Origin of the sequence: Micromonospora sp. WMMD956, assembly GCF_029626125.1 — a bacterium.
Classification (GTDB): Bacteria; Actinomycetota; Actinomycetes; order Mycobacteriales; family Micromonosporaceae; genus Micromonospora; species Micromonospora carbonacea.
The window spans coordinates 3,559,164-4,017,785 of record NZ_JARUBI010000005.1 but is presented as its reverse complement, the minus strand read 5'-3'; the positions used below and the strand labels follow the sequence as shown (position 1 = coordinate 4,017,785).

Genomic DNA, 458,622 nt, shown 5'->3' with positions numbered 1-458,622 from the left:
CGGGACCACGATCAGCGTGCGGATCGCGCTGGCCGGCATCCCGCTCAGCAACGGCAAGTACGGCAACGTCGACCGGAGCGCCACCGCCAAGATCGGTCGGGCGTTCGAGATGAAGGTCGACAACGCCACCAAGCAGATGAGCGTCTTCCAGGACGGCCAGCTGCTGCGGAAGATCCCGGTGAGCCTGGGCAAGAAGAGCACCCCCTCCTCCAGCGGCACGATGGTGGTGATGGAGAAGAAGGAGTCCACGGTCTTCGACACCCGCGACGACCCGGACCCGGCCAACCGGTACGTCACCGAGATCGACTTCGCCCAGCGACTCACCTGGGGCGGCGAGTACATCCACGCCGCGCCCTGGTCCGAGCACGTCCAGGGGCGGCAGAACGTCTCGCACGGCTGCGTCAACGTCTCGATGGCACAGGCGAAGTGGCTCTTCTCCCAGACCCGGGTCGGCGATCCGATCACTATCAAGGGGACCGAGCGCAAGCTCACTCAGGGCAACGGCTGGACGGCCTGGAGCCTGAGCTGGTCCGAGTTCGTCAAGGGCAGCGCCCTGCCGGTGCCGGAGGGCGGTGCCGGGCCGGCTCTGGCCTGACAGGACCGTCGACACGGGGCGGGCGCCGGATCCCGGCGCCCGCCCCGTCATATGCGAGCTCGGTTCGCCAGATGCGCCTTTCGCCGGTTTCCGCCATCCTGGATCGAGTGTTTCTCTTCACCCCCGGCAACGGGTACCTGTTTCCGTGCGTCAGTGAGAGACGATGGGCAACCGGGGCACCACGACAGTGAGGGAATCATGCGCGCAACCCAGGACCAGCTGACCCGGCGCGGTGGTCGACGCCGCGTCTTCGCGGCGGGGCTGCTCGCCGCCGTGTTGGCGCTCACCAGCGCCTGCACCGACGGCGAGGGGGGCAAGCCGTCGTCCTGGCAGGGCGGCGGCGAGAGCGCACCCAAGGCCACGGCGACCATCACCGAGCCCGCGGCCGACGCGAAGGACGTGCCGGCGTCCACGGGCATCACCTTCACCACGAAGGAGGCCGAGGACACCGCGGTCGAGTTGAAGGACTCGGCCGGCGCGCCCGTCGCGGGCGCGCTCGCCGCCGACGGCAAGAGCTGGCTGCCCAAGGGCGCCCTGAAGTACGGCGAGACCTACACGGCCACCGTCACGGCGACCGGCGACGACGGCAAGCCGGCGCAGGCGACCAGCACCTTCACCACCATGGCCAAGCCCGGCAACCAGGTACGCGTCAGCAGCTTCCTCGGCGACGGCCAGGTCGTCGGCGTCGGCATGCCGCTCATCGTGAAGTTCAGCCGGGCCATCCCGGAGGACTACCGCGACGACGTCCAGCGGCGGATGACGGTGACCTCCACGCCGGCCCAGGAGGGCATCTGGCACTGGGTCAGCCCCACCGAGATCCGGTACCGGCCGAAGGAGTTCTGGAAGGCGGGCAGCACCATCTCCTACCGGGTGCAGGCCGGCGGCCTCCCCCTCGGCGACGGCTGGTACGGCCGGGCGGACCTGACGGTCGACATCAAGACCGGCCCAGCGGTGATCATGACGGTCGACAACAAGACGAAGCGGATGACCGTCACCAAGGACGGCAAGGTGATCAAGACGATCCCCGTCAGCCTCGGCAAGAAGAGCACGCCGTCGTCCAGCGGCACGATGGTGGTCATCGAGAAGCTGCGCAAGACCGTCTTCGACACCTTCGAGGAGCTGGGTCCCGAGGACGGCTACCGCACGAAGATCGACTACGCGCAGCGTCTCACCTGGGGCGGCGAGTTCATCCACGCTGCACCCTGGTCCGAGGGGCAGCAGGGCAGCGTCAACGTCTCGCACGGCTGCGTCAACGTCTCGATGAAGAACGGCGCCTGGCTGTTCGACAACACCCGCGTCGGCGACCCGATCACCGTCAAGGGCACCGAACGCAAGCTCGCCAACGGCAACGGCTGGACCGACTGGAACATGAGCTGGGACGAGTACGTCAAGGGAAGCGCCCTCCCGTACGACCCGGACGCCGCCGCGCCGGACGCCGAGGAGGCCCCCGGCGACGCGACCGAGTCCCCCAGCGCCGAACCGACCGCCTGACCCGACCCCGGGGCCCTCGCCCCGGGGCGGCAACGACGAAGGCCCCCTCCGGTCGGAGGGGGCCTTCGTGCTGAGGGTGACTGATGGGAATTGAACCCACGACAACCGGGACCACAACCCGGTGCTCTGCCAACTGAGCTACAGCCACCATGCGCTCCGCTCCGGCAGGACCGGGCGGCGTGCGGGACTAATAATAGCCTCACCCCCGCCACCCACGTCCACCGGGTTCCCCGCCCCCGTCCCGGTCCCAGCCGTGGCGACGGGGGGTCTGGGTGCGAAGTGGCCCCTGAAGGGGTCGTTTCGTGCCAAGATCCGCGAGCGTGTCCGCCTGCTGCTACGGGGCGGCGATGGTCGGGTCCGCGCCGGGGTCGCCCTCCCGCTGCAACTGTTCCTCGAACATGACGAACGTCCGCCGCCTGATGCCCTGGACCAAGGCCCGCTCCTCCGCCGTCAGAGCACGCCGCTCAGCGGCAGCGACATCCTCGACGGCCCGCACGGTCTCGTACAACGCAAAGATCGGGCCATCGCCCCGCAGATAGTAACCGCGATACGCCTCCACCTCCTGAACGAAATCCTCCGGCGGCCGCGTGAAGATTTCACCGCCCACGGCAAAGACTATTTCCGCAAAGAGCTCATCTTCTCTGTTCCACCCGCCGTCATCTATGGAGACTCGCCACACGCACACTCCACCATCAGGCGACGATACGATCTTGACCGGCGATGCATAGTATCTGAAATACGAAGGAAGAACGAGGCCGGGAGTAGGATTCATGCACTTTCCTGCAGAGTGGACATTAATGCGTTCCAGAAGAGTTCCTGCTGACGCCTGATGATACCACCGACAATCGCCGACTCTCGCGCCGTCAACACCCGACCCTCCTCAAGCGCCAGAGCCTCGATGTCTCGCTTGACCTCAAAGAGTGAATGCTCCCAAACGGCCACCTCGTCCAACGCCGCCAGGTGCAGGCGAAACTCCGCCACATGACCATTGGACAACCTGAGCAGTAGTTGAATGTCGCGGTAGCCGCTCCCCTGCGGATTTCGGAAGCGGTCGTTGAACTCCACGATCCGCACCGCAGGATGCCCTCGCAGCCGGTCGAGGGCTCGATATAGGTCGCCAAGCGAATCGAACTCAACCTTTGCGGCGGCAAGATCGGTCAATCGCGATGCCTCCCCGTTGTACTTCTTGATCTTGTCTTCAGCGCGCTGCCTAGCCTTGGGCTCGGTCCGCCAGCCTGCCACGCCAACCACGCGATCGCCCTCGTGCGCAAGTTGCTGCGCGAGTACGGTCAACTCCTGCTGCGCGACCGCTGCCTCGCGATAGAGGGTGTCCAGGTATTCAGACCGGTATCTGGCATCCGTTCGACGGACATGGTCGAATCCTGGCTGGACCGCGCCACCCGCCTCTGGCGCGACGCTCTCACTGACCCTCCGGTGCTCTTCGGCAAGAGGCGTCGACTCCGGTCTCGATGCGCCCGGATCCTGGGGAGGTGCGCCCATTTCTTCAACCTCATGCACCACAGACTGGAGCACTTCGAGGGCCTGCGGGTGACTTGCCAGGTGATGCAGCGTAACCGGGCGCGCAATCAATGATCTGGCCAACTCCGGCGTCGCCAGTATCAGCCTCACCAACTTTGGTTCCGTCACCAACTGATTCACCAGCGTCTCGGCCAGACATGGTTCACCGGCCGGTGGAGACCGCCAGGTCTGGTCCAGCATGCGTCGGACGCGGCGGTCTTCAAAGAGCGCGGACAGATCCTGCACTGCCGCCTCGGTCAACTGCGGCGCAAGGCGCCGCAGCGTCGGCCCGTCCATTTCTGTCGCCAGCTCGACCGGCGTAACACCCGCACTGAAGATCTGGTCAAGGTCAGAGTTGGCCGTCACGACCTTTCGCGGAGAGATCCCACGCGACGTCAAGACCGTTCGAGCCTCTTCGCGGGCGCTACGGACCTGGTCGCCCGCGAGGTTCGATTCAATCGAACCTCGCGGGGGATCCTCGTCGGGGCTACCGGTGCCATCCCCCTGCGCCAGCACTGGATCGGCCGAGCCGGGGCCTTCCAGCAGGTGCATCCGGTTGACGTACAGCTCGTCGTCCGTGGGGTCGTCGGGGCCGGGCCGCCACTCCCGCGACCGGTCCTCCGGCTGCGGCCGTTGCCACTGCTCCGTCACCTCGGCCCGCTGGCTGAACTGCCCCGGCCCGACCCCGGCGAACGGCATCGGTCGCCCGTCCGCCCCGAGGACCAGAGCGTCGATGCCGGTCACGTTGTGCGGGGCCGGCAGCCCGCTGTGCAGGTAGATCGGCATGTCGGACACGATTCCGCTCTGCGGATCCAGGTAGAGCACGCCGCCGTCCTGGTTCAGCGCCACCCAGGCGTGCGACCCGCCACCCTCGTAGGTGGTGATCAGGAACGCGTAGCTGCCGTGCCCTCCGGCGCGTAGCTGCCTCTCGATGCTGCCGAACCCCCGGTTGACCACACTCCACCTGTCGTCGGCGGGGGTGCCGTCGTCGGGGTCGACGAGCTGCTGGAAGCGCCCGCCGGTGGCGTCCTCGACCCGCCCCGGGCCGCCGAGCTCGCCGCCGAGCGGCCGGCTGATGTCTCCGGCGGCGTACGCGTCGAAGGTGCGGGGCGCGGAGACCCGGGGGCGGCCGTGCATCCACGTCTCGTAGAGGGACAGCGTGCAGTCCAGGCAGTTGATGCCCCGGGTCGGGTCGGCGGCGGGCCCGCCGTCGTTGGCGAGCCGGAACCAGCCGCCCCGGCGGGGATCGGCGGTGCGCAGGACCTGCCCGCCGGCGTCGCGGGGCATCGCGCGTTCGAGGTCGGACTGGTGCAGGGCCAACGGGGGCCGGAGCCCGCCCCACTGCCCGTACCGGCGGGACCGGTCGATCGGCGGCGGATGGTCGTCTCCGGTGAGCGCCGAGGGGCCGCCGGCGTCCACCTCGCCGACGACGAGCGACGGATCGTCCGTGTTGATCGAGTAGAAGTCGAGGGGGTCGCTGACCTCGACGAACTGCGGCGTGACCGTGCCGGCTAGCACCGCCTCGGCCAGTTCACGCGACTCGTGGGCGGCCCGCTCGTCCGCCACCGCCATCCGGTGCCACGACGTCGCGAGGTAGTCCTGCCCACGGTGCTTCAGGCTGAGCGCGTAGGCGGCGTACTCGCTGGCGCGCCGCTGGAAGAACTCATACCGGGAACGTAGCTCCTGAGAGTCGTCGTATCGCCGGTTGTCCTCGTGCAGGGCGCGCTGCTGGTGGAAGCGGGCCTGGTAGCGACGCCGGTCGTACGCCTCGCGTTCGGCCCGCCGCCTGGCCTGCCACTCGGGCGACCTGCGCGGCGGCGGAACGGGATGGTCCGCGGACGGCGACCGCGGATCCAACGAGTGCAGCAGCGGAAAGCGGGGTGGCGGGGGCGGGGGCGGGGGCGGGAACGGGCCGTCGTGGCCGGGGGCGGGCGGCCTGGCCACGCCCACCGCGCCCGCGCCGGCCGCCGGCGGGGCCACCGAGGCCACCGGGGGCGGCGCGACGGTGCCGCTCGCCGGGGCCGGCAGGTGGGGCGTCGCCGGCCCCCCGGGCGCGCCGCCGTCGGTGACGGTGGCGGCGACGGAAGCGACGGGGGCGGTGGCAGCGGCGACGCCGGGGGCGGTGGCGACGGACGGGGGCGGCGGCCCGGCTCCCCGCGTGTCGAGCTGCCCGGGCTCGACCGGGGCGACGGAGGACAGCGTCGGGGCGGCCGTCGCGCGGGGGGCCACCGGCCCGTCGGTCGCGCCGGGGGTGCCCGGGGACTGCGCCGCCGGCTCCGTCGGCGCCCCCGCCAACGCGGTCGACCCGTGGCCGGGATGGGCGCCGCCGGCCGGGCCGGCGGAGGGGGCGTCGCCGGGCGGTGACTCGGGTGTCGCGGGCGGGGACGCCGGCTGGTGCGTCCGCAGCGCGTCGCCGGCCGCCTCGGCCGGGGCGGGCTCCTGCCCGGCCACCCCGAGCGTCGGGGCGACGGGGCCGGAACCCGCCCCGTCGCGCGGCAGCGGGACGGTGGGACGTTCCGGGCCTGCGCCGGGGGTGCCGTCGGTCGGGGTCGGGACGGGCGTCGCATCGGTCGGGGCCGGTGCGGGCCCGCCGAGGTCGGTCGGGGCGAAGGACGCCCCCCGCGAGAGCGGCCATCCGGCCGTCGAGGCGGTGGTGCAGCGCCGTGTCGGTCTGGGCGGTGGTCGATCCCGTCGCGCCGGACGCGGCGGCCCGGGCCGCGTCCTCCAGCGACACCAGGCCCTGCCCGGTGGCGACGTTGGCCGCCTGGTCGGCGATCACCTCGCCGGTCATCTCCCGGCCGAAGTGCTCGCCGACCCGGGCCGCCCGCCCGGTCGCGTGGCGGCCGAGGCCGGCCAGCGGCGCGGCCGCCCCGCCCGCGAGGCCGCCGAGCGCGGACATCCCCGCGTCGGTCACGTCCAGGCCGTGCCGTCGGCCGGTCGAGTTCTGGTACGCCTGCGTGGCGAGCGTGATCCCCGACTCCTCGGCCGCCTCCTCCAGCCCGCCGCGCGCCGCCTTGCGGGCGAGGCCGCGCATGCCGCCCTCGGCCACCCGCTTGGCGGCGCGCTCGCCGGCCTCCTTCAGGCCCTGCTTGAGGGTCTTGCGGGCGAGCTGGGCCAGCAGCTTCTTGAAGATCTGCTGCACGACGAAGCGGCTGGCGGCGATCGCGGCACCGGCGGCGGGCGAGGCGGCACCGGCGGTGAGCACCGCCGCCACCGCGAGGGAGAGCAGCTCGACGACGAGGATGCCCAGCTCGATCCAGACTTCGAGCTTGGCGCCCTCGATGTCGCAGCCGCACCCCTCGACCAGCCGGCCGAGGTCACCGCTGACCGCCAGGAGCACCGGCAGCGGTGCCTCGTCGCCCTCGGCCACCCGCTTCCAGGCCGCGTCGAACGCCTCCGCGACCGCACCGACCCCGCCGTATCCGCTGCGGACCTCCCCGGCGGCGGCGACCGCGTCGGCGCGCGGGCCGGCCAGGGCGTCGGCCACGGCGTACCACTGGTCGGCGAGGTCCCAGACCGCCTTCTCGTCGCCCTCCGGCCACTCCACCCCGATCACCCAGTCCAGCGCCTCGTAGACCCAGCCGGGCAGCTCCCAGGGCGAGTAGTCCAGCGGGTGCGGGATCGGGCTCGGCAGCAGGGTCACGGGGGCCTCGGGTCGTCAGCGCCCGGCGGGCCGCTGGTCGGAGATCCGGTCGAGCCGGCCGGCGTTGTGCGCGTCCGTGCGCACGGAGTTGTCCACCGACCGCACGACGTCCTCACCGAGGTGTTCCAGCGCCCGCCCGAGGCCCGTCCAGGCCCGCAGCAGCGTCTCCTCGAACCCCCGGTACTGCTTCTCGAACGCCGCGCCGATGTCGTCCCGCCCCCAGGGGCGGGCGGCGCTGGCGGCCGCAAGCTGGCCCCCCACCCGGGCCCGCCGGTCGGTGACGGCCTCGCCGGCCGAGGCCAGGTCGGCCCCGCCGCGCCGCGCACGGCCCGGATCCAACCAGAGCTGCCCGTCGGTCACGTCGCCCGCTCCCCGCCCCGCATGACGGCGTCGGCCCGGCCCAGCAGGGTGTCGAAGTCACCGGTGCGGAGGAACTCCATGGCCCCCGACCCGGCCGGCAGGTAGCCCGCCACGAGTTCCTGCGTGGCGGCGGCCGCGGCGGCGGTGGCGCGGTGCACCGTCGAGGTGATCTTGCGGCTCAGGGCTCCGGCGTCGCGGGCCTGGAGGGCGGCGGGGGTGAGCTCCACCGAGACGACGTCGCCTCGGGCGCCGGCCACCACCGTCACCTGGCCGTCGTCGGAACGCGCGGTGACCCGCAGCTCCGCGAGCCGGGACCGCAGCTCGTCCAGACCGGACCGGAGCTGGCGGTATTGCCCGTGCACCTCGTCGAACCGGGCTCGCAGCGCCCGGTTGGCCTGCCGGTCCACGCTCTCGACCAACGTCGACCTCCCCGTCACACTCGGTACGGCAGACCATACCGGGCGCCACGGATTCCGTGGGGTCCGGTAACTTCGGGTGGGTGATCGACCGTCAGCAGGCCGAACAGCTCGCCACCGTCTGGGCCCACCGGGACTCCCAGCGACTCGGGCACGAGTGCGCCCCGCTGGTCGAGGAGTTCGACCTCGGCTACCTGATCACGTCGACGGTGACCCCGTCCGCCGCGGTTCTCCCGGGCGACCTGCCGACCACCGTGGTGGACAAGGAGACCGGCGAGGTCTCGACGTGGCCGCGCCTGCCGTTCCCCGCCGTGCGGGAGATGTACCGGCGCAGCCGGCCGGCGCAGCCCGCGCCGCGCACCGTCGACCCGGCGAGCCAGTTGCTCCGTGAGATCCGCCGCCTGCCGACCCCCGGCACGGCCGCGCACCTGAGCGTGGGCGGCCGACTGCACCGCGCGGGGGGAGCCAAGGGCGAGGCGGTGCTGCGGCACCACCGGCTCGTCCGGGACTATCTCGACGCGCAGCCGCCCGGCCACCTGGTCCGGGGGGTGGACCGGCACGCCGAGCTGATCGTCGTGTCGGACGCCCTGCACGAGCACGACCACGAGCGCGCCGCCGCGGGGCAGGCCCCGGCGACCCTCGACGAGGCGCGGGTCCTCTTCGCGGGCAGCCTCTTCGAGCTGTACTGGGTGCGCGAGCCGGGCGACCCGGCGGGCGGGCCGGGCGACCGCCCCTGCGACTCGTGCCTCCGCTTCCTGGTGCACATGAACGTGCTCCCCTGGTCCGACCTGGGGTTCCGGCAGCCCCGGGTGCCGGAACCGGCCCCGGTGCCCGAGCCGGGCCGCTTCCCCGACGAGGTGGCCCACGCCCTCGTCGCCGCCGGCTGGGCCCCGCACGTCGGGGACGAGATCATGGCCGCCGCCGCCGTGCGGGACGTCACGGCCGTCGCCGGGGCCAACCACACCCATGTCGCGTTCCCCGCGGCGGTGGAGGCCATCACCCGGTTTCCCGGCCTGATCGGGTCCCGCCGCGGCCCCGGCCAGCAGGTGTGGATCTCGCGGTTCGACGTCATGCCGCACCTGGTCGCCCACAACGCCGACACGCTCGCGGACTTCGCCGCCGTGCTCGGCGCCCGGCTGTTCCCCCTCGGCACGGAGAATCAGGAGAGCATCATCGCCGTCGACGAGCGGGGCCGGGTCTTCGCGCTGGACCAGGCCGGCGAGTGGTTCCTCGGCGACGACGTCGACGCCGCCCTGACCACCCTGCTGCTCGGCCGGGCCCCCGCCCGCGTCCGCGACGACGGCACCTGGTGACGCCCGCCGACGAGCGCGACGCCGCCGCCGGCCGGAGGCGCTACAACTGCACCCCGGTGAGGACCAGGACCCGCGCCTCGGTGTAGTCGTCCATGGCGCTGCGCAGGCCCTCCCGCCCGACGCCGCTGCCCTTCACGCCCCCGTACGGCATCTGGTCGGCCCGGTACGACGGCACGTCCCCGACGATCACCCCGCCGACGTCGAGGACCCGGTGGGCGGCGAAGGCGACGTCGAGCCGGTGGGTGAACACGCCGGCCTGCAACCCGTACGCGGAGTCGTTGACGGCGGCGAACGCGGCCGCGTCGTTCTCGACCCGGGCGACCACGAGCACCGGCCCGAAGACCTCCTCGGCGCACACCTTCGCGTCGGCCGGCACGCCGGACAGCACGGTCGGCGGGTAGGTGGCCCCCTCGCGCCGCCCGCCCACCTCGATGGTCGCCCCGGCCACCACGGCCTCGTCGACCCACGCCTCGACCCGCTGCGCGGCCTCGACCGACACCAGGGGGCCGACGTCGGTCAGCGGGTCAGCCGGGTCGCCGGTGCGCAGCGCCTCCACGGCGGCGACCAGCCTCGGCAGGAAGGCGTCGTAGAGCCACTCGTGCACATACACCCGCTGCACGGCGATGCACGACTGCCCGGCCTGGTAGTTGGAGAAGGTGGCGATCCGCTGCGCGGCGAAGGTGAGGTCCTCGTCGGTGTTCCAGTCCTCGCAGATCACCGCCGCCGCGTTGCCGCCCAGTTCCAGGGTGACGTGCTTGTCGGGCGCGGCCCGGCGGATGGCCGCGCCGACCGGCCCGGAGCCGGTGAACGACACCACCGGCAGCCGGGGGTCGGCGACCAGCTCGGCGGCCCGCTCGTTGGGCAGCGGCAGCACCGAGAACATGCCCGCGGGCAGCTCGGTCTCGGCGAGGAGCTCGCCGAGCAGCAGCGCCGACAGCGGGGTGGCGGGGGCCGGCTTCACGACGATCGGCGCACCGACGGCGATGGCCGGGGCGACCTTGTGCGCGACCAGGTTGAGCGGGAAGTTGAACGGCGCGATCCCCAGCACCGGCCCCTTCGGCGCGCGTCGGACCAGCGCGATCCGCCCGGTGGCGGCCGGGTCGGTGTCGAGGCGTTGCAGCTCGCCGGAGCAGCGGCGGGCCTCCTCGGCCGCCCAGCGGAACGTCGACACCGCCCGCCCCACCTCGGCCCTCGCCCACCTGACCGGCTTGCCGTTCTCGGCGGTGATCAGGTCGGCGACCTCGTCGGCCCGTTCGGCGAGCCGCCGCGAGACGTGGTCCAGGGCCGCCGCGCGGGCGTGCGCGGGCAGGGCCGCGGCCCGCGCCGCCACTGCGGCCGCCGCGGCGACGGCGGCCTCGACCTGGTCGGGCGTGGCGAGCGTGGTACGCCCCACCGGACGACCGTCGTACGGGTGGGTGACGGTCAGCTCGCCCTCGCCGTGTGCGGGACGGCCGGCGACGAAGAAGGCTCTCGGCTCCACACCTCGGCAGCGTAGCCGAGCCGCCGCCGCACGGTAACCAGCAATTCCCGCACGGAAACAGTCGCTCATGCCCTTGTCTGCCGCGAATTCAGTAGCGAAGATGGCAGTCAGATTCCGATAACCTCCGCTGTCCGCATCCCCGGCATCCCTCGGAGACACCTGATGAGCGACCAGCAGCAGCTGCGCAACTTCGTCAACGGCGAGTACGTCGATCCTTCCGACGGCGGGTACGCCGACCTGGTCGACCCGTGCACCGGCGAGGTCTTCGCCCAGGCGCCGGTGTCCGGCGCGGCGGACGTGGACGCGGCGATGCGGGCGGCCTCCGCCGCGTTCGAGACGTGGCGGGACAGCACCCCCGGCGAGCGGCAGAAGGCGCTGCTGAAGCTCGCCGACGCCGTGGAGGCGCGGGCGGCCGAGCTGGTCGACGCCGAGGTGCGCAACACGGGCAAGCCCCGCCAGCTCACCGCCGAGGAGGAGCTGCCGCCGGCCGTGGACCAGTTCCGGTTCTTCGCCGGGGCGGCCCGGCTGCTGGAGGGCCGGTCCGCCGGGGAGTACATGGCGGGCCACACCTCGTACGTGCGGCGGGAGCCGATCGGCGTCTGCGCGCAGGTCACCCCGTGGAACTACCCGCTGATGATGGCGGTGTGGAAGATCGCCCCGGCCCTCGCCGCCGGCAACACGGTGGTGCTGAAGCCGTCGGACACCACTCCGGTGTCGACGCTGCTGCTGGCCGAGATCGCCGCCGAGTTCCTCCCGCCGGGGGTGTTCAACGTGGTCTGCGGCGACCGGGACACCGGTCGTACCCTCGTGTCGCACCCGACCCCGCAGCTGGTGTCGATCACGGGCTCGACCCGGGCGGGCATGGAGGTCGCCTCCGCCGCCGCGCCGGACCTGAAGCGGACCCACCTGGAGCTGGGCGGCAAGGCCCCGGTGGTGATCTTCGACGACGCGGACGTGGCGGCGGCGGCCGAGGCGATCGCCGTGGGCGGCTACTTCAACGCGGGCCAGGACTGCACGGCGGCGACGCGGGTGCTGGCCGGTCCGGGCATCCACGACGACTTCGTGGCGGCGCTCGCCGAGCAGGCCCGCAACACGCGCACCGGCGCGCCGGACGACGCCGACGTGCTCTACGGCCCGCTGAACAACGCCAACCAGCTCGCCCGGGTCAGCGGCTTCGTCGACCGGCTGCCCGACCACGCGAGCGTGCAGACCGGCGGGTCGCGCGTCGGCGAGCGCGGCTTCTTCTACTCCCCCACCGTCGTCTCCGGCGTGCGGCAGGCCGACGAGATCATCCAGCAGGAGGTGTTCGGGCCGGTCATCACCGTGCAGCGGTTCTCCGACGAGGACGAGGCGGTGCGCTGGGCCAACGGCGTCGACTACGGCCTGTCGGCGTCGGTGTGGACGCGCGACCACGGCCGGGCGATGCGGATGACCCGCCGGCTCGACTTCGGCTGCGTCTGGGTCAACACCCACATCCCGTTCGTCTCCGAGATGCCGCACGGCGGGTTCAAGCACTCCGGGCACGGCAAGGACCTGTCGGTCTACAGCCTGGAGGACTACACCCGGATCAAGCACGTCATGCACAACATCGAGGGCTGACCCGTGCCGTCCTCGGAGGAGCTGCACAAGCGGCGGGGCGCGGCCGTGGCGCGGGGCGTCGGCAGCGTCGTCGGCGCGTACGTGGACCGGGCCGGCGGCGGCACGATCACCGACGTCGACGGGCGGGAGTGGATCGACTTCGCCGCCGGCATCGCGGTCACCAACGTCGGCAACTCCGCGCCGCGCGTCGTGGCGGCGGTCCGCGAGCAGGTCGAGCGGTTCACCCACACCTGCTTCATGGTCGCGCCGTACGAGTCGTACGTGGCGGTGTGCGAGCAGCTCAACGCGCTCACCCCGGGCGGCTTCGAGAAGCGCTCCGCGCTGTTCAACTCGGGCGCGGAGGCGGTGGAGAACGCCGTGAAGATCGCCCGGCACGCCACCGGGCGGCCGGCGGTGGTGGTGTTCGACCACGCGTACCACGGGCGGACCAACCTGACGATGGCGCTGACGGCGAAGAACATGCCGTACAAGCACCGGTTCGGCCCGTTCGCCGGCGAGGTCTACCGGGTGCCGATGTCCTACCCGCTGCGCGACGGGGGTCTGTCCGGGGCCGAGGCGGCGGCGCGGGCCATCGAGACGGTGGAGAAGCAGGTCGGCGCGGAGAACGTGGCGGCGCTGCTGATCGAGCCGATCCAGGGCGAGGGCGGTTTCGTCGTACCCGCGCAGGGGTTCCTGCCGGCGCTGCGCGAGTGGGCGACGGCGGCCGGGGTGGTCTTCGTCGCCGACGAGATCCAGACCGGGTTCTGCCGCACCGGCGACTGGTTCGCCTGCGACCACGAGGGCGTCGTGCCGGACCTGGTGACCCTGGCCAAGGGCATCGCGGGCGGGCTGCCGCTGGCGGCCGTGACGGGCCGGGCCGAGCTGATGGACGCGGTGCACGTCGGCGGCCTCGGCGGCACGTACGGCGGCAACCCGGTCGCCTGCGCGGCGGCGCTCGCGTCGATCGAGACCATGCACGAGCTGGACCTGGCCGCCGCCGCCCGCCGGATCGGGGCGACGCTGGCCGACCGGCTGCGCGCCGTCGCCGCCCGCGACGCGCGGATCGCCGAGGTACGCGGCCGGGGCGCGATGCTCGCCGTGGAGCTGGTGCAGCCGGGCACCCTGACCCCGGATCCGGCCGCCGCGGCGGCGGTGTCGGCGGCCTGCCACGCCGCCGGCCTGCTCACCCTGACCTGCGGCACGTACGGCAACGTGCTGCGCTTCCTGCCCCCGCTGGTCATCTCCGACGGCGAGCTGGCCCGGGGCCTGGACATCCTCGACGCCGCCTTCGGCTGAGCCGGGTCCTGCGGAACAGCCGGCGACCCGTCATCGGTCGCCGGCCGCCCCGCCACCCGGCCTCAGGGCAGCACCTCTCTCCGCCCAGCGCCTCTCCCAGCCCAGCACCTCTGTCAGCGCAGGACCTCGACCACGTTGCGCCGCACGACGTTCTTGCCCGGCTCCCGGACGAGGTCCATCGCCGCCGCGTTCAGCAGCACACAACTGCCCGACGGCCCCGCCACCGACACCGTCACCGCACGACCATTGTCCAGATTGGTCACCCGCAACCGCGTACCCACCGGAAAACGGTCACTCGTCGCCGCCGGCGCACCACCCTCCGCCGAGAACGTCACCGAACCCTGACAGGCGCTCTGCCTCGTGGGTGGTGCCACCGTCGCCCCCGTGGGCTGGGCACCGGGCTGGGCGGGCCGCTCTCCGCCGGGCTGGGCCGGCACACCGCCGGGCTGCGCGGGTGTGCCGCCGCCGTCGAGGCGCTCCACCACGTTGCGCCGCACGACGTTCTTGCCCGGCTCCCGCACCAGCTCCATCGCCGCCGCGTTGAGCAGCACACAACTGCCCGACGGCCCCACCACCGACACCGTCACCGCACGACCATTGTCCAAGTTGGTCACCCGCAACCGCGTACCCACCGCGAACCGGTCACTCGTCGCCGCCGGCCCACCACCCTCCGCCGAGAACGTCACCGAACCCTGACACACGCTCTGCCGCGCCGGTGCCGTCCCGGCGAAGCCGAGCCCCGTCCCGACCGCCACCACCGCCGAGGCGACCACGGCCATCCCCGCCGCCAGGACATGCGTCCGCCGTACCCTCACGTGCCTCTCCCGTCGTCCGATGATCGGCCTACGCCGAGCGGTACGGCCTGGGAGCGCTGCCGGGTTCAGCCATCCGCCAGGAAGGTTTCCAATCCCGGAATCCCGGAATCCCCCACCCTGCCCCGCCCCGCCCTGCCCCGCCCCCGCCCGCGCCCGCCCCCGCGCCCGCGCCCGCGCCCGCGCCCGCGATCTTGCACTTTCGGCCCCCGTGATGCCCGAATACGCCGCTTACGTCGGGGCCCAAGGTGCAAGATCGCCGGAGCACTGCGGCCGGCGGTCAGGGGAGGAGCGCACGGATCGTCGTGACTATGTGGGCGGGACGGCGGTAGAGGTCACGGTCGGTGAAGTGGCGCATCGTCCAGCCCTCGGAGGCAAGCCAGTTGGCGCGGTCCCGGTCATATCGGAGCCGCTCGCGGTCCAGGTGGGACAAACCGTCGTACTCGATGCCGATCCGCCGTCGGCGGTACCCCAAGTCCAGCCGGTAACGCCCGACCCCGTCCTCGTCGAGCACCCAGACCTGCGGCTCCGGAACGGGAAGGCCGCCATCGGTCAGCACCAGCCGCAGTTGGCTCTCCTGACGACACTCGGCCCGCCCGTCGGCCAGCGGCACCAGAGAGCGGGCTTGACGCACGCCCGGAAGCCCACCGTGGGACAACACCTCCTCGACGAGGCCATCTCGGCTCGCCACGCCCGCCCTCAGCACGGCATCGAGCACCGGCAAGGCGTCGAGTCGCCGAACCGTACGCGCCAGATCCACCGCGCAGCGCGGGGCCGGCGCGCAGGGCAGCCCACTCACCAGGACCGGCTCGACTGGCACCGCCGAGTGATGAACCACCACACCTGGCAGCCGGGGCCGGGGCACCTCAGGAGGCAACTGCACATGCACGGCACCCTCGGGAAGGACGCCGAAGCCGTGCAGGCGAGCCGCGGTGTGGCGGGACAGCATCGCCTCGGACGGCAGGCACAGCAGCAGCGCTCGTAGCGCGTCGAGATCCTCGATGGGGCCGTCCGCGTAGACGCCTCGTCGCGCCCGCACGACCTGCCCTGTCGCCAACCGCGTCCGAAGCCGCTTCCGGCTGGTCGACCTCAGCACCGATGTCGTACGCCAAAGCTGGGTTCCCATGCCTGCAGGCTGCCCGACGACCCGCCCCGACGCCTGACCAACCCTCGCCCCTGTGGACAACGATCGCCGCTGTGGACAACCCCCCAACCCCGCCCCACTGTGCTAGCGCCCCTCCCCTCCCCCTCCACCCCTCGGCGATCTTGCACTTGCGGCCCCAGAAGTGGGCGATTCACGGCTTTTGACGGGGCCCAAAGTGCAAGATCGCCGAGGGGGTGGAGGGGTGGTGGCGGGGGCGGGGGTGGGGGTGGGTTAGTCGTCGCAGCCGTAGCCGTCGTTGTCGCGGTCCAGGTCGTAGATGTCGTCGCCGATGACCTTCACCGGGCCCGTGACGTACGCGGGGCCGTTGCCGCCGCCACCGGCACAGTCGACGTCGCTGGCGATCGGCACGCAGCCGCTGTAGTTGGGGTCGCACCGGCGTTCCTGCTTCGTGCCCACCGCGACGACCTGGGTGACCGGCTGCTTCGTGACGGCCGACCGGAGCAGCTTCCGGCCGGTGGGCACCCCGTCGGTCAGGGTGACCTGGTACGTCAGCGTGCGGACCCCGTTGACTCCCCTGGTGCGGACTACCCGCTTGCCCTCGGCCAGGGACGAGTCCTTCACCGTTCGCTCGGCGTACCGGATCGTCTGCGTCTCCTGCTCGGTGCGCGTCTCCACGGTCGGGGGCGTGGCCGTCGGGGGCGCGACTGTCGGGGACGGCGGAGGCGTGGAGACGGTGGTCGCCGGCGCGGCCGCCTCGGACACGGCCGGCTCGGGGGCGGCGACGGGCGGGCTGGCCTTGGCGGCCACGGCGGTGCGCCCCTGCCCCGGGTCGTCGGCGAGGGCCCCGACGACGGCGGCTCCCGCGCAGCAGAACAGCACGGTCGACAACAGCACGCCGCCCAGGACGACACCGACCCGCTGCCCGGGCTGGAGGCGACGGAACCATCCCGCCCGGGCAACGGACGGCGCGACGGGGGCGGCGGGGTTTCGGTGGTACGGCGGCTGATGGGTCACGACACCGAGTGTCACCAGGGTGGGGCGGCTCGGTAACCGCCGTACCGATCCTCAACGACGCCGATCGGCAAACCGGCCGATACGTACAGTCCGGGGCGGAAACCGGGCAGGCGGCAGCGTGCCCCATCCGGGCGGGCACGGTCGTACGGGTCGGCGCGGCACCTCCGCACGGGGTCGACGCGGCCGGCCTTCCGGCCGTACGGGCCCCGTTAAAAGGGGGCCCTTCCTATACCGAAAGCGTTAACAAGGTGCCCTTCCTTTACCGCCGGTCCTCCAGGCCCCACGGGGAGCCGTAGGCCGTCAGCAGGTCTAGGAACGGGCGCGGGGGCAGGGCCTCGGGGCCGATCACGCCGGTGCCGGCCCACTCGCCCGTGGCGAGCAGTTCCAGGGCGACGACCGGGTTGACGGCGGTCTGCCAGACGACGGCCTGGTGGCCGTACTCGGCCATGGACCACTCGTTGTCGACGACGTGGTAGAGGTAGACCTCGCGGGGCCGGCCGTCCTTTCCCACGCCCGTGACCCAGGTGCCGGCGCAGGTCTTGCCGCGCATCCGGTCGCCGAGGGTGGCCGGGTCGGGCAGGGCGGCGGCGACCACGTCGCGCGGGGACATCGGCACGCCGCGCACGGTGACCGGCTCGGTGGAGTCGAGGCCGAGCTTGTGCAGGGTACGCAGGACCTCGATGAACTCCTCACCGAGGCCGTACTTGAAGGTGACCCGCCGGGCGTCGACCCAGCGCGGGATGAGCAGCACCTCCTCGTGCTCCACGTTGACGCACTCGACGGGGCCGATGCCCTCGGGGAAGTGGAACACCTCGGGCTCGCTGAACGGTTCGGTGGTGAACCAGCCCCGGTCGCGTTCCCAGATCACCGGCGGGTTGAGGCACTCCTCGATCGTGGTCCAGATGGAGAACGACGGGGCGAAGTCGTAGCCCTCGACGGTGAGGTTCGCGCCGTCGCGTACCCCGATCTCGTCGATCTCGGCGAAGAGTTCGTCGGCGGCGTAGCGGGCGAAGACGTCGGACAGGCCCGGTTCGACGCCGATGCCGCACAGGGCGAGCCGGCCGGCGGACGCCCAGCGGCCGGCGACGGCGAACTGCTCGTCGCCGAGCTTCACGCCGGTCTCGGCGTAGGGGCGCTTCGGGTGCGGGTGCGACAGGGACATGGCCATGTCGAGGTAGTCGGCGCCGGCCGCGTACGCGCCGTCGAAGATCGGCATGACGAAGCGCGGGTCGACGGCGTTGAGCACGTGGGTGATCCGGTGTTCGCGGCACAGCGCGGCGACGGCGTCGGCGGAGGAGGCGTCGACGGTCGCGGCGACGAACCGGTCGCCGTGGCCGGCGACGGCCCGCGCGGCGCGGGCGGCGTCGGCGTCGGCGACGACCATGGTGTCGAAGAATGTTCGGCGGGCGGCGATGGCGGCGGCGGCGGAGCCGACCCCGCCGGCGCCGACGAGCAGGATACGCATCAGGAATCGAACCCCAAACCAAGACGATCGAGCGTACGGAGCCACGGGTTGCGCCGGCCGTCGCGCGCGTCGGCGCGGGCCAGCGACCAGCGGGTGAGGTGGATGCCGGCGGCCCGGACGGGCTCCGGCGGGAACGGCAGCGGCTTGCCCCGGACGAGGCCGAGCCGGGTGAGCGGGGTGTCCGCGCCGGCCAGCAGGTCGAGCATGACCCGCGCGCCGAACCGGGTGGCCCCGACGCCGAGGCCGGTGTAGCCGGCGGCGTAGGCGAGGCGGCCGCCGTAGGCGGTGCCGAAGAACGGGCAGAACCGGGTGCAGGTGTCGATGATTCCGCCCCAGCGGTGGCTGAACCGCACGTCGGCGAGCTGCGGGAACGTGGTGAAGAAGTGCTCGGCGAGGGCGGTGAAGGTGGCCGGGCGCTGCTCCAGCTCGGGGGCGACCCGGTTGCCGTGGTGGTAGACGGCGTCGTAGCCGCCGAACAGGATCCGCCCGTCGCGGGTGATCCGGTAGTAGTGGAACTGGTTGCCGGTGTCGGCGAGGCCCTGCCGGTTGCGCCAGCCGATCGCGTCGCGCTGGGCGGGCGTCAGCGGCTCGGTCATCAGCGCGTAGTCGTAGACGGGCACGACCCAGGCCCGCAGCCGGCGCAGCAGCGGCGGGAACGCGTTGGTGGTGAGCACGACCCGGCGGGCACGCACGACGCCGGGGGCCTGCTCGACGCCGCCGGCTGTGCTGGCGGCCACGGCGGCGGCGTCGCCGCGCAGCCCGGTGACCCGGGTGTGCTCGTGGATCCGGACGCCCAGGTCGAGGCAGGCGCGGCGCAGGCCCCAGGCGAGCTTCGCCGGGTCGAGCATGGCCACCCGGTCACGGTCCCACATCCCGCCGAGGTACGTCGGCGAGTCGACCTCGGCGCGCACCTCGTCGCGGCCGAGCAGCCGCACGTCGTGGCCGAAGCCGCGGGCCAGCTCCGCGTCCTCGGCGAGCCCGTCGAGCTGGTACGGCCGCACCGCCACGGCCAGCTCGCCGGTGCGCTCGAAGTCGCAGTCGATGCCGTACGCGTCGACGGTGGCGGCGATCGCGGCGAGGTTCTCCCGGCCGAGGCGTTCCAGCTCGGCGACCTCGCCGGGGAACCGGGCGACGCCGTTGGCGAGGCCGTGGGTGAGCGAGGCGGAGCAGAACCCGCCGTTGCGCCCCGACGCGGCCCAGCCGCAGGTGCCGGCGTCGACGAGCAGCACGTCGGTGCCGGGGTCGGCCTGCTTGGCCAGCAGGGCGGCCCAGAGCCCCCCGTACCCGCCGCCGATCACCAGCAGGTCGGCGGTGTGCGCGCCGGTCAGCGGGGGCAGCGGGTCGGGGCGTCCGGGCCGGTCGAGCCAGTACGGTACGGGCGTCGCGTCGGCGAGCGCCCGGCCGGTATGCGGGAGGATCATGACGGGCCCTTCGCCCGCCCGCCGGTCGCCGGGGCGACCGGGAGGGTGTGCCGGCGGGCCCGCCGCCCGCGCAGCGAGCTGAGCCCGACGAGCAGCAGCGCGACGGCGAACATGGCCGTGCCGATGACGTTGACCTGCGGCGGGATGCCCCGCTGGGCGGCACCCCAGACGTACATGGGGAACGTGACGGTGGTGCCGGCGTTGAAGTTGGTGATGATGAAGTCGTCGAAGCTGAGCGAGAACGCCAGCAGCGCGGCGGCCACGATGCCGGGGAGCACCAGCGGCAGGGTGACCAGGCGGAACGTCTGCCACGGGCTCGCGTACAGGTCGGCGGCGGCCTCCTCCAGCCGGCGGTCCATGCCGGCGAGCCGGGCCTTGACGGTGACGACCACGAACGACACGCAGAACATGACGTGCGCGATGACGACGGTCCAGAAGCCCTGCGGCACCCCGGCGGAGACGAACAGGGCCAGCAGCGAGGTGCCCATGACCAGCTCGGGGGTGGCCATCGGCAGGAAGATCAGCACGTTGATCCCGGAGCGGCCGGTGAACCGGTGCCGCACCAGCGCGAACGCCATCAGCGTGCCGAGCACGGTGGCGACGACGGTGGCGATGAAGCCGATCTGCACGCTGCGCACCACCGCGTCGCACATGTCGGAGGTGGCGCAGGGCTGCCGCCAGTTGTCGAGGGTGAACTCGTTGAAGTCGTACGACAGGCGGCTCGACGGGCGGTTGAACGACAGGGCGGCGACCACGGCGATGGGCAGCGACAGGTAGCCGAGGACGAGCAGGGCGACGCCCATCACCCAGTGGTCGGCGAGCCAGCGGGAGAATCTCACAGCACCTCCTCCGTGCCGGCGCGGCGCAGGTAGACGAAGACCACCGCGAGGATCGCCGCCATCAGCAGGAACGACAGGGCCGCGCCCTGCGGGTAGTCCAGCCGGACCAGGAACGCCGAGTCGATGACGTTGCCGACCATGTACTCGTTGGGCGTGCCGAGCAGCTCGGCGTTGATGTAGTCGCCGGTGGCCGGAATGAAGAACAGCAGCGTGCCGGCGATCAGGCCGGGCATCGACAGCGGCAGGGTCACCCGGCGGAACGTCTGCACCGGGCTCGCGTACAGGTCGCCGGCCGCCTCCAGCAGCCGGTAGTCGAGCCGCTCCAGGCTCGCGTACAGCGGCAGCACCAGGAAGGGCAGGAAGTTGTACGTCAGCCCGAGCACCACCGCGACGGGGGTGGCGAGCAGCCGGCCGTCGGGGCCGAGCAGGTGCACGTCGCGCAGCAGCCCGACCAGAGCGCCGTTGTCCGACAGGATCGTCTTCCACGCCAGGGTGCGCACCAGGAAGCTGGTGAACATGGGGGCGACGACGCAGACCAGCAGCAGGTTCTTCCACCGGCCGGCCTTCTGGGCGATCGCGTACGCCAGCGGGTAGCCCATCAGCAGGCCCAGCACGAGCGCGATGCCGGCGTAGAGGAACGACCGGCCGAGCTGCGGCCAGTACGCCTGCACCGCGTCCGGGTAGTTGCCGAACGCCCAGGTCAGCGCGTACCCGGTGGAGAGCGAGCCGGCGGGGTCGTAGAGGCTCGCGGCGGCGAGCTGGAACAGCGGCACGGCGAAGAACAGCAGCAGCCAGGCCGCGCCGGGCAGGAGCAGCAGGTACGGCAGCAGCCGGTGCCGCCCGCCCCGGGGCGGCGGCGGGGGCGTCGCGGGTTGCCCCGTCGACGTGGGAACGTGGGCCAGCGCGGTCACGAGGACGCACCCACCGGCTCGTCGAACAGACCGGCGGTGGCGTCGTCCGCGCCGGGCGGGCGGGGCAGCAGGAACGCGTGCCGGGGGTCCCAGTGCGCCACCACGGACGCGCCGACGGGCACCCGGCCGCCGAGGCCGCTGTTGGCCGCGAACGCGGTCAGTTCGCTGCCCCAGCCGGTGCGCACCAGATACTGGGTGCTGACCCCCACGTACGAGGCGTCGGTGACCACCCCGGTCACGTACTGGTGGCCGGCGGGGACCCGGTCGGCGGCGTCGACGAGGTGCAGCTTCTCGGGACGTACCCCCAGGTAGACCGGGCCGGACGCGACGCGGGCGCGGCCGGCGGGCACGGAGTAGCGCGCGCCGTGGGCGGTGACCGGCACGTCGGACCCGGCGGGCCCGGCGGCCTCGGCGGCGAGCAGGTTGGACTGGCCGAGGAAGTTCGCCACGAAGGCGGTGGCCGGGTACTCGTAGATGTCGGCGGGCGCGCCGAGCTGCTCGATCCTCCCGGCGTTCATCACCGCGACGGTGTCGGCCATGGTCATGGCCTCCTCCTGGTCGTGGGTGACGTGCACGAAGGTGATGCCGACCTCGGTCTGGATGCGCTTGAGCTCGATCTGCATCTGCCGGCGCAGCTTCAGGTCGAGCGCGCCGAGCGGCTCGTCGAGCAGCAGCACCTGCGGCCGGTTGATCAGCGCCCGGGCGAGCGCGACGCGCTGCTGCTGCCCGCCGGAGAGCTGGGCGGGCCGGCGGTGGCCGAAGTCGTCGAGCTGCACCAGGGCGAGCATCCGCATGACCTCGTCGTCGACCGAGCGGATGCCGCGCCGGCGCAGCCCGAACGCCACGTTGTCGAAGATGTCGAGGTGCGGGAAGAGCGCGTAGCTCTGGAACACGGTGTTGACCGGCCGCTTGTACGGGCGCAGCCGGGCGATGTCCCGGTCGCCGAGGAGCACCTGCCCGCTCGTCGGCTGCTCCAGGCCGGCGATCATGCGCAGGGTGGTGGTCTTGCCGCACCCGGACGCCCCGAGCAGGGCGAAGAACGAGCCCTGCGGGATGGTCAGGCCGAGGTCGTCGACCGCGGTGAAGATGCCGAACCTCTTGGTCAGGTTGACCAGCCGCAGGTCGCCGGCCGGCGCGTCGTGTCCCGTCGTCTTCGCGCTCATCCCCGTCACGCCCCGATGACCTGCTGGAACTTGCCCTCGAACTCCTTCTCCTGCTTCTCGTCCAGGGCCATGAACACCTTGGACCTCGACAGCAGCGCCTCGTCGGGGAAGATCAGCGGGTTGGCGGCCAACTCCGGGTCGATCTTCTCCATCTCGGCCTTCGCGCCCTGCACGGGGCAGATGTAGTTGACGTACGCGGCGAGCTTCGCGGCGACGGCCGGCTCGTAGTAGTAGTTGATCAGCTCTTCGGCGTTCGCCTTGTGGGTGGCCTTGTTGGGCACCATCATGTTGTCGCTGAAGAGCATCACGCCGGAGTCGGGCGCGACAAACTTGATCTTGTCGTTCTCCCCGGAGAGCTGGATGACGTCGCCGGACCAGCCGATGCACGCCGCGATGTCGCCCTTGGCGAGGTCGGGGGCGTAGTCGTTGCCGGTGAACCTGCGGATCTGCTTGGAGTCGACGGCCCGCTTGAGCTTGTTGAGCGCGTCGTCGAACTGGGCGGTGGTGAAGTTCGCCGGGTCGTGTCCGTTGGACTGTATGAGCAGGCCCATCGTGTCGCGCATCTCCGACAGTGCGGTGACCTTGCCCTTGAGGTCGGGCCGGGTCAGCAGCTCGTCGACGGTGCGGATCTCCTTGGTGACCGACCCGTTGTACGCGAGACCGGCCAGGCCGGACTGCCACGGGATGGCGATGCGGTTGTCCGGGTCGAAGGAACGGTTGAGCAGCGACGGCAGCAGGTTCGCCGCCACGTTGGGCATCTTCGCCGGGTCGAGCTTCTGGATCCAGCCGAGCCGGATCATCCGGGCGGCCATCCAGTCGGTGAGCACGATGATGTCCCGCCCGGTGCCCTGACAGGCCGCGAGCTGGTTCTGCACCTTGCCGAAGAACTCGTTGTTGTCGTTGATGTCCTCGGTGTAGGTGACCTGGATGCCGCTCTTCGCGACGAACGCGTCCAGGCTGGGGCGCTTGGATTCGTCCTTCTCGTCGACGTCCATGTACTGCGGCCAGTTCGAGAACGCCAGCTTCTTCTCCGTGCCGGAGAGGTCGTCGCTGACGCAGCCGGCCTCGGTCTGCACGGCGCCCTTGGTGCCGCAGCCGGCGAGCGCGCCCGCCGTGGCGAGCATCGCGGCCGAGCCGAGGGTGCCGGTGAGCAGACCACGCCGAGTGAGCGGCCGGAGGGGAGTTCGCATGTGACGACTCCTAGGGGGTCATCGTCGGCGGGCGGGACGGGGGAGGCCCGACGGCGGGAGGGTCTTCAGGCGATGGACGACTGATCCTGACATGAGCTGACCTGCCTCACAAGGGATTCCGTTGCGGGCATAGCAATGCACCACGAATTACGCCAGACTGCGCCAGGGCATTACGATCCCGGTGGAGAACCGGACATGGGGAGCTGACGATGGCCATCCGACAGCAGGAGAGCGGCGGCGGCGGGGGTCGGCGCGTCGCTGTGCGTGAAGGTGCCAGTCACGCTCTGCTGGACGACGTCGCCAAGCAGATCATCGAGCAGCTCCAGGAGGACGGCCGCCGGCCGTACGCGACGATCGGCAAGGCCGTCGGCCTCTCCGAGGCGGCGGTGCGCCAGCGGGTGCAGCGGCTGCTCGACGCCGGGGTGATGCAGATCGTCGCGGTCACGGACCCGCTCCAACTCGGCTTCCCCCGGCAGGCCATGATCGGCCTGCGCACCGACGGGGACCTGGAGACGGTGGCCGACCGGCTCGCCGAGTTCGAGGAGGTCGACTACGTGGTCATCACCGCCGGGTCGTTCGACCTGCTCGCCGAGGTGGTGTGCCGCAACGACGCGCACCTGCTGGAGATCCTGCAACGGCTGCGCGCCGTCGACGGGGTGCTCGCCACCGAGGCGTTCGTCTATCTCAAGCTGCGCAAGCAGACCTACAGCTGGGGCACCGCCTGAGCCTGCCCGACGAAGGCCCGCCAGGCGGCCGGCGCGAAGCTGAGGGTGCCGCCGTCGCGGTCCTTGCTGTCGCGCACCAGCACCCGGCCGGGCAGGTTGTCGGCCACCTCGACGCAGTCGCCGCCGTTGTTGCTGCTTCGGGTCGCGGTGCGCCACCGGGCACCGGCCAGCGCGCCCATGGGTGCGTCCGTCGGCGCGTCGGTCAGCTCCACGTCGTCGCCACCTCCCTGATCAGCTCGATCGACTGGCGGCGGGGCAGCGCCTCGCCGGTGACGCTCTCCCACCTGCGCCCCAGGCTAGCAACGTCGACCGGGTCGCTGACGACCTGACCGCGTAGCTGGTTGTCGATATAAGCCAACTCTGCCCCGTCGGGCAGACCGGCGAGGACGAACGGCCCGGCCAGCCCGGTGTGCCACGGGCTCTCGGCCGGGATCACCCGCACCTGCACGTGGTCCCGCCCGGCCAGCGCCGCGAGGTGGGCGACCTGCCCGGCCATCACCGCCCGGTCGCCGACCACCCGGCGCAGCACCACCTCGTCGATCACCGCGACGAGTCGCGGCGGGGCCTCGGCGTCGAGGATCGCCTGCCGGTCGAGCCGGCCGGCGACGATCCGCTCCACCTCGGCCGGCGGCAGCAGCCCGCCGGTGTTGAGGACCGCCCGCGCGTACGCCTCGGTCTGGAGCAGCCCCGGCACCAGCAACGGCTGGTAGGAACGGATCGAGATGGCGACCTGCTCCAGCTCGGCCCACTTGCGGAACCAGGGCAGGTCCCGGCGGCGGAACGGCTCCGGCCACAGCTCGGCGGCCTCCCGGCCGAGCACCTTGGCCACCGCCAACCGGGTGCGCGCGTGCGGGATGCGCCCCTGCGACACCCACCGGCCGGCCGTCTTCGGATCGACCCGGACCTTGCCCGCCAGCGAATCGGCGGTCTCCCCCACGGCGGCCATCGCCACCCGCAGCGTCTCGTTGCCCATCGAGCCTCCTGTCGCGGTCACGTGTAGTGGGCACCATAGCGACGCAGGGTGCCGACGGTGGGCCCGAAACGGCAGGTGGCGGCGGGACCTGTTCCGCACGTCTCGCGCGCATTCGAGATGGTGTCGAACGCCCGCCGGATGCCCCGACAACGTCCACCACCCACCGGACTACCGGCCCCGCCCTTACCCACCCGCCCCGATCCGGCCTGGCCGGCCGCCCGACCCCCGCCCGCCGGACTGCCCACCCGCCTGCCTGGCCAGCCGGGCCGGGTAGCCGGGCCTGGCCGGTAGGCGGACGGGTGGCCGGGCGGCCGCAGGGGCGCCCGCCCGGCGGGGCGAAAGGTCCCTCGCGCCACTAAGGGATGTCTCGCAACTCGGTGGTGGGTCCATGGTGGATCATGTTGTGGTGCAGGTGATCACGGCGGCTCGCCCGGAGTGGATCTTCCCGTTCACCGGGCTGCAGCCCGCCCAGTTCCGCAGGCTGGTCAGGCTGGTCGCCGAACGTGGCGGGGACGCCATCGCCGACGGGCGGCCGGGCCGGCAGTGGTCCCTCGACCTCGCCGACCGGGTACTGCTGGTCGCCACGTACTGGCGCACGAACCTGACCATGCGGCAGATCGGCCCGCTGTTCGGGGTGTCGCACTCCGCCGCCCACCGGGTCATCGACACCCTCGGCCCCCTACTCGCCCTGGCCCCGGTCCGCCGACGCCGGATCGAACAGATCGCCATCGTCGACGGCACCCTGGTCCCGACCCGGGACCACCGGCTGGCCGCCCCGAGCAAGAACTACCGCTACTCGACGAACCTGCAGGTCGCCATCGACGCCCACACCCGCCTGGTCGTCGCCTTGGGTGACCCGCAGCCGGGCAACCGCAACGACACCATCGCCTACCGCACCTCCGGCATCGACCAGAAACTGGCCGGACGGCCCGTCATGGCCGACGGCGCCTACCGCGGCAACCCCGAGGTGATCATCCCGTACCGCAAACCCACCGACGGCACCGAACTACCCGACTGGAAGAAGGACCTGAACAAGCAACACCGCACGATCCGGGCGCAGGTCGAACACGCCCTGGCCCGCATGAAGACCTTCAAGATCCTCCGGGACTACCGACGCGCCGCCAGCACATTGACCGACACCGCTTCCGGCATCGCCCACCTCCACAACATCATCCTGCTCGGATGACACCGACACCGTTGACCAGCAGCCATCACCGAGTTACGAGACATCCCTTAGGGAGCTGATGTCGTAGATGACTCACCCCAGCCCCAGCCCCACGGTCCGGGGACGTGCGCGGGGGCAGGGCATGGACGGGAACGGGAGAGGGCGGGGGCCTGAGCGGGGCGGGGGGCAGAGGCTCAGCGGGGAGGGGGCGGGGACGGGTGAATCTTGGAAGATTCCGGCCCCTGGAGGGGCCGTTTCGCTCCAAGATCTGCGTTCGGGCGGCCGGATCGCGGCGGGCGAGGTGCCTGGGAAGCGGCGTGGGGGCGGGCGGGGTGGCGGGGGATGCGGCGGGGGCGACTGGGGTGGTGGCCGAGGGTTGGCGGCGTGGGGATGCGGCGGGAGTGGCGGGGATGCGGGGACGCTGCGGGAGGTGCGGTCGGGGGCGGGTGATGTCGTTGGTGACTCAGCTCCCTAGGGCCCACCGCGTGCCCGCACCCGGCCGTCCGCGCAGCCGGGAGATGCGAGAGATCAATCACGATGCGGATTCCGTTGCCGACAGCGTCACAGCGCGCCGAATCCGTTGCCCAGGGAGCCAAGGGCCACCGATACCACTTGCCTTTCGGCGTGCGGCTGTGGGATAACCGTGGGCAGAGCGGCCGGTGTCACCCCTGACCGGCCCGAGACCCGATGGGGCTGACATGGCCAACGCCACCGACCACCTCTGGATGCACTTCACCCGGATGGCCAGCTACTCCGCAGGCGAGGTGCCGACGATCGTGCGCGGCGAGGGCGCGTACGTGTGGGACTCGCAGGGCCGCCGTTACCTGGACGGGCTGGCCGGCCTCTTCGTCGTCAACGCCGGCCACGGGCGCACCGAGCTGGCCGAGGCCGCCGCGAAGCAGGCCGGCGAGCTGGCCTACTTCCCGCTGTGGTCGTACGCGCACCCGAAGGCCGTGGAGCTGGCCGAGAAGATCGCCTCGCTGACCCCCGCCGGCCTGAACCGGGTCTTCTTCACCACCGGCGGCTCCGAGGCCGTCGAGTCGGCGTGGAAGCTGGCCCGGGCCTACTTCAAGCGGACCGGCAAGCCCAACAAGCACAAGGTCGTGAGCCGTTACCTCGCGTACCACGGCACGTCGATGGGCGCGCTGTCGATCACGGGGCTCCCGGGCATCAAGACCGACTTCGAGCCGCTGGTGCCGGGCGCGGTGAAGGTGCCGAACACGAACTTCTACCGGGCCCCGGAGCACGGCGACTCGCCCGAGGCGTTCGGCCGGTGGGCGGCCGAGGAGATCCGGCGGGCCATCGAGCGGGAGGGGCCGGACACGGTCGCGGCCGTCTTCCTGGAGCCGGTGCAGAACTCCGGCGGCTGCTTCCCGCCGCCGCCCGGCTACTTCGAGCGGGTCCGCGAGATCTGCGACGCGTACGACGTGCTGCTCGTCTCCGACGAGGTGATCTGCTCGTGGGGGCGGCTCGGCGAATACTTCGGCGCGGTCCGCTACGGCTACCGGCCGGACATCATCACCACCGCGAAGGGCATCACCTCCGGGTACGCCCCGCTCGGCGCGATGATCGCCAGCGACCGGCTGATGGAGCCGTTCCTCACCGAGACGGGCATGTTCGCCCACGGGGTGACCTTCGGCGGCCACCCGGTCTCCTGCGCGGTGGCCCTGGCCAACCTGGAGGTGTTCACCCGGGAGGACCTGATCGGGCACGTCCGGGCCAACGAGGACGCCTTCCGCGCCACCCTGGAGAAGCTGCACGACCTGCCGATCGTCGGCGACATCCGGGGCGACGGCTACTTCTACGGCATCGAGCTGGTGAAGGACAAGGCGACCCGGGCGACGTTCAACGAGGCGGAGTCGGAGCGGCTGCTGCGCGGGTTCCTCTCCACCGCGCTGTTCGCCGCCGGGCTCTACTGCCGGGCCGACGACCGGGGCGACCCCGTCGTGCAGCTCGCCCCGCCGCTGATCGCCGAGCAGCAGCAGTTCGACGAGATGGAGCAGATCCTGCGCGCGGTGCTCACCGAGGCGTGGACCCGGCTGTAGCGCAGCCGCCGCGAACAGGTTCGGCTCATGCGCTACCAGGAGCTGTCGTACTGGTTGTCCACCGTGGACGAACCGTTGACGCCCCGTCCGCCGCTGGGCGGGGACGCCGACGCGGACGTCGTGATCGTCGGGGCCGGGTACACCGGGCTGTGGACGGCGTACTACCTCGCGCTCGCCGACCCGGCGCTGCGGATCACGGTGCTGGAGGCCGAGATCGCCGGGTACGGCGCGTCGGGGCGCAACGGTGGCTGGTGTTCGGCGCTGTTCCCGACCTCGCTGCCGGCGCTGGCCCGTCGGCACGGCCGCGACGCGGCGCTGCGGATGCAGCGGGCCATGCAGGCCACCGTCCGCGAGGTGGGCCGGGTGGCCGCCGCCGAGGGCATCGACTGCGACTGGCACCTCGGCGGGACGGTGACGCTGGCCCGCAGCGCGGCCCAGCTCGGCCGGGCCCGCGCGGAGGTGGCGCAGGCCCACGCGCACGGCCTGACCGCCGACGACCTGGTGCTGCTCGACGCGGCCGAGGCCGCCGCCCGCTGCGCCGCCGACGGGGTACGCGGCGGGACGTACACCCCGCACTGCGCCGTGGTGCACCCGGCCCGGCTGGCGCGCGGGCTGGCCCGGGCGGTCGAGCGCCGGGGGGTGACCGTCCACGAGCGGACGCCGGTGACCGCGATCCGGGCCGGTGCGGCCGTGACCCCGGCCGGGACGGTCCGCGCGCCGGTGGTGGTGCGGGCGACCGAGGGGTACACGCCGGGGCTGCCCGGGCAGCGGCGGAGCGTCGCGCCGGTCTACTCGCTGATGGTGGCGACCCCGCCGCTGCCCGAGGAGACGTGGGCGCGGATCGGGCTCGCCGGGCGGGAGACGTTCTCCGACCACCGCCACGTGATCATCTACGGGCAGCGCACGGCCGACGGGCGGCTGGCGTTCGGTGGGCGGGGCGCGCCCTACCATTTCGGGTCCCGGGTGCGGCCCGAGTTCGACCGGGAGCCCCGGGTCTTCGCCGCGCTGCGCCGGACGCTGGGCGAGCTGTTCCCGGCGCTCGGGCCGCAGGTGCCGGTGACGCACACCTGGGGCGGCCCGCTGGGCGTGGCCCGTGACTGGTCGGCCTCGGTGGGGCTGGACCGGGCGAGCGGGCTGGCCTGGGCCGGCGGGTACGTCGGCGACGGGGTGGCGACGACGAACCTCGCCGGGCGTACCCTCGCCGATCTGATCCTCGGCGCGGACAGCGACCTGACCGACCTGCCGTGGGTGGGGCACCGCTCGCCGCGCTGGGAGCCGGAGCCGCTGCGCTGGCTGGCCGTGAACGCGGGCCTGCGGGTGATGCTCTCGGCCGACCGGGCGGAGCTGCGCACGGGCCGGCCGGCCCGGCGGGCCGCCGTGTTCCAGCGCTTCCTGGGCCACTGAGCGGGCCGGGCCCCACGCTGACGGCGTGCGCGGTGCGACCGGCGGTCAGTGGTTCGGCGGGATCACCCGCAGGTGGCCGCGGCGGCCCGTCTGCGGGTTGTGGTGGTGTTGCGGTGCGCCGCCCTGGTCGTCGCTCGGCGGGCGGGGCGGCGCGGGCCGGGCGGCCTCGCGGACGGCCTCGGCGAGGGCGACGAGGTCGTCGGCGCTGGGCGGCGGGGGCTCGAACTCGCCCTCGTGGCGGACCACGTTCCAGCCCCGGGGGGCCGTCAGGCTGCGCGCGTGGGGCTCGCAGAGGTCGTACGTGTGCGGCTCGGCGAAGGCCGCGAGGGGCCCGACCACGGCCGTCGACTCGTTGTAGACATAGGTCAATGTGGCGACCGCTTGCCGGGGGCAGCCGTTTCTTGAGCAGCGCCGTGGTGACCTCACGGCGGGAGGGTATCTCCATTACCGGGTCCGGCGCACCGGTTCGCGTTGCGACACGCCCGTCATCGAGATCACAATTCGCAACATCCGACGCGTCGGGCGGTGACGGGCGGGTCGGCGCGCCGCGACAGCCGCACAGCCGTGGGCGGGGCGACTCGGCGGGCTACCCTGTGCGTCATGACCAGTCCGGAACACCGCCGCCCCGGCCCCGGCCGGCGCGCCCACCGGGACCGGCACGGGCGCGGCCTGCGCGGGCGGCTGGTGCCGGCGACCGTGCCGCTGGCCCGGACCAAGGCCGAGGTCTTCGACGACCTGGTGCTCGACACGGTCGAGACCCTGGAGCGGCGGTTCGCCAAGGAGCTGGCCGGCGTGGAGTTCGCGGTGGAGGACGTGCCGCCGGACCTGAACGTCTACGACTCCGACGTGCTGGAGGACGGCGAGGTGCCGCTGGCCCGGCTGTTGCCGGGGCGTCCCGGCCGGCAGGAGGTCCCGCCCCGGATCGTGCTCTACCGCCGGCCGCTGGAGTTCCGGGCCATGGACCGCGAGGACCTGGCCGACCTGGTGCACGACGTGATCATCGAGCAGGTGGCGAACCTGCTGGGCGTCGACCCGGACGAGCTGGCCTAGGCCGGCCCGGCTTTCCGGGCGCACCCGGCCCGCCCCGGCCGGAAGCGCCGCTGCGCCCCGGCGCGCGCCCCCCGACACGCGCTCCGGACGCCCGGGCCGGGCGGCCCCCACCGCCCCGGCCCGGCGACGCTCAGGCGGCCCGCCGCTTGAGCTTGCGCCGCTCCCGTTCCGAGAGCCCACCCCAGATCCCGAACCGCTCGTCGTGGCCGAGAGCGTATTCCAGGCATTCGGTCTTGACCTCGCACCGCGAGCAGATCCGCTTCGCCTCGCGGGTCGAGCCGCCCTTCTCGGGGAAGAACGCCTCCGGGTCGGTCTGGGAGCAGAGTGCCTGCTCCTGCCACTCCGGCGCGTTCCCGAGCAGGTCGGCCACCTCAAGCTGGCCGTCCATCTAAAGATGCCTCCTTGTCGCGCACCGGCGTCGTCGCCGCTGCAACCCCCCACGCGAAAGGCGTGCGTGTCCGTCCGGTCCCCATTTGTTGCGTTCCGTGCGAACAACCCCATTCAAATTACACGCGTGTAATGCGTGCGCCGTCAAGCCGAACTTGATAATGGAGTCGCCCTCCCGACACGCCGTGGACGGCCCTTGCGGCCGTCCGGCCTCGCAACCTGCCCTATCGATTCAGACCCCGGACGAGTAACGCCCTCCCCGGCGAGTTGCCCGAGTTTTCTTGCCGCGGCGGCCCGCCGGGCGGCTCCGGCGAAGCCGTCGGCGCGGCCTCGGGGGCGGGGCTACGACGCGATGCTGATCTTGGTGGGGCACAGGTTAACGCGACTTGGCCGAGACTGGCCATCGCGCCCGCAACGCCGACAGCGCCCCGTCCACATGATGGACGGGGCGCAGCGGTAGGAGCTGAGCGGTGGGTCAGATCGCCACCGAAGGTGCGCTGGTGGGCCAGGTGAACTCCGCGACCGTCCCCCCGGTCACGGTGACCGTCCCGGCGGGTGTGTCCTCATCCCACCAGACGGTATAGAGCCCCGCGGCAAGATCGGGGTAGACGGCACTGTGGAAGGTGCCGTCCTGCACGATGCGCTCACGCACCGCGACGTGGGTGCGCGGCGCGTCCGCGTCGTCGACCCGACTGATCTCGATCTCCCGGCCGTGCAGCTGCCGGCCGGTGTAGATGATCAGGGCACCCGTGTCGCCACCCAGATCGAGGACGACGGTGCCGGTCTCCGTCGGCCCGTACGCGTGGTGATGATGGTGGGCGTGCATCGGTCCGCTCCGTCCGGGTCAGGACGACGCCGGCGGGTTGTTGAACCCGTCGTACGGCGTGCCGAGGAAGGGGAAGTTGCGCAGGAACGGGGCCGTCACGTCGGCGGCGCTCAGGCCCGGGGTGACCGCGCCGGCCGCCGCGTCCGGGGTGAACCCCTTGTCGACCAGCGGCACGGTGACCCCGGCGATGGCCCGCAGCGCGATGCTGACCACGTCGTCGGCGACCCGCCGCCCGTTCGGGAAGCCCGCCAGGTCCCCGCCGAGCACCCCGAACCGGTCCGGCTTGGCGCTGGGCCGGATGGCCGTGTTCAGCCGCAGCATGTCGGCCTGCACGTCGCCGGTGTTGTTGGAGAAGCCCTGGATCAGCCCGGCCGGGATGCCGGTGAGCAGGATCGCCAGCAGGTCCGCGCGGGCCTTCTTCGTCTTGTTCAGCGCGTCCAGCTTGGGGAACACGCCCGGGTAGAGCACCGGGAGCAGGGCGGCCAGCTCCGGCTGCTCGACGAACTTCGCGAACCGCTTGTCCTCCGTGGGCGGCAGCGTGTTCCACTCGTCCTTCTTGGACATCGGCACGATGACCTCGTTGAACAACGGGTTGCCGAGCCGTGACACCTGCACGAACGGGCCGGTGGAGGTGTCCTTCGCCGAGCCGTTGCCGAGGATCCGCGCCTGCTGCCGCGACGCCGACGTCCACACGCCGATGACCGAGGCGCGGTCGTGCGTGCCGTACCGGTTGGCCCGGCGGCGCACCCGGCTCAGCGGCACCTGCACGGCGAGGGTGTGCACGTTCATCCGGTCGGTGGCGTTGACCGGCTCCCCCTCGGCCTTGAACAGCTTCTTGCCGGCCACGTGCAACTGCTGGAACGGCCGCAGGGTGCCCAGGTCGAAGATCGCCCCCAGGTCCACGAAGAACCCGTCGGCGCGCTGCCCGGCGAAGACCTTCTCCCCCGTCGACAGGCTGAACGTGGCCTGCCGGGCCAGGGCCGCGTAGTTCGGGGTGGACAGCGGGCCGACGTTGCACGGCGGGCAGGCCAGCTTGTTGGCCAGCCGGTGCTCCTTGCCGTCGGCGATGCGGGTCAGCGAGTAGAACTGCTTGCGGTTCCAGTTCTTGCTGTCCAGCGACTCGATCGGCCCGGTGTTGTAGAGAAAGCTGTTCGGGTTCGTGATCTCGGTGGTGAATTCGAACCGGTAGGTGACGTCCGGCTTGCCGTCGCCGTCGTTGTCGATATGGATCTCGTACCGCACGTCGTCGCCGAACTCGAAGAAGTTCGGGCCGCCGGAGGGGAGCTGCAACGGCACGTAGTTGGCGATCAGCGTGACCGAGTCGGGACGGTCGGGGCTGACGAACGCGTACAGGTCGGAGCTGTCGGCGACCGGATCCTTCGCGATCTCCGGGGCCTCGCGGTGGGAAGACATGGCGGACCAACCTCACTGGGCAGCAAGCGATCAGGGGAAGAGTGGAGGGGGCCGGCGCCGGGAGCCCGCGCCGGGGAAACGGGACCGGGCCGGTGTCAGCGCTTGCCGGCGGCGCGCCGCAGCCGGTCCGCCAGGCCGCGGTCGCGTACCTCGATGCGGGACGTGCCGACGAAGACGTCCATCGCGTCGCCGCCGCGCAGGTGCACGACGATGGGCTCGTCCTTCTTCCCGCCGGACGACGGGGAGTTCTGCGCCGCGGACAACCCGGGCACGGTGAGCGCGGCGGCCCCGAGGGTGGCACTCGCCGCGGCGGTCAACGTCTGCCGGCGGGTCAGTCGCGGCCAACGCCGCTTCCGCTGATCACTGGACATGGGCAACCTTTCCGGCGCGCGGCGCGTCCGCGCCCGCGGTGACGAAAGGCGGGGCCGGCCGACCGCCGGGCCCGCAGGGGGCCGCCGGCCGCGGCTCTGGCCTCAGCCGCCGCCGGCAGGCAGTGGTACGGCCCGCACGCCGGAAAGGTTCGACGCTACGGCCGGAGGTGACCGTACGCGGTCGTCCGCTTACGCGCCGGTCGTCCGGCCCGCGCCGCGATGGCCCGCAACTGCTCCTCGGTGCGCGCCGAGCCGTTGCCCGAGCCGGCCATCCGCGAGATCGTCTCCTCCATCAGCGTGCCGCCCAGGTCGTTGCAGCCGCCGTTGAGCATCGCCGCCGTCCCGGCGTCGCCGAGCTTCACCCAGGAGCACTGGATGTTGTCGATCCGGCCGTGCAGCAGCAGCCGGGCCATCGCGTGCACCGCCCGGTTCTCCCGCCACGTCGGGCCGGGCCGGGCGATGCCGGCGAGGTAGATCGGGGCGTTGGTGTGCACGAACGGCAGCGCCACGAACTCGGTGAACCCGCCGGTGCGGTCCTGCACCCCGGCCAACACCCGGAAGTGGGCCAGCCACTGCCCGGGGTGGTCGACGTGGCCGTACATCATGGTGGAGCTGGACCGGATGCCGAGCTCGTGGGCCGTCGAGACCACCTCGACCCAGGCGGCGGCCGGCAGCTTGCCCTTGGTGAGCACCCAGCGCACCTCGTCGTCGAGGATCTCGGCGGCGGTGCCCGGGATGGTGTCGAGGCCGGCCTCGCGCAGCCCGGTAAGCCACTCCCGCACCGGCACGCCGGCCTTCGCCGCCGCCGTGACGATCTCCATCGGGGAGAAGGCGTGCACGTGCATCCCCGGCACCCGGGCCTTGATCGCCCGGATCAGGTCCGCGTAGCCGGTGACCGGCAGCTTCGGGTCGATGCCGCCCTGGAGGCAGACCTCCGTCGCGCCGGCGGCCCACGCCTCCTCGGCCCGGTCGGCCACCTGGTCGACGGAGAGCCGGTAGGCGTCGGCGTCGCGCTCCCGCTGGGCGAACGCGCAGAACCGGCAGCCGACGTAGCAGACGTTGCTGAAGTTGATGTTGCGGTTGACGACGTAGGTGACGTCGTCGCCGACGGTGTCGCGGCGCACGTCGTCCGCGATGCGGCACAGCGCGTCCAGCGCCGGCCCGTCGGCGGCGAACAGGGCGAGCGCCTTCGCCTCGTGGGCCGGCGTCAGCAGCGCCGCCGGGTCGTCGGCGGCCAGCCGCAGCCCGGCCCGCAGCTCGGCGTCCCCGGCGCTGTCCCCGGTCGTCGCCGCCGCTGCGGTCGCCCCCGCGGTCGCGCGGCTCGCGTCGGCCTGCGCGGCCACCTCCGACCAGTCGCCGTAGACGTTGTCGAAGTCGCCGCGCCGGTCGCCGGTGCGGCCGGTGGTGTCGATGGTGGCGTGCAGGTCGGTCCGCCCGCCGCCGAACACCTCCTCCGGCTCCTGCCAGGGGCGGCCCTGCGGGCGGGCCGTCTCGACGGCGAGCCCGGTCGCCGGGTCGGCCAGCGCGGACACGTGCGGCAGCAGGCGCGGGTCCAGCCACGGGTCGCCGGCCCGGACGTACTCGGGGTAGATCGTCAGCCGCTCGCGCAGCGTGAAGCCGGCCTCCGCCGTGCGCCGGCCCAGCTCGTCGAGCTGCGGCCAGGGGCGCTCCGGGTTGACGTGGTCGGGGGTCACCGGCGAGACGCCGCCCCAGTCGTCGATGCCGGCGCGCAGCAGCAGATCGTATTCGCCGGCGATCAGGTTCGGCGGGGCCTGGATCCGGGCGCCGGGGCCGAGCAGCACCCGGGCCACCGCCACCGTGGCGGCCAGGTCGTGCAGCTCCGCGTCGGGCATGCCGCGCATCGCCGTGTCCGGCTTGGCGCGGAAGTTCTGCACGATCACCTCCTGGAGATGGCCGTACGCGCGCTGGGCGCGGCGGATCGCGAAGAGCGCGTCGACCCGCTCGGCCGGGGTCTCGCCGATGCCGATCAGGATGCCCGTGGTGAACGGCACCCCGACCCGGCCGGCGTCGTCGAGCACCCGCAGCCGCACCGCCGGCTCCTTGTCGGGCGAGCCGAAGTGCGGGCCGCCCGGCTCCGACCACAGCCGCGTCGCGGTGGTCTCCAGCATCATGCCCATGCTCGGGGCGACGGGCTTGAGCCGCTGGAGCTCCGACCAGGAGAGCACGCCGGGGTTGAGGTGGGGCAGCAGGCCGGTCTCCTCCAGCACCGCCACCGCGCAGGCGCGCAGGTAGTCGAGGGTCGAGTCGTAGCCGCGCGCGTCCAGCCACTCCCGGGCGGCCGGCCAGCGCTCCTCGGGCCGGTCGCCGAGGGTGAACAGCGCCTCCTTGCAGCCCTGCGCCGCGCCCTGCCGGGCGATGGCCAGCACCTCGTCCCGGTCGAGGAAGGCGGCCGGCAGCCGGTGCGGGACGGTGGCGAAGGTGCAGTAGTGGCAGCGGTCCCGGCAGAGCCGGGTCAGCGGGACGAAGACCTTCTTCGAGTACGTGACGACGCCGGGGCGGCCGGCGTCGCGCAGGCCGGCGTCGCGGATGTCACCGGCGACGCGGAGCAGCTCGTCGAGGGCGCCGCCCCGGGCGGCGAGCAGCGCGGCGGCCTCGTCGACGTCCAGCGCGAGCCCGGAGGCGGCCCGGCGCAGGGCGCGCTCGATGCTGGCCGCGGTGGGGCGGGGCTCGGTGCGATCAACCATCCGCCCAGCCTATGCGCCCTGCCGCCGGCCCTGATCCGCTGGCCAGGCCAGCTTCGGCGCGACGGCCGGACCGCACACGGGCGGTGACGGACGCGCGGCGGGCCACGGCGGCTCCCCCGGACTGACTGTCCGTCACACCCGACCCACCCCGGCAGACACCCGGGGCTCCCTTTGCTCTGCACCCACGGGCGCAACACCGGGGCTGGGCTGCGGCGATGCAGGATCGTTGATGGCCGGGGTTCGGCGATCGCATCGCGGTGCGCAGCGTGCTGCGTATCCGGGTGCAGAGCAAAGGAGGCGGGCGGGGTGGCACGCGCCGCCCTCGGGCAGTGACGCTCGGCCACGCGACGGTGACCGCTGTGTCGGAAACGCGTCGGGTGGGCTCCCGGCAGCCGTGCCCCGCCAGGGAACCCACCCGACGAACGGCGGCTCAGTCCTCGCGCGGGAAGCGCTGGGTGCGGTCGGCCTCGGCGTCAGGGTTGCGCTCGCCGCCCGACGCGCCCGGCTCGCCGGGCTGACGCGGGATCGCCTGGGTCGGGTCGGCCGACGGCGGCTGCCCGAACGGCGGCGCGGACGCCGCCATGGGCTGCGGCGGGGGGAACGGCGAGGCCGGCTGCGCGCCCGCCGGGGGCGGCGTGAACGGAGGGCCGGACTGCGGCGGGGCCGGGTACGGCGGCGCGGAGGCCGGGGGCGCGGACGCCGGCGGGGCGGAGAACGGCGGGGCGGCGGCCGGGGGCGCGGACGCCGGGGCGAACGGCGAGGCCGGCTGCCCGTACTGGCCGGGCTGGCCGGCGGGGGCGTGGCCGGGCTGCTGGCCGGCGACCGGGTAGCCGGCCTGCTGCCCGGCGGGCGGCCAACCGCCCTGCTGCGCCGGGCCCCAGCCCTGCGGACCGGGCTGACCCGGCTGACCGGGCTGCTGCGGCCAGCCCGGCTGCGGCTGGCCGTACATGCCGGGGGCCGGCTTCGGCTTCGGGGTGAAGTAGAGGGCGCGCCAGACCCGGAAGACCACGAACGCGCCGGACGCGAAGATCGCCAGCCACGCGGCCCGGGTCAGCAGGCCGAGGAAGGCGTCGAGCACCTCCGCCTTGGCGAGCCGGTCCACCGTCCAGACCAGCAGGGTGAGCGCGGCGAGCAGGGCGGCGAGGGCGTACTCGCCCAGCGCCACCTGGACGATCAGCCTCGCCCGCTGCGCCACCGGGGCGACGTGCGTGGCGAGGAGCACGGCCAGCACCGGCAGCACGGCCGCCTCCAGGCCGGCGAACGAGAAGAAGCCGCTGCCCGCCCGGCTGTAGAAGGTGCTGTACTCGGTCGGGGCGAGCAGCCGGATCAGGCCGACGAACAGCAGCACGGCGTTCGCGCCGAGCAGCGCCAGCGCGATCAGCTCGCGTAACGGGTCGGTGAGGCGACGGGCCGGGGTGGCGGGGTGGGACGCGGGCGTCGCGTCACCGGACGCGGGCTCGGCGGGGCTGGTCACGAACTCCCCCTCGGGGCGGTAACGGACAGTTGCCGAAGTGAGCCTAGTCTCCCCGGGCACCGGCGACCCCGGCACGGGGCGTGCGGGAGGATGGGCGGCATGCGCATCGTCGTACTGGCCGGCGGCATCGGGGGGGCCCGATTCCTGCTCGGCGTCCGGGCGTACGCCCGCGAGGTGGGCGCCGAGGTGACCGCCGTGGTCAACGTCGGCGACGACCTCTACCTGCACGGGCTCAAGGTCTGCCCCGACCTGGACAGCGTCATGTACACCCTGGGCGGCGGGGCCGACGCCGAGCGGGGCTGGGGCCGGGCCGACGAGACCTGGACAGTGAAGTCGGAGCTGGCCGCGTACGGCGCGGAGCCGACCTGGTTCGGGCTCGGCGACCGGGACGTCGCCACCCACCTGGTGCGCACCACGATGCTCACCGGCGGGTACCCGCTGTCGGCGGTCACCGAGGCGCTGGCGGCGCGCTGGCAGCCCGGCGTACGCCTGCTGCCGGCGACCGACGACCGGCTGGAGACGCACGTGGTGGTGAGCGACCCCGACGGCGGCGGACAGCGGGCGATCCACTTCCAGGAGTGGTGGATCCGGTACCGCGCCGGCATCCCCACCCACCGGTTCGTCTTCGTCGGCGCGGAGGCGGCGAAGCCCGCGCCCGGCGTGCTCGACGCGGTCGCCGCCGCCGACGTGGTGCTGGTCGCGCCGAGCAACCCGGTGGTGAGCGTCGCCCCGGTGCTGGCCGTGCCGGGGCTGCGCGAGGCGCTCGCGGCCGGACCGGCCCCGGTGGTCGGGGTGTCCCCGATCGTCGGCGGGGCGGCGGTGCGCGGGATGGCCGACCGCTGCCTGGCCGTGCTCGGCGTCGAGTGCAGCGCCGCCGGGGTGGGCGGCCTCTACGGCGGCCGGTCCTCCGGCGGGCTGCTGGACGGCTGGCTGGTGGCCCCCGAGGACGCCGACACGGTGGTGCCGGGCGTGCCGGTGCGGGCGGTCCCGCTGCTGATGACCGACGAGGCGGCGACGGCGGCGATGGTGCGGGCGGCGGTGGAGCTGGCGTGAGGCTGGAGATCCTGCCGGTGCTGGGCATCGGCGACGTCACCGAGGGTGACGACCTGGCGGCGCTGATCGCCACCGCCGCGCCGTGGCTGCGCGACGGCGACGTGCTCGTGGTGACCAGCAAGATCGTCTCCAAGGCGGAGGGGCGGCTGGTGGACGTGCCGGCCGACGGGCCGGAGCGGCTGGCCGCCCGGGACGAGGCGCTGGCCGCCGAGACCGCCCGGGTGGTGGCCACCCGGGGGGCCACCCGGATCGTGCAGACCCACCACGGCTTCGTGATGGCGTCGGCCGGCATCGACGCCTCGAACGTCGACAAGACCCGGCTGGTGCTGCTCCCGCAGGACCCGGACGCCTCGGCGCGGGCCCTGCGGGCGGCGCTGCGCGAGCGCTACGACCTGGACGTCGCGGTGATCGTCACCGACACGATGGGCCGCCCCTGGCGCAACGGCCTCACCGACGTGGCGCTCGGGGTGGCCGGGATGCCGGCGATCCGCGACCACCGGGGCGAGGTCGACCCGTACGGCAACGAGCTCCAGCTCACCCAGATGGCGGTCGTGGACGAGCTGGCCGGCGCCGGCGAGCTGATCAAGGGCAAGTGCGACCAGGTCCCCGTGGCCGTGGTGCGCGGCTACCTCACCGCGACCGCGCCCGACGACGGCGTCGGCGCGCGGGCGCTGGTCCGGGACGCGGAGCTGGACCTGTTCTCGCTCGGCACGGCGGAGGCGCGCGCGGCCGGGCTGGCTGCCGCCGCGACCCTGTCCGACGGCCCCGGCGAGGCCCCCGCCGACCCGGCGGCGGTGGCGCGGGCCATCGCCGCGGTGGCCGGCGTGGTCGCCCCCGGCACGGCCTTCACCCCCGTCACCGACGCCGAGGTACGCGCGGCGCTGGTCGCCACCGTGCCCGGCTGGCCGCAGCGGGCCACCGTCCTGGTGCTCGGGCAGCCGCCGACGCCGGTCGACCCGGCCGGCCTGGTGCGCCTCGGCGCGGATCTGCAACGCCTGCGCACCGCCCTGGCCGCCGAGGGCGTCCCGTCGACCCTGCTGCCGCCCCCGCCGGGCAGCACGGCCGCCGCCTGCCTGGCGCTCTGAGCCGAACGGAACGGCCCGCCGGCCCCCGGGCCGGGGCTACCCCCCGCCTGCTGACGCCGTGAGTCGCCCGCTGAGGCTGCGGCCCGCCTGCCGGGGCTGCGGGGCCGCCCGCTGACGCTGCGGCCCGCCCGGCCGGGCTCACGCGTCGAGGATGGCGCGGCCCAGCGGGGTGAGGGTGTGCAGGACGGTGTTGCGGTCACGGTGGCTCACCAGCAGGCCGGCGTTGCGCAGCACGGTGGCGTGCTGGCTCGCCGCCGCCGGGGAGATGCGCAGCCGGCGGGCCACCTCGCCGGTGGTGCAGCCGGCGTCGGTGGCCTCCAGGACCGCCGCCCGGGTGCGGCCGAGCAGCGCGGCCAGCGCGTCCCGCCCGGCGCCGGCCCGGGTCGACGCGCCGCCGCCGACCTCCGCCGGGACGAGCCCGCCCAGCCGGTCCACCGGATAGACGAGCACCGGCGGCAGGTCCGGGTCGGCCAGCGCCACGGGGGTGCCGGCGCAGAAGAACGACGGCACCAGCAGCAGGCCCCGGCCGTCGAGGTGCAGCTCCCGGCTCTCCGGGTAGCCGTGGATCTCCAACACCCCCGACTCCCAGCGGGCGAGCGGGCGGAAGCTGTCGAGCAGCCCCGCGACGCCCCCGTCGAGCAGGGCGCGGGCGCGCCGCATCCGGTCCGATTCGATTGCGGCCTGGATGTGCGCCCAGTACGGGCTCAGCGCCAGCTCGCGGTACCGCTCCATGGAGTCCGTCAGGTGGCGCAGCACCTCGGGCTCGCCCCGGGCCAGCGCCGCCGCCGAGGAGGGCAGCGGGTGCTCCCCGGCCATCCGGGTCATGTCGCGGCGCAGCAGCCGCACGGGGGTGCTGCGGACGGCCTCCAGGCCCTCCGTCAGCCCCTGAAGGCCCTCGTGCGGGGTGAGGAAGTCGGGGAAGTAGCCCCGCCCCGGGTTCAGCGCGAACAGCAGCCGGAGCGGCTCCGCGCCGACCAGCCGGCGCAGCTCCCGGGAGACGCCCCGCCGCCAGCCGGAGGTCAGCGGGTCCGGGCTGCGGACCTGGAGCACGTGCACGCTGAGGATCAGCTCCCAGAGCGGGTCCGCGCCCGGGGCCACCCGGGTCCGGAGGACGTCGTCGGGCGAGAAATAGATCTTCAGCATTGGGTCGCTCCCGTGCGGCGGGCAGAGAGGGAGGCACTGCCGACCGTTCGCACTGTACCCGGGCGGCAGTTATCTCCACTTTTAAGCGTGGGCTGAAAAACCTCGACGTCCCCGGTCGGCCTTCGGCATGCTCTGGGTTGTCCCGCACGGGCCGTCCGTCATAGACGCCGGCCCGAGCCACCGGGGCCGGGGAGGATCCGGCGGACGGGCGGCACCACGAGGGTCTGCGGCCCTTGCTCCGCAGAGGTGTCCCCGTCCGCCAACCCGGCCGGGCCGAGGCCCGCCCGGCTCTGGGTGCCCGGCTCTGGGCGGCCGGTCAGTCGATCCAGAGCGCGACCCGGTGGTCCTCGTCCGTGACGTACCAGCAACGGCCGTCGGCCTCGGCCAGCCCCTCCACGTGGTGGAACGGTGCCAGGTCCGCCACCAGCTCGCCCGGCACGAGGTGCCCGGCCGCCTTCTCCAGCCGGAACCGGACGTGCCGCGAGGTGACGTCGCCGCCCTGCGGGTGATCGTCGAGCAGCACCGAACCCTTGCCCAGCGCGTCGATCGAGCCGACGATCGCCGCGTAGCCGCCGTCGGGCAGCGGCACGAGCGCACGGAAGCCGGTGAGCGCCCCCGGCGGGGTCACGCCGGTCAGGGCGTACGCGCCGAGGGCCCGGGGCCAGTCCCCGCCGTCGAACATCTCCGGCACCCCGGCCACCTCGACCAGGATCGGCTCCCCGTCGACGGTCACCGGGAAGCGCAGGCCGAGCAGCACCGTCCCGTGCGGGGTGAACGCCGCCGCCTCGACGTTGAGCGGCAGGTCGCCCTCGGCGAGCCGGCTCACCCAGCCCTTCGCGCGGGCGGTGCCCCGGGCCACCGTCTCGCCGATGAACCGTTCCCGCACCCGCCGGCCCGGCGGCAGGGTGGCCAGCTCGGCGGCGGCCAGCGCGTCGTTGACCGCCCGGTGCAGCCGGAACCGGTTGCGCACCACCCGCACGGGCAGCCGGCCGCCGACGGCGTCGTCCTCGCGGAACCGGGCCACGAACGCGCGGCGGGGGCGCAGCGGGCCCGCCTTCGAGCCGAAGTGGGAGCCGAAGACGTAGACCCAGCCGTCGTGGTGGGCCAGCGCCTCGCCGTCCTCGGTGCGGCCGTTCTCGACGCCGGCGTCGGCGTCGACGTGGTGGGCGGACCACTCGCCGTCGTCGTGTTCGAGCAGCAGGGCCAGGCACTGCTCGACCGGGCCCTCGTCGAGGACGGTCCAGAATCCACGCCGGGCGCGGTGGGCGGCGAGCACGGCCGGCGAGCGCACCGGCAGCAGATCACTGGCCTCGTTGCCGGCGACGACGAACTCGACAAGTCGCAAGGTCACCCGCATAGGGTGGCACCCGTGCCAGACGCAAGGAAGGGCCCCCTGTTAACGCATTCTGTCGAGCAGGGGCCCCCGCTTAACAGCCATGTCCCCAGGTACGCGGCGCTGCACGGCGACGCGACCGCCGTACTCGAAGGGTGGACGCCGACCGGCGCGGCGGCCGGCGCGGCCCGGGACCGCACCCTCGAGCTGCTGGCCGCCGGGCCGGTGGCCCTGGCCCGCGAGCACCGGGCCGGACACGTGACGGCCAGCGCGCTGGTGCTCGACCCGACCGGCGGGCGGGTGCTGCTCTGCCTGCACGGCAAGTTCCGCAAGTGGGTGCAGCTCGGCGGGCACTGCGAGCCCGCCGACCGGACCCTGGCCGGCGCGGCGCTGCGCGAGGCCGGCGAGGAGTCGGGCATCGCCGGCCTGGTCGTCGACCCGGTCCCGATCGACGTGGACGTCCATGAGGTCGCCTGCCAGGGCGGGTCGCTGCACTACGACGTGCGGTTCGCGGTCTTCGCGCCGGCGGGCGCGACGGAACGGGTCAGCGACGAGTCCGAGGCGCTCGGCTGGTTCCCGCCGGACCGGCTGCCGGAGCCGCTGGCCGGCGGCACCGCCCAGCTCGTCGCCCCGGCCCTGGCCGCCCTGCGCCGCCGCACCGGCTGACCCGGCCCGCCCGGCTGACCCGGCCCGCCCCGGCCGCCAAGCTGCGGGCGACCGGGCGACCGGGCGACCGGGCGACCCGGCGGCGGGCGGCGGGCGGCGGGCGGCGGGACAGTGGGCCTGCGACCGGGCGGCGGGGCGGCGGGCGACCGGACAGCGGGCCGCCGCCCGCCCGGGGTCAGACCAGGTTCTCCTCGCCCCGGTCCTTCAGCTCGTCGACCAGGGCCTTCACGTCCTGGGCGCGGTCGCGGGGGCAGACCAGCACGGCGTCGGGGGTGTCGACGACGATCAGGTCGTGCACGCCGAGGGCGGCCACCAGCCGGCCGGAGTGCGGCACCACGACCAGCCCGCTGGCGTCGCGCAGCAGCACGCCCGGCTTGGCGTCGGTGCCGAGGACCACGTTGCCGGCCGCGTCGGCGGGCAGGACGTCGCCGAGGGTGTGGAAGTCACCGACGTCGTTCCAGCCGAAGTCGCCGGGGACGGTGGCGACCCGCCCGGCGGTCGCCGCGCCCTCCATCACCGCGTAGTCGACGGAGATCTTCGGCAGGGTCGGCCAGACCGTGCCGAGGACGTCGTCCTGCTCGGGGGTGCCCCAGGCGGCGGCGATCGCGGTGATCCCGGCGTGCAGCGCCGGCTGCTGGCGGGCCAGCTCCGCGAGGAACATGTCGACCCGCCAGACGAACATGCTGGCGTTCCAGAGGTGGTGCCCGGAGCGGAGGTACGCCTCGGCGACCTCGGCGGCCGGCTTCTCCTTGAACTCCAGCACCGGCCGCAGTGGACCGTCGGCGGCCGGGTCGCCGGTGTGCAGGTAGCCGTAGCCGGTCTCGGCGCGCGTCGGGGTGATGCCCACCGTCATCAGCAGCCCCTGCTCCGCGCCGGTCACCGCCTCGGCGACCGTGGCCCGCCAGACGTCGGCGTCGCGGATCAGGTGGTCGGCGGCGAAGGAGCCCATCACCGCGCCCGGCTCGCGCTGCGCGATCACCGCCGCGGCGAGGGCGATGGCCGCGCAGGAGTCCCGGGGTGAGGGCTCGACGAGGATGTTCTCCTCGGGCAGGCCGGCCAGTTGCCGCGCCACCGCCGCGACGTGCGCGGCTCCGGTGACCACCAGGGTGCGCTCCGGCGTGGTCAGCGGAGCCAGCCGGTCCACCGTCGCCTGGAGCAGGGACGCGGGGGTGCCGGTGAGCGGGTGGAGGAACTTGGGATGGCCCGCACGGGACAACGGCCACAACCTTGTGCCGCTGCCGCCCGCCGGGATGACGGCGTAGAGCATCAGCACATCATGCCCGAACCCGCACGGTACGGGCGCATCGTCACGCCGCGCGGCGTCAGGCGCGGGCCCGGGTCCACGCCGCGATGTGCACCTCGGCGCTGGACTCCCAGGTGAACTCCTTCGCCCGGTCGAAGCCCGCCTTGGCCAGCGACAGCCGGCGCTGCTCGTCGTCGAGCAGGGCCGCCAGGTCGGTGGCGATCTGCTCCGGGGCCTCGCTCGTGTACGCCACCGCGTCGCCGCCGACCTCCGGCAGCGACAGCCGCGGCGTGGTCAGCACCGGTGCGGCGCAGGCCATGGCCTCCAGGATCGGCAGGCCGAACCCCTCGCCGTACGACGGGTAGGCGGCGACCAGCGCGCCGCCGAGGAAGCCGGGCAGGTCGGCGTAGCGCAGGTAGCCCGGGCGCAGCAGGCGCAGGTGCGACGGCACCTCGGCGACGGCCCGGTCGATGTCGTCGTCGTGCCCCTGACCGCCGGCGACCACCAGGGCGGGCGGGTCCTGCCGGTCGGCGACCGCGCGCGCCCAGCCCCGGATCAGGTTCGGGACGTTCTTGCGGGGCTCCTTCGCGCCGAGGAAGGCGACGTAGCTGCTGTCGCCGAGCCCCAGCCGGGCCCGGACCCGGGCCTTCTCCTCCTCGCCGGGCGCGTGGAAGGCGGCGTGGTCGACCCCGTGGTAGGCGACGTCGATGCGGGTCGGGTCGGCGTCGAGCAGCCGGATCAGCTCGTCCCGGGTGGCCTTGCTGGGCACGATCACCCGGGCGGCCCGGCGCAGCGACGTCTTGATCGCGCTGCGGAAGAACGTGCGGCGGGACTTGTCGTAGTGCTCCGGCTCGGTGAAGAAGGTCGCGTCGTGCACGGTCACCGTGACCGGACAACCCGCCCGCAACGGGCAGGTGTAGAAGGGCGAGTGCAGCACCTGCGCGCCGACCTGCTGGGCCAGCAGCGGCAGGCCGGTCTGCTCCCAGGCGAGCCGGGCCGGGCGGTGGGCCACGGCGGCCGGGGCGGCGACGATCTCCGCGCCGGGCAGCATCCGGGAGTAGCGCTCCAGGTCGGTGCGCAGGCCGACCACGGCCAGGTCGATCCCTTGGCCGCACACCTTCCCGAGGGCGCCGAGCAGGCCGTCGACGTATCGACCGACGCCGCCCCGGTCGGCGGGGACACTCGTGGCGTCGATGAGTACGCGGGGCGGACGACCGGCGGTCACGGGGCGACTCCTTGCGGTGGCGAAATCTGTGGGGAACAACACTCCGGGCAAGCCTACGCCGGTGCCCGGCCCGGTCGCTGACTGCGACCCGACCGTTCGTCGACTTGTCACCGTCGAGGGATACGGGTCCCGGCGGCGTATCGTTCGCGCCGATGGCCGACAACATTGCCCGGGTGTTCGCCGCGGCGATCGCACCCGATCCCGCGCAGCCCCTGCTGACCTGGTACGACGACGCCACCGGCGAGCGCACCGAGCTGTCCGGCGCGACGCTGGCGAACTGGGTGGCGAAGACCGCCAACCTGCTGACCGACGAGGTGGCCGCCGGCCCGGGCGAGTCGGCCGGGGCGCTGCTCCCACCGCACTGGCAGACGGCAGCCGTGCTGCTGGGCTGCTGGTCGGCCGGACTGGTGGTGGCCGACGCGCCGGGGGCGGTGGAGGTGCTCTTCGCCGCCGCCGACCGGGTCGGCGAGGCCGACGCCTGGCCGGCCGCCGAGCGGTACGCGCTGGCGCTCGCCCCGTTCGCCCTGCCGCTGCGCGAGGTGCCCGCCGGCTTCGCCGACTACGTGGTCGCCGTGCGCGCGCACGGCGACCACTTCACCCCGTACGCCGCCGGTGGGCCGGCCGACGCGGAGCTGCTGGGCCGCGCGGCGGCCCGGGCCGCGGAGCTGGGGCTCGCCCGGGGCGACCGGGTCCTGCTGGACGTGGCCGCCCACCCGGACCCGGTCGACTGGCTGCTCGCCCCGCTGGTGGCCGGCGCGTCGACGGTGCTGTGCGCCAACGCGGACCCGGCCCGGCTGCCGGCCCGCGCCGACGCGGAACGGGTCACCCGCACCCTGGCCTGACGGGCGTCCGGGCGGGGCGGGCCGGGGCAGCGGTCAGGAGCGGGCCGGCGCCTCGGGGGCGGGGCGGCGCTGGGCGAACGCGGCGAAGGCCGTCAGCGACTCCGGGTTGGCCAGGGCGCCCTTGGCCGCCGCGTCGTCCACCGGCGTGCCGGTGAGGATCTTCTTCACCGGCACCTCCAGCTTCTTGGCGCTCAGCGTGCGCGGCACGGCCCGGACCTGGTGGATCTCGTCGGGCACGTGCCGGGGCGACAGGGCGGTACGCAGCTCGCGGCAGATCTTCCTCCGCAGCGCGTCGTCGAGTTCGAGGCCGGCGGCGAGCACCACGAACAGCAGCAGCTCCCCCGCGCCGCCCTCGTCGTCCTCCAGGTGCACCACCACCGAGTCGACGACCTCGTCGAGGCCCTCGACGACGGAGTAGAACTCGGCGGTGCCGAGCCGCACGCCGCCCCGGTTGAGGGTCGCGTCGGACCGGCCGGTGATCACGCAGCCGCCCCGCTCGTTGATGGTGATCCAGTCGCCGTGCCGCCACACGCCCGGGTAGAGCTCGAAGTACGCCTCCCGGTAGCGGGACCCGTCGGTGTCGTTCCAGAACCCCACCGGCATGCTCGGCATCGGTGCGGTGATCACCAGCTCGCCCAGCTCGCCGAGGACGGGCGTGCCGTCGGCCGAGCGCGCCTCCACCCGCGCGCCGAGCGCCCGGCAGGTGATCTCCCCGGCGTGCACGGGCAGCAGCGGCACCCCGCCGACGAAGCCGGTGCACACGTCCGTGCCGCCGGAGAGCGACTGGAGCTGGAGGTCGGTGCCGACCGCCTCGTAGACCCAGGTGAAGCCCTCGGCGGGCAGCGGCGCGCCGGTCGAGCCGACGCCGCGCAGCGCGGACAGGTCGGCGACCTCCCGCGGCACGAGGCCGGCCTTGCGGCAGGCCAGCAGGAACGGCGCGGAGGTGCCGAAGTAGGTGGTGCCGGTCTCGGCGGCCAGCCGCCACAGCCCGCCCAGGTCGGGATGGCCCGGGTTGCCGTCGAACAGCACGATCGCCGCGCCGACCGCCGGCGCGGAGACCAGGAAGTTCCACATCATCCAGCCGGTGGTGGTGAACCAGAAGAACCGGTCGCCGGGGCCCAGGTCGTGGTGCAGGGCGAGCATCTTCAGGTGTTCCAGCAGGATGCCGCCGTGGCCGTGCACGATCGGCTTGGGCAGCCCGGTGGTGCCGGAGGAGTAGAGCACGTACAGGGGGTGGTCGAACGGCACGCCGGCGAAGGTCAGCGGCTCGTCGGTCGGCGCGGCCAGCTCCGCCCAGGAGACCGCGCCGTCGGGGGCCGGGCCGGCCGGGTCGAGGTACGCGACGGCGACGGTGTGCCGCAGCGACGGCAGGGCGGCCCGGATGGCGGCCACCTCGCCGCGCCGGTCGACGGGCTTGTCGCCGTACCGGTAGCCGTCGACGGCGACGAGGACCGTCGGCTCGATCTGCCGCCACCGGTCGGTGACGCTGCGGGTGCCGAACTCGGGCGCGCAGGACGAGAAGATCGCGCCGAGGCTGGCGGTGGCCAGCAGCAGCACGTACGTCTCGGGGATGTTCGGCGCGTACGCGGCGACCCGGTCGCCGGGGCCGACGCCGAGGCGGCGCAGCCCGGCCGCCACCCGGCGGACCTGCTCGCGCAGCTCGGCGGCGGTCAGGGTCTGCGGCGCGCGGGTCTGCCCGTGCGCGATCACCACCGGGTCGTCGTCGCCGAGACCCGGCATGCGCAGCACGTTCTCGGCGTAGTTGAGCGTGGCCCCGGGGAACCAGCGGGCGCCCGGCATCGCCGGGTCGGCCAGGGTGGCCGTCGGCCCGGTGTGCGCGACGACGCCGAAGTGGTCCCAGACGGAGCGCCAGAAGCCGTCGAGGTCGGTGACCGACCACTCCCACAGCGCGGCGTAGTCGGCGAACTCCAGCCCCCGGTGCTCCGCCAGCCAACGCAGGTAGGCACCGATCCGGGACCGCTCGCGCACGTCCGCCGGCGGTGTCCACAGCACGTCACCCACAGCTCCACCCTCCTCCAGGCCCGGACCGCGCCGTCACGTGGGCCGTGATGCCATCTTGCCCTATGTCGCAGGGACATTGTCCGCCCCGGTCCCCACCCACCGGGGCGTGCCCGCCCCACACCCCCGCCGCCCGCGCTGTGTGGGGTGCAAGGAAGGGCCCCTTGTTAACGCATACGGTAGAGAAGGGCACCCTTCTCACACCGGCCGGCGGGCGGCGGGCGGGGCGGCGGCGGGCGGGGCGGCGGCCAGGCGGGATGGCGGCGGCGGGGCGGCGCGGGGCGGGTCAGGCCTCGCGGTGGGCCTGGATCGCGCGGCGGCGGGCCAGCCGGTGGGCGCGGCGGATCTCCGCCTCCCGGTAGCGGCGCTCGTCCTCCGGGGTCTCCGGCAGCACCGGCCGGACCGGGCGGGGCAGGCCGCCCACGTCCACCCCCACGAAGACCAGGTACGCCGTGGCGACCGGCACCGGCTCGTCCTCGGCCGAGTCCCAGCGCTCGGCGACCACCCGCACGCCCACCTCCATCGAGGTCTGCCCGGTCCAGTTGACCTGGGCGTGCGCGTGCACCAGATCGCCCACCCGGACCGCCTCGGAGAACACGATCTCGTCGATCGCGGCCGTCACCGCCGTGCCGCCGCTGTGCCGGGCCGCCGCCGCGCCCGCCACGTCGTCGACGAACTTCATCAACACCCCTCCGTGCACGGTCCCGTACAGATTGACATCGACCGCGGTCATGATTCGACTGAGCGTGACGCGGGAGTACGACGTGGGTTTTCCCTGCGGGAGCACAGAGGGCTGCGGCGCGGCGGAGGGGTGATCTGTCATGCCGGAAACGGTACGGTGCGCCAATGCGACATCTCTGGAGCTTCCTCGCCGGGCTGGTGGTGGCGCCCGTCACCTGGGCGCTGCTCGCGCTCGGGCAGGACGGGTCGACCCGCACGATCACCCGGTGGGTGGAGATCGGCACGTTCAACACGGCCAACCTGATCGAGCCGGGCGTCTACCTGGCCGTCGCCGGCGTCCTGCTCGGCCTGCTCGGCACCCTGCGCTTCTCGCCGCTCGGCCCGCTGGTCGCCGGGCTGCTGCTGATCGCCCCGTACGTCGGGATGTTCGTCGCGCCGTTCGAGGTGCGCGACCGCGTCCCGGAGGGCTGGAAGGCGCTGGGCGACCCGCTGCCGCTGTTCCTGCCCGTGCAGAACGGCACGCTCTTCCTGGTCGGCGCGCTGCTGCTGATGGCCACGTTCAGCAGGCAGCGGTGGCGGCGCTGGCCCCGGCCGGCGGTCGCGCCCGCGCCGGCGCAGCGGCCGGAGGACACCGGCCCCGGCACCTTCACGCTCACCGACTGGCCGTCGGGCGGCAGCGCGGCGGAGCGGGACACCGCCCCGCTCACCCTGGGCTACCCGGACCAGCCGCCGCCGGAGCCGCTGCCCCGCCGCACGGCCGGCGAGTCTCCCTGGTCGGCCCCGCCGCGCCGCGCCGAGGACACCACGACCGAGCTGCGCTGACGAGACCACCGTCGGGCCCGGGGCGCGCGGGTCTCTCCGCCGCCGCGCCCCGGCCCGGCACGTCGAGTGGGCCAGACGCCGACACTCCTGGCCCGGCACGTCGAGCCAACCGGACGCCGGCAACCCGGGCCCCGCCGGCCCCGCCGTCGGCCGGGGCCACGCCGGGGGCCGGACCGGCGGGTCAGCCGCGCAGGAGCTGGCGGGCCATCACGATGCGCTGGACCTGGTTGGTGCCCTCGTAGATCTGGGTGATCTTGGCGTCCCGCATCATCCGCTCGACCGGGTAGTCGCGGGTGTAGCCGTACCCGCCGAGCAGCTGCACGGCGTCGGTGGTGATCTCCATGGCGGCGTCGGAGGCGAAGCACTTGGCCGCCGCGCCGAAGTAGGTCAGGTCGGCGTCGCCCCGCTCGGACTTCCCGGCGGCGGCGTACGTCAACTGGCGGGCCGCCTCCAGCTTCATGCCCATGTCGGCGAGCATGAACTGGACGCCCTGGAACTCGGCGACCGCCTTGCCGAACTGCTTGCGCTCCTGGACGTACCCCTTGGCGTAGTCGAGCGCGCCCTGGGCGATGCCGACGGCCTGCGCGGCGATGGTGACCCGGGTGTGGTCGAGGGTCTTCATGGCGGTGGCGAAGCCGGTGCCCTCCGCGCCGATCATGCGGTCGGCGGGGATGCGGACGTTGTCGAGGTAGACCTCACGGGTCGGCGAACCCTTGATGCCGAGCTTCTTCTCCGGGGCGCCGAAACTGACACCCTGGTCGGACTTTTCGACCACGAACGCCGAAATGCCCTTGGAACGGGCTGTGGGATCCGTCACGGCGAAGACGGTGTAGAAATCCGACACTCCGGCGTTGGTGATCCACCGCTTCACCCCGTTGAGCACCCAGTGGTCGCCGTCGCGGACCGCCCGGGTGGTCATCGACGCGGCGTCGCTGCCGGCCTCCGGCTCGGAGAGGCAGTAGGAGAACATCGCCTCACCGGCGGCCACCGGGGTCAGGTAGGCGCGCTTGAGCTCGTCGGAGCCGGCCAGGATCAGCGGCATGGTGCCCAGCTTGTTGACCGCCGGGATCAGCGAGGACGAGGCGCAGGCCCGCGCGACCTCCTCGATCACGATGGCCGTGGCCAGGGCGTCCGCGCCGGCGCCTCCGTATTCGACGGGGATGTGCGGTGCGTGGAAGTCGGCGGAACGCAACGCGTCGTAGGACGCCTTGGGGAACTCGCCCGTCTCGTCGGCCTCGGCGGCGTGCGGGGCCACCTTCGCCGCACAGACCTCACGCACCGCCTCGCGGACCGCCTCGTGTTCCTCGGGCAACCGGTAGACGTCGAACGACTGCTCTGCGGCCATGTCGGCCCCTCCCCTTCACGGCTATCATGCCCAGTCTGTAGCGTCTCGGAACCGCCGACCGCGCAGACTGAAGGATAGCGACCAGCGCTCAGTTGATCCTTACCGGCGCGTAGGCTCGGGCCTGACCGAAGCGTCGACGCGACGCGGCGCGCGGAGGTCGACGCGGCACGGCGAGCAGAAAACGACACAATTCCCCTTCGGTGCCGGCCAGGCGCCGCAGCCGAATGCGACGCGAGCAAGCGCCGCCAGCGCGAGCGGAGAAGACAGGCGTGACGATCCCGTACCCGAACACCCAACCGATGCCGGCCATCGCCGCGGTCACGCCGCCGTCGGGCGCGGCCCGCCCCCGGGTCACCTTCCTCGGCACCGGGTACCTCGGTGCGACGTACGCCATCTGTTACGCCGAGCTGGGCTACGAGGTGCTCGGCTTCGACGTCGACGCCGACAAGATCGCCAAGCTGAACGCGGGCGAGGTGCCGATCCACGAGCCCGGCCTCGACGAGCTGCTGCGGCGCAACCTGGCCGCCGGCCGGCTGCGGTTCAGCACCGACATCGCCGAGACCGCCGACTTCGGCGACGTGCACTTCATCTGCGTGGGCACCCCGCAGCGGGCCGACGGGATGGGTGCCGACCTGTCGTACGTCGAGGCGTCCGTGACCGGCCTCGCCCAGCACCTGACCCGCAAGGCGCTGATCGTCGGCAAGTCCACCGTCCCCGTCGGCACCGCCGAGTGGGTGGAGCAGCTCGTCGGCAAGCACACCCCGCCCGACCTCGGCGTCGAGGTGGCGTGGAGCCCCGAGTTCCTCCAGGAGGGCTTCGCCGTCGACGACGTGCTGCGTCCCAACCGGATCGTGGTCGGCGTCAAGAGCGACTGGGCCAACGGCATGCTCTACGCCGCCCACAAGGGTGTCTTCGACCTGGCCGCCACCGAGGACCGCGAGGTCCCGCTGGTGGTCACCGACTTCGCCACCGCCGAGCTGGTCAAGGTCGCCGCGAACGCCTTCCTGGCCACCAAGATCTCGTTCATCAACGCGATGGCCGAGGTGTGCGAGGTGGCCGGCGGCGACGTCACCCAGCTCGCCAAGGCCATCGGGTACGACCCCCGCATCGGCAACCGGTTCCTCCAGGCCGGGCTCGGTTTCGGCGGGGCGTGCCTGCCCAAGGACATCCGCGCCTTCCAGGCCCGGGCGCAGGAGCTGGGGGCCGGCGAGGCGCTGCGCTTCCTGCACGAGGTCGACCTGATCAACCTGCGCCGCCGGACCCGGGTGATCGCGCTGGCCGCCGAGCTGCTCGGCCGCCGCGCCGGGCCCGCCGGTCCGGACCTGTCCGGCACCCGGATCGCCGTGCTGGGCGCCACGTTCAAGCCCAACACCGACGACGTACGCGACGCCCCGGCGCTCGCCGTCGCCGGGCTGCTCGGCAAGGCCGGGGCGGACGTGCACGTGTTCGACCCGCAGGGCGCCGAGAACGCCCGCCGGGTGGCCCCCGAGCTGACGTACGAGTCCACGATGGCCGACGCGGTGACCGGGGCGGACCTGGTCTGCGTGCTCACCGAGTGGGCCGACTTCCGCAACGCCGACCCGGTGGCCCTCGGCGAGCTGGTCGCCGGCCGCCGCGTGGTCGACGGCCGCAACTGCCTCGACGCGACACTGTGGAGCCAGGCCGGCTGGGAATACCGGGGCATGGGCCGCCCCTGACCCCCTGACGACGACGGCGGCGACGGCCGGTCCCGGACGAGATCCGGGGCCGGCCGTCGCGTGTCCGGTCCCCCGGCCGACCGCCCGGGTCGCCCCGGCGGCGTCCCCGGCCGACCCCGACGGGCTCCCCCGTCGCCCATTCGTCACCGCCGAACCGCCGACAGGTGTCGAAATCCGCGCCGCCTCAGGGCATGCTGCGACAGTGGTAGTCCACAGTGCGGGCCGGCCGGGTGGAGGGGTGTCGTCGTGCAGACCTTTCAGTGCACCTCGTGCAGTCGGGAGATCAAGCCGGCCGCCCAGTGCCCGCACTGCGGCGCGCACCAGCCCCAGTGGGCCGGGCACCTCGCGGAGGTCGAGCGCTCGATCGCGGAGATGAAGGCCCGCGAGGCCGCCATCGCCGCCGAGCAGCGCCAGATCGCCGCGAAGATGCAGGCCGCGCTCTTCCAGCGGGACATCCTGAGCCACGCCACCGAGGAACGCCTCAAGCAGGCCGCCCGCCCCCGACGCGTGCTGCGCCGCCGCCCCGGCCGCCGTCCGCCGACCGCGACGACGGGGGCCCCGCCCCGGGTGCCCCGCCAGGGCGCCGCCCCGCCCCCGCCGCAGGACCCGCCGCCCCCGCCGCCGTCGGCGGCCCGCTGGCTGGACGCCGACGACCCCGAGAATCCACCGGAGGCGTCGTCGCGCGAGGTGCAGAACATCCCCCTCGGGCTGGGGGCGCTGCTGCTCGCCGTGGCGGCGGTGGTCTTCGCCCTGGTGGCCACCAGCTCGATGGACGCCCTGTCCCGGCTCGGGGTCCTGCTCGTCGCCACGGTGCTGCTGCTGCTCGCCCCGCCCGTGCTGGCCCGGCGCGGGCTCACCTCGACCGCCGAGACGATCTCCGCCGTCGGCCTGCTGCTGGTGCCCCTCGCCGGTTACGCACTGTGGACGGCGGACCTCATCGGCGGCGGGGGCGCGTCGGGCGCGGTCTTCGCCGGGGTGATCTTCCTGGTAACCGCCGCCGTCGGGTTCGGCTACGCCCTCTTCACGGGGCTGCGCGCCCCCCGCTTCGCCACCGTGCTGGCCGCGCAGCCGGTGCTGCCGCTGCTGGCGTACGACCGGGTGTCCGGGCCGGTCGGCTGGGCCCTGGTGCTGACCGCCGTCGCCGTGGTCGACCTCTGGCTGGCCCGTTCGCCGGTGACGGTGGAGCGTCCGGTGCGTCAGGACCTGCCGGACGGCCGGCTCGGCCCGCCCGCTCCGCCGCCCCGCCGACCCGCCGAGGACGGCCCCGCCGGGGCGGACCTGCCCGCCGAGGACGCCGTGCACCGACCCGCCCGGGCCGGCCGGACCACCCGGCCCGGCGGGGAGAGGCGGCCGGAGGGCGACCCGGAGGAGGCCGGCGAGGTGCTCGACGCCTCCGCCGGGGTGCCGGCCGGCGAGCCGCCGGCCCGCCCGGTGCCGGCCCTGCGCGAGCTGACCTGGCTGCTGCACGGCGTCGCGGTGGCGCTGGCGCTGGCGTACGCGGTGACGGCGGTGCTGCGCGCCGCCTCGCTGCCGACGGCGGCCGGGGCGGGCACGGTGCTGCTGCTGGCCGCCCTGGTGGGGCTGGGCGGCGCGCTGGTGCTGCGCCGGCCGCCGCTGCCGGACGTGGCCGCCGGCGTGCTCACCCTCGCGGTGATCGGCGCGCTGGGCCGGGTCGCGTCGGTGGCGTTCCCCGGCCGGGCCCTGCTGCTCGTCGCCGCCGTCATCACCCTCACCGGCCTGGCGGTGCGGGCCCTGCCGGAGGCCGCCCGGCGCGGCCCGCAGCTCGCCTCGGCGGCGGCGCTCACGGTCAGCGGCCTGGTGGTGGCCGTCGGCGCGCTGCGCGCCGGGCTGGCCCCGGCCCTGGCCGCCGTCCCGGCCTGGACGGCCGACCTCGACCGGTACCCCGCCGAGCTGGCCGCCTCCGTCGGCCCGGCGGCCTGGCAGCTCGCCGCCAGCGCCTTCCTGCTCACCGTCGCCGCCGTGCTGGCGCTGCCCGCGCAGATCCGCCGCGAGTTCGCGGTGGCCGGGGCGGCGCTGACCGCGCTGGCCGTCCCCGCATCGTTCGGCCTGGGCTGGGTGGCCGCGCCGTGGCCGCTGGTGGCCGCCGCGATCGGCATCGGTGCGGTCGGGCTCACCGCCACGACGACCCGGTCCGCCACCGTGCACGCGGTCGCCGCCGCCGTCGTCGGCCTGCTCGGCGCGGCCGCCGGGCTGGCCCGCCCGGCGCTGACCGCCGCCGTGCTGCTCGCCCTCTTCGTGGGCGGCGCGCTGGTGGCGGTGGTGCCCCGGATCCGGATGACCGCCGCAGCCGCCGCGGACACCGTCGCCAACTGGGCCGCCGGCGGGGCGGCGTTCGCGCTGCCGGGGTCGGTGGCGGCGTTCGTCGCCGCGACCGTGCCGACCGATCCGACGCCGACCCCGGCGAGCCTGCGCGTGGTCACCGTGCCGGTGCTGGCGGCGAGCTTCCTCGCGGTCTGCGTCACCCTCGGCTACGCGGCCCTCGTGCAGGTCTCCGAGCGGCGCATCCCCATGCCGCTGGCGCTGGGCACCGGGCTCGGGGCGCTGGTGGTGACGGCCGCCGCGTTCACCGCGCCGGGGGGCACCGCCGCCGACGCCTGGGTGGGCGGGCTGCTGTTCGTGGCCGGCCTGCTGGTCTTCCTCGCCCCGTCGATCGACGCGGGGCGGCGCGCGGACCTGACGCTCGACGGCTCCGACCTGGCCACGGCGGCGGTCACCGCGGCGCTGGTCGCGACCCTGGTCCGGGTCGCGGCGGTGCTCACCCCGGGCGGGCAGCTCGTGGTGGCCGCCGCGCTGGTGGCGGTGGTCGCGGTGGTCGCGCGGGCGATGCCGGAGGAGTGGCGGCGCGGGCCGATCCTCGGCCTCGCCGTCGGCGGCACCCTGATCGGGCTGCTCGCGGGATGGAGCGCGCTGCGCGGCGGCTGGGGCGTGCTGGCCGTCCCCGGCCCGATCTGGGCGGGCGACCTGTCCGGCTGGCCGGCCGCGCCGACCGGCGGGTCCACCTGGCAGGCCCCGGTCGCCCTGGCCCTGCTCGGGGTCGCCGCCGGGGTGCTGCTGCCGCATCCGTGGAAGCACGACGTCTCGGGCGTCGCCGCCGTGCTCGCCACCATCGGCCTCCCAGCCGCCTTCGAGCTGCCCTGGTGGTCGCCGGTGCTGGTCGGCCTGGCGGTCGCCACGGCCTTCGGGACGGCCGCCGCCGCGTCGCTCGACCCGCGCGCCGGGCTGTCCCGGGCGGCCGTGGCCGGGGCGGTCGCCCTGCACGCGGCCGGCGCCGGGCTCGTCCGGCCGTGGACGACCGCGCTGGCGCTGGGCGGCATCGCGCTCATCGGCGTGGTCGTGGCCGCCCTGTCCCGGGTGTTCGCCGCCCCGCTGGTGGAGGACGTCACCACCGAGGGGATGCCGCCGCACCTGGTGCAGATCGGCGGGGTCGCCGCCGGGGCGGCGCTGCTCGCGCTCCCCGGCGCGGTGGCCGCGCTGGCCGCCGGGTCCGGCCGGTCGCCCGGGGTGGTGCTGACGGCCGCGTTGGCCGCGTCGAGCCTGGGCCTGGCCGCGGTCGCCGCGGTCCGCCGGCAGGTGCCCCAATACCTTCCGTACGCCAGCGCGGCGATCGTCGGCGGCGCGACCGCCAGCGCCGTCGCCGCCATCGTGGCGGGGCTGCCCTCCGGCGTCTACGCGGCGGCCGCCGCGCTGCTCGGGGTGCTCGCCGAGCTGGTCCGCGCGTCGACCGTGCCGCCGGCCGGCTCGGCGCAACGGGTCCGGCGCTGGACGGTGCTGCTCGACGGCGCGCTGCGCCGGGCCCCCGACGACGACGGGACGGCGGTGCGTTGGCGGGTCAGTCCGGCGGCCGGCGCGCTGGCCGCCGCGGCGCTGCCCGTCGCGCTGGCCGTGTTCTCGCTCGCGCCCGCGCTGGAGGTGGCGCTGGTCGAGCCGTACCGGGCGCTGGGGCGGGTGTGGCAGGGGCCGCCGCCGGAGCTGCTCGCCCCGCCCGCCGACGCGGTCGACCCGACGCACGTGCTGACCGCGCTGCTGCTCACGTTGACCGCGGCGCTGGCCGCCGTCGGGCTCAGCGGCGGTCGGCGGTCCCGGGCGGTGCCGGTGGTGCTGCCCGGGGCGGCGGTGACCCTGCTGATCACGCCGACGGCCCTGGGCCACGGCTGGCCGGTGAGCGTGCTGGCCGCCCTGTCGGTGTTCACGATCTCGATGCTGGGGCTGGCGCTCAGCCCGCCCCCGCCGGTCGCGGAGCGGGCGCGGTCGCTGCGTACCGCCCGGGTGTTGGTCTTCGTGATCGGCCTGGCCGGCGGCGGGGCCGGGCTGCTGGGCAGCCTGGCCACCCGGGAGCTGACCCTGTTCACGCTGGGCGGGGCGGTCGGCGTGGGCGTCGTCGCGGCCCTGTACGGCACCACGCAGCGGGCCCGCATCCTCGGCTGGTTGTTCGCCTCGCTGACGGCGCAGTTGTTCGTGCTGGTCGTGGGCCTGGTGGTGGGCCTGGCCGCGGTGTGGTCCGCGTTCGGGGTGCTGGCCGTCGGCGCGGCCCTCCAGGTGTTCGCCGCGACCCTGCCCCGGCTGCGCCGGCCGGAGGCCCGCCGCGAGGCGGCCACGGTGGAGTGGAGCGGGTTCGCCGCCGCGCTGATCGCCCTGGCGCTGGCCTTCGACTCGCCCCGGCACATCGCCGCGCTGCTGGCCGCCTGGGGCGCCGTGCTCGGGGTGGCGGCGGCCCGGCCCGGCCGGCAGCCGGTGGAGCGGCGGATCCTGTTCTGGGCGGTGGTCTGCTGCGAGATCGTCGCCTGGTGGATCCTGATGCGGGTCGCCGACGTGGCGCTGCCGGAGGCCTACACCCTGCCGTTCGCGGCGCTGGCCCTGCTGGTGGGGGTGCTGGAGCTGCGGCAGCGGCCGGACCTGTCGAGCTGGGTGGCGTACGGGCCGGCGCTGGTCGCCGCGTTCGTGCCGACCCTGGCGATCGTGCTGGCCACCGACTCCAGCATGCTGCGGCAGGTGCTGCTGCTGCTCGGCGCGGTGGCGGTGCTGATCTTCGGCACCACCAGCCAGCAGCAGGCCCCGGTGATCGTCGGCGCGACGGTCACCGCGATCGCGGCGGTGCACGCGCTGTTCAGCCTGGGCCCCTGGCTGGTGCTGATCCCGGTGGGGCTGGTGCTGCTGGTGCTCGGGGCGAGCAACGAGCGCCGCCGCCGCGCGCAGGACCGCCTCCAGACGGCCCTGCGCGGCATGAGATGAAGCGGAGGGTCCCTGTGGCGTGGGTGCCCTGTTGCGCAGAGCGGGCCGGGTCCGCGCGCCGGTGACGGCAGCGGGGCCGGGTCCGCGTGCCGGTGACGGCAGCGGGGCCGGGTCCGCACGCCGGTCAGGGTCCAGCGGGCCGGGCGGTCACCTCAAGGAGGCGTGGAGGGCGGCTTCCTTGTCGGCGACGAGCTGTTCCAGGCTTGCCTGGTAGGCCACCATGCGCGCCCGCAGTTCCTCGTCGGCGGCGGCGAGGATGCGGACGGCGAGCAGCCCGGCGTTGCGGGCGTTGCCGATCGACACGGTGGCCACCGGCACGCCGGCCGGCATCTGCACGATGGACAGCAGCGAGTCCATGCCGTCGAGGTGCTTCAGTGGCACCGGCACGCCGATCACCGGCAGCGGGGTGACCGAGGCGACCATGCCGGGCAGGTGGGCCGCCCCGCCCGCCCCGGCGATGATCACCTTGAGGCCCCGGTCGGCGGCGGTGCGACCGTACTCGATCATCTTGCCCGGGGTGCGGTGGGCGGAGACGACGCCCACCTCGTAGCCGACCCCGAACTCGGCGAGGGCCTCGCCGGCGGCCTGCATGGTCGGCCAGTCCGAGTCGCTGCCCATGATCAAACCGACGGTGGTCATGCCGGCGTCCCCTCCGTCAGCCAGTGGGCGGCCCGGGCGGCCCGCGCCCGCACGTCCGCCAGGTCGTCGCCGAGCACCGTGACGTGCCCGATCTTGCGGCCGGGGCGCACCTGCTTGCCGTACAGGTGGACCTTCGCGCCCGGCTCGGCGGCGAACAGGTGGTGCAGCCGCTCGTCGATGGAGATGCCGCCCGGCTGCCCGCCGAGCACGTTCGCCATCACCACGACGGGGGCGGCGAGCGAGGTGTCGCCCATCGGATAGTCGAGCACGGCCCGCAGGTGCTGCTCGAACTGCGACGTGCGGGCCCCCTCGATCGTCCAGTGGCCCGAGTTGTGCGGGCGCATCGCCAGCTCGTTGACCACCAGCCCGGCCGGGGTCTCGAACAGCTCCACGGCGAGCAGGCCGACCACGCCGAGCGCGGTGGCCAGGTCGATGGCGAGCTGCTGGGCCGCCACGGCCAGCTCCTCGGGCAGGCCCGGCGCGGGGGCGAGCACCTCGACGCAGATGCCGCCCGCCTGCACGGTCTCCACCACCGGGTACGCGGCGACCTGCCCGAACGGCGAGCGGGCCACCTGCACGGCCAGCTCCCGGCGCAGCGCGACCCGTTCCTCGACGATCAGCGGGGTGCCGCCGGCGAGCAGGGTGGTCGCCAGCTCGGCGGCCTGCGCGGCGTCGTCGACCGGCCAGACGCCCCGGCCGTCGTAGCCGCCCCGGGCCGCCTTCAGCACCACCGGCCAGCCCTGCGCGTCGCCGAAGGCGACCAGGTCGGCCGGGTCGGCGACGGGCCGCCATGCCGGGTTGGGCGCGCCCAGCTCGCCGAGCCGCTCCCGCATGACCCGCTTGTCCTGGGCGTGCAGCAGGGCGTCGGCGGGCGGGAAGAGCTTCACGCCCTCGGCGGCGAGGGCACGGATGTGCTCCGTCGGCACGTGCTCGTGGTCGAAGGTGACCACGTCGCAGCCCTTCGCGAAGGTGCGCAGGGCGGCGAGGTCGGTGTGGTCGCCGTACTGGACGTCGGCGGCGACGAGGGCCGCCCCGTCGTCCGGGGCCTGCGCGAGCACGCGCAGCGACTGACCGAGGGCGATCGCGGCCTGGTGGGTCATCCGGGCCAGCTGGCCGCCCCCCACCATGCCGACAACTGGCAGACCGGTTCGGGTATCCATCTCGCGGGCCAGCCTAGCGGCGGCTCCGCCGCCAGCGGGGCGAGGGGTGAGCGGGGCGAGGGGTGAGCGGGGTACCCCGCTATACCGAAAGCGTTAACAGGGGGCCCTTCCTTACAGCTGGGCGAGGAGGTCGTCGACGGTCGTGACCGGGCGTTGGCAGACGAACCCCCGGCAGACGTACGCGGTGGGCCGCCCGTCGCGCATCGGCCGGTCGGCGAGCAGCGGCACGCCCGGCTGGTCGGGGCGGCCCGCGACCAGCACCGCGCCCGGCGGGGCGTGCCGGTACGCGGCGGCGACGAGCGGGTCGCCGGCCGGGTCGTCGGTCACCACGGCGATCTCGAACGGACCGGACAGCAGCGCCTCGCCGGCCGCCGCCGCGTAGCCGGTGAACCGGGCGTGCCGGGCGACGATCGGCGCGACGGTGGCGAGGGCGGCCTCGGCGGCCTCCCGGTAGCGGGTCTCGCCGCTCAGCGCCGCGTACGTGACCAGGGCGGCGGCGATCGCGGACCGGCCGGACGGGGTGGCGTTGTCGGTCGGGTCGGCCGGCCGGGTGACGAGCTGTTCCGCGTCGTCGGCGGTGTCGTAGAACCCACCGTCGGGGGCGGCGAACCGGGCCAGGGCGGTGTCGAGCAGGCCGCCGGCCAGCTCCAGCCAGCGCCCCTCGCCGGTGAGCTGGTGCATGGCGCAGAACGCCTCGGCCACGCAGCCGTAGTCCTCCAGCACCCCGGCCGGCGCGCCGACCACGCCATCGCGGGAGACCCGGCGCAGCCGGCCGTCGACGAGGTGCACCCGGGCCAGGTGTTCGGCGGTCTCCCGCAGCGCGCCGTCGGCGACGATCGTGACGCCCTCCAGCAGGTTGGCGTCGGCCTCGTCGCCGCCCGCGCCGGTTCCGGTGTCCGTGCCGGTGTTGGTGCCGAGGGTCTCGACGAGGCGGACGAACTCGGCGAGCGCGGTGACCGCCAGCCCGTTCCAGGCGGCCACCACCTTGTCGTCGCGGGCCGGCTGGGGGCGGGTGTCGCGGGCCGCGAGGAGCCGCCCGACGACGTCGCGCCAGCGGCCCCGGACCGCCGGGTCGGCGTCGTCGACGTCCCGGGCCAGCCGCAGCACGCTCGTGCCGTGTTCAAAGGTGCCGGACTCGGTGACCGCGAAGAGGTCGGCGGCCCAGCGGCCATCCTCCTCCCCCAGCGCCTCGGCGAGCTGGGCCGGGGTCCACGCGTACGTGAGCCCCTCGACGCCCTCGGTGTCGGCGTCCAGCGCGGACGCGAAGCCCTCGCCGGGCCGGTGCAGCTCGTCGGCGAGGAAGCGGGCGGTGTCGCGGGCGACGCGCCGGGCGAGCGGGTCGCCGGTGAGCCGCCACAGGTGGGTGTAGACGCGCAGCAGCAGCGCGTTGTCGTAGAGCATCTTCTCGAAGTGCGGCACCGTCCAGTGCCCGTCCACCGAGTAGCGGGCGAAGCCGCCGGCCAGCTGGTCGTGGATGCCGCCCCGGGCCATCGCCTCGGCGGTGTGCCGGGCGATCTCCAGGCTCTCGGCGGAGCCGGTGCGCTGGTGGTGGCGCAGCAGGAAGAGCAGGTTCAGGTGCGGCGGGAACTTCGGGGCCCCGCCGAAGCCGCCGTTTTCCCGGTCGTACTCCCGGGCGAGCTGGGCGGCGGCGGCGTCGAGCAGGTCGGCGGTGAGCGGGGCGGTCGGGCCGCCGACGGCCTGCGCCCCGCCGATCGCCTCGACCACGGCGGCCCCCTGTTGCAGCACGGCCTCGCGCTGCTCCCGCCAGGCGGTGCCGACGGACTCCAGGAGCCGGACGAAGTTGGGCTTCGGGAAGTAGGTGCCGCAGAAGAACGGGGTGCCGTCCGGGGTGGCGAAGACCGTCATCGGCCAGCCGCCCTGCCCGGTCATCGCCTGGGTGGCGGTCATGTAGACGGCGTCGACGTCGGGCCGCTCCTCGCGGTCCACCTTGATCGCCACGAAGCCGTCGTTGAGCAGCTTGCCGACGGCCTCGTCCTCGAACGACTCGTGCGCCATCACGTGACACCAGTGGCAGGCCGCGTAGCCGACGGAGACGAGCACCGGCACGTCGCGCCGCTTCGCCTCGGCGAACGCCTCGTCGCACCACGGCCACCAGTCCACCGGGTTGTCGGCGTGCTGGAGGAGGTACGGGCTGGTGGCGCTCGCGAGTCGGTTCACCGGTCGACCATATCCAGCGCCCGCCGGGGCGGCACCCCGGTCCCGGGCAGCCCTCCGGGCACCATTAATCGTCTTGTTGACACAAAGTCGCCCCACACCTACCGTGGACTTATCGTCAGATGCACATGAACACGTGCGGCGCGCGGCGTCGCGCGCAAGCGGCCACCCCCTCCACGGCCACCCACGACAGTCCAGAGATGGGACGTCATGACGAATCACGCACCGACCGGCCCGGTCCCGACCGTGCCGGCCGCCCACCCGGCCCCGACCCCGCCGCCCCCCGTCTCCAGCGCCACCCGGCACCTCTGCGCCGGCGCGTACCTCGACGAGGAGTTCCAGCGCGCCAGCCTCAACGAGGTCTACCACCAGCGCGACCGCCTGGTCGCCCCGTCGTACGGCTTCGACCTGCCCACGGTGCTGCACCACTGCCTCCGGGCGCGCCGGCTCGCCGTCGTACGCGACGTGGCGATCCTCGGCATGCTGCTGCTGTCCGCCTGCGTGTCCGCGCTGGCCACGACCGTCGTCATCGGCCTGCTGACCCTGGCCTACGTCTTCTCCTGCGTCTGGCAGGTCATCAGGCAGACCGCCCTGGAGCTCCGCAACGGCCAGTCCGCGAGCGCCGGGCTCATCGTCGGCCAGGCGACGATCCTGCGGTTCCGGCTCCTGTCCGCGGCCCTCATCTTCGTCCTGGTCAGCACGGCCATGGGCCTGTTCGCCACGCTGAAGTACGCCGCCGCCCCGTACTCGTACTCGGACGAGGTCGACCCCCTCGCCGGGCTGCACCCGGCCGTCGTCCTGGCGCTGCTGGTGCTCACCCTCGCGCCGCCGGTCGTGGCGAACCTGGTGCGGCAGAGCCAGCTCGACGGGTTCGCCCCGGGCCGAACCCCACCGGCCCCGGGCGCCACCAGCCGGTTCACCGAGATCCGGCAGCAGGAGGGCGGCAACACCGTCGTCTTCTCCGACTACCGGCCGTTCGTCGGCTCGGGGATCGTGCTGAAGAACTGGAGCTTCGCCCAGCGGCTGGTCCGGGCCGGCAACCCGCTGGCCGGCCCGACGCCGGAGGCCGAACGGGAGTTCCCCACCGCGCCCTTCGGCGCGGCCGAGCTGATCGCCCACCTGCGGGACGAACTCGGCACGCTGGCCAACCAACGGCAGGCCGAGGGGCAACTGCCCGGCCTGACCGTCGACGACCGGATCTTCCTCGCCGGCACCGAGGTCGCGTACCTCGTGCCGTACACCCGGCCCGAGTGGATCCCGGAGATCATCCGCCAGCCCACCGCGCCGGCCCGGCACTTCCTGGTCTGCCAGATGATCTCGTGGCGCGGTGAGCTGGTCACCACCGTCTACGTGCACGTGGCGGTCCAGGGTCGGTCGCTCTACATGGACTTCACCTCGACCGCGCTGCCGCCCTGCGACGAGCGGTTCCGGGTGGTCGACCAGGTCGGTGGGACCGGCCCCGCGGCATACCTGCGGGCCGTGGCACGGGGTCTCGTCGACGCTCCCGCGACCATCGGCCGCGCCCCGCTCAACCTCTTCTGGGCCGGGCTCGACGCCCTCGCCAACTCCTCCTGGTTCGGCTCCGCCGGGCCACCCCGACAGGGGTACGACCACGGGGCCCGCGTCAGCGTCCGGGAGCTGGGGATGGCCGCCGACACCCGGCACCACCTCCAGACCCAGGAGGTCGACAAGCACCAGCAGATCATCGAGCGTCGGCTGCTCGCCGCCGTCCTCGACTTCCTGGAGGACCGGGGCGTGGACACCAGCGAGTACCGCCAGCGGGCCGCGACCCTGCTCAACGCGGGCGCCGTCGTCACCGGCGGCAGCCTCACGGTGCAGGGCAACGTGACCAGCACCCAGACGAACAAGACGCACCTCGGCACGGGGGCGGGGCGATGAGCGCCGAGGGGGCCCGCAACACCGGCCTGCACGTCACCGGCGGGACCGTCTCGGTCGGCGGCAACGTCAACGCCGTCCAGCACCAGCACCACCATGCCGCCGCGCGGGAGTCCCTGGCGGCGGCCGACCGCCGGGCCCAGCGGCCGACCGACATCGGGATCCTCACGGTCCTCGCCGAGGAGATGGCGGCGGTCGTCGAGATGCTGGGCCGGGCGGCCGACCACCGGGTCGAGCAGACGTACAGCGGCCGGACCGTGCACCGGGCCACCCTCGCAGCCGACGGCGGCCCGGTCCGTGTGGTCGCCGCCCAGGCCCTCGAACCCGGCACGCACTCCGCCGCCTCCGCCTACCAGGAGTTGCGCCGACGGTTCGCGCCGCCGCTCGTGCTGCTGGTCGGCATCGCCGGCGGGGTCCGCGCCGACGTCCCGGTCGGCGACGTGGTCCTCGCCGACGAGGTGATCTGGTACGACAGCCGCCGGGAGACCGAGGACGGGCCCCGCCGCCGGGGGCGGATCCAGGCGACCGCGCCGGTGCTGCGGCACCGGATCAACGACTTCCTCGTCCGGCACGGCCCGGTCATGCGCCCCGGGCCCGACGGCGCCTTCCGCGTCCACCGGGGGCCGATCGGCTCGGGCAACGCGGTGGTGACCGATGCCGGCTCGGGCATCCGCTCCTGGCTGGCCGAGGTGCACGAGAAGACCCTGGCCGTGGAGACGGAGGCGGCCGGGGTGGCCCAGGCGTTCTACGAGGAGATCGCCGACGACCGGGCGTTGCGGGGCTGGATGACCGTCCGGGGCATCTCGGACCGGGCCGACCGGCACAAGGGGCACGCCGACCACGAGCTCGCGGCGCGGCACGCGGCGCTCGTCGTCGAGCGGCTCCTGCCCTACCTGCGCCTGGTCGAGGAGGACCGGTGAGCGACGCCGACGGCGTACGCCGCTCCGGGCGGTCCTCCGCCCGGAGGGCTGCGCTGGCCCGCAGGCTGACCGGCGGGGAGCTGGAGGCGTACCTCGTCTCCGGGACGGCGTTGGTCGTCGGCGCGCTCGGGCTGCTGAACGTGACCAGCCCGGACGTGGTCGCCGCCGCCACCCTGGCCGTGCTCGGCGTGATCACCTTCGACCTGCTGACCGGGCGACGCCGGCTGGGGCGCGTCGAGTCCGTCCTCCGCGGGGTGGCCGACGGCCTGCGCCCTTCGGGGGCCGGCTCCGTCGACCCGCTGCTCACCGCCGCCGCGCCGGAGGCGGCGGTGCTGGCCGGCGCGCGGGACATCCGACTGGTCGGGGTGACCCTGAGCCGGACGATCCGCAGCCAGCTCGACGTCCTGCGGCAACAGTTGGCCGACGGGGCGACGGTGCGGGTCGCGCTCATCGACCCGACCGGCCCGGCGCCGGAGGAGGCGGCCCGCCGCAACGGGCTGGACGCCAACGGCGGTGAGGTGTTCGCGCGCCGGGTCCAGCCCACCATCGACCTGCTCGACTACCTGGCGACGCAGGCGACCGGCGGCGGGCGGCTGGAGGTCCGGCTGCTCCACTTCGTCCCCGCCTTCGGCATGGTGCTGGTCGACCCGGAGGACCCGACCGGGCGGATCTCGATCGACATCTACTCGCACCGGCCCGACGGTCGGGAGGCGACGGTGACGTTGCGTGCCGACCGCGATCCGGTCTGGTGCCGGCACTTCGTGCGCGAGTTCGACCGGGTCTGGGCCGCCGGCCGCAGCGGCGATGACCGAAGCCGCGCCTGATCGGGATGGCCGCGTCGACCGGTGGCGCGGCCGCTACCCTTCCGGTGTGTCCGACCAGCGCACCGCCTTCCAGATCGCCATCGACCTGGCGATCCTCACGATCCGTGACGAGCGGCTGGCGGTCCTGCTGATAGAGCGCGGCAAGCCGCCGCACGCGGGGCGGGCCGCACTGCCCGGCGGTTTCGTCCGGGCCGGCGAGGACCTGGACGACACGGCGCTGCGGGAGCTGTCGGAGGAGACCGGCCTGGACGGCCGGACGCTGCACCTGGAGCAGGTGCGCACGTACGCGACGCCGGGACGGGACCCGCGCGGCCCGGTCGCCTCGGTGGCGTACCTGGCCATCGCACCCGACCTGCCGGTGCCGGTGGCCGGCACCGACGCGGCGCGGGCCCGGTGGGAGCCGATCGACCACGACCGGCTCGGCCACGGCTGGCTCGCCTTCGACCACGACACCATCCTGGCCGACGCCCTGGAGCGGGCCCGGGCCAAACTGGAATACTCCCCGCTGGCCACGGCGTTCTGCGGCGACACGTTCACCATCGGCGAGCTGCGCGCGGTCTACGAGGCCGTCTGGCAGGTCCGCCTCGACCCACGCAACTTCCACCGCAAGGTGACCGGGGTCAACGGGTTCGTGCTGCCCACCGGCCAGCGGCGCAGCCCGCCCACCGGCCGCCCGGCCGCGCTGTACCGGCGCGGCGACGCCACCCTGCTCTATCCGGCCATGCTCCGCCCGGGAACCGGTCGACAGTAGACCCATCGCTGTACTTCAATCGACGGGAAGCCGGGGCCCGTCGCCACGCCTGGCGTGGCGACGGGTTCCATCGCACGCCCCGCCGAGGAGACCCGCATGCGCCGACCCCGTTCCCTGCCCGCGCTCACGTCGATCGCGGTGCTCGCGGCGCTCGTCGCCGCAGGCCCCGCCGAGGCCGCCGTCGACCCCGGGGCCCGGCTCTCGGCGACCACCGCCGTCGGCACCCACAACGCGTACGACAAGGGGACGTACGACTACCTGGCGCAGGCCCTCGACGACCGGCCCGGGATGATCGAGCTGGACGTGTGGCCCGACATCGTGGCCAACCAGTGGCGGGTCAGCCACTCCAACCCGCTCGGCAACAACAACAACTGCGTCGCCGCCACCAGCGCCGCCCAGCTCTACACGGGCACCCGCAACAAGAACCTCGAACACTGCCTCGACGACATCCGGCTCTGGCTCACCGCCCACCCCGACGCCGGCCCGCTGCACCTCAAACTGGAGCTGAAGACCGGCTTCAGCGCCCGCACCGGGCAGGGGCCGGCGCAGCTCGACGCGCTGCTCGCCGCCCGGCTCGGTTCGGCCGTGTTCCGCCCCGCCGACCTCCTGGGCGGGCACGCCACCCTCGACGCCGCCGCCCGCGCCGACAACTGGCCCACCCGGCAGCAGCTCGCCGGCCGGGTCGTCGTGCACCTCATCCCCGGCACCGTCGAGGAGAGCAACCCCACCGACAAGCTGTGGACCGACATCGAGTACGCCCAGCACCTCGCCGCGCTCGCCGCCGCCGGCACCCTCCGCTCGGCGCAGGCGTTCCCGGCGGTGCACCGCGCCCAGGCCGGCGACCCCCGCACCCGCTACACCGACACCGCCCTGCGCCCCTGGTTCGTCGTCTTCGACGGCGACGCGTCGGCGTACGTCACCGGCGGCATCGACACCGCCTGGTACGACACCAACCACTACCTGCTGGTGATGACCGACGCGCAGAACGTCCCCCCGGCCGTGGGGAACACGGATGCGACCGCTGCGGCGGCCCGGGTGGCGCAACTGGCGCGGGCGCACGCGAGCATCGCCTCGGCCGACTGGGCGGCCCTGCCCAGCGTGGTCGACGACGTCCTCCCCCGCGGCTGACCGACCCGTCGCGCCGAACCCGACTGGGTGTACTGGGTCGACGCCACAGAGGGCGAGATCATGACCGGCCGTTGCTGGGCGGTGTTGCACCGGCCGGTCCGAGCAGTCCCCGCCCTTGAGCGGGCGATACTGCGCTTCGATGACACGTACGCCAGGGACAAGGCCCTCTACCTGTCCTGGTTGGCGGACGCCTACCTCGACGCCAACGAGATCGAGCAGGCCTGCGCAACCGCCGTCCTGGCGGCACGGCTGTCCGTCGATGTCGGCTCGCCCCGACCCGGCCAGCGGCTGGAAGCCGTCCTCAACCGGTTGTCGCCGCACGCGGCGCTGCCCTGCGTCGTCGAACTCAGCGCTCTCGTCGCCGAGGCCGCTAAACGTCCACCGACCGCGCCACCCACGCCAGATAAGCGGTAGAACCACGCACGATCGGCACGGCGGTCACCTGAGGATTGCTCCACGAGTGCTCGTCGAGCAGATACCGCTCCAACTCCGGGTAGCGGGCCGCGGTCGTCGAGGTCAGGAGGCGCCGTCGGCGCGCAGGGGGACGACGTTCGCCTGGGACGTGTCCACCAGCGACCCGAGCACCGCGCTGATCTTGTCGGCCGGCATGGGCTTGAAGAAGTGGTAGCCCTGGGCGGCCGTGCAGCCCAGCTCGGCCAGGGCGAGCCGCTGCTCGGCGGTCTCCACGCCCTCGGCGACCACCCGCAGGCCCAGCTCGTGAGCGAGCCCGACGGTGGCACGGACGATGGCCGCCGCCTCCGGTGAGTCCGCCATCCGGATCACGAACGACCGGTCGACCTTCAGCTCGTCCACGGCGATGCGGGTCACGAACGCCAGCGACGAGAAGCCGGTGCCGAAGTCGTCCACGGCGAGCTGCACGCCCATCGACCGCAGGGTGGCCAGCACCTCGTCGATGACCTCCAGCTCGCTCATCACCACCGTCTCGGTGATCTCCAGCACCAGCCGGTGCGGCGGCACCTGGTGGCGGCGCAGCGCCTCGCCGATCTCGACGGGCAGCCGGGGGTCGAGCAGGCTGCGGGCCGACAGGTTCACCGAGATCGGCACGTCGAGGCCGGCGCGGGCCCAGTCGGCGGCCACGGTGAGCGCCTTGTCCAGCACGTACCGGGTGAACGTGCCGAGCTGCTCGCTGTTCTCCACCGGCCGGATGAAGTCGGCGGGGCCGAGCCAGCCCCGGCGCGGGTGCCGCCAGCGGATCAGCGCCTCCACGCCGGTCGGCGCGCCGGTGGCGAGGTCCACCGCCGGCTGGAGCGCCAGCACGAGCTGGTCGTCGGCGGCGAGGGCCTCCCGCAGCTCCGCGAGCAGCGCGAGCTGGTCGGTGCTCGCGGCGTCCTTCGAGCTGTCGTACGCGGCGACGCTGCCGCCGCCCTCCTTCGCCTGGTACATCGCGATGTCGGCCCGGCGCAGCAGCTCCGTCAGGTCGGCGGTGCCGGCGTCGGCCACCACCACCCCCACGGACGCCTCGATGGACATCCGCACCCCGGCCACCTCGGTCGGGGCGGCGAGCCGCTCGGCGATCTCCCGGGCCTGGCGCAGCGCGTACGCCATGGGTGCGGTCCGGCCGCCGACCACCGGGACCGACGTCAGCAGCAGGGCGAACTCGTCGCCGCCGAGCCGGCCGAGCAGGTCCCCGGAGCGGGTCAGCGCGCCGAGCCGGTTGGCGGTCAGCCGCAGCAGCTGGTCGCCGGCGGCGTGCCCGAGGGTGTCGTTGACCTCCTTGAACTGGTCGATGTCGAGCAGCAGCAGGGCGACGGGGTGGTCGTGCGCGCGCTGCCGCAGCGCCTGGTCGCCCTTGCCGAGCATGGCGGCCCGGTTGAGCAGGCCGGTCAGCGGGTCGTGCACCGCCTCGTACGACGAACGGGCGGTGACCAGGCGCAGCTCGCGGTGGGTGGCGGCGTCGTGCAGGGCGGCGGCGAGGGCGTCGGAGAACGCGGCGGCGGCGTCCTGCTCGCGGGCGTTGGGCGGCGCCGAGCGGGGGAAGCGGACCCGCAGCTCGCCGACCTGGGTGCTGCCGACGGTCAGCGGGCGGACCAGCTCGTGCGGGCCGGCGGCGGCGCCGGTGGGCGGGTCGATCTCGCGGTCGGTCACCCGGCCGCCGCTGTCGCCCCGGTAGCGTCGCCACCGGCCGTCGCCCCGCGCCACGTCCACGTCGACCAGCTCGGCGCCGAAGAGGGTCAGCGCGCCGGTGACCGCCGCCGTGGCGACGCCCCGCTCGTCGAGCTGGTTGAGCGCGGCGGTGGCCTCGGCGAAGGCCCGCCAGGTACGCCGCTCCTGGTCGGCCCGGAGCCGGTGCCGGTAGGTCTGCTGGAGCAGCCAGAGCACCGGCGGGAACGCGAGCAGCCAGCGGGCGTCGAGTTCGAGCAGGGCGACGGCGGCCAGGCCGACGGCCACGTTCCCGACGAACATGAGCAGCTTGCCGCGCAGCGCGGCGAGCAGCGGCGGCCCCATCGGCACGCCGTGTCGCAGGGCGACGGCGACCCCGCCGAGCCAGGCGGTGGCGAGCAGGTACGTCACCGCGCCGGCCGCCAGCGCCAGCGCCAGCTCCGGGGTGGGGGCGGCGAGCAGGGGCGCGCCGAGGGTGGTGGTGACCGCGACGGCGAGGGCGGTGCCGGCGCTCAGCGAGGCGGCGATGCGGACCGTCTCCAGGGGCGGCTGGCGGTCGGCGGCCAGGGAGAGCAGCGCCCAGGCGAGCCCGGCGCCGACGAGCGTGGTGGCCGGGAGCCAGCCGGCGGGGACCAGGTGGAGCCCGACGACGAGGGCCGCCTCACCCCAGGTGGTGCTGACCATGCCCGAGGCGGTGCGGAACCGCAGCCGGGCGAGCTGGGCGACCACGACGACGGCGACGCCGATGCCGAACCGGGCGAGCGGCGGGAGCGGGTCGTCGGGCGGCAGGTGGGTGGGGAGGGTGAGGCCGATCGCGGCGGCCACGAGGGCGGTGAGCGCCACGGCGACGGTCAGCACGAGGACCCGGTGCGGGGTGCTCCGCTCCGCCGACCGGTCGGGGTGGTCGGCGACCGGCTCCGGCGGGCCGGGGACGGCACTGACCGGCTCCGGCGGGTCGAGCGGGTCGTCGGCCCTGGCGGAGGTCACCGACCTCCCCCGTCCACCGGTCGCCACGCCGCCGCGCGGGCGGCCGGTCGCGGCGCACGGCGGGCAGCCGGGCGGCGCGCCGCATGACGGGCAGCCCGTCGCACCGCGCAACGGGCAGCCGTCGCTGACCCGGTCATCGGTGCCCCCTCCCGCGCGGCCCGGGGACTTTTGGTCCCCCGGCGGAAGGCTAAGCCAAAGCCGGGGAGCGCAACAGGGGGCGACGGCCGGCTTCGGCGTGAATCACGCCCCGATCACCCGTTTCCGTGCTGCTGGGGGCCCTTCGGGGCGGTCGAGCGTGAGTCGTGCCCCAAGGTCCCGTCTGTCGGATCGACGACTGTGGCGTCGGCTCGCCCCGCTTCCGCGGCCGTCGGCCCGCCCCCGACGGCGTCGACCCGGCCGGCGTTCGCGGGCTCGCCGGGCGCGGGGAAGTGGTCGGGCAGGCGGCGCAGCCGGGAGTTCATGTTGCGGATGAGCAGCACGGTGGCGGTGCCCAGCAGCACGATGAGGAAGAGGCCCATCGGGCCGGCCAGGCCGCCCGTGCGCGTGTCACCGAAGTTGTTCTGCGCGAGCACCTGGGCGGCGGTCAGCATGGTGTTCCTCCGGATCGTGGCAGGCCCCCAGGGTAGCCCGGCCCCGGATCGGCGGTCACGGCCGGCTCACTGAGCCGCCCGGGCCGGGCGACCCGCGCGGCTCCGGCCGGCTCAGCAGGCATGGGCCGTCTCGCGGACGCCGGCGAAGAGGTCGGACTCGGGCAGCGGGCTGTCCACCACCGACCGGGCGAGCTGGAAATCCTCCGTGGGCCAGGCCTGCCGCTGGAGCTCCATCGGCACGTGGAACCAGAAGCCGTCCGGGTCGATCTGGGTGGCATGGGCGCGCAGCGCGTCGTCGCGGACCGGGAAGTAGTCGGCGCACTCGACGCGGGTGGTGATCCGGGGGCCCTTGTCGGGCCGCTCGTCCCAGCGCTTGAGCCACTCCTCGTAGGGCGACGCGAGGCCGGCGGCGAGCATGCCCTCGTGCAGCGCCAGGATCTTGCCCTTGGAGAAGCCCACGTCGTAGTAGAGCTTGAGCGGCTGCCAGGGCTCGCCGAGGTCGGGGTGGCGCTCCGGGTCGCCGGCGGCGTCGAACGCGGCGACGGTGATCTTGTGGGTCATGATGTGGTCGGGGTGCGGGTAGCCGCCCTCCTCGTCGTACGTGGTGATCACGTGCGGACGGAACTGTCGGATCAGCCGCACCAGCGGACCCGCGGCGACCTCGACGTCCTGGAGGGCGAAGCAGCCCTCGGGCAGCGGCGGCAGCGGGTCGCCCTCGGGCAGCCCCGAGTCGACGAAGCCCAGCCACGCCTGCTTCACGCCGAGGACGGCACGGGCGGCGTCCATCTCGGCGCGGCGGATCTCGGCGATGTTGGCCCACACGTCCGGCCGGTCCATCTTCGGGTTGAGCACGCTGCCGCGCTCGCCACCGGTGCACGTCACGACCAGCACGTCGACCCCCTCGGCGACGTACTTCGCCATGGTCGCGGCACCCTTGCTCGACTCGTCGTCGGGGTGCGCGTGGACGGCCATGAGACGCAGCTGCTCTGCCACTTACGGCGCTCCTCGTCTGTGCCCACCGGCGCTGCCTGCCGGCGTCGCCCGCCGACCTGTCATCCTTACCTCAGCGAAGGTGACTGAGGACTCGTCCACAAGCCGGCGCCGGGCTGGAAAGATTGGACTCTGCCATTCTTGCCGATGGGGCCGACAACAACGCCAGGAGACCGCCGCCGGTGACCGAGACGCACGCCACAATCACGCCGGGTGCGCCTGTGTTCCCGCCGGGCCGCTACGGCCGGCGCAGGGAGCCGGGCCGACGCCGGCCGGTGTTGGTCGCGCTGCTCGCGACGGCCCTGGTGGCGGCACTCGGGCTGGCGGCGTTCAGCATGTACGGCAAGTACGGCGACCCGGCCTACGACGCCCAGGTGATCACGTATACGGACATCACCGACTCCCAGGTGGTGGTCGACTTCCGGGTGACGGTCCCGGCGGGCGGCTCGGCGACCTGCGTGCTGCGGGCCCGCTCGCACGACGGGGCGGAGGTGGCCCGCGAGGAGGTCACCGTGACCGCCCGGCCGGGCGAGTCCCGGGCCGCCGCCCGGCATCGGCTGGCCACCACGGCCCGGCCTTTCATCGGTGAGGTGGTGCGCTGCCGACAGGCCGACTGAGCTGCTGAAACACCACCGCGCCACGCGCACCGCGGGTCTCGCCGCCAGCACCCGCGGTGATCGTCCGCACCCGGACGGGCACGGCACTGGTAACTTGGTAGTTCACCCGTCAGCCAGTCCGCACAACCGAGGAGATCGCCTGTGTCCAACAACGGGAACGAGGCGCCCGCCACCTGGCTGTCCCAGGACGCGCACGACCGCCTCCAGGCTGAGCTCGACGAGCTGATCGCCAACCGGCCCGTGATCGCGGCCGAGATCAACGCGCGGCGCGAGGAGGGCGACCTCCGGGAGAACGGCGGCTACCACGCCGCCCGCGAGGAGCAGGGCAAGCAGGAGGGGCGGATCCTCTACTTGAAGGAGCTGCTCCGCACCGCCAAGGTCGGCGAGGCGCCGAGCGCCGACACGGTCTCGCCCGGGATGGTCGTCACGATCTACTTCGACGACGACACCGACGACACCGAGACCTTCCTGCTCGGCTCGCGGGAGATCTCCTCCACCACGGAGCTGACCGTCTACAGCCCCGAGTCGGCGCTGGGCAAGTCGATCCTGGGCAGCCGGCCCGGCCAGACGGTGACCTACACCGCGCCCAGCGGCGCGGACATCAAGGTGACCGTGGTCAAGTTCGAGCCGTTCACCAGCTGACCGGCCGCCGCGCCGGACAACTGTTAACAAGGGCCCCTTGTGCAACGAAATGCGTTAACAAGGGGCCCTTCCTTGCACCGGCGGCAGCTCAGCGGTCGGCGGCGAAGACCACCTGGTAGCCGCTGGCCCGCAGGGCGCTGATCAGCGTGTCGGAGTGCTCGACGCCGCGGGTCTCCACCGACAGCGCCACCTCGACCTCGCCGAGCCGCAGGTGCGGGTTGGCCCGCTGGTGCTCCACGTCGACCACGTTCGCCCGGTGCTCGGCGATCTCGCTGAGCAGCGAGGCGAGCTGCCCGGGGCGGTCCGAGCAGCGCACGGTCACCCGCAGGTAGCGCCCGGCCGCCGCGAGCCCGTGCTCGATCACCCGCAGCATCAGCAGCGGGTCGATGTTGCCGCCGGAGAGCACCGCCACCACCGGCGTGGCGACCTGCACCGTGCCCGCCAGCAGCGCCGCCACCCCGACCGCGCCGGCCGGCTCGACGACCTGCTTGCCCCGCTCCAGCAGCATCAGCAGCGCCCGGGAGATGTCCTCCTCGGACACCGTGACGATCTCGTCGACGAGCTTGCGGACGTGGTTGAAGGTGATCTCCCCCGGGCGGCCCACCGCGATGCCGTCGGCGATGGTGCTGAACGCCGGCAGGCGTACCGGCTCGCCGGCCGCCAGCGAGGGCGGATAGGCCGCCGCGCCCGCCGCCTGCACCCCGACCAGCCGCACGTCCGGCCGCAGCGCCTTCGCCGCCACCGCCATGCCGGAGATCAGGCCGCCGCCGCCGACCCCGGTGACGATCGTCCGCACGTCCGGGCACTGCTCCAGGATCTCCAGCGCCACGGTGCCCTGCCCGGCGATCACGTCCGGGTGGTCGAACGGGTGGATGAGGATGGCCCCGGTCCGCTCGGCGAAGGTCTGCGCCGCCACCAGCGACTCGTCGACGGTGTTGCCCATCAGCTCGACCTGCGCGCCGTACCCCTTGGTGGCGGCGACCTTCGGCAGCGGCGCGTTCACCGGCATGAAGACCGTGGCGTGGGTGCCGACCAGCCCGGCGGCGAGGGCCACCCCCTGCGCGTGGTTGCCGGCGCTCGCGGCCACCACGCCCCGCTCGCGCTCCGCCGCCGACAGCCGGGAGATCCGCACGTACGCCCCGCGCACCTTGTACGAGCCGGCGCGCTGCACGTTCTCGCACTTGAGCCACACCGGCCCGCCGAACGCGGCGCTCAGCGGGCGGGAGGGCTCCAGCGGGGTGGTGCGGGTGACGCCGGCGAGCAGCTCCCGCGCGGCGCGTACCTCGGCGAGGCCGACCAGTTCCGTCATGCCCCGATCGTGCCACCACCGGCACCGCCCGACGGCGGCGACACCGGCCGCTACCTGCGGCTACGAGCCGGTCACGGCGGGCCGGCCGGTCACGCGACGGCCGGCGACCCCGTGCCGACGCGGGGGTAGCCGGGGGCGTGCCGGGCCCACGGGGCCTGCATCTCGAACTGGCCGGCGACGCCGAGCAGCAGCAGCTCCGAGCCGGGCGGCCCGACGAGTTGCACCGCCACCGGCAGGCCGTCGGGACGGCGGCCCACCGGCACCACGATCGCGGGCAGGCCGGCGATGTTCCACGGGGCGGCGAACGGGGCGTACCGGATGCTGGCCTTCATGTTCGCCGCCCAGGACCGGCCCGACCAGCCGGCGGCCTCCGGTGGCTGGCCCGCCAGCGCCGGGGTGAGCAGCAGGTCGACCGAGTGGTCGGCGAAGAAGCCGACGGAGCGCTCGCGCCAGGCGACCCGGTCGGACTCGCGGACGTACCCCCGGCGTTGCGCCCACTCCCCCAGCGCGACGTGCCGGCGGCTGCGCCGCTGGAGGGCGCGCGGGTCGAGCCCGGCGGCCCGCACGTCGGCGGCGGCCGCGGCGAACCAGGTGGCGAGGCCGGCCAGGCCGAGGCGGGTCGGGTAGACCGGGTCGGCGGGCACGGTGTCGTGGCCGGCGGCGGCGAGCAGCCGACCGGCGGCGGCGACCGCGTCCCGGTTCGGCGCGTCCGGGGCGACGCCGCGCACCGGGGACCGCAGCGAGACGCCCACCCGCAGCCGCTGCGGCGGGACCAGCTTCTCCTGCGGGCGGCCGGCGAGCACCTGGAAGCCGACCGCCGCGTCGGCGACGGTGGACGTCAGCATGCCGTGCTCGGTGAGGCCGAACCAGTCGTCGGCGCCGAGCTGGCACGGCACCACGCCCCGGCCCGGCTTGAGCCCGACGAGGCCGCAGCAGGCCGCCGGGATGCGGATCGAGCCGAGGCCGTCGTTGCCGTGCGCCATCGGCACCAGCCCGGCGGCCACCGCCGCCGCCGCGCCGCCGGACGAGCCGCCGGGGGTGCGCCGCGGGTCCCACGGGTTGCGGGTGACCGCGCTCGCGTCGTCGGTGAGCGCCCAGAGGCCCAGCTCGGGCATCCGGGTCACCCCGAGGATCACCGCGCCCGCGCCGCGCAGCCGCCGGACCACCTCGTGGTCGGCCTCGGCGACGGCGCTGCGCACCGCGGCCGAGCCGTGCCAGGTGGGCAGGCCGGCGACGGCGGTGTTCTCCTTGACCGCGACCGGCACCCCGGCCAGCGGGAGGTTGGCCAGCTCCTCCTGCTCGTCGACCTTCTCCGCCTCGGTGATCGCCTCGCCGCCGCGCACCGTGCGGAACGCGGCGAGGTCGGCGTCGGAGCGGGCGATGTGGTCGAGGTGGTCGGCCACGACCTGCGTGGCGGAGACGTCACCCCGGCGTACGCCGCGGGCGATCTGCTTCGCGGTCGCGCCCACCCAGGTCGGCATGAGGTCCTGCACGGCCACCCTCCCTCACCAGCGGTCAGCCCAGTGCCTGCTCCAGATCGGCGAGCAGGTCGTCGACCGTCTCGATGCCGACAGACAGTCGCACGAGATCACCGGGAACTTCAAGCGGCGAGCCGGCGGCACTTGCGTGTGTCATCCGGCCCGGGTGCTCGATCAGGGACTCCACCCCGCCGAGGGACTCGGCGAGCACGAACAGCTTCGCCCGGTTGCAGATCTCGACGGCGTGCTCCTCGCCGCCGGCCGCCCGGAACGAGATCATGCCGCCGAACCGGCGCATCTGCTTGGCGGCCACCTCGTGCCCGGGGTGCGACGGCAGGCCCGGGTAGATCACCTGGGCCACCTTCGCGTGCCCGTCGAGGTACGCGGCGATCCGCTCGGCGTTGTCGCAGTGCCGGTCCATCCGTACGCCGAGGGTCTTGATGCCGCGCAGGGTCAGCCAGGCGTCGAACGGGCCGTTGACCGCGCCCATCGCGTTCTGGTGGTAGCGCAGCTCCTCGCCGAGCGTCCGGTCGGCGGCGACCAGCGCGCCGCCGACGACGTCGGAGTGCCCGCCGACGTACTTGGTGGTGGAGTGCACCACCACGTCCGCGCCGAACGCGATCGGCTGCTGGAGGTACGGGGAGGCGAACGTGTTGTCGACCACCAGCAGCGCGCCGGCGTCGTGGGCAACGGCGGCCAGGGCGGCGATGTCGGCGATGCCGAGCAGCGGGTTGGTCGGCGTCTCCAGCCACACGATCCGCGTCGCGCCGGGCCGGATCGCGGCCCGCACGGCGTCGACGTCGGAGACCTTCGCCGGGGTGTACGCCAGCCCCCACCGCTCGGCGACCCTGGCGAACAGCCGGTACGTGCCGCCGTACGCGTCGTCGGGGATGACCACGTGGTCGCCCGGCTTGCAGACGGTGCGCAGCAGGGCGTCCTCGGCGGCCAGGCCGCTGGCGAAGGCCAGCCCGACCGGCCCGCCCTCCAGCGCGGCGAGGCACTCCTGGAGGGCGTCGCGGGTCGGGTTGCCGGAGCGGCTGTACTCGTAGCCCTGCCGGGGCGCGCCGACGGCGTCCTGGGCGTACGTGCTGGTCTGGTAGATCGGTGGGATCACCGCGCCGGTGCGGGCCTCCGGGTCCTGGCCGGCGTGGATCGCGAGCGTATCGAAGCCGTGGTTCATGCCGCAGACGTTAGCCGGTGGGAAGGAGGGGCCCCTTGTTAACGCCTACGGTAGAGAAGGGTTCCCCGCTCACCGCCTCCCTGGCCGGCCGCGCCTTCGTGAGGTTGTCCGACCGGTGTTCCACACTTGACGGGTGACCTCGACCCTGCCGCTGCCCTCTCGCCTGGTCGGCGCAGCAGACCGGATCCCGCCCTCCCTGGGGCTGCTAACAGGCCCCGAGCACGGGCGGGTCAGCCTTCCGGTGCGGCTGGCCTGGTCCGGTCCGGCCGACTTCGACGTCAGCGACCCTCGTGAGCGTTTGACGCTCTACTGCCTGTTGCTCGACTGCGGCCAGCGGGACGACCTGATCCGGTACGTCAACGCCACTCTGCTCCGACACGACTGGCCCCGCATCCGCCGGTTGACCGCTCGACGCCTGGTCGCTCTCTGGGAACGCCGGCTGCCCGGCCTCGCCGCCCTCTGATGGAGGAACTGCACCGCCAGTTGCTCAGAATCGGTTTCGACGCTGGCGACGATCTCGGCCTGGTATTGGCAGGTGGGTACGCCATGTGCGCGCATGAGCTGGTGAGCCGGCCGTCACAGGACATCGATTTCGCCACCGCCTCGACGCTGCCGCTTTCGACCGTGGTGAGCCGGCTGGCCGATGCCTATCGGCATGCTGGCTTCTCTGCCCAGGCCATCGAGGTCAGTCCACGGATGGCCCGGATGCTCGTATCGGACGGCACGGCGTCGTGCGAGGTGGACCTCCTCAAGGAGGCGCTCGGACCGCCAGCCCGGCTGAGCATCGGCCCCGTTCTCGCCTTCGAGGAACGAGTGGGACACCTATCTCGATCGGTGGTGACGTGTCCGGGGCAACGTGCGGCGCGGAACCGCGGTTCCGGTGCGGCCGGGCGCGGGGCTAGCCTGGCCGGGTGGGCGGGTGTGTGTTCTGCGGGATCGTGGCCGGCGACGTCCCGGCGTTCCGGGTCGTAGACACCCCGGATGGGGCGGCGTTCCTCGACACCCGGCCCGTGTTCAAGGGTCACGTGCTGGTGGTGCCGCGCGCCCACCTGGTCACCCTGGCCGACCTCCCGGCGGGCGACCTGCCCGGCTACTTCGGGCTGGTGCAGCGGCTCGCCGTGGCCGTCGAGGCGGGGCTGGGGGCCGGCGGCACGTTCGTGGCGATGAACAACAAGGTGTCCCAGTCGGTGCCGCACCTGCACACCCACGTCGTGCCGAGGACGAAGGGCGACGGCCTGCGCGGGTTCTTCTGGCCGCGCACCCGCTACGCCGACGACGCCGAGGCCGGGGCGTACGCCGCCCGGGTCGCCGCCGCCCTGACCTGAGGCCCCCGCCCGCCGGGCGTCGGCTACCCCCGCCCGTCGGGCGTCGGTTACCCGCTGCCGGGGCGGGTAAGGAACCGGGGCCCGGCGGTGTTGCACGCGGGGAGAGGTACGAGAGGAGTTCCACCGTGTTCCTTCGTCGCATGCCCGCCGAGCTGCCCACCCCCGACCGGGCCCTGCCCGGCCGCCCGATCGCGATGCCGGTCGGCGACCGGCATGAGGTGCTCGGCTCCTCGCTGAAGGGGCCGTTCCCGGCCGGCGCGCAGGTCGCCGTGTTCGGGATGGGCTGTTTCTGGGGCGCCGAGCGGCTGTTCTGGACCCTGCCCGGCGTGCTCACCACCTCCGTCGGCTACGCGGGCGGGATCACCCCCAACCCGACGTACGAGGAGGTCTGCTCGGGCATGACCGGGCACACCGAGGTCGTCCAGGTCGTCTACGACCCCACCGTGATCAGCTACGAGGACCTGCTGAAGGTGTTCTGGGAGAACCACGACCCGACCCAGGGCATGCGCCAGGGCAACGACGTGGGCACCCAGTACCGGTCGGCGATCTACGCCAGCACCGACGAGCAGCTCGCCACCGCCACCGCGTCGCGGGACGCGTTCGCGCCGATCGTGGCGCGGGCCGGCAAGGGCGAGATCACCACGGAGATCGACCGGCTCGGCGACTACTTCTTCGCCGAGGACTACCACCAGCAGTACTTGGCACCGACGAAGAACCCGAACGGGTACTGCAACCACGGGCCGAACGGGCTGAGCTGCCCGGTGGGCGTGGCCCGCACCGCCAGCTGACCCCACCGACCGAGCGCGCGGCGGCCCGGACGCGTGTCGCGTCCGGGCCGCCGCCCGTCAGGCGGGGCGGAGCACGACGGTCCAGGTGGTCGTGGTGGTGCTGGCCGCCGCGGCGGTCGCGCCGAGGCCGCCGTACGCGCCGGTGGGCACCGACGCGCCCGAGTCGGCGAGCAGCCCGGTGACCCGTCCCCCGCCGGTCTGCGAGCCGTTGCTGCGCACCTGCACCCCGGGCGGCGGGGTCAGCGCGGTCGAGGTGGCGTCGCCGTGCAGCCAGTACGACACGGCCCACCCGCGCTCGGCGGCGACCGGGGCGGTCGGGGTGACCCGGGTGGCGGAGCTGGCCGGGTCGGCGGCGCTGGCGAAGGCGGCCACCGGGGCGACCGGGTCCGTGCCCCGGTAGGCGGCCAGCACCAGGTTCCCCTTCGACTGCTTGCCGAGGGCGACCCGCAGGGTCGTCCCGGCGTCACCGGCGGCGGCGATCTTCCACCAGGCGGTCGTGGTGGCGTAGCCGCCGTCGAGGCGCTCCAGGCGCGTCCAGCCGGTGACCCCGGTGGGCTCCCCGGTGTCGGCGTGGGTGTTCTGGCTGAGGAACAGCAGCAGGGTGTCGCCCGGCTGGACTCCGGCGGGCACGACGACGGAGTGGTTGGTGACGTTCGCGTTGGCGGTGGCCTGCCCGACGTACGAGATCAGTTCCGGCAGCGGCGCGACGGTGACGTCCCGGGTGGCGGTGCCGGTGGCCCCCCGGTCGTCGGTGACGGCGACCGTGACGCGGTAGGTGCCGGCCTGCGCGTACGTGTGGGTGGTGGTAGGGACGCTCACGGTGCCGGCGGTCGCGCCGTCGCCGAAGGTCCAGGCGTGGTCCTGGACCGCGCCGTCGGCGTCGGTGGAGCCGGCGGCGGAGAACGCGCACACCAGCCCGGAGCAGGAGACGGCGAGGTCGGCTCTCGGCGGGGTGTTGGCCGCGCCGCCGGCGCCCTTGACGAGCCGGATCCAGTCGATGTCCCCGGCGAAGTAGTCGCAGGTGACGTTCACGCCGTCGCAGGAGCTCTTGCCGCCGATCGAGAGCTGCCAGTTGTTGGTGATCGTCCCGGTGGGGCCGGTGAGCCGGCTGGTGCGGACGCCGTCGACGTACATCTCGACGTAGCTGGCGGTGCGGTTGCAGGTGACGGTGTGCCACCGCCCGTCGGAGATGGACGTGCCGGTGTAGCCGGTGCGCGTCGCCCCGTCGCCGCCCCGGAACATGCACCGGGGCTTGCCCTCGGGCGCCTCGAACTTCCAGTAGCCGCCGGCCGTGCCGCCCTGCCCCTTCTGCATGATGTTGCCGAAGGACTTCGTGGTGCGGTAGCGGATCGAGAACGAGAAGTCGCCGGCCTCGGGGTTGAAGTCGTTGCTCGCCGGCACCAGGTCCACGTGCCCCGGCACGTACTCCTTGTCGGCGGGGTTGTGGTAGGCGAAGCGGTGGGCGGTGGCGCCGTCGTAGCGCGTCCCGGCCACCACCTCGTCGCCGACGCGGCCGTGCCGGCCGTTGCCGCTGCTGTCGGTGAGCACGGTGCCGCCGGCCGCCTCGTCCATGCTCCAGAAGGCCACGGTGCGGGTGGCGACGGCCTGCGCCGGGGAGACCCCGGCCAGCACGCCGGCCGCCGCGACCACCGCCGCCAGCGCCAGCCGGCCGACGGTACGCACGCCGCGTCCGGTCCGCACGCCTGTCCGTCGCGTCGCGCGCATGGTCATCGCCTCCTCGTGGGCCCGACCTCACCCTGGCACGACGTCGTTCGGCGCTGAATGCCCCGTCCGGGGGACAACGGGTCACCGGCGGCGGGCGGGGCGCGGCCGTCCGGCCGGGTACGGTCGGCCGTGGGCCCGGCGGCGTCGCACCGATGCGGGGTTTCTCACAACCGGCCGGGCAGGTCGGGCGGGCAGGTGAGCGCGGCGGCGGCGGGTCCGCGCGGAGGCGTCGACGGCGGCGGCCCGCCGGGGCGTGACGGCGCGCATCTTAGCAAGCACGTAACGCCGACGACATCATCTCAACAGGCGAGCGGGGCTCACCTCTGGCAGCATTGTCTGGCATGTGCGGACTGGCTGGGGAGTTCCGCCGTGACGGCTCGCGGGCCGACGTCGCGGCGGTGGAACGCATGGCGGCCACGATGAGCGACCGGGGGCCCGACGACAGCGGCGTGTGGTCCCAGGGGGCGACCGCTCTCGGCCACCGCCGCCTCAAGATCATCGACCTGTCGGCGGCGAGCGGGCAGCCGCTGGTCGACCCGGCGTCGGGGCTGACGGGCGTCTTCAACGGCTGCGTCTACAACTACCGCGAGCTGCGCGAGGAGTTGCAGGCCAGGGGGCACCGCTTCTTCTCCTCCGGCGACAGCGAGGTGGTCGTCAAGGCGTACGCCGAGTGGGGGCTCGACTTCGTCGACCACCTGGTCGGGATGTTCGCCGTGGCGATCAGCGAGCGGGACACCGGCCGCCTCGTGCTGGCCCGCGACCGGCTCGGCATCAAGCCGCTCTACGTGGCCGAGTCCCCGGGCGTGGTGCGCTTCGCCAGCACCCTGCCCGCGCTGCTGGCCGGCGGCGGCGTCGACACCGCCATCGACCCGGTGGCGCTGGCCCACTACCTGAGCTTCCACAGCATCGTGCCGCCGCCGCGCACCATCCTGCGCGGGGTCGCCAAGCTGCCCCCGGCCACCGTCCGGGTCTACGAGGCCGACGGCACCACCCACGAGCGGGTCTACTGGGACCCGGCGTTCACCCGGCGTGCGGAGCGGGCCGGGTGGTCCGCCCGCGACTGGGAGGACGCCCTGCTGGAGTCGCTGACCACGGCGGTGCGCCGCCGGATGGTCGCCGACGTGCCGGTCGGCGTGCTGCTCTCCGGCGGGCTGGACTCCAGCCTGGTCGTCGCCCTGCTCGCCGAGCAGGGCCAGCGCGGGCTGGCCACGTTCTCCATCGGCTTCGACGCCGTCGGCGGCCGCTCCGGCGACGAGTTCGTCTACTCCGACATCGTGGCGAAGACCTTCGACACCGACCACCACCAGATCCGGGTGGCCGCCCGGGACCTGCTGCCCCCGCTGGAGGCGGCGGTGGCGGCGATGAGCGAGCCGATGGTCAGCCACGACTGCGTGGCGTTCTGGCTGCTCAGCCAGGAGGTGTCCCGGCACGTCAAGGTGGTCCAGTCCGGCCAGGGCGCGGACGAGATCCTGGGCGGCTACCACTGGTACCCGCCGCTGGCCGGCGTCGACCGGGAGCGGGCCGTCGAGACGTACGCGAAGGCGTTCCTCGACCGGGACGCGGCCGGGCTGGCCCGGGTGCTGGACCCGGCGTGGCTGGCCGACGGCGACCCGGCGCGGGAGTTCGTGGCCGCCCACCTGGCCCGGCCCGGCGCGCAGACCGCCGTCGACGCGGGCCTGCGGATCGACACCCAGATCATGCTGACCGACGACCCGGTGAAGCGGGTCGACAACATGACCATGGCGCACGGGCTGGAGGCCCGGGTGCCGTTCCTCGACCACGAGTTCGTGGAGCTCGCCGCGACCTGCCCGCCGGAGCTGAAGCTGGCCCAGGGCGGCAAGGGCGTGCTGAAGGAGATCGGCCGCCGGGTCCTGCCGCACGAGGTCATCGACCGGCCGAAGGGTTACTTCCCCGTGCCGGGCCTCACCCACCTGGAGGGCAAGCTCCTCGACCGGGTACGCGACGCGCTGCACGCGCCCGCCGCCCGCCACCGCAACCTGTTCCGCACCGAGTACGTCGACGCGCTGCTGGCCGACCCGAACGCCGAACTCACCCCGTTGAACGGAAACAAGCTGTGGCAGCTGGGACTCCTGGAAATGTGGCTCCAGAGCCACGGAATCGACTGACCGTGAGCGACACCCTGGCGACCGGGACGGCGCGCACCGACCGGGAGCGGGTGCTGGGCCGCCGCCGCGAACGGGTGGGGCCGGGCGGTGACCCGGTGGCGCCCGCCCCGGCCCGGCCGGACGCCCCGGACGGGCCGGCCGAGGGGGAACAGCCGGCCGGCGGCGGCGTGGTGCTCGACTGCGGCTGGGGGCGGCTGGTGTTCGGCCAGACGTTCACCGAGCAGGCCGCCGTGGCGGCGGTGCTGCGCTCGGAGGCGGCCGGGGCGCGGGACATCTGCATCTACCTGCGCGACCCGCACGTGCTGGTGTCCCGGCTGCCCGACGAGCTGTTCATCGACCCGTCGCTGACGTACCGGCTGCGGCTGCCCGCGCCGCCGGCCGCCGCCGACGAGCGCGACGGGCTGCCCGGGCTGCGGATCCGGACGCTGCGCGACGCGGACGACGCCGACGCGGTGAACCGGATCTACGCCCGCAACGGCATGGTCACCGCCCCGGTCGACGTGCTCGTCGACAACGCCCGCACCGACCGGTTCCTGCACCTGGTAGCCGAGGACGCCACCGGGGACGTGGTCGGCACGATCACCGGCGTGGACCACGTCGCGGTCTTCGCCGACCCGGACAACGGGGCGAGCCTGTGGTGCCTCACCGTCGACTTCAACACCGCGCCGCCCGGCACCGGCCAGGCGCTGCTGACGGAGCTGGCGGCCCGGCTCACCGCGCGCGGGCGGGCGTTCGTCGACCTGTCGGTGCTGGCCGAGAACACCGGGGCGATCCGGCTGTACGAGCGGCTCGGCTTCTACCGCACGGCGACGCTCTGTGTGAAGCGGAAGAACCCGATCAACGAGCGGCTGTTCCTGCCGGCCGCCCCGAAGGGATACGACCGGCTCAACCCGTACGCGAAGATCGTCGCGGACGAGGCGATGCGCCGGGGCATCCGGGTGGAGGTCACCGACCCGGAGTGGGGCGAGCTGCGGCTGAGCAACGGCGGCCGGACGATCGTCACCCGCGAGTCGCTGTCCGAGCTGACCTCGGCGGTGGCGATGAGCCGCTGCGACGACAAGCGGGTCACCCGGCGCATCCTCACCGAGGCGGGCCTGTCGGTGCCGGCCGGGCGCACCGCGACCGGCGACGACGCCGACGTCGAGTTCCTGGCCGAGGTGGGCCGGGTGGTGGTGAAGCCGGCGCGCGGCGAGCAGGGCAACGGCATCACCGTCGGCGTACGCACGCCGGAGGCGCTGACCGCCGCCGTGGCGCTGGCCCGCGGCTTCTGCCCGGACGTGCTGATCGAGCAGATGCGCGACGGCGAGGACCTGCGGGTGATCGTCATCGACCACGAGGTGGTGGCCGCCGCCGTCCGGCGGCCCGCCCAGGTCACCGGCGACGGGGTGCACGACGTCGCCGAGCTGATCGAGCGGCAGAGCCGCCGCCGGGCCGCCGCCACCGGGGGCGAGTCGCGCATCCCCGTCGACGACATGACCCGGGAGGTCGTCGCCGAGGCCGGCTACGAGCTGAGCGACGTGCTGCCCGAGGGGACGGTGCTGGCCGTGCGCCGCACCGCGAACCTGCACACCGGCGGGACGATCCACGACGTGACGGGCGAGCTGCACCCGGCGATCGCCGAGGCGTGCGTGGCGGCCAGCCGGGCGCTGGACATCCCGGTGACCGGGCTGGATCTGCTGGTCAGCGCCCCGGACGGCCCGGAGCACGTGTTCATCGAGGCGAACGAGCGGCCCGGCCTGGCCAACCACGAGCCGCAGCCGACCGCCGAACGCTTCGTCGACCTCCTCTTTCCCGGCACGCGGGCACCGCAACGCCTCTGGACACCGGCGGGTGCGGCAAGCTCTCAGGCATGACCGCACGCAAACCCGTCCCGCTGAAGATCGACCTGGACTACCTCCGCCAGGTGCTGGTGGAGCTGCTGGAGATCCCGAGCCCGTCGGGGCGCACCGACCACGTGCAGCAGTACGTGGGCGAGCGCCTCTCCGCGCTCGGGATCTCCTCCACGCTGACCCGGCGCGGCGCGCTCAGCGCCTGCCTGCCGGGGCCCCGCCAGACCGGGGCGGACCGGGCGGTCGTGGTGCACACCGACACCATCGGCGGGATGGTGAAGCGGCTCAAGGAGAACGGCCGGCTGGAGCTGATGCAGGTCGGCACGCACAGCGCCCGGTTCGCCGAGGGCGCGCACGTGCGGATCTTCACCGACGACCTGGACCGGGTGATCAGCGGCCAGGTGCTGCCGCTGAAGGCCAGCGGGCACCGCTACAACGAGGCCGTCGACCTCCAGGGGGTCGGCTGGGAGCAGGTCGAGGTGCGGGTCGACGAGCCCGTGGCCGACGAGGCCGGGCTGCGGGCGCTGGGCATCGACGTCGGGGACTTCGTGGCGTTCCTGCCGAACCCGACGATCACCCCGAGCGGGTACGTCAAGTCCCGGCACCTGGACGACAAGGCCGGGGTCGCGGCGGTGCTGACCGCGTTCAAGGCGATGGTCGACGCGGGCGTCACCCCGGCGGTGACCGCGCACCTGCTGGTGACGGTCACCGAGGAGATCGGGCACGGGGCGAGCCACGGCCTCGACCCGGACGTCGCCGAGATCGTCTCCGTGGACGCCGCGGTGGTCGCCCCCGGGCAGCAGTCCCGGGAGGACGCCGCCACCCTGGCCATGGGCGACGGGGTGGGCCCGTTCGACTACCACCTGACCCGCAACCTCGCCGCGATCGCCCGCGAGCACGGGGTGGACCTGGTCCGCGACGTCTTCGAGTTCTACCGCTCGGACGTGGCGGCGGCGGTGGAGGCGGGCGCGCACGCCCGGGTGGCGCTGCTCGGCTTCGGGGTGGACGCCACCCACGGCCACGAGCGCACCCACCTCGACGGGCTGGGTCACCTCACCCAGCTGCTCTGCCTCTATCTCCAGAGCGAGCTGGTGTTCCCCGAGTGGGACGCCGAGCCGGAGGGCGACCTGGCCGACTTCCCGTCGCTGGCGGTGCAGCCGGCCAGCGAGGAGGGGCCACGCGAGGGCCCGATCGGCATCGCCGACTGACCGCTGCGGCCGCACCGGCCGCCCCGTCGGGCGGCCGGCGCGGCCGGGTCACCGGGCGCGGCGCTCCGCGGCGTCGAGGAGCGCGATCAGCGCCTCGGTCGTCCGCAGCACCGCGTCCCGGGCGGCCGGGTCGCGGGTGATCGACTTCTCCGCCCGGTCGGCCAACTGCTCCAGCAGCGCGCCCGCGCGGGCCGTGTTGCCGGCGGTGCCGGCCTGCTCGGCCCGCCGGAGCCGGTCCTCCAGGCGGGCCGCCGCGTACTCGCTGATCCGGCCGGCGGCCACGTACTCGCCGATCAGGTCACGCAGGTCCGAGTACCAGGCGGGGTCGCGGGTGAACGACCGGGGCAGGTGCCCGGCGTCGGCGGCGAGCAGCGTCGCGGCGACGCTGGCGTCGACGTACGACCGGACGGTCGGGTAGAGCGTGGCGAGCTGCGCGTCGGTCAGCGGCACCGAACTGCCGTCGAGGAAACAGAAGCCGGGCCCGCTGTTGCTGCCGCTGTTGATCCGCAGCGGCACCTCGTGCTGGGCGAGCCGGATGCCGCCGAGGGCGAGCCCGAGGTCGTCCCGGGCGACGGCCGGCGGCGTCGTGCCGGTCATGTCGATCCGGGGCGCGGCCGGCGGAGCGACGCCGTGGGCGACCCAGGCGACGGTGTGGTCGTACACCGCGTTCTGCACCATGTGCTGCGGCACCCGCGACAGGGAGGGCAGCGTGCAGGTCTGCGGCTCGCCCGGGTAGCCACCCGGGTAGCTGCCGATGTCCCGCTTGCGCAGCGGACCGTAGTCGGTGATCAGCTTCCAGTCGCCGTGCGACGCGCCGGCGACCTCCCAGGACCGCAGGACCGGCGAGTCGGCCTGGGACCGCGCCGCCGCGGGCAGGATGCCGCTGGCGACGTCCCCTTCGGAGTTGAGCCGGAACACCGGGGTCGCGAGGTCGGTGCGCAGCACCCCGCCGCCGCCGTGCAGGACGACCGCGTCGAGCACGTTCGCCGAGCGCTGGACGCCGTTGTAGTAGTTCGCGAGCCGGCCGGCCGACTGTGAGTGACCGGTGGCGATCACGTACCGGGGGGCGGGCAGCCGGCCCAGCGGGTCGACGCCGGTCGGGTGGCGGACCGCCTTCACCGCCTGGCTGAAGACGTCGTACGAGAGGCTGTCGTCGGTGACCGTGCCGCCCACCGTGAGGTCCAGCGGACCGTAGCGGCCCGGGCTCCACGCCTTGAGCCCGGTGGCCGAGTGCAGCCCGGCCCGCTGGGCGGAGACCCCGACCCAGGCGTATCCCTCCCGGATCAGGTGCTCGTGCGACTGGAACCAGTCGACCTCCTGGTCCCACTGGTTGCTGACGTTGTTCCACTCGGCGATCACGACGCCGTTGAACTTCCCGGTGTTGGCCGGGCGGCGGACGACCAGCCGGGTGCCGTACGGCTGGTCGGCGCCGAGCACCACCGCGTCCTGGGTGCCCTGCACGGCGTAGCGGGTGGCGGTGCCGAAGAGGAAGAACTCCTCCTCGACGTACCCGGCGGCGGCAAGGTCGACGTCGGTGGCGAGGAACGGGTAGCCGTGCCGGGAGTCGCCGACCGGGGTGGTCCGGGCGATCGGGCCGGCGACCACCGGATTCGCCACGTTCGCGCCGGTGGCGGTGGACTGCCGGGGCGGGGTCGGGCCGGCCGGTCGGCCGGCCGCGGCTGCCGGGGCGACCGGTCCGGCGGTCACGGCCAACGCGCCGGCCAGACCGAACGCGATCAGTGATCGTCGGGCGGGTGTTCGGGGGGTGGTGGCGGGGAGGACGGGCACGGTTCACCTCACTGGGAAGCGCCCGAGGGGACGACCCGGGCGGGGGCGAGATGCGGCTGGTCGAAGTGTGGCTGGTCGAGATCTGCTGCTCAGACTGCGTGGAACAGACAGTAATGCCCAGTTGAGGCGAAAGATAGGCCAGACAAGCACGAACTTTCGACGATCCAGACGAAAGTCTGCCAGCTCCGCCCGCCGAGAGTTCCTCAAAAATCACTACCGGCACCCGGGATCCAGTGGGTAGCGTGGCGGTACACGGGAAAGGAGGTGGTCCAGACTTGTATAGCAATCGGACTCGTGAGGTGGCTGTCCGCTAGCCGCTGTCCTCGACAGTGAGAACCTGCCCGCCGCGAGGCGGGTGCACGATCGTCGAGACCGTGTGGCAGCGGTGCGGCGAAACCACGACAGCCACCCGACCCCCGGGGTGCCGGCCAAGTCCAGCCGGCCCGTGCGCGAGCACGGAAGCCCCGGGGGTCGCTTCATGTATCCGCCGGGGAGAGCGCCGTGTCCATGCGTGAACTGGTGGTGCTCGGGACGGCCAGCCAGACCCCGACCCGGGCGCGCAACCACAACGGGTACGTGCTGCGCTGGGACGACGAGGTGATCCTCTTCGACCCGGGCGAGGGCAGCCAGCGGCAGCTCCTGCACACCGGCGTCACCGCCACCGACCTGACCCGGATCTGCGTCACCCACTTCCACGGCGACCACTGCCTCGGGCTGCCCGGCACCATCCAGCGACTGTCGCTGGACCGGGTTCCGCGCCCGGTGGCGGTGCACTTCCCGGCCGGCGGGGCCGACTACTTCGCCCGGCTGCGGCACGCCAGCTCCTTCCACGAGACCGCCGAGCTGGCCGTCGAGCCGATCAGCGCCGACGGTCAGCGGGTCGCCCTGCGCGGCGGCGGCGTCCTGGAGGCCCGCCGGCTGCGGCACCCCATCGAGACGTACGGCTACCGGCTCGTCGAGCCGGACGGCTGCCGGATGCTGCCCCAGCGGCTGGCCGCGTACGGGATATCCGGCCCGGCCGTCGGCGAGCTGCTGCGCGCCGGCCACCTCGACGTCGGCGGGCGGCGCGTCACCCGCGACGAGGTGAGCGTGACCCGCCCCGGGCAGCGGTTCGCGTTCGTGATGGACACCGGGCTCTGCGACAACGTGTACGCCCTCGCCGAGCACGCCGACCTGCTGGTCATCGAGTCGACGTTCCTGGCGAGCGAGGCCGCGCTCGCCGCCGAGGTCGGGCACCTCACCGCCGGTCAGGCCGCTCAGGTGGCGGCCGAGTCGGGGGTACGCACGCTGGTGCTCACCCACTTCTCCCAGCGCTACGGCGACGCCCGGCGCTTCGCCGACGAGGCCCGCGAGCACTTCGCCGGTGAGCTGGTCGTCGCCGAGGACCTGACGACCGTCCCGGTGCCGCCCCGGCGGGTACCCTCGGCCGGGTGACGATCACCCTCCGCCACGCCACCGTCGACGACCTGCGTGCCGTGGGGGCGCTGCACCAGCGCTCCCGGGTGGCCGCGTACTCGTCGTTCCTGCCGGCGGAGGCCCTCGCGGACCCGACGGAGGAGGCGATGGGGTGGTACTGGGTGGAGCGGTGGACCTGGGAGCGCGACGACCACCTGATGACCGTCGCCGAGCGTGACGGCCGGCTGGTCGGCTTCAGCTACGTGGGCCCGGACGACGCGGGCGACCCGGCGACCGGGCTGCTCAACGCCATCCACCTCGAACCCGCCGAGCGGGGCCGGGGCACCGGCCGGGCGCTGATGGACGACGCGCTGGCCACCATGCGCGACCGGGGCCGGACGCGGGCGGTGCTGTGGGTGCTGGCCGGCAACGCGCCGGCCCGGCGCTTCTACGAGCGGGGCGGCTGGCGGCCCACCGGCGAGCGCCGGGAGGAGCTGATCGGCACCGCCCGCACCCCCCAGCTCCGCTACGCCCGAGAGGTGTAAGGAAGGGCCCCCTCTTAACGCATACGGTAGAGAAGGGTCCCCTTCTTACCCTGACGCCCCGGCGAGGCGAGGCGGGGCGGGGCGGGGCGCGAGGCGGGGCGGGACGGGCAGGGCGGGCGGGTGCCTCACGAGCCGTCCCCGTCGGAGTCGACCGAGAAGTTGATCACGCCGAGGTGGCCGTCGCCGTCCTCGACGACCTTCATCAGCATGCTGTCGGCGTAGATCGTGTCGTTGTCGTTGAAGGTGTCCCGCCCGGTGTGCGCCGCGTACGGCGCGGCGGCGTACACCTTGGTGTTGAGGGCCTCGTCGAACATCATCTGGGTGGTCAGCACCCGATTGTTGTCGACGTGCACCATCGCGTGGATGTGCGTGGTGCGGCCCCGGTACCAGCCCGGCCAGATGGTGGTGAACTCGACGATCCCGTCGGAGTTGGTGACCTGGGCCCCGCGCAGGTAACGCTTGTCGTCGGTGGGCGTGAGGTCGGCCGCCGACCCCTCGGAGCCGCCGCCCGGCGCCGCGCCGCCGCCGGGAGCGCCGCTCGGCGGGGTCCCTCCGCCCGGTCCGCCGCTCGGCGGGGTGCCGTCGGGAGCGCCGCTCGGCGGGGTCCCTCCACCCGGTCCGCCGCTCGGCGGGGTCCCTCCACCCGGTCCGCCGCTCGGCGGGGTCCCTCCACCCGGTCCGCCGCTCGGCGGAGCGCCGCCGCCCTGCGCGCCACCCGCGCCGGACGACTGCGCCTCCGCACCCGAGTACAGCCCTGCGGCGTCGCAGTGCCAGATCTCCACGACGGCGTTGGCCAGGGGCCCGCACTGCTCGCTGTCCTGCACCCGGATCGCCACCCGCAGCCGGGTGCCCTCCCGGTCCTCCCGGATGTCGCTGCGGATCTTGTCGGCGTCGAAGTAGTACGGGCCCTGGGTGGTGCTCGCCGTCAGCGTGCACGTGCCGGCCTCGGCGAACAGCGCGGTCAGGTCGGCGGACGTGCTGGCGGTGGCCTGCGGGGAGAGCGTCTCGCCGGTGGACGTGGTGACCGTGCCGCCGTCCCGCCCGCAGGCGGCCAGCAGGCCGGCGAGCCCGACCGAGCCGATTCCGGCGATCAGCCGGCGGCGGCTGACCCGCTGCCCTTCGTGGTGGTCGAGGTGGTGGTGCATGGGTTCCTCCCGGGTTCGGCGCTCGTCGGCTGGTCCCGACGCTAGACACGCCCGGCCGGGGCCCTCTGTGCCCCGCTTGTGGCCGGGCTGTGAATGCCCGCCCCGCCGGTCGGCCCGACAACCACCCCGGGAGGCCGGCCCGGCGACCACCCCGGAGCGTCGGACCGGCGACCGCCCCGAAAGGTCGACCACCGCCCCGGAAAGTCGGCCCGGCGGCTGATCCGACCGGCGGTTATACCGGACGCATACCGGTGGCTCGCATGCTCGCGGCAGTCCGGCCGGCACGGGCCGGAGCGAGGGAGAAGGTTGCATGCGACACCGAGCAACGAGCCGGCTGCTGGCCGGCCTGACCGTCGTCGCCGTGACGGCGGTCGGCACCGGACGGCCCGCCGCCGCCGACCCGGCCGCCGGGCCGCCACCGGCCGCCGCCACGCAGATCACGACCGCACAGCTCTCGGCAGCCGACGCCGGCCGGGTGACGACCGCCGTCGCTCCGGCGGTCGTCGCACCCCAGTCGAAGACCGGGTTGGCCGTCATGAGCCCGTGGAGCCTGCGGCCCGCCGTCGAACCGAACCTCACCGACGCGCAGCGCGTCGCGTTCGAGGACCAGATGATCAAGGACCTGGTCGAGGCCAAGGTCAAGACGGTACGCCTGGAGATCGCCGCCCCCGGCGAGACGGCCGTCGACTTCACGCTCTACCGCCGGTTGATCGACAAGCTGCCCAGCGACGTCAAGGTCATCGCGGTGCTGAACTTCGCCCTGGTCGAGGGCGGGGTCAGCAACAGCGGGGTGCCGGCGAGCGAGCCCTACCTGTACCAGTTGCAGGACTCCGTGGCGGTCAGCCAGTACCCGGAGTACGGCACCACGACGAAGTTCATGAAGGTGTGGATCGACAAGGCGCTGTCGGTGGTCACCACGTTCGGCAGCCGGCTGGCCGCCGTCGAGGTGCTCAACGAGGCCAACAAGCTGTACCACCCCGGCACCGCCGCGCACCCCGGCCCGTACGTGGTGCCGGGCGACGCGTACGGCCGGCTGATCGGAAAGTTCTACCGGTACTGCCGGCTCGCCGGCAGCAAGCCCTGCGGCAGCACGGTCAAGGTGATCACGCACGGGATGCACCCCGCGATGGACGGCGGTGACTCCGGCACCGCCAACGACGACACCAATCACCTGAGCGGGGTGCTGAGCTCCGCCTCGGTCGCCGCGTTCCGCTCGGCCAACGGCGGGGCGTGGCCGTTCGACGGGATCGGCTACCACCCGTACCCCTTCGCGATGGGGCTGAGCCTGCCCGGCGGCTACGCCAACACCGCCACGGCGACGCTGCTGGCCGGCATCAACGGCCGCCTCGACGCCGTCCGGGCGGTGCTCAACGCCGCGGGCGTGCCGCAGTCCACCTCGCTGTTCTGGCTCACCGAGGTCGGCTTCAACTCCAACGACGTGGCCGCGTCCACCCTGGAGGAGAAGGAGGCCAAACAGGGCCAGTACGTCAAGGACGTCTTCACCGCCCTGGCCAACCGCGCCGACACCGCCCAGGCGATCTGGTACCGCTACCACCAGGGCAACGCCGACGCCCCGGCGGAGAACTGGGGGCTGGTGGCGCACACCGACCGCGTCTACTCGAAGCTGCCGCCCCGCTACAAGCGGGCGTACTGCGACTTCGTCTGGGAGCGGGGGGTCGGCGCCACCGAGCACTGCCCGCGCCCGAAGGAGGTCGTCTGGCGCACCTACTTCAACAACGTGCTCTACCCGGTCAGTTACTGGGAGATGCCGCAGTACGTGGTGGACGCCGGGGCGTCGTACCCGTCGTGGCATGTCCAGCAGGACATCGGCGGGCAGGTCAAGCAGCTCAGCGGCTACTGCTCGCCGGTCGACAAGTACCTCTGCTCGACGTCGGACTACAGCCGGTTCCCGGTGCCGTCCGCCCGGGACGCCTCGGCGCGGTTCCGGGTGCGCTTCGCCGGGCTCGGCATGACCGGCCCCTGGTCGGACTGGATGTCGTACAGCCCGCTGATCGGCTCGGGGGCCGGGGTCTACGGGCCGGCCTCGGGGGCGACGCTCAACTTCAAGACCCAGTACGTCTCGTTCCCGGTGGCGGTGCCGACCCAGTGGCTGCGCAACAACCCGGGCGGCCAGCCGTTCATGCGCTTCCACCAGAGCACCGCGAACGGCGGGTGGGTCCGGCTGTGGAGCCGGCCGAGCATGCCGACCACCGGGTCCGACTACCAGGAGACCTCCGACCACGTGCTGTACGTGTTCAACCTCAGCATCACCGCCGACTCCAGCCGGTCGTTCACCGCCGGCCCGGTGCAGTTCCTGTTCGGCATCGCCCCGGCGGCCTGCAAGACCGACGTCGCACAGTGCCTGCCGACCAACACGGCCGAGACCATCACCTACTCGTTCAACCACTCCTAGCGCCGCGGTGGGCGGCGGCGGCGCGCCGCCGCCCACCCGTCGGGACACCCTCGGCATGTCGGCGGGCGGGCCTACAATCATCGACTGAGTTGATCGTCAGGATGGGCTCGCGCCGGCTGCCGTGGGGGTTCGGATACTCGTTCGCATTCTCGGCCCGGTCGAGGCGGAGCTGGCCGGCGAGCCGGTTCCGCTGGGGCCGCCCAAGCAGCGTGCGGTGCTCGCCGTCCTGGTGCTCCGGCCGGGTCGGCCGACCGCCGTCGCCGACCTGGTGGACGCCCTGTGGCCCGCCGCCCCGCCCCGGTCCGCGCTGAAGAACCTCCAGCTCTACGTGCACCAGCTCCGCAAGCTGCTCCCCGGCGGGCTCACCTTCGGCAACGGGGCCTACCGGCTCGACCCGGGCGCCTACCGCCTCGACGCCGACGAGTTCGACGCCCGGGTCACCGTGGCCCGGCGGCTGGCCGCGGGCGGCGACCTGGCCGCCGCGCGCGACGCGTACGACGACGCCCTGCTCTGGTGGCGCGGCCCGGCGCTGGCCGACCTCGTCGGCCGGGGCCTGCTCTGCGGCGAGGCCGCCGCGCTGGACCAGGGCCGGCTGCGGGCGATCGGCGAGTCGGTGGAGACGGTGTTGCGCCTGGGCGGGCACGAGGACCTGCTCCCCCGGCTCGCCCGTCTGGTCGCCGACCACCCGCTGCACGAACGCTTCCGGGAACAGCAGGTACGCGCGCTCCAGGCGGCCGGCCGGCACGCGGAGGCGGTCGCCGCGTACCGGGAGGCCGAGCGGGTCCTCGCCGACGACCTCGGCGTGCCCCCCGGCCCGGCCCTGCGGGCGCTGGCCCCCGGGCTGCGCCGCCCGGCCGTGGCCGCCCCGGCGCGGGTCAGCCGGCCCGTGCCGGCGGAGCTGCCCGCCGACATCCCCGACTTCACGGGGCGGCACGAGCAGGTCGCCGACGCCGTCGCCTTCCTCGGCCGGCCGCCGGCCGCGGCGATGCGGATCTGGGCGCTCTCCGGCACCGCCGGGGTCGGCAAGAGCTGCCTCGCCGTGCACGTCGCGCACCGGCTCCGGCCGCACTTCCCCGACGGCCAGCTCCACGTGAGCCTGCACGGCCAGGGCGCGCACCGGGTCGACCCGGCGGACGTGCTGGCCCGCTTCCTGCGCGCGCTCGGCATGACCGACCAGCAGCTCCCGGTCGAGTTCGACGAGCGGGTCCGCTGCTACCGCAGCCGGCTGGCCGACCGCCGGGTCCTCGTGGTCCTCGACGACGCGGCCGACGAGCAGCAGGTACGACCGCTGCTGCCCGGCGGCCCGGGGTGCGCCGCCGTCGTCACCAGCCGGATGCCGCTGGCCGGGCTGGCCGGGGCGCGGGCGCTGCACCTCGACGTGCTCGACCGGGAGCAGGCCGTGGAGCTGCTCGCCGCAGCGGCGGGCCCCGCCCGGGTGGCGGCCGAGCCCGCGGCGGCCGGCGCGATCGTCGAGCTGTGCGGCCGGCTGCCGCTGGCCGTCCGGGTCGCCTCCGCCCGGCTGGCGACCCGGGGCCACTGGAGCCTGAACCGGTTCGCCGACCGGCTCGCCGACGGCCGGCGTCGACTCGACGAGCTGCGCGTCGGCGACCTCGACGTCCGGGCCAGCTTCCAGCTCAGCTACGACGGCCTCGAACCGGCCGCCCGCCGGGCGTTCCACCTGCTCGCCCTGCTCGACCAGCCCACCGTCACCGGCTGGCTCGCCGCCGCGCTGCTCGACGCCGCCCCGGCCGACGCCGAGGACACGCTGGACCAGCTCGTGGACGCCCAGCTGCTGCAACCGACCGGCGGCGACCGGGACCGGTACCACACCCACGACCTGCTGCGGGTCTACGCGGCCGAGCAGGCGGCCGTCGCCGAGCCGGCGGGCGACCGGGAGGCGGCCCTGGACCGCGCCTTCGCCGCCTGGGTGGCCGCCGCCGAGCGGTCCGCCGCCGCGCTGACCGGCGCCGCCGGGGCGGGCCGGTTCGGGGCGGAGGCGCGCCGCTGGTTCGCCCGGGAACAGACCGACGTCGTGGCGGCCCTGGGCCAGGCGCACCGGACCGGGCGGTGGGAGGTGACCTGGCGGCTGGCGCGGGCGTTGACCATGTTCCTGGCGGAACGGTCGCAGTGGAGCGCCTGGCAGGTCACCCACGAGCTCGCCCAGGACGCCGCCTACCGGGCCGGCAACGCCGACGTGGCCGCCGACCTGGCCGAGCGGCTCGGCGACCTGTACCGGGACCGGGGCCGGTTCGACCGGGCCGAGACGTACTTCCGGCGGTCGCTGGAGCTGGCCGAGACGACCGGCAGCCCCGTGCGCAGGGCGTACGCGCTGCGCGGCCTGGGCGACGCCCGGTGGGGGCACGGCGACGCCGAGGGGGCCGTCGGCCGCTACGTCGAGGCGCTCCCGCTGTTCGAGGCGGCGGGCGAGCACCAGGGCAGCGCGCACGCCCTGCGCGGGCTGTCGGTGGCGTACCGGGGGCTCGGCCGGCTCGACGAGGCGCTGGACGTGGCCCGGCGCAGCGTCGGCGCGTTCCGGGCCCTCGGCGACCGCTCCGGCGAGACGTACGCGCGCCGCACGCTGGGCGGCATCCACCTGGACCTCGGGCACCTCGACGAGGCCGAGGAGTGCTTCCTGCACTGCCACGCCGGCTTCGAGCGGCTCGGCGACCGGCTGGGCATGGCGGCGGCCCTGCTCGGGCTCGGCATGGCCCAGGTCGAGCAGGGCCGGCACGACGAGGCGCGGGAGACGTACCACCGCTGCCGGGAGACCTTCGCCGAGGTCGCCGACCCGCTCGGCGAGGCGTACGCCCGGCGCGGGCTGGGCGACGCGCTCACCGGGTCCGGCCGGCTGGACGAGGCGCACGCGGAGCTGGCGGCCGCCCTGGCGGTCTTCGTCGCGCACGCCGACCCGCGGTGGGAGGCGTACGCCCGGACCAGCCTCGGCACCCTGTTCCTGGCCCGGGGCGAGCCCGCGGCGGCCCGGGAGCACCTCCGCCGGGCGCTGGCGATCTTCGACCGGATGGGCGCCCGGCTGTGGTCGGCACGCGCCCGGGAGCTGCTCGCCCGGGCCGGCGCAGGCGGGGCCGGGCCCTCGCCCGGCTGACGGCGCGGTCGGCCCCTGCGACCGCCGCGGGTCGACCCCCGCGCCGATATACCAGCGCTATACCGGGGGCCGACATCCTCGCCCGGAAGGCGCCCGGCGCACGTGCCGGGGCCGAGTTGCGGAGGCAGGATGAACAGCTTCGGATTCCGGCGTCGCCGCCGGGTCGCCCTGGTGCTCGTGCCGGCGCTGGCCGGCACGCTGCTGGCGGCCGTGGGCCCGGCGGCACCCGCGCGCGCCGCCGAGGGGGGCGACCTGGTGATCGCCAACGTGCTGTGGCGGGTCGCCGTCGGTTCCCGGCCCGACCTGATGACCACCAACAACCCCGCCGAGCGGGACCAGTTCCCCGTCGACGGGCAGACCCACTACGTGCCGAAGTACTCGGGCTCCGGGCGGTCGGCCCTCTACCGGCTGCACAATCCGAACTGGAGCGGCAGCTCCGACCACATGGACTCCCGGATCGCCGGCGAGGCCGGCTTCGGCACCGAGTACGCCCTCGGCTATCCGTACACCTCGCAGGCCGCCGGCACGCAGCCGTACCTGCGCACCTTCAACGGGTGCACCGGCGACCACGGCACCCGGTCGCAGAACGAGGGGGCGAAGTCCTGCTACGGGGACGAGTCGCCCAGCTACGGGTACGCCTGGCCCCGGTACCTCAACACCGCGACGTCGCTGGCGTCGCTGAGCGCGGGCGGGGTAACCATCTCGTCCAACCGGGTCACCGGCGGGGCGCTGTGGAACTGGACGTACAACGGCACCCAGTACATCAACAACCTCGACTACGGCCGGCAGTTGCAGTCGTCGCTGTTCTTCTCCCGGGACGGGGTGACGGCCAACCCGACCGAGGCCGGCGACACCTGGTCCAACCCGGCCTGGCCGGCGTACCGCCGGCACGGGTCGCCGCTGCTGGCGCTGAACACGGACGCCGCGTCGAAGACCCAGTCCACCCGGTCGATGCCGATCGACTTCGTCCCGCAGAACTTCGGCGGCGGCGAGCAGAACCCGGCGATCTACCGGGACTTCCAGCTCGGCAAGGACATCACCCTGGACTGGGGCGGGCTCGGCCCGGTCGCCCGCTACCAGACGGTGCTGAACTCGCCGGCCCTGACCTACCCGGGCATCGAGGTCCCGACGGCTTACCTGCGGGCCGAGTTCAACCGCTACTTCACCTACGACGCGGTCAGCCAGACGCTGACCGAGCGCACCAACTTCGGCCAGTGCTCCGACGCGAGCTACTTCTCCTGGACGCCGCCGAACCGGGGCGGGGTGATCATCGCCAACGCCGACCTGACCAAGGCGATGGCGGTGTACGGCGCGAACACCAGCCAGGGCGGCTCGGTGTCGGAGATGCGGATGTACAAGTTCATCGGCGGCGGGTGCGGCACGGGCACCGGCGAGTTCGACATCGCCTCGTCGAAGTTCACCGTGCTGCGGCACGGCAACGTCGGGGCCGGCGAGAAGCGCTTCAACAGCTGGGTGATGACCGGCTCGGTCGGCCAGATCCAGGGGTGGATGAACACGCTGCGCTCCTGGGGAGCGGCGTGACCGTCGCCTGAGCGGTAAGGAGGGGCCCCCTGTTAACGCATACGGTAGAGAAGGGTGCCCCTCTCACCCTCACCCCCGGTGCGCCGGTCCAGCCGGCCGACGGTCAAGACGGTGATCCGGTGCCCGTTCGGGTTGACGTGGGTGGCGTCGTGGCCGTCCTGCACCCGGTCGGAGGCCGCCGGTGGCGGGTTGGCCGGGGCCGGGCTACTTCGCGGAGCTGTTCTTCGCCGTGCGGCAAGGGCCTTCAGTCGACCAGCCCCGCGCGGAACGCGGTGATCGCCAGTTGGACCCGGTTGCCGGCCGCGAGCTTCTCGAAGAGGTGCGTGACGTGGCTCTTCACGGTCGCCTCGCTCATCCGCAGGCGCCCCGCGATCTGCGCGTTGGTCGCGCCCCGCCCGATCTCGACCAGGACCTCGCGTTCTCGTCCGGTGAGGCCGCCCAGCCGGGCCAGGGCCTCGCGCCGGCGGCGGGTGCGGTCGTCCGCGGTGATCCGTGCGATGACTTGCCGGGTGACGCTGGGTGACAACATCCCGTCTCCCGTCGCGGCCAGGCGTACCGCGCGCAGCAGTTCGGTCGGTGGTGTGTCCTTCAGCAGGAAACCGCTGGCACCGGCCTCCAGGGCCCGGAACACGTCGTCGTCGGTGTCGAACGTGGTCAGCATGATCACCGGCGGTGGGTTCGTCCGGGTCTGGAGTGCCGCCGTCGCGGTGACACCGTCCATCCCGGGCATGCGGACGTCCATCAGGACGACATCCGGACGGTGCCGGGTCACCGCGTCCAGCGCGGCGCGTCCGTCTTGCGCGTCGCCGACGACGGTTAGATCGTCCGCGGTCTCCAGAATCAGCCGCAGACCCGCACGCACCAGCGCCTCGTCGTCGACGAGCAGGACCGAGATCATCGGGCTTCCACGTCCCGCGGCTCTCCCGCCGGAAGCACCACGAAATCCCTGGCGGACATCACGACCGGCAGCTGCGCCCGCAGCCGCCACCCGGTCCCGGCCGGGCCGGCCGTCAGCGTTCCACCGGCCAGGCGCACGCGTTCCGCCAGCCCCACCAACCCCACCCCGGAACCCGGCAGGTCCAGCGCCGCCTCGCTCACCGGGTTGGCCACGGTCACCGTCACCGCGTCGACCGACCGTACGACGGTCACGGTCACCTCCGCACCGGACGCGTGCTTCCGCGCGTTCGTCAACCCCTCCTGCACGACCCGCTGCACCACCCGCGCCGCCGGCGCCGGCAACGGCCCCGCACTGTCGCGCACCACCACGCGCTGCCCGGCCGACCGGGCGTCGGCGACCACGGAGTTCAGGTCCGCGTACGGCTGCGCGTCGGCCCGCAGAACACCGAGCACGCTACGCAGCTCGACGAGCGCCTCGCGGGCGGTCACCCGGATCAGCCCGGCGCCTTCCCGGACGCGTTCGACGCCACCGTCCACGGTCAGTTCCAGCGCCCCGGCGTGCAGGGCGATCAGCGAAACCTTGTGCGCCAGCACGTCGTGCATCTCCCTGGCGATGCGGTTGCGCTCCACGATACGGGCACGTTCCTCGCGTACCGCCAGGTCGGCGTCGGCCCGCTCGGCCCGCTCGCGCCACGCTTCCCGCAGTGCCCGGCGGGTGCCCAGGTGGACGCCGAGCCCGACGGTCGCGGCGGCCACGACGGCGGCGAACTCGGCGTCCCACCAGTCCAGACGCCCGGCCTTCACCGAGTTCAGGCCGCTCGCCCCGGCCCAGCCGACCACCACCAGCCACCAGACGTGGCGGCGGGATGCGTAGAGCCCGGCGGCGAACAGTCCGACCAGCAGCGGCCCCTCGTTGCCCGACAGCGCGTAACCCAGCGCTGCGATCACCACGACGGCGTACGGGTGGCTCCGGCGCCACCACGTGGCGAGTGCGGCCAGCGTGCCCGCGGCCCCGACGACCGGCAAGGGAAGCGGCGACCACGGCGTCGTGACCGCCAGCGTGGTGAGGACCAGGCAGGCGGCCACGATCAGCGCGTCACCCACCCGCTGGCGGCCGAACCAGGATCGTGCCGTTCGCCAGGACGTCAGCCGCATGGATCGCAGCATAGGCATGCCGCGCCCCGCGTCACCTGCCCCTCAGGTCTAGGCCGTACTCCGACTTTGATCGCGGTCCGGCCTCGACCGCGCGGCGATGCGCCCGGCTCGGGCCGACCGCGACACTGGCTGCGCCCTGCCCCCGGAGAAGGAGGACCTGTGCGTCTTCGAAGCGACTCGACCCCACCGTCCGCGCCTGGCGGAACACTCCCCCGGCGGCAACAGCCGGCCCGGCGAAGACCGCAGGGCGGTGCCGGCACGGTGCAGGCGCTGGCGGCGGGCGTGGTGGGGCTGGGGTTGGTGGCGGGCGTGTTGGGGGCATTGGTTGCGGGCGTGGCGGGCGTGGTGTGGGCCGCCCCCGCGTACGCAGCCCCGCCCCGTTGTGCCGCACCGACCACGAGCGCGGCCTCCGCGTACTTCGAGTCCGTGATGCCGGAACAGTTGCGTAGGACGGGGACGCCGGGAGCGGTCGTGTCGGTGGTCTCCGGTACAGACGTCGCATACGCCCACGGCTTCGGTCACGCCGACGTGGCTGCCGGCACCGGGATGGATCCGGAGCGGACCCTCGTACGTATCGCGTCGATCACGAAGTTGTTTACGGCGACGGCGGTGATGCAGCAGGTCGAAGCCGGTCGACTGGACCTGGACGCGGACGTGAACTCGTACCTCACCACGTTCCAGATCCCGCAGACCTACCCGCAGCCGATCCGGCTGCGTGACCTGATCGACCACACCGCGGGTTTCGAGGATCGCCTCATCGGCACCGGCGCCCGCACCGCCGACGGCGTCGTGCCGCTGGGCGAGTACCTGGCGAAGAACGTCCCGGCGCGGATCCGGCCGCCCGCAGTGGTGCCGGCGTATTCGAACTACGGGGCGGCACTGGCCGGTTATCTCGTGACGCAGGTCAGCGGTGAGCCGTGGGACGCCTACGTGCAGCGGCATCTGCTGACGCCGCTGGGCATGACGCACAGCACCGCGTCCGAGCCGTTGCCCGCGGCGCTGGCCCCCGACCTCGCGAAGAGCTACGGCGAGGGTGGCGCGCCGGTGCCGTTCATGTTCGACCAGCTCACGCCGGACGGCTCGGTCAGCGCGACGGCATCGGACCTGGCGAAGTTCATGATCGCGCAGCTCGGCCGGGGCGAAGGCATCCTGAAGCCGCAGACGGCCGCGCTCATGCGGACCCGGTCGTTTCCCGCGGATCCCCGGGTCGGTGGGTACGCGCACGGCTTCATGGACCGGGTGCTCAACGGGCATCGGGTGCTCATGCACGGCGGCGACTGGGAGGGTTTTGAAAGCGTGCTAGTGCTGGTGCCGGACTGCCGGCTGGGGCTCTTCCTGTCGGTCAACTCGCTGAAGGGGGCCGGCGCGCTGAACGAGGTCGTTCACGGGTTCCTCGACCGGTTCGCGCCCGGATCGCCGCCGGCGGTGTCCGGGTCGCAGCGCGCCGTGGTGCCGCAGGCGGGCTTCTACGCCCCGGCCCGGCGTAACGTCACCGGCGTCGAGAAACTGCTCACATTGCTCGATCCGGCGCGTCTGACGGTGACCGACGCCGGAGCGCTCCGGTTCAGAGAAAAGACGTGGACGCCCCAGGGTGACGGTTCCTACCGGGCCGGCGACGACCGTCTGGTGGTCGTGGACGGGGGCCGGTACGTGATGACCGACGGGGCCGCGTTCGAGCAGATCAGTGGCGCGCAGACGTTGCCGGTCAACCTCGCGGTGCTGGCCGGATTCGTGGTCGTGGCGCTCAGTGCGCTGGTGGTGCCAGGTGCCTCGGTGGTACGCCGGGTACGTGGCCGTGCCGACGGCGCACGTTCGTGGCGGCTGTCGCGCGGGTTGGCGGCCCTGGCGATGGTGCTGGGGCTCGGGTTCCTGGCCGGGCTGGCAACCGCCCTGTCCGGCAGTACCAGCACGTTTCTGCCCGGCGCGCCGGCGGGCCTGCGCGCCCTGCTCGTCGTACCGATCGTGGTGTTCGCGCTGGGGCTCGGTGCCGCCGGCACCGCGATCACCGGCTGGCGTGAGGCATCCGTCGCGGCACGCGTCCACCAGGGGGTGCTGCTGGCCGGGGTCGGGGCCCTGGCCTGGTTCTGCTGGCAGTGGAACCTGATCGGCTGGCAGTTCGGCTGAGGGGTCGCCGCGGCGGCCGTCCTCCCCGAACGGAGAAGGTCCCCAGCTCCACGCTGGGGACCTTCGGCGGCGTTCGGGGGAGTCAGCCCAGCGGGCTGCTCTTCTTCGCCAGGTCGACGAAGGACTGCCAGGTGCCGGGGGCGAAGCGGAGGGTGCCGCCGTCGCGGTCCTTGGTGTCGCGCACCAGCACGACGCCCGGCAGGTTGTCCGCGACCTCGACGCAGGACCCGCCGTTGCCGCCGGACCTGGTCGACTTCCGCCACTGGGGGGTCGTCATCGACTCCATGACTTGGCCACCTCCTTGATCAACTCGATGGATTGCCGGCGGGAAAGCGCCTCGTTCCGCACGATCTCCCACGTCTTCGCGAGCCTAGCAACGTCGGCGGGCGCATCGACGATCTGCGCGTTGAGCTGGTTGTCCGCGTGCGCCACCCGCGCGCCGTCGGGCAGCTCGGCGATGATGAACTGACCGGCCAGCCCCAGGTACATGCCGGCGTCGACGGGCACGACGTGCACCTGGACGTGCTCCCGCATCGACTGTTCGGCAAGGTGGTCGAGCTGTTCCGCCATGAGCCCCGGCTGATCGAGCACGGGTCGGCGCAGCACGCTCTCGTCCACCACGGCGATGAGCTGCGGCGGGCGCTCGCGCTCCAGGATCTCCTGCCGGTTGAGCCTGGACGCGACGATCCGCTCCACCTCGTCGGCGGTGAACCGCCCACCCGCCAGCGTCGCCCGCGCGTACCGCTCGGTCTGGAGCAGGCCCGGGAGGTACGACAGCTCGAACCACCGCAGCGTGGTCGCCTCGCGCTCGAACTCGATCCATTCGCGCAGCCAGACCGGCTCGGCGTCCAGTTTGGCCAGCTCGCGGAGCATCCGGCCGAACCGGTCACCGAGCTGGTAGTGGTCGTCGACCGCCTTCATGTACTCCTTCGTCGGCGGGCGTCCCCCCGTCTCGACGGAGCTGACATGCGAGCCGGAGTAACCGATGGCCCGGCCGAACTCTTCCTGGCTGGTCCCGAGCGACGCTCGGAACAGTCGCAGCTCCCCGAGCACGTAGTTCGTGGCAGTGCCCACCCATCCCCCAGTTTCGGCTCGTCCTCGTCGGCGTGTCCCGCACGCCCGCCCGGTCAGGCCGCTGACCTGCGCGGACCGGGCGAGCGCGTATCGAGAGTAACGGCACCCTCACCAGACTGTCACCACGCGGATTCGGTTTCGGCCCTGAGGCGGAGGCGAGTTCTGCGCCGGGGGTCGCCCGGTCCTTCCGCGAGCTGGCGACCCCCACCTACACCACGAGGAGGGGAAGGAAATGAGCCCTGAACGGGGACAGGCGTCGAGAGTGCACCCGCTGGTCACCGCCGGCGACGTGCTCACCCTCCAACCGTGCGACTACTGCATCGGGCAGACGGTGCTGTCGCTGCGGGTCACCCACGTTCCCCGGTACGCGAACTTCCTGGCGTCGCGGTGGGTGCGGCTCGAAGGGCTGGAGCTGCGCCCCGACGGAACGCCGTGGCGCGAGCGAGTCGTGATGGTCCGGGTGCAGGCCATCATCGACGGCCCGACGGCCCGCCCGGGGCCCGAGACGCGGGAGCGGTGATGGCCGCACACCCACCGAGGTACGCGGGCGGCCCGTGCTTCGTCTGCGGCGAGCCGTGGCCGTGCTTCGAGCGGCAGTTGTCGACTCTCGTGGAGTTCGCCGGCCGGGGCGAACTGCTCGTGGCGTACATGGGTGACTGGTACCGCCTGGGGGTCGAGGAGCGTCAGCGGCGCGGTCTGCCACCCGACCCGGACATGGAGCTGCGGCACCTGGGGTGGCTCGACATGGTCCTGCCCGCGCAGGGCGAACAGCGCAGCGGTGATGTCTGAGGCCGCGCCGCCCACCGGTCACGCGGACTTCGGCTCAGCCGAGGCGTCGCGCGTGATCGGCGGCGGCGTTAATAAGGGGCCCTTCCTCTACCGAAAGCGTTAACAAGGTGCCCTTCCTTGCAGGGTCAGCGGGCGCCGAGGTGGGCCAGCAGGTCCTGCCGGGTGAGCACGCCCTTGGGCTTGCCGTCGACCAGCACCAGCGCCGCGTCGGACTTCTCCAGCAGGGCGACCGCCTCGCTGACCGGCTGGCCGCCGCCGATCATCGGCAGCGGGTCGGCGGTGTGCCGCTCGATGGTGTCGTGCAGGTGCGCCTGGCCGGTGAACAGGGCGTCGAGCAGGTCCTTCTCGGCGACCGAGCCGGCCACCTCGCCGGTGACCACGGGCGGCTCGGCCTTGAGCACCGGGAGCTGGGAGACGCCGTACTCGCGCATGTAGTCGATGGCGTCGCGGACCGTCTCGGTGGGGTGCACGTGCACCAGCTCGGGCAGCCCGCCGGGCTTGCCCGCGAGGGCGTCGGCGACGGTCGGCTCGGTGCCGGAGTTGTCGAGGAAGCCGTACCGGGCCATCCACGCGTCGTTGAAGATCTTCGACAGGTAGCCCTTGCCGCTGTCGGGCAGCAGCACCACGACCACGTCGTCCGGGCCGGCGTCGCGGGCCACCTCCAGCGCGGCGACCACGGCCATCCCGCAGGACCCGCCGACCAGCAGCCCCTCCTCGCGGGCCAGCCGCCGGGTCATCTCGAACGACGCCTTGTCGGAGACCTCCACGATCCGGTCGGCGACGTCCCGGTCGTAGGTGGTGGGCCAGAAGTCCTCGCCGACGCCCTCCACCAGATAGGGCCGGCCGGTGCCGCCGGAGTAGACGGAGCCCTCCGGGTCCGCCCCGACGATCTGCACCCGGCCGTCGGAGGCCTCCTTCAGGTAGCGGCCGATGCCGGAGATGGTGCCGCCCGTGCCCACCCCGGCGACGAAGTGGGTCAGCCGCCCGTCGGTCTGCTTCCACAGCTCGGGGCCGGTGGTCTCGTAGTGCGAGCGCGGGTTGGCCGGGTTGCTGTACTGGTCGGGCTTCCACGCGCCGGGGATCTCCCGGGCCAGCCGGTCGGAGACGTTGTAGTAGGAGCGCGGGTCCTCCGGCGCGACGGCGGTCGGGCAGACCACCACCTCCGCGCCGTACGCCCGCAGCACGTCCTGCTTGTCCTGGCTGACCTTGTCGGGGCAGACGAACACGCACCGGTAGCCCTTGAGCTGCGCCACCAGGGCCAGGCCGACGCCGGTGTTGCCGCTGGTCGGCTCGACGATCGTGCCGCCGGGCCGCAGGATGCCGGCGGCCTCGGCGTCCTCGACCATGCGCAGCGCGATGCGGTCCTTCACCGAGCCGCCCGGGTTGAGGTATTCCACCTTCGCCAGCACGGTGGCCCGGATGCCCTCGGTCACGTTGCGCAGCCGCACCAGCGGGGTGTTGCCGATCATCTCGACGACGTTGTCGTAGTAGTGCACCTCGTTGTGCCCTTCGTTGCGGCGCCGGCGACGGCGGCCGGGCAGACGTTGATTCGACGCCCAGGGTACGTCCCGTCAGGGCACCACATGGCCCGGGATGACGGAGGCCCGGCGGACCTCCCACTCCAGGAACCGCTCGGTCTCCGCGAGCACCGCGCCGGCGAGCCAGGTCACCATCACCGCGTCGTCGGCCAGGCCGAAGACCGCCAGCGGGATCTCCGGGAGCAGGTCGATCGGCGAGACGATGTACGCCGTCGCCGCGGTCATCAGGGCCAGCCGGAGGCCGCCGTCGTACTCGCCGCGGGTGGTGGCCCGGATCATCCGGGGCAGCGCCGCCAGCCGGGCCCCCAGCGACGGGCCGCCCCGCGCCCCGGCGGTCAGCGCCCGGGCCAGCGCCGCGAACGCCGCGCCGCGCTTCAGTGTCTTCCCCATCTCCACGCCCCTTTCGACTCCACAGCGTGCGGTGTCCACGCAAGGGGTACCCGCAACAGTCGCCTCCCAGCCAGAAACCGGGCAGTACGACGACAGCGGCGTGTCGTATCGGCGCGATAATGTCGGTGCATGGGGGTCGCTGGGGTCGCTGGTTCAATCGCACCGGCCGGTCCGCGCGGGCAGTCCGCCCCGCGCTGGCAGCTCGGCCCGCGCTCGCAGCGGGCGCGGCGGCTGGCCCGCGTCGCGGCGATCGGCACGGGCGCCACCGCGGCGGCCGCCGCGGCGACGACCGGGGTCCTGCTCGGCCAGGCCCGGCAGGCCCGGCGCACCATCCCGATGGCCGAGGCGCCCCCGCCGCGCTGCGACGGCGTCTACGGCGCGAAGCTCCCCGGCCCGCCGCTGACCATGGTCGTCCTCGGCGACTCCTCCGCCGCCGGCTACGGCGTGCACCGCCGCCGGGAGACGCCGGGTTCGTTGCTGGCCACCGGGCTGTCCCGCCGGCTGCACCGGCCGGTGCGGCTGCACCGGTTCGCCGTGGTGGGCGCCATCTCCTCGGGCCTGAAGCCGCAGGTGGAGGCCGCGCTGGAGGTGTCGCCCGACGTCGCGGTGATCCTGATCGGCGGCAACGACGTCACCAACCGCACCCCGCCGGCCCTGGCGGTGCGCTACCTGGTCGACGCGGTCCGCGCGCTGCGCGGGGTCGGCTGCGAGGTGGTGGTCGGCACCTGCCCCGACCTCGGTGCCATCCAGCCGATCCAGCCGCCGCTGCGCTGGCTGGCCCGGCGGTGGAGCCGGCAGCTCGCCGCCGCCCAGACGGTGGCGGTGGTCGAGGCGGGCGGCTGGACGGTCTCCCTCGGGGACCTGCTCGGCCCCCGGTTCGTCGCCGAGCCGACCCGGATGTTCGCCTGGGACCGGTTCCATCCCTCCGCGGAGGGGTATGCGGTGGCCGCCGCCGCGCTGCTGCCGACGGTGCTCTCCGCGCTCGGCGGGGCGTCGGAGCGCCGTGCCGGCCTCGCCCGGGGCGCGGGTGTCCGGTCGCTGCCGGAGGCGGCCCAGGAGGCGGCCCGGCACGCCGGCACGGAGGTCAGCGCCACCCAGGTCCGGGGCCGCGACCGCGGGCCGGGCGGGCGGTGGGCGCAGCTGCGCCGGCGGGCCTTCTTCGGCGTCGGCGCGGTGCCGCAGGCCGGCCCGGCAGCCGACTCACCCACACTGGAAGGACAGCCATGACCGAGCAGGGCGGCAGGCGCGGTGGCGGTGACCGGGGGCTCGGCGCGGAGCTCGCCGTCCGGCTGGGCCGGGCGGCGGCGATGTCCCTGGTCGCCGGGACGATCGGCGGCGCGGCCGTCCTGGCCGGCGAGGCGTTCCTGGCCCGCAACCGCCCGTACGCCCAGCCCGAGCTGGGCCTGGCCCTGCGCGCCACGATCGGCCGGGCCGGCGCGCCGCCGCTGCGGCTGGTCCTGCTCGGCGACTCGTCCGCGCTGGGGGTCGGGGTGGCCCGGCTCGGCGACACCGTCGGCGGCCAGTTGGCCAACCTGCTCGCCGAGGGTCCGACCGGCCGGCGGGTGCACCTGTCCAGCGTCGGGGTGTCCGGCTCCCGCTCCACCGACCTGGCCACCCAGGTGGCCCGGGCGCTGCTCGGCCCGCGCCCCGACGTGGCGGTGGTCCTGATCGGCGCCAACGACGCCACCGCGCTGCGCAGCCCGGCCGAGGCCGGGGCCTACCTCGGGTCGGCCGTGCGGCGGCTGCGCGAGGCGCAGGTCGAGGTGGTGGTCGGCACCTGCCCGGATCTCGGCGCGGCCCGCGCGATCGCCCCGCCGCTGCGGCAGCTGGTCGGCTGGTCCGGCCGGCGGATCGCCCGCGCGCAGACGACGGCCGTGTTGGACGCGGGCGGCACGGTGGTCGACCTGGGCACGGAGACCGGCCCGGTGTTCCGGGCCGACGCCGGCACGCTCTGCCACGACGGCTTCCACCCGTCCGCCGACGGGTACCGGATCTGGGCGCACGCCCTGCTCCCGGCTGTCGCCGCCGCCGCGGACGTCGCCCCCCGCCACTGATCCGGCCCGCCCGGCGGGCGGCGGGCCGGGGTGACATTTCCCGCTGGTCGCTCCGCTTCCGGGTAGGTTACCGCCAAGTTAACGTTGGTTCATGCCGACTGAGTCGTCCCGCGATGCCGTCATCGTCGCCACCGCCCGCTCCCCCATCGGCCGGGCGCACAAGGGTTCCCTGCGCGACGTCCGCCCCGACGACCTCGCCGCCACCATCGTCCGGGCCGCCCTGGACAAGGTCCCCCAGCTCGATCCGACCGAGATCGACGACCTCTACCTCGGGTGCGGCCTGCCCGGCGGCGAGCAGGGCTTCAACATGGCCCGTGTGGTCGCCACCCTGCTGGGCCTCGACGGCCTGCCCGGCGCCACGCTCACCCGCTACTGCGCCTCGTCGCTCCAGACCACCCGGATGGCCATGCACGCGATTCGGGCCGGCGAGGGCGACGTGTTCGTCTCCGCCGGGGTGGAGACCGTCTCCCGCTACGCGCGCGGCAACTCCGACGCGCTCCCGCCGCAGGCGCAGGAGCTGGTCGGGGGCGGCTGGGAGAACCCGCGCTTCGCCGCCGCGCGGGAGCGCTCGGCGCGGCGCGCCGAGGGCGGCGCGGAGGTCTGGGCCGACCCCCGCTCCACCGGGGAGCTGCCCGACGTCTACCTGGCCATGGGGCAGACCGCCGAGAACCTGGCCCAGGCGTACGACGTGAGCCGCGCCGAGATGGACGCCTTCGGCGTGCGCAGTCAGAACCTGGCCGAGAAGGCGATCGCCGACGGCTTCTGGGCCCGCGAGATCACCCCGGTCACCACGCCCGACGGCACCGTGGTCGACACCGACGACGGCCCCCGTCCCGGGGTGACCCTGGAGGGCGTCGCCGGGCTCAAGCCGGTGTTCCGCCCCGACGGTCGGATCACCGCCGGCAACTGCTGCCCGCTGAACGACGGCGCGGCCGCGGTGGTGATCATGAGCGCCCAGCGGGCCCGGGACCTCGGCCTCACCCCGCTGGCGCGGATCGTCTCCACCGGCGTCACCGCCCTCTCCCCCGAGATCATGGGCCTCGGGCCGGTGGAGGCGTCGAAGCAGGCCCTGCGCCGCGCCGGGATGACCATCGACGACGTCGACCTGGTGGAGATCAACGAGGCGTTCGCCGCCCAGGTCATCCCCTCCTACCGGCAGCTCGGCATCGACGAGGAGAAGCTGAACGTGATGGGCGGGGCGATCGCCGTCGGCCACCCGTTCGGCATGACCGGCGCCCGGATCACCGGCACGCTGCTCAACGCCCTGGACTGGCACGACAAGAGCATCGGCCTGGAGACGATGTGCGTCGGCGGCGGACAGGGCATGGCCATGGTCCTCGAACGCCTGAGCTGAGCCGCGCGTCGCCCCGCGTCGCCTCCCGGCGCTCGCGCCGACCGCACGGGCGGCCGGCCAGCGGGGTCGGCGCGCGGGCGTCCTGCCACGCGGGGCCGGCCTGCCACGCGGGGCCTGCGCGCGGGCGTCAGAGCGCGGACCGGGTCGCCGTCACCTCGGCGGCGGCCCGGGTCAGCACGGCGTCGGACGGGGCCGCCGCCAGCAGGTCGGCGGCGACCACCCGGAGCTGGTCGGGCAGGGCGAGGTCGTTGTCGAGCCGGGGCACCGCCCGGCGGGGCTGCCCCTCGGCGTCGGCGGCGAGGTTCGCGATCTCCTGCACCAGCCGGTGCACCAGGTCGGCCCGGGGCACGTTGCCGCCGCCGGCCGAGGCCGCCCAGCGCGGCTGCTGCCAGTGCCCGACCTGACGGACCAGCAGCTCCACGGCCCGGCCCAGTTCCGCTGCGCTCACCGCGCCGAGTCTACGGACGCCGGGCCGGCGTGCCCCGTGCGGTCGCAGGGTGCCCGGCGCGGCCGGCGGACGCCCGGGGCGGTGCGGCCGGGGCGGTGCGGCCGGGCCGGAACACGACGGCGCCCGCCGCCGCGGGATCGCGGGGCGGGCGCCGTCGAGCGACGAGGGTCAGTCGTCGCCCTGGAAGTAGCTCAGCAGGCGCAGGATCTCGATGTAGAGCCAGACCAGGCTGACCAGGATGCCGAACGCGGCCGTCCAGGAGTAGCGCTGGGGCAGCCCCATCCGGACGCCCTCCTCGACCTCCGCGAAGCTGAGCACGAAGCTCAGCGAGGCGACCACGATGCAGACCAGGCTGAAGCCGATGGCCAGCGGGCTGCTGTCGCGCAGGCCGGTGTTGACGCCGAACAGCGCCAGCACCAGGTTGATCAACATGACCGCGAACAGGCCGACCATCGCCGCGACCATGCCCCGGACGAACTTCGGGGTGGCCCGGATGACCCGCGCCTTGTAGAGCATGGCCATCAGGAAGAACACGCCGAAGCTGGCCACCACGGCCTGGAGCACGATGCCGTCGTAGAGCGAGTTGAACGCCTTGCTCACCATGCCGACGAAGACGCCCTCGACGACGGCGTACGCGATGACCAGCGCCGGGTTCGCCATCCGGGAGAACGAGATGATCAGGCCGAGGACCAGGCCCACGACCGCCGCGCCGATCCAGGCCACGCCGAGCAGCGCGTCCGGGACGAGCACCCAGGCCGCCGCGGCGGACGCGCCGAGGATGCCCAGCAACACGACGGTCTTGACCACCACGTCGTCGATCGACATCGGCGTCACGGTGGGCGGCGCGGCCGGGTAGCCCGTCGCGCCCGGGTACTGCTGCGGATAGCCGGGCTGCCCGTAGGGCCCGGTCGGGGCGTACCCGGTGGCCCGTTCCCGCTCGGCCGCCTGGCCGAGTCGGGCGAGCACCGGGTTCGAAGTCTTCACTGTCAGGCCTCCCTCAGGGGGTCGTCGCACGTGAACGTGCCCTTCCAGGGTAGACGGCCCGCCCGACGCCGTGGAGATCACCGACCGGCGCAGGAGCTGTGAAGAAGCTGAGAGACCCGCCGGGACGCCCTCGCCGGCACCGGCGTGGGCCCCTCCACCGGCGCGGGTCACCGTGCTGCGCGTGCCCGGGGCGGGGGTCGAACCCGCACGCCTTGCGGCAGCCGCTTTTAAGGCGGCCGTGTCTGCCGTTCCACCACCCGGGCTGGGCGGCCCCGCGCGTCGCCCACGCGCCGGTGCAGTGTCACCGTAGCGGGTCCGCCACGACCCGGCGTACCCCGGCGGCACTCCCGCACTAGGGTCGACCCGTGAGCAGCGCAGCCCCCACGGCCCCCGACGCCGCCCCCGACCAGGCAGTCCGTTCCGACGTCCCGACCCGGGCCGCCGGCCGGTGGGCCCGGCTGCGGGCCGCCGTCGCCCGGCACCGGGCCGACCTGCTCGTCGGGCTGCTGTTCGCGGCCCTGGCGGGCTGGCTCACCCACGGGCTCTGGCCCGACCCGTCCGGCCGGGTGCTGGCGCTCAACCCCGAGGACCAGACGCTGTACGAGTGGTTCCTGGCCGTCGACTCGCGCGCCCTGCTCGGCGACTTCGGGCTGCTCACCGACCGGCTCAACGCCCCCGACGGGGTGAACCTGATGGCCAACACCACGGTCATCGCGCTCGGCGTCGCCTTCGCCCCGGTCACCCTGCTGTTCGGCGCGCCGGTCACCTTCGCCCTGCTCGCCGGGCTCAACCTCGCCGGCACCGCCCTCGCCTGGCACCTGCTCTTCACCCGCCTCCTCGGGGCGCGACCGCTCGCCGCCGCGCTCGGGGCCGGGCTGTGCGGCTTCGGGCCGGGCATCGTCTCGCAGACCAACAGCCACCTGCACATGACCGCCCAATGGCTGGTGCCGGTGATCGTCTGGCTGGTGGTCCGGCTGCTGCGCGCGGCCGACCCGCTGGGCCGCGTGGGCCGCCCCGGCGGCACCCCGCACGACGGCGGCAGCCACCACGGGGGCGACGGCGGCCCGGGGCGGGGCGGCCCTGACCGCCGCCGCATGCTCACCTCCGCCGTGGGCCTCGCCGCCGTGATCAGCGTCCAGGTCTTCGTGGGCGAGGAGGTGCTCTTCCTCACCGCGCTGACGCTGCTGGTGATGGCCGTCGCGTACGCGCTGGCCGACCGGGCGCTGCTGCGCCGGGCGCTGCCCGGCTTCGCCGGGGGGATGCTGGTCGCCGCCGGGCTGGCCCTGCTCGTGCTGGGATACCCGCTGTGGTTCCAGTTCGCCGGCCCGCAGGGCGTCGCCGACGGCATGTTCAGCCCGGACTACTTCTCGGCCGACCTGGCGAGCTGGTGGACGCTCTCCCCGCTGTCGGCCGCCGGCAGCGACGAGGCGGCCCGGCTCACCACCGGCCCGGCCGAATACAACACCTTCCTCGGCTGGCCCCTGCTCGTGGTCACCCTCGGCTGCGCGGTCTGGCTGGGCCGCCGCCCGCTGGTGCTCGCCTGCGCGGCCGGGGCGCTGGTCATGGGCGCGCTGTCGCTCGGCCCGGACGTGGTCGTCGGCGGTGACCGGACCAGCATCCCCGGCCCGTACGCCCTGCTGGCGGGCCTGCCCGTGGTGGACGGCGCGCTGCCGATGCGATTCGCCCTGGCGGTGCTGCCGCTGGCCGGCACGCTGCTGGTGCTGGCCGTGGACCGGGCGCTGCGCGGCGCCGGCCGGGCCCGCCGGCTGGTGCCGGCAGCGGTCGGGCTCGCGCTGCTGCCGGTCCTGCCGGCCCCCCTGCCCACCGCCGAGCGGCCGGCGCTGCCGGAGTTCATCGCGGCCGACCACTGGCGGGAGTGCGTCCGCCCCGGCGGGGTGCTGGTGCCGGTGCCGCTGCCCACGCCGAAGGAGCCGTGGCCGATGCGCTGGGCCACGGCCGCCGACGCCGCGTTCGCCATGCCCGAGGGCTTCTTCATCGCCCCGTACGGCAAGGGCGGCACCGCCGCCATGGGCACCTGGAAGCGCCCCACGTCGTACCTGCTCAGCGAGGTGGCGAAGCGGGGCGGACGGCCGGCGATCGGTGACCGGGAGCGGCGGCAGGCCGCCCGGGACGCCGACCGTTGGGGCGCGTCCTGCTTCGCGGTGGCCGACGGCACCCGCCACGCCGACGACCTGCGCGCCACCCTGGACCAGCTCTACGGCCCGGCCACCCGGATCGCCGACGCGTGGATCTGGCGGGTCTGACGCTCCCGCCGGTCCGCTCCGACCCGCCCTGCCGGGCTGCCGCCGCGCCCCGGCCGGTCGCTCAGCGTGGGGCCGCCGCGTGCGCCGCCACCAGCCGCTGCGCGGCCGTGGCCGCCCCGTCGGCGCGGACGGCGGCGGCCAGCGCCCGGGCCCGGTCGGCGACCTCCGGGCGCAGGGCGACGGTGAGCGCCGCGACCAGCGAGTCCACGCTGGGCGGGACGGGCTCGTGCGCACTGCCGACGCCGAGCGCGTCGACCCGGCGCGCGAAGTAGTGCTGGTCGTACACCTGCGGGACGACGACCTGCGGCGCGCCGGCCCGGGCCGCGGCGGTCGTGGTGCCCGCGCCGCCGTGGTGCACCACCGCGGCGACCCGCGGGAACAGCGCCTGCTGGTTGACCTCGCCGACGGCCAGGCAGTCGGGCTGGCCGTCCACGGCCGCCAGCGACGCCCAGCCCCGCGAGACGAGCACCCGACGCCCGAGGGCGCGGGCCGCCCGGACTAGGGTCGTGGTCAGGTGCTGGTCCACGGCGATGCTGCCGAAGCCGAAGTAGACGGGCGGCTCGCCGGCGGCCAGGAAGCTCTCCAGCTCCGGGGGCAGGGCCCGCTCGTCCGGCAGGATCCACGCGCCCGTCTGGACGACGTCGAGGTCGGCGGGGCCGGGCCAGGGCGCCAGCGCCGGGTCGGCGGCCAGCCACGGCCGGTCGGTGAACATGTGGCTGCGCACGTCACCGGCCGGGGGCAGCCCCACCGCCGCCCGCCGCGCGTCGAGGGCGGCCCCGAACGTGTCGTTGAAGTGCCGCGCGTTCTCGGCCCAGAGCGCGGCGTTGTCGGCCGTCGCGGGCGCCGGCGCCTGGCCGGACTGGGGCAGCGGCGGCGGGGGGTGGTGCGGCGACGGGAAGACCGCCGGGCTCCACGTCGCGAAGACGTAGGGCAGGCCGTGCAGCTCCGCCACCGACCGGGCGGCGACCTGGAGGGCGGTCACCGCGACCACGGCGTCGCAGCCCTCGACCGCCGCCGAGAACACCTCGAACTGCACGGCGAGGGAGGCGGCCGCCAACTGCCGGACCCGGGTCGGCGAGGCCGGCACTCTGGGCGTCTGCCGGACGGACGAGGCCGACCGACGCCACTCGGGGCCGATCGGCACGAAGGGAAGCCCGAAGGACCCGATCCACTTGGCGAAGTCCGGGGGCGCGCAGAGGCGCACCTCCTGGTCGAGGGCCCTGAGCTGCATGGCCAGGGCCACCACCGGCTGGACGTCGCCGCGTGACCCGATCGCCGACAACAGAAAACGCACCGGAGCCCGCCTCTCCCCGTGGACCGGACCGGACGAGAATGGCCCTCGGGCCCGGGGCCGTCAAGGACGCCGGCACGGAGAGTGGCTGTCGGGTAGCGGACGGGCGGCGGGGGTGAGCGGCGTCACCCCAGGTGGGGCCGACCCCGCCAGGAGGCGGAATCGACCCCCGCCAATGCGCGGCCAAAGTGTGCCCTTGGTCACACCTCAGCCGCGCGGCTGGGACGCCTCGGCGAACTCCTCACGCGGGTCGTGCAGCTGGCCGAGCGCGACCACCTCGCGCTTGAGGAAGAACGCCAGCGACCAGTCGACCACGACCCGGACCTTGCGGTTGAACGACGGGATCCGCGACATGTGGTACGTCCGGTGCATGAACCACGCCGGCCAGCCGGTCATCTTGATGCCGTAGACCTGGGCGACGCCCTTGTGCAGGCCGAGGCTGGCCACGCTGCCCGCGTGCTTGTGCTTGTAGTCCACCGGCTGACGGCCCCGGATCACGTTGGCGATGTTGTCGGCCATCCGGGCGGCCTGGCGCACCGCGTGCTGGGCGCTGGGCGAGCAGAAGTTGCCCGGCTCCTTGGTCAGGTCCGGCACCGCCGCGCAGTCACCGGCGCTCCACGCGCCCTCGATCACCCGGTCGCCGTCGACGACCTGGAGGGTCGGCAGGCAGGTGACGCGGCGACGCTCGTCGCGCGGGAAGTCGGTGGCGTCCAGCATCGGCGACGGCTTGACGCCGGCCGTCCAGACGATCGTGTCGGAGCGGAAGCTGTCGCCGTCGGAGAGCTTCACCACCCCGTCGACGCAGGACTCCAGGCGGGTGTCCAGCCGGATGTCCATGTTCCGCTTGAGCAGCTGCTGCACCGTGTACGCGCCCATGTCCCGGTCGACCTCGGGCAGCACCCGCTGGGTCGCCTCGACCAGCACCCAGCGCATGTCCTCCGGCTCCAGCTCCGGGTAGTAGCGCAGCGCGTCGCGGGCCATGTCCTCCATCTCGGCCAGGGCCTCGATGCCCGCGTACCCGCCGCCGACGAAGGTGAACGTCAGGGCGCTGCGGCGCACCTGCGCGTCCTGCGTGGCCGCCGCCACGTCGAGCCGGTCGAGCACGTGGTTGCGCAGGTAGATGGCCTCGCCGATGGTCTTGAACCCGATGCCGTGCTCGTGCAGGCCGGGGATCGGCAGCGTGCGGGAGACCGAGCCGGGGGCCACCACGACGTGGTCGTAGGGGATCTCCCGGGTCGGGCCGCTGATCGGCTGCACCGTGGCGACCTTGCGGTCGTGCTCGATCCGGGTGACCGTGCCGGCCACCACCTTGCACCGCCGCAACTCCCGCCGCAGCGGCACCACGGAGTGCCGGGGGGAGATGTTGCCGGCCGCCGCCTCCGGGAGGAACGGCTGGTACGTCATGTGCGGCTGCGGGTCGACGACGACGACCTCCGCCTCCCGCGAGGAGAGCTTCTTCGACAGGCGAAGGGCGGCGTAGAGACCGACGTGCCCGGCACCGACGACAAGGATCCGCTTCGGATTCACGCCTACCATCTTTCCCCCGCCGGCCCCGCTAACCCCTGCCGAGACCCCCCTTTGTGACGGAGCACAACACCTGTGAGCTGCATGACGCGCATTGCCGTTCCGTCATCTGCGACGCAGCAGCCACCCCAGCAACGCGCTCACCGCCACCGCCACCAGCAACCCGGCGACCGTGACGCCGAGGTGGCCCCGGTCGGGCCCGGCATCGGCGACCCGGACGAGGAGCACCCCGAGCACCGCCGAGCCGAGCAGCACCCCGCCGGCCCGGGTGAGCCAGCGCACGACCAGCTCCGGATCCACCACCGCGTCGTACGGCAGCAGCGCCGCCAGCGCGGCCAGCGAGTGCGCGAGGTAGAGGGCCGCCGCCACGGCGAGCAGCCGCCACAGCGCGACCGGCCGGTCGTACCCCTCGGTGGCCAGCAGCCAGCCGCCGACCGCGACGAGGGCGGCGAACGTCGGCCAGATCCGGCGCGGCCCGACCGCCGGCAGCAGCGCCACCAGCGCGAGGGCGGCCAGCGGACGGCCGGTGAGGACCTGCGCCGGGTACGCCAGCAGCAGCCCCGCCAGCGTCGCGCCGAAGATCCCGGCGCGCACCAGCAGCGGGGCCGCGCTGACCCGGTTGACCGCCGAGCGGGCCGCCCGGGCGCGTTCGGTCACCGCCTCGACCGGGTTCACCGGCACCGCCCTCCGTCACCCGTGCGCCGGGCTGCCCCGTTCACCGGCCGCCCTGCCCCGCTCACCGGCCACCCACCCGCGGGGCGGTGGCGAGCCGGGCCACGTCGCGCAGCACCTGGTCGAGGCTGCCCGCGCCCGCCCAGCGGACCACCGGCACGCCGTGCTCGCGGAGCTGGCCGATCATCGTGTCCCGGTCGATCCGCCACAGCCGGAACGCCACCTCGGACCAGCCCTGCCGGCCCGGTGGCGGCAGGTCGTCCGGGAGCGTGTCCACCGCCACCACGAACCGCCCGGAACGGGCCATCCGGGCCAGCATCTGGGCGGACCGCTCGTCCAGCAGCGGGGTGAGCACCACCACCAGCGCGTCCGAGGAGAGGATCTGCGGCCCGAAGACCTGGTCGTACGGCTCGTGCGGCGACGCCTCGGCGCGCACGTCGAGCAGCCACTCCAGCAGCGTGAGGTATTGCCGGCGGCCGGTGGCGGGGCGCAGCCGACGGGCCGCCGGACCGTACTCCAGCAGCGCCACCCGGTCGCCCCGGTGCAGGTAGTGCTCGCCGATCGCGGCGGCGGCCCGCACGGTGGTGTCCAGCACCGACGCGGCCCCGCCGACGCCACCGGAGCGGCCCGCCTCGGCGAGCACGTCGAGCAGGACGACCACCTCGGCGTCCCGGTCCGACAGGGTGGCGGCCACGTGCAGCTGCCGGGCCCGCAGCGACACCCGCCAGTCGACGCGGCGCAGCCGGTCGCCGGGGCCGAAGACCCGCACCCCGGCCAGCTCGCCGCCCTCGCCGGGCCGGCGGGAGTGGTGCGCGCCGACCAGGCCGGCGGCGCGGGGCATCGCCTCCACCGCCTCGAACGGCTCCGTCTTCGGGTACACCCGGAACCGGACCGGCTCGGTGATCGCCGCCCGGGAGACCAGCATCCCCCCGGCGGCGGCGACCCTCGCCCCGGCCGGGCCGATCGGGTGCCGGCCCCAGCGCCGGGCCTTCCCGGCCAGCTCCAGGTCGACGGCCGTGCCCGTGTCGACGACGGTCACGAAGGGCCGGTCCACGCCGCTGCGGGACAGGTCGACCCGGGCCCCGCCGACGCCGGCCCGCTCGACCAGCAGCCACGGCGAGACGCGGGTGCGCACCACCGCCACGTCGTAGCCGACCGTGTCCGGGTTGCCGACGCTGACCGTGCCGGTGAACTCGCCGCCCTCGACGAGTTGCCCGTCGTCCGCGGTGATCCACAACTGCGGGCCCGCCGTGGGCCGGCGGCGCAGCGCGTACGCGGTGCCGAGCGCGAACGGCACGGCCAGCACGACCAGGTCGACCCGGCCGAGCAGCACGCCGGCGATCAGCAGCAGGCCCGCCAGCAGCACCGCCCGGCCCAGCGCCCAGGTGGGCGCCCAGGCCGCCGCCTGCGGCCCCTCGGGGGTGGACACGGCCGTCAGCGCCCCGGCCGGCCGGCGGCGTAGCTCGGCAGCGCCCCGCTGGCCGGGGCCGGGGTCTGGTCGAGCACCTCCCCGACCACGAAGGACGGGTCGACGCGGCGCAGCCACATCTCCGGGCGCAGCGTGATCCGGTGCGCCAGGGCCGGCGCGGCCACCTCCTTGACGTCCTCGGGCACCACGTAGTCCCGGCCGGCGAAGACCGCCCGGGCGCGGGCCAGCAGCAGCAGCGCCAGCGAGCCGCGCGGCGACGCCCCGACCAGCACCGACGGGTGCTCCCGGGTGGCCGCGGTGAGCGCCACGATGTAGCGGCCGATGGAGTCCTCCACCACCACGTTCTCCAGGGCGACCTGCATGGCCCGCAGGGTGGCGGCGTCGACGACCGGGGCGATCTCGGCCTCCTCGCGGCGGCGGCCCATCCGCCGGCGCAGCACCTCCCACTCCTCCTCGCCGTCCGGGTAGCCGAACGACACCCGCAGCAGGAACCGGTCGAGCTGCGCCTCCGGCAGCGGGTACGTCCCCTCGTACTCGATCGGGTTGGCGGTGGCCAGCACGTGGAACGGCTCGTCGAGCCGGTACGTCACGCCCTCCACCGAGACCTGCTTCTCCTGCATCGCCTCCAGCAGCGCCGACTGGGTCTTCGGCGGCGTCCGGTTGATCTCGTCGGCGAGCAGCAGGTTGGTGAAGACCGGGCCGGCGCGGAAGGAGAAGTCGCCGCTGCGCTGGTCGTAGAGGAAGGAGCCGGTGACGTCGGCGGGAAGCAGGTCGGGGGTGAACTGGAGGCGGCGGAAGTCCAGCCCGAGGGCCTGGGCGAAGGACCGGGCGGTCAGCGTCTTGCCCAGGCCGGGCAGGTCCTCCAGCAGCACGTGGCCGCCGGCCAGGATGCCGGCGAGGACCAGCTCCAGGGCCTCCCGCTTGCCCACCACCACCGAGCCGACCGCGTCCAGCACCGCCCGGGCCAGGTGGCCGACCTCGGCGGCGGGCACGGTCCGGTCCACGTCCTTCATCAGATCTTCTCCAGTTCGGCGACGATCGCCACGAGGTCGCGCGGCGACGGGGTGCGGCGGGGCGGGGTGTCCAGGAACGTCGAGAGCCGGTCGCCCAGCAGGGCGCGGGCGCGGGCCGGGTCGGACTCGCGGGTCACGCCGTGCCGCTGGCGCAGCCGCTCGTCGGCCAGCTCGCCGAGGCGGGGCAGGATCCGCTCGGCGAACCGCTCCGGGTTGCCCGCCGACCAGTCCAGTGGCCGTTCCCAGCCGTTGATCGCGGCGCGCAGCGCGTCCCGGGCGGCCCAGTGGTAGTGGCCGTCCTCCTCGCCCGCCGGGATGCGGGCCCCCGACCGGGGCGGTGGCGGCGGGGCCAGCGCGGCGGTGACCCGGCGCACGGCGAGCAGGGCGAGGACCCCGGCGACGACCACCCACAGCGAGAGCTGCAACCCGACGGCCCGCAGCCCGGCCACCACCACGGCGGTCAGCGCCCCGGCCACCAGGAGGGTCTTCAGCACGCCGCCGACCCGGCCGCCCCGGGCGGGCCGCTCCTGCGCCGGCTGCTCCTCCTCGGCGGAGCCGAGCAGGTCGTCGATGCTGGTGCTCACGCCGGGCCCCCGGCGACTGCACCCGCTCCGGCGGCCCCGGTCGCCACGGCCGTCCCGGCCGCTACCGCCGTCAGCTCGCCGCGCAGCCGGCGCAGCGCGGCGCGGGCCTGGTCGCGGGTGCGCTCGCCGACCGGCCGGGTGGCATACCGGGCCTCCCGGTAGACGTGGGCGAACTCGGCCAGCACGTCGGCGCTGGCGATCGCCGGCACCCCCGCGTCGGGGTCGCCGCGCAGCAGGCGGGTCACCAGGTCGGTGGGGGTGTCGCCGGTGTGCCGGGCCACCCCGGCCGCCTCGGCGGCCTCCTCCAGCCGCACCCAGCAGGCGATCACGGCGGTGCGCGGGTCGACGTCGGCGTCGTCCAGCTCGACCAGGCCGGCGTCGAGCGCGGCCACCACCTCGCGGGCGGTGCCCTCGGCGGTGCGCCGCGCCCGGTCCGCCGGCAGCGCCCGGCTGGTGCGGCGGGCCACCCCGCGCAGCAGCGTCCAGCCCACGTAGCCGAGGGCGACGGCGATCGCCAGGCCGAGCAGCACCATCGCGACGGTGCCCAGCCACTCGGGGATGTGCGCGCGGGTGGCCTCCCCGGCGTCGCGCGGCTCCACCGGGATCGACGGCGGCGGCTGCGCGGTCGGGTACTCCGGCACGTACGGGATGTTGTCGGCGGCGGGCGGGATGCGGCTCGCGCCGAGCGACGAGTGGCCGGCGGCCACCGCGGCGGCGGCGAGCAGGGCCGTCACCGCGACGATCGGCCACCACCTGCGCAGCACGCTGAGGTCCATCGGCACCGCCCCACGCCCGTCAGTCCACTCCGGCCAGTTGCTTCGCCCGGGCGAACACGTCGTCCAGCATCCCCGGTGTCAGCCGCCCGGTGAACGTGTTCTGCTGGCTGACGTGGTAACACCCCAGCAGCGCCGGTGCGGCCGTGCCGGACCAGTGTGCCCCATGGCCGAACGCCGGTCGCGGGCTGGGCGGGCGCACGCCGTACACCTCGCGCAGCGTCGGCCACCACGCCGCCCAGGCGAACGCGCCCAGCGCGACCACGACGCGCAGCGTGGGCCGGATCAGCGCGACCTCCCGGCGCAGCCAGGGCGCGCAGGTGTCCCGCTCCGCCGGGGTGGGCTTGTTGTCCGGCGGCGCGCAGCGCACGGCGGCGAAGATCCGGGTGTCGCGCAACGCGAGGCCGTCGTCGGCGGCGACGCTCGTCGGCTGGTTGGCCAGGCCGGCGCGGTGCAGGGCGGCGAAGAGCACGTCGCCGGAGCGGTCGCCGGTGAAGATGCGCCCGGTGCGGTTGCCGCCGTGCGCGGCGGGGGCCAGGCCGAGGATGCCGATCCGGGCGTCGGCGACGCCGAAGCCGGGCACCGGCCGCCCCCAGTAGGTCTGGTCGCGGAAGGCCGCCCGCCGCGTGCGGGCGACCTCCTCCCGCCAGGCGACGAGGCGCGGGCAGGCGAAGCAGTCGGCGACCGCGCCGTCGAGGTCGACCAGGTCGGTCGCCCGCGCGGCGCGGGCGACCACCTCGTCGGGGGTACGGGCCTCAGCCAAGCTTCGCCCGGAACAGTTCGAGGGTGCGGGCCCAGGCGCTGGCCGAGGCGCGCTGGTCGAACGCCTCCGGCCGGTCGTCGTTGAAGAACGCGTGCCGGCTGCCCGGGTAGTCGTAGAGGGTGCAGGTGCCGCCGGCCGCCTCGATCGCCGCACGGGCCGTCTGCACGCCCGGCGCGGCCGAGGTGCCGTCCTCCTCCGAGCAGTGGATGATCGCCGACTTGCCCGCGTAGTCGGCCCACTCGGGGCGCATCTTCTCCCACGGCAGCATCGGGTAGAAGCCGGCCGTGGCGACGATCCGCTCCGACAGCGTCGCCGACCACAGGGCCAGGCTGCCGCCCGCGCAGAAGCCGACGCAGCCGACCTTGCCCGCCACCTCGGGCCGCGCCGCCAGGAATTCCGCCGCGCCCGCGATGTCCTTCGCCGCCTCGTCCATCTGCAGGCCCATCAGCAGCCGCCGGGCCTCGTCCGGCTCGCCGGTCGACTCGCCGTGGTAGAAGTCCGGGGCGAGCGCCACGAACCCGGCCTCGGCGAACCGGTCCGCCACCGACCGGATGTGGGGCACGAGGCCCCACCACTCCTGGATCACGATGACCGCCGGGTTGGCCGCACCGCCGGAGGGTATCGCGAGATACCCCTCGCTCGTCCCGCCGTTGCTGACGAAGCTCACCATCTCGCCCATCGGCCCGTCCTCCTCGCGGTCAGTCATCGTTGGCTGGTCGCAGGGTGTTCCTACGTGTCGTGAGCCTGCCACGCCACGACCGCCGCCGGAAGACGCCCGAGCAGTGGCGTTCACCTCCTGTTTCGTTGCCGGTCGCCCGGGTCAGGCTGCCTTGCGGGTGAGGCAGAGCAGGTAGCCGGTGCTGCCCGGCTTGATGTTGTAGAAGAAGTACCCCGCCTGCCCGGGCTGGAGAAACGGCTCGCACGCCTCGCCCGTCCGCGCCTGCGCCTCGGTCTGCCCGTCGAGGCGACCGACCACCGTGTACACCGCCTCCGTCGACGTGCAGGCCACCACCTCCGCGCCGCGGGCGTCCTTGCGCTCACCCTCGGCCACGTCCGGCAGCTCGGCGAGGCAGTCACCGGTCTTCGCCTTCGCGGTCGCGTCCTCGTCGAGGGCGGCGGCCACGGCACCGCCGAGGCCGAACTTCAGCGCCGCCACCACCCCGACGGCGAGCAGCGCGGCGACCACGCCGACCACCTTGCGGACCACGGACCGCCTCGGCTCGACCTGGCCGCCTTCGGCCTGCCCGTCCTGCGGCTCCGCCGCGCCCGCGCCGGGCTCGTCCGCGCGCCCGCCCTGCCCGGTCTCACCCTTGACCTGTGCGCTCTCGGCCTTGACCTGCGCAGCTTCGGCCGCCGCCGGGCCGTTCTCGGGCTGCCCGGACTCGGGCTGCTCGGACTCCCGGGCCGCGGGTGGGTCGGCGGGGCGCGGCGCGTCCTCGGGCGGCGCGGCGGGGTGCGGGGCGACCGGCTCTGGCACGGGAGTTCCTTCCGAGGGGATGGACGAGCAGACGACACCGTAGCGACCAAGATCGGAGAACGTGGTCCCGCGCGACTCGTCCGTTCAGCCATTTGTAAGGAAGGGCACCCTGTTAACGCTTTCTGTATAGGAAGGGCCCCTTCCTAACGCCCCGCACGGTGGAGCAGTCGACGGCTGGCGGGCGGTCAGCGGGAGGGCGTCGAGGTGGGTGCGGCGGTCGGCAGCGGCCCGAGCGTGGCCCCGCCGGGCGGCGCCGGTGCCGGAGCCCGCCCGGCCGGCTCACCGGTCGGCGTCGGGGCGGACCGCCCAGCGGTCGCGCCGTCGGTCGGCGTCGGGGCCGACTGCCCTTCGGTCGCGCCGCCGGGCGGCGTCGCGGTGGGTGATGCCACCGTCGCGCCGCCGGTCGGCGTCGGGGCCTGCGGCGCGGGCGTCGGGCCGTCGGTCGGCGTCGTGGTCAGCGGCGGGGCGAGGGGCGGCGCGGGCGCCGGGCGCGCCCCGACCGGTCCGGCCTGGAAGGGCGCGTTCTCCGGGCAGTACGGGTAGACGGGCAGCGCCCGTCCCGACTCCGGCAGCCCCGCACGCTCGCACTCGGGGTAGCCGATCCGGATCGGGTTGCCGTTCTGGTCGAACAGCCGGGCATCCTCGACGAGGCGGCCCTCGCGGTCGTAGACGTAGACGTCGCTGACGTACGGCGACTCCACCGACGTGGACTCGTAGCCGGACTCGTTCCAGCCCAGCCGGTCGTCCGCGTCGACGAAGCCGACGAACGCGAAGATGGCGAGGACCGCCGTGCCGGCCCGCAGCGCGATCCGGGGCCAGCGGGTCAGCGCCGGGGTGCGCCTGCCCAGCCACACCGACCCGACCACGCAGACGCCGAGCAGCAGCAGCGCCGCCAGCGTGCTCCCGCCCAGCCTGGGCAGCAGCCCGAACGGCACGCCCGTCGTGACGACGGTGATCAGCATGGCCGCCAGGTAGCCGCGCAGCACCCACCAGGCGGGGCGGAGCAGGCGCAGGTACTCGCTCGCCGAGGCGTACCCGAGGATCGGGCCGACCCGGACGTCGGCCGCGCGCAGCCGGGCACGCACCCCGGCCACGGCGGCGGCGGCCCGCTGGTCCAGGTTGCGGGCGGCGGCCGGGCCCCCCGCGCCGGCCGCCGCGCGCAGTTCCATGGCGTACGCCTCGGGCGCGCCCAGCCGGTCGGCCAGCGACCCGTCGGACTCGGCGGCGACCTCGGCGAGGTGCTCCGGCAGGTCCTCGGTCAACTCGTCGCGGACGTGGGGCGGCAGGTCCGCCAGGGCGGCCCGGACCCGGGTCACGTAGTCCGCGATCTCCTGCTCCGTGACAGTCACGCTGCCATCCCCCGATCGTCGAGCAGAGTGTCCATGGTGGTGGCGAACGAGCGCCAGAGCTTGCCGGAGCGGGTCAACTGGTCCCGGCCGGCGGCGTTGAGCGAGTAGTACTTGCGGTGCGGGCCGGACTCGCTCGGCACGACGTACGTGGTCAGCAGGCCGGCGGCGAAGAGTCGCCGCAGCGTGCCGTAGACGGAGGCGTCGCCGACCTCGTCCAGGCCGGCTTCGCGGAGGCGGCGCAGGATGTCGTAGCCGTAGCCGTCCTCCTCCCGGAGCACGGCGAGGACCGCGAGATCCAGCACGCCTTTCAGGAGCTGCGTGGTATCCACGCATCGCACACTACTGCGCAGTGCGAAGTACCGTCAAACGACACCCCGGGCCTCGAACTTGGCCGAACACGTCTACCGATTGCCATGCTCACGACCGCCTCTGGAAGCGGGCCGGCGCGCGGGGTGTCCGACACACGCGCCGACCACGTGGCAGGGGTCAGCGGGCGTTCCCGGCGCGCAGCCAGGCGATGTAGTCGGCGGCGGCGGTCGCGGTGTCGTACCGGGGTTCGAAGCCGGTGTCCTCGCGCAGCCGGGTGATGTCGAGCCAGGTCTGCGGGCGGTCGCCGGCCGAGGGAAGCTCGCACCGGAAGCCGGGCTCGACGGACCGCAGCGCGGCGATGACGTCGGCGTTGCTGGTGGCGCGGCCGGAGGCCACGTTGTAGGTCGCGTGCCGCAGCTCGTCGGTGAGCTGCAGGAGCGCGAGCGCGCGGCCGGTGTCCCTGACGTAGAGCAGGTCGAGCGCGTCCTCGGCGTGCGGCGGCGCGACGAGCCCGGAGAGGTCGGGCTCGCCGCGCCGCGCCGCGGCGTGGGCGAGCGACGGCGCGGCGAAGAACGGGTCGGGCAGGTGCCCGCCGGGCCCCCAGGTGCCGGAGATCCGGGCGTTGACGATCTGAACCGCGGTGGCGGCCGACAGGTGGCCGGCGAGCAGCTCGAAGATCTTCTTGAAGGTGGGGATCGCGTGGACGTGACCCATCGGCAGGGGCATGTCCTCGGCGAGCGCGCCCGCCTCCGCGAAGCCGTAGACGCCGATGGTGCTCGCGGCCACGATGCGGCGCACGCCCCATGCCTGCGCGGCGCGAACGATGTTGAGGTATCCCTCCAGCGACCGCGCCGACGCGTCGATCGGGTCGGCGTCGTCGTCCGACCACGGCAGGGTGACGGCGAGGTGCACGATCCCGGTGATCGGGTGCCGCTTGCCGACCGCGAGCAGGGCGTCGAGGTCGGCGACGTCGGCCTGCACGGCGTGCACGGGCAGGTCGGCGAGCGGGGCGGGCACCACGGGAGCCCGGCGTTGCAGCAGGACGCACTCCTCGCCGGCTTCGGCGAGGGCGCGGACGGTGTGGGAGCCGATGAAGCCGGCGCCTCCGGTAACGAGGATCATGACAACTCCGGTCGTAGCTCTGATCGTCAGTATTACTGACGATCAGGTTAGCCGTAACATGGGACCGTGTCCACCGACTACAGCGCCGCCGCGGATCCGCGCGACCTCCTCGGCTATCTCCTCAAGCACGCGACCCTGCGGCTCACCGCGCTGACGGACGCGGCACTGGAGCACCTCGGGATCGACAGCAAGGACTTCGGGGCGCTGCGCGTGCTGGCCCACGGCGAACCGGCCTCGCAACTACAGGTGGCACAGAAGCTCGGCGTCGACCGCACGACGATGGTCGCGCTGCTCGACGAGCTCGAACGCAAGGGCATCGTCGTACGACGCCCGGACCCGGCCGACCGACGCCGCAACATCGTCGCGCTCACCGATCAGGGCCGGCGCACCTTCGACGCCGCGCAGGCCGCGTACCAGGACGCCGAGAACGCTTTCCTCGCGCCGGTCCGCCCCGGTGCGGCCGATCAGCTCCGCCGCACGCTCCAGGACCTGCTGTAACGCTGAAGAAGCGCGGCGGCCGGCGACCGGCCCGCCGGTCGGGCACGGGCGAGCGAGGCGGCCACGGGAGCCGCGCACCAGCTCGCGCTCGAACACGGATCGAGTGGCATCCGGCGCGGGCGAGGCCACTCGATCCCGGATCGAGCACGATCTCGGGCCTTTTCTTACCTGTCGATTACGCGTCGCGGCCCGGCCGAACGGGAGAAGACGGAAGGGCCGTACCCACCGTCGGACGGCACTTCACGGCGAAGTGCCCGGCACGACGGAGGAACCCGATGGCGGGCAGCGGAAAGCGGAGACGGGTCCGGGGCAGCCGGGTGGTGGCGGTGGTGGCGGCCGTCGGGGCGGTCGGCGCGCTCACGGTCACGTTCGTCTCCGGCGGTGGGCGGGGCAGCGCCTCGGCGGAGGCCAACCTCAACGACTTCGTCCCCATCGAGCGGGTCGCCGCCAACGTGCCGGCCCCACGACCGGGCCCCAACGCGTCCAGGGGCGTCTTCACCGTGGACTGCGGGACCAACCGCAACGGCAAGTTCAGCCCGGACAATCCCGTCGCCCAGCCCGGGATCCGCAACGGGGCGGAACACCTGCACGACTTCGTCGGCAACCTGGCGATCGACGCCAACACCCCCGACGCGGTGCTGGCGGCCTCCGGGACCACCTGCCGCAACGGGGACCGCTCGTCGTACTTCTGGCCGGTCGTCCGGATCGACAAGTCCGTGCGGGCCGGCCTGGACCCGCAGGCGCTGGGCGCGGTGCAGCCGACGGTGTCCTGCCCCCGGGTCGCCGACCGGCTGCCGGCGGTGCCCGCGTCCGCCCGCGACGGCGTACGGCGGGACCTGGCCGCCCTCGACCGGCAGCTCGCGTCGGCCAACGGCCGGATGGCCGCCAGCCGGGGGCGGATCGACCAGCGGCTCAACCAGTCCGTGCTCGGCGCCCTGCGCGCCGAGCGGGCCGAGACGATCAAGCGGATCTCCCGGACGATGAGCGGTGCCGGCAGTCGTCCCCGTGGCCTCGTGTCGCTGGTGGACTGCGAGGTCAGCTACGACGGCCTGCACGCCACGCACAGCGCGGCACCGGCGACGGCCAGCGGCGCGAGCCCGGGTGTGCGGTGCCCGAGCGTCCGCGACAAGCTGCCCGGGGTGCCGGCGTCGGCCCTCGACGAGGTCAACCGCAACCTCGACCTGCTCGACCAGCAGATCGCGGAGGCGAACGAGCGGCTGGTCACCACCAAGGGTCAGGGCGGCCCGAACTTCGCGCTCAACGCGATCGTGGGCCCGTTGCAGTCCAAGCGCGTCGCCACGCTCGACCGGATCGCCATCGCCATCGGCCGCACCGCGCCCCGGCCGCAGGGGCTGGAGGCGCTCGCCGCCTGCGCGCTCGACGAGCGACCCGTGGGCGGCCAGCCCGGCGGCAACGGCGAGGGCGACAACAACGGCAACGGCGACAACGGCAACAACGGCGGGAACAACGGGAACGGCAACAACGACGGCGGGGACAAGCCGCTGCCGGAGCCGCAGGGGCCGAACCTGGAGCTGCCGAACAACACCGGCCGGATCGTGCAGCCGTCGAAGGTGCTGATCGAGTACCGGGGCAACCCGGGCGCGAAGGTCACGCCGATGCCGAGGTTCCTGCGGGCGCTGACCGGCGACGCCAAGCCCACCAGCCGGGGCCCGGCCAACGCCCGCGCCACCTGGACCTGCTCGGGCTTCGCCGACCGGCTGTCCGACCGGTACCCGATCTGCCCCGACGGCAGTCAGGTCATGCGGGTGCAGGACTTCCCCGGCTGCTGGGACGGCCGGAACACCGACAGCGAGAACCACCGGGCCCACCTGGCCTTCGCCGACCCGGCCACCGGGGCCTGCCCGCAGGGCTTCGTGGCGATCCCGCAGCTGCGGATCAGCATCGCCTACGACATCCCGCGCGCCGTGCAGCTCCGGGGCCAGTACGCGCTGGACTCGTTCCCCGAGGAGAACCACAACCCGTTCTCGGACCACAACGACTTCGTCAACGTCAACTCCGACAAGCAGATGCGCAAGATCGCGGCCTGCCTGAACGAGGGGCGTCGCTGCTCCTGACCGGGCGACCGCCCGGGCGGGCCGGGCGTCAGCCCGGCCCGTCACCGAATGCCGGCCCGCCGGCCCGTTACCGGAGACTCCAGGCGATGCCGTCGAGGATGTCGTGCTCGCTCGCCACCACCGCGGACATGCCGGCCCGCTCCATGATCGTGCGGAGCACCAGGGCGCCCGCGCCGATCACGTCGGCCCGGCCCGGGTGCATCACCGGGATCGCCAACCGCTGCTCGCGGGTCTTCGCCAGCAGGTCGGCGGTCACCTCCGCCACCGCGCCGTACGACACCCGGGCGTGGTGGATGCGCTCCGGCTCGTACTCCGTGAGGCCCTCGGCGATGGCCACGACGGTGGTGACCGACCCGGCGAGCCCGACCAGGGTGGCGGCCTGCCGGCCCGGCACGGCCTCCAGCGCACGGTCCACCGCGACGGTGATGTCCGCCTGCGCGGCGGCGATCTGGTCGAGGCCGGGCGGGTCGCCGAGCAGGTGCCGCTCGGTCATCCGGACGCAGCCGATGTCCATCGAGATCGCGGCCTCGACGCCGCCGGCCCGGGTGCCGACCACGAACTCGGTGGACCCGCCGCCGATGTCGATGACCAGGTACGGCTCCAGGGCGTCGGCGGGCAGGCCGCGCACCGCGCCGGTGAAGGAAAGCCGGGCCTCCTCGTCGCCGGTGACCACCTCGGGCGCGACGCCGAGGGTGCGCTCCACCATCGCCCGGAAGTCCCCGGCGTTGGAGGCGTCCCGGGACGCCGAGGTGGCGCACATCCGCACCCGGTCGACGCCGAGCGTGTCGATCTCGGCGGCGTACGAGGCGAGGGCCACCCTGGTCCGCTCGATCGCCTCGGGGGCGAGCCGGCCCGTCTTGTCGACGCCCTGGCCGAGGCGGACGATCTCCATCCGGCGGCTCAGGTCGACCAGCGGCGCGTCCGGCCCGGCGGCGGGGTCGGGCAGGTCGGCGACCAGCAGTCGGATGGAGTTCGTCCCGCAGTCGATGGCGGCCACACGCGTCGTCACGGCAGCAACCCTACGGCAGCGGCCCCACCCCGCCGGCGGCGACGGGACCACGGGAGCCACCCGCGGCGGGACCACGGGGGTCGCCCGCGACGGGACCACGGGGGTCGCCCGCGACGGGACCACGGGGGTCGCCCGCGGCGGGACCACTGGGGCCGCCCGCGACGGGAGCACGGGGATGACCCGCGACAGGATCGCCGGGGCCGCCGGGTCGCCCCCGGCGGCGGGCGGCGCGGGCCGACAACCGGACCAGTTCGGGCAGCCAGCCGAGCGCGCCGACCAGCAGCAGCGCCGCCAGCAGGGGCAGCCGCCACCACCAGCGCACGGTGGCCGGGGGCGGGTCCGGCTGGTCGGCCACCCACGGACGGGCGGTCTTCGACCAGGCGAGGAACGCGTCGCCGACCGGCAGGACGCCGAACGCGTACCGGCGGGTGGCCGGGGTGTCGACGGGCAGCCCGACCAGGTCGCCGTAGCTGGCCAGCGCGCCGGCCAGCGCGGCGTCGCCCTGGGACTGGGCCGCGCCGAGGGTGACCACGGTCGCCGACAGGCTCACCCCGAGCAGCAGCGGCCCGGAGTCCACGTCGCCCGGCCCGGCCGTGCCGTCCGGGTATTCGCGCACGGCCGGGCCGAGCCCCAGCGGGGACGCGACGAACCGCTCCCGGAAGGTCAGGTACTGCGCGCGGGCGAACGCCGGGTCGACGTCCACCAGGAACCGCTGGATGACGCTCTGGGAGGTGGCGCGGGCCACCTCGGCCGGCGCCCCGGTGGCCGGGTCGACCCGGTGCGGCAGCAGGCCGGTGCGCGGGTCGAGGCGCTGCCGCACACCGTCCAGCCAGCGGGCCACGGTGCCGGCGAACCGGGGCGGCGGCGGATCACCGGGCGGGGCCTCGGTGGACGGCGCACCGGGCGACGACGCGCCGGGCCGCAACGGATCGGGCGGCAGCGCGCCGGAGGGCAGCAGCGCGTCGTGCAGCCGCAGCGACGCCACCGCCACGGTCGAGTCGACCGGCCACGCCTGCCCCGGGTACGCGGCCAGGTACGGCGTGTCGGACGCGTCGAACGCCGCCCCGATCGCGGCGGAGGCGTCGGCGAACCGGGCCGCCTCCGCCGGGTCCCGCCGCTCGGCCGGTTGCAGGGCGAGCACCCCGCCGCGCAGCCAGTTCGTCCAGCCCTGCCAGAAGATCCCGTACGCGGGGGTGAGGCCGGGGTCGAACGGGGCGGTGCCGGCGGGCGACTCCAGCCGGGCCAGCGCCCAGCGCGCCTCCCGCAGCTCGCCGGCCCGCTGCCCGGCCGGCTTGCGCAGGCCCAACTCGACGCGGGCCAGCCCGTACAGGGCGTGGGCGAAGAACCAGCCCTCCGGGAACAGCGCCTGGGCGTCCTCGCCCGCGCCGTCGTCGAGGGCGGCGCGCAGGAAGGCGAGCTGCCGGGCCACCCCGGGCGGCTCGCCGTCCGGGCCGGCGGTGGCCGGTACGACGAGGCGGACGACCCCGAGGAGGGCAGCGGCGGTCAGCAGCAGCGCGCAGACGCGGCGGGCGATCCCCATCCCGCCAGCCTGCCCGACGTGATCAAGAGATCAGAGGCGCAGCAGCATGCGGGTGTTGCCGAGGGTGTTGGGCTTGACCCGTTCCAGGTCCAGGAACTCGGCGACGCCCTCGTCGTACGAGCGCAGGAGCTGCTCGTACACCGGCTGCGGCACCGGCGCGCCGTCGATCTCGCGGAAGCCGAACGAGCCGAAGAACCGGGTCTCGAAGGTCAGCACGAAGATGCGGGCCACCCCGATCTCCCGGGCCGCGTCGATCAGCTCGCCGACGATGCGGTGCCCGATGCGCCGCCCCCGGTAGGCCGGGTCGACGGCCACCGTGCGGATCTCCGCCAGGTCCTCCCACATCACGTGCAGCGCGCCGCAGCCGACGACGGCGTCGGCGTCGGCCGCGACCCGGAACTCCTGCACGTCCTCGTAGAGGGTGACCGTGGCCTTGCTGAGCAGCCGCCGGTCGTCGGTGTAGGTGTCGACGAGCCGCCGGATGCCGCGCACGTCGGAGGTGCGGGCGCGGCGCACGAGGACGGTGTCGGTGGTCATCTCACCCCACCGCCGGGACGTCCACGCACGGCCCGGCCGCCCACCACTTCTCCACCAGCGCGAGGGTCTCGTCGCCGAACGGGTTGACCCCCGGGCCCGCGCCGAGCGCGTGGCCGAGGTGCACGTGCAGGCACTTGACCCGGCCGGGCATGCCGCCGGCCGACACGCCGTCGATCTCCGGCACGTGCCCAATCGCCTCGCGGCGGGCCAGGTAGTCCTCGTGCGCCGCCCGGTAGCGGGCGGCCAGCTCCGGGTCGGCGGCCAGCCGCTCGGCCATCTCCTTCATCACCCCGGCCGACTCCAGCCGGCTGCACGCGGCCGTCGCCCGGGGGCAGGTCAGGTAGAACAACGTCGGGAAGGGCGTGCCGTCGGCCAGGCGCGGGGTCGTCTCCACCACGTCGGGCAGGCCGCAGGGGCAGCGGTGGGCCACCGCCCGGGTGCCGCGCGGCGTGCGGCCGAGCTGGGCGGCCACCGCCGCCAGGTCGGCCTCGGTGGCCGGCTCCCGCTTCGGCGGGGGAACGGAGTCCGCCGCCGGGTCGGGCGGGGGTACGACAGTCACGGTGCCCATCTTTCGTCGGTGCGCGTGGAACGTCTGCGTGCGGGAAGTGGCGCGCTCACTGGCCTGGGCGGTCGGCGTTCGCGGCCCGCACGCTCGACCACAGGGTGTCGTACCAGGGATCGGGGGTCACCGGCCGGGCGGGGCCCTTCCCGCCGCCCGCGTCCCGGGCCGCGCCCGCCGGGTCGTTGAGCACGATCACCGGGACCTCGCCCGGGTAGACCATGTAGAACCGCTCCCGGGCCTGGATGCGGATGTACTCGTCGTCGCGCCACTTGGCCGCCTCGGCGGCGCGCTCGGCGATGAGCTGCCGCTGGGCGGCCTGGGCCGCCTCCATCCGCTGGATGTCCGCCTGCTGGTCCAGGTAGACCCGGACCGGGTAGGTGTAGGCGAGGGCGAGCGCGATGAGCACCGCGAACAGCACGGTGGCCCGGCCGGTGAAGCGTCGGGGGTGGGGTGCGGAGAGCCGCTTGACCGTGCCACCGGCGGCGGTACGCCGGGCGGCGGCGGGACGGTTCGCGGAGCGTACCGGCTCGGTGGCGCGGGCCGCGCCGGGTGACCGGCCGGCGGCGCGTGCCTCCGCGCGGACGCCGTCGCGGACCGACGCCCGGGTGCGGGCCCCGCCCGGCCGGCCGGACTGACCCGGCCGGCGGGCGGGACGCTGACCACCCGGTGTGCGGCGCTGCTGCATCGTCACACCCCTCCCCCGAGGCCCAATGGGTGTCTCAGGCCGAACGGTAACGCGGGAACGCGCCCGCACCGGCGTACCGCGCCGCGTCGGCCAGCTCCTCCTCGATGCGCAGGAGCTGGTTGTACTTGGCCACCCGGTCCGAGCGGGCCGGTGCGCCGGTCTTGATCTGGCCGCAGCCGGTGGCCACCGCCAGGTCGGCGATGGTGGTGTCCTCCGTCTCGCCGGAGCGGTGGCTCATCATGCACCGGAAGCCGGCCCGGTGGGCCAGCTCGACCGCGTCGAGGGTCTCGGTCAGCGAGCCGATCTGGTTGACCTTCACCAGCACGGCGTTGGCGGCCTTCTCGGCGATGCCCCGGGCGATGCGCTGCGGGTTGGTGACGAACAGGTCGTCGCCGACGATCTGGACCCGGTCGCCGATCGCCGCGGTCAGGGTGGCCCAGCCGCTCCAGTCGTCCTCGGCCAGCGGGTCCTCGATGGACACGATCGGGTAGTCGCCCGCCAGCTTGGTGTAGTAGTTGCTCATCTCCTCGGCGGACTTCGCCGCGCCCTCGAACGTGTAGGTGCCGTTGTCGAAGAACTCGGTGGCGGCCACGTCCAGGGCGAAGACGATGTCGGTGCCGAGCCGGTAGCCGGCCTTGTCGACCGCCTCGGCGATCAGGTCCAGCGCGGCGGCGTTGGTGGGCAGGTTGGGGGCGAAGCCGCCCTCGTCGCCGAGGCCGGTGGAGAGGCCCTTCTTCTTCAGCACCGACTTGAGCGCGTGGTAGACCTCCGCGCCGGAGCGCAGCGCGTCGCGGAAGGTGGGCGCGCCGATCGGCGCGATCATGAACTCCTGGACGTCGACGTTGGAGTCGGCGTGCGCGCCGCCGTTGAGGATGTTCATCATCGGCACCGGGAGCAGGTGCGCGTTGGGGCCGCCCAGGTAGCGGAACAGGCTCAGCTCGGCGCTGCCGGCGGCCGCCTTGGCCACGGCCAGGGACACGCCGAGGATCGCGTTCGCGCCCAGCTCGCCCTTGTTGTCCGAGCCGTCGATGTCGATCATCTTCTGGTCGATCAGCCGCTGCTCGCTGGCCTCGTAGCCGATGAGCTGGTCGACGATCTTGTCCTCGATGTTGGCGACGGCCTTCTCGACACCCTTGCCCAGGTAGCGGTCCTTGTCACCGTCGCGCAGCTCGACCGCCTCGAACGCGCCGGTGGAGGCGCCGGACGGCACCGCGGCGCGGGCGATCGTGCCGTCGTCGAGCCCGACCTCGACCTCGACCGTGGGGTTGCCCCGCGAGTCGAGAATCTCCCGGGCGACGATTCCCTCGATGGTTGCCACTGAGTCGCTCCTCGTTTGTGTGGTTCCGGTCCGGTATGGGCCGCGACGGTGCGGCTGAGGCAGGTGTTGAACGCAGCGTATCGGGCGACGGCGCGGCGCACCGCGTCGCCCGGCGCATCCGGCGGGACGGTGCGGGTCGGACATTCCCGGATTCTCGGCCCCGAACCGGCAACCGGTTTGCGCGAGGTGGACCCGATCGACAAGGCTGGTGGCCATGCCCGCCGCCTCGACCACGTTCCGCGCGCTCGCTCTGTCGGTCATCGCGTCACTCTCGGTCACCGGCTGTCAGGCCCTCGACGACGCCGGCCAGGCGATCGGCCGGTCGGACCTGGTCAACGACTTCGCCGCCCGGCTGGACCAGGCGCTCGAACTCACCTACTCGGCCGAATACCAGCTCCCCGGCGGCCGGACCGCCACCATCACCCAGGCGCAGGACCCGGCCCGGTCGGCGTACACCTGGCCGGGCGGGAAGTTGACCGTCACCGCCGACGCCACCACCCGCTGCGAGACCGGCACGGGCAAGGCCGTCTGCACGCTGCTCGCCCCGCCCCCGCCGAACGCCCGCCCGTCCGTCGAGCTGTTCACCGAAGCGAAGCGGCGGGGCCTGGTCACCCCGCCGGTGGTGGTCGGGCTGCTCACCGAGGCGGCGCTCGACCCGCAGGCCGTCATCAAGGAGACCGACACCACCCTCGCCGGGCACCACGCCGCCTGCGTGCAGGTCGAGCGCTCGGCCGGCGACTTCACCGCCTGCATGACCACCGAGGGCGTGCTCGGCAGCTTCACCGGCGAGGTGGACGGCACGCCGATGGAGCTGGCGCTCGACCGCTACACCGACACGGTCGACGGAGCGAGCTTCGAGCTGCCGGCCGGCGCGGGCGTCGTGGACCGCCGCACCGCCAACTCGTGACGGGGGACGCCGCAGGCGCGTTCGTCGCGGGGGCACCACACGGCGGCCCGCCGCAGCCAGGTGACCTCGCCCTCGTGGTCGCCGGACGGAAGCTGCTGACCGGCCCCGACGACCGCTTCCCCCGCGTCGGCGAGCTGCCCGCCGACACCGGCTGGGTGCCGCTCGGCACGCTCGACGGCGTGCCCGCCTGGGGTGCGGACGCCACCGACGGCCAGCCGCCCGAGGGCAGGTGGCGCAGCTGGCGGTCGCTCGCCGCCGCTCTGCCCGCCCCGCTGGCCGACCTGGCGGGCCGGGCGCTGGCCGTGCTCACCTTCCGCCGCACCCACCGCTGGTGCGGGGCGTGCCGGGCCGAGCTGGCCGACGTGCCGGGCGAGCAGTCCCGCCGCTGCCCCGGCTGCGACCTGTACGTGCCGATCCGGCTCTCCGCCGCCGTTTTGGTCGCCATCACCCGCCCCGGGCCGACCGGCGGCCCCGACGAGCTGCTGCTGGTCCGGCACGCGTCCGGCCCGACGGCGCTGTGGGCGCTGGTCGCCGGGTTCGTCGAGGCCGGCGAGTCACTGGAGGACGCCGCGCGCCGGGAGGTCGGCGAGGAGGTGGGGCTGGCCCTCGGGCGGCTCACCTACTTCGGCAGCCAGCCGTGGGCGCTGTCCGGGCCGGGCGTGCTGCTGGCCGGGTTCACCGCGACCGTCGCCGACACCGCCGCCGAGCCGGTCGTCGACGGCCGGGAGCTGGCCGAGGCCCGCTGGTTCCCGCTCGACCGGCTGCCGGCGGAGCTGCCGCCGGCGTACTCCATCTCCCGCTGGCTCGTCGACCACGTCGCCGCCCGCCCGGCGGGCTGACCGCCCCGGCGCCGGGGGCCGTCCGGCCCTGACCGCGCCGACCCGTCGGCGGATGCTGGCCCCGGGCGGCCCGCCCACGGTGTGCACTGGCGGGAGGACGAGGTGGGGGCGGTGGCGGTGCGCGCGACCGGATCGGCGCGGGACGAGGGGCGGCTCGCGGCGACCGACGCGGCGGCGCTGACCGTCGCCGACGCCGGCGTGCGCAGGCGGGTTAGGAGGGGGCCCCTGTACGACAGAATGCGTTAACAGGGGGACCTTCCTTACCCCAAGCCGAGCAGGGTGCGGAGGTGGCGCGGGGGCGGGCAGTCGTGGGCGAGCATCGCGTCGTGCCAGTCGCGCACCGACACCCCGGCCGGGCGCAGGGCGGCGATCCCGGCGATCTCGCTGTAGCCCACGAAGTAGGTGGAGAGCTGCGTCGAGGTGAGCAGCGCCCGCCGCCACTTGCCGGCCGCCTCGCCCTCCTCCTGGAAGCCCCGGCCCGTCATCAGCGCCATCGCCTCGGCCTCGGCCAGGTCGTCGCAGTGCACGAGCTGGTCGAGCAGGGCGTTGATGGTCATCCGCAGCTGCATCTTGAGCTGCTGCAACCGCACCGGCAGCCCGCCGTAGCCGAGGCCGGCCATCAGCTCCTCGGTGTAGACGGCCCAGCCCTCGACGAACGGGCCGGACCTGGCCAGCGCCCGGACCCGGGTGGGGCCGACGTGCCGGCGGGCGTGGGCGAGCTGGAGGAAGTGCCCCGGCATCGCCTCGTGCACCGTCAGGTTGCGGATCATGTGATCGTTGTATTCGCGGTAGAACGACTCGACGCGGGCCGCCGGCCAGTCGGCCGGGGTCGGCGCGATGCAGTAGAACGTCGGCACGGGCGCGAGCTCCAGCGGGCCGGGCGAGTCGCAGTAGGCCACCGCCACGCCGCGGGCGAACTCCGGCATCTCCTGGATCACGCACGGGTCGTCGACCAGCGTCACCAGGTCGTGCGCCCGGACGAAGTCCGTCGCCTCGTCGAGGGTGACCGAGGCGAGGTCGACGATCGTGTGGTCGTCGGGGTGCTCGGCGGCCAGCAGGTCGAGCGCCCGGCGCACGGTCTCGTCGTCGGCCGGGCCGCCGACCAGCTCGACGGCCGCCTCGCGCAGCTCGGCGGTGACCCGGTCGAGGTTGGCCCAGGCCCGGCGCTGCACCTCGGCGGCCCCCAGCTCGGTGTCGAGGGTGTGCCACAGCCGGGCCTCCCAGCGCCGCCGGCCCAGCCTCGGGTCCCGCCCCGGGCCGGCGTCGGCGGCCAGCCCGGCGCGCAGCCACGCCACGAACTCCTCCAGCGCGGCGATCGCGGCCGTGGCGGCGGGCTCCACCCGGTCGTGCAGCCCCGGCTCCTCGGCGAGCAGCCGGGGCACCTCGTCGCGGACCAGCGCCGCCGCGCCGGTGAACTGCCCCACCGCCGTCTCGGCGTGCACCCGGGGCACGTCGCGCAGCGTCGCACGCGCGGTCGCCAGCGCATCCGGTACGGCGGCGAGCCGCCCGGCCAGGCTGGTCAGCCGCACGTCGGCCGGGGCGAACGGGCGGGCGAGCAGGGCGTGCAGCAGCGGGGCCGGGTTGTGCCGCAGCGGGTCCCACTCGTGGTCACGGATCTCGTCGGCCTCGAACAGCTCCCGGTCGACCAGGGCGGTGAGCAGCGCGTGGTCGACGCCCTCGTCGGTGTCGAGGGAATCGGGGTCGAGCTCGGAGAGCGCGTCGGCCGCGTCCTTCAGCATCGCCCGGTCGGCGGCGACCGCGTCGGCGGAGAGGTCGGGCAGGCGGTCGTCGTAGCGGTGGTCCCCGGCGGAGCTGGCCAGCCCCGGCCGGCTCTCCAGCAACGCCTCGACGATCCGCTCGGCGAGCGGCACGAACGCTTCCATGGCCCGAACCCTACCGACCGCCCCCGACACCCGCTCCCCGGCGAGATCTTGGTACGGATCGGCCCCACTGGGGGCGCTCCGTACCAAGATCTCGGGGAGCGGGCCGAGCCGGCCGGGCGGCCCGCTTCGCGGACCCGCCCGGCGGGGACGGCGGCGGGTCAGGGGCGGGGGGCGGTGCGCTCGGCGGCGCGGACCGCGTCGGCGTAGGCCAGGGCGGTGCGGCGCAGCGCCGCTTCCGGGTCCAGGTCGGCGGCCCGGGCCGCCACCACGGCGGCCAGCAGCTCCGCGCCGAGCCGCGCCTCCGCGTCGACCCGAGGCCCCGCGTCGGGCCGCGCCTCCGGGTCGGTCGACGGGTCGGGCCGCGCGTCGGCCGCCGGCAGCGGGACCGTCAGGCCGGCGCGACCGGCGCGGTCGAGGATCTTGGCGGCCAGGGCGAGGGCGGGCAGGCTCGGCGCGATGCCGTCGAGCACGGAGTCGCGGGCCTTCTCCGCCCGCTTGATCCGCTCCCAGTTGGCGGTGATCTCGTCGAGCGTCGTGGCCCGGTCGTCGGCGAAGACGTGCGGGTTGCGCCGGATCATCTTGTCCACCAGGCCGCCGGCCACGTCGTCGACGGTCCACCGCGCCCCGTCGGGCAGCTCCTCGGCCATCCGCGCGTGCAGCAGCACCTGGAGCAGCACGTCGCCCAGCTCCTCGCGCAGCGCGTCGGTGTCGTCCGCGCCGATCGCGTCGTACGCCTCGTAGCACTCCTCGATCAGGTAGCCGGCGAGGCTGCGGTGCGTCTGCGCCCGCTTCCACGGGTCGCCGCCCGGCGAGGCCAGCCGGTCCATCACCTCGACCGCGTCGAGCAGCCGCGCGCCCGGCGGGTCCCACGAGCCGTACATCAGCTCCAGCTCGGCCAGGCCCGGCTCGCGGGCCAGCCGCAGGCCCAGCTCCCGGGCCAGCGCCTCGTCGCCGGCGGGCCCGGCCAGCCAGACCACCGCGCCGTGCGCCGCCGCCGCGTGCAGCAGCGCCGGCACCGGCGGGCCGTCGGGCACGGTCACCTCGGCGCCCGCCGCGCGCACGGCCGCCGTCAGCCCGCTCTCCGCGCCGGCCAGCACCGGGTTTCCGCGTACGACGTCCCAGGCCGCCGCCGTCAGCAGCCCGACCGGCAGCCGGGGCGAGGTGACCAGCAGGACGACCCGGGCGGTCATCCCTGCGGCACGGCCGGTGCGGTCGGCTCCGCCGGGGCCTGCGGGGTGGAGATGTCGGTCACCGGGCCGTTCTCGTCGACGTACGGCAACGAGTAGAAGACCAGCGACTGGCCGGTGCTGACCACCGACGGGACGCCGACCGGCCGGAACCGGGGGTTGATCGACGCGCCGGCCTTCTCGGCCTCCTGCTGGAGGGCGTTGCTGAGCGCGGTGGCGGCACGCACGAAGCCGCCCTGGCTGCCGGGGCCGCCGCTCTCCCCGAACGCCTGCCGGACCTGCGCCACGGTCATCCCGGGCTGGATCGCCCCGGTCTTGGCGATGGCCTGGTAGACGGCCATGACCGCCTCGTCGCTCACCTCGGCCGTGGGCAGCTTCGCGCCGAGCGCGCCGGAGATGTCCACCCACTCGCCCCAGAGCCGGACGTACTCGGTGCTGGCCGGCATCTGGAGCTGCTGCTCCAGCTGCTCCGGCTTGACCTCGTCGGCCACCGTGACGCCCTGCTCGGCCATCACCCGCTTGCCCAGCTCGATGCTGACCAGCAGGTTGAGCACGTCCTGCCGGGTGACCGTGGAGCGCAGCTGCTCCGCCGACGGGGTCGCGCCGCCCTGCCCGGCCTGCGCCCGGATCGCGTCGGCGTACTTGGTCTGGGCTTCGTCGTAGATCTCGTTGACCCGGTCGACGGAGTATTCCGCGTCGCCGACGTACGCGGCGACGTCCGGCGCGGCCTTCCCGCACGCGGCGAGGGAGAGGACACCGAGGGCCGCGACGCTGGCGGCGGCGATGAGACGGCGAGCACGCATGACCGTCACTCTCTCATGCGCCCCCACCGGCGGTGACGCCGCCCACCACGCATCGCCGCCCCGGCCCCGCCGCCCGGCCCTGCCCACGCCCCCGCTCACCGGGCGCCCGCCCCGGCCGGCTGGGCCACCGGGGCCGGGTCGCCCAGCACGTCGGAGAGGAGCTGGGCGCACCAGTCCAGCAGCGCCTGGTCGCGCAGCGGCTCGCCGCCGACCCGGCGGGTGCTCGGCCGGGGCACGCTGACCTGGTCGAGCGCCGACTTGTAGACCGAGTCGGGGTGGTAGCGCTTGAGCCGGAGCTGCTTGGAGTCGGGCAGCGGCAGCGGGCCGAACCGGAGGTGCTTGCCCTGCATGCTCACGTCGGTGAGGCCGTAGCGGCGGGCCAGCAGCCGGAACCGCGCGACCGCCACCAGGTTCTGCACCGGGGCGGGCGGCTCGCCGTAGCGGTCCGTCATCTCGGCGACGACCTCGCGCAGCCGGTCGGCGTCGCGGGCCTCGGCGAGTTTGCGGTACATCTCCAGGCGCAGCCGCTCCACGCCGACGTAGTCGTGCGGCAGGTGCGCGTCCACCGGGAGGTCGATCTTGACATCGGTCTCCTCCTCGGGGCGCTCGCCCTTGAACGCCTGCACCGCCTCGCCGACCATCCGGACGTACAGGTCGAAGCCGACGCCCTCGATGTGGCCGGACTGCTCGCCGCCGAGCAGGTTGCCCGCCCCCCGGATCTCCAGGTCCTTCATCGCCACGTACATGCCCGCGCCCAGCTCGGTGTGCTGGGCGATGGTGGCCAGCCGCTCGTGGGCGTGCTCGGTGAGCGGCTTCTCCGGCGGGTAGAGGAAGTACGCGTACGCCCGCTCGCGGCCCCGGCCCACCCGGCCCCGGATCTGGTGCAGCTGGGCCAGGCCCAGCAGGTCGGCGCGCTCCACGATCAGCGTGTTGGCGTTGGGGATGTCGATGCCCGACTCCACGATCGTGGTGCAGACCAGGACGTCGAACTCCTTCTCCCAGAAGCCGACCATGACCTTCTCCAGGGCCTCCTCGCCCATCTGGCCGTGCGCCACCGCGACCCGGGCCTCCGGCACCAGCTCCCGGATCCTGCGCGCCGCCTTCTCGATCGACTCGACCCGGTTGTGCAGGTAGAACACCTGCCCGTCGCGGAGCAGCTCGCGGTGGATGGACGCGGCCACCTGCCGCTCGTCGTGCGCGCCGACGAAGGTGAGCACCGGGTGCCGCTCCTCCGGCGGGGTGGCGATCGTCGACATCTCCCGGATGCCGGTGATCGCCATCTCCAGGGTGCGCGGGATCGGGGTGGCCGACATGCTCAGCACGTCCACCGAGGCGCGCAGCGTCTTCAGGTGCTCCTTGTGCTCGACGCCGAAGCGCTGCTCCTCGTCGACGATGACCAGGCCGAGGGACTTGAACCGGGTCGCCGTCTGGAGCAGCCGGTGGGTGCCGATGACGATGTCTACGGTGCCGTCGGCGACCATCTCCAGCGTCCGCTCGGACTCCTTCGGGGTCTGGAAGCGGGAGAGCTGCCGGATCTGCACGGGGAACTGGCTCATCCGCTCGGCGAACGTGTTGTAGTGCTGCTGCACGAGCAGGGTGGTGGGCACCAGCACGGCCACCTGCTTGCCGTCCTGCACCGCCTTGAACGCCGCCCGCACCGCGATCTCGGTCTTGCCGTAACCGACGTCGCCGCAGATCAGCCGGTCCATCGGGACGGTCTGCTCCATGTCCCGCTTGACCTCCTCGATGGCGGCCAGCTGGTCCGGCGTCTCCTGCCAGGGGAACGCGTCCTCCAGCTCCCGCTGCCACGGGGAGTCCGGGGCGAACGCGTGCCCCCTGGACGCCTTGCGGGCGGCGTAGAGCTGGATGAGCTGGGCGGCGATCTCCCGCACCGCCTTGCGGGCCCGCGCCTTGGACTTCTGCCAGTCCGCGCCGCCCATCTTGTGCAGGGTGGGCTGCTCGCCGCCGACGTACCGGGAGAGCTGGTCGAGCTGGTCGGTGGGGACGAACAGCCGGTCGCCGGGCTGGCCGCGCTTGCTGGCCGCGTACTCGATGACCAGGTATTCGCGGGACGCGCCGTTGACGGTGCGCTGCACCAGCTCGACGTACCGGCCGATGCCGTGCTGCTCGTGCACCACGTGGTCGCCGGCCTTCAGCTCCAGCGGGTCGATGGTGTTGCGCCGCCGGCTCGGCATCTTGCGCATGTCGCGCGTCGAGGTGCCCCGGCCGCCGGTGACGTCGTTGCCGGTGAGCAGCACGAACCGCGCCGCCTCGGCGACGAAGCCGCCGGTCAGGCCGCCGCAGGTGACCAGCACCTCGCCGGGGGCGGGCGCGGCCGGCACCTGCTCGACGAACCGGGCGCCGAGGCCGGCGTCGCGGATCACCTCGACGGCCCGCTGGGCGGGGCCGTGGCCCTCGAAGACCAGCGCGACCGACCAGCCGTCGCCGGCCCAGCGCTTGAGGTCCTCGGCCACCCGGTCGGTCTCGCCGTGGTAGAGCGGGGCCGGCTGGGCGGCCAGGGTCACCGCGATCGCGTCGTCGGGCGTGACGTCGACCTCGGCCGGCGCGTCCTCCCAGGGCTGCCGGGCGGGGGCCGCGTCGGCGTCGGCCAGCCCGAACGGGGCGAGGGTCCACCAGGGCCGGCGCAGGGCGCGGGCGTGCGCGCGTACGTCGGCCAGGGTCCTGAAGGCCGCGGCCCCGAGGTCGACCGGGGCCTGGCCCCCGACGGCCGCTGCGGCCCAGCTCGCCTGGAGAAACTCCTCGGAGGTACGCACCAGGTCGTGCGCCCGGGTGCGGATGCGCTCCGGGTCGCAGAGCAGCACGTGGGTGCCGGCCGGCATGCAGTCGAGCAGCAGCTCCAGGCTCTCGCTGCCGAGCAGCGCCGGGGTCAGCGACTCCATCCCCTCCACGGGGATGCCCTCGGCCAGCTTGTCGAGGATCTCGGCCAGCTCGGGGTGCTCGGCGGCCAGGGCGGCGGCCCGCCGCCGCACGGCCGGGGTGAGCAGCAGCTCCCGGCAGGGCGGGGCCCACAGCAGCGCGGCGGCCTCGATGGTGCGCTGGTCGGCCACGGCGAAGGTGCGGATCTCCTCCACCTCGTCGCCCCAGAACTCGACCCGGGACGGGTGCTCGTCGGTGGGCGGGAAGACGTCGAGGATGCCGCCGCGCACCGCGAACTCGCCGCGCTTGGTGACCAGGTCCACCCGGGCGTACGCCATGTCGGTGAGCCGGCGCGCGACCTCCTCCAGGTCGGCCTCGTCGCCAGCGGCCAGCCGCACCGGCTCCAGGTCACCGAGGCCCTTGAGCTGCGGCTGGAGCAGCGACCGCACCGGCGCGACGACCACCCGCAGCGGCCCGGTGCGCCCGTGCGCGTCGGCGGCGTCGGGGTGGGCGAGCCGGCGCAGCACGGCCAGGCGGCGGCCGACCGTGTCGGAGCGGGGCGAGAGCCGCTCGTGCGGCAGCGTCTCCCAGGACGGGAAGACGGCGACCTGCTCGGCCGGCAGCAGGCTGCCCAGCGCCGAGGCCAGGTCGTCGGCCTCCCGGCTGGTGGCGGTCACGGCGAGCACGGGCCGCCCCGCACCCCCGGCGGGGGCTCCCCGATCGGAGGCCCCCGGAGCGGTGGCCCCCGGAGCGGTGGCCCCCGGAGCGGTGGGCCCCGGAGCGGTGGGCCCCGGAGCGGCGGCTCCCGGGTCGGCGGCGACGGCGGCGACGGCGAACGGCCGCAGCGCCGCCGGTGCGGTCAGGTCCAGCCCGTCGACCTGCGCGGCACCGGAACGGGCCAGGTCACGCGCCCGGGCCAGCCCGGGGTCGGCCAGGGCGGCGGCGAAGAGTCCGGTGAGCAATCTGATCACTTCCCAGTGGCACGGTCACGGCACACGGCGGAGCCCCCGCGCCCCACGGGGACGGGGGGTCGACAGCATCCCAGCCTATCCCCGCTTGACCGGCGACCGGGGCACGTGGTCGAGTCGGGGCATGACGGGACGACGGCGGCTGGTCGAGCTGAGCCACGTGATCAGCGACGGCATGACCACGCTGCCCGGCTGGCCGACGCCCCGGGTCACCGAGTGGCTGACCCGGGAGGCGTCCCGGGCGAACTACGCCCCGGGCACCGAGTTCCAGGTCGGGCGGATCGAGATGATCGCCAACACCGGCACGTACGTGGACACGCCCGCACACCGGTGGGCCGATGGGGCCGATCTCACCGGCGTCGGGCTGGACCGCCTCGCCGACCTGCCGGGGATCGTGGTCCGGGTGCCCGCCGGCACCCGCACCGTGGATCGTCCGCTGCTCACCCCGCACGAGGTGGCGGGGCGGGCGGTGCTGCTGCACACCGGCTGGTCCGCGCACTTCGGCACCGACCGCTACGCCGCCCCCGACGCGCCCTACCTGACCGGGGACGGCGCGGCGTGGCTGGTCGAGGCGGGTGCGGTCCTCGTCGGCATCGACTCGATCAACATCGACGACATGAGCCCGGCCGCCCGGGGCGAGCGGCCGGCGCACAGCGGCCTGCTGGCGGCCGGCGTCCCGATCGTGGAGCACCTGACCGGCCTGGACGCACTGCCCACGACCGGCTTCCGGTTCACCGCCGCCCCGCCGATGGTGGCGGGAATGGGCACCTTCCCGGTCCGCGCCTTCGCCGTCCTCGCCGAATAGAACGTCGTCGCCTGGCCTCGCCGCACGCGGCGCGGACCGGCCTCGCCCCACCGGGGGCGGACCGGGAGATCTTGGTGCCAAACGGCCCCTTCAGGGGCCGAAAATCACCAAGATCTGCCCGATCTCTCCCCGTCAGCGACATCGCCAACGGAGACCTTGGACACTTACGGCTCCCGGGGCACCGGAACCGTCCAAGATTCATGTGGTTCCCGACGCCGCCGCTGGCGGGTCGCCAGTCAGGCAGCTCGTGCCGCAGACGAGTCGAGGCCGGTCAGCAGCCGACCGGACAGGTCGACCAGGGACCGGGACTGGGCCAGGTCGATCGGCCAGCGCTCGACGTCCGCCCCGGCCGAGAGTTCGAGCAGCAGGCCGGACGGCGGGGTGGGGCCCACGTCCATCCGCCACAGGCCGATCCGCACCTGAATGACCTCGTCGATCCGACGGGCGAACCTGCCACGGCCACCCGACGTCAACCTGGCACTACCTGTAATGCCAGGCCACCACCTGGGCGCACTTTTGATTGCCGCTTCGCACCGACCGTGATCACATGGCCTTACCTGCCACGGAAGTAAGCCCATGCCTGCGTACACGAAGAAACAGCGACTCATCGACGCCCTGACCAGCCGGATCGAGTCGGGCGAGTACCCACCGGGAGCCAAGCTGCCCTCCGGCACGGAACTGTGCGCCGAGTTCGACGTCTCCCGCCAGGTGGTCCGGTCCGCCGTCGACTGGCTGAAGGCACGCGGGCTCGTCGAGGGCGCCCCGGCGCGGGCGTCTTCGTGCGGGAGCCGGACGGTCAGTAGCGCACACTGATCCGCCGCGCGACCGCGTCGACGACGACCCCGAGCCGGTGGAGGTGGTTGAGCAGGTTGGTGTTGTCCGAGGAGCCGAAGTAGGGCTTCGGGTTGGCCCGCAGCACGGCGTCGTCCAGGTGCGGGGTGACCGTGATCAGGTCGTCCCCGCCGGCCGTGGCGAGCACGGCGGTGACCGTCGGGTCGGCGAAGGCGGCGGTGACGTCCCGGGCCCGGTCGCGCGGGTCCGCGCCCGGGAGGCGGGTCGTCGGGTACTCGACCGGTTCCAGACCGAACTCCTCGCGCAGCCGACGCAGGCCCAGCTCGTACACGTGGGGGAAGACCGCCGACAGCCCGGCGGAGGGTGACACGACCGCGACCCGGTCGCCGGGCCGGGGCTTCGGCGGACAGCGCAGCGACTCCATGATCGGACGCTACCGGCCGCCACCACCGCTTTTGCCCTCGCGACGGCAAGGCCGGCGAAACATCTCATCCGGGTCATATCCCCCCTAGGCTGGCCCTGTGGAGGAGGAGCCGGACATCCCGGTGCGCGCGTGGCTGCCCCGCACCGCCGCGCTGCTGCTCGGCACCCTGGCGCTGGCCACGGCGTTCATCGCCGCCTACGTGGGGGCGCTGCACCACCCGACGCCGCGCGACGTGCCCGTCGGGGTGGTCCTCGGCGACCAGCGCGCCCAGGCGGTCATGGCCGCCGTGCGCCGCGAGACCGACAAGATCGAACCCGTCGAGTACGACGACCCGGCCGCGGCCGACGACGGACTCACCGCCCGCGAGGTGTACGGCGTGCTCACCTCCACCCCCGAGGGCGGGCTGCGCCTCACCACCGCCAGCGCCGCCGCGCCCGCCGCCACCGAGGTGGTCGACCAGGTCCTCGCCGAGGCCGCCCGGCGGGGGAACCTGCCGCTGGCAGTCACCGACGAGGTGCCGGTGGAGCAGAGCGACCCGCGCGGCCTCGTCCCGTTCTACCTCGCGGTCGGGTACGTCCTCGGCGGCTACCTCGCCGCCACCGCGCTGGGCCTGCGCGCCGGCACCGCGCCCCGCAGCCTCGCCCGCGCCGGGCTGCGGATCGCCGCCCTCGCGGCGTACGCGGTGGTGCTCGGCGTGGCGGGCGCGCTCGTCGTCGGCCCGGCGCTGGGTGTCTGGCACCACGACGTGCCGGCCGTGGCGGCGGTCGGCGCGCTGGCCGTCTTCGCCGCCGCCATGATCGCCGCCGCCGTGCAGGGCTGGCTCGGGCTGCTCGGCACCGGGATCGTCATCCTGCTGCTCGTGGTGCTCGGCAACCCCGGCTCCGGCGGCATCTACGCCCCGGAGTTCCTGCCCACCTGGCTACGCGGGATGCACCGGTGGAACGTGCCCGGGCTCACCACCGACCTGATCAAGTCGGCGGTGTACTTCGACCGCCGGTCGATGGGCTGGCCGCTGGCCGGGCTCGCCCTCTGGGTGGCGGTCGGCGTCGTGGGATTGCTCACGGCCACCCTCGTCCGGGGCCGGCGCGCCGCCGCCCGACGCGCCGCCCACAGGCCCCCCACCAGCAACGATGCGCGCCCCGCCGGGTGAGCACGGTTAGCAGGGGCCCCCTGTACAACAGAATGCGATAACAAGGGGCCCTTCCTTCCGAAGGGGGCGGCGCGGATACGATCCAGGGAGTCGGACAGCGCTGTCCTTCGTCCCCGGCGTAAGGAGCGCACCCGTGACCGACCAGCACGACCACGACGGCCCGGACGCCGCACTGCGGGCCGACATCCGCCGCCTCGGCACGCTGCTCGGGCAGACCCTCGCCCGGCAGGAGGGCCGCCCGCTGCTCGACCTGGTCGAGGAGATCCGGGCCCAGGTCCGCGCCGATGCCCCGGCCGCCGCGCAGCGCCTCGGCGGGCTGGATGTGACCACCGGCACGAAGCTCGCCCGTGCCTTCTCCACCTACTTCCACCTGGCCAACATCACCGAGCAGGTGCACCGGGCCCGCGACCTGCGCCGCCGCCGGGCGATCCAGGGCGGCTGGCTGGACCAGGCGGCCAAGATGATCGCCGAGCGCGGGGTGCCGGCCGAGGAGATCGCGGCGGCGGCCCGCCGGCTCGCCGTACGCCCGGTCTTCACCGCCCACCCGACCGAGGCGGCCCGCCGGTCGATCCTGTCGAAGCTGCGCGCCGTCGCCGACGAGCTGGACGCCGAGACCGCCAACGCGATCCTCTACGGCGCCAGCGACGAGGGGCCGGCCAACCGCCGCCTGGCCGAGCTGCTGGACCTGATGTGGCAGACCGACGAGCTGCGGCTCGACCGGCCGGACCCGACCGACGAGGCCCGCAACGCCATCTACTACCTGCGCGACCTCTACGCCGAGGCCGCCCCGCAGGTGCTCGACGACCTCGCCGACACGCTGCGCACCCTCGGCGTGGAGACCTCCCCGACGGCCCGCCCGCTGACGTTCGGCACCTGGATCGGCGGCGACCGCGACGGCAACCCGTTCGTCACCCCGCAGGTCACCGGCGAGGTGCTGCGCATCCAGCACGAGCACGGCATCGCGGCCACCGAGGCGGCGATGGAGCACCTGATCAACGAGGTGTCCGTGTCCCGCCGGCTGCGCGGGGTGTCGCTGGACCTGTCGGCCAGCCTCGCCGCCGACCTGGACGCGCTGCCCGAGGTGGCCCCCCGGTTCCGCCGGGTCAACGCCGAGGAGCCCTACCGGCTGAAGGCCCGGTGCGTGAAGGCGAAGCTGGCCAACACCCGGGAGCGGCTGCGCCGGGGCACCCCGCACGTGCCGGGGCGCGACTACCAGGGCGCGGCGGAGCTGATCGCCGACCTGGACCTGCTGCGCGCCTCGCTGGCCCGCAACGCCGGCCAGCTCACCGCCGTCGGGCGGCTCGCCTCCACCATCCGCACGGTGTCGGCGTTCGGGCTGCACCTGGCGACGATGGACGTGCGGGAGCACGCCGAGAAGCACCACGAGGTGCTCACCCAGCTCTACGCGGCCGTCGGCGAGGTGGCCGACTACCCGGCGCTGACCCGCCTGGAGCGCACCAAGCTGCTCGCCGACGAGCTGACCGGCCGCCGGCCGCTGTCGACGCTGGACACGCCGCTGACCGAGAGCGCCCGCAAGACGTTCGACGTGTTCGCCACGATCCGCGAGGCGCAGGACCGGTTCGGCTCCGAGGTCATCGAGTCGTACATCATCTCGATGACCCTCGGCGTCGACGACGTGCTCGCGGCGGTGGTGCTGGCCCGCGAGGCCGGGCTGGTCGACGTGCACAGCGGCCGGGCCCGGATCGGTTTCGTGCCGCTGCTGGAGACCCCCGCCGAGCTGAACGCCGGCGGCGAGCTGCTCGACGAGCTGCTGTCGCTGCCGGCCTACCGGTCGCTGGTGGCAGCCCGGGGCGACGTGCAGGAGGTGATGCTGGGCTACTCCGACTCCAACAAGGAGGCGGGCATCACCACCAGCCAGTGGTCGATCCACCGGGCCCAGCGGGCGCTGCGGGACGTGGCCGCCCGGCACGGCGTGCACCTGCGGCTGTTCCACGGCCGGGGCGGCACCGTCGGGCGCGGCGGCGGCCCCACCCACGAGGCGATCCTGGCCCAGCCGTACGGCACGCTCGACGGCGCGATCAAGGTGACCGAGCAGGGCGAGGTCATCTCCGACAAGTACACGCTGCCGGCGCTGGCCCGGGAGAACCTGGAGCTGACCATGGCCGCCGTGCTCCAGGCGACCCTGCTGCACACCGCGCCCCGGCAGCCGGCCGAACAGCTGGAGCGCTGGGACGCGTCGATGGACGTGATCTCCGACGCGGCGTTCCGGTCGTACCGGTCGCTGGTGGAGGATCCGGACCTGCCGGCCTACTTCTGGGCGTCCACCCCCACCGAGCTGCTCGGCGCGCTGAACATCGGCTCCCGCCCGGCGAAGCGGCCCAACACCGGGGCCGGCCTGTCCGGCCTGCGGGCCATCCCGTGGGTGTTCGGCTGGACGCAGACCCGGCAGATCGTCCCCGGCTGGTTCGGGGTCGGCTCGGGGCTGGCGGCGGCGCGCGAGGCCGGGCTGGAGGACGTGCTGGCCGAGATGCACCGCAACTGGCACTTCTTCGGCACGTTCCTGTCGAACGTCGAGATGATGCTGACCAAGACCGACCTCGGCATCGCCCGCCGGTACGTGGAGACCCTCGTGCCGAAGGGGCTGCACCCGATCTTCGAGAAGATCGAGCAGGAGTACGAGCTGACCAAGCGGGAGGTGCTGGCGGTCACCGCCTCGCCGGCCCTGCTGGAGAACTCGCCGGTGCTCCAGCGCACCCTCGCGGTGCGCGACACCTACCTGGAGCCGCTGCACCACCTCCAGGTGGCGCTGCTGCGGCAGTACCGCGACTCCGGCGCGGCGGGTCGGGCGGTGGCGACGGCCCCGGGCGGGCGGCGGGCCCCGAGCGACGGCACGGCGCTGGAGCGGGCGCTGCTCACCACGGTCAACGGCATCGCCGCCGGCATGCGCAACACCGGCTGAGGTGCAAGGAAGGGCCCCCTGTTAACGCATTCCGCATAGCAGGGGGCCCTTATTAACGCCCGCCGGCAGGCGGGGCCGGGCAGGCGGGGCCGGAGCGGCGTCAGAAGTCGCCGCCGCCGAAGTCACCGCCCCCGAAATCGCCGCCACCGAAGTCACCACCGCCGAAATCGCCGCCGCCCGAGAAGTCGCCCGCCGTGCCGTAGTCACCGCCACCGAAGTCGCCCGCGGTCGCGTAGTCACCGCCACCGAAGTCGCCCCCGAAGTCCGCGCCGTCGCCGAAGCCCTCCTGGTAGCCGGCCTCGTAGCCGGGGTCGGCGAACGCCGGGGAGAAGAGCGCGTCGGCGATCAGCATGCCGCCGAGCACGCCCGCGCCCGCGCCGAGCGCCGTCTTCCACCACGGGGTCGAGTACCAGCCGGCCGGCACGGGGCGGCCCTGGTAGCGGCCGCCGGGGTAGTAGTAGGGCGTGCCCTGGCCGGGCTGCGGGCCGGCCCGGAAGGTCTGCCCCTGCACGTTGACCTCGCGCTCGCGGGTGAGCTGGCCGGTGCCCTGCGCGGAGGCCAGCGGCGGCAGCTCCGGGCCGGGGTCGATGCCGAGCGCGACGCGGGCCGCGCGCGCGTACGCCAGCCCCTCCAGGGCGGTCTCCCGGGCCAGCCGGTACTGGTGGACGGTGCGGGCCTGCTCCAGCTGGCTGCCCGCCGCGTTGTACCGCTCACCGGCGTCGACGAGGGCCTGCCGCACGGCCGGGGAGTCGCCGTGCAGGTTCATCACCTGGCCGCCGAGGCGCTCGTACCAGCGCTGGGCGTCGGCGCGCACGTCGGCCAGGCTGCGCGCCTCGCGGGCCGCGCTCTCCCGACGCCACCAGACGAGACCGCCGACGAGCAGCACCACGAGGATGACCGCGAGCAGAAATTCCATGCCTTGAAAAGTACCCGGGGCGCGCCCGTCGTACGCGTTTGGCAAGCTCTGGTGATGAGCTTCTCGACGCTGGCCGTGGTGGTGCTCTGCCTCGGCGCGGGCGGCGCGCTGGGCTGGTTCGCGGCCCGGTCCCGGTCGGCGACGGAGATCGCCCGGCTGGAGGCCACCCTGGCCGCGACCCGGGAGGGCGAGGGGCGGCTGGAGCAGTCGATGCGCGCGCTGAGCTACGAGGCGACCGCGCAGTCGCAGGAGGCGGTGGCCCGAGCGGTGGCCCCGCTGCACGAGACGCTGCGCCGCTACGAGTCCCGGGTCGCCGAGCTGGAGCACGCCCGGGTCGACGCGTACGCCGAGCTGCGCGAGCAGGTCCGCGCGATGGGCGCGGTCTCCGGCGAGCTGCGCACCGAGACCAAGCAGCTCGTGGCGGCCCTGCGCGCGCCGCAGGTGCGGGGGCGCTGGGGCGAGCACCAGTTGCGCCGGATCGTCGAGGCCGCCGGCCTGCTGGAGCACTGCGACTTCGACGAGCAGGTCACCGCCGCGACGGACCACCAGGGGGTACGCCCCGACCTGGTGGTCCGGCTGCACGGTGGCCGCTCGGTGGTGGTGGACGCGAAGGCGCCCTTCGACGCGTACCTGACGGCGATGGAGGCCCGCGACGAGCGGGGCCGGGACACCCACCTCGACGCGCACGCGCGGCACCTGCGGGCGCACGTCGACGCGCTGGCGGCGAAGACGTACTGGGCGGCGTTCGACCAGACCCCGGAGTTCGTGGTGCTGTTCGTGCCGGCCGACCCGTTCCTCGACGTGGCGTTGCAGCGCGACCCGACGTTGCTGGAGCACGCGTTCGCCCGCAACGTGGTGCTGGCCACCCCGGCGACCCTGGTGGCGCTGCTGCGCACGGTGGCGTACTCGTGGCGGCAGGAGGCGCTGGCCCGCAACGCGGTGGCGGTGCACTCGCTGGCCCGCGAGCTGTACGGGCGGCTGTCCACGCTGGGCGACCACGTCGGCAAGCTGGGCGCGTCGCTGGGCGGGGCGGTGACCGCGTACAACCGGGCGGTCGGCTCGCTGGAGGCGCGGGTGCTGGTCAGCGCCCGCAAGCTCGCCGAGCTGGGCGTGTCGGACCGGGACCTGGCCGCGCCGCCGCAGGTGGAGGTGGCACCTCGCCAGCCGCAGGCCCCCGAGCTGCTCGGCGGGGTCGAGGGGCCTGACCAGCGGCTCGACCGCCTCACCGGACCGTCCCCAGTGGACCCGTCGACCCGCCCTTGATAGCAGCACACATGTGACAATGCGCGCCTGTGCATGTCACGAAGTGGTCACAACGTACCGGCCGGTAGTGACACCGGACACAGCCAGCACAAAGGATTTCGCTCACGCGCGCCCTGTGACTTCAGGGCCCTGTTCTCTGGAGGAAAAGAGAACGTGAGCAGACCTCGAAACCTGGGCCGGCGCACCTCCGCCGGACTCTTCGCGTCGGTCGTGGCCGCCGGCGCCATGACCGGCCTCGGCGGTGCCGCGACCGCGAGCGCCGCCCCCGCCGCCGACCCGGAGGCTCCGCAGGCCACCGCCGTCGAGACACTGGGCGCGCACGACGCCAAGCTGCTCGCCGAGGCCGAGGCGAAGCACGCCGAGACCGTCACCCTGATCGTCGCCACCGACAAGGGCGAGGCGAAGGACGTCGCGGACGCGGTGCGGCAGCTCGGCGGCACGGTGAGCCGGCGCTTCGACTCCATCGGCTACGTCCTGGCGAAGGTGCCCACCGCGAAGGTGCTCAAGGCCGCCACGCTCCCCGGCGTCGCCGCGGTCGACCTCGACGAGACCATCCAGCTCCCCGACCCGGCCCCGGAGGCCGCGCCGGCCGGCGCGAAGGCCGCCGCGCAGGGTGGGACCCTGGCCGGGCCGGGCGTCGACACCGGCGCGGTTAACCCGTACATGCCGACCCACGAGACCGGCGCGGAGGCGTTCAAGGCCGCGCACCCGGCGTGGGACGGCCGCGGCGTCACCATCGGCATCATGGACTCCGGTGTGGACCTCGACCACCCGGCGCTCCAGACCACCACCACCGGCGAGCGCAAGATCGTGGACTGGGTGACCGCCACGGACCCGCTGGAGGACGCCACCTGGCGCGCGATGATCACCGAGGTGTCCGGCCCGAGCTTCACCGCGGGCGGCGCGACGTGGACCGCCCCGGCCGGCAGCTACCGGTTCAACACGTTCCGCGAGTCGATCACGGCGGGCAGCGATCCGGAGGGCGACGTCAACCGTGACGGCGACACCACCGACACCTTCGGCATCCTCTACGACCCCACGACCCACGACATCCGGGTCGACGCCAACGGCAACCGGGACTTCACCGACGACCCGGTGATGCGCCCGTACAAGGAGAAGTTCCAGGTCGGGCGCTTCGGCACGGACGACCCGGCCACCCCGGTCCGCGAGCAGATCCCGTTCGTCGTCGAATACCGCGAGGACGTCGACACGACGCCGGCCGGCGGCCCCGGCCTGGTCGACTACGTCAACATCGGCCTCGTCGAGTCCGCCCACGGCTCGCACGTCGCCGGCATCACCGCCGCCAACGACATGCTGGGCAACACCGCGTTCGACGGGGCGGCCCCCGGCGCGAAGCTGGTCTCGGCCCGGGCCTGTTCCTGGGGCGGCGGCTGCACCGCCGCGGCGCTCACCACCGGCATGGCCGACCTGGTGATCAACCGCAGGGTCGACGTGGTCAACATGTCGATCGGCGGACTGCCGGCGCTCAACGACGGCTCGAACGCCCGCTCCCAGCTCTACAACGAGCTGATCAACACGTACGGCGTGCAGCTGTTCATCTCGGCCGGCAACTCCGGCCCCGGGCTGAACACCGTCGGCGACCCGTCGGTGGCCGACAACGTGGTCAGCGTCGCCGCGAGCATCAGCAAGGACACCTGGCTGGCCAACTACGGCTCGGTCGTCCGCAAGGGCAACGCCCTGTTCAACTTCTCCTCGCGCGGCCCGCGTGAGGACGGCGGCTTCAAGCCGAACATCGCGGCCCCCGGCTCGGCGATCTCCACCACGCCGACCTGGCAGGCCGGCAACCCCGTCCCCGAGGCCGGCTACCCGCTGCCGCCGGGCTACCAGATGATCAACGGCACCTCGATGGCCTCCCCGCAGGCCGCCGGCGCCGCCGCGCTGCTGCTGTCGGCCGCAAAGGCGACCGACAAGGGGGTCACCCCCGCCGCGCTGCGCCGGGCCGTCTACACCTCGGCCAAGCCCATCGCGGGCGTCGCGACGTACGCGCAGGGCTACGGCATGTTCGACGTGCCGGGCGCGTGGGCGCTGCTGGACAAGGGCGTGCAGACCAGGTCGTACGTCTCCGACGCCCCCGTCTGCACCGAGCTGTCGGCCAACCTGACCCGCTACGACAAGGCCACCGGCACGTTCGTGCCGAACCCGCACCGGGGCACCGGCGTCTACAACCGCTGCGCCCTGGCCCAGGGCGGGCAGCCGCTGAAGAAGTCCAAGACGTACGAGGTGAAGGTCACCCGCACCAGCGGCCCCAACAAGAGCCTGCTGCACACCGTGACGCTGCGCGGTAACGACGGCACCTTCAGCGCGCAGAAGCAGGTGTGGCTGCCGCTGAACAAGACCCTCACCATCCCCGTGAAGGCCAAGCCGAAGACCGCCGGGGCGCACGGCGCGCTCCTGGTGATCGACGACCCGGCCACCTCGGTGGTCGACTTCGAGGTCTCCACCGTCGTGGTGGCGGGCACCGACGTGGCGAAGCCGGCGTACTCCTTCTCGGCCGAGGGCTCGGTCGAGCGGAACAGCTCCACCTCGTACTTCGTGACGGTGCCGGCGGGCGCGGGCGCGATCCAGGTCAACCTGTCCGGGATCGCCACCGGCTCGCAGACCCGGTTCATCGCGATCAACCCGTACGGCGTGCCGGTGGAGAGCACCGCGAGCACCGCCTGCTACACCAACTTCTCCGACGCCGCCGCCTGCAAGCCGCAGGAGCGGGACTACCAGAAGCCGATCGCCGGGGTCTGGGAGTTCGAGGTGGAGTCGCGGCGCACGTCGCCCGCGCTGGACAACCCGTACCAGCTCCAGGTGCGGGTGCAGGGCGTCACGGTCTCGCCGGCCGTGGTCGAGCTCCCGCCGATCACCGCCGGCGCCCCGACCCAGGTCAGCTGGAGCCTGGCCAACGCCTTCGGCCCGGTCTCGGTGACCGGGCAGGGCGGCCCGCTGGCCAGCGTGCACGCCGAGCGGCCCACGATCGCCCAGGGCGGGCGGCAGGAATACCTGGTCGAGGTGCCGGCCGGCGCGGCCAGCTTCACGGCCCGCATCGGCAACACCGCCGACCTGGGCGCCGACCTGGACCTGTACGTCTTCCGTGGCGACACCGAGGTCGGCCGCTCGGCCGACGGCGACTCGGAGGAGGCGGTGACGCTGACCAACCCGCCGGCCGGCACCTACCGCGTCCGGGTCGACGGGTACGCCGTCGACGGGCCGGGCACCAGCACCGCCTACGACTACCGGGACTCGTTCTCGGCGGCGTCGCTGGGCACGCTGACCGCTCCGGCCACCCCGCTCTCCCTGCCCAACGGGGCCACCGCCGCCCTCACCGGCACGGTGACCGCCCAGTCCGCCCCGGCCGCCGGTCGCGCCCTCTACGGCGACCTGGCCGTCACCACCACCGAGGGCGCGGTCGTCGGCCGCGGCTCGGTCTCGATCGGCGCGGTCAACTGAGCCGCGCCGCCTGACCTTCCCTCCGCCTCACCACAGGAGCCCGTCCCCGCCCCCGGCGGGGGCGGGCTCCTGCCGTCGGCCGCCGCCATACCGCCCGGGCCACCGCGCACCGGCCGCCGCCGGGCAGCCCGCGCGGCCCGCGCGGCTCGCGGGTCAGCCCCGGCGGGCGGACTCCACGACGAAGGGGATGCCCTGCTGGCAGGTGGTGAGCAGGTCGGGCTGCGCCCGGCCGGTGACCTCGACCTTGGCACCGGCGGCCAGCACGTCCGCGGGGCCGCCGACGAGCTGGTAGCCGTCCAGCAGGCGGCAGCCGGGCTCCACGCCCGCCTCGACGGTGCCGGTGAGCGTGGTGGCACCGACGCCCGGCGGGACGCTGGGGCCGCCCGGCTTCGGCGGGAGGCTCGGGCGGCCCGGGGGCGTCGAGCCGGACGGGGCGGCCGGGTCGGCCGGGTCGGCGCTGGGCGTGTCGGTCACCGCGGCTCCTCCAGAGGGGCTGGGGGCGGGGCTGCCGTCACCGGTGCCCTGGCCGCCGCAGGCGCTCAGGGCCGCGCAGGTGACCAGCGCGGCGACGATGGTCCGAGGAGTCTTCATGCCGATCAGACGCTGCCCGCCGCTGATCCGTTCCCCGGCCGCACGGCGCGGCACGGACCGGACCGGAGCGGGGCCGGGGCGGACCGGAGCGGGGCCGGGGCGGACCGGAGCGGGGCCGGGGCGGACCGGACCGGCACGGGCGGTCAGGCGCGGGCCGCGGCGGCGGCCTTCATGTCGCGCTTGAGCTCCTGCGGCAGCGAGAAGGTCAGCCGCTCGTTGGCGGTGACCACCTCGTCGACGTCGGTGAAGCCCCGCGCCGCGAGGTGCGCCAGGACCTCTTGGACCAGCTCGTCGGGGACGCTGGCCCCGGAGGTCAGGCCCACCGTGCGGGCCCCCTCCAGCCAGGCGTCGTCGATCTCGTGGGCGAAGTCGACGAGGTGGCCGGCGCGGGCCCCGGCGTCCAGGGCGACCTCGACCAGCCGGACCGAGTTCGAGGAGTTGCGCGAGCCGACGACGAGCACCACGTCGCAGTCGGGGGCGATCTCCTTGACCACGTGCTGCCGGTTGGAGGTGGCGTAGCAGATGTCGTCGCTGGGCGGCGACTGGAGCAGCGGCAGCCGGGACTTGAGCCGGGCCACGGTCTCCAGCGTCTCGTCGACCGACAGCGTCGTCTGGGAGAGCCACACCACCTTGCTCGGGTCCCGCACGGTGACCTTGTCGGCGTCGTCCGGGCCGTCGACGAGCTGGATGTGCGCGGGGGCCTCACCGGCGGTGCCGATGACCTCCTCGTGCCCCTCGTGGCCGATCAACAGGATGTCGTAGTCCTCCGCGGCGAACCGCTTGGCCTCCTGGTGCACCTTCGTCACCAGCGGGCAGGTGGCGTCGATGGCCTTCAGCGAGCGCGCCCGCGCCTGCTCGTAGACCTCCGGGGCGACGCCGTGGGCGGAGAAGATCACGGTGGCCCCCTCGGGCACCTCCTCGTTCTCCTCCACGAAGATCGCGCCCTTGGCCTCCAGGGTCTGCACCACGTGCTTGTTGTGCACGATCTGCTTGCGCACGTAGATCGGGGCGCCGTAGAGCTTGAGCGCCTCCTCGACGGTCTGCACCGCCCGGTCGACGCCCGCGCAGTAGCCGCGGGGCTTGGCCAGGAGCACGCGCTTGCCGGTCCGGGGAGTCGTCTCAGCCTGAGTCACCCGCCCATCGTACGTGCCGGGTCCGCCCCACCCCGGATGATCATGGGGTACGCGGACCGCCCGGCCGTCGGGGGTAGTCCGTAGGGTGGGGGCGTGAGTGCGGATGAGAGCGGGCGCAGCAGCTCCGACGAGCCGTGGCCGGTGCGGGTCGTCAGCCAGAAGGTCGGCGCGTGGATCGCCCGGCTCGGCTGGGTGTGGGTCGACGGGCAGGTGGCGCAGATCAGCCGGCGGCCCGGGGCCAGCACGGTCTTCCTCACCCTGCGCGACCCGTCGGCCGACCTGAGCCTCACGGTCACCACCAACCGGGACGTCCTCGACGCCGGGGCCCCCGAGCTGCGCGAGGGCGCGCGGGTGGTGCTGCACGCCAAGCCCGAGTTCTACGCCGCCCGGGGCACGCTGAGCCTGCGCGCCGACGAGATCCGCCAGGTGGGCCTCGGCGAGCTGCTGGCCCGGCTGGAGAAGCTCAAGAAGCTGCTGGCCGCCGAGGGGCTGTTCGACCGGGCCCGCAAGCGCCGGCTGCCGTTCCTGCCGGGCCGGATCGGGCTGATCACCGGCCGCGCCTCGGCCGCCGAGCGGGACGTGCTGACCAATGCCCAACGGCGCTGGCCGGCGGTCGAGTTCCGCACGGTCAACGTGGCCGTGCAGGGGCCGGGCGCGGTGCCGCAGATCGTCGACGCGCTGAAGGTCCTCGACGCCGACCCGGCCGTCGACGTGATCGTCATCGCCCGGGGCGGCGGCGGCATCGAGGACCTGCTGCCGTTCTCCGACGAGGCGCTGTGCCGGGCGGTCTTCGCCTGCCGCACCCCCGTGGTCAGCGCCATCGGCCACGAGACGGACGCGCCGCTGGTCGACTACGTCGCCGACGTGCGGGCCTCCACCCCGACGGACGCCGCGAAGCGGATCGTGCCCGACCTGGCCGAGGAGCTGCGCCTGATCCGGCAGGCCCGGCAGCGGGTGGAGCGCGCGGTCCGCAACCTGGTCGACCGGGAGGCGCACCGCCTCGACGGGCTGCGGTCCCGCCCGGTGCTGGCCCGGCCGCAGGTGATGGTGGAGCAGCGGGCCGCCGACGTGACCGCGCTGCGCCAGCGGGCGGGGCGCACCCTGCACCACCGGCTCGGCGCGGCCCAGGACGAGCTGCGGCACACCCTGGCCCGGCTGCGCGCCCTGTCCCCCGCCGCGACCCTGGAGCGGGGCTACGCGATCGTCCAGCGCGCCGACGGCCACGTGGTGCGGTCGGCCGGCGAGGTGAGCCGAGGCGACGCGCTGCGCGTCCGCCTCGCCGAGGGCGCGCTGGCCGCCACGGTCGACGGCTGAGCCGCGCGCGACCGCGGGGCGGGATGTGCTGGGATGGGACGGATGACTGACGACGAGAAGAACGCCGGGCCGGACGAGCGGCTCAGCTACGAGCAGGCCCGCGCCGAGCTGGCCACGGTGGTGGAGCGGCTGGAGACGGGCGGCACCTCGCTGGAGGAGTCGCTGGCGCTGTGGGAGCGCGGCGAGAAGCTGGCCGAGGTCTGCCAGCGCTGGCTCGACGGCGCGCGGGCCCGCATCGACGCGGCCCGGCGGCAGCCGGACGCCTGACGCCGGCAGGGCGGCCGAGGAGACTCGGCGGCCGCGGGGCACGGCAGCCGGCCAGGGGCTCGACAGCCGCACGGCTGGCGGCAGGGGCACGGCTGCGGGGCGGCGCACCGCCGCCCCGACAGGCACGCGCCGGCGTCAGTTGAACAGGTTGTACAGCTCGCTCGGGGCCTCGACGACCTGGTCGGCCGGCGGGCGCTGGGCGGCCGTGGCCGCGCCGTAGTCGGCGTACGTGATCCGGATGTCCTGGGCCTTGTTCTGCCCCGCCGCCGGGATCTGCACGACCAGCTCGCTGAGCCGGCCCTGCGGGTCCAGCTTGGCGGTGAACGGCACGGACTGGGCCTGCTGCCCGAGCGCCTTGATCAGCTCGGCGTTCAGCGAGCCGGCCTCGGCGGCCTTCGACACGTCGATGGTGCCCGCGTATGCGCCGTCGCCGGTCTGCCGCACCTCGGTGACGCCCTGGGTCAGCACCTCGCTGCCGGCCGGGTCGACCTTCTCGAAGTCGAAGCCCAGGTTGCGGTTGCCCTTGATCCGGCTCTGGTCGAGGTGCTGGTACTTGCCGAGGTTGAGGCCCTGCACGCCGGGCAGCTTGGCCGCCTGGCCGCCGAGGTCGAGCTTGACCCAGCTGTCCGGCTTGAGGTGCACCAGGTCGAGCTTCATCGAGACGTCCGAGGAGGCGTCGCCGATGCTCAGCTTGATCTGGGCGCTCTGGCTGGGCTGGTGCACCTGACCCTCGGCGGTGGTGCCGACGCCGGTCATGGTGAACCGGAAGTTGCCGTTGCGGATCTCGTTCGTGGAGTTCAGCAGGGCCTGCTTGGCGTCGGCCGTGCCGGGCGAGGCGCTGCCGGGGGCCGCGCTGCCGGAGACCGTGGGGGACGCGGAGGCCCCCGCCTCGCCGGTCCCGGTGCTGTCGCAGGCCGCCAGACCAGGAGTGAGCAGCGTCGCGGCGAAGACCGCCGCGCTGAAGCGTCGAATGGTCACGTGCACCTCTCCAAGTGGGTCGTCCGGTCCGCGTGGGCGCCGGAAGGGAACGTCTGCTTCTGTTCCCTTCCTGTTCCCTGTCGCCGGGTTCCGCAATCCCCGCCCGGTCCGGCCGACCCGCCGTCCGTCGGTGGGGACGGCGGATGCCGCCCCCACCGCGCCGGATCAGCCCTTGAACATCTCGTAGACGTCGTCGGAGGCCTCGACCACCAGGTTCGCCGGCGGCTGCGGCACGGCGGTGGCGGCACCGTAGTCGGCGTACGTGACCTTCAGGTCCTGCGCCTTGGCGGAGCCGGTGGCCGGCACCTTGACGAGGAACTCGACGAGCCGGCCCTGCGCGTCGAGCTTCGCGGTGAACGGCACGGCGCCGGCCTTGTCCGCCAGGCCCTTGACGATGTCGGCGTCGAGCACGTCCGAGTCGGTGACCTTGGTCGCGTCGAGGGTGCCCTCGTACGTGCCCTCGCCCGTCTTCCTCACGTCGGTGACCGCCTTGGTCAGCGCCTCGCTGCCGGCCGGGTCGACGTCGGAGAAGTCGAACTGGAGGTCCTTGGCGTCCTTGATCTTCGAGCGGTCGAGGTGCTGGTACTTGCCCTTGCGCTCCTTCGCGCCGGGGATCGCGTCGACCATCGGGCCCGCCAGGTCCAGCTTCACCCAGCTCTCGGTGTCGATGAAGACGAGGTGCATGTCCATCGAGAAGTCCTCGGTGGCGGCGTCGCCCCCGGTCATCTTCATCTCGGCGCTCTTCGACGGCATGTGCACCGTGCCGCTGCCGTCGAACTCGCCGCCGCTGATGGCGAAGGTGAAGTTGCCCTTGCTCAGCTCCCTGGTGGAGGCGAGCAGCGCCTCCTTGGGGTCGGCGGGCGCGACCGGGGCGGCGGCCCCACCGGCGGCCGGCTCGGCGGCCGGCGAGTTGTTGCAGGCGGTCAGGCCGGGACGAAAAGGGCGGCGGCGAGGACGCCGGCGCTCCACCGTCGAATGATCACGTCGTTCTCTTTCCGGAAAGGCTGCCCGGCCGTATCGCGCGGCCGGGGTCGAGCCGGGGCAGCCTAACGGAAAGGTCGGACGCCCGCCGTCCCCCGCCGGCCCCGGCCCGCCGCCCCGATCGAATCACTTTGCGTGACAACCGCCTAGTCATCCAGGGCGAGCGGTCAAGCTGACTCCCCGTAGCGCCCCGCCGCCTCACCAGACACAACCCGCCCCCTTTGCTCTGCACCCACGCAAGCATCACGTCTACGAGCTGGACAAACGTGCGGCGGCCGGAGCGAACGAGACGGCACCCGCGTCGCGCTGCGTAACCGTTGCGTATTGAGGTGCAGAGCAAAGGGATACGCGGGTCAGGTAGGTCGCCGGGCGGCGAGAACCACTCTGCGCGACGCGGGCTCGTCGGTGGCGCGGACCAGGTCGAGCCCGGAGCGCCGCTGCCGTGGACCGAACGGCACGGCAGCACAGCACGGCAGGCCAAGAGGGCCCCGCGCGCCGCGGACGGGCGCAGGGCCGCGTGACGCGACACGGCGCGGGGCCGCGGGACACGGTGTGGCGCGGTGCCGTACCGCTGGCTAGCTCACCGAGTCGGCGAGCCGGCGCAGCTCGTTCTCCCGGGCGTCCCCGACGACGATCACCGTGCGGCCCGGTTCGAGCAGCACCAGGGCCTGCTCGTTGCCCCGGGCGGTGTAGCGCTGCCAGTTGCGCCCGCCCACCTCGGTCGGGCCCTGGGGTTGCCCCTCGGCCGTCAGCTCCGCCGGCAGCAGCCGCTCCGGCGGCACGTTGCTCTGCACCAGCTGGGCGCCCCGCCCCTCCGGGGTCAGGTAACCGATCCGCAGGTTCGACCCGCCCTCCACCGTGCGGTAGCTCGCGCTGACCGTCCGCCAGTCGTCGTCGAGCCCGGCCGGCTGGCTCACCGGGAACGCGTTGGCCGCCCGGGCCTGCTCCACGGCGGGGGCCGGGTCGACGGTGCTCGGCTGGTCGCCGCCGAGGAAGCCCCGGTAGAAGGCGAGCAGCAGGGCGATCGGGACGAGCAGGACCAGCAGGGAGATCGCCATGTCCTTCGGCGACCGCTCCGACCGGGCCTTCTCCCGACCGGGCGGGCCCGGTGTCGGCTGGCTCTGCGTCGCCGGGCCCGGTGTCGGCTCGCTCTGCGTCGGCTGGCTCGGCGTCGACGGCGTCGGCTCGGCGGGGCTGGGCTCGGCGGGCTGGGCGGGATCCACCCGGCCATTGTTCCAGCCCCGGGTCGCTCCGCCGCGAACCGCCACCGCGGGAGTGACCGGGGTGATACGTCCCACGCCCGGTTGCCGGGAAGGTGGCCACCAGCGCCCCGGCCCGGCGATAGGTTGATCAGCGTGTGAGGATCAGCGGCAGAGCCGGCGGCGGCGACGGCCGCAGGCCGCCGGTCCACCCCGCAACGTCGCGAGGAGGAGGCCGTCATGACGAGCACGAGGACGCGTACCCCCCAGGATCTCGACCGCAACCTCGCCCTCGACCTGGTCCGGGTCACCGAGGCGGCGGCGATGGCCGCCGGCCGGTGGGTCGGGCGGGGTGACAAGGAGGGCGGCGACGGGGCGGCCGTCGACGCCATGCGCAAGCTGATCAACTCGATCCCGATGCGGGGCGTCGTGGTGATCGGCGAGGGCGAGAAGGACAACGCGCCGATGCTCTTCAACGGCGAGGAGGTCGGCGACGGCACGGGCCCCGAGGTCGACGTCGCGGTCGACCCGATCGACGGCACCACCCTGATGAGCAAGGGCATGCCCAACGCGCTCGCCGTCCTCGCGGTGGCCGAGCGGGGGGCGATGTTCGACCCGAGCGCCGTGTTCTACATGGAGAAGCTGGCCGTCGGCCAGGAGTACGCCGACGTGGTCGACATCAACGCCGGGGTGGCCGAGAACCTGCGCCGGATCGCCAAGGTCAAGGGCACCGACGTGTCCGAGGTCACCGTCTGCGTGCTGGACCGGTCCCGCCACGACGACCTGGTCACCCAGATCCGCCGCACGGGGGCGGGCATCCGGTTCATCTCCGACGGCGACATCGCGGGCGCGATCGCCGCCGCCCGGGGCGAGTCGGACGTCGACGTGCTCATGGGCATCGGCGGCACCCCGGAGGGGATCACCGCCGCCTGCGCCCTCAAGTGCATGGGCGGCGTCATGCAGGCCAAGCTCTGGCCGCGCGACGCGCAGGAGCGGGAGAAGGCCCTCGCCGCCGGGCACGACCTGGACCGCGTGCTGTTCACCGACGACCTGGTCACCGGCGACAACTGCTTCTTCGTGGCGACCGGGGTCACCTCCGGCGACCTGCTGCGGGGCGTGAGCTACCGGGCCGGCGGGGCGTACACCCAGTCGATCGTCATGCGCTCGAAGAGCGGCACGATCCGGGTGATCGACTCGTACCACCGGCTGGAAAAGCTGGCGCTGTACTCGGCCGTCGACTTCGACGGCCGCCCGCTCGCCGAGCAGGAGTGACGGCCACCGGGACCGCGTCCCCGCCGACCCTGCCGACCGCCCGCCGGATCACGGGCGTCGGGTTGGCCACCGCTTCCGGGGTCGCCGTCGCCGTGCAGTCCCGGATCAACGGCGAGCTGGGCGTACGCCTGGCCGACGGGATCGCCGCCGCCGTGCTCTCGTTCGGCGTGGGCCTGCTGGTGCTGCTGGTGCTGGTGCCGGCCACCCCCGCCGGGCGGCGGGGCCTGGTCGCGCTGCGGGCGGGCCTGGTCGGCGGTGCGCTGCGGCCGTGGCAGTGCCTCGGCGGCGCGTGCGGGGCGCTCTTCGTGGCCGCCCAGGGGCTGACCGTCGGCGCGCTCGGCGTGGCGGTGTTCACCGTGGCGGCGGTCGCCGGGCAGTCCGGCAGCAGCCTGCTGGTCGACCGGGCCGGGCTCGGCCCCGCCGGCCGGCAGCCGGTCACCCCGAACCGCCTGGTGGGCGCGGCGCTGACCGTGCTGGCCGTGGTGCTGGCCGTCGGCGGCCGGCTCGGCGACCCGGGCACGCTGGGCCTGGCGCTGCTGCCGCTGCTGGCCGGGGTGGGCGTCGCCTGGCAGCAGGCGATGAACGGCCGGGTCCGGGCAACCACCGGCAGCGCCCTGGCCGCGACGCTCGTCAACTTCGCCGTCGGTACCGCGGTGCTGCTCGCCGCGTTCGTGGTGGAGGTGGCCGTCCGGGGCCTGCCGGGCGGCGGCCTCCCGGCCGAGCCGTGGCTCTATCTGGGCGGCCCGGTCGGCATCGTCTTCATCGCGGTGGCCGCCGCCGTCGTGCGGTTCACCGGGGTGCTGCTGCTCGGCCTGGCCACCATCGCCGGGCAGGTCGTCGGGGCCGCCCTGCTGGACGTGGCGCTGCCGACCACGGCGTCGCACCCGGGGGTGCACACGCTGCTGGGGGCCGCGCTCACCCTGTTCGCCGCGCTGCTGGCCGCCCTCGGGCCTCCGGCCCGCCGGTAAGGAAGGGCCCCCTGTTAACGCCTACGGTAGAGAAGGTCACCCTTCTCACCGCAGCTCCCCGCCGCCGCAGCGATCCGGTCAGCGCAGCGGACGACGGGGGGCGGAGGTGGGGGCGGCGCGTAGGGCGGCGACGGTCTGCGCGAGAGCGCTGCCCAGCGGGGTCGGCTCGATGCCGAGCGTGGCGGTGGCCGCGGTCGAGTCCATCAGGAAGGGCCGGTCGAACTGGTACGCCGTCTCCCGCAACTCCCGCACGAACGGGTTGACCAGCCCGCCCAGCCACAGCGCCGGGTACGGCAGCCGGGTGAGCCTGGGGGCGGGGGCGTCGGCCAGGGCGGCGGCCCGCGCGGCCAGCTCACGCGCGGAGACGGCGGGCGGGCTGGGCACGTGCCAGGCCCGTCCCCAGGCGCGCTCGACGGCGGCGGCCCGCACGAGGGTGCGCGCGACGTCGTCGACGTACGTCCAGGTGTGCGGGGCGTCGAAGTCGACGGGCAGCACCACCCGGCGTCCGTCGAGCACCCGGGGCAGCAGCATCATCGGCACCGACAGCGCGCCGACGCCGAGGTAGTCGGAGCCGCGCACCTCGGTCACCCGGACCCGCCCCGCCCGGTGGGCGGCGACCGCCTCGGCCCACATCCGGTTGCGGACCTGCCCCTTCGTGCCGCCCGCCGCCGTCGGGGTGTCCTCGGTCATCGGCCCGTCGACCGGCCCGTACCCGTAGAGGTTGCCGACCGTGGCGAGCACGGCCCCGGCGCGCCCGGCGGCGGTGAGCAGCGCGGCGGCCAGCGGCGGCCAGTCCGTCGCCCAGCGGTGGTAGGCCGGGTTGGCGCAGTTGTAGAGGGCGACCGCGCCGTCGGTGAGCGCGGCGAGCCGGTCCGGGTCGGCGGCGTCGGCCGCGACCCGCTCGACGGCCGGGTGCTCCGGGCCGGTGCCGCGCCGGGTGACCACCCGGACCCGCTCGCCGGCGGCCGCGAGGAGGTGGGCGGTGGCGGTGCCGACGGGTCCGGCGCCGACGATCACATGCAGTGGCATCACAGGTCACCCTTCGAATCAGGGGTACGAAACGAGAGCATCGCTCTCGATCTGCTGCACCCCAGCATGGCCGTCGGGCACCCGCGCGTCAAGAGCATCGCTCTCTAAATTGATCCGCGCTCTCCCACGTGGCAGAGTGAGGGCATGCCCGCCCCCTCGATCCGCGCCCGCGTACGCGCCGAGATGCTCGACGAGATCAAGGCCGTCGCCCGCCGCCACCTCGCCACCGACGGCGGCAACCTCAGCCTGCGCGCGGTCGCCCGGGACATGGGCATGGTCTCCTCGGCCCTCTACCGATACTTCCCGAGCCGCGACGACCTGCTCACCGCGCTGATCATCGAGGCGTACGACGCGCTGGGAGCGGCCGTGGAGGCGGCCGACGCGGGCGCGGACCGGCTCGACCCGCGCGGGCGCTGGCACGCCGCCTGCCGGGCGGCCCGGGGCTGGGCCCTGGCCCACCCCGCCGAGTACGCCCTGCTCTACGGCAGCCCGGTGCCCGGATACGCCGCGCCGGACGACACGCTCGGGCCGGCGATGCGCCCGCCGGCAGTGCTGCTCGGCATCGTCCGCGACGGGCTGGCCGCCGGCCGCATCGCCGCCCCCGACCCCGGCGAGCTGCCCGAGCCGCTGCGGGCGGACCTCGCGGAGATCGCCGCCGCCCTCGCCCCGGGGCTGCCCGAGGCGCTGCTCGCCCGCTGCCTGGCCGGCTGGACGCAGCTCTTCGGGCTGATCAGCTTCGAGCTGTTCGGCCGGATCGACCGCACCCTGCCGCACCGCGCCGAGTATTTCGCGCACCAGACCGACCTGCTGGCCGACCTCATCGGCCTGCCCCGCTGACCGGGGCGCGGTCAGGGCGCGTCGGAGGAGTGGCCCGGGAAGAGGTGGGCGGACGGGTCGATGGCGACGGCGGCGTTGTTGACCGCCGTGGCGGCCTCCCCGAAGCCCGTGGCGATGAGCCGCACCTTGCCCGGGTATTCGGTGATGTCCCCGGCGGCGAAGACCCGGGGCAGGTTCGTGGCCATCGCGCTGTCCACCAGGATGTGCCGGCGGTCCAGCCGCAGCCCCCACTCGGCGATCGGGCCGAGGTCGGCGGTGAATCCGAGGGCGGCCACCACCGTGTCCACGGGCAGCGTCTCGGGCGGTGCGCCCTTCACGGTGATCTCCGCGGCGGTCACCGCGCTGTCGCCGTGCAGCCGGGTGACCTCGGCGTTGACGACGATCCGCACGGCCGACCGCTGCACCCGGGCGACGGTGGCGGCGTGGGCGCGGAACCGCTCCCGCCGGTGCACCAGGGTCACCGAGCGGGCCAGCGGCTCCAGCGCCAGCGCCCAGTCGAACGCGGAGTCGCCCCCGCCGACGATCAGCACGTCCCGGTCGGCGAGCGCGGCCGGCTCCGGCACGAAGTAGACGATCCCGGAGCCGGTGAAGCTGTCGGCGACCGGCAGCGGGCGCGGGGTGAAGCTGCCCAGGCCGCCGGTGACGACCACCGCCCCGCAGGTGAGCTGCTCGCCACCGGCGAGGCCGAGCACCGGCCGGCCGTCGGTGTGCGACAGCTTCTCGGCCCGGGTGCCGAGCAGGTATCTCGGCTGGAACGGCGCGGCCTGGGCGACCAGGTTGGCCACCAGGTCCCGCCCCTTGACGGCCGGGAACCCGGCCACGTCGAGGATCAGCTTCTCCGGGTACATCGCGGTGATCTGGCCACCGGCCTCGGGCAACGCGTCGACCACGGCGACGGAGAGCCCCCGGAACCCGGCGTAGTACGCGGCGAAGAGCCCCGTCGGGCCCGCACCGATCACTGCGACATCGACCTCGGGCATGGCGTACCGTCGCTTTCCGCTCACGGATCAACGCGTGCTGAAGCCGACGGTAGGCGCGCGCCGGGTCCGGATCAAGCACCGTCCCACGTCGAACACGGGCCGGGCGCGGCCCGGCGGCGGGTGAGCGCGGCCCGGCGGACGGCCCGGCGTGCGGGTGAGAAGGGTGCCCTTCTCTACCGCAGGCGTTAACAGGGGGCCCTTCCTTACGCCCGCAGGGGCGGGGTGTCCAGGTCGTACGGGTCGTCCTCGGCCCGGCGTCGCCGGAACAGGATCGCGGCGACCACGCCGCCGACCAGCCCGAACAGGTGGCCCTGCCAGGAGATCTGCTCGTCGGTGGGGAGGATCCCGAGCAGCTGCCAGCCGTAGAGCAGGCCGACCAGCAGCACGACGGCGAAGTTCCACCAGCTCCGCTCGACCACGCCCCGGGTGAGCAGGACGCCCAGGTAGCCGAAGATGACGCCGCTGGCCCCGACCACGACCGAGTTGGGTGAGCCGGTGAACCACACACCCAGCCCGCTGACCAGCACGATGACGAGGGTGGACCACATGAACCGGCGGAATCCCGCGGCGAGCACGAAGGTGCCGAGCAGGATCAGCGGCACGCTGTTGCTGTAGAGGTGGTTGAAGTCGGCGTGCAGGAACGGCGAGAAGAGCACCCCGTCGAGCCCGTCGATGTGCCGCGGGATGATGCCGCCGGCCAGGTCGAGGTCGATGCCGAGACCGGCGTCGAGGGCCTCGACCAGGAAGAGCACCGGCACGACGGCGCACATGGCGACGAAGGCGCGGCCGATCGAGGCGTAGAAGGCCTCGGTGCCGAAGCGTCGCGGGTCGCCGCCCGGGGGGCCGTCGTGCAGGGTCATGCCCAAACAGCTATCAGCATTCCCGCCCGACCGCCACCCGGGCGGCGGGACCGTCGGGAAACGACGACGGCGGGGTGGGCGCCGGGGAGGCGCCCGCCCCGCCGTCGCGGTGCGCGGTCGAGCGGTGCTCAGCGGATCAGTACCAGCCCTCGCTCTGCGACTGGCTCCACGCCGAGCACGGCGAGCTGTAGCGGCCCTTGATGTAGCCGAGGCCCCACTTGATCTGGGTGGCCGGGTTGGTCTCCCAGTCGTCGCCGACCGAGGCCATCTTGCTGCCCGGCACCGCCTGCGGGATGCCGTGCGCGCCGGACGAGGAGTTGTGCGCCCTGGGGTTCCAGCCGCTCTCCTTGGTCCAGAGCTTGTCCAGGCACGGGAACTGGTCGATGCCGAAGCCGGCGTCGATCATCAGCGCGCAGCCGATCTTCCGGTTGCCGCCGTACTCGTTGCACGAGGCGGGGATCGGGCCGTCGTACGGCTTGCTCGCCTTGGCCTCCGCCTTCTCGGCGGCCTTCTTCGCCGCGGCCTCGCGCTCGCGCTTGCGGGACGCCGCCTCGGCCTCGCGGGCCCGGTCGGCGGCCTCCTTGGCCGCCGCGGCGGCCCGCTTCTCGGCCTGGTACTCGGCGGCCCGCTTCTCGGCGGAGACGATCCGGTGCTGGGCCTGCCGCTCGCGCTGGTAGTCGAACTCGGCCTGGTCCACCTGGAGGCCGACCTGCGCGGTCAGGCCCTGTTGCTGGGTTTCCCGGTCTTCGCCCAGATAGAAGCCGCCGGCAACGCCCACGGAGAGCAGCGCGACGGCGGCGGTACGGGCGCCGAACCGGCTCCACAGCCGACTCACGAAGTGGTCCCTTCGTCGGGGGCAAGGACACGGCGCGACCCTGGCCCGAGGAGGGACCCGGCCCGCGCCGTGAGCGCCCCGACCCTGCCGGTCGCAGCCGACGCACTCACCCGGGCCGCTCACCGCCGTCGGGTGCCCGACGGGAACGGATGATCTTGGCGGTGCGTGGACGCTCGATGGACACCATTGCGCACAGTGAGTCTGATGGGAAACCACCAGCCCCAATTGTGATCTGGGCCACAGGCAGAATCACGCTAAAGGGTGACTAGACAGGCATGATCTCGGTCAGAACGGGATCTCCTCCAACAGATCCGTCACCATCGCCGCGATCGGCGACCGCTCCGAGCGGTTGAGCGTGACGTGCGCGAACAGGGGGTGCCCCTTCAGGGTCTCGATCACCGCGGTCACGCCGTCGTGCCGGCCCACCCGCAGGTTGTCCCGCTGGGCGACGTCGTGGGTGAGCACCACCCGCGACCCCTGGCCGATCCGGGAGAGCACGGTGAGCAGCACGCCCCGCTCCAACGACTGGGCCTCGTCCACGATGACGAAGGCGTCGTGCAGGCTGCGGCCCCGGATGTGGGTGAGCGGCAGGACCTCCAGGATCCCCCGGGCCATGACCTCCTCCAGCACGTTCTCGTGCACCACCGCGCCGAGGGTGTCGAAGACGGCCTGCGCCCAGGGCGACATCTTCTCCGTCTCGGAGCCGGGGAGGTAGCCGAGCTCCTGGCCGCCGACGGCGTACAGCGGGCGGAAGACGATCACCTTCTTGTGCCGGCGACGCTCCATCACCGCCTCCAGGCCCGCGCACAGCGCCAGCGCCGACTTGCCGGTGCCGGCCCGCCCGCCCAGCGAGACGATCCCGATCGACTCGTCCAGCAGCAGGTCGAGGGCGACCCGCTGCTCGGCCGAGCGGCCGTGCACGCCGAACGCCTCCCGGTCGCCCCGGACCAGCCGGACCGTCTTGTCGGGCAGCACCCGGCCGAGGGCGGAGCCGCGCCCGGAGTGCAGCACCAGACCGGTGTGGCAGGGCAGCCCCGCCGCGCCGTCCAGGTCGAGGGTCTCGCCGGCGTAGAGCGCGGAGATCTCCTCGTCGCCCAGCGCCAGCTCGGACATCCCCGTCCAGGTCGGGTCGCTGGCCTGGCCGTGCCGGTACTCGTCGGCGCGCAGCCCGACCGAGGCCGCCTTGACCCGCAGCGGCATGTCCTTGCTCACCAGGGTCACGTCGCGCCCCTCGGCGGCCAGGTTGAGCGCCACCGAGAGGATCCGGGCGTCGTTGGACTCGTTGCGGAAGCCGGGGGGCAGCACGCCGTCGTCGGTGTGGTTGAGCTCCACCCGCAGGGTGCCGCCGGCGTCGTTGGCGGGCACCGGCCGGTCCAGCCGGCCGTGGCGCACGCGCAGCTCGTCCAGCATGCGCAGGGACTGCCGGGCGAACCAGCCGAGCTCGGGGTGGTGCCGCTTGCCCTCCAGCTCGGAGATCACCACGAGGGGCAGGACCACCTCGTGCTCGGCGAACCGGTGGAAGGCCGCCGGGTCCGAGAGCAGGACCGACGTGTCCAGGACGAACGCCTGGCCGGCTGGTCGGGGCTCCTCGGGCTCGACCGGGGTCGCCGCGCGGCGGCTCCGGGTGGCACGGCGGGTCGTGGCAGTCGCGGCCGGGGTCTGGTCGGCACCGGCGGGGGTACGGCGAGTCGTCACAGGCCTGCTCCGGCGGATGGGCACCCGGCCACCCGCGTTCCGCCTCGTCCGGTGCCCGGGGACACGGGGTCGGATGCGGGCCCCGTGCGCGAGGTCGCAGATCCGGGCTGGCCGGCTGGCCCGGGGGAGATCCCGCGCCATGACTAGACGCTAGCCCCGCCACGGCGTCCCGGCTAGAGGTTGACCCGTGGATCTCGGGAGTCGGACCGGTGGACGGGCACGGCGGACCGGCCGGGATGCATGCCCCCTGCGCGCATCCCGGCCGGTGGCACCACCGTCACCGGTCTGAGGTGGCCCCCGCCGGTGCGCGTCCGCCGCGGACGGCGCACCGGGTCGTCGGCGGGCTCAGTTCTGCCAGCGGACCAGGACGGCCGGTTGCCGCCCGCGGACCGCCGCCGGGGCCCCGGTCGCCGCCCGGACGCCGGCGCCCGCCGTGGCCGCGACGACGCCGGCCGGGCTCGCCGGCGGGCCGGGGACGGGCGCGGTGGAGGCGGCGAAGGCGGAGCCGGTGTACGTGGTGCCCTGCCGCGCGCTCGGCCCGGAGCGGACGGCCGGCGGGGGGCCGGCGAGGGCCGAGGCGATGGCGGCCTGGGCCTCGCGGCGGCGGTTCCAGGCGCCCCGGTCACCGTCGAAGTAGCCCTGCCGGTAGCCGAACCGGTAGCCGATGCGGTAGCTGAGCTGGCCGTGCAGCCGCCCGGCGGCGTAGCTGGCCGAGCCGAGGACGAGGACGAGGACGACCGCGACGAAGGGGCTCACCGCTCCTCCGGCCCGATGCCGGAGGGGCCGGCGTCGGTGCGGTCGGCACCGGCGTCGGCGGGATCGGCTCCGGCGTCAGCGGGATCGGCTCCGGCGTCGGCGGGGTCGGCGACCAGGAGCCGCTCCAGGTCGTCCGTGCTGACCTCCTCGACCAGCTCGACGCTGATCCGGCAGCCGTCCAGCACGAGCTCGGCGACGGAGCAGCGCCGGATCTCGCCACCGGCGTCGTAGACCCGGACGCTGAGCTCCGGGCAGTTGAGGTGGGTCCGCCAGGCGTCCCACTCCGCCCGGTCGCCCACGTTGAGCGACAGGTAGCGGCAGCCGCGGGCGAGGTAGAGCCGCCAGGGGGCGCTCAGTCCCGCGGCCACTCCCTCCGCGACCAGGCCGAACGCCTGCTCACGGGTGGCGAGTTCGGTCACCGCGCCCCCCTGAGGACGGGGAAGGGACGCAGGCGAGCACCAGTCGTCTCGTGCACGTGACACACGGTAAACTGTCCCATGGGCGTGACAGTATCAGCTTTTCGTCCCATTACCCCGACACTGACGCACTCCTATCCTACGCAGGTGATACGCCGTGGAATCGCCCTCACGAACGGCCACTGGCGACCAGTTACGCGTGTCTCATTCACGTGACAACACCGTGCCCGGCGTCCCCAGTGGATCCGGCTGGCCGTACCGTCACGGGGTGACCGAGAGCGCTCACGCCCGGAAGATCGCCTTCGCCGCCTTCGTCCGCCGGGCCCTCGACGACGCCCGGGCCATGCGCGCCTGGAGCGGCACCGAGGTCTCCCGCCGCACCGGGGTCTCCCGGCAGACCATCAACCGCTGGGTGCGCGGCGACTGGGCCAGCGACCCCGAGGCCGAGCGGGTGGTCGCCTTCTGCGAGGGGCTCGGGCTCAACCCGACGACCGCCTTCGCGGCGCTGGGCTGGGAGCGTGCCGCCACCCAACGCGCGGCCACCGCGCCGCCCCCGATGGACCCGGACGTCGAGGCGCTGCTGCGCCGGCTCGTCGACCCGAACGTCTCGGACGCGGAGAAGTTCCACATCCGGGAAACCATCAGATACCTCGCGTATCGCCCAAGTCTCCCGACAGATGTCCGAAAAAGGGGCAATCGGGCGGGCTAGTTCCTCAGATGGCGAAAGAACGGCGGTCCGTACCCAATCGTTTCGCTCCGGCGCCGGAACGGGCACGCTAGCGTCCTATCCGTACTGCTTGGGCTCGTCATCGGCGGGGGGCGGGACAAGGCCGAACCCAGCCCTGCGGGACAGAAGGAGGGGTCTGTCCATGACCCTGAAGTGGTTCGCAGTCGTGGTCGCGGCGGTCGCGCTGACCTCGGCCCTGACCGGCAACGTGGTGATCGGCGTCGTCGGCGGCGGGGAGCTTCCCGTGGTCGCCAACCTCCTCGCCCTCACCACCGCCGGCACCGCGGTCGTCCTGGCCGTCGTCGCCGAGCTGCACGAACGACTCGACGACCGGGTCAGCGCGCTCACCGAGTTCCTGGTGGCCCGGCTCACCGAGATCGAGACGCGCACCGGCGACCGCAACGCCGGATTCGTGGAGGGTTACCTGCTCAGCCACGGTCAGGACGCCGACGTCCTGCCGTTCGGACGCCGGGGCCGGGGGGCCGCCGAACGCTGACCTGTTCCTGGCCGTAGCGCCCCGTCTCGACCACGAATGAGTGGCCCGCGCCGGGGTACGCTGTCGCGCGTGCCGCCGTTGAATCTGGGCAACCAACAGCCGAAGACCCCGCTGGATGCCGACCAGGCCTGGCAGGCGACCGCCGGCCGGGCGTCCGACACCGTCCTCTTCTTCGACTTCGACGGCACACTCGCGCCCGTCGACGACGACCCGACCGCCGTGCAGCCCGCGCCGAAGGTGCTGGCCGCGATCGAGGCCCTCGCGCCGCTGGTGCGCCGGGTCGCCATCGTCTCCGCCCGCCCGGTGGAGTTCCTCCGCGACCACCTCGGCGGGCTGGCCGGCGTCGACCTCTACGGCCTCTACGGCCTGGAGCACAGCCACTCCGGCGGCGAGACCGTCACCGAGCCCGCGGCGCTGCCCTGGGTGCCGACCATGCAGGAGCTGGCCGACCTCGCCCGCGCGGAGCTGCCGCCGGGCGCGCTGGTGGAGTTCAAGCGGCTCTCCGTGGCGCTGCACTGGCGCACCGCGCCCCAGCTCCGCGAGGTCGTGGAGGAGTGGGGGCAGGCCCAGGCCGAGCGGCTCGGGCTGCGCGTGCAGGCCGGGCGGATGGTGCTGGAGATCAAGCCCCCGGTCGACCGCGACAAGGGCATGGTGATCGGCGAGGTGGTCCGGGACGCCGGCGGGGCATGGTATTTCGGCGACGACGTCTCCGACATCAAGGCGTTCGCGGCGCTGCGCGCCCGGTCGGCGGCGGACCCGGAGTTCCTCGGGGTCTGCGTGGCCGTGGCCAACCCGGAGACCGGCCACGAGGTCGCCGAGGCCGCCGACCTGACCATCGACTCCCCCGCCGCACTCGGCGACTTCCTCACCGAGGCCCTCCCCCGGCTCAGGTGAGCCGGGCCCGCCCGGTCGGGGCGGGCACCACCGGGGGGCGGGTCAGACGCCGAAGCGGCGCTGCCGGGTGGCGTACGAGCGCAGGGCGCGCAGGAAGTCGACCCGGCGGAAGTCGGGCCAGTTCAGCTCGCAGAAGTAGAACTCCGAGTGGGCCGACTGCCAGAGCATGAAGCCCGACAGGCGCTGCTCGCCGCTGGTCCGGATGATCAGATCCGGGTCGGGCAGGCCCCGGGTGTAGAGGTGCTCGGAGATGTGGTCGACGTCGAGGGTCTCGGCCAGCTCCTCGATGGTGCCGCCGGCCGCCGCGTGCTCGTGCAGCAACGAGCGGACGGCGTCGGCGATCTCGCGCCGGCCGCCGTATCCGACGGCGATGTTGACCTGCGCGCCGCCGGTGCGGTGCCGGGTGCGTTCCTCGGCGGCCTTGAGCGCCGTCGCGTGGTGCGCCGGGAGCACGTCGAGCGCGCCGACCATGCGCAGCCGCCAGGGGTTGCCCTCCTCGGCCAGCTCGGTCGACAGGTCCTCGATGATCTGCAACAGCGGGTCCAGCTCCTCCGCCGGGCGGGACAGGTTGTCCGTCGACAGCAGCCACAGCGTCACGTGGCCCACGCCGGCGGCGTCGCACCAGCGCAGCAGCTCCTTGATCCGCTCCGCGCCCATGCGGTGCCCGTCGTTCGGGTCGACGAAGCCCATCTCCCGAGCCCAGCGGCGGTTTCCGTCGCACATGACGCCCACGTGCCGGGGCACCGGCTTGCCCGCGAGCGTGGCCGTCAGCCGCCGCTCGTACACGGAGTAGAGGAGATTCCGCAGAGTCATCACCTTGCAGAGTAGCGACCCCGCGCGCGCTTCAGCCCTCCGGTGGCCGATGCCGCGCCGAGAGACCGGCACCGATCATCGCGAGGGTCCGCGCGTCCAGCCGGCCGTCGCCGAGGCCCAACTCGACGACGGTGCCGAAGACCCGCTCGTCGCGCCGGGCCGCCCGCACCGCCGCGTCGACGACCCACCGGCGGCGGGCCAGCCAGGCCGCAGCCGAGCTGTGCCGCAGGTGTACGCCGAGGCGGCGGCGCAGCGCGGCGGCGTAGCCGGCGGCGGCGTGGGCGGGGTCGCCGGCCGCCGCCGCGCCGGCCAGCGCGCCGGAGAGCAGCGCGTAGAAGATGCCCTCCCCGGTGAACGGATTGATCAGCGACAGCGCGTCCCCGGCGAGCAGCAGCCGCCCCCGGCCGGGCGGCGGGCGGTGCGTGGACAGCGGCAGGTGGTGGGCGCGCAGCCCGGTCACCGTCGCCGGATCGGTGCCGGGCAGCAGCGCGGCCAGCCGGTCCAGCAGGTGCGCCCGGGTCAGCGGCTCGCCGCGCAGCACCTCCCCGTACCCGACGTTCGCCCGCCCGTCGCCGATCGGGAACGACCAGGCGTACGCCGGCCAGCGCGGGCCGGAGGTGACGATGAGCTGCTCGGGCGGGCCGGGGCGGGCCGGCGCGTACCCCCGGATCGCCAGGGCCAGGTGCCGGTCCGGGTTCACCGGGTGGCCGAGCGCCCGCCGCACGGCCGACGCCGCGCCGTCCGCCCCGACCACGGCCCGCGCGGCGATCTCGCCGTCGAGCACCACCCGCCCGCCGCGCTGCTCGACCCGCCGCACGGCGTGCCGGCGCAGCTCCGCGCCGGCCGCGACCGCCGCCGCCACCAGCCGGGCGTCGAACACCTTCCGGGGCACCGTGTACGCGGGCCGGGGCAGCGCCCGCGCCACCGCGTCGCCGCCGGGGCCGACCAGCCGGATCCGGGGCAGCGGGGCGTACCCGTCGACGGCCCCGGCGACGCCCAGCCGGGCGAGGACGTCCAGCGCGTGCGCGGCGACGCCGTCCCCGCACGCCTTGTCCCGGGGGAAGTCGGCCCGGTCCAGCAGCAGCACCCGGGCGCCGGCCCGGCGGGCGGCCAGCGCGGCGGCCGCGCCGGCGGGTCCCGCCCCGACCACCGCCACGTCGTACTCGTCTCCCACGGCGTCTCCCCCTGTCCCGCGCGGCTCAGCCCGGCGTCGGCGTGGCCTCCGCCCGGCCGGCGCGCCACAACCCGTACAACGCCAGGACGGCGGCGGCGAGCAACGGGGCGCCGTCGCGGACCAGGCCGTCGACGCCGAGCAGCCACCAGCACAACGGCAGGTCCACCGCGAGCACGCCGAGGGTGACCGCGACCAGCAGGCGGCGGGCCCAGCGCCGGCCGCGCAACAGGAAGGCGGTGCAGAGCAGCACGGCGTAGCTGACGGCGATCCCGGCGGCGAACCAGAACAGCACGGCGGGGACGACAGCCGGCCGGCCGTCGAACACGACGCCGACGGCCACCAGGGCCGGGACGAGCATCAGCGGGCTGTACGTGAACGCGGCGGCCCGGCTGGTCAGCAGCCAGCCGGTGACCGGCGGCCGCTTCGGGGCGACCTCCCGCCAGGCGATCGTCCCGCCCTCGACGACGAGGCCCCTACGGTGCCGGACGAGGTGGCCGGCGACGGCGTCGGAGCGGTAGAGCAGCCAGACGACCGCCACGCAGAGCCCGGTGAGCAGGGCGAAGCCGAGCAGCCCCGGCAGCGGTGGCACGCCCTGCCTCGGCACGACCAGGCGGCCGACGGCGAAGACGGTGGTGACGGCGAGGATCAGCCCGAACGGCCGGGCCAGGGCGCGGCCCCGGCGCACGTGCCCGATCAGCAGCAGGAAGCCCAGCGAGCGCAGCATCGCCCAGCCGGTGCGCACGGCCAGCCCGAAGCCCTGCTCCGGGGCGTACCACCAGTTGAGCAGCTCGACCACGACGGTGGCCGCCGCCGTGACGGCCAGCAGGGTGGTCAGGGCCCGGACGGCGGACGGCCGCCGGACCTCGGTGGTCACGGCGGCCGTCCTCATGGCATCCGATGGTGCCCGGTGCGGGCAAGCGTCACACCTGTCGGCGGGGCTGTTCCTGGTCGAGCCGGGCGCGCAGCGCGTCGAGCTCGGCCCACAGGACCCCGGGCAGCTTGTCGCCGAACTTCTCGAACCACTCGGTGACCAGCGGCAGCTCCTCGCGCCACTCGTCCGGGTCGACCTTCAGGGCGATCCGGACGTCCTCCGGGGTCATGTCGAGGCCGTCGACGTCCAGCGCGTCCTGCGCCGGGACCATGCCGATCGGGGTCTCGACGGCGTCGGCGCGGCCCTCGATCCGCTCGATGATCCACTTGAGCACCCGGGAGTTCTCGCCGAAGCCCGGCCAGAGGAAGTTGCCCTCGGCGTCCTTGCGGAACCAGTTGACGTAGTAGATCTTGGGCAGCTTGGCCTCGTCGCCGTCGGTGCCCTTGCCCATCTCGATCCAGTGCCGGAAGTAGTCGCCGGCGTGGTAGCCGATGAACGGCAGCATCGCCATCGGGTCGCGGCGCACCACGCCGACCGCGCCGGACGCGGCGGCGGTGGTCTCCGAGGACAGGGTCGCGCCCAGGTAGACGCCGTGCACCCAGTCCCGGGCCTCGGTGACCAGCGGAATGGTGTCCCGCCGCCGGCCGCCGAACAGGATCGCGTCGATCGGCACCCCGTTGGGGTCGTAGTAGTCGTCGGCGAGGATCGGGCACTGCGTGATCGGGGTGCAGAACCGGCTGTTCGCGTGCGAGGAGAGGCCCTCGCTCTGCGGCGTCCAGTCGTTGCCCTTCCAGTCGACCAGGTGCGCCGGCGGCTCGCCCATGCCCTCCCACCAGATGTCGCCGTCGTCGGTGAGGGCGACGTTGGTGAAGATGGAGTTGCCCCGGTCGAGCGTGCGCATCGCGTTCGCGTTGGTCTTCCAGTCGGTGCCCGGGGCGACGCCGAACAGGCCGTACTCCGGGTTGACCGCGTAGAGCCGGCCGTCCGGGCCGAACCGCATCCAGGCGATGTCGTCGCCGATGGTCTCGACCTTCCAGCCGGGGACGGTCGGCTCCAGCATGGCCAGGTTGGTCTTGCCGCAGGCCGACGGGAACGCCCCGGCGACGTGGTAGACCTTTCCCTCCGGCGAAGTGATCTTGAGGATCAGCATGTGCTCGGCGAGCCAGCCCTCGTCCCGGCCCATCACGCTGGCGATCCGCAGCGAGTAGCACTTCTTGCCGAGCAGCGAGTTGCCGCCGTAGCCGGAGCCGTAGGACCAGATCTCCCGGGTCTCCGGGAAGTGCGAGATGTACTTCGTCTCGTTGCACGGCCACGCCACGTCCTGCTGGCCGGGCGCGAGCGGGGCGCCGATCGAGTGCAGGGCGTGCACGAAGTCCGCGTCGTCGCCCATCGCCGCCAGGACCTTCGCGCCCATCCGGGTCATGATGCGCATCGAGGCCACCACGTACGGGCTGTCGGTGATCTCGACGCCGAACATGGGGTTCTCGGCCTCGACCGGGCCCATGCAGAACGGGATGACGTACATGGTGCGGCCGCGCATGCAGCCGCGGTAGAGCTGCGTCATCGTCCGCTTCATCTCGGCCGGCGCCATCCAGTTGTTGGTGGGGCCGGCGTCCGCGGAGTCCACCGAGCAGATGAACGTGCGCTCCTCGACACGGGCGACGTCGGAGGGGTCGGTGCGGGCGTAGAACGAGTTCGGCTTCTTCTCCGGGTTGAGCCGGATCAGGGTGCCGTTGGCGACGAGTTCGTCGGTGAGGCGACGCCACTCCTCGTCGGACCCGTCCACCCAGACGACCCGGTCGGGAGTGGTCAGTTCCGCTACCTCACGAACCCAGGTGAGCAGTTTGGGGTGGGACGTCGGGGCCTGATCGATCCCCCGAACGGTGGCCGGAGCAACCATGACACATCTCCTTGTGGTCGACGCTGACCGGTCTGTGGCATGCACGAGTGGTGACGGCGCGAGGCGTCGCCTTCGTGGAAACCTGGGATTGGCCTCAGCGTAAACCGGGCGACGTCGCGAGTCAGTGGGACTGGTTGTGAAGAACTGCACAAGGTGCGGTCACGCTGCGGCATCGCGATCTGATACCCGCTTTCACGCGCAGTTTCACGCAAATTCCTCCGCGACCTTCGCCGAGGTCCGGGCCCTACGGGAACCGGCGGGCCCGGCGCGACGGGTGGTGCTGATGAGAGTTGCGGTGACAACGGCGAACCGCCGACGGAACGCGCGAAACTGTGCGCGGATGCGCATTCCCGAAACGATCCGCGAATAACGGCCCGAGCGGTTACGCTCCGTTCGCTCCCGGCCCGCCGGGCACGCCACCGCCGCCGCCCGGTCGCAGCTACCCGCCCGCGCAGCGGGCAACCGGTACGCTCAGCGGGTGGCCGCGACGATGACCGGTGACCAATCAGGGTCCCCGCCGACCCGACCCGGCATCGTCCGTGCCCTCATCGACCGCTTCGGTCACCTGATCCGCGAGCTGAGCAAGTTCGCCACCGTGGGCAGCGTCGCGTTCGTCGTCGACATCGCGCTGTTCAACTACCTCGCCAACGCCAGGGGCATCGAGCAGGTCACCGCGAAGACGATCTCCACGGTGATCGCCGCGAGCGTGGCCTTCCTCGGCAACCGGTTCTGGACGTGGCGGCACCGCCAGCGCTCCAACCCCGCGCGCGAGTACGCGCTGTTCTTCTTCTTCAACGGGGTGGGCATGGGCATCGCGGTGGCCTGCCTCGCCATCAGCCGGTACGGCCTGGGCGCCATCTGGCCCGGGGTCTTCCAGACCGCGCTCGCCGACAACATCGCCAGCTTCGTCGTGGGCACCGGGCTCGGCACGCTGTTCCGGTTCTGGTCGTACCGACGGTTCGTCTTCGCCGAAGCGGGAACCCCGAAGGTCGCGGAAGCGGGAACCCGGACGGCCACGGAGGCGGCGACCGACCGGGATCCTCCGGCGTGACCCGCCGCCCATCTCGTCCGGCCGGACCGGCCCGGCCCGCCCACTCGCCTAAGGTGTTGCGCATGCGTCTTGTCCGTCTGCTGCCTGAGCGCTGGCAGAAGTTCATCCACGAGGCGCTCAAATTCGGCGTCGTCGGCGGCATCAACACCGCCATCAATTACGCCGTGTTCAACGCACTGGCACTAACGGTGTTCCGCGACGGCCAACTCAAGGCGACCGTCGTCGCCACCATCGTGGCGACGATCACGTCGTATCTGATGAACAGGCACTGGACGTACCGGGATCGCCCGAAATCGGCGCTGCGGCGCGAATACGCCCTTTTCTTCCTGTTCAACGCGACCGGCCTGCTCATCGAGCTCGGTGTCCTCGCGGCGGCCAAGTACGGCCTCGGCATGACCAGCCTGCTCGCCCTCAACGTGGCGAAGACCGGCGGCGTGCTGCTGGCCACCCTGTTCCGCTTCTGGTCCTACCGGACGTTCGTCTTCCAGCCCGCCCCCGCCGAACCGGCGGCCGACACCTGGCACACCATCCCGCGCGACGAGTGGGACACGATGGCAGAGCTGGACCCGGTGGCCGAGCTGGCCGAGTCCGTCACCGAGCTGGAGGAGTCCGAGCCGAAGCCGGGCCCCGCCGGGCGACGGCCGGCGGTCCACCCCGACGAGCCCGCCACCGCGTACGGGGTCCCGACACCCGCCCAGGGCCGGCCCGCGCCGGCCGACGCGGCGCTCGGCAACGCGCTCGACGGCGACCTGGCGGCCGAACTCGCCGAGGAGCTGCACGCCGGCACCCGCCGACGCCGGCGGTGAGTGAGGTGACCGAGATGACGACCGCGACCGCTGCTCCCGAGCCGACCGCAGCCCCGGAGCCGACCGCAGCCCCGGAGCCGACCGCAGCCCCGGAGCCGACAGCGGTACCCGCACCGGCCACAGCGCCCGCACGGAGCGCGGCTCCCGCACCGGGCCCGGCTTCCGCAGCGAGCGTGGCTCCCGCACCGGTCACGGCTGCCCCGCCGGTCGTGGCTGGCCCGCAGGCCGTGGCTGCCCCGCAGGCCGTGGCTGCCGCAGCGGCCACGGTTCCCGCGCCGAGCGCAGCCGGCGGCCCGGCGGGCGCGAATGGACCAGCCAGCGCCAACGGCCCGGCAGGCGCGAACGGCCCGGCGGTAACGAACGGGTCGGCGGGCGCGAACGGGCCGGCGGGCGCGAACGGGCCGGCGGGCGCGAACGGGCCGGCGGGCGCGAACGGGCCGGCGGGCCCGCCGGAGGTGACCGGGCCGGCCCGGTCGGGCACCGGCGCGCCGGCCGAGCTCTTCTTCGAGGACCTGACGCCCGGGCGCACCTTCGACCTCGGCGAGGTGCGCGTCGACGGCGCCGAGATGGTCGCCTTCGCCCGCCGGTTCGACCCGCAGTGGTACCACGTCGACGCCGAGCGCGCCGCCGCGAGCCACCACGGCGGGCTGATCGCCAGCGGCTTCTACACGGTCAGCCTCTTCATGCGCGCGTACGTCGACCACGTGCTCGCCCGGGCCGCAGCGGACGCCTCCCCCGGCCTGGAGGAGCTGCGCTGGCTGGCCCCGGTCCGCGCCGGCGACCGCCTGGCGGCCCGCCTGGACGTGATGGGCGCCCGTCCCTCCACCGCCCGCCCCGGGCTCGGCACCGTCAGCCTCAGCGGCACCATGTTCCGCCTCGGCCCCGACGGTCAGCCGGCCCAGGAGGTGCTGCGCACCCGCTTCCGCGGCTGGTTCACCCTCCGGCCCGGCTGACCGTCCCGTGCCCGTCACGGCCTGCTGTCACGCGCCCTGCCCGTCACGCGCCCTGCCCGTCACGCGACCGGGCCGGCCTGGCCGTCCTGTCTCCCGTGCGGGGCGGGGTCAGGCCGACGGGTCGCGCAACGGCTTGCCCTCGCGCATGTCCGCGAGGATCTCGCGCATCTCGCCGTCGCCGAGGGAGTGCTTGTCGTGGTGCGCCTCGACCAACTCGTACAGCTTGGTCTGGACCTTGTCGACGTGCGGGACGTCGGTGAGCACCGACTGCCCCCGCTCGCCGGCCGACTCGATGGTCAGGGTGCCGCAGCCGAGCAGCCGCTCGACGAAACGCTGGCTCATCGCGTGGTCGTTGATCCGGGTGAGCGGGATGTCCCGCCGGTCCCGGGAGAGGACGCCCTGCTGGAGCAGCACCCGTTCGTTCGTGAACAGGTAGTGGGTGCTGCGCCAGACCAGGAACGGCCAGAGCCCGAGCCAGAGCACCAGCACCGCCGCCAGCCCCGCGAGGACGTACAGCGCGACGGCCGCGGCGTCGCCGTCCGGGAGCAGGATCCAGCCCGCCACCACCGCCGCGACGGCGAGCACCAGCACCAGGACCGGACGCACCACGGCCTTCCAGTGCGGGTGCAGGTGCAACACGACGTGCTCGTCCTCGGTGAGCACGTCTTCGGGAAACGCCACGCCGAACCTCCTCGCCAGAAACGGACGAGCTGACCGTAGCGGGTCGACGCCCCCGCGCGGATCAACCGGTGCGGTGGTTCCCGCGCGTGCCGCGCGGCGACCGTCGCGGTGGGGCCTGCGGCCCCCGCCGGCCCGGGGTGTGAGAAGGGAACCCTTCTCTACCGTAGGCGTTAACAAGGGGCCCTTCCTTTCACCGCAGGTGCAGGACGTCGCCCGCCGCCAGGGTGCGTGGGCCGGCCGGCGTGTCGACCAGCAGCCGGCCGTCGGCGTCCACGCCGGTCGCGGTGCCGGTCACCTCCTGCCCGCCGGGCAGCAGCACCCGCACCGATCGGCCGACCGTCGCGCAGGCCGCCACGTACGCCTCGCGCAGGCCGCTGGCCACCGCGTCGCCACCGGCGCAGCGCCAACGGTCGTACCAGTCGGCGACGGAGCGCAGCAGGGCGCGCAGCAGCGGGTCCCGGTCGGTGGCGGCGGCACCGGCGAGCTGGAGCGAGGTGGCCGGCAGGCCGGTCGGGTTCGCCGGCAGCTCGTCGGCGCGCAGGGTGACGTTGAGGCCGATGCCGAGGACGATCGCCGGGGGCTGCTCCGGCGTCGGGCCGGGCACCGCCTCGGCCAGGATGCCGGCGCACTTGGCGTCGCCGATCAGCAGGTCGTTGGGCCACTTGAGGGCGGCGTCCAGCTCGGCGAGCCGGGCCACCGCCTCGACGAGCGCGACGCCGGCGAGCAGCGGCAGCCAGCCGTACCCCGAGGCGGGTACCGCCGGCCAGCCGCGCTCCGCGACGGCCTCGCCGGGCCGCAGCAGCACGCTGGCCGCGATGCCGGCGCGGGCCGGCGACTGCCAGACCCGGTCGCGTCGCCCCCGGCCGGCGGTCTGCCGCTCGGCGACCACCACGAGGCCCTCCGGCTCGCCGGACCGGGCCGCCTCCGCCACGTCCGCGTTGGTCGATCCGGTCTCGGCGCGCAGCTCCAGCCGGGCCCACGGGCCGTGCGGGGCGGTCAGCGCGCGGCGCAGCCGGGCCGCCGACAGCGGCGGGCGGTCCAGGTCGGTGTACGGCGAGCCGGGCATCCCGCCAGCCTACGGCCCGCCTGCCCACTGCGGCGGACGCCGCCCGCCCGACGGCCGGCACCGCCGGCCGCGTCCGGTGGCAGCTTCCCGCTCGCTCGGCGGCGGGTGCCGGCCCCGCTCGGCGGCGGGTGGCGGCTTCGCTGGGTGGCGGGTGGCGGCTTCGCTGGGTGGCGGGCCTGGTCCGGCGCGGTTACTGAGGCGTACTGCACACCGTCGGCCACCTGAACCATCGTTATATTCCGTGGGTGACCAACGAGACCGGGATCAACATCCACAGCACGGCGGGCAAGCTGGCGGACCTGGAGCGACGGGTCGACGAGGCGGTGCACGCCGGGTCGGCGCGCGCGGTCTCCAAGCAGCACGCCCGGGGCAAGAAGACGGCACGGGAGCGGATCGAGCTGCTGCTCGACGAGGGGTCCTTCGTCGAGCTGGACGAGTTCGCCCGGCACCGGTCCACCAACTTCGGCCTGGACCGCACCCGCCCGTACGGCGACGGGGTGATCACCGGCTACGGCACGGTCGACGGCCGGCAGGTGTGCGTCTTCGCGCAGGACTTCACGGTCTTCGGCGGCTCCCTCGGTGAGGTCTTCGGCTCCAAGATCGTCAAGGTGATGGACCTCGCCATGAAGATCGGCTGCCCGGTGATCGGCATCAACGACTCGGGCGGGGCCCGCATCCAGGAGGGCGTGGCGTCCCTCGGGCTCTACGGCGAGATCTTCTTCCGCAACGTGCGGGCCAGCGGCGTCATCCCGCAGGTCTCCCTGATCATGGGCCCGTGCGCGGGCGGCGCGGTCTACTCCCCGGCGGTCACCGACTTCACCGTGATGGTCGACCAGACCTCGCACATGTTCATCACCGGCCCCGACGTGATCAAGACGGTCACCGGCGAGGACGTGGGCATGGAGGAGCTGGGCGGGGCCCGCACCCACAACGCGCGCAGCGGCAACGCGCACTACCTCGGCGCGGACGAGGACGACGCGATCGAGTACGTCAAGGCGCTGCTGTCGTACCTGCCGTCGAACAACCTGGACGAGCCGCCGGTCGTCGACGCCCCGGCCGACCTGGCGGTGAGCGACGCCGACCGGGAGCTGGACACGCTGATCCCCGACTCGGCCAACCAGCCGTACGACATGCACCGGGTCGTCGAGCACGTCCTCGACGACGGGGAGTTCCTGGAGGTCCAACCGCTGTACGCGCAGAACATGGTGGTCGGCTTCGGCCGCGTCGAGGGCCGCCCGGTCGGCGTGGTGGCCAACCAGCCGATGCACTTCGCCGGCACCCTGGACATCGCCGCGTCGGAGAAGGCCGCCCGGTTCGTGCGCACCTGCGACGCGTTCAACATCCCCGTGCTGACCTTCGTGGACGTCCCCGGTTTCCTGCCCGGCACCGGCCAGGAGTGGGACGGCATCATCCGCCGGGGCGCGAAGCTCATCTACGCGTACGCCGAGGCGACCGTCCCGAAGGTCACCGTGATCACCCGCAAGGCGTACGGCGGGGCGTACGACGTGATGGGCTCCAAGCACCTCGGCGCGGACCTGAACTTCGCCTGGCCCACCGCGCAGATCGCGGTGATGGGCGCGCAGGGCGCGGTGAACATCCTCTACCGGCAGGAGCTGGCCGCCGCCGAGGACCCGGCCGCCGTGCGCGCCGAGAAGATCGCCGAGTACGAGGACACCCTCGCCAACCCGTACATCGCCGCCGAGCGGGGGTACGTCGACTCGGTGATCCCGCCGCACGAGACGCGTACCCAGATCGTCCGGGCGCTGCGGGTGCTGCGCACCAAGCGCGAGACGCTCCCGCCGAAGAAGCACGGCAACATCCCGCTCTAGGTGCAAGGAAGGGCCCCCTGTTAACGCATTCTGCATAGCAGGGGCCCCTTCCAAACGCCCCGGCACCCGTGGCCGCGCCACCCGCAGGCCCCGGCACCCGTGGCCGCGCCATCCGCGGGCCGCGCCACCCGCGGGCCAGCGGCGACGGGGCCGGCGGACGTCAGCAGGCCGGGTTGGCGGCGAGGCACATCCGGCGGGCCGCCGCGCGGCCCAGTTCGAGCAGCTCCGTGTCGCCCGCCCGGCGGTCGGCCGCCGGCAGGTCGAAGCCGAGCCCGCTCGCCGGCACGATCACGGTGACCAGGTCACCGACCCTGACCAGCAGCAGGGTCTCCGTCGACGGCTGCAGATCGAGCGGCTTCCCCGTCGCCACGTCCACGGGAGTCGACGAGGTGCGCTGCAGCACGACGGCCTGGTCGCCGGCGAAGTCGGCCGAGGCGGCCCGCCAGGTGTGCGTCACCGAGACCGTGACAGGCCCGCCGACCCACTGCATCGGCCGCGACTCGTGCCAGGTGTCGCAGGCCGCCATCGTCGCGGCCAGGTCGACGAACAGCCGGGTGGCGGCCCTCGGGGAAAGGCGGTAGACGTCCTGGGTGAGGACCCAGAAGCCGCCCGGCTGGTCCTTGTCGGGCGCGGCCCTCTGGAGCAGGGTCTGCGACCGGGAGTACCGGGACACGGGCGGCTCCGCCGCCAGCCCCCTTTCCCCGGCGCACGACTGGAGCAGCGGGTCGATCCGGATCGGCTCCTGGAGCCCCGAGTCGCCCAGCCGCACGTCGCTCGGCGCGCCCACCTCGGTCGGGTCCAGCAGGGCCTCCTGTGGGATCTCGGCCCGGCCGGCCGGCTCCGCGCCGTTCGAGGAGAGCCGCTGGCCCGCCGGTGGCGCGAGGTGCCCGGCCCGGCCGCCGGCCGCCACGGCGAAGCCCGAGAGCACGGCCAGCACGGCGGTCGCCGCCGCCAGCGCCGTACGCCGGCTGCGGCGGCGGGCCCGGACGCGGATCTCCGCCGGTTCGAGCCAGCGTACGTCCCGCAGGTCCCGCCGCATCCGTTCGACGAACGCCAGGTCGGCCAGGTGGTCCACGTCGTGGTCGTCACGCATCGGCGGCCTCCTCGAGGTCAGAGACGGCGAGCAGCCCGGCGAGCGCGGTGCGCCCCCGGGAGAGTCGGGCCTTCACGGTGCCGACCGGGGCGGCGGTCTCCCGCGCCACCTCGGTGACGGGCATGCCGAGCAGGTAGTACAGGGCGAGGGCGGTGCGCTGCTCCTCGGGGAGCTGACGCAGCGCGGCCACCACCGCGACGGTGTCGGTGCTCGGCGCGGGCGTGCTGTCGTCGACGCCGTGCCGCAGGTACGCCCGCGCGCGGCTGCGCAGGCTGCGCCACCGGCTGACCGCGATGCGGGAGGCGACGACGCGGACCCAGGCCTCGGGGTCGTCGTAGCCGGCCACCGTGGACCAGCGCTGCCACGCCCGGATGTACGCCTCCTGCACGGCGTCCTGCGCCTCGGCGAGGTTGCCGGTGAGCGCGTAGACGAAGCCGAGCAGCCGTTGCCGGCTGCCCCGGTAGAACTCGTCGAACCCGTCGACTTCCGGCATCCGTTGTCTCCCCCGCGTCCTGTCGCAGGGGACACGCGCGGGACGGGTCGGTCGGTTGCCCGGTCTGCCCACCGGTTCCCACCGCCCCGGTCGGCCGCCCGTTCCCGCCGGCCCCACCACCCGGTCGGGGTCGCCCGCTCCCGGCGGTGCGCCCGCCCGGTCGGGTCGGGCCGTCAGACGGTCAGGCCGGCGTCGGTGAGGATCGGGCCGGCCAGCAGCGCCGCGCCGACGGCCAGCGCCAGCAGGTTCACCAGCGCGAACAGCGCGACCCAGAACAGGGGCGGGAACGGGGTGAGCCGGGCCAGCTGGTCGGCGTCGGACTCCGGCATCCGGCCCCGGGAGCGCAGCCGCTGGAGCTCGACGACGGGCCGTACGCCGCCGAGGAGCAGGAACCACACCGACGTCCAGGCGAAGGCGGCCTGGACGTCCGGCGAGGCGTACCAGGAGACGACGAGCACCACCCCGCCGGTGGCCAGCAGCGACACCACGCCGAAGGCGTTGCGGACCATGACCAGCATGGCCAGCAGCAGCGCCACGGCGATCCAGAGCAGCAGGGTGATCCGGTTGCCGCCGAGCAGCCAGGCGCCGGCGAGGCCGACCAGCGACGGCGCGACGTAGCCGGCGAGCAGGGTGAGGATCATGCCGGGACCGGTGGGGCGACCGGCGGAGAGGGTCAGCCCGGAGGTGTCCGAGTGCAGCCGGATGCCGTGCAGCCGGCGGCCGGTCAGCAGGGCGGCGAGGGCGTGTCCGCCCTCGTGCGCGATGGTGACGGCGTTGCGGGCGATCCGCCAGGGTAGCCGGGTGGCGACCACGGCCAGCGCCACCGCGGCGGTGACGACGACGAGCAGCGGCGGCGGGTCGGGCTGCGCGGAGAACAGCTTGTCCCAGAGCGTGCCCAGCTCGTCGATCGCCACCATGGGGCGCGAGCCTACCGGCCCCGGCCGGGTCCGGGTCGCACCGCGCGGCAGGATGAAACTTTCCTTTGGACACCTTGTGATCTAGGGCAACTAGCTCCAAAGATGGATGTCAATCGAATGGCGTCCCTCTGGAGGAACCCATGATCCGTACCGGATTCACGCTGCGCCGACTGATCGCGGCGGGGATCACCGCCGTAGCGGCAGCGGCCACCGCCCTCGTCGCCACGACGGGCCCGGCGGCCGCCGCCACCACCGCCGGCGTCGACGTCTCCCACTACCAGGGGTCGATCAACTGGACGAGCGTCCGCAACGCGGGCATCGAGTTCGCGTTCATCAAGGCCACCGAGGGCACGAGCTACAAGGACCCGAACTTCAACGCCAACTACGTCAACTCCTACAACGCCGGGGTGATCCGCGGGGCGTACCACTTCGCCCGGCCGAACATCTCCTCCGGCGCCACCCAGGCCAACTACCTGGCCAGCAACGGCGGCGCGTGGTCGGCGGACAGCCGCACCCTGCCGGCCGCGCTGGACGTCGAGGCCAACCCGTACAGCGGCGGCACCTGCTACGGCCTCAGCACGTCGGGGATGCGCAGCTGGATCCAGGACTTCCTGAACACCTACCGGTCGCGCACCGGCCGGTACGCGGTCATCTACACCACCACGAGCTGGTGGAACCAGTGCACCGGCAGCTGGACCGGCCCGTGGGCGAACCACCCGCTGTGGCTCGCCCGCTGGTCGAGCACCCCCGGCACCCTGCCGGCCGGCGCGCCGGTCTGGAGCTTCTGGCAGTACACCGCGTCCGGCAGCGTCTCCGGCATCAGCGGCAACGTCGACCGCAACTACTGGAACGGCGACCGCAGCCGGCTCATCGCCCTGGCCAACAACACCTGATCCGCACGACTATCCGCCCGACTGTCGCGGCACGCCCGTGGCGGTGGTCGGCGGCAGCGGGATCGACTGCGACCGTACGGTCGGCGGTCGGTCCGGCTGCCGCCGGCTCGTCACTTCCCGGCGTTCACGATCGGCGCTCGCCTCCTGGCCGGGGTCTACACCCGGCGCGCGTCTACCAGGCGCGGGTTGACGGCCCGCGCCGGCATCGCGTCCTCCCGGGCCACCGTGGCCCGCCGCGTCAGGCGCCAGGCGGCCACCCCGGCGACGGCGGCCGCCACGACGCCCACCGTCACGAGAAGCACCGGAAGGCCCGCGCTGACCAGCAGCAGCACCACGTCACCGAGCGCGACGAGCATCCACAGTGCCAGCCGGGGCCGCGCGTCCCTGCGTCGGTATCCCATGTCGCACCTCCTTGCGTCGTCCGGGATCAGGTACCCCGTTCGATGCAAGGTCATGCGAGCGACTTTCACGGCGGCGGGAATCGCCTGCTCAGCGGGCCGGGCGCGGCAAGCGGACGACCCGGCCGGGCGCTCAGTCCTTCCGGTCCGGCTCGAAGCCCTCGGCGATCCGGTCGAAGTCGGCCAGCCGCGCCTGCCAGTCCTTGTTGGCCACCTCCCAGCGGAAGGCGTACCCCCGGTTCTTGGCCGTGACGAAGCCCCGGTTGCGGACGTGGATCCGGGTGTTGTCGCGGGTCTCCAGCCACTCCCAGTCCGCGCACGTCTTGTAGTAGTCGCAACGCTTGATGCTGAGATACTGGTAGTCGTTGACGTAGTTCTTCCGGGCCGGCTCCTTCGCCTTCCAGTCGGCGTAGGCGTCGTCAAGCGGGGTGCTCGTCCACTGCACCAGCAGCTCGCCCACCCCGTCGCGCTCGTCGAACACGATGGTGTTCTGCCCGACGCTGCGCCGCACCCATCCCTTCGGCAGGGGCAGCGAGAAGCCCGCCGGGTCCTTGTGCAGGACCCAACCCTCGGGCAGGGCATTCGGGTCGACCGACGGGCTCGCCGACGGCGTCGGGCTGGGCGGCGCTGCGCTGCTGCTGGCCGGCGCGGGCGAGGTCGGCGCGGCGGCCGACGGCGTCGCCGAGGACAGGCCCGCCTGCGGGTCGCCGGGCCCCGGGTCGTCGTCGCCCCGGCCGAGCAGCGGCACCGCCACCAGCAGGCCGAGCAGCAGCACCGCGACGAGCGCCCCGACCAGCAGGCTGCGGCGGCGGCGCTCGGGCTGCGTACCGGAAACGACCGCGGCCCGGCCCGTCGACGAGGATGGCGCATCGGCGGCGGCCGGCAGCACCGACGTCGGCGCGCCCCGCCCGCGGGCCCGGTCGGCCCACCCGCGCGACGGACCGGCCTTCTCGCGCGGCGCCCCGGTGTCCTCCGGCGACCGGTCGGCCGGGGCGTCGGAAGCGTCGGCCTGGTCGCGCGGCCGGTCGGCCTGGTCGCCGGAGGACCCGGCCCGCTCCACGGACGATGCCGGCGACGCGGACGACGCAGGCGACATGGGGGGCGATGCGGGCGACACGGGCACGGCGGGGCCCGGGTCGACCCGGGTGTCGTCGACCTGCCCGGCCGGGGCGGCGTCGACTCCGTCGACCGCGCCCCCGGTGCCCGTGACCGCGCCGGAACCGGCCTCGTCGGCCTCCTCGGCCGGTGGCTCCTCGCCCCCGTCGACCGACGCCCCCGCGACCCGGTCGGCGCCGGTCGCGGCGACCGGACCGGGAAGCTTCGCCGTGGGGTCGGCCGCCCGCGCGCCGGTGTCCGCGACCTTCGCCGTCGGCACGGCGTCCGTGCCCGACGCCGGCGGGTCGACCTTCGCGGTCGGCGCGGCGTCCACTCCGGGCGAGGGGACCTTCGCGGTCGGCGCGGCGTCCGTGCTCGGCGGGGAGACCTTCGCGGTCGCGTCGTCGCCGGCCACCGCCGCGCCGCCCGCGACCAGGCCACTTCCGGGGGTACGCGGCGCGGGCGGCACGACCGGCCGGCTCGTGCGCTGCTCGGCGGGGCGCGGTGCGGGCACCACCGGCGGCCGCGGCTCGCGCGGCCCGTTGGGCCCCGGCCGGCGTACGCCGTCGAGCAGCGAGATCGTCCTGGAGCGCCGCCCGGCGGCCTTCCGCAGCAGCCGCTCGGCCACCTCGGCGTCGATCCGTTCGGCCGGATCCTTGCGGAGCAGCCCGTTGAGCACCGGCTTCAGCGGGCCGGCGTTCCGCGGCGGCGGCATCGGCTCGGTGGCCAGCGCCGCCAGGGTGGCGATCGCCGACGGCCGGGCGTACGGCGACTTGCCCTCCACCGCCGCGTAGAGCGTCGCGCCCAGCGACCAGAGGTCGGCCTCCGGCCCCGCCGTGCCGTCGCGCGCCCGCTCCGGGGCAATGTACGCCGGGGAGCCCAGCACCATGCCGGTGCGCGTCACGTTCGGGTCGCCCGGGATCGTCGCCAGGCCGAAGTCGGTCAGCACCACCCGGCCGTCCGTGCCGAGCAGCACGTTGCCCGGCTTGACGTCCCGGTGCATCACGCCGGCCTTGTGCGCCGCGTTCAGCGCGCCCAGCACCCCCAGGCCGATCTCGACCGCCTTGGCCGGCGACACCGGCCCGTCCTCGGCGAGAGTGTCCTGAAGGGACTTCGACGCCACGTACTCCATGACGATCCACGGGTCGCCGTCGGTGCGCAGCACGTCGAAGATCCGCACCACGTTGACGTGGTTGAGCCGCGCGATCGCGCGGGCCTCCCGCAGCGAGCGCTCCCGCATCTCGCGGCGCTCCTCGGGGGTGAGGCTGGGCGGCGGGACCAGTTCCTTGATCGCCACGTCCCGGTGCAGCACCTCGTCGCGCGCCTTCCACACCCGACCCATGCCGCCCTGGCCGAGCGGCGAGAGGAGCCGGTACCGGTCGGCGACAAGTTGGGGAAGCGCGTTCGACATCGGTGGAGACGGTACCCGGCGGTTGCCCGCCGCACACCGCCGGCACGCCACTGTGCGACGAAGGTCAAGTTCGCGACGCGTACGCTGGAGGCATGTCTGCCGATGAGCCGCTGTTCCGGGTGACCCGGGGCGTGCCGACCGCCGAGGAACTGGCCGCGCTGGTCGGCGTCATCGTCGCCCGGACCCGCCCCACCGCAGCCCCCGAGCCGGCCGCGCCGTCGGCCTGGGCCCGCAGCGGCCGCCCCCGTGGCGCTGCTCTCGCCGCCGGGCCGGGCGCCTGGCGCGCCTCCGGTCTGCCCCGCTGATCCTCCGGCCGCCCTGCGGCGCGCCCCGCCGCCGTCGGGGACTCCCGGAGGTCGTCGACACCGGTTAGCCTCACTCAGGGAAACGGTGTCGTGACGGGTCGGGAGGGCCGATGATCCCCGAGGAGGACCGCCCAGCGCCCTGGTTGAGCGGCTACGGCAGCATCGAGGCCGACATCCGCCAGATGCGCGAGTTCGCCGACAGGCTCCAGGCGGAGGTCGAACGGAACTACGCTCCGCACCTGTCGTACATCGCGGACGACATGAAGGCGCAGATCCCCAACCCTGCCGACGCCTTCGTCGAGCTGGTGCAGTTCCTCAAGGCGCACAACGAGACCCAGCAGGCCACCGCCACGATGGTCTGGTCCGTCGGCGGGGCCACCGGCCACCTGGCCGCCGCAGCCGGCCGGATCGCCACGCAGTACGCCGACTCCGACGCCTTCTCGGCCGCCCGCGTCTCCGACGTGGAACGGGCCCTCGCCAACCCCGGCGGGACCGGACAGGGCCGACCCAGGCCAGCGCTGCCCGATCCGACCGGCCCGGACAGCGGGCCGGGGCAGGCGGTGCTGCCATGATCGAGCGGGGCAGCGGCCGGACGTCCGGCCTCACCGACTGGCGACTGATGGACCTGCTGAGCATGTGGGCCTGCATCCAGGACCACGACACCGCCGGGCACTGGAAACAGGTCGCCGGCTGGCGCAAGGTCTGCGACCTCGCGCGGGCGCACCTGGGTCGGCTCAAGGAATACCGGCGCGGCCTCGCCGAGGCGTGGCCCCCGGCGACCAACGCCGCCGCCCGGGCGTACCTCGGCGAGCTGGACGACCTCATCGACAAGGTGCAGCGCACCCACGACGCGGCGGCCGCGAACTACGACGCCCTCGCCGCCGCCACCCGGGCGATCAGCAGCGCGCGCACCGAGCTGAAACCGCTGCACGACGAGTACGTGGAGAAACTCCAGCAGAAGCGGACGTACGAGGCGACCGCCGCCGACCCGAAGGCGGCGATGGGCGCCCGCGTGCCGGACAAGCCGGTGACCGACGCCGACCTGGAGCGACTCAACGTCCAGGCCCGGAACCTGATGTACGGGTTGAGCGGCGAACTACAACAGGCCCAGGTAATGCTCCGCCAACCTCCGACCTCACCCAAGACACCCCGACAGCCAGATAATCCTGACATTTATGTCGACAGCGTGCCCATTATTCCACCAGTAGCGCCAGTCCCCCTAACAGCATCAAGGCCAGAAATAATCCACAAATCCATCAATAGAGCAACCCCCTCATTTCCGGCACCTCCAGGCATAGGCCCTGTGCTTGGTGGAACAACTTCCCCCTCGACCTTGAACAATCAATCCTTGCCTCAAGGAACATCGAACAAGCCAACCAGTTCACCACATTCTGTTGGAGTACCGCCCACCCTCCCATCCGCCCTAGTCCCCCTTAGGTCCGACCCAACTAAAAGTGGACCCGGACAGTTCAGCGTTCCAGCTCGCCCGACCGCCGGAGGAGCCGGCAGCAATCCACCCACGAACCCGAATCGCCCCCTACCCCCTAGCGGACTCATAGGGGGCACGCCGGGGGCGCATACCGGACAGTCCGGAGGAAGCTCAGCTTCTCGCAGAGTCAACCCTATCGGTGGTGTGATCGGAGGCGGCGGCGCTGGCACCACTCCGACAGGAGCAGCGGGCTCTAGGCCCGGAGGCGGTCGTGGCGCTCAGATTGCAGGCATGCATAGCCTGACCACCCCCAACAGCGGCACTCAACCCTTCGGAACTACACCTCGACAGGAGGGCACCCGAAGAAGCCCCGAGGGAGATCGAGCCTGGGACCCCGATCACCCCTGGGAGACTATTAATGGCGTTCGACCTGTCGTTAGACCGACAGATGATGATGGGCCCATAGATCCCGGCCCAGCTATCGGCCTTGATCGGTGAATCGCCACATGGCAGCCGGCTTAACACTGGCATTAGCAATGATTGGCGGCACAGCACCAGCCCTCACCGGCAAGGCAGAGGCAGAGGCCATCCGGGATGGAGCAAATCGGATCCGGAGTGATCAGTGGCACCTGCGCTTCCTGAAAGCCACTGAAGCCCATAAAATCGCTCAGGGATCTGGAGTCATTGTCGCCGTTCCCGACACCGGAGTAGATCCCCATCCCGACCTTGAGCGAAACCTGTTACCCGGGACAGATATATCAGAAGACGGAGATGGCCGCATAGACAACGACAGTCACGGTACGGCTATGGCTGGACTCATCGCAGCACACGGGCAGATAACAGGAGTCGGCGCCCTCGGCATCGCCCCGGAAGCCAAGATTCTCCCCATACGATCGAAGCAGATTGACGGCAAAGGCGACACCGAAGACCTAGCCATCAGCATCGAATGGGCCAGCCGCCACGGCGCTGACGTAATAAGCATCTCCGCAGTTGCCGGTGCCAGCCAGCGACTTCAGCGGGCCATTCGAACCGCACTTCAAGCAGATATCGTTATTGTCGCCGCCGCCGGCAACAAACCATTCGATATCGGCGTCGGCTATCCCGCTTCGGAGGAGGGCGTTCTAGCAGTAGGCGGCATTGACATGGCAGGGAATATTGCAGCGGTGTCGGTTGCAGGATCCGCCATCGACATTACCGCCCCAGCAGTAGATATTTATAGCACCAGCTATGAGGGGAAGTACTCCAAAGGGACGGGTACCTCCAGTGCCACTGCGATAGTCGCGGGGGCCGCTGCTCTTGTCCGGTCCAAGTACCCCGACCTGCCGGCCTCTGAGGTCGTCCACCGCCTCACCGCCACCGCCGTCGACAAGGGGCCGCCCGGTCGTGACGACGAATACGGCTACGGCGTCGTCGACCTGGTCGCGGCGCTCACGGCAGACGTACCCCCGGTGGGTTTCGAGTCGGCGACGGCGGGTGCGCCGGGCGCGACCGGGCCGACCACGGCGGCGGTCGCGGAGCCGGCCGGCGGGGGCGACGGCGGGGCGACGGCGCGTGGACTGGCCACGTTGGGGGTCATCGTGGCGGCTGCGGGAGCCTGGGCGCTGGTGGCGCGACGGCGGCGGGCGAGTGACGACCCGCCACCGCGGATAAGCCGATGAGCCGTGAGCGGTCACGCCATGTCGGCGACATGGGGGTGTCCCACCCGCCTGGATACCGCAATGTCGCCGACATGAAGTCGATCAAGGCGGCCGACGTGAAGTCGGTCAAGGCGGCCGACGTGAAGTCGGTCAAGGCGGTGGAGGGGGTCACGGCCAGCCAGCGGCGGCGCAGGTGAGGGAGGCGGTAGCGTCGGCGGCGTGTCGAACTCGATTGCGCTCCGACTCGTGCTCGCGTCGGCGAGCCCTGCCCGCCGCAAGCTTCTCCATGCCGCCGGCATCGAACCCGACGTGCTGGTCAGCGGGGTCGACGAGTCACAGGTGGTCAGCGAACGGGCCGAGGAGCTGTGCCTGGAGCTGGCCCGTCTGAAGGCACAGGCGGTCGTCGGCCGGCTGCGGCCCACCGCCGACGAGCGGACGCTGGTGCTCGGCTGCGACTCGGTGCTCGCCTTCGACGGCGAGATCCTCGGCAAGCCGGCCGACGAGGCCGACGCGACGCGGCGTTGGGAGCGGATGCGGGGGCGCAGCGGGGTCCTGCACACCGGGCACTGCCTGATCGACGTCATCCACGAGACGCGCGCCGAGGCGGTCGCTTCGACCACCGTGCGGTTCGCCGAGGTCAGCGACGAGGAGATCGCGGCGTACGTCGCGACGGGCGAGCCGCTCGCGGTGGCCGGCGCGTTCACCATCGACGGGTTGGGCGGGGCGTTCCTGGAGGGGATCGACGGCGATCCGGGCACGGTGGTCGGGCTCTCCCTGCCGCTGCTGCGTCGTCTTCTCGGTGAGCTGGACCTGCGGATCATCGACCTGTGGACGAAGGTCGCACCGGGCGGCCAGGAGGTCGAGGCGCTGGGTACGGTCCGGTCATGACGACGAAGTCGCTGCCGCTGACCCCGGAACTGCACGCGTACGTGGTGGCCCACGGATCGGCCCCGGACGAGGTGATGCGGGACCTGGTCGAGGAGACCCTCGCCGCGCTGCCCGCCGAGGCGAGGATGCAGGTGGCCCCCGAGCAGGCCGCGTTCCTGACGTTCCTCACCCGGTTGGTGGGGGCGCGGCGGGCGGTGGAGGTGGGCACCTTCACCGGCATGTCCTCGCTGGCGATCGCGCGAGGGCTGGCCGAGGGCGGGCAGTTGACCTGCTTCGACATCTCGGCGGAGTACACGGACGTGGCGCGGCGGTACTGGACGCGGGCCGGGGTCGACGACCGGATCGAGCTGCGGATCGGGCCGGCCGGGGACACGCTGCGCGAGTTGCCGCACGAGCGGCACCTGGACTTCGCGTTCATCGACGCGGACAAGGTCGGCTACCCGGTCTACTGGGCGGAGCTGGTGCCGCGCATGCGCCCGGGCGGCATCGTCGCGGTGGACAACACGCTGCGCGGTGGTCGGGTGCTCGCCCCGAGCAACGCCGACGACCGGGCCGTCGCCGCGTTCAACGACGAGGTGATGGCCGACGTCCGGGTGGAACCGGTGCTGCTGCCGATCGCCGACGGGCTGACCCTGGCCCGGGTGCGCTGACGACGGCCCTCGGCCGACTGATCGCTCCCGCTCACCGACGCTCAACGTGCCCCGCCACACCCCGATCACGCTGGGGTGCGGCGGGGCACGTTGTTAGGAGGGGGCCCTTCCTATACCGAAAGCGTTAACAAGGGGCCCTTCCTTGCACGCGTCGCGCGCATTGCGCGCGTCGCGCAGCTCAGCGGACGCTGCGGGCGAACTGGCGGGCGGCCCAGGCGACGCCGGCGGCGGCCAGCACCGCGATGATGCCGAGGCCCTGCCAGACCTTGTCGTTGCCGAGGTCGCCGGCGAACAGGGCCCGGGTGCCGTCGACGGCCCAGGAGAACGGGTTCCACTCGGCGATGCCCTGGAGCCAGCCGGGGGCGAAGGTGAGCGGCAGCAGGATGCCGGAGAGCAGCAGCACCGGCTGGGCGACGGTGTTCATCAGCGGGGCGAGCGCGTCCTCGCTCTTGACCTTGAGCGCGACGCCGTAGGAGACGGCCGAGGTCATCAGCGCGATGAGGGCGAGCATCAGGTACGCCAGCAGCAGGTCGCCGATGAACACGCGCAGCTCGAACAGGAGCGCGAGCACGGTGATGATGACGGCCTGGGCGAGCAGGGACACGACGTCGCGCAGGGACCGGCCGAGCAGCAGCGCGAGCCGGCTGACCGGGGTGACCCGGGACCGTTCGATGACCCCGGCGCGCAGCTCGGCGATCAGGCCGAAGCCCTGGAAGAGGCCGCCGAAGATGGCCAGCAGGACCAGCAGGCCGGGCACGAAGATCTTGTACGCCTCGGCCTGGGTCGGCGCGTTCAGCGCCGGCTTGAGCAGCGGGGCGAAGAGGAGCAGGTACATCACCGGCTGGAAGACTCCGACGAAGACCCAGACCGGGTTGCGGAGCAGGAGCCGCGTCTGGCGTTGGAAGACGAGCCAGGTGTCGCGGGCGAACTTCATGATCGACTCCGGGGAGGTCAGGACTCGCGCAGCGAGCGGCCGGTCTTGGTGAGGAAGACGTCGTCGAGGCTGGGGCGGTGCAGCTCGATGGAGTTGAGCGCGACGCCGGCGTGGTCGAGTCGGCGCAGGACCTGCGGGATGGCGGTCGCCCCCTCCTCGACGGTCAGCCGCAGGCCGCCGCCGTCGACGGTCTCCAGCTTGACGATGTACGGCTCGACGTCGAGCAGTTGGGCGGCCTGCGGGGTGGCGGCGACGTCGAGCCCGACGAGCAGCACCTCGCCGGAGATCTCGTGCTTCAGGCCCGTCGGGGTGCCCTCGGCGACCACCTCGCCGTGGTCCATGATCGCGATCCGGTCGCAGAGCGCGTCGGCCTCGTCGAGGTAGTGCGTGGTGATGAAGACGGTCATCCCCTCGGCGCGCAGCCGGCGGATCTCGTCCCACATGTAGGCGCGGCTCTGCGGGTCGAGGCCGGTGGTCGGCTCGTCGAGGAAGACGATGCGCGGGTCGTGGATGATGCCGAGGGCGATCTCGACGCGGCGGCGCTGGCCGCCGGAGTAGGTCTTGCACTTGCGGTCGGCGTACTCGGTGAGCTGGAAGGCGGCGAGGGCGCGTTCGGCGCGGCGGCGGGCGTCGGCCTTGCCGATGCCGTACATCCGGGCGTGCAGGACCAGCTCCTCGCGGGCGGTGGAGTCGTCCCAGGTGCTGCCGCCCTGGGCGACGTAGCCGATCCGGCGGCGCACCTCGGCAGGGTCGCGCAGCAGGTCGGCCCCGGCGATGGTGGCCTGGCCGCCGTCGGGGGCGATGAGGGTGGCCAGCATCCGCAGGGTGGTGGTCTTGCCGGCGCCGTTCGGGCCGAGGAACCCGAAGATCTCCCCCTCGGCGACGTCCAGGTCGACGCCGCGGACGGCGTCGACGGTCTTGTGCTGTCGACCGGCACGGGAGCGGAACGACTTCCGCAGCCCTCTGGTCTCGATCATCTTCGCTCCTGGTCGTCCTTGGCCGGACGGGCCGGCTTCCCCCCGGGGACGCCACGCCACACGGGTGACCCCGACACTCGCGGCGAGGCTAACGCGATATAGCTTTTATAGTCAACTTTGATTATGACTCGCCTGCCCCTCCCCGAGGTGCCAGTCGTCCCGTCCGGACAGCCCCTCCGGCAGGTACGGCACGCCGGCCTCGATCCGGTCGGCGACCCGCTCGCACCAGTCCGCCTCGGCCTCGCCCTTGGCGATCCACAGCTCGTACGTCCAGCTCACGCCCACCGGCTTGGAGTCACGGATCCAGGCCGACGCCATCGAGGCGCGCATGCTCTCCACGCCGGCCCGCAGCACCTGCCCCCGACTGCGCAGCGCGGCCGCCGCCTCCGGCCTGGGCAGCGCCGGCAGGAACGCGAACGCCGCCATGAACGGGTCGTTCGTCTGATGATTGCCCCACCACAGGTCGCGCAGCAGGGTCTCGAACTCGTCGACCCCCTTCGGGGTGATCTCGTACGTCGTCCGGGCCGGCCGGACGCCGACCTGCTCGGTGGCGACCTCGCGCAGCAGTCCCTCCTCGCCGAGCTTGCGCAGCGCGTGGTAGATCGAGCCGGGCTGCACGTTGGCCCACTTGTCGGCGCCCCAACTGAGCAGCTCGCGGCGGACGTCGTAGCCGTGCACCGGCTGCATCCACTTGACCAGGCCGAGAATCATCATCCGAGTGGCAGACACCGGAGAAGCGTATTAGGCAAGTTTGACTATGGGCGGCGGGACAGTGCCGCATCCCACACTGAGCGATCGTTAGGGCCGCGACCTCGGCCGATAAACTCCCCGTCAGTAACATCCCGGGAGGAGCCACCAGGTGCGCAAGGTACTCATCGCCAACCGAGGCGAGATCGCCGTCCGCGTCATCCGCGCCTGCCGCGACGCCGGCCTGGGCAGCGTCGCCGTCTACGCCGACTCCGACCGGGACGCGCTGCACGTCACCCTCGCCGACGAGGCGTACGCCCTGGGCGGCGACACCGCCGCCGAGACGTACCTGCGGATCGACAAGCTGATCGCCGTCGCCGCGCAGGCCGGGGCCGACGCCGTCCACCCCGGGTACGGCTTCCTCTCCGAGAACGCCGACTTCGCCCAGGCCGTCCTCGACGCGGGCCTGACCTGGATCGGCCCGACCCCGCAGGCGATCCGCGACCTCGGCGACAAGGTCACCGCCCGGCACATCGCCCAGCGGGCCGGCGCGCCCCTGGTCCCCGGCACCCCGGACCCGGTCGCCGGCCACGACGAGGTGACCGCGTTCGCGGTCGAGCACGGCCTGCCCGTGGCCATCAAGGCCGCCTTCGGCGGCGGCGGTCGCGGCCTCAAGGTGGCCCGCACCCTGGAGGAGATCCCGCACCTGTTCGAGTCGGCCACCCGCGAGGCGGTCGCCGCGTTCGGCCGGGGCGAGTGCTTCGTCGAGCGGTACCTCGACCAGCCCCGGCACGTCGAGGCGCAGGTCCTCGCCGACCAGCACGGCAACGTGGTCGTCGTCGGCACCCGGGACTGCTCGCTCCAGCGCCGGCACCAGAAGCTCGTCGAGGAGGCGCCCGCGCCGTTCCTCACCGACGCCCAGCGCGCCCAGATCCACGACAGCGCCAAGGCGATCTGCCGGGAGGCCGGCTACCACGGCGCGGGCACGGTGGAATACCTGGTCGGCGCGGACGGCACGATCTCCTTCCTGGAGGTCAACACCCGCCTCCAGGTCGAGCACCCGGTCACCGAGGAGACCGCCGGCATCGACCTGGTCCGCGAGCAGTTCCGCATCGCCGACGGCGAGCGGCTGCGGCTGACCGAGGACCCGACGCCGCGCGGGCACGCCATCGAGTTCCGGATCAACGGCGAGGACCCGGGCCGCAACTTCCTGCCCGCACCCGGCACGGTCACCGCGCTGCGGCTGCCCACCGGCCCCGGCGTCCGGGTGGACACCGGCATCTCGGCCGGCGACGTGATCGGCGGCAACTTCGACTCGCTGCTGGCCAAGGTGATCGTGACCGGCGAGACCCGCACCGAGGCCCTGGAGCGGGCCCGGCGGGCGCTGGACGAGATGGTCGTCGAGGGGATGGCCACGGCGCTGCCGTTCCACCGCCTCGTGGTGCGCGACCCCGCGTTCACCGCCGCGCCGTTCACCGTGCACACCCGGTGGATCGAGACGGAGTTCGACAACACCGTCCCGCCGTTCGCCGCCGTCGCCGGCCCCGCCGAGGGTCCGGCCGAACGGGAGACGGTCGTGGTCGAGGTGGGCGGCAAGCGGCTGGAGGTGACGCTGCCCGCCGGCCTCGGCGCGGGCACGGTCGCTGCCGTGCCCACCGCGCGCAAGCCGGCCCGCCGGGGCGGCGGGGCCAAGGCCGGCGCGGCGGTCGACGGCGACGCGCTCACCTCGCCGATGCAGGGCACGATCGTGAAGATCGCCGTCGCCGACGGGGACACCGTCGCCGAGGGCGACCTGGTCGTCGTGCTGGAGGCGATGAAGATGGAGCAGCCGCTGCACGCGCACAAGGCGGGCACCGTCAGCGGGCTGTCCGCCGAGGTCGGCGCGGTCATCACCGCCGGCGCCCCCATCTGCACCATCGCCTGAGGCGTAAGGAAGGGCCCCCTGTTAACGCATTCTGCATAGGAAGGGCCCCTTCCTAACACCCTGCGCGCCGCCACGCGGCGGGCACCGTGGGCAGGGCAGCGGCGGGCGCAGGGCAGCGGCGGGCGGGCTCGGGCTTGGGCTTGCGCGGACCCGCACGGGGGTGTTTTCCGTGCCCAGCGCGGGCGGCGGGGCCGGGGTGCGGCGATGATGGCCGGGTGCGGTTCCTTCATGGCGCGGTCCCCGCGCACGACCTGACCTACAACGACGTCTTCATGGCCCCGGCCCGTTCCGAGGTCGGCTCCCGGCTGGACGTCGACCTGGCCACCTCGGACGGCACGGGCACCACCATTCCCCTGGTGGTGGCGAACATGACGGCGGTGGCCGGCCGGCGGATGGCCGAGACCGTCGCCCGGCGCGGCGCGATCGCCGTGATCCCGCAGGACATCCCGATCGACGTGGTGGCCAACGTCGTCGGCTGGGTCAAGCGGCGGCACCTGGTGCACGACACGGCGATCACCCTCGGCCCCACCGACACCGTCGGCGACGCCATCCACCTGCTGCCGAAGCGGTCGCACGGCGCGGTGGTGGTGGTCGACGAGACCGGCCGACCCCTGGGCGTGGTGACGGAGGCGGACACCCTGGGCGTGGACCGGTTCGCCCAGCTCCGGCACGTGATGTCGACCGAGCTGCACACGGTGCCGGCGGACGCGGACCCGCGTACCGGATTCGACCGGCTCTCGGCGGCCCGACGGCGACTCGCGCCGGTGGTGGACGGCGACGGCCGCCTCGTCGGGGTGCTGACCCGCAAGGGCGCGCTGCGCGCGACCCTCTACCGGCCGGCGGTGGACGGCCGGGGCCGGCTGCGGATCGCGGCGGCCGTCGGCATCAACGGCGACGTCACGGGCAAGGCCGCCGCGCTGCTGGAGGCCGGGGTCGACACCCTGGTGGTGGACACCGCGCACGGGCACCAGGAGCGGATGATGTCCGCGCTGCGGGCGGTGCGCAAGCTCGACCCGGGCGTCCCGGTCGCGGCCGGCAACGTCGTCACCGCCGACGGGGTACGCGACCTCGTCGCGGCCGGCGCCGACATAGTGAAGGTGGGCGTCGGACCGGGCGCGATGTGCACCACCCGGATGATGACCGGCGTGGGGCGGCCGCAGTTCTCGGCGGTGCTGGACTGCGCGGCGGCGGCGCGGGAGCTGGGCCGGCACGTCTGGGCCGACGGCGGGGTGCGGCACCCGCGTGACGTGGCGCTGGCGCTCGCCGCCGGCGCGTCGAACGTGATGATCGGCTCCTGGTTCGCCGGCACCTACGAGTCCCCCGGCGACCTGTACGCCGACGCGGACGGCCGGCGGTACAAGGAGAGCTTCGGGATGGCCTCGTCGCGGGCGGTCAGCGCGCGCACGGCCGAGGACGGCGCGTTCGACCGGGCCCGCAAGGCGATCTTCGAGGAGGGCATCTCCTCGGCCCGGATGTACCTCGACCCGGACCGCCCCGGCGTCGAGGACCTGATCGACGAGATCGTCTCCGGGGTGCGCAGCGCGTGCACGTACGCGGGCGCGCGCAGCCTGGCGGAGTTCGCGGAGCGGGCGTTGGTCGGGGTGCAGAGCACGGCCGGCTACACCGAGGGGATGCCCCTCCCGACGAGTTGGTGACCCGCGTTCCTTCCGCCCGCGCGCCCGATCGATTACTTGGCGAGCAGACTATTGCCGGATGCTAACTTTTACCCATGGAGCACGTTTCGCCCGCCTTGCCGGCGGGCGCTGGCGTGCCGGGGGCCCAGGCGAGCCCGGCGGACGGTGCGACGCCGGGCAACGGGGCTGCGGGCCCGCAGGCGGCGGACAGCGAGACGGTGGTGGCCCTGCGCGATGTGCTCCGGGTCGCCGGGGACATCCGCGCCGCGCTGGGCCGGCGGCTGGGCGTCGGGGCGACCGACGCCGCCGCGATCGACCACCTCGTCGCCAGCACGGAGCCGCTCGGCCCCGTGGAGCTGGGCAACCGGCTGGGCATCCGGTCGGCGTCGGCGACCACCCTGGTCGACCGGCTGGTGCAGGCCGGGCACGTGGCGCGCGCCCCGCATCCGCGCGATCGGCGGAGGCTGTGTCTCCAGGTGACCGACCACGCCGCCGCGCAGGTGGTCGAGGCGCTGCGGCCGATGCTCGCCGGGGTGGAGCGGGCGGTCGGTCGGCTCTCCCCGGAGCAGGCGGCGGCGACCGCCGCGTTCCTGCGGGAGACGGCCGAGGTGATGCGCGAGTACGCCGACGCCACCCCGGCCGAGCCGACGCAGCGCCGCGCTCCGCGCTGAGCCGGGGCACCGGCACGCTCCGCGCCGGGCCGACGTCAGCAAAGGAGGCGACGTCCGCGCCGGGCCGACGTCAGCAAAGGAGGCGACGTCCGCGCCGGGCCGACGTCAGCGAAGAAGCCGACGTCAACCGACGAGCCACCGGGCCGGCGTCAGTCGAAGAGGCGGCGGATGACCGTGCGGGCGGCGGCTTCCGGGTCCGGGCCGGTGCGGGGCGGGAGCGCGCCGGCCAGCCAGAGGGTCGCGAATCCGTGCACGATCGACCAGGCGGCGAGGGCGTCCGAGTCCTGGTCCGGGGCGGTGGCGTCGCGCGGGAGCGCGGCCACGCCGGCCCGCAGCGCCGCGCCGGCCCGCTCGCGGGCGGCGGCCACCTCGGGGTCGTCGTGCCGGTAGAGCTCCGGGCGGAACATCACCTCGAAGTGGGCCCGGTGCCCGACCGCGAAGCGGACGTACGCGACGCCGGCGTCGAGCAGGTCGCCGGCCCCGCACAGCGCTGCGGCCAGCAGGTCGAAGCCCTCGACGGCGAGCGCGGTGAGCAGCCCCGCCTTGTCGCCGAAGTGGTGGGCGGGGGCGGCGTGCGAGACCCCGGCGCGGCGGGCCAGGTCGCGCAGGCTCAGGGCCGCCGGCCCGGCCTCGGTGATCGCCTCGACGGCGGCGGCGAGCAGGGTGCGGCGCAGGTCACCGTGATGGTAGCCACGCGGTCCGGTCATGGGCGAAGCCTAACTTGTCATTGACAAGATAGCGAGCCCGGCGCAATCTAGTCAGTGACAAGTTCCCCCTGACCGAGGAGGCCTCGTGGCACCCCTGATCGCTCTCGTCGCCGGCTTCGCCGCGGCCCGGCTGGCCGGGCTGCTCGGCGTGGACGCCCTGGACGGCTGGCACCCCGCGCTGCGGGTCGGGCTGGCGACCCTGTTCGCGCTCACCGCGTCCGCCCACTTCACCGCCCGCCGGGCCGACCTGGTCGCCATGGTGCCGCCCCGGCTGCCCCGCCCGGAGCTGCTGGTGACCGTCACCGGCGTGCTGGAACTGGCCGGGGCCGTCGCGCTGCTCGTGCCGGCCACGGCGGGATGGGCGGCGGCCGGGCTGGGGCTGCTGCTGCTCGCCATGTTCCCGGCCAACGTCTCGGCCGCCCGGCGCGGGCTGACCCTGGCCGGCCGGCCGGTGACCCCGCTCGTTCCTCGCGCGTTGCTCCAGGTGGCCTTCCTCGCCGCCACGGCCGCCATTTTGTTTGGGGCCTGACTATCAGGGGGCTAACATGAGCGCATGGACCTGATCGGGCTGGGGGACGTGCCGCTGGGCCGGCTGTTGGTGACCGCCGGCCACGTCGTCGGGCAGCGGTGGAACCGCTACCTCGCCGAGGAGCACGGTCTGACCCAGGCGGGCATGGTCACCCTGCTGACCCTGGCCCGCCACGGCGAGCTGCCGCTCCGGGCGGTCGCCGAGGCGGGCTTCATCCGCCCGGCCACCCTCACCGGCATCGTCGACACGCTGGAGCGCGACGGCCTGGTCGAGCGGCAGCGCGACGACGCCGACCGGCGCAGCGTGCGGCTCGTCCTCACCGCCGCCGGCCGGGAACGCATCGCCGCGCTCACCACACTCATGCAGTCCGGACGACCGCTGACCTCGGTCGACGCCGATCCGGCGAAGGCGGCCGTGATCCGGCAGTTCCTGCTGGAGGTCATCGGCAGCGGAGAGGAACCAGACATGACGAACCCCGACACGAGACCGGAGACCTCTGCGTGCTGATCCGGCTGCTCCGCGCGTACCTGCGCCCCTATCGCCGGCCGCTGGCGGCGGTGCTGGCGTTCCAGTTCGTCGGCACCATGGCCTCGCTCTACCTGCCGAGCCTCAATGCCGACATCATCGACCAGGGCGTCACCCGGGGCGACACTGGCTACATCATGCGCACCGGCGGCTGGATGCTGCTGGTCAGCGTGGTGCAGATCGCCTGCTCCATCGCCGCGGTCTACCTCGGTGCGCGCACGGCGATGGGCTTCGGCCGGGACGTCCGCGCCGAGATCTTCGCCCACGTCAACCGGTTCTCCGCCCGCGAGGTGGCCCGCTTCGGCGCGCCCTCGCTGATCACCCGCAACACCAACGACGTGCAGCAGGTGCAGATGCTCGTGCTGATGAGCTGCACCGTCCTGGTCGCCGCGCCGATCATGAGCGTCGGCGGGGTGGTGATGGCGCTGCGCGAGGACATCGGGCTGTCCTGGCTGCTGCTGGTCAGCGTCCCGGTGCTGGCGCTCGCGCTCGCGCTCGCCCTGATCATCCGGCGGATGGTGCCCGGGTTCCGGCTCATGCAGACCCGCATCGACGTGGTCAACCGCGTGCTGCGCGAGCAGATCACCGGCATCCGGGTGGTCCGGGCGTTCGTCCGGGAGCCGTACGAGACGGAGCGCTTCGACCGCGCGAACGCCGACCTCACGGCGACCGCCCTGCGCACCGGCCGGCTGACGGCCCTGGTCTTCCCCATCGCGTTGCTGGTGCTCAACGTCTCCAGCATCGCCGTGCTCTGGTTCGGCGCGGCACCCGTCGACGCCGGCCAGGTCCAGGTCGGCGCGCTCACCGCCTTCCTGCAATACCTCATGCAGATCCTGATGGCCGTCATGATGGCGGCCCTCATGATGATGATGATCCCCCGCGCCGCGGTCTGCGCCGAGCGGGTCGTCGAGGTGCTGGACACCGAATCGACGGTCGTCCCCCCGGCCGCGCCGGTGACCGAGGTGCCCGACCGGGGCTCGCTGGAGCTGCGCGGCGTCCGGTTCCAGTATCCGGGGGCGAGCGCGCCGGTGCTGCACGACATCTCGTTCACGGTGACCGCCGGGCGCACCACGGCCGTCATCGGCAGCACGGGGGCCGGCAAGACCACCCTGCTCACGCTGGTCCCCCGGCTGGTCGACGCCACGGCCGGGGCGGTGCTGGTCGACGGGGTGGACGTCCGCGACCTCGCCCCGGACGAGCTGTGGCGGCGGATCGGGCTGGTGCCGCAGCGGCCGTACCTGTTCAGCGGCACGATCGCCAGCAACCTGCGGTACGGCAACCCGGAGGCCACCGACGCCGAGCTCTGGGCGGCCCTGGAGGTCGCCCAGGCGCGCGACTTCGTCGCCGAGCTGCCCAAGGGGCTGGACGCCCCGATCGCGCAGGGCGGCACCAACGTCTCCGGCGGGCAGCGGCAGCGCCTCGCGATCGCCCGCGCCCTGGTGCGCAAGCCGGAGATCTACCTGTTCGACGACTCGTTCTCGGCGCTCGACCTCGGCACCGACGCCCGGCTGCGGGCGGCGCTGCGGCCGGTCACCAGGGACGCGGCGGTGGTGATCGTGGCCCAGCGGGTCTCCACGATCGTCGACGCCGACCAGATCATCGTGCTTGAGGACGGGGGCATCGTCGGGATGGGCCGGCACGCCGAACTACTGGAGAACTGCCCGACGTACGCGGAGATCGTCGCGTCCCAGCAGACCGCGGAGGTGCCGGCATGACGGCCCTGCCGGACCAGCGGCCCACCGGGGCGACCCGGGCGGAGGCGGCCACGCCGAAACGGTTGCCTCCCGGCCGCCAGCGCGGCGGCCCGCCGTGGATGGGCGCCGGCATGCCGGCCGAGAAGTCGATCAGCTTCGGGCCGTCGGCCCGGCGGCTGCTGCGCCGGTTGCGGCCGCACCGCCTCCAGCTCGTCGCCATCGTCGCCCTCGCGCTGGTCGGCGTCGCGCTCAGCGCGTACGGGCCGAAGGTGCTCGGCCACGCCACCGACCTGATCTTCCGCGGGGTGCTCGGCCGGCAGCTCCCGGCCGGGGCCACCGCCGAGCAGGCCGTCGCGGCGGCCCGCGCGGCCGGCAACGACAACTTCGCCAACATGCTGGCCCGGATGGACGTGGTGCCCGGGGTCGGCATCGACTTCGCCGCCCTGGGCCGGGTGCTGCTGTTCGCCCTCGCCCTCTACGTGGCGGTCAGCGTGCTCATGTGGTGGCAGGGCTGGCTGCTCACCGGGGTGGTGCAGCGCACGGTGCTGCGGCTGCGCGCCGACGTCGAGGGCAAGCTGAACCGGCTGCCCCTGCCGTACTTCGACCGGCAGCCCCGGGGCGAGCTGCTCAGCCGGGTCACCAACGACATCGACAACATCTCGCAGACCCTCCAGCAGACGCTGAGCCAGTTGCTCACCTCGCTGCTGACCGTGGTCGGCGTCCTGGCCATGATGTTCTGGATCTCGCCGCTGCTGGCGCTGGTCGCCCTGGTCGCCGTGCCGCTGTCGGTGGTGGTCACCGGCGCGATCGCGAAGCGTTCGCAGCAGCGGTTCATCGACCAGTGGACGCACACCGGCCAGCTGAACGGCCAGATCGAGGAGGCGTTCACCGGGCACGAGCTGGTGAAGGTCTTCGGCCGGCAGCGCGAGGTGGAGGCCGCCTTCACCGCCAAGAACGAGGAGCTGTTCCGGGCCAGCTTCGGCGCCCAGTTCATCTCCGGCATCATCATGCCGGCGATGACCTTCATCGGGAACCTCAGCTACGTCGCGATCGTCGTGGTCGGCGGGCTGCGGGTGGCGTCGGGCACGATGAGCCTCGGCGACGTGCAGGCGTTCATTCAGTACTCGCGGCAGTTCACCCAGCCGCTGACCCAGGTCGCCTCGATGGCCAACCTGTTGCAGTCGGGGATCGCCTCCGCCGAGCGGGTGTTCGCGGTGCTCGACGCCGAGGAGCAGAGCCCCGACCCGGCCGTGCCGGCCCGGGTCGCCGACCCGCACGGCCGCGTCGAGTTCGACCGCGTCTCCTTCCGGTACGAGCCGGACAAGCCGCTGATCACCGACCTGTCGCTGGTCGCCGAGCCGGGGCACACGGTGGCCATCGTCGGGCCCACCGGCGCCGGCAAGACCACCCTGGTCAACCTGGTCATGCGCTTCTACGAGCTGGACGCCGGCCGGATCACCCTCGACGGGGTCGACATCACCACCCTGCGCCGCGACGACCTGCGCGGCCGGATCGGCATGGTCCTCCAGGACACCTGGCTCTTCGGCGGCACGATCCGCGAGAACATCGCGTACGGGCGGCCGGGCGCGAGCGAGGAGGAGATCGTGGCCGCCGCCCAGGCCACGTTCGTGGACCGCTTCGTGCGCAGCCTCCCCGACGGCTACGACACCGTCATCGACTCGGAGGGCAGCAACGTCAGCGCGGGCGAGAAGCAGCTCATCACCATCGCCCGGGCGTTCCTGGCCGAGCCGTCGCTGCTGATCCTCGACGAGGCGACCAGCTCGGTGGACACCCGCACGGAGGTGCTGCTCCAGCGGGCCATGGCGGCGCTGCGTTCCGACCGGACCAGCTTCGTCATCGCCCACCGCCTGTCCACCATCCGCGACGCGCACCTGATCCTGATGATGGAGAACGGCCGCATCGTCGAGCAGGGCACCCACGAGCAGCTGCTGGCGGCGCAGGGCGCGTACCACCGGCTCTACCAGGCCCAGTTCACCCAGCCGGACCCGGTCGCCGTCGGCGAACCGGGGCCCAGGCCCGTCGCGGTCCAGGGCTGAGCGTCGTGACATTGGCGGGCCGCCGGCACGGGACCTGCCGGCGGCCCTGGCGGCCCGGACGTCGGGAACGAGGGCCCGACGTGCGGGGCCGCGCCCCGACAACGGTACGCCGCTCGTCACGGACGCGCCGACCGCCTCCACCCGTTCGGGGAGGTTACCGGCCCGCCGGCCGTGTCGGCGGTCACCCGCAGCCGGGGTGGACTGCGGTGACGCTGGGCAGGCCGGCAGGCTCGGTGCATCCGATCGGCCGGACCCGGCGAGGTGGGAGTCGTGCCTGAGCTGCTGACCAACGTCGCCTCGCCGCTCTGGGCCTATCTGGTCCTGCTCGGCCTGCTGGCGGTCGACGCCTTCGTGCCGGTCGTACCCACGCAGGTCTTGATGATCACCGGCGGCGCGCTCACCGTGTACGGCGGGCTGAGCCTGCCGGTGACCATCGGCGTCGGCGCCCTCGGCGTCTTCGTCGGCGACCTCGCCTGCTACCTGCTGGGCCGGCGCGCGCCGGACCGCCGGCCGGCGACGACCACCGCGCCCGGCCGGGCCCGCCGGATCGCCGGCCGGGTGACCCGGGGGCTGCGCCAACCGGGGCCGCTGGTGATCCTGCTCTGCCGCTTCGTGCCCGGCGGCCGGATGGCCGCCTGCTTCGCCGCCGGCCGCAGCCGGTACCCCTACCGGCTGTTCATCACGTACGAGGCGCTGGCGGCGGCCGGCTGGGCCACCTACGGGACGCTGATCGGGCACCTCGGCGGCACGGCGCTGACCGAGTCGGCGTGGCAGCTGCTGGTGATCGCCGGGGCGGCGGCGGCCGGCTTCGCGGCGGCCGGCTGGGCGATGACCGCCTTCGGCACCCGCCGCGCCCGCCCCGAACCCCCGACCGACTGACCTGGCGCGCCTCCCACCTTGCCGAATAAGTCGAACTTATATTCGTGAGGTGTGGGACGTGAGGCTGCATCCCGAGGTCGAGACATGGTTCTTGCTGCTCTGCCGCTCCGATCCGGCTAGCGCCGACCTGGTCAGCGAGGCCATCGATCTCCTTGCCGAACACGGCCCGGCACTGGGCCGCCCGTTGGTCGACCGTCTCAAGAGCAGTTCCTTCCATCACATGAAAGAACTGAGGCCCGGCTCAGGCAAATCGACAGAGGTGCGGATGATCTTCGCCTTCGACCCTCGGCGGGAGGCGGTGTTCCTGGTGGCCGGAGACAAGTCGGGAAGTTGGCAGAGCTGGTACCGGACGGCCGTACCCTTGGCGGACGAGCGATTCCAGGAACACCTGATCAGCCTGAAGGAAGCGCAACGATGACCGGTGGAGCGGATTGGCGGGACGTCAAGGCCAAGGCCCGGGAGATCGACCCCGAGTGGGAGCACCCCGAACGAATGGCCCGGCGTGAGGAGCTGCGCGAACGGATGCTGGCCAAGGTCAGCGGCGCTCAGCTGGCCGAGATCCGCAAGCAGCTCGGCCTGACCCAGACGCAGCTCGCGGAGGCCGCGGGGCTGTCCCAGGCACGGATCAGTCAGATCGAGAACGGCCAGCACACCAGCCTGGAAAGCCTCCGCGCGTACGTCACCGGCCTGGGCGGACACCTCGACGTGGTCGCCCGGATCGGAAACATCCGACTCGACGTCGCGTGAAGTCACCGGGCTGACCACGAGGGGCACCGGGAGAGCGGGCTCGGCTACTCCAGCTCGTGGAGCATGAGCTGACGGGCCGCCTCGGTGATCGAGCCCGACAGGCTCGGGTAGATGGTGATGGTCTGGGCCAGCTCGTTGACCGTGAGGTTGTTCTCCACCGCCATCGTGATCGGCAGGATCAGCTCGCTGGCCTTCGGGGCCACCACCACGCCGCCGATCACCTGGCCGCTCGCCGGGCGGCAGAACAGCTTCACGAAGCCGTCGGCGAGGTCGTCCATCTTCGCCCGCGCGTTGCCCGACAGCGGCAGCATCACCTGACGGGCCGGGGTCCGGCCCGCGTCCACCTCGTCCTGGGAGACGCCGACGGTGGCCAGCTCGGGGTCGGTGAAGACGTTCGCGGCGACCGTGCGCAGCCGCAGCGGCCGGACCGCCTCGCCGAGCGCGTGCCACATCGCGATCCGGCCCTGCATCGCGGCGACGCTGGCCAGCGGCAGCACGCCCGTGCAGTCGCCGGCCGCGTAGACGCCGGGGACGTTGGTGCGCGACACCCGGTCGACGGTGACGTAGCCGCCCCGGGCCAGTTCCACGCCGTACTCCGCGAGGCCGAGGCCGGCGGTGTTGGGGATCGAGCCGACCGCGATGAGCGCGTGCGAGCCCTGCACCAGCCGGCCGTCGGCCAGCTCCACCTCCACCCCGTCGGCGGTACGCCGCACGCCCTCGGCGCGGGAGTTGTTGAGGATCGTCATGCCCCGGGACCGGAACACCCGCTCGATCGCCATGGCGGCGTCGGCGTCCTCGTGCGGCATCACCCGGTCCCGGCTGGAGACGAGGGTGACCGGGACCCCCATCGCCAGGTACGCGCTGGCGAACTCGGCGCCGGTGACGCCGGAGCCGACCACGATCAGGTGCTCGGGCAGGTCGGGCAGGTCGTACACCTGCCGCCAGGTCAGGATGCGCTCGCCGTCGGGCACGGCCGTGGGGAGCTGGCGCGGGGTGGCGCCGGTGGCGACCAGCACGGTCGACGCGTCGATCGAGTGCTTCCCGGAGCCGTCGGCCGGGGTGACGACGACGCGGTGGGTGTGGCCCAGCATGTCCTCGCCGAGCCGGGCCGTGCCGGCGACGAACGTGACGCCGGCCTTGACCAGCTTCGCGTGGATGTCGGCGGACTGGGCCAGGGCGAGCCGCTTGACCCGCTCGTGCACGGCCCGGGCGTCGACGGTGACCGCCTCCAGCCCGTCGGAGTGCACCCCGAACTCCTCGGTGTCCCGGTATCCGGTGACCACCTCGGAGCTGGCGATGAACGTCTTCGACGGTACGCAGTCGGACAGCACGCACGCGCCGCCGGCCCCCTCGGCCTCCACCACGGTGACATCGGCGTCCAACTGGGCGGCGACCAGGGCCGCCTCGTACCCGGCCGGCCCACCGCCGATGATCACGATCTGGCTCACAGCTGTCGCCCCTCGTCCATGCTCACAGTGACTTTCTTCTCCCCGACACGTCCGACACGCACCGTCGTATTCTCCCCCACCCGTCCGCCGGGCTATCGTCATCGCCGTGCGTCATTACGCCGCCTACGGCTCAAACCTGGATCCCGCCCGGATGCGCGCCTACTGCCCGCACTCCCCGATGGTCGGCGTCGGCTGGCTGGAGGGCTGGCGGCTCACCTTCGCCGGCGAGGGTGTGATCGGCTGGGAGGGCGCGGTCAGCACCGTCGTCGAGTCCCCCGGCGACCGGGTGTTCGTGGCGCTCTACGACATCCACCCCTACGACGCCGCCCAGCTCGACGAGATCGAGGGGGTGACCTCCGGGACGTACCGGAAGCTGCACGTCCGGGTCTCCACCCTCGACGGGGACGTGACCGCCTGGGTCTACGTCTTCGACGGCTACGAGGGCGGCCTGCCGACGGCCTGGTACCTGTCGGAGATCGCCAACGCCGCCGAGAAGGCGGGCGCGCCCGACGACTACGTCAGCGAGCTGCGGTCCCGCCCCACCGGCACCGCGTCGGCATAGCGCGTCTCCCACGCCCCAAGTCTGCTCTGTCCCGGATCGGGCCGCACGGCGGCCCGGCACCGGGTCGCCTGGCCCACACCGCCGGGCCGCCCGTCACGCGGCGGTGGCGGCCCCGTCACGCGGCGGCGGGGTTCCTGCCCGGTGGCGGCCGGTTCCCGTCACGTGCCGGTGGCGGGGACGCTGCGCTCGTACATGTCGGCCCAGTGCTGCTCACGCAGCCCCACGGAGTGGTAGAGCGTCGCCGGGGAGGTCGGGTTGGCCAGGTCCACGCCGAGGCCGGCGCGCCGCCGCCCCTTGGCCGCGTAGACCGCGAAGGCCCGCCGCAGCAGCGCGGCCCCCACGCCGCGCCGCCGGTGCGCCGGCAGCACCGACAGGGTGCGTACCCAGCCCATGTCCTGCTCCAACGCCTGGTCGGACGACTGCAACGCGCCGGCCGGCTCACCGTCGACCTCGGCGACGAACCACTCGTCCCAGGTCCTGGCGTACGCGGGCAGGTGCTCGCGCCACTGGTCGTACCCGACCGGCTCGTAGTCCGGCGTGTCCCGGAACGCCGTGTCGAAGATCCGGTGGAACAGCCGCAGGTCCGCCTCGTCGTCGGCGCGCAACGGGCGGACCGTCACCCCCGGCGGCAGCGGCGGCTCGGCGGGCAGGTCGGCCAGCTCCCGGCTCATCCGCAGGTACCGCTTCACCAGGGTGAACCCGGCCTCGGCCAGCTCGCCCGCCCACCGGGTCTCCGGCCCGTACGCCGAGACGCGGACGGTCAGCGCGGGCAGGCCCCGCTCGGCGGCCCGCTCGGCGACCCGGTCCAGCATCCGGGCGAGCAGCGGGGCGCGGACCGCCGCGCCGTGCTCCGGGTCGACGAGGACGTCGACGAACTCCCGGCCCACCCCGGTCGGGTTGTCCACCAGGGACCAGGCGACGAGCCGCCCCTGCGGGTCGCTGACCAGCCAGGAGTCGCGCGCCGGGTCGAAGTGGGGTGCCGTCAGCGCGGCCTCGACATCCTCGGCGTCGAAGTCCGGATGGCCGATCGCGAAGGTGTCGGCGGCGTGCACGACCGCGAGGATCGCGGGCACGTCGTCGAGGGTGGGGCGGCGTGCCGCCCAGCCGGCGGGAAGGGTCACGGGGCGATCCTGGCAGCCGGCCCGGGGCCCACGCCCCCCATTTTCTCTCCCCCGGCTCCCCCGGACGCGTCGACGCCGGGCCTCGCCCGCCGCGCCTCATCCCGCCGCATCCGCCGCGCCGCACCCGCCGCGCCGCGCTCGGCGTGGTGAGGAGGGGACCCTTCTCTACCTCAGGCGTTAAGAAGGGGCCCTTCCTTGCACGTGGGTGTGTGTGGCGGTCAGCAGGCCGAGCAGTTCGACACCCTCGGCCGGGGTGAGGGCCCGGAAGCCGACCGACATCAGGCGGTCGGTCACCGCGTCGGCCCACAGCCGACGGCGCACCAGGGGCCCGACCGGGGGATACGGCGGCGGCCAGCCGCAGGCGAGCGCGGCCGACTCCCCCTCCGGGCCGGTCAGCATCGCCTCCAGCGGCGTCAGCCCGGCGGCCCGCGACGCCAGCAGGCACGCCCCGACGACGTGTTCCCGGAGCAGCAGCAGCCCGACGGCGGCGCGGGCGGCCGGTGAGTCGGCCGGCGGCGGCATGGCCCGCCAGGCGGCGAAGAGCGGCATCGCGCTGGCATCGGCCGCGTCGACCACCCGGTGCAGCAGCGTCGCCAGCCGGGTCACCCCGGTCACGGCGGTCAGGTGCTCGGTGCCCCACCGGCAGCACTCGGCCAGGTATGCCGCCGCCACCTCCGGCGGGCGGAGCACCCGGGCGGCGGCGTCCCACCCGTCGGCGACGGCGTCGGGGGCGACGAAGCCGAGGGCGGCGGTCACCGTGGCGGCCCGGACGTCGCCCAGCGCCCCGGCCCGACCGGCGACGTGGAAGGCCCAGCCGGGGATGCCGAGCCGGCCGGCCCGGCGCAGGGTGGCCGGGCAGCGGGTGAACGCCGCCCCGAGCCCCAGCACCAACGGCTTGCTCGCGGCGGCGACCTGCTCCGGCGTCATCGGGTTCAGTCTGCCCCGCCGGGGCCTTCCGCCGCAGCCCCGTCCTCGGCGTCCACCGCCTCGATCGCGCCCTCGACCTCGCCGGTGCGGCGGCGGGCGGCGGTGACGGCCCGCTCCGCCGCCCGGCGGGCCAGCTTCCGGCGGCCCAGTTCCTGTTCGGCCCGGGCGCGCCGCCGTTCCAGCTCGGCCAGCGCGCGTTCGATGCCGGCCAGTTCCTCGCCGCCGTCGTGCTCGGCCTCCGCCGCGCCGGCCAGCTCCGCCTCGGCCCGCTCCTGGTCGGCACGCGCCCGCGTCAGTTCCCGCTCCAGCGCCCGGCGCTGCCGGGCCCGCTCGGCCCGCTCGGCCTCCCGGGTGGCACGGGCGGCGTCCCGCCCGGCACGGCCGGCCTTCCGGGCGGCACGCTCGGCGCGGTCGTCCTCGCGGGCGGCGCGGTCGTCCTCGCGGGCGGCGCGGTCCGCCCCGCGGGCGGCCTGGTCGGCGTGATCGGCGCGGCCGGGCTTCCGGTCGGCCTGATCGGCGCGGCCGGGCTTCCGGTCGGCGTGATCGGCGCGGCCGGCCCTCCGGTCGGCCTGATCGGCGCGGCCGGTGCGCTCGGCACGACCCGTCCTCCGGTCGGCGGCGCGCCGCCCGGAGCCGGCGGTCGGGCCGGCGGGTGGCGGCTCCTCTCCGCCGGAGACCAGGCGGAGCTGGGGGCGGGGCACCTCGCCGAAGCCGGCGTAGCTGGCGGCCCGCAGCAGCCGGCCGGAACGCACCTGCCCGGCCACCTCCGCGTCGGAGAGCGCGGCGTTGAGGGTCGCCTCCACCTCGCCCAGCGGCAGCTTCCCGGCCGGCTGGCCGGCGTCGGCGGCCAGCCGGCGGGCCTCGGCGACCAGCGCGGCGACCGCCGCCCGCCGCTGGCCGGAGAGCTCCCGCAGCCGGGGGCCGCGCAGGTCGCGCTGGGCGGCGCGCAGCGCCTCGGCGAGCTGGGTCAGGTCGGCCACCAGCTCGGGGCGGCGCAGGGCGAGCAGGTTGACCAGCCAGGCGGCCACGGTGGGCCGGCGCAGCCGGGCGATCTCGCGGGCCGTGGCCGGGTCGCCGGCGCGCCGGGCCTCGGCGACGGCGGCGTCGCGGGTGGCGACGAACGCCTCCGGCGGCTCGGTGTAGAGCCGCCGGAGGAGGTCCTGCGGGAGCGGCATCGCTCAGGCGTCGAGCCGGCTGCCCGGCTCGAGGCGCTGGTAGTCGGTGCCGGAGAGGGCGGCGTACTGGCGGTCGAGGACGGCGAGCCCGTTGTCGTTGAGCAGCCCGTCGTGCAGGGCGAAGGCGCGCCGCGGGGCGACCGCGCGGATGAAGTCGACGACCTCGGAGAACTTCGACCAGGGGGCGTGGATCGGCGCGAAGAGCGTGTCCACCTGGACGTCCCCGGGTGCCACCAGCGAGTCGCCGGGGTGGTAGACGACGTCGTCGAGCAGGTATCCGAGGTTGTCCACGACCGGGATGTCGGGGTGGATGACGGCGTGCCGGCCGCCGTAGGCGCGTACCGGCACGCCCGCCGCCGTGAACGACTGGCCGGGCGCGACCGGCTCCAGGGCCTCGGCCGCGTCGCCGAGGACGCCGGCGAGCGAGGCCGGGCCGTGGATGCGCAGCGGCCGGCGGTCGAGCTGCCGGGTGAGCGCCGCGACGTCGACGTGGTCGGGGTGCTCGTGGGTGATCAGCACCGCGTCCGCCCCGTCCAGCGCCGCCGGGTCGCTGAAGACGCCGGGGTCGACCACCAGCACCCCGCCGTCGTGTTCGACCCTGAGGCAGGAGTGGGCGTACTTGGTGAGCTGCATCGTGACTCCTCGATTGATCGAATCGTGATGTCCCTGAGCGCAGTCTGCCGGAACCGGCCCGGTGCCGCGCCGCGTCTGACGTATCGCCCGACGGGGGGCGCAGACGATCGGAGCTGTTGATGGACGGACACGATAGACGCAGGTGGTGGGCCGCGGTGGGCCTGGTGACGCTGCTGGCGGTCGGTGGGTGCAGCGCCGACGGCGGCGACGGCGGCGCGCAGGACTCGGCGGCCGTCGCGCCGCAGCAGGAGGCCCCGGCCGGCGGGGCGAAGGCGGGGCCGGGGGCCGACGCCGGCGGGGCGCGCTCCGGCGCGGGGGGCGGGTCGCCGGACCTGCGGGTCGACCAGCGGTCGATCATCTACACCGGAACCATGCGGGTACGGGTGGACGACGTGGACGCCGCCGCCCGGTCGGCCGTCACGGCGGTCACCGGCGTCGGTGGCTTCGTCGGCGGCGACGAACGCAGCAGCGGGGGAACCGCCAACGCCCGGGCGGAGCTGCAACTGCGGGTGCCGGCGGAGCGGTTCACGGCCGTGCTGGAGGAGTTGGCGCGGCTCGGCCGGCAGGAGCAGCGGGCGATCCGGACGGAGGACGTGACCGAGGAGACCGTGGACCTCGACGCGCGGATCGCCACCCAGCGGGCCCGGGTCGAGAGCGGCCGCAAGCTGCTGGCGCGGGCCACCTCGATCGGCGACCTGGTGACGCTGGAGAGCGAGGTGGCCCGCCGGGAGGCCGACCTCGCCTCGCTGGAGGCGAAGAAGCGCCGCCTGGCCGACCTGACGGCGCTCTCCACCATCACCGTCACCTTCGTGGGGCCGGAGGCGGACGTCCGGGACCCGGAGCCCGACACCGGCTTCCTGGTCGGCCTGCGCGGCGGCTGGACGGCGTTCGTCGCCTCGCTCGGCGTGCTGCTCACGGTGCTCGGGGCGCTGCTGCCGTTCGCGGTGGCCATCGGCGTGCCGGTGGTCGTGCTGCTGACGGTGCTGAGGCGGCGTCGGCGACGGACGCCGACGCCGCCCGTCAGCGCGCCGCCGCCAGTGCCCGCAGCGCGGTCTGCACCATGACCCGGACGCCGACCGCGATGGCCCGCTCGTCGACGTCGAACGAGGCGCGGTGCAGGTCGACGTTCGGGCCGGCGCGGCCGACGCCGAGCCGGGCCAGCGCGCCGGGGACGTGCTCCAGATACCAGCTGAAGTCCTCGCCGCCCATGCTCTGCGGGGTCTCGGCGACCCCGTCCGGGCCGAGCGCGGCGTGGGTCGCCGCGGTCAGCACCTGGATCGCCCTGGCGTCGTTGGTGACCGGGGGCCGGCCGCGCAGGTATTCCAGGTCGACGGTGGCGCCGGTGGGCGCGATGACGTCCCGCACCACCTGAGCGACGATCTTGGGGGCCTCGTCCCAGGTGTCGCGGTCCATCACCCGCAGGGTGCCGGACGCGGTCGCCTCGGACGGGATCACGTTGTACCGGGTGCCGGCCGAGGCGTGGCCGAACACCAGCAGCAGCCCGCTGTTGGCCGGCACCCGGCGGCTGACCAAAGCGGGCACCTCGGTGACCAGCCGGCCGAGCGCGTCGACCAGGTCGACGGTCAGGTGCGGGCGGGCCGTGTGCCCGCCCGGGCCGGTGAGCCGCACGGTGACGTTGTCGGCGGCGGCGGTGATCGGGCCGACCCGCAGGCCGACCTTGCCGACGGGCTGGTTGGGGTCGCAGTGCAGCGCGAAGATCTGCACGACGTCGTCGAGGCCGCCGGCCTCGATGACCTCCAGCGAGCCGCAGGGCAGGATCTCCTCGGCCGGCTGGAAGATCAGCCGGACCCGGCCGTCCAGCTCGCCGAGGTCGGCGAGCTGGGCCAGCAGCATGCCGACGCCGAGCAGCACGGTGGTGTGCACGTCGTGGCCGCAGGCGTGGCAGACGCCGTCCTTCGTGGACCGGTAGGGCACGTCCTTGACGTCGGTCAGGGGCAGCGCGTCGATGTCGGCGCGCAGCGCGACCACCGGGCCGTCGGGGCGGCCGTCGATGTCGCAGATGACCCCGTTGCCCTTCGGCAGCAGACGGGGACGCAGGCCGGCGAGGGACAGCTCGCGGGCGATCAGGGCCGCCGTCTCGAACTCCTCGCCGGAGAGCTCCGGGTGGGAGTGGATGTGCCGGCGGGTGGCGACGAGGCCGGGCATCCGGAGGGCGAGCATATGGTCGAGCTCGAAGGGCAAAGGCTGCGACCCGGACGGCGACTCCGGCCAGGCCGACGACGCCAGGTGGCTGCCGTTGGGCAGCGTCAACGCACTCGTCACGTCGAAATCTCGATCACTAGGAATGGATGGATCTTCGGGGATGACAGCCGCCAGCCTAGACCTTCGACGGTGACTCTGTGCAACATCATTCCCGTAGTGATCGGACCGCGCAGCGTCACGAAAGCCCTGGTGGGAGGGCTCCATAATCTGCGGGACAGCAGGTAGATCGCGGTTGAACGCCGTCATCTGCCCCACACCTCCTACAACCCGTAACCGACTCGGCGGTCACGAAATCACCCTCGATCCGGGGCCGTCGCTACCGAATTGTCGCATTAGTCGCTTCGGCTCACCGCCGCTCAGACAACTAACCGACCGCGCTCGGCGGCCGGGCGACTCCCGACGGTGACACGACGGGCCGGCGTGCTCTCACACACGCTGTCCGTCCCGTTCACCCGGACGGGTTACCCACGGCCCCTGGCGGACACACACCGGGGCCGCCCCGGTCGGGCTCACACCGGCGACCCTAGACCCGCCCGGTTACGCTTTGCGACCCCTCAACCGACGGAATCAGGGGTGGGTCAGAACCGGTCGCTGGGGCGGTAGGTGCCCCAGACCTGGCGCAGGGTGCCGCAGACCTCGCCGACCGTGGCCCGCGACCGCAGCGCCTCCTTCATCGGGTGCAGCACGTTGGCCGTGCCCTCGGCGGCGGCGCGCAGCTCGCCCAACGCCCGCTCGACGGCGGCGTCGTCCCGCTCGACCCGCAGCTTCGCCAGCCGCTCGGCCTGGGCCGCCTCGATCGTCGGGTCCACCCGCAGCGGCTCGTACGGCTCGTCGGCGTCGACCGTGAACCGGTTGAGCCCCACCACCACCCGCTCGCCCGAGTCGATCTCCTGGGCGATCCGGTACGCCGACTGCTCGATCTCCCGCTTCTGGAAGCCCGCCTCGATGGCGTCGACCACCGAGCCGTGGTCGGCCACCCGCTCCATCAGCTCCACCGCGGCCGCCTCGATCTCGGCGGTCATCGCCTCCACGACGTACGACCCGGCGAACGGGTCGACGGTGGCGGTCAGGTCCGTCTCGTACGCGAGCACCTGCTGGGTGCGCAGCGCCAGCCGGGCGGCCTTCTCGGTGGGCAGCGCGATGGCCTCGTCGAAGCTGTTCGTGTGCAGCGACTGGGTGCCGCCGAGCACCGCGCCGAGCCCCTGGATGGCCACCCGGACCAGGTTCACCTCGGGCTGCTGGGCGGTGAGCTGCACGCCCGCCGTCTGGGTGTGGAACCGCAGCATCATCGACTTCGGGTTCTTCGCGCCGAACTCGTCGCGCATCAGCCGGGCCCAGATCCGCCGGGCGGCGCGGAACTTCGCGACCTCCTCCAGCAGGGTGGTGCGGGCGACGAAGAAGAACGACAGCCGGGGCGCGAAGTCGTCCACGGCCAGCCCGGCGGCGAGCGCCGCCCGGACGTACTCGATGCCGTTGGCCAGGGTGAACGCGATCTCCTGCGCGGGCGTCGCGCCGGCCTCGGCCATGTGGTAGCCGGAGATGGAGATCGTGTTCCACTTCGGCACCTCCGCCCGGCAGTAGGCGAACGTGTCGGCGACCAGCCGCAGCGACGGCTTCGGCGGGAAGATGTACGTCCCCCGGGCGATGTACTCCTTCAGGATGTCGTTCTGGATGGTGCCGTTGAGCGCCGTGCCCGGCACCCCGGCCTCCTCGGCGACGAGCTGGTAGAGCAGAAGCAGCACCGACCCCGGCGCGTTGATCGTCATCGAGGTGGAGACCTTGTCCAGCGGGATGCCGGCGAACAGCAGCCGCATGTCCTCGATCGAGTCGATGGCGACCCCGACCTTGCCGACCTCGCCGTGGGCGATCGGGTCGTCCGAGTCGTACCCCATCTGGGTGGGCAGGTCGAACGCGACGGACAGGCCCATGGTGCCGGCGCGCAGGAGCTGGTGGTAGCGCGCGTTGCTCTCGGTGGCGGTGCCGAAGCCGGCGTACTGTCGCATCGTCCACGGTCGGGAGGTGTACATGGTGGAGTAGACCCCACGGGTGTACGGGAACTCCCCCGGCCCGCCCAGCCGGTCGGGCAGGTCCTCCGGCAGGTCCGCCTGGGTGTAGACGCCCTTGATCGGGAAGCCGGACTCGCTCGACCGCGGTTCGCTCATCCCCGGATGGTAGGACGTGCCGCCGCGCCGGAGGGTGAGGGATTCCGCACACCGGACCCCTGTCTTTCCCGGCGCCCCCGAGGGGTGAACACCTGGCCACGTAGGGTCCGGTTCGGTAAACGTCCGTCGCGTCGGGTTTCGCATCGGGCGTCGGAACCAGCAAGATAGGGGTGTTGTGTCCCAGCCCCCTCGATTTCCCCCGGTGGCTTTTCTGTGACTCAGATCCCGACGTGGAGCGGCGGACCAGTCAGCCCACCCCACGGACGTGCGGCAGCCGGCACCACCATCGGTGACCGATACTCGCTCCGGTCCGCGGTGGGCAACGGCGGCATGGGCACGGTCTGGCGTGCCACAGACACGCTGTTGCGGCGCGACGTGGCGGTGAAGGAGGTCGTCCTCCCGCCGGGCCTCGCCCCGAGCGACCGCGACGCCATGTACGAACGCACGCTGCGCGAGGCCCGCGCGGCGGCGGCCATCCAGCACCCGGCCGTCGTCCAGGTCTACGACGTGGTCACCGAGGGTGGCCGCCCATGGATCGTGATGGAGCTGCTGGACGCCCGCAGCCTCGCCGACATGGTGATCGAGGACGGGCCGGTGGCCCCCCGCGCGGTCGCCAAGATCGGCATCGCCCTGCTCGGCGCGCTGGAGGTGGCCCACGCGAGCGGGGTGCTGCACCGCGACGTCAAGCCGGCCAACGTGCTGATCTGCACCGACGGCCGGTGCGTGCTCACCGACTTCGGCGTGGCCAAGCTCCCCACCGACGTGCAGCTCACCACACCGGGGATGGTGCTCGGCTCGCCGCACTTCATCTCGCCCGAGCGGGCCATGGGCCAGGACTTCGGGCCGCCGAGCGACCTGTTCTCGCTCGGCGTGACCCTCTACACGGCGGTGGAGGGCCGGCCCCCGTTCGACAAGGGCGACCCGATCGAGACCATGCACGCCGTGGTCGAGGACCCGCCGGCCACGCCGCAGCGCAGCGGCCCGCTGACCCGGGTGCTGATGGGGCTGCTGGAGAAGGACCCGGCCCGCCGCCTCGACGTGCACACCTCCCGCGCGATGCTGCGCGAGCTGCTCGCCGGCCCGCTGACCAGCACCGCCACCGCGGTCAACTCGGTCACCGACCCGTACGCGGTGGTGCCGGTCAAGCCGCGCCCGCCCGTCGTCGCGCCGCCGCCCGCCGAGGAGCCGAAGCCCAGCGGGCAGATCGGCGGCCGGGCGATGCTCGCCCCCGGCGAGTCGCTGACCGACCGGCTGGCCGAGCTGCGCCGGGGCGAGAAGGGCAAGAAGAAGACCGCCGCCGCCGCGAGCGCCGCCGCGCTGGACGACACCAGCGCCGACGCGCTCGCCGGCCCGCTGCACACCCCCACCGGGGCGATGACCGCGCCGCCCCCGCCGCCGGCCGGCCGCACGTACGGCGGCCCGGCGGAGGCGACCCAGCGGGTCGACGCGGGCAACGCCGCGCCGGAGGCCACCCAGCGGATGACGTACGGCGGCCCCGCCGACGCCACCCAGCGCGTGACCCAGGGCGGATCGCCCGACGCGACGCAGCGGGTCTCCGGCTTCGGCGGTTCGCCCGACGCCACGCAGCGGGTCTCCGGCCTCGGCGGCGGCTCGCCCGACGCGACGCAGCAGGTGCCGTTCGGGCCCCGGCCGGAGGCGACGCAGCGGGTCACCTACGGCAGCCAGCCCGACGCCACCCAGCCGGTCCCCGGCTTCGGCGGCTCCCCCGACGCCACCCAGCGCGTCGGCGGCGGGGCATACGGCGGCGGCCAGTGGTCGGTGCCCGGCACCGGCCAGCCGTGGACCGCACCGGCCGCCGGCGCGCCCGCCCCGGCCACCGGCGGCGGCGCAGCCGGCCGCCTCGTCGCCACCGTCAAGGGCTGGCCGCGCAAGGTGCAGCTCGCCGCGGCGGGCGGCCTCGCCGTGCTGCTGCTGGTAGCCGTGTTCGCCCTCACCGGCGGCGACGACCCGGAGTCGCCGGCCACCCCGCAGGGGCAGCCGAGCGCGGGCGCGCCCGCCGGGCCCGGGGTGGAGATGCAGGAGCAGTCGGCCAAGGGCGTCACCGTGCAGGTGCCGAAGGGCTGGGAGCGCCGCAGCGCCGACGGGGCCGTGTGGGTCGACTACGTCGACCCGGAGGACAACGGCCGCAAGGTGCGCATCCTCTCCGAACGGTGGAGCACCTCGTCGATGCGCTGGGCCGAGTCCGCCGCGAACGGCCTGCGCAGCCGGTCGGCCTCCTGCCAGAAGCCGTACAACCAGGTGTCGATGACCGAGCAGGAGCTCGACGGCAAGGCGGCAGCGGAGTTCGAATACACGTGCGGCGAGGGCGACACCAAGCGGCACGGCGTGTGGCGCGGGGTGGTGCACGAGGGCAAGGTCTACTCGTTCTACCTCTCCTCGACCGACGCCCGGTTCGCCGAGAGCAAGCCGATCTTCGATCAGATGGTGGCGTCGTTCAAGCTCGGCGGCGGGAGCAACTGACCCCGGCCGGGCGACCCGACGCCGGTCGGCTCGGGCCGCCGCGACACCGGCCCGGCCGGGCCGACGCGACGTGGTGATCCGCCGCCGTGCTATCAAGAGCCATGGCGGCGGAACCCACTGACCTTGACGAGACGCGCGACCGCGACGGCGCGCGCGGCCTCGACGACCTTCGCGACCAGGCCCGGCGGTGGCTCGACGACGACCCCGATCCGGCCACCCGCGACGAGCTCCAGGCCGTGCTCGACGGGCTGCCGGCGAGCGCGCCCGAGCTGGCCGACCGGTTCGCCGGGCCGCTGACCTTCGGCACCGCCGGGCTGCGCGGCCCGCTGCGCGCCGGCCCCAACGGCATGAACCTGGCCGTCGTCACCCAGGCCGCGGCCGGGCTCGTCGCCTGGCTCGCCGCCCAGGACGCCACCGGCCCGCTGGTCATCGGGTACGACGCCCGGCATGGCTCGCGGGAGTTCGCCGAGCGCACCGCCCAGGTCGCCACCGGCGCGGGCCGCGCCGCGCTGCTGCTGCCCCGCCCGCTGCCCACCCCCGTGCTCGCGTACGCGGTGCGGCAGCTCGACGCGGCGGCCGGCGTGATGGTGACCGCCAGCCACAACCCGCCGCAGGACAACGGCTACAAGGTCTACCTCGGCGCGCAGCTCGGCGGCGAGCTGGGCGCGGGGGCGCAGATCGTGCCGCCCGCCGACGCCGGCATCGAGGCCGCCATCCGGGCGGTCGGCCCCCTCGTCGACGTGCCGCTGGGCCCGGCCGGGCAGGTCGTCGGCGACGACGTCGTCGTCTCGTACGTCGACCGAGCCGCCGCCGTGGTCGACCCGGCGGGGGCCCGGCGGCTGAAGGTGGCCTACACGCCGCTGCACGGCGTCGGCGCGGCCGTGCTGACCGCGGCCTTCGCCCGCGCCGGCTTCGGCATCCCCGGCGTGGTGCCCGAGCAGGCGGTGCCGGACCCGGACTTCCCGACCGTCAGCTTCCCCAACCCGGAGGAGCCGGGGGCGATCGACCGCCTCGTCGGCCTCGCCCGGCGCACCGACGCGGACCTCGCCATCGCCAACGACCCCGACGCGGACCGCTGCGCGGTGGCCGTCCGCGACCCGGGTGCGGCGGGTGCTGCGGGCGCGGCGGGCGTCGCCGGCCCGGCGGGCGCGAACGGGTCCGGCGGCTGGCGGATGCTGCGCGGCGACGAGGTGGGCGTGCTGCTCGCCGACCATCTCATGCGCCGGGGCGTGCAGGGCCTCTACGCCACCACCATCGTGTCGTCGTCCCTGCTGCGGGCCATGTGCGCCGCCCGGGGCCTGCCCTACGACGAGACGCTCACCGGGTTCAAGTGGATCGTCCGGGCCGGTGGCGGGACCGACCCGCTCGTGTACGGCTACGAGGAGGCGCTGGGCTACTGCGTCGCCCCGGAACACGTACGCGACAAGGACGGCATCACCGCCGCGCTGACCGTCGCCGAGCTGGCCGCCGGGCTCAAGGCGCAGGGGCGCACCCTCACCGACCGGCTCGACGAGCTGGCCGCCGAGTTCGGGGTGCACCACACCGACCAGCTCTCCGTGCGGGTCGACGACCTGCGGATCATCGCCGACACGATGGCCCGGGTGCGGGCGGCCACCCCGACGACGCTGCTCGGGCAGCCGGTGACCGAGGCGCGGGACCTGCTCCCCGAGGCGGACGTGGTGATCCTGCGCAACGAGGCGGCCCGGGTGGTGATCCGCCCGTCGGGCACCGAGCCGAAGCTGAAGGCGTACCTGGAGGTGGTGGAGCCGGTCGCGGACGGCGACGTGCCGGCGGCCCGCCGCCGCGCGGCGGCGGCGCTGGCGGCCCTCCGCACGGAAATCGCCGCCCTGGTGTAAGGAAGGGCACCTTATTAACGCCTACGGTATAGAAGGGTCCCCTTCTTACACCTGAGGCGGGCGGCCCGCCGGCGTGGGAATCGTTTCTCTGCTGAGGCGCTCATTTCCTCTCGGCAAGGCACGAGGAGTGCGCGGCGGGCCCGTAGAGGGCGTTGCGGGCGGGTCCGCTTCGCCTTGCCGGGCCCGCTGGCTGCGCCGATCCGGCGGCCGTCCACGCCGGACCTGACATCACGACACACCAACCCGGCGTGATCTCTTGCTTACCTACGGTTCGTCTCACTAGCATCAGCCACATCGGTCTCCCCATTTCCCGACGCCTTTGGCATTCGCATTCTTCGACGTTGCGAATGCGGTGTCCGGGTGTTGCATTTCCGGCGGAAAGGTGTTGCACGGTGCGTGAAACACACGGCTCGACCGTGCCGCGGCGGCAGCTCGGCAGGCTGCTCACCCAGCTCCGCGAGAGCGCCCACGTCAGCATCGACGCGGCGGCCGGCGAGCTGGACTGCTCGCGGCAGAAGCTCTGGCGGATCGAGCGCGGCCTCACCTCGGCCAAGACGCCCGACGTGCGGATGCTCTGCGAGCTCTACCAGGCGACCCCCGACCAGGCGCGCGTGCTGCTCGGGCTCGCCGAGGTGAGCCGGGCGGAGGGGTGGTGGCACGCCCACGGCAGCTCCGTGCCGTCGTGGTTCTCGCTCTACGTCGGGCTGGAGAACGCCGCGAGCGGCATTCGGCACTACAACGCCGAGCTGGTGCCGGGGCTGTTGCAGACCCCCGGCTACGCCACCGCGCTGTTCGCGCACAACCGGCCCGAGCTGGGCGAGGAGGAGCGCAAGAAGGCGGTCGGCTTCCGGCTCCAGCGGCAGGGGCTGCTGACCCGGCGGCTGCCCCCGGCCCCCGAGCTGACCGTGATCCTCAGCGAGGCGGTGCTGCGCCGCCCGGTGCCGGGCCGGTCGGTGATGGCCGACCAGCTCCGCCACCTGCTGGCCGTCGGCGAGCGGCACAACATCACCGTCCGGGTGCTGCCGCTGGCCGCCGGGCCGCCGCTGGCCGCCGAGGCGGGCACGTTCGTGCTGCTCGACTTTCCGCTCTCGGCGCTCGGCGCACCGACCGAGCCGCCGACCGTCTACGTCGAGGGGCTCACCGGCGCGCTCTACCTCGACCAGCCGGCCGAGATCGCCGCGTACGAACGGGTCTGGAAGGGTCTGGAATCCCTCGCCCTCGGCGCGGCACAATCAGCGGAGCTCATCGATGCGATCCGGGGAGAGTGCTATGACTGACCTGACCGGCGCCCGCTGGCGCACCAGCACCCGCAGCGGCACCAACGGCGGCGACTGCGTGGAGGTCGCCGACAACCTCGCCGGCATCGTCGGCATCCGCGACAGCAAGGACCCGGGCGGGCCGGCCCTCACCGTCCCGCCCGCCGCCTGGTCCGCCTTCGTCACCGGGGTCAAGGCCGACCGCCTCGCTCCCTGACGGCCCCTCGCCCTCTGACGGCCCTCGCCCCCAGGGGCGATGCCTCAGGGGCCGCCGCCTCAGGCGCGCTTGCCGAGGGCGGCGTCGACCGCCTGGCCCAGGGCGGTGACGACCAGGGCCACCGACGGGCGCACCACCGAGTCGTCCAGGCTGACGGTGCCGGAGAAGCCGGCCCCGCCCGCGATCTCCTCCAGCCGCCGCCGGGCGTCGACGGCGGCGTCGCCGGTCAGGCCGAGCGCCGGCTCCATCCGCAGCACGGCGACCAGGGTGGCCAGCGCCGCCGTCGCCTCGTCGGGGAGCTGCCCGCCGGCCAGCGCCTCCGCGAGCCGCCGCCGGGTGTCCTCCTCCACCGTGGCGTCCGCCGTCGGGTAGCGGTGCACGTGGATGAAGCCCAGCTCCGTCTCCTCGACGTCGCGCACCACGCCCTGGGCGACCAGGGTCGCCAGGATCCGGTCGCGCAGGCCGTGCCGCAGCCGCTGCACCCACGACGACGGGCTGTGCGGGGTGTCGGCGGCCATCCGGCCCAGAACCTCGTCGAGGATCGGCTCGCCCGTGGGCGCGGGGTCCGTGACCACCAGGTTCCCGTCGGCGTACGCGACCCGGCCGGCGAGGGCCAGCTCGATCAGCACGGCGGCGGCCATCCCGAGGTCGAGGCTGATCCGCGGCATGGTCGCCTTGCCGGATTCATCGTCGTACGCGAGGAGCAGCAACTCCTCGGCCAGCGCAACACCAGTCATGGCCCGAGACGGTAGCGCCTGAGCGCACCCCCGCGCGCCCCAACTCGCCCCGACGAGCGCACCCGCCTGACGAGCCGGCTCGCCCCGCGCCAACCGCCCGGGTGAGAAGGGGACCCTTCTATACCGTAAGCGTTAATAGGGGGCCCTTCCTTGCACCTCAGAAGCGGGGCATGCCGCCGAACTGGCGGTCGCCCGCGTCGCCGAGGCCCGGGACGATGAACATCTTGTCGTTGAGACCCTCGTCGATCGAGGCGGTGACCAGGCGCAGCGGCAGACCGGACTCCTCCAGCCGCCGGATGCCGACGGGCGCGGCGAGCACGCAGAGCACGGTGATGTCGGTGCAGCCCCGGTCGGCGAGCAGCCGGCAGCAGTGCTCCAGGGAGCCGCCGGTGGCGAGCATCGGGTCGAGGACGAGGACGGGCAGGCCGGCGAGGTCGCGGGGCAGCGACTCCATGTAGGCGCGCGGCTCGTACGTGTCCTCGTCGCGGGCGAGGCCGACGAAGCCCATGGACGACTCGGGGAGCAGGCCGAGCGCGGCGTCGGCCATGCCGAGGCCGGCCCGCAGCACGGGCACGAGCAGCGGCGGGTTGGCCAGCCGGGTGCCCTCGGCACCGGTGACGGGGGTCTGCACCGGGTACTTCTCGACGGGGAAGGAGCGGGCGGCCTCGTACACGAGCATGGTGGTCAGCTCGTGCAGCGCGGCCCGGAAGGAGGAGGAGTCGGTGCGCGCGTCCCGCATGGCGGTCAGCCGCGACTGGGCGAGCGGGTGATCGATGACGTGTACGTCCACGATCGGTCAACCTACCGAACGGTCGGGTCCCGGGACACGGGGAGCGACGCCGCTCACCTCCACGGCCGACAGGGTGCCTCCATGACCGACGAGGCGATCACGTGACCAAGATCACGCGACGCGCGGGTGCGTAGACTTCGCGGCATGACGGCGACAGCGACGTCGGCCCGGTCGGATCTCTCCGAGCTGGGACGATCCGAGACCGCTCTGCGGACCTTCCTGCACGGCCTGCCGGGCGTGGACCAGGTCGGCGCGGAGCAGCGGGCGGCCCAGCTCGGCACCCGCTCGATCAAGACCACGGCCAAGGCCCAGGCGATCGACCTGGCCATCCGGATGGTCGACCTGACCACCCTCGAAGGGGCGGACACCCCCGGCAAGGTGCGGGCGCTCGCGGCCAAGGCGCTGCGCCCCGACCCGGCCGACCCGTCCTGCCCGCACGTCGGCGCGGTCTGCGTCTACCCCGCGATGGTGCCGCACGTGGCCGAGGTGCTGCGGGGCAGCGGCGTGCACCTGGCCAGCGTGGCGACCGCCTTCCCGTCGGGCCAGGCCCCGCTGGAGGTCAAGCTCGCCGACACCCGGGCCGCCGTGGCGGCCGGCGCGGACGAGATCGACATGGTGATCAACCGGGGCGCGTTCCTGGCCGGGCACTACCAGGAGGTCTACGACGAGATCGTGGCCACCAAGCAGGCGTGTGGGGACGCCCACCTGAAGGTGATCCTGGAGACCGGCGAGCTGGCCACCTACGACAACGTGCGCCGGGCGTCCTGGCTGGCGATGCTGGCCGGCGGCGACTTCATCAAGACCTCCACGGGCAAGGTGCCGGTCGCGGCCACCCTGCCGGTGACCCTGGTGATGCTGGAGGCGGTCCGCGACTTCCGCGCCGCCACCGGGCGGCAGGTCGGCGTGAAGCCGGCCGGCGGGATCAAGACCACCAAGGACGCGATCAAGTACCTCGTCCTGGTCAACGAGACCGTCGGCGGCGACTGGCTGGACCCGGACTGGTTCCGGTTCGGCGCGTCCAGCCTGCTCAACGACCTGCTCATGCAGCGCACCAAGCTGACGACCGGCGTCTACTCCGGTCCCGACTACTTCACCCTGGACTGAGCGTGATCTTCGAATACGCCCCCGCGCCCGAGTCGCGCGCGATCGTCGACCTCAGGCCGTCCTACGGCCTGTTCATCGACGGCGAGTTCGTCGCCGGCGAGGACCTCCACAAGACGGTCAACCCGGCCACCGAGGAGGTGCTCGCCGAGGTCGTCTGGGCCGGCGGGGCCGAGGTGGACCGCGCGGTCCGCGCCGCCCGCACCGCGTACGAGAAGGTGTGGGGCCCGATGCCGGGCCGGGACCGGGCCAAGTACCTGTTCCGGATCGCCCGGATCATCCAGGAGCGCTCCCGCGAGCTGGCCGTGCTGGAGTCCCTCGACAACGGCAAGCCGATCCGGGAGTCCCGGGACGTCGACCTGCCGCTGGTCGCCGCGCACTTTTTCTACTACGCGGGCTGGGCCGACAAGCTGTCCCACGCCGGTTTCGGCCCCGACCCGAAGGCGCTGGGCGTGGCCGCGCAGGTCATCCCGTGGAACTTCCCGCTGCTCATGCTCGCCTGGAAGATCGCCCCGGCGCTGGCCGCCGGCAACACGGTGGTGCTGAAGCCGGCGGAGACCACCCCGCTGACCGCGCTGCTGTTCGCCGAGATCTGCCAGCAGGCCGACCTGCCGGCCGGCGTGGTCAACATCGTCACCGGCGCGGGCGACACCGGCCGGGCGCTGGTGGAGCACCCGGGCGTGGACAAGGTCGCGTTCACCGGCTCGACCGAGGTGGGCAAGGCCATCGCCCGGTCCGTCGCGGGCACCCGCAAGAAGGTGACCCTGGAGCTGGGCGGCAAGGCCGCCAACATCGTCTTCGACGACGCGCCGGTCGACCAGGCGGTCGAGGGGATCGTCAACGGCATCTTCTTCAACCAGGGGCACGTGTGCTGCGCCGGGTCGCGGCTGCTGGTGCAGGAGTCGGTCGCCGAGCAGGTGCTGGAGTCGCTGAAGCGCCGGATGGCGCTGCTGCGGGTCGGCGACCCGCTGGACAAGAACACCGACATCGGCGCGATCAACTCGGCCGAGCAGCTCGCCCGCATCCGCGAGCTGTCCGACGCGGGCGCGGCCGAGGGGGCGCAGCGCTGGTCGCCGCCGTGCGAGCTGCCCGAGCGCGGGTTCTGGTTCGCGCCGACGATCTTCACGGGGGTCACCCAGGCGCACCGGGTCGCCCGGGAGGAGATCTTCGGCCCGGTGCTGTCCGTGCTGACGTTCCGCACCCCGGCCGAGGCCGTCGAGAAGGCCAACAACACGCCGTACGGGCTGTCGGCCGGGATCTGGACCGACAAGGGTTCCCGGATCCTGTGGCTGGCCGACCGGCTGCGCGCCGGGGTGGTGTGGGCCAACACGTTCAACAAGTTCGACCCGACCTCGCCGTTCGGGGGCTACAAGGAGTCGGGCTACGGTCGCGAGGGCGGCCGGCACGGGCTGGAGGGGTACCTCGATGTCTGAGCGGGTCGCGGTGCGCAAGACGTACAAGCTCTTCATCGGCGGGAAGTTCCCGCGCAGCGAGTCGGGACGGTCGTATCTCGTGCAGGACTCCAACGTGTCGCTGGCCTCCCGCAAGGACGCCCGGGACGCCGTCGTCGCCGCCCGCGCCGCCGTGCAGGGGTGGGCCGGGGCGACCGCGTACAACCGGGGTCAGATCCTCTACCGGGTCGCCGAGATGCTGGAGGGCCGCCGCGAGCAGTTCGTGGCGCTCGGCGTGCCGGGCGACGAGGTCGACGCGGCGATCGACCGCTGGGTCTGGTACGCGGGCTGGTCCGACAAGCTCCCCCAGGTCTACGGCGGCGCGAACCCGGTCGCCGGGCCGTACTTCAACCTGTCGGCGCCCGAGCCGACGGGCGTGGTGGCCGTGGTGGCCCCGGCCGCCCCGGCGCTGCTCGGCCTGGTCAGCGTGATCGCCCCGGCGATCGTCACCGGCAACACGGTGGTGGTGGCCGCGTCGCCGACGCAGCCGCTGGCGGCGGTGACCCTGGCCGAGGTGCTGGCCACCTCCGACCTGCCGGGCGGGGTGGTGAACGTCCTCACCGGCGCGCTCACCGAGACCGTGCCGACGCTGGCGGCGCACATGGACGTCAACGCGATCGACCTGACCGGGGTGGCCGACGCGGCGCTCGCCGCCGAGCTGGAGGTCAAGGCGGCGGAGAACCTGAAGCGGGTGCTCCGGCCGGCCGCGGCCGACCACGACTGGCACGCCGACCCGGGCGTCACGCGGATGACGGCGCTGCTGGAGACGAAGACGGTCTGGCACCCCAAGGGGGTCTAGCGCGGGGGCGCTGCCGTGGGAGGGGTCTACTACGGGGGGTAGGATTCATGCGTGACGCGGCTGGGTGATCTTGAGCGGGCGGTGATGGACGTGCTGTGGGACACCGTCCCGGGCACGTCGGACGGGGCGACCGTGCGCGAGGTCGCCGAGGCCCTCGACGGCCGCGAGCTGGCGTACACCACGGTGATGACCGTGCTGGACCGGCTCGCCGGCAAGGGCATGGTGCGCCGCCAGCGGGAGGGGCGGGCCTGGCGCTACCAGGCCGCGGCCAGCCGCGAGGCGCACATCGCCCAGCTCATGCTCGACGCCCTGGACCTCGGCGGCAGCCGGGACGCCGCGCTGGTGCGCTTCGCCCGGTCGGTGACCGGCACCGAGGCCGAGGTGCTGCGCGCCGCCCTCGGCGCCGAGGCGGCCGCCCCGCCGGCCGAGCGCGCCGGGGCGGGACCGCTGGCCGACCGGGTCGACGCCCCACGGGCCGACCGGGCCGGGCAGCCCGCCCTCGCCGACGAGGCGACGGACCGGTAGGGCCGGCGTCATGGCGTACGCCGTGCACTTCGCCGGGGCGGTCCTGGCCTGCTACCTGACGGCGCAGGTCCTGGCGGCGTCGACCTGGACGTGGCGGGCCCCCCGGGTGGCGATCGTCTGCTGGCAGGCGGTCGGGCTGGCGCTGGGGCTCTCCGCGATGGGCCTGCCGATGGCGCTCGGCGTGGCCCCGTACGAACGGCCCACCGGAGGCGCGCTGCTCGCCCTGGCCGACGACCTGGCCCACGGCACCCTGCCGGCCGGGCTCGGCGCGGTCCACCTCGGCCTCGTCGGGGTCGGCTTCGGCATCGGGGCGGTGCTGCTCGCCACGACGGTACGCAGCGTGCAGGCCACCGTCCGGGCCCAGCGGCGGCACCGGGACCTGCTCGCCCTGGTGGCCCGGCGGGACCCGGAGGTGCCCGGGGCGCTGGTGCTGGACCACCCGGGCGCGGCGGCCTACTGCCTGCCGGGCGTGCGGCCCCGGGTGGTGGTCAGCGCCGGGGCACTGAGCATGCTCGACCGGGCCGAGTTGGCGGCGGTGCTGACCCACGAGCGGGCGCACGCGCAGGAGCGGCACGACCTCGTGCTGCTGCCGTTCACCGCGCTGTGCCGGGCGCTGCCCTGGTTCCGCTGGGTGCGCGACGCGCACGAGCGGGTCGCGCTGCTGGTCGAGATGCGCGCCGACGACAAGGCCCGCGAGGTGCACGCCGAGGCGCCCCTGGCGGGGGCGCTGCGCCGGTTCGCGGCGGCCGGCCACCGGATCACCCCGGCCGGCACGCTCGGGCTCGGCGACCGGGACCTGGACGTACGCGTCCAGCGGCTGCTGGTCGCCGACCGGCCGCCCCGGCTGCTCGGGGCCGCCGCGCTGACGGTGGCGGCCAACCTGGTCGCGCTGCCGGTCTCCCTCTTCCTGAGCTGAATCGCCGCTCCCGTTGATCATGTCAGCGAGCAGCGGCAGATCAGGTCGGCGGGCTGGCGGGATCCGGCGGCCGGGACACCGCCACGACGCCGACATGATCAACGACCTCCTGGCGCTGCCGTTCCTGCCGGCCCTACTAGGCTTCCAGGCGATGTGCTGGTGGGTGTTCCGGGGACGGACCGACGGCAGGACACCGGTGTACCGGTGAACCGCCGTCCCTTCGACCCGCGTCTGCTGCGTCGGGTCCCCGCGGCCCGACGCGACCTCGCCGTGCTCGCGGTCCTCGGCGGGCTGACGGCGCTGCTGGTCGTGGGGCAGGCCACCGCCCTCGCCACGGTGCTGGCCAGCGCGCTCGACGGGCGGCTGGCCCGGCCGGCGCTCGCCGGGTTCCTGGCCGCCGTGGCCGGCCGGGCGCTGGTCGCCTGGGCGCAGGGCACGGTGGCGGCGCGGGCCGCCGCGACGGTCAAGGCCGCGCTGCGGGCCGACCTGCTCGCCGCCGTCGGCCGGCACGGGCCCGGCTGGGTCGCCGGGCAGCGGGCCGGGCAGCTCGCCACGCTGGCCGGGCGCGGGCTGGACGCCCTGGACGCGTACTTCACCGGCTACCTGCCGCAGCTCGTGCTCAGCGTCACCGTGCCGGTGGCCGTGCTGGCCCGGATCACCTTCGCCGACTGGGGCTCGGCCGTCATCATCGCGCTGACCCTGCCGCTGATCCCGGTCTTCGGCGCGCTGCTCGGCTGGCAGGCGCAGGCCGCCACCGAGCGGCAGTGGCGGCGGCTGTCGACGCTGGGCGGGCACTTCCTCGACATGGTCGCCGGGCTGCCCACGCTGCGCGCGTTCGGCCGGGCCCGCAGCCAGGTCGAGGTGGTCCGCCGGATGGCCGACGGGCACCGGGCCGCGACGATGCGGACGCTGCGCATCGCGTTCCTGTCCGCGCTGGTGCTGGAGCTGGTCGCCACGCTGTCCGTGGCGCTGGTGGCGGTGCCGGTCGGCATCCGGCTGCTCGGCGGCGGGATCACGCTCGCCACCGCGCTGCTGGTGCTGCTGCTCACCCCGGAGGCGTACCTCCCGCTGCGGGCGGCCGGCAGCCGGTTCCATGCCAGCATGGAGGGGCTCACCGCGCTGGACGAGGCGCTGACCCTCTCCGCCACCGACCCGGGCGCCCCCGCCGGGCCCACGGCCGCCGCGACGCCCGCCGGGGCGCGGCCCGCCCCCGACGGGCGCGGCGAGATCCGGTTCGAGGGCGTGACCGTCGCGTACGAGCGGACCGTGGCGCTGCGGGACGTCACGCTGACGATCCGGCCCGGCGAGCGGATCGCGATCGTCGGGCCGAGCGGGGCGGGCAAGAGCACCCTGCTCAACCTGCTGCTCGGCTTCGTCGCCCCGACGTCCGGGCGGGTCACCGTCGGCGGCGTCGACCTGGCCGGCGCGGACCCCGACGGCTGGCGGCGTCAGGTCGCCTGGGTGCCGCAACGGGCCCACCTCTTCGCCGCCCCGCTCGCCGACAACATCCGGCTCGGCGCCCCCGGCACGCCCGCCGCCGCGCTCGCCGACGCGGTCACCGCCGCCGCGCTGGACGAGGTGGTCGCCGCCCTGCCCGACGGGCTCGACACCGTGCTCGGCGAGCGCGGGCACGGCCTGTCCAGCGGCCAACGGCAGCGGGTCGCGCTGGCGCGGGCGTTCCTGCGGGACGCGCCGGTGGTGCTGCTGGACGAGCCGACCGCCCGACTGGACACCGCCAGCGAGGCCGGGGTGCTGGCCGCCACCCGCCGGCTCGTCGCCGGGCGGACCGCCCTGCTGGTGGCCCACCGCCCGGCGCTGCTCGCCGACGCCGACCGGATCCTGCGGATCGACGACGGCCGGGTCACCGAGCTGACCCCCGGCACAGCGGCTCCCGGCGCAGCGGCTCCCGGCGCGGGGGTGGCCGCCGCGCCGACCGGAGAGGAGGCGGCCCGATGAGCACCGGCGGGGACGCCCGGGCCGCCGAGCGGGCCGTGCTGCGGCTGGCCCGGCCGTACCTGGGCCGGCTGGTCGGCGCGGGGCTGCTCGCCGCCGCCACCGAGTTCGCCGGGTTGGCCCTGATGGCCACCGCCACCTGGCTGCTGATGAGCGCCGCCGGCCGGCCGCCGCTGGACCGGCTCACCGTGGCCATCGTCGCGGTGCGGGCGCTGGCGATCAGCCGGGGCGTGTTCCGCTACACCGAGCGCCTCGCCGGCCACGACGCCGTGCTGCGGATGATCACCGACGTCCGGGCCGGGGTCTTCGCCGCCCTGGCCGCCCGGCGCGACGCCGCCCGGCAACGCACCGGGGACGCGCTGAGCCGGCTCGTGTCCGACGTGGAGGCCGTGCAGGACCTGCTGCTGCGGGTGCTCGTCCCGGGGGCCGCCGCAGCGACGGTCGGCGTGCTGGCCGTGGCCGGGGCCGCCGTCGTGTCGCTCCCCGCCGCCGGGGTGCTGGCGCTGGGCCTGCTCGTCGCCGGGGTGGCCCTGCCGCTCGCGGCCACCGCGCTGACCCGGCACGCCGCCGACCAGGTGGCTCCGCTGCGCGGCGCGCTCGCCACGGACGCCGTGGACCTCACCCACGGCGCGGCCGACCTGGCCGCGTTCGGGGCGACCGGGCACGCGCTGGCCGCCGCCGACGACCGGGCCCGCCGGCTGGCCCGGCTGGAACGGCGGCTCGCCGCAACCGGCTTCGCCGTGGACGCCGCCGGGGTGCTGATCGCCGGGGCGACCGCCGGCGCGGTGGTGGTCACCGCGCTGCGCGGCGGCGTCGGCGGGGTGCTGGTCGGCGTGCTCGCGGTGGGTTCGCTGGCCGCCGTCGAGGTGGCGCTCGCGCTGGTCGGAGCCGCCCGGCAGCGCACCCAGCTGCGGGCCGGGCTGGTCCGGGTGGCCGCCCTGCTGACCGCCCCGGAGACCGGCGGAGCCGGCGGGGCGGGCACCGGCGGGACCGGAGCCACGGCCGACGGGGCGGGCACCGGCGGGAGCGGGGCCGTCCGCACCGGGGACGGTGGGGCCGCTCCGGCCGCCGGTGCCACCGCCACCGCCGTCGGCCCGGCCCCGCGCGACGTACGCTTCGACGAGGTCACCGTGCGGTACCGGGCCGGTGCCGCCCCGGCCCTCGACCGGTTCACCCTCGACCTGCCGGCTGGCCGCCGGATCGCCGTGGTCGGGCCGAGCGGCGCCGGCAAGAGCACCCTCGCCGCCGTCCTCACCGGCACGGTGCACCCGGCGGAGGGCCGGGTCACCCTCGACGGGGCCGACCTGTCGGCGTACCCGGTCGAGGAGCTGCCTCGGGCCGTCGGCGGTCTGCTCGCCGAGGCGTACGTCTTCCACGCCACGGTCCGGGAGAACCTGCTGCTCGGCCGGCCCGCCGCCGACGAGGCGGCGCTGACCGCCGCGACCCGGGCGGCCGGGCTCCTGGACTGGGTACGCGCCCAGCCGGCCGGCTGGGACACGGTGGTCGGCGAGGAGGGCGGTCAGCTCTCCGGCGGCCAGCGGCAGCGTCTCGCGCTGGCCCGGGCGCTGCTCGCCGCGCCCGGGGTGCTGGTGCTCGACGAGCCGACCGAAGGGCTCGACCCGGCCGCCGCCGACGCGGTGCTCGCCTCGGCGCTCGCGGCGACCCCCGCCGGGCACTCGGTGCTGCTGATCAGCCACCGGCTCAGCGGGCTCGCCGGCCTCGACGAGATCGTGGTGCTCGACGCTGGCCGGGTGGTCCAGCGCGGCCGGCACGACGAGCTGGTCGCCGCGCCGGGTTGGTACCGGGACCAGTGGCTGCTCCAGGAGGCGGCCGAGCGCGGTTACCTGGCGCTGACGCCCCGCCCCTGAGCCGGCTCCGGGATTCCCCGGGCGCGCCGCCCGTCACCCGCCGGCGCCGGTACCCAGCGCGCCCGTTCGTCACCCATCGCAACCGGGACCGCCCGACGCACCCACGTCCATTCCCTCCTTTGCTCTGCACCCGAATACGCAACGGTTGACGCAGGGTGACCACGTGCGAGACCCGAACCGGCACACCCGGTTCCCATCCGCACAGCCCGGCCAGGTGTTGCGCGAATGGGTGCAGAGCAAAGGGGTGGACAAGTCATCCCGGTCGAGTCCCATGCCGTCACGCAGAGCAAGCCACGTCCTCTCGACGACAACTGCCGCCGACCGTCACGAAGGGTGACCGGAGTGCGGCGGGTGGGGAGCGCGGGACAGGCACGAGGGGCGCAGGGCAGGTACGGGGGATGGCAGGGCAGGCGCGGGGATGGTGGGACAGGTCGGGCCCGCAGCACCAGCGGGGTGTCGCCGAGGAACTGCCGGCGGTCGCGCGGGACTTCCGCCAGTCGGCCCGCTCCCGGCGAGAGCACGGCGGGGGCGCGGCGACCCGCGCATAGGCACCTACCACTTGAGAGCCACGCGGACCGGCACCGGGGTGCGGGCACCGGCCTCCCGGAGCCGCACACTAGGGTATGTGCCCAGAGTCACTCGGCGGCCGGAGACGCCGCCGGGTGGGCAGCCCGAAGCACACGGAGGTCAGCGTGGCCCGCCAGTCGCCCCAACGGCCCGACGCCGACGAGCCCGAGCTCGACGAGACCGACGGCACCCTCGACGAGGTCGAGGAGGACGCCGAGCGCCCGTCGGCGCGCGAAGCCGACCGCGCGCTCTGGGACGAGCTGCGGATCGACCCGGTCGAGATCGCCCTGCCCGCTGGCACCGGCTTCACGCTGCGGGCGTACCGACCGGCACGGGAGCTGACCCCGACCGACGTCGCCGAGCGCGACCAGGACGACCCGTTCCTGGCCCGCAGGCAGGCGGTCGAGACCGACGACGAGGACGACGACGAGGTCGTCATCCTCGACGAGGAGCTGGCCGCCGAGTTCGCCGAGGCCGACGCCGAGGAGGCCGAGGAGGCCGACGGGAAGTCCAAGCGCCGCAAGCCGGCCGCTGCCGACGACACCGCAGAAGGCGACGCCGACGCCGAGGCGACGGAGGAGCCGGACGACGCCGAGGACGAGGACGAGGCGGGCGACGAGGAGGTGCCGGTCTTCCTCAGCCATCGGGGCAAGTTGCTGCTGTTCAAGACGCCCGAGTCGCTCGTCAGCTTCGTCAGGTCCGGCGCGCCCAACGACATGTCTCAACTGGACAGCTGGAATGAACTGTCCGAACGGGTGGAACCGGCCGACATCGTTCCGCTCGACGAGGACACCTACGAGCTCGACCTGGTCGTGGAGAACCTGCGGGGCGGGCACGACACCTGGGACTCGACCCTGCTGATCGAGGCCGGCGAGGTGGCCCGGGACATCGCGTACGCGCTGCGGCTGCCCGCGGTGCTGGACATGCTCTCCGCCGGCTCCAGCCTCGACGACCTGGACGAAGCCCTGCGGGCCACCGCGAACGGCGGGATCGGGGGCTTCCTCGGTCGGCGTCGGCTCAAGAAGATCGGCGCGCAGACGGCGAGTCTCGGGTGGCGCACCATTGTCGGCAAGATCTCTGCGGTCGTGGACTGGCGCGACTGACGCGTTCCAGGGAGCATCAGTCTCTGGCAGAGAAAGACCTCAGTCCCGGGAGGAGGACGACGCCGTGGCGCTCGTGCGCGTGTACTGCGGTCTGGCCTCGGCGGATCCGGCCGACCGACCGGCCTCGGCCGGTTCGACGCTGACGTCCGCTGTGGTCGACGACGCAGGTCGGCTGCTCCATGTCTGCGAGATCGGCGACGACCCGGCCGGCTACGCCCAGCTGGTCGCGCTGCTCGTGGAGCGGTCGGGCGGGCCGAGCGGGGCCGCGATCGCCGCCGACAGCGACGACCACACGGTCACCTCGCTGCTGAGCGCCGCCGGGCGTCCCCTGGCCATCGCGGACGACGACTCCGTCGACGACTTCGCCGAGCGGTTCGCCGACGACGACTCGCTGGAGGAGATGCAGTCCCCGCCGGCCGAGCGTCGGGCGGTCGGGCTGGCCCGGGCCCTCCAGGCAGGCGCGCTGTCGGCGGTCACGCTGCCGGCGCCCCGGGACCTCGCCGGCTACAAGCAGGTCCTCTCGGCGCACGCCGCGCTCGCCAGCGGCCGGCACTCCGCCGCCGTGGCGTTGCGCGAGGTGCTGCGGGAGCTCTACCCGGCCGCCCTGCGCGCGTACCCGGACCCGGCCGAGCCGGTCGCCCTGGCCGTGCTGGACGCCCTGCCCGAGCCCGGCATGCTGGGCGGGACGATCGCCCGGGGTCGAGAGGTGTCGGTGGCGGCGGACGCCATCGCCGCCCACCTCGCGGCCGACGGGGTGGCCGACGAAGGCAAGATCAACGATGCGGTGACCGCGCTGCGGGTCGCCATCGCCGAGACCCCGCGCCGCGCGGCGGTCAGCCGGGCGCTCACCTCCGCCGTGGCGGAGACCGTCCGCCAGGCGGTCGCCTCGGTGCGGGCGTGCGACGCGGGCTGCGAGGCCCTGGTCGGCGCGCTCGACGCCCGGGTCACCACCCCCGCTCCGCCGTCGGGTCGCCGGGCCGCCGCCCGCCGGGGCGAGCCGATCGCCGAGCTTCCCGGCTCCGGCCTGCGTGCGCTGCGGCCCACCGAGCCCGAGCCCGTCGCCGGGCGGCGCAGCCGGCCCGAGCCGGTGCCCGGCAGCGGCCTGCCCACCCAGCCCCGCCCGCTCGGCCCGCCGCCGGTCGCGCCGGAGCCCGTCGCCCCGCCGCCGGTCGCGCCGCGCCCGGTCGTCCCGGCCGCCTCGGCCACCCCGCCCGTCTCCGGCCCGCCGTCGCCCGAGCCGCGCCGCCTGATGGACGGCCCGCCGTCGCCGGAGCCGCGCCGCCTGGTCGACGGCCCGCCGTCGGCCGAGCCGCGTCGGCTGATGGACGGCCCGCCGGAGCCGCGCCGCCTGATGGACGGCCCGCCCGGTTCCGCGCCCGAGCCGCGTCGCCTGATCGACGGCCCGACCAACCGGCCGGTCTCCGCCCCGCCGCCCCCGCCGCCGGGCATCACCCCGATCGCGCCGAGCCAGCGCGAGCGCGGATCCGTGCCGCCGGCCGAGGCCGGTGAGCCGTTCCGGCCCACGCTGACCACGGCCGCGATCCAGAACGCGCGGGCCGAACGGCAGCGCACCATCATCCCGCCCCGGCCCAAAACGACGGGCGAGTCCGCGCCGCCACCCACCGGTGGCTTCAGCGCCACCGACCTGAGCGTCCCGCTGCCGGCCCCGCGCCCCGGCCAGGAGTCGGCGCCCCCCGGCTCGCGGGCGAACTGGCCGCTGATCAACAACCCCGAGGATCCCGCCGACAGCTCACCGAACAACCCGGTCGTACGCCCCTTCGAGGAGCGGGCGAAGCGGCAGATCGACGCGCCGACCGAGGTGGTTCCGGCGGCCGAGGGCCGGGTCACCCCGCCGTGGCTCGCCGACGACCTGCCCCAGGAGCCGCCGATGCTGCGGCTGGTCGAGCCGCCACCGCTGGCCGACCGGGCGCTGCGGGAGGGGTCGGGCCCGGCGGACCCGCGCCTGGAGCCCCCGCCGCTGCGGTTGGTCGACCGGGGCGAGGCGTCCCGCGCCGACCGTCCCGCCCCGGAGCCCCGCCCCGAGCGGCCGGCGATGGAGCACCGGTCCCCGCTCGCCCAGCGCGGCCCGGCGGAGCAGCGGCCCGCCATGGAGCACCGCTCGGCCCCGCCCCAGCCGCCCCGGTCCGCCCCCATGGAGCGGCGCACCCCGCCGGTCTCCGACGAGGGGGACGGCGACCTGCTGATCTTCGCCGCCGCCAAGTCGGCCTGGTTCGTCGGTCACGACGACGAGGCCGACCTGGACTGGTCGAGCACCGCCGACACCGGGTGGCAGGCCGCCGAGCAGGCCGCCCGCCCGGCGGTGGGTGCCGAGACCAAGGCCGGGCTGCCCAAGCGGGTGCCGCAGGCCAACCTGGTGCCCGGCTCGCCCCTGCGCGAGGAGCGTCCCCTGCGGATAGTCCGCGACGCGGCCAGCCTCGCCGAGAACACCACCGGCTACTTCCGGGGCTGGCGTCGCGGGCAGGAGATCGGCGGCTTCGCCGTCGGCGGCCGACCGGGCCGTGAGGCGGCCGGCGGCTGGGACTTCACCCGGGACACCGGCGACCGCGACGACGACCGGGAATACGAGTACCGCTCCGCCGGCTACCGCTCCTGACCATCCCGCCGGGGCGGCACGGCCGCCCCGGCTCCGCGTGTGGAGCGGGATCCACCGGGGCGGGCCGGCGTACGCGGCCCCACGGCTGCGGAGAGCTCCCGGGCGGACCTCCCGCGATACCCCGCGGCGGCCTGACGTCCCTCAGGGGCGGCGAGAGCGTCCCCTGGGGAGGGTGACGGCAGCCGGGGGCGCATCATGGGGGGCGTAGGGCCACGGGTTCCGGCGCGGGCGCTCCCGACCCAGCCGGGCCTGTGCCGGCCGACGGCGGCGAGCAGGCACCCGCCACCAACGGCAACGGGTCGCGGCCCGGCCCCGGACAGCCGGAAGCGCCCGACGACCCGGCGGAGTGCCGGTCGTCGGGCGCGTCCCGTCGTCGATCAGGCCGGCGCGACCGCGCGCGAGCGGCGCATCGTGAGCACGTACTCGACAAGCGAGATCAGCACGTGCTTCGTCGACTCCCGGTTACGGGCGTCGCAGGCCACCACCGGCACCTCGTGCGAGATCGCGAGCGCGTCCCGGACGTCCTGCGGGTCGTGGTACTGCATCCCGTCGAAGCAGTTGATGGCCACCAGGTAGGGCAGCCGCCGGTGCTCGAAGAAGTCGATGGCCGCGAAGCAGTCGGCCAGCCGCCGGGTGTCGACCAGGACCACCGCGCCGATGGCGCCCCGGACCAGTTCGTCCCACATGAACCAGAACCGGGTCTGGCCGGGGGTGCCGAACAGGTACAGGATCAGATCCCGGTCGATCGAGATACGGCCGAAGTCCATCGCCACCGTGGTCGTCGTCTTCCCCGGCACCTGCCGGGTGTCGTCGACGCCCACGCCGGCGGAGGTCATGATCGCCTCGGTGGTCAGCGGCGTGATCTCCGAGACCGAGCCGACCAGCGTCGTCTTGCCGACGCCGAAACCACCGGCGATAACGATCTTCGCCGACGTCACGCGCCCGCTCGGGACGGGCGGGCGGTGCGACATGTCAGAGCCTGCGAAGTCCACTCAGCACCCTCTCCAGCAGTTCAGTGCCCACCGCGTCGTCGGAGTCGTCCAGGATGGTCGGCTCGTGGACCGCGACCAGGCCGTCCGTCGCCATGTCGGCGATGAGCACCCTAGCCACGCCGAGCGGGAGCTGCATCCGCGCCGCGATCTCGGCAAGCGACTGCACACGTCCGTCGCACAGCGCGGCGATGTACTGGTGCTCCCGGCCCTGCCCGCCGTTGGAACCGGCAGTGGCCCGACCACGCACCGTCGTCTCGACGAGCGCCTCCAACGCGATGTCCAGCCGGGGGCGGGTACGACCGCGGGTCACGGCGTACGGACGGACCAACGCTCCGGTCGGCTCGTCACGATCCATGTCGCCGCTCACCTCCTTCGTCCCCGACACCGGCTGGACCCGGTGGAACCCGTCGTTTCTGTCGTTGCCGCCCCGCCTGACCCACCGGCCAGCGCGCGGGTCAGCCCATCATCCCCACAGCCGTACGCGGCTGCGGGGTCAACGCGTCGCCCACCCGGTCGACCAGGAGGGCCATCTCGTATCCGACCTGCCCGACGTCGCAACTGCGGGCGGCGAGCACGGCGAACGACGAGCCGTCCGAGATGGACATCAGGAACAGGAAGCCGTTGTCCATCTCGACCACCGTCTGCAGCACCGCGCCGCCCTCGAAACAGCGGGCCGCCCCCTGCGTGAGGCTGACCAGGCCGGACGCGATCGCGGCGAGCTGGTCGGCCCGGTCACGCGGAAGGTCTCGTGACGACGCGAGGAGCAGGCCGTCCGCGGAGACGGCGACCGCGTGCGCGACACCGGGCACCCGGTCGGCGAAGTTGGCCAGCAGCCAACCGAGATCCTGCGTAGTTGTCATCCTTGTTGCTCCTTCTGCCCGCTCCCGGCCACCGGGCCTGAGCCAGACTGCGAGGATTGCTGCCCACCCGAAGCTTCCTCCGGGTTGGTCGGGTTGCCGTCGGGCTGGGTACGCCCACGCTGCACGCCTCGATGGTATGCCGAGAGCAGACCTCGGACGCCCTCCGGTGTGCGGCGCTGGACCGAGGTGGTGGGCTTCTCCACCCCGCCGGGCACGAGCTGGGCCATCGGCACCCGCTTCGGCAGGCCCTTGCGGGTGGTCTCCGCCACGGGGACCTCGGTGGCCGCCGAGGCGGCCCGCCAGCCGTCGTCCGCGGCCGTCTCCCAGGCGTTGCCCTGCGACGTGGGCCGCCGGCCGCCGAACGCGTCGGCGAGGCCGGGGCGACCGCCGCCGTTGCTCGGCGATCCGTTGTCGCGTGGCACTCCTGCGGCCATCGCGGTGTCTGCCATCGGTGCGTTACCTGTCGTCCGGGGTGCTGGTGTCTGGACGGCCCGGCCGGTGACATCGACCGCGGAGAACTGCTGGGTCACGGCCCCGTTCGCCGGGCTTGCGGCGCCGTTGGCGGGTGCGGGCGGGGTGACCCCCGCCGCCTCCTCCGGGCCCGAGCGGCGGGTGCGGAACCAGGCCGATTCCAGCTCCCGGAAGATCGGCAGCTCCATCGTCTCGTCCGCGTAGCGCTGCTGCCGGTTCTGCGCCTGCGGGGTCGTCGGCCGGGCCGGCGTCGGCGGCATGACCGGCCGGGCGGCCGGCGCGCTCGGTGCCTCGGTGCGCGGCACCCGGGGCAGCTCGGTGGTCATGTCCAGGGCGGCGGCGAGGCGCTCCGGCACCGGCGGGGTGGCCGGCTCCGGGGCGGCCACCGGCGGCCAGGCCGGGGGCGCCGCGGGCCCCTGGGCCGTGGGCGCCGGCCGGCTGGGCAACGGCTGCGCCGAGTACGGCTGACCGGAGACGGGCGTGCCGGCCGGCTGCCCGGAGATCGGCTGCCCGGACACCGGGGCGGCCGAGACGGGCTGACCTGACACCGGGAAGGCGGAGACGGGCGGTGCCGAGACCGGCGGAACCGGGGGCGCGGAGACCGGCGGCACGGGCGGCGCGGAGACGGGCGGCACCGAGACCGGCGGCGGAGTCCAACCCCGGGCCTCCGGGCTGCTCGGCAGCTGCCGGGGGATGACGGGCTGCTGGCCGCTGGTGGCCGGGTCGCCGTCGCCGGGGGCCCGCCGCTGCGGCAGCGGGTCGATCTGCTGCCCGTTGGCGGTGCGGGGGGCGGGGGCGGCGCCGGCGGCGCCGGTCAGGTCCGACCAGGCCGGCATCGACCGCGTGGGGCCGGTCGACGCGGGCGCGCCGTGGCCGTTGCGCGAGGCCGGGTCGAAGGACCGGCCGCCCAGGGTGACCTGGTTGCCCGAGTGCCCCGGCCGCTGGCTGGGCGCGGGGGCCGCGGGGCCGTTGCCGAAGGCCGCGAAAGCGCCCAGGGTCGGGGTGGCCCCGCCCGGCTGCGGGCCGGTGAGCTGCGCGGGCGGGGCCGGCAGCGCGCCGGGCTGCTGGACCCGGCCGGAGAGCGCGCGGGGCACCAGCACGGTGGTGGGCAGGGTCACGTCGGCGACGGTGCCCCGGTCGGTGCCGGGCCGCAGCTCGACCTTCACCCCGTGCCGGGAGGCCAGCCGGGCGACCACGACCAGACCCATCATCCGGGAGACGGCCACGTCCACCTGCGGCGGCGTGGCGAGGCGGTCGTTGAGCTCGTGGAGCTGCTCGACGCTGATGCCGATGCCCCGGTCCTCGACGTAGAGGCTGGCGCGGTCGCCGACCCGGCGGGCCTCCACCATCACCTGCGAGTCGGGCGGCGAGAAGGCGGTCGCGTTGTCGAACAGCTCGGCGACCAGGTGGACCAGGTCGTTGACCGCGTGCGCGGCGACCTCGATGTCCCGGTCGATCACCCCGAACTCGATGCGGGTGTAGTGCTCCACCTCGGACTGGGCGGCCCGCAGCACGTCGATCAGCGCCGCCGGCTCCCGCTGCACGCGGGTGGAGTCGGCGCCGGCGAGCACCAGCAGGTTCTCGTCGTTGCGGCGCATCCGGGTCGCCAGGTGGTCGAGCTGGAACAGCTCGGCCAGCCGGTCCGGGTCCTCCTCGCCGCGCTCCAGCCGGTCGAGGTGGCCGATCAGCCGGTCGACCAGGATCTGCGAGCGGCGGGCCAGGTTGACGAACATGGTCGCGACGGAGGCGCGCAGCGCGGCCTGCTCGGCCGCCGTCCGCACGGCCTCCAGGTGGACCGCGTTGAACGCCTCGGTCACCTGACCGAACTCGTCCTTGCTGCGCACCGGCAGCGGCTCGGCGATCTGGTTGGCCGCCTGCACCGGGGAGAGCTGGCTGGACAGCTGCGGGTCGCGCAGCCGGGCGACGGCCTGGGGCAGGCCGTACTGGGCGATGTTGAGCGCGCCCTGCCGCAGGTCGCGCAGCGAGCGGGCCATCGACCGGGCGACCAGGTAGGCGAACAGGATGGCCAGCAGCAGCATGCTGAGCAGCAGGCCGGTCTGGAGGAACACCGTGCGCTGCACGTCGGAGCGGAGCGCGTCGGCCTGCTTGACGACGTCGCCGTCAAGCTTCGCCTCGACCGTGCGGATCAGCTTGGCGTTGGCGACCATGGCCGCGTCCCACTGGTCCGGCCCGAACGGCGCGTCGGCCATGCTGCCGTTGATGTTGCCGTCGAGCCAGCCGGTGTAGTTCTGCGCCTCGCGCCGGTCGCCGCCGGCGACGGTCTGGTCGTGCAGGTCCGCCTCGGCCTGGCTGGCCACCGCCTTGAAGCTCTGCAACGCCTGCTGCTGACCGGTGCCGCTGGCGATGTAGTCGGTGCGCAGGATGGGGGTCAGCTCGCGCTGGATGAGCGCCCGGTGCACCACGACCCGGCGGACCGAGAGGTATTCCTTCTCCCGGGCGACGGCGGCCGCGGCGCGCATCCGGTCGCTCAGGTCGTTGTCACCGGCGAGCTGGGTGGCGGAGTCGCGGATCGAGAGCAGGTCGTTGATCAGGCCCTCGTACGCCTGCATGGCGTCGATGATCTTCAGCTTGCCGTTGAAGACCTGGCTGCGGGTGCCGGGCAGGTCCTTGAGGTTCTGGTCGATGCCGTCGAGGAGGTTCTCCAGGCTGTTCGGCAGGTCCTCGACCTTGGCCCGCTGGCTCAGGTAGGGAGACTTGGCCTGGTCGACCCTGCTGTTGACCCGGTTGTACGCCTCCTGGTACTGCGCCTTGGCCTGGTCGCCGCTCGCGCCGAGCAGCAGCACCGCGGAGGTGCGCTCGTCCTGCAGGCTGTTGACCAGGTCGCCCGAGTAGCCCACCAGGTTCGCCAGGTCGCCCGAACGGTTGGCGTTGTTCAGCGTCTCCAGGTTGTCGACGAGGCCACTGGTGCCGACGACGACCGTGGCGATGGTCGGCACGATCATGATGAGACCGAGCTTGGACCAGATCGGCATGTCGCGGAGCCGGCCGGCCGGCCGACGCAGTCGCGACAGGAAGGAACCCGCCGTCTTCGGTCGTTTGCTCACGTCACCGCCCTCGCGATCACAGCGCCCGCGCGTTGCCCCGGGCAACGCCCAGCGACCGACCCGGCGGGTCGGACCTCCGAGATTCCATCACGCCGTGTTCCAAAGAGAAAGCCCAGCCTGGCCGTCGCCGAAGGTGTGATGAGATGTTGATGCAATTTGCTCGCAATCCGTCTGGCCGGAGTGACTGAGAGTAATGGAACACCCCCATCGCGTCATCCTTCTCGCCGGCCCTTCTGGCTCCGGAAAGTCGTACATAGCTCAACGAACCGGGCTTCCCATCCTCTGTCTGGACGACTTCTACAAGGACGGTGATGACCCTACGTTGCCGCGCCACGACGGCCTTGTGGACTGGGACTCACCCCGCTCGTGGAACGCCGGGGCGGCCGTGGAAACGATTGCCCGGCTGGCCCGCGACGGCAAGGCCGAAGTGCCGGTTTATGCGATCGGCGCGGACCGGCAAGTGGCCACCCGGACATTCGAGGTGGCCGGATCGCCACTCTTCGTCGCCGAAGGGATATTCGCCGCCGAGATCGTCGATGAATGCCGGCGACGGGGCCTGCTCGCCGGGGCGTACGCGCTGCGCCGGCCGCGCGGCGCCACCTTCCTGCGGCGGCTCGCCCGCGACCTGGCCGAGCAGCGCAAGGCACCCCGGGTGCTGCTGCGGCGCGGGCTGGCCCTGCTGCGGGCGGAGCCGGCGGTGCTGCGCCGCCAGGCGGGGCTCGGCGCCCGGCCGGCCCCCGCCGGCGAGGTGCTGCGCCGGGTGGCCGACCTGCTCGCCGGCCACCCGCACCACCCGTGATCAGCCCAGCAGCTTCGCGTACGCCGGCTTGATCACCTCGTCGATGATGACCAGCCGCTCGTCGAACGGGATGAACGCGCTCTTCATCGCGTTGATCGTGAACCACTGGAGCTCCTTCCAGCCGTAGCCGAAGGCCTCCACCAGCAGCGCCATCTCCCGGGACATCGAGGTGCCGCTCATCAGCCGGTTGTCGGTGTTCACGGTGACCCGGAACCGCAGGTCGCGCAGCAGCCCGATCGGGTGCTCGGCGATCGACGCCGCCGCGCCGGTCTGCACGTTCGACGACGGGCACAGCTCCAGCGGGATCCGCTTGTCCCGCACGTACGCGGCGAGCCGGCCCAGCGTCGGCCGGTCGCCGCCGGGGGTGATGTCGTCGACGATCCGCACCCCGTGGCCGAGGCGGTCCGCGCCGCACCACTGGATCGCCTGCCAGATCGACGGCAGCCCGAACGCCTCGCCGGCGTGGATGGTGAAGTGGAAGTTCTCCCGCTGGAGATACTCGAACGCGTCGAGGTGCCGGGTGGGCGGGAAGCCCGCCTCCGCCCCGGCGATGTCGAAGCCCACCACCCCGGCGTCGCGGTGCCGCACCGCCAGCTCGGCGATCTCCTGCGACCGGGCGGCGTGCCGCATCGCGGTGAGCAGGGTGCCCACGCGGATCGGGTGGCCGGCCTCGGCGGCGAGCGCCGTGCCCTCGGCGAACCCGGCGACGACCGCCTCGACCACCTCGTCCAGGGTCAGGTCCCGCTCCAGGTGCTGCTCGGGGGCGAACCGCACCTCCGCGTAGACGACCCCGTCGGCGGCCAGGTCCAGGGCGCACTCCCGGGCCACCCGACGCAGCGCGGGCGCGGTCTGCATCACGGCGACGGTGTGCGCGAACGTCTCCAGGTAGCGCTCCAACGAGCCGGAGTCCGCCGCCTCGGCGAACCAGCGGCCGAGCGCCCCGGGGTCGACGGTGGGCAGCTCGTGGCCGACCTCGGCGGCCAGCTCGACGATCGTCGCCGGCCGCAGGCCGCCGTCGAGGTGGTCGTGCAGCAGCGCCTTGGGAGCCTTGACGATGTCCTCGTATGAGATTGCGACCATGCTGAGACCCTAGTGGCCACCGGACGGGCCGCCGACGCGACCGGCTGGGAGGATGGCGCGGTGATGGACCCCCGCGTCGTCGGCCGGCTGCGCTGCCCGGTCTGCGCGGAACCGCTCACCGGGGCCGCCGCCGGGGCCGCCCGGGCGTTGCGCTGCCCGCGCCGGCACAGTTTCGACGTCGCCCGCCAGGGCTACGTCGACCTGCTCGCCGGCCGGGCCCCGCACGCGGGCGACACCGCCGAGATGGTGGCCGCGCGGGCCGACTTCCTCGCCGCCGGGCACTACGACCCGGTCTCGACCGCGCTCGCCGCCGCGGCGCGCGCCGCGTTGGAGGACACGCCGGCGGCCGACGGGGGCGCGGAGTCCGGCGGCGGCGTCGGGGCGTACCCCCTGGTGGTGGACGCCGGGGCGGGCACGGGCCGGCACCTCGCCGCGGTGCTGGCGGCGCTGCCCGACGCCGTGGGCCTGGCCCTGGACGTCTCCAAGCCGGCGCTGCGCCGGGCCGCGCGGGCCCACCCGCGCGCGGCGGCGGCGCTCGCCGACACCTGGCGGCGGCTCCCGCTGGCCGACGGCAGCGTCGCCGTGCTGCTCGACGTCTTCGCCCCGCGCAACGGCGCGGAGTTCCGCCGGGTGCTGCACCCGGCCGGCGTGCTGCTCGTGGTCACCCCGGCCGAGGACCACCTCGCCGAGCTGGTCGACGCGCTCGACCTGCTGAAGGTCGACCCCGACAAGGCGGACCGGGTCGCCGGGAGCCTGGTCGACCACTTCGACCGGGCCGCCGAGACGGTGCTGCGGGCCCGGCTGGACCTGACCGCGCCGGAGGTGGCCACGCTGGTCGGGATGGGGCCGAGCGCCCGGCACACGGACCCGGCCGTGCTCGCCGCCCGGATCGCCGCCCTGCCCGAGCCGGTCGGGGTGACCCTCGCGGTCCGGCTCGGCGTCTACCGCCCCCGCTGAACCGGGCGCCGTGCCCGCCGGCCACGCCCCTCAGGTGGACAGGTCGACCTCTTCCCAGCCCGGCGGTTCGTCGTGGTAGGGCCCGCGCAGGACGACCGCCCACTCCAGCGCCCACCGACGCTGACCGATCGCGTTGGCGTCGACCAGACCGGGCCGCGACCGCCCGTCCCGCTCCAGTTCCAGGTACGCCCAGTCGAGGCAGTAGTGCAGGTCGAGCAGGGCCGCCGCGTCGGCCGGGTGCTGGGGCGCGGCCAGGATGCGGGAGCGCCAGTGCTCGAAGCTCTCCCCGCCCGCGATGTGCGGCAGCCGCTCCACCAGCCGCTCGTCCACCGGCAGCGTCGGGTCGAGCTGCTTGGTCAGGCCGAGCACCCAGGCCAGCGAGAACAGCGCGTCGTGGTGCAGCACGAACGACCGGTGGTCGCCCCGGCCCCCCATCACGAACTGCCACTCGGGCGGGGTGACCATGTCGACGAGGTGGGAGTTGAGCAGCCAGCTCATCGCCGCCTGCGCGGGCATGCCGAAGCACCGGGCCAGGATCACGTGCAGCACGGCCATGCGCGCCTCGATCTCGACCGTCGGCCGCAGCTCGATCTCGTCGCCCGGCTCCCACACCAGCGGGAACTGCTCCGGTGGCAGCGGCAGCCCCAGCCGGGACAGCTCGTCCAGGCTGGCGTCACGGACCTCGCGCGGGTCGGGAGCGGGTACGCGCACGGCTCAGACCCCTGTCAGTCGCATCGGCTAAGCGCCGGTCGTCCCCCTGGCCTGGGAGAATAGCGGTTCACGACGGTCGGCACCACGGCAGGCGGGCACCGGCGCGCACCCGGGGACGGGTCAGCCGATCCGCTCGATGACCAGCGGTTCCGGGGCCGGGGCGGTCGACGAGATCCGGACCGCCCGGTCGGCCTCGGCCAGCGCCGCCGGGATCCGGGCCGCGTGCTCGGCGCGCAGCTCGTACAGCGGCTCACCGGCCCGCACCGGGTCGCCGGGGCGCTTGTGCAGCACCACCCCCGACGGGAAGCTCACCGGGTCCTCCTTGCGGGCGCGGCCCGCGCCGAGCCGCCAGGCGGCCACCCCGATGGCGTACGCGTCGACGGACGCGACGAAGCCGTCGGCGTCGGCGCGGACCACCTCCACCTCGGGCGCGGTGGGCATGGGCGCGTCCGGGTCGCCGCCCTGGGCGCGGATCATCGCCCGCCAGGCGTCCATCGCGCGGCCGTCGCGCAGCGCCGCCTCCGGGTCGGCGTCGGGCAGCCCCGCCGCGTCGAGCATCTCCCGGGCCAGGGCGAGGGTCAGCTCCACCACGTCGGCGGGCCCGCCGCCGGCCAGCACCTCCACCGACTCGGTGACCTCGACGGCGTTGCCGACGGCCAGCCCGAGCGGGGTGGACATGTCGGTGAGCAGGGCGACCGTCCGCACGCCGTGCGCGCCGCCCAGCGCGACCATCGTGCGGGCCAGCTCGCGGGCGTCGTCGACGGACTTCATGAACGCCCCGGAGCCGACCTTCACGTCGAGCACCAGCGCGCCGGTGCCCTCGGCGATCTTCTTGCTCATGATGGAGCTGGCGATCAGGGGGATCGCCTCGACGGTGCCGGTGACGTCGCGCAGCGCGTACAGCTTGCGGTCGGCCGGGGCGAGGCCCGCGCCCGCCGCGCAGATCACCGCGCCCACCTCGCGGAGCTGGCGGATGAACTCGTCGTTGCTCAGCGCGGCCCGCCAGCCCGGGATCGACTCCAGCTTGTCCAGCGTGCCGCCGGTGTGGCCGAGCCCGCGCCCGGAGAGCTGCGGCACCGCGCCGCCGCACGCCGCGACCAGCGGGGTGAGCGGAAGGGTGATCTTGTCACCGACGCCGCCGGTGGAGTGCTTGTCGACGGTCGGCCGGTCGACGGCGGAGAGGTCCAGCCGCTCGCCGCTGGCGATCATCGCGGCGGTCCAGCGGGCGATCTCCGGCGCGGTCATCCCGCGCAGCAGGATCGCCATGGCCAGCGCCGACATCTGCTCGTCGGCGACCAGACCCCTCGTGTACGCGTCGACGACCCAGTCGATCTGGGCGTCGCCCAGCACCCCGCCGTCCCGCTTGACGCGGATGACGTCCACCGCCGTGAAGGCACTCATCAGTCTCAACCACCCCACCGAGTCGGGATCTCCTGCGGCGGCTCCCCCTCGCCGGCCCAGAAGATCGTTCCGGTCTCGTCCACCACCACCACGCGCGGGGTGCGGGCGAGCCCCCAGGCGACCGCCTCGGCCGCGTCGGCCCAGCTCGGGCCCTCCTCCAGCACGCCGGTCTCGGCGCCCTCGGTGTCCCCGGCCGACCGCTCCCAGTAGGCCGTCCACACCTGCTTGCCGGCCGACAGATCGGCGTGCACGAAGACGGTGCCCCGCCCCCGCCAGGCGGCCAGCCGGTCCGGCACCACGGGCACCGGCCGTTCGCCGGTCACCGCCTCCAGGTCGGCCACGTCGAACGCGTGCGGCAGCAGCTCCGCCATCGTCAGCGGGCCGTCCTTGGCCTCGATGAGGCACTGCGGGCCGCCCTGCTCCCAGAGCAGCTGCCGGCACCGGCCGCACGGCATGAGCGGCTCGCCGGTGGCGTCGACGCAGGACAGGGCGACGATCCGGCCGCCGCCGGTGGCGTGCAGCGAGGAGACCACCCCGCACTCGGCGCAGAGCACCACCCCGTACGCGGCGTTCTCGACGTTGCAGCCGACCACGACGCGGCCGTCGTCGACGAGGGCGGCGGCCCCGACGGGGAACTTCGAGTACGGCACGTACGCGTGCCGCATCACCTCGGTGGCGGCGGCCCGCAGGCGTTCCCAGTCGATCTCGGTCATTCCACCATTCTGCCCAATTCACGCTGGTCGGCCCCACCAAGGGTGCCGCCGGACGGGGTACCGCCGTCAGCCCTTGATGTACGGCTTGCCGTCGGCGGCGGGCGCCCGGACCCGGCCGACGAGCCCGGCCACGGCCAGCATCGTCGCCAGGTACGGCAGCATCGCCAGGAACTGGCTCGGGATGCCGCTGCCGATCGCGCCGAGGTACGTGCCGAGCTGGTCGGCGAAGCCGAAGAAGAGCGCCGCGAGCAGGGCTCCGGTGGGGCTCCACCGGCCGAAGATCAGCGCGGCGAGGGCGATGAAGCCCTTGCCGCCGATCATGTTCTTGGTGAACGAGTAGAGCGCGAGCGTGTACGACGCCCCGCCGATCCCGGCCACCACCCCGGCCAGCAGCACGTTGCGGTAGCGCACGCGCAGCACCTTCACGCCGAGGGTGTCGGCGGCGGTCGGGTGCTCGCCGACGGCCCGCGTCCGCAGGCCCCACCGGGTGCGGAACAGCGCGATGTGGATGACCAGCACCAGCAGCAGGCCGAGATAGAGGAAGAGGTTGCTGCGGAACAGCGCCGGCCCGAGCACCGGGATGTCGGAGAGCAGCGGGATCTCCCACGCGCCGAACCGGGGCGCGGAGTTGTACTTCTGCGCGTCGGTCTGCATCAGCCGCTCGTAGAGGAAGCCGGTGACGCCGACGGCCAGCAGGTTCAGCACGATGCCCATGACGACCTGGTCGACCAGGTAGCGGATGGCGAACACGGCGAGCAGCAGCGAGATGAACGCGCCGCCGACCGCGGCGGCGACCAGGCCCACCCAGACGCTGCCGGAGAGGCTGCCGAACAGGGCGCCGCTGAACGCCCCCATCAGCAGCTGGCCCTCGATGGCGACGTTGACCACGCCGGACCGTTCGCAGAGCACCCCGGCGAGGGCGCCGAAGATCAGCGGCAGGGCCAGGATGAACGTGCCCCGCACCATGTTGACCATCGGCATGAAGTTGCGCCCCTCGGGGGCGGCCGAGACCTGCCAGCACAGGAACGACAGCACGAAGGCGACGATGCCGACCCCGAGCAGCGTGGTGAGCCAGCGCTTGGGCACCCCGGTGAGCAGGGCCACGCCGCTCGCCGCGGCGATGACGCCGAACAGGATCGCGCCGATCGTGCCGTCGATCTCCAGCGCCGCGCCGCCGTCGGTCTCGCTGAGGGTGAAGCGGGCCTGCTGGTCGGTGGCGAGGGCGCCGAAGACCACCGTCGCGACGACCCCGAGGGCCAGCAGCACCGCCCCGATCTTCCGGGTACGGGTCCAGAAGCCCTCGTCGACCTGGGCCACCGCCACGTCCGGGACAGCCATGGTTGACATGCCTTACCAGCCCTTCGCCAGGCTCGTCTGCAACCGGGCGGCGCGGGCGGCCCGGAGCTGGAAGATCGCCTTCACCAGGGCCGGCGCGGCGATGAAGATGACGATCAGCGCCTGGAGCACGGTGACCAGCTCCAGCGAGATGCCCGCGTACCCCTGCATCCGGTTGCCGCCGGCCTGGAGCGCACCGAACAGCAGCGCGGCCAGCAGCACGCCCCACGGCTTCACCCGGCCCAGCAGGGCCACCAGGATGCCGTCGAAGCCGATCTGCGCGACCACCAGCGGGGTGAGCGCGTTCGCCGTGGAGCCGAGCACCATCTGGCTGCCGCCGAGGCCGGCGAGCAGGCCGGCGATGGTCATCATCAGCACGTACGTGCGGGGGACGCTGATGCCGGCGGTGCGGGCCGCGTCCGGGTTGGCGCCGACGGCGCGCAGCTCGAAGCCGAAGGTGGAGCGGTTGAGCAGCCAGGCGACGAACCAGGTGGCGAGGACGGCGAGCAGGATGCCGGCGTGCACCCGCAGGTTGTCGCCGAGCAGCCGGGGGAACTGGGCGGAGGAGTCGACGGGCCGGCTGATGGCGTCGGCCCGGTTCGGGTTCTGCACGCCGCTCTGGATGATGATCCAGGAGAGGAAGTACAGCGCGACGTAGTTGAGCATGATCGTGTTGATCACCTCGTGGGCGCCGGTGCGCGCCTTGAGGATGCCCGGGACGAACCCCCAGAGCGCGCCGCCGGCCGCGCCGGCGAGCACGGCGACGAGCAGGTGCAGCACCGGGGGCAGCGGCAGCAGGAAGCCGGCCAGGGCAGCGAGGATGACGCCGATGGTGGCCTGGCCCTGCGCGCCGATGTTGAACAGGCCGCCGCGGAAGGCGAGCGCCACCGACAGGCCGGTGAACACCAGCGGGGCCGTGTAGGTCAGCGTCTCCGAGATCGGGCTGAGCGCGGCGGTGAAGCCGGTCGCCTCCGGGTCGAAGATCGCGCCCTTGAACAGGTTCGCGTACGCCTCGCTGACGACCGTCCAGCTGGAGTTCAGCGCGTCGGACGGTCGGGCGGTGATGTAGCCGTAGGTGGCCAGCACGTCCGGGTCCGAGACGATGATCAGCACGGCGCCGACGAGCATCGCCAGCAGCACCGCGAGCACCGTGACGGTCACCGTGTTGGCCGCCCACAGGTTGTCCAGGAAGAGCCGGCCCAGCGACGGGCGGGGCTCCTGCGCCGGCCGCTTCGGCGCGGTGGCCGTCGCGACGCGGTCGACGCCGCCGGCCGCCGCCTGCGCGGCCTGCGTCGCGGTCGCCGGTTCCTTGTCGGGCGAGCCCGACGCCGGGTTGGGGTTGCTCATGCCTCGTCCTCGCTACCGGGGCCGTCGGGGGCCGGGGTCGCCGCGTCGGGATCCCGCTGCCGCGCCCCGGGGGCCGGGGTTGCCGGGTCGGCGGCCGGGTCGGCGGCGGGTACCGGGGCCGCCGGGTCGGCGGCGGGGGCGGCCGGGTCGGCGGCGGGGGCCGCGTCGGGGGTGATGCCGGCCATCAGCAGGCCGATCTCCTCGCGGGGGGTGTCCGGGCCGACGATGCCGATGACCCGGCCGCGGTACATGACCGCGATCCGGTCGGCCAGGCCGATCACCTCGTCCAGCTCGCTGGACACCACCAGGACGGCGGTGCCCACGTCCCGTTCCCGGATGACCCGGGAGTGGATGAACTCGATGGAGCCGACGTCGACGCCGCGGGTCGGCTGGGCGGCGATGAAGAGCTTCAGCGGCCGGGACAGCTCCCGCGCCACGATCACCTTCTGCTGGTTGCCGCCGGAGAGGGTGCCGACCGGCGCGTCCGCCGAGGGGGTACGCACGTCGAACTGCTCGATCCGCTCCCGGGCCGAGGAGGCGATGGCGTCGGGTTGCAGGGACAGGCCCTTGCCGAAGGGCGGCCGGTCGTAGATGTCCAGCACCAGGTTCTCGGCGACGCTGAACTCCTTGACGAGGCCGTCGACGCTGCGGTCCTCGGGGACGTAGCCCACCCCGGCGCGCAGCACCTTCTTCGTCGACCAGCCGTGCACCTGCTCGCCGTCGAGGGTGACCGTGCCGGCGAGGACGGGCCGCAGGCCCATGATCGCCTCGATCAGCTCGGTCTGCCCGTTGCCCTGCACGCCGGCCACGCCGAGCACCTCGCCCGCGTGCACGGTCAGGTCGACCCCGTCGACCGCGCGGATCTGCCGGTCGTCGTCGACGACCAGGCCGGCGACCTCCAGGATCGGCTTGCCGGGGGCGGCGGGCTGCTTGTCCACGGTCAGCCGGACGCTGCGGCCCACCATCAGGGCGGCCAGCTCGTCGCGGCTGGCGGTCGGCGAGGCGGTGCCGACGGTCCGCCCGCGCCGGATCACGGTGATCCGGTCGGCGATGGCCTTGACCTCGCCGAGCTTGTGGGTGATGAAGACGATCGACTTGCCGGCGGCCTTGAGCGACCGCATGACCGTGAGCAGCTCCTCGGTCTCCTGCGGGGTGAGCACGGCCGTCGGTTCGTCGAGGATCAGCAGGTCGACGTCCCGGGTGAGGGCCTTGACGATCTCCACCCGCTGCTGGATGCCGACCGGCAGGTCCTCGATGATCGCGTCCGGGTCGACGCGCAGGTTGTAGCGCTGCGACACCTCGGCGACCTCGCGCCGGGCCCGCCGCCGGTCGAGGAACCCGGCGATGCCGCCCCTGACCTGCTCGGCCCCGAGCATGACGTTCTCGGCCACGGTGAAGACCGGCACCAGCATGAAGTGCTGGTGCACCATGCCGATCCCGGCCGCGATGGCGTCGGACGGGCCCTTCAGCCGCAGCGGCGCGCCGTCGACCAGGATCTCGCCCTCGTCGGGCTGGTAGAGCCCGTAGAGCACGTTCATCAGGGTCGACTTGCCGGCGCCGTTCTCGCCGAGCAGGGCGTGGATCTCTCCAGGCTCCACCGTCAGGTCGATGTGGTCGTTGGCGACCAGATCACCGAACCGCTTGGTGATGCCGCGCAGTTCGAGTCTCAGCGCAACCTCCTGGAGTGCGAGCGATGGTGCAGCGTAGCCGCTGCCGAGCCGCCGGTCACCGGGTCCGCCCGGGCGTCGGGTGGTGCGGACCGGCCGCCCCGACCCCGCGGGTGGTGTCCCCGCGTGCGTCGAGGCGGCCGGTCGTCGTGCCTGGGGTCCCGCCGGCCCCGCCGCCTCCGAACGCGGCGGGGTGGCGGGGCGGTCACTTGGCCGGCTGGGCCTTCGAGGTGACCGTGATGGTGCCCGCCGCGATGTCGGCCTTGATCTTCTCGACCTCGGCCTTCAGGTCCGCCGGGACCTTGCTGTCGAACTCGTGGTACGGGGCGATCGACACGCCGTTGTTGGCGAGGGTGCCCACGAAGCCCGGGGTGGCCTGGAGCTTCTCGCCACCGGCGGCCTTGACCACGGCCTCCTTGACGGCGTCGGCGATGTTCTTGACCACGGTGGTCAGCAGCGCCGAGCAGTTCGGGGTGCTCTCGCAGCCGTCGGCGTCGACCCAGATGGCCGAGTACTTGCCGCCGGAGGCCTGCGCCGCCGCGGTGGTGCCGAGGCCCGCGCCGCCGGCGACCGGCATGATGATGTCCGCGCCCTGGGCGACCAGCGTGTCGGAGACCTTCTTGCCCTCGTCCTGCTTGACGAAGTCGTTGGTGAAGGAGCCCTTCTGGGTCTCCTTGTTCCAACCGAGGACCTGGACGTTCTTGCTCTTGGTCTTGTTGTAGTACGCCACGCCGTCGGCGAAGCCGTCCATGAAGATCGTCACCGGCGGGATCGGCAGGCCGCCGTAGGTGCCGACCTTGCCGCTCTTGCTCATCCCGGCGGCCAGGTAGCCGGCCTGGAACGCGGCCTGGGCGGTGTCGAACTGCATCGGGTAGACGTTCGTCTCCGGCAGCTTCGAGTCGACGATCCCGAACTGCTGGTTGGGGTTCGCCTTCGCGATCTTCGAGGTCGCGTCGCCCATCAGGCCACCGACGGCCAGGATGAAGTCGCACTTCTGGTTGACGTACTGGGTCAGGTTGACCTCGTAGTCCGCCTCGGCCTTCGACGCGACGTACTTGATGTCGATGTTGCCGTTGGCCTTCTGCGCCTCCTGCAGGCCCTTCCAGGCGGAGGTGTTGAACGACTTGTCGTCGATGCCGCCGACGTCGGTCACCATGCAGGCGCTGTACTTCTTGGCACCGGTGTCACCGGTGCCGTTGTCGTCCTTGGGGGCCTCACCACACGCGGCGGCGCCCAGCACGAGCCCACCCGCCACGAAGGCGGAGGCGATCCGCATCCCACGCACAGAGCGCAAGACGTTCTCCTTCCCATTGCACACCGCTCTGCGCGGTGGCAGCCCTTGAGCCGGCCTGCTTTGTGGCCGCCGGCGTCCCACGTTACGGACGGGAGCGTACGCCCGCGCCCACCCACCGGCCGACAATCGTGCACGACTGTTGAGTGCCTGTTACCCCTACGTAACCCTTGGGTGGGGCACATCACTTCTCGTGCCGGTAGTGGCCAGGTCGGGCGTCACGAACGTCCGGTTCCGCGGCTCCTCCCCTGGTCAGGACGTTAGCGCCAGAAGACCGCCACCGCCGCGTTGACCAGGGTCAACCCGACGATCGCGAGGAAGTGGCCACGGTTGACCGTCTCCCGCTTACGGGAGAAGAAGACCATGACAAAGATCAGCAGCGCGAGCACCAACTTGGTAACAAGTTTGGCGGGAGCCGGTTCGTCGCCGTCGCGCAACGGGGCGGACAGCCCGATTCCGGTCAGCAGGCCGATGACCGACCCCCAGAGCATCGCCGCGTTGATCCGCAGCCGGCCGCTGACGTACTGGGCGATCGCACCGCCGAGTAGCAGCGCGAACCCGATCAGGTGAACGTAGAGGAGTACCAGGCGAAGAGCTTCCATCCGGCCATCCTCCCCCATCAACGACGTCTTGTAGTAGCGACCCGCCCGCCCCCTCCCCGCGCGCAAGGAAGGGCCCCCTGTTAACGCCCCCGCGTGAGAGGGGTCCCCTTCTCTACCGAAAGCGTTAATAGGGGGCCCTTCCTTGCACCTACACGCGCCAGAGTTGGAAGGTGGGGCCGTCGGCCGGGAGGGTCACCGTGCCGTCGGCGGCCGGGCGCAGCGCCGGGGCGCCCCCGTAGACGTTCTCCCCCGCCGGCAGGCCCGCGACCCGGACCGGGACGCCGGCCGCGCGCCGGGCCAGCGCCAGCACGCCGCCGGTGGGCGTCTCGCGGAGGAAGACCAGCGTGTCCGCGTCGACGTGCACCCAGCGCAGGCCGCCGTGGCGCAGCGCAGGCTCGGCGCGGCGCAGCGCGATCAGCCGCCGGTACGCGGCGAACGTGCCGACGTCCCAGGTGTCCGGCCGGTGCCACGGCATCGGGGTACGCGAGCCCTCCCCGTTCGTCCCGGTCAGCCCCAGCTCGTCCCCGGCGAAGACGACCGGGGTCCCCGGCATGGCGACGAGCAGCCCGGCGGCCACCTCCTGCCGGGCGGCGTCGCCGACCACGGTGCGGATCCGGGCCGAGTCGTGCGAGCCGAGGAGCTGCCACGAGTGCACGTACGACCGCCAGGAGAGCAGCGACCGGTAGCTGTCCATGGTGGCCCGCACGGCGTGCGCGTCGCGCCGCCGCACCCCGCCGGGGGTGCCGAGGAAGTTCGGCAGCGCCGCCGCGGCCACGCCATCGGCCGCCGCCGGGGCGGCACCGCCCGGCTCGGAGCCGTGGCGCAGCCAGGACCAGACCGGGTCGGTGAAGCCGACGTAGTTCATCGTGCCGTGCCAGCCGTCGCGGTCCAGGTCGCCGGTGTGGTCGTGGCCGTGCTCGGCGAGCACCAGCCCGTCGGACCTGGTCTCGGCCACCACCCCGCGCAGCAGCCGCGCCACCTCGTGGGTGTACGCGTCCGCGCCGCGCCGCCCGGTCATGTTCGCCACGTCGACCCGCCACCCGTCGAGCGAGTACGGCGGGCGCAGCCAGCGGCGCAGCAGCGAGTCCTCGGCGGTGGCGAAGCGGCGGCGCAGCTCCGCGCTGCCCCAGTTGAGCTTCGGCAGCGACCTCACCCCGTTCCACGACTCGTAGTCACCGGTCCCGGCGTCGAAGTAGTACAGCTCCCGTTCCGGGGCGGTCACGTCGGAGACGGCGGCGGTGAACCAGTGGTGGGCGTCGCCGGTGTGGTTGCTGGTGATGTCGCCGAGCAGCCGCCAGCCCCGGGCGTGCACCGCGTCGGCGAGCCGGGCGAGCGCGGCGTCGCCGCCGAGCAGCGGGTCGACGGTGTCGAAGCTGGCCGCGTCGTAGCGGTGGTTGGAGCGGGCCGGGAAGATCGGGGTGAGGTAGACGGTGTCGACGCCGAGCCGGTCGAGGTGGTCGAGCCGCTCGGCGATGCCGTCGAGGTCGCCGCCGTAGAACTGGCGGGGGGTCTGCGGGCCGCGCCCGACGACGGGCGTGTCCCAGTCGCAGGGGACGGCCCAGTCGGGGGCGGCGCGGCCATCTGCGGCGGCGGAGCGGGCGAACCGGTCGGGGAAGATCTGGTAGATCACCGCGTCGCGGGCCCAGGCCGGCGGCGGGGCGTGGGTGACCAGCTTGAAGTCGCCGTGGTCGGGCACGTCGTGGTCGGCGAGGCCGGCGGCGGTGAGCCAGCGGTAGTCGCCCCGGGCGTCGGTGAGCATGAACCGGTAGTTGCTGACCGGGTTGCGTACCTCGACGTCGGCGCGCCACCAGACGTCGGCGCCGGTGCGGCGGTCGACGACGGCCTCGGCGAAGCGCGGCTCGCCGTCGGGGGTGCTGCGCACGTGCACGGCGCGCACGTCGGCACCGACGGGGACCCGGACGAAGACGGGGACGGTCTGCCCGAGGGCGGGTTCCTGCTCGGGGACGTAGGTGGCGGAGCCGTCGTGGTGCGGGCTCAGGGAGACGGTGCGGCCAGGGACGGCGGTGCGGTCCGGGGAGACGGTGCGGCGCGGGGACATGGCGCGGCCTTTCGGGTCGGTTCGACGGGGAGTGGGCGGGCACCCGCCGCGGCCGGTCACCCGACCGCGGCGGTCCGCCCGGAAACCGCTCCGGTGTACGTCGACACGACGCCCTTGCCGCAGCGTGAGCCGAGGAGGCTCAGCCCTTGACCGCTCCGGCGGTGAGGCCGGAGACGATGTACCGCTGGAGGAGCTGGAAGACCAGCACGGTGGGGACGGCGGTGAGCAGGGTGCCCGCGGCGAACATCCCGAAGTTGTTGTTCCGCTCGCCGGCGACCAGCCCGAACATCCCGACGGCGAGGGTCTTCGACTCGGTGTCGGTCAGGAACACGTTGGCGATCATGAACTCGTTGATCGTGCCGATGAACGACAGCAGGGCGGTCACCGCCAGGATCGGCGCCACCAGCGGCAGCATGATCCGGAAGAAGACCTGGGCGTGCGACGCGCCGTCCATCGTGGCCGACTCGTCCAGTTCCCGGGGCAGCGTGTCGAAGAAGCCCTTCATCAGCCAGGTGTTCACGCCGAGCGCGCCGCCCATGTAGAGCAGGAACAGGCCCCACGGGGTGTTGAAGCCGATCGCCGGCCAGAGGTCGGTGACCGTGGTGAAGATCAGGAAGATCGCCACGATCGCCAGGAACTGCGGGAACATCTGGATCAGCAGCAGGGTGAGCAGCCCGACCCGGCGGCCGGCGAAGCGCATCCGGGAGAACGCGTACGCCGCCAGCGAGGACAGGAAGATCGACACGAGGCTGGCCAGCCCGGCGATCAGCAGCGAGTTGACGAACCAGTGCCCGAACGCCGTGTCGGCGAACAGGTCGGCGAAGTTCTCGCCCGACACCCCGCCGGTCGGCACGAGGGAGGTCGACGAGAGCGTGCCGAGCGGGTTGAGCGCGGCCGAGAGCACGAACAGGATCGGGAAGAGGCTGAACGCCACGGCCAGCACCCCGACGACGTGCCGCCAGCCGACCTGGGCCAGCCAGCGGTGGCGCCGCCGTCCGGCGGCCCTGCGGTCGGCGGCTGGGGGGTGCGCGTAGGTGGTCACGAGTAGACCTCCTCCTGCTTGCGGGTGTTGCGGAAGCTGATCGCCGACACCGTCGCCACGATCGCGAAGATGAAGATCGACACCGCCGCCGCCATGCCGAACTCCGCGCCCTGCGCGCCGAAGGCCAGCCGGTACGTGTAGGTGATCAGCAGGTCGGTCGCCCCGTTGCGCGGGTTGTCCGCCGGGAACGGGCCGCCCTCGGTGGTCAGCCAGACCGCGTTGATGTTGTTGAAGTTGTACGCGAACGACGCGATCAGCAGCGGCGACAGCGCGACGAGCAGCAGCGGCAGGGTGACCGCGCGGAACGACTGCCAGGGCGACGCGCCGTCGACGGAGGTGGCCTCGGTCAGCTCCTTGGGGATGGCCTGGAGCGCGCCGGTGGCGACCAGGAACATGTACGGGTAGCCCAGCCAGAGCTGCACGAGCAGCACCGCCGCCCGCGCCGACCAGGCCTCGCCGAACCAGTCGACGCCGAGGCCGAACAGGTTGTTCACCAGGCCGAAGTCGGTGTTGAACATGTCCCGCCAGACCAGCAGCATCGCGAACGACGGCATCGCGTACGGCAGGATCAGCAGCACCCGGTAGAGGTTGGTGCCGCGCATCCGGGGCGAGTGCAGGGCCAGCGCGATGGCCATGCCGAGTCCGAAGGTGAACCCGGTGGAGCCGATCGCGAAGGCGAAGTTCCACAGCAGGGTGCCGAAGAACGGCCCGGAGATGTTCGGGTCGGTGAGCACCCGGGAGAAGTTCTCCAGCCCGACGTTGACCTTCCAGCCCTGGGCGAGGCGCTCCCCGTCGGCGGCGACGAACGACCCGGTCGCCTCGTCGGCGGTCCACCGCTTGCCGCTCTCGCTGTCGGTGACGCAGTCGCACCCGGCGTCGTACGCCCGGATCGCCCGGCCCTCGTAGGCGCGGGACAGGCCGGACGAGCGCAGCGCGCCCCCGGCCGTGGGCACCACCAGGTCGGTGATCTCCTGGCTGCGGGCGCTGGCCTGGCCGAAGTTGAGCACGGTGTAGCCGTCGGCGGCGGTGACCTTGCCGCCCGAGCCGACGGTGACGTCGGCCGGGTCGAGCCGGCGCAGCCCGTCGGCGTCCCCGGCGGAGACGACGCCGGTGGCCGGGTCGGTGACCAGGAAGACCAGCGCGCCGGTGGCGGGGTCGCCCGCGGTGGCGACGGACAGGGCGTACTCGGTGGAGCCGGGGACCTGCTGCACCGAGGAGCTCTGGATCGCGACGACGGCCTCGTCCTTGCTGCCCCGGTGGCCGTCGCCGAAGTTCGTGAAGGCGGTGCTGGCGGTGTAGAGCACCGGGAAGACCTGGAAGGCGATCAGGAAGAGCGTGCCGGGGACCAGGTACTTGGCGGGGATGTGCCGGGGGGTGAGGTAGAGGTAGAACAGGCCGGCGGTGGTGGCCGCGAGCAGGGCCAGCCCGACCCACTTCTCGGCCTCGACGAGCGGGAAGGCCGCCCAGATCGCGATCCCGGCCACGAGGCCGAGCAGGATCACCTTGACGACGAGGCCGGTCGCGGTGACCGGCGCGTGGTGGCGCGCGGTGCGCGGGAGCCCGGGGCCGACGGGCCCCCGGCCCGGGGTCCGCGTGGACCCCGGGCCGGACAGCTTCGTGCTCATTACTTGATCTGGCCGGAGATCGTCTTGCCGGCCGCGGTGATCGTCTTGGCCGGGTCGGCGCCGCCGATGATCGCGGCCTCGGCCTTGCCGAACGGGTCCCAGATCGCGGCCATGGCCGGGATCGCGGGGAGCACCTGGCCGTTCTTGCCGGCCTCGGTGAACTTGGCCAGGTCAGGGTCGCTGCCCTTGACCTGGTCGAGCGCGGCGGTCAGCGCCGGCGGTCGCGGCTCGGCGTTGTAGAGGGCCACGGCCAGTTCCGGCGTGGTGGTGTAGTTCGCCACGAACTCCTGGGCCAGGGCCTTGTTCTTGCCCTTGGCGGCCACGTAGAACGCCTGGACGCCCACGAACGGCTGCGCCTCCTTGCCGCCGGCGAAGCCGGGGACCGGGGAGATGTCGTAGGAGATGTTGGCCTTCTTGGCGTCGGCGATGGCCCACGGCCCGGAGACCAGGAAGGCGCACTTCTTGCCGGTGAAGGTGGCGATCGAGTTCTCGCCGGTGATGGAGCGCTTGAGCGCGCCCTCGCCCTTCTCGCCGAGCTTCGCGATCTTCTGGAACGCGGCGATCGACTCCGGCTTGCCCACGCCCAGGTCCTTCGGGTCGTAGTCGCCGTTGGCGGCGGTGCCGAAGAGGTAGCCGCCGGCCGAGGTGTACAGCGGGTAGATGTGGTACGCGTCGCCGTTCTGGCCGGACTGGAGGCAGAGGATCTCGCTGGCCTTCTTGTCGGCCTTGAGCTTCTTGCCGGCGGCGACCAGGTCCTCGATCGTCTTCGGGGCCTCCGGGGCCAGCTCGGTGTTGCGGATCAGCGCCAGGTTCTCCATGGCGTACGGCACGCCGTAGAGCTGGCCGTTGAAGGTGACGGCCTTGACGGCGGTCTCGTTGAAGCCGCTCTTCTGGTCGGCGGCGAGCTGCACCGGGTCGATGGCGCCGTTCTGGACCAGGTTGCCGATCCAGTCGTGCGCGCCGACCACCACGTCGGGGCCGCTGCCCTGCTGGGAGGCGGTGACGAAGTTGGTCTGCAGGTCCTTCGAGACGGCCTGTACCTCGACGGTCACGCCGTTCTCCTGCCCGAACTTCTCGGCGAACGGCTTCAGGGCGGCGGTCCGCTTGTCGTCGGCCCAGATCACCAGCTTCCCGCCGGTGGCGCCGGCGGACTCCTTCGCGGCCGGCGCGCTGCTGTCGTCGTCGCCGCCACCGCAGCCGGAGGCGGCCAGCGCCAGGCCGAGGACGGCGACCACACCCGCGGTACGGATGCGCATCGGTACTCCTGTCGTCATGGCGGTCCGCCGGGGGAAGGACGGCCCGCCAGTGGGAACCTCTGTAAGTTCTTGCCAACCGGCGCGGGGATGCTGCGCCGCTGCTCTCGCGTGTTGCCGGGACGTTAGCAAGAGGTTGCGGATGATGGAAGGGCTTGCAGAAAGGTACGCAAGAACTTGCCCGTGAGCTAAAGTGCCGCCATGCGCGCTCGACTGTCCGACATCGCCCAACAGGCCGAAGTCAGCGAGGCCACGGTGTCGCGGGTGCTCAACGACCGCCCCGGCGTGGCCCCGGAGACCCGGCAGGCCGTCCTCACCGCCCTCGACGTCCTCGGCTACGAGCGCCCGGCCCGGCTGCGCAAGCGCAGCGCCGGCCTCGTCGGCCTGGTGGTGCCGGAGCTGGACAACCCGATCTTCCCGGCGTTCGCCCAGGTGATCGAGTCGACCCTGGCGCAGAGCGGCTTCACGCCGGTGCTGTGCACCCAGACCCCGGGCGGCGTCACCGAGGACGAGTACGTCGAGATGCTGCTCGACCGCCAGGTCTCCGGCATCGTCTTCGTCTCCGGCCTGCACGCCGACACCGCCGCCAACCACGACCGGTACCGCGCGCTGATCGCCCGGCCGCTGCCCGTCGTCATGATCAACGGGTACGTCCCCGGGATCGCCGCGCCCTTCGTCTCCTGCGACGACCGGGAGGCGACCGAGCTGGCCGTCGCCCACCTGGTCGCCCTCGGGCACCGGCGGATCGGGCTGATCACCGGCCCGGACCGGTTCGTCCCCGTGCAGCGCCGGGTCGCCGGCTGGCGGGCCGCCATGGCGCGCCTGGCGGGCCTGCCCGAGGCCGAGCTGGCCGAGCTGGCCGAGCTGACCCTGTTCGGCGTGGAGGGCGGCGAGGCCGCCGCGGGGCGGCTGCTGGAGCGCGGCGTGACCGGCGTGGTGTGCGGCTCCGACCTGATGGCCCTCGGCGCGATCCGGGCCGCCCGCCAGCGCGGCCTGTCCGTCCCCGGCGACCTGTCCGTGGTCGGGTACGACGACTCGCCGCTGATGGCCTTCACCGACCCGCCGCTGACGACGATGCGCCAGCCGGTGGCCGCCATGGCGGTGGCCGCCGTCCGGGCCCTGGTCGACGAGATCAACGGGCACGCCGCCCCGCACTCGGAGTACCTGTTCCGGCCCGAGCTGGTGGTGCGCGGCTCCACGGCGGTCGTCCGGCAGCCGGCCGCGCGGCAGCCCGCCGCCGCGCTGGCCAGGAGCGCCGGCTGACCGCCGTCATTTCTTGCGCAAGCCCTGCTTGACTCTTGCAGCAGCGGGACGGCATTCTGCTCTGACCACCGGAGGCACACCGCCGTGCCCCGCACCCACGCCGTCCCGCGCCACAGAACGGGGATCGCCACCCATGACCGCCAGCACCCCCACGCCGCTGACCTCCGACGACGACTGGTGGCGCTCCGCGGTCGTCTACCAGGTCTACGTCCGCAGCTTCGCCGACTCCAACGGCGACGGCGTCGGCGACCTCCAGGGCATCCGGGAGCGGCTGCCGTACCTGCGGGACCTCGGGGTCGACGCGCTCTGGCTGACCCCCTTCTACACCTCGCCGATGGTTGACGGCGGCTACGACGTGGCCGACTACCGCGACGTCGACCCCATGTTCGGCACCCTGACCGACTTCGACCACATGATCACCGACGCGCACGCGCTCGGCCTGCGGATCATCGTCGACATCGTGCCCAACCACACCTCCAGCGCGCACCCGTGGTTCGTCGCCGCGCTCGCCGCCGCCCCCGGCTCCCCGGAGCGGGCCCGCTACCTGTTCGCCGAGGGCCGGGGCAGGCACGGCGAGCTGCCACCCAACGACTGGGAGAGCATCTTCGGCGGACCGGCCTGGACCCGGGTGCCCGACGGCCAGTGGTACCTCCACCTGTTCGACCCGGCCCAGCCCGACCTCAACTGGCGGCACCCCGAGGTGCGCGCCGAATTCGAGGACGTGCTGCGCTTCTGGCTCGACCGGGGCGTCGACGGGTTCCGCATCGACGTGGCCCACGGCATGATCAAGGCCGAAGGGCTGCCCGACGTCGGCTTCAACTCGATGACCGGCGGCCGACGCCAGTCCGAGCTGCTCGGCAAGGGCCGGCTGCCGTACTTCGACCAGGACGAGGTGCACGAGATCTACCGGGCCTGGCGACCGATCCTGGACAGCTACCCCGGCGGCCGGATGGCCGTGGCCGAGGCGTGGGCCGAGACGCCGCAGCGGCTGGCCCGCTACATCGGGCCCGACGAGCTGCACCAGGCGTTCAGCTTCGACTTCCTCGACGCCACCTGGTCGGCCGACTCGTTCCGCAAGGTGATCGACACCGCGCTGGCCGAGGCGACCATCGTCGGCGCGCCGACCACCTGGGTGCTGTCCAACCACGACAAGCAGCGGCACGTCACCCGCTACGGCGACGGCGAGGTCGGCCTGCGCCGGGCCCGCGCGGCCAGCCTGCTGATGCTCGCGCTGCCCGGCTGCGCCTACCTCTACCAGGGCGAGGAGCTGGGCCTGCCGGAGGTGCTCGACCTGCCCGACGAGCTGCGTCAGGACCCGTCGTTCCTGCGCACCGGCGAGAGCCGGGACGGCTGCCGGGTGCCGATCCCGTGGAGCGGCGAGCTGGCCCCGTACGGCTTCGGGCCGGCCGGCAGCGAGCTGAGCTGGCTGCCGGCCCCCGCCACCTGGGCCGCCCTCTCGGTCGCCGCCCAGGCGGGCACGCCCGGCTCGACCCTGGAGCTCTACCGCGCGGCGCTGCGGGCCCGGCGCACCCACCCGGCGCTCGCCCGCGACGCCGACGGCGTGACCTGGCTGGAGTCGACCGGCCCCGGCGTGCTCGCGTTCCGTCGCACCGGCGGCGGCGCGGAGCTGACCTGCGTGGTCAACCTCAGCGACGCGCCGGTGCGGATCGACGGGTACGGCGAGCCGGTCGTGGCCAGCGCGGAGCTGACCGGGCAGGGCACGGGGCACGTCCTGCCGGTCGACGCCGCCGCGTGGTTCGAACGGCGCTGAGCCGGGTACAGCCCGCCCTGGACCCCTGGTCGTCCGTCGTGCCGCGCGCCGACGGGCGGCCAGGGCAGCCGACCCCTTGTGGTGGGGGGTGAAGGTGGCGTCGGCGCCCCGTGGAGTTCCGCTCCACGGGGCGCCGACGTCCGTCCGGGACGGCGCGGGGTCTCCCGCGACCGGCGCGGGGACAATCGCCGCATGGCGTATCTGTTCCTGGTGCTCGCGATCGCGTCCGAGGTGGTCGGGACGAGCCTGCTCAAGGCGACGCACGGGTTCACCCGGCTGTGGCCGACGCTCGGGCTGGCGGTTGCCTACCTGGCGGCGTTCGGGCTGCTCTCGCTCGCGGTGCGGGACATCCCGGTCGGCGTCGCGTACGCGATGTGGTCCGGGCTGGGCACGGCGGCGATCGTCGCGGTCGGGGCCGCCTTCCTCGGCGAGCCGCTCAGCGTGACGAAGGTCGTCGGCGTGGCGCTCGTCATCGCCGGGGTGGTCGTGCTCAACCTGGGCGGCACGCACTGAGCGGCAGGGCGCCGGGGGCCCGCCACCGGGCCGACGGCCGGCTCAGCTCCCCTTCTCGGTGAGCAGCTTGGCGATGCGGGCGAAGCCGGCCCGCAGCTCGGCCTCGGCGGGCGCGGGACGGGGCCCGGCCGGCTCCCCGGCCGCCTCGGCGGCGGCCTCCAGCTCGTCGTCGATCACGTCGTCGAAGTCGCCGTAGAGGTCGGACGCCTCGATCCGGGCCGCCTCGTCGGAGGCGGCGATGCGGGCGGCGGCGATCTCGCCGCGGATCTCGTCGGGCGACAGGGCGGGCACCAGGGGCTCCACCACGGCCATGAGCTGTTCCTCGGCCACCACCGACTCGGCGAGGGCCAGCGCGTGCGGGCGCTCGTAGGGGCCGCAGACCACCGGCTCCCACTCGTCGACGTCGTCGAGCGGGCCGAACGTGATGATCCACGGCAGGCCGAGCATCGGCGAGTCGTCCGGCAGGTCCAACGTCACGAGTGCGCCCACGCGCCCATCATGGCCCGGCCCTCACGTTCCCGGGTGGGGCATCCGCCCGAATCAGCCGAACGTTGCGCGGGTCATCCCGCCCCGCCGGGCGTGCCCGGACCGGTGTCGGCGTCGGCCTCCGCGTCGAGGTCGGCCGGCGCCGCCCCCTCGGCCAGGTCCACCACCCGGCCGTACGGGCTGGTCGCGGCGAGCGCCGCGCCGAACAGCACGAGCTGGTTGAGCAGGTAGAGGTAGAGCAGCAGGCCGACCGCCCCCGCCACCACCGTGTACGCCGGGTTCCGCTCGGTGCGCACCACGTAGAACCGCCCGACCGTGTTGAGCAGGGTGATGCCCACCGCCACGGCGAACACCACCGGGCGCAGCCGGCGGCGGCTCATCCGCAGCCGGGGCACCGCCACCAGCAGGGCGGCGGCCAGCACCGCGTTGACCAGCACGCTGAGCACGGCACTGATCACGGTCAGCCCCACCGAGCCGGTGCTGCGCAGCAGGAAGCGCAGCAGCGACTCCAGCGCGTCCACGGCGGCCACCGACAGGCCGAGCAGGACGAACACCCCCACCAGGACGCCCAGGTCGACCAGCCGGCGCACCACCAGGTTGCCGGGCTGCTGGTTGAGCCCGTACATCAGCCGCTGCGACGAGCGGATCGCCTCCACCCAGCCGATCCCGGTGAAGACCAGGATGACCAGGCCCACCACCCCGACCGTGTTGCTGCTCTGGGCGATCTGCGCCGGGTCGAGGAAGGGGAGGTTCTCCTTGAGGAAGCCGGCCGCCGCGTCGCTGACCTCGTCGTTGTCCTCCAGGATCGCCCCGAAGATCGAGTACGCGACCAGGGCCAGCGCGAAGACCGCGAAGAAGCCGTAGTAGGCGATCGCCGCCGCCAGCCGCCCGCCGAGCACCTCCGCGTAGAGGTTGCCGGCCCGCCACAGGTGGTCGAAGGTCCGCGACCGGCGACGCGCCGCGCTCACCCGCCGGTCGATGCCGGCCTCGATCCGCCCGAAGACCTCCACGCCGTCATCCTCGCCGATCCGCCGCCCGCACGGGAGAGCGTCGCCGGCTCAGGACACGCCGAGCAGGAAGTCCCGGCGCGGCTGCCACCGGGTCTGACCGCTGTGCGAGAAGAGCGTGAACGAGTCGACCTCGAACATCGCCGAGAAGTCGGCCAGGTCCTCGTACGCCCGGTCCAGCGCCTCCGGCGCGACGTCCTGGGCCACCGTGACGTGCGGGTGGTAGGGGAAGCGGGCCTCCCGGTGCAGCTCGGGGGCCGAGTTGATCGCGGCGGCGAGCAGCTCGCACTCGCTGATCCCGGCGGCCACCGCCACGAACACCACCTGCGTCACCGGGCGGAACGTGCCGGTGCCCCGCAGGTGCAGGGTGAACGGCAGGTGCGTGGCGGCCACCCCGGCGAGGTGCCGCTCGACCGCCGGCAGCGCCGCCGTCGGGATCTCGGTGGGCCCGAGCAGCGTCACGTGCGCGGGCACCACGAGGGGGTCGCCGGCCTCGACCCGCCGCCGGGTGAGCAGGCCGCCCCACGGCTCCGGGATGTCCACCGCGATCCCGATCTGGATGGTGTCGCCGGCCTGCGGCGCCCCGTCCCTGCGATCCACGCTCCGCGCCACCCCTCCGGCCACCGACCCGCCCGTCTCCACCCGCACCCGTCGCGCCGGGCGGTCAGCCGAGGCGGACCGGCGGGAGGAACCCGACCCGCTCGTACGTCTCGTGCAGCGTCGCCGAGGCGACCGCGCGGGCCTTCTCCGCGCCGGCCGCGAGCAGCTTGTCGAGCTGCGCCGGGTCGTCGAGGTAGGCCCGGGTGCGCTCCTGGATCGGCGTGACGAACTCCCGGACCACCTCGCCCAGGTCCTTCTTCAGGTCGCCGTAGCCCCGCCCCGCGTACGCGGCGACCAGGTCGTCGACGCTGCGGCCGGTCAGCGCGGAGTAGATCGTGAGCAGGTTGGACACGCCCGGCTTGGTCTCGGCGTCGAAGACGATCTCCCGGCCGGTGTCGGTGACCGCCGAGCGGATCTTCTTGGCCGAGCGGGCCGGGTCTTCCAGCAGGTCGATGATGCCGGTCGGCGAGGACGACGACTTCGACATCTTGGCCGTCGGGTCCTGTAGGTCGGTGATCTTCGCGGTGTCCTTGACGATGTGCGGCGCGGGCACGACGAACGTCTTGCCGAACTGCGAGTTGAACCGCTGCGCCAGGTCGCGGGACAGCTCCAGGTGCTGCCGCTGGTCCTCGCCGACCGGGACGGCGTGCGCCTGGTAGAGCAGGATGTCGGCGGCCTGGAGGATCGGGTAGGTGAACAGGCCGACGCTGGAGCGCTCGCTGCCCTGCTTCTGCGACTTGTCCTTGAACTGGGTCATCCGGCTGGCCTCGCCGAAGCCGGTGATGCAGCCCAGCACCCAGGCGAGCTGCGAGTGCTCGGGCACCTGCGACTGGACGAACAGCGTGCTGCGCTCCGGGTCCAGGCCGACGGCGAAGAGCTGCGCGGCGGCCACCCGGGTGCGCTGCCGCAGCACCTTGGGGTCGTGCCCGGCCGTGATGGCGTGCAGGTCGACCACGCAGTAGAACGCGTCGTGGGTGTCCTGCAACGCCACCCAGTGCCGCACCGCGCCCAGATAGTTGCCGAGGTGGAACGAGTCGGCCGTCGGCTGGATGCCGGAGAACACGCGGGGGCGGGCGGGTACGTCGGACATGCCGGCATTCTGTCAGCAACCCCCGGCGTCCGTCATGACGGGCCGGCGGGTCGGCTCTCCGCCGCCGCCAGCGGGCCGGTGACCTCGCGTCGCGGCTCGGGCAGGCGCACCACGGAGACCGCGAGCCGGGACACCCGGCGGCCCTCCAGCGCCAGCACCCGCAGCAGCCACCCGCCGGGCGGGTCGTCCGGGTCCCGGTCGCCGCCGTCCGCCGCCGGCGGGGCCACCGGCACCTCGTCCCCCACCACCGGCAGCCGGCCCAGCGCGGCCATCACGTACCCGCCGGCCGTCTCGTACGGGCCGGCGGCCAGCCGCAGCCCGGTGCGCTCGGCGAAGTCGGCGAGGTTGAGTCGGCCGTCGACCACCGTGGGCAGGCCGGTCGGCTCCGGCTCGGGGTCGCCGTCGTGCTCGTCGTGGATCTCGCCGACCAGCTCCTCGATCAGGTCCTCGCAGGTGACGATGCCGGCGGTGCCGCCGTACTCGTCGACCACCACCGCGAGGTGGTGGCCCTCGCGGCGCATCTCGGTCAGCGCGGCCAGCACCCGCTTGCTGCCGGGCAGCCGCTTGACCTCCCGGGTCAGCTCGCCGACGGTGGTGCCCGGGTCGAGGTCGGGGCGCAGCAGCACGTCGCGCAGGTGCACGAAGCCGACCACGTCGTCGTGGGTGCCGTCGACGACCGGGTAGCGGCGGTGCGTCTCGGCCCGGACCAGCCGCTCCGCCTCGGCGACGGTCATCGCGACCGACAGGAACACGACCTCGGTGCGGGGCATCATCACCTCGCGGACCAGGCTCGCCCCGGCGGCCAGCACCTCGTCGATGATCCGCCGCTCGTCGGCGTCGAGGACGGTGCTGGCGGCGACCAGGTCCCGCAGCTCGGCCTCGCTGATCCGCTCCCGGCCGGCGGCGGGGCTCGCCCCGAGCAGGTCGGTGACCAGCCGGGTCGCGCCGTCGGCGGCCCGGACCACCAGCCGGGCGACGGCGCGGGCCAGGGGGCCCGGTTCGCGTCGGAGCCGCCCCACCGGTCGCCGGCGGAGCCCGGGACCACCCGCTTCCCGCATGACAACTCATCGTAGGGCCCGCGACGCTTCGGCACAGGTCGTCCACCCGGAGTGACGGTGTGCGTATCTGTTCAGTCCTGAAAGATTGTGGTGGAATGGCGGTGCGGCGACGCCGGGCGCGGCCACAGCCGGCCGCCGTAGGGTGGGCGCGGACGGCCGCGGCGAGGCGCGGCCAGGCAGGAGGACCCCGACGTGAAACTGCTCGTCACCGGCGGCGCCGGCTACATCGGCAGCGTGGTGACCCGGATGCTGGTCGACGCCGGCCACGAGGTCGTCGTCCTCGACGACCTGCGCACCGGGCACCGCGAGGCGCTCGCCCCGGACGCCACCTGGGTCGACGCGCCCATCCACGAGGCGGCCCGGGTGCTCACCCCCGAGGCGGGCTTCGACGGGGTGCTGCACTTCGCCGCCCTCATCGCCGCCGGCGAGTCCATGGTCCGCCCGGAGCTGTACTGGCAGAACAACACGGTCGGCTCGCTCGCCCTGATCGACGCCGTCCGGGCCGCGCGGGTGCCCCGGATGGTCTTCTCCTCCACCGCCGCCGTCTACGGCAACCCGACCGAGCTGCCCATCCCGGAGACCGCCGTCAAGGCCCCCACCAACACGTACGGGGCCACCAAGCTGGCCGTGGACATGGCGCTCACCTCCGAGGCGATCGGGCACGACCTGGCCGCCGTGTCCCTGCGCTACTTCAACGTCGCCGGGGCGTACCTGCGCGGCGACGTCGCCATCGGCGAGCGGCACGACCCGGAGACCCACCTCATCCCGATCGCCCTCGACGTCGCCGCCGGCCGACGGGAGAAGCTCCAGCTCTTCGGCGACGACTACCCCACCGTCGACGGCACCTGCGTGCGCGACTACATCCACGTCGAGGACCTGGCCCGCGCCCACCTGCTGGCGCTCACCGCCGCCGTGCCCGGCCGGCACCGCGTCTACAACCTGGGCAACGGCGCCGGGTTCACCAACCGGCAGGTCGTCGACGTGGTCCGCGAGGTCACCGGCCGGCCGCTGCCGGTCGAGGTGGCCCCGCGCCGCGAGGGCGACCCGGCCGAGCTGGTCGCCTCCTCCGCCCTGGCCCGCGAGGAGCTGGGCTGGACGCCCGAGAAGCCGACCCTGCACGACATGGTCGGCGACGCCTGGGCCTTCTACCGCACGCACATCCTGGAGCGCCCGTGACCGACCCCGCGCACCCCTCGCCCCCGGCGGCCGACGCCGCCGCCCCCGCGCCGGCCGGGGAGGTCGCTCCCGCGCCGGTCGGGGACGTCGCCGACCGGGCCGCCGCCGGCTTCCGCCAGCGCTACGGCGCACCCGCCGCCGGCCGCTGGGCGGCACCCGGACGGGTCAACCTGATCGGCGAGCACACCGACTACAACGACGGCTTCGTACTGCCGTTCGCGCTGCCGCTGCGTACCGTGGTCGCCGCCGCTCCCGACGACGGCGACCGCTGGACGGTCTGGTCGGAGCTCACCGGCGAGCAGGTCGGGTTCGGCGTCGACGAGGTGGCCGCCCCCGGCCGGGTCGCCGGCTGGGCCGCGTACGTCGCCGGGGTGGTGTGGGCGCTGCGCGAGGCCGGCCACCGGGTGCCCGGGGCGCGGCTGGCCGTCGCCTCCGACGTGCCGCTCGGCTCCGGGCTGTCGTCGTCGGCCGCGCTGGAGGCCGCCGTGCTGGCCGCCCTCGTCGACCTCGGCGGGCTGGACCTGCCGGCCGAGGGGCGGCCCCGGCTCGCCCAACGGGCCGAGAACGCCTACGTCGGCGCGCCCACCGGGATCATGGACCAGTCCGCGGCGATCCGCTGCCGCGCCGGCCACGCCCTCTTCCTCGACTGCCGCACCGAGGCCGTCGAGCACATCCCGTTCGACCTGGCCGCCGCCGGGCTGGCCGTGCTGGTGATCGACAGCCGGGCCCCGCACCGGCACGCCGACGGCGAGTACGCCTCCCGCCGCGCCGCCTGCGAGAAGGCCGCCGGGCTGCTCGGGGTGCCCGCCCTGCGCGACGTGGCCGCCGCCGACCTCGACGACGCCCTCGCCCGGCTCGACGACGACGAGACCCGCCGCCGCGTCCGGCACGTCGTCACCGAGGACCAGCGGGTGCTCGACGCCGTGGCGCTGCTGCGCGCCGGCCGGGTACGCGACATCGGGCCCCTGCTGACCGCCTCCCACGCGTCGATGCGCGACGACTTCGAGATCACCGTGCCGGAGGTCGACACGGCGGTCGAGGCGGCCCTCGCGGCCGGGGCGTACGGGGCACGGATGACCGGCGGCGGCTTCGGCGGCTGCGTCCTCGCCCTGGTCGACGCCGACCGCGCCGACGCGGTGGCCGACTCCGTCACGACCCGGTACGCCGAGCGCGGCTTCCGCGCCCCCGGCTTCCACCTGGCCACCCCGGCCCCCGGCGCCCACCGCTTGTAAGGAAGGGCCCCTTGTTAACGCATTCTGCATAGCAAGGGGCCCCTGTTAACAACGCCGGGTGGGCGTCGGCCGGGCACCGGCGGGGGCCGGGAAGAGGCTCAGGCGGCCTCGACGATCATGCCCGCGCCGACGGTGCGGTTGGTGGCCTCGTCGATGATCACGAAGCCGCCCGTCGTGCGGTTGCGGCGGTACTCGTCCGCCAGCAGCGGGATCGTGGTGCGCAGCCGCACCCGGCCGATCTCGTTGAGCTTGAGTTCGGTGGCGGTTTCGTCGCGGTGCAGGGAGTTGATGTCGAGGCGGTAGTGCAGGCCCCGCACGATCGCCCGCGCGGAGCGGGTGGTGTGCTTGATGGCGTAGCGGCCGCCGACGGTCAGCGGGCGGGTCTCGTCCATCCAGCAGACCATCGCCTCGATGTCCTGCGCCACCGCCGGGGCGTTGTGCGGCCGGCAGATCATGTCCCCACGGGAGATGTCGATCTCGTCTTCCAGCCGCACGGTGACCGACATCGGGGGGAACGCCTCCTCCACCGGCCCGTCGGCGGTCTCGACCGCGGCGATGCGGGAGGTGAACCCCGACGGCAGCACCATCACCTCGTCACCGGCCTTCAACACCCCCGAGGCGACCTGACCGGCGTACCCCCGGTAGTCGGTCACCGTGGTCGACTGCGGCCGGATCACGTACTGCACCGGGAACCGCACGTCCTGCAGGTTGCGGTCCGAGGCGATGTGCACCCGCTCCAGGTGGTGCAGCAACGACGGCCCCTCATACCACGGCATGTCCTCCGACCGGGACACGATGTTGTCCCCCCGCAGCGCCGACACCGGCACCACCGTCAGGTCCGGCACGTCCAGCTTCGCCGCGAACGCCGTGAACTCGTCCGCGATCGCCTCGAACACCTCCCGGTCGAAGTCGACCAGGTCCATCTTGTTCACACACAACACCAGATGCGGCACCCGCAACAACGAACACAGGAACGCATGCCGCCGCGACTGCTCCACGAGGCCCTTGCGCGCGTCCACCAGGATCAACGCCAGGTCCGCCGTCGACGCCCCCGTCACCATGTTCCGCGTGTACTGAATATGACCCGGCGTGTCCGCGATGATGAACTTCCGCCGCGGCGTCGCGAAGTACCGGTACGCCACATCGATCGTGATGCCCTGCTCCCGCTCCGCCCGCAACCCGTCGGTCAACAACGCCAGGTTCGTGTACTCGTCCCCCCGCGCCGCCGACACCGCCTCCACCGCCGCCAACTGATCGGTGAACAACGACTTCGTGTCATACAACAACCGGCCGATCAACGTCGACTTACCGTCGTCCACACTCCCGGCCGTCGCGAACCGCAACAGGTCCATCGGCCGCGCCTCCACCTCGACCGGCGCCATGTCGATGCTCATCAGAAGTAGCCCTCCCGCTTACGGTCCTCCATCGCGGCCTCACTGACCCGGTCGTCGCCCCGCGTCGCACCCCGCTCGGTGACCCGCGTCGCGGCCACCTCCTCGATCACCGCCGCCACCGTGTCGGCATCCGACCGCACCGCCGCCGTGCACGACGCATCCCCCACCGTCCGGTACCGCACCACCTCCACGAACCGCTCCTCACCCGCCCGAGGGGTGAAGAACTCGTTCACCGCATACAACATCCCGTCCCGCTCCACCACCTCACGCTCATGCGCGAAATAGATCGACGGCAACGGAATCCGCTCCCGCGCGATGTAGTGCCACACATCCAACTCGGTCCAGTTCGACAACGGGAACACCCGGATCGACTCACCCGGATGATGCCGACCGTTGTACAACGACCACAACTCCGGCCGCTGGTTCTTCGGATCCCACTGCCCGAACTCGTCCCGGAACGAGAACACCCGCTCCTTCGCCCGCGCCTTCTCCTCATCCCGCCGCGCCCCACCAAACAACGCGTCGAACCGGTGCTTCTCCACCGCGTCCAACAACACCGGCGTCTGGATCCGGTTCCGCATCCCGTCCCCGGACTCCCGCACCAACCCCCGCGCCAACGCCTCCGGCACCGACGCCACGATCAACTGCAACCCCAACTCCGCCACCCGACGATCCCGATACTCCAGGACCTCGGGAAAGTTGTGCCCCGTATCCACATGCATCACCGGAAACGGCACACTCGCCGGCGCAAACGCCTTCTGCGCCAACCGCAACATCACGATCGAATCCTTACCACCCGAGAAGAGCAGCACCGGCCGCTCCATCTCCGCAACCACCTCACGCATCACGAAGATGCTCTCCGCCTCCAGGGCGTCGAGGTGGGAGACCTGGTACGCGGCGGGGGCGGTCATGACCCGGCCTCGATCCGCTCGGCTGCGCTCATGGATTCCAGACCTTTCCGGTCGGACACGTGAAGAAGACTGCTCAGGCTACCCGGAATGCCTCTGCAGCGCTGCAAGCAACCGGCTGGCGAGATCCTTGCGGCAGACCAGCAGATCCGGCAGGCGCGGGTCGGCCTCGTTGTATTTCAGCGCAGAACCGTCGATCCGGGAAGCATGCAGGCCGGTGGCCGTCGCCACAGCCACCGGAGCGGCCGAGTCCCACTCGTACTGGCCGCCCGCGTGGACGTACGCGTCGACCTCACCCGTCACCACAGCGGCGATCTTCGCCCCCGCCGAGCCCATCGGCACCAGATGAGCGCCCACATCCTCCGCCAGATCGGTCAGGAAAACCGGCGGACGGCTACGACTGGCCGCCAACCGGATGGTCCTTCCGCCGCCCGAGGTCGCCGCCTCCAGGGTCATCGGCGGGTACGCCGGTGGCAGGTCCGTGCCCAGCACCCGGTGCTGCGCCGGCAACCCCACCGCGCCCGCCACCAGGCGGTGCGGCGTCGACGCGGTGCGCGCCCACAGCGCCACGTGCACCGCCCAGTCCGAACGGCCCTCCTCGGAGAACTCCCGGGTCCCGTCCAACGGGTCGACGATCCACACCCGGTCGGCGGTCAGCCGGGACACCGCCCCGGCGCTCACCTCGGCCGCCCACGCCAGCCGCGACCCCTCGTCCTCCTCCGAACAGACCGCGTCCCCCGGCCGCCACTTCGCCAGCTCGGTGCGGATCAGGTCGTGCGAGACCTTGTCCCCCGCCGACCGCAACGCCCCCGGGTCGGCGAACCCCAGCTCGGCCCGGACGGCCAGCAACGCCTGCCCGGCCTGGGTCGCCAGCCACCGGGCGAACGCGCCGTCGATCATCGGAGGACTGCCCACCACTCGCTCCCGTCGCCTCGCCGCGACCCGCCCCACGGGCCGCAGCCACCTGCCGGCCACGCCCACCTGCCGGCCGTGGTCCGCCGGAAAGGCGCAGACTACCGGCCGCACGACCGCCCGCCGTGCCGCCCCGCCCGGCTCAGGCCCCGTGATACAGGTTCTGGGTCGGCTCCACACCCCGGGTGACCACCGACTCGACCACGTCCGCCGCCCGGTCCACCAGGAACTCCAGCTCCTTGCGCTCCGCGGCGGAGAAGTCCGACAGCACGTAGTCGGCCGGATCCTGCCGCCCCGGCGGCCGACCGATGCCGAACCGCACCCGCACGTAGTCCTTCGTCCCCAGCGACTTCGACATCGAACGCAGCCCGTTGTGCCCGCCCTCGCCGCCGCCGCACTTGACCCGCACCTGCCCGTAGCCGATGTCCAGCTCGTCGTGGATTGCGATCACCCGGCCCGGCGGCACCTTGTGGAACTGCGCCAACCCGGCCACCGGCCCCCCGGAGAGGTTCATGTACGTCAGCGGCTTCATCAGCACCAGCTTCGGCCCGCCCAGCCCCAGCCGCCCCTCGGCCACCTCGGCCACCGCCCGCCGGTGCCGGCCGAACTTCCCGCTCACCCGGGCGGCCAGCAGCTCGGCCACCATGAAGCCCACGTTGTGCCGGTTGCCCGCGTACTCCCGGCCCGGGTTCCCCAGGCCGACCACCAGCCACGGCCCCGCCTCGTCCGTCACGCCACACCCCTCCCGCTCCGCCGCCGCACCCGGCGGCCAGCTCAGACCCGGTCCCGATACGACGACAGGCGCCCCCGGGGTCGGGGGCGCCTGTCGCACGGAAAAACAGACCGGTCAGGCCTCGGTCTTCGCCTCGGCCGGGGCCTCCTCGCCCTCGGCGGCCGGCGCCTCGGCACCCTCGGCGGTCTCCTCGCCGGCCTCGGCCTCCTCGGCGGGGGCCTCGACCTCGGGCAGCGTGGCCTCCAGCTGCTCGGCGGTCGGGGCGGCGGTCACGGCGGCGACCGGCAGCTCCGGGTCGGCGGCCAGCTCGACGCCCGACGGCAGCTCCACGTCGGCGGCGGTGACCTGCGTGCCGGCCTCCAGGCCCTCGATCGACGCCTCCAGGTGGTCCGGCACCTTGGTGGCGTCGGCGGTCACCGAGAGGGTGTCGTGGTCGTGCACGATCAGGGTGTCCTTCGCGGCCTCGCCGGTCAGCTGGACCGGGACCTCGACGGTGACCTTCTCGCCACGGCGGACCAGCAGCAGGTCGACGTGCTCGAAGCTGTCCTTGATCGGGTCACGCTGGATCGCCTTCGGCAGCGCCAGCACCTGCGTGCCGTCGCTGACCTCGATCGCGAACAACTGGTTGGCGCCGCCCTTACGGATCGCGGCGGCGAACTCACGCGCGGGCAGCGCGATGTGCTTCGGCTTCTCGCCGTGGCCGTACAGCACGGCGGGCACCATGCCGGCCCGGCGGGTACGACGGGCACCACCCTTGCCGAACTCGGTACGGGGCTCGGCGCTGATCTTTACCTCGGACACGGGGAAACTCCTGATGCTTTTCGCTGCGGCGGCTTGTCGTCTTGCGGTGCTGGGGCGAGGGGGCTCGCTGGGGCTCATGCGTCATGAACGACTGCCCGGAGCACCGCGTCGATCACGGTGCCTCCGTGCGGTGCTTTTCAGCGGCCCGCCGGGCACCCTCGCCGTGGCAACCGCAACAGTCTACCCGAGCTGAATACGCGCCCGACGGCAGTCCCCGCCCCACCCGCTGTCAGGAGTGAAAACGCCCAACACCGGACCGCGCCGGCCACCGGGACGGCGGCCGGCGCGGGGTGCCCACCTCAGCTCAGGCCACCGAAGAGGGTCGTCACCGAGCCGTCGTCGAAGACCTCCCGGATCGCCCGGGCCAGCAGCGGCGCGATCGACAGCACCGTGATCTTGTCGAGCTGCTTCTCCGGCGGCAACGGCAGCGTGTTCGTCACCACGACCTCGGTGATCGGGCTGTTCTTCAGCCGCTCGACCGCCGGGTCCGACAGCAGCGCGTGGGTCGACGCCACCACGATCTCCGCCGCGCCCGACTCCCGCAGGATGTCGGCGGCCTTGGCGATCGTCCCACCGGTGTCGATCATGTCGTCGACGATCAGGCACACCCGGCCCTCGACCTCACCGACCACCCGGTTCGCGACCACCTGGTTCGGCTTCAACGGATCCCGCGTCTTGTGGATGAACGCCAGCGGGCAACCGCCCAGCCGGTCGGTCCACCGCTCCGCCACCCGCACCCGGCCCGAGTCCGGCGCCACCACCGTCATCGGCCGCCCGGCGAACTTGCGCTCCACGTACTCGGCCAGCACGTCCATCGCGAACAGGTGGTCCACCGGGCCGTCGAAGAATCCCTGGATCTGCGCGGTGTGCAGGTCCACCGTCAGGATGCGGTTCGCCCCCGCCGTCTTCAGCAGATCCGCCACCAGCCGCGCCGAGATCGGCTCCCGGCCACGGTGCTTCTTGTCCTGCCGCGAGTAGGGGTAGAACGGCAGGACCACGGTGATCCGCTTGGCCGACCCACGCTTCAGCGCATCCACCATGATCAGGGTCTCCATGACCCAGGTGTTGACCCCGTGCGTCACGGACTGCACCACGAAGGCGTCCGAACCGCGTACCGAGTCCTTGAAGCGCACGAAGATCTCACCGTTGGCGAACTCGTACGCGTCGGCGGGCGTCGGCGCGACGCCGAGGACCTCACCGATCTCCCTGGCCAAGTCCGGGAAACCACGTCCGGAGAAGAGCATCAGGCTCTTGCGGTTTTCGGCGACGATGCTGCCCATGGGCCCGTCTGCTCCCGTTGGTCGGTGTGCCCGGCTGCGGTGTGGGGCCGGGGACTAGTGGGTTTGCAGTATCTCCCCCGCCTGGCGGCCCCCGAACCGCCTCGGCGCCCTCGTGGATTGCCTCACCTTCCCTTGCGCCCCACTATGCCCCAGGAGCATCCTCCGCCGCAGCCCGCAAAGCGCGCTCCGCCGCCTCCGCCGACGCCGTGCCGGCCCGCCTCCGGGCCACCCACCCCTCGATGCTGCGCTGCGGCGCGCGGGTCACCCCGAGCGCCCCCGGCGGCACGTTCTGGCTGATCGCGCTGCCCGCCGCGACGTACGCGCCCGGCCCCACCTCCACCGGGGCGATCAGGCTGGTGTCGCAGCCGATGAAGGCCGCCTCCCCGACCGTCGTGCGGTGCTTGTTCACCCCGTCGTAGTTCACGAAGATCGTCGCCGCGCCGATGTTGGCCCGCGCCCCGATCGTCGCGTCACCCACGTACGACAGGTGCGGCACCTTCGCGCCCGCCCCGACCTCGGAGTTCTTCACCTCGACGAACGTGCCGACCTTGGCCTTCTCGGCCAGCCGCGCCGCCGGCCGCAGGTACGCGTACGGCCCGACGCTGGCCCCCGCGCCGACCTCGGCGTCGACGGCGTGGCTGCGCAGCACCGTCGCCCCCGGCCCGACCACCGTGTCGATCAGCGTCACGTCCGGGCCCACCACCGCCTCCGCGCCCACCACCGTCCGGCCGCGCAGCTGCGTGTTCTGGTCGATCACCGCGTCCCGGTCCACCGCCACCGTCACGTCGATCCACGTCGTCGCCGGGTCCAGGATGCTCACCCCGGTGCGCATCCACGCCTCGTTGATCCGGTCGCGCAGCAGCCGGCGCAGCGCCGCCAACTCGACCCGGTCGTTGCAGCCCAGCGTCTCCACGTGGTCGGTCGCCACGTGCACCCCGACCGGCTCACCGGCGGAGACCAGCAGGGCGAAGACGTCCGTCAGGTACTCCTCGCCCTGGTCGTTGTCGGTGGAGAGCTTGCCCAGCGCGTCGCGCAGCCGCACCGCGTCGAACGCGTAGCTGCCGGCGTTGATCTCCCGCAGCGCCCGCTGCTCGGCGGTGGCGTCGCGCTCCTCGACGATCTGCCGCAGCTGGCCCGCCTCGTCCCGGACGATCCGCCCGAGCCCGGTCGGGTCGGGCACCTCGGCGGCGAGCACGGTCGCCGCCGCACCGGCCGACTCGTGCGCGTCCACCAGCGCGGCGACCGTCTCGGGGCGCAGCAGCGGCACGTCCCCGTTGATCACGACCACGGTCCCGTCGGCGTCGGCGACGGCGTCGAGGGCGATCCGGACCGCGTGGCCGGTGCCGCGCTGCTCGGCCTGGAGCACCGGGACGGCCTCCGGGGCGACCTCGGCCAGGTGCGCCCGGACCCGGTCCGCGCCGTGGCCGACCACGACGACGGTCCGGTCCGCCCGCAGGGGGCCGGTGGCGGTGAGCACGTGGCCGAGCAGGGTCCGGCCGAGCAGGGGATGCAGCACCTTGGGCAGCGCCGACTTCATCCGCTTGCCCTCCCCGGCGGCGAGCACGACGACGGTGCGGAGGTGGGGCTGGGGCACGACGTGGCTCCCGTCGGGACGGCGACAGTCTCGCGGCCATGCTAACCACGCGAGGACGGCGATACAGCGGAAGCTCCCGGGAGAGGATTCGAACCCCTATAATCAGGACCAAAACCTGACGTCCTGCCATTAGACGACCCGGGACGGTCTAAAACGGACAAACCAATCGGTTGGCCGGACTAGTACACCTTAGCGCTCCACAGCTTCCACGCCAGCGCCCATTCCCGTCATGATCCCTTCGATCTTCCAGTAGAGCCGCCGCGATCTGGGCACCTCGACCGTCAGGCAGCCGCGATAGCCGTCGCCGGTGTTGCGCCGGACCGTCGCGGGCCGGTGCCGCTTGAGCGAGACGGGCCGGAAGTCGTCGGCGGGCACCCCCACCCGCTCCGCCCACCACCGGACCGCCTCCGAAGCGTCCGCGGACTCGTGGATGCTCACCCGGAACGACAGTGCCCCGCGGGGCACACCCATCGCCTCGACGAAGCGGAGGAAGACCTCGACCAGCGTCGGGTCGCTGTTGACGAACTTCACGCGGCAGTCGTGCGGACGCCACGGCTTGGCCTTGGCACCCTCCGCCCAGTAGAGCGCCGCACCGACCAGGATCAACTCCCGGCGCCGCAGCCGCCCCACCCACGCCGACGTGGCCCCGACGGTCTCCGCGCGGGCCGCGTCCCGTGCCTGCCGGTGGGCGTCCCACTGGGCGTCGGTCATCGCCCGGGAATGCGCCCGGCGCCGCTCGCGGGCCGCCACGGCGTCCGGCTCCCATGGCACGCCCTGGACCCAGCGGTACGCGGTCGACTTCGCCACCCCGAGCCGGGCCGCGATGTCGGGCACGGTGCAGCCCTGGGCGCGCAGTTGCGTCGCCTCGGCCCGGAGGGCGTCCTTGGCGTTGGGCCGGCGGGTCCGCTCCGGGGCGGGCACCCCGCGCAGCAACTCCTGGACGCGGTTGCGGCCGAGGCCGGTGCGGGCCCGGATCTCGCGCACGCTGAGCTGTTCGACGGTGCGCAGTCGGCGGACCTCTGCCGCCCGGGAGCCGCCCAAGAGCTGGAAGTCGTCCACGAACAGCAGGTTAGTACGGACGTACGACAGCGAACGCATCCACGCCGGAAACTGTCCGGTGCTTTTCCCTAGGCCCTAAGTTACGGTGACGTAGGCGTAACTTCGTGATCTCTGCCGTCCCGCTGCGAGGTGCCATGTCGACCGCTCTGACCGAGTCCCGCCCCACCGGTCCGAAGCCGCTGACCCAGGGCCCGCAGTCGCGGGGCATCCTGGTCGCCCTGTGGGCGTTCGTGGTCGTACCGTTCCTGGCCCTGCTCGCCGCGCTGCCGGTCGCCTGGGGCGGCTGGCTGGGCTGGACCGACGTGGCGGTCGCCGGGTTCTGGTACGTCGTCTCGGGGCTGGGCATCACGGTCGGCTACCACCGCTACTTCACCCACGGCTCCTTCCGGGCGCGGCCGTGGCTGCGGGTGGCGCTGGCGGTGTCGGGCTCCCTCGCGGTGCAGGGCGAGATCATCCAGTGGGTCGCCGACCACCGCCGGCACCACGCCTTCTCCGACCTCGACGGCGACCCGCACTCGCCCTGGCGGTTCGGCCAGAGCGTCCGGGGGCTGACGAAGGGGCTGTTCCACGCGCACGTGGGCTGGCTGTTCGGCCGGGAGCTGTCCAACCGGGAGCGGTTCGCCCCGGACCTGCTCGCCGACCGGGCGACCCGCCGGGTGGACCGGCTCTTCCCGGTGCTGGTGGTGGTGACGGTGCTCGGCCCGGCGCTGATGGGCGGCCTGCTCACCTGGTCGTGGCGGGGCGCGCTGACGGCGCTGTTCTGGGGCGGGCTGGTGCGGATCTCGCTGTTGCACCACGTGACCTGGTCGATCAACTCGGTCTGCCACGTCTACGGGGAGCGGCCGTTCGCGATGCGGCAGGGCGACCGGGCGGCCAACTTCTGGCCCCTGGCGATCCTGTCGTTCGGCGAGAGCTGGCACAACCTGCACCATGCCGAGCCGACGAGCGCCCGGCACGGTGTGCTGCGCGGGCAGGTCGACATCTCGGCCCGGGTGATCTGGCTGTTGGAGCGGACCGGCGCGGCATGGGCGGTGCGCTGGCCGAAACCGGAGCGCATCGCGGCCAAGCTGGCCGCCCCGGAGCGCATCGCGGCCAAGCTGACCAGCCCGCAGCCGCCCCGGCGGGGCCGGCCGGGGTGAACGGGTCGGTCGGGCCGGCCGTAGCCTGGCAGGATGGCCGGATGACCGACGACGGCGGCGTGACCAACGACGGCGGCAGCATTCCACGACAGGGCGTCACGGCGCGCCGGCGAGGTGACGGCATGGCAGAGGGTCCGGGCGGCGGGGCGGGCGGGCGGCGGCGCGCGGTGCCGGCGGCGGCGGGCAAGCCGCCGTCGCGGGTGCGGATGTCGGCGGCCCAGCGGCGCGAGCAGTTGATCTCGATCGGTCGGCAGTTGTTCGCCGAGCGGGGCTTCGACGCCACCTCGATAGAGGAGGTGGCGGCCCGGGCGAAGGTCTCCAAGCCGGTGGTCTACGAGCACTTCGGCGGCAAGGAGGGGCTCTACGCGGTGGTGGTGGACCGGGAGGTCCGGGCCCTGCTGGACCGGATCACCACGGCGCTGACCGCCGGCCACCCGCGCGAGCTGCTGGAGCAGGCGGCGCTGACCCTGCTGGGTTACATCGAGGAGGAGACCAGCGGTTTCCGGGTGCTGGTGCGGGAGTCGCCGCTGATGTCGGCGACGGGCAACTTCAGCAGCGTGATGAACGACGTCGCGCACCAGGTCGAGCACATCCTCGGGGCCGAGTTCAAGACCCGGGGGTACGACCCGAAGCTGGCCGAGCTCTACTCGCAGGCGCTGGTGGGGATGGTGGCGTTGACGGGGCGCTGGTGGCTGGAGGTGCGCAGGCCGCGCAAGGAGACGGTGGCCGCGCACCTGGTGAACCTGGCCTGGAACGGGTTGTCGCACCTGGAGGCGAAGCCGACGCTGATCACGTCCCGGGGCCGGTGACGGCGGGGCCGGCGGCCGCTCGGTCGTCGGGTCAGCGGTGGCCGGGGACGGGGTCGCGGCGACGCCGGTCCTCGGCCTCGGCGTGGTCGGCCGGGCCGACCTTGTCGTAGAGGCCGGTGGCGAGCAGCACCAGCCCGAACAGCAGCGACACGATGACGGTGGACATCGAGAAGTTGAGGAAGTTCGCCGAGGTCTGTAGGACGGCCATCATCAGGGTTCCGGTGACGAGGAAGACCGCGCCGGCGGTGAGGTTCATGTAGTGGCCGAGGTTGCTGCGCCGGGACGCCCCGATCAGCAGCACGATGCCGAAGGCCACCGAGACGAGCGAGAACGCCAGGTTGGTGCGGAGCCCGAGGGCCCAGTGGCTGCCCCGGTCGAAGAGACCTTCGCCCCAGGTCGCGGCCGTGCCCCACACGCCGAAGAGCAGGATGTAGAGCCCGACGAGCCCGGCGAGGACCCGGTAGAGCGGCCGGGCCGGGTGGTTGACCGGAAAGTGCGCCATGACCCCTCCGTCCGTTTGACACCAGTCGGAAGGATTGTCACCCCGCCGGGCGTCGGACGCGGGCCGAACCGCCGCAGCGGGGGCCGGCGTGTGCCGACCCCCGCTGCGGTGTGCGGGCCTACAGGACGAGCCGGGCCTTCTGCCAGGCCTCGTTCTCCTCGTCCGTGCCGACCTTGCCGTACATGCCGGCCATCAGCAGGACCATGGAGAGGGTGAGCACCACGATGTCGGTGGTGATGGTGAAGTTGAAGATGTTGGCGTCGGTCTGGAGGAAGGCCAGCTCGGCGAGGCCGAGGACCATGAGGGCGTACGCCAGCCACTGGTTGATCGCGACGTCGAGGTTGCGGCCGATCACGGTGCCGGTGAGGATCGCGACGCCGAGCACGAGGCTCAGCAGCGAGAAGCCGAGGTTGGTGCCCTGGCCGAGCACCTTGGTGTCGTCCTGGGCGAGGATGTCGTTGCCGGCGCTGGCGACGAGGCCGAGCACGCCGAAGGCCAGGAAGTACAGACCAACGAGCCCGCCGATCGCCCGGTAGATCGGCCGCGCGGGGTGGTTGACGGGGGTGTGGGCCATGTCTGAGTCTCCAAGACCGTGCGGGTGAGGGGTCGCCTGCGATTGTCCCGCACGACGGGCTGTGACGCCGCACACCCCCCGCCCGGTTGCCCTGGTCAGCCGCCGGGCACCTGCTCGGCGAGGGCCAGCCAGCTCTCCTCGACCTGTTCCCGTTCGGCCCGGACGTCCTTGAGCTGGGCGTCCAGCTCGGCGACCTTGGCGTAGTCGGTGGCGTTGGCGGCGAGCTGGTCGAGGAGGGTGCCCTCCCGCTGGTCCAGCTTGGCGATCTGGCGTTCGAGCCGGGTGAGTTCCTTCTTGGCCTGCCGCGCCTCGGCGGCGGACATGCCGCCCGCGCCGGTGGCGGGGGTGCCGGCGGCGGGGGCCCCGGCGGGGGTGGCCGGGGCGGCGGGCTGCCGGTCGGCGGCGCGGGCCAGGTACTCGTCGACGCCGCCGGGCAGGTGCACGAGGCGGCCGTCGCCGAACATCCCGTACGCGACGTCGGTGACCCGTTCGATGAGGTACCGGTCGTGGCTGGCCACGATGATCGTGCCGGGCCAGGAGTCGAGGAGGTCCTCCAGCGCGGCGAGGGTGTCGGTGTCCAGGTCGTTGGTGGGCTCGTCGAACAGCAGCACGTTGGGCTCGGCGGCGAGCAGCCGGAGCATCTGGAGGCGGCGGCGTTCCCCGCCGGAGAGGTCGCCGACGGGCGTCCAGAGCCGGCGGTCGTCGAAGCCGAACACCTCGGCGAGCTGGGCGGCGGAGACCTCCCGGTCGCCGAGCTGCACCCGGCGGGCGACCTCCTCGACGGCTTCGAGGACGCGCAGGTGGCCGGGGAGTTCGGCCAGCTCCTGGGAGAGGAAGGCCGGCTTGACCGTGGAGCCGGTGTGGAAGCGGCCGGCCTCGGGGCGGGTGATGCCGGCGAGCAGCCGCAGCAGCGTGGTCTTGCCGGCGCCGTTGCGCCCGAGGATGGCGATCCGGTCGCCGGGGCCGACCTGCCAGGTGGTGTCGTGCAGGATCTCCTTGGGGCCGGCGTGCAGCCGCACGTGCTCCAGGTCGTACACCTGCTTGCCGAGCCGGGCGGTGGCGAGCCGTTGCAGCGACATGGTGTCGCGCGGCGGCGGCACGTCGTCGATGAGCGCGTTGGCGGCGTCGATGCGGAACTTCGGCTTGGAGGTGCGGGCCGGCGGGCCGCGCCGCAGCCAGGCGATCTCCTTGCGGAGGAGGTTCTGCCGGCGGGCCTCGGTGGCGGCGGCGACGCGTTCCCGCTCGGCGCGGGCGAGGGTCCAGGCGGCGAAGCCGCCCTCGTAGGCCCGGACGGTCTGGTCGGCGACCTCCCAGGTGGTGGTGCAGACGGCGTCGAGGAACCACCGGTCGTGGGTGACCACGACGAGCGCGCCGCGCCGGCCGACGAGGTGCTTCGCGAGCCAGTCGACGCCGCCGACGTCGAGGTGGTTGGTGGGCTCGTCGAGGATGAGCAGGTCGGACTCGCGGACCAGCAGCGCGGCCAGGGCGACGCGGCGGCGCTCGCCGCCGGACATGGGGCCGACGGGCTGGTCGAGGCCGAGGTGGGGCATGCCGAGGCCGTCGAGGATGGCGCGGACGCCGGCGTCGCCGGCCCACTCGTGCTCGGCGCCCATGCTCTGGTCGAGCCAGCCGGTGCCGAGGACCACGTCCCGGACGGTCGCCTCGGGGGCGAGCGCGAGGGCCTGCGGCAGCCACAGGACGCGCAGGTCGCGGCGGTGGGTGACGCGGCCCTCGTCGGGGTCCTCCTGCTTGGTGAGCATCCGCAGCAGGGTGGACTTGCCGGCGCCGTTGAGGCCGACGACGCCGATCCGGTCGGCGTCGTCGAGGCCGAGCGAGACGTCGGTGAGCAGCGGCCCGGCGGCGCCGTACCCCTTGGACACCCGGTCCAGGTTGACGATGTTGGCCACTGCCCCACCTTTCATGATCAAGGCGTCCCGGTGCCGGCGGGCACCTGGGGACGCCTGGCTCCCAGGGTACGCGGACGCGCCCGGCCCGCCCCGGGGGCGGGTCGGGCGCGGGTGGGTCAGCCGATCCGGGCGCCGGCCACCGGGCCGTGGGCGGTGCGCGCCTCGCGGCACACCCCGGCAGCCTCCAGCTCGGCGGCGATCCGCTCGGCGTCGGCGGCGTCGGCGGCGAGGAAGACGCAGGTGGGCCCGGAGCCGGAGACGATGCCGGCGAGCGCCCCGGCGGCCTCGCCGGCCTTGAGGGTGGCGGCCAGCGACGGGCGCATGGCCAGCGCGGCGGCCTGGAGGTCGTTGCCGAGGGTGGCGGCGAGCACCCGGGGGTCGCGTTGGCGCAGCGCGGCGAGGAGCCCGTCGGTGCTGCCCAGCGGCGGACCGGCGGCGCCGGCGGCGCGGAGCCGGTCGAGTTCGGCGTACGCGGCGGGGGTGGAGAGGCCGCCGTCGGCGATGGCGACCACCCAGTGCCAGGAGGTGGGGCGGGCCAGCACGGGGCTGACGGCCTCGCCCCGGCCGGTGCCCAGCGCGGTGCCGCCGTGGATCAGGAACGGCACGTCGGAGCCGAGGTCGGCGGCGATCCCGGCCAGCTCGTCGCGGGACAGGCCGGTGCCCCAGAGCGCGTCGCAGGCGACGAGGGCCGCCGCCGCGTCGGCGCTGCCGCCGGCCAGGCCGCCGGCGAGCGGGATCTGCTTGCGCAGGTGCAGCCGGGCGTGCGGCAGGACGCCCGCGTAGCCGGCGAGGGCGTGGGCGGCCCGGATCACCAGGTTGGTGTCGTCGAGGGCCAGCTCGCCGGTGCCCTCCCCCTCCATGGTCAGGGTGAGGGTGTCGCCGCGGCGGGCGGTCAGCTCGTCGTGGATGGAGATCGCGTGGTAGACGGTGTTCAGCTCGTGGTAGCCGTCGCGGCGCAGCGGGCCCACCCCGAGGTGCAGGTTGACCTTGGCGGGGACCCGCACCCGGACGGGGCCGGCGGCCCCGCGTCGCTGCTGGTCGTCATCGTCGTCCGGTCGCCAGGCCTCGGTCACGGGACGATGCCCCGCAGGCGCAGGCGGATGTCGAACGGCTCGGTCACGATCAGCTCCTCGGCGGGGTCGGCGGCCGGCGCGGACGGGCCGTCAACCAGGTCGTACGCGTTGCGGGGTCCGGGCACCGCGCCAGCCTACTGCGCGGCCGGCGTGCCGGTCGGGGCCGACGCGGCGACGGCGGCGAACTGCTCGACGGTGAGTGACTCCCCGCGTGCGCCCGGGTCCACCCCGGCGGCGACGAGGACGGCGGCGGCCCGGTCGGGGCCGCCGGCCCAGCCGGCGAGGGCGGCCCGCAGGGTCTTGCGGCGCTGGGCGAACGCGGCGTCGACGACGGCGAAGACCCGCGCCCGGGGCACCTCCGGGCGGGGCGGCTCGCGGCGGGTGAAGGCGACCAGTCCGGAGTCGACGTTGGGCACCGGCCAGAACACGTTGGGCGGGACCCGGCCGGCGGCGCGGGCGTGGGCGTGCCAGGCGAGCTTGACCGACGGGATGCCGTACACCTTGGAGCCGGGGCCGGCGACGAGCCGGTCGGCGACCTCCTTCTGCACCATCACCAGGCCGTGCCGCAGGCTGGGCAGCGCGGCGAGCAGGTGCAGCACCACGGGCACGGCCACGTTGTACGGCAGGTTCGCCACCAGGGCGGTCGGCGCGGGGTCGGCCAGTTCTGCGGCGGTGACGCGCAGCGCGTCGGCGCGGTGCACGGTGAGCCGGTCGGCGTACGGGCCGGCGTGCCGGGCGGCGGTCTGCGGCAGCGCGGCGGCGAGCGTCGGGTCGATCTCGACGGCGTGGGTGTGCGCGGCGGCCGGGAGCAGGGCGAGGGTGAGCGAGCCGAGGCCGGGGCCGACCTCCAGGGCGACGTCGTCGGCGGTCAGCGCGGCGGCGGCGACGATGCGGCGCACGGTGTTGGGGTCGTGCACGAAGTTCTGGCCGAGCTTCTTGGTGGGGCTGACGCCGAGGCGGGCGGCGAGGTCCCGGATCTCCGCCGGGCCGAGCAGGCCGGGGGTCACCACGGGCCGAAGGCGCGTTCGCCGTTGGCCGACAGGGCGGCGCAGAGCGCGTCGAGGTCCGCGCCGGTGGTCGCGGCCAGCGCGCGGACGGTGAGCGGGATCAGGTACGACGCGTTGGGCCGCCCTCGGTGCGGGGTGGGCGTGAGGTAGGGGGCGTCGGTCTCCACGAGGAGCTGGTCGAGGGGGGTGAGCGCGGCGGCCTCGCGCAGCGCGGCGGCGCTGGCGAAGGTGACGGTGCCGGCGAAGCTGAGCAGGTAGCCCCGGCGGACGCACTCGCGGGCGAAGTCGGCGTCGCCGGAGAAGCAGTGCAGCACGACGGTGTCCGGGGCGCCCTCGTCGTCGAGGATCCGCAGCACGTCGGCGTGGGCGTCGCGGTCGTGGACGACGAGGGCCTTGCCGTGCCGCTTGGCGATGTCGATGTGGGCGCGGAAGCTCGCCTCCTGCGCGGCGCGGCCCTCGTCGCCGGTGCGGAAGAAGTCCATTCCGGTCTCGCCGATGCCGCGCACCCGGTCGCGGGCGGCGAGGGCCTCGATGGCGCGCAGCGCCTCGTCGAGGTCGGCGAGGCGGGGCGCCTCGTTGGGGTGCAGCGCGACGGTGGCGAGCACCGCCGGGTAGCGGTCGGCGGCGTCGGCGCTCCACGCCGAGGACGCGACGTCGACGCCGACCTGGACGAGCCGGTCCACGCCGGCCTCGGCGGCGACCGCGACGGCCGCCGCGACGGGGTCGTCGGCGGTGGCGTTGCCGCCCGCCCCGCCGGCCGGCGCGCCGGCCTCGGTGACGGTGATGTCCAGGTGGGTGTGGCTGTCCGGCACGGGGCCGGGCAGCGGCTCGGGCGCGGGCGGGAACTCGCCGGCCCGGCGGGCGGCCCGCTGCCGGCGGGGTTCGGTCGACTCGGTCATCGCCGCCAGCATCACACACCGGCGGTCGGCCCGGTCCGCCGCCCGGCCCCTCCGGGGTGTGCCGGCGCTGCGGCGGGCAGCGCGCCGACCAGGTGCCGGTCATCGGCCCGTCACCGGCCGTTCACCCGCCCGGAACGCGGCGGGCCTAGCGTCGCCGGAGTGAGCGTCGCCCCTCAGGCCCGTGGAGCCGCCGAAGCGCGGGCGGGGCTGCGCGTCACGTGCGGCGGCGTCACCTACCTGGCGGAGGCGATCGCCCGGGGCGCGGCGTACGAGCTGTTCAGCGCCGAGGAGGCACCCGGCTTCGAGTGGTCTCCCCGGCCGGGGGCGCCACTGCCGTGGCGGCGGTTCGCCCACGTCAGCGAGGTCGACGCGGTGCACGGCGCGGCCGACCCGACCGAGGAGCCGGACGCGCCGCTGCTGGTGCCGTTGCACCGCGAGCGGGGCTGGCCGCAGGTGCAGCGGCTCAGCCAGCAGCCGGCCTCGGCCGGCGACCCGACGCTGGCGGCGGTGCGGGCGTCGGCGGTGGTCCGGCGGGGCACCCGCATGGTCAAGGTGCTCTCCGCGCGGCAGCTCGCCGGTTACGCCCGGGGCTGGCTGCCGCACGGCTTCTGCCACCGCGAGCACGACGTGGCGCACCTGCGTACCCCGGCGGCCCTGGCGGTGCTGCGCACCGACTCGCCGGGCGGCCGCGACGACCTGGAGGTGGCGTACGCGCTGCGCTGGCGGGCGGCGGACCCGGCCGACTACGTGCGGCCCGTCGGCGCGGAGCACCGGGGGTTGACGGCGCTGCCGCCCCGGGACCGGCTCGGCCCGTCGGTGCTGGGCACCGGGTTCGTGCCGAGCGAGGCGCAGCTGGTCCCGGAGTTCGTCACCCGGGACTTCGCCGACCTGCCGATGCCGGCCAACGCCACCCTGCTGGCCTACCCGCCGTCGGGCGAGGAGGTCGTGCTCTACAGCTACCAGGCCGAGCAGCGGGGCTGGCTGCGGATGGTCGGCCCGCAGTGGCGGCACCTGCTGGCCGGGGTGCCGGACCTCTCCCCCGACCAGGAGTGGCTGCCGACCGGGGAGGCGGCCCGGTCGACGCAGCTCGTCGGCGGGTACGCCGGCGCCGTGTACGAGGCCGTCGCCGACCTGCCCGGCGGGTTCCGGGTGCTGGCGATGACCCGGGCCGCCCGGTACCCGGTAAAGGCGGTGGCCCGCCGGTTGCGGCACGCCGCCTGGCGGGGCGTGCCCTGCCTGGTCCTGCGGGAGGAGGCGAGCTGGCTGCGGCTGCGGCTGACCCGGCCCGATCCGGACGCGGTGGCCGCGACCGGGGCGCAGTGCCAGGAACGGGGCGTCTACGAGGTGTGGGCCCCGGTGGCCGAGGTGACCGACGACCGGATGGTCGACGTGTCCTATCCGCTCTGACCGGGCGGTCCCGGCGGGGCGGTCGGCGCGGCCCCGGCGGGGCGGGTCGGCACGGTCCCGGCGGGGGCGGCATATCGGGGGGCGGGTCGGGAATGCGCGGGGCGTCCGACGACCCGACCCCGCACCGGGAGACGAGATGCCCTTCATGACCGTCGGCGCGGAGAACACCGCGCCCATCGACCTGTACTACGAGGACCACGGCGCCGGCCAGCCCGTCGTGCTGATCCACGGCTTCCCGTTCAACGGGGCGACGTGGGAGAAGCAGACCAACGCGCTGCTCGCCGCCGGCTACCGGACCATCACGTACGACCGGCGGGGCTTCGGCAACTCCAGCCAGCCGGCCGCCGGCTACGACTACGACACGTTCGCGGCCGACCTGGACGTGCTGATGACCGAGCTGGACCTGCGCAACGCGATCCTGGTCGGGCACTCGATGGGCACCGGCGAGGTCACCCGCTACCTGGGCACGTACGGGTCGAACCGGGTGGACCGGGCGGTGCTGCTCGCCCCGATCGCGCCGTTCCTGCTGAAGACCCCGGACAACCCGCAGGGGGTGGACCGCAGCCTCTTCGACGGCTTCCAGCAGGCGATCCTCGCCGACCGGTTCGCCTACCTCACCAGCTTCTGCGACAGCTTCTTCAACTACTCCGACAACAAGGGCAGGCTGGTCAGCGAGGAGGCGTACCGGGCGCACTGGGACATCGGCGCGCGGGCGTCGGCGATCGGCACGTACCAGAGCGTGGACGCCTGGCTGACCGACTTCCGGCCCGACCTGCCCCGGATCGACGTGCCGGTGCTGATCGTGCAGGGCGACCAGGACCAGGTCCTGCCGTACGCGGTGACCGGCCAGCGGTTGCAGCCGATGCTGCCCGACAGCCGGCTGGTGACGCTGAAGGGCGCGCCGCACGGCATCCCGTGGACCAACGCCGACGAGGTGAACCGGGCGATCCTGGAGTTCGTGGTGGCCCCGGCGATGGCGCGGCGCTGACCTCCGGTTGGCCGGCTGGCCCGACCGGTCAGCCGGCGAGCCGGGCCAGCTCCTCCTCGACGATCGACGGGTCGAGCTTGCGGAACACCGGCTTCGGCGCGGCGAGCGGCCGGCCCGCCTCCAGCGGCACCGACTCCCAGCGCGCCCCGACCGTGTAGTCGCCGGTCAGCACCGGGTACGCGGGCCCGCCGTCGAGGTCGTCGACCTCCTCCAGCACCGGCATCGGGGCGTGCACGCCGGTGCCGCCGAGCAGCTCGTGGATCTGCTGGGCGGAGTGCGGCAGGAACGGCGTGAGCAGGGTGTTGGCGTCGCTGACCACCTGGAGCGCGACGTGCAGGATGGTGCCCATCCGGGGCTTGTCCGCCTCGGCCTTGAGCTTCCAGGGCGCCTGCTCCGACAGGTACTTGTTGGCCTCGGCGACGACCCGCATCGCCTCGCCGATGGCCTGCTTCTGCCGGTGCCGGCCGATCAGGTCGCCGACGGTGTCGAAGCCGGCGCGGGCGGTGGCCAGCAGCGCCTCGTCGGCCTCGGTGAGCCCGGCCGGGTCGACCGGCGGGATCGCGCCGAAGTTCTTCGCCGCCATCGACACCGACCGGTTGACCAGGTTGCCCCAGCCGGCGACCAGCTCGTCGTTGTTGCGGCGGAGGAACTCGGCCCAGGTGAAGTCGGTGTCGTTGCTCTCCGGCCCGGCGACCGCGATGAAGTAGCGCAGCGCGTCCGCGTCGTAGCGTTCGAGGAAGTCGCGCACGTAGATGACGACCTTGCGGGACGAGGAGAACTTGCGGCCCTCCATCGTGAGGTATTCGCTGGAGACGACCTCGGTGGGCAGGTTGAGCCGGCCCAGCGCGCCGGGTTCGCCGTCGTGGTCGCCCGCGCCGGAGTATCCGCCGAGCAGCGCCGGCCAGATCACCGAGTGGAAGACGATGTTGTCCTTGCCCATGAAGTAGTAGCTGCGGGCGTCCTTGCCCTCGGCGTCGACGGACCACCACCTGCGCCACGCCTCGGGGTCGCCGGTGCGGCGGGCCCACTCGATCGACGCCGACAGGTAGCCGATGACCGCGTCGAACCAGACGTAGATCCGCTTGTCCGGACGGTCGCGCCAGTCGTCGAGGGGGATCGGCACGCCCCACTCCAGGTCCCGGGTGATGGCCCGGGGCTGGAGGTCGTCGAGGAGGTTCCGCGAGAACCGCAGCACGTTTGGCCGCCAGCCCTCCCGGCCGTCCAGCCACTCCCGCAGCGCGTCGGCGAGCGCGGGCAGGTCGAGGAAGAAGTGCTCGGTCTCGACGAACTCCGGCGTCTCACCGTTGATCTTGGACTTGGGGTTGATCAGGTCGACCGGGTCGAGCTGGTTGCCGCAGTTGTCGCACTGGTCGCCACGGGCGCTGTCGTAACCGCAGATGGGGCAGGTGCCCTCGATGTAGCGGTCGGGCAGGGTCCGGCCGGTCGACGGCGAGATCGCCCCGGTGGTCACCCTGGGCACGATGTAGCCGTTGCGGTGCAGGCCGGCGAACAGCTCCTGCACCACCGCGTAGTGGTTGCGGGTGGTGGTGCGGGTGAACAGGTCGTACGACAGCCCCAGCGCCCGCAGGTCCTCGGCGATCACCCGGTTGTAGCGGTCGGCCAGCTCGCGGGGGGTGACCCCCTCGGCGTCGGCCTGCACCTGGATCGGGGTGCCGTGCTCGTCGGTGCCCGAGACCATGAGCACGTCGTGGCCGGCCATCCGCATGTACCGGGCGAAGACGTCGGAGGGAACGCCGAAACCGGAGACGTGGCCGATGTGGCGCGGGCCGTTGGCGTACGGCCAGGCTACCGCCGCGAGAACGTGACTCATGACCAGCAAGCCTAGTGACCGGCGCGGGGCCACCGCGAACCAATAGGCCGGCTCGCCGCGACCGCACCGGGCCGGTCGCCCGATTTGTCGCCGACACGCGGCCTGACCTGCCCTGTTGCTCTCGCCTGCCGGTGTCCAATGAAACCGTGACTGGCAGACGCGCCGCCCAGGGACACGAGGAGCCGCCCGGCGCAGCGGCGCCCGCCCCGCCCGCGCAGGCAGGCCCGCCCACCCAGGCGGGCCCACCCGGGCAAGCCGGCCAGCCCGGCCCGCCCACGCAGTCCGGCCCGCCGGCGTTGCCCGGGCAGGCGGCCGGCCCCGACCAGCCGGTCGAGGTGGAGCCGACCACCGGAGCCCCGGTCGACGCGGTGCCGCGCCGGGTGCCGGTCCGCCAGCCCGGCGGCCGGCTCCGCCCGACGCCCGCCCCCGACGAGGACGCGTCGGGCGACGACGACGGGCTGTTCTGGGCCCCGATCGAACAGGTGCACTGGGACGGCACCCCCCTGCGCGAGGAACACGGCCGCCGACGTTGGTGGTGGCGACGAGCCACCGACGCGGACCCCCGGGGAGAGGCCCGCCGACGGCGCGCCGACCGGCCCGCCCACCCGCCGGACCCGTGGCAGGGCCTCTCCGCCCTGCTGGCGCTCAGCCTGCTCGCCGCCTTCTTCGCCTGGGTGAGCGCCGGCCCGTTCTGGCTCGCCCTCGGGCACGCCACCACCGGCACCGTCGTGATCGGCGAGTGCACGGGCGCGGGGCTGACCCAGCGCTGCCGGGGGGTCTTCACCGCCGAGGGCGAGCGGTTCATCGCCTTCGGGGTACGCGTCAGCGGGGTGCCCGCCGAGCGCGCCGCCGCCGGCTCCACCCTGACCGCCCGGATGACCGGCCCGTCGGGCGACACCGCGTACGCCGACACCGGTGCCGGCCGGCACCTGCGCTGGCTGCTCGGGCTGCTGCTGGTGCTGGCCTGCGGGGCGGGGATCGCCCGGTACACCGGCGCGGCCCGGCTGGCCGACCGGCGGGCCCGCCGCTGGGCGGTGGCGATGGCGGTGGCCGGTCCGCTGGTGATCAGCGTCGGCTTCCTCGCCGCCGCCTGGTAGACGCGCCCGCCCCGGCTGCGCTCGCCGCCCCGCCGCCGCCCGCCCCGGCTGCGCTCGCCGCGCCCGCCGGTTAGGAAGGGGCCCTTCCTATACAGAAGGCGTTAACAAGGTGCCCTTCCTTGCACCTCAGGCGTGGACGGTGGTGTAGACGTCGCGGCGGCGCAGGCCGTACGCGGTGGCGACCTCGGTGATCGCGTCGCGCCGGGACAGGCCGGCCGCCTCCCGCTCGGCGACGGCCGCGCGCAGCGTCTCGTCGTCGGGGCGCTGTGCGGCGGCCGGCGGCGCGCCGGCCACCACGAGGGTGATCTCGCCGCGCGGCTCGCGCTCGGCGGCCCAGTCGGCCAGTTCGCCGAGGGGGCGGCGGACCACCTCCTCGTACGTCTTGGTCAGCTCGCGGCAGAGCGCGGCCGGGCGGTCGACGCCGAACTCGGCGGCCAGGTCGGCGAGCGCGCCCCCGATGCGGTGCGGGGCCTCGAAGAGGACCAGGGTGCGTTCCTCGCCGGCCAGGGCGCGCAGCCGGGACCGCCGCGCGCCGGGGGTGCGGGGCAGGAAGCCCTCGAAGCAGAACCGGTCGCTGGGCAGGCCGGACAGGGCCAGGGCGGTGGTGACGGCGCTGGGCCCGGGGGCGGCGGTCACCGGGACCCCGGCGTCGAGGGCCCCCCGGACCAGCCGGTAGCCGGGGTCGGAGACGCTGGGCATCCCGCCGTCGGTGACCAGGGCGACGACGTATCCCTCGCGGAGGACCTCGACGAGTTCGGGGGTGCGCCGCTCCTCGTTGCCCTCGAAGTAGGAGACGATCCGGCCGCCGACGGTGACGTCGAGGTCGCGGGCCAGCCGGGTGAGCCGCCGGGTGTCCTCGGCGGCGACCACGTCGGCGGCGGCGAGCACCTCGCGGAACCGGGCGGACGCGTCGGACGGGTTGCCGAGCGGCGCGCCGAGGAGGATCAGGCGTCCGAATTCGGACATTTCACCCAAGAGATGCGCTCCTTCATCGACAGTTGTACCGATATCGGGGACGATGGACGCCACCGGGCACCTCCGCAGCCTACGATCGCTGCGTGACGAGTGCGTCGACAGCGCAGAGCGCGAGCGCGGGCCGGGCGGGATCGGAGCACGCCGGGTCCACCGGCGACGCGACCGAGGAGTCCGGGCCGCCCCCCACCCCCGACGGCGGCGGCGGGGGCGTCCCCGCGATCGTGCGGCGGCGGCTCGCCACCATCGACGCCCGGCTCGACGTCAACTCGTGGATCGCCACCGCCGTCGTGGTGGCGATCGCCGCGATCCTGCGCCTGGTCGGCCTCAGCTACCCCAAGGGCAAGATCTTCGACGAGATCTACTACGCCCGCGACGGCTGGGGGCTCGTCGACAAGGGCGTCGAGTGGAACTACAAGGACAACGGCCCGTCGTACGTGGTGCACCCGCCGCTGGGCAAGTGGCTCATCGGCCTGGGCGAGTGGGCGTTCGGCTACTCCGACGCCGAGCACAACATCTCCGTGCCCGGGCACCTGATGACGACCGCTCCGGAGTTCGGCTGGCGCTTCGGCGCGGCGCTGGCCGGGATCGTGTCGGTGCTGCTGCTGGTGCGCATCGGCCGCCGGCTGTTCCGCTCCACCACGCTCGGCTGCGCCGCCGGCCTGCTGCTCGCCCTCGACGGCTTCCACCTGGTGCTGTCCCGCACCGCCCTGCTCGACATCTTCCTGCTGCTGTTCGTGCTGGCCGCGTTCGGGGCGCTGGTCCTCGACCGGGACGCCCGGCGTCGCCGGTGGAGCCGGGCGCTGGACGCCGGCCTCGACCCCACCGCGCCCGGCCGCGCCGGCCGGCCCGCCGGCGGCTGGCGGAACTGGCCGTGGTGGCGGCTGGCCGCCGGGGTGCTGCTCGGCCTCGCCTGCGCGGTCAAGTGGAGCGCCCTCTACTTCCTGCCGGCCTTCGCGTTGCTGGCCCTGCTGTGGGAGGTCGGCGTCCGCCGCTCCGCGGGGGTGCGCCGGCCGTGGCGCGACGCGCTCCTCGACGAGTTGCCCTGGCTGGTGCTGGCCGGCGTCCTCATGGTCGTCGCCTACGTGGCGACCTGGTCGGGCTGGCTGCTGACCGACGACGGCTACTACCGCCTGGCCGCCCGGTACCCGAACGTGCCGGGCCTGAGCGACACCCCGATCATCGGGGCGCTGAACAACCTCTGGGAGTACCACAAGGCGGCGTACGGCTTCCACAAGCAGCTCGACGACCCGCACAAATACCAGTCCTGGCCCTGGCAGTGGCTCCTGCTGGGCCGGCCGGTCGCCTTCCACTGGTCGGGCGAGGGGGCCTGCGGCGCGCCGAGCTGCGCCTCGGAGATCCTGCTGCTGGGCACGCCGCTGCTGTGGTGGTCGTTCCTGCCCGCCCTGTTCGGCGCGGCCTGGATCGGCCTCGCGCGGCGGGACTGGCGGGCCGGGGCGATCCTGCTCTGCGTGGCCGCCGGGCTGCTGCCCTGGTTCTGGTTCGCCTTCGACGGCCGGACGATGTTCTCCTTCTACGCCGCGCCGGCCCTGCCGTTCCTGGTCCTCGCGGTCGTCTACGTGCTGGGCGCGATCGTCACCCCGGCCACCGACGGGGCGCGGGCCCCGGCCACCGGGGAGGCGGCCGCCGCCGGCGAGGACGAGGTCGCGGAGCGCCGGCTCGTGGGCGGCGTCATCGTGGGCGCGTACGTGCTGCTGGTGGCGCTCTGCTTCGCGTACTTCTATCCGATCTTCGTGGGCAAGGTGCTGCCGTACGCGGAGTGGTCGGCCCGGATGTGGTTGGACGGCCGCTGGATCTGACGCCGGCGTCGGATATCGGACAACCGGGCCCCGGGGCGGGCCCGGTTGGCGGGCCTCCGGGGCGCGGGGAACGGCCCTGGACGCAAAGACGCGCGCCCCGATCGCCTGCCACGGGGGAAGCGGGCGATTGGGGCGCGCAATAGGAGCTTAACCACACGGCACCACCGGCACAACGGGTGGACTCGGGTCAGATTTCCGACGGAGCACACCAGCCTAATGGTTTACGCGGGGCAGCTAACCGTCAGTCATCCGGCGGGGACACACCGGGGTTTCCGGCCGCGCCCGCCGCCGATCCGCCCCGGCCCGGCGCGCCCGAGGGCCGCCTGAGCCTCCAAAGTGGATCTCACTACACTCGCCCCGGTGATCAACAAGAGACGATGGACAACCGTCCTCCGCGGACTGCTGGCGGCAACCGTCCTGGTCGGTCCGGCGGTCGCGCTGGGTGGTCCCGCACCGGCGCGGGCCGACGAGGAGAACCCCGTCGTCGAGCCGCCGCGGGTCGAGCTGGTGCTCGACGTCAGCGGCTCGATGCGGGCCCGGGACATCGACGGGCGCAGCCGGATCTCGGTGGCGCAGCAGGCGTTCAACGAGGTCGTGGACGCGCTGCCCGAGGAGACCCAGCTCGGCATCCGGGTGCTCGGGGCCACCTACAAGGGCAAGGACAAGCAGGTGGGGTGCCAGGACACCCAGCAGATCGTGCCGGTCGGCCGGGTGGACCGGGCCCAGGCCAAGGCCGCCGTGGCCACCCTCCGGCCCACCGGGTTCACCCCGGTCGGGCTGGCGCTCCGCTCGGCCGCCGCCGACCTCGGCACCGGCGCCACCGCCCGCCGGATCGTGCTGATCACCGACGGCGAGGACACCTGCGCCCCGCCGGACCCGTGCGAGGTGGCCCGCGAGCTGGCCGCCCAGGGCACCAAGCTGGTGGTGGACACCCTCGGGCTCGCCCCCGACGAGAAGGTGCGCAGGCAGCTGCTCTGCATCGCCGGCGCCACCGGCGGGACGTACACGGCCGCGCAGAGCGCGGACGAGCTGACCGGCCGCATCAAGCAACTGGTGGACCGGGCCCGGGACACGTACACCGCCGCGCCGACCGTGGTGGGCGGCTCCGCCCGGTGCCCGGACGCGCCGCTGCTCGCCCCCGGCGTCTACACCGACCGGGAGCAGTTCTCCGAGCACCGCTGGTACCGGGTCCCGGTGCGCCCGGGTCAGGAGCTGCGGGCCTCGGTGAGCATCGCGCTGGACCGCCCGGTGAACCCCGACCACGCGGTGCTGCTGCGCGCGACCGCCCCCGACGGCCGGGAACTGGTGCGGGGCGTGGACGCCGGCAGCGGTCGCACCGATGTGGTCTCCGCCGGCCTGCGCTGGTCGGCCGCCGCCGACGACGACGTGGACGCCGACGCCGACGCCGACGGCGACGGGGAGACGCCGGGTCCGGCGGCCGGCGACGCCGCCCCGACCACCGTCTGCCTGGTGGTCAGCAACGCGTTCGCGCCGCGCCCCGGCACCCGGGCCGCCCCGGGGATGCCGATCGAGCTGACCGTCGACGTGGTCGCCTCGTCGCCGGACCCGGGCGGGCCGGACCTGGGCCGGGGCTGGGTGCTGTTGCTGCTGCTGACCCTGGCCGGCCTGGTCACCGGGCTCGTCGCCGGGCTGCTCACCCGCTGGTGGGTCGCCACCTGGAGGGAGAACTGACGATGCGTACCCCGTTGATCCGGTCCTCGGCGGCGCTGGTCGCCGCCGCCGCGCTGACGCTCCCGGCCGCCCCCGCGCTGGCCGCGCCCACCCCCTCGCCTGGTGCCGCCACGGTCACCAAGGCCGGCACCTCGTTCCTGACCGCCACGTCGATCACCGCCGGCCAGCCGGTCCGGGTCGGCGCGTCCACCAGCGACTACCTCTACTGGTCGTTCCCGGCCAGCGCCGGGCAGATCCACGACATCGCGGCGACGGTCACCTTCCCGAAGGGCCGCACCGGCGACTCCACCTGGACGGTCGAGGTCTTCGACGGCCTGCGCCGCCGCCAGGCGTGCACGGCGGGGGCGCAGACCCCGACGGCCGGGGCGTCGGCGACGAGCGTGGCGCTGGGCTGCACCCTGCGCCGGGTCCGGTCGTGGGCCGAGCCGTGGTCGGCCGACCCGCTGCCCGGCACGTACTTCGTGCGGCTCTCCGTCGTGGAGCTGCCGGAGCCGGACCTCGGCCTGCCGGTCGACGTGGATCTGCTGGTCGCCGAGGTCGGCGACGGCGACGCCCCCGCCGACGACGGGGAGCTGAAGGCCCCGCTGGTGCCCAACACGAAGGCCGGGACGGTGCTGACCGGGGACCCGGCGGCGGCCCCGGCCGACGAGGAGGACGACGGGAGCCTCCTCACCGGCTGGCTGCCGGACCTGTCGTCGCGGTGGGTCTGGACCGCGGCCGGTGGGGTGCTCGCGGCGGTGGCCGGCGTCGTCGGCTTCGCGCTGACCCGCCGTCCCCGCCGGCCCTGACCCCGCCGTGGCCCGTGGGGCCGGCGCGCTCCGGCCGCCGTCCCACGGGCCACCGGCGCGGGGGCGGGTGCGGTACGTTCGACGGCGATGAGCGGCGTGCGGGGCGGCCGGGGCCGCGACGGGAGCGGCGGGGGCCGCGATGCGTGACCTGCTGCCGCCCGAGGTCGCGGTGGCCGTCGCCGCCGGCGACGACTGGGACGGCGAGCTGCTGCCCGCCGAGCGGGCCTGCCTGAGCGAGCGGGCGGTCGAGCGCCGACGGCGCGACTTCACCGCCGGCCGGGTCTGCGCCCGGCGGGCGCTCGCCGGCCTCGGCGTCCCGCCCGTCGCGGTGCCCGCCGCGCCGGACCGCGCCCCGGTCTGGCCGCCCGGGGTGGTCGGCACCATCACCCACACGCCGGGCTACTGCGCCGCCGCCGTGGCCCGCGCCGACCAGATCCGGTCGGTCGGGATGGACGCGGAGCTGCGGGACCGGGAGCTCGCCCCGGGGGTACGCCGGCTGGTCGGCCTGCCCGAGGAGTGGGCCGACTGCGCCCGGCTCCCCGCCACCGTGCCCTGGGCGGCCGTGCTGTTCAGCGCCAAGGAGACCATCTACAAGGTGTGGCACCCGGTCGTCGGCACGTGGCTGGGCTTCCACGACGCCCGCGTCGAGCTGGACCCGGACTCCGGCCTGTTCACGGCCCGGATCTCCCCCGCCCGGCTGGACGCGGCCCCGGTGCCCGATCCGCCCGCTACGGTCACCGGGCGGTTCGCGGTCGACGCCGACGTGGTCCGTACCGCGGCCATCCTGTTACCCCGCTGAGACGGTCGGGGTGATCCCCGACTTGGGCAGGAGCGATACCGTCAGGGCGTTCGAGATCGCGATGAGGTGCCGAGGAGTACGGTGAGCCACCCCCAGGACCCATACGGGCCGCCGCAAGACCCCTACCAGCCGAACCAGGATCCAGCGACGGCACCCGTGCCTCCGTGGCCGGCCGATCCGACCGCCCCGCCTCCCCTGCCGCCGACCACCGCCCAGCCGCCGGTCTCGGGCGCGCCGTACCCGCCGCCGCCGGTCTCGGGCGCGCCCTATCCGCCGCCGGTGTCCGGCGCGCCGTACCAGCCGACGTCGGGGTCCCCGTACCAGCCGACGTCCGGTGCGCCGTACCCGCCGCCGGGTGGGTTCACGCCGCCGCCCACCCCCGACCCGACGTACCAGCCGGGCGTGGAGGCGGCGTACCCGCCGCCGGGTCCGGCCTACCCGCCGCCGCCCGGCGGGGCGTACCCGCCCGGCCCGGGCTACGCGCCGGGCCCGGGTTACCCGCTCGGCCCGCCGATGGGGGCCAAGAAGAGCAGCAAGAAGCCGATCGTCATCATCGTGGTCGTCGCGGTGGTGCTCGCGCTGCTCTGCTGCGTCGGCGGCATCGTGGCGCTGATCGCCTCGGCCAACGAGGCGGCGAAGGAGGCCGAGCGGCAGTTCCCGGCCCCGCCCCGGGTCACCACCGCGCCGAGCGGCCTGCCGAGCGCCGGCCCGACCTCCTCGTCGTCGTCCGACCCGGCCGACGGGGAGACCTTCAACATGAAGGCCGGCGAGACCCTGATCATCAACGACGAGGACGGCACCCTGGAGATCACGGTGCTGCGGTTCCGCACCTCGACGAAGGGCTGCAAGTCGTACTCGCCCGACCCCGACAAGGGGCTCTACCTGATCGCGGACGTCACCGCGACGGTGAAGAAGGGCAACATGTCGATCAATCCGTTCTACTTCCAGTGGGTGGCCGAGGACGGCACCACCGCGAACGGGATCGCCGGCGCGCTGGCCGGCTGCGGCGACCTGCTCGACTCCGGGGTCAACCTGCGGGAGGGCAGCAAGCGCACGGGCAGCGTCACCTTCGACGTGGCGAACAAGAACGGCGCGCTGGAATACCGGCACAAGCTGGAGACCGCCGGCTCCTGGAAGCCGTAGCCGCACCACCTCGCGTACGTGGGGGCCGGTCCGCCGCCGCGGGCCGGCCCCCCGTCCGCCCCCACCCAGCGGGGTGGCGGGCCGACCGGTCACCCCCGACCGGGGCCCGGCCCTTTCGGGCGGCGGCGTGCGGCGGGCCGCAGCAGGTCGACCAGGCCGCGCCAGGCGTGCCCGATCGTCAGCCCGGCCCGGATGGTCGCCAGGGGGTTCCAGAAGTCCCGGAAGTGGACGATCCGCCCGTCCCGGAACCGGACCACCGAGATGTAGACCTGGTGGAACGGTCGACCGGTGACGACGCCCCGGCCGTCACCCACGAACTCGGCGACCACCAGCTCCGGGTCGGTGGTCTCGTGGAAGGTCAGGCCGGAGAAGCGCACGTCGAACTGCTTCGGGAAGTCCTTCATGTGCTCGTACAGCTCCCGGTGGCCGGTGAACCGCGCGGGGATGCCCGGCAGGGGGTAGGGAAACTCCAGCACCCCCTCGGGGTCGAACAGCTCCACCCACTCGGTGATCCGGCCCTCGGAGATCAACTCCAGATTGCGGGCGAACAGGGCCTGGGCCTGGGTCCGGGCCTGCTGGTCGGCGTCCATGCTGGTCAGTCCTCACTGCTGGTCGGGGTGGGCCGCACGAGCGGGGCGAAGTTGCGGTCGAGCAGGGTGTCGGGCAGCAGGCGGGCCGCCAGGCTGCCCAGCCGCACGTCGCCGCCGACCGGGTACCGGGTCCTCGGCCGCGCGGCGGTCAGCGCCCGGGCGACCGCCCGCGCGAAGTCCGCCGGGGTGGTCCCGCTGCGCCGGGCCTGCGCGGCCAGCCGGGCGAGGAAGCGGCCGAACGGCTCCGCGTACAGGTCGCCGGTCCGCCCCGCCGCCTGGGCCATCGTCTCCGTGCCGGCGTCGGCGACCTTGTCCCAGATCGGCGTCTGGATCGCCCCCGGCTGGACCACCGACACCGCGATCCCGAACGGCCGCAGCTCACGCCGCAGGCTGTCGCTGACCGCCTCCTTGGCGAACTGGGCCGCCGCGTACGCGCCGAGGTAGGGCAGGGCGACCCGGCCCAGGCCGGAGGTGACGTTCACGATCCGGCCCCGGCCGGTACGCAACAGCGGCAGGAAGCCCTGGATCACGGCGACCTGGCCGACCACGTTGGTGTCGAGCTGCCGCCGCAGTTGCTCCGGCGGCAGGCACTCCAGCGGGCCGGGCAGGCTGATCCCCGCGTTGTTGACCAGCCCCCAGAGGCCGCCGGCCCCGACCTGCCGGGCCACCTCGTCGACGGCACCCCGGATCTGGTCGGCCCGGGTGACGTCGAGGCGGAGCGGGGTGAGCCGCCCGGCCGTGGTGGCGGCGGCCAGGTCGTCGGCGGCGGCCCGGTCACGCACCCCGGCGAAGACCCGGAAACCGGCCCGTTCCAGGTGGAGCGCGGCCTCGCGGCCGAGCCCCGACGAGGCCCCCGTGACCACTACCGCCCGGCCCCGCGCGGCGATCCGCCGTCCGGCCCCGATCATGTTCCCACCCTTCCGTCGGTCCCGGCCGGCACCGCCGCGGCATCCGCCGGCTCCCCGTCGCTCCCGACCGGCGCGCGGTCGATCTCGGCCAGCACCGCGTCGACGCAGGCGGCGACGAGGCGGGCCGCCCTGGCGTCCGGGACCGCCTCCGCCACGTGGACGAAGTTCCAGGCCAGCTCGCCGTGGCTGGTGTTCGCCGTGGCGACGAAGTAGCCGCAGACCGAGAGCCCCGCGACGAACTGCGCCCCGGCGAGCCGCCAGGCCCCGATCCGGTCCGGGAAGTCGTACCGGCCGAGGTTGGACAGGCAGAGGTTCACCGGCCCGGTCCGCTCGGTCAGCTCCACGAACCGGCCGCTGGCCGCGACCGACGGCGGGCAGGAGAGGCGGACGAGGTCGACCATGGCGAAGTGGCTGCCCCGCTGGCGACGGCCCGCGAGGTCCCCGCTGATCGACCGGGCCACCTCCCACAGCGACGCGCCCGGCCGGTAGGGCACGAACGAGGGGACGGTGGCGACGTACGCGCCGACGGCCCGTTCGGGCACGGGGGGCGTCAGCGCGGCCCGGAAGTCCACCGGGGAGCCGATCGCCACGTGCCCCGGGGCGGATGGGGGTGTCTCGGCGGCGACCGCGAGGACCATGGCGGCGGCGAGCGCGCCGTGCACCGTGGTCTGTTCCCGGCGGCACGCCCGGGCCAGCGCGGCGACCTGCTCGGCGGTGAACGTCCGGTGCAGCAGCCGGCTCCGGCGCTCGGTGAACGGCACGAACCGGCTCGGCGTCACCCGGGCCGGCCGGTGCCGGCGCACCGCGTACAGGTCCCGCAGCAGTTGCCCGCCGAGCCGCAGCGCGCCGGTGACGCCCCGGAACCGGCGGGGGAACATCCGCTCGGCCGGTGGCAGCGCGGGCTCCCGCTGCGGGGCGGTGCCGCCGGGGGTGCGGCCCTCCGTGCCGGCCGGGTCCCGGGCGGCCAGGCGGTCGGCGTGCTCGATCCACTGGCGCAGCAGCGACAGCGCGGTCGTGCCGTCGGCCACGCAGTGCGGCAGGGTCAGGATCAGGTCGTGCGTGTCCCCGGCGGCGGGCCCGGGGTCGGCGGGCACGGGCTGCCCGGGCCGCGCCGTCGGCGCGGCCGCGCCGGCGGTCAGCACGACCGCCCGGCAGAGCGGGCCGGTCCGCCAGTCGACCCGGTCGGCCAGTTCCCGCTCGTCGACCTCGCGCAGCCAGCCGGCGTCGGGGTCGCCGGGCCCGGCCGAATCAGCGGGCCCGGCGGGGTTGGCGGGATCGGCCGAATCAGCGGGCCCGGCGGGATCGGCGGCATCGGGCACGGCGGGGCTGGCGGGATCGGCGGGGGCGACCCGGCGCAGCGGGATCGGCCGGTCCGTCGGCACGAACCGGGGGCGGCGGCCGTCCGGCCGGGTCGCGATGGCCACCCGCAGCAGCGGGTGGCGGGCCTGGAGCTCGTCCAGCGCCGCCCGCAGCAGCTCCGTCGGCAGGTGCCCGCGCACCCGGACCCGGGCGATGACGTTGAGCGGGGAGACCTGGTCGGCGATCCAGTACCAGCGCTCCAGCGGGCTGAGCTCCCGGTGGGCCTCGCGCGCGGCGCTCACCGCCCGGCCGCCGGCAGGACGTCGGGGAAGGTCAGGTCCGCCAGGTTGCGGCGGTCGACCAGGCGCGTGGGCAGCCACCGCAGGTACGCGCGGCGGGCCAGGTCCCCGGCGGGGCTGGCGAGCTGCTCGATCCGGCTCAGCGAGTGCGCCTGGCGGATCATCCGCCGGGTGCGGTCGCGGCGGGCCGCCTCGTAACGGCGCAACGCGCCCGGCAGGTCGGTGGCCCCGGCCAGGCACCGGGCCAGCACCACCGCGTCCTCGACCGCCATCGCCGCGCCCTGGCCGAGGCTCGGCAGCATCGGGTGCGCCGCGTCGCCGAGCAGGGTGACCGCGCCGTCGCCCCAGCGCCGCAGGGCGGGGCGGTCCCGGGCGGGGACGCTGATGACCGCCGCGTCGGCGGTGGCGGCCACGGTGGCGACCACCTCGTCGGCCCAGCCCGCGTACGCGCGGAGGATCTCGTCCCGGCCGCCACGCCAGTCGCGGGCCGCCTCCGGCGGCATGTTGCGGGTGCCCCACCAGTAGACGTGGTCGCCGCCGAGGTGCACCAGCCCGAACCGCTGGCCCCGCCCCCAGTAGTGGGCGGCGTACCCGTCGCGGACCAGGTGGTGCCGGTACGCGACGGTCGCCAGCCAGCACACGTACCCGGGTTCCCGGGGCCGCTCGGGGCCGACGAGCTGCCGGCGTACCGCCGATCCGAAGCCGTCCGCGCCGATCAGCAGGTCGCCGTCGGCGCTGGTGCCGTCGGCGAACTCGACCCGGATGCCGCCGCGGTGGCGGTGAAACCGGCGGGCGGCGGACCCGAGCCGGATCGGCGGGTCCCCGGCCTCGGTGAGCAGGGCCTGGTGCAGTTCGGCGCGGTGGATGGCGACGTTCTGCGCGCCGACCCGGTCGCCGAGGTGCGCGAACCGGACCGTCCTGATCGGCCGCCCGGTCGCGGTGCGGAAGTGCAGCTCCGGGTAGACCTGGCCGCGCCGCTCGACGTCGAGGTCGATGCCGAGGCAGCGCAGCGCGACGCGGGCGTTGGCGGTCAGGGAGAGCGCCGAGCCGGCCGCCCGGAGTTCCGGGGCCTGCTCGTGGATCTCCACGTCGACCCCGACGCGGCGCAACGCGCTCGCCGCCGCGAGGCCGCCGATGCCGGCCCCGATGACGATCGCCTTCGGCCGGCGGCGGCCCGAACCGGCGGCCTGCACCGGACCGGCGGCGCGGGCGGGGCCGCCGGAACCGGCGGGGGCGATCATCGCGCGTCCCCGACCGGCCGGCGGGCCGGGGCGTCCCCCGCCAGCAGCCCGGTGATCCGCCGCCCCACCTCGGCCACGTACGGCTCGTCCATCAGCACCAGGTGGTCGCCCGGCACGTCGATCACGTCGACCCGGCCGGTGGTCAGCTCGCCCCAGCCGTTGCGCGGGTCGAGGTGCAGGGTGCCCGCGAGATCGTGCATCGGCTTCAGCACGGCGGGCAGCGGGTCGGCGGCCCGCAGCAGGGTGATGTCCTGGTCGACGACCTCGGGCCGGTAGGAGATGATCGCCTCCCAGTTGGCCCGGAAGACCGCGAAGAGGCGGCGCACCGAGCCGCGCGTGCTGCCCGGGCGCAGCACCCCGCTCTCGCCGGCCCGGCTCGCGATGAAGTCGAGCTTCGCCTCGGGCGTGGTCAGCTCGGCCGGCACGCCGCGCGCCGGCGGCCCGTCGTGGCCGAGCCGCATCAGCTCCCAGAAGAACCAGTCGAGCAGCACGTCGTCGGCGACCGGCACCGGGTCGCCGGGCCGGCGGGCGATCGGGTCGAGCAGGATCAGCCGGTCGACCCCGGCCCCGCTGTCGCGCAGCTGCCGCGCCATCTCGAAGGCGACCACCCCGCCGAACGACCAGCCACCGATGACGTACGGGCCGTCGGGCTGGATCCGGCGGATCGCGTCGAGGTAGGCGGCGGCCAGCTCCGGCACGGTGCGCAGCGGCTCGGTGCCGGCGTCCACCCCGGCGGCCTGCAACGCGTACAGGGGCTGGTCGGCGTCGAGGTGGCGGGCCAGCGGGACGTAGCAGAGCACGTTGCCGCCGAGCGGGTGCACCAGGAACAGCGGCCGCCGGTCGCCCCGGGCGCGGATCGGCACCAGCGGGTCGAACGTGAGGTCCGCGCCGCCGGAGCGCAGCAGCGCGGCCACGCCCGCCACGGTCGGCGTGGCGACGAACGCCGAGACGGGCACGGCCACCCCGAACCGCTTCTCCAGCATCACCACCAGCCGCATCGCGGTCAGCGAGGTGCCGCCCAGCTCGAACAGGTTGTCGTGCGCGCCGACGGCCGGCAGGTGCAGCAGGTCGGCGGCGATGTCGGCGACGACGCGCTCGTACCGGTCGCGGGGGGCGACGCGGGGCGCCTCCGCCAGGTCCAGCGGCAGTTCGCGCAGGGCGCGGTCGTTGCGCTTGCCGCTGGGGGTCAGCGGCATCGCCGGCAGCCACTGCCAGCGCGCCGGCACCAGGTGCTCGGGGAGGGTGGCGCGCAGCCGGCCGCGTACGTCGGCCAGGTCGACCGCGTCCGGGTCACCGACGAGGAACGCGGCGAGGTAGGAGTCGACGCCCTCCCGGCGGCGGGCCACGACGGCGGCCTCCCGGATGCCCGGGTACTCCGCCGCCAGCTCCATGACCGCCATCTCCACCTCCAGGGGCTCCACCCGGAAACCACGGATCTTGGTCTGGGTGTCGGTGCGGGCCACCCAGATCAGGTCCCCGTTGGGCAGGTAGCGGGCCAGGTCGCCGGTGCGGTAGAGCCGGCTGCCCGGCGGGCCGAACGGGTTGGGCACGCAGCGCTCGGCGGTGAGGCCCGGCCGGCCGTGGTAGCCCCGGGTGACCTGGATCCCGCCGTAGTACAGCTCGCCGGTCACCCCGGTCGGCACGGGCCGCATCCGCTCGTCCAGCAGGTGCATCTCGACCCCGTCGATGGCGGGCCCGATCGGCGGCAGGTTCGGCCACCGCGCCGGGTCGCCGGTCATCGGGTACGCGGTGACCAGGTGCGTCTCGGTCGGCCCGTACTGGTTCTCCAGGACCGCGCCGGCCGGCAGTGCGGCCAGGAAGCGCCGGATCTCGGCGGTCACCCGCAGCTGCTCGCCGGAGGAGATCACCACCCGCAACGCGCGGGGATGGATGCCGAGCAGCTCCGCGGCCTCGGCGAGCTGCTGCAACGCGACGTACGGCAGGAAGATCCGGGCGACGGCCTCGCGGTCGAGCAGCCGCAGCAGGGCCGGCACGTCCCGCCGGAGGTCCTCGTCGATGATCCGCAGGGTGCCGCCCGCGCTGATCGTGGTGAGGATCTCCTGGAACGACACGTCGAAGCTGAGCGGGGCGTACTGCAACGTGGTGCCGCCGACCGCCGCGCTGGCCGCCCGGATCTGCCACGCCTGGTAGTTGTCGAGCGCGCCGTGGGTCATCGCCACGCCCTTGGGCACGCCGGTCGACCCGGAGGTGAACAGGACGTAGAGCAGGTCGTCGGCGGTGACCCGGGGCAGCGCCACGGCCCCGTCGCTGACTGCGGCGTCCGCGACGAGGTTGCCAGTCGCCGGGCCCGCGAGGATGCCACCGGTCGCCGGGTCCGCGACGAGGTCGGCCACGTCGAGAACGGTGGCCGGGTCGCCGACCAGGCCCCGGTGCCGTCGGTGCGTCACGATCCGCGCCGGCCGGGCCTGCTCGACCATCGCGGCGATGCGCTCCGCCGGGTACGTCACGTCGAGCGGGACGCAGGCGGCCCCGGCGCGCGCGATGCCGTAGATCGCGGCGATCATCTCCGGCGACCGGTCCAGGGCGATCCCGACGAGCTGCCCCGGCCGGACCCCGGCGCGCAGCAGCCCGACGGCGATCCGGTCGACCACCTCGTCGAGCCGCGCGTAGGTCCACCGCTGCGGCGGGCCGCCGGGGGCGGCGGGACCGTCGGAGGCGGCGGCGCTCGGAGGCCCGGCGCCGGTCGCCGCGTCGGCGGGCGGGGCGTCGAAGGTGATCGCGACGGCGTCCGGGGTGTTCCGGGCGTGCGCGGCGAGCCGGCGTCCCACGTCGCCGGGGGTTTCCAGGGGCGGGCCGGCGGGCCGCGGCGCGGCGGCGAGGAAGCCGAAGTCCGGCTCGCCCTGCGGGTCGGCCACGATCCGGGCGAGGATGCGCAGGTAGGCGTCGATCAGCAGGTCGGTCTGCGCCGGGGTGAGGGTCCGCCCGTCGGCGTCGACGCGCAGCGACACGCGCCGGTCGGCGGGGCTGACGAACACGTTCACCAGCAGGGTGAAGTTGGTCTCCTCCCAGGTGTCGAAGCCGAGCAGCTCGACCTCGGGCAGCTCCAGCAGCGGGGTCAGCACGTGCATGTGGACGTAGTTGAAGGCCGTCTCGAAGACGGGCTCGCCGCCCCGGTCGCCGACGATGGCGTGCAGCGGGTAGCGCCGGTGCGGGTGGCACTCCCGCTCCTGCCCGTGGACCTGCCGGACCAGCTCCAGCCAGGTACGCGCGCCGGGGGTGACCCGCAGCGGCACCGTGTTGAGGAACAGCCCCGCGACGAGTTCCGCCCCGGGCCGGTCCGGCCGCCCGTGGGTGACCAGGCCGGTGGTGACGTCCGCCGCGCCGGAGTACAGCCGCAGCAGCAGGCAGTGCGCCGCGAGCAGGACCGACTTGACCGGCAGCCCGTGCGCGGCGGCGAAGCCGCGGACCCGGTCCTGGAGGTCGTCGGGCAGCGGGACGTGCCGGATGATCGTCCCCTCGTCGCCGGGCGGCTCGTACTGGCGGCAGCCCTCGACCTGGGTGAGCTCCGCGCCGTCGAGCCGGGCCCGCCAGAAGTCGCGGGTGGCGACGGAGTCGACCGCGCGGCGCTCCTCGACGACGTACGCCGCCGGGGAGGGCAGCGCGGCCGCCCGGGGCGGGTCGATGTCGACGCCGACCAGGCGCAGGTAGGTCCGCAGCAGGTCGCCGACGACGGTGGCCACGCTCCAGCCGTCGAGGAGCACGTGGTGGAAGCTGAACACCAGGTCGACGGCCCCGGACGGCAGCAGGTGCACCCGCATCAGGTGCAGCGGGGCGCGGTCGAACGCGTACCGGTGGCGTCGCCGCTGCCGCATGTGCGCCAGCACCTCGGCGTCGGCCGCGGCGGCGTCGAGGTCGCGCAGGTCGGCGACGTCGAGGCCGCCGGTCACCCGGGCGTGCACGACCTGGAGCGGCTCGGAGCAGCCGCCCAGGTCGAACGAGGAGCGCAGGGCCGGGTGGCGGTCGAGGAGCCGGGCGTGGGCGGCGCGGAACGCGACCTCGTCCCACGGCAGCCGCAGCGAATAGCGGAACACGTCGTGGTAGGCGGTGGCGTCCTCGCGTTCGCTGCCGTGGAACAGCAGGCCGAGCTGGAGCCGGGTCGCCGGGAAGGCGTCCTGCGCGTCGCCCAGCGCGGCCCGGTCCAGGTGCGACACCAGCCCGAACGGCTCGGGCGGCGCGTCCTGGTCCCCGGCCGGTGGCGTGGCGGCGCGGGCGTGGGCGGCCAGCGCCGCCACGGTGGGCCGGGCCACCAGGTCGGCGACGGTGACGTGCAGGCCGTGCCGGGCCGCCTCGGCGCCGACCCGCAGGGCGAGGATCGAGTCGCCGCCGACGGCGAACCAGTCCTGGTGGATGCCGACGGACGGCACCCCGAGCACCCGCGCCCAGATCGCGGCGAGGGTGCGCTCCACCTCGTCGCGGGGGCCCGGCCCGGTCCCGGCGTCGGCGCGGGCGGCACCGGCGGGCGGGCCGCCGTCGACGGGCCCGCCGGCGGGATCGGTGGCGGACCCGGCGGCCGGGTCGGGCAGGGCGGCCTGGTCGAGCTTGCCGTGGGCGGTGAGCGGGATCCGGTCGAGGCGGTGGAAGAGGGCGGGGACCAGGTAGTCGGGCAGCCCGTGCAGGAGCTGGGCGCGCAGCCACGCCGGGTCGAGGTCGGCGTCGGCCCGGTAGTAGCCGACGAGGTGGGTGCCCCGGGCCGGGTCGGTGCGGGCCACCACGACCGCCTCCCGCACGCCGGGCACGGCGGCCAGGGCGTGCTGTACCTCGCCGGGCTCGACCCGGTTGCCCCGGATCTTCACCTGGTCGTCGAGGCGGCCCAGGTATTCGACGGTGCCGTCGGCGAGCCAGCGGGCGAGGTCGCCGGTGCGGTACAGCCGGCCGCCGGTCACCGGGTCGACGCCGAACCGCTGGGCGGTCAGCTCGGGCTGGCCGAGGTAGCCCCGGGCGACGCCGATCCCGGCGATGCAGAGCTCGCCGGGCGCGCCGACCGGCTGCGGCTCGTCGCCGGGGCCGAGCACGTAGAGCTGGATGTTGTCGATCGGGCGGCCGATCGGCACGCGGGCGGTCCGCCCGGCCGGGTCGGGCCGGCACTCGAAGTGGGAGACGTCGACCGTCGCCTCGGTCGGCCCGTACAGGTTGACCAGCCGGGGGGCGGGCGGCCCGGCGGGCAGCAGCCGGTGGAACCGGTCGACGTGCCGGGGCGGCAGCTCCTCGCCGCTGGCGAAGACCAGCCGCAGTCCGGCGGCGTCCGCGCGGGCCGCGGGGTCGTCGGCGAGCAGGTCGAGGAAGGGCCCCAACATCGACGGTACGAAGTGGACGACGCTCACGCCCTGCCGGGCGACCGTCCGCAGCAGCACGGCCGGGTCCCGCCGCACCTCCGGCTCGGGCAGCACCAGCCGGGCCCCGGCGAGCGCCCACCAGAACAGCTCCCACACGGAGACGTCGAACGACACGGGCGTCTTCTGCACCAGCACGTCGTCGCCGGTCAGCGGGTAGCGCCGCTGCATCCAGGCGAGCCGGTTGACCACCGAGCGGTGCTCGATCAGCACCCCCTTGGGGCGGCCGGTGGAGCCCGACGTGTAACAGACGTACGCCAGGTCGGCGCCGTCGGCGACCGGCTCCAGGGGGGCCGTCGGCCGGTCGGTCATCGCCTTGAGGTGGCAGACGGCGACCCCGGGGCCGACCGGCGGCGGTGGCGTGTCGCCGGTGACCACGAGCACCCGGGCCCCGCTGTCGGTGAGCAGGTGCCGCAGGCGCGCCGGGGGATGGTCGGGCTCGACCGCGACGTACGCCCCGCCCGCCTTCAGCGTGCCCAGGATCGCGGTGAGCAGCCCCGGTCCCCGGTCGGCGAGGACGGCGACCCGGTCGCCCCGGCCGATCCCGGCGTCGCGCAGGGCGCGGGCCACCTGGTTGGCGCGGGCGTCGAGGTCGGCGTAGCTGACCGTCTCGTCGGTGCCGTCGACGACCAGCGCGGTCCGGTCCGGGGTGCGGGCGGCCTGCCGGGCGAACAGGCCGTGCACCGTCAGGTCGTCGGGCAGGTCGGCCCGGGTGTCGTTGAGCCCCCGGGTGAGCCGGTCCCGCTCGACCGGGGGCAGCATCGGGGTCCGCGCGAGCGGCCGGTCGGGCTCGTCGAGGGCGTTGCGGAGCAGCGTGACGACGTGCCGGCCCAGCGCCTCGATCGGGAAGTCCGCGTCGAACACGTCCGGGGCGTAGTCGAGGTCCACCGTCAGCGGGCCGTCGTCGAAGTCGTTGACGAGCACGGCGAGGGCGTGCCCGTCGTGCAGCCGGCTGCGCGCCATCGTCTGCTGCGCGACGCCGGGGATCGGCTCCGGGCGCGGCCAGCGCATCCAGGACAGGGTCACGTCGTAGAGCTGCCGGCCGCCGTCGGGCAGGGCCACGCCGCGCAGCAGGTCGCCCCGGGACACCCCCTGGTGGGCCCAGAGCGCGCGCAGGGTCGTCTGCACCTCGGCGGCCAGGTCCGCCAGCGACCGCGCGCCGTCGACCCGGACCGGCAGGGGCAGCTCGTTGGCGAAGTGGCCGACCGTGCGGCGTTCGACGTGGGTCCGGCGGTTGAGCACGGGTACGCCGAGCACGACCCGGTCGGTGCGGTGGATCCGGGCGAGGTAGGTGGCGAGGACCGAGGCGACGACGGTGAACGGGGACTCGCCCCGGGCGGTGATCCGGTCGATCAGGGCCCGGTCGATGGGGAAGCTGTGCCGCCCGCCGGCGGCGGGCCGGACGCCGGCCGGGCCGCCCGCACCGGCCGGGTGGCTGTCGCCGGTCGCGGCGCCGTCGATCGGGCTGTCGCCGGCCGGGCCACCGGTCGCGCGGCGCGGGAACAGGGCCGGCGCGACGCCCGCCAGCGCGGCGCGGTAGTGCTCGCGGTCCGCTTCCCCGGGTGCCGGGCGCGGGCGCTCGGCCCGGGCGCGGGCCACCGCCAGGTACGACGACGACGGCGGTTCCCCGGCACCCGCCCCGTTGCTCAGGAGGCGGGCGTAGTCCTCGCTGGCCTGCCGCAGCAGCAGCCGCCCGCCCCAGCCGTCGGTGACGAGGTGATGGGCATTGAGGTACGCGTAGCTGACCGATTCGCTCTCGATGAGCAGGGCCGATTCGTACATTCGGCTCCGGCGCAGCGGAAACGGACGGTCGAACGACCGGGCCATCCAGGAATGGCAGGCCGCGCGGGGGTCGGCTTCTTCCGAGAAGTCGATGGTGGCAATTACCGGCGGCTCGTCCTCGACCCACTGATATGGCTCACCGTTCTCTTCCTCGAAACGCAGCCGCAACGCGTCGTTCCGCAGGACGGCCCGTTCCATGCAGGTACGCATGAGGTCGAGGTCGAGGGGCCCGGTGAACCGCAGGTATCCCCCGACGTTGAACTGGGGCAGCTCCGGACATAGTCGGCCAGCTACCCAGATGTCGGCCTGAACTGTGGTCAACGGTGCCCGGTCGACATTCCTCACTGCTCACCCCTTACGACTGCACCGCACGACCGACGCACCGTCACATGACAATATTGATCGACTTTCGTCGTTGCCATGGCGCTGGACAGTACCGGAGGAGCGACGTTTACGTCAGCGAGTTCGGCACCTTCACATCGAATTCTCATGCAAAGAAGGACGTCGTTGCGCCGACGTCTCCGGCTGGGGTATAAGTGTTTTTCGAGATCACCTCGGCAAATCCCCCGCGCCGATAGGAATTGACGCGCCCGTGGCCACGATGGGAATTGCGCGGGCGTCCGACATGGCCGATGGCGGGAGGTTCGGGTGGAGCTGACCAGACCGGGGACCCTGCTGCGCTGGGTCGACCGGCACGGCCTGGCCCGGCTCGGCATCAGCGCCGCCGCCCGCCGGGGCGACGCGCAGGCCCGCCTCTTCTTCGACCCGGCGATCCGCGCCGACCCGTACCCGTTCTACCGGGAGGTCCGCGAGGCCGGCGCGCTGGTCCGGGGCCGGCTCATGTGGAGCACCACCCGGCACGACGCGGTCGTCGCGGTGCTGCGCGGCGAGGCGTTCAGCAGCGACCCCGGCTCGCTGCCGGCGCCCGGCCCGCTCGCGGTGCTGCGCCGCCTCAGCCACCGGGGGCGGCCCATCGGGCCGGCGGACCCGCCCTCGATGCTGGTCGTCGACCCGCCGGCGCACACCCGCTACCGACGCCTGGTCGCCAAGGTCTTCACCCCCCGGGCCATCGAGGGGCTGCGGCCCCGGATCGAGCGGCACGCCGCCGCCCTGCTCGACGGCCTGGCCCCGGACGCGGCCGGTGCCGTGGAGGTCGTCGGGCGCTACGCGAGCCTGCTGCCGCTCACCGTGATCGCGGAGATCCTCGGCGTGCCGCAGCACCTGCGGCAGCGGTTCCTGGCCTGGGGCGAGGCCGCCACCCCGACGCTCGACCTCGGGCTGACGCTGCGGGAATACCGTGCCGCCGAGGCCGCCGTCGGGCAGCTCAACGGGTGGCTGCGCGGGCACTTCGCCCGGTTGCGCGCCGACCCCGGCGACGACCTGCTCAGCCGCCTCGTGCACCTCGACAGCGACGGCGAGCGGCTCACCGAAGACGAGCTGCTGGCCATCGCCGGCCTGCTGCTGGTGGCCGGGTTCGAGACCACCGTCAACCTGCTCGGCACGGGCATCCACCTGCTCATCCGCCATCCCGACCAGCTCGCGGAGCTGCGCGGGCGGCCCGACGGGTGGGCCAACGCGGTGGAGGAGATCCTGCGCTACGACTCGCCCGCCCAGACCACCGCCCGCTACTGCCTCGCCGACACGGAGGTGGCCGGCGTGCGGGTGCGTGCCGGGGAGGTCGTCGTGCCGATGATGGGTGGCGCGAACCGGGACCCGGCCGTCTTCGCCGACCCGGACCGCTTCGACGTCACCCGCGCCAACGCCCGCGACCACCTCTCGTTCTCCAGCGGGGTGCACTACTGCCTCGGCGCGGCGCTCGCCCGGATGGAGGGCCAGCTCGGGCTGCGCGCGTTCTTCGAGCGCTACCCCGACGCGGCGCTGGCCGGGGCGCCGCACCGCCGCCCGACCCGGGTGCTGCGCGGATACGACCAGCTGCCGGTACGGCTCCGGCCGTAGGAGGGACACCCATGCGCTCCGTCCTCTTCGCCAGCCCCGCGCACCCGGGGCAGCTCAACCCCCTGCTCGCCATCGCCGGGGAGCTGTCCCGGCGCGGCGAGCCGGGCCTGTGGTTCGCCGCCGAGGAGGAGGCGCGGGACCGGGTGGCGGCCCACGCCACCGGCAGCCCGCTGCGCTTCCGCTCCACCGGCGAGACCGTGCTCCGCGTCGACGACGAGCTGTACGCCGCCATGACCCGGGGGCCGATGACCACCGCCGGCCTGGTCGCCCTCGCCCGGCAGATCCGGATCCCCGAGGTGGCCGACCGGGTCCGGGCGCGGACCCTCGAACAGATCGACGAGATCCGACCCTCGCTGATGGTGATCGACATGCTGAACCTGGGCGCGCTCGACGCGGCGCTGGCCCGGGGCGTGCCGTACGTGCTGAGCCTGGCGTTCCCGCCCAGCAACGTCTACCTGAGCCGGCTGCCGTGGGACTACCCGACGCCCACCTCGGGGTTGCCCCGCCGGCTGGGCCCCCGGCAGCGCTGGACCAACCTGACCTTCCGCGCCCGCCTGCGGCTGTCGCTGCTGCGCGCGCTCGCCGGACAGGCCCGGCACCGCCGCGCCCAGCGGATCGACAACGCGTTCGGCGACCCCGAGAAATACAGCGCCGCCGCGACGGCCGTCTTCGGCTACACGGTGTTCGGGCTGGAATACCCCTTCCCCGCGCCGGAGCACCTGCACCTGTTCGGCCCGATGGTGCCGCTCCGCGACCCCGCCCCGGGCGAGGGCCCGTCCGGCGGTCCGGGGCAGGGCGGGGAGCTGACCGGCTGGCTCGACCGGCAGACCTCGGTCGTCTACGCCTGCCTCGGCACCCTGGCCCGGCTCACCGGCCCGCAGGTGCGCGCCTTCGCCGAGGCGCTGGCCGCGATCGGGCCCGAGCACCAGGTGCTGTGGAAGCTGCCCGCCGCGCAGCGGCACCTGCTGCCCGGCCCGCTGCCGCCGCACGTACGGATCGAGGAGTGGATCCCGTCCCAGCTCGACGTGCTGGCCCACCCGAACGTCCGGGCGTTCGTCTGCCACGGCGGGGCCAACGGCTTCCACGAGGGCGTCCACTTCGGACAGCCGATGCTGATGACCCCGTTCTGGCTGGACTGCTACGACGTCGCGGCCCGCGCGGTCGACGCCGGGGTCGGGCTGGCGCTCGACCACCCACCGCACGTCGACGCGGGCGAGGTCGCCGGCAAGCTGCGCCGGCTGCTCACCGAGGAGAGCTTCCGGGAACGCAGCCGGCACTGGGGCGAGCAGTGCCGCCGGGCCGGCGGGGTGGGCCGGGCCGCCGACCTGGTGCTAAAGCTCGCCGCCAGCCACTGACGCCGCCGAGGCACCCGCCACGCTGGCCACCGACGCCGCCGAGGCACCCGCCGGCGCTGCGGCGGCCGGGGAGCCGGAGGCCGGGGCGGCGAGCTTGGCCCGGGGCCGGTCGGCGTCCGGATGGCGCAGCTCGTCGAAGATCGCCAACGCCTCCCGCCACGCCCGGCGCGCGGCGTCCAGGTCACCGGCGGCCCGCAGGCTGTCGCCCAGGTTGTCCAGCACCTCCGCCTCGTCGTACCGGTCGCCGAGTTCCCGGTGCAGCGCCAGCGCCCGCCGGTAGCAGTCCGCGGCCCGGTCGTGGTCGCCGAGGCCGTGCTGCACGTAGCCGAGGCTGTCCCAGGTCAGCGCCGCGCCGTGCCGGTCACCGTTCTCCTCGTGCAGGCGCAGGGCCGCCTGGCAGCAGCGCAGCGCCGGCTCCGGTTCGCCGAGCCGGGCGTGCATCCAGCCCAGGTTGTTGAGCGCCTTGGCCTGCCCGACCCGGTAGCCGGCGGCCCGGTACAGGTCGAGGGCCAGCCGGGTCTCGTCGAGCGCGGCCCGCAGCCGGCCCTGCCGCGCCAGCACCCAGCTCACCCCGAGGTGCGTGTGCGCCCGGCCGGTGTCGTCGCCCAGCTCCCGGTAGAGCTCCAGGTCGCGGCGGTAGTGCCGGTGTGCCGCCTCGTGGTCGCCCGACCAGGTGCAGGCGATGGCGAGCCCCCGGTGCGCCAGGGCCTGCCCGGCCAGGTCCCCCCGGCGCAGCGCCGCCGCCAGGGCGGTCCGCTGCGCGGCGGCCAGCTCGGGCCAGTGCCCGCTGCGGTCGAGGTACGTGGTGAGGGCCGCCGCCAGCGTCCACGCGTGCCGGTCCAGGCCGGTGGCCGCCGTCTGCTCCACGCAGGCCAGCAGGACGTGGTGCTCGGCGGCGAACCAACCGGTCGCCCAGGCGTGGTCCGGCCGGTCGCCCACCGTCACCCCCGGCTCCGGCGGCGGCAGCGCGGCGGGCCGGGCCAGCCGGTACGGGTCGAGCAGGTGGTCCGCCGCGTGCGAGGCGTGCAGGTAGTGGTCGAACAGGCGACGGCGGGCGGCCTCCCGTTCCGCCTCGGGGTCGAGCCCGTGGCACAGCTCCGACGCGTACGCGCGGAGCAGGTCGTGCATCGCGTACCGGCCGGGGGTGCGCTCGGTGAGCAGGTTCGCCCGGGCCAGCCCGGCCAGCAGCGTGCCGACCCGGGCCGGCGGCAGGCCGGTCAGGCTGGCCACCGCCGGCCGCGCCGCGTCGGGACCCGGATGCAGCCCGAGCAGCCGGAACAGCCTTGCCGAGTCGGCGTCCAACGCCCGATACGACCAGGAGAAGACCGCCCGCACGTCGGTCGCGGGGTCGCCGGTGGCCAGCGCGGTGAGCCGGTCCGGGTCGGTGTCCCGCAGCTCGGCGGCGAGCGCCGCCAGCGGCGCGTCGGGCTGCCCGACGGCCCGCGCCGCCACGATGGCCAGGGCCAGTGGCAGGCCCGCGCACCGGCGGACGATCTCGTCCCGCGCCGCCGGCTCGCGGTCGGCGCGGGCCCGGCCGAGCCGGCGGCCCAGCAGTTCCCGCGCCTCGGCCGGCGGGAGCAGGTCCAGCGCAACCGGGTGGGCCCCGTCGCTGACCACCAGGCCGGTGAGCCGGTTGCGGCTGGTCACCACGACCAGGCTGCCCGGCGAGCCCGGCAGCAGGGGGCGCACCTGGCCGTCGTCGCGGGCGTTGTCGAGCAGCACCAGGACCCGCCGGTCGGCGAGCAGCGTCCGGAACAGCGCGGCCTGCCCGGGCAGGTCGGTGGGCACCCGCTGGGGCGGCACGTGCAGCGCCTCCAGGAAGCCGCGCAGCGCCTCGCCCGGCGGGACGGCCCGGCCGTCGAGGTCGAATCCGCGCAGGTTGACGTAGAGCTGCCCATCCGGGAAGAGGTGCGCGACCCGGTGCGCCCAGTGCACCGCCAGGGTGGTCTTGCCGACCCCGGCGGTGCCGGCGATCGCGGAGATCACCACCGCCCGGCCCGCCCCGCCGTCCCGGCCGGCGTCCGCCGTGTCGGCGGGCAGCAGGGCGTCCAGTTGCCGCAGCGCCGCCGCCCGCCCGGTGAACCAGGCGGGCTGGCCGGGCAGTTGCGTCGGGGTCGGCCCGGCGGGCGGGGGCTCCGGGGGCGCGGGCCGGGCGGGCGGCAGCTCCGGGGGCGGTTCCGGGGACGCTGGCCCGGGCGGCGGCGGTTCCGGGGGCGCGGACCCGTCCGGCCACTGCCCCCGCAGCACCCGCAGGTGGGCCCGGCTCAGCTCCGGGCCGGGCTCCACGCCCAGCTCGTCGACGAGGCGACGCCGGGTCTCGACGTAGAGCCGCAGCGCGGCGGCCCGCTGGCCGCAGCCGGCCAGGGCGAGCAGGTAGCCGGCCACCAGGGGCTCCCGCAGCGGATGCTCGGTCACCAGGGGACGCAGGGTCCGCGCGATCGCGGCGAACCGGCCGAGGCCGAGCTCCACGGCGGCCAGCCGCTCGCAGGCGAGCAGCCGCTGCTCGTCCAGGTCGGTGGCGGCGGCGTCGACGAAGGCCCCGGCCGCCCCGGCCAGCGCCGGCCCGCGCCACAGCGCCAGGCCCGCGCGCAGCAGCCGCGCCGCCTCCGCCGGCCGGCCCGCCGCCTCCTCGACCCGGGCCCGCTCGACCGCCGCCGTGAACTCGGTCAGGTCCAGCTCCGTCCCGCGCACGGTGAGCCGGTAGCCCCCGCCCTGGGTGACCAGGAGGTCGCCCGCGCCCGCGTCCCGCAGGGCCGACCGGATCCGGGACACGCAGACCTGCACCTGGTTACGGGCGCTGGTCGGCGGCTCGTCGGCCCAGAGCGCCGCCACGAGCTGCCCGGCGGGCACCAGCCGGTCGGCGTTGAGGAGCAGCAGCGCGAGCACCGCGCGTTGCTGTGGACGGTCGATGGCGAGGACCCGGCCCCCGGCGGTCGCCTGGACAGGGCCAAGGAGGGACCACCGCATGGCTTTCCTCGTCGGTCGTGATCGGACGACCACAGTCTATGGACGGCGGGGCCGGCGCGGCCGGCGACAAGCGGTCGGAAAGCGGACGACAAGCGGGCCCGCCCAGGCTCTCCCCATCCGCCGCCACCACGGTCCGGCGGGAGGCCGGCCGGCACGACGCCGGCCACGGTGGACAGGGAGAGCGACATGCGAGTAACCAGGGGACAGGGCGCGCTGACGGTCATCGCGTCGACGGCGGCCGTGATCGCCACCATGGGTTGGGCGGCACCGGCATCGGCGACGCCGGCGGGGCTGGAGACGGTCGGCACGGCGACCGCCGAGAGCAGCGCGGACAAGTCTGCTTTCGCGGCGTGCCCGGCCGGCAAGGTGGTCACCGGGGGCGGTGGCTACCTTCTCGCCGGGTCGTCGGCCGCCGGACACGTCGGGCTGGACCGGCTGGAGCCGCTGGCGAACGGCACCGGGTTCAGCGCGACGATGCGGGAGGTCGGCCCGGTCAACTTCGCCGGTGACTGGGGGCTCCAGACCCTCGCCCAGTGCGCCACCGCGCCGGCCGGCTACCAGGTCGTCGCGGCGACCGGGGCGGTCGGGACGGAGTACGTCACGGCGAGCTGCGGGACGAAGAAGGTCATCGGGATGGGCGGGCGGGTCAACAGCGGCCTTGGCGACGTCGTGCTCGACCAGGTGGTGCCGTCGTCCGACCTGACGTCGGTGACCGTCCGGGCGGTCGCGGTGCAGGGCACCTCGCCGGCCGGCTGGAGCGCCACCGCGATCGCGGTCTGCGCCACCGCGCCCGCCGGCCTGGAGCGGGTCGTGACCACGGGGACGGGCGCGAGCAACCCGTCCGACTCCGCCGTGAAGGCGTGCCCGGCCGGCAAGGGGCTCTACAGCGCGGGGGCGGACATCAACGCCGGCAACGGTCAGGTGCTGCTCACCGCGGTCAACATCACCGGGGGCGACACGGTGCGGGTGCGGGCCGACGAGGACGCCGACGGCTTCGCCGGCTCGTGGAGCCTCAACGGGTACGGCATCTGCGGCAGCTGACCCGCGAGCGGGCCGGGGTCACCGAGCGAGGTGGCCCCGGCCCCGGCGGTTCCGGCCCGCGACGCGCATGGCCTTCTCGCGCGCCGCCCAGTATCGTGCCGATGTATCGGTGCGATACATCGGACACCGGCTGCGGACGGGGGCTGCGGATGAGGCGGGTCGACTACGACCGGGAGCAGCACCGGCACTACGCGCGCGGCCGGGCGCTCACCGCGCAGCAGTCGAGGGCGTGGCTGAGCGCCTTCGCCGACGCGCTGCCGCAGCGGCGTCCACTGGCGGGGCTGGACGTCGGTTCGGGGACCGGCCGGTTCACTCCCCTGCTGGCGAGCGCGTTCGGCCCGGTCACCGGCGTCGAACCCTCGGTACGCATGCGCGAGGTGGCCCAGGCGCAGCCCTCGCGCCCCGGTGTGCGCTACCTGGCGGGCGCCGCCGAGGACCTGCCCGTGCCGGACGGCAGCGCCGACTACGCGCTCATGTTCTGCGTCTGGCACCACGTCCAGGACAAGCCCCGCGCGGCACGGGAGCTGGCCCGGGCGCTCAGGCCGGGCGGGCGGCTGCTGCTGCGCGGCAACTTCAGCGACCACCACCCCGAGCCATGGTGGCTCGGCCACTTCCCGCGCGGCCTCGCCGCGGACCTCGCGCAGTTCCAGCCGCTGCACGAGGTCGTCGCGACGTTCACGGCGGCCGGCTGGCGGGTCACCGGCTTCGGCACGGTCACCCAACCCTCCGACGGCACCCGGGCCGACGTGCTCGACCGGCTGCGCCTGCGCGCGCTCTCCTTCTTCTCCCAGCTCGACCCCGACGAGGTGGAGGCCGGCCTGCGCAGCATCGAGGAGGCCGTGGCCGCCGACCCCGACGCGCCCTCGCCGCCGCTGTCCGAGCCGCTGCTCACGCTCGAACGGCGCTGACCGGCGTGGCCGGGTCCACTGACCCGAGCGCCGGTCTCGGCTGACGCGGCGCCAATCAATAGGAATCGCGATTCCCGCAATACCGAACACGCTCTTCCCACGCACCGCAAATGCAATCCGAAACAATCGATTGATGAACTCGGACAGAATGGCGACACTCGAATCGGCGGGCCGGCCGCATTCTTGCGCGGCGGTCGGGGCCACTGCGAGACTCTGACCAGGCGGGTCCGACGATCGGCACGATAGCCGACCATCCACTATGCCCCCTTTCCCTCCAGCGCTCCTGCACATCTGCGTGCCCGACTCCGGCCACTGCGGAAGACCGCCGCGGAAAAGGGTGACCGATCCACCGAATCCGTCGAACCCGGCTCGATCCAGCACCTCCCCGACCCGCTCGATCACGACACACAAAAGGACGCGTGATGACGAAAGTACGTCCAAGCTGGGCCCTCCGGTACATCGCCGCACTCTCCACCGTCGCCCTCTCGGCCGCACTGCTCGCGGTGGCCGGGCCGAGCCAGGCCGCGGGCAGCACCGCAAACGGCCAGCGCTCCGCCCTCTCCGCCGGCACGACGACCTATTCCGCCAAGGCCACGACCGCTCGCGGGCCGCTCGTCGCGACGGCGAGGGTGGGCGCGTTGGACATCACCTGCACGCTGACCCCGTCCAAGCCCTTCGTCTACTACGGCGGCCCGTACGGCGGCGGCGAGGAAGGCATCGCGACCGTGCGGTGCACCCAGCCCGTCTACGCGATCCAGGTCGAGGTGGCCCTGTTCCGCTACAGCAGCCAGGTCACGTACAACACCCACACGAGCTACAGCACCACCACCGCGAGCGCCGACACCGAATACCCCCGGATGTCCGGCGAATACCGCACCGGCGCGGACGCCTACATCACCTGGACCTACGGCGGCCCCACCAGCTTCATCCCGCTCACCTTCAGCGAGATCGCCTACCTCTGACGGGTCAGCCGGGTCGCAGCGCGGCGTCCAGCGCCGCCAGCTGATCCGCGACGCGGCCGACCGTCAACGCCCCGCTCGACGCGCCGGCCCACTCGGCCGCCGCCGGGGCGAGCGCCCGCCTGGCCCGTTCCATGGCGGCCCGGTCGGCCGCGGCGGTCGCGGCCCGGGCGAACAGGCACCACAGCGCCTCCGCGAGCAGGTCCGCAGGCGGGTCCGGCACGTCGGCGAGCGCGGTCCGGCCCGGTTCGAGCAGGGGCCGCACCCACGGCCCGTACGGCCCCCACCGGTCGTCCGCGGAGGCGAGTGGCAGGCCACGGCGCAGGCGCAGGCCGAGCAGCGCCAGCGGCAGCAGGCCGTCGCGCATGCCGGGCATGCCCGCCTGGTCCAGCCGGGCCGCCGCGCTGCGGTACAGCGACTCGGCCCGCTCCACCGACGCCTGCTCGGCGAGGTCGGCGCGCAGCGCCCGATACCACTGGGTGAACACGCCGACCAGGGGACGCTCGTGCCGGCCGGCCAGGTCGTCGGCGGCCTCCGCGTGCCGGTCGGCCCGGTCGAACGCGGCGGTCGCGCAACTGGACTGCAACCGGATCAGGTGACCCAGCACCTCCGCGGAGGCCAGGCCGTGCCGGTGTCCCAGGCTCACCAGCTCGGCGCCGATCCGATCGCGGCGCGCCGAGCCGCCGGTGCGGTGGCAGCTCTGCATGAACACCCCGTTCAGCGCGAACGCGAGCAGCGCGGGGTCGTCCAGCTGGCGGGCGATCGCCTCGGCCTGCCGGGCGTACTCGCGTGGCCGCGGGTCACGGGTGCCGCGCGACTCGATCGCGATGGTGGCCAGCAGCCGGGCCCGGACCGGGTCGGGGCCGTCCGGTGGGAGGACCACGAGGGCCCGTTCCGCGGCGGCGACGATGCCGGCGGCCTGCCCGGGGTCGTCGGAGCGAGGCCAGCTGGCCGGCACGTCGTACGCGCCGATCACCCGCGCGGTCAACGCCGGGTCGCCGAGCTCCTCGGCGGCGCTGATCGTCGCCGCGCGCTGCTCCCGGGCCGCCTCCAGGCCGCCCGCTCCGGTCACCGCGAGGTTGCGCAGCAGGCCGACCGCCGACTCCAGCCGCACCCGGGCGCCACCGGCGAGCACCCGGTCGTAGGCGGAGACGGCCCGCGTCAACGCCTCGCCGGCCGGATCGGGCCGGGCGGGCCCGGCCAGGCCCGGCTCCTGCCGCAGGATGTCCGTCTCCAACGCGCGCAGGGCCGGCCCCGGATCCACGCCCAGGTGGCCGGCGAGCAGCTCCCGGGCCCGGCGCAGGACCGCCAGCGCGTCGCCCTGCCGACCCGACCGGTACAGGGCCAGCGCCAACAGCCGCCACCCCAGTTCCCGCCACGGATGCGCGATGACGTGCTCGTCGAGGTCGGGAACGGCCTCGGCGGCCCGCCCCAGGTCGAGCCGGGCCTGGGCCCGCCCCTCGACGGCCTGTAGGCGCAGTTCGGCGAGTCGTGAGCGGTCGGCCCGCGCCCAGGCGGCGTCCGGGAAGTCGGCGTACGCGGGACCGCGCCACCAGGCGAGCGCCTCGTCCAACCGGGCCAGTGCGGCGGCCGCGTCCATGGTGCCGGCGTTGGTGACCGCCTCCTCGAACCGCCAGGCGTCCACCTGATCGGGCTCGCAGCGCAGCGCGTACCCGAGGCCCTGGGTGACCAGCAGGGTCGCCGGCGCCCGTGGCGGGCGGTCCGGCTCGACCGCCCTGCGCAGCGCCGCGACGAAGGTCCGCACGGCGGACACCGCGCCGTCCGGGGGCGCCACCCACAGGTCCTGGACAAGATCATTGACGGGTACGACCCGGCGGCGGGCCACCAGCAGCCGGGCCAGGACCGCGCGGTGCATCGGCCCCTTCAACGCGACGGGTCGGCCCTGCGCGTCCTCGGCGACCACCGGGCCGAGAACGCCGAACGTGACAGGCCCACGGTGCACGGAGCCACGCTATCCCGGCGCTCATCCGCTGCTCATCCGAACCTCGCACAGTTGTCGGCGACCCCGAGAGAAGGTGTGAGAAACATGAAGTTCGACCACGTACGCGTCCCCGTCGCCGACGGCGTGGAGCTCCACACCGCGGTGGCCGGCTCCGGCAGCCCGATCGTCCTGCTGCACGGCTTCCCGCAGACCCACCTGATGTGGCGGCACGTCGCCGCCGACCTGGCCGCGGAGCACACCGTGATCTGCCCGGACCTGCGCGGCTACGGCGCCAGCGACAAGCCGGCCGAGGCCGGCCCGGACACCTACTCCAAGCGGACCATGGGCACGGACGTGGTGGCTCTCGCGAAGGCGCTGGGCCACGACCGGTTCGCCCTGGCCGGGCACGACCGGGGCGCGCTGGTCGCGATCCGCACCGGGCTCGACCACCCGGAACACGTCACGCACCTGGCGTCGCTGGACGTGCTGCCGACGCTGGACATGTGGAACGTCATGCACGGGGTCAGCGCCCAGGTCGGCTTCCACCTCTACCTGATGGCCCAGCCGCCCGGCCTGCCCGAGAAGATGATCGCCGGGGCCTCCGACGACTTCTTCGGCCACTTCCTCGACCTGTGGACCAACGACCCGCAGGCCATCCCCGCCGACATCCGCCGCGCCTACCTCGACGCCGCCCGCGCCGCCATTCCGTCGATCGTCGCCGACTACCGGGCCTCGGCCGGCATCGACGTCGAACACGACCGGGCCGACCGCGACGCCGGTCGCACCCTGGCCATGCCGGTCACCGTGCTCCAGCAGGACTGGGGGGCCGTGCTCGGCTTCGACGCCGCCGGGCTGTGGAAGGCATGGGCCCCGGACCTCCACCACGTCCCGGTCACGTGCGGTCATTTCATGGCCGAGGAGGATCCCGGCCTGGTAGCCGGGGAGATCCGCGCTCTGCTGACCCGCTGAGCGAGCGCCTCGGAGCTGTGGTGCGGGTGGCGCAAGGCTGCGGGCAACCGCTCCGGGGCGGCGTTCCGGGCTGAGTTGTGCCGGATCTGTGCCAAATGATCAATGGCCAGCGTTTCCGCTGGCCATTGGCGTTAAGGGTGGAGCTGAGGGGATTTGAACCCCTGACCCCCTCGATGCGAACGAGGTGCGCTACCGGTCTGCGCCACAGCCCCTCCGCCGGCTAACCGGCTTCGGTCCCACCTGGCTTGCACCAGGCGGGCCGGCGACAAGACTAACAGCACACCCGCCCGCCATGCGAATCCGCCCCGCCCACCCGGCCCGTGCCTGCTCACGGGCCAGGTCGACGCTCACCGTGTCGGCGACATGGCGGTATCCCGACCCCTCAGACCCCGCCATGTCGCCGACATGAAGTCGATCAAGCCGAGCCGAGCGACCCGATCAAGCGCGAGCCGACGAGCCGGTCAGGAGAGGTCGGTCAGGCCGAGTGGGAGGTGCGGCCCGACTGGTACGGGCGGCCCCGCAGCCCCCCAGCCCGCCGGTACGACACCGAACCGCCGCTGGCCGCCGGTGGCAGGTCGGCGGGCCGGTCCAGGCCCATCGCCGTACGGCGGACCGCCTCGCGCTGGGCCGCCAGGCGGCGCTGGGCCTCCCGGCGGGCCGCTGCCCGGCGGGCCTGCTCCCGGCGCACCTCGGCCTGCCGGGCGGCCAGCCAGGCGGCCTCCCGCGCGTGGGCGCGTCGGCGGCGGCGCTCGGCGAGGGCCCGCTTGCGCAGGTGCACCACGTACGTCACCAGGAGGGTGGCCGTGACGGAGAAGCCGATCCAGAAGCCGGGGCCGACCACGGCCACCCCGATCAGCTCGACGACGTTGAGCAGCAGCAGGGCGGCGAGCACCCGCCGCCTGCGGTAGATCGCCGGGGTGTGCGGACGGCGGCGGGGTGCGGCCCGTCGACGGGACTTCACGGCCGGCGGCACGGCGCGCAGCCGGCCGCGTCGCCGCGCCGGCGCGGGCGGGGCGGACACGGGAGCGGAGAGACCACCCGTGTTCACATTCTCGCTCAAGGTGACAACGAGAGATCGGGAGGGGTTGACCGGCCGGCGTCCGGGGACAGTGCGTCGCCGCCGGCGGCGCTGGAGCACCCGCGCCGTCGACTGCGCCCGCTCCGCCACCAGCCGCTCGGTGGCGTCGTACCGGCGAACCAGCGCCGGCGCGAGGGCGAGCAGACCGGCGGCGGCGAGGACGGCGAGGAGCACCGAGGTCGGCACCCTCACCCCTCCCGTCACCAGGTTCGGGGCAACCGCCGTACGGCCGCAGAATCTTCGACTGGCACCGTCCCGGGCGGTCGAAGATGCGGTCGGGCAGCGCTTGCCGCAGCTTGCAGTTACTTGAGGTTACGGGCCGCCGACCAGGTTGATTGTGCGCCGCGCCGATCAGGCGGGGGTGGGACGGTTCACCCCGTGGCGGCGCTCAACCGGTGCCAGCGGGCCAGCAGGCCGCCCTCGGCGGCGACTTCCTCGCTGGTCATGGCGTATCCGATGTGGTCGCGCCACGCACCGTCGATATGCATGTACCGCACGTGGTACGACTCCTCGCGGAAGCCGAGCTTCTCCACCACCCGGCGGGACGGCTTGTTCTCCGGCCGGATGTTCACCTCGATCCGGTGCAGCCCGCCGGGGCCGAACGCGTGGTCCACGGCGAGCGCCAGCGCGGTGGGGATGACGCCCCGCCCGGCCACCCGGGAGTCCACCCAGTATCCGACGTACGCCGAGCAGAACGCCCGCCGGACGATGCTGCCGATGTTGAGGTGCCCGACCAGCCGCTCCCCGCCGTGCTCACGCAGGCAGACCGCGAACGGCATCCCCTCGCCGGTGCGCGCCGAGCGGCGCTGGTCCTTGTGGACCCAGCGGAACGCCGCCGGTGAGTTCAGCTCGTCCCAGTTGCCGGGCAGCGCCGACTCCCACGGGGCCAGCCAGGCCCGGTTGGCACGGCGCACCTCCGACCAGGCCGCCGCGTCCGAGCGTCGGTAGGGCCGCAGCAGCACGGGGCCGTCCACGAGCACCACCGGCCACCCCGGCGACCGCCCCGACCACAGTCCACTCACCGGGCCGACCTTCCGCTCACGACTGCGGGGCTCGCCAGCCCGCTCCTCGCGCTCATCGAGCCAGCCCTCCGCTCGCGACTGCGGGGCTCGCAAGCTCACTCCTCGCGCTCACCGGCGCCGGTCCAGCAGGAGGACGTCCACGGTGGAGCCGGCGGCGGCCGTGGTGACGCGCTCGCCGAGCACCATCAGCCCGTTGGCCTCGGCCAGGCCGGACAGGGTGAACTTCCCGCCCGGCAGCGGCTGGACGGTGTAGCCGCCGCCGCGCCGCTCGGCGACGTGCGCGGGGCGGAACTCGCGCAGCCCGCCGGGCGAGGTGATGGTCTCCAGCAGGTGCGCGCGCACGCTCGGCCGGAACACGGGCTCGGCCCCGGCCAACAGGTTGATGGCGGGCCGGGCCAGCACCTCGAAGCCGATCAGCGCCGCGCCGGGTTCACCGGGAAGACAGACCACCGGCACCTCCTCGGCGCCGACCGTACCGAACCCGAGGGCGGTGCCGGGATAGAGGGCCACCTCGGTGAAGGTGACCGGCCCGGCCCGGCCGCCCTCCCGGCGGGACAGGATGCGGCGCACCATGTCGCCGGGCCCGGTGCCGGTGCCGCCGGTGGTGATGATCAGATCGGCGCGCAGGGTCTGGTCCTCCAGCAGCCCACGCAGCCCCTCCGGGTCGTCGTCGCAGATCCCCACCCGGTACGCCAGCGCGCCCACCTCGGCGGCGGCGGCGGTCAGGGCGTGCGAGTTCGCGTCCACCACCTGCCCGGGCTGGCTGCCCCGGCCCACGTCGACCAGCTCGTCGCCGGTGGCCACGATGACCACCCGGGGGCTGGGCCGCACCACCACGTGCCCGATGCCGGTGGCGGCGAAGACGGCGACCAGGGCCGGGGAGACGTACGTGCCGGCGCGGGCGAGCAGGGTGCCGGCCGGCAGCTCCTCACCGGCGCGGCGCACCCCGTACCCCCGCTTGGGGGTGCGGAAGATCTCCACGGCGGCCATGCCCTGATCGGTCCACTCCACGGGCACCACCACGTCGGCGGCGATCGGCAGCGGCGCGCCGGCGGCCACCGAGAAGCAGGCCCCCGGGGTGAGCCGCACCGGCCGCCAGCTCGCCGCGCCGAGGTCGCCGACCACGTTGAGCCGCACGGTGCGGGACCCGGGCGGGCCGGAGCGGTCGGCGTATCCGCCCGCCGCCCGGCCCGCGCCGGAGAGGTCGTCCCAACGCGCCGCGTACCCGTCGACGGCCGCCTGGTCGAAGGCCGGGTAGGAGTGCGGCGCGACGACGTCCTCAGCGAGGACGTTGCCGTGCGCCTGGGTCAGGTCGAGGTCGAGCGGGGGCAGCGCGCGTAACCTGCGCAGCACGCTGCCCAGGTAGTCGGCGAGCGGCGTCAACTCGTTCGCGGCCGCCTCGGCGTCGGCCGTCGCGGTCATGTATTAGGACCGCCCGACGAGTCGCGCATGCCGTTGAGGATCGCCTCGGTGACGGTCTCGTCGCCGTTGTTGACGAACTCGGCGAGCCACTTGCGGAACTCCGCGCCGAGGTCCTCGCGTTCGCAGGCGAGCTGCACCACCGTCTGGAGGTAGCCCAGCGGCATCCCCGTGTCGTAGCGGGTGCCCCGGTAGACGATCGCGTGCACCGGGACGCCCTCGGTGCGCAGCAGCTCCATCGCGTCGGTGAGCTGGATCTCGCCGCCGCTGCCCGGCTCGGTGCGCCGGATCGCGTCGAAGATGCGCCCCGGCAGCACGTACCGGCCGAGGACGGCGAGGTTGCTGGGGGCGTCCTCCGGCTTGGGCTTCTCGACCATGCCGGTGACCTGCACGACCTCGCCGATGTCGGTCAGCTCCGGCTCGGCGGGCGCGACGGAGGCGATGCCGTACCGCTTGGTCTCGGCCGGGTCGACCTCGAAGAAGGCCAGCACGATCCCGCCGGTGCGGGCCTGTAGCTCCAGCATCGCCGGCAGCAGCGGCTCGGACGGCTTGACGAACTCGTCGCCGAGCAGCACCGCGAAGGGCTGGTCGCCGACGTGCGACTCGGCGTAGCCGATGGCGTGGCCGAGGCCGAGCTGCTCCGGCTGCCGGCAGGTGTAGATCTCGGCGAGCTCGCTGGGACGGCGCACCGCGGCCAGCCGCTCGGCGTCGCCCTTGGACTCCAGCCGGGCCTCCAGGTCGGGCCGGCGGTCGAAGTGGTCCACCATCGATGTCTTGCCGCGCCCGGTGATCAGCAGCACGTCGCCGATGCCGGCCTGGGTGGCCTCCTCGACGATGTACTGCAGGACCGGCCGGTCGACGACCGGCAGCAGCTCCTTGGGCACCGCCTTGGTGGCCGGCAGGAACCGGGTGGCCAGGCCGGCGGCCGGGATGACGGCCTTGACCGCGCGGGAACGACCGGTTGCGGTGGCCGCTGAGGGGTTCGCTGAGTGCTCCGACATGTCGCGAGACTATCGGCCAACGCCGTGTTGCGACGGGTGAGGACCGGAAGACGCGCCGCCGGCCCGGGGCAGGCCGTCGGCCGGGCTGACCGAACCGGCCGGCACGGCCAGCTCCTCCACCGGCGGCCAGGGCCGCGCCTCGGCCAGCCGCCAGGTGTCCCGGCCCGCCGCCTTCGCCGCGTACAGGGCGTCGTCGGCCGCGTCGAGGACCTGCTGACCGGTGGAGGCGTGGTCCGGGTAGACGGCGATGCCGACGGAGACGGTCACCCGGATCCGGGCCCCGCCGCCCGACTCCACGGGGACGGGAGTCTCCCGGGTCGCCGCGCCGAGCCGTTCGGCGACGATCGCCGCGCCCCGCGCGTCGGTCTCCGGCAGCAGCACCACGAACTCCTCCCCGCCCCGGCGGAAGGCCAGGTCCACCTCGCGGATCTCGCCCCGCACCCGGCGGGCGAACTCGACGAGCACCGCGTCCCCGGCGGCGTGCCCCCAGGTGTCGTTGACCTCCTTGAACCGGTCCAGGTCCAGCGCGAGGACGCTCAGCATCCGGCCGAACCGGCTGGCCCGCTCCACCTCCCGGCGGATCGACTCGCGCAGGTAGCGGTAGTTCCACAGCCCGGTCAGCGGGTCGGTCAGCGACAGCCGCTGGGCCTCCTCGTGCACCCGCACGTTGTCCACCGCCACGGCCGCGTGCCCGGCGAAGGTCCGCAGGGTCTCCAGGTCGGCGTCGTCGAACTCGTCGCCGCCGAGCCGGTCGTAGAGGACCAGCACGCCGAGCGCCGCCGCCGGGCCGCCGGGCACGCCCGGGTCCATCCCGGACCGGATGCCGGGGTCGGCCGGGCCGCCGGGGGCGGCGAAGGGCACCGCGACGTACGTCTCGCAGCGCGGTTCCCCGGCGGCCTCCGCCACCGGGTCGGCCCGCCCCCGGCGGGGCTGGCCGGTCGCGGCCACCGCGCCGACGATCCCGCCACCGACGGGCACCCGCAGGCCGGCCGCGCCGGTGTCCTCCGGGTCCGCCCCGGCGTCGGGCGACCAGCGCCCGTCGAGCCCCTCGGCGCACCGGCCGACCAGCACGCCGCCGTCGACCAGCAGCACCGCCCCGGCCCGCGCCCCGGTGGCCGCGATCGCGCTGTGCAGGATGACCCGCAGGATGCGTTGCAGGTCGTGGGTGCTGGCCAGGGTGTCGCCGAGCACGGCGAGGTGGCCGCGCAGCTGGTCCCGGCTGCTGGTGAGCGCCTGCACGTAGATGCCGGTCTCCCGGGTCATCCGGTTGAACGCGTCGGCCAGCCGGCCCAGCTCGTCGCGGCTGCGCACCGGCACCCGGGTGGCGAGGTCGCCGTGGGCCACCCGGTCCGCCGCGCCGGCCAGCTCCACCAGGGGACGGGTGGTGACCCGGGCCAGCCGCCAGGCGACGGCCACCGCCAGCAGCCCGGCCAGCAGCACCGCGCCGACCAGTGCCGCGTACAGGTCGGGGGGCTGCTCGCTGGGCACGGAGAGCACCAGCGGCAACGGTTGCCCCGGCGCGGGCGGGATCCGGCGGACGTAGCGGCCGTCGCCGGTGCCGGTGACCCGGTCGCCGGCGGCCCGGCGCGCCGCGGCGAGCACCCCGTCGCGTACGGCCGGGGCCTCGGTGGTGGCCGCGACCCCGACGGAGCCGGGCGCGCCGTCGAGGAGGGTAACCGCGACGCCGGTGACCGCCGCGAGCCGCCCGACGAGGCCGGGGTCGACCGGCTGGGCGGTGACCACCGCGCCCAGGTCGCCGCCGGCCCGGTCGCGCAGCGCGACCCGGGCGGCGAGCGCCGCGACCGGGCCGGCGGCCGGGTCGGCGGCGTCGCAGTCCCGCCAGGGGGCGACCGGGGCGCCGGGGGTCACGTACGTCGGGACGCCGGCCACGTCGGTGACCAGCACGGCGGCGGCGAGGCCCCGGCCGACCACCTGCCCGGCCGTGCCCGCCCGCCCGGCGGCGTCGGGGGCCAGGGCGACCGCGTCGGCCGCCGCGCGCAGCTGCTGGCAGAGGGCGTCGACCGAGGTACGCACGGCCGCGGCGGCCAGGCCGAGCTGCTCGGCCGCCCGGTTGCGGTCGACGGTCGTCATGGTCAGGCCGACGAAGAACGCCCCGAGCAGGACGGGGCCCAGCACCACCGTGAGGAAGGCCGCCGTCAACCGCCCGCGTAGCGTCAACGCTCCCCCCGGAAGTTCCGCGCCCGATGTAGCGATGCTGACACAGTGCGACCGTGAGACAAACGTTGCGTCAGGAGTGTTGCGTGCCGGATTTTTCTGATGGAGCGGAAGTGACCCACGAGGCCAAGCGGCGGGCCCGGGTGGAGCTGCTCGCCCGCCGCCGCGCGCTGCCCGCCCCGGAGCGGGCGGCGGCCGCGGCGCGCGTCCGGGCCGCGCTGACCGATCTGGTACGCCGGCTGCGCCCGGCCCGGGTCACCGCGTACGTCCCCGTCGGCTCGGAGCCGGGCGGGCCGGAGCTGCCGGAGGCGCTGCGCGCGGCGCTGCCGCCGGGCGGCGAGTTGCTGCTGCCGGTGCTCCGCGACGACCTCGACCTGGACTGGGCGGCGTACACCGGGCCGGGCTGCCTCGTCGCGGCCGGGCGGGGCCTGCGGGAGCCGACGGGCCCCCGGCTCGGCCGGGCGGCGGTCGCCGGCGCGCGGCTGGTGGTGGTGCCCGCCCTGGCGGTGGACCGGCGCGGGCGGCGGCTGGGGCGCGGCGGCGGCAGCTACGACCGGGCGCTCGCCCGCGTCCGCACGGACGCCCTCACGGTGGCCCTGCTGCACGACGGCGAGCTGGTCGCGCGGCTGCCCGTCGAGCCGCACGACCGACCCGTCCGCGCGGTGGTGAGCCCCTCCGGCGGGCTGCGTACGCTGACGGGCGGCTCCGTGTCGGTCCGGGCACTTCCGCTGGACGAACCCGGGTCCGATGACGCACCATTGGCACTCGAATGAGTCGAGTGCCAACCGGCCGTGCCAGATCCGGAGGAGACCGTGCCCACGTACCAGTACGCCTGCACCGAGTGCGGCCAGCAGCTCGAGGCGGTGCAGTCCTTCTCTGACGAGCCGCTGACCGAGTGCCCGGCGTGTGCGGGGCGGCTGCGCAAGGTTTTCAACTCCGTCGGCATCGTCTTCAAGGGCTCGGGCTTCTACCGCACCGACTCCCGTTCCGGCTCGGACGCGGCCAAGAACGGCTCGGGCAAGCCGGCCGCCTCGGAGTCGTCCTCCGGCGGCGACTCCGGTTCGTCGAGCGCCTCGGGCGGCTCGTCCGCCGGCTCCTCGGCGGCGTCGGGCTCGTCCGGCACCTCGGGTTCGCCGTCCGGCTCGTCGTCGGGCTCGTCCGGGTCCTCGGGCTCGTCGGGCTCGTCCTCGTCGAGCGGCACGGCCAAGGCCCCCGCCTCCAGCGCCTCCTGACGACGGCAGCTCCGGACACAGGAGATCCTGAAAGAAGAGGGCCGCCCCTCCGGGGGCCGGGATCTTCCACGATTCACCTCGATTCCGGGCCTTAACAGATCATCGGCCCCGGTGGGCGTTGTCCACAGGCGGCCCGGTTGTCCACAGGTTCCGTCCCCGGCCCGGCGGGACGGCCCCCGCGCGGCCTAGCCTGCTGCTCCCGGCACCGCCCTGGTGCCGGGGGCGGGCGGGAGGGCCGGATGGGGAACGCCGGGGCGGACACCGGATCACTGCGGCCGCTGCGCCGCCCCCGGCTGCCGGGGCGGGCGACGCTGCTGCGCGCCGCGCTGGTCGCCGCACTTCTCGGGCTCGCCGCGGCGGTCCTCCAGACCCCGGCCGGCTGCCCGCCGCCGGCCGGCGACCACTCCCCCGGGCCGGCCGCGCCCCCGGCCGCCGGGGCGACGCCCGGTCCCACCGCGCCGCCGGCCGCCCTGCCGCTGCCCGACGGGGCGGTCGGGGTGCCGATCCGGCTGGCCGAGCCGGCCGCGCTCGCGGTCGTCCGCCCGGGAGCCCGGGTCGACCTGCTCGCCGTGCCTGCCGGCCGGCAGGCCGGCGACGCCGACCTGCTGGCGCCCCGGGCGCTGGTGCTCGACGTGGTCGGTGCCGGCGCGACCGACGGCTCCTCGGCGCTCTACCTGGCGTTGCGGCCCGAGCAGGCGCACCGCGCCGTCGGGCTCCCCGAGGGCAGCCGCTTCGCGATCGTGGTGCGGGGGTGAGCCGCCATCGCCTCCGACGCGCGGCCGCGGCGGCGCTCAGCCCCAGTGCGGCGGGCGCTCGGCGAGCAGCCAGTCGTCGTTGCCGCCCGACGTCTCGCCCCAGCCCCGGTCCGTGTCGTCGGCCGTCTGCTCGGGCAGCACCACGAAGTCCTCGCTCAGGTCGACGGCGCGGTCGTCGTCGCCGCGCGCCTGCGCCCCCGGGTCGATGCTCACGAGCGGCAAGACTACCCGGGTTCCGGCCCGCGTCCGACCGGCCACGCGGCCCGACGGTTGGTAGCGTCGGTCGGCGTGACCACGCCCAGCGGTGACCGCCCCGAGGACGACTACTGGCGTCGCCCGCCCGACGACGGCGCGACCGACGACCCGAAGCGCCCACCGGAGCCCGGCCCGGCCGGCGCCGACCCGTCGGCCGGGTACGGCGGGCCGCCGCCCAGCACGCCACCGCCGCCCGGCTGGCGTCCCCCGTTGCACGTGCGGGCCGCCCCGCCCCGCCAGCTGCCGCCGCAGGACATGGCCGGGTTGGACGCGGTCGAGCAGCGGGCTCAGCACGTCACCTGGGTCGCCGGCGCGGTCGCCGGCGTGGTGCTGCTGGCCCTGCTCTGCCTGCTCTGCTCTAGGGCGTTCCGCTGACTGCGGCTCCCCCGCCCTCCGCCGACCGCGCGGTCGCCCGGGGCAGCGGCCCGGCCACCCGCGCCGGCCGGCCCCGGCCGCGTCGGCTCAGAGCACCCGACCCCAGGCCGCCTCGGCGCCGGAGTCACCAGTGAGGAAGACGTAGACCAGCGAGGCCACGCCCAGCGCGACCACCACGACCGTCAGCAGCAGGGGCACCCAGGACGGCAGCCGGGAGACCCGGTCGTCGTTGCGGGTCACCAGCAGCAGGGCGATGGCGGCCACGGCGAGCCCCACGGTGAACCAGAGCAGCGTCTCGGCGTACTCGGAGTGCTCGTGGATCTGCGCGAGCAGGGCCGGGTCGAAGCCCTTCTCCTCGAACGCCTCCTCCAGGGCCTCGCCCGTCTCGGTCGACACCCACGTGACGATCGGGGTCAGCACCGCGAGGCCCGCCACCGCCCAGCCCAGCCGGGGACGCCACCTCGGCACCAGCCCGTACGCGCTGGCCAGCAGCGCGAGCAGCGGCACGAACACCACCGCCGCGTGGATCACCAGGATGTGGCTTGGCAGCCCGTTGATCTCCCTGAACACCGACACCTCCGGCCGCGTACGTCATGATCCCCGCGGCGTCAGCGTACGCCCACTTCGGGCGCTGTGGCCCGGGCCACCCAGGTCAGACGCTCGCTTGTCGCCCGGTGCGCCCCGTGCTGTCATTGAGCTCATGTCCGGTGGCGAGGAACTGCTGCGGTCGAGGGGCCTGCGGGTCACCCGGCCGCGCCTCGCCGTGCTCGACGTCCTCGCCGCCGGTGGCCACCTGGAGGTCGACGAGATCACCCGGCGGGTGCGGGAACGCCTCGACTCGGTCTCCACCCAGGCCGTCTACGACGTCCTCGGCGCGCTGTCCCGCGCCGGGCTGTCCCGCCGGATCGAGCCGGCCGGCAGCCCCGCCCGGTACGAGGCGCGGGCCGGCGACAACCACCACCACGTGGTGTGCCGGGGCTGCGGCGAGATCGCCGACATCGACTGCGCGGTCGGCGAGAAGCCCTGCCTCGACCCGGACACCGCCCACGGCTTTGAGGTGGACGAGGCGGAGGTCACCTTCTGGGGGCTCTGCCCCACCTGCCAGGCCCGCCGCCGCGCCGACGACTGACAGCGCCGTCCCGGCCCGCCCGGGGACGCGGCCGGGCGTGGCACCCTTGGTCGGGTGGACTCCGATGACATCGGCCTGTTCGGTCCGGGATCGGTCACGTGGAAGGTGCACGAGGAGCCGATCCTGATCGTCGCCGGCCTGCGCTCGCTCTACCTCCAGGCGCTGCACCCCCGGGCCATGGCCGGGGTGGCCCAGAACAGCAACTACCGCACCGACGCGTGGGGCCGGCTGGTCCGGACGGCCACCTACGTCGCCACCACCATCTACGGCACCACCGCCGAGGCCGAGGCCGCCGGGGCCCGGCTGCGCCGCCTGCACGGCCGGATGCGGGCCACCGACCCGGACACCGGTCAGGAGTTCCGGATCGACGAGCCGGAGCTGCTGCGCTGGGTGCACGTCACCGAGGTCGAGTCCTTCCTCAGCACCGCCCGCCGGGCCGGGCTGCCGCTGACCGACGCCGAGGCCGACGGCTACTACACCGAGCAGCGCCGGGCGGCGGCCCTGGTGGGGCTCGACCCGGCGGACGTGCCCGGCACGGCGGCCGAGGTCGCGGACTACTACCGGCAGGTCCGGCCGGCCCTGCGGATGACCCGGGAGGCGGCGGAGACGGCCGTCTTCCTCACCGCCCCGCCCCTGCCGTGGAAGCTCAACCTGCCGGCCCGGGTCGGGTTGAACCTCGGGCCGGCCCGGCTGGCATACTTCGGCGTCGCCGGCACCGCGTTCGCGCTGCTGCCGCCCTGGGCCCGCCGGCTGTACGGCGGCCTGGGGCTGCCGACCACCGAACTGTCGGCCGACCTCACCGTCCGCGCCCTGCGGCTGGCGTTGGCGGCCCTGCCGCAGCGCTGGCGGGAGGGGCCGTTGCAGCAGGCGGCGAAGGAACGTGCCGCCCGCCTGGCCCCCCGCTGACCCGCACCGGCCGGGCCCGCCCCAGGCCGGCCCGCCAGGCCGAGGGCTCGGCGTGATGTCGCCGACATGGCGGCATCCCGCCGCTCGGATACCGCCATCCGCCCGACATGACACGCCCGTCCCACTGACCGCACGCCGGCCCCGCGCCCACCCCGCGCGAGGCCGATCGGGGCCGGCCCGGGGTCGGCAGGCCGGCGGGGTCAGTCCCGGCGGTCCATGGCCGCCCAGGGGTCCTTGCCCGGCGTCTGCGCGCCCGCCGGGCAGGTGCGGCGGTAGTCGCACCAGCCGCAGCGCGGCCCCGGCTCGGCCGGGAAGGCGTCGTCCGGGTCGGACCCGTCGGCGACGGCCCGCTCGGCGGCCATGATGTCCCGCGCCGTCTCCTCGGCGCGGGTGACCTGCCGGGCCAGCGACTCGACGGTGTGCTCGTGGGCCGCGATCGTGCCGGTGGGCAGGTGGTGCAGCTCGACCCGGCGGCACGGCCGGCGGAACACCCGCTCGGCGGCGTACGCGTAGAGGGCCAGCGCCTGCGAGCCGCGCGCGTCGTCGGCGTCCAGCCCCGTGCGGCCGGTCTTGTAGTCGACGATCACCAGCTCCGGCCCGCTCGCGCCGGTGCGCAGGTCGATCCGGTCGGCGCGCCCGTTGAACGCCAGCACCGCCGTCCTGACCGCCACCACCCGCTCGACGCCGACCGGGTCGGCCTGCGGGTCCAGCGTCTCGACGTAGGACTCCAGCCAGGCCAACGCCCGCCGGTACGCGTCGCGCTCCTGCTCGTCGTCGCGGAACCCGTCGCGCACCCAGGTGCCCCGCAGCAGCCCGGCCAGCGCCTCCGGGCGGCGACGGTCGACGGGCAGGGCATACCAGTTCTTCAGGGCGTTGTGCACGCTCGCGCCCAGCGAGTTGTGGGCCCACGGCGGGCCCTTCGGCGGCGCGGGCCGGTCCACGTACGAGTAGCGGTAGCGGCGGGGGCAGTCCGCGTACGCGCCGAGCTTGCTGGGGGTGCACACGAACAGCCGCTCCGGCATGCCGTCGAAGCCGAGCTGCTCGGGCTCGGCGGCCCGACGGGACTGGGCGGGCTGGCCGGCGCGGGGGCGCGGGGTCCGGCCCGCCCCGGCGGCGGGTCGACCGGCGGGGCGGCCGGATGAGGAGGCTGGTCGCACCCCGCGATCCTGCCACCCGGATACGACAGCCGGCCCGACCCGGCCGGCGGGTCGCGCCGCCGGATCGGCCACGCCCACGGTGGCGCCGCTCAGGTCGCGTTTGCGTACTGGGTGACGAAGGCCGCGATGGCGTCGGCGATGAGCTGCACCGCGATCGCGGCGAGCAGCAGGCCGGCGATCCGGGTGAGCACCTCGATCCCGCCCGGCCGCAGGATCTTGACGATCCCGCCGGAGAAGCGCAGCACCACCCAGACGGTGAGCATCACCGCCACGATGGCCGCGGCGATGGCGCCGTAGTCGAGCGCCCGGTCGGCCTGCTGGACGAAGAGCATGGTCGCCACGATCGCGCCCGGCCCGGCCAGCAGCGGGGTGCCCAGCGGCACCAGGGCGATGTTCGAGGTGGCCTGCTGGGTGGGGTCGTCCGCCTTGCCGGTCAGCAGCTCCAGGGCGACGAGGATCAGCAGCAGCCCGCCGGCCGCCTGGAGCGCCGGCAGGTCGACGTGCAGGTACGCCAGCAACGTCTGCCCGGCCACGGCGAAGACCACGATCACCCCGAGCGCCAGGGCCACCGCCTGCCAGGCGGCCCGGTTGCGGTCCCGGGCGGACAGGGGGCCGGTGAGCGCGAGGAAGATCGGCATCATGCCCGGCGGGTCGACGATGACCAGCAGGGTCACGAAGACCTCACCGAAGAGCTTCAGATCCACCCGGAGAGGGTAGCCGCGCAGGTGGAGGCGGATCAGGCCGAAGCGACCGGGGTCACGCCGGTGGCCCCGGCCACGATCCGCCCGTACGCCTGGGGCGAGGTGGTGAACGCGCCGAGCCGGACGGTCTTGTGCGTGCCGTGGAAGTCCGACGAGCCGGTGACGAACAGGCCCAACTCGGCGGCGAGCGCCCGAACGTGCGCCCGCTCGGCCGGGGAATGGTCCTCGTGGTCGGCCTCCAGGCCGGCGAGCCCGGCCGCCGCCAGCGCGACGATCAGCTCGTCGGGCACGATCCGGCCGCGCCGGCTCGCCCTCGGGTGGGCGAAGACGGGCACGCCGCCCGCGGCGCGCACCAGCCCGACCGCCCGAAACACGTCGATGTCGTCCTTGGGCAGCCGGTACCGCTCGCCCAGCCAGTCCGGCCCGAACGCCTCGGTGGTGGTGGCCACCAGCCCGGCGCGGATGAGGGCCTGGGCGATGTGCGGGCGACCGACCGTCCCGCCGGCCGCCCCGGCGAGGATCTCCGGCCAGCTCAGCTCGACGCCGTCGGCACGCAGCAGCGCGACGATGCGCTCGCCGCGCGCCTCGCGGGCGGCCCGCACCCGAGCCAGCTCCGCGCCCAGCTCCGGCTCGTCCGGGTCGAAGAGGTACGCGAGCAGGTGCAGCGCCACCGGCGGGTCGGCCCCGTGCCACCGGCAGGAGAGCTCCGCGCCCCGGACCAGGGTGAGGCCGGTGGGCAGCGCGGCCACGGCGGACGCCCACCCGGCGGTGGTGTCGTGGTCGGTGATCGCCACGACGTCCAGGCCGGCGTCGGCGGCGGCCCGGACCAGCTCGGCCGGGGTGAGGGTGCCGTCGCTGGCCGTCGAGTGGGCGTGCAGGTCGATCCGGGCGGCGGCCGGCACCGGGGGCGGGGTCATCGTCCGACGCTACCGGTGCCGACGGCAGGTCAGGGTGCGGGGTCGACGCCCACGGCAGGTCAGCGCGCCGGGTCGACGCTGACGGCAGGTCGGAGCGCCGGATCGGTGCCGGCTGCCCGTCACGGTGCGGGGTCCGTGACGACGACCGGCCGGTCGGCCGGCTCGACGCCGGTCACCGGGCTGGCGACGGCCGGTTCCCCGGCGACCACGCGGTCGGGCCGCACCGGCACCAGCCCGCCCCGGGCGGCCACATACCAGGCGGCGCCGGCCGGCGTCCAGCACACCGCCCCGGCCAGCGTCGGGCCGGCGGGGCGGGCGACCGGGGTGCCGCCGAGGGTGGCGAGGTCGACCAGGAGCGCCCCGGTGCCGTCGGGCGAGCCGGTGCGGCCGTTCAACAGCAGCCAGCGGCCGTCGGCGGAGACCCCGCCGAGCCCGTCGGCGCTGAGGGTCGGCCCGCAGGCCGTGCGGATCGTCGCCAGCGCCCGGGCGGGGTCGAGCAGCGCCAGGCAGGGGCGTCGGGGCGTGCCGGCGGGGACCAGGCCGACGAGCCGGCCGTCCGGCAGCGCCCCGTGGACCGCGAGGACGTCGCGCCAGCCGTCGGTGGTGAGCCCGCCGGTGGCCGGATGCCAGAGCGCGTAACCGGGTCCGGCCGGGTCGCGGCGTACCAGGACGGAGTTGCCGGCGAAGCCGACCGGCACGGCCGCGCCGGTCGCCGTCGTGCCGGAGACGGCGACGAGCCGGTCGGCGACGATCCCGGCGAGGGAGATCCGGTCGCCGTCGCGCCAGGCGACCTGGTCGCCGTCGGGGGCGACGGCGATCGCCTCCGCGCCGGCCAGCAGCACCCGCGTGCTGCCGTCGGGGTGCACGGACAGCAGGGCCCGGCCGGCAACGGTGGGCGCGCCCACCACCAGCCAGCCGCCCTTGTCCGCTACGCGCTGCGCCCGGTCGGCGGCGACGACGCCGAGGGGGATGTCCGTGTTCCCGGCGGTGTAGAGGGTGCCGTCGACGATCAGGTCCACCGCGCCGCCGGCCGGCCCGAGGGCCGGGCGGGGCGATCCGGCCGACGGGCTCGACACCGGTTCCGGCACCGGCCAGGAGGAGCCGCGCGGGTCGCCGAGCACCACGGTCGGCGGGGTGGACTGGCCGGACTGCGGACTGAGCTGCACCATGCCGACGCTGACCAGCACCGTGGCCACGCCGGCCAGGGCGGTGCCGGTGAGGACCCGGCGGCGGCGGACCCGGGTGGCCCGCCGGATGGCCAGGCCGGCCGGGTCGACGGTGCCCGGCAGCGGCGCGGCGGCCTGCCGGGAGAAGGTCTCCCGGAGGGCGCGCTCCAACTCGTCCGTCGTCACGACTGTTGGACGCGTGGGAACGGGCGTCCGGTTGTCACCGGGACCGGCCACCCCGCTCACCTCCGCTCCGCGCCGACGGCCTCGGCCGGCACCCCGAGCGGGGCGACGACGGCCTCGCCGGCCACCGGGAGCGGCGCGCCGCCGGCCGGGGCGGGCCGGTGGCCGGGGCCGGCCGGGGCGGGCTCGGCGGGTGCCCCGGCCCGGGTGGGGCGCGGCACGGCGGGCACCGCCGCGGGGGCGGCACGGGGCGGGGCCGCCGGGGCGGGGCGGGCGGCGGGGTCGGCCTGCCGGGCGGGCCGGGACCGGGCGGCGGCGGGCCGCGTCCGGGGGTCGGGCCGGTTGCCCGCCCGCCCGGCGGGCTGCGGCTCCGCTGCGGCGTCGGTCAGGTCGAGGGCGGCCTGCGCGCCCAGCCGTCGGCGCAGGGTGGCCAGCGCCCGGGAGGTCTGGCTCTTCACGGTGCCCGGGGAGATCTCCAGCAGCGCGGCGGTCTGGGCCTCCGACATGTCCTCGTAGAAGCGCAGCACCAGCACCGCCCGCTGCCGGCTGGGCAGCGCCCTGAGCTGCCGCCACAGCACGTCCCGGTCGAGCTGCTGCTCGATCTCGTCGACCCCGGCGCGTTCGGGCAGCACCTCGGTCGGCCGCTCACCGTGCCAGCGCCGCCGCCACCAGCTCGTCGACGTGTTGACCATGACGCGGCGCGCGTACGGCTCGATCGCCTCGATGCCGCCGAGCCGCTTGCAGGCGAGGTAGGTCTTGGTCAGCGCGGTCTGGAGCAGGTCCTCGGCTGTGGCCCAGTCGCCGGTCAGCAGGTACGCGGTGCGCAGCAGCGCCCCGGAGCGGGCCGCGACGAACTCGCGGAACTCCTCCTCCAGCGGGTCTTTCGCGGCCACCGCTCACCTCCCGCACCCCCGTGCCTGCATGGCAGGTTGTCATGCCCGGGGCGGACCGGGCGACGGCGAAAGGTGCGGCGTTCTCCGATGTTCGGACGGAAAGTTTCACGCCCCGTCGTCGGCCTTGGCCTCGTCCGCCTCCTTGCCCAGCCGGGCTTCGACCGCCTGCGGCTCGTACATCTCCTCGACGACGCGCAGGTAGAGCTCGTTCGGGTTGGGTAGGTTCTTGATCTCGCGGAGCGCCTGGTCCTGGCCGGCGGACTCCAGCACGAACGTGCCGTAGTTGAGGGCGCGGCCGGTGGGGCTCTGCTCGTATTTCATGTCGGTGACCCGGGCGAGGGGCATCATCGCCACCTTGCGGGTGACGATGCCGTTGACCACCATGACCCGCTTGTTGGTCAGGATGAACCGGTCGTACCACCAGTCGGCGACCTTCCAGGCCACCCAGCCCATCACGGCGAACCAGAGCAGCACCGCGATGGTGGTCAGCGCGCCCACGTCCCGCCCGGCGAGGAAGCCGGAGAGGTAGCCGAGGACGAAGGTCGCCCCGATGCCCACCAGGATCGGCGTGGTCAGGTGGATCCAGTGCCGCTTCCACTCACCCCGGTAGCGCTCGGTGGGGAAGAGGTAGCGCGCCACAAGCGAGCTCGGCTCGTCCTCCAGCGGCAGGACCCGGCGGGGGCCGAGCGGCATGCCGGAAGCGTCGACCCGCAGCCCGGCGAGCTCCTCTTCGGAGATCTGCGGCGGCTGGTAGTCGGCCTCCGGGTCACGGACCCAGGCCCGGCCGGAACGCGCCTGGCCGCCGAAGGGACCGTCGCCGTAGCCGGCGTCGTCGGAGAATGGCGGACCGTCGGCGAAGCCCGGCCCCGGGCCTGGGCCCGGAATGTCGTCGGGCCTGACCCTGGGGATCGGCTCCGTGTCTCGGTCCCGGCGCTCCCGGTCGGGGTCGTCGGGGTCGAAAGGCGGACCGGAGGGGCTGCCCATCGGCGGTTAGGCGATGAGGCTGGTGAAGAAGTCGCCGAACCCCTGGGCGATGTCCATAATGCCGCCGCCGATCGACTTGAAGACGTCTGCGGCGGAATTTGGCCGGTACGCAACAAAGAAGATCAAGAATGCGATACCGGCCCAGGTGAGGACCTTCTTGACCATGGCGGGCCATCCTCTCGCGCGGCGCCGGGTCCATTTACCGCAGCGGCACCCAGAGTATCAGTTAGGTGTCGTACAGTGAATCTCTGCGTCCGCTCTCCGACAGAACGGGCAGACTCGCCGAGCCTCTCGGCTCGTCAGGCCTTCCCGTGCAGGTACGGAGACGGAGCGCCGTACACGAGCTCGGACGGCGTCCACTCTGTGAGGTCGTGCAACTCCACGTCCTCGGCGAGCAGATGTCCCGCGCTCGCCGGCCAGGCTATCGCATGAAGCCACAATCCCCGAGCCTCGCCGGCGTACGCGCTTCGATCCGTCGGAGAATTCACGAGCCACAGTGGAGTCGGGTGGCCGGCGACACGGATCCTGGCCTGCCCGACATGCCCCGGATGCCCGGGGCCGGGATCGTCCAGCGCCTCGGCGAGTTGCGGGCCCGGGTCGGGGCCGGCCATGCCGGCGAACCGGGTGCCCAGCCCGACGCCCGGCTCCTCCGCCACGAACACCAGGTCGGCGGGGCCGCCGCCGAGCGGCTCGGGCCCGGCGAAGGCCACGGCGGTGGCCCGCACCCCGGCGCGTTCGTCCCCGGCGTACGCCACGCCGGTGAGGGTCCAGCCGGGCGGCAGCGGCCACGGGCACCAGACCGGCGTGGCGGGGCCGTCGGCGGGACCGGCGGCGGCGACCCGGCCCACGACGCTGGCCACGATCTCCGCTCCGATGTGCTCCGGCACGTGCAGCGGCGGCACGGGACCGCAGCGCGCGCAGCGCCACTCCGTGTGCATCAGGTCCGGCTCCCGGACGGATCCACCACACCTGGGGCAACTCACCGCGACACTCACGTTTCCACCGTCGCCCCGGCTCGGCCCACAGTCAAGTGGAGCGGCCGAATCCCCCGGCGCGTCGCGGCGGGATGCGGCACGGCGCGGCGGACGTCAGGCGGGCGGCGGGCCGGCGTGGGCGCGGATCCAGGCGTGCATGGCGATGCCGCTGGCCACCCCGGCGTTGATCGACCGGGTCGAGCCGTACTGGGCGATGGAGAAGAGCTGGTCGCAGGCCGACCGGGCGGCCTCGGACAGCCCCGGCCCCTCCTGGCCGAACAGCAGCGCGCAGCGGCGGGGCAGGCTCGTCGTCTCCAGCGGCCGGGAGCCGGGCAGGTTGTCGATGCCGACCACCGGCAGGCCCCGGTCCGCCGCCCAGGCGGCGAACTCCCCGATCGTCTCGTGGTGGCGGACGTGCTGGTACCGGTCGGTGACCATGGCGCCCCGCCGGTTCCACCGCCGCCGCCCCACGATGTGCACCTCGGCCGCCAGGAAGGCGTTGGCGTTGCGGACCACGGTGCCGATGTTGAGGTCGTGCTGCCAGTTCTCGATCGCCACGTGGAAGTCGTGCCGACGCCGGTCGAGGTCGGCCACCACGGCCTCCCGCCGCCAGTACCGGTACCGGTCCACGACGTTGCGCCGGTCGCCCTCGGCGAGCAGCTCCGGGTCGTAGCGCGGGTCGTCCGGGGGGTCGCCGGTCCACGGCCCCACGCCGACCTCAGGCTGATCACCGGTCACGATCTGGAGAGGGTACGGACCTCCCGGCCGCCCCGCGCCGCCGGGGGCGCCGGGGCCACCCGTCGGGTCGCTCCGGTTCAGCCCAGGTCGAGGGCCCCGCCCAGCCGGTGCAGGAACCGCCGGTCGGCCGGGGTCACGGCCCCGCCCGCCGGGGCCCCGGCGGTGGCCCGGCGGACCCGGGCCGCGACCGACTGCACCCACTGCCGGTACGCGGCCGAGTCGGCGGGGTCGGCCCGCCGGCGCAGCACCCGGACCGTGGCCCGGCAGGCGGCCAGCACGTCGACCAGGTCGGTGAGCCGGTCCTCGGGGGCCGCCCCGTCGTGCCGGGCGTAGATGGCGGCGACCACGGCACGCACCAGGTCGCTGTCGGAGGCCCGCCCGGCGGCCACGGCGTCGAGGCCGGCCAGCCCGGCGGCGACGCCCCGGGGCGGGCCGCCGGGGGCGGGCTCGGCGGCGGCCACGAGCACCCGGCCGGGCAGGCCGGTCAGCAGGTCCCACTCGGCGGCGGAGTAGGCGGCGGTGGTCAGCGGTGCGGCGCGGCGGCCGGCAGAGGACGGCTCTCCGGCGACGGAGTGGCTCATGGGCACCTCCGGCGCCAGCATATGACCTCGTACGGCCGGTCGGGGCCCTTCCCGCAACCGCGCGGCGCGGACCGCCGGCGGACGAACGGGGTCAGCGCGGCTCGGGGAAGCTCGGCCGCTCCGGGTCGACGCCCTCGGGCACGGTCGCGGCGGCGTACGCCTGCTTGGGGACCATCACCCGGCGGCGGAAGACGCAGACCATGGTGCCGTCCTGCTTGTAGCCGCGGGTCTCGACCGACACGACGCCCCGGTCGGGCTTCGAGGAGGACTCGCGCTTGTCCAGGACGGTGGTCTCGCCGTAGATGGTGTCGCCGTGGAAGGTCGGTGCGACGTGCCGCAGCGACTCGACCTCCAGGTTCGCGATGGCCTTGCCGCTGACGTCGGGCACGGACAGGCCGAGCAGCAGGGAGTAGACGTAGTTGCCGACCACCACGTTGCGGCCGAACTGGCTCGCCGACCCGGCGTAGTGCGCGTCGAGGTGCAGGGGGTGGTGGTTCATGGTGAGCAGGCAGAAGAGGTGGTCGTCGTACTCGGTGACGGTCTTGCCCGGCCAGTGCCGGTAGACCGCGCCGACCTCGAACTCCTCGTAGTAGCGGCCGAACTGCATCGGGGTCCCCTTCACGGGCGGGCGACGGAGTTCGGGCCAGCATGCCTTATCGAGGGTTAAGGCGAGGCCGGGGGCCGCAGGCGGCCGAGGAAATGTCACACCGGCCGCGCTCCCGGGGGGAGACGCAATGAGCGGCGGGGCCCTCCCCGGCACCCGCCGCCCACGCTCTGATGGGGAAGATTCTGCCCCACCGCGCGCCCCGGTCAACAGAGACCGGGGTCACATTTATCGTTTCGTAACAATACGAAGAGTAACGATCATGAAGTGTGGGAGCGATCACCGCAGGTCGAATCGTCGCTAGTCAGGCATCAGATCATCGAAGTTGATCAGCAATCAGGCCCTCCACCTGTGGAAACGCTCCCATCACGTCCCGTCACGCAAATGCGTCATGCATGTGCATGCAGCAAGGAGGCCGGCAACAGATGAGAATCGATACGCTGGCACCCCGTTCCCGGCCCCGCCGGGTTTCGGGGGCGGGCGCCCGGGAATGCGCCGGGTCCCGTCCTGGTTCCAGCAGGCGTACGTGATTCCGCGGTGATCGGAGAGTCCACATGGCAACCGTTGAGCTGACCACGACGAACTTCGACGAGGTGGCGGGCGGCGACGGCATCGTCCTCGTCGACTTCTGGGCGGAGTGGTGCGGCCCGTGCAAGCGGTTCGCCCCGGTCTACGAGCGCTCCTCCGACAAGCACCCCGACATCGTCTTCGGCAAGGTCGACACCGAGGCCCAACAGGAGCTCGGCGCGAAGTTCGACATCCGGTCGATCCCGACGATCATGGCGATCCGGGACGGCGTGATCGTCTTCGCCCAGCCGGGGGCGCTGCCCGAGTCGGCCTTGGAGAACCTCATCGAGCAGGTCCAGGCCCTCGACATGGACGACGTCCGCAAGAAGCTGGCCGAGCACAAGCACTGAGCGCCGGGCGCTCACCGAGCCCGCGCCGACCGGCGGCCGGGCCCCAAGGGGGCCCGGCCGCCGCCGCGTCGGCAGGGCCGCCGTCCGGCGGGGCGTCACCGGCCCGCGTCACCGGTACGGTTGGGGCGGGCCACCCGACGGAGGGACCCGAAGGGCGCCCTTCATCCCGTAGCGTCGGAAACCGATGGAAACGCTGACCCGCCGTGGCCGGGGGGCCCGACTGGCCGCCACCGCGCTCGGCCTCGTCGTGCTGCTCGCCGGCACCGCCTGGGGCACCGACGACGACTTCCCGTTCGGGCCGTTCCGGATGTACTCCACGTCCGACCCGCCGGACGCCGCCGCCCCCGACACCCGCGTCGAGGGCGTCGACCGCACCGGTGCCCTGGTCGACCTGGGCCAGGAGGCCACCGGCATCCGCCGGGCCGAGATCGAGGGCCAGCAGAGCCGGTACGTCGAGGACCCGGCCCGGCTGCGCCGGGTCGCCGACGCGTACGCCGAACGGCACCCCGACGCCGCCGCGCTGGTCGAGGTGCGCATCGTGATCCGCTGGTACGGCATCGCGGACGCCCGGCCGACCGGGCGCTGGACCGACGAGACCGTGGTGAGCTGGCGGGCGGACGGGTGATCGGCTGGCTCACCGAGGCGGTCCCCCGCGGCCGGGTGGCCGCCTTCCGCACCCTGGTCTACCTCTTCGTCGCCGCCGACCTGGTCTTCTTCACCCCCTGGGTGCGCGCCCGCGCGAGCGTGCCCGGCGACCTCTACCAGCCACTGCTCGTCGGGCGGGTGCTCCCGCTGCCGACCCCCACCCCGGCGCTGGTCGGCGCGATCTTCTGGGCGCTGCTGGCGCTCGCCCTGCTCGCCGCGACCGGGCGGGCACACCGCCTGCTCGGCTGGTCGGTCTTCGCGCTCTACCTGGAGTGGATGATCATCGCGATGAGCTACGGCAAGGTCGACCACGACCGGTTCGGCCTGCTCGTCGCGCTCGCCGCGCTGCCCACCGCCGGCCGGGCCCGGCACGGCGACCCGACCCGCACCGAGGCCGGCGGCTGGGCGCTGCGGGTCACCCAGATAGCGGTGATCTGCACCTACTTCCTGGCCGCCTTCGCGAAGTTCCGGTTCGGGGGCCTCGACTGGGCCACCGGCTCCGTGCTCGCCAAGGCGATCATCCGGCGCGGCACCGACCTGGCCGACCTGATCGCCGGCGTGCCCCACCTGCTGCTCGTGGCGCAGTTCGGCATCCTCGCCTTCGAGCTGCTCAGCCCGGTGGTCTTCGTGCTGCCGCCCCGCTGGCGGCTGGCCACGGTCGGCTTCTTCTATTCGTTCCACCTGGTCACCATGGCCACCATCACCATCTCGTTCGCCCCGCACCTGGTGGCCATGGCCAGCTTCCTGCCGCTGGAACGGGTGCGCCCGGTCGTCTGGCTGCGCCGGCTCGGCCGGGGCGGACCCCGGGGACGGCCGCGCCGGGGCGGGCCGGCGGGGCGGCCCGGCCAGCTCGACGACCAGCCCCGGGCGGTCACGGGCGACGGCCGCCGCCCCGCGCCGCTGCACCAGCCGTAGGCCCGCCGGGCGCTCCGTAGGGAACGGCCACTCGCCGCGCCGCGCAGCGGGCGTGGTGCGGGGCACGTCGCGCGCGTGGCGCGGGTGGGTGCAGGCGTGGCGAGGGCTTGGCGTGTGCGTGGTGCGGGCTCGGTGCGGCGTGGCGCGGGTCAGTCCCGCGGGGCCGAGGGCACGGCGCAGGCGGCCGTGCCGCCCGGCAGCCGGTGCCGGTTGCGGGCCACCCAGCGGTACACCGGCCAGGCGGCCAGGCGGACGGGCGGGAACCGCAGCCCGGCCCCGGCGACCCGCCACAGGGGACCGCTGTCGCCGAGCAGCCGCGCGATCGCGTCCGGCCCGGCGGCCCTTGAGCCGTCCGCGCCGACCCACTGCACCGCGTCGGCGCACTCGGCCGCCGTCAGACCCAGCGCGTCGAGGTCGGCGAACTGCCAGGGCAGCACCCGCGCGCGGGTCGGGATGCGGCGCTCGATGAACTCCGCGCACTTCGTGCAGAACGCGCAGTCGCCGTCGAAGACGAAGGTCGACCTCTCCATGCCCTCATCCTCCCCCCGACGCACCGCCGGCCGTACGCCGGTGTCCGGCACGTCACTTGCACTTCGTTCGTACGCGTGTTCGAATGTGGTGCATGCGCTGGGACAGCCTCTCCGCTCCCCCGGACGAGGCCGGTCCCGAGCGGGCAGCGCCGGCGGCTCCACCCCTGCCGCTGGCGCTGCCCGGCGCGGCCATCCGCACCTTCGACACGCCCGGCTTCGCTGGGATGACCTTCCACGAGGTGCGGGCGAAGCCGATCATCAACCCCCGTCCGGGCGCTGACCGACGCCGGCTTCTCCGTCGGCGTGCTGATGGCCCCCGTCCTGCCCGGCCTCTGCGACGACGACGCGTCGATCGACGCCACCGTGTCGGCCGTCGCCGCCGCCGGGGCGGCCAGCGTGACGCGGCTGGTCCTGCACCTGCGCCCCGGCGCCCGCGAGTGGTACGCGCGCTGGCTCGGCCGGGAGCACCCGCACCTCGTCCCCCGCTACCGCGAGCTCTACCGGGCGGGCGCGTACGCGCCGCAGGCGTACCAGCGGGAGGTGGCCGCCCGGGTGCGCATCGCCGCCCGGCGGCACGGCCTGGCCCCCGCCGGGGTGGGCGAGGCTCGGCGGCCGGCAGCCGAGCCGGGCCCGCCGCCGGCCGACCAGCTCACCCTGCTCTGACCCGCGCGGCGGGCTAGAGTCGCGGGATGCGCAGCGCCCAGCAGATCCTCGCCGACTCCGCCGTGATCGCCGTCGTGGGCGCGTCCCGCGACCCCGGCAAGGCCGCGCACCGGGTGCCGGCGCAGATGCAGCGCTACGGCTGGCGGATCATCCCGGTCAACCCGACGGTCGACGAGCTGTTCGGCGAGCGCGCCTACGCGTCGCTGGCTGACATCCCGCACCCGGTGGACCTGGTGGACGTGTTCCGGCCGGCGCGGGACGCCGTCGGGGTGGTGCGCGAGGCGGTGGCGATCGGCGCGCCCGCGGTGTGGTTGCAGCTCGGGATCGTCTCGCCCGAGGCACGGCGGATCGCCGAGGAGGCCGGCGTCGACTACGTCGAGGACCGCTGCCTGATCATCGAGCGGGCCGCCGGCGGCCTGACCCGCCTCGGCTGACGGCCGCCCGCCGGCGCGCCGCCTGCCGCCCGCCGGCGCGCCGCCTGCCGCCCGCCGGCGCGCCGCCTGCCGGCGGGTTTGCAGGGGGCCCTTCCTATGCAGAATGCGTTAACAGGGGGCCCTTCCTTGCACCGTCAGAGGCGGTAGTCGCGCAGGAGGCCGCGGGAGATGATGGTCTTCTGGATCTCCGAGGTGCCCTCGCCGATGAGCAGGAACGGGGCCTCCCGCATCAGCCGCTCGATCTCGTACTCCTTCGAGTAGCCGTAGCCGCCGTGGATGCGGAACGCCTCCTGGACGACCTCGGCGCAGTATTCGGAGGCCAGCAGCTTGGCCATGCCGGCCTCGACGTCGTTGCGCTGGCCGGCGTCCTTGAGCCGGGCGGCGTTGACCATGAGGGCGTGCGCGGCCTCGATCTTCGTGCCCATCTCGGCGAGCTTGAACGCGATCGCCTGGTGCTGCGCGAGCGGCTGGCCGAACGTCCGGCGCTGCTGGGCGTACGCGACCGCCAGCTCGAAGGCGCGGATGGAGATGCCGCAGGCGCGGGCGGCCACGTTGACCCGGCCGACCTCGATGCCGTCCATCATCTGGTAGAAGCCCCGGCCGACCCGCTCCTGGCCGCCGAGCACGGCGGAGGCGGGGACGGTGACGCCGTCGAGGATCATCTCGGTGGTCTCGACGCCCTTGTAGCCCATCTTGTCGATCTTGCCGGGGATGGTGAGGCCGGGCGCGGTCTCGCCGAAGCCGGGCTCCTTCTCCAGCAGGAAGGTGCTCATGTTGCCGTAGACCGAGTCGGCCCCGGCATCGGTCCTGACCAGGGTGGCCACCACCGAGGAGTACGCCCCGTTGGTCAGCCACATCTTCTGGCCGTCGAGGACGTAGGTGTCGCCGTCGCGGACCGCCTTCGACCTGATCGCCGAGACGTCCGAGCCGCACTCGGGCTCCGACATCGAGAACGCCCCCCGCACCTCCCCGGTGGCCATCCTCGGCAGCAGCCGGGCCCGCTGCTCGGCGGAGCCGTGCTGCGAGATCAGGTACGCCACGATGAAGTGGGTGTTGACGATGCCGGAGATCGACATCCAGCCCCGGGACAGCTCCTCGACCACCAGGGCGTACGTCAGCAGGGACTCGCCGAGCCCGCCGTGTTCCTCCGCGATGGTGAGGCCGAACAGCCCCAGCTCGCGCATCCCGTCGAGGATGTCCGTGGGGTACTCGTCGGCGCGCTCCAGCCGCTGGGCGTGCGGGACGATCTCCTTGTCGACGAACTCCCGGACGGTCTCCAGGATCGACCGCTGCACGTCGGTCAGGCCGGGCGTCTGGGCGAGTCTGGCCATCTCAGCCTCCGGGGGAATCGGCACGTCGCTCGTCGACACGTCACCCACGGGTGCGCTACTCGTGGGTAACTGAACGTTCGGTAAGTATCGGCCCGCCGGGCCGGCGGGGCCAAGGCGGCCGGTCCGCCCAACCGCTGTGAAAAGGTTCACCGCTGCGGGTAGCGTCCGCAATGGGCCAGGTCACGACGGGTAGCGGGAGGTGCCGGATGAGTTATCCACCGCGCGAGCCGGACGAACCGCCATCCCCGTACGAGCCCCCGCCGCCCGGCCAACACGAACCGCCGTCGCCGTACGAGCCGCCGCCGCCCGGCCAGTACGGGGCCCCGCCCCTGGGCTACGGGCAGTACGGCCCGCCGCCGGGGCAGGGCCAGTATCCGCCGCCTGCCGGCCAGGGGCGGGGCACCAACGTCCTCGCCGTGCTGTCGCTGGTCTTCGCGTTCGTCTTCGCCCCCGCCGGCATCGTGCTCGGCCACCTGGCCAAGCGGCAGATCCGGCGCACCGGCGAGGACGGCGACCAGCTCGCCACCTGGGGCCTGATCCTCAGCTACGTCTTCGCCGTGATCGGCCTGATCGCCTGCTGCGGCTGGCTCGGGCTGGTCTTCTGGGGCGGCTCCACGGACGGCGGCTCCTACAACTGATCCGGCCGGGCCCCGGGGCGGTCAGCGGAACTGCGCCTCCCGGACGCTGTTGCCGCCGTCGACCACCAGCATCTGCCCCGTGATGTACGACGCGGCCGGCGAGCAGAGGAAGGCGATCGCGGCGGCCACCTCGTCCGGGGTGCCGGGGCGACCCACCGGCGTGCCGAGGCCCTGCCGGATCTCCGCCACCGTGGAGGCGGCGGTGTGGATGGTGCCGGGGGCCACCGAGTTCACCGTCACCCCGTCGGCGATCATCTCCATCGCCAGCGCCCGGGTCAGCCCCACCACGCCCGCCTTCGCCGCCGCGTACGCCGCCTCGGTGGGCAGGGCGTTCACCGGACCGGCCGTGGCCGCGAGGTTGACGATCCGGCCCCAGCCGCGCTCGGCCATCCCACCGATGAACGCCCGGCTGCACAGGAACGCCGTGGTCAGGTTCCGGTCGATCTCGCCGCGCCACTCGTCGTAGCTGAGCTGGGCCACCGGGCGCAGCACCTCCGGGCTGGCCCGGCTCGCCAGGCCGGCGTTGTTCACCAGCACCTCGACGTCGCCGAGCTGCTCGGCCACCGCGTCGGCGAGCGCGCCGACCTCCGACTCGTCGGTGAGATCCGCGACGAAACCCGTCACCCCCAGCTCGCCGGCCCGCTCGTGGATGCGCCGGGTGGTGGAGACGATGGCCACCCGGGCCCCCAGGTCCGCCAGCCGGCGGGCGGTGGCGTACCCGATGCCGTCGGCGCTGCCCGCGCCCGTGACCAGGGCGACCCGGCCGTCGAGCCGCATGGTGACCGGCTCCGGCAGCGCCACCGGGGCGTCCTCGTCGGCCGGGCCGGCCCCGGCGGTGGGGCGGCTGCGCCGGGGCATCCCCGGGCGGCTCACGTCCCGTCGTGATCGGCTGCCGGAGCGGTCCGCGCCGCGCGCGTCGATTGCCATGCCGCGATCCTGCCTGTTCGCCCTGCTCCGGGCAACGCGGCACCCGGTGACGTGCCGCGTTTTGGGTCGCCCTGGCTACCCTGACCGCGCACCCTCGACGAGACGCGGAGAGAGCCCATGACATACCCCCCACCGGCCGACAGCCCGAGCGACCCCTGGTCCCAGCCGGCCACGCCACCGGTCGACCCGACGCTGCCGGCGAGCGGGCCGCCGGCCGGCGGCGACCCGTACGCGCCGGTCGACCCGTACGCGGGGATGAAGATGGAGCAGGCCGCGCCGGTCGCCGACCCCTACGCCGTGCCCGGCTACGCCCCGGCCGGTCACCCGGCCCCGGGCTACCCGGGATACGGGTACGCGCCGCCGCCGAGGACCAACGGGATGGCGATCGCGGCGCTGGTGCTCTCCCTCGTCGGCATCGGCTCCTGCATCACCGCGCCGATCGGCGCGATCCTCGGGCACGTGGCCCGCAAGCAGATCCGCGAGACGGGCGAGGGCGGCGAGGGGATGGCGAAGGCGGCCATCATCGTCGGCTGGATCCTCACCGGCCTGATGGTGCTGGCGATCCTCGGCTACGTGGCGCTGATCATCATCGCCATCAGCACGGGCAGCTCCAGCAGCGACCGCGGAACCGGCTACGGCTACTGACGGCCCGGTGCCGCCCCACCCGGGGCGGCACCGCCGCCCGCCGGCTCGCAGCTCACGGGGCGTCGGCTCACGGGGCGTCGGCTCACCCGGTGGGCGGCGTGAAGCGCGACGTGCGGGCCAGGCCGGCCGCCCGGCCCTTGGCGGCGACCACCAGGGCCATCTTGCGGGACGCCTCGTCGATCATCTCGTCGCCGAGCATCACCGCGCCGAGCCGGCCGCCGGCCTCCGAGGTGTAGTGCTCGTAGGCGTCGAGGATCAACTCGGCGTGGTCGTAGTCGACCTGGGCCGGCGAGTAGACCTCGTTGGCGGCGTCGATCTGGCCGGGGTGCAGCACCCACTTGCCGTCGAAGCCCAGCGCGGCCGAGCGCTTCGCCACCTCGCGGAACGCGTCCGTGTCCCGGATCTGGAGGAACGGGCCGTCGATGGCCTGGAGGTCGTGCATCCGGGCGGCCATCAGGATGCGCATCAGGATGTAGTGGTAGGGGTCGCCCGGGTAGTCCGGCAGAAGCCCGCCGACCACCAGCGACCTCATGTTGATCGAGGCCATGAAGTCGGCCGGGCCGAAGATGATCGTCTCGACGCGGGGCGAGGCCGCGGCGATGGCGTCGACGTTGACCAGCCCGGCCGCATTCTCGATCTGCGCCTCGATGCCGATCCGGCCGACCGGCAGGCCGAGGGTCTTCTCCAACTGGGTGAGCGTCAGGTCCAGCCACTGCACCTGGGCGGCGTCCTGCACCTTGGGCAGCATGACGCAGTCGAGGTGCGCGCCGGCCCCCTCCACGACGTCGATCACGTCCCGGTACGTCCACGGGGTCGTGAGGTCGTTGACCCGGACCACCCGGGTCTTGCCGGCCCAGTCGCCCTCGTTGAGGGCCGCCACGACGTTCTTGCGCGCGTCCGGCTTGGCGAGCGGGGCGACGGCATCCTCCAGGTCGAGGAAGACCTGGTCGGCGGGGAGGCCCTGGGCCTTGCCGAGCATCTTGACGCTGGAGCCCGGCACGGCGAGGCAGGACCGGCGGGGACGACCGGCGACGGTCATGGGGCCTCCTTACGGCGCGGCGGGCGGGCCGACGCCACCTGTTCGGCGACCGGATGACTGAACGATCGCAAAGGTGCTTGTGACGCCACGGTAGCCTCGTGCCGTGACTGGGGTGAACGGGCCTGTGGAGGATCTCACGGGGCGACGGACCGTGGTGGTGACGGGCGCCAGCTCCGGCATCGGCCTGGCCGCCGCGGTGGAGCTGGCCCGCCGGGGCGACCGGGTGGCGCTGGTCGGGCGGGACCCGGCCCGGCTCCAGGCCGCGGGCGAGCGGGTGCGGGAGGCCAGCGGCGAGCGGCCCGAGCTGTTCCGGGCCGACTACGCGGTCCTCGACGACGTGCGGGGGCTCGCCGAGCGGCTGCGCGCCGCGTACGACCGGATCGACGTGCTGGCCAACAACGCCGGCGCGATCGTGCTGCGCCCGGTGACCACCGTCGACGGTTTCGAGCTGTCCATGCAGGCCAACCACCTCGCGCCGTTCCTGCTCAGCACCCTGCTGCGGGACCGGGTCGGCCGGCTGGTGGTGACCGCCTCCGGCGCGCACCGCAGCGGCGTCCTCGACCCCGACGACCTCAACGGCAGCCTGCGCGGCTACCGGTCGATGCGCGCGTACGGCACCAGCAAGCAGGCGAACATCCTGTTCACCGGCGAGGCGGCCCGGCGCTGGCCGGACATCCCGGCGTACTGCTTCCACCCGGGCGTGGTGCGGACCCGGTTCGGCGCGGACAGCCGGCTGGTCGCCCTCGGCATGCGGATCATGCCGTTCCGCAGCCCGGAGAAGGGCGCGGAGACCCTGGTCTGGCTGGCCAACCAGGATCCGGCCCGGCTGGTCGACGGCGGCTACTACGCCGACCGCCGGCCCCGCCGACCGCTGCGCAAGGCCACCGACCCGCAGCTCGCCGCCCGGCTCTGGGTGGCCAGCGCGAAGGCGGTCGGCGTCGAGCCGTGACCGCCACGGTCGCCCAACACCCCGTAGGCGAGGCCGTGCCTACCGTCATGCGCATGGGTGAACCGGAGGTCCCGGGACCGGTCGTCGGTCCGGCCGAGATCATGAACATGCTCGGCGTGGGCCGTTCCCGGCTGCGCCAGATCGTCATGCACCCGAAGTTCCCGCGCCCGTTCCAGACCTTGCAGGCCGGCTCGGTCTGGCTGCGGTCAGACGTCGAGGCGTACATCAAGACCTACCGCCAACCCCGCCCACCGGCAGACGAGGACGAGCAGGCCTAGGGCCTGGGGCCTACGTCGAAGACCTGGGATGTAGGCCGAAGATCGTGCTCGGTCCCGGAAAGCGTGGCCTCCGGCTGCGAGTGACACCACTCTTTCCCTGATCGAGCGCGATCTTGTCCCTCCGCGACCGGGAGGGAAGCGTCATGCCGGCTGGTCGGGTGGGGAGCCGGGCAGCGGGGCCGCGTCGGCCGGGAGCGGGGTGAGGGCGGCGCGGCGGCCGGCGCGGGCCCCGCCGAGCACCACCACCGTGACGCCGGCCAGGATCAGCGCGAGCCCCGGCAGCGCGCCGACCCGGGGCAGCTGGCCGAGCCAGGCCCAGGCGAGCAGGGCCGCCCCGGGCGCCTCCAGCAGGATCAGCAGGCTGACCGTGGTCGCGGAGACCCGCCGGAGCGCGTAGTTGAACATCGAGTGGCCGAGCAGTTGGGCCCCGGCCACCAGGCCGAGGATCGCCAGCCAGGTGCCGGTGTCGTAGCCGCCCAGCGGCACGCCGCCGACCAGGCAGACGACCAGCAGGATCAGCGCGCACACCCCGTAGCAGATGGTGGTGTAGGTGGTGGTGGTGACGGTGGCCCGGGCCCGTTCCCCGAGGGCGGTGTAGATCGCCGCGAACAGGCCGCCGGCCACCGCGAGCAGGTCACCGGCGAAGGCCCGGCCGGAGACGGCGAAGTCGGCCCCGGAGGCGAGCACCGCGCCGCCGACCGCCACCGCGATGCCGACCCAGACGACCGGCGGCAGCCGGCGGCCCTGGCCCCGGGCGATCAGTCCCTGCCAGACCGGCTGGGTGGCGACCAGGGCGACGGCGGCGGCGACCGAGGTGAGCTGGACGCTCGGCATCCAGGTGGCGAAGTGGGCGGCCAGCGCCACCCCCGACAGCACGCACCACCAGCCCTCGCGCCGGCCGGCAACCGCCGGTGCGCGCCCGTCGCGGCCGGTGCGCGCCGGACCGTCGCGGCCCGTGCCCGCCGTCCCGTCGCTCCCCGTGCCCGACCGTGCCAGCGCCCGGAACTCCGCCCGCCGCCGGGCCAGCGCGAACGGGCCCAGCACGCCGACCGCGAGCAGGTTGCGCCAGAAGGCGATCGCCAGGGCGGGCGCGGCGGCGAAGGCGACCAGCGGCGCGGACGACGAGACCGCGAGGACGGCCAGGGCGAGGACCCCGCCGGTCAGCGGGCCCACCGGGCGGTGATGGTGAGGGACGGGCACGGGAAGCAATCCTCACACGAGCCTCCGTCGACCATCCGTCACCACAGAACGTCATCGTTCGACTACGATCGTCGCATCCTGCCGGCGACCCTCCCCCTCGACGTCCGGAGGCACCTCCCCATGCCCATCTTTCGCGCGGTGCTGTTCGACTTCTTCGGCACGCTCACCTGCTCCGTGCAACGCGGCACGGCCCACCGGTCCACCGCCGAGCTGCTCGGCTGCCCGGTCGACGCACTCGTCGACGTGCTCGACCGCAGCTACTACCAGCGGGCCAGCGGGCGGTTCGGCGACGCCGTGGCGACCCTGCGCTGGGTGTGCGCGCAGGCGGGCGTACACCCGCCGGAGAGCGCGCTGCGCGCGGCCGTCGCCGCCCGGCGGCGGGCGGTCCACGCCGACACCCGGCTGCGCGACGACGCGGTGCCCGTGCTGACGGCGCTGCGCGCGGCGGGCGTACGCACCGGCCTGGTCAGCGACTGCACCCACGAGCTGCCGGAGTTCCTGCCGCAGCTGGCCGTGGCCCCGCTGCTCGACGTGCGGGTCTTCTCGGTGCAGCTCGGGCGCTGCAAGCCCGACCCGGCGCTCTACCTGTCGGCGTGCGGCCCGCTCGGGCTCGCCCCGCGCGACTGCCTGTACGTCGGCGACGGCGGCAGCCAGGAGCTCACCGGCGCGCGGCGGGCGGGCATGACGGCGGTGCGGCTGGCCGCCCCGGACCTCGCCGGGCACATGGTGTTCAACGCCGAGCCGGCCTGGGACGGGCCGGAGCTGGGCTCGTTGAGCGACGTCCTCGACCTGGTGGGCCCGGTCGCCCTACCGGCCTGACCCCACGCCCGGCCCGCGCGCGGCGCGGGTCGGGTCAGCGACGACGGACGCGGTGCAGCCGGAACGGTCGGCGGGTGGCCCGGACCACCGGGGCCGCCCGGGGCGGCTCGGCCAGCGAGGCGTCCGGCAGCCGGTCGCCGGCGGCCGGTTCGCCGGCCGGGGTGAGCCGGACCAGGGCGCAGCCGTCGGTGGCCCACCGCTGCGCCAGGTCGGCCGCGGCCCCGGGGGCGTTGAGCCGCTTGGCGGCGACCGTCGGGGCGACGGTCGCCCACTCCTCGGTGCCCGGGGCCAGCCGGGTCACCCGGGCCGGCCAGGTGACGATCCGGCCGCCGTGGTCGCCGCGCAGCGTCACCTGCGCCTCGGCCGCCTCCGCGAGCCCGGGCGCGGCCTGCTCGCCGGGGCCGCTCACGACCAGGAGCGACCCTGGCGACGGTACGCACCACAGGGCCCGCGCCGGCCCGCCCGCGACGCCCACCCAGGCGACGGCGGCCTTCTTCACCGCCTCGTCGACCAGGGGCGTGCCGAACCGCCCGTCCACCTCGTCAGTCACCCCGGCATCCTCCCGCATGCCCGCCGGCCCGCGCGAGCGTACGGCGCCACCGCGATCACGGCGCCGTCCGCTCCCCTGCCGCTCGCCGCCGCCCGTGGCCGGTGAGAGGGGTTCCCTTCTCTACCGCAGGCGTTAACAGGGGGCCCTTCCTTGCACCTCAGCCGACGAAGGGCGGGACGGCGATCTCGCCACGCGCCACCGGCATCACGTCGCCGCGCACCGTCGCGCCGACCGCCGCACCGCCGGCCGCGGTGACCGTGCAGGCCAGCACGGACGGCCGGCGCAGCTCGGCGCCCTGCCGGACGGTGTAGGCGGAGCGCCCCTCCCCGGGGAGCAGCCCGCTGGCGACCAGCCACACGCCGAGCCCGAGGGCGGCCGAGCCCGTCGCCGGATCCTCCGGCACGCCGCGTCCCGGGACGAAGACCCGGGCGTGCGCGGTTTGCGCGTCGGCGTCCCAGGAGAAGACGCTGACGTGTTCGAGGCCGTACCGCTCCGCCGCCACCGGGTCGACCCGGGCGCGGGCCACCGCGTCCGGCCACACCGGCAGGTACGGGAACTCCAGCCCGCACCCGGCGACCCGGGGTGGCGGCCCGGCGTGGTCGGCGGCGGTGAGGCCGACCATCTCCAGCAGTGGCTCCAGGTCCAGCTCGGGGCCGAGCGTCGGCACGCCACCGGTCAGCGTCGCGCCGTACGCGGTCACCTCGATCGGCAGCACCCCGGCCCCGCACTCCTGGGTGATCTGCCCCACGCCGAACAGGCCCCGGCGGCTCGCGGTGACCGCCGCGCCGACGCTGGGGTGGCCGGCGAACGGCAGCTCGTCGGTGGGCGTGAAGATCCGTGCCCGGTAGGTGGTCCCGACCTGGGTGGGCGGCAGCACGAACACCGTCTCGGACAGGTTGAACTCCAACGCGAGCGCCTGCATCTGTTCGGTGGCCAGCCCCTCGGCGCCGAACACCACGGCGAGCGGGTTGCCGGCGAACGGGCGGTCGGTGAAGACGTCCACGATCTCGTAGGCCAAGGTCGACATGTTGATAAACAGTAGGCGCTTAGGCTGGTGCCCGTGAGCACGCCGAACCGGGTCTACATCGCCCGACTCGCCGGAGTCGCCGTCTTCGACCCCAACGGCGACCAGGTGGGCCGGGTGCGCGACGCGGTGGCCCGGCTCCGGCCCACCCAGCGCCCGCCGGAGGTGGTGGGTCTGGTCGCCGAGATGCCGATGCGCCGGCGGATCTTCCTGTCCATCAACCGGATCACCACCATCGACGCCGACGCGGTGGTGCTCGGCAGCGGGACGCTCAACCTGCGCCGGTTCGAGAAGCGCCCCAACGAGCTGCTGGTGCTCCAGGAGCTGCTGGACCGGCGCGTGCAGCTCGACCCGGGCGGCCAGCCCGGCTCGGTGGTCGACGTGGCGATGGAGCGCAGCCGGGGCGGCGAGTGGTCGCTGACCCGCGTCGCCGTCCGCGAGCACACCGGTCGGCTCACCCGCCGCGGCCACCTGCACCAGGTCGAGTGGGACCGGGTGCGCGGCCTCAGCGGCATCGGCGAGAACAGGGGCACGGCGAACCTGCTCGCCGTCCTGGAGGACATGCGCCCCGCCGACCTGGCCAACGCCCTCCAGGACCTGCCGGACACCCGGCGCAACGAGGTGGCGGCGGCGCTGGACGACGAGCGGCTGGCCGACGTGCTCAGCGAGCTGCCCGAGCACGACCAGGTGGAGATCCTCGCCGCGCTGGACCGGGAACGCGCCGCGGACGTGCTGGAGGAGATGGACCCGGACGACGCCGCCGACCTGCTCAACGAGCTGCCCCCGACCGAGCAGGACGTGCTGCTGGACCTGATGGAGCCGGGCGAGGCCGACCCGGTCCGCCAGCTGCTGAAATACTCGTCGGGCACGGCGGGCAGCGTGATGACCTCGGAGCCGGTGATCCTCCCCCCGGACGCCACGGTCGCCGAGGCGCTGGCCCGGATCCGGGAGGAGCAGCTCTCCCCCGCGGTGGCCGCGCAGGTCTTCGTGACCCGCGCGCCGCTGACCACCCCGACCGGCCGCTACCTGGGCATGGTCCACTTCCAGCGGCTGCTGCGGGAGCCACCGGCCGACCTGCTCGGCGGGGTGGTGGTCAACGACATCGACCCGCTGCGCCCGGCCACCCCGCTGCCCGAGATCACCCGCCGGATGGCCACGTACGACCTGGTCGCCATGCCGGTGGTGGACCGCAACAACCGGCTCGTCGGCGCGGTGACCGTCGACGACGTGCTGGACCACTCGCTGCCGCGCGACTGGCGGGACCGGGACGCCCCCACCGCACCCGCCCCGGTGCACGAGGGCCTGGACGGCGTCGATGAGTGAGCAGCGCCGGGCCGAGCGGCTCGACCAGCCGCGCGAGCCCCGGGGCGTGAAGCTGCCCCGGTTCGACCCGGAGGCGTTCGGCCGGTGGTCCGAGGGGATCGCCCGGGGCATGGGCACGGCGAACTTCATCGTCTACATGACGGTGGTGATCGCCGCCTGGTTCGGCTGGAACACCCTCGCCCCGGCGGACCTGCGCTTCGACCCGTACACCTTCACGTTCCTGACCCTGGTGCTCTCCCTCCAGGCGTCCTACGCGGCCCCGCTGATCCTGCTCGCGCAGAACCGGCAGACGGACCGGGACCGGGTGGCGCTGGAGGAGGACCGGCGGCGCGCGACGATGCAGAAGGCGGACACCGAGTACCTTGCCCGGGAGGTCGCGGCGCTGCGGATCGCGCTCGGCGAGGTGGCGACCCGGGACTTCCTCCGGTCGGAGCTGGCCCGGCTGGCCGAGGAGCTGGACGAGGCCGCCCAGCGCCGGCAGCGGCTGGAGCGTCGGCAGCAGGAACGCCCGCCGCACGAGCGCCCGCCGCCGCGCGGGGGCACGGCGCAGCTCGACGAGCCCCTCGACGAGCTGGACGGCGACTTCGCCCGGGGCGCCCGCCCGGAGGGGTCGACCGACGCCCGCTGACCGCCGGCCGGGCGGGGCGGCCGGGGCGGGTGGGCGCGTTGACCAGGCCGGGCGGGCCATCGATTCGCTCACACCGGGGCCCGCCGACGGCCGGCACCTATCGCCCCCGACGTAGCATTGCGGGCATGTCAGCACCCGTCAGCACCGTCGAGGACGCCGTCCAGGCCGCCCTGGCCACCGTCGACGACCCGGAGATCCGCCGGCCGATCACCGATCTCGGCATGGTCCGCTCCGCCCGGGTCGGCGACGACGGTGTGGTCCGGGTCGAGCTGCTGCTCACCGTGGCCGGCTGCCCGCTCAAGGACAAGCTGCGCGCCGACATCACCGCCGCCGTCGGCGCGGTGCCCGGGGTGACCGGCGTGGAGATCGAGTTCGGGGTGATGACCCCCGAGCAGCGCCAGGGCCTCCAGGCGAAGCTGCGCGGCGGCTCCGCCACCGAGGAGCCGGTGATCCCGTTCGCCCAGCCCGGCTCCCGCACCCGCGTCTACGCGGTCGCCAGCGGCAAGGGCGGCGTCGGCAAGTCCAGCGTCACGGTGAACCTGGCCGCCGCGCTGGCCGCCCGGGGTCTGAGCGTCGGCGTCGTCGACGCGGACATCTACGGCCACTCGGTGCCCCGGATGCTCGGCGCGGACGGCCGCCCGACCCGGGTGGAGGATCTGATCATGCCGCCGCAGGCGCACGGCGTGAAGGTGATCTCGATCGGCATGTTCACCTCGGGCAACGCGGCCGTGGTGTGGCGCGGCCCGATGCTGCACCGGGCGTTGCAGCAGTTCCTCGCCGACGTCTACTGGGGCGACCTGGACGTGCTCCTGCTCGACCTGCCCCCGGGCACCGGCGACGTGGCCATCTCGCTGGCCCAACTGCTGCCGAACGCCGAGATCCTGGTGGTCACCACGCCGCAGGCCGCCGCCGCCGAGGTGGCCGAGCGGGCCGGCGCGATCGCGCTCCAGACCCATCAGCGGGTGGTCGGCGTGATCGAGAACATGTCGTGGCTGGAGCTGCCCGACGGCTCCCGGATGGAGGTCTTCGGCGCCGGCGGCGGCGCGACCGTCGCCGAGTCGCTGACCCGGACGATCGGGGCGCAGGTGCCGCTGCTCGGGCAGATCCCGCTGGACACCCGGGTCCGGGAGGCCGGCGACGCCGGCAACCCGATCGTGCTCGCCGAGCCGGAGTCGCCGGCCGCGAAGGCCCTCGGCCAGGTCGCCGACCGGCTCGCGGTGCGGCGGGAGTCGCTGCTCGGCAAGCCCCTCGGCCTCAAGCCCGCCGCCCGCTGACCGCTGCCGGCTGACCGCTGGCGCCGACCCGGGCTGGTGCGGCTGGAGGCGATGTCGTATTCGACTCAGCTCCCTAGGGGCCGAGGCGCGCATCGGTCGCCCCGGGCCGGCGGACGCGCCCCGGGCCGGCGGCCGGGCCGGGCGGCCGGCGCCGGCGGCGACGAGGGCGTGGCTCAGGTGGCGTCGTCGTAGCTGGCCGTGCGGGGGGCCGGTGCCGTCGCCGCGCCGCCGGAGGTGGCCGTGACCGCGCCGCTGGTGCTGTTCGACCGCAGGTCGACCGCCTTGGCCACGTCCTTCAGGTCCTCGTGCACGCCGGTGACGTCCGCGCGGAGGCTGTCGTAGACGCCCTGCAGCGGCTTCCGGATCGCCTGCTCGTCCTCCTCGCTGAGCAGGTGCTTGCGGATGAACGCCTTCGGGTGCAGGTCCTCCAGCTGGATGTCGGTGCCCAGCTCGCGGCTCAGGTCGCCGGTCGCGTTGCGGGCCATGGCACGCAGGTTGCGGACCATGCGCAGCCCGTCGCTGATCACGTTGGGCAGCCGGTCACCGAAGATCAGCAGCGCCAGGAGCAGCAGCGCGGCGATCTCCCACCAGTTGAGGTTCTCGAACACTGCTGGGCCTCCTCGTCGGCATCAGGCCAAGCGTACGCAGGTGACGGCCCCTCGGGGAGGGGCCGGTCGGCTGTCGACTCTCACTTGGCGTCCGCGGCGAGCGTCACCGAGGCGTTCTGCCGGCTCGACCCGCGCCGGTACTCCACCGTCACCACGGACCCCGGGGCGAACTTGCGCACCAGGGCGATCAGGTCGGTCGGGTCCGTCATGGGGCGGCCGGCGAGCCGCAGGATCACGTCCCCCGCCCGCAGCCCCGCCGCGGCCGCCGGGCCCGCCGGCTCCACCGACGCCAGGCGTACGCCGCCGGTGCCGCCGCTGGCCGCGCCGCTGCCGCCGACCTGGGCGCCGATCACCGTACGGCGGGCCTTGCCGGTGCCGATGATGTCCTGGGTGACCCGCTTCGCCTGGTTGATCGGAATGGCGAAGGCGAGCCCGATGTTGCCGGCCTCCTGCCCGTCGGCGACGAGCGACTTGATGGTCGAGTTCACCCCGATCACCCGGCCGGCCGAGTCCACCAGCGGGCCGCCGGAGTTGCCGTGGTTGACCGCGGCGTCGGTCTGGATGGCCGCGTAGTAGCGGGTCGGCCCGCCCGGGTCGCCCGCCTGCATCGTCCGGTCCAGGGCGCTCACGATGCCGGCGGTCACCGTGTTGGCCAGGGACAGCGGCGAGCCGATGGCCAGCACCGGGTCGCCGACCGCGAGGGCGTCGGAGTCGCCGAACTCCACCGGCCGCAGGCCCGTGACGGAGGACACCTTGATCACCGCGATGTCGGACTCCGGGTCCTGCCCGACGACGCTGGCGGCGGCGGTGCTGCCGTCGTTGAACACCACCGACGCCTTGCCGGTGCCCCCGGCGACGACGTGGTCGTTGGTGATCACGTAGCCGTCGGCGCTGACGATGAAGCCGGAACCCTCGCTCGTCCCGCCCATGCCGGCCACCCGGACGGTGACCACGCTGGGCAGGACCCGCTCGGCGACCCCGGCCAGCGACTCCGGCTTGCGCTGGGCCAGCGCCGGGGCCTCGGCGGAACCTGCGCCGAGCACCGGGCCGCCGGCCGCGCCGCCACGCACCGCGAAGGCGTACCCCAGGGCACCGCCGAGGGTCCCGGCGAGCAGCGCGGTGACCAGCGGGATGAGCAGCAGCTGGCGCAGCGTCGGCCGGCGCGGCGCGTCCGGGTCGACGACCGGCTCCGGCTCCGCGGCGCCGTCGACGGGGCCGGGCACCACCACGGCCGCCGGGGCGTACGGGTCGCGCCACGGGTCGGCGAGCGCGTCGGACCACCAGGGCGAGGCCGGGGCGCCCCGGTGGACGCCGTCGGGCGTCGTCGGCGGTCCGGCCGGCGGCGCACCGGCCCCCGGCGGCGCCGCCGGGGTCGGAGCTCCCCCAGGCTGGCGCCAGTCCCAGCCGTCGGTCACGTCGGTGCCTCCCAGTCGTCCCCGGCCCCTCGCTCCGGACCGGCAGGGCTGACCGGTCCGACGACGGGGATACCGCATCCAGGATTACACGAATGCCGCGAGTGCAGTCAGTGGTTGCGGTGCGTGACCGCCCGGTGGGAACCGCCCGATCGGGCAGGTTCCACCGTGATCGTCGGGCACCGGACTCGCGGCTGCGTCCGTTCGGCCCCGCCTCTAGGCTCATACCGCCAACCCGCCCCCGACGGAGGTGTCCCATCGCCACGGCCGCCAGTTCCGGCAGCTCGACGACCCCGGCGTCGCAGTTCGCCGAGTCGTACGTCACCGAGGACCTCGTGCTGCGGACCGCCCGCAGCCTCGCCCGCGAGGTGGGCCTCGACGCGGTGACCCCGGGCACGGGGGCGGCGCTGCGGCTGCTGGCCGCCGCCGGGAGCGCGCGGGCGGTGGTGGAGATCGGCACCGGCACCGGCGTCAGCGGCGTGTGGCTGCTGCGGGGCATGCGCGCCGACGGCGTCCTCACCACCATCGACGTCGAGGTGGAGCACCAGCGGATCGCCCGTCGGATCTTCACCGAGGCGGGCTTCCCCGCAGGGCGCACCCGCATCATCACCGGCCGGGCCCTGGACGTGCTGCCCCGGCTCGCCGACGGCGCGTACGACATGGTCTTCGTCGACACCGAGGCCACCAACTTCAGTTCCTGCGTGGCCGCGGCGCTGCGGCTGCTGCGCCGCGGCGGGGTGCTCGCCCTGCACGGCACGCTGGCCGACGGGCGGATCGCCGACCCGGCGGCCCGGGACGTGGAGACGGTGACCACCCGGGAGACGATCAAGGCGCTCCGGGAGTCCGAGGACTGGACGCCGGCCCTGCTCCCCGTCGGCCACGGCCTGCTCGCCGCCGTGAAGTGCTGAGGCCCGCCGCCCGCCGCGGGAGGCCCTGAGCCGCTCCCGCCGCCGGGGAGGCGCACGTCACCCGAGGGTGGCCAGCCAGCGCAGCAGGCCGCGCACCCCCCAGCCGGTGGCGCCCCGGGTCAGCTCGGCGGCGTCGCCGTCGGCCCACGAGGGCGCGGACATGTCGACGTGCAGCCAGCGCTGCCGCAGGTCGCCGGTGAACTCACGCAGGTAGAGCGCGGCCAGCACCGACCCGCCGCCCTGGTTCGGGGCGCTGTAGAGGTCCGCCACGTCGCTGCCCAGGTATTCGACGTAGTCGGCCGGCAGCGGCATCCGCCAGGCCGACTCCCCCGCCGCGTCGATCGCGGCCAGCACGTCGGCGGCCAGCTCGTCGTTGTCGGAGTAGAGCGCGCCGGTGCGCTTGCCGAGCGCCACCATGTTCGCCCCGGTCAGGGTCGCCAGGTCGATCATCAGGTCGGGCTTGAGCTCGGCGACGGCGTACGCCAGCGCGTCGGCGAGCACCAGCCGCCCCTCGGCGTCGGAGTTGGTGGTCTCGCTGGTCACGCCGCCGTAGTGGGTGATCACGTCGCCGGGGCGGAACGCCGACCCGCTGACCGCGTTCTCCGCCAGCGGCGTCAGGGTGGTGATCCGGACCGGCAGCCGCAGCGCCGCCGCGCCCAGCGTGGCGGCCACGACGGCGGCGGCGCCGGCCATGTCCTTGCGCATCAGCTTCATGGCGGGCACCGGCTTGATGGAGATGCCGCCCGTGTCGAAGGTGATCCCCTTGCCGACCAGGACGACGTGGGTACGCGCGTCGGCGGGGTGCCAGTCCAGCTCGACCAGGCGCGGGCCGCTGGCGGAGCCGCCGCCGACGGCGAGGATGCCGCCGAATCCCTCGGCGGCCAGCTCGTCGGGCTGCCGGACCCGCAGGCGCAGGTCGGGGCGGCCGGCCGCGGCGGCCTCGACCTGCTCGGCGAACCACTGCGGGTTCTTCACCGAGGACGGGGTGTTGGTCAGGTCCCGGGCCAGGCGGGTCATCCGGGCGGTCACCTCGGCCCGCTCGACCGCGTCCGCGTAGGCGGCGGGGTCGCCGACGGCGACGTCGACGCCGCTCAGCGCCGGCGCCTCGCCGGCCTCGGTGAGCCGGAAGCGGTAGGACGCCAGCAGCAGCCCCTCGACGAGGCCGCGCACCGCGTCGGGCTCGACATCGACCGGCATCATGATCGTGAGATGTGTCTCACCGGACGCGGCGCGGGCCAGCGCCGCCCCCGCCGCCCGCCATCCGGCCTCGTCGCCGTCGCCGGCCCCGACCAGCAGCAGCCGCGCCGGGAGCCGCCCCGGCCGCAGGTGGACGTGCGTCTCGCCGGCCCGCCCGGTGGCCCGGGCCGCCGGGACCAGGGCGGCGGCCTCGGCCAGCACGTCGTCGGCGAGCGCCGGCAGGCCGGGCAGCAGCACGGCCCGCGCCGCCCCGTCCTCGGCCGCCCCGGCGGGTCGGATGGGCAGGGCCAGGGCGTCGGGCCGCTCGGGCCCACCCACCAGACGGATGGCAAGCACGCTGGAACGACCTCCTGATGGGTCGGAAGAGGGCCCGGACGCGACCGGGCCCAGGGCGAAGCCCTGAGCCACCGGCGGGGCCGGTGGCTCAGGGAGGTGTGAACCGCCCGCGCGGCAACCGCCGCCCGGACCGTGCCTCGGTCAGCCGGCGGCTGCCTTCAGTGCGTCACCGAGCGCGTTGGCCTCGTCGGGAGTCATCTCGACGACGAGCCGGCCACCACCCTCCAGCGGGACCCGCATGACGATGCCCCGGCCCTCCTTGGTGACTTCCAGCGGACCGTCGCCCGTCCGCGGCTTCATCGCCGCCATGTCGTCTCCCCTCAGACCTGCAACAGGGTCGGTGGGTTGCCCCACAGCCTCTTCGCCATCACCCACCGCGACGTGCACGGCGGGGTCGACCAACGATTTTCCCTGATGAACACCGCCGGACCCAAACCGAAGAGGCATTGATGTAACAGGACCTAGCTTATCTTGAGAAGGCCTGTCACAATGTGCGGTCATGCAGGCACGGTCGGCACTCTTCGACCTGTACGGCGACCACCTCCGACCCCGGGGCGGCCGCGCGCCGGTCGCCGCCCTGGTCAGGTTGCTCGCGCCGCTCGGGATCGCCCCGCCGGCGGTGCGCACGGCGGTCAGCCGGATGGTTCGCCAGGGCTGGCTCGACCCCCTCCGGCTGGCCTCGGGGCCGGGTTATTCGATCACACCGAAAGCCGCGCGGCGACTCGACGAGGCGGCCGCCCGGATCTACCGGACAGGCCGGGTCAGCTGGGACGGACGGTTCGACATGCTCGTCCTGGACAGCCCCGCCTCCCGCCGGGAACGGCAGCGGCTCGCCGCCAACCTCAGCTTCCTCGGCTACGGCTCCCTCGACGAGCAGACCTGGGTGGCCACCCGGCCGGCGGAGGACGTCGACGTCCTGCTCGACGAGGCCGGCGTGCGGTACGAGCGGTTCACCGCCGCGCACACCGCCGGCACCCCGGGCGCGATGGGCGTGGTCCGCCGGGCCTGGGACCTCACCGAGATCGGGCACGCCTACGAGCAGTTCGTCGCCGAACAGCGCCCCCTGCTGGCCGCGGTCACGGTGCGCAGCGACGACGAGGAGGCGTACGCGGCCCGGTTCCGGCTCGTGCACGCATGGCGTACCTTCCTGTTCCGGGACCCGCAGCTCCCACCGGCGCTGCTGCCCGAGCGCTGGCCCGGCACCGCCGCGGCCAGTTTCTTCGACCGGCACGCCACCCGGCTGCGGCCGGCCGCCGACCGGTACGTCGAGCAGTGCCTCGACGCCACCAACCGTGAGAGAAGGGTCGTCAAGACGTGACCGAGCCGCTGCTCGTCGACCGCACCGACGCCGTCGTCACCCTGACCCTCAACCGCCCGACGGCGATGAACGCGCTCGACGTGGCGCTCAAGGAGGCGCTCCGGGACGCCCTGGCCGAGCTGGAGTCCGACCGGTCCTGCCGGGCCGTGGTGCTGGCCGGTGCGGGCGGCTCGTTCAGCGCCGGCCAGGACCTGCGCGAGCACGTGCAGGTCCTGGAGTCGCCGGGAGTGAACCCGGTGGACACCGTCCGGGCCCACTACAACCCGATCGCCGCCCGGCTGGCCAACCTGCCGAAGCCCGTGGTGGCCGCCGTGCGGGGGATGGCCGCCGGGGCCGGGGCGTCGCTGGCCTTCCTGGCCGACTTCCGCATCGGTGGGCCGAAGACCCGGTTCCTGATGGCCTTCGCCGGGGTGGGGCTCGCCGCCGACACCGGCGCCTCCTGGACCCTGCCCCGGCTGGTCGGTCACGCCAAGGCCGTCGAGCTGCTGATGCTCGCCGAGCCGGTCGCCGCCGACGAGGCCAGCCGGCTGGGTCTGCTGACCCGCCTGGTCGACGACGACGAGCAGGTGCTGCCGGCCGCTCAGGAGCTGGCCGCCCGGCTCGCCGCCGGCCCGACCGTCGCCTACGGGGCGATCAAGCGGCAGCTCTCCATCGCCGACGCCGGCACCCTCGCCGACGCCCTGGCCGCCGAGGCGCAGGCCCAGTCGATCTGCGGGGGCACCGCCGACCACCGCGCCGCCACCCTGTCCTTCGTCAACAAGCAGCCGCCGGTCTTCGAGGGCCGCTGAACGCTGCCCGGACCTCGTCCTTACCGTTCTCGAACAGCGGCTCCGTACGGTCGGTGTCATGGCTGATCGGGAAGCGCTGGCGCACCTGCTGCGGCGGGCGACCTTCGGGCCGACCGCCGACGAGGTGGACGCCGCCGAGCGGGCCGGCCTCGCGGCGACGCTCGACGCCCTGCTCGACCCCCCGGGCCCGGACCGGGGGGCGGCGGCGACACCGCCCCCGGCGCTCGGTGCCGACCCGCACGCCGGGATCACCCGGCAGTCGAGCCGTGAGCAGCGGCAGCAGGCCAACGAGCGGCGGCGGGAGCAGGTGCTGCGCGTCACCGGGTGGTGGCTCGACCGGATGGTCGCCGCCGACGACGGGCTGGGCGAGAAGCTGCTGTTCTTCTGGCACGGCCACTGGGCGACCAGCGTCCGCAAGGTGCGCTCCGCGCCGCTGATGCTCGGCCAGCTCGCCACCCTGCGCCGGCACGGCCGGGGACCGCTCGGCCCGCTGGTCGAGGCGATGGTGCGCGATCCGGCCCTGATCCTCTGGCTGGACGGGCAGAAGAACACCCGGGCCGCACCGAACGAGAACCTGGCCCGGGAGCTGATGGAGCTGTTCACCCTCGGCGTCGGCAACTACGCCGAGGCCGACGTGAAGGCCGGCGCGCGGGCGCTCACCGGCTGGGTGGTGGACCGGCGCACCGGGGCGGCCCGGTTCGAGCCGCGCCGGCACGACACCGGCGCGAAGACGATCCTCGGCCGCACCGGCCCGTTCGACGCCGCCGGGTTCGCCGCGCTGCTCGCCGGGCAGCCGGCCGCCCGGGAGTTCGTCGCCCGTCGGCTCTGGTTCCGGTACGCCGGCCCGGAGACGCCCGCCCCGGCCGGGCTCGCCGGCCCGGACACCCTCGCCACCCTGCGCGCCGTGCTCACCGCCGGCGAGTTCGGGCGGACCGCCGGCACGCTGGTGAAGCAGCCGGTCGAGTGGGCCGTCGGCGCGCTGCGCCAGCTCGGCGTCCGGCCGTCCCGCCTGTCCGAGCAGCGGCGGCGGCAGCTCCTCGCCGGCCTCACCGCGCTGGACCAGGTGCCGCTGCGCCCGCCCAGCGTGGGTGGCTGGCCGGCCGGCGTGGCCTGGCTGACCACCTCGTCGTTGCAGGCCCGGCTGCGGCTGGCCGATCTGCTGGCCGGCGTCGCCGCGCCCACCGTGCTGGACCGGCTGGCCGCCGCGCCGGCCGCCGGCCGGCCCGATGCCCTGGCCCGGCTGCTCGTCGTCGACGCGTGGAGCGCACGCACGCGGGCCGCCCTGGACCCGCTGGCCGGCCAGCCGCGCAAGCTCCTGGCCGCCGGGCTGGTCAGCCCCGAGTACACCGTCAGCTGAGCGGGAGGAGACGAGACGATGGACAGGCTCACCCGACGCCGCTTCCTCGTCGCCAGCGGGGTGGTCGGCGCGACCGCCCTGGCGGCCGGCGTCACCGCGTACACGCTCGACGACCTGCTCGCCACCGCCGGGGACGCCGATCCGGACGCCCGCACCCTGGTGCTGGTCACCCTGTACGGGGGCAACGACGGGCTGAACACCGTCGTGCCGTACGCCGACCCGGCCTACGCCGCCGCCCGCCCGGAGCTGGCATACCGGGCGGAGGAGGTGAAGCGGCTCGACGACGCCGTCGGGCTGAACCCGGCGCTGGCCGGCCTGCACGGCCTGTACGCCGCCGGCCGGCTCGCCGTCGTCCGGGGCGTCGGCTACCCGAAGCCGGACCGCAGCCACTTCCGGTCGATGGACATCTGGCACACGGCCGAGCCGGAGCGGCCCGGCAGCACGGGCTGGCTGGGCCGCTGGCTCGACCGGGCCGGCGGGGACCCCCGGCTCGCGGTGTCGTTCGAGCCGGCGCTGCCGCCCCTGCTCGCGGGGGCCCGCAGCGCGGGCGCCTCGGTGCCGGTGACCGACCGCGGGGCCGTGCGGGGCCTGCCGGAGCCGGCGCTGGCCGCCCTCGCCGCCGCCCAGCCCGGCGAGTCCGTCGCGCGGGCCCGCGCCGCCGCCTGCTTCGCGGACCTGCGCTCGGTCGACGACCTGATCCAGGGGGTTCGCGACACGGCCGGCGCGGCCGAGGACGACCCGGACGGCGAGCAGGCCCCGGCCACCGCCACCGGGGGCGCGCGGACGCCGCTGGAGGCACAGCTCGACCTCGTGGCCCGGTGCGTGGAGGCCGGCGTGACCACCCGGGTCTTCTCGGTCTCCCTCGGCGGCTTCGACACCCACGCCGACGAGCGGCAGCTCCAGGAGGTGCTGCTCGGCCAGGTGGACCGGGCGCTGACCGGCTTCGCCGAGCGGATGGCCCGCAGCGAGGCCGGGCGGCGGGTGGTGGTGGCGGTCTACTCCGAGTTCGGCCGCCGGGTGCGTGCCAACGCCTCCGACGGCACCGACCACGGCACGGCGTCCGACGTGCTGTTGCTCGGCGCGGGGGTGCGCGGCGGGCTGCACGGCGAGCCGCCGAGCCTGACCGACCTCGACGACGGCGACCTGAAGTTCACCACCGACTTCCGGGACGTCTACGCGGCACTCCTGGCGCAGGTGCTGCACACCGACCCGGCCGAGGTGCTGGACGGCTGGTCGGGCCGCCTGGGCACCGTCTGGTGACCGGCGCGGGTCAGTCGTCCTCCTCCGGGTCCTGGTTGGCCTCGGCCCCCAGCACGAACGCCTGCATCGCCAGCTCGTCGCCGGACGGCGAGACGAAGGCCGGCAGCTCGCGGGGCCCCAGGTCGCGCACGTAGGACCAGAACAGCCGGACGGCCTCCGCCGGGGTGGCCGCCTCGATCGGGAGGTCCAGGCTGACCAGCCAGGACCGGCGGGCCGGCGGCGGGCCGAGCCGTGCGACCAGCGCCCGGTAGGCGTCGGCGGGCAGCGCGCTGACCGGCCCGTCGAGCGCCAGCCCGCCGGCCGGCACCGGCTCGTCGAAGACCCGCCGGGTGTACGCGACCACGAACGCGCCGGACGCCGGGTCGGACTGCGGGTCGTCCGGGTCCTCCCGGCGCTCGGCGGTCGCCCGGGCGACCCGGCCCAGGGCCACCAGCCGCAGCGGGCCCTCGGCCAGCACCGCCACGGGGTCGCCCGGCCGGGGACCGGCGGCGGTGACCCCGGCCCCGGCGGCAGTGGTGACGGTGGCCCCGGCCCCGGCGGCAGTGGTGACGGTGGCCCCGGCGGGATCGTCAGCCGTGCCGCCGGCGGTCAGCCCGGTCAGCTCCAGCGTGTCGTGGTGGACGAGCCGCTCGGCGTCGTAGCGGCCCGGCGGGAGGAGCACGGCCCAGGCGGTGACGGCCCGCCCGCCGTCGGGCCGGACGGGGACCGTGCTGTCGGGGCGGTCGTCGGTGTCGGTCATGGGGTCGATCCCATCACGCCGGCGACGGGCCGGTGACGTGGCAGCCGGCCAGGTGGTCGTCGACCATGCCGGTGGCCTGCATGAGCGCGTAGGCGGTGGTGGGGCCGACGAACCGGAACCCGCGCTTCTTCAGCGCCTTGGCCAGCGCGGTCGACTCGGGGGTGAGCGCTGGCACGTCGGCGAACGAGGCCAGCCGGGCGGGCCGGGGTGCCGGCGCGTGGGACCAGAGCAGCGCGGAGAGCCCCTCGGGCAGCTCCAGGGCGGCCCGGGCGTTGGCGACGGCCGCCTCGATCTTGGCCCGGTTGCGCACGATGCCGGCGTCGGCCAGCAGGCGGGTCACGTCGGCGTCGCCGTAGGCCGCCACCGCCTCGATGCGGAAGTCGTCGAAGGCCAGCCGGAAGGCGGGGCGCTTGCGCAGGATGGTCAGCCAGGACAGGCCCGACTGGAACGCCTCCAGGGTCATCCGCTCGAAGAGCGCGTCGTCGCCGCGCAGGGGCCGCCCCCACTCCCGGTCGTGGTAGGGGACGTAGTCCGGGGTGCTCGCCCCCCAGGCGCAGCGGGCCAGCCCGTCCGCGCCGATCACCAGGTCAGTCACGGCTCACACGCTAGCCGCAGCCGCCGGCAGGGCAAGGCACGCGGGCGTGGTGGCGGTATCCGCCCCCTCGGGACCCCGCCAGGTCGGCGACTTGGCGGTAACGCCCCGGCCCCGCACCCGACCCGCACCGGGCGGCGCGGTGGCGGCCGTCAGGGCAGGCGGCCCTGCTCGACCAGCCGGCCGAACTTCTTCAACGCCTGGGTGAGGCTGACCTTGGACCCGGGCCAGAGCACCGGCCACGCCACCCGCCCGGCCGCGCCGCCCGGCACGTGGAACCACTCGTGCCAGACGACCTGGGTGCGCCCGCCCTCGATCTGGGTGCAGCGCAGCACGCCGGGGCCGCGCAGCAGGCGGCCGCAGTGCACCACGCCGATCTCGTACGGCGCGTCGACCCGGACCACCCGCATCTCGTCGCGCAGCACCGCCGGCCCGAGCGAGGTGACCGCCTCCACGAGGCTGCCCTCGCCGCCGTCGCCCTCGACGACCCGGACGGTGGTGAACGGGATCCAGTCGGACTGTCGTTCCCAGGCCAGCAGCCCGGCGAACACCCGCTCGGCCGGGGCGTTGACGATCACCGTGGCGGTGACCTCGCCCGCGCCGGGCTGGGCCGCCTCGCGGAGGCCCTCGGCGTCCGCCGAGCCGGTCACGCCGGCTCCGACCGGACGGGGTGGTCGGTCGCCTCGCGGTCGCCGGCCTCGGGAGCGGCGGCGGTCACCGTGAGGTCGGCTCCGGTGGCAGGGACGGTGGCCGGGGCGGCGGCACCGGTGGTGTCCGCGCCGGTGGGGGCAGCAGCCGCGGTGGGGGCGTCGGCCCCCGCGGCCTGCTCGGCGGCGGCAGCAGCGGCGGCCTGCTCGCGGGTGTGCCGCAGCGCGTCGGCGTCGGCGACCCGTCCCTCGCGCAACGCGGTGACCTCCGCCTCCAGCACGCCGATCAGCTCGGACTTGTACCCGATGTCGTAGGCCGCCCGGCGCAGCGCCTGGTCGACCTGGGACATCCGGTACCCGCGCGGCGCCGTGTCGAAACGGACGCCTCCCACGTCGGACTCCCGCAGCGGCCGGCTGACCGGCAGCGGGACGGCCCGCCCGTCCGGCTCGACCGGCGCGAGGCCGGGATCGCGACCGGTGACCAGCACCGTCGCCCCGAAGACCACTGCCGCGACGGTGAGCGCGACGACCAGCGTGAGCAGCACCTGACCCATGCAAGAGATCGTGGCACGCGAACGGGCCCGGAGCGACCCCGCCGGGCGGTCCTCCCACAGATCGGTGCGGATCTGTGCCGTCGTACCGCCAGGAAGGATCACCGGACGACCCGCTAGCGTCGGGGGGCGGCCGGGTCGCCCGGCCGTACGGAGGACCGGCGGCCGCGGAATCGGCGGCCGCGGAGACCGGTGGCCGCGACGGATCTGCGGCTGCGGGAGATCGGGAGGCGACATGGCCGGGGCGCTTCGGCTCGGCAGCCGGACCTTCGCGCCGGGCGAACTGGTGGTGATGGCCATCGTCAACCGCACGCCCGACTCGTTCTTCGACCGGGGGGCGACCTTCGCGCAGGACAGCGCGCTGCGCGCGGTGGAGCGCGCGGTGGCCGAGGGCGCGGAGATCATCGACATCGGCGGGGTCAAGGCCGGCCCCGGCGACGAGGTCGACGTGGCCGAGGAGATCCGCCGCACGGTGGACACGATCTCCGCCGTGCGGGCCGCCTTCCCGGACGTGGTCATCTCCATCGACACCTGGCGGGCCGAGGTCGCGGTGGAGGCGGTCGCGGCCGGCGCGGACCTGCTCAACGACACCTGGTCGGGGGCGGACCCGGCGCTCGCCCGGGTCGCCGCCGAGACCGGGGCCGGGCTGGTCTGCTCGCACGCGGGCGGGCTGGAGCCGCGCACCCGCCCGCACCGGGCGGCCTTCGCCGACGTGGTGGCCGACGTGGTCGCGACGGTCACCGGCCTCGCCGAGCGCGCGGTCGCCCTGGGGGTACGCCCCGACGGCGTCCTCATCGACCCGGCGCACGACTTCGGCAAGAACACCCGGCACTCCCTGGAGATCACCCGTCGGCTCGACGAGCTCTCCGGCACGGGCTGGCCGCTGCTGGTGGCCCTGTCCAACAAGGACTTCATCGGCGAGACGCTGGACCTGCCCGTGGCCGAGCGGCTGGAGGGGACCCTCGCGGCGACCGCGCTGTCGGCCTGGCTGGGCGCGCGGGTGTTCCGTGCCCACCAGGTGGGGCCGACCCGGCGGGTGCTGGACATGGTGGCGTCGATCCGGGGCGACCGCCCGCCGGCCGTCACCCGGCGCGGGCTGGCCTGACCGTCGACCCCCGGCCGACCCCGGCAGGACCGGCCGGCCCCGACCGGGCGTCGGCGCTCAGGTCCAGCGGAGGATGTTCTTGCGCCAGGCGTAGAGGATGCCCAGCGCCAGCACGCCCACGAAGACGCCCATCTCGGCGACCGTGACGAGCCCGAAGCCGGGCCGGTCGAAGACCACCGCCCACGGGAAGAGGAAGACCGCCTCGACCGCGAACAGCACGTAGAGGTAGGCGTACACGTAGTAGCGGATCTGCATCTGGGCCCAGTCGCCGCCCACCGGGTCGAGGCCGCACTCGTAGCCGGCCCGCTTGCCGGGCGGGTCCGCCGGGCGGGCGGGACGCAGCACCCGGTTCGCGGCGAACGCCACGACGAAGAAGAGGGCGGCGGCGAGCAGCAGGAGCCCGAGCGTCGCGTACGAGCCCAGGTAACCGGTCACGGTGGGTCAGCCTACCGTGCCGGGGTCGGAGCACGTTACGAAACTGTTTCCCAGCGAGACTAGTGCCGCCGGGCAACTGTTACCGACCATTGAACCGTCACCGACTGTCGGCGGAGGAGTGGCCCGCGTGGACGTACGCCCCGTTCGGCGGGCAGCCGACCGACGCCGCGCGGCGCTGCTCGCCGCGTCCGTGGCGGTCGGGCTGCTCGTCTCGGCGGCGGGGCCGTCCGGCTGGGCCACGGCCGCGCCGACGCCGGCCCGGGCGGCCGCCGCGCCGGCGGACCCTCCGGCGGGACCGGCCGGCGACCCCGGCGACGAGACCCCACCGGTCGAGCCGACGCCCGCCGAGCCGTCGCCCACCGAGGCGCCGCCGACCCTGCCCCCGCCGGAGACCACCGCCCCGGCCCCCACCCCCACCGGGCCGCCGCCCAGCACGCCCGCCGAGCCCGCCGGCCCGCCCGCCACCACGGCCGCGCCCCCGACCACCGCCGGGCCGCCGCCCCCGACCACCACCCCGCCGGCACGCACGTCTGCCCCCGGCCCGGACGCGCCGGCGTCGGGCCGCCTCGGCGTGTGGGTGGGCACCGACGACGTCGTGCTGACCGACGCGTACTGGAACGCGGCCGACACCACGACCACACTGCGGATCACCGTCGCCAACACGGGCGACGTCGCGGCGCAGGTCCAGCTCTCGTACACCCTGCCGGCCGGGCTGACCGACGCGGGCACCGCCGGTTGCGCGCCGGCCGACGGCGGCGGGCACCTCTGCGGGGCGTGGACGGCGGCGGCCGGCGCGCGGTTCAGCGCGCTGCTCTCGGTGCGGGTCGACGGCGACGCGTGGCGACGGATGCCGCTCAGCGGCACGGTGCGGGTGAGCGCCACCGCCCCGGGGGTGGCCGGGTCGGTCGACGACAACGAGGGATTCGCGGTGCTCTTCCCGCCGGGCCCGCCGGTGCCGGGCATCGCGCTGCGGGCCGACGGGGTCGCGTTCGACATCAGCGGGAGCGCCAGCGAGCTGGGCGTCCGGCTGAGCAACACCGGAAAGGTCGACGCGGACGGGCGGATCGACGTGGTCCTGCCCGACGGCGTCACGGTCCCGGCCCCGCCGGCCTTCTGTGCCGCGCTGAGCGCCACCCGCACCAGGTGCGACGTCGGCGCGGTGCGGGCCGGCGGGGCCGCCACCCTGCGGCTCACGGTCAGCGCGACCGCCGAGGCGCAACGCGACGCGCCGCTGTCCGGCGCCGTGGTCGGCCGCCTCGATCCGCGCAGCGGGCTGGCCCGGCAGGTGCAGATGAGCTTCCGGATCACCGCGGCGGCCGCGATGGCCACCCCGGCCGCGACGCCCGCCCCGGCCGGATCGCAGGGGGTGCTCACCGCCGCGGGGGCCGGGCGGCACCCCGACGGCGGGCTCAGCTCGGCGCAGCGCGGCGCGGTCGCCCTGATCGTGATCTCGGTGCTGCTGGTGGTGCTGGCGCTCGCGCTGGCGACCGTCTCGCTGCGCCGCCGGCTCACCGGCCCGCCCGGCGACCGGTGATTCTGGTTACGGCGGGCAGGGCAAACAGCCCCAAACCATGACGTAAGCGCCCGGAATCCGTTCCCAGTCGGCGGACCACTGGGCAAGCTCGACATCTCATCCGACGTAGGCTCTCTGGTAGGAACCCAGACCGGACCGGACCACCCACGGGGCGGTGCGGGGCAGCGCTGTGTCAAGGAGGTCATGTGGCCGGGCAAGGCGAGGTCACCATCATGTTCAGCCGCCCGCGCGACCGCGCCGAGCGAAGCGAGGGGCAGGCGTGACGAAGCAGATCCGTCAACTCGACCGGGTGGTCATCCGGTTCGCCGGCGACTCCGGCGACGGCATGCAGCTGACCGGTGACCGGTTCACCTCGGAGACGGCCCAGCTGGGCAACGACATCTCCACGTTGCCCAACTTCCCCGCCGAGATCCGGGCCCCCGCCGGGACCCTGCCGGGCGTGTCGAGCTTCCAGGTGCACTTCGCCGACTACGACATCCTCACCCCGGGCGACGCGCCGAACGTGCTGGTCGCGATGAACCCGGCCGCGCTCAAGGCCAACCTGGCCGACCTGCCGCGCGGCGCGGACATCATCGTGAACACCGACGAGTTCACCAAGCGCAACCTCGCCAAGGTGGGCTACCAGGCCAGCCCGCTCGACGACGACTCCCTCGACGGCTACGTGGTGCACCCCGTCGCGCTGACCTCGATGACCGTCCGGGCGCTCGCCGACCAGCAGGTGTCCAAGAAGGACGCCGAGCGGGCCAAGAACATGTTCGCCCTGGGCCTGCTCTCCTGGATGTACTCCCGCCCGTACGAGTCGACCCTGCGCTTCCTGGAGCGCAAGTTCGCCAAGCGCCCCGAGCTGGTCGCGGCGAACGTCGCGGCGTTCCGGGCCGGCTGGAACTTCGGCGAGACCACCGACTCCTTCTCGGTCCGGTACGAGGTGAAGCCGGCGAAGATGGTGCCGGGCACCTACCGCAACATCACCGGCAACGCGGCGCTCTCCCTCGGCCTGGTGGCCGCGGGCGTCCGCTCCGGCCTGCCGGTGTTCCTCGGCGCCTACCCGATCACCCCGGCGTCGGACATCCTGCACGAGCTGAGCAAGCACAAGCGGTTCGGCGTGATCACGATGCAGGCCGAGGACGAGATCGCCGCGGTCGGGGCGGCGCTCGGCGCGTCGTACGGCGGGATGCTCGGCATCACCACCACCAGCGGCCCCGGCGTGGCGCTCAAGAGCGAGACGATCTCCCTCGCGGTGGCCTTGGAGCTGCCGCTGGTCATCGTGGACGTGCAGCGGGCCGGCCCGTCGACGGGCATGCCCACCAAGACCGAGCAGGCCGACCTCAACATGGCCCTGTACGGCCGGCACGGCGAGGCCCCCGTCGCGGTGATCGCCCCGAAGTCCCCGTCGGACTGCTTCCACGCGGCCATCGAGGCGGCCCGGATCGCGCTGACCTACCGCACCCCGGTGCTCCTGCTCTCCGACAACTACGTCGCCAACGGCTCCGAGCCGTGGCTGCTGCCCGACGTGGAGTCCCTGCCCGACCTACGGGTCGAGTTCGCCACCGCGCCCAACGGCGACGACGGCACGTTCCTGCCCTACCTGCGTGACCCGCAGACCCTGGCCCGGCCGTGGGCCATCCCGGGCACGCCGGGGCTGGAGCACCGCATCGGCGGCCTGGAGAAGGCCGACAAGACCGGCGACATCTCCTACGACCCGGCGAACCACGACTTCATGGTGCGCACCCGGGCAGCCCGGATCGAGGCGATCCCGGTGCCGGACGTCGAGGTGGAGGACCCGGACGGCAACGCTCGGCTGCTGGTGCTGGGCTGGGGCTCGACCTACGGCCCGATCGGCGCCGCCTGCCGGCGGCTGCGCCAGCGCGGCCTGTCCGTCGCGCAGGCACACCTGCGGCACCTGGCCCCGATGCCGGCCAACCTCGGCGAGGTGCTGCGCTCCTACGACCGGGTGGTCATCCCCGAGATGAACCTCGGCCAGCTCGCCCAGGTGATCCGGGGCAAGTACCTGGTCGACGCCATCGGCTACAACCAGGTCCGCGGCCTGCCGTTCACGGCCACCGAGCTGGAGACGATGCTGGAAGAGGTCCTGAAGAATGTCTGAGCCCGTCGCCCTCAAGCTCACCGCGAAGGACTTCAAGTCCGACCAGGAGGTGCGCTGGTGCCCCGGTTGCGGTGACTACGCGATCCTCGCCGCCGTGCAGCAGTTCATGCCGGAGCTGAACATCCCCCGGGAGCGGATCGTCTTCGTCTCCGGCATCGGGTGCTCGTCCCGGTTCCCGTACTACATGAACACCTACGGGCTGCACTCGATCCACGGCCGCGCCCCGGCGATCGCCACGGGCCTGTCGGTGTCCCGCCCGGACCTGTCCGTGTGGGTCGTCACCGGCGACGGCGACGCGCTGTCGATCGGCGGCAACCACCTCATCCACGCGCTGCGCCGCAACGTCAACCTGAAGATCCTGCTGTTCAACAACCGGATCTACGGCCTGACCAAGGGGCAGTATTCTCCGACGTCCGAGGTCGGCAAGGTCACCAAGTCGACGCCGGCCGGTTCGGCCGACGCCCCGTTCAACCCGATCTCGCTGGCCCTGGGCGCGGAGGCGAGCTTCGTCGGCCGCACCATCGACTCCGACCGCAAGCACCTCCAGTCGGTGCTGCGGGCCGCCGCCGAGCACCAGGGCTCGGCGTTCGTGGAGATCTACCAGAACTGCAACATCTTCAACGACGGGGCGTTCGACCAGCTCAAGGAGCCGGCCACCCGCGACGACTTCCTGATCCGGCTGGAGCACGGCCAGCCGATCACGTTCGGCGCCGACGGCCGGTTCTGCGTCGTCCACCCGCCGGGCGGCTTCGGCCTGGAGGTGCGGGAGACCGCGTCGGTCCGCCCGGAGGAGATCGTCGTGCACGACGCCACGGTCGCCGACCCGGCGTACGCGTTCGCGCTGTCCCGGCTGCCCGGGCTCGACCTGAGCAACACCCCGATCGGCGTGTTCCGGTCGGTCGACCGCCCGTCCTACGACAGCGTGGTCCAGGCCCAGGTCGAGGAGGCGAAGGCCAAGGTCACCGAGACCCCGGAGCAGCAGCTCGCCGGCCTGCTGGGCAGCGGCGACACCTGGACGATCCTCTGATCCGTCCCCGTGCGGGGGCGATCCGTCAGGCGAGCGAGGGGCCCGTCACCGAATGGTGGCGGGCCCTTCGTCGTGGAGCGCGGCGGGGGCGGCGGGCGGTCAGCCCGGCGTGCCGGCGGGCTGGGGCCGGTCGTCGCGGACGTGCACGAGCATGTCGCCGGTCTCGATGACCGCGCCGGCCCGGTCGGAGAGCGTGACCACCTTGCCCCGGCGGACCAGCGCGATGACCAGGGTGTCGTCCAGCTCGCGCGGGGAGCGGCCGACCTCGTCGCGCTCCGCCGAGCGCATCGCCAGGGCCATGCCCTGGCCGGGGGTCAGCAGGTCCTCCACCACGTCGATCAGCGGCGGCGCGGAGGTGGACAGGCCGAGCAGCCGGCCCGCCGTGGCGGAGGAGACGATCACGTGGTGCGCGCCGCTCTGCTTGAGCAGCGGCGCGTTCTCGGCCTCGCGGGCCGCCGCGATGATCCGCACCTGCCCGGCGGTGAGCTGCCGGACGGTGAGCGCGACCAGCACCGACGCGTCGTCGCTGTCGGTCGCGATGATCACCGCCTTGGCGTTGCGCACGTGCGCCTCGTTGAGAACGGAGGAGCGGGTCGCCGACCCCTCGATCGCGACGAGCCCCGCCGAGGTGGCCTGCCGCAGCGACGCCGGGCTGCGCTCGACCACCACGATCCGGGACTTGTCGAGGCCGTTCTCCAGCAGCGCCGAGACCGCGCTGCGGCCCTTGGTGCCGTAGCCGCAGATGATGACGTGGTTCTTCACGCTCTTCCTCCACCGCGTCAGACGACGGCCGGTCCGGTACTGCTCGGTCAGGACTTCCAGGGTGGTGCCGACCAGGATGATCAGGAAGAGCACCCGGGCCGGGGTGACGAACAGGACGTTGACCAGCCGGGCGGACGGCGCCGCCGGCGTGATGTCGCCGTACCCGGTGGTGGAGAGGGAGACCACCGCGTAGTAGAAGCAGTCGAGGAGGGTCAGGCCGTCCTCGTTGACGTCGCGGTAGCCGTCGCGGTCGAGGTAGACCGCGGTGACGACGGCGAAGACCAGGCCCAGGGCGGCGGCCAGGCGCAGGCTCAGCGCGCTCAGCGGGCCCCGCCGCTGCGCGGGAAAGTGGATCACCGCGGGACCTGCTCCGCCTCCGTCGCCTGCACGTGCACAACATAGCGGGTGTGCGCCCGACCGGCCCGGCAGGCCGGGACAACGCCGGTGGTCGGGAGCCGGTCGCCGCGCCGGGCGGCGTCGGCACCGCCGCCGTCGGCGCGGGCGGGGTGGGTGTGCCGCCCGCCGAACCGGCATGATGGGGGCAGGAGCGCCCACCCAGAGGAGGCCCGGATGTCGTTGCTGCGACGGGTGATCGGCGGCGTGCTGCGCCGGGTGCGGCAGCGTCAGGGCCGCACCCTGCGCGAGGTGGCCGAGGCGGCGGGGGTGTCCCTGCCCTACCTCTCGGAGGTCGAGCGCGGGCGCAAGGAGGCCAGTTCCGAGGTGCTGGCGGCGATCTGCCGCGCCCTCGGCATCGGCCTGTCGGATCTGCTGGAGGAGGCCCGCGACGACCTGCGCCGGGTCGAGCGGCGGGTGCCCGCCGCGCCCCGGGTGGCGCTGGCCCGCCTCGACGAGGTGGTCCCGGTGGGCGGCGAGCCCGGCCCGCGCCTGCGCGTCGGCTTCCACGCCGACCCGACCGCGCCCCCGCAGGGCGGGCCACGGGTGGAGTGCCGGGAGCCGGTGGCCGCCGGCCGGGTACTCCGGCTCGGCGGGGTCACCCCGAGCGCGGGCGGCCGGCTGCTGCACGTCGGCGGGGCCCGCTTCGGCACGCCCGTGGCGTCCGTGGGCGGTGCGGTGGCGCACCTCGGCCCGGCCGTGCACGTTTCGCCGGTCCGGCTGTTCGCGGCCGCGCCGCTGGGGCGTCCCGCCGCGCGTACCGTGCGGGCGCTGGCCCGGCGGCGGGCCCGGGCGGGCCGGCGGCTGACCGCCCGCTAGGCCCGGCCGGGTTCTGCCGTCGGCGGATCTGCCTCTGGCAGAAGCGCTGGGAACCGCGCGCCGGCAGGGCGGACGCTGGGGGGACCGGTTCCCCTGGGCGGAGTCCGTCGCCCGCCGGCAGCGTGGAGGTCGATCACGATGACCAGGTACGGCGTGTGGATGCGGGACGGCGGCCAGCCGTCCTTCGGCGACCAGGTGTTCCAGCGGTTGCTGCGGGAACGGATCATCTTCCTCGGCACGGAGGTCACCGACGAGTCGGCCAACCAGATCTGCGCACAGCTCCTGCTGCTGGCGGCCGAGGACAGCGAGCGGGACATCTACCTCTACATCAACTCGCCGGGCGGCTCGGTCAGCGCCGGGATGGCCGTCTACGACACGATGCGGTACATCCGCAACGACGTGGCCACCCTGGCGCTCGGCATGGCCGGCTCGATGGGCCAGTTCCTGCTCTGCGCGGGCACCGCGGGCAAGCGGTACGCCCTGCCCCACTCGCGGATCATGATGCACCAGCCGTCGGGCGGCTTCGGCGGCACGGTCGCCGACATCACCATCCAGGCGGAGAACATGCTGCACGTCAAGCGCACGATGCAGGAGCTGATCGCCCGGCACAGCGGGCGCTCCCTGGAGCAGATCCAGCGGGACTCGGACCGGGACCGCTGGTTCACCGCCGAGGAGGCCCGGGAGTACGGCCTGATCGACCGGGTGCTCAGCCGGGTCGACCAGCTGGCGGCCTGACCGCGCCGGGCGGACCCGCGGGACCGGTGCCGGTTGCGGCGGCGGCCCGGTGCCGGTGCGGCGCGGCCCGGTGGCGCCGGTGGGCGGCGGCGGCCGGACACGCCCCCTCGACCCCGTGTCCGACCTCCGACCCGGTGCAGCCTATGTCCGGAGTACGACCGGACGGGCGCTTCCGGAACGCAGCGCTTTGCAGCCGATTCCCGTTACATCGGATTCCCACCGGGCGCGCCGCCCAGCACCGGGCCGGCCCGGGTGGGCGCTCAGCCAGCGGCGTCGTAGCGGGCGCGGGCGGCCTCGACCTCGCCGAGGTGTGTCGTCGCCCACGCCTCCAGCCCGCCCACCAGGTCGAGCAGGCTGCGCCCGAGGCCGGTCAGCGCGTAGTCGACCCGGGGCGGGACGGTCGCGTACGCGGTGCGGGTGATCAGGCCGTCGCGTTCCAGGCCGCGCAGGGTCTGGGTGAGCATCTTCTGGCTCACCCCCTCGATGCGCCGGGCCAGCTCGCTGAAGCGCCTCCCGCCGTCGGCGAGGGTGAGGACGACGAGCACGCTCCACCGGTCGCCGATCCGGTCGAGGACCTGCCGGCTGCCGCAGTCGCGGGCGAAGGGAGTGGCTTCCATCCCAACACTCTCCATCAGTTAGTCCCTTACTTCAAGGTGCCTACTCTCCAACGGGAAGTGAAGGCGGTTGCTTCCCGTTGCACCGGACGACGGATCGTCCGACCCGGAGGACACCCCCGACCAGGGGATCGTCTCCGGCATCGAGAGGGAGCACACCATGTCCATCGTCGTCACCGGAGCCACCGGCCACCTCGGCGAGCTGATCGTCGCCGCGCTGCTGCGGCGGGGCGTGCCCGCCGGGGAGATCGTGGCGCTCGGCCGGGACGCCGGCAAGCTCGCCGACCTCGCCGGGCACGGGGTGGCCACCCGGCAGGTCGACTACACGGACCCCGGGTCGCTGCGCGCCGCGTTCGCCGGGGCCGACAAGCTGATGTTCGTCTCCGGCAGCGAGGTCGGGCAGCGCGTCGCCCAGCACCGCAACGTCGTCGCCGCCGCCCGCGAGGCCGGCGTCGGGCTGGTCGTCTACACCAGCATCGCCAACGCCGACCGCTCCGGCATGGTCCTCGCCGGGGAGCACCTCGCCACCGAGCGGGAGATCACCGCGTCGGGCCTGCCGTACGTGATCCTGCGCAACGGGTGGTACCTGGAGAACTACACCGACCAGCTCACGACGTACCTCCAGTTCGGGGTGACCGGCGCGGCGGGCGACGGGCGGGTCAGCGCCGCGACCCGCGCGGACTACGCCGAGGCCGCCGCCGCGGCGCTCACCGGCGCCGCCGAGGCCAACCGGGTGTACGAGCTGGGCGGCCCGGCGTTCACCCTGACCGAGCTGGCCGAGGAGGTGTCCCGGCAGACCGGCCAGGCCGTCGGCTACACCGACCTGCCGGCGGAGAAGCTCACCGAGGTGCTGGTCTCCGCCGGCCTGCCCGAGGGCTTCGCCGCCGTCCTGGCCGACAGCGACCTGGGCCTGGCCCGGGGCGAGCTGTACGTCGACGGCGACGACCTGGCGAAGCTGATCGGCCGCGAGCCGACCACCCTCGCCGAGGCGCTGCGCGCCGCGCGCTGAGCCGCCGCACGTGAGTCGCGCGCGCCGGCCGGTCCCGGGCCCGGCCGGCCCGTGCGAGATTCCCTCGCCGTCGCGGCTGCCGCCGCACCCGCGCCTGCTGGTACCGTCGCGAGGTGATCGTCGAGGAACACTGGTGGAACGGGGACGCGACCAAACGAGGGCGTCGCGACGTCTACATCCGCACCGATGGTCAGCGCTGGGAGGTCCAGGCGCAGATCGGTGGTGAGCACGGCCGCTCGAAGGTGCTGGAATGCTCCAGCCACAGCTCCGCGAGCATCCTCGCGGGGGCGTGGCGCGGAGGCAGCTCGGGCTGGCGCGAACTGCGACGCTGAGCGTCGCCCCCCGACGGGGGACGGGCGGCCGGCCCCGCGCGCCGGCCGCCGGTAGGCGTGCGCGGCGGCAGCGGCGAACGCCTATGCTCTGCTGGGGATTCGGACGGCGTGACCGGGGAGCAGTGAGCGGACCGAGGGCGGACAAGCTGCCGCACGCAAGCAGCAAGGCCGCGGTGCTGGACGCCATCCGGGCAGCCGGCACGATCAGCCGGGTGGGCCTGATCAGCGTGACCGGCTTCACCGCGCCCACCATCTCCAACCTCGTCCGCAAGCTCATCGACGAGGGCCTGGTCGTCGAGACCGGCCACGCCGAGTCGACCGGCGGGAAACGGCGGGTCCTGCTCCGGCTCAACCACACCTCCCGGTACGCGGTGGGCGTGTGCCTCGGCCAGGGCGTCATGACGTACGTCCTGACCGATCTGACCGGGATCGTGGTGGCCCGGATCTCCCGGCCCGGCGTCGGCGTCGAGGCGCCCGCGACGGTCGTCTCCCGGATCGCGGCCGAGATACCGACCCTCGTCGACAGCGTCGGCGTGGACCGGGCCCGGTTGGTCGGGGTGGGGCTGGTCTTCCCCGGCCCGCTCACCGGCCGGGGGGTCGCCGGCCTCAACCCCGAGCTGCGGCACTGGCGGGAGTTCCCGCTCGGCGCGGCGCTGGAGCAGGCGACCGACCTGCCGGTGGTGCTGGACAACGACGCCACAGCCGCCGCCCTGGGCGAACACTGGGCGGGCGGGTTCGGCACGGCGAGCGCCGCCGCCGCCCTCTACATGGGCAGCGGCCTCGGCGCAGGGCTGGTCATCGACGGGATCACCTATCGCGGACCGAGCGGCAACGCCGGCGAGCTGGGGCACGTCTGCGTGGCCGCGGACGGCCCGCCCTGCTGGTGCGGCGCGCGGGGGTGCGTGGAGGCCGTCGCCGGGCCCGCCGCCGTGGTCGCGGCGGGGCGGGCGGACGCCGGCCTGGCCCGGGCGCTCGGCCTCACGACCGGCGCCGGCCCGGCGGCGGTGGCCCGCGACTTCGCCGCGATCGGCCGCGCCGCCCGGCGCGGGGAGCAGCGGGCCCTGGCGCTGTGCGAGAGGTCCGCGCGGTACGTCGCGGCGGCCGCCCGCACCCTGGCCAACCTGATGGACCTGGAGGTCATCGTGCTGACCGGGCCGGGCTTCGCCGTCGCCGGCTCGGTCTACCTGCCCGTGCTCCGCCAGGAGCTGCACACGGTATTCTCCCGCTCCGCGCACCCCGTCGACGTACGGCTGTCCCGGTCCGCCGCCACCGCGTCCGCCGTCGGGGCCGCCGCCCTGGTCCTGGAGTCCGAGCTGGTCCCGTTCCACCGCGGGCTCCGGGTGTCGGAGAGCCTCGACGGGGAGTTCGCGCCGCTGCCCGGATCGGCCCGCTGACCTGTGATGGGGGGCGGAATGAGCACGACGAGCGCGGTCGGCCTGGTGCTCGCCCGGGCGCCCCGCCTGCTCGGCGCCGAGCCGTTCTTCATGGAGTTCATCTCCGGCATCGAGGAACGTCTCGCCGAACACGGCCGGTCGGTGCTGCTGCACATCGTCGCCGACCACGCCGCCGAGATCGCCGCCTACCGCCGGTGGGCACAGCTCCGGCTGGCCGAGGCCGTGGTGCTGGTGAACCCGACCGCCGCGGACCCCCGGCCGGCGGTCCTGCGCGACCTGGGCCTCCCCGTGGTCGTGGCCGGCGAGCCAGCCGGCGACACCCCGGCCGTGCGGCGCGACGACGTCGGCTCGGTACGGGCGGCGGTCGCGCACCTGGCCGGCCTCGGGCACCGCCGGATCGCGCGGATCAGCGGGCCGGACGGTCTGCGGCACACCCGCACCCGCACGGCCGCGTTGCTGGCCGCCGCCGCCCCGGCCGGCATCGACGCCGTGGTCCTGACCGGCGACTACTCGGAGGAGTCGGGCGCGGCGGCCACCGTCCGGCTGTTGCGCGACGGCGACCCGCCCAGCGCGATCATCTACGACAACGACCTGATGGCGGTCGGCGGCCTGGAGGTGGCCAGGGAGCTGGGCCTGGCGGTCCCCCGCGACCTGAGCATGCTCGCCTGGGACGACTCCAGCCTGTGCCGCCTGTCCTCCCCGCAGCTCACCACGATGAGCCTCGACGTGCACGAGTTCGGCGCGCTGGTGGCCGCCTCCGTGCTCGCCCTGCTCGACGGCGAGCCGGTCCGGGAACGGTGGTGCCCCACCGAGACGGTGATCGCCCGGCAGACCACCGGCCCCGCGCCGGCCGGGAAGCAGGGCTGGACGTCAGCTTGACTTAGTGAGGTAAATAAACAAAGCTCTTCGATGCGCTCCCATCGACGATCCCCTCTCGACCACGAGGAGATCAGATGAGACATCGTCATGCCCTGCTGGCCGTCGGCACCACCGCGACCCTGGTCGCCGCCGGCCTGGCCGGGCTCACCTTCCCCGCCTCGGCCGCGGCCACCGGCTGCTCCGTGGCATACACCGTGCAGAGCCAGTGGACAGGCGGGTTCAGCGGGAACGTCGCCATCACCAACCTCGGCTCCGCCCTCACCGGCTGGACGCTGACCTTCGACTTCCCGACCAGCGGCCAGCAGGTCACCCAGGGCTGGAGCGCCACCTGGTCGCAGTCCGGCACCAGCGTCTCGGCCGCCAGCCTGAGCTGGAACGGATCCCTGGGCACGGGCGGATCGACCACGATCGGCTTCAACGGCTCGTGGAGCGGCAGCAACCCCGTGCCGAAGTCGTTCGCGCTCAACGGCACGACCTGCACCGGCTCGGTGACCTCGCCGACCCCGGAGCCGACCACCACCCCGCCGCCGACGACCCCACCGCCCACCACTCCCCCGCCCACGACCCCGCCGCCGACCGGGGCCGCGCCCGCGCTGAAGGTCTCCGGCAACCGGCTGGTGACGGCGGGCGGGGCGACCTACCGGCTGCTCGGAGTCAACCGGGCCAGCGGTGAGTTCGCCTGCGTGCAGGGCAAGGGCATGTGGGACAGCGGCCCCGTCGACCAGGCCTCGGTCAATGCCATGAAGGCGTGGAACATCCGCGCCGTGCGGATCCCGCTCAACGAGGACTGCTGGCTCGGCCTCTCCGGCTCGCCCAGCGGCGCGACGTACCAGCAGGCCGTCAAGGACTACGTGAACCTGCTCGTGGCCAACGGGATCAACCCGATCCTCGACCTGCACTGGACCCACGGGCAGTACACCGGCAACATCTCCGCCTGCGCCGACGTCAACGCCACCTGCCAGAAGCCGATGCCCAGCATGCAGCACACCCCGCAGTTCTGGACCGGCGTCGCCAACGCCTTCAAGGGCAACGACGCCGTGGTGTTCGACCTGTTCAACGAGCCCTACCCGGACGCCGCCAACAACTGGTCGGACATGGCTGCCGCGTGGCGCTGCCTGCGCGACGGCGGCACCTGCACCGGCATCACCTACGAGGTCGCCGGCATGCAGGACCTGGTCGACGCCGTCCGGGCCACCGGTGCCAGCAACGTCCTGCTGGTCGCCGGCCTGACCTGGACCAACGACCTGAGCCAGTGGCTCACCTACAAGCCGAACGACCCGCTCGGCAACATCGTGGCGTCGTGGCACTCGTACAACTTCAACGCCTGCGTCACCGTCTCGTGCTGGGACAGCCAGATCGGCGCCGTCGCCGCGCAGGTGCCGGTGCACGCCGGCGAGATCGGCCAGGACACCTGCGCCCACGACTACATCGACCAGGTGATGACCTGGCTCGACTCCAAGCGGATCGGCTACACGGCGTGGACCTGGAACCCGTGGGGATGCAGCGGCGGCAACGTCCTCATCCAGGACTACAACGGCACCCCGACCAGCACCTACGGTGAGGGCTACAAGGCCCACCTGCTCTCCGTGACCCCGTAACGACGACAGCGTCGCCGGCCGGTGCGCCCCGCGAGTAAGGGCGTACGGCCGGCGACGCGCGGGGTGGGCGAGCCCTCACCATCGTGATCTTGAACGGTGGATCTAGGCGAACCGCTAGTAAATAGCCGGTACGGTCACCATCGAGTGATTCGACCGGCGGGGGGGCACATGAGCCAGACGTACGGCCGCAGCCCGCTCTGGGAGCTCTACAACAACACCCAGGTCACCAGGGAAGCCGTCGGCGACCTGAGCAACTTCAAGTCCAGCGAGGTCAACTACAAGCTGGCGCTCTGGGACCCACGGGTCAACGGTGTGCGCTATCTGAAAACGCTCGTCTTCACCCTCGCGGCCGGCCTGAGCCCGGCCAACTGGGCCCGGCTGCGCCGCATCGCCAACCGCGAGGTCGGCGATCCGTTCTCGATCACCTACGACGGCGAAGCGGTCTGCATGGACTACCTGCAGGCGGTGCTCGAGGTGGAGTTCATCGAGAGCCGGATGACCCTCGACGGCGCGCGCATCCTGGAGATCGGCGCCGGCTACGGGCGGACCTGCCACGCGCTGCTGTCCAACCACGAGATCGCCGCGTACCACATCGTCGATCTGGAGAACTCGCTCGACCTGGCCAGCCGCTACCTCGGCGCGGTGCTGACCGACGAGCAGCTCGCCAAGGTGCACTTTCACGGCGTCGACCAGGCGGAGGCCGGCGGCGCCCTGCGGGAGCTCCGGTTCGACCTGGCCATCAACATCGACTCGTTCGCGGAGATGACCCCGGACACCGTCGGCGCCTACCTGGACCTCATCGCCACCCACGCCGACCACCTCTACGTCAACAACCCGGTCGGCAAGTACCTCGACAAGAGCCTGGACGGGCACTCGCAGGGCGACGCGGTCGTCCAGCTCGCGTTGCGGACCGGCCTGCTGAGGGACATCGTGGACATCTTCGACGACCGCGCCGTCGCGGCGCAGTCCCGCCGGTTCATCGACGCCTACCGGCCGGGCCGCGACTGGGCGCTGCTCGCCGATGCGAGAGCCGTCCCGTGGAGCTTCTACTGGCAGGCGCTGTACCGGTCCGGAGCTGCCGGGCGATGACGGACCGCCCGCTGATCGCGGTGCTCGGCGCCTCCGGTTTCGTGGGCTCGGCCGTCCTGACCGCGCTGGCCGACCGCCCGGTCACCGTCCGGGCGGTGTCCCGCCGATCCGCCGTGGCGCCGGAGCCGGCCGCCGCGGATTTCGAGGTGGTCACCGCCGACCTCACCGAGACAGGCGCGGTCGCGGCGGCGGTCGAGGGCGCGGATGCCGTGATCAACCTGGTGCTCAACACCGCCGGGTGGCGCAGCGCCGACGGCGACGACACCGCGGCGCGGGTGAACCTCGGCGTCGTTCATGACCTGGTCGAGGTTGCGCGGGCCGGGACCGGGCCACGGGTGGTCGTCTTCGCCGGCTCGGCGTCACAGGTTGGCCGGGCGCAGCGGTTGCCCGTCGACGGGACCGAACCCGACCACCCGGAGACCGGATACGACCGGCAGAAGGCGGCCGCCGAAGCGCTGCTCGACCGGGCCTCCGCCGATGGCGTCCTCCGCGGGGTCACGCTGCGCCTGCCCACCGTCTTCGGGCCGGCCCGCCCGGGTGGCGGCGACGACCGCGGGGTCGTGTCGACGATGATCCGCCGCGCCCTCGCCGGCGAACCCCTGACCATGTGGCACGACGGCACCGTCCGGCGGGAGCTGCTCTACGTGGACGACGCGGCGCGCGCCTTCGTCGCCGCCCTCGACCATGCCGAAGCGCTCGTCTGCCGGCACTGGCCGCTCGGCAGCCGCTGCGGCGAACCGGTCGGTGACCTCTTCCGGACGATCGCCGCGCTGGTCGCGGAGGAGACGGGGCGTCCGCCCGTGCCGGTCGTCTCCGTCGCGCCGCCGGCCAGTGCCCGGCAGACCGACTTCCACAGTCTGGTGGTCGACGCATCCGCCTTCACCGCCGTGACCGGATGGCGCGCCCGGGTGGATCTTCTGCACGGTCTACGCCGTACGGTGCGGTCCCTGCGCGAAACGCGCCTCGATCTCGGCGCAGGTCTCGTACCGGGGGAGCACCCCGGCCGCGTGGGCCTGGGCGAAGGTGATCGCGGTCCGGTCCCGATCCGACAGGATCGGCTCGATGTCGGCGGGAACGGGCAGGCCGAGCGCGTCGTCGAGCGGTGACAACGCCCGTTCGTTCTCGAAGACGTACTCCGTGGAGAGCAGGTACGACATCACCGTGTCGTCCATCAGGGCGACGAACATGTGCGCCACCCCCGTCGGCAGGTACAGCGACCTGAAGTCCTGGGAGTCGAGGACCACGCTGTCCCAGCGCCCGAAGGTCGGCGACCCGACCCGGACGTCGAGCACCACGTCGAGGACCCGGCCGTACGGGCACGAGACGAACTTGGCCGAGCCGGGCGGCGTCGTGGTGTAGTGCAGCCCGCGGACGACGCCACGGCGGGAGACGCTGTAGCTGGTCTGCGCCACGGGGAACAACGGATATCCGAGCGTCTCGGTGAAGACCGAGTCCAGGTACGGGGACACGAAGACCCCCCGCGGGTCGGGAAAGACCCGCGGGGTGAAGACGTACGCGCCCTCGACGGCGAGTTCGGTTGCTACCTGCACGGCCCCACTCAATCCCGCACGTGTACATGCGGCACGTACAGGATCCAGGCCCCGCCGGCCTGCCGGAACGCCTGTTCCTTCGCCATGATCTCGTCGGCGTGGTTCCACGCGAAGAGCAGCGCGTAGTCCGGCGGGTCGGTCGGGAACTCGCTCGCCGGATGAACCGGGATGTGCGTGCCCGGGGTCAGGCGGCCCTGTTTGGCGGGCGTCGTGTCGTACACCCGCGACACCAGGTCCGGCCCGATGCCGCAGAAGTTCGCCACGGTCGCGCTCTTGGCGGTCGCCCCGTAGGCCACCACCCGTTTGCCCTCCGCCGTCAACCGTTCGAGCAACGCCCGCAGGTCGTCACGGATCCGGCCGACCTGGGCAGCGAACTGGTCCAGCCGGGCCAGCGTCGCGACGCCGCCCGCGTCCTCCTCGGCGATCAGCGCGGCCACCCGGTCCGCCGGGCGGCGTGCACCCGCACGGGCCAGCGTGTAGCGGACCTCGCCGCCGTGCACGGCCAGCCGGTCCACGTCGACCAGCTCGAACCCGAACGACGCGGCCAACGCCTGCACGGAGCGCGCCGAGAACAGGAAGAAGTGCTCGTCGTAGATCTGGTCGAACGACGTCTTCGCCAGGATGTCGCCCAGGTAAGGGTCCTCGAAGACGAAGACGCCGTCCGGCCCGAGCAGCGCGTCGACACCCCGCAGGATCGAGTCGAGGTACGGGATGTGGCAGATGGTGTTCGCCGCGAAGATCACATCTGCGGGGCCGTCGCTCGCGCGTACCTCACGGGCGGTGGACTCCTCGAAGAAGTCCCCGCGTACCCGAAGGCCCTTGGCCCTTGCCGCTTCGGCGACCTTGCCCGACGGCTCGAAGCCCAGGTGCCGGACGCCGGCCTCGTGCACGGTCCGCAGCATCACCCCGTCGTTGCAGCCGATCTCGACCACGAACGGGTCCGGGCCGGCGGCCTCCGTCTCCAACAGGTGCCGGGCGGTGTCGGCGAAGTGCTTCTGCATGACGGCGGAACCGGACGAGTAGTACGGGTAGTCCTCGTGGAACATCCGCTCCCGGGGGACCTCCTGCATGAGCTGCACCATCGTGCACGTCTCGCAGAGGCCGACGGCGAGCTGGAAGAAGTACTCCTGCGGGATCTCCGGTTCGGTCAGGAAGCGGTCGGACAGTGGCTGGCGGCCGAGGTCGAGGAACTGCACGACGGTTCCACCGCAGGCGCGGCAGGTGGCCTGTGGCCGTGCCCGGTCGGCTGGGCTGATCATGGGTGGCGTCCTCCAGTGCTACCGGCGGCTCAGAGCGTCGTGAGTACGTCGCGCAATGCACCTATCACCGTGTCCTGCACGTCGACCGGCAGGGACGGGTACATGGGCAGGGAGAAGATCTCGTCGGCGATCCGCTCGGTGACCGGCAGCGATCCGGCGGCATAGCCGAGCTTCGAGAAGCCGGTCATGGTGTGCACCGGCCACGGGTAACTGATGTTCAGCGTGATTCCACGCCGCTTCAGTTGCTCCAGGATCGCGTCCCGCTGCGGATGACGGACGACGTAGAGGTAGAAGACGTGCTCGTTGGCGTCGGCGAGGGCGGGCAGGACGAGCCCGGTCTCTTCGGCGATGTCGCCCAGCCCGGCGGCGTAGCGCTCGGCCACTGCGCGGCGGCCGGCGATGTACTCGTCGAGCCGGCGCAGCTTGCGCCGGAGAATCTCCGCCTGCACCTCGTCCAGCCGGCTGTTGTGGCCGGGCGTCTGCACGACGTAGTACACGCTCTCCATGCCGTAGTAGCGCAGTTGGCGCAGGTCACGGTCCACGGTCTCACTGCCGGTGAGCACGGCGCCGCCGTCACCGTAGGCGCCCAGCACCTTCGTCGGATAGAAGGAGAAGGCCGCCGCGTCGCCCATGGTCCCGGCGAGCTGCCCTGCGTGCCGTGCGCCGTGCGACTGCGCGCAGTCCTCCAGCACCAGCAGCCCGTGCTCGCGGGCCAGCCGCTGTAGCGGCGCCATCTCCACGCACTGGCCGTAGAGGTGGACGGGCAGCAGAGCCTTGGTCGCCGGGGTGATCACGTCGGCCACCTGGGTCGTGTCCATCAGGTAGTCGTCCGGCCGGATGTCCACGAAGACCGGGATCGCGCCGACGGCGTCGATCGCCAGCACGGTCGGCGCCGCCGTGTTGGCGACGGTGACCACCTCGTCGCCGGGCCCGACGCCCAACGCCTGGAGGGCCAGCTTGATCGCGTTGGTGCCGTTGTCCACCGTGACGCAGTGCGCCACGTCGTGGTACGCGGCGAACTCGGTCTCGAAGCCGAGCACGCTGCGGCCGAGCACGAGGTTGCCCGACTCGAAGACCGTCTCCACCGCGTCGAGCAGGTCGGCCCGTTCCTTCTCGTATTCCGGCAGGTAGTCCCACACTCGGATGGTCATGTTCACCTTTCTCCCGCCGGATCCGGGGAGCGGAGCGCCCGAACGCTCATGTAGTCGTTGTCCCGGTCCGCGCCCAGCGCCTGGCCGCTCAGGTAGTCGACGCCGTCCACATAGCTGTAGGGCTGCATGAACCCACCGGCCCGGACGTCGCGGTAGAGCCGTGCCAACGGGTGCTGCCCGTCGTACGCCTGGCCGCCGAGCAGCGAGAGGCAGTCGTCGACGACCGCCGGGGCCAGTTCGTTGACGGTCATCTTCGCGTACTGGAACGGGGTCATCATCCCGCGCCCGCGCTCGTCGAGATCGCCGGTCAGGTCCGCGGATAGGAGGTCCGCGTTGAGCAGCGCGGCGCCGGCGACGGCCCGGAGCGTGTACAGCCGCGTGTCGATGCCGGCCACCAGGGCGAGGGCGGCCGCCGGCCGCGATCGACGGCGCGCGTACGTCTCGACGGCGAGGTCCCGCGCGGCCTGCGCGACACCGGCGTAGATCCCGAGCATGGTGATCGAGCTGACCGTCTGCCCGGCCAGGACGGCGTCCCGGCGCGCGCCGGCCGGCCCGCGGTCGAGAACGTGGTCGGCGGCGACCGGACAGTCGTGGAAGCTGACGTCGAGGGTGCCGGAGGCCCGCATGCCGAGGCCGTCCCAGTGCGTGCCGACGGTCAGCCCGGGCGCGTCGCGCCGCACCACCGGAACGGCCAGCACCACGTTGCCGTCGGCGTCCCGGCGCTGGGCGTGCACGAAGAAGTGGGTACCGATCGGCGCCATGCTGACCAGGATCTTGCGGCCGTTGAGCAGCCAGCCGCCGGAGCCATCGGCGGTCAGTTCGGTGAGGACGCCCGGCGCGTCCTTCAGGGCCCCGCAGACGGCGGCCTCCCCCGTCGCCATCGCCCGCAGCAGCCGCTCGGCCAGCGCCCGCACCGGCGGGGAGCCGTGCATCCATTCGTAGGTCAGGGTGAGCCCGCGGCTGAGCTGGACGTGCAGTGCCAGGGCGGTGGAGGCGTCCGCTTCGGCCAGGCGCATCAGGGCGACGGCGACGTCGTACAGGCGGTGGACGCCGAGCCCGCCGAGCGCGGTGGGCACGGTCGCGCCCATCAGGCCGAGCTTGGCCAACTGCCCGAACACCTCGACCGGGAACGTGCCGTCCCGGTCGTTGTCACCGGCCTCCGACCGGATCTGCGGGAGTACGCCGGTCAGCAGGTCGACCATGGTGCGGCCTTCCGGTGTGCTCGGTGCCCGCAGGTCTCCCACCACCGGCGAATTCGCCGTGTCTGTAGCCATCGCCCGCTTCCTCTTGCACTATTCCGACCCTGGTCGCCTACCCACGACCGAAACCACCATTGCATGGCTGACGGTCGGGAACGACGCCAACGAACATGCGGCCCGCGAATGTGTGGACACCGGTTAGCGTAGGCCCTCCAGTAGCCGGTGGCGGTGAAGTCTAGGCGTATCACTCGAGCTTCAATGCGGGGCCGTTTCCGGCCTGTGCCGGCGAGCCGTTCCCATATACATTCGGCGGACACACACGGAGGGCCTCGTGAAGATACTGTTTATCGCAGGGCCAACGAAGTCAATTCCCTCTTCCGCCACGGATCCCCGTCCATGCGCGTCCTCGTGACAGGTGGCGCCGGCTTCATCGGCTCACACCTGGTCGACGCCCTGCTGGAGCGCGGCGACACCGTCACCGTGGTCGACGACCTCTCCACCGGCCGGTGCGGCCGGTTGGCCGTCCGTGTCACCTTCCATCAGGAGTCCATCACCGACGGGAAGACTCTCGCCGCGATCGTGGCGGACGCCCGTCCGGACCTGATCTACCACCTCGCCGCGCAGGCCGACGTCCGCACCTCGGTCGCGGATGCCAGCGGCGACACCGGGGTCAACGTGCTCGGCACCGTCAACGTCCTGGAGGCGGCCCGAACCGTCGGGGCCCGGGTGGTGTTCGCCTCCACCGGCGGAGCCCTGTACGGGGCGATCAGCGCGATCCCGTCCCCCGAGGACGCCCGCCCGGAGCCTGCGGCGCCGTACGGCGCCGCCAAGTACTGCGCGGAGCAGTACGTGGCCCTCTACAACCGGCTGTACGGCACCGCCCACGCGGTCCTGCGACTGGGCAACGTCTACGGCCCTCGCCAGGATCCCGCCGGCGAGGCGGGCGTGGTGTCCATATTCTGCGGGAACCTGCTCTCCGGCCGCCGGCCCACGATCTTCGGCGACGGCAAGCAGACCCGCGACTACGTCTACGTGGCCGACGTGGTCGAAGCGTTCCTGGCCGCGGCCGAGCACGGCGGCGCGGGCGTGTGGAACATCGGCACCGGCACCTCCACCAGCATCCTCGAGTTGCTGGAGGTGATCGCCGCGACGGCCGACCGGGCGGTCCAGCCGGTGTTCGCGGCCGCCCGTCTCGGCGAGCTCCAGCATTCCGCCCTCGATGTGACCCGGGCCGGCCGGGAGTTGAACTGGACCGCACGGACAGCGCTCGCCGAGGGAATCGCCAGGGCCTACCAGTGGATCAGGGACCAGGACGGTTGCGACGTCGAGGCATGAGCGGGCCGGCCTCAAGCTCGTTCCCGGCGGGTACGTAGCGGTGCTGCGGCGCCCGCCACACCCATTGCTACCCTGGCGTGCGGAGAGATCGGAGCAGGGTGGGCTATCGGTACGAGACGACACGGGACGACTACGGCGATCTCGCAAGCGGGGCGGTTCTCCGGTCCGCCCCGGGCTTTCCCGCCTTCCCCGTGCGGCTCGCGTCCGAGGTGTTCCAGCACGCGCTCGACGTGCGCGGCGGCACCGACCCGGTGGTCCTGTGGGATCCGTGCTGCGGCAGCGGTTACCTGCTGACCGTGCTCGGGATTCTGCACCGGCGGTCGATCGCGAGACTGCTGGCCTCGGACATCGATGCCGACGCGGCCCTGACATTGGCGGCAGCCAATGTCGGCCTGCTCGCCGAGGGTGGCCTGGCGGCACGGGCTGCGGAGTTGACCGAGCGGGCTCGACGCTTCGACAAGCCCGGCTACGCCGAGGCCGCGGCCGCGGCCGGACGGCTGAGCCGCCGGCTCGAGGCTGCCGGCGGCCCCCTGCCGTACGCCGTCCGACAGGCCGACGTCTTCGACCCGACGGCGCTGGCCTCGGCGGTCGGGGGCAGCGAACCGGATCTCGTCGTGACGGACGTCCCGTACGGCGAACAGACGGAGTGGACCGGCGGTCATGCCGGTCGGGGCCTGCACGGAATGCTCACCGCCGTCGCTTCGGTGCTTCGACCGGCCGCGGTGATCGCGGTGATCGTGCGGGGCCGCCGGGTTCCGCCGATCGGGGCGGCACGCCCCCGGCGAAAACTGAGGGTGGGCACACGAGCGGCGGCCCTGTTCGTGGCGGCCGACCTCAACGACGCCGGGCCGGCCCACCCGTAAGCGTGACGGATTGCCGGTTCTTCGCGCACGGCTGCACCCTCTAGTGAGCTCCCTATATTGCATTCGAGAAGGGTGATCCCTGCTCCATTTTCCAGTACCGTGAGTCACGGCAACGGGACATGCCTTTCCTCGGGGCAACCCGGTAGTTCGCCATCCCTCGACGCGATCACATCGAGGGTTGGTCACAGGGGCTGGAGATTATCCTGACTAGGCGAGCGCTGATCACAGGGATTACCGGTCAGGACGGTACTTATCTTTCGCGGCACCTCCTGGCCGCTGGATATGACGTCTATGGAATGGTGCGGGGCCAGAATTCGCCGAGCGCGCGCTGCGGCCGGCAGGTGCACCCCGACGTTCGGCTTGTCAACGGCGACCTGATGGACCAGTCGAGCCTGATCTCGGCGGTGGACAGGGTTCGGCCGGACGAGATCTACAATCTCGGCGCACTGTCCTACGTCCCCACCTCGTGGCGGCAGCCCAACACCACTGCGGAGATCACCGGGACGGGCGTGGTGCGCATGCTCGAAGCCGTGCGGATCGTCGCAGGCATCACCAGCTCGCGTACCCCCGGCCCGAGTCGGCCACGCTTCTATCAGGCCTCGTCGTCCGAGATGTTCGGCAAGGTACGGGAGACCCCCCAGAATGAGCTGACGCCCTTCCACCCACGCAGTCCGTACGGCGTCGCCAAGGTGTTCGGCCACTACACGGTGCAGAACTACCGCGAGTCGTACGGCATGTACGCGGTCTCCGGCATGCTCTTCAACCATGAATCACCCATCCGCGGACCGGAGTTCGTGACGCGAAAGGTGTCGCTGGGCGCGGCGGCGGTGAAACTGGGGCTCCGGGACTCGTTGCGACTGGGCAATCTGATGGCCGAGCGGGACTGGGGTTTCGCCGGCGACTACGTCCGCGGCATGTCGATGATGCTCGCCCAGGACGAGCCTGACGACTACGTCCTGGGCACCGGGATCGCGCACAGCGTGCGGGAGCTGGTCGAGCTGGCCTTCGCCCACGTCGACCTGGACTGGCGTGACCACGTCGTCCTCGACGAGGCGCTCCAGCGTCCGGCCGAGGTCGACCTGCTCTGCGCCGACGCGACGAAGGCCCAGCAGCGCCTTGGCTGGAAGCCGACGGTCTACTTCGAGGAGCTGGTCGGGATGATGGTCGACAGCGATCTCCGGCTGCTGTCGGGTCCGCAGTGCAGTGAGGGCGGCGTCATCCGCGAGCTGGCCGATCTGTGGTGAGCGAGCTTCCCGCGTTGTCCGAGGGCAAGCTCATGACGTCCGGGGACGACCCGATGGAGTGGTGGGAGCCGGCGGCGGGCGGGGTGAGCCCCGCCTTCCGGTCCTGGCTCGCCGAACGGTCGACGATGACCTCCTGCGAGGTCGAGCGGATCCGGCTGGACGAGCTGCGTGGTTGGGCGTTCGACGAGACCACCGGCAACCTGGCGCACGAGAGCGGCCGCTTCTTCGTGGTCGAGGGCGTGCACGTGCGAACGACGTACGGTGCGGTGGCGGAGTGGTACCAGCCGATCATCAACCAGCCGGAGATCGGGATTCTCGGCATGTTGATGAAGCTCGTCGACGGCGTCCCGCACTGCCTGTTGCAGGCGAAGGTCGAGCCGGGCAACATCAACATGATGCAGCTGTCGCCCACCGTGCAGGCGACCCGCAGCAACTACACGCGGGTCCACGGGGGCGGCGGCACGAGGTACCTCGAATACTTCACCCGGCCGGGCGCCGGACGGGTCCTGGTCGACGTGTTGCAGTCCGAGCAGGGCTCCTGGTTCCTGCACAAGCGGAACCGCAACATGGTCGTGCTGGTCGACGACGTGCCGCCCTCCGACTACCACTACTGGCTGCCGCTGCACGAGGTTCGGCGGCTCCTGCGCATCGACGTACTGGTCAACATGGACACCCGTTCCGTGCTGTCCTGCCTGCCGTCGACCTTCTTCGCCGGTTCGGGAACGGTCCCCGCGAACTCCGCCATGGCCGCCGCGCTGGCCCGGTCCGCCAGCGGCGAGGGTCCGTCGCACCGCTCCACGGAGGCGGTGCTGAGCTGGTTCACCGAGGCCAAGAGCCGGCACGAGCTGGCGGTGAGCCGGATCTCGCTCCGCGACCTGCGCGGCTGGCGGCGCACGCCGTATGAGATCTCCCGCGAGGACGGGCGACACTTCAGCATCGTCGGGGTCACGGTACGCATCGACAACCGTGAGGTCACCGAGTGGAGTCAACCGTTGCTGCATCCGCGGCAGCGGGGGATCATCGCATTCGCGCTCAGGATCATCAATGGGGTGGCGCACGTGCTGGTGCACGCTCGGTTCCAGGTGGGGCTGCTGGATGCCATGGAGATGGGACCCACGGTCCAGTGCACGCCGAGTTCGGATGCCGAACAGCGGCCTCCTTTCCTCGACCTGATACTCAACGCCCCGAGCGAGCGGATCCTGTTCGACACCGTCCTCGCGGAGGAGGGCGGCCGGTTCTACCGCGCCGAGAACCGCTACATGCTGGTGGAGGTCGGCGACGACCTTCCGGTGGTGCCGGACACCTTCTGCTGGGTCGCCGTCCATCAGCTCGCCACGCTGTTGCGGCACGGCTACTACCTCAACGTCGAAGCACGCAGTCTGCTTGCCTGCCTGCACAGCCTGTGGTGAGTGAGGTGCCCCAGCGAGCGGTGGTGAACGATCCGATCCGGTTCGGCGTATTGGGATGTGCCGACATCGCACGGCGGCGGACCCTGCCGGCGATCCTGCGTGAGCCGACGACCGAACTCGTCGCCGTCGCGGCCCGGGAACAGGCGAAGGCCCGCGCGTTCGCCGGTCAGTTCGGCTGCGCGGCGGCCGCCGATTACCGCTCTCTGCTGAGCCGGCCGGACGTGGACGCGGTGTATATCCCCCTGCCCGCCGGGTTGCACCACGAATGGGTCGGCCGGGCGCTTGAGGCCGGTAAGCACGTCCTGGTGGAGAAGCCGTTGACCACACGGTACGCCCACACCGTGGCGATGGTGGAAAGCGCCCGTTCCCTCGGCCTCGCCCTGATGGAGAATCTGACCTTTCTCCGGCACGGTCTGCACCGCGCGGTCCTGGACCTGCTGGAGGGCGGCGAGATCGGCGAACTGCGCGAGGTCAACGCCGCGTTCGGATTCCCTCCCCTCGGCCCGGACGACATCCGCTACCGGCCGGATCTGGGCGGTGGGGCACTGCTCGACACGGGCATGTATCCGCTGAGCGCCGCCCGTCTCTTCCTCGGTCCCGAGCTGGAGGTCGTCGGCGCGACGCTGAAACTGGACCCCGAACGCGGCGTCGACGTGTCCGGCAGCGCCCTGCTGTCCACTCCGGACGGCCGGACCGCCCAGTTGACCTTCGGCTTCGAGCACGCGTACCGGTCGGACTATGTGCTGTGGGGCAGCGAGGGGCGGATCGTCGTCGAACGCGCCTACACGCCTCCTGCCACGCGACGGCCCGTCATCAGGCTGGAACACGAGGAGGTCAGGCGGGAACTGACCCTTCCGCCGGAGGACCAGTTCGCCAACACGCTGCGTGCCTTCGTCGGAGCCGTCGCCGTCGCGGGTCAGCGGGCCGCCGAGACGGTGGAGATCTGCGCCCGGGCTCGCCTGATCGATGAAATTCGGGTCAAAGCAGGGCAACCGCGCGTGCGGCTGCCCCACGAGGTCTGAGGCGCGGCGAGGCCACGGTCGCACCGGGGAGACCTGCGCCGGCCCCCTTGAGGGCCCCGCAGAACGGGCGAAGCGTTCGGACGGCTCGAAAGCCGCCTTAGCCCTCTAGGGGTCATCGATGGCGAAAACACCCAGCTCAATGGATGATCCAAGCCCCGGAGACTAGGTGTTCCACTAAGCCTCAGTGCGAGCTCAGAGTCGCCATTCCGCCACTCAGGGTAGCGTTCGATCCGTCTGTGGCCCCTGCGGCCAAGCCGCTGGACCACCCCGCGCGCGGCCCGGAGCAGGGCGTACCCCCGGACGCAGGCATCGATGGGCCCGCATGGGTCAATTCCGATCAGAGAGCGATAACCGTCGATCCTCTACCCGATCAGGGCAGGCGATACGTGCAACTTTCGGTTACACTACTGCCACGTTAGGTCAGTTCTGGGAGTGGCCACACGGGTGACCTACGTATCGATCGCAGGCAAAGCGGGGGTGCGACTGCTACGGGATGTTTACTGTCAGCTAGGTTTTCCGACACCTTCAGCTCAACTCCGATGGCGGGTGAACCGGCTGCGCCGGCTTGCCGCACCCGGCAACCAATCGTCTCGGAATCCGCTGGTCGTGCGACGCTTTCTGCCGAATGTCCGGACCCAGCACCGCGTAACGTCGGCCGGCCGCCGGTTCGGTGGCCTCCATCGGGTTGAGCACGCCTGCGTCCGGCTGATTCACGGCCGGTTCGGCCTGGCCCATGCGTTGGAAGACGACACCGTGACGCAGTGCGCCGTTCCATCGACTCGTCTTGCGAATCAAGCCATGGTAGGGATTGGAGATGAAACTGTGGGTCTGAAGCTTCCCCTCTCCGAGTTGGATGCCCGCATCATCGAAAGCATCGCAGCGGGTGAGCGCACTGTGCATATCGCGAACAAGGTCTACCTGAGTCGTCAGGGCGTCGAATACCACGTCAGCAAGTTGTTGCAGCGGCTACGTGTGCCCAATCGGCCCGCGCTCATCGCCAAGGTGTATTCGATGGGCATCCTTTCGGTGGGGACCTGGCCCCCGGAGGTTTGCCGGGAAAGGCTCGACTGAGCGAAACGGAAACCAGCCCGTGCAACCCCGTGACCCATCGGCAGGGACGATTCGAGGTCTCATGGAAACGAAGAAAAAAGGGCCCTCCGATTATCCGATGGTAGTGGCTATATGCGCATTCAGTGTCGAGAATGTGCGTAAGCACCTACACCACAACCTGGCCCAGCTGTCCGGTGACGAGTACTTCGTGCAGTTGGACCGGCCGAGCACTCCGGAGGCGGAGTCGGTCGCGGCCGAGGTGGATGCCGCCGGCGGAACGATGCGCGTTCTCGGCGCCACCGGCGGCCTGTCCGCCTCGCGGAATCTCATGTTGGCCCGGTGGCCGAATCACCACGTGATGTTCGTCGACGACGACGTCCGGCTGGACGCCAAGGCCGTCACGGCGGTCCGCGAGAGCCTGCGCGCGGGCACCCACGTCGTCGGCACTCGGCTCGCCCGCCCACCACGCCCCCTGCCCTGGTACGTGACGTCCGGTCAGTTCCACCTGCTCGGCTGGCACCGGGACGACCGCGAGATCAAGATCTGGGGTGCCTGCATGGCGGTGGACACCGCCTTCGCCCATGCCAACGGCCTCGACTTCGATCTCGCGTTGAGCCGGACGGGTGGCAACCTCCAGTCCGGCGAGGACACCACGTTCGTCAAGCTCATGAAGGACGCGGGGGCCCGTGAGCAGCTCCTGCCGGACTGCTCCGTGACGCACGACGTGGATCCCGCCCGGCTGACCCTGCGCTACCTGCTGCGGCGGGCGTACTGGCAGGGCCGGTGCGAGTCACGGCGTGGCCAGGCGTGGGCGGGGTTCCGGAAGGAGTGGGACCGGCATCGCACCGCGCCGGAGTCCCGCCTGCGCCTGCCGCTGGCGTGTCTCTACGGTGCCGTGACCGCGTGGGGCGTCCTTCATGATCAGCTCCTGCTGAGGTGGGGGCGTGATCATCGCTCGGCGGCGGTCTGATGCGCGAGCACGTGTTCCCAGCATTCACGTACGCCGTCCGTCAGACCGATCCTGGCCCGCCAGCCGAGGGTCTCGTGTGCCAGCGAGGAGTCCAGCCAGTTGCCACCTCTGTCGAACTGGCGACCGCCTTCCCAGATCACCTCGATCCGCTGGTCGACCACGGTCGACACCACCGCGAGCAGATCGGCCAGGGAGGTGGGCGCCCCTGAGCCGACGTTCAACACGGTCGGGATTCCCTCCGGACCGGTGGTGGCCGTACGGCGGTGCACGGCCTTGAGGATCTCGGCGACGTCGTCCACGTGCACGTAGTCGCGGACCACCTCCGGATCACCGAAGACCCGGATCGGCTGCCGCGTGGCCGCGGCGTCCAGCCAGTGCGACAGCACGCCGTAGCCGTGCGCCGGGCGCTGACCGGGCCCATAGACGTTGCTGAGCCGCAGGATCACGGGACGGACATGGTCGGCGTGACCCAACAGTTCCCGTTCCAGCCCGAGCTTGGCGCGCCCGTACGCCGACGTGGGCCTGGTCAACGCCGATTCGTCGTACGGCGGGCACGCGTCCGGCGAATACACCGTGCCGCCTGAGCTGGCCAGCACGAACACCGGGAAGGGGGCGGAGTGCCGCAGGGCCGTCAGGACGTCGACGAGCAGCCTGCGCTCGGCGACGATCAGTTCCGGATGGCGCTCGGCGAGCGCCGGGCTCAACCGTGCGGCGAGGAACAGTACGATCTCGGCGTCGCACAGGCCGGCAGCCGGGCGCCCGTCGACCACCGGCGGGTGCGCCTGGTTGAAGCGGGCGACCGGGTGCCCCGCGCGGGTCAGTTGGGCCACGAGCCGGGAACCGATGAACCCGGTGGCGCCGATGACGGCCGTCGGGCATCTCCTCACCTGGGCTGCCGTCACGACGACTCGGCGCGAGTGACCGGGCGCAGGCCCGTGGCCGAGAAACGAGCCAGGGCCGCCAGCGTGGCGACGACGGACACCCGTTCGTCGTCACCGGCCGGCGGCGCGGTCCGGACGGCGCGGAGCGACGTGTACGCCCGGATCAGGTCGGGGTGGACGCCGGACGGCGGCCGGTAGCCGGGGTCCGCGCGGACGAAGGCGACCGGGCAGCCGAGCGCCCGCGCCGGTAGGACGTCGTGGTCGTGCCGGTTGCCGACGACCAGCAGGTCGGCGGGGGCGACACCGAGGTGCTCCAGGGCGATTCCCAGCAGCGCCGGATCGGGCTTGGCGACGCCCACGAGCGAATCGAGGAAGACCCCCGCGCAGGCCGCTGTCAGTCCCCAGGCATCCAGCACCCGCGCGCACTCCGGGGGCTGGTTGGCGACGATCACCGTCGGGACCTCGCGGGCCAGCGTCACCGCCGCCCGGACCGCGCCCGGCATCTCCTGGGCGAGTTCGTGCCAGGCCCGGCGAATCTGCGCCCAGGCTCGGGCGGCGGCCGGCGAATGCAGCAGCGTCCGGCCTGCGGCTCCGTCGTCCGGGGATTGGTAGAAACGCTCGACATGCTCGATGAAAACGGACCGGGTGATCGCCGGGTCGTCAGATCGGAGCAGATCGTACGTCGCTTGCAGCCACGCCAGCTCGAACGGCTCATCGTAATAGATGACCCCACCGACATCCAGCGCGATGGCACCGTATTCGGTCATCGTCAATGACTCCCGTGCCTTCGACAACATCCGCGTGATCCTCGCACGGTCCATCGTGACCGATCGAGCCCTCGGCTGCCGATCCGACATCTCGCCGGCGGATTCTAGGTCTTTCCCTATTCGCCGATGGTCATCGGATCGGCGACGTCGCCCGCCGCCCATGCCCGGGGCGCGTCCACACCAACCACCGCAAGCCGGGCACCCGCACGACCGGGCGGGGGTCCGGTTCCGGATCGCCTCGCGGGAGGCCCTGCCGGGGGCGCGTCAGAAAATGTCTAGGAGAAGTTCTATATCACTGTCATATAGACCGTTTGTAGAGTTCGTTGGATCGCCGTATGGGATATGGAGTCTGACGCGCGGTACGCCGCCCGGAGTCGCGGCGACCGGCCCGGTCGCGGCAGTCCTCGATCCGCCGCGGGGCGCAACCCGCCCGAGGCGATGCCCACCCGACCGTCCGTTCAGGCAATCGACAACAGGGGATATTCGTGGAACCGAAAGCAATCAAGCCGCTCGCGGGTGCCTCTCCATCGGTCGCGGTCATCGGCATCGGTTGCCGGTTCCCCGGCGACGTCAATTCCCCGGACGGCTTCTGGGACCTGCTCGCCGGCGGGCACAACACCACCGGCGAAGTGCCGGCCAGCCGATGGGAGCCGTACCGGGACCTGGGGCCCGAGTTCGAGAACGCCGTACGCCGGGCTAACCGTTCGGGCAGCTTCCTGAACGAGATCGACGGCTTCGACGCCGACTTCTTCGGCATCTCGCCACGCGAGGCCGAGCTGATGGATCCCCAGCAGCGACTGCTGCTGGAGGTGGCCTGGCAGGCCCTGGAACACGCGGGCATCGCACCGCGCGAGCTGGCCGGCACGGACACCGGTGTCTTCGCCGGTGCCTGCACCTACGACTACGGTGCCCACCAGCTCGAGAACCTCCCGTACATCGACGCCTGGACCGGGATCGGCGCCGCCGCCTGCGCGCTCTCCAACCGCGTCTCCCACGTGCTGGACCTACGGGGGCCGAGTCTCACCGTGGACACCGCGTGTTCGGCCTCGCTGGTGGCCCTGCACCTCGCCGCGCAGAGCCTGCGGCTGGGCGAGAGCACGGTGGCTCTGGTCGGCGGCGTCAATCTCATCGTCTCCCCGGGCCAGTCCATCACCCTCGGCGCCGCGGGTGCGCTGGCCCCGGACGGGCGGAGCAAGTCCTTCGACGCCACCGCCGACGGGTACGGCCGCGGCGAGGGCTGCGGCGTCGTCGTGCTGAAGCTTCTCGCCGATGCCGAGCGCGACGGAGACCGGGTGTTGGCGGTGCTGCACGGCAGCGCCGTGAACCAGGACGGTCGCACCAACGGGATCATGGCCCCGTGCGGGCAGGCCCAGGAGCACGTGATGGAACGGGCCCTGCGCAGCGGCGGGATAGCGCCCGGCTCGGTCGACTACGTCGAGGCGCACGGCACGGGCACTCCGCTCGGCGACCCGATGGAGGCCGCCGCGATCGGTGCCGTATACGGGCACGCTCGCGCCGACGGCGAGCCCTGCCTGATCGGTTCGGTCAAGGCCAACATCGGCCATCTGGAAGGCGCTGCGGGCATCGCCGGAGTGATCAAGGCGGTGCTCGCCCTGGACCGCGCCGAGATACCGGCCACCCCGGTCGTCACCGACGTCGATCCGGCCATCGCCTGGGACGCGCTGAACGTCCGCGTGGTGACCCGTCACCGGTCCTGGCCCGATCGCGGGAGACCGCGCCGGGCCGGCGTGTCCGGCTTCGGGTACGGCGGGACGGTGGCCCACGTCGTGCTCGGGCAGGCCCCACCGCGCACGCGACGGGAGCGCAGCCCGCTGACCGGTGAGTCCCTGTTCCCGATCTCCGCGTCCTCGGCGGCGTCGTTGGCCGAGCAGGCGTCGGCGCTCGCCGGCTGGCTCTCCCGGGACGCCGACCTGGCCTCCGTGGGACACACCCTGGCGATGCGGCGTTCGCATCTCGCGTACCGGGCGGTCGCCGTGGCCGCCGACGCGGACGGTCTCGGTGCCGCGCTACACGGCCTGGCCGCGGGCGAACCGGTCGACGGCGTGGTCACGGGATCGCCGCTCGGGGACCCTCCGAAGCTGCTCTGGGTCTTTTCCGGCCACGGTTCCCAGTGGGCGGGGATGGGCCGGGAACTACTCGTCACCGAACCGGCGTTCGCAGGGGTGGTCGACTCCCTGGAGGCCGTCTTCCTGGAGGAGATCGGCTTCTCGCCGCGGCAGGCGTTGCTGGACGGTGAGTTCGACGCGGTCGACCGGATCCAGACGATGATCTTCGTCATGCAGCTGGGACTGGCCGCGATGTGGCGGTCGCGGGGCGTGACCCCGGACGCCGTCATCGGCCACTCCGTCGGCGAGATCGCCGCCGCGGTCACCGCCGGCCTGCTGACGGTGGAGGACGGCGGCCGGTTGATCTGCCGGCGATCGGCGCTCCTGCGACGCGTCGCGGGCCAGGGCGCGATGGCCATGGTGTCGTTGCCGTTCGAGGAGGTCGCCGAGCGGTTGGCCGGTCGCAGCGACGTGGTGGCGGCCATCGCGTCGTCGCCGTCGTCGACGGTGGTCTCCGGCGATCCCTCGGCCCTGGATGCGCTGATCGCCCAGTGGGATGCCGAGCGGCTGGTGACCCGCAGGGTGGCCTCCGACGTGGCGTTCCACAGCCCGCACATGGATCCGCTGCTCGACGAGCTGACCGCCGCCGTCGACTTCACGCCGCACAGCCCGCGGATCCGGGTCTACTCCACCGCCCTGGACGACCCGCGTGCGGCGATGACGGCCGACGGGGCCTACTGGGCCGGGAACCTGCGCCAGCCCGTGCGGCTCGCCGCCGCGGTCACCGCGGCGTTCGCCGATGGCTTCCGCGCCTTCGTGGAGGTTTCGCCGCATCCGGTGGTCACCCACTCGATCCACGAGACGTTGGCCGGTTCCGACGACGAGGCGTACGTCGGCGTCACGCTGCGCCGCGATCAGTCCGAGGTACGCGGCTTCCTGACCGCACTCGCCGGGATGCACTGCATCGGGGTGCCCGTCGACTGGACGGCCCTGCACCCGTCGGGGGAACTGGTCACCCTGCCGGTCTACCGGTGGCGGCACCGCAGCCACTGGCACTATCCCGCCCCGGTCTCCCGGAGCGGGGGGCGCGGCCACGACCCTGATTCGCACACCCTGCTCGGTGCGCGGCGCAGCCTGGCGGGGAGCGCGGTGCGGGTGTGGGAGACCAGCCTGGACGACGCCAACCGGCCCTACCCGGGCAGCCACAGCCTCAACGGCGTCGAGATCGTGCCCGCCGCCGTGCTGGTGGTGACGTTCCTGGCGGCGGCCGAGCGGGACGGCGTGCCACCGGTCCTGGCCGACGTGGCGATGCGGCACCCGCTGATGACGGCGGACCTGCGGGAGATCCAGGTCATCCAGGAGGCCGACGCCGTCCGGCTCGCCTCCCGGGCCACCGGCGGGGATGCCGGCGAGGATCCGCCGTGGCTGGTCCACGCCGACGCGACCGTGGCCGACGGTGCTGCGGCGGCGCTCACGGGACGGACCCTCGTGGACCCCGAGCAGTACCGACTGGAGCCGGCCGACCCCGGGTCGATCCATCGCCGGCTCGCCGAGGTGGGCGTCCCGTCGACCGGTTTCGGTTGGTCGGTGGATCAGCTGCTCTCCGGGTACGGCGTCCTCCGGGCCCGCGTCCACACCGCCGAGACGTCCACCTGGGCGTCGGTGCTGGACGCGGTGATGTCGATCGCGCCGGCGGCGTTTCCCGGCATCCCGCAGTTGCGGATGGTGGTGCAGATCGACGAGGTGGCCACGAGTGGCCCGCCGCCCGAGACCGTCCTCGTCGAGGTGCGGCTCGACGAGGACCGCCCCGACACGGTGGACGCCCTCGTGGCCACCGCGGAGGGCCGGATCCTGGCCGCGCTGCCCGGCCTGCGCTACCCGGTGATCGACGAGCCGCCCGCCCCGGCCGGCACCGAGGAGGCGAGCCCCGCGGAGCCGGCGATGTCCTTTGCCGACCTGCCGCCGGCCGAGCTGCGGGAACGGGTGCTGGAGGAGGTTCGTCTCCAGATCGCGACCGAGATGCGGCTCGCGGTGGACGACCTGCATCCGAGGCGCCCGCTCGCGGATCAGGGCCTGGACTCCGTGATGACGGTGGTGATCCGGCGTCGGCTGGAGAAACGACTCGGGCTGGGCCTACCCACCACCGTCTTCTGGCAGCAACCCACCGTGACGGCCATCGCCGACCACGTGACCGGGCTGCTCTCGTCGAAGAGCTAGCCGACGAGCCGGGGCACCGGACGGATCGGCCGGGACATCGGCCGCGGCAGAGCCGATCTGCCGCGGCCGATGTGGGCACGTGCGCGGCGCGGGCCGCACAGGTTCGCGGAGGCACCCGGTGGGGTCGCCGCAGGCGGCATCCGCGTCCGGCCGGTCAGGACGGGAGGCTCGGCAGTGAGATCGCGGGATTCGCGAACTCGATGACGATGGTTCGGCGCCACTGGTCGCTGGGGTTGGGGCCCGAGCCGTGCACGAGCCGGACATCGTGCACGATCACGTCGCCCGCCTTCGACGGGACGGGCACTCGGGGCCCGCCGTCGCGGATCTCCGGGACGTCGATGTCGTCGGGCAGCAGGTGGGAGCCCGGAACACCTTCCAGACAGCCGTTCTCCGGGCCTGCGGTGTCCAGGCAGATGCTCAGGTTGCACACGGTGTGCGGCGCGACGTTGGCCCGGTCGCGGTGCCACGGGACGCCGGCCGCCCGCTTCGGCTCCTTCAGGACCAGGGCGAAGGCGGTGGGCACGACCGGTGACCCGACGAACGCGGCGGCCAGCTCCGCCAGTTCCGGGCGGAACAGCAGCTCGCGTTCGGCCCAGTCCTGCTTCTCCAGGTTGTGGATCCGGTAGAGCACCGGAGCCTCGTTCTCGACGTCGTAGTTCCAGTAGTCGTCCGAGACGTGGCCGTGCTCGGTGAAGCGGGAGATCAGGTCGATGGCACCGGCCTTGAGCCGCGCGATCGTGTCGTCGGCGAAGACCGGACCGGCGTTGACGAAGCCGTCCTCCCGGAATCGACGGATCTGCGCACCCAGCCGGGTACGGCCGACCACGACGATGTCGCAGACCTCCGCCGACGTGCGCTCGTGCAGCACCTCGATCTCGACGAAGCCGGCATTCTCCAGGGCCGCGAACAGCGAGGCCCGGTCCAACCAGCGCACGTCCACGCTCAGCCCGCGGGCCTGGGGCTCCGGGTGCTCCTCACGGACGTGCTTGACGGAATACCCGTCCAGCGTCTCCAGCCCGTCGGAACTGCCCCAGTAGTGGGTCGACAGGTAGATCCCGTTGGAAACCCGGGCGGCGTCCTTGAGCAGCGCCCAGGGCTCCCGGACGTGATACAGCAGGCCGGCGCAGAGGACGGCGTCGAACCGCCCCAGGGTGGCGAAGTCGAGCGTCTCCACGTCGGCGATCCGCAGTTCCACATTGGTGGCGCCGTGCACCTCCATCACGAACTCGGCGCGGCGCAGATTCTCCTCGCGGCCCTCGAGCCCGAGAATGCTGGTGCCGGGCTGTCGGGCCAGTGCGAGGGTGTCCGCACCCTCGAGCGCACCGAGCTCCAGGATCCGGGTCGCACCGGGAAACGCCTCGTAGAACGCCCGGGCCCGATCGGCTGGATCCTGGCTGAGGAGATATCCGTGGTCGGAGCCCTCCGCATAACGAATTCCCTCGAACTCGAATCCGTTCACCCACGGCTCGAGTTCCTTCGCGCGACGCTGAATCTCCCTACGGTCCATGGATTCCAAGCCTAGTGTTCGGGTGCGCGCGGGAAACTGGTGTTTTCACCACTGTCAGCGAGGCGCCGATCCCAGGCGCTTTTCGACAAGCCGCGCCCACTCCGGAACCTGATGGCCGCCGACCTCGATGTCGAACGACGATCGCAGTTCCGTCGGTCCCACACCGGCCGCCCACGTGGCGGTCCGGGCCAGTCCGTCCGCCAGCGGGGTGTCCGCCCAGTCGCCGAAGACCTTCCGGGCGCTGTCGGTCGCGGTGTACGCCACCCGGACCTCGTCGCGCGCGGGCAGGTGCACGATCGGATGATCCGGAACGCCGGCCGCCACCCGGACCGCCTCCGCGAGCTCCAGCACGGTGTTGGTGCTGGCCGCGCCCACGTTGAAGCTCCGGCCCCAGGCCTCCTCGACGTCGGGTGCCTGGCACACCACGTCCACGACGTCGCCCACGTACGTGAACGCCCGCACCTGACCGCCGTCGCCGTAGACCGTGATCGGCTCGCCACGCAGGATCTGGTTGAAGAAGATCGCGACCGCGTTCCGGTACGGGTCGCGCATGTTCTGCCACTCGCCGTAGACGTTGTGCATGCGGAAGGCGGTGAACGGAAGGCCCTGCGTCCGCGCCGTCACCTCGAGTTCGCGCTCGATGACGAGCTTGGCGTTGCCGTAGCTGTCCGCCGGCACCGGGATGGAGGTTTCCCGCATCGGCGTTTCACCGTGACCGTAGACGGCGACCGAGGAGGCGAAGCAGAAGAACGACACCCCGGTCTGCAACGACGCGTTGATGAGGTTGATGCTGCCCATCACGTTGGTGCCGTAGTTGAGCTTCTTGACCGAGTGGCTGATCGCTTCGGCTGCGAAGGCCGCGAAGTGGAAGACCCGGTCGAAGCGGTGCTCGGCGAAGGTCTGTTCCACCAGGTCGGCGTCGGTCACCGAGCCGACGATCAGATCGGCGCCCGCGGGCACGCGGGAGGCGCTGCCGCCGCTGAGATCGTCGAGCACGGTGACCCGGTGCCCGTCACTGGTCAACCGTCCCGCCAGGTGCGAACCGATGAAACCGGCGCCACCCGTGACCAGGCAGTGAGCCATACCGGGCTCCTTCGAAGGTTGGCTGAGAACATGGACAATCGCGGTGCCGCACCGTCAGTCGTGCGGGACGGCGTCGAGTTGCTTCCGCAGCGGCTCCCACCAGTGCCGGTTCGCGCGGTACCACGCGACCGTCTCGGCCAGGCCGTCGGCGAAGGGGACGCGCGGGGCGTAGCCCAGGGCCCGGAGCTTCGCGTCGGAAAGCGAGTAGCGGCGGTCGTGGCCCTTACGGTCGGGCACCCGCTCGACGGCGTCCCAGCTTCCGCCGACCGCGTCCAGCAGGTGCTGGGTGAGTTCCAGGTTGGTCAGCTCGGCCGTCCCGGCGATGTGGTAGACCTCGCCGGGCGCACCGCGTTCGACCACCGTCTGGATGCCACGGCAGTGGTCGGCCACGTGGATCCAGTCGCGGACGTTGCGCCCGTCGCCGTAGAGCGGGACCGACCGACCGTCCATCAGACGGGTGAGGAAGAGGGGGATCACCTTCTCCGGGAACTGGTACGGACCGTAGTTGTTGCCGCACCTGGTGATGCGGACCGGCAGTCCGTACGTCCGCGCGTACGCCAGGGCGATCAGGTCACCGCCCGCCTTGGCCGCGGCGTACGGCGAGTTCGGTGCCAGCGGCGCGTCCTCGCTCCACGATCCGGCCTCGATGCTGCCGTACACCTCGTCGGTGGAGACCTGGACGATGGTCGGCACTCCGGCGGTCAGGCACGCCTGCATGAGCGACTGGACGCCCTGGACGTTGGTCCGCAGGAACTCGGCCGAGTCGGCGATCGACCGGTCGACGTGGGTCTCGGCCGCGAAGTTCAGCACCACGTCGTGCCCGGGCAGAACCTCGGCGAGCAGTCGACCGTCGCAGATGTCACCGCGGACGAAGGTGACGGCGTCCCGCACCCCGGCGAGATTCGCGAGGTTTCCCGCATAGGTGAGGCTGTCGAGCACCGTGACCTCGCAGCCCTGCCACCCGGCGTACGCCCCGGCGACGAGCTCCCGCACGTAGTGCGAGCCGATGAAGCCGGCGCCACCGGCCACGAAGACCCTCGGCACTACACGCCTACCCGTACTTCACTGTGGTCGCCGAGGACGAAGCGGTACGTCTTCGGCGCGCGCGGGCCCGGGGTCAGGCGCGCCTCACGGCCGATCATCGACCACTCGATCCGGCCGATGCCGTCGATGAAGGCGCCACGGAGCACGATGGACTGCTCGATCTCGCTGTCGATGACGGTGCAGTCGCAGTCGATCGACGTGAACGGGCCGAGCTGCGAGTTGCGGATGATCGAGCCGGCCCCGACCACGACGGGCCCGACGATCCGCGACCCGGTGATGACCGCCCCGGGCCCGATCACGACCCGACCGGTGATCTCGGTGTCCGCACTGACCTCGCCACTCACCTCGGAGTCGAGGCTTTCCAGGATGAACCGGTTCATCTCCAGCATGTCCGCGAGGCTGCCGGTGTCCTTCCAGAATCCGGTGATGATGGTGGATTCGATACGCCTGTCGTGGTCGATCAGCCATTGGATGGCGTCGGTGATCTCCAGTTCGTTGCGCCACGAGGGCTTCAGCTCGGCTATCGCCTCGTGCACGACCGGGCTGAAGACGTACACGCCCACCAGAGCGAGGTCGCTCTTGGGATACCGGGGCTTCTCCTCGACGTCGACGACCCGGCCGTCCGGGCCCATCGTCGCGATGCCGAAGGCGTGCGGATCCTTGACCTTGGTCAGCATCAGCTGGGCGTGCGGGCGTTCCCGGCGGAACCGCTCGACCGCGTCGTTGATGCCACCGAGGACGAAGTTGTCGCCCAGGTACATCACGAAGTCGTCGTCGCCGAGGAAGTCCCGGGCGATCAGGACCGCGTGCCCCAGACCGCGCGGGGCGTCCTGCGGCAGGTAGGTCACCTTCAAGCCGAACTGCGAGCCGTCACCGACCGCCCGCTCGATCTCCGGCGCGGTGCTGCCGACGATGATGCCGACTTCCCGGATCCCGGCGTCGCGAATTGCTTCCAGACCGTAGAAGAGGACCGGTTTGTTCGCGACCGGAATGAGCTGCTTCGCTGACGTGTGGGTGATCGGGCGCATTCGCGAGCCGATTCCACCCGCCAATACCAGCGCTTTCACGAGTCGATCCTGGATGTTCGGACCGCGACAGGAACGTGGTTCACGATGGACTCCGGCAGTGGAGGCGACTGGTTCTTCGACCGTACCGAAGTCTGTCCCGTGATTTCCCTACTAAAGGGTCCGTTATCGATCGACTGCAACGCCGGGAGTCGGACCAGCCGACCAGGCCCAACAAGCGGCGCCCACGGACCGGTCGGCTATCCGTCCTGGCCCGTCCCGACCAGGTCGGCGCCCGCCGCCCGCAGCAGGGCCCGCACCATGCCGGCGAAGTCGACGCTCGGGCGCCAGCCGGTCGCGGCCCGCAACCGGCTCGCGTCGCCGACCAACGGCACGCTCGGCCGGGTGAGCACCGCGGCGTTCTCCTCGACGTGCTCGCGCCAGTCCAGCCCGGCCGCCGCGAAGGCGGTCTCCGCGAACTCGCGGACGGTGCGCCGCACCCCCGAGGCGACCACGTAGTCGTCCGCTGTCGCCAGGCCGAGGATCCGCCTCATCGCATCCACGTAGTCCGGCGCGTAGCCCCAGTCCGCCTCGGCCGCCAGGCCGCCGAGCACGAGCCGGTACGCCTCGCCGCGCTGGATGCGGACCACGGCGTCCACGATCTTGCGGGACACGAAGCCGGGGCGGCGGAGCGGGGACTCGTGGCTGTAGAGGATGCCGACCGAGGCGAACACCCCCCGCGCCCGGTAGGAACGACAGTGCAGCAGACCGGCCGCCTTGCTGATGCCGTAGACGGAGGTCGGTCGGAGCGGCGTGGTCTCGTCCTGTACCGGCGTGTCCGGCCTGCCGAAGACGTGCGAGGAGGCGGCGTAGAACACCCTGGTCGCCGGGCTGTGCCGCTCGACGGCCTCCAGGAAGTGCACCACGGCCAACGTGTTGACGGCGTACGACCGGTGTGCCAGCTCCACCGGATCGGCGACCGGGTCCTGCGCGGAGTTCTGCACCGCTGCCAGCAGGTAGATCTCGTCCGGTCGCAGCTCGGCCACCAGTTCGGCCACGTCGTCGGGCCGGACGATGTCGACCGGGCCGTGCCGGCCCACCGGCATCACCCGGTAGTCGTGGGCCCGCAACAGCCGGCTCAACAACACCCCGTCCTGGCCCTCGGCACCCACCACGATCGCCGTCGGCACGGTCAGCCCCGGCGCTCGGGCGGCAGCGGGAGCACCACTCGAACGCCGGTGACAGCACGTCGACCGCGTGACGTCACGTGCCGGAGCGCGCCGCCGCCGGGGGCCGTCCGCGCGGTGGGCCGCGCCCACGCGAGGAGGGCGCGCGAGGTGCCGCCGCCCGGGAGGACGGCGTGGTGTCGGGTCATGAATGGCTGCTTCCGCTCGAAAAGGGACACGGCGAGTGTGACACAACGGGTGGCGACATTCGACTTGTCCGCAGACTCTAGGCCGTTCCCTAATCCTGACCTGGGGTGATGACTGTCGGGTGCCGCACCCATATCGTGACTGTCGAGGTCATCCCTTGAAGGAGACGGCATGGACGCGATGGAACTGGTGGGCACCATAGACCACCGTGACCGGGAGGAGTTCCGCAGTCGTGGGTTCGCGATACTCCCGCAGGTCGCGAGCGAGTCGGAGGTGGCGTGGCTGCGCCAGGCCTACGACCGGCTTTTCGTCCGACGCGCGACCCCGGGCGCGGAGGACTTCTACGATATCGCCGGCCAACGCGACCGCGAAGGGCCGCCACTGCTGCCGCAGATCATCAAGCCGGAGAAATACGTACCGGAGTTGCTGGATAGCCCGCACTTCGCGCGGTGCCGGTCAATTGCGGCAGCCTTTCTCGATATGGCCGAGGAAGAGCTCGAGTTCTACGGGCACGCCATCCTGAAGCCGCCGCGATACGGCGCTCCGACGCCATGGCACCAGGACGAGGCCTACATGGATCCCCGGTGGAGGCGGCGCGGGTTGAGCATCTGGACGACCCTGGACGAGGCCACCGTCGAGAGCGGCTGCCTGCACTACCTGCCGGGGGGCCACCGCGGTCCGGTGCTCCCGCACCACCACATCGACAACGACGACCGCATCCGTGGCCTGATGACCGACGACGTCGACCCGACCAGCGCGGTCGCCTGCCCGCTGGCGCCCGGGGGCGCGGTGGTGCACGACTTCCGGACCCCGCACTACGCCGGCCCGAACCTGACCGACCAGCCTCGGCGCGCGTACGTGCTGGTGTTCATGAGCGCGCCGGCCGAGGTCGCCGACCCCGAGCCCCGCCCGTGGATGGACTGGGGATAGCCGGCCCGGCCACGCCCCGAACCCCCTACCCGAAGAAGGCCAGCAGGTTCCGCAGGACGCGGGGGTAGCCGTACTCCTCCCGCACCCGGTCCTGGATCCGACCGACGATCCGGGCATGCCGCTCGAAGTCCGTGGTGAGGCGGGCGAGCGTCGTGGCCGGATCGTCGCCGAGCAGCAGGGGCGCGCACTCGTCGCCGTAGACCTCGGCGAGGAACTCCGCGTCGGCGGAGAGAGCCGGCAGGGCGCCCGACGCCAGGGTCTCGAACATGCGCGGCGTCAGCAGGCCCGTGCCCGCCACCAGGGGACGGACCAGGACCGGTGAGATCAGCGACCGGCCCATCTCCGGGATCACCTGCCCGAAGGCCACCGGCGGGCAGAGCTCGACGCCGCGTTCCGCCAGCCAGCCCGGGACGCTCGTGGTCGCGTCCTCGAACCCGGGAGAGGTGGCGCCGTCCCAGAATCGGCCGCAGACCCGCATGCGCGGCACGGGACGCAGCGTCACCGCCGCCTCCACCAGGGCCGTCAGCGGCTCCCAACGCCACCAGTTGCTGCCGATGTACTGCAGGTCGTAGTCCCGCTGCCGGCCGAGGGTCAACGGGTGGCACACGGTCTCGGGCATGCCGATGCACGAGAAGAACTCCGCTCCCGGGGCCATCTTCCCGGTGAGCTTCGGCTGTAGCATCACGTCGCTCAGCTCGCTGTAGAGCGAGCGCCAGCTCTCGGCGGTGTACTTGCCCGCCGTGCCGTCCACGCCCAGCTCCGGATGCTCGTCGGCCCAGTGCAGGTCGAAGTCCACGACCAGGCGGCGCGACCGGGGGAACGTGCGGGTCGCCAGTTCGATCTGCTCGGGAGTCAGGAACTGCCGGGCCTCGAACATCACCACCAGGTGGGTGCCCCAGCCGAGGTCCGGCTCGACGGGCAGGAGCCCGGGCACCTGGTCGTCCATCCGCGACAGCGGGCCGCTGACCCGGACTTCGCAGCCCGCCGCGCCGGCGGCCCGGACGTAGCCCTCCACGGTGTGACTGAACCCGGCCTGCCAGTGGAAGTTGCCGGAGATGAGGATGCGGGGCCCGGTCACGACGCCACCTCACGCCGTGCCGGCGTACGGCCCGCGCGCAACGCCCGGTGACTGCGTCGACGTTCCGCTATGGTCGGCGCGTGGCCCGCCAGCCAGCGCACCGCCGCCAGGGTTTCCCGGGCCCCGGTCATCGGGTCCACCCTGCCGACCACGGTCCGGCCGACCAGGTCCGCCACCAGCCACCGGGCGGCCAGCCGGGTCGCCTTGGTCGGGTGCCAGTCCACGTCCGTGAGCAGGTAGTAGTAGCGGTTGCGCCGCATGTGCACCCGGGTGTACGCGCTGCGCGTGGCCGCACCGCCGCCGCCGTGGTGTTGCAGGCCCTCGTCGAGCAGGAGGGCCACCCGCCAGCCCGCCCATCTGGCCCGCCGGCACAGGTCCACCTCCTCGTAGTACGTGTGGAACACCTCATCGAACACACCCACCTCGCGCAGCATCGCCACCCGCGCGAACAGCGCCGCGCCCTGGACGTACGCGTGCTCCAAGGTCCTCGGCGCGCGGCCTTGCGGACTGCCGGCCGGGGACGGATGAGCCATCCCGTCGCCCGCGAACGCGTGCTGCTCGCCCAGCCAGAGCGCCGTGTTGGTCCAGTCGTTGAACTCGACGAGCTCGGTCGACTCGGCGTCGTAGCGGTATTGCAGCGGGCCGACGATGCCGTACTCCGGCCAGCGCTCGGCGAACTCGACCATCGCCCGGACGAGCCGTGGCGGGGTCCAGGTGTCCGGGTTGACCAGGAACACGTAGTCGGCGCCGGCGGCGAGCGCGGCCCGGATGCCGACGTTGTTGGCGCCGGCGAACCCGAGGTTGGTGGGATTTCGGGTGATCTTCACGCTCGGGAACTCCCGCGCGACCAGCTCCGCGCTGCCGTCGGTGGAGGCGTTGTCGATCAGGTGCACGTCAAGATCGAATCCTTCGGTGTCACTGTCGACAAGCGCCCCCAGGCAGCGACGCAGCCACTTGCTCTCGTTGGTGGTCACCGTGACGGTCGCCACCCGCGGGCGTCCCGATGTCATGTGCCGACCTCTCTCCTTCAACACCGCGTCCGATACCCTTACAGCAGCTACCGACGCAGCACGGCCCGGATGGCCTTGGTGAGTTCGAGGGCGTCGGGCAGCAGCGCGTGGTCCAGGTTCAGGGCGTACGGGATCACTGCGCCGTCGGGCCGGGACACCCGCTTCGGCGGTACCGCCAGGCCGAACTCCTCCGCCGCGGTCGCCGCGATCTCGGCGCCGAAACCACACATCCGGTTCGAGTCGTCGATCACCACCAACCGACCGGTCCGGCTGATCGACTTGCCCAGGGTCTCCCAGTCGACCGGGTAGACCGTGCGCGGGTCGATGACCTCGACCGACGCCTCACCGGCCAGGTCGGCGGCCACCTGGAGGGCGACCGGGACCAGATGGCCCACGGCGACCACCGTGACGTCGGTGCCCTCCCGGTGCGTACGGGCACTGCCCAGCGGCACGGCGTCGAGGTCACCGTCGATCTCCTCGGACGTGCCCATCAGCAGGGTCGGCGCGAACACGGCGACCGGATCCGGCTCCCGGATCGCCGACAGCAGCAGGCCGTACGCGTCGCTGGGCGTCGCCGGCACCGCGGTCTTGACCCCCACGTGCGCGAGCAGGCTGTACGGGTGGTCGGAGTGCTGCCCGGCCATGCCCGACCGGGACCCGGAGCCGGGCACCAGATAGGTGACCGGGACGCTGGCCTGGCCGCCGGTCATCAGCGAGAACTTGTGCGCCTGGTTGGCGATCTGCTCGAACACCAGGTACAGCAGGGACGGGATCTGGAACTCGACGACGGGACGCTGGCCGGCGATGGCGGCCCCGGTGGCCAGGCTGGTGAACGCCTGCTCGGACAGCGGCGTGTCCACCACCCGGCCATCGTGCGCCTCGGCCAGCCCCTTGGTGATGCCGGTGAGGCCCAGGCAGACGTCCTCGCCGAAGATGCACACCCGTTCGTCACGGGCCATCTCGTCGCGCAGGGCCTGGTTCAGCGCTGCGATGTAGGACAGAGTCGGCATCGGATCACGCTCCCGGCCGCGTCGGCGCCGTGCCGGCGTACAGGTAGTCCAGAGCGTCGCGCGGGTCGGACCCGGGACTCGATCCGGCGAACGCGACGGCTTCGGCGATCAGCGCGGCGATCTCCGCGTCGACCTCGTCGGCGACCGCCGGCGCGAGCCGCGCCCGCTGGCGCGCCAGCGGGTCACGTTCCGTCCAGCTGGCCACCTCGGCCTCGTCGCGGTAGTTGATGCCCATCAGGTGTTCCACCGTGTGGTGACCACGGAACCGGTAGGTGGCGCACTCGAGGAAGTGCGGTCCCCCACCGGCCCGGCAGGCGGCCACCGCCCGCCCCGCGGCCTCGGTGACCGCCTCCACGTCCATCCCGTCCACCGCTTCGGCGGTCAGGCCGAACCCGGCCGCCCGGCGCACCGGGTCGCCCGCCAGGCCCCGGTCGACCGGCAGGCTGATGGCGTACCCGTTGTTCTCGCAGACGAACAGCACCGGCAGCGACCACAGCGCCGCCAGGTTGAAGGCCTCGAGCACCACGCCCTGGCTGAGTGCGCCATCGCCGAAGTACGCCACGGCCACCTGCTGGTCACGGCCCTGACGCCGGGCTGCCCAGGCCGCGCCCACCGCGATGGGTGCGCCCGCGCCCACGATCCCGTTCGCGCCGTAGACGCCCAGCCCCACGTCGGCGGCGTGCATCGACCCGCCACGCCCCCGGTTGAGGCCCGTGCTCGCGCCGTACAGCTCGGCCAGGGTCCGCTTCGGATCGGCGCCCTTCGCGAGCACGTGGCCGTGCCCACGGTGGGTGCTGGTGATGACGTCGTCCTCTCGCAGGTGGGCGCTCACGCCCACCGCGACGGCCTCCTGACCGATGTAGGGGTGGATACCACCGACGATCGTCCCGGCGACGGCCATTTCGAGGCAGTGCTCCTCGAACTCCCGGATGAGACGCATCTGTCGGTAGAGGTATCGAGATCGATCCGGCTCGGTCGTCACATGAACTCCCCTTTCGCCAGGGCGGACGGGATTCGGCACCGACTGTAGGGCGGGACGGTCCAAGAAATCCCCAGAGATCACCGCGCCTTCCCGGCCAGGTCCCGCAGCACGTCGAGGACGGTGACCGGCAGGGGCAGCTCGGCGATCTCGTCGGCCAGGGCACGCGCGGCCGTGGCGTAGGCCGGCTCGGTCAGCAGCCTGCGGGCCGCATCCGCGAGGGCGTCCTCGGTGTCCGCACCGGGCGGCAGGCTGATCGCGATGCCCTTGGTCGCCAGCATCCCGGCCCAGTCCACGAACCGGCGCTCCTGCGGGATGATCAGCTGCGGGACACCGGCCTGCATGGCGGTGAGCGCGGTCATCGTGCCGGAGTGATGCACGATCAGGGCGCAGGTGGGCAGGACCATGTCCAGCGGAACCCAGCCCGCGTGCGCCACCCCGGGCATCTTCCGGACCAGCGCGCCGACCTCCTCCGGGGCGGCGACGACCAGTTCGACGTCCAGGTCCGCGAGCGCGGTCACGAGGTTCCACAACAGGTCCATGCCGTGCGTCGGCGTGACCAGGCTGCCCGCGGTCAGCAGCACCCGGCGCCGGTCCCCCGGCGTGACCATCCACGGTTCCACGGGCCGCTGCTCGCTGGTGGGCGTCCACCGCATCGGCTGCACCGGTCCGCCCGCGGGCCGGATGCTGGCCGGGAAGATGTCGATCGCCAGGTCGAAGTCGGGCACCCGGTCGAGGCCGAGCGCGCTCAGCTCGGGCTTGAGCTCGTCCTCGACACCGGGGTGCGTGCCGTCGCGGTCGATCGGGGTCCCGGTGAGCAGGTGCCGCGCGCACGGCAGGCCGAACTCGGCGGCCAGCAGCGGGCCGGCGTAGGCGTGCGGCCCGCTCACCAGGACGTCCGGCCGCCAGCCGGTGACGAGGTCGCGCGTCGGGCCGAGGTTGACGGCGGCCAGGCGGCCGAACATGTGGCCGACGAAGGTCGGCAACTCGGCGGGGTCGGTGGGAAACTCCAGCGCGTTGCCGGCGCGGTCGGTGGTCAGCAGCTGGGTCAGCGTCAGCTCACTCGTCGTCACGGCGGGCAGGCCGATGCCCGTCGCCGCGGCGGCGCCCTCCACGGTGGACGCGACGATGACCTCGTGGCCGCACACCCGTGCGGCGACGGCCAGGGCGCCCACCCCGAATACGTTCGATTTCACCGGCCCCGGCAGAAAGAGTATCTTCACGAACCCTCCATGCGCATTAATGTCTGGAAGACAGTGCCCGGCGCGGCGCACACCAAGCCCCCCGACAGCCGACAGCCGACCAATTCGAGGGTTTCGCCCAGCAATTCGGCGAGCACCCTATTCCGGGCCGAGCAGGCTGGGATCGGGTTGACGCCAGACGGTCAACCAGCCCCATCGTAGATCACTTCGGGCGCATCACACTAGCGCTCCCACTAGACCTTCCCGGTGATCGTAGAACGCCAATCTGGACACGTCGTACGGTGATGTTCTCAATAGAAGGATCACGTCCCGTCCTCCTCATCGATTGGGAGCCTCATGGTCAGCACGGTCTTGGTTATCGGTGGCGGTCCGGCCGGATCGACCGCCGCGGCACTGCTCGCGCGCGCGGGACTGTCGGTGACCCTGCTGGAGAAGGAGACCTTCCCGCGCTACCACATCGGCGAGTCGATCGCGTCCTCGTGCCGGACCATCGTCGACTTCGTCGGCGCGCTGAGCGACGTCGACGCCCGCGGCTACACCCAGAAGAACGGTGTGCTGCTGCGGTGGGGCAAGGAGGACTGGGCCATCGACTGGACCGAGATCTTCGGTCCCGGAGTCAGGTCCTGGCAGGTGGACCGCGACGACTTCGACCACGTGCTGCTGAACAACGCCGCCAAACAGGGCGCCACGGTCATCCAGAACGCCGAGGTCAAGCGGGTGATCTTCGACGGCGACCGCGCGGTGGCCGCGGAGTGGACCGAGCCGGACAGCGGCGAGCGGCGCACCACCGAGTTCGACTTCGTCGTGGACGCCTCCGGCCGGGCCGGCATGATCCCCGCCCGCCACTTCAAGCACCGACGGGCGAACGACACGTTCAAGAACGTCGCCATCTGGGGCTACTGGGACGGCGGATCACTGCTGCCCAACTCGCCGCAGGGCGGCATCAACGTGGTCGGCGCGCCGGACGGCTGGTACTGGGTCATCCCGCTGCGGGGCAACCGCTACAGCGTCGGGTTCGTGTGTCACCAGAAGCGCTTCCTCGAACGACGCAGCGAACACGACTCACTCGAGGACATGCTCGCCGCGCTCGTCGAGGAGTCGCCGACGGTGCGGAGCCTGGTGGCGACCGGGACGTACCAGCCGGGTGTCCGGGTCGAGCAGGACTTCTCGTACGTGTCCGACAGCTTCTGCGGCCCCGGCTACTTCGCCGCGGGCGACAGCGCCTGCTTCCTGGACCCGCTGCTGTCGACCGGCGTGCACCTCGCGCTCTACAGCGGCATGCTCGCGTCGGCGTCGATCCTGGGCATCGTCAACGGCGACGTCGAGGAGGAGCAGGCCTACGGGTTCTACGAGACGCTCTACCGCAACGCCTTCGAGCGCCTGTTCACCCTGGTCGCGGCCGTCTACCAGCAGCAGGCCGGCAAGGCGAACTACTTCGCCCTCGCCGACCGGCTGATCGGCGAGCACGACGAGGACGAGTTCGAACGGGTCGACGGCGCCAAGGCGTTCGCCCAGCTGATCGCCGGGCTCGCCGACGTGAGCGACGCCATGGCCGGTCGCTCGGTTCCGCCGCAGCTACCGGCGGCCGACGCCGGCAACTCGGTCGGCCAGCTCTTCCTCGCCGCCGAGCAGGCCCGCCGGATGGCGGAGGCCGGTGTTCCCAAGGCGCCGGTCAGCGAGGGGCTGAACAAGATCGACGGGCTCGAGCTGTTCGACCCGGAGACCGGCCTGTACCTGATGACGAGCCCGCGACTGGGCATCGGACGGACCCGGCCGGCGTGAGCGGCTCCCTGGCGGCCGACCCCGCCCAACGCAACGAGGACTACGACCGACTCACCGTCGAGATCATCGAGCGGGTCTGCGGCCGGACGGCCGTGTCGGTGGACCTCGGTGCCGGCGTCGGCGAGATCACCCAGCACCTGGTCCGGGTGGCGCCGGAGGGCAACCACTTCGCCGTCGAACCGTTGCCCGCACTCGCCGACGAGTTGGCAGACCGGCTGCCGTCGGTCACGGTCGTCAGGGCGGCAGCCGCCGACGCCGCGGGCCGGCACAGCTTCGTGCACGTGGTGTCCAACCCCGGCTACAGCGGCCTGCGCCGGCGTCCCTACGACCGGCCGGCGGAGACGCTGCACGAGATCACCGTGGACACGGTGCGCCTGGACGACGTCATTCCCGCGGACGTACGTGTCGACCTGATCAAGATCGACATCGAGGGGGGCGAGGTGCTGGCCCTGCGGGGGGCGCGCGACACGTTGCGGCGTGGTCGGCCGGTGATCGTCTTCGAGCACGGCGGCGACGCCGTCATGCGGGAGTACGGCACGACGACGGACGACCTGTGGTCACTGCTGGTGGAGGAGCTGGGTTACCAGGTGTTCACCCTGCCGGCGTGGCTCGCGGGCGGGCGGGCGCTGAGCCGCGCCGCGCTCACCACGGCCCTGGAGCAGGACTGGTACTTCGTCGCGGACCGCGCCGCCGGGCCCGCGACCGCTGATCAGAAGGGTGTGGACTGATGGATTCCGTCGGAGACCTGCGTGTCGTCAACCGGATCGCGGAATGCGACATCCGGCGGACGGGGCTGCTGCCCGAGCACGTCACGGCCTTTCGCCGGCAGGGTGTCCTGGTCGTCCGCGGGTTGCTCACGCCGCAGGAGCTGGCCGACGTCCAGGAGGCCGGCCGGGCCCTGATCGACCGGGCGTGGTCGACCCGGTCCATGGAGGACACCGTCTGGACGTTGGAGCCCGACCAGCCGGGCGCCGCGCCGGTGCGGATCGAGTACGTCGTCGACAAGGCCCGACCCATCGCCATGCTGGCCGGTCATCCGTTGCTGCTGCGGATCATGGAGCAGTTGGTCGGACCGAATCTGATCCCGACCTGGGACAGCATGGTCTTCAAGACACCCGCCGGAGCGCCCAGGCTGGCCTGGCACCGCGACGCTGGGCTCTACGACAACGCGGTCGGCGTCACCGGTGCGGGCCGGGTCATCGACGCCGGGATCTACCTCGACCCCGCCCCCGAGGACAACTGCGTCTGGTGCATCCCGGAGTCGAACTACTGGGGCGACGACCGGTTGACCGCCACCGCGGACCAGCTCAACGCGAGCGAATGGGACACCACGGGGGCGGTGCCAGCCGTGATGCAGCCGGGGGACCTCCTGCTGCACAACATTCTCACGCTGCACGGGGCGCCCGCGGTGGTCGGGAAGCAGCGCCGGGTCATCTACTTCGAGTACCGGCCGGCCGAGGTGGAATGGCAGTTGGGCCCGCACAGCGCGGAGTACATCGGGCTCAAACAGCAGGTCCTGCGGTCCTGCATCCAGATGCGGGCGAACGAGCCGCAGTTCGGCGACGAGGAGCCGTTCGACTATCAGCCGGCCGAGTCGCTCCGGCACTGGGTGGACCGGCCGGAGATCGACACGCTGCGTTTCGCGCACGAGGAGCACTGGCGATGGTGAGCTCGGGGGGCATCCGATGAGCGTTCCGGGCGACAGCCACGCCACCCCGTCCCCGACGGCCGATCAGACCGCGTGCGTGCTGCCGTGGATCCACCTCTGCGCCTCCATCGACGGCGTCTACGGCCGGTGCTGCGTCGACGACTCGATGTACCACACGGAGCTGTACGACGAGCAGGAGGAGCCGGCGTTCGCGCTGAACGACGACGCGATCGGTTGCTCCCCGGGCTCGCGGTACGCCAAGGACAACCCGGACCGCGTGATGGGCATCCGGGAGGCGTTCAACAGCCCCAACATGAAGCGGACCCGGCTGGCGATGCTCGGTGGCGAGCGCGTGGAGGCGTGCAAGTACTGCTACTTCCGGGAGGACCACGGCGCCCAGTCCTACCGGCAGAACGTCAACCGCCGGTTCCACCAGGAGTACGACCTCGATGCGCTCGCCGCCCGTACCGCCGCGGACGGCACGGTCGAGGAGTTCCCGTTCTTTCTCGACATCAGGTTCGGCAACCTCTGCAACCTGCGGTGCGTCATGTGCACCTACCCGGTGAGTTCCTCCTGGGGCGCCAAGCAACGCCCGTCGTGGTCGTCCGCGGTCATCGACCCGTACCGCGACGACGACGAGTTGTGGGCGACGCTGCGGGAGAATGCGCACCTGATCCGCAAGCTGTACTTCGCGGGTGGCGAACCCTTCCTGCAACCGGGGCATTTCGCCATGCTCGAGCTGCTCGTGGAAACCGGGAACGCGCACAACGTCGACATCCAGTACAACTCGAACCTGACCGTCTCCCCGGACAACGCGATAAAGCTCCTACGGCACTTCAAGAGCGTGGGCATCGGGGCTTCCTGCGACGGCGTCGGCGAGGTGTTCGAATACATCCGGGCCGGCGGGAAGTGGGCGGACTTCGTGGCCAACCTGCGCCTGCTCCGGTCCGACTTCGACGTCTGGCTCCAGGTGTCCCCGCAGCGGCACAACCTGTGGGACCTGCGCAACGTGCTCGAGTTCGCGCGTACCGAGGGGCTGGAGGTGGACCTGGCCAACGTCGTGCAGTGGCCGCAGGATCTCTCGGTCGCCAGCCTGTCGGCCGAGGAGAAGGCGCGCGCCACCCAGGAGCTGACGGACCTGATCGCCTGGTGCGCCGAGCTCGGCTGGGACAAGCCCGCGACCCATCTCGACGCCCTGCGTTCGTTCATGAACTCGCTCGATCCGACCCGCCTGGTGGACGACGGGGTGTCCTGAACGACGACCTCCGCAACGATTTCGTACGGTGCCGCGACAGTTCCTGACCCAGAGCGAAGAATGGTTGATGCATATGCCAGGCGTTTCCTTGCCGCCGAAGATCAGGTGTGGGGAAAACGCTAGTCCAGGTCCGCTACTCTCGGTCGGGCAGCCGCCGACCGCAGCGGAGCCTGTCGCGCCGGGCCGGTCGATTCGCGCTTGTGTGGTGATCGGGCTCGGCACGTGAACAAGCGACCCGTGCAGGTACGGCGCTAGGGAAAGGTTCCGATGCGGATTCTGTTTACCGTGTCCAACTGGGCTGGACACTACATGTGCATGGTTCCGCTCGCATGGGCGTTCCGGGCGGCCGGGCACGAGGTCCGGGTCGCCTGCCCGCCCCAGCAGGTCTCGGGGGTCCAGGCGACCGGCCTGATGCCGGTGTCGATGCTCGACTCCGCCGACATGATGGAAAGCGCCCGGCTGGCCTACTGGTCGTTGGCGATCAACACCCCGCCGCAGAGCGGGGAGATGCCGCTGCCGCTGCATCCCTTCACCGGTGAGGCGCTCGGCTCCGTGCGCGATTTCGACACCGGCATGCTGAGCGACTTCTGGAAGAGGTCCATCGCCGCGGTCCAGCGCAGCTTCGACAACGCCGTGGACTACGCCGCGTCCTGGCGTCCCGACCTGGTGGTGTACGACATCATGGCAGTCGAGGGGGCGCTGGTCGGCATATTGAACGACGTACCCAGCGTCTTCTTCGGGCCGGGCTTCATCGGCACGGTGGAGACCGAGCCGGGGCTCAACATGATGGCGGGGGATCCCCTGTCCTGCTTCGAGAAGTACGGCGTGCAGTGGACCCGGCGCGACATCAAGTACGCCGTCGATCCGTCGCCGGACGTGACCATTCCACCCATGGGCGACGCGCTGCGGATACCCATCCGATACCACCCCTTCAACGGATCCCAGGACGTCGACCCCTGGCTGTTGGGCCCGGTCAAGGGCAAGCGGGTGTGCGTGGTGTGGGGCAACTCCGCGACGGGGGTGTTCGGCGAGCGGCTGCCGGCCCTTCGGCAGGCGGTCGAGACCGCGGCGCAACTGGCCACCGAGGTGGTGCTCACGGCGGCGCTGTCCGAGGTGGACGCGATGGGCACGCTGCCACCGAATGTCCGGGTCCTGCGCAACTGCCCACTCGAACTGATCCTGCCCGACTGCGACCTGCTCATCCACCACGGCAGCGCGAACTGCCTGATGAACGGCATCGCCATGGGGGTGCCGCAGCTGTCACTCGCGCTGAACTTCGACGGGCAGATCTACGGTCGGCGGCTGGATCCGCAGGGAGCGACCAAGACGTTGCCCGGGCTGCTGATCGACCGCGACGCGATCGACAAGGCCATCGGTGAGGTGCTGTTCGACCACCGGTACCGGCGTCGGGCGATCGAGCTCAGCGAGTCCGTCGGCGCCGCGCCGACCGCCGTGCAGGTCGCCGACCTGCTCGTCACCCTGGCCCGCGAGGGTGAGCTGACCGCCTCCGACGTCGCCGGGTTGGTGGCCGGCCGAGGGCCGCAACGTAAGGAAATCACCCAGGACACCGTGAGCGAGGTCTGATGAGCAACGCGCAAGGAACACCCGCCACCGGCCCCAAGCCGCCGCTGCGGAGCATGGGCGACCTCAACATGGTCTGGGAGTGGCAGACGCCGGACGAGATGCAGATCCAGCTCGCCGGCACCCAGCCCCGCGACGAGTACCTGCAGGACCGCGTCGACCGGGCGAAGTGGATCGCCGAGCGCCTCGGGATCACCCCGGAGTCGTCGATCTTCGAGATCGGCAGCGGCGAGGGGATCATGGCCAACGTCCTCGCGCCTTCGGTGCGCCGGATGCTGTGCACCGACGTCAGCCGATCCTTCCTGGACAAGGCACGAGTCACCTGCCAGGACCATGCCAACGTCGACTACCACCACATCGACAACGACTACCTGGCGGCCTTGCCGTCGGCGGAGTTCGACGCGGGCTTCTCGCTGAACGTGTTCATTCACCTCAACGTCTTCGAGTTCTTCCACTACTTCCGTCAGATCGCCCGGATCCTGCGGCCCGGCGGCAGGTTCGGGGTCAACTTCCTCGACATCGGCGCGTCGACGCGCAGCTTCTTCCACTTCTACGCGGAGCGGTACCTGACGGCGAACCCGGTCGAGTTCAAGGGTTTCCTCTCCTTCCACGGCGTCGACGTGATCTCCTCGTTGGCCGTCGAGGCCGGCCTGACGCCGCTGCTGGACGAGTTCGTCAACGAGGACGGGGTCTGCTATCTGATCCTGCGCCGCGACCAGAAGTAGGCGACGTGCACCACCCGCCCTCGGGGTGAGCGTCCAGGTGCCGGCGGGCACCTGGACGCTCCGGCCCGGCTTCCCGGCGTCACTTCGTCCAGGCTGGCGATTCGAGGACTTGGACGATGACACAGGACAGCACGACGCCGGGTGCGGTGCCCAGCATCAACATGTGGTCGCCGGGCCGGAGCTCCCCCGTGCGCACCAGGTGATCGAAGGACAGGATGGTGTCGCTGGCGCCGCAGTGCCCGATCCCGCGACCGTACTCCCAGGTCGAGCGCGACATCGGTAGGTCCCACATCGTCATCACCCGCTGCTCGACCACCTCGCGGGAGTAGTTCATGAACCCGACCCGGGCGATGTCGCCGATCCCGATCTCGGCCTCCGCCAGCGCCTGGTCGACCAGCTCGACGACCCGCTGCGGCACGTCGGCCATGGCTGCGGCCGCCGGGCTGCGGCTGGCGAACTGCTGGCCGATCCGGGCGCTGAAGTCCGTGGTGCGGCCGACCGTGATGCTGGGCGGGAACAGCGGCTCGTCGCCGCGGTGCAGGGCTTCGGCGGTCGTCATCGTCCGTGTGCACACCGAACGCAGCCGGGCGAACCCCGGTTGTTTGGTCAGCACGATGGCCGAGGCGGCGTCGCCACCGATGAAGCCGGGTCCCATCGACCAGCGGTCGATCAGCGGCGTGCCGTAGTTGTCCGCCGCGACGAGCAGGGCGCTCGTGCGTTCCGGAACGGCGGTGAGGTAGCTGGCGGCGAGCTCCATCGCGCTGAACAGACCGTTGCAGCCCTGCCGGATCTCCAGGGCGAGCAGGTCGCCACCCACCAGATGCCGTTGCAGGTACGACTGCGGCGGCCAGCCGTCCGGTCCCTGGTGCCACGTGCTGGCGTACAGCAGCAGGTCGAACTCCTTCGGCGACCCGCCCCACCGCTTGACCGCCTGCTGTGCGGCCCGGAGTGCCATCTCGGGGGGAGGCATGTCGCCCGCGACCGCGACGCCGACGAGTTCGTGCGCCTCGGCGTCCTCGGCCGAATAGAGGCCCCGGGCGACTGCCCAGTCGACGCTCACCCGCGGCGGAATGAACGTCCCGACACCGCCGATGAACATGTCCGGTGTCCGCATGAATTCTCCTCCTCACAATTCATGTTGATCATCACCGCAGCTCGGAGCCGCCCCGGCCTTCGTTCACCGGACCACGACTCTATGATGGCCGCATCGCAACTAGTCTGGAATTCCACCTAGATGTGGAACGGATCTTCGTGTGGTATTTCCCGCCGACGGAGCACGATGCGTTCGCCGGCGTCGGGCTCGGGGCCGCCGCCGAGAAGACGGCGGGTGCCACCCCGGCCGACGCCGACACTTGTCCCCGGCCCGCCGGCCCGCGCGGACGACCGGCATGATTGTCCCGCCGCAGGGCACGCAAGCCGGGTTCGTGGGAAGGGTCTCAGCCATGTCCAAGATCGGAGAAGGGCCGCGGAGGCGTGGCGTGGAGGCCCGGCTGGAGCGGCGCAACGCCAGATTCCAGCAGTGGGAGGCGCTGCTGACCAACCGGAACACGCGGCACCGGCTGGGTGAGTTCCTGGTGCAGGGCGTACGCCCGATCAACGAGGCGATCGCGCACCACTGGCGGATCCGGGCACTGCTGCACGCGGGGAACGTGAGATCGCAGTGGGCGCGTGACCTGGTCAGGGGGCAGGTCGCCGACGAGGTGATCCGGCTGTCCCCGGAGCTGCTGCACGAGCTCGCGGAAAAGGACGAGGACACCACCGAGCTGATCGCCGTCGTCGCGATCCCTCCGGACGACCTCACCCGGATCCGCGTACGCCCGAACGGCGTTCTGGTGGTGCTCGACCGTCCGATCAGTCCGGGCAACGTGGGCTCGCTCCTGCGCTCGGCCGACGCGCTGGGCATCGACGGGGTGATCGTCGCGGGCCGGGCGGCCGACCTCTACGACCCGAAGACGGTTCGGGGCAGCCGCGGCTCACTGTTCGCCGTTCCGGCGGTGCGGGCCGAGACGCCGACCGCCGTGCTGGAATGGCTGCGGACGATCGACGCGATGACGCTCGTCGGTACGAGTGAGGACGCGGTCACCGACATCTGGAATCACGACTTCACCGGGCCGACCGCGGTCGTCGTCGGCAACGAGACAAGCGGAATGAGCAGTTTCTGGGCCAACAACTGCGACGTGGTGCTCCGGATCCCCATGGTCGGGTCGGCGAGTTCGCTGAACGCGACGGTCGCCGCCTCGATCACGCTGTACGAGATCACCCGACAACGGGCCTGACCGCACCTCTGGTGGAATCGCTAGTCTTCCGCGGGAACTGCCTACCGTCGGCGCCGTCAGGATATAACCGGTCCGGCAGGGAGTTTCATGAGGAGGGGCGCATGCTGACAGCCGAGCAGATCGAGAGCTTCGTCGCCGACGGCTTCGTCCGGGTGCCGAACGCTTTCCCCGCCGCGCTCGCCGCCGAGTGCCGCAATCTGCTCTGGAAGCAACTCGACGTGGATCCCGACGACAGCTCGACCTGGACCAGGGAGGTCGTCCGGCTCGGTCTGCGGGGCGACGACGCGTTCGTGCGGAGCGCCAACACCCCGGCGTTGGTCGAGGCGTACGACCAGCTCGTCGGTGCGGGCCGGTGGCGACCGCTGGACATGGTCGGGACGTTCCCGATTCGTTTCCCGGTGGACCGCGATCCGGAACAGGCCGAGGACTACGGCTGGCACATCGACGCCAGCTTCCTCAGCCCTGAGGGCGTGGCCGCCATGAGCAGCGGTCAGGACTGGGAGGGCGAGCTCCCGCTCGTGCCGCCGGACTACGACCGGATCTTCCGCAGCAACCTGGTGTCGCGCGGCCGGGCCCTGCTGGTGCTGCTCCTCTACTCCGACACCGGCGAGCGTGACGCGCCCACGCTGATCCGGGTCGGTTCGCACCTGGACGTGCCGCCCCTGCTGGAGCCCTACGGCGCCGAGGGGACCTACCTCGCCTGCCGCGACGTGGGCGCGGACCGCCCCCTCGCGATGGCCACCGGGCGAGCGGGCGACGCCTACCTCTGCCATCCGTTCCTGGTGCACACGCCGATCACCAACACCGGCACCAGCCCCCGGTTCATGGCCCAGCCCTCGCTGCAACCGACCGGCGAGTTCGACCTGGACCGCGCCGACGGGCAGTACGTCCCGGTCGAGCGGGCGATCCGGGCGGGACTCGCCCGTGGATAGCGCTGCGAGCTCCCCGTGGCCGGCCGTGCTGCGGCTGGTGTTCGGCGGGATGGCGACGCACGTGGTCGCGCTCGCGGTCCGGCTGCGGCTGCCCGACGCGATCGGCGACGAGGAACGGGACGCGGCCGGTGTCGCCGCCGAGTACGGCTTCCAGGAGGGCCCGATGCTGCGGCTGCTGCGTGCGCTCGCCGCGCTCGACCTGCTCGCCGAGCCCCGCCCCGGCCGGTTCACCGTCACCCCCGTGGGCGCGCTGTTCCGCAGCGACCGGCCGGGATCGATGTACCCGCTGGCCCGGATGCTGACCGATCCGACGATGACGAGCGCGTGGCAGAACCTCGAGTTCAGCCTGCGCACCGGCGGCCCGGCCTTCGACGAGGCGTTCGGGATCGACTTCTTCGGCTACCTGTCGTCCCAACCGGAGCTGTCCGAGCTGTACAACGCCGCGATGAGCCAGGGCACCCGGGGAGTCGCCAGGGTGCTGGCCGGCGCGTACGACTTCGGCCGGTTCCGGACGGTCGTCGATGTCGGCGGTGGCGACGGGACGTCGCTCGTCGAGATCCTGGCCGCGCACCCCCGGCTGGGCGGGGTGCTCTTCGACAGCCCGTCCGGCGTCGACGCGGCCGAGCAGAACCTGGAAGCGGCAGGTCTGACGGCCCGCTGCCGGATCGAAACGGGAGACTTCTTCTCGGAGGTACCGCGCGATGGCGACCTTTACCTGCTCAAGAGCGTGATCCACGGCTGGGACGACGAGCATGCCGCGGTGATCCTGCGCAACTGTGCCCGCGCCGCCAGGGAACAGGGACGCATCCTGCTCGTCGACCACCTGATGCCGGACACCGTGCAGCCCGGGCAGAGCCCCACCACCTACCTCACCGACCTGGGCCTGCTCGTCAACGGTCAGGGGATGGAGCGGACGAGGGACGACTTCGCCGGCCTCTGCGCCAAGGCGGGTCTGCGGATCGCCGAGGTCGGGTCGCTGCCGTCCACGGGCTTCCACTGGATCGAGCTCTGTCCCGATTGACCGTCCGCCAACCGGTCGAGTCGTCGTCCAGGAGGTACGAGTGAGCGACAACAGCGTCATCGTGTTCGGAGGCACCGGCTTCCTGGGGCGCCAGATCGCGAAGAACCTCGTGGCCGCGGGGCACGACGTGCTCGTCGTGGCGAGAAACCCGCCCAGGGCCACGACCGGGTACCGGTTCCGGGCGATCGACGTCTCGGGGGTACGGCCCGGGGAGCTGGCCGCGATGCTGACCGCCGAGCGCCCGGCGACGATCGTCAACGCCACGGGCGGCAAGTGGGGCCTGACCGGACGGGGCCTCGAGGCGAGTTGCGTCGGGGCGACCGAGGCCATCCTGACGGCGCTGGCGATGACCTCGTTGGTGCCACGGTTCGTGCACCTCGGATCGGTGCTCGAGTGTGGGCTCGCCGCACCGGACGCGCCCGGGGCCGCCGCCCAGCGCTCGTCCCGGCCCGCCAGCGAGTACGACCGGTTCAAGCTCGCCGCGACCGAGGCCGTGCTGGAGGCCGCGGCGCAGGGGACCGTGGACCCGGTGGTGCTGCGCCTGGCCAACGTCACCGGCCCCGGTGTGCCGCCGGCCAGCCTGCTCGGCCTGGTGGCCGGCAGCCTGGTCGAGGCGGCACGTCGCGGCGGGCACGCGAACATCGAGCTAACGGCGCTGGACGCCCGCCGCGACTACGTGGACGTGCGCGACGTCGCCGAGGCGATCCGGGCCGCGATCCGGGTGCCCGGCACGACCGTTCCCATCGCCATCGGCCGGGGCGAGTCGGTGTCCGTGCGCACGCTGGTCGCGATGCTCGTCGACATCAGCCAGGTGCCGGCCACCGTGGTCGAACTGCCGGCGCCGGCCGCAGGCGCCGAGGACTGGACCCGGGTCGACCTGCGGCCGGCGCGTGAGCTGCTCGGCTGGACGCCGCGGCGGACGCTGTCCGAGGCGATCGGGGCGCTCTGGCGCCACGCGCTGGAAGGCGACCCGGTGGAAAGCCGGTGACCTGCGCCTCCGGCCATCGTCAACGGTTTACCAGCGGGTCGCCCCGCCCGGGCGCTCAGCCGTTCGTCGCGAGGGTGTGCGGCAGCGGCTGCACCTGGACGATCGGCGGGTCACACTCGTCCCACGGTCGGGTCAACATGGCCACGAAGGACAGCGACGTGATCGAGTAGACCGCGTGCATCACGCCGGAGGGCGTGCGCGTACACGTCCCCCGGGCGACGTGGATGAACTCCTCCGGGCAGTCGGGGTCGTCCGGATCGTCCTTGGTCACCAGCACCCCCTCCCCGTCGACGAAGAGCAGGTATTCGACGAAGTGCGGGTGGTAGTGCAGCCCGCGGACCTTGCCGGGGTGCATGGTAATGAGGTTGAACTCCAGGATCGGCTCTGGTGGCACCCAGGTGAAGATGCCGCCCCGGCCGTCCCGGACGGTGTCCAGGTTGCAGCTCGGGTGCAGGACCTCGATCTTCACGAAGAACTCCATTCGTCAGTGGGCCCGGATGTCACGTCCAGGTACGACCGGCGAGCACGTCGTGGTAGATGGCCTCGAACTCCTTGGCCACCACGACGTGGTCCCACCGCTCCAGCGCCGCCGCCCGGACCGCGTCCGGCCCGGGCAGCGCCGTCACGACGCTCCGGGCCTGTTCGACGGTGAAGTCCGCGCCCTCGGGCACGACCGTTCCGACCGCGGGCACGATCTCGGCCAGGCATCCGTTCGGCGTGCCGATGACGGGCGTCCCGCACGCCGCGGCCTCCGACACCACGGTCGATCCGGGCTCACACCACACCACGCCCCACGGCCCCATGGTGCTCTGCGACAGGACCATCATCGCGGTCGCGCGGGAGATCAGGTCGAGCCGTCGGTCGCCACCCACCTCGCCGACGAGGTCGACGCTGTCCCCGAAGTCGCGCAGGATCCTGGCCAGGTAGTCCTCTTCCCAGGACGGGCCCGCCACGACGAGGCGACGCCCGGCGGCGCTGGCGAAGGCGGCCGCCTCGTAGGTGCCCTTCCATTCCGAGATCCGACCGAGGTAGAGCAGGTAGTCGTCCTTGTCGGCCCGGAACGGGTAGCGCGCCTGGTTCACCGAGATGCGGACCACCGGCGCGACGTCGTTCTCCGCCTGGGCCCGTTGGGCATAGGACGCGTACACGCAGTTGCGCGGATACTTCGGCTTGCCGGTCAGGTGGTGGGTGGACAGGTACGCCATGCCCCGGGGCAGCCGGTCGGGATCGATCTGCCCGCAGGAGAAGTCGTGGACGACGTCGATCGTGGCCGCCTCAGGGCTGTTCAGCCAGGCGTGCATGTCCTCGATCTCGCCCGCGTCCACCACGGTGACCGCCGGTGCGACCGGCGTCGTGCCCGGCGCGCCGAGCAGGAACACCTCGTGGCCGAGTTCGAGCAGGCCGTCCATGTGGTTCGCCACGATCCAGTGGATGCCGGCATAGCCCTGCGGCGGGACCGTGATCCAGTGGCTCGGATCCGTCGGCACCCGCAGTGCCATCGTCACCAGCACGACACGCATGAGTCCTCACTCCCCCGCTGACCGCTGCGGTTTCGGCAGATCGCGCATCGGGTCGTTCCGCGGCCGCCACGTGGCGTTGGCCTGTTCGGTGTTGCGGCCCTTCTCGACGAACGCGAGATTGTGGTAGAGATGCAGCCCGGTCACGGTCAGGTCCGGGTACGTCGGCTGGTACGGACTGTCGTGAAGGCGATCGCGGTGGTGCAGACCGTCGACGAGTGTCTTGAGGAAGCCGACCGACGTGGCGGGGTCGGACAGGTCGGTGCCGTTTCCACCCCACTCCGGCCAGTACGAGGTGTGCAGGTCCTCGATCACGTACACGCCGCCGGGGCGCACGTGGGGGAAGAGCGCCTGGAACGCGGTGATGACGTGGCTGCTGACGTGGCTGCCGTCGTCGATCACGATGTCGAAGGGGCCGTGCCGCCGCGCGAGGTCGGCGAGCATCGCCGGGTCGGCCTGGTCACCACGGAGCGTGGTGAGCCGTGGCTCGTCCAGCAGCGACTTGTCGTACACGTCGAGCCCGTACACGCTGCCGCGGTGGAAGTAGTGCTTCCACATGCGCAACGAGGCCCCGCCGGCGTCCGGCTCGTGGTAGCCGCCGATGCCGATCTCCAGCAGGTTCAGCCGGTGGTCCCGGAACCCGCCGAGGTGCCGCTCGTAGTGGGAGGTGTACCAGTGCCCGCCCCACTTGTCCGAGCCGAACCGCAGTGCCAGCGCGGCCAGGTCGCCACGGTACGGCTCGCACGCGCGGAGAGTCTGGTAGGCCGCGCGGGTCGCCTCCTCCCGCCGTACCAGCCACGGGTCGTCGGGCTTGTACTCCACCGGGCCGGGCTCGTCCTTCATCACCACGTCCCGGCCGGTACCGGTCCACGGGCCGGCCGGCCCGAACACGTCCCGCACCAGCGCCGCCAGGTCGTACCGGACACGCACCCACGGGTCGTCGGTCCGGCCCGGCCGTGCCTGGCCCCCGTCCGGACCGGCCGCCAGGAGGTAGGAGATCTGTCGCGCGTCAGCGACGTCCACGTCGATCTGCACGGTCAGCGACGTCGCCGGGCCCGGGTAGAGGACGGTCCGGCCGGCCACCTCCGCCATGGCCACGGCCACCACTGCTTCCGGATCCTCGGCCGCGAGGTGCACGCCCGGGTCGGGAGCATCCGCCGCCGCGAGCAGCCGCTGGACGAGCGAGCCGGTCACGACCCCACCCGCGAGTCGGTCCTCGACGCCTGCACGACCCGCAGGCTGGGCAGCGGGAAGATCAGCTTGGTTCCGGCCGCCACCGTGGCCGCCTCGCGCGCCACGATCTCGTCGTGGAAGTGCCACGGCAGCACCAGGTAGTGGTCCGGGCGGCGGGCCCGCGAGTCGGCCTCGCTGATGATCTCGATGTCCGTACCGAGGGTCCGCGCGCCGACCTTGTCCGGGTTGCGCTCGGCGGCGTACGGGATCAGCGTGCGGTCGATCCCGCAGTACTGCAGGAGGGTGTTGCCCTTGGTGGAGGCGCCGTAGACGTGCACGGTGCTTCCGCTGTCGCGCAGACCATGCAGCATCTTGACGAGTTCGTCGCGGTGCGCCCGCACGTTGTCGGCGAACCGCTCGTACGGCTGGCTCTGGTCCAGTCCCAGCTCGCGCTCCTGCGCGGCGAGTTCCGCCACCGACCCGTCGGCGTGGTCGGCGCCCTCGGTGGACCGGGTGACGACGCAGCAGATCGAGCCGCCGTTCATCCCGTTGACGCTTGCCCGCCTGATCTCGAGCCCGGCCTGACGCAGGATGAAGGTCAGGGTGGAGAGCGAGTAGTACGACAGGTGTTCGTGGCAGATGCTGTCGTACCCGGTGGTCGCCAGCATCTCGCGCAGGTAGGCGACCTCGACCACCCAGACGCCGCCGGGAGCGAGCATCCGCTCCACCGCGCGGGCGAACGCCACCGGGTCCTCGACGTCGTAGAACATCGCGATCGACGTGACGACGTCGAACGTCCCGGCGTGCTCGTCCAGCGCCGGGCTGGGGAAGAAGTCCCGGACCAGGGTGATGCCCTCGGGCGCGTCGTCCGTCGCGTTCGACGGGTCGATCCCCCACAGCTCGGCCCCGCGCAGGTTCTGCAGCAGGGTGCCGTCGTTGCAGCCGATGTCCAGGGCCCGCCGGAGCGGCCGGCCGAGTGCCGCCACCCCGGATTCGGCGATCTCCCTGAGGTGCGTCCGCATGGTGTCGTTGATGCGCGAGCGGTACCAGTAGGTGTCGTACAGCAGACCGGGGGGCAGGGTGTGCCGCAGCTGCACGAGGCCGCAGTCGCCGACGCAGCGGGTGAGTTCGAGCGGGAACCTGACCGCCGGCGGCTCGGGTGTCCCGGGCTTGACGAAGGACCCCTGCAGATACTGGTCGCCGAGGTCGAGGATCGTACGGAGTGTGCCGCCGCAGACCCGGCAGTCCGTCCGCGCGTTCACCTGTCGTACCACGCTCTCGTCATACGCTGATGCGGTCCGACTCACGTAGCGGTCTCCTTCATGTGGGGTTTCCGGGCGACGAGCAGAAGGTCCAGATAGAACGGCGCGTCCGGGCCCTCGCGTCTCCCGAGATCGCCGAATGCGCGATCCAGATACGTGTCCAGGGAGCTGGGTAACAGGTGGTCCACCAACCACAGGGAGCGCAGCACCAACCCGACCGGGCCGATCGCGGGCCAGCCGTTCTCGCGTCCGTACCAGCGCAGCAGGAGCAGCAGTCCTCGCGGCCCGCAGGTCAGCTTCAGCACCCGGTCGACGGCGAACCCGGCCAGCTCGGCCTGCCGGGCCAGGCCGTCCGCCGTCCACCGCCAGAGGTCCTGACCGCCGTGCTCCTCCCACACGCCGTGGGTGGACAGCACCAACCGGCCCCCGGGCCGCAACAGCCGCAGCGCCTCACGCAGGTAGGCGTCCGCGTCGGTCACGTGTTCGAGGACCTGGGTGGACAGCACGCCGTCGAACGTCGCGTCGGGCGCCGGACAGCGTCCGTCGTGGTCGAGCGCGTAGTCGGCCGGGTAGGACTCGCCGCCGGGAATGTCTGCCGTCTTCAGATCGGCCGCGGTGAACAGGTTCCGGTACGGCGACGTGCCCGCGCCGTAGTCGAGCCAGTTGCCGGAAGCGTCGCCCAGCACCTCGGCGAGCGCGTCGCGCAGATCGATGAAGTGCGCGTAGGCCCAGTCGCCCCGGCGCGGATCCGTCCGTTCGCGGAAACGTTCGGCCATCACCTCGTCGAGGGTCGGCTCGGCCTGCTGCTTCGAGACGGCCCCGAGCAAGGCGTTCACCCCCGGGAGCCGGCCCAGCAGGCCGATCACCGCCGGGGCTCCTGCCCACGGTGGACCGGCGGTGTCCGGTCGGACCGGGGACGCGCAGCGCTCGGGGTGAGCGGGACCGGCGTCACGTCAGCGGCGTCGCGCCGGGGGGCGATCGGGCTGCACTCGACCCGCTCGGCCGGGTGCCGTACCACCATGGTCATGGCTGAGCCTGCCCCTTCGGGTTGCGGCGAAATCGCGGACTTCCGCGCTGTCAGCGTCGGCAGGTTCGCCTTTCGGCCGAGAATGTCAAGCCTCGCCACGTCCGCGGCGCACGACCTGACCCCGGGCCCGCCGAAGGCACGGACATTGACCTTGGGCTCGCCTGATCAGACCCTATCGAGCCGTGCCTGACAACTGACTAGGGATTCCCCCACAACCTCGGTTGCGCCAGGAAACCGTCCCGAGGATCGCGGATGTCGGCGCCGCCGCAGCCCACGAAGAGTACGAAATCGACTAGAGTTTGGCGGACCCGGTACGACTTCCCGCTGACGGTTCGAACAGCGGGATGTTTCGTGCCAGACTCACCCCGCCGCCTCGAAAGGCCGCCATGGCAGGTGGGCCGCGTGCATCGACCGCGTGCGGTGCGCCTTTCCAGATCCGGCACGCGTCCCCTGCCCCGTCACATTGACTAAGGTGCCCAGCCATGTTCAATCGACGACAGCTACTCGCCCTCGGAACCGCCACCGCCACCGGCGTGGCGGCCCGCCTGGTGTTCAAGGGTTCACCGACCGCTGAGGCAGCGCCGGTGAGCCCGCACGCGAATCACCTGCTGCCGGCAGTCAGCGAGGTCGGCGCGACCACGGTGACGGTCACCCCGTTCACCGAGCCGATGCCGGTGCCACCGCAGCTGAGCCCGGTCTCCCAGGCCGGCGGCGTCGACGTCTACGAGATCCCGATCGAACCGGCCCAGGTCCAGATCCTGCCGGGACTGTCCACCCCGGCCTACACCTACGGCGGCTCGTTCGTCGGCCCGACGATCCGGGCGCGGACCAACCGCCCCGTCCGGATCACCTACACCAACGGGCTGGACAGCCACACGAACGTGCACCTGCACGGCGGCCGCGTGCCGGCCAGCAGTGACGGGCACCCGATGGACATGATCGAGCCGGGCGGCTCGCGGGTCTACGACTACCCGAACGTCCAACGCGGGGCCACGCTGTGGTACCACGACCACACCCACGACTACGAGGCCGACCACGTCTACCGCGGCCTGCACGGCTTCTACCTCATCGAGGACCCCGCCGAGCGGCATCTGCACCTGCCCAAGGGGCGCTACGACGTCCCGATCCTGCTGCGCAACGCGCAGTTCGACGAATCCGGCGCGTTCGTCTTCGGCAACCCCGACGACCGCACGACGATCCTGGCCAACGGCAAGGTCCAGCCGTACTTCCAGGTGGCTCCCCGCCGCTACCGGTTCCGGCTGCTCAATGCGGCCCTCAAGCACGTCTTCCGGCTCAACCTCGGCGGCCAGCCGATGGTCCGGATCGCCTCGGACAGCGGCCTGCTTCCCGCTCCCACCACCCACACCGAGCTGGCGGTCTCCTCCGGTGAACGGGTCGAGATCGTGATCGACTTCGCCGAACACCGCGGGCGCGGCCCCGTCTACCTGTTCGACGGCGACAACCCGATCCTGCGCTTCGACGTGGCGTCCACCAGGGTCATCGACGCCAGTCGCGTGCCGGACCGCCTGCGCGAACTGCCGCCGCTGGGCACGCCGACGGTCGAGCGGACCGTGGAACTGAAGTTCGACATGTCCGGCCGGCCGCCGACGGCCTTCATCGACGGCAAGGTGTTCGACCCCAACCGGGTCGACATCCAGGTCAAGCGGGGCACCACGGAAATCTGGAACATCGTCAACGGCGACACCGATCCGTACCCCTTCGACCATCCCTTCCACCTGCACCTGGTGCATTTCCAGGTGCTCGGGCGCAACGGCGGGCCGCCGGCTCCGGAGGACACCGGTCTCAAGGACACGGTGTACGTGTCGCCCAAGGGCTCCGTCCGCTTCCAGGTCACCTTCGACGCGCCCTTCGTCGGCCGGTACATGTACCACTGCCACTACCCCGAGCACTCGTACCTCGGGATGATGGCCCAGCTGGAGGTCGTGCCCTGAGGGCTCAGCCGGACAGGGTCACCATCGCCGGATGGGTGCCGAACAGGCTGACCACCCGCACGTCGTCGACGCCCAGCCCGGCGGCGGCGACCGCCGCGGTCAGTTCCTCGAACTCGTGCAGCAGCAACACGGCCAGGCCGTCGGCCGCAAGCACCCGGCGGATCTCCCGGAAGAGCCGCGCCGGATCGTCCGCGAGGGTGCCGCGGGCCAGCACCTGACGGTCCCACGGTGGATTGCTGACCACGCGGTCCACCGTTCCGGCGCCCAGTGGCAGGCGCCCGGCGTCACCGACCGCCCAGGTGACGCCGGGCGTCCCACCTGCCGAACCATGGCCGACCCCGTCGAGTGCCCCCGCGTTGGCCACAGCCGCGCTTACCGCGGCGGGATCGTGATCCAGGCCGAGCAGGACGGCTCCCGGACTCAGCCCGCCGGACTCGAGCAGGATCGTGCCCGTGCCGCAGCACGGGTCGACCACCCGCATCCCGGCGCGGATCCCGGCCTGCCACGCCAGCGCGGCGGCCAACGGCGGGTGCAGCGTGCCCGGTGTGGAGGATGTCTTGTAGGAGCGCCGGTGCAGCGGCCGGTCGGCGATCCGCACCGCCAGGGCCGCCTGGGTGCCCTCGACGGTGACCCGCAGCGAGAGGCTGCCCTCGGGCGGTGCCTCGCCGTTGCGGCGGGAGTGGAAGCGCAGGCCCAACCGGGCCGCCGCGGTGCGGCCGACGGCCTCCTCGACGTCGTACCGGTTGTAGTTGCGGCGGCCGAGGAAGGACGCCGCCACATCGAGTGTCCCGGCCCGGGCGGAGTAGCCGTAGGTCTTCCGCACCTCGAGCAGTTGCCGCAGCGGAGCGTCGCGCGCCAGGCGGGTGAAGGCAGCCAGGGCCGCCTTCGTGTGGTCCGCGTCCTCGGTCACCCCGGCGAGGAGGAACAGGTCGTCCACGGTACGCAGGTCGAGCAGGCTCGGCTCCGGACGGCTCGCGCGGAACCACACCTCACGGTGCCGCTGGTGCTCGACCCCGCAGCCGCGCCCGGCCACCTCCCTGGCCGCGACCTCCTCCAGGCCGCGCAGGGTCCGCGCCAAGAACCGCACCGTCACCATTCTCTCCCTCGGGCCCGCGTCGTCGCGTGCCCGAACGTACCAGCGCGGTCCCTCCAGGCGATGCACGCTGCACGGGGCAGCATGGCGTCCCGGGCAGCGGCCTCACCGCACCACCGGGCGGGTGATCAACTGCGCCTGGTTCTCCTCCCGCAGCGCCTCCTCGGCGTTGTGCTCGATCCGGCGCATCGCCCGCAGGAGCATCGGCGGCGCCATGACGGAGGTGAGGACGGCGACGAGCACCACGATCGTGTAGGTGGCGGTGTTGAGGATGCCCAGGCGCAGCCCGACCATCGCGATGACGATCTCCACGACGCCCCGTGAGTTGAGTCCCGCCCCGAGGGCGACCGCCTCCCAGTGGCTCTGGCGCGTCAGCCGGCCTGCCAGGTACGCGCCACAGAACTTGCCCAGGACGGCGAGCACCAGGATCACCAGACCGGCCACGAGCACCACCGGGTCGGCGAGGGCGCGCAGGTCGACCCGGAGCCCGGCGGTGGCCAGGAAGAGCGGCGCCAGCACGGAGAGCACCACGGTACGCAACGGCGCCATCCGGGCCGGCTCGACGCCTCCGGGCAGCCCGAGCAGGACTCCCGCCACCAATGCGCCGAAGATCGCCTCAAGGCCGAGCGCGTGCCCGGCCGCCGAGAACAGCAGGACGGTGACGACCGCGATGGCGACGGCTGGCCCCACGTCGCTCTGGGCGTTCGCCCACCGCATCGCACGCCTGACCACCGGGCGACCGATCAGCGCCGCCGCGACGATGAACAGGACGAGGTTGAGCAGCGAGGCCAGCACGTTCCCCAGGGTGAGGGCGCTGACCGCCATGGATGAGATCAGCGACAGCATGAACCAGGCCATCGCGTCGTCCAGAGACGCTGCGGCGAGGATGAGCTGACCGACGTCACGGTGCATCAGCCGCATGTCGGTGAGCGTCTTGGCGATCACCGGCACGGCGCTGACGGCCATCGCCACCCCGAGGAAGAAGGCGAACATCACGCGCTGGTCCGTCGCCGCCAACAGCGCCGCCGGCACCAGCAGGCCGGTGGCCACGCCCAACCCGAGGGGAAGCAGGAGGCCACCCATGGTCACCGTGGCGACCGTGCCGGCCCGGCGTCGGATCAGTCGCAGGTCGACGTGCAGACCGGCCACGCCGACCAGCAGCACGACGCTGAACTGCCCGAGCGCGTCCAGCAGGTGCATCTGCGACGGCTCACCGGGCAGCAGCCAATGCCCGACGGAAGGCGCCAACTGGCCCAGCAACGACGGCCCGAGCAGGATCCCGGTCAGCAACTCGCCGACGACCGCCGGCAGGCCGAAACGCTGCGCCAACCGGCCCAGAATGACGGCCAGCAGCAACAGGACCCCGACCTCGAGAAGAAACAACAACAATTGATGTGAAGCCAGGGGAGCCACGGGTGCGGCGCTCGCGATCATCAATCCTCCATTGCGCATGATCGGTGAACGGGCCCATCGTCGTGCGGCGTCCGCCAGACCGGTCAGTTCGTTCGGCGCGGCTCGGGCATCCGGCGACGGGTCTCCCGGTCGGCACTGGCGGAATCCTAGCCTCTTTTACTTAGATGAACCTCGATTGGTCGAAGGCAGGAAGATAAGGGGGCAGCGGATTCGCCAGGCGGCGGGCGTCGAGACCGTGCCCCACAGCAGAACAGGGCGCACCTTCCTGGCGGGCAAGGGCAGCGGGCGGCGGTCCGACCGACGGATCGACCGAGGTCCTGCCGCGCGGCGAGGGCCCTGGCCGGCGGGTTCGGGGCGGGGCTCCGGTGTCCCTGGCCGCCGCGACCGCGCTCGGCGCCACGCCGGCCCACCCGGCGTCGGGAATCACTTGTCTAGTGTTTTCCATGACATCGGCGAGCCCGCAACCGCGCCGAACACTAGGGAATTCCCTGACGAAGGGCGTGCGATCATATGCCAGATGAGTACAGACGTTCACTCGATCTGCGGCCGGGACCACCGCCCCGCACATCGATTCGTCTGGCGGTGCACGATTCCGGCCCCGAGTCATGCGCCCGCGTCACTCCGGTCCGGGGATCCGAGCGAGAACGAAGGTCCGGAACCGGATCCGCGCAAGCGGGTGGTTCCGTGAACTCCTCGGTGGACCGAGAATGCGGGGAAATGCCGACGGCCCCCGCAGGCCGCCCACCTCCCCGCTGAGCCCTCCGCCGTGGCCGCAGCCGATCCCAATGCGCGAAGGACCGTCATGGAGCATCCCCGAAGTCTCTATCTTGATCTCCTCGAAAAGGTCGTCACGAACCTGATCTACGAGGACCCGCCGGTGCCCAACCAGTGGCTGCACGAGCGGGAGTTCAAGGCGACCAACCGGGAGAACGGCAAGGACTGGCCGAGCATGGCGCACACCATGGTCGGGTTGAAGCGCATCAGGAACATCCGCGCCCTGTTGGAGCAGGTCATCGCGGACGGCGTCCCCGGTGACTTCATCGAGACGGGCGTGTGGCGCGGCGGCGTGTGCATCATGGCCCGCGGGGTGTTCGAGGCCTACGGGATCCGGGACCGGACGGTGTGGGTGGCGGATTCGTTCGAAGGGATCCCCGACACCGGGGCCGACGGTCACCCGATGGACCAGGCCCTGGGGCTGCACCACTGCAATGACGTGCTGGGCATCCCGGTGGAGGTCGTGCAAGCCAACTTCGCCCGCTACGGGCTCCTGGACGACCAGGTGCGGTTCCTGCCGGGGTGGTTCTCGGACACGCTGCCACACGCGCCAATCAGCCAACTCGCCGTGCTGCGACTCGACGGCGACCTCTACGAGTCGACCAGGGACGCCCTGGTCAACCTGTATGCGAAGGTCAGCCCGGGCGGATACGTCGTGATCGACGACTACGTCATTCCGGCCTGCCGCAAGGCGGTCCAGGAGTTCCGCGCGGCCCAGGGCGTCACCGAACCACTCCAGGTGATCGACGAGTACAGCGTCTACTGGCGGCGGGCGGCCTGAGCCTCGATCCACCGACGGGATCCGGACCGGCGGCACCTGGAGTCGCAGCCGGCGACGCCCATCCGCCGTTCCCGGAGGCGCTGCGGGTGCAGGCCGGACGGCGGGTCGAGGACGGCACCCGGTCACCCACCAGCTCGCAGTCCACGATCATCGCCAGCGGCACGGCCCTGATGCCTCGTCGCCGATGCCCCCGCTGGCGGGCGGCGACCAGGTCGGGCACGCGTCCTCGATGACCTCCAGCCCGACGAAGCGGGCCCAGCCGCTGACGTCACCGACGTGGTCCTCGGCACATACCCGCAGGTCGCCGTTGCCGGTCGTGGTGGCCGGCCGCCCCGAGACGCTCGGCACCAGCGACGGGGCGGCAGCCCCACCGGTGTCGGTGGCGCTGTCGAGACTGAGCACCGACATCGAGGGGCCGATCACCTGGGGGTGGCGGTGAGGGCGGCGGCCGCGGTCCACGGACAGTCACCGGCGTTGGCGCGGGTCACCGTCCGGGTCGACGAGGGCACACCGAGGGGGCCTCCCCGAGGTCGAGGTCGAGCGCGGCGGCGTCGGAGCGCAGCACGGGCACGTCCGGAGCCGCCCCGCTGACGGCCACGATCAGCAGCTCCGGCCCGCCCAGGGCGATGCCGTCCACGGAGACTCCGAGCCGGCAGACCTACTCGCCGTCGCAGGCTGCCGGTAGTTGTGCGGCTGAACCTCCCCAACGAGGTCGAGGCGGCGTCCGGACGCTGGTGGAACCTGGTCCGCCAAGGCACCCTGCGGGACAACCGCCACGCCGACCACCCGGACGCGCCGGCGACCTCGGTCGCCGTCCACCGTGCGGCCCCTGGCGCCACACCTCGCAGTGCCGGGGAGGTCCCGGCAATGGAGCGCCCATCCCCGACGCTGCGGTTATGGATCTCGGCCGCGACAGCGGGAAAGGCTTGACGCGCCCGCATCCATCGCGCATGGTCGATAATAATCGATAGACTTAAATATTTCCTCATGGGAGGACCGATGAAGGCCTTCATCACCACCGCCTGGGCTGCGGCCCTGCTGCTCGCCACCACGGGCGGCGCGTCCCACGACCGGACGGCGGCCGACGCGCCCTGCACCGGGCAGATCCACGCGAACCCGGGGTTCGAGCTGGGCTCCACCGGCTGGACCGTCGGTCCCCGCATGGTCGTACTCGGCGACACGGCCCGGCCCGCACACGCCGGCCTCGCGTACGCTGCCTTCGCCGGGCTGGACGTGACACACACCGACCTGCTGCGCACCACCGTCACGGTGCCGGCCGGCTGCGACCTGACGGTCCGCTTCTGGGTCCGGACCACCACCACGGAGACCAGCCGCAGCGACTACCTGAACGTCGGCCTCGCGGTCACCGGGATACCCCCGAAGACGAGGTTCTCGCTGGCCTTCGACGGCGGGTCGCAGTGGCGGCAGTACAGCATGTCGACCGGAACTGCGACGACCGACCGCACCGCGACCGCCAGCTTCCTCGCCAGCGAAACCGCCGGCAACGGCGTCACGGCCTTCGACGTCGACGACGTGACCTTCACCTTGAGCTGAGGGACTGCAAGGGCCGCCGTCACGGTCACAGGGACACCCTCGGACAACGCGGACCACCGCAGCGCCGCGCACGGCGCCGAGCGCGGCGGTGGCCGCCGCGCCGAGGGCCCGTCGGCCCGGTCGGACTTCACCGGCGACCGCGCCTGCTGCACGCCGCCACCACCCTGGCATCGTCCCGGTGCCGCAACGGCACCCCCATGACCAGACCCGCCAGGCTCACCGCCACAGGCACCAGCAAAGCCCACCGCCCACCACGGCTGAGGCGCGCATCCGACGGCATCGAGGGCTGGCACTCGAAGGCGGGACCCACTCAAAGCTCCTCAACCGGATGGAGCACCCAGACGAGTGCAACCTGCACCGAACCGCTCGTTCGCGCCGCCAAGATCGTTGCAGACGCTCTGCGGGGGTCGGCTGCGAACAGGAGTTCCGGGTGATGTCCGACCGCGCAGGAGGATCAATCGATGTGGGGGGCGTATCCGCTGTTCAGGTGGCGTTCCTGCTGATCTTCGAGGTGCCCCCGGCAGGATTCGAACCTGCGACACACGGTTTAGGAAGGCGACAGTGGCAGTGTGACCACTGTGGCCGTGACCTGGGCGGCCGGGCTGCTCACCTGCTCCGTGCGGCAAGATCGTTGCACGCACTCTGCACAGAGCGCTGCGGACGCCCGAGGACGGCCGGAGGCCGCCCGCAGGGCAGGCCGCGAGCGCGGCGCTTAGGTCTGTTGCAGAGTCAAGATTCCTGTCGGCCGGCGGCAGTCCCTGTCACTGACTTGCCGGTCGTGTCGGCTTCCGTCGACCCTGAAGCGGCGTCCATCGGTCGGCCACCTCGACTCTGACCGGCAGCATCCTCACACGTCGTAGCGATCCAGTCTCCACTGCTTCTCTTGTGTCGTACCCAGCGCTTAGCCTCCCCAGTCATGGCAGACAACCAGAGCACCTCATCACCTGATGCGGTCCGCGATGCGCTCCTCAAGGCCATCAAGCGGGGCGCGGAGCGCTATGACCCGGGCGTCCAGAGCGCCGGCATGGTCCGGGATCTTGCGGAGGCGTACGCGTTCGTCATGGGGACGCGTGACTCGGGCCCCTCGGCGAAGGGAACGGCTAAGCACTAACGGCACCCAGCGTGGGGAGCCCAGCCCCGCCGCGCCGGGCTCCCACCTTCCCACGCACCCTGAGCTGCAGGAGCAGTGTCAGGAACGACATACCGGTTACTCAAGGCGAAACGGCATCGCTGTCGCAGCCTGCAGGTACTCTTGAAGGCAAGCCGCTACCCTTGGGCACCGACGCGGGCACGCCCCCTCTACCCGCCGGGAGTGATCAAAATGGCTAACGTTCACGACGTGGCCGCCTACATTCTGTCCCGTCACGGACAGATGTCGGCCATGAAGCTGCAGAAGCTTGTCTACTACTCGCAGGCTTGGCATCTGGTCTGGGATGACAAACCGCTGTTCCCCGAGCGCATCGAGGCGTGGGCGAACGGGCCTGTTGTGCGTGACCTGTACGACGTACACCGCGGGCAGTTCTCGATCAGTGACTGGCCGCTGGGCGATCCGGGTAACCTCACTGAGTCGGAGCTGACCACCGTTGACGTGGTCCTGGACAACTACGGCCACCTAGACGGGCGCAAGCTCAGCCACCTGACGCACGGTGAGGACCCGTGGCGGGACGCGCGCGGCGGCCTTCCGGCAACAGCTCGATCAAGCACGGAGATCACCCCGCAGGCAATGCAGAACTACTACGCGAGCGTTGACACCGCAGAAGACGCAGTGCCGGTCGATGAAATCGCCTGGGATGATTGGGCGAACGAAGAGACCCCGCAGAAGTAGGCCCCTCTTCCGCATGTCCCCCCGCAAACCAAAGGCGAAGGCAGCAGCCCTCCCCAAGCATGCCGGCGAACGTCAGCCGAAGGCCCTCCCACGCCCTGACGGCAACGATCGACGCCTGACCTTGTCATTCCACCACGTTGACCGCACCTTTCAAGGCCCATGGCGATGGCCAGTGTCAGGGGAACCGGACGCGTGGGAGATCCTGGACTTCCTATGCCAGATCAGCACCCTCACATGGGGCGAGATCATGGCCCAAATGACCGGGCCTAGCCACAAGCGACACAAGAAGCATCACAGCTACCCAATCGATAGTGTGGGTGCGACGGCCCAGGCCCGGCTGACGCACCTACACCTAGACGAGGTGACCGACGAACTGTTTCGGTTCCGGCTATCAGGCGTCAAGCGACTGTGGGGCTTCCGGGCTGACGAGGTCTTCCACGTGTTGTGGTGGGATCCCGACCATCAGGTATGTCCGACGGATCGCAATTAGCGCGTCTGCAGCGGACCACTCCGCCATGAACGCCAGCATGACGCACCGTAGTTTGTTTTCCGCCGCCGTCCCATGCCGCTGAGCACGACCGCTACGCCGACCAGTGGCAAGCGTTGTCGGCAGCTTGCGGTCTCGCTGCCTCTGCATTGCAAAGATCAAGACTGCTGTCGGCCAGCGTCGGTCACTTGCGGCTAGCCTGCTCGTCGTGTCGTCTCCCGTCGGTCTCGGACCGAGTCCGTCGGCCGACTTGGCTGTACGGATGGCCGTACAGCCAAGGCAGCAGCACCCCTACGGCGACTGCATTAGTGACGAACCGACACTGCGAACCCTGACGCAGCCTAACTAGCCATCAGTGGAACTGCGACAGCCGATTAACAGTCTGCTGCATATCCCTCAGTATGCCCGGCAAGACGTCTGCGGCATGAGCCAACCCCTGAGCACTTTGCCTAAGGTCGCTTGATGAGAAAATCTCTGCGGAGTACGCCAACGCCCTCGCCGTGTGGGTGTCAACCCCACTGTCAGACATCGCAGCAATAATCTGCTTTAGCTCCCGTACTGTCTCCGCACTTGCCGTTCCGGTCTCCTCCAACCGCTTGGTGATCTCCTCAAGACGATCGAGCGGCGGGGTTGCAATCTCGGCCAGAAAATTCATCAGCACGTCCCCACTTGGCACTATCAGCCGGTTGAGGACCGCGTTGTTTTCTCCCTCATGCGCGACCTTCCACTTTTTCAGCACCTGTGGCGGATAGCGCAACTCATCGCCATCAACTTCTTCATGATGGGCGAGGCACAATAGGAGAAGGTTAGCGAACGAGTCCCGCTCCTCGGGGGTCATCTCGGCCCGATAACGGGCGGCTTTGGGCTTAACACCGTATATATGCGCAATCTGCGCGTTTTTCTGATACACCCCAGGACGCACCTCCAACAAGACGGGGATCGAGCAGCCCGGCGCGTAGCACTTACCGCTGCTGACGGCCCAAAGGGCGGCTTGGGTGGCTGGGGGAAGGTTCTTACGCGTGCCCGCACCATTGGCGGGCTGTCGAGGGGCATTGACCATGCTGACATAGTGTCAGAGAGGTGTGACACTGAGCCACAGAAGGCGGCTTCGCATCCCTGCTCTCCCGTCTTGCCGCCGACCCACACACCGTGGAGCAGGCCAGGGCCGGGGTGACAAGGTGGAGCGCCCTACCGGACGAACCACCTTGTCACCCCGGCCCTGCTCTGCTCGGCTCTGCCTGGGTCGGTGGCGGACGGGATGGCATCCCTCCTCAACTACCCAACCACCGGAACCGTTCGGCAACTCCATCCCGGAGTCGTCCGCCCCCGCCGGAGGCGCTCCAACCCCACGTCCGCCCCCGCCCGCCCCTCCATGAAACCGATCGGCAACTCCACCTCGGGCCAGACCAGCCACCGAATGACCACCCCGACGTACCCGGCGACCGTCCGACCAGCGCGAGGAGTCACCTCGACCGCCGCGCAGGGTGACCACTCCTCACGGTTCTTCAAGCCGGACACCTCCACCACCAAGCGGTGACGCTCGGGCAGCTCCCCACCCCCGCCCTTTCCCCCTCCCTTCACCTCTCTCCACCCTGGAACCCCGAGCGGCCTCGCGCTCCGTTCGGCAACTCGCCGCGGGCGTCCCCCGCCCGGTACGGCTTCGAGGCTCGTCGGGTGAATGCGACCGGCGGTGGGGCTTCGTCGTGTCGCCCTGGTCGAGCCAAGCTCGTCACCGGGTCACTCACTGACCCAGGGATGACGCGCGGGACGTGGTTGCGGGCCGGCTGACTTTCCGCCCCGGCGCGATCAGCGCCGGGCGGCGGCTCCGCAGGAGCCGGTTGCCGCACCCCGCGCCGCGCGTCAGCGCCTTGATCTCTACTGAGATTGTTTCGGCAACGTGGTGCCCAGCGATGCCTCTGGCTCCTACGTGTGGGCGTCAATCGTCCGCCGAAGGCGTTCCACTGCTGCGTAGATCGACTGCTCGGGGCCTGGCCGGTTGGGGCGCCATTCCACGATGACCGGGCGGGCGGCATCCGCCAGGCTGGCTACGGCTTCCTCGGTGTCCGGCTGGGGTAGCTCGCCGAGGGCATCGATCACGCCGATGGTCGTTTCGTAGCGATGGCTGTTGGCCGGGGTGTTGCGCCAGTTCGGGTTGTCCCGCCATTCCTGCACGCGGTCGCGCACCTCGGCGGCGGCTGCGCGGATCAGGTCGGCCCGTTGCTGGGGTGTGAGTGCTGCCGGATGCGAGGAGTTGTCGGTGGGTTCTTGCGGCGGCGTGTCGGCGTCGCGCATGGCGGCGATCGTACCGGCGGGCTGTCAGACATCTCCGGGCCCCGGACGTCACGTCAGTCGGCGGCGGGGGCCCATTCCTGGACGAGGATGGAGTAGAGCAGGGAGTCGCGCCATGCGCCGTTGGTGAAGACGTGGTCGCGTAGGCGGCCTTCGTACTGCATGCCGAGTCTTTCGGCAACGGTGATGGAGGCGGCGTTGTCGGGGCCGATTGCGGCGGTGATGCGGTGAAGCTTCAGCGTCTCAAAGCCGTAGTCGACGATGGTGCGGGCGGCGTCGGTGGCGTAGCCGTGGCCCCAGTGGTCGGCGCTGATGGCGTATCCGAGTTTGGCGGCCTGGTGGCCGGTGAGGCCGAGCCGTGCGAAGCCGATCATGCGGTCTGTGGTGTCGGTGACGGCTAGGTAGTACTCGGTGCGGGGGGTGTGCTGGGCGCGTTGGATGGTGCCTTCGACCATGGCGACGGCGGCGGCCTGGTCCCGGCTGTCGAAGGAAAGCCACTGGGTGACGCGGTCGTCTCCGACGATTGCCCACGCGTCGGCCGCGTCATCGGAGCGCATGTCGCGCAGGGTGATGACGCGGCCGGGGATGGTGATCGGGTCCATGCGCCGATCGTGCCCTATCGAGGCAGGGCGTTCGCCGGGGTGTGGGTGAAGTGTTCGATGCCGTCGATGAGGTCGCGGGCGTCGCCTGCGTGGCCGGCGCGGGTGATGGCCTGGTGAACGCGGCGCACGGAGTGGATGATGCCGTTGATGCGCTGGTCGGCGGGCAGGTCGAGCACGGGGGCGAGGGCGTCGGCGGCGGCGTCCAGGTCGCCGCTGGCCACGCGGGCGATGGCGAGGTTGGCGTGGGATCCGGCCTGGTCGCCGAACGCCCATGCGGGGTCGTTGGGGTCGGCGTACGCCTGGGTGGCGCGCAGGGCGTATCGCTCGGTGGCGGTGGCTTCGCCGGGGAGCCAGGCGAGGGCGTCGCTGGCGTAGTAGAGGGTGCGGGGCTGGTTGAAGGTGCAGATGCCGCCCATCTCGTCCATCTCGTCAGGGCGTACGCGGGACCAGGCGTCCTCGGCCTCGGTGATGGCGGCCTTGGCCTGCTCGGCGTTGCCAAGGGCGGCGTAGGCGCGGGCGGCGCTGGCAGGCAGCCACACGGCGGAGGTGCCGCCGGCCTGGGTGGCGTACTCGCGGCCGGCTTCGGCGTAGCGGACCGCCTCGGCGTAGCGGCCGGCCCAGTAGGCCACGAGGGATTGCAGGCCGCGCAGCCACGCCTGTAGCCCGGGGTGGCCGGCCTGCTCGGCGCAGAGCACGGCGGTACGAGCCTGGAGCATCGCCGAGTGGGGATCGGCCATGTCGTGGGAGACCTTGGCGAGCAGGCCGCTGGTGATGCCGGCGAGGAAGTGCAGGTCTCTGGACTGGTTCGGGGCCTGGCGGCGCTCCAGGAGGGTGAACAGGGTGTCCTGTGTCTCGACCAGGTCGGGCAGCACGTGGCTGACGGGGCGCTGCGGGTAGGCCAGGGCGAGGCGCTGCACGTCCTCGGCGAGCTGTTCGATGGCGGCGGGGCTGGTGGACTCGGCGGCGAGCATGGCGTACTGACGGGCGCGTTGTGCGGCCATGGCGAGGAGGTTCCTTTCCGGGCCGGCGCCGGTGGGGTCGACAACAAGGTGTCGCTCCGGCGCAGGGGTCATCTGGTGGGGAGCCCAGGGGCGCTGTAGTTCGTCGATGGACTTGTTGAACATGGCCTGTAGTGCCCGCCGGGTGGCGGGAGTCGATGAGGCCAGGTCGCGTTCGCCGCGTGCCAGTCGCCCGAGGTGCCGGGCGCTGATCGCCGCCCGGGAGTCCATCCGGGAGAACTCGTCGGCCAGTTCCTCGTACGTGCGGTCGCTCTGCTGGATCAGGTGCTCCAGCATCGTGCGAGGTTCGCGGCGTTCTCGTGCCATCCGTCTACGCCTTCCTGATGGGCTGTCTCCACGCTCGCCCGGGTGAGGTCCTTACGGCAATGCAGGTCCTCGTGGTGTCCGCTCGATGTCCGCCAGAGGTGTACGTACGGGTCCTCGATCGGTCCCGTAGGTCCCGGGCACTCTCTCCTACATGGACGGCTCACCCACCGCAATTGTGCATGTGCATCCCGGTGATGCCCATGGGCAGCCGCGTCGGCGCGCACACCGGGAGGTGAGCTCAGCGAGGAGGGGCGCTGAGCAAACCGGGGTTCGCGTCGTGCGGTGTGTGGAGGGGCCGCGCCCACAGCGGGGGCCGCATCGGTCCTCGCCGTCCGCGCCGGCGGCGTGTCCCGCGTGCGAGGGACGGGGCTGGAAGATGGCCAGCCCTCGGCGCTCGCTGCGGGCACCGGGTGACCCGAACCGGTTGCAGCGGCGCGACTGCCTCGACTGCGCAGGCACCGGCGCGCAGGGGCAGTGGGCGGGGCTGGCGGTCGTCGCCTGACCGGTGACAACCGCCAGCCCTCCGAGATCACGCGGCGTTGCGCCGTGTCGTGAGTTGGCCCGGGGCGGGTGCTGGTGGAGGCGCGGTGTCGGCCGTAGCGGAAGCCCGCCCGCCTCGGTGCCCTGACCAATTCGAGACGGGGAAGGCGGGCGGTCGTGGTTCCGAAGCCGGGAGACGTGCTGTACGTCAACCGGCACGCGTCGGTGCAGTTCGGCGGCGACCGGGCGTTGATCTTCCGGGTCATCAAGGTCCCCGACCAGCCCACCTACTACGGCTGGATCTGGCTGACCGGGTACGTCCTCGATCCCAAGGGCAACGCCCTGGATCGCCGGGAGATCTACGTCCAGAAGGCGGGCCTTCAACGGGCCACCCCGCCGGCCGCTGCGGTCCGCCAACCCGACCGGAAACCAGCGGCACGTACGACGGCCAGGAACGCCGTGCGGAAGTGAGCACGGCCGGCGGCCCGATGGGAGGGTTCGATGACGGTGGGAGTCTTTCGAGCGGCCTCACGGCTGGCTCCGATGGTCCCCGAGCAGGTGCGCCGGCTGCGGTTCCGGCGCTCCGGGTTCGGGCGGCGCGGCCTGGCCGAGGAACACGTCTACGCCTTCCTGCGGCGCGTCGTCGATGAGCTGATCGCCAGGGACGCCGCCGAGGCCAGCCTTCGGGAGGAGAACGTCCGGCTGAAGAACGCTCTTCGAGACTGGCAGAGCCAGTTCACGCCGAGGCCGGGTCGGGACGACGACAGCGCATGGACAGGAGATCAGCAGCGCAGATAGCCTGTTGACAAGCCAAGTTGCCGTCTGGGGTGAAACGGTGCCGATCGAGGTTGCGCCGCCGAAGTACGTGGTGATCGTCAATGCGGTGCAACAGCGCATCGAGGACGGCACCTACCCGCTAGGTGCGATGCTGCCCAGCGAAACCGAACTCATCCGCGAGTTCCGCGCGTCCCGGCCCGTCGTGGTCCGGGCGTTGGACCTGCTGCGGCAGGGCGGCTGGATCGAGAGCCGCCAGGGCAAGGGGCGCTTCGTCCTTGGCCCCCCAGGCGGCAACGAGCAACGATCGCAGGGGCGTCGGTACGGCCTGCTCGACGACGACGAACGGGCCGGATCGACGCTGCTGTCGGCCGGCACCGTACCCGCCCCGCCGCGAGCGGCCGTCGCCCTGGGCGTGGAACCGGGGACACTCGTCGTGGCGCGTCGGCGGCTTATCACGGTTGACGGAGTCGGCCCGGTGGAGCTGGGCACGGCGTTCCTGTCCGTCGAGCTGGCCGAGGGAACCGGCGTGGGTGCCGAGGACGCGATGCCGGAGGGGCTGCTTCGGCATGTGGCCTCTCGGAAGCGGCTCAAGTTCGACCACGTGACCGAACGCATCTCGGCGCGGCTGCCCAGCGCGGAAGAGGCCAAGCTGTTGCAGGTGCGCGAGAGCGATCCGGTGTTGACGGTGCTCCTGGTCATCTGCGACCGCAGCGCCACGCCGCTGCTCGCGGTGGACGTGCTCCTTCCCGCCTCTCGGCACGACCTGGAAGACGTCTACCCGCTCGACTGACCAAAGTGGATTAGCCACTTGACAAGTCAAGTTGGCAGTCTCTACCTTCGATGCAACTTAACAAGTCAACTAGTCGAGTTGCCTTGTCGAACTGGAGGTCTCGTCGTGGTTCCGATGACGTTGAAGGTGCCGGTCCCGTCCGAGTACGTGTTCCCCGCCGGGGCGCTCTGCCTGGGTGTGTCGCCGCAGATCGACTTTGAGCGGCGGGGTGAGGCGGACAACCAGGCGCGGGACAAGGACACCGGTGAGCGGGTCTGGGTGGTGCGGGTGATGGACCTGGATCCGGAGGCGGGGAAGTTCGGTCGGTCGACGGAGGTGAAGGTCAAGGTGGTCGCCGGGCAGCAGCCGGTGCCGCCGCCGTCGGCGGTGCCGGGGTATCCGCCGGCGGTGGAGTTCGAGGGTCTGACCCTCACCCCTTACGTGGATTCGCAGCGGTGCAAGCCGGGCCGTTCGGCGGGTGACTGCCGCTCGCGGATGGCGTATTCGCTGCGGGCGACGGCGATCCGTCCGGCGTCGGCGGTTCCCGGCTCGGTGGCGGCCTGACCGCTGTCTGTTGCGCGCGGGGCGGGTCGTTTCCCCGCCAAGAGTCCCGACCCGTCCCGCGCTCTCCCATCCCTCATCTGGTGAAGGAGGGCGTGATGCCCACCGTAGTTCCCCCTGCCCTGATCGCTGCTGTGCCCCTGCTCATCGGCGCGGCCCTCATCCTCACCCGTCTCCGGCTGGCTGGGCTGCGCCACGCCTACCGGGAGACCGAAGCCGTGCTGCGGTCGGTGTTGCGGTTGCCGCCGGCCTCGGGGCGGGTGTGTGCGATCCGCTGCCCGTACTGCTGCCGGTGGGTGAAGCCGCGCAGGTTCGACCTGCGCCGCATGTCGTGCCGCTCGTGCATCTCGACGTTGGCGCGTCCGGGCTGGGGTGGTGACCTGTGCCTCTGATCAACGTCATCCCTGGGGACAAGGTCCCCATGGCGCCGATGAACGTGCGTCTTCCGGCGTGGCGGGTTCCGGGTTGGCTGCTGGTGTTCTGGTGGCTCGCCCGGGGCCTGTTCCGCCTCACCGTCCTCGCCGTCCGGTACTGGTGGCTCACCGCCCCGGCCGCGCTCGCGCTGTGGATCCGTGCCGAGTTCGGGGGCCTGGTCCTGGCCGGCGTCGCCCTGACCGTTGCCGCCGGCTGTGTCGGTTGGTGGCGGTGGCACCCGTCGTCGTGGCTGCGCTTCGGCTGGTACCCGATCGTCGCCCGGGTCCGGATGCTGTTCGTCTACCGGCGGCGGTGGGCGTCGGTGATGGCCACCTGTGGTCTGGCGACGGCGTTCGCCGGTGACCGGTACGTGCCGCAGCTTCTGCGGGTGCGCTGCGACCGTTACGGCGATGAGTTGACCGTCCGGTTGTTGCCGGGGCAGATCCCGGATGACTGGGCGCAGGCCGCGGAACGCCTCGCCTACGCCTTCCGCCTGCGCACCGGCCAAGCCCGCTCCACTAACCGGCCGGATCGGGTGGTGCTGCGGCTCGTGCGCCGCGACCCCCTCGCCGAGGTCGTCGGGCCGTTGCCGGTGGCTGAGGTGCCGGACCTCGACGGGCTCGCCCTCGGCGTCGACGAGAACGGCCGCACCTACCGGCTGCGGCTGGCCGGGTCGCACGTCCTCATTGCGGGGGCGACCGGCTCGGGCAAGGGGTCGGTGTTGTGGTCGCTGATCCGCGCCCTGGCCGCCGGCATCCGGTCGGGCCTGGTGGAGGTGTGGGCGTTCGATCCGAAGGGCGGGATGGAGTTGGCGGCGGGGGTGCCGCTGTTCGCCCGGTTCGCCTACGACGACCCCGACAGCATGGCCGGCGTCCTAGAGGAGGCCGTGAAGCTCATGCGGCTGCGGGCGGCCCGGCTGCGCGGGGTGACCCGCCAGCACGTGCCGACGCCGCAGGATCCGTTGCTCGTGCTGGTCGTCGACGAGCTGGCGGCGTTGACGGCGTACATCACGGATCGGAAGGTCCGCGACCGGATCAAGGAAGCCCTCGGCCTCCTCCTGTCCCAGGGCCGGGCGGTCGGCGTCCATGTGGTCGCCGCGTTGCAGGACCCGCGCAAGGACGTGCTGCCGTTCCGGGACCTGTTCCCCACCCGCATCGGCCTGCGGCTGACCGAGCCCGAGCAGGTGGACATGGTCCTCGGCGACGCCGCCCGCGACCGGGGCGCGCTGTGCGACCGCATCCCCGAATCCGCACCGGGGGTGGGGTTCGTGGTCCTCGACGGCGTCCGCGAACCCGTCCGGGTCCGCTTCGCCTACCTCACCGATGACGACATCCGGCAACTCGGCCACGACTACCGCCACCCCAGCGACACCGCCCAGGGGGTGAACTCGTGAAGACCACCGCAGACCGGGTGGAGGGCGTGGTCCTGGTGCTCATCGTCCTCACCGTGGGCGGACTGGCCGGCGCGGCGTCGTTCACCCACGTCCACGACTGGACCATGGCCAACTCCCCGGCCGGTACCGGGGACTGGTTCGGCTGGGCGAATGCCGCCATCTCCGAACTGCTGCCCCTCGCGGCGCTGTTGACCATCCGGCGGCGTCGTCGCACGGGCGGCCCGGTCGGGTATCCGCTGTTCCTGCTCGTCTGCGCGGTCGCGCTGTCCCTGGCAGCGCAGCTTGCGGTGGCGAAGCCGAGTCTCTCGGGCTGGTTGCTGTCGGCCGTCCCGGCGCTGGCGTTCCTCGGCCTG

General features: G+C 73.6%; 411 protein-coding genes, 4 tRNA genes and 8 pseudogenes (2 of these 423 running past the window's edge). 191 read left to right on the top strand and 232 right to left on the bottom strand.

The window, feature by feature from the left end; all coding sequences use genetic code 11:
* Together O7628_RS18480 and O7628_RS18475 are read left to right on the top strand one after the other, a co-directional pair.
* Positions 1 to 595 carry the 3' end of an Ig-like domain-containing protein gene (locus O7628_RS18480; RefSeq protein WP_278132241.1) on the top strand. It extends 677 nt beyond the left edge of the window, so the window shows 595 of its 1,272 coding nt (coding positions 678-1,272); its start codon lies off the left edge, out of view; it ends in the stop codon at positions 593 to 595.
* 198 nt (positions 596 to 793) lie between these two features.
* Entirely contained in the window at positions 794 to 2,086 is a 1,293-nt protein-coding gene (locus tag O7628_RS18475; protein WP_278132239.1) for an Ig-like domain-containing protein, read from the top strand.
* Positions 2,087 to 2,161: 75 nt separating this feature from the next.
* On the opposite strand, the gene O7628_RS18470 is transcribed toward O7628_RS18475, so the two are convergent.
* From O7628_RS18470 to O7628_RS18445, 6 genes are all read right to left on the bottom strand, one after another.
* A tRNA-His gene (locus O7628_RS18470) sits at positions 2,162 to 2,234 on the bottom strand.
* A gap of 186 nt (positions 2,235 to 2,420) precedes the next feature.
* Entirely contained in the window at positions 2,421 to 2,693 is a 273-nt protein-coding gene (locus O7628_RS18465; RefSeq protein WP_278132237.1) for a hypothetical protein, read from the bottom strand.
* 161 nt (positions 2,694 to 2,854) lie between these two features.
* A complete protein-coding gene (locus O7628_RS18460) occupies positions 2,855 to 4,741 on the bottom strand; it encodes a toxin glutamine deamidase domain-containing protein (RefSeq protein ID WP_278136346.1) in 1,887 nt (628 codons plus the stop codon).
* A gap of 526 nt (positions 4,742 to 5,267) precedes the next feature.
* Positions 5,268 to 7,247: a hypothetical protein gene (locus O7628_RS18455; protein ID WP_278132235.1), complete on the bottom strand. Its 1,980-nt coding sequence runs from the start codon at positions 7,245 to 7,247 to the stop codon at positions 5,268 to 5,270.
* Between the two features lie 15 nt (positions 7,248 to 7,262).
* Positions 7,263 to 7,607, bottom strand: coding sequence for a hypothetical protein (locus O7628_RS18450; RefSeq protein WP_278132233.1), 345 nt, complete (start codon positions 7,605 to 7,607; stop codon positions 7,263 to 7,265).
* Complete coding sequence (locus O7628_RS18445) at positions 7,604 to 8,026, bottom strand: YbaB/EbfC family nucleoid-associated protein (RefSeq protein ID WP_278132231.1); 423 nt, start codon at positions 8,024 to 8,026, stop codon at positions 7,604 to 7,606. The genes O7628_RS18450 and O7628_RS18445 overlap by 4 nt, the downstream gene beginning before the upstream one ends.
* Before the next feature lie 80 nt (positions 8,027 to 8,106).
* On the opposite strand from O7628_RS18445, the gene O7628_RS18440 reads away from it, so the two are divergent.
* A complete protein-coding gene (locus O7628_RS18440) occupies positions 8,107 to 9,336 on the top strand; it encodes an SUKH-3 domain-containing protein (protein ID WP_278132230.1) in 1,230 nt (409 codons plus the stop codon).
* 40 nt (positions 9,337 to 9,376) lie between these two features.
* Here the strand turns inward: O7628_RS18440 and O7628_RS18435 are convergent, their stop codons facing one another.
* On the bottom strand, positions 9,377 to 10,816 hold the full coding sequence (locus O7628_RS18435) for an aldehyde dehydrogenase family protein (protein ID WP_278132228.1): 1,440 nt from the start codon (positions 10,814 to 10,816) through the stop codon (positions 9,377 to 9,379).
* A gap of 162 nt (positions 10,817 to 10,978) precedes the next feature.
* On the opposite strand from O7628_RS18435, the gene O7628_RS18430 reads away from it, so the two are divergent.
* Positions 10,979 to 12,415, top strand: coding sequence for a gamma-aminobutyraldehyde dehydrogenase (locus O7628_RS18430; RefSeq protein WP_043962000.1), 1,437 nt, complete (start codon positions 10,979 to 10,981; stop codon positions 12,413 to 12,415).
* Between the two features lie 3 nt (positions 12,416 to 12,418).
* Complete coding sequence (gene gabT / locus O7628_RS18425) at positions 12,419 to 13,690, top strand: 4-aminobutyrate--2-oxoglutarate transaminase (RefSeq protein WP_278132226.1); 1,272 nt, start codon at positions 12,419 to 12,421, stop codon at positions 13,688 to 13,690.
* Positions 13,691 to 13,803: 113 nt separating this feature from the next.
* Here gabT and O7628_RS18420 read toward each other — a convergent pair whose 3' ends face one another.
* The 9 genes from O7628_RS18420 to O7628_RS18380 all read right to left on the bottom strand — a co-directional run bounded on the left by O7628_RS18420 (position 13,804) and on the right by O7628_RS18380 (position 23,610).
* Complete coding sequence (locus O7628_RS18420; RefSeq protein WP_278132223.1) at positions 13,804 to 14,505, bottom strand: hypothetical protein; 702 nt, start codon at positions 14,503 to 14,505, stop codon at positions 13,804 to 13,806.
* Between the two features lie 277 nt (positions 14,506 to 14,782).
* Positions 14,783 to 15,628, bottom strand: coding sequence for a DUF559 domain-containing protein (locus O7628_RS18415; RefSeq protein ID WP_278132221.1), 846 nt, complete (start codon positions 15,626 to 15,628; stop codon positions 14,783 to 14,785).
* A gap of 249 nt (positions 15,629 to 15,877) precedes the next feature.
* Positions 15,878 to 16,621 (bottom strand): G5 domain-containing protein, encoded by a 744-nt coding sequence (locus O7628_RS18410; protein ID WP_278132219.1) that lies wholly within the window; start codon positions 16,619 to 16,621, stop codon positions 15,878 to 15,880.
* 259 nt (positions 16,622 to 16,880) lie between these two features.
* Positions 16,881 to 18,086: a saccharopine dehydrogenase C-terminal domain-containing protein gene (locus O7628_RS18405; protein ID WP_278132217.1), complete on the bottom strand. Its 1,206-nt coding sequence runs from the start codon at positions 18,084 to 18,086 to the stop codon at positions 16,881 to 16,883.
* Positions 18,086 to 19,507 (bottom strand): FAD-dependent oxidoreductase, encoded by a 1,422-nt coding sequence (locus O7628_RS18400; RefSeq protein WP_278132215.1) that lies wholly within the window; start codon positions 19,505 to 19,507, stop codon positions 18,086 to 18,088. The genes O7628_RS18405 and O7628_RS18400 overlap by 1 nt, the downstream gene beginning before the upstream one ends.
* Complete coding sequence (locus O7628_RS18395; RefSeq protein WP_278132213.1) at positions 19,504 to 20,346, bottom strand: ABC transporter permease; 843 nt, start codon at positions 20,344 to 20,346, stop codon at positions 19,504 to 19,506. The genes O7628_RS18400 and O7628_RS18395 overlap by 4 nt, the downstream gene beginning before the upstream one ends.
* Entirely contained in the window at positions 20,343 to 21,257 is a 915-nt protein-coding gene (locus O7628_RS18390) for an ABC transporter permease (RefSeq protein ID WP_074476602.1), read from the bottom strand. Before O7628_RS18390 ends, O7628_RS18395 begins: the two co-directional genes overlap by 4 nt.
* Positions 21,254 to 22,420, bottom strand: coding sequence for an ABC transporter ATP-binding protein (locus O7628_RS18385; protein ID WP_278132210.1), 1,167 nt, complete (start codon positions 22,418 to 22,420; stop codon positions 21,254 to 21,256). The genes O7628_RS18390 and O7628_RS18385 overlap by 4 nt, the downstream gene beginning before the upstream one ends.
* Before the next feature lie 5 nt (positions 22,421 to 22,425).
* The gene (locus tag O7628_RS18380) at positions 22,426 to 23,610 is read right to left on the bottom strand and encodes a spermidine/putrescine ABC transporter substrate-binding protein (protein WP_278132207.1); all 1,185 of its coding nucleotides are present in this window, start codon (positions 23,608 to 23,610) and stop codon (positions 22,426 to 22,428) included.
* A gap of 209 nt (positions 23,611 to 23,819) precedes the next feature.
* On the opposite strand from O7628_RS18380, the gene O7628_RS18375 reads away from it, so the two are divergent.
* Positions 23,820 to 24,335, top strand: a complete 516-nt coding sequence (locus tag O7628_RS18375; RefSeq protein WP_074476604.1) for an Lrp/AsnC family transcriptional regulator — start codon at positions 23,820 to 23,822, stop codon at positions 24,333 to 24,335.
* On the opposite strand, the gene O7628_RS18370 is transcribed toward O7628_RS18375, so the two are convergent.
* Together O7628_RS18370 and O7628_RS18365 are read right to left on the bottom strand one after the other, a co-directional pair.
* A complete protein-coding gene (locus tag O7628_RS18370; RefSeq protein ID WP_278136345.1) occupies positions 24,314 to 24,514 on the bottom strand; it encodes a DUF397 domain-containing protein in 201 nt (66 codons plus the stop codon). The two genes, O7628_RS18375 and O7628_RS18370, sit on opposite strands and share 22 nt — an antisense overlap.
* Before the next feature lie 23 nt (positions 24,515 to 24,537).
* Complete coding sequence (locus tag O7628_RS18365; RefSeq protein WP_278136344.1) at positions 24,538 to 25,308, bottom strand: DUF5753 domain-containing protein; 771 nt, start codon at positions 25,306 to 25,308, stop codon at positions 24,538 to 24,540.
* Between the two features lie 406 nt (positions 25,309 to 25,714).
* Here O7628_RS18365 and O7628_RS18360 point away from each other — a divergent pair, with 406 nt between their 5' ends.
* From O7628_RS18360 to O7628_RS18350, 3 genes are all read left to right on the top strand, one after another.
* Positions 25,715 to 26,494 carry a transposase family protein gene (locus O7628_RS18360; RefSeq protein WP_278136285.1) on the top strand — a complete coding sequence of 260 codons (780 nt, stop codon included), beginning with the start codon at positions 25,715 to 25,717 and terminating at the stop codon, positions 26,492 to 26,494.
* 677 nt (positions 26,495 to 27,171) lie between these two features.
* A complete protein-coding gene (locus O7628_RS18355; RefSeq protein WP_278132205.1) occupies positions 27,172 to 28,518 on the top strand; it encodes an aspartate aminotransferase family protein in 1,347 nt (448 codons plus the stop codon).
* Positions 28,519 to 28,545: 27 nt separating this feature from the next.
* Entirely contained in the window at positions 28,546 to 29,922 is a 1,377-nt protein-coding gene (locus O7628_RS18350) for an FAD-binding oxidoreductase (RefSeq protein ID WP_278132202.1), read from the top strand.
* 45 nt (positions 29,923 to 29,967) lie between these two features.
* Here O7628_RS18350 and O7628_RS18345 read toward each other — a convergent pair whose 3' ends face one another.
* Complete coding sequence (locus O7628_RS18345) at positions 29,968 to 30,348, bottom strand: DUF3499 domain-containing protein (protein ID WP_043961989.1); 381 nt, start codon at positions 30,346 to 30,348, stop codon at positions 29,968 to 29,970.
* Between the two features lie 174 nt (positions 30,349 to 30,522).
* Here O7628_RS18345 and O7628_RS18340 point away from each other — a divergent pair, with 174 nt between their 5' ends.
* Positions 30,523 to 30,972, top strand: coding sequence for a metallopeptidase family protein (locus tag O7628_RS18340; RefSeq protein ID WP_007455785.1), 450 nt, complete (start codon positions 30,523 to 30,525; stop codon positions 30,970 to 30,972).
* A gap of 130 nt (positions 30,973 to 31,102) precedes the next feature.
* Here the strand turns inward: O7628_RS18340 and O7628_RS18335 are convergent, their stop codons facing one another.
* The 6 genes from O7628_RS18335 to O7628_RS18310 all read right to left on the bottom strand — a co-directional run bounded on the left by O7628_RS18335 (position 31,103) and on the right by O7628_RS18310 (position 38,148).
* On the bottom strand, positions 31,103 to 31,360 hold the full coding sequence (locus tag O7628_RS18335) for a WhiB family transcriptional regulator (protein WP_007074725.1): 258 nt from the start codon (positions 31,358 to 31,360) through the stop codon (positions 31,103 to 31,105).
* Between the two features lie 474 nt (positions 31,361 to 31,834).
* Complete coding sequence (locus O7628_RS18330; protein ID WP_074476609.1) at positions 31,835 to 32,185, bottom strand: phospholipase; 351 nt, start codon at positions 32,183 to 32,185, stop codon at positions 31,835 to 31,837.
* Positions 32,186 to 32,203: 18 nt separating this feature from the next.
* A complete protein-coding gene (locus tag O7628_RS18325) occupies positions 32,204 to 33,598 on the bottom strand; it encodes a DUF4331 domain-containing protein (RefSeq protein ID WP_278132195.1) in 1,395 nt (464 codons plus the stop codon).
* Positions 33,599 to 33,693: 95 nt separating this feature from the next.
* Positions 33,694 to 33,969, bottom strand: coding sequence for a hypothetical protein (locus tag O7628_RS18320; RefSeq protein ID WP_043961986.1), 276 nt, complete (start codon positions 33,967 to 33,969; stop codon positions 33,694 to 33,696).
* Between the two features lie 155 nt (positions 33,970 to 34,124).
* Positions 34,125 to 36,674 (bottom strand): bifunctional FO biosynthesis protein CofGH, encoded by a 2,550-nt coding sequence (locus O7628_RS18315; protein WP_278132192.1) that lies wholly within the window; start codon positions 36,672 to 36,674, stop codon positions 34,125 to 34,127.
* Positions 36,675 to 37,104: 430 nt separating this feature from the next.
* Positions 37,105 to 38,148, bottom strand: coding sequence for a hypothetical protein (locus O7628_RS18310; protein WP_278132189.1), 1,044 nt, complete (start codon positions 38,146 to 38,148; stop codon positions 37,105 to 37,107).
* Positions 38,149 to 38,247: 99 nt separating this feature from the next.
* Here O7628_RS18310 and cofD point away from each other — a divergent pair, with 99 nt between their 5' ends.
* The gene (gene cofD / locus O7628_RS18305) at positions 38,248 to 39,201 is read left to right on the top strand and encodes a 2-phospho-L-lactate transferase (protein ID WP_074476613.1); all 954 of its coding nucleotides are present in this window, start codon (positions 38,248 to 38,250) and stop codon (positions 39,199 to 39,201) included.
* Positions 39,198 to 40,286: a coenzyme F420-0:L-glutamate ligase gene (locus O7628_RS18300; protein WP_178063456.1), complete on the top strand. Its 1,089-nt coding sequence runs from the start codon at positions 39,198 to 39,200 to the stop codon at positions 40,284 to 40,286. Before cofD ends, O7628_RS18300 begins: the two co-directional genes overlap by 4 nt.
* A gap of 138 nt (positions 40,287 to 40,424) precedes the next feature.
* Here the strand turns inward: O7628_RS18300 and O7628_RS18295 are convergent, their stop codons facing one another.
* Both O7628_RS18295 and O7628_RS18290 read right to left on the bottom strand, forming a co-directional pair.
* Positions 40,425 to 41,429 carry a winged helix-turn-helix domain-containing protein gene (locus O7628_RS18295; RefSeq protein ID WP_074476615.1) on the bottom strand — a complete coding sequence of 335 codons (1,005 nt, stop codon included), beginning with the start codon at positions 41,427 to 41,429 and terminating at the stop codon, positions 40,425 to 40,427.
* A 316-nt stretch (positions 41,430 to 41,745) separates the two neighbouring features.
* Positions 41,746 to 42,780 carry a hypothetical protein gene (locus O7628_RS18290; RefSeq protein ID WP_278132186.1) on the bottom strand — a complete coding sequence of 345 codons (1,035 nt, stop codon included), beginning with the start codon at positions 42,778 to 42,780 and terminating at the stop codon, positions 41,746 to 41,748.
* 42 nt (positions 42,781 to 42,822) lie between these two features.
* On the opposite strand from O7628_RS18290, the gene O7628_RS18285 reads away from it, so the two are divergent.
* Positions 42,823 to 43,428: an NUDIX hydrolase gene (locus tag O7628_RS18285; protein ID WP_278136343.1), complete on the top strand. Its 606-nt coding sequence runs from the start codon at positions 42,823 to 42,825 to the stop codon at positions 43,426 to 43,428.
* Positions 43,429 to 43,603: 175 nt separating this feature from the next.
* Here O7628_RS18285 and O7628_RS18280 read toward each other — a convergent pair whose 3' ends face one another.
* Together O7628_RS18280 and O7628_RS18275 are read right to left on the bottom strand one after the other, a co-directional pair.
* Entirely contained in the window at positions 43,604 to 44,695 is a 1,092-nt protein-coding gene (locus O7628_RS18280; protein WP_278132185.1) for a sugar phosphate nucleotidyltransferase, read from the bottom strand.
* Between the two features lie 55 nt (positions 44,696 to 44,750).
* Positions 44,751 to 45,896, bottom strand: coding sequence for a glycosyltransferase family 1 protein (locus O7628_RS18275; RefSeq protein ID WP_077936234.1), 1,146 nt, complete (start codon positions 45,894 to 45,896; stop codon positions 44,751 to 44,753).
* 152 nt (positions 45,897 to 46,048) lie between these two features.
* Here O7628_RS18275 and O7628_RS18270 point away from each other — a divergent pair, with 152 nt between their 5' ends.
* Positions 46,049 to 46,738: a TIGR03089 family protein gene (locus O7628_RS18270; RefSeq protein ID WP_278132182.1), complete on the top strand. Its 690-nt coding sequence runs from the start codon at positions 46,049 to 46,051 to the stop codon at positions 46,736 to 46,738.
* Positions 46,739 to 46,771: 33 nt separating this feature from the next.
* Here the strand turns inward: O7628_RS18270 and O7628_RS18265 are convergent, their stop codons facing one another.
* Both O7628_RS18265 and O7628_RS18260 read right to left on the bottom strand, forming a co-directional pair.
* Positions 46,772 to 48,760: an acetoacetate--CoA ligase gene (locus O7628_RS18265; protein ID WP_278132180.1), complete on the bottom strand. Its 1,989-nt coding sequence runs from the start codon at positions 48,758 to 48,760 to the stop codon at positions 46,772 to 46,774.
* Positions 48,761 to 49,043: 283 nt separating this feature from the next.
* On the bottom strand, positions 49,044 to 49,580 hold the full coding sequence (locus tag O7628_RS18260) for a hotdog domain-containing protein (RefSeq protein ID WP_278132177.1): 537 nt from the start codon (positions 49,578 to 49,580) through the stop codon (positions 49,044 to 49,046).
* A gap of 23 nt (positions 49,581 to 49,603) precedes the next feature.
* On the opposite strand from O7628_RS18260, the gene O7628_RS18255 reads away from it, so the two are divergent.
* Entirely contained in the window at positions 49,604 to 50,260 is a 657-nt protein-coding gene (locus tag O7628_RS18255; protein WP_178063450.1) for a hypothetical protein, read from the top strand.
* A gap of 181 nt (positions 50,261 to 50,441) precedes the next feature.
* Here the strand turns inward: O7628_RS18255 and O7628_RS18250 are convergent, their stop codons facing one another.
* Positions 50,442 to 51,605 (bottom strand): acyl-CoA dehydrogenase family protein, encoded by a 1,164-nt coding sequence (locus O7628_RS18250; protein ID WP_074476621.1) that lies wholly within the window; start codon positions 51,603 to 51,605, stop codon positions 50,442 to 50,444.
* Positions 51,606 to 51,874: 269 nt separating this feature from the next.
* Here O7628_RS18250 and O7628_RS18245 point away from each other — a divergent pair, with 269 nt between their 5' ends.
* Together O7628_RS18245 and O7628_RS18240 are read left to right on the top strand one after the other, a co-directional pair.
* Positions 51,875 to 53,302: a UDP-glucose/GDP-mannose dehydrogenase family protein gene (locus O7628_RS18245; RefSeq protein ID WP_178063448.1), complete on the top strand. Its 1,428-nt coding sequence runs from the start codon at positions 51,875 to 51,877 to the stop codon at positions 53,300 to 53,302.
* A 246-nt stretch (positions 53,303 to 53,548) separates the two neighbouring features.
* Positions 53,549 to 58,552 carry a permease gene (locus tag O7628_RS18240; protein ID WP_278132173.1) on the top strand — a complete coding sequence of 1,668 codons (5,004 nt, stop codon included), beginning with the start codon at positions 53,549 to 53,551 and terminating at the stop codon, positions 58,550 to 58,552.
* A 147-nt stretch (positions 58,553 to 58,699) separates the two neighbouring features.
* Here O7628_RS18240 and purE read toward each other — a convergent pair whose 3' ends face one another.
* The 3 genes from purE to O7628_RS18225 form a co-directional block, all read right to left on the bottom strand.
* The gene (gene purE / locus O7628_RS18235; protein ID WP_074476624.1) at positions 58,700 to 59,191 is read right to left on the bottom strand and encodes a 5-(carboxyamino)imidazole ribonucleotide mutase; all 492 of its coding nucleotides are present in this window, start codon (positions 59,189 to 59,191) and stop codon (positions 58,700 to 58,702) included.
* Positions 59,188 to 60,351: a 5-(carboxyamino)imidazole ribonucleotide synthase gene (locus O7628_RS18230; RefSeq protein WP_278132170.1), complete on the bottom strand. Its 1,164-nt coding sequence runs from the start codon at positions 60,349 to 60,351 to the stop codon at positions 59,188 to 59,190. The genes purE and O7628_RS18230 overlap by 4 nt, the downstream gene beginning before the upstream one ends.
* Positions 60,352 to 60,462: 111 nt before the next feature.
* Positions 60,463 to 62,529, bottom strand: a complete 2,067-nt coding sequence (locus tag O7628_RS18225) for a thioredoxin domain-containing protein (RefSeq protein WP_278132169.1) — start codon at positions 62,527 to 62,529, stop codon at positions 60,463 to 60,465.
* A 207-nt stretch (positions 62,530 to 62,736) separates the two neighbouring features.
* On the opposite strand from O7628_RS18225, the gene O7628_RS18220 reads away from it, so the two are divergent.
* The 6 genes and pseudogenes from O7628_RS18220 to O7628_RS18195 form a co-directional block, all read left to right on the top strand.
* A complete protein-coding gene (locus O7628_RS18220) occupies positions 62,737 to 64,425 on the top strand; it encodes a hypothetical protein (RefSeq protein ID WP_278132167.1) in 1,689 nt (562 codons plus the stop codon).
* Positions 64,422 to 65,342 (top strand): 5'-methylthioadenosine/S-adenosylhomocysteine nucleosidase, encoded by a 921-nt coding sequence (locus tag O7628_RS18215; protein WP_278132166.1) that lies wholly within the window; start codon positions 64,422 to 64,424, stop codon positions 65,340 to 65,342. Before O7628_RS18220 ends, O7628_RS18215 begins: the two co-directional genes overlap by 4 nt.
* Positions 65,339 to 66,166, top strand: coding sequence for a hypothetical protein (locus O7628_RS18210; RefSeq protein ID WP_278132165.1), 828 nt, complete (start codon positions 65,339 to 65,341; stop codon positions 66,164 to 66,166). The genes O7628_RS18215 and O7628_RS18210 overlap by 4 nt, the downstream gene beginning before the upstream one ends.
* Positions 66,167 to 66,212: 46 nt before the next feature.
* Positions 66,213 to 66,917: an NUDIX domain-containing protein gene (locus tag O7628_RS18205; protein ID WP_278132163.1), complete on the top strand. Its 705-nt coding sequence runs from the start codon at positions 66,213 to 66,215 to the stop codon at positions 66,915 to 66,917.
* Positions 66,918 to 67,013: 96 nt separating this feature from the next.
* On the top strand, positions 67,014 to 68,045 hold the full coding sequence (locus O7628_RS18200) for a phosphatidylinositol-specific phospholipase C domain-containing protein (RefSeq protein ID WP_278132161.1): 1,032 nt from the start codon (positions 67,014 to 67,016) through the stop codon (positions 68,043 to 68,045).
* A gap of 9 nt (positions 68,046 to 68,054) precedes the next feature.
* Positions 68,055 to 68,459 (top strand): annotated as a pseudogene (locus O7628_RS18195) (XRE family transcriptional regulator); the annotation flags it as partial.
* On the opposite strand, the gene cutA reads toward O7628_RS18195, so the two are convergent.
* The 4 genes from cutA to mca form a co-directional block, all read right to left on the bottom strand.
* A complete protein-coding gene (cutA, locus tag O7628_RS18190) occupies positions 68,416 to 68,532 on the bottom strand; it encodes a divalent cation tolerance protein CutA (RefSeq protein WP_278132160.1) in 117 nt (38 codons plus the stop codon). The pseudogene O7628_RS18195 and the gene cutA sit on opposite strands and share 44 nt — an antisense overlap.
* A gap of 29 nt (positions 68,533 to 68,561) precedes the next feature.
* On the bottom strand, positions 68,562 to 71,009 hold the full coding sequence (locus O7628_RS18185; protein WP_074476789.1) for a bifunctional diguanylate cyclase/phosphodiesterase: 2,448 nt from the start codon (positions 71,007 to 71,009) through the stop codon (positions 68,562 to 68,564).
* Positions 71,010 to 71,404: 395 nt separating this feature from the next.
* Entirely contained in the window at positions 71,405 to 71,743 is a 339-nt protein-coding gene (locus O7628_RS18180) for a hypothetical protein (RefSeq protein WP_074476632.1), read from the bottom strand.
* A gap of 111 nt (positions 71,744 to 71,854) precedes the next feature.
* On the bottom strand, positions 71,855 to 72,736 hold the full coding sequence (gene mca, locus O7628_RS18175) for a mycothiol conjugate amidase Mca (protein WP_278132157.1): 882 nt from the start codon (positions 72,734 to 72,736) through the stop codon (positions 71,855 to 71,857).
* A 179-nt stretch (positions 72,737 to 72,915) separates the two neighbouring features.
* Between mca and O7628_RS18170 the strand changes: the two genes are divergently transcribed.
* Positions 72,916 to 73,350 carry a DUF4307 domain-containing protein gene (locus tag O7628_RS18170; protein WP_178063434.1) on the top strand — a complete coding sequence of 145 codons (435 nt, stop codon included), beginning with the start codon at positions 72,916 to 72,918 and terminating at the stop codon, positions 73,348 to 73,350.
* Positions 73,351 to 73,491: 141 nt separating this feature from the next.
* Positions 73,492 to 73,992, top strand: a complete 501-nt coding sequence (gene greA / locus O7628_RS18165) for a transcription elongation factor GreA (protein WP_278132154.1) — start codon at positions 73,492 to 73,494, stop codon at positions 73,990 to 73,992.
* 88 nt (positions 73,993 to 74,080) lie between these two features.
* Here greA and ilvA read toward each other — a convergent pair whose 3' ends face one another.
* The 3 genes from ilvA to O7628_RS18150 form a co-directional block, all read right to left on the bottom strand.
* The gene (ilvA, locus tag O7628_RS18160; protein WP_278132152.1) at positions 74,081 to 75,301 is read right to left on the bottom strand and encodes a threonine ammonia-lyase; all 1,221 of its coding nucleotides are present in this window, start codon (positions 75,299 to 75,301) and stop codon (positions 74,081 to 74,083) included.
* Positions 75,302 to 75,390: 89 nt separating this feature from the next.
* Positions 75,391 to 76,800: an amidase family protein gene (locus O7628_RS18155; RefSeq protein ID WP_278132151.1), complete on the bottom strand. Its 1,410-nt coding sequence runs from the start codon at positions 76,798 to 76,800 to the stop codon at positions 75,391 to 75,393.
* A gap of 16 nt (positions 76,801 to 76,816) precedes the next feature.
* The gene (locus tag O7628_RS18150; protein WP_278132149.1) at positions 76,817 to 77,959 is read right to left on the bottom strand and encodes a cystathionine gamma-synthase; all 1,143 of its coding nucleotides are present in this window, start codon (positions 77,957 to 77,959) and stop codon (positions 76,817 to 76,819) included.
* 133 nt (positions 77,960 to 78,092) lie between these two features.
* Between O7628_RS18150 and O7628_RS18145 the strand changes: the two genes are divergently transcribed.
* From O7628_RS18145 to msrA, 4 genes are all read left to right on the top strand, one after another.
* Positions 78,093 to 78,422 (top strand): hypothetical protein, encoded by a 330-nt coding sequence (locus O7628_RS18145; protein WP_074476639.1) that lies wholly within the window; start codon positions 78,093 to 78,095, stop codon positions 78,420 to 78,422.
* Positions 78,422 to 78,931, top strand: coding sequence for a hypothetical protein (locus tag O7628_RS18140; protein WP_278136464.1), 510 nt, complete (start codon positions 78,422 to 78,424; stop codon positions 78,929 to 78,931). Before O7628_RS18145 ends, O7628_RS18140 begins: the two co-directional genes overlap by 1 nt.
* Positions 78,871 to 79,284 (top strand): HIT family protein, encoded by a 414-nt coding sequence (locus tag O7628_RS18135; RefSeq protein ID WP_278132146.1) that lies wholly within the window; start codon positions 78,871 to 78,873, stop codon positions 79,282 to 79,284. Before O7628_RS18140 ends, O7628_RS18135 begins: the two co-directional genes overlap by 61 nt.
* 125 nt (positions 79,285 to 79,409) lie before the next feature.
* Positions 79,410 to 80,072 carry a peptide-methionine (S)-S-oxide reductase MsrA gene (gene msrA / locus O7628_RS18130; RefSeq protein ID WP_278132144.1) on the top strand — a complete coding sequence of 221 codons (663 nt, stop codon included), beginning with the start codon at positions 79,410 to 79,412 and terminating at the stop codon, positions 80,070 to 80,072.
* A 57-nt stretch (positions 80,073 to 80,129) separates the two neighbouring features.
* Here msrA and O7628_RS18125 read toward each other — a convergent pair whose 3' ends face one another.
* Positions 80,130 to 81,773: a PKD domain-containing protein gene (locus O7628_RS18125; protein ID WP_278132143.1), complete on the bottom strand. Its 1,644-nt coding sequence runs from the start codon at positions 81,771 to 81,773 to the stop codon at positions 80,130 to 80,132.
* A 365-nt stretch (positions 81,774 to 82,138) separates the two neighbouring features.
* Here O7628_RS18125 and O7628_RS18120 point away from each other — a divergent pair, with 365 nt between their 5' ends.
* Genes O7628_RS18120 through O7628_RS18110 form a run of 3 tightly spaced genes read left to right on the top strand, consistent with a single transcriptional unit; the run spans position 82,139 to position 86,960 of the window.
* The gene (locus O7628_RS18120; RefSeq protein ID WP_278132141.1) at positions 82,139 to 83,923 is read left to right on the top strand and encodes an N-acetylglutaminylglutamine amidotransferase; all 1,785 of its coding nucleotides are present in this window, start codon (positions 82,139 to 82,141) and stop codon (positions 83,921 to 83,923) included.
* Between the two features lie 2 nt (positions 83,924 to 83,925).
* Entirely contained in the window at positions 83,926 to 85,776 is a 1,851-nt protein-coding gene (ngg, locus tag O7628_RS18115) for an N-acetylglutaminylglutamine synthetase (RefSeq protein ID WP_278132140.1), read from the top strand.
* Positions 85,773 to 86,960 (top strand): osmoprotectant NAGGN system M42 family peptidase, encoded by a 1,188-nt coding sequence (locus tag O7628_RS18110; protein ID WP_278132139.1) that lies wholly within the window; start codon positions 85,773 to 85,775, stop codon positions 86,958 to 86,960. Before ngg ends, O7628_RS18110 begins: the two co-directional genes overlap by 4 nt.
* Before the next feature lie 48 nt (positions 86,961 to 87,008).
* On the opposite strand, the gene O7628_RS18105 is transcribed toward O7628_RS18110, so the two are convergent.
* Positions 87,009 to 88,748: an alpha/beta hydrolase domain-containing protein gene (locus O7628_RS18105; protein WP_278132136.1), complete on the bottom strand. Its 1,740-nt coding sequence runs from the start codon at positions 88,746 to 88,748 to the stop codon at positions 87,009 to 87,011.
* Positions 88,749 to 89,249: 501 nt separating this feature from the next.
* Here O7628_RS18105 and O7628_RS18100 point away from each other — a divergent pair.
* Positions 89,250 to 90,182 carry a ribonuclease Z gene (locus O7628_RS18100; RefSeq protein WP_278132134.1) on the top strand — a complete coding sequence of 311 codons (933 nt, stop codon included), beginning with the start codon at positions 89,250 to 89,252 and terminating at the stop codon, positions 90,180 to 90,182.
* A complete protein-coding gene (locus tag O7628_RS18095) occupies positions 90,179 to 90,688 on the top strand; it encodes a GNAT family N-acetyltransferase (RefSeq protein WP_278132132.1) in 510 nt (169 codons plus the stop codon). Before O7628_RS18100 ends, O7628_RS18095 begins: the two co-directional genes overlap by 4 nt.
* Positions 90,689 to 90,813: 125 nt before the next feature.
* Here O7628_RS18095 and O7628_RS18090 read toward each other — a convergent pair whose 3' ends face one another.
* A complete protein-coding gene (locus O7628_RS18090; protein ID WP_278132130.1) occupies positions 90,814 to 91,833 on the bottom strand; it encodes a hypothetical protein in 1,020 nt (339 codons plus the stop codon).
* 310 nt (positions 91,834 to 92,143) lie between these two features.
* Here O7628_RS18090 and O7628_RS18085 point away from each other — a divergent pair, with 310 nt between their 5' ends.
* The 3 genes from O7628_RS18085 (at position 92,144) to O7628_RS18075 (ending at position 98,891) form a co-directional block, all read left to right on the top strand.
* On the top strand, positions 92,144 to 94,246 hold the full coding sequence (locus tag O7628_RS18085; protein ID WP_278132128.1) for a hypothetical protein: 2,103 nt from the start codon (positions 92,144 to 92,146) through the stop codon (positions 94,244 to 94,246).
* Positions 94,247 to 94,460: 214 nt separating this feature from the next.
* Positions 94,461 to 97,349: a BTAD domain-containing putative transcriptional regulator gene (locus O7628_RS18080; protein ID WP_278132126.1), complete on the top strand. Its 2,889-nt coding sequence runs from the start codon at positions 94,461 to 94,463 to the stop codon at positions 97,347 to 97,349.
* Between the two features lie 129 nt (positions 97,350 to 97,478).
* Positions 97,479 to 98,891: a hypothetical protein gene (locus O7628_RS18075; protein ID WP_278132124.1), complete on the top strand. Its 1,413-nt coding sequence runs from the start codon at positions 97,479 to 97,481 to the stop codon at positions 98,889 to 98,891.
* Positions 98,892 to 99,135: 244 nt separating this feature from the next.
* Here the strand turns inward: O7628_RS18075 and O7628_RS18070 are convergent, their stop codons facing one another.
* Both O7628_RS18070 and O7628_RS18065 read right to left on the bottom strand, forming a co-directional pair.
* The gene (locus O7628_RS18070) at positions 99,136 to 99,789 is read right to left on the bottom strand and encodes a response regulator transcription factor (RefSeq protein ID WP_278132123.1); all 654 of its coding nucleotides are present in this window, start codon (positions 99,787 to 99,789) and stop codon (positions 99,136 to 99,138) included.
* Positions 99,786 to 100,943: a histidine kinase gene (locus O7628_RS18065; protein WP_278132122.1), complete on the bottom strand. Its 1,158-nt coding sequence runs from the start codon at positions 100,941 to 100,943 to the stop codon at positions 99,786 to 99,788. Before O7628_RS18065 ends, O7628_RS18070 begins: the two co-directional genes overlap by 4 nt.
* A 261-nt stretch (positions 100,944 to 101,204) precedes the next feature.
* Between O7628_RS18065 and O7628_RS18060 the strand changes: the two genes are divergently transcribed.
* Positions 101,205 to 103,067, top strand: a complete 1,863-nt coding sequence (locus O7628_RS18060; RefSeq protein WP_278132121.1) for a serine hydrolase domain-containing protein — start codon at positions 101,205 to 101,207, stop codon at positions 103,065 to 103,067.
* Positions 103,068 to 103,149: 82 nt separating this feature from the next.
* Here the strand turns inward: O7628_RS18060 and O7628_RS18055 are convergent, their stop codons facing one another.
* Positions 103,150 to 103,344, bottom strand: coding sequence for a DUF397 domain-containing protein (locus tag O7628_RS18055; protein ID WP_278136342.1), 195 nt, complete (start codon positions 103,342 to 103,344; stop codon positions 103,150 to 103,152).
* Positions 103,341 to 104,141 carry a helix-turn-helix transcriptional regulator gene (locus tag O7628_RS18050; protein ID WP_278132119.1) on the bottom strand — a complete coding sequence of 267 codons (801 nt, stop codon included), beginning with the start codon at positions 104,139 to 104,141 and terminating at the stop codon, positions 103,341 to 103,343. The genes O7628_RS18055 and O7628_RS18050 overlap by 4 nt, the downstream gene beginning before the upstream one ends.
* Before the next feature lie 232 nt (positions 104,142 to 104,373).
* On the opposite strand from O7628_RS18050, the gene O7628_RS18045 reads away from it, so the two are divergent.
* Positions 104,374 to 104,661 (top strand): hypothetical protein, encoded by a 288-nt coding sequence (locus O7628_RS18045; RefSeq protein ID WP_278132117.1) that lies wholly within the window; start codon positions 104,374 to 104,376, stop codon positions 104,659 to 104,661.
* Positions 104,661 to 104,930 (top strand): hypothetical protein, encoded by a 270-nt coding sequence (locus O7628_RS18040; RefSeq protein WP_278132116.1) that lies wholly within the window; start codon positions 104,661 to 104,663, stop codon positions 104,928 to 104,930. Before O7628_RS18045 ends, O7628_RS18040 begins: the two co-directional genes overlap by 1 nt.
* A gap of 125 nt (positions 104,931 to 105,055) precedes the next feature.
* On the opposite strand, the gene O7628_RS18035 is transcribed toward O7628_RS18040, so the two are convergent.
* A complete protein-coding gene (locus O7628_RS18035; protein WP_278132115.1) occupies positions 105,056 to 106,426 on the bottom strand; it encodes a cystathionine beta-synthase in 1,371 nt (456 codons plus the stop codon).
* 75 nt (positions 106,427 to 106,501) lie between these two features.
* Positions 106,502 to 106,858 (bottom strand): YkvA family protein, encoded by a 357-nt coding sequence (locus O7628_RS18030; protein WP_043963969.1) that lies wholly within the window; start codon positions 106,856 to 106,858, stop codon positions 106,502 to 106,504.
* Between the two features lie 129 nt (positions 106,859 to 106,987).
* On the opposite strand from O7628_RS18030, the gene O7628_RS18025 reads away from it, so the two are divergent.
* The 3 genes from O7628_RS18025 (at position 106,988) to O7628_RS18015 (ending at position 110,266) form a co-directional block, all read left to right on the top strand.
* Positions 106,988 to 108,085: an SGNH/GDSL hydrolase family protein gene (locus tag O7628_RS18025; protein WP_278132112.1), complete on the top strand. Its 1,098-nt coding sequence runs from the start codon at positions 106,988 to 106,990 to the stop codon at positions 108,083 to 108,085.
* 80 nt (positions 108,086 to 108,165) lie between these two features.
* The gene (locus O7628_RS18020; protein ID WP_278136341.1) at positions 108,166 to 108,912 is read left to right on the top strand and encodes an SGNH/GDSL hydrolase family protein; all 747 of its coding nucleotides are present in this window, start codon (positions 108,166 to 108,168) and stop codon (positions 108,910 to 108,912) included.
* Between the two features lie 91 nt (positions 108,913 to 109,003).
* Positions 109,004 to 110,266 (top strand): acetyl-CoA C-acetyltransferase, encoded by a 1,263-nt coding sequence (locus O7628_RS18015; protein WP_178063416.1) that lies wholly within the window; start codon positions 109,004 to 109,006, stop codon positions 110,264 to 110,266.
* A 127-nt stretch (positions 110,267 to 110,393) separates the two neighbouring features.
* On the opposite strand, the gene O7628_RS18010 is transcribed toward O7628_RS18015, so the two are convergent.
* From O7628_RS18010 to O7628_RS18000, 3 genes are all read right to left on the bottom strand, one after another.
* A complete protein-coding gene (locus O7628_RS18010; protein WP_278132110.1) occupies positions 110,394 to 110,714 on the bottom strand; it encodes a hypothetical protein in 321 nt (106 codons plus the stop codon).
* 168 nt (positions 110,715 to 110,882) lie between these two features.
* Positions 110,883 to 111,698, bottom strand: coding sequence for a Bax inhibitor-1/YccA family protein (locus O7628_RS18005; RefSeq protein WP_278132108.1), 816 nt, complete (start codon positions 111,696 to 111,698; stop codon positions 110,883 to 110,885).
* A 182-nt stretch (positions 111,699 to 111,880) separates the two neighbouring features.
* A tRNA-Leu gene (locus O7628_RS18000) sits at positions 111,881 to 111,961 on the bottom strand.
* A gap of 102 nt (positions 111,962 to 112,063) precedes the next feature.
* Between O7628_RS18000 and O7628_RS17995 the strand changes: the two genes are divergently transcribed.
* Positions 112,064 to 113,962: a hypothetical protein gene (locus tag O7628_RS17995; RefSeq protein WP_278132105.1), complete on the top strand. Its 1,899-nt coding sequence runs from the start codon at positions 112,064 to 112,066 to the stop codon at positions 113,960 to 113,962.
* 61 nt (positions 113,963 to 114,023) lie between these two features.
* Here O7628_RS17995 and O7628_RS17990 read toward each other — a convergent pair whose 3' ends face one another.
* The 13 genes from O7628_RS17990 to O7628_RS17930 form a co-directional block, all read right to left on the bottom strand.
* Complete coding sequence (locus O7628_RS17990; RefSeq protein WP_278132104.1) at positions 114,024 to 115,256, bottom strand: glycosyltransferase; 1,233 nt, start codon at positions 115,254 to 115,256, stop codon at positions 114,024 to 114,026.
* A 204-nt stretch (positions 115,257 to 115,460) separates the two neighbouring features.
* Positions 115,461 to 116,780, bottom strand: a complete 1,320-nt coding sequence (locus O7628_RS17985; RefSeq protein ID WP_074476655.1) for an NAD(P)/FAD-dependent oxidoreductase — start codon at positions 116,778 to 116,780, stop codon at positions 115,461 to 115,463.
* A gap of 102 nt (positions 116,781 to 116,882) precedes the next feature.
* The gene (locus O7628_RS17980) at positions 116,883 to 117,452 is read right to left on the bottom strand and encodes a hypothetical protein (protein ID WP_278136340.1); all 570 of its coding nucleotides are present in this window, start codon (positions 117,450 to 117,452) and stop codon (positions 116,883 to 116,885) included.
* Positions 117,453 to 117,513: 61 nt separating this feature from the next.
* Positions 117,514 to 118,887, bottom strand: coding sequence for a DUF58 domain-containing protein (locus O7628_RS17975; RefSeq protein ID WP_278136339.1), 1,374 nt, complete (start codon positions 118,885 to 118,887; stop codon positions 117,514 to 117,516).
* Positions 118,884 to 119,891 carry a MoxR family ATPase gene (locus O7628_RS17970; protein ID WP_278132101.1) on the bottom strand — a complete coding sequence of 336 codons (1,008 nt, stop codon included), beginning with the start codon at positions 119,889 to 119,891 and terminating at the stop codon, positions 118,884 to 118,886. Before O7628_RS17970 ends, O7628_RS17975 begins: the two co-directional genes overlap by 4 nt.
* The gene (locus O7628_RS17965) at positions 119,891 to 120,475 is read right to left on the bottom strand and encodes a hypothetical protein (protein WP_178063409.1); all 585 of its coding nucleotides are present in this window, start codon (positions 120,473 to 120,475) and stop codon (positions 119,891 to 119,893) included. The genes O7628_RS17970 and O7628_RS17965 overlap by 1 nt, the downstream gene beginning before the upstream one ends.
* Positions 120,472 to 121,251 carry a DUF4129 domain-containing protein gene (locus O7628_RS17960; RefSeq protein ID WP_278132098.1) on the bottom strand — a complete coding sequence of 260 codons (780 nt, stop codon included), beginning with the start codon at positions 121,249 to 121,251 and terminating at the stop codon, positions 120,472 to 120,474. Before O7628_RS17960 ends, O7628_RS17965 begins: the two co-directional genes overlap by 4 nt.
* A gap of 19 nt (positions 121,252 to 121,270) precedes the next feature.
* Positions 121,271 to 122,011 carry a uracil-DNA glycosylase gene (locus tag O7628_RS17955; RefSeq protein WP_311774372.1) on the bottom strand — a complete coding sequence of 247 codons (741 nt, stop codon included), beginning with the start codon at positions 122,009 to 122,011 and terminating at the stop codon, positions 121,271 to 121,273.
* A complete protein-coding gene (locus O7628_RS17950) occupies positions 122,004 to 122,690 on the bottom strand; it encodes a dienelactone hydrolase family protein (RefSeq protein ID WP_278136338.1) in 687 nt (228 codons plus the stop codon). Before O7628_RS17950 ends, O7628_RS17955 begins: the two co-directional genes overlap by 8 nt.
* Positions 122,691 to 122,831: 141 nt before the next feature.
* Entirely contained in the window at positions 122,832 to 123,488 is a 657-nt protein-coding gene (locus O7628_RS17945) for a hypothetical protein (RefSeq protein ID WP_278132097.1), read from the bottom strand.
* Positions 123,489 to 123,673: 185 nt separating this feature from the next.
* Positions 123,674 to 124,837, bottom strand: coding sequence for a hypothetical protein (locus O7628_RS17940; RefSeq protein WP_278132095.1), 1,164 nt, complete (start codon positions 124,835 to 124,837; stop codon positions 123,674 to 123,676).
* Positions 124,834 to 125,166: a PadR family transcriptional regulator gene (locus O7628_RS17935; protein WP_036374274.1), complete on the bottom strand. Its 333-nt coding sequence runs from the start codon at positions 125,164 to 125,166 to the stop codon at positions 124,834 to 124,836. Before O7628_RS17935 ends, O7628_RS17940 begins: the two co-directional genes overlap by 4 nt.
* Before the next feature lie 157 nt (positions 125,167 to 125,323).
* Positions 125,324 to 126,268, bottom strand: coding sequence for an NAD(P)-dependent oxidoreductase (locus O7628_RS17930; protein WP_278132092.1), 945 nt, complete (start codon positions 126,266 to 126,268; stop codon positions 125,324 to 125,326).
* Between the two features lie 66 nt (positions 126,269 to 126,334).
* On the opposite strand from O7628_RS17930, the gene O7628_RS17925 reads away from it, so the two are divergent.
* Positions 126,335 to 126,766: a MarR family winged helix-turn-helix transcriptional regulator gene (locus O7628_RS17925; protein WP_278132090.1), complete on the top strand. Its 432-nt coding sequence runs from the start codon at positions 126,335 to 126,337 to the stop codon at positions 126,764 to 126,766.
* A gap of 275 nt (positions 126,767 to 127,041) precedes the next feature.
* Positions 127,042 to 128,841: a DUF1996 domain-containing protein gene (locus tag O7628_RS17920; RefSeq protein ID WP_278132088.1), complete on the top strand. Its 1,800-nt coding sequence runs from the start codon at positions 127,042 to 127,044 to the stop codon at positions 128,839 to 128,841.
* Positions 128,842 to 128,908: 67 nt separating this feature from the next.
* Here the strand turns inward: O7628_RS17920 and O7628_RS17915 are convergent, their stop codons facing one another.
* The 6 genes from O7628_RS17915 to eno are packed head-to-tail and all read right to left on the bottom strand — an operon-like array spanning position 128,909 to position 134,492.
* On the bottom strand, positions 128,909 to 129,838 hold the full coding sequence (locus O7628_RS17915) for a Ppx/GppA phosphatase family protein (protein ID WP_278136337.1): 930 nt from the start codon (positions 129,836 to 129,838) through the stop codon (positions 128,909 to 128,911).
* 22 nt (positions 129,839 to 129,860) lie between these two features.
* Positions 129,861 to 131,390, bottom strand: a complete 1,530-nt coding sequence (locus O7628_RS17910) for a hypothetical protein (protein ID WP_278132086.1) — start codon at positions 131,388 to 131,390, stop codon at positions 129,861 to 129,863.
* Between the two features lie 30 nt (positions 131,391 to 131,420).
* Positions 131,421 to 131,927 carry an amino-acid N-acetyltransferase gene (locus O7628_RS17905; protein ID WP_178063402.1) on the bottom strand — a complete coding sequence of 169 codons (507 nt, stop codon included), beginning with the start codon at positions 131,925 to 131,927 and terminating at the stop codon, positions 131,421 to 131,423.
* 1 nt (position 131,928) lies between these two features.
* Positions 131,929 to 132,486, bottom strand: a complete 558-nt coding sequence (locus O7628_RS17900) for a DUF501 domain-containing protein (RefSeq protein WP_278132084.1) — start codon at positions 132,484 to 132,486, stop codon at positions 131,929 to 131,931.
* A gap of 55 nt (positions 132,487 to 132,541) precedes the next feature.
* Positions 132,542 to 133,174 (bottom strand): septum formation initiator family protein, encoded by a 633-nt coding sequence (locus O7628_RS17895; protein ID WP_278132081.1) that lies wholly within the window; start codon positions 133,172 to 133,174, stop codon positions 132,542 to 132,544.
* A gap of 34 nt (positions 133,175 to 133,208) precedes the next feature.
* Positions 133,209 to 134,492, bottom strand: coding sequence for a phosphopyruvate hydratase (gene eno / locus O7628_RS17890; RefSeq protein WP_278132079.1), 1,284 nt, complete (start codon positions 134,490 to 134,492; stop codon positions 133,209 to 133,211).
* A 214-nt stretch (positions 134,493 to 134,706) separates the two neighbouring features.
* Here eno and O7628_RS17885 point away from each other — a divergent pair, with 214 nt between their 5' ends.
* On the top strand, positions 134,707 to 135,399 hold the full coding sequence (locus O7628_RS17885; protein ID WP_278132077.1) for a hypothetical protein: 693 nt from the start codon (positions 134,707 to 134,709) through the stop codon (positions 135,397 to 135,399).
* A complete protein-coding gene (locus tag O7628_RS17880) occupies positions 135,396 to 136,238 on the top strand; it encodes an NUDIX domain-containing protein (RefSeq protein ID WP_278132076.1) in 843 nt (280 codons plus the stop codon). Before O7628_RS17885 ends, O7628_RS17880 begins: the two co-directional genes overlap by 4 nt.
* Before the next feature lie 260 nt (positions 136,239 to 136,498).
* On the opposite strand, the gene O7628_RS17875 is transcribed toward O7628_RS17880, so the two are convergent.
* The 4 genes from O7628_RS17875 to mfd all read right to left on the bottom strand — a co-directional run bounded on the left by O7628_RS17875 (position 136,499) and on the right by mfd (position 143,908).
* Entirely contained in the window at positions 136,499 to 138,121 is a 1,623-nt protein-coding gene (locus O7628_RS17875; protein WP_278132074.1) for a DUF885 domain-containing protein, read from the bottom strand.
* Between the two features lie 158 nt (positions 138,122 to 138,279).
* A complete protein-coding gene (locus O7628_RS17870; protein ID WP_278132072.1) occupies positions 138,280 to 139,311 on the bottom strand; it encodes a nucleoside triphosphate pyrophosphohydrolase in 1,032 nt (343 codons plus the stop codon).
* Positions 139,308 to 140,111, bottom strand: coding sequence for a hypothetical protein (locus O7628_RS17865; protein WP_278132071.1), 804 nt, complete (start codon positions 140,109 to 140,111; stop codon positions 139,308 to 139,310). Before O7628_RS17865 ends, O7628_RS17870 begins: the two co-directional genes overlap by 4 nt.
* Before the next feature lie 95 nt (positions 140,112 to 140,206).
* The gene (mfd, locus tag O7628_RS17860) at positions 140,207 to 143,908 is read right to left on the bottom strand and encodes a transcription-repair coupling factor (protein WP_278136336.1); all 3,702 of its coding nucleotides are present in this window, start codon (positions 143,906 to 143,908) and stop codon (positions 140,207 to 140,209) included.
* Positions 143,909 to 144,080: 172 nt separating this feature from the next.
* Between mfd and O7628_RS17855 the strand changes: the two genes are divergently transcribed.
* The gene (locus O7628_RS17855; protein ID WP_278132069.1) at positions 144,081 to 144,761 is read left to right on the top strand and encodes a cyclase family protein; all 681 of its coding nucleotides are present in this window, start codon (positions 144,081 to 144,083) and stop codon (positions 144,759 to 144,761) included.
* Positions 144,762 to 144,997: 236 nt separating this feature from the next.
* Here O7628_RS17855 and O7628_RS17850 read toward each other — a convergent pair whose 3' ends face one another.
* Positions 144,998 to 145,180, bottom strand: coding sequence for a hypothetical protein (locus O7628_RS17850; protein WP_278132068.1), 183 nt, complete (start codon positions 145,178 to 145,180; stop codon positions 144,998 to 145,000).
* Positions 145,181 to 145,337: 157 nt separating this feature from the next.
* Between O7628_RS17850 and O7628_RS17845 the strand changes: the two genes are divergently transcribed.
* Entirely contained in the window at positions 145,338 to 145,574 is a 237-nt protein-coding gene (locus O7628_RS17845) for a winged helix-turn-helix domain-containing protein (RefSeq protein ID WP_347405182.1), read from the top strand.
* A gap of 25 nt (positions 145,575 to 145,599) precedes the next feature.
* Here O7628_RS17845 and O7628_RS17840 read toward each other — a convergent pair.
* Positions 145,600 to 145,977: pseudogene (locus O7628_RS17840) on the bottom strand (LD-carboxypeptidase); the annotation flags it as partial.
* 97 nt (positions 145,978 to 146,074) lie between these two features.
* Between O7628_RS17840 and O7628_RS17835 the strand changes: the two are divergent.
* Entirely contained in the window at positions 146,075 to 147,127 is a 1,053-nt protein-coding gene (locus tag O7628_RS17835; protein ID WP_278132065.1) for a hypothetical protein, read from the top strand.
* A 133-nt stretch (positions 147,128 to 147,260) separates the two neighbouring features.
* Complete coding sequence (gene ppc, locus O7628_RS17830; protein WP_278132063.1) at positions 147,261 to 150,047, top strand: phosphoenolpyruvate carboxylase; 2,787 nt, start codon at positions 147,261 to 147,263, stop codon at positions 150,045 to 150,047.
* Positions 150,048 to 150,147: 100 nt separating this feature from the next.
* On the opposite strand, the gene O7628_RS17825 is transcribed toward ppc, so the two are convergent.
* Positions 150,148 to 150,963 (bottom strand): hypothetical protein, encoded by an 816-nt coding sequence (locus O7628_RS17825; RefSeq protein ID WP_278132061.1) that lies wholly within the window; start codon positions 150,961 to 150,963, stop codon positions 150,148 to 150,150.
* Between the two features lie 54 nt (positions 150,964 to 151,017).
* On the opposite strand from O7628_RS17825, the gene O7628_RS17820 reads away from it, so the two are divergent.
* Together O7628_RS17820 and O7628_RS17815 are read left to right on the top strand one after the other, a co-directional pair.
* Entirely contained in the window at positions 151,018 to 152,226 is a 1,209-nt protein-coding gene (locus O7628_RS17820) for a DNA recombination protein RmuC (RefSeq protein ID WP_278132059.1), read from the top strand.
* 153 nt (positions 152,227 to 152,379) lie between these two features.
* Entirely contained in the window at positions 152,380 to 155,682 is a 3,303-nt protein-coding gene (locus O7628_RS17815) for a S8 family serine peptidase (protein WP_278132057.1), read from the top strand.
* 153 nt (positions 155,683 to 155,835) lie between these two features.
* On the opposite strand, the gene O7628_RS17810 is transcribed toward O7628_RS17815, so the two are convergent.
* A complete protein-coding gene (locus O7628_RS17810; RefSeq protein ID WP_278132055.1) occupies positions 155,836 to 156,273 on the bottom strand; it encodes a hypothetical protein in 438 nt (145 codons plus the stop codon).
* Between the two features lie 143 nt (positions 156,274 to 156,416).
* A complete protein-coding gene (locus O7628_RS17805) occupies positions 156,417 to 157,406 on the bottom strand; it encodes a 4-hydroxy-3-methylbut-2-enyl diphosphate reductase (protein WP_178063388.1) in 990 nt (329 codons plus the stop codon).
* A gap of 93 nt (positions 157,407 to 157,499) precedes the next feature.
* Between O7628_RS17805 and xseA the strand changes: the two genes are divergently transcribed.
* Together xseA and O7628_RS17795 are read left to right on the top strand one after the other, a co-directional pair.
* On the top strand, positions 157,500 to 158,720 hold the full coding sequence (xseA, locus tag O7628_RS17800) for an exodeoxyribonuclease VII large subunit (protein ID WP_278132053.1): 1,221 nt from the start codon (positions 157,500 to 157,502) through the stop codon (positions 158,718 to 158,720).
* Positions 158,721 to 158,762: 42 nt separating this feature from the next.
* Positions 158,763 to 158,987: an exodeoxyribonuclease VII small subunit gene (locus tag O7628_RS17795; RefSeq protein WP_178063387.1), complete on the top strand. Its 225-nt coding sequence runs from the start codon at positions 158,763 to 158,765 to the stop codon at positions 158,985 to 158,987.
* A 135-nt stretch (positions 158,988 to 159,122) separates the two neighbouring features.
* On the opposite strand, the gene O7628_RS17790 is transcribed toward O7628_RS17795, so the two are convergent.
* The 3 genes from O7628_RS17790 to O7628_RS17780 form a co-directional block, all read right to left on the bottom strand.
* Complete coding sequence (locus O7628_RS17790) at positions 159,123 to 159,965, bottom strand: hypothetical protein (RefSeq protein ID WP_278132050.1); 843 nt, start codon at positions 159,963 to 159,965, stop codon at positions 159,123 to 159,125.
* 165 nt (positions 159,966 to 160,130) lie between these two features.
* Positions 160,131 to 160,934, bottom strand: coding sequence for a hypothetical protein (locus O7628_RS17785; RefSeq protein ID WP_278132048.1), 804 nt, complete (start codon positions 160,932 to 160,934; stop codon positions 160,131 to 160,133).
* A gap of 587 nt (positions 160,935 to 161,521) precedes the next feature.
* Positions 161,522 to 162,169, bottom strand: a complete 648-nt coding sequence (locus O7628_RS17780) for a DUF4245 family protein (RefSeq protein ID WP_278132046.1) — start codon at positions 162,167 to 162,169, stop codon at positions 161,522 to 161,524.
* A 216-nt stretch (positions 162,170 to 162,385) separates the two neighbouring features.
* Between O7628_RS17780 and glpX the strand changes: the two genes are divergently transcribed.
* Positions 162,386 to 163,417 (top strand): class II fructose-bisphosphatase, encoded by a 1,032-nt coding sequence (gene glpX, locus O7628_RS17775; protein WP_043961901.1) that lies wholly within the window; start codon positions 162,386 to 162,388, stop codon positions 163,415 to 163,417.
* Positions 163,414 to 164,385: a DMT family transporter gene (locus O7628_RS17770; RefSeq protein WP_278132042.1), complete on the top strand. Its 972-nt coding sequence runs from the start codon at positions 163,414 to 163,416 to the stop codon at positions 164,383 to 164,385. The genes glpX and O7628_RS17770 overlap by 4 nt, the downstream gene beginning before the upstream one ends.
* 78 nt (positions 164,386 to 164,463) lie before the next feature.
* On the opposite strand, the gene O7628_RS17765 is transcribed toward O7628_RS17770, so the two are convergent.
* Positions 164,464 to 165,414, bottom strand: coding sequence for an NAD-dependent epimerase/dehydratase family protein (locus O7628_RS17765; RefSeq protein WP_278132040.1), 951 nt, complete (start codon positions 165,412 to 165,414; stop codon positions 164,464 to 164,466).
* Between the two features lie 144 nt (positions 165,415 to 165,558).
* Between O7628_RS17765 and O7628_RS17760 the strand changes: the two genes are divergently transcribed.
* Positions 165,559 to 166,251, top strand: coding sequence for a TetR/AcrR family transcriptional regulator (locus O7628_RS17760; protein WP_278132039.1), 693 nt, complete (start codon positions 165,559 to 165,561; stop codon positions 166,249 to 166,251).
* An 11-nt stretch (positions 166,252 to 166,262) separates the two neighbouring features.
* Here O7628_RS17760 and O7628_RS17755 read toward each other — a convergent pair whose 3' ends face one another.
* The 6 genes and pseudogenes from O7628_RS17755 to O7628_RS17730 all read right to left on the bottom strand — a co-directional run.
* Positions 166,263 to 167,231, bottom strand: coding sequence for an NAD(P)/FAD-dependent oxidoreductase (locus O7628_RS17755; RefSeq protein ID WP_074476692.1), 969 nt, complete (start codon positions 167,229 to 167,231; stop codon positions 166,263 to 166,265).
* 203 nt (positions 167,232 to 167,434) lie between these two features.
* Positions 167,435 to 168,091, bottom strand: coding sequence for a rhomboid family intramembrane serine protease (locus O7628_RS17750; RefSeq protein ID WP_178063381.1), 657 nt, complete (start codon positions 168,089 to 168,091; stop codon positions 167,435 to 167,437).
* Positions 168,092 to 168,227: 136 nt separating this feature from the next.
* Positions 168,228 to 168,926: a lytic transglycosylase domain-containing protein gene (locus O7628_RS17745; protein ID WP_278132037.1), complete on the bottom strand. Its 699-nt coding sequence runs from the start codon at positions 168,924 to 168,926 to the stop codon at positions 168,228 to 168,230.
* Between the two features lie 285 nt (positions 168,927 to 169,211).
* The gene (locus tag O7628_RS17740; RefSeq protein WP_278132035.1) at positions 169,212 to 170,621 is read right to left on the bottom strand and encodes a PhoH family protein; all 1,410 of its coding nucleotides are present in this window, start codon (positions 170,619 to 170,621) and stop codon (positions 169,212 to 169,214) included.
* 345 nt (positions 170,622 to 170,966) lie between these two features.
* Positions 170,967 to 171,377, bottom strand: a complete 411-nt coding sequence (locus O7628_RS17735) for a hypothetical protein (protein ID WP_278132034.1) — start codon at positions 171,375 to 171,377, stop codon at positions 170,967 to 170,969.
* A 101-nt stretch (positions 171,378 to 171,478) separates the two neighbouring features.
* Positions 171,479 to 171,796: pseudogene (locus tag O7628_RS17730) on the bottom strand (hypothetical protein); the annotation flags it as partial.
* Between the two features lie 265 nt (positions 171,797 to 172,061).
* Between O7628_RS17730 and O7628_RS17725 the strand changes: the two are divergent.
* The 3 genes from O7628_RS17725 (at position 172,062) to otsB (ending at position 173,910) form a co-directional block, all read left to right on the top strand.
* Positions 172,062 to 172,502 carry an XRE family transcriptional regulator gene (locus O7628_RS17725; protein ID WP_178063379.1) on the top strand — a complete coding sequence of 147 codons (441 nt, stop codon included), beginning with the start codon at positions 172,062 to 172,064 and terminating at the stop codon, positions 172,500 to 172,502.
* Positions 172,503 to 172,662: 160 nt separating this feature from the next.
* Positions 172,663 to 173,016, top strand: coding sequence for a hypothetical protein (locus O7628_RS17720; RefSeq protein WP_278132031.1), 354 nt, complete (start codon positions 172,663 to 172,665; stop codon positions 173,014 to 173,016).
* 69 nt (positions 173,017 to 173,085) lie between these two features.
* The gene (gene otsB / locus O7628_RS17715; RefSeq protein ID WP_278132029.1) at positions 173,086 to 173,910 is read left to right on the top strand and encodes a trehalose-phosphatase; all 825 of its coding nucleotides are present in this window, start codon (positions 173,086 to 173,088) and stop codon (positions 173,908 to 173,910) included.
* A 42-nt stretch (positions 173,911 to 173,952) separates the two neighbouring features.
* Here otsB and O7628_RS17710 read toward each other — a convergent pair whose 3' ends face one another.
* Genes O7628_RS17710 through O7628_RS17695 form a run of 4 tightly spaced genes read right to left on the bottom strand, consistent with a single transcriptional unit; the run spans position 173,953 to position 178,668 of the window.
* Positions 173,953 to 174,723 (bottom strand): isoprenyl transferase, encoded by a 771-nt coding sequence (locus tag O7628_RS17710; protein WP_278132028.1) that lies wholly within the window; start codon positions 174,721 to 174,723, stop codon positions 173,953 to 173,955.
* Positions 174,724 to 174,754: 31 nt separating this feature from the next.
* Positions 174,755 to 175,897: a geranylgeranyl reductase family protein gene (locus O7628_RS17705; RefSeq protein ID WP_278132026.1), complete on the bottom strand. Its 1,143-nt coding sequence runs from the start codon at positions 175,895 to 175,897 to the stop codon at positions 174,755 to 174,757.
* A gap of 25 nt (positions 175,898 to 175,922) precedes the next feature.
* Positions 175,923 to 176,786, bottom strand: a complete 864-nt coding sequence (locus tag O7628_RS17700; protein WP_278132024.1) for a hypothetical protein — start codon at positions 176,784 to 176,786, stop codon at positions 175,923 to 175,925.
* Between the two features lie 31 nt (positions 176,787 to 176,817).
* Complete coding sequence (locus tag O7628_RS17695; RefSeq protein ID WP_278132022.1) at positions 176,818 to 178,668, bottom strand: phosphoenolpyruvate carboxykinase (GTP); 1,851 nt, start codon at positions 178,666 to 178,668, stop codon at positions 176,818 to 176,820.
* A 490-nt stretch (positions 178,669 to 179,158) separates the two neighbouring features.
* Here O7628_RS17695 and O7628_RS17690 point away from each other — a divergent pair, with 490 nt between their 5' ends.
* The 3 genes from O7628_RS17690 (at position 179,159) to O7628_RS17680 (ending at position 181,478) form a co-directional block, all read left to right on the top strand.
* Positions 179,159 to 179,719, top strand: coding sequence for a GtrA family protein (locus O7628_RS17690; RefSeq protein ID WP_347405241.1), 561 nt, complete (start codon positions 179,159 to 179,161; stop codon positions 179,717 to 179,719).
* A 62-nt stretch (positions 179,720 to 179,781) separates the two neighbouring features.
* Positions 179,782 to 180,525, top strand: coding sequence for a GtrA family protein (locus O7628_RS17685; protein WP_278132018.1), 744 nt, complete (start codon positions 179,782 to 179,784; stop codon positions 180,523 to 180,525).
* Positions 180,526 to 180,770: 245 nt separating this feature from the next.
* Positions 180,771 to 181,478: a MaoC/PaaZ C-terminal domain-containing protein gene (locus O7628_RS17680; RefSeq protein ID WP_278132016.1), complete on the top strand. Its 708-nt coding sequence runs from the start codon at positions 180,771 to 180,773 to the stop codon at positions 181,476 to 181,478.
* A 108-nt stretch (positions 181,479 to 181,586) separates the two neighbouring features.
* Here the strand turns inward: O7628_RS17680 and O7628_RS17675 are convergent, their stop codons facing one another.
* On the bottom strand, positions 181,587 to 182,159 hold the full coding sequence (locus O7628_RS17675) for a PH domain-containing protein (protein ID WP_278132014.1): 573 nt from the start codon (positions 182,157 to 182,159) through the stop codon (positions 181,587 to 181,589).
* A gap of 190 nt (positions 182,160 to 182,349) precedes the next feature.
* Positions 182,350 to 183,225 carry a biotin--[acetyl-CoA-carboxylase] ligase gene (locus O7628_RS17670; RefSeq protein ID WP_278132012.1) on the bottom strand — a complete coding sequence of 292 codons (876 nt, stop codon included), beginning with the start codon at positions 183,223 to 183,225 and terminating at the stop codon, positions 182,350 to 182,352.
* A 245-nt stretch (positions 183,226 to 183,470) separates the two neighbouring features.
* Here O7628_RS17670 and O7628_RS17665 point away from each other — a divergent pair, with 245 nt between their 5' ends.
* Positions 183,471 to 185,054 (top strand): acyl-CoA carboxylase subunit beta, encoded by a 1,584-nt coding sequence (locus O7628_RS17665; RefSeq protein ID WP_278132010.1) that lies wholly within the window; start codon positions 183,471 to 183,473, stop codon positions 185,052 to 185,054.
* Between the two features lie 160 nt (positions 185,055 to 185,214).
* Here O7628_RS17665 and O7628_RS17660 read toward each other — a convergent pair whose 3' ends face one another.
* From O7628_RS17660 to O7628_RS17650, 3 genes are all read right to left on the bottom strand, one after another.
* A complete protein-coding gene (locus O7628_RS17660; protein ID WP_278132008.1) occupies positions 185,215 to 186,147 on the bottom strand; it encodes a hypothetical protein in 933 nt (310 codons plus the stop codon).
* Positions 186,140 to 186,640, bottom strand: a complete 501-nt coding sequence (locus O7628_RS17655) for a SigE family RNA polymerase sigma factor (RefSeq protein WP_074476710.1) — start codon at positions 186,638 to 186,640, stop codon at positions 186,140 to 186,142. The genes O7628_RS17660 and O7628_RS17655 overlap by 8 nt, the downstream gene beginning before the upstream one ends.
* Positions 186,641 to 186,813: 173 nt before the next feature.
* Positions 186,814 to 187,557 carry a M50 family metallopeptidase gene (locus O7628_RS17650; protein WP_278132005.1) on the bottom strand — a complete coding sequence of 248 codons (744 nt, stop codon included), beginning with the start codon at positions 187,555 to 187,557 and terminating at the stop codon, positions 186,814 to 186,816.
* Between the two features lie 140 nt (positions 187,558 to 187,697).
* Here O7628_RS17650 and O7628_RS17645 point away from each other — a divergent pair, with 140 nt between their 5' ends.
* The gene (locus tag O7628_RS17645; RefSeq protein ID WP_043961879.1) at positions 187,698 to 188,450 is read left to right on the top strand and encodes a GH25 family lysozyme; all 753 of its coding nucleotides are present in this window, start codon (positions 187,698 to 187,700) and stop codon (positions 188,448 to 188,450) included.
* A gap of 155 nt (positions 188,451 to 188,605) precedes the next feature.
* Here O7628_RS17645 and O7628_RS17640 read toward each other — a convergent pair whose 3' ends face one another.
* Together O7628_RS17640 and O7628_RS17635 are read right to left on the bottom strand one after the other, a co-directional pair.
* Positions 188,606 to 188,851: a hypothetical protein gene (locus O7628_RS17640; protein WP_278132002.1), complete on the bottom strand. Its 246-nt coding sequence runs from the start codon at positions 188,849 to 188,851 to the stop codon at positions 188,606 to 188,608.
* Between the two features lie 1,033 nt (positions 188,852 to 189,884).
* Positions 189,885 to 191,354, bottom strand: a pseudogene (locus tag O7628_RS17635) (protein kinase); the annotation flags it as partial.
* Positions 191,355 to 191,446: 92 nt separating this feature from the next.
* Here O7628_RS17635 and O7628_RS17630 point away from each other — a divergent pair.
* Both O7628_RS17630 and O7628_RS17625 read left to right on the top strand, forming a co-directional pair.
* The gene (locus tag O7628_RS17630) at positions 191,447 to 191,659 is read left to right on the top strand and encodes an acyl-CoA carboxylase subunit epsilon (RefSeq protein ID WP_278132000.1); all 213 of its coding nucleotides are present in this window, start codon (positions 191,447 to 191,449) and stop codon (positions 191,657 to 191,659) included.
* A gap of 110 nt (positions 191,660 to 191,769) precedes the next feature.
* Positions 191,770 to 192,231, top strand: a complete 462-nt coding sequence (locus O7628_RS17625; RefSeq protein WP_278131999.1) for a hypothetical protein — start codon at positions 191,770 to 191,772, stop codon at positions 192,229 to 192,231.
* 292 nt (positions 192,232 to 192,523) lie between these two features.
* On the opposite strand, the gene O7628_RS32695 is transcribed toward O7628_RS17625, so the two are convergent.
* A complete protein-coding gene (locus O7628_RS32695) occupies positions 192,524 to 192,682 on the bottom strand; it encodes a hypothetical protein (protein WP_178063363.1) in 159 nt (52 codons plus the stop codon).
* Positions 192,683 to 193,624: 942 nt separating this feature from the next.
* Between O7628_RS32695 and mycP the strand changes: the two genes are divergently transcribed.
* The 4 genes from mycP to O7628_RS17600 are packed head-to-tail and all read left to right on the top strand — an operon-like array spanning position 193,625 to position 196,263.
* Positions 193,625 to 194,746 (top strand): type VII secretion-associated serine protease mycosin, encoded by a 1,122-nt coding sequence (gene mycP, locus O7628_RS17615; RefSeq protein ID WP_278131995.1) that lies wholly within the window; start codon positions 193,625 to 193,627, stop codon positions 194,744 to 194,746.
* Entirely contained in the window at positions 194,743 to 194,922 is a 180-nt protein-coding gene (locus O7628_RS17610; RefSeq protein WP_278131994.1) for a hypothetical protein, read from the top strand. Before mycP ends, O7628_RS17610 begins: the two co-directional genes overlap by 4 nt.
* Positions 194,923 to 194,944: 22 nt before the next feature.
* Positions 194,945 to 195,613 (top strand): Maf family protein, encoded by a 669-nt coding sequence (locus O7628_RS17605; protein ID WP_278131992.1) that lies wholly within the window; start codon positions 194,945 to 194,947, stop codon positions 195,611 to 195,613.
* Positions 195,610 to 196,263, top strand: coding sequence for an O-methyltransferase (locus O7628_RS17600; RefSeq protein ID WP_278131990.1), 654 nt, complete (start codon positions 195,610 to 195,612; stop codon positions 196,261 to 196,263). Before O7628_RS17605 ends, O7628_RS17600 begins: the two co-directional genes overlap by 4 nt.
* A gap of 178 nt (positions 196,264 to 196,441) precedes the next feature.
* On the opposite strand, the gene O7628_RS17595 is transcribed toward O7628_RS17600, so the two are convergent.
* The 3 genes from O7628_RS17595 to O7628_RS17585 all read right to left on the bottom strand — a co-directional run bounded on the left by O7628_RS17595 (position 196,442) and on the right by O7628_RS17585 (position 198,888).
* Positions 196,442 to 197,197, bottom strand: coding sequence for an ABC transporter permease (locus O7628_RS17595; protein ID WP_074476719.1), 756 nt, complete (start codon positions 197,195 to 197,197; stop codon positions 196,442 to 196,444).
* Positions 197,198 to 197,214: 17 nt separating this feature from the next.
* The gene (locus O7628_RS17590) at positions 197,215 to 198,174 is read right to left on the bottom strand and encodes an ATP-binding cassette domain-containing protein (RefSeq protein WP_278131988.1); all 960 of its coding nucleotides are present in this window, start codon (positions 198,172 to 198,174) and stop codon (positions 197,215 to 197,217) included.
* Between the two features lie 111 nt (positions 198,175 to 198,285).
* A complete protein-coding gene (locus O7628_RS17585) occupies positions 198,286 to 198,888 on the bottom strand; it encodes a PadR family transcriptional regulator (RefSeq protein WP_278136335.1) in 603 nt (200 codons plus the stop codon).
* A gap of 145 nt (positions 198,889 to 199,033) precedes the next feature.
* On the opposite strand from O7628_RS17585, the gene O7628_RS17580 reads away from it, so the two are divergent.
* The 3 genes from O7628_RS17580 (at position 199,034) to O7628_RS17570 (ending at position 203,090) form a co-directional block, all read left to right on the top strand.
* Positions 199,034 to 200,785 carry a biotin carboxylase N-terminal domain-containing protein gene (locus O7628_RS17580; RefSeq protein WP_278131986.1) on the top strand — a complete coding sequence of 584 codons (1,752 nt, stop codon included), beginning with the start codon at positions 199,034 to 199,036 and terminating at the stop codon, positions 200,783 to 200,785.
* 215 nt (positions 200,786 to 201,000) lie between these two features.
* On the top strand, positions 201,001 to 202,440 hold the full coding sequence (locus O7628_RS17575; RefSeq protein WP_278131984.1) for a GuaB1 family IMP dehydrogenase-related protein: 1,440 nt from the start codon (positions 201,001 to 201,003) through the stop codon (positions 202,438 to 202,440).
* A gap of 197 nt (positions 202,441 to 202,637) precedes the next feature.
* Positions 202,638 to 203,090 (top strand): MarR family transcriptional regulator, encoded by a 453-nt coding sequence (locus tag O7628_RS17570; RefSeq protein ID WP_278136334.1) that lies wholly within the window; start codon positions 202,638 to 202,640, stop codon positions 203,088 to 203,090.
* Between the two features lie 149 nt (positions 203,091 to 203,239).
* On the opposite strand, the gene O7628_RS17565 is transcribed toward O7628_RS17570, so the two are convergent.
* Entirely contained in the window at positions 203,240 to 203,797 is a 558-nt protein-coding gene (locus O7628_RS17565) for a TetR/AcrR family transcriptional regulator (protein WP_278131982.1), read from the bottom strand.
* 85 nt (positions 203,798 to 203,882) lie between these two features.
* Between O7628_RS17565 and O7628_RS17560 the strand changes: the two genes are divergently transcribed.
* From O7628_RS17560 to O7628_RS17530, 7 genes are all read left to right on the top strand, one after another.
* Positions 203,883 to 204,326 (top strand): DoxX family protein, encoded by a 444-nt coding sequence (locus tag O7628_RS17560; protein ID WP_278131980.1) that lies wholly within the window; start codon positions 203,883 to 203,885, stop codon positions 204,324 to 204,326.
* Positions 204,327 to 204,350: 24 nt separating this feature from the next.
* Complete coding sequence (locus O7628_RS17555) at positions 204,351 to 204,833, top strand: MarR family transcriptional regulator (protein ID WP_278131978.1); 483 nt, start codon at positions 204,351 to 204,353, stop codon at positions 204,831 to 204,833.
* On the top strand, positions 204,827 to 206,566 hold the full coding sequence (locus O7628_RS17550) for an ABC transporter ATP-binding protein (RefSeq protein WP_278131977.1): 1,740 nt from the start codon (positions 204,827 to 204,829) through the stop codon (positions 206,564 to 206,566). Before O7628_RS17555 ends, O7628_RS17550 begins: the two co-directional genes overlap by 7 nt.
* Positions 206,563 to 208,602 carry an ABC transporter ATP-binding protein gene (locus O7628_RS17545; protein ID WP_278131975.1) on the top strand — a complete coding sequence of 680 codons (2,040 nt, stop codon included), beginning with the start codon at positions 206,563 to 206,565 and terminating at the stop codon, positions 208,600 to 208,602. Before O7628_RS17550 ends, O7628_RS17545 begins: the two co-directional genes overlap by 4 nt.
* Positions 208,603 to 208,872: 270 nt before the next feature.
* Entirely contained in the window at positions 208,873 to 209,481 is a 609-nt protein-coding gene (locus O7628_RS17540) for a DedA family protein (RefSeq protein ID WP_074476729.1), read from the top strand.
* Positions 209,482 to 209,530: 49 nt separating this feature from the next.
* Positions 209,531 to 209,899: a type II toxin-antitoxin system RelE/ParE family toxin gene (locus O7628_RS17535; RefSeq protein WP_278131972.1), complete on the top strand. Its 369-nt coding sequence runs from the start codon at positions 209,531 to 209,533 to the stop codon at positions 209,897 to 209,899.
* Complete coding sequence (locus O7628_RS17530) at positions 209,896 to 210,228, top strand: helix-turn-helix transcriptional regulator (RefSeq protein ID WP_278131970.1); 333 nt, start codon at positions 209,896 to 209,898, stop codon at positions 210,226 to 210,228. Before O7628_RS17535 ends, O7628_RS17530 begins: the two co-directional genes overlap by 4 nt.
* Positions 210,229 to 210,272: 44 nt before the next feature.
* Here O7628_RS17530 and O7628_RS17525 read toward each other — a convergent pair whose 3' ends face one another.
* Positions 210,273 to 211,676 (bottom strand): NAD(P)H-quinone dehydrogenase, encoded by a 1,404-nt coding sequence (locus tag O7628_RS17525; RefSeq protein ID WP_278131968.1) that lies wholly within the window; start codon positions 211,674 to 211,676, stop codon positions 210,273 to 210,275.
* Positions 211,677 to 211,782: 106 nt separating this feature from the next.
* On the opposite strand from O7628_RS17525, the gene O7628_RS17520 reads away from it, so the two are divergent.
* The gene (locus O7628_RS17520; protein WP_043961858.1) at positions 211,783 to 212,238 is read left to right on the top strand and encodes a gamma-glutamylcyclotransferase; all 456 of its coding nucleotides are present in this window, start codon (positions 211,783 to 211,785) and stop codon (positions 212,236 to 212,238) included.
* 158 nt (positions 212,239 to 212,396) lie between these two features.
* Here the strand turns inward: O7628_RS17520 and O7628_RS17515 are convergent, their stop codons facing one another.
* From O7628_RS17515 to O7628_RS17500, 4 genes are all read right to left on the bottom strand, one after another.
* A complete protein-coding gene (locus tag O7628_RS17515) occupies positions 212,397 to 213,359 on the bottom strand; it encodes a GNAT family N-acetyltransferase (RefSeq protein WP_278131966.1) in 963 nt (320 codons plus the stop codon).
* A 177-nt stretch (positions 213,360 to 213,536) separates the two neighbouring features.
* Positions 213,537 to 214,286 carry a hypothetical protein gene (locus tag O7628_RS17510; protein ID WP_278131964.1) on the bottom strand — a complete coding sequence of 250 codons (750 nt, stop codon included), beginning with the start codon at positions 214,284 to 214,286 and terminating at the stop codon, positions 213,537 to 213,539.
* A 5-nt stretch (positions 214,287 to 214,291) separates the two neighbouring features.
* Complete coding sequence (locus O7628_RS17505; RefSeq protein WP_278131963.1) at positions 214,292 to 215,461, bottom strand: hypothetical protein; 1,170 nt, start codon at positions 215,459 to 215,461, stop codon at positions 214,292 to 214,294.
* A gap of 3 nt (positions 215,462 to 215,464) precedes the next feature.
* Positions 215,465 to 216,094, bottom strand: a complete 630-nt coding sequence (locus O7628_RS17500; protein ID WP_074476734.1) for an MBL fold metallo-hydrolase — start codon at positions 216,092 to 216,094, stop codon at positions 215,465 to 215,467.
* Between the two features lie 119 nt (positions 216,095 to 216,213).
* Here O7628_RS17500 and O7628_RS17495 point away from each other — a divergent pair, with 119 nt between their 5' ends.
* The gene (locus O7628_RS17495) at positions 216,214 to 217,158 is read left to right on the top strand and encodes a DUF4349 domain-containing protein (protein WP_278131961.1); all 945 of its coding nucleotides are present in this window, start codon (positions 216,214 to 216,216) and stop codon (positions 217,156 to 217,158) included.
* Here the strand turns inward: O7628_RS17495 and O7628_RS17490 are convergent.
* Both O7628_RS17490 and O7628_RS17485 read right to left on the bottom strand, forming a co-directional pair.
* A complete protein-coding gene (locus tag O7628_RS17490) occupies positions 217,115 to 218,377 on the bottom strand; it encodes an amidohydrolase (RefSeq protein WP_278131959.1) in 1,263 nt (420 codons plus the stop codon). The genes O7628_RS17495 and O7628_RS17490 overlap by 44 nt on opposite strands.
* A 518-nt stretch (positions 218,378 to 218,895) precedes the next feature.
* On the bottom strand, positions 218,896 to 220,479 hold the full coding sequence (locus O7628_RS17485) for a methylmalonyl-CoA mutase family protein (protein WP_178063346.1): 1,584 nt from the start codon (positions 220,477 to 220,479) through the stop codon (positions 218,896 to 218,898).
* Positions 220,480 to 220,692: 213 nt separating this feature from the next.
* Between O7628_RS17485 and O7628_RS17480 the strand changes: the two genes are divergently transcribed.
* From O7628_RS17480 to O7628_RS17465, 4 genes are all read left to right on the top strand, one after another.
* Positions 220,693 to 222,960 carry a serine/threonine-protein kinase gene (locus tag O7628_RS17480; protein ID WP_278131956.1) on the top strand — a complete coding sequence of 756 codons (2,268 nt, stop codon included), beginning with the start codon at positions 220,693 to 220,695 and terminating at the stop codon, positions 222,958 to 222,960.
* A gap of 101 nt (positions 222,961 to 223,061) precedes the next feature.
* The gene (locus O7628_RS17475; protein WP_278131955.1) at positions 223,062 to 224,816 is read left to right on the top strand and encodes a phospho-sugar mutase; all 1,755 of its coding nucleotides are present in this window, start codon (positions 223,062 to 223,064) and stop codon (positions 224,814 to 224,816) included.
* Between the two features lie 392 nt (positions 224,817 to 225,208).
* A complete protein-coding gene (locus tag O7628_RS17470) occupies positions 225,209 to 226,093 on the top strand; it encodes a helix-turn-helix transcriptional regulator (protein ID WP_278131953.1) in 885 nt (294 codons plus the stop codon).
* Positions 226,086 to 226,289, top strand: coding sequence for a DUF397 domain-containing protein (locus O7628_RS17465; protein ID WP_278131951.1), 204 nt, complete (start codon positions 226,086 to 226,088; stop codon positions 226,287 to 226,289). The genes O7628_RS17470 and O7628_RS17465 overlap by 8 nt, the downstream gene beginning before the upstream one ends.
* A gap of 59 nt (positions 226,290 to 226,348) precedes the next feature.
* Here the strand turns inward: O7628_RS17465 and O7628_RS17460 are convergent, their stop codons facing one another.
* Positions 226,349 to 227,026, bottom strand: a complete 678-nt coding sequence (locus O7628_RS17460; RefSeq protein ID WP_178063341.1) for a GPP34 family phosphoprotein — start codon at positions 227,024 to 227,026, stop codon at positions 226,349 to 226,351.
* Between the two features lie 157 nt (positions 227,027 to 227,183).
* On the bottom strand, positions 227,184 to 227,816 hold the full coding sequence (gene upp / locus O7628_RS17455; protein WP_074476743.1) for a uracil phosphoribosyltransferase: 633 nt from the start codon (positions 227,814 to 227,816) through the stop codon (positions 227,184 to 227,186).
* 144 nt (positions 227,817 to 227,960) lie between these two features.
* Here upp and deoC point away from each other — a divergent pair, with 144 nt between their 5' ends.
* From deoC to O7628_RS17410, 9 genes are all read left to right on the top strand, one after another.
* Positions 227,961 to 228,920, top strand: coding sequence for a deoxyribose-phosphate aldolase (deoC, locus tag O7628_RS17450; RefSeq protein ID WP_278131950.1), 960 nt, complete (start codon positions 227,961 to 227,963; stop codon positions 228,918 to 228,920).
* Positions 228,921 to 228,925: 5 nt separating this feature from the next.
* Positions 228,926 to 230,350, top strand: coding sequence for an aldehyde dehydrogenase family protein (locus tag O7628_RS17445; RefSeq protein ID WP_278136333.1), 1,425 nt, complete (start codon positions 228,926 to 228,928; stop codon positions 230,348 to 230,350).
* A complete protein-coding gene (locus tag O7628_RS17440; protein WP_278131948.1) occupies positions 230,343 to 231,167 on the top strand; it encodes an aldehyde dehydrogenase family protein in 825 nt (274 codons plus the stop codon). Before O7628_RS17445 ends, O7628_RS17440 begins: the two co-directional genes overlap by 8 nt.
* Positions 231,168 to 231,218: 51 nt before the next feature.
* The gene (locus O7628_RS17435) at positions 231,219 to 231,692 is read left to right on the top strand and encodes a BlaI/MecI/CopY family transcriptional regulator (RefSeq protein WP_178063338.1); all 474 of its coding nucleotides are present in this window, start codon (positions 231,219 to 231,221) and stop codon (positions 231,690 to 231,692) included.
* Positions 231,693 to 231,702: 10 nt separating this feature from the next.
* A complete protein-coding gene (locus tag O7628_RS17430) occupies positions 231,703 to 232,608 on the top strand; it encodes a M56 family metallopeptidase (protein WP_278131945.1) in 906 nt (301 codons plus the stop codon).
* 204 nt (positions 232,609 to 232,812) lie between these two features.
* Positions 232,813 to 234,564 carry a thiol reductant ABC exporter subunit CydD gene (gene cydD, locus O7628_RS17425; protein WP_278131944.1) on the top strand — a complete coding sequence of 584 codons (1,752 nt, stop codon included), beginning with the start codon at positions 232,813 to 232,815 and terminating at the stop codon, positions 234,562 to 234,564.
* Complete coding sequence (gene cydC / locus O7628_RS17420) at positions 234,561 to 236,429, top strand: thiol reductant ABC exporter subunit CydC (RefSeq protein WP_278131942.1); 1,869 nt, start codon at positions 234,561 to 234,563, stop codon at positions 236,427 to 236,429. The genes cydD and cydC overlap by 4 nt, the downstream gene beginning before the upstream one ends.
* A gap of 662 nt (positions 236,430 to 237,091) precedes the next feature.
* Positions 237,092 to 238,099 carry a DNA primase gene (locus O7628_RS17415; protein ID WP_278131940.1) on the top strand — a complete coding sequence of 336 codons (1,008 nt, stop codon included), beginning with the start codon at positions 237,092 to 237,094 and terminating at the stop codon, positions 238,097 to 238,099.
* A 64-nt stretch (positions 238,100 to 238,163) separates the two neighbouring features.
* The gene (locus tag O7628_RS17410) at positions 238,164 to 240,713 is read left to right on the top strand and encodes a transposase (protein WP_278131939.1); all 2,550 of its coding nucleotides are present in this window, start codon (positions 238,164 to 238,166) and stop codon (positions 240,711 to 240,713) included.
* Between the two features lie 377 nt (positions 240,714 to 241,090).
* Here the strand turns inward: O7628_RS17410 and O7628_RS17405 are convergent, their stop codons facing one another.
* The 4 genes from O7628_RS17405 to O7628_RS17390 all read right to left on the bottom strand — a co-directional run bounded on the left by O7628_RS17405 (position 241,091) and on the right by O7628_RS17390 (position 246,101).
* Positions 241,091 to 241,684 carry an ATP/GTP-binding protein gene (locus tag O7628_RS17405; protein ID WP_043961834.1) on the bottom strand — a complete coding sequence of 198 codons (594 nt, stop codon included), beginning with the start codon at positions 241,682 to 241,684 and terminating at the stop codon, positions 241,091 to 241,093.
* Between the two features lies 1 nt (position 241,685).
* Positions 241,686 to 242,060, bottom strand: coding sequence for a DUF742 domain-containing protein (locus O7628_RS17400; RefSeq protein WP_074476809.1), 375 nt, complete (start codon positions 242,058 to 242,060; stop codon positions 241,686 to 241,688).
* Between the two features lie 100 nt (positions 242,061 to 242,160).
* Positions 242,161 to 242,565 (bottom strand): roadblock/LC7 domain-containing protein, encoded by a 405-nt coding sequence (locus O7628_RS17395; protein WP_013283992.1) that lies wholly within the window; start codon positions 242,563 to 242,565, stop codon positions 242,161 to 242,163.
* Positions 242,562 to 246,101, bottom strand: coding sequence for a nitrate- and nitrite sensing domain-containing protein (locus O7628_RS17390; protein ID WP_278131937.1), 3,540 nt, complete (start codon positions 246,099 to 246,101; stop codon positions 242,562 to 242,564). The genes O7628_RS17395 and O7628_RS17390 overlap by 4 nt, the downstream gene beginning before the upstream one ends.
* A gap of 460 nt (positions 246,102 to 246,561) precedes the next feature.
* On the opposite strand from O7628_RS17390, the gene O7628_RS17385 reads away from it, so the two are divergent.
* Entirely contained in the window at positions 246,562 to 246,900 is a 339-nt protein-coding gene (locus O7628_RS17385; RefSeq protein ID WP_278131936.1) for a hypothetical protein, read from the top strand.
* On the opposite strand, the gene O7628_RS17380 is transcribed toward O7628_RS17385, so the two are convergent.
* Positions 246,901 to 247,980 (bottom strand): adenosine deaminase, encoded by a 1,080-nt coding sequence (locus tag O7628_RS17380; protein ID WP_278131935.1) that lies wholly within the window; start codon positions 247,978 to 247,980, stop codon positions 246,901 to 246,903.
* Between the two features lie 63 nt (positions 247,981 to 248,043).
* On the opposite strand from O7628_RS17380, the gene O7628_RS17375 reads away from it, so the two are divergent.
* Complete coding sequence (locus tag O7628_RS17375) at positions 248,044 to 248,937, top strand: putative RNA methyltransferase (protein ID WP_278136332.1); 894 nt, start codon at positions 248,044 to 248,046, stop codon at positions 248,935 to 248,937.
* A 30-nt stretch (positions 248,938 to 248,967) separates the two neighbouring features.
* Here O7628_RS17375 and O7628_RS17370 read toward each other — a convergent pair whose 3' ends face one another.
* The 12 genes from O7628_RS17370 to O7628_RS17315 all read right to left on the bottom strand — a co-directional run bounded on the left by O7628_RS17370 (position 248,968) and on the right by O7628_RS17315 (position 263,986).
* Positions 248,968 to 249,648 carry a DUF4272 domain-containing protein gene (locus tag O7628_RS17370; protein WP_074476756.1) on the bottom strand — a complete coding sequence of 227 codons (681 nt, stop codon included), beginning with the start codon at positions 249,646 to 249,648 and terminating at the stop codon, positions 248,968 to 248,970.
* A 120-nt stretch (positions 249,649 to 249,768) separates the two neighbouring features.
* Positions 249,769 to 251,049, bottom strand: a complete 1,281-nt coding sequence (locus O7628_RS17365) for a thymidine phosphorylase (protein WP_278131931.1) — start codon at positions 251,047 to 251,049, stop codon at positions 249,769 to 249,771.
* Between the two features lie 5 nt (positions 251,050 to 251,054).
* The gene (locus O7628_RS17360; RefSeq protein WP_278131929.1) at positions 251,055 to 251,762 is read right to left on the bottom strand and encodes a cytidine deaminase; all 708 of its coding nucleotides are present in this window, start codon (positions 251,760 to 251,762) and stop codon (positions 251,055 to 251,057) included.
* Between the two features lie 66 nt (positions 251,763 to 251,828).
* Positions 251,829 to 253,109, bottom strand: a complete 1,281-nt coding sequence (locus tag O7628_RS17355; RefSeq protein WP_074476759.1) for an ABC transporter permease — start codon at positions 253,107 to 253,109, stop codon at positions 251,829 to 251,831.
* A 3-nt stretch (positions 253,110 to 253,112) separates the two neighbouring features.
* Positions 253,113 to 254,444 carry an ABC transporter permease gene (locus O7628_RS17350; protein WP_278131925.1) on the bottom strand — a complete coding sequence of 444 codons (1,332 nt, stop codon included), beginning with the start codon at positions 254,442 to 254,444 and terminating at the stop codon, positions 253,113 to 253,115.
* Positions 254,441 to 256,054 (bottom strand): ABC transporter ATP-binding protein, encoded by a 1,614-nt coding sequence (locus tag O7628_RS17345; protein ID WP_347405240.1) that lies wholly within the window; start codon positions 256,052 to 256,054, stop codon positions 254,441 to 254,443. The genes O7628_RS17350 and O7628_RS17345 overlap by 4 nt, the downstream gene beginning before the upstream one ends.
* Positions 256,055 to 256,316: 262 nt before the next feature.
* Positions 256,317 to 257,387, bottom strand: a complete 1,071-nt coding sequence (locus tag O7628_RS17340) for a BMP family ABC transporter substrate-binding protein (RefSeq protein ID WP_278136330.1) — start codon at positions 257,385 to 257,387, stop codon at positions 256,317 to 256,319.
* A 275-nt stretch (positions 257,388 to 257,662) separates the two neighbouring features.
* The gene (locus O7628_RS17335; RefSeq protein WP_043961820.1) at positions 257,663 to 258,004 is read right to left on the bottom strand and encodes a hypothetical protein; all 342 of its coding nucleotides are present in this window, start codon (positions 258,002 to 258,004) and stop codon (positions 257,663 to 257,665) included.
* A gap of 148 nt (positions 258,005 to 258,152) precedes the next feature.
* The gene (locus tag O7628_RS17330) at positions 258,153 to 260,063 is read right to left on the bottom strand and encodes a glycoside hydrolase family 13 protein (RefSeq protein WP_278131922.1); all 1,911 of its coding nucleotides are present in this window, start codon (positions 260,061 to 260,063) and stop codon (positions 258,153 to 258,155) included.
* A 139-nt stretch (positions 260,064 to 260,202) separates the two neighbouring features.
* Positions 260,203 to 261,105 (bottom strand): sugar ABC transporter permease, encoded by a 903-nt coding sequence (locus O7628_RS17325; RefSeq protein WP_278131920.1) that lies wholly within the window; start codon positions 261,103 to 261,105, stop codon positions 260,203 to 260,205.
* Positions 261,102 to 262,730: an ABC transporter permease subunit gene (locus tag O7628_RS17320; RefSeq protein ID WP_278131918.1), complete on the bottom strand. Its 1,629-nt coding sequence runs from the start codon at positions 262,728 to 262,730 to the stop codon at positions 261,102 to 261,104. Before O7628_RS17320 ends, O7628_RS17325 begins: the two co-directional genes overlap by 4 nt.
* Positions 262,730 to 263,986, bottom strand: a complete 1,257-nt coding sequence (locus tag O7628_RS17315; RefSeq protein ID WP_278131916.1) for a maltose ABC transporter substrate-binding protein — start codon at positions 263,984 to 263,986, stop codon at positions 262,730 to 262,732. The genes O7628_RS17320 and O7628_RS17315 overlap by 1 nt, the downstream gene beginning before the upstream one ends.
* 198 nt (positions 263,987 to 264,184) lie before the next feature.
* On the opposite strand from O7628_RS17315, the gene O7628_RS17310 reads away from it, so the two are divergent.
* From O7628_RS17310 to O7628_RS17300, 3 genes are all read left to right on the top strand, one after another.
* The gene (locus O7628_RS17310) at positions 264,185 to 265,246 is read left to right on the top strand and encodes a LacI family DNA-binding transcriptional regulator (protein ID WP_278131915.1); all 1,062 of its coding nucleotides are present in this window, start codon (positions 264,185 to 264,187) and stop codon (positions 265,244 to 265,246) included.
* A 133-nt stretch (positions 265,247 to 265,379) separates the two neighbouring features.
* Positions 265,380 to 267,017 (top strand): glycoside hydrolase family 13 protein, encoded by a 1,638-nt coding sequence (locus O7628_RS17305; protein ID WP_278131913.1) that lies wholly within the window; start codon positions 265,380 to 265,382, stop codon positions 267,015 to 267,017.
* A gap of 192 nt (positions 267,018 to 267,209) precedes the next feature.
* Positions 267,210 to 267,530, top strand: coding sequence for a multidrug efflux SMR transporter (locus tag O7628_RS17300; RefSeq protein ID WP_074476769.1), 321 nt, complete (start codon positions 267,210 to 267,212; stop codon positions 267,528 to 267,530).
* A gap of 42 nt (positions 267,531 to 267,572) precedes the next feature.
* Here O7628_RS17300 and O7628_RS17295 read toward each other — a convergent pair whose 3' ends face one another.
* The 5 genes from O7628_RS17295 to O7628_RS17275 all read right to left on the bottom strand — a co-directional run bounded on the left by O7628_RS17295 (position 267,573) and on the right by O7628_RS17275 (position 271,771).
* Positions 267,573 to 268,019, bottom strand: a complete 447-nt coding sequence (locus tag O7628_RS17295; protein ID WP_074476770.1) for a hypothetical protein — start codon at positions 268,017 to 268,019, stop codon at positions 267,573 to 267,575.
* A 71-nt stretch (positions 268,020 to 268,090) separates the two neighbouring features.
* Positions 268,091 to 269,026, bottom strand: coding sequence for a YhjD/YihY/BrkB family envelope integrity protein (locus tag O7628_RS17290; protein WP_074476771.1), 936 nt, complete (start codon positions 269,024 to 269,026; stop codon positions 268,091 to 268,093).
* A 48-nt stretch (positions 269,027 to 269,074) separates the two neighbouring features.
* Positions 269,075 to 269,665: a 2'-5' RNA ligase family protein gene (locus tag O7628_RS17285; RefSeq protein ID WP_074476772.1), complete on the bottom strand. Its 591-nt coding sequence runs from the start codon at positions 269,663 to 269,665 to the stop codon at positions 269,075 to 269,077.
* Positions 269,666 to 269,687: 22 nt separating this feature from the next.
* A complete protein-coding gene (trpS, locus tag O7628_RS17280) occupies positions 269,688 to 270,713 on the bottom strand; it encodes a tryptophan--tRNA ligase (protein ID WP_278131908.1) in 1,026 nt (341 codons plus the stop codon).
* Positions 270,714 to 270,745: 32 nt separating this feature from the next.
* On the bottom strand, positions 270,746 to 271,771 hold the full coding sequence (locus tag O7628_RS17275) for a hemolysin family protein (RefSeq protein ID WP_278131906.1): 1,026 nt from the start codon (positions 271,769 to 271,771) through the stop codon (positions 270,746 to 270,748).
* A gap of 192 nt (positions 271,772 to 271,963) precedes the next feature.
* Between O7628_RS17275 and galE the strand changes: the two genes are divergently transcribed.
* Both galE and galK read left to right on the top strand, forming a co-directional pair.
* Positions 271,964 to 272,947 carry a UDP-glucose 4-epimerase GalE gene (gene galE / locus O7628_RS17270; RefSeq protein ID WP_278131903.1) on the top strand — a complete coding sequence of 328 codons (984 nt, stop codon included), beginning with the start codon at positions 271,964 to 271,966 and terminating at the stop codon, positions 272,945 to 272,947.
* Positions 272,944 to 274,179: a galactokinase gene (galK, locus tag O7628_RS17265; RefSeq protein ID WP_278131901.1), complete on the top strand. Its 1,236-nt coding sequence runs from the start codon at positions 272,944 to 272,946 to the stop codon at positions 274,177 to 274,179. The genes galE and galK overlap by 4 nt, the downstream gene beginning before the upstream one ends.
* A gap of 98 nt (positions 274,180 to 274,277) precedes the next feature.
* On the opposite strand, the gene cysN is transcribed toward galK, so the two are convergent.
* The 9 genes and pseudogenes from cysN to O7628_RS17220 all read right to left on the bottom strand — a co-directional run bounded on the left by cysN (position 274,278) and on the right by O7628_RS17220 (position 282,899).
* Positions 274,278 to 275,573 (bottom strand): sulfate adenylyltransferase subunit CysN, encoded by a 1,296-nt coding sequence (gene cysN, locus O7628_RS17260; RefSeq protein ID WP_178063319.1) that lies wholly within the window; start codon positions 275,571 to 275,573, stop codon positions 274,278 to 274,280.
* On the bottom strand, positions 275,573 to 276,484 hold the full coding sequence (gene cysD, locus O7628_RS17255) for a sulfate adenylyltransferase subunit CysD (protein ID WP_278131898.1): 912 nt from the start codon (positions 276,482 to 276,484) through the stop codon (positions 275,573 to 275,575). Before cysD ends, cysN begins: the two co-directional genes overlap by 1 nt.
* 78 nt (positions 276,485 to 276,562) lie before the next feature.
* Positions 276,563 to 277,381 (bottom strand): inositol monophosphatase family protein, encoded by an 819-nt coding sequence (locus tag O7628_RS17250; RefSeq protein WP_074477118.1) that lies wholly within the window; start codon positions 277,379 to 277,381, stop codon positions 276,563 to 276,565.
* Between the two features lie 154 nt (positions 277,382 to 277,535).
* Positions 277,536 to 278,126, bottom strand: coding sequence for an aminoacyl-tRNA hydrolase (gene pth, locus O7628_RS17245; protein ID WP_278131896.1), 591 nt, complete (start codon positions 278,124 to 278,126; stop codon positions 277,536 to 277,538).
* A gap of 114 nt (positions 278,127 to 278,240) precedes the next feature.
* Positions 278,241 to 278,927, bottom strand: coding sequence for a 50S ribosomal protein L25/general stress protein Ctc (locus O7628_RS17240; protein ID WP_278131895.1), 687 nt, complete (start codon positions 278,925 to 278,927; stop codon positions 278,241 to 278,243).
* A gap of 299 nt (positions 278,928 to 279,226) precedes the next feature.
* A complete protein-coding gene (locus O7628_RS17235; protein WP_278131893.1) occupies positions 279,227 to 280,207 on the bottom strand; it encodes a ribose-phosphate diphosphokinase in 981 nt (326 codons plus the stop codon).
* Between the two features lie 64 nt (positions 280,208 to 280,271).
* A pseudogene (gene glmU / locus O7628_RS17230) lies at positions 280,272 to 281,801 on the bottom strand (bifunctional UDP-N-acetylglucosamine diphosphorylase/glucosamine-1-phosphate N-acetyltransferase GlmU); the annotation flags it as partial.
* Positions 281,802 to 281,874: 73 nt separating this feature from the next.
* A tRNA-Gln gene (locus O7628_RS17225) sits at positions 281,875 to 281,945 on the bottom strand.
* A 45-nt stretch (positions 281,946 to 281,990) separates the two neighbouring features.
* Positions 281,991 to 282,899, bottom strand: coding sequence for a helix-turn-helix domain-containing protein (locus tag O7628_RS17220; RefSeq protein WP_278131891.1), 909 nt, complete (start codon positions 282,897 to 282,899; stop codon positions 281,991 to 281,993).
* A gap of 95 nt (positions 282,900 to 282,994) precedes the next feature.
* Here O7628_RS17220 and O7628_RS17215 point away from each other — a divergent pair, with 95 nt between their 5' ends.
* A complete protein-coding gene (locus O7628_RS17215) occupies positions 282,995 to 283,999 on the top strand; it encodes an acyl-CoA desaturase (RefSeq protein ID WP_278131890.1) in 1,005 nt (334 codons plus the stop codon).
* A 122-nt stretch (positions 284,000 to 284,121) separates the two neighbouring features.
* Complete coding sequence (locus tag O7628_RS17210) at positions 284,122 to 284,808, top strand: TetR/AcrR family transcriptional regulator (RefSeq protein WP_074477142.1); 687 nt, start codon at positions 284,122 to 284,124, stop codon at positions 284,806 to 284,808.
* A gap of 31 nt (positions 284,809 to 284,839) precedes the next feature.
* On the opposite strand, the gene O7628_RS17205 is transcribed toward O7628_RS17210, so the two are convergent.
* The 7 genes from O7628_RS17205 to O7628_RS17175 form a co-directional block, all read right to left on the bottom strand.
* Positions 284,840 to 285,310, bottom strand: a complete 471-nt coding sequence (locus O7628_RS17205) for a DUF4383 domain-containing protein (protein ID WP_278131889.1) — start codon at positions 285,308 to 285,310, stop codon at positions 284,840 to 284,842.
* A gap of 118 nt (positions 285,311 to 285,428) precedes the next feature.
* On the bottom strand, positions 285,429 to 285,884 hold the full coding sequence (locus tag O7628_RS17200) for a DUF4383 domain-containing protein (RefSeq protein WP_278131887.1): 456 nt from the start codon (positions 285,882 to 285,884) through the stop codon (positions 285,429 to 285,431).
* Between the two features lie 95 nt (positions 285,885 to 285,979).
* Positions 285,980 to 287,791, bottom strand: coding sequence for an ABC-F family ATP-binding cassette domain-containing protein (locus tag O7628_RS17195; RefSeq protein ID WP_278131886.1), 1,812 nt, complete (start codon positions 287,789 to 287,791; stop codon positions 285,980 to 285,982).
* Between the two features lie 116 nt (positions 287,792 to 287,907).
* Positions 287,908 to 288,864: a 4-(cytidine 5'-diphospho)-2-C-methyl-D-erythritol kinase gene (locus O7628_RS17190; RefSeq protein ID WP_278131884.1), complete on the bottom strand. Its 957-nt coding sequence runs from the start codon at positions 288,862 to 288,864 to the stop codon at positions 287,908 to 287,910.
* Complete coding sequence (locus tag O7628_RS17185; RefSeq protein WP_278131882.1) at positions 288,861 to 288,989, bottom strand: hypothetical protein; 129 nt, start codon at positions 288,987 to 288,989, stop codon at positions 288,861 to 288,863. The genes O7628_RS17190 and O7628_RS17185 overlap by 4 nt, the downstream gene beginning before the upstream one ends.
* A gap of 9 nt (positions 288,990 to 288,998) precedes the next feature.
* Positions 288,999 to 289,871, bottom strand: a complete 873-nt coding sequence (gene rsmA / locus O7628_RS17180; RefSeq protein WP_278136329.1) for a 16S rRNA (adenine(1518)-N(6)/adenine(1519)-N(6))-dimethyltransferase RsmA — start codon at positions 289,869 to 289,871, stop codon at positions 288,999 to 289,001.
* Positions 289,868 to 290,782: a TatD family hydrolase gene (locus O7628_RS17175; protein WP_278131880.1), complete on the bottom strand. Its 915-nt coding sequence runs from the start codon at positions 290,780 to 290,782 to the stop codon at positions 289,868 to 289,870. Before O7628_RS17175 ends, rsmA begins: the two co-directional genes overlap by 4 nt.
* A 147-nt stretch (positions 290,783 to 290,929) precedes the next feature.
* Here O7628_RS17175 and O7628_RS17170 point away from each other — a divergent pair, with 147 nt between their 5' ends.
* Both O7628_RS17170 and O7628_RS17165 read left to right on the top strand, forming a co-directional pair.
* Positions 290,930 to 292,177: a hypothetical protein gene (locus O7628_RS17170; RefSeq protein ID WP_278131878.1), complete on the top strand. Its 1,248-nt coding sequence runs from the start codon at positions 290,930 to 290,932 to the stop codon at positions 292,175 to 292,177.
* A 136-nt stretch (positions 292,178 to 292,313) separates the two neighbouring features.
* A complete protein-coding gene (locus tag O7628_RS17165; protein WP_278131876.1) occupies positions 292,314 to 293,165 on the top strand; it encodes an alpha/beta hydrolase in 852 nt (283 codons plus the stop codon).
* 28 nt (positions 293,166 to 293,193) lie between these two features.
* Here the strand turns inward: O7628_RS17165 and metG are convergent, their stop codons facing one another.
* Complete coding sequence (gene metG / locus O7628_RS17160; protein ID WP_278131873.1) at positions 293,194 to 294,996, bottom strand: methionine--tRNA ligase; 1,803 nt, start codon at positions 294,994 to 294,996, stop codon at positions 293,194 to 293,196.
* Between the two features lie 146 nt (positions 294,997 to 295,142).
* Here metG and O7628_RS17155 point away from each other — a divergent pair, with 146 nt between their 5' ends.
* The gene (locus O7628_RS17155) at positions 295,143 to 296,093 is read left to right on the top strand and encodes a hypothetical protein (RefSeq protein WP_278131871.1); all 951 of its coding nucleotides are present in this window, start codon (positions 295,143 to 295,145) and stop codon (positions 296,091 to 296,093) included.
* A 126-nt stretch (positions 296,094 to 296,219) separates the two neighbouring features.
* On the opposite strand, the gene rsmI is transcribed toward O7628_RS17155, so the two are convergent.
* Positions 296,220 to 297,068 carry a 16S rRNA (cytidine(1402)-2'-O)-methyltransferase gene (gene rsmI / locus O7628_RS17150; protein WP_278131870.1) on the bottom strand — a complete coding sequence of 283 codons (849 nt, stop codon included), beginning with the start codon at positions 297,066 to 297,068 and terminating at the stop codon, positions 296,220 to 296,222.
* Positions 297,069 to 297,151: 83 nt separating this feature from the next.
* Here rsmI and O7628_RS17145 point away from each other — a divergent pair, with 83 nt between their 5' ends.
* The 5 genes from O7628_RS17145 to O7628_RS17125 all read left to right on the top strand — a co-directional run bounded on the left by O7628_RS17145 (position 297,152) and on the right by O7628_RS17125 (position 303,307).
* A complete protein-coding gene (locus O7628_RS17145) occupies positions 297,152 to 298,885 on the top strand; it encodes a phospholipid carrier-dependent glycosyltransferase (RefSeq protein WP_278131868.1) in 1,734 nt (577 codons plus the stop codon).
* 399 nt (positions 298,886 to 299,284) lie between these two features.
* Entirely contained in the window at positions 299,285 to 300,577 is a 1,293-nt protein-coding gene (locus O7628_RS17140) for a VWA domain-containing protein (protein WP_278136328.1), read from the top strand.
* 2 nt (positions 300,578 to 300,579) lie between these two features.
* Positions 300,580 to 301,365, top strand: a complete 786-nt coding sequence (locus O7628_RS17135; protein ID WP_278131867.1) for a peptidase — start codon at positions 300,580 to 300,582, stop codon at positions 301,363 to 301,365.
* 139 nt (positions 301,366 to 301,504) lie between these two features.
* Positions 301,505 to 302,164, top strand: coding sequence for a 4'-phosphopantetheinyl transferase superfamily protein (locus O7628_RS17130; protein ID WP_278131866.1), 660 nt, complete (start codon positions 301,505 to 301,507; stop codon positions 302,162 to 302,164).
* Between the two features lie 156 nt (positions 302,165 to 302,320).
* Entirely contained in the window at positions 302,321 to 303,307 is a 987-nt protein-coding gene (locus O7628_RS17125; protein WP_278131864.1) for a hypothetical protein, read from the top strand.
* A gap of 89 nt (positions 303,308 to 303,396) precedes the next feature.
* On the opposite strand, the gene O7628_RS17120 is transcribed toward O7628_RS17125, so the two are convergent.
* Genes O7628_RS17120 through O7628_RS17100 form a run of 5 tightly spaced genes read right to left on the bottom strand, consistent with a single transcriptional unit; the run spans position 303,397 to position 315,098 of the window.
* Entirely contained in the window at positions 303,397 to 303,897 is a 501-nt protein-coding gene (locus tag O7628_RS17120; RefSeq protein WP_074477097.1) for a nuclear transport factor 2 family protein, read from the bottom strand.
* Between the two features lie 5 nt (positions 303,898 to 303,902).
* Positions 303,903 to 304,805, bottom strand: coding sequence for an SDR family oxidoreductase (locus tag O7628_RS17115; protein ID WP_278131861.1), 903 nt, complete (start codon positions 304,803 to 304,805; stop codon positions 303,903 to 303,905).
* A complete protein-coding gene (locus tag O7628_RS17110) occupies positions 304,802 to 306,406 on the bottom strand; it encodes a hypothetical protein (protein ID WP_278131859.1) in 1,605 nt (534 codons plus the stop codon). The genes O7628_RS17115 and O7628_RS17110 overlap by 4 nt, the downstream gene beginning before the upstream one ends.
* A complete protein-coding gene (locus O7628_RS17105; RefSeq protein WP_083302882.1) occupies positions 306,403 to 307,644 on the bottom strand; it encodes an FAD-dependent monooxygenase in 1,242 nt (413 codons plus the stop codon). The genes O7628_RS17110 and O7628_RS17105 overlap by 4 nt, the downstream gene beginning before the upstream one ends.
* The gene (locus tag O7628_RS17100; RefSeq protein ID WP_278131856.1) at positions 307,641 to 315,098 is read right to left on the bottom strand and encodes a non-ribosomal peptide synthetase; all 7,458 of its coding nucleotides are present in this window, start codon (positions 315,096 to 315,098) and stop codon (positions 307,641 to 307,643) included. Before O7628_RS17100 ends, O7628_RS17105 begins: the two co-directional genes overlap by 4 nt.
* 327 nt (positions 315,099 to 315,425) lie before the next feature.
* Here O7628_RS17100 and O7628_RS17095 point away from each other — a divergent pair, with 327 nt between their 5' ends.
* Positions 315,426 to 316,733 carry a cytochrome P450 gene (locus tag O7628_RS17095; RefSeq protein WP_278131854.1) on the top strand — a complete coding sequence of 436 codons (1,308 nt, stop codon included), beginning with the start codon at positions 315,426 to 315,428 and terminating at the stop codon, positions 316,731 to 316,733.
* A gap of 11 nt (positions 316,734 to 316,744) precedes the next feature.
* Complete coding sequence (locus tag O7628_RS17090) at positions 316,745 to 318,088, top strand: glycosyltransferase (protein ID WP_278131852.1); 1,344 nt, start codon at positions 316,745 to 316,747, stop codon at positions 318,086 to 318,088.
* On the opposite strand, the gene O7628_RS17085 is transcribed toward O7628_RS17090, so the two are convergent.
* Positions 318,065 to 321,055: a BTAD domain-containing putative transcriptional regulator gene (locus O7628_RS17085; protein WP_278131850.1), complete on the bottom strand. Its 2,991-nt coding sequence runs from the start codon at positions 321,053 to 321,055 to the stop codon at positions 318,065 to 318,067. The two genes, O7628_RS17090 and O7628_RS17085, sit on opposite strands and share 24 nt — an antisense overlap.
* A gap of 186 nt (positions 321,056 to 321,241) precedes the next feature.
* Between O7628_RS17085 and O7628_RS17080 the strand changes: the two genes are divergently transcribed.
* The 3 genes from O7628_RS17080 to O7628_RS17070 all read left to right on the top strand — a co-directional run bounded on the left by O7628_RS17080 (position 321,242) and on the right by O7628_RS17070 (position 323,966).
* The gene (locus O7628_RS17080; protein ID WP_278131848.1) at positions 321,242 to 322,096 is read left to right on the top strand and encodes a hypothetical protein; all 855 of its coding nucleotides are present in this window, start codon (positions 321,242 to 321,244) and stop codon (positions 322,094 to 322,096) included.
* 149 nt (positions 322,097 to 322,245) lie between these two features.
* Positions 322,246 to 323,004: a class I SAM-dependent methyltransferase gene (locus tag O7628_RS17075; protein ID WP_278131846.1), complete on the top strand. Its 759-nt coding sequence runs from the start codon at positions 322,246 to 322,248 to the stop codon at positions 323,002 to 323,004.
* A 422-nt stretch (positions 323,005 to 323,426) separates the two neighbouring features.
* Positions 323,427 to 323,966, top strand: a complete 540-nt coding sequence (locus tag O7628_RS17070) for a hypothetical protein (protein ID WP_278131844.1) — start codon at positions 323,427 to 323,429, stop codon at positions 323,964 to 323,966.
* Between the two features lie 4 nt (positions 323,967 to 323,970).
* Here O7628_RS17070 and O7628_RS17065 read toward each other — a convergent pair whose 3' ends face one another.
* Complete coding sequence (locus tag O7628_RS17065; protein WP_278131842.1) at positions 323,971 to 325,926, bottom strand: BTAD domain-containing putative transcriptional regulator; 1,956 nt, start codon at positions 325,924 to 325,926, stop codon at positions 323,971 to 323,973.
* A gap of 84 nt (positions 325,927 to 326,010) precedes the next feature.
* Here O7628_RS17065 and O7628_RS17060 point away from each other — a divergent pair, with 84 nt between their 5' ends.
* On the top strand, positions 326,011 to 326,874 hold the full coding sequence (locus O7628_RS17060) for an alpha/beta hydrolase (RefSeq protein ID WP_278131840.1): 864 nt from the start codon (positions 326,011 to 326,013) through the stop codon (positions 326,872 to 326,874).
* A gap of 138 nt (positions 326,875 to 327,012) precedes the next feature.
* On the opposite strand, the gene O7628_RS17055 is transcribed toward O7628_RS17060, so the two are convergent.
* From O7628_RS17055 to O7628_RS17030, 6 genes are all read right to left on the bottom strand, one after another.
* Positions 327,013 to 327,086 (bottom strand) — tRNA-Ala (locus O7628_RS17055).
* Positions 327,087 to 327,349: 263 nt separating this feature from the next.
* A complete protein-coding gene (locus O7628_RS17050; RefSeq protein ID WP_278131838.1) occupies positions 327,350 to 328,144 on the bottom strand; it encodes a hypothetical protein in 795 nt (264 codons plus the stop codon).
* Between the two features lie 179 nt (positions 328,145 to 328,323).
* Positions 328,324 to 328,965 carry a GNAT family protein gene (locus tag O7628_RS17045; protein WP_278136327.1) on the bottom strand — a complete coding sequence of 214 codons (642 nt, stop codon included), beginning with the start codon at positions 328,963 to 328,965 and terminating at the stop codon, positions 328,324 to 328,326.
* Between the two features lie 117 nt (positions 328,966 to 329,082).
* Positions 329,083 to 330,396, bottom strand: coding sequence for a gephyrin-like molybdotransferase Glp (gene glp / locus O7628_RS17040; protein ID WP_074477083.1), 1,314 nt, complete (start codon positions 330,394 to 330,396; stop codon positions 329,083 to 329,085).
* Positions 330,393 to 331,394 carry a UTP--glucose-1-phosphate uridylyltransferase gene (locus O7628_RS17035; RefSeq protein WP_278131836.1) on the bottom strand — a complete coding sequence of 334 codons (1,002 nt, stop codon included), beginning with the start codon at positions 331,392 to 331,394 and terminating at the stop codon, positions 330,393 to 330,395. The genes glp and O7628_RS17035 overlap by 4 nt, the downstream gene beginning before the upstream one ends.
* 9 nt (positions 331,395 to 331,403) lie before the next feature.
* A complete protein-coding gene (locus O7628_RS17030; protein ID WP_278131835.1) occupies positions 331,404 to 333,572 on the bottom strand; it encodes a diguanylate cyclase in 2,169 nt (722 codons plus the stop codon).
* Positions 333,573 to 333,655: 83 nt separating this feature from the next.
* Here O7628_RS17030 and O7628_RS17025 point away from each other — a divergent pair, with 83 nt between their 5' ends.
* Positions 333,656 to 334,342, top strand: a complete 687-nt coding sequence (locus O7628_RS17025; RefSeq protein ID WP_278131833.1) for a 5-formyltetrahydrofolate cyclo-ligase — start codon at positions 333,656 to 333,658, stop codon at positions 334,340 to 334,342.
* A gap of 18 nt (positions 334,343 to 334,360) precedes the next feature.
* Positions 334,361 to 334,522, top strand: a pseudogene (locus tag O7628_RS17020) (FmdB family zinc ribbon protein); the annotation flags it as partial.
* A gap of 14 nt (positions 334,523 to 334,536) precedes the next feature.
* On the opposite strand, the gene O7628_RS17015 reads toward O7628_RS17020, so the two are convergent.
* Positions 334,537 to 334,776: a hypothetical protein gene (locus O7628_RS17015; protein ID WP_278136463.1), complete on the bottom strand. Its 240-nt coding sequence runs from the start codon at positions 334,774 to 334,776 to the stop codon at positions 334,537 to 334,539.
* 264 nt (positions 334,777 to 335,040) lie between these two features.
* On the opposite strand from O7628_RS17015, the gene O7628_RS17010 reads away from it, so the two are divergent.
* A complete protein-coding gene (locus tag O7628_RS17010) occupies positions 335,041 to 335,556 on the top strand; it encodes a flagellar biosynthesis protein FlgA (protein ID WP_278131832.1) in 516 nt (171 codons plus the stop codon).
* A 36-nt stretch (positions 335,557 to 335,592) separates the two neighbouring features.
* On the opposite strand, the gene O7628_RS17005 is transcribed toward O7628_RS17010, so the two are convergent.
* Positions 335,593 to 335,769, bottom strand: coding sequence for a hypothetical protein (locus O7628_RS17005; protein WP_278131829.1), 177 nt, complete (start codon positions 335,767 to 335,769; stop codon positions 335,593 to 335,595).
* Between the two features lie 75 nt (positions 335,770 to 335,844).
* Here O7628_RS17005 and O7628_RS17000 point away from each other — a divergent pair, with 75 nt between their 5' ends.
* Positions 335,845 to 336,186, top strand: coding sequence for a hypothetical protein (locus tag O7628_RS17000; RefSeq protein WP_074477078.1), 342 nt, complete (start codon positions 335,845 to 335,847; stop codon positions 336,184 to 336,186).
* A gap of 87 nt (positions 336,187 to 336,273) precedes the next feature.
* On the opposite strand, the gene O7628_RS16995 is transcribed toward O7628_RS17000, so the two are convergent.
* On the bottom strand, positions 336,274 to 336,756 hold the full coding sequence (locus O7628_RS16995; RefSeq protein ID WP_074477138.1) for a DUF2231 domain-containing protein: 483 nt from the start codon (positions 336,754 to 336,756) through the stop codon (positions 336,274 to 336,276).
* A gap of 130 nt (positions 336,757 to 336,886) precedes the next feature.
* Here O7628_RS16995 and O7628_RS16990 point away from each other — a divergent pair, with 130 nt between their 5' ends.
* Together O7628_RS16990 and O7628_RS16985 are read left to right on the top strand one after the other, a co-directional pair.
* Positions 336,887 to 337,315, top strand: a complete 429-nt coding sequence (locus tag O7628_RS16990; RefSeq protein ID WP_074477077.1) for a Fur family transcriptional regulator — start codon at positions 336,887 to 336,889, stop codon at positions 337,313 to 337,315.
* Between the two features lie 54 nt (positions 337,316 to 337,369).
* Positions 337,370 to 338,221, top strand: a complete 852-nt coding sequence (locus O7628_RS16985) for an oxygenase MpaB family protein (protein ID WP_278131825.1) — start codon at positions 337,370 to 337,372, stop codon at positions 338,219 to 338,221.
* Between the two features lie 200 nt (positions 338,222 to 338,421).
* Here O7628_RS16985 and O7628_RS16980 read toward each other — a convergent pair whose 3' ends face one another.
* The 11 genes from O7628_RS16980 to O7628_RS16930 all read right to left on the bottom strand — a co-directional run bounded on the left by O7628_RS16980 (position 338,422) and on the right by O7628_RS16930 (position 347,122).
* Entirely contained in the window at positions 338,422 to 339,243 is an 822-nt protein-coding gene (locus O7628_RS16980; protein WP_278136326.1) for a PD-(D/E)XK nuclease family protein, read from the bottom strand.
* Positions 339,244 to 339,467: 224 nt separating this feature from the next.
* Positions 339,468 to 340,082, bottom strand: a complete 615-nt coding sequence (locus O7628_RS16975) for a MarC family protein (RefSeq protein ID WP_074477074.1) — start codon at positions 340,080 to 340,082, stop codon at positions 339,468 to 339,470.
* 32 nt (positions 340,083 to 340,114) lie between these two features.
* Positions 340,115 to 340,996: a PHP domain-containing protein gene (locus O7628_RS16970; RefSeq protein ID WP_278131823.1), complete on the bottom strand. Its 882-nt coding sequence runs from the start codon at positions 340,994 to 340,996 to the stop codon at positions 340,115 to 340,117.
* Between the two features lie 119 nt (positions 340,997 to 341,115).
* Positions 341,116 to 342,348 carry a hypothetical protein gene (locus O7628_RS16965; protein ID WP_278131821.1) on the bottom strand — a complete coding sequence of 411 codons (1,233 nt, stop codon included), beginning with the start codon at positions 342,346 to 342,348 and terminating at the stop codon, positions 341,116 to 341,118.
* Between the two features lie 56 nt (positions 342,349 to 342,404).
* Positions 342,405 to 343,238 (bottom strand): SigE family RNA polymerase sigma factor, encoded by an 834-nt coding sequence (locus O7628_RS16960; RefSeq protein ID WP_278131819.1) that lies wholly within the window; start codon positions 343,236 to 343,238, stop codon positions 342,405 to 342,407.
* Between the two features lie 105 nt (positions 343,239 to 343,343).
* Positions 343,344 to 344,222 (bottom strand): PH domain-containing protein, encoded by an 879-nt coding sequence (locus O7628_RS16955; protein ID WP_178063282.1) that lies wholly within the window; start codon positions 344,220 to 344,222, stop codon positions 343,344 to 343,346.
* Positions 344,223 to 344,228: 6 nt separating this feature from the next.
* On the bottom strand, positions 344,229 to 344,387 hold the full coding sequence (locus O7628_RS16950; RefSeq protein WP_165878125.1) for a hypothetical protein: 159 nt from the start codon (positions 344,385 to 344,387) through the stop codon (positions 344,229 to 344,231).
* A 134-nt stretch (positions 344,388 to 344,521) separates the two neighbouring features.
* Positions 344,522 to 345,205: a DUF6758 family protein gene (locus O7628_RS16945; RefSeq protein ID WP_343071146.1), complete on the bottom strand. Its 684-nt coding sequence runs from the start codon at positions 345,203 to 345,205 to the stop codon at positions 344,522 to 344,524.
* Between the two features lie 105 nt (positions 345,206 to 345,310).
* The gene (locus O7628_RS16940; protein WP_178063281.1) at positions 345,311 to 345,934 is read right to left on the bottom strand and encodes an RNA methyltransferase; all 624 of its coding nucleotides are present in this window, start codon (positions 345,932 to 345,934) and stop codon (positions 345,311 to 345,313) included.
* A gap of 77 nt (positions 345,935 to 346,011) precedes the next feature.
* The gene (locus tag O7628_RS16935) at positions 346,012 to 346,536 is read right to left on the bottom strand and encodes a hypothetical protein (RefSeq protein WP_278131816.1); all 525 of its coding nucleotides are present in this window, start codon (positions 346,534 to 346,536) and stop codon (positions 346,012 to 346,014) included.
* A gap of 70 nt (positions 346,537 to 346,606) precedes the next feature.
* The gene (locus O7628_RS16930) at positions 346,607 to 347,122 is read right to left on the bottom strand and encodes a MaoC family dehydratase (protein ID WP_074477066.1); all 516 of its coding nucleotides are present in this window, start codon (positions 347,120 to 347,122) and stop codon (positions 346,607 to 346,609) included.
* Between the two features lie 551 nt (positions 347,123 to 347,673).
* Between O7628_RS16930 and trxA the strand changes: the two genes are divergently transcribed.
* The 3 genes from trxA (at position 347,674) to O7628_RS16915 (ending at position 349,596) form a co-directional block, all read left to right on the top strand.
* A complete protein-coding gene (gene trxA / locus O7628_RS16925; protein ID WP_074477065.1) occupies positions 347,674 to 348,036 on the top strand; it encodes a thioredoxin in 363 nt (120 codons plus the stop codon).
* A gap of 184 nt (positions 348,037 to 348,220) precedes the next feature.
* Positions 348,221 to 348,661 (top strand): hypothetical protein, encoded by a 441-nt coding sequence (locus O7628_RS16920; protein WP_278131814.1) that lies wholly within the window; start codon positions 348,221 to 348,223, stop codon positions 348,659 to 348,661.
* Positions 348,658 to 349,596 (top strand): MFS transporter permease, encoded by a 939-nt coding sequence (locus O7628_RS16915; RefSeq protein WP_278131812.1) that lies wholly within the window; start codon positions 348,658 to 348,660, stop codon positions 349,594 to 349,596. Before O7628_RS16920 ends, O7628_RS16915 begins: the two co-directional genes overlap by 4 nt.
* 149 nt (positions 349,597 to 349,745) lie before the next feature.
* Here the strand turns inward: O7628_RS16915 and O7628_RS16910 are convergent, their stop codons facing one another.
* Positions 349,746 to 350,126, bottom strand: a complete 381-nt coding sequence (locus O7628_RS16910; protein WP_074477063.1) for a DUF393 domain-containing protein — start codon at positions 350,124 to 350,126, stop codon at positions 349,746 to 349,748.
* Between the two features lie 92 nt (positions 350,127 to 350,218).
* Between O7628_RS16910 and O7628_RS32690 the strand changes: the two are divergent.
* Both O7628_RS32690 and O7628_RS16900 read left to right on the top strand, forming a co-directional pair.
* A pseudogene (locus O7628_RS32690) lies at positions 350,219 to 350,789 on the top strand (hypothetical protein).
* Positions 350,790 to 350,815: 26 nt separating this feature from the next.
* Positions 350,816 to 351,223 carry a CoA-binding protein gene (locus O7628_RS16900; protein WP_278131806.1) on the top strand — a complete coding sequence of 136 codons (408 nt, stop codon included), beginning with the start codon at positions 350,816 to 350,818 and terminating at the stop codon, positions 351,221 to 351,223.
* Positions 351,224 to 351,357: 134 nt separating this feature from the next.
* Here O7628_RS16900 and O7628_RS16895 read toward each other — a convergent pair whose 3' ends face one another.
* The gene (locus O7628_RS16895) at positions 351,358 to 352,554 is read right to left on the bottom strand and encodes an acyl-CoA dehydrogenase family protein (protein WP_278131805.1); all 1,197 of its coding nucleotides are present in this window, start codon (positions 352,552 to 352,554) and stop codon (positions 351,358 to 351,360) included.
* 206 nt (positions 352,555 to 352,760) lie between these two features.
* Between O7628_RS16895 and O7628_RS16890 the strand changes: the two genes are divergently transcribed.
* On the top strand, positions 352,761 to 353,192 hold the full coding sequence (locus O7628_RS16890; RefSeq protein ID WP_278131803.1) for a DUF4190 domain-containing protein: 432 nt from the start codon (positions 352,761 to 352,763) through the stop codon (positions 353,190 to 353,192).
* Positions 353,193 to 353,213: 21 nt separating this feature from the next.
* Here the strand turns inward: O7628_RS16890 and O7628_RS16885 are convergent, their stop codons facing one another.
* Positions 353,214 to 354,119, bottom strand: coding sequence for an SDR family NAD(P)-dependent oxidoreductase (locus tag O7628_RS16885; protein WP_278131801.1), 906 nt, complete (start codon positions 354,117 to 354,119; stop codon positions 353,214 to 353,216).
* 117 nt (positions 354,120 to 354,236) lie between these two features.
* On the opposite strand from O7628_RS16885, the gene O7628_RS16880 reads away from it, so the two are divergent.
* The gene (locus tag O7628_RS16880) at positions 354,237 to 354,764 is read left to right on the top strand and encodes a DUF4190 domain-containing protein (protein WP_278131800.1); all 528 of its coding nucleotides are present in this window, start codon (positions 354,237 to 354,239) and stop codon (positions 354,762 to 354,764) included.
* An 82-nt stretch (positions 354,765 to 354,846) separates the two neighbouring features.
* Here the strand turns inward: O7628_RS16880 and O7628_RS16875 are convergent, their stop codons facing one another.
* Complete coding sequence (locus tag O7628_RS16875) at positions 354,847 to 355,803, bottom strand: CoA ester lyase (protein WP_278131799.1); 957 nt, start codon at positions 355,801 to 355,803, stop codon at positions 354,847 to 354,849.
* Between the two features lie 124 nt (positions 355,804 to 355,927).
* Here O7628_RS16875 and O7628_RS16870 point away from each other — a divergent pair, with 124 nt between their 5' ends.
* Both O7628_RS16870 and O7628_RS16865 read left to right on the top strand, forming a co-directional pair.
* Positions 355,928 to 356,752 (top strand): SDR family NAD(P)-dependent oxidoreductase, encoded by an 825-nt coding sequence (locus O7628_RS16870; protein WP_278136325.1) that lies wholly within the window; start codon positions 355,928 to 355,930, stop codon positions 356,750 to 356,752.
* Between the two features lie 53 nt (positions 356,753 to 356,805).
* Positions 356,806 to 357,030 (top strand): hypothetical protein, encoded by a 225-nt coding sequence (locus O7628_RS16865; protein ID WP_278131797.1) that lies wholly within the window; start codon positions 356,806 to 356,808, stop codon positions 357,028 to 357,030.
* Positions 357,031 to 357,171: 141 nt separating this feature from the next.
* On the opposite strand, the gene O7628_RS16860 is transcribed toward O7628_RS16865, so the two are convergent.
* The gene (locus tag O7628_RS16860; protein WP_278131795.1) at positions 357,172 to 358,230 is read right to left on the bottom strand and encodes a DMT family transporter; all 1,059 of its coding nucleotides are present in this window, start codon (positions 358,228 to 358,230) and stop codon (positions 357,172 to 357,174) included.
* Positions 358,231 to 358,350: 120 nt separating this feature from the next.
* Between O7628_RS16860 and O7628_RS16855 the strand changes: the two genes are divergently transcribed.
* On the top strand, positions 358,351 to 359,049 hold the full coding sequence (locus tag O7628_RS16855; RefSeq protein WP_278131793.1) for an HAD-IA family hydrolase: 699 nt from the start codon (positions 358,351 to 358,353) through the stop codon (positions 359,047 to 359,049).
* Positions 359,050 to 359,083: 34 nt separating this feature from the next.
* Here O7628_RS16855 and O7628_RS16850 read toward each other — a convergent pair whose 3' ends face one another.
* Together O7628_RS16850 and O7628_RS16845 are read right to left on the bottom strand one after the other, a co-directional pair.
* A complete protein-coding gene (locus O7628_RS16850; RefSeq protein ID WP_278131792.1) occupies positions 359,084 to 359,617 on the bottom strand; it encodes a hypothetical protein in 534 nt (177 codons plus the stop codon).
* A gap of 139 nt (positions 359,618 to 359,756) precedes the next feature.
* Complete coding sequence (locus O7628_RS16845; RefSeq protein WP_074477051.1) at positions 359,757 to 360,626, bottom strand: PhzF family phenazine biosynthesis protein; 870 nt, start codon at positions 360,624 to 360,626, stop codon at positions 359,757 to 359,759.
* Positions 360,627 to 360,659: 33 nt separating this feature from the next.
* On the opposite strand from O7628_RS16845, the gene O7628_RS16840 reads away from it, so the two are divergent.
* The 3 genes from O7628_RS16840 to O7628_RS16830 all read left to right on the top strand — a co-directional run bounded on the left by O7628_RS16840 (position 360,660) and on the right by O7628_RS16830 (position 363,848).
* Positions 360,660 to 361,946: a CBS domain-containing protein gene (locus O7628_RS16840; protein WP_178063267.1), complete on the top strand. Its 1,287-nt coding sequence runs from the start codon at positions 360,660 to 360,662 to the stop codon at positions 361,944 to 361,946.
* On the top strand, positions 361,939 to 362,574 hold the full coding sequence (locus O7628_RS16835; protein ID WP_278131789.1) for a DUF1003 domain-containing protein: 636 nt from the start codon (positions 361,939 to 361,941) through the stop codon (positions 362,572 to 362,574). Before O7628_RS16840 ends, O7628_RS16835 begins: the two co-directional genes overlap by 8 nt.
* A gap of 125 nt (positions 362,575 to 362,699) precedes the next feature.
* Positions 362,700 to 363,848: an Mrp/NBP35 family ATP-binding protein gene (locus O7628_RS16830; RefSeq protein ID WP_278131787.1), complete on the top strand. Its 1,149-nt coding sequence runs from the start codon at positions 362,700 to 362,702 to the stop codon at positions 363,846 to 363,848.
* Positions 363,849 to 364,021: 173 nt separating this feature from the next.
* Here the strand turns inward: O7628_RS16830 and O7628_RS16825 are convergent, their stop codons facing one another.
* Positions 364,022 to 364,456, bottom strand: a complete 435-nt coding sequence (locus O7628_RS16825; RefSeq protein WP_074477048.1) for a preprotein translocase subunit TatB — start codon at positions 364,454 to 364,456, stop codon at positions 364,022 to 364,024.
* An 80-nt stretch (positions 364,457 to 364,536) separates the two neighbouring features.
* On the bottom strand, positions 364,537 to 365,886 hold the full coding sequence (locus O7628_RS16820; RefSeq protein ID WP_176734993.1) for a trypsin-like peptidase domain-containing protein: 1,350 nt from the start codon (positions 365,884 to 365,886) through the stop codon (positions 364,537 to 364,539).
* Between the two features lie 239 nt (positions 365,887 to 366,125).
* Here O7628_RS16820 and O7628_RS16815 point away from each other — a divergent pair, with 239 nt between their 5' ends.
* The gene (locus tag O7628_RS16815) at positions 366,126 to 366,776 is read left to right on the top strand and encodes an O-methyltransferase (RefSeq protein WP_219825077.1); all 651 of its coding nucleotides are present in this window, start codon (positions 366,126 to 366,128) and stop codon (positions 366,774 to 366,776) included.
* Between the two features lie 57 nt (positions 366,777 to 366,833).
* On the opposite strand, the gene O7628_RS16810 is transcribed toward O7628_RS16815, so the two are convergent.
* Positions 366,834 to 368,309, bottom strand: coding sequence for a leucyl aminopeptidase family protein (locus O7628_RS16810; protein WP_278131785.1), 1,476 nt, complete (start codon positions 368,307 to 368,309; stop codon positions 366,834 to 366,836).
* A gap of 141 nt (positions 368,310 to 368,450) precedes the next feature.
* A complete protein-coding gene (locus O7628_RS16805; RefSeq protein WP_007455245.1) occupies positions 368,451 to 368,618 on the bottom strand; it encodes a DUF3117 domain-containing protein in 168 nt (55 codons plus the stop codon).
* 190 nt (positions 368,619 to 368,808) lie between these two features.
* Between O7628_RS16805 and O7628_RS16800 the strand changes: the two genes are divergently transcribed.
* Genes O7628_RS16800 through O7628_RS16785 form a run of 4 tightly spaced genes read left to right on the top strand, consistent with a single transcriptional unit; the run spans position 368,809 to position 373,032 of the window.
* The gene (locus O7628_RS16800; protein WP_178063265.1) at positions 368,809 to 369,627 is read left to right on the top strand and encodes a PaaX family transcriptional regulator C-terminal domain-containing protein; all 819 of its coding nucleotides are present in this window, start codon (positions 368,809 to 368,811) and stop codon (positions 369,625 to 369,627) included.
* On the top strand, positions 369,624 to 370,415 hold the full coding sequence (locus tag O7628_RS16795; RefSeq protein WP_178063264.1) for an enoyl-CoA hydratase-related protein: 792 nt from the start codon (positions 369,624 to 369,626) through the stop codon (positions 370,413 to 370,415). Before O7628_RS16800 ends, O7628_RS16795 begins: the two co-directional genes overlap by 4 nt.
* A gap of 58 nt (positions 370,416 to 370,473) precedes the next feature.
* Positions 370,474 to 371,772: a DUF1800 domain-containing protein gene (locus O7628_RS16790; RefSeq protein WP_278131780.1), complete on the top strand. Its 1,299-nt coding sequence runs from the start codon at positions 370,474 to 370,476 to the stop codon at positions 371,770 to 371,772.
* Between the two features lie 18 nt (positions 371,773 to 371,790).
* On the top strand, positions 371,791 to 373,032 hold the full coding sequence (locus O7628_RS16785) for a DUF1501 domain-containing protein (RefSeq protein WP_278131778.1): 1,242 nt from the start codon (positions 371,791 to 371,793) through the stop codon (positions 373,030 to 373,032).
* 10 nt (positions 373,033 to 373,042) lie between these two features.
* Here O7628_RS16785 and O7628_RS16780 read toward each other — a convergent pair whose 3' ends face one another.
* The 4 genes from O7628_RS16780 to O7628_RS16765 form a co-directional block, all read right to left on the bottom strand.
* Positions 373,043 to 373,771, bottom strand: coding sequence for a hypothetical protein (locus O7628_RS16780; RefSeq protein ID WP_278131776.1), 729 nt, complete (start codon positions 373,769 to 373,771; stop codon positions 373,043 to 373,045).
* Between the two features lie 13 nt (positions 373,772 to 373,784).
* Positions 373,785 to 374,366, bottom strand: coding sequence for a DNA-3-methyladenine glycosylase I (locus tag O7628_RS16775; RefSeq protein ID WP_278131774.1), 582 nt, complete (start codon positions 374,364 to 374,366; stop codon positions 373,785 to 373,787).
* 149 nt (positions 374,367 to 374,515) lie between these two features.
* The gene (locus tag O7628_RS16770) at positions 374,516 to 375,013 is read right to left on the bottom strand and encodes an SRPBCC family protein (RefSeq protein WP_074477038.1); all 498 of its coding nucleotides are present in this window, start codon (positions 375,011 to 375,013) and stop codon (positions 374,516 to 374,518) included.
* Positions 375,010 to 375,564, bottom strand: coding sequence for a DivIVA domain-containing protein (locus O7628_RS16765; RefSeq protein WP_347405176.1), 555 nt, complete (start codon positions 375,562 to 375,564; stop codon positions 375,010 to 375,012). The genes O7628_RS16770 and O7628_RS16765 overlap by 4 nt, the downstream gene beginning before the upstream one ends.
* A 232-nt stretch (positions 375,565 to 375,796) precedes the next feature.
* On the opposite strand from O7628_RS16765, the gene folP reads away from it, so the two are divergent.
* Complete coding sequence (gene folP, locus O7628_RS16760; RefSeq protein ID WP_074477037.1) at positions 375,797 to 376,666, top strand: dihydropteroate synthase; 870 nt, start codon at positions 375,797 to 375,799, stop codon at positions 376,664 to 376,666.
* 57 nt (positions 376,667 to 376,723) lie between these two features.
* Here the strand turns inward: folP and O7628_RS16755 are convergent, their stop codons facing one another.
* Positions 376,724 to 377,101, bottom strand: coding sequence for an NADH-quinone oxidoreductase subunit A (locus O7628_RS16755; protein ID WP_043961720.1), 378 nt, complete (start codon positions 377,099 to 377,101; stop codon positions 376,724 to 376,726).
* A 127-nt stretch (positions 377,102 to 377,228) separates the two neighbouring features.
* On the opposite strand from O7628_RS16755, the gene O7628_RS16750 reads away from it, so the two are divergent.
* The 3 genes from O7628_RS16750 (at position 377,229) to O7628_RS16740 (ending at position 381,766) form a co-directional block, all read left to right on the top strand.
* Positions 377,229 to 378,635, top strand: a complete 1,407-nt coding sequence (locus tag O7628_RS16750; protein ID WP_278131770.1) for a hypothetical protein — start codon at positions 377,229 to 377,231, stop codon at positions 378,633 to 378,635.
* A gap of 259 nt (positions 378,636 to 378,894) precedes the next feature.
* Complete coding sequence (locus O7628_RS16745; RefSeq protein WP_074477035.1) at positions 378,895 to 380,739, top strand: 2-oxoacid:acceptor oxidoreductase subunit alpha; 1,845 nt, start codon at positions 378,895 to 378,897, stop codon at positions 380,737 to 380,739.
* On the top strand, positions 380,732 to 381,766 hold the full coding sequence (locus O7628_RS16740) for a 2-oxoacid:ferredoxin oxidoreductase subunit beta (RefSeq protein ID WP_074477034.1): 1,035 nt from the start codon (positions 380,732 to 380,734) through the stop codon (positions 381,764 to 381,766). The genes O7628_RS16745 and O7628_RS16740 overlap by 8 nt, the downstream gene beginning before the upstream one ends.
* A gap of 99 nt (positions 381,767 to 381,865) precedes the next feature.
* Here the strand turns inward: O7628_RS16740 and O7628_RS16735 are convergent, their stop codons facing one another.
* The gene (locus O7628_RS16735) at positions 381,866 to 382,885 is read right to left on the bottom strand and encodes a potassium channel family protein (protein WP_278131767.1); all 1,020 of its coding nucleotides are present in this window, start codon (positions 382,883 to 382,885) and stop codon (positions 381,866 to 381,868) included.
* Positions 382,886 to 382,935: 50 nt separating this feature from the next.
* On the opposite strand from O7628_RS16735, the gene O7628_RS16730 reads away from it, so the two are divergent.
* The 3 genes from O7628_RS16730 to O7628_RS16720 all read left to right on the top strand — a co-directional run bounded on the left by O7628_RS16730 (position 382,936) and on the right by O7628_RS16720 (position 384,475).
* Entirely contained in the window at positions 382,936 to 383,064 is a 129-nt protein-coding gene (locus O7628_RS16730; RefSeq protein ID WP_278131765.1) for a hypothetical protein, read from the top strand.
* Positions 383,065 to 383,098: 34 nt separating this feature from the next.
* Entirely contained in the window at positions 383,099 to 383,740 is a 642-nt protein-coding gene (locus O7628_RS16725; RefSeq protein ID WP_278131763.1) for a helix-turn-helix transcriptional regulator, read from the top strand.
* Positions 383,741 to 383,878: 138 nt separating this feature from the next.
* On the top strand, positions 383,879 to 384,475 hold the full coding sequence (locus tag O7628_RS16720; protein WP_074477031.1) for an ATP-dependent Clp protease proteolytic subunit: 597 nt from the start codon (positions 383,879 to 383,881) through the stop codon (positions 384,473 to 384,475).
* Between the two features lie 260 nt (positions 384,476 to 384,735).
* On the opposite strand, the gene O7628_RS16715 is transcribed toward O7628_RS16720, so the two are convergent.
* Complete coding sequence (locus O7628_RS16715; RefSeq protein ID WP_074477030.1) at positions 384,736 to 385,092, bottom strand: helix-turn-helix domain-containing protein; 357 nt, start codon at positions 385,090 to 385,092, stop codon at positions 384,736 to 384,738.
* A gap of 157 nt (positions 385,093 to 385,249) precedes the next feature.
* Here O7628_RS16715 and O7628_RS16710 point away from each other — a divergent pair, with 157 nt between their 5' ends.
* From O7628_RS16710 to O7628_RS16680, 7 genes are all read left to right on the top strand, one after another.
* A complete protein-coding gene (locus O7628_RS16710; protein WP_278136324.1) occupies positions 385,250 to 386,098 on the top strand; it encodes an SDR family oxidoreductase in 849 nt (282 codons plus the stop codon).
* Between the two features lie 113 nt (positions 386,099 to 386,211).
* Positions 386,212 to 386,430: a hypothetical protein gene (locus O7628_RS16705; RefSeq protein WP_074477028.1), complete on the top strand. Its 219-nt coding sequence runs from the start codon at positions 386,212 to 386,214 to the stop codon at positions 386,428 to 386,430.
* Between the two features lie 122 nt (positions 386,431 to 386,552).
* Positions 386,553 to 387,824: an ROK family transcriptional regulator gene (locus O7628_RS16700; RefSeq protein ID WP_278131761.1), complete on the top strand. Its 1,272-nt coding sequence runs from the start codon at positions 386,553 to 386,555 to the stop codon at positions 387,822 to 387,824.
* Between the two features lie 18 nt (positions 387,825 to 387,842).
* Positions 387,843 to 388,703 carry a substrate-binding domain-containing protein gene (locus O7628_RS16695; protein WP_278131759.1) on the top strand — a complete coding sequence of 287 codons (861 nt, stop codon included), beginning with the start codon at positions 387,843 to 387,845 and terminating at the stop codon, positions 388,701 to 388,703.
* Positions 388,704 to 388,777: 74 nt separating this feature from the next.
* Complete coding sequence (locus tag O7628_RS16690) at positions 388,778 to 390,301, top strand: cellulase family glycosylhydrolase (RefSeq protein ID WP_278131758.1); 1,524 nt, start codon at positions 388,778 to 388,780, stop codon at positions 390,299 to 390,301.
* A gap of 168 nt (positions 390,302 to 390,469) precedes the next feature.
* Positions 390,470 to 391,390, top strand: a complete 921-nt coding sequence (locus O7628_RS16685) for a putative sugar O-methyltransferase (protein WP_278131756.1) — start codon at positions 390,470 to 390,472, stop codon at positions 391,388 to 391,390.
* On the top strand, positions 391,387 to 392,496 hold the full coding sequence (locus O7628_RS16680; RefSeq protein WP_347405174.1) for an NAD-dependent epimerase/dehydratase: 1,110 nt from the start codon (positions 391,387 to 391,389) through the stop codon (positions 392,494 to 392,496). Before O7628_RS16685 ends, O7628_RS16680 begins: the two co-directional genes overlap by 4 nt.
* Here the strand turns inward: O7628_RS16680 and O7628_RS16675 are convergent.
* The 4 genes and pseudogenes from O7628_RS16675 to O7628_RS16660 all read right to left on the bottom strand — a co-directional run.
* A pseudogene (locus O7628_RS16675) lies at positions 392,467 to 392,940 on the bottom strand (dTDP-4-dehydrorhamnose 3,5-epimerase family protein); the annotation flags it as partial. The gene O7628_RS16680 and the pseudogene O7628_RS16675 overlap by 30 nt on opposite strands.
* An 8-nt stretch (positions 392,941 to 392,948) precedes the next feature.
* Entirely contained in the window at positions 392,949 to 394,199 is a 1,251-nt protein-coding gene (locus O7628_RS16670) for a class I SAM-dependent methyltransferase (protein WP_278131752.1), read from the bottom strand.
* A gap of 29 nt (positions 394,200 to 394,228) precedes the next feature.
* The gene (locus O7628_RS16665; RefSeq protein ID WP_278131750.1) at positions 394,229 to 395,350 is read right to left on the bottom strand and encodes a DegT/DnrJ/EryC1/StrS family aminotransferase; all 1,122 of its coding nucleotides are present in this window, start codon (positions 395,348 to 395,350) and stop codon (positions 394,229 to 394,231) included.
* A gap of 2 nt (positions 395,351 to 395,352) precedes the next feature.
* Positions 395,353 to 396,624, bottom strand: a complete 1,272-nt coding sequence (locus O7628_RS16660; protein WP_278131749.1) for an acyl-CoA dehydrogenase family protein — start codon at positions 396,622 to 396,624, stop codon at positions 395,353 to 395,355.
* 321 nt (positions 396,625 to 396,945) lie between these two features.
* On the opposite strand from O7628_RS16660, the gene O7628_RS16655 reads away from it, so the two are divergent.
* The 7 genes from O7628_RS16655 to O7628_RS16625 all read left to right on the top strand — a co-directional run bounded on the left by O7628_RS16655 (position 396,946) and on the right by O7628_RS16625 (position 404,442).
* The gene (locus O7628_RS16655; protein WP_278131747.1) at positions 396,946 to 397,884 is read left to right on the top strand and encodes an NAD-dependent epimerase/dehydratase family protein; all 939 of its coding nucleotides are present in this window, start codon (positions 396,946 to 396,948) and stop codon (positions 397,882 to 397,884) included.
* Positions 397,885 to 397,982: 98 nt separating this feature from the next.
* Entirely contained in the window at positions 397,983 to 398,747 is a 765-nt protein-coding gene (locus tag O7628_RS16650; RefSeq protein WP_074477018.1) for an rRNA methyltransferase, read from the top strand.
* Between the two features lie 152 nt (positions 398,748 to 398,899).
* Complete coding sequence (locus O7628_RS16645; protein ID WP_347405239.1) at positions 398,900 to 399,991, top strand: GDP-mannose 4,6-dehydratase; 1,092 nt, start codon at positions 398,900 to 398,902, stop codon at positions 399,989 to 399,991.
* On the top strand, positions 399,988 to 401,400 hold the full coding sequence (locus O7628_RS16640; RefSeq protein WP_278131745.1) for an NDP-hexose 2,3-dehydratase family protein: 1,413 nt from the start codon (positions 399,988 to 399,990) through the stop codon (positions 401,398 to 401,400). Before O7628_RS16645 ends, O7628_RS16640 begins: the two co-directional genes overlap by 4 nt.
* Before the next feature lie 23 nt (positions 401,401 to 401,423).
* A complete protein-coding gene (locus tag O7628_RS16635; protein ID WP_278131743.1) occupies positions 401,424 to 402,422 on the top strand; it encodes a Gfo/Idh/MocA family oxidoreductase in 999 nt (332 codons plus the stop codon).
* Between the two features lie 546 nt (positions 402,423 to 402,968).
* Positions 402,969 to 403,493 carry a LuxR C-terminal-related transcriptional regulator gene (locus O7628_RS16630; protein ID WP_278131741.1) on the top strand — a complete coding sequence of 175 codons (525 nt, stop codon included), beginning with the start codon at positions 402,969 to 402,971 and terminating at the stop codon, positions 403,491 to 403,493.
* Positions 403,494 to 403,626: 133 nt separating this feature from the next.
* Positions 403,627 to 404,442 carry a glycosyl hydrolase gene (locus tag O7628_RS16625; RefSeq protein WP_278131739.1) on the top strand — a complete coding sequence of 272 codons (816 nt, stop codon included), beginning with the start codon at positions 403,627 to 403,629 and terminating at the stop codon, positions 404,440 to 404,442.
* Here O7628_RS16625 and O7628_RS16620 read toward each other — a convergent pair.
* Positions 404,421 to 405,344: an NAD-dependent epimerase/dehydratase family protein gene (locus tag O7628_RS16620; protein WP_278131737.1), complete on the bottom strand. Its 924-nt coding sequence runs from the start codon at positions 405,342 to 405,344 to the stop codon at positions 404,421 to 404,423. The genes O7628_RS16625 and O7628_RS16620 overlap by 22 nt on opposite strands.
* On the bottom strand, positions 405,341 to 406,120 hold the full coding sequence (locus O7628_RS16615; RefSeq protein ID WP_278131736.1) for an HAD family hydrolase: 780 nt from the start codon (positions 406,118 to 406,120) through the stop codon (positions 405,341 to 405,343). Before O7628_RS16615 ends, O7628_RS16620 begins: the two co-directional genes overlap by 4 nt.
* 455 nt (positions 406,121 to 406,575) lie before the next feature.
* Here O7628_RS16615 and O7628_RS16610 point away from each other — a divergent pair, with 455 nt between their 5' ends.
* Complete coding sequence (locus tag O7628_RS16610; protein ID WP_278131734.1) at positions 406,576 to 410,373, top strand: beta-ketoacyl synthase N-terminal-like domain-containing protein; 3,798 nt, start codon at positions 406,576 to 406,578, stop codon at positions 410,371 to 410,373.
* Positions 410,374 to 410,527: 154 nt separating this feature from the next.
* On the opposite strand, the gene O7628_RS16605 is transcribed toward O7628_RS16610, so the two are convergent.
* The 5 genes from O7628_RS16605 to O7628_RS16585 all read right to left on the bottom strand — a co-directional run bounded on the left by O7628_RS16605 (position 410,528) and on the right by O7628_RS16585 (position 416,201).
* A complete protein-coding gene (locus O7628_RS16605; protein ID WP_278131732.1) occupies positions 410,528 to 411,832 on the bottom strand; it encodes a phytanoyl-CoA dioxygenase family protein in 1,305 nt (434 codons plus the stop codon).
* A gap of 102 nt (positions 411,833 to 411,934) precedes the next feature.
* Positions 411,935 to 412,963 (bottom strand): NAD-dependent epimerase/dehydratase family protein, encoded by a 1,029-nt coding sequence (locus O7628_RS16600; protein WP_278131730.1) that lies wholly within the window; start codon positions 412,961 to 412,963, stop codon positions 411,935 to 411,937.
* A 54-nt stretch (positions 412,964 to 413,017) separates the two neighbouring features.
* Positions 413,018 to 413,992 (bottom strand): dTDP-glucose 4,6-dehydratase, encoded by a 975-nt coding sequence (gene rfbB / locus O7628_RS16595; protein WP_278131728.1) that lies wholly within the window; start codon positions 413,990 to 413,992, stop codon positions 413,018 to 413,020.
* Positions 413,993 to 414,006: 14 nt separating this feature from the next.
* A complete protein-coding gene (locus O7628_RS16590) occupies positions 414,007 to 415,074 on the bottom strand; it encodes a glucose-1-phosphate thymidylyltransferase (protein WP_278131726.1) in 1,068 nt (355 codons plus the stop codon).
* A gap of 197 nt (positions 415,075 to 415,271) precedes the next feature.
* Positions 415,272 to 416,201 carry a GDP-mannose 4,6-dehydratase gene (locus O7628_RS16585; RefSeq protein WP_278131724.1) on the bottom strand — a complete coding sequence of 310 codons (930 nt, stop codon included), beginning with the start codon at positions 416,199 to 416,201 and terminating at the stop codon, positions 415,272 to 415,274.
* Positions 416,202 to 416,555: 354 nt separating this feature from the next.
* On the opposite strand from O7628_RS16585, the gene O7628_RS16580 reads away from it, so the two are divergent.
* Positions 416,556 to 417,314, top strand: coding sequence for a phytanoyl-CoA dioxygenase family protein (locus O7628_RS16580; RefSeq protein WP_278131721.1), 759 nt, complete (start codon positions 416,556 to 416,558; stop codon positions 417,312 to 417,314).
* A gap of 25 nt (positions 417,315 to 417,339) precedes the next feature.
* On the opposite strand, the gene O7628_RS16575 is transcribed toward O7628_RS16580, so the two are convergent.
* From O7628_RS16575 to O7628_RS16555, 5 genes are all read right to left on the bottom strand, one after another.
* On the bottom strand, positions 417,340 to 418,392 hold the full coding sequence (locus tag O7628_RS16575) for a glycosyltransferase (protein WP_178063236.1): 1,053 nt from the start codon (positions 418,390 to 418,392) through the stop codon (positions 417,340 to 417,342).
* Complete coding sequence (locus tag O7628_RS16570) at positions 418,389 to 419,402, bottom strand: glycosyltransferase family 2 protein (protein WP_178063235.1); 1,014 nt, start codon at positions 419,400 to 419,402, stop codon at positions 418,389 to 418,391. The genes O7628_RS16575 and O7628_RS16570 overlap by 4 nt, the downstream gene beginning before the upstream one ends.
* Positions 419,403 to 419,449: 47 nt before the next feature.
* Positions 419,450 to 420,412, bottom strand: a complete 963-nt coding sequence (locus O7628_RS16565; protein WP_278131717.1) for a transketolase C-terminal domain-containing protein — start codon at positions 420,410 to 420,412, stop codon at positions 419,450 to 419,452.
* Positions 420,413 to 420,416: 4 nt separating this feature from the next.
* Positions 420,417 to 421,352 (bottom strand): thiamine pyrophosphate-dependent dehydrogenase E1 component subunit alpha, encoded by a 936-nt coding sequence (locus tag O7628_RS16560; RefSeq protein WP_278131716.1) that lies wholly within the window; start codon positions 421,350 to 421,352, stop codon positions 420,417 to 420,419.
* A 119-nt stretch (positions 421,353 to 421,471) separates the two neighbouring features.
* Complete coding sequence (locus tag O7628_RS16555; RefSeq protein ID WP_278131714.1) at positions 421,472 to 422,587, bottom strand: nucleotide disphospho-sugar-binding domain-containing protein; 1,116 nt, start codon at positions 422,585 to 422,587, stop codon at positions 421,472 to 421,474.
* A gap of 342 nt (positions 422,588 to 422,929) precedes the next feature.
* On the opposite strand from O7628_RS16555, the gene O7628_RS16550 reads away from it, so the two are divergent.
* From O7628_RS16550 to O7628_RS16525, 6 genes are all read left to right on the top strand, one after another.
* Positions 422,930 to 424,375, top strand: a complete 1,446-nt coding sequence (locus O7628_RS16550; RefSeq protein ID WP_278131713.1) for an NAD(P)/FAD-dependent oxidoreductase — start codon at positions 422,930 to 422,932, stop codon at positions 424,373 to 424,375.
* Positions 424,372 to 425,103 (top strand): FkbM family methyltransferase, encoded by a 732-nt coding sequence (locus tag O7628_RS16545; RefSeq protein WP_278131711.1) that lies wholly within the window; start codon positions 424,372 to 424,374, stop codon positions 425,101 to 425,103. The genes O7628_RS16550 and O7628_RS16545 overlap by 4 nt, the downstream gene beginning before the upstream one ends.
* Complete coding sequence (locus O7628_RS16540; protein ID WP_278131709.1) at positions 425,103 to 426,044, top strand: phytanoyl-CoA dioxygenase family protein; 942 nt, start codon at positions 425,103 to 425,105, stop codon at positions 426,042 to 426,044. The genes O7628_RS16545 and O7628_RS16540 overlap by 1 nt, the downstream gene beginning before the upstream one ends.
* Positions 426,045 to 426,060: 16 nt before the next feature.
* Positions 426,061 to 427,278: a twitch domain-containing radical SAM protein gene (locus tag O7628_RS16535; RefSeq protein ID WP_178063231.1), complete on the top strand. Its 1,218-nt coding sequence runs from the start codon at positions 426,061 to 426,063 to the stop codon at positions 427,276 to 427,278.
* A 315-nt stretch (positions 427,279 to 427,593) separates the two neighbouring features.
* A complete protein-coding gene (locus O7628_RS16530; protein ID WP_278131706.1) occupies positions 427,594 to 428,862 on the top strand; it encodes a nucleotide disphospho-sugar-binding domain-containing protein in 1,269 nt (422 codons plus the stop codon).
* A complete protein-coding gene (locus O7628_RS16525) occupies positions 428,862 to 429,584 on the top strand; it encodes a class I SAM-dependent methyltransferase (RefSeq protein ID WP_278131704.1) in 723 nt (240 codons plus the stop codon). Before O7628_RS16530 ends, O7628_RS16525 begins: the two co-directional genes overlap by 1 nt.
* 79 nt (positions 429,585 to 429,663) lie before the next feature.
* Here O7628_RS16525 and O7628_RS16520 read toward each other — a convergent pair whose 3' ends face one another.
* Entirely contained in the window at positions 429,664 to 430,698 is a 1,035-nt protein-coding gene (locus tag O7628_RS16520; RefSeq protein WP_178063230.1) for a ketoacyl-ACP synthase III family protein, read from the bottom strand.
* Between the two features lie 328 nt (positions 430,699 to 431,026).
* Here O7628_RS16520 and O7628_RS16515 point away from each other — a divergent pair, with 328 nt between their 5' ends.
* The 4 genes from O7628_RS16515 (at position 431,027) to O7628_RS16500 (ending at position 434,801) form a co-directional block, all read left to right on the top strand.
* Positions 431,027 to 431,860, top strand: a complete 834-nt coding sequence (locus tag O7628_RS16515) for a TrmH family RNA methyltransferase (protein ID WP_278131702.1) — start codon at positions 431,027 to 431,029, stop codon at positions 431,858 to 431,860.
* Between the two features lie 101 nt (positions 431,861 to 431,961).
* Positions 431,962 to 432,792: a phytanoyl-CoA dioxygenase gene (locus tag O7628_RS16510; protein ID WP_278131701.1), complete on the top strand. Its 831-nt coding sequence runs from the start codon at positions 431,962 to 431,964 to the stop codon at positions 432,790 to 432,792.
* A complete protein-coding gene (locus tag O7628_RS16505; protein WP_278131699.1) occupies positions 432,785 to 433,813 on the top strand; it encodes a methyltransferase in 1,029 nt (342 codons plus the stop codon). Before O7628_RS16510 ends, O7628_RS16505 begins: the two co-directional genes overlap by 8 nt.
* Positions 433,814 to 433,853: 40 nt before the next feature.
* On the top strand, positions 433,854 to 434,801 hold the full coding sequence (locus O7628_RS16500) for an NAD(P)-dependent oxidoreductase (RefSeq protein WP_278131697.1): 948 nt from the start codon (positions 433,854 to 433,856) through the stop codon (positions 434,799 to 434,801).
* Positions 434,802 to 434,856: 55 nt separating this feature from the next.
* On the opposite strand, the gene O7628_RS16495 is transcribed toward O7628_RS16500, so the two are convergent.
* Genes O7628_RS16495 through O7628_RS16475 form a run of 5 tightly spaced genes read right to left on the bottom strand, consistent with a single transcriptional unit; the run spans position 434,857 to position 439,619 of the window.
* A complete protein-coding gene (locus O7628_RS16495; RefSeq protein WP_278131695.1) occupies positions 434,857 to 435,270 on the bottom strand; it encodes a hypothetical protein in 414 nt (137 codons plus the stop codon).
* Positions 435,271 to 435,301: 31 nt separating this feature from the next.
* A complete protein-coding gene (locus O7628_RS16490; RefSeq protein ID WP_278131693.1) occupies positions 435,302 to 436,321 on the bottom strand; it encodes a glycosyltransferase in 1,020 nt (339 codons plus the stop codon).
* 6 nt (positions 436,322 to 436,327) lie between these two features.
* Positions 436,328 to 437,512: a class I SAM-dependent methyltransferase gene (locus O7628_RS16485; RefSeq protein WP_278131691.1), complete on the bottom strand. Its 1,185-nt coding sequence runs from the start codon at positions 437,510 to 437,512 to the stop codon at positions 436,328 to 436,330.
* Entirely contained in the window at positions 437,509 to 438,753 is a 1,245-nt protein-coding gene (locus tag O7628_RS16480; RefSeq protein ID WP_278131689.1) for a class I SAM-dependent methyltransferase, read from the bottom strand. Before O7628_RS16480 ends, O7628_RS16485 begins: the two co-directional genes overlap by 4 nt.
* 41 nt (positions 438,754 to 438,794) lie before the next feature.
* On the bottom strand, positions 438,795 to 439,619 hold the full coding sequence (locus O7628_RS16475) for a class I SAM-dependent methyltransferase (protein ID WP_278131687.1): 825 nt from the start codon (positions 439,617 to 439,619) through the stop codon (positions 438,795 to 438,797).
* A 643-nt stretch (positions 439,620 to 440,262) separates the two neighbouring features.
* Here O7628_RS16475 and O7628_RS16470 point away from each other — a divergent pair.
* Complete coding sequence (locus O7628_RS16470) at positions 440,263 to 441,732, top strand: multicopper oxidase domain-containing protein (protein ID WP_278131685.1); 1,470 nt, start codon at positions 440,263 to 440,265, stop codon at positions 441,730 to 441,732.
* 4 nt (positions 441,733 to 441,736) lie between these two features.
* Here O7628_RS16470 and O7628_RS16465 read toward each other — a convergent pair whose 3' ends face one another.
* Positions 441,737 to 442,828: a methyltransferase domain-containing protein gene (locus tag O7628_RS16465; protein ID WP_278131683.1), complete on the bottom strand. Its 1,092-nt coding sequence runs from the start codon at positions 442,826 to 442,828 to the stop codon at positions 441,737 to 441,739.
* A gap of 102 nt (positions 442,829 to 442,930) precedes the next feature.
* Positions 442,931 to 444,211: a cation:proton antiporter gene (locus O7628_RS16460; protein ID WP_278131681.1), complete on the bottom strand. Its 1,281-nt coding sequence runs from the start codon at positions 444,209 to 444,211 to the stop codon at positions 442,931 to 442,933.
* A gap of 829 nt (positions 444,212 to 445,040) precedes the next feature.
* Here O7628_RS16460 and O7628_RS16455 point away from each other — a divergent pair.
* Positions 445,041 to 445,793: a TylF/MycF family methyltransferase gene (locus tag O7628_RS16455; RefSeq protein WP_074476984.1), complete on the top strand. Its 753-nt coding sequence runs from the start codon at positions 445,041 to 445,043 to the stop codon at positions 445,791 to 445,793.
* A gap of 147 nt (positions 445,794 to 445,940) precedes the next feature.
* Here the strand turns inward: O7628_RS16455 and O7628_RS16450 are convergent, their stop codons facing one another.
* Both O7628_RS16450 and O7628_RS16445 read right to left on the bottom strand, forming a co-directional pair.
* Positions 445,941 to 446,201, bottom strand: coding sequence for a hypothetical protein (locus tag O7628_RS16450; RefSeq protein ID WP_278131677.1), 261 nt, complete (start codon positions 446,199 to 446,201; stop codon positions 445,941 to 445,943).
* A 76-nt stretch (positions 446,202 to 446,277) separates the two neighbouring features.
* Positions 446,278 to 446,430: a hypothetical protein gene (locus tag O7628_RS16445; RefSeq protein ID WP_278131675.1), complete on the bottom strand. Its 153-nt coding sequence runs from the start codon at positions 446,428 to 446,430 to the stop codon at positions 446,278 to 446,280.
* A 362-nt stretch (positions 446,431 to 446,792) separates the two neighbouring features.
* Here O7628_RS16445 and O7628_RS16440 point away from each other — a divergent pair, with 362 nt between their 5' ends.
* From O7628_RS16440 to O7628_RS16430, 3 genes are all read left to right on the top strand, one after another.
* Positions 446,793 to 447,347: a hypothetical protein gene (locus tag O7628_RS16440; RefSeq protein ID WP_278131673.1), complete on the top strand. Its 555-nt coding sequence runs from the start codon at positions 446,793 to 446,795 to the stop codon at positions 447,345 to 447,347.
* A 916-nt stretch (positions 447,348 to 448,263) separates the two neighbouring features.
* Positions 448,264 to 448,458: a hypothetical protein gene (locus O7628_RS16435; RefSeq protein WP_278131671.1), complete on the top strand. Its 195-nt coding sequence runs from the start codon at positions 448,264 to 448,266 to the stop codon at positions 448,456 to 448,458.
* A gap of 228 nt (positions 448,459 to 448,686) precedes the next feature.
* Positions 448,687 to 449,172: a type II toxin-antitoxin system antitoxin SocA domain-containing protein gene (locus O7628_RS16430; RefSeq protein ID WP_063838549.1), complete on the top strand. Its 486-nt coding sequence runs from the start codon at positions 448,687 to 448,689 to the stop codon at positions 449,170 to 449,172.
* A gap of 839 nt (positions 449,173 to 450,011) precedes the next feature.
* On the opposite strand, the gene O7628_RS16425 is transcribed toward O7628_RS16430, so the two are convergent.
* The 4 genes from O7628_RS16425 to O7628_RS16410 form a co-directional block, all read right to left on the bottom strand.
* On the bottom strand, positions 450,012 to 450,569 hold the full coding sequence (locus tag O7628_RS16425) for a hypothetical protein (RefSeq protein ID WP_278131668.1): 558 nt from the start codon (positions 450,567 to 450,569) through the stop codon (positions 450,012 to 450,014).
* Positions 450,570 to 451,582: 1,013 nt separating this feature from the next.
* On the bottom strand, positions 451,583 to 451,951 hold the full coding sequence (locus O7628_RS16420; protein ID WP_278131667.1) for a hypothetical protein: 369 nt from the start codon (positions 451,949 to 451,951) through the stop codon (positions 451,583 to 451,585).
* A 53-nt stretch (positions 451,952 to 452,004) separates the two neighbouring features.
* Positions 452,005 to 452,550 carry a GNAT family protein gene (locus O7628_RS16415; protein ID WP_278131665.1) on the bottom strand — a complete coding sequence of 182 codons (546 nt, stop codon included), beginning with the start codon at positions 452,548 to 452,550 and terminating at the stop codon, positions 452,005 to 452,007.
* 14 nt (positions 452,551 to 452,564) lie between these two features.
* A complete protein-coding gene (locus O7628_RS16410; protein WP_278131663.1) occupies positions 452,565 to 453,845 on the bottom strand; it encodes a hypothetical protein in 1,281 nt (426 codons plus the stop codon).
* 406 nt (positions 453,846 to 454,251) lie between these two features.
* On the opposite strand from O7628_RS16410, the gene O7628_RS16405 reads away from it, so the two are divergent.
* The 8 genes from O7628_RS16405 to O7628_RS16370 all read left to right on the top strand — a co-directional run.
* A complete protein-coding gene (locus O7628_RS16405; RefSeq protein ID WP_255700280.1) occupies positions 454,252 to 454,377 on the top strand; it encodes a hypothetical protein in 126 nt (41 codons plus the stop codon).
* Positions 454,378 to 454,532: 155 nt separating this feature from the next.
* The gene (locus tag O7628_RS16400; RefSeq protein WP_278131660.1) at positions 454,533 to 454,826 is read left to right on the top strand and encodes a hypothetical protein; all 294 of its coding nucleotides are present in this window, start codon (positions 454,533 to 454,535) and stop codon (positions 454,824 to 454,826) included.
* A 72-nt stretch (positions 454,827 to 454,898) separates the two neighbouring features.
* A complete protein-coding gene (locus O7628_RS16395) occupies positions 454,899 to 455,153 on the top strand; it encodes a DivIVA domain-containing protein (RefSeq protein WP_043963890.1) in 255 nt (84 codons plus the stop codon).
* A 37-nt stretch (positions 455,154 to 455,190) separates the two neighbouring features.
* A complete protein-coding gene (locus tag O7628_RS16390; protein WP_278131657.1) occupies positions 455,191 to 455,922 on the top strand; it encodes a GntR family transcriptional regulator in 732 nt (243 codons plus the stop codon).
* Between the two features lie 114 nt (positions 455,923 to 456,036).
* Positions 456,037 to 456,465, top strand: coding sequence for a hypothetical protein (locus O7628_RS16385; protein WP_278131655.1), 429 nt, complete (start codon positions 456,037 to 456,039; stop codon positions 456,463 to 456,465).
* A gap of 95 nt (positions 456,466 to 456,560) precedes the next feature.
* Positions 456,561 to 456,854 (top strand): hypothetical protein, encoded by a 294-nt coding sequence (locus O7628_RS16380; protein ID WP_278131654.1) that lies wholly within the window; start codon positions 456,561 to 456,563, stop codon positions 456,852 to 456,854.
* 38 nt (positions 456,855 to 456,892) lie between these two features.
* Positions 456,893 to 458,269, top strand: a complete 1,377-nt coding sequence (locus O7628_RS16375; protein WP_278131652.1) for an FtsK/SpoIIIE domain-containing protein — start codon at positions 456,893 to 456,895, stop codon at positions 458,267 to 458,269.
* Positions 458,266 to 458,622: the 5' portion of a DUF2637 domain-containing protein gene (locus tag O7628_RS16370; RefSeq protein ID WP_278131650.1), read on the top strand. Its footprint extends 261 nt past the window's final position; only the first 357 of its 618 coding nucleotides appear in the window; its start codon is at positions 458,266 to 458,268; the stop codon falls past the right edge of the window. The genes O7628_RS16375 and O7628_RS16370 overlap by 4 nt, the downstream gene beginning before the upstream one ends.

Bases quoted from the DNA above. Each gene is read 5' to 3' on its own strand.
- O7628_RS18475 (WP_278132239.1), top strand. From the start codon at position 794: ATGCGCGCAACCCAGGACCAGCTGACCCGGCGCGGTGGTCGACGCCGC.
- O7628_RS18460 (WP_278136346.1), bottom strand. From the start codon at position 4,741: ATGCACGGCCGCCCCCGGGTCTCCGCGCCCCGCACCTTCGACGCGTAC.
- O7628_RS18430 (WP_043962000.1), top strand. From the start codon at position 10,979: ATGAGCGACCAGCAGCAGCTGCGCAACTTCGTCAACGGCGAGTACGTC.
- O7628_RS18415 (WP_278132221.1), bottom strand. From the start codon at position 15,628: ATGGGAACCCAGCTTTGGCGTACGACATCGGTGCTGAGGTCGACCAGC.
- O7628_RS18405 (WP_278132217.1), bottom strand. From the start codon at position 18,086: ATGCGTATCCTGCTCGTCGGCGCCGGCGGGGTCGGCTCCGCCGCCGCC.
- O7628_RS18400 (WP_278132215.1), bottom strand. From the start codon at position 19,507: ATGATCCTCCCGCATACCGGCCGGGCGCTCGCCGACGCGACGCCCGTA.
- O7628_RS18385 (WP_278132210.1), bottom strand. From the start codon at position 22,420: ATGAGCGCGAAGACGACGGGACACGACGCGCCGGCCGGCGACCTGCGG.
- O7628_RS18380 (WP_278132207.1), bottom strand. From the start codon at position 23,610: ATGCGAACTCCCCTCCGGCCGCTCACTCGGCGTGGTCTGCTCACCGGC.
- O7628_RS18375 (WP_074476604.1), top strand. From the start codon at position 23,820: ATGGCCATCCGACAGCAGGAGAGCGGCGGCGGCGGGGGTCGGCGCGTC.
- O7628_RS18370 (WP_278136345.1), bottom strand. From the start codon at position 24,514: ATGGGCGCGCTGGCCGGTGCCCGGTGGCGCACCGCGACCCGAAGCAGC.
- O7628_RS18365 (WP_278136344.1), bottom strand. From the start codon at position 25,308: ATGGGCAACGAGACGCTGCGGGTGGCGATGGCCGCCGTGGGGGAGACC.
- O7628_RS18355 (WP_278132205.1), top strand. From the start codon at position 27,172: ATGGCCAACGCCACCGACCACCTCTGGATGCACTTCACCCGGATGGCC.
- O7628_RS18350 (WP_278132202.1), top strand. From the start codon at position 28,546: ATGCGCTACCAGGAGCTGTCGTACTGGTTGTCCACCGTGGACGAACCG.
- O7628_RS18340 (WP_007455785.1), top strand. From the start codon at position 30,523: ATGACCAGTCCGGAACACCGCCGCCCCGGCCCCGGCCGGCGCGCCCAC.
- O7628_RS18335 (WP_007074725.1), bottom strand. From the start codon at position 31,360: ATGGACGGCCAGCTTGAGGTGGCCGACCTGCTCGGGAACGCGCCGGAG.
- O7628_RS18330 (WP_074476609.1), bottom strand. From the start codon at position 32,185: ATGCACGCCCACCATCATCACCACGCGTACGGGCCGACGGAGACCGGC.
- O7628_RS18325 (WP_278132195.1), bottom strand. From the start codon at position 33,598: ATGTCTTCCCACCGCGAGGCCCCGGAGATCGCGAAGGATCCGGTCGCC.
- O7628_RS18320 (WP_043961986.1), bottom strand. From the start codon at position 33,969: ATGTCCAGTGATCAGCGGAAGCGGCGTTGGCCGCGACTGACCCGCCGG.
- O7628_RS18315 (WP_278132192.1), bottom strand. From the start codon at position 36,674: ATGGTTGATCGCACCGAGCCCCGCCCCACCGCGGCCAGCATCGAGCGC.
- cofD (WP_074476613.1), top strand. From the start codon at position 38,248: ATGCGCATCGTCGTACTGGCCGGCGGCATCGGGGGGGCCCGATTCCTG.
- O7628_RS18295 (WP_074476615.1), bottom strand. From the start codon at position 41,429: ATGCTGAAGATCTATTTCTCGCCCGACGACGTCCTCCGGACCCGGGTG.
- O7628_RS18280 (WP_278132185.1), bottom strand. From the start codon at position 44,695: ATGCTCTACGCCGTCATCCCGGCGGGCGGCAGCGGCACAAGGTTGTGG.
- O7628_RS18270 (WP_278132182.1), top strand. From the start codon at position 46,049: ATGGCCGACAACATTGCCCGGGTGTTCGCCGCGGCGATCGCACCCGAT.
- O7628_RS18260 (WP_278132177.1), bottom strand. From the start codon at position 49,580: ATGACAGATCACCCCTCCGCCGCGCCGCAGCCCTCTGTGCTCCCGCAG.
- O7628_RS18255 (WP_178063450.1), top strand. From the start codon at position 49,604: ATGCGACATCTCTGGAGCTTCCTCGCCGGGCTGGTGGTGGCGCCCGTC.
- O7628_RS18250 (WP_074476621.1), bottom strand. From the start codon at position 51,605: ATGGCCGCAGAGCAGTCGTTCGACGTCTACCGGTTGCCCGAGGAACAC.
- purE (WP_074476624.1), bottom strand. From the start codon at position 59,191: ATGACCACCGTCGGTTTGATCATGGGCAGCGACTCGGACTGGCCGACC.
- O7628_RS18230 (WP_278132170.1), bottom strand. From the start codon at position 60,351: ATGGATACCCGAACCGGTCTGCCAGTTGTCGGCATGGTGGGGGGCGGC.
- O7628_RS18220 (WP_278132167.1), top strand. From the start codon at position 62,737: ATGACGAATCACGCACCGACCGGCCCGGTCCCGACCGTGCCGGCCGCC.
- O7628_RS18215 (WP_278132166.1), top strand. From the start codon at position 64,422: ATGAGCGCCGAGGGGGCCCGCAACACCGGCCTGCACGTCACCGGCGGG.
- O7628_RS18200 (WP_278132161.1), top strand. From the start codon at position 67,014: ATGCGCCGACCCCGTTCCCTGCCCGCGCTCACGTCGATCGCGGTGCTC.
- O7628_RS18180 (WP_074476632.1), bottom strand. From the start codon at position 71,743: ATGCTGACCGCCGCCCAGGTGCTCGCGCAGAACAACTTCGGTGACACG.
- ilvA (WP_278132152.1), bottom strand. From the start codon at position 75,301: ATGACGGAACTGGTCGGCCTCGCCGAGGTACGCGCCGCGCGGGAGCTG.
- O7628_RS18150 (WP_278132149.1), bottom strand. From the start codon at position 77,959: ATGAACCACGGCTTCGATACGCTCGCGATCCACGCCGGCCAGGACCCG.
- O7628_RS18140 (WP_278136464.1), top strand. From the start codon at position 78,422: ATGGAGGAACTGCACCGCCAGTTGCTCAGAATCGGTTTCGACGCTGGC.
- O7628_RS18120 (WP_278132141.1), top strand. From the start codon at position 82,139: ATGTGCGGACTGGCTGGGGAGTTCCGCCGTGACGGCTCGCGGGCCGAC.
- O7628_RS18110 (WP_278132139.1), top strand. From the start codon at position 85,773: ATGACCGCACGCAAACCCGTCCCGCTGAAGATCGACCTGGACTACCTC.
- O7628_RS18090 (WP_278132130.1), bottom strand. From the start codon at position 91,833: ATGCACCACCACCTCGACCACCACGAAGGGCAGCGGGTCAGCCGCCGC.
- O7628_RS18085 (WP_278132128.1), top strand. From the start codon at position 92,144: ATGCGACACCGAGCAACGAGCCGGCTGCTGGCCGGCCTGACCGTCGTC.
- O7628_RS18075 (WP_278132124.1), top strand. From the start codon at position 97,479: ATGAACAGCTTCGGATTCCGGCGTCGCCGCCGGGTCGCCCTGGTGCTC.
- O7628_RS18070 (WP_278132123.1), bottom strand. From the start codon at position 99,789: ATGATCTCGGTCCTGCTCGTCGACGACGAGGCGCTGGTGCGTGCGGGT.
- O7628_RS18065 (WP_278132122.1), bottom strand. From the start codon at position 100,943: ATGCGGCTGACGTCCTGGCGAACGGCACGATCCTGGTTCGGCCGCCAG.
- O7628_RS18055 (WP_278136342.1), bottom strand. From the start codon at position 103,344: ATGACGACCCCCCAGTGGCGGAAGTCGACCAGGTCCGGCGGCAACGGC.
- O7628_RS18045 (WP_278132117.1), top strand. From the start codon at position 104,374: ATGAGCCCTGAACGGGGACAGGCGTCGAGAGTGCACCCGCTGGTCACC.
- O7628_RS18040 (WP_278132116.1), top strand. From the start codon at position 104,661: ATGGCCGCACACCCACCGAGGTACGCGGGCGGCCCGTGCTTCGTCTGC.
- O7628_RS18030 (WP_043963969.1), bottom strand. From the start codon at position 106,858: ATGGGGAAGACACTGAAGCGCGGCGCGGCGTTCGCGGCGCTGGCCCGG.
- O7628_RS18025 (WP_278132112.1), top strand. From the start codon at position 106,988: ATGGGGGTCGCTGGGGTCGCTGGTTCAATCGCACCGGCCGGTCCGCGC.
- O7628_RS18020 (WP_278136341.1), top strand. From the start codon at position 108,166: ATGTCCCTGGTCGCCGGGACGATCGGCGGCGCGGCCGTCCTGGCCGGC.
- O7628_RS18015 (WP_178063416.1), top strand. From the start codon at position 109,004: ATGCCGACTGAGTCGTCCCGCGATGCCGTCATCGTCGCCACCGCCCGC.
- O7628_RS17970 (WP_278132101.1), bottom strand. From the start codon at position 119,891: ATGAAGGACGTGGACCGGACCGTGCCCGCCGCCGAGGTCGGCCACCTG.
- O7628_RS17960 (WP_278132098.1), bottom strand. From the start codon at position 121,251: ATGGACCTCAGCGTGCTGCGCAGGTGGTGGCCGATCGTCGCGGTGACG.
- O7628_RS17950 (WP_278136338.1), bottom strand. From the start codon at position 122,690: ATGGGCGAGATGGTGAGCTTCGTCAGCAACGGCGGGACGAGCGAGGGG.
- O7628_RS17930 (WP_278132092.1), bottom strand. From the start codon at position 126,268: ATGATCCTCGTTACCGGAGGCGCCGGCTTCATCGGCTCCCACACCGTC.
- O7628_RS17920 (WP_278132088.1), top strand. From the start codon at position 127,042: ATGGCGGGCAGCGGAAAGCGGAGACGGGTCCGGGGCAGCCGGGTGGTG.
- O7628_RS17910 (WP_278132086.1), bottom strand. From the start codon at position 131,390: ATGGGGATCGCCCGCCGCGTCTGCGCGCTGCTGCTGACCGCCGCTGCC.
- O7628_RS17905 (WP_178063402.1), bottom strand. From the start codon at position 131,927: ATGACCACCGACACCGTCCTCGTGCGCCGCGCCCGCACCTCCGACGTG.
- O7628_RS17895 (WP_278132081.1), bottom strand. From the start codon at position 133,174: ATGCAGCAGCGCCGCACACCGGGTGGTCAGCGTCCCGCCCGCCGGCCG.
- O7628_RS17885 (WP_278132077.1), top strand. From the start codon at position 134,707: ATGCCCGCCGCCTCGACCACGTTCCGCGCGCTCGCTCTGTCGGTCATC.
- O7628_RS17875 (WP_278132074.1), bottom strand. From the start codon at position 138,121: ATGGAAGCGTTCGTGCCGCTCGCCGAGCGGATCGTCGAGGCGTTGCTG.
- O7628_RS17870 (WP_278132072.1), bottom strand. From the start codon at position 139,311: ATGACCGCCCGGGTCGTCCTGCTGGTCACCTCGCCCCGGCTGCCGGTC.
- O7628_RS17865 (WP_278132071.1), bottom strand. From the start codon at position 140,111: ATGCGTGCTCGCCGTCTCATCGCCGCCGCCAGCGTCGCGGCCCTCGGT.
- O7628_RS17855 (WP_278132069.1), top strand. From the start codon at position 144,081: ATGACGGGACGACGGCGGCTGGTCGAGCTGAGCCACGTGATCAGCGAC.
- O7628_RS17845 (WP_347405182.1), top strand. From the start codon at position 145,338: ATGCCTGCGTACACGAAGAAACAGCGACTCATCGACGCCCTGACCAGC.
- O7628_RS17825 (WP_278132061.1), bottom strand. From the start codon at position 150,963: ATGGAATTTCTGCTCGCGGTCATCCTCGTGGTGCTGCTCGTCGGCGGT.
- O7628_RS17820 (WP_278132059.1), top strand. From the start codon at position 151,018: ATGAGCTTCTCGACGCTGGCCGTGGTGGTGCTCTGCCTCGGCGCGGGC.
- O7628_RS17810 (WP_278132055.1), bottom strand. From the start codon at position 156,273: ATGAAGACTCCTCGGACCATCGTCGCCGCGCTGGTCACCTGCGCGGCC.
- O7628_RS17795 (WP_178063387.1), top strand. From the start codon at position 158,763: ATGACTGACGACGAGAAGAACGCCGGGCCGGACGAGCGGCTCAGCTAC.
- glpX (WP_043961901.1), top strand. From the start codon at position 162,386: ATGACGAGCACGAGGACGCGTACCCCCCAGGATCTCGACCGCAACCTC.
- O7628_RS17765 (WP_278132040.1), bottom strand. From the start codon at position 165,414: ATGCCACTGCATGTGATCGTCGGCGCCGGACCCGTCGGCACCGCCACC.
- O7628_RS17760 (WP_278132039.1), top strand. From the start codon at position 165,559: ATGCCCGCCCCCTCGATCCGCGCCCGCGTACGCGCCGAGATGCTCGAC.
- O7628_RS17755 (WP_074476692.1), bottom strand. From the start codon at position 167,231: ATGCCCGAGGTCGATGTCGCAGTGATCGGTGCGGGCCCGACGGGGCTC.
- O7628_RS17750 (WP_178063381.1), bottom strand. From the start codon at position 168,091: ATGACCCTGCACGACGGCCCCCCGGGCGGCGACCCGCGACGCTTCGGC.
- O7628_RS17720 (WP_278132031.1), top strand. From the start codon at position 172,663: ATGACCCTGAAGTGGTTCGCAGTCGTGGTCGCGGCGGTCGCGCTGACC.
- O7628_RS17710 (WP_278132028.1), bottom strand. From the start codon at position 174,723: ATGACTCTGCGGAATCTCCTCTACTCCGTGTACGAGCGGCGGCTGACG.
- O7628_RS17700 (WP_278132024.1), bottom strand. From the start codon at position 176,786: ATGAGGACGGCCGCCGTGACCACCGAGGTCCGGCGGCCGTCCGCCGTC.
- O7628_RS17695 (WP_278132022.1), bottom strand. From the start codon at position 178,668: ATGGTTGCTCCGGCCACCGTTCGGGGGATCGATCAGGCCCCGACGTCC.
- O7628_RS17690 (WP_347405241.1), top strand. From the start codon at position 179,159: ATGACCGGTGACCAATCAGGGTCCCCGCCGACCCGACCCGGCATCGTC.
- O7628_RS17685 (WP_278132018.1), top strand. From the start codon at position 179,782: ATGCGTCTTGTCCGTCTGCTGCCTGAGCGCTGGCAGAAGTTCATCCAC.
- O7628_RS17670 (WP_278132012.1), bottom strand. From the start codon at position 183,225: ATGCCCGGCTCGCCGTACACCGACCTGGACCGCCCGCCGCTGTCGGCG.
- O7628_RS17660 (WP_278132008.1), bottom strand. From the start codon at position 186,147: ATGCGTGACGACCACGACGTGGACCACCTGGCCGACCTGGCGTTCGTC.
- O7628_RS17655 (WP_074476710.1), bottom strand. From the start codon at position 186,640: ATGCCGGAAGTCGACGGGTTCGACGAGTTCTACCGGGGCAGCCGGCAA.
- O7628_RS17650 (WP_278132005.1), bottom strand. From the start codon at position 187,557: ATGGTGGCGATCGACGAGCTGGGCACGCTCTGGGACAAGCTGTTCTCC.
- O7628_RS17645 (WP_043961879.1), top strand. From the start codon at position 187,698: ATGATCCGTACCGGATTCACGCTGCGCCGACTGATCGCGGCGGGGATC.
- O7628_RS17640 (WP_278132002.1), bottom strand. From the start codon at position 188,851: ATGGGATACCGACGCAGGGACGCGCGGCCCCGGCTGGCACTGTGGATG.
- O7628_RS17630 (WP_278132000.1), top strand. From the start codon at position 191,447: ATGTCTGCCGATGAGCCGCTGTTCCGGGTGACCCGGGGCGTGCCGACC.
- O7628_RS17625 (WP_278131999.1), top strand. From the start codon at position 191,770: ATGATCCCCGAGGAGGACCGCCCAGCGCCCTGGTTGAGCGGCTACGGC.
- mycP (WP_278131995.1), top strand. From the start codon at position 193,625: ATGATTGGCGGCACAGCACCAGCCCTCACCGGCAAGGCAGAGGCAGAG.
- O7628_RS17610 (WP_278131994.1), top strand. From the start codon at position 194,743: ATGAGCCGTGAGCGGTCACGCCATGTCGGCGACATGGGGGTGTCCCAC.
- O7628_RS17600 (WP_278131990.1), top strand. From the start codon at position 195,610: ATGACGACGAAGTCGCTGCCGCTGACCCCGGAACTGCACGCGTACGTG.
- O7628_RS17595 (WP_074476719.1), bottom strand. From the start codon at position 197,197: ATGAAGTTCGCCCGCGACACCTGGCTCGTCTTCCAACGCCAGACGCGG.
- O7628_RS17590 (WP_278131988.1), bottom strand. From the start codon at position 198,174: ATGATCGAGACCAGAGGGCTGCGGAAGTCGTTCCGCTCCCGTGCCGGT.
- O7628_RS17585 (WP_278136335.1), bottom strand. From the start codon at position 198,888: ATGATGATTCTCGGCCTGGTCAAGTGGATGCAGCCGGTGCACGGCTAC.
- O7628_RS17565 (WP_278131982.1), bottom strand. From the start codon at position 203,797: ATGACCGGACCGCGTGGCTACCATCACGGTGACCTGCGCCGCACCCTG.
- O7628_RS17555 (WP_278131978.1), top strand. From the start codon at position 204,351: ATGGACCTGATCGGGCTGGGGGACGTGCCGCTGGGCCGGCTGTTGGTG.
- O7628_RS17545 (WP_278131975.1), top strand. From the start codon at position 206,563: ATGACGGCCCTGCCGGACCAGCGGCCCACCGGGGCGACCCGGGCGGAG.
- O7628_RS17530 (WP_278131970.1), top strand. From the start codon at position 209,896: ATGACCGGTGGAGCGGATTGGCGGGACGTCAAGGCCAAGGCCCGGGAG.
- O7628_RS17510 (WP_278131964.1), bottom strand. From the start codon at position 214,286: ATGACGCCGGAGCAGGTCGCCGCCGCGAGCAAGCCGTTGGTGCTGGGG.
- O7628_RS17505 (WP_278131963.1), bottom strand. From the start codon at position 215,461: ATGCCGCTCCCGCAGGACCTCCTCCGGCGGCTCTACACCGAGCCGCCG.
- O7628_RS17500 (WP_074476734.1), bottom strand. From the start codon at position 216,094: ATGCAGCTCACCAAGTACGCCCACTCCTGCCTCAGGGTCGAACACGAC.
- O7628_RS17495 (WP_278131961.1), top strand. From the start codon at position 216,214: ATGGACGGACACGATAGACGCAGGTGGTGGGCCGCGGTGGGCCTGGTG.
- O7628_RS17485 (WP_178063346.1), bottom strand. From the start codon at position 220,479: ATGAGCGAACCGCGGTCGAGCGAGTCCGGCTTCCCGATCAAGGGCGTC.
- O7628_RS17475 (WP_278131955.1), top strand. From the start codon at position 223,062: ATGGCGGCGGAACCCACTGACCTTGACGAGACGCGCGACCGCGACGGC.
- O7628_RS17465 (WP_278131951.1), top strand. From the start codon at position 226,086: ATGACTGACCTGACCGGCGCCCGCTGGCGCACCAGCACCCGCAGCGGC.
- O7628_RS17460 (WP_178063341.1), bottom strand. From the start codon at position 227,026: ATGACTGGTGTTGCGCTGGCCGAGGAGTTGCTGCTCCTCGCGTACGAC.
- deoC (WP_278131950.1), top strand. From the start codon at position 227,961: ATGACGGCGACAGCGACGTCGGCCCGGTCGGATCTCTCCGAGCTGGGA.
- O7628_RS17440 (WP_278131948.1), top strand. From the start codon at position 230,343: ATGTCTGAGCGGGTCGCGGTGCGCAAGACGTACAAGCTCTTCATCGGC.
- O7628_RS17430 (WP_278131945.1), top strand. From the start codon at position 231,703: ATGGCGTACGCCGTGCACTTCGCCGGGGCGGTCCTGGCCTGCTACCTG.
- cydC (WP_278131942.1), top strand. From the start codon at position 234,561: ATGAGCACCGGCGGGGACGCCCGGGCCGCCGAGCGGGCCGTGCTGCGG.
- O7628_RS17405 (WP_043961834.1), bottom strand. From the start codon at position 241,684: ATGTCGCACCGCCCGCCCGTCCCGAGCGGGCGCGTGACGTCGGCGAAG.
- O7628_RS17400 (WP_074476809.1), bottom strand. From the start codon at position 242,060: ATGGATCGTGACGAGCCGACCGGAGCGTTGGTCCGTCCGTACGCCGTG.
- O7628_RS17395 (WP_013283992.1), bottom strand. From the start codon at position 242,565: ATGACAACTACGCAGGATCTCGGTTGGCTGCTGGCCAACTTCGCCGAC.
- O7628_RS17380 (WP_278131935.1), bottom strand. From the start codon at position 247,980: ATGGTCGCAATCTCATACGAGGACATCGTCAAGGCTCCCAAGGCGCTG.
- O7628_RS17375 (WP_278136332.1), top strand. From the start codon at position 248,044: ATGGACCCCCGCGTCGTCGGCCGGCTGCGCTGCCCGGTCTGCGCGGAA.
- O7628_RS17365 (WP_278131931.1), bottom strand. From the start codon at position 251,049: ATGAGTGCCTTCACGGCGGTGGACGTCATCCGCGTCAAGCGGGACGGC.
- O7628_RS17360 (WP_278131929.1), bottom strand. From the start codon at position 251,762: ATGACCGAGATCGACTGGGAACGCCTGCGGGCCGCCGCCACCGAGGTG.
- O7628_RS17355 (WP_074476759.1), bottom strand. From the start codon at position 253,109: ATGTCAACCATGGCTGTCCCGGACGTGGCGGTGGCCCAGGTCGACGAG.
- O7628_RS17350 (WP_278131925.1), bottom strand. From the start codon at position 254,444: ATGAGCAACCCCAACCCGGCGTCGGGCTCGCCCGACAAGGAACCGGCG.
- O7628_RS17340 (WP_278136330.1), bottom strand. From the start codon at position 257,387: ATGCGGATCGCCTCCGCCTTCGTGGCGGGTGGGCTCGTGCTGGGCGCC.
- O7628_RS17335 (WP_043961820.1), bottom strand. From the start codon at position 258,004: ATGGAAGCTCTTCGCCTGGTACTCCTCTACGTTCACCTGATCGGGTTC.
- O7628_RS17330 (WP_278131922.1), bottom strand. From the start codon at position 260,063: ATGTCCCCGCGCCGCACCGTCTCCCCGGACCGCACCGCCGTCCCTGGC.
- O7628_RS17320 (WP_278131918.1), bottom strand. From the start codon at position 262,730: ATGAGCACGAAGCTGTCCGGCCCGGGGTCCACGCGGACCCCGGGCCGG.
- O7628_RS17315 (WP_278131916.1), bottom strand. From the start codon at position 263,986: ATGCGCATCCGTACCGCGGGTGTGGTCGCCGTCCTCGGCCTGGCGCTG.
- O7628_RS17310 (WP_278131915.1), top strand. From the start codon at position 264,185: ATGCGCGCTCGACTGTCCGACATCGCCCAACAGGCCGAAGTCAGCGAG.
- O7628_RS17305 (WP_278131913.1), top strand. From the start codon at position 265,380: ATGACCGCCAGCACCCCCACGCCGCTGACCTCCGACGACGACTGGTGG.
- O7628_RS17300 (WP_074476769.1), top strand. From the start codon at position 267,210: ATGGCGTATCTGTTCCTGGTGCTCGCGATCGCGTCCGAGGTGGTCGGG.
- trpS (WP_278131908.1), bottom strand. From the start codon at position 270,713: ATGTCCGACGTACCCGCCCGCCCCCGCGTGTTCTCCGGCATCCAGCCG.
- O7628_RS17275 (WP_278131906.1), bottom strand. From the start codon at position 271,771: ATGCGGGAAGCGGGTGGTCCCGGGCTCCGCCGGCGACCGGTGGGGCGG.
- cysN (WP_178063319.1), bottom strand. From the start codon at position 275,573: ATGAGCATCGACATGGCGCCGGTCGAGGTGGAGGCGCGGCCGATGGAC.
- cysD (WP_278131898.1), bottom strand. From the start codon at position 276,484: ATGACCGCCCCCGCCGCGTACCAGGTCTCCCACCTCGACGCCCTGGAG.
- O7628_RS17250 (WP_074477118.1), bottom strand. From the start codon at position 277,381: ATGATCGACGGCGCGTTCGCCCGGTGGCTGGCGACCCAGGCCGGGCAG.
- O7628_RS17235 (WP_278131893.1), bottom strand. From the start codon at position 280,207: ATGGGCAGCATCGTCGCCGAAAACCGCAAGAGCCTGATGCTCTTCTCC.
- O7628_RS17220 (WP_278131891.1), bottom strand. From the start codon at position 282,899: ATGCGTTCGCTGTCGTACGTCCGTACTAACCTGCTGTTCGTGGACGAC.
- O7628_RS17215 (WP_278131890.1), top strand. From the start codon at position 282,995: ATGTCGACCGCTCTGACCGAGTCCCGCCCCACCGGTCCGAAGCCGCTG.
- O7628_RS17210 (WP_074477142.1), top strand. From the start codon at position 284,122: ATGGCAGAGGGTCCGGGCGGCGGGGCGGGCGGGCGGCGGCGCGCGGTG.
- O7628_RS17205 (WP_278131889.1), bottom strand. From the start codon at position 285,310: ATGGCGCACTTTCCGGTCAACCACCCGGCCCGGCCGCTCTACCGGGTC.
- O7628_RS17200 (WP_278131887.1), bottom strand. From the start codon at position 285,884: ATGGCCCACACCCCCGTCAACCACCCCGCGCGGCCGATCTACCGGGCG.
- O7628_RS17175 (WP_278131880.1), bottom strand. From the start codon at position 290,782: ATGCTGGCGGCGATGACCGAGTCGACCGAACCCCGCCGGCAGCGGGCC.
- O7628_RS17165 (WP_278131876.1), top strand. From the start codon at position 292,314: ATGCCCTTCATGACCGTCGGCGCGGAGAACACCGCGCCCATCGACCTG.
- metG (WP_278131873.1), bottom strand. From the start codon at position 294,996: ATGAGTCACGTTCTCGCGGCGGTAGCCTGGCCGTACGCCAACGGCCCG.
- O7628_RS17135 (WP_278131867.1), top strand. From the start codon at position 300,580: ATGCGTACCCCGTTGATCCGGTCCTCGGCGGCGCTGGTCGCCGCCGCC.
- O7628_RS17130 (WP_278131866.1), top strand. From the start codon at position 301,505: ATGCGTGACCTGCTGCCGCCCGAGGTCGCGGTGGCCGTCGCCGCCGGC.
- O7628_RS17120 (WP_074477097.1), bottom strand. From the start codon at position 303,897: ATGGACGCCGACCAGCAGGCCCGGACCCAGGCCCAGGCCCTGTTCGCC.
- O7628_RS17115 (WP_278131861.1), bottom strand. From the start codon at position 304,805: ATGATCGGGGCCGGACGGCGGATCGCCGCGCGGGGCCGGGCGGTAGTG.
- O7628_RS17105 (WP_083302882.1), bottom strand. From the start codon at position 307,644: ATGATCGCCCCCGCCGGTTCCGGCGGCCCCGCCCGCGCCGCCGGTCCG.
- O7628_RS17090 (WP_278131852.1), top strand. From the start codon at position 316,745: ATGCGCTCCGTCCTCTTCGCCAGCCCCGCGCACCCGGGGCAGCTCAAC.
- O7628_RS17085 (WP_278131850.1), bottom strand. From the start codon at position 321,055: ATGCGGTGGTCCCTCCTTGGCCCTGTCCAGGCGACCGCCGGGGGCCGG.
- O7628_RS17080 (WP_278131848.1), top strand. From the start codon at position 321,242: ATGCGAGTAACCAGGGGACAGGGCGCGCTGACGGTCATCGCGTCGACG.
- O7628_RS17075 (WP_278131846.1), top strand. From the start codon at position 322,246: ATGAGGCGGGTCGACTACGACCGGGAGCAGCACCGGCACTACGCGCGC.
- O7628_RS17070 (WP_278131844.1), top strand. From the start codon at position 323,427: ATGACGAAAGTACGTCCAAGCTGGGCCCTCCGGTACATCGCCGCACTC.
- O7628_RS17060 (WP_278131840.1), top strand. From the start codon at position 326,011: ATGAAGTTCGACCACGTACGCGTCCCCGTCGCCGACGGCGTGGAGCTC.
- glp (WP_074477083.1), bottom strand. From the start codon at position 330,396: ATGACCGCGACGGCCGACGCCGAGGCGGCCGCGAACGAGTTGACGCCG.
- O7628_RS17035 (WP_278131836.1), bottom strand. From the start codon at position 331,394: ATGTCGGAGCACTCAGCGAACCCCTCAGCGGCCACCGCAACCGGTCGT.
- O7628_RS17010 (WP_278131832.1), top strand. From the start codon at position 335,041: ATGGGGAACGCCGGGGCGGACACCGGATCACTGCGGCCGCTGCGCCGC.
- O7628_RS16990 (WP_074477077.1), top strand. From the start codon at position 336,887: ATGTCCGGTGGCGAGGAACTGCTGCGGTCGAGGGGCCTGCGGGTCACC.
- O7628_RS16980 (WP_278136326.1), bottom strand. From the start codon at position 339,243: ATGCCGGAGCGGCTGTTCGTGTGCACCCCCAGCAAGCTCGGCGCGTAC.
- O7628_RS16970 (WP_278131823.1), bottom strand. From the start codon at position 340,996: ATGACCCCGCCCCCGGTGCCGGCCGCCGCCCGGATCGACCTGCACGCC.
- O7628_RS16955 (WP_178063282.1), bottom strand. From the start codon at position 344,222: ATGGGCAGCCCCTCCGGTCCGCCTTTCGACCCCGACGACCCCGACCGG.
- O7628_RS16950 (WP_165878125.1), bottom strand. From the start codon at position 344,387: ATGGTCAAGAAGGTCCTCACCTGGGCCGGTATCGCATTCTTGATCTTC.
- O7628_RS16935 (WP_278131816.1), bottom strand. From the start codon at position 346,536: ATGCTGGCGCCGGAGGTGCCCATGAGCCACTCCGTCGCCGGAGAGCCG.
- O7628_RS16930 (WP_074477066.1), bottom strand. From the start codon at position 347,122: ATGCAGTTCGGCCGCTACTACGAGGAGTTCGAGGTCGGCGCGGTCTAC.
- trxA (WP_074477065.1), top strand. From the start codon at position 347,674: ATGGCAACCGTTGAGCTGACCACGACGAACTTCGACGAGGTGGCGGGC.
- O7628_RS16920 (WP_278131814.1), top strand. From the start codon at position 348,221: ATGGAAACGCTGACCCGCCGTGGCCGGGGGGCCCGACTGGCCGCCACC.
- O7628_RS16910 (WP_074477063.1), bottom strand. From the start codon at position 350,126: ATGGAGAGGTCGACCTTCGTCTTCGACGGCGACTGCGCGTTCTGCACG.
- O7628_RS16900 (WP_278131806.1), top strand. From the start codon at position 350,816: ATGCGCAGCGCCCAGCAGATCCTCGCCGACTCCGCCGTGATCGCCGTC.
- O7628_RS16895 (WP_278131805.1), bottom strand. From the start codon at position 352,554: ATGGCCAGACTCGCCCAGACGCCCGGCCTGACCGACGTGCAGCGGTCG.
- O7628_RS16890 (WP_278131803.1), top strand. From the start codon at position 352,761: ATGAGTTATCCACCGCGCGAGCCGGACGAACCGCCATCCCCGTACGAG.
- O7628_RS16885 (WP_278131801.1), bottom strand. From the start codon at position 354,119: ATGGCAATCGACGCGCGCGGCGCGGACCGCTCCGGCAGCCGATCACGA.
- O7628_RS16880 (WP_278131800.1), top strand. From the start codon at position 354,237: ATGACATACCCCCCACCGGCCGACAGCCCGAGCGACCCCTGGTCCCAG.
- O7628_RS16875 (WP_278131799.1), bottom strand. From the start codon at position 355,803: ATGACCGTCGCCGGTCGTCCCCGCCGGTCCTGCCTCGCCGTGCCGGGC.
- O7628_RS16865 (WP_278131797.1), top strand. From the start codon at position 356,806: ATGGGTGAACCGGAGGTCCCGGGACCGGTCGTCGGTCCGGCCGAGATC.
- O7628_RS16855 (WP_278131793.1), top strand. From the start codon at position 358,351: ATGCCCATCTTTCGCGCGGTGCTGTTCGACTTCTTCGGCACGCTCACC.
- O7628_RS16850 (WP_278131792.1), bottom strand. From the start codon at position 359,617: ATGCGGGAGGATGCCGGGGTGACTGACGAGGTGGACGGGCGGTTCGGC.
- O7628_RS16845 (WP_074477051.1), bottom strand. From the start codon at position 360,626: ATGTCGACCTTGGCCTACGAGATCGTGGACGTCTTCACCGACCGCCCG.
- O7628_RS16835 (WP_278131789.1), top strand. From the start codon at position 361,939: ATGAGTGAGCAGCGCCGGGCCGAGCGGCTCGACCAGCCGCGCGAGCCC.
- O7628_RS16830 (WP_278131787.1), top strand. From the start codon at position 362,700: ATGTCAGCACCCGTCAGCACCGTCGAGGACGCCGTCCAGGCCGCCCTG.
- O7628_RS16805 (WP_007455245.1), bottom strand. From the start codon at position 368,618: ATGGCGGCGATGAAGCCGCGGACGGGCGACGGTCCGCTGGAAGTCACC.
- O7628_RS16800 (WP_178063265.1), top strand. From the start codon at position 368,809: ATGCAGGCACGGTCGGCACTCTTCGACCTGTACGGCGACCACCTCCGA.
- O7628_RS16790 (WP_278131780.1), top strand. From the start codon at position 370,474: ATGGCTGATCGGGAAGCGCTGGCGCACCTGCTGCGGCGGGCGACCTTC.
- O7628_RS16785 (WP_278131778.1), top strand. From the start codon at position 371,791: ATGGACAGGCTCACCCGACGCCGCTTCCTCGTCGCCAGCGGGGTGGTC.
- O7628_RS16780 (WP_278131776.1), bottom strand. From the start codon at position 373,771: ATGACCGACACCGACGACCGCCCCGACAGCACGGTCCCCGTCCGGCCC.
- O7628_RS16765 (WP_347405176.1), bottom strand. From the start codon at position 375,564: ATGGGTCAGGTGCTGCTCACGCTGGTCGTCGCGCTCACCGTCGCGGCA.
- folP (WP_074477037.1), top strand. From the start codon at position 375,797: ATGGCCGGGGCGCTTCGGCTCGGCAGCCGGACCTTCGCGCCGGGCGAA.
- O7628_RS16740 (WP_074477034.1), top strand. From the start codon at position 380,732: ATGTCTGAGCCCGTCGCCCTCAAGCTCACCGCGAAGGACTTCAAGTCC.
- O7628_RS16725 (WP_278131763.1), top strand. From the start codon at position 383,099: ATGTCGTTGCTGCGACGGGTGATCGGCGGCGTGCTGCGCCGGGTGCGG.
- O7628_RS16720 (WP_074477031.1), top strand. From the start codon at position 383,879: ATGACCAGGTACGGCGTGTGGATGCGGGACGGCGGCCAGCCGTCCTTC.
- O7628_RS16715 (WP_074477030.1), bottom strand. From the start codon at position 385,092: ATGGAAGCCACTCCCTTCGCCCGCGACTGCGGCAGCCGGCAGGTCCTC.
- O7628_RS16710 (WP_278136324.1), top strand. From the start codon at position 385,250: ATGTCCATCGTCGTCACCGGAGCCACCGGCCACCTCGGCGAGCTGATC.
- O7628_RS16695 (WP_278131759.1), top strand. From the start codon at position 387,843: ATGAGCACGACGAGCGCGGTCGGCCTGGTGCTCGCCCGGGCGCCCCGC.
- O7628_RS16690 (WP_278131758.1), top strand. From the start codon at position 388,778: ATGAGACATCGTCATGCCCTGCTGGCCGTCGGCACCACCGCGACCCTG.
- O7628_RS16685 (WP_278131756.1), top strand. From the start codon at position 390,470: ATGAGCCAGACGTACGGCCGCAGCCCGCTCTGGGAGCTCTACAACAAC.
- O7628_RS16680 (WP_347405174.1), top strand. From the start codon at position 391,387: ATGACGGACCGCCCGCTGATCGCGGTGCTCGGCGCCTCCGGTTTCGTG.
- O7628_RS16670 (WP_278131752.1), bottom strand. From the start codon at position 394,199: ATGATCAGCCCAGCCGACCGGGCACGGCCACAGGCCACCTGCCGCGCC.
- O7628_RS16665 (WP_278131750.1), bottom strand. From the start codon at position 395,350: ATGACCATCCGAGTGTGGGACTACCTGCCGGAATACGAGAAGGAACGG.
- O7628_RS16660 (WP_278131749.1), bottom strand. From the start codon at position 396,624: ATGGCTACAGACACGGCGAATTCGCCGGTGGTGGGAGACCTGCGGGCA.
- O7628_RS16655 (WP_278131747.1), top strand. From the start codon at position 396,946: ATGCGCGTCCTCGTGACAGGTGGCGCCGGCTTCATCGGCTCACACCTG.
- O7628_RS16615 (WP_278131736.1), bottom strand. From the start codon at position 406,120: ATGTTGTCGAAGGCACGGGAGTCATTGACGATGACCGAATACGGTGCC.
- O7628_RS16600 (WP_278131730.1), bottom strand. From the start codon at position 412,963: ATGGCTCACTGCCTGGTCACGGGTGGCGCCGGTTTCATCGGTTCGCAC.
- O7628_RS16580 (WP_278131721.1), top strand. From the start codon at position 416,556: ATGGACGCGATGGAACTGGTGGGCACCATAGACCACCGTGACCGGGAG.
- O7628_RS16570 (WP_178063235.1), bottom strand. From the start codon at position 419,402: ATGACATCGGGACGCCCGCGGGTGGCGACCGTCACGGTGACCACCAAC.
- O7628_RS16565 (WP_278131717.1), bottom strand. From the start codon at position 420,412: ATGCCGACTCTGTCCTACATCGCAGCGCTGAACCAGGCCCTGCGCGAC.
- O7628_RS16560 (WP_278131716.1), bottom strand. From the start codon at position 421,352: ATGCGTCTCATCCGGGAGTTCGAGGAGCACTGCCTCGAAATGGCCGTC.
- O7628_RS16550 (WP_278131713.1), top strand. From the start codon at position 422,930: ATGGTCAGCACGGTCTTGGTTATCGGTGGCGGTCCGGCCGGATCGACC.
- O7628_RS16540 (WP_278131709.1), top strand. From the start codon at position 425,103: ATGGATTCCGTCGGAGACCTGCGTGTCGTCAACCGGATCGCGGAATGC.
- O7628_RS16535 (WP_178063231.1), top strand. From the start codon at position 426,061: ATGAGCGTTCCGGGCGACAGCCACGCCACCCCGTCCCCGACGGCCGAT.
- O7628_RS16530 (WP_278131706.1), top strand. From the start codon at position 427,594: ATGGTTCCGCTCGCATGGGCGTTCCGGGCGGCCGGGCACGAGGTCCGG.
- O7628_RS16525 (WP_278131704.1), top strand. From the start codon at position 428,862: ATGAGCAACGCGCAAGGAACACCCGCCACCGGCCCCAAGCCGCCGCTG.
- O7628_RS16520 (WP_178063230.1), bottom strand. From the start codon at position 430,698: ATGCGGACACCGGACATGTTCATCGGCGGTGTCGGGACGTTCATTCCG.
- O7628_RS16515 (WP_278131702.1), top strand. From the start codon at position 431,027: ATGTCCAAGATCGGAGAAGGGCCGCGGAGGCGTGGCGTGGAGGCCCGG.
- O7628_RS16510 (WP_278131701.1), top strand. From the start codon at position 431,962: ATGCTGACAGCCGAGCAGATCGAGAGCTTCGTCGCCGACGGCTTCGTC.
- O7628_RS16490 (WP_278131693.1), bottom strand. From the start codon at position 436,321: ATGCGTGTCGTGCTGGTGACGATGGCACTGCGGGTGCCGACGGATCCG.
- O7628_RS16470 (WP_278131685.1), top strand. From the start codon at position 440,263: ATGTTCAATCGACGACAGCTACTCGCCCTCGGAACCGCCACCGCCACC.
- O7628_RS16465 (WP_278131683.1), bottom strand. From the start codon at position 442,828: ATGGTGACGGTGCGGTTCTTGGCGCGGACCCTGCGCGGCCTGGAGGAG.
- O7628_RS16455 (WP_074476984.1), top strand. From the start codon at position 445,041: ATGGAGCATCCCCGAAGTCTCTATCTTGATCTCCTCGAAAAGGTCGTC.
- O7628_RS16450 (WP_278131677.1), bottom strand. From the start codon at position 446,201: ATGTCGGTGCTCAGTCTCGACAGCGCCACCGACACCGGTGGGGCTGCC.
- O7628_RS16440 (WP_278131673.1), top strand. From the start codon at position 446,793: ATGAAGGCCTTCATCACCACCGCCTGGGCTGCGGCCCTGCTGCTCGCC.
- O7628_RS16435 (WP_278131671.1), top strand. From the start codon at position 448,264: ATGGCAGACAACCAGAGCACCTCATCACCTGATGCGGTCCGCGATGCG.
- O7628_RS16420 (WP_278131667.1), bottom strand. From the start codon at position 451,951: ATGCGCGACGCCGACACGCCGCCGCAAGAACCCACCGACAACTCCTCG.
- O7628_RS16415 (WP_278131665.1), bottom strand. From the start codon at position 452,550: ATGGACCCGATCACCATCCCCGGCCGCGTCATCACCCTGCGCGACATG.
- O7628_RS16410 (WP_278131663.1), bottom strand. From the start codon at position 453,845: ATGCTGGAGCACCTGATCCAGCAGAGCGACCGCACGTACGAGGAACTG.
- O7628_RS16405 (WP_255700280.1), top strand. From the start codon at position 454,252: ATGGCCAGCCCTCGGCGCTCGCTGCGGGCACCGGGTGACCCGAACCGG.
- O7628_RS16395 (WP_043963890.1), top strand. From the start codon at position 454,899: ATGGTCCCCGAGCAGGTGCGCCGGCTGCGGTTCCGGCGCTCCGGGTTC.
- O7628_RS16385 (WP_278131655.1), top strand. From the start codon at position 456,037: ATGACGTTGAAGGTGCCGGTCCCGTCCGAGTACGTGTTCCCCGCCGGG.
- O7628_RS16380 (WP_278131654.1), top strand. From the start codon at position 456,561: ATGCCCACCGTAGTTCCCCCTGCCCTGATCGCTGCTGTGCCCCTGCTC.
- O7628_RS16375 (WP_278131652.1), top strand. From the start codon at position 456,893: ATGAACGTGCGTCTTCCGGCGTGGCGGGTTCCGGGTTGGCTGCTGGTG.